The organism is Aeromonas sp. INTO2 (genome assembly GCF_049860605.1).
Taxonomy (GTDB): domain Bacteria; phylum Pseudomonadota; class Gammaproteobacteria; order Enterobacterales; family Aeromonadaceae; genus Aeromonas; species Aeromonas caviae.
Genome location: NZ_CP187588.1, coordinates 2260842 through 2718639, shown reverse-complemented (window position 1 = coordinate 2718639; position 457798 = coordinate 2260842). Strand labels below are relative to the sequence as shown.

The window sequence follows — 457798 nt, the reverse complement described above, 5'->3', positions numbered from 1 at the left end:
TGCAGGGTGGAGATGGTCCACATGTGGTTGACGCTGCCCTCCACGGTGGCCTGCAGGGCCTGGGCCTTGGCGTGACCGACCACCAGGATCAGGATCTCTTCGGCGTCCATCAGGGTGCCGACACCCACGGTCAGGGCCAGCTTGGGCACCTGCTCCATGTCGCCGCCAAAGAAGCGGGAGTTGGCGATGCGGGTGTCTTCGGTCAGGGTCTTGACCCGGGTACGGGAAGCCAGGGAAGAGGCCGGTTCGTTGAAGGCGATGTGGCCGTCATTGCCGACGCCGCCCATGAACAGGTGGATTTTGCCGTAGGACTTGATCTTGTCTTCGTAGCGCTGGCACTCGGCCACCAGATCCTCGGCGTTGCCATTGAGGATGTTGATGTTTTCCGGGCGAATGTCCACGTGATTGAAGAAGTTGTTGTGCATGAAGCTGTGGTAGCTCTCCGGATGTTCCTTGGGCAGCCCCACGTACTCGTCCATGTTGAAGGTGACCACGTTCTGGAAGCTCACCTCGCCGGCTTTATGCAGCTCAATCAGGCGCTTGTAGGTGTTGAGCGGGGTGCCGCCAGTGGGCAGACCCAGCACGAAGGGACGCTCGGCAGTGGGTTTGAACGCATTGATGCGGTCAACGATGTAACGGGCAGACCAGAGACCCACCTGGCTGGCAGACTTCAACGGGATCAGGCGCATTCTATATACCTCAGTACGGTTGCCGCACAGGGAGTGACGGCAAGGGACCAGACACGGATTCAAGTTGTTTTATAGCGTAAATAAAGATTGCGAACTAAGCCACATCTATCGGCTACCTTTATCTCTGTTGAGTGATAATGATCACGAAAGCTGGTTTATTAATTTGCGCAGCGAAATAAAACACATAGACTGCCAATCAAGCCTTGATGGCTTATGCGTCGAACGTGATAAGCACTTAATTTCTAGAAAAACACCAACTAAGGAGAGGAACCGTGAACATTCTCGGTTATTTGCAAAAGATCGGCCGTGCCCTGATGGTGCCGGTAGCGGTATTGCCTGCCGCCGCGATCCTGATGGGGATTGGCTACTGGATTGACCCGAACGGTTGGGGTGGCGGAAGCCCTCTGGCTGCGTTTCTGATCAAGGCGGGCGCCGCCATCATCGACAGTATGCCCATTCTGTTCGCCGTCGGCGTCGCTTACGGCATGTCCAAGGATAAAGACGGTTCCGCCGCGCTGGCCGGTCTGGTCGGCTTCCTGGTGGTCACCACCCTGCTGAGCCCGGGCGCCGTGGCCCAGATCAAGGGTATCCCGGCCGACCAGGTGCCGGCAGCCTTTGCCAAGATCAGCAACCAGTTCGTCGGCATCCTGTGTGGTGTCATCGCCGCCGAGCTGTACAACCGCTTCAGCAGCGTGGAGCTGCACAAGGCGCTGGCCTTCTTCTCCGGTCGTCGTCTGGTGCCGATCGTGACCTCCGTGGTGATGATTGTCGTCTCCTTCATCCTGATGGCCGTCTGGCCGGTCATCTACGGTGGCCTGGTGAGCTTCGGTGAATCCATCGTCAGCATGGGTTCCACCGGCGCCGGCATCTATGCCTTCTTCAACCGTCTGCTGATCCCGGTCGGTCTGCACCACGCCCTGAACTCCGTGTTCTGGTTCGACGTGGCCGGCATCAACGACATCCCGAACTTCCTGGGTGGCCAATCCTCCATCGACGCCGGCAAGGCTGTCGTGGGTGTGACCGGCATGTACCAGGCCGGCTTCTTCCCCATCATGATGTTCGGTCTGCCGGGTGCCGCACTGGCCATCTACCACAGCGCGAAGAAAGAGAACAAAGAGAAGGTTGCGTCCATCATGATCGCTGCCGCCTTTGCCGCCTTCTTCACCGGGGTGACCGAGCCGCTCGAGTTCTCCTTCATGTTCGTGGCGCCGATACTGTACGTCATCCATGCCCTGCTGACCGGTATCTCCGTGTTCATCGCAGCCTCTATGCACTGGATCGCCGGTTTCGGCTTCAGCGCCGGTCTGGTGGATATGGTGCTCTCCAGCCGCAACCCGCTGGCGACCCAGTGGTACATGCTGCTGGTACAGGGTCTGGTCTTCTTCGGCCTCTACTACGTGGTCTTCCGCGCCGTGATCGCCAAGTTCAACCTGAAAACCCCGGGTCGTGAAGATGACGAAGCCGTGCCGGTACAGGCTCAAACCACCGACCGCACCGAGCTGGCCAAGCAGTATCTGGAAGTGCTGGGTGGTCAGGAGAACCTGGTGACCATCGATGCCTGCATCACCCGTCTGCGTCTGACCCTGAAAGACCGCAGCATCGTTGACGAGCGCAAGCTCAAAGCTCTGGGCGCGGCCGGTGTGGTCAAGCTCGGTGAGCAGAACCTGCAGGTGATTCTGGGCCCATTGGCCGAGATCATCGCCGGTGAGATGAAAGCCCTGCGTTAATCGAGCGACTCGCTCACCTCAAGTCTAAGTCCATTGTTGACATAACTAAGGGCCCCGCCTCGGGGCCCCATATAAAAAAAGCCAAGAAAATCCAACCTTTACTTCAAATGAGAGCAGCAGTTATGAACTTGAAACATTCTCTGTTAGCCATTGCCATGTCTACCGTTTTCGCCGGTCCCGCACTTGCAGCCGATGCTGCCAGGCAAGCGGTGGTCGACGCCCTCGCCAGCAACCTCGTCGTCAAGTACGAAGTCGTCACCAATGACGGTGCCGGCGCCGGTCTTGACTGCCAGGCGCTGGGCTCCGAGTGGGCGAGCTGCGGCGTTGCCAAGCTGCACCTGACCAATACCGGTGCCGACGTCACCTCCAAGGACTGGAGCATCTATGTCTCCTCCATCCGCCGCATCCAGCGGGTGGACAACGACCAGTTCACCATCACCCACCTGACCGGCGACCTCTATCGTTTGACGCCGACCGAGAAGTTCCAGGGCTTTGCCAAGGACGCCACGGTCGAGGTGCCCCTGGTGGTGGAATACTGGGTATTGTTTGAATCTGACATCATGCCGAACTGGTATGTCGCCAGTGAAGGGGCCGAGCCGAAAGTGCTGGCCAGCATGAGCAACATCGACGATGCCAGCACCTACGAGAAGCCGATGCCGGCCGATGGCTGGAAGCGCACCAAGGATGACAACAACATCCTGATGAACAGCGAGACCCGTTTCGCCGCGAACCAGACCAGCACCCTGCTGCCTGCCGGCAAGATTGACGACCGCATCCTGCCGAGCCCGATGAAGCAGGTGGTCAAGGCCGGCCCGCAAGTCGACTTCTCCACCATCAAGCTCAATGCCCTTGACCTGCCAAGCGATCGCGCCGAGGCCCTGAAGGCGCAACTGACCAAGCTGGGTGTTACCCTCTCCGACACCGGCTACCCGGTCACCATCAAGCTCGGCAGCAAGCTCAAGCAGGCCGAAGGCTACGACATGACCATCGGCAAGAAGGGCACCGTCATTCAGGGGCACGACGTTGACGGCGCCTTCTGGGGCGCCCAGTCCCTGATCTCTCTGCTGGGGGTTGACGACAAGCTGGTGAGCCAGATGAGCGTCGAGGATGCGCCGCGCTTTGAATACCGCGGCATGCAGACCGACGTGGCCCGTCACTTCCGAAGCCCCGAGACCATGAAGAAGCTGGTGGATCAGATGTCCGCCATGAAGCTCAACGTGCTGCACCTGGGGCTAACCAATGATGAAGGCTGGCGTCTGGAGATCCCGGGCCTGCCGGAGCTGACCGACGTCGGCAGCCAGCGTTGCCATGACGAGTCCGAAACCAAGTGCCTGATGCCGCAGCTTGGCTCCGGCCCCACCAGCGACAACCAGGGCTCCGGTTTCTACAGCAAGGCGGACTACATCGACCTGGTACGCTATGCCAAGGCCCGCGGTGTGACCGTGATCCCCGAGATCAACATGCCGGCCCACGCCCGTGCCGCCGTGGTCTCCATGGAGGCGCGCTACAAGCGTCTGATGAGCGAGGGCAAAGAAGCCGAGGCCAACCAGTTCCGTCTGACTGACCCGGCTGATACCTCCAACGTCACCTCGGTGCAGTTCTACGACAAGATGTCCTTCATCAACCCCTGCCAGCCGGGTGCCGCCACCTTCGTGGCCAAGGTGATGGACGAAGTGGCCCAGATGCACCAGGCCGCCGGCCAGCCGCTGACCGCCTGGCACTACGGTGGTGACGAGGCGAAGAACATCATGCAGGGCGGTGGTTACCAGGATCCGGCCGTCACCAAGAAAGAAGATCTGGTGGCCTGGAAGGGCAACGTCGACTCCAGCAAGCAGGACAAGCCGTTCGGCAAGTCCCCCATGTGCCAGAAGATGATCGACGATGGCAAGATCAAGGACGTGGCCGAGCTGCCGGTCTACTTTGCCAAGGAAGTGAGCGAGATGGTCAAGGGCCACGGCTTCTCCACCCTGCAGGCGTGGGAAGATGGCCTGAAGTACGCCACGGATGCCAGCGTATTCGCCACCGACAAGACCCGGGTCAACTTCTGGGAAACCCTCTACTGGGGTGGTTTCAACGAGGCGATGAAGTGGGCGCACAAGGGCTATGACGTGGTGCTCTCCAACCCGGATTACCTCTACTTCGACTTCCCGAACGAGGTACACCCGGCCGAGCGCGGCTACTACTGGGCAACCCGCTTCAACGACACCCGCAAGGTGTTCGCCTTCGCCCCGGAAAACCTGCCGCAGAACGCCGAGGCCTCGGTTGACCGCGACGGCAACGCCTTCGTGGCCAAGGGTGACCAGGATCCGGTCAAGTTCAAGGGGATCTCCGGTCAGCAATGGAGTGAAACCGTGCGCACCGATGCCCAGTACGAATACATGGTCTATCCGCGCATCTTCTCCGTGGCCGAGCGCGCCTGGCACAAGGGCGGCTTCGAGCTCGATTACGTGAAGGGTCGCGAGTTCTCCGGCACCACCAAGCACGTGAACAAGGCCACCCTGAACAAGGAGTGGAACCAGTTTGCCAACGTGCTGGGTCAGCGCGTGCTGCCCAAACTGGACCAGGCCGGGGTGGAATATCGCCTCTCCGTACCGGGTGCCAAGGTGGTGAACGGTGTGCTGGAAGCGAACGTGGATCTGCCGGGTCTGCCCATCCAGTACAGCCTGGATGGCAAGAGCTGGAGCGCCTACGACGCTGCCGCCAAGCCGACCGTGGATGGCAAGGTCTACCTGCGTACCACCAGCTTCGATGGCAAGCGCACCAGCCGCGTCACCGAGCTGAACTGATAGCTAGCCTTCAATCCATAACGCAAGGTGGGTCGCAAGACCCGCCTTTCCCAAGATCGATGGCCATCGGGTTTGGGAAAGGTTGACTCTGCGTGTGAACCTTTGTTGTGTGTGTTTTGTCTGTTTTTCATCACTTGAGACCCCGCCCCGTGCGGGGCTTTTTTTGACCAGGATCTCTGCAATTTCTCCCGTTTCGCCGTTTTTGGTGCGCCAATGACCCGAATTGGCCAAATTCAGGTTGAGGCAGGGCGCGTAATGAGGGATCATACCCGGCTTGACGGCGGGGGTATGAGGGTGCCAGCCGGCACAACGTCCGCCAGTGACGCATTTTTGAGGTGAGCCATGAGTCAGGCGAACAGCCCAACTAACTTTATTCGTCAGATCATTGATGAAGATCTGGCCAGCGGTAAGCACAGCAGCGTGCATACCCGTTTCCCGCCGGAGCCGAACGGTTATCTCCATATCGGCCACGCCAAATCCATCTGCCTGAACTTCGGCATCGCCCGCGACTATCAGGGTCAGTGCAACCTGCGTTTCGATGACACCAACCCGGCGAAGGAAGACATCGAGTTCGTGGAGTCCATCAAGCAGGACGTCCAGTGGCTGGGCTTCCAGTGGAGCGGCGAGATCTGCTACTCCTCCGACTATTTCCACAAGCTGCACGGCTACGCCATCGAGCTCATCGAGAAGGGACTGGCCTATGTGGACGAGCTCTCCCCGGAGCAGATGCGCGAATACCGCGGCACCCTGACCGCTCCTGGCAAGAACAGCCCGTTCCGCGATCGCAGCGTGGAAGAGAACCTGGCCCTGTTCGCCAAGATGAAAAACGGTGAGATGGCCGAAGGCTCCGCCTGCCTGCGCGCCAAGATCGACATGGCATCCCCCTTCATGGTGATGCGCGATCCCGTCATCTATCGCATCAAGTTTGCCCACCACCACCAGACCGGTGACGAGTGGTGCATCTACCCGATGTATGACTTCACCCACTGCATCTCGGACGCCCTTGAGGGGATCACCCACTCCCTGTGTACCCTGGAGTTCCAGGACAACCGTCGCCTGTATGACTGGGTGCTGGACAACATCAGCATCGACTGTCACCCCCGTCAGTACGAGTTTTCCCGTCTGAACCTCGAATACACCGTCATGTCCAAGCGCAAGCTGAACCTGCTGGTGACCGAGGGGCACGTGAACGGCTGGGACGATCCGCGCATGCTGACCGTCTCCGGTCTGCGCCGCCGTGGTTACACCCCGGCCTCCATCCGCGAGTTCTGCAAGCGCATCGGTGTGACCAAGCAGGACAACATCGTTGAGATGAGCATGCTGGAAGCCTGCATCCGCGACGATCTCAACGAGAACGCCCCGCGCGCCATGGCCGTGCTGCACCCGGTGAAGGTGGTGATCGAGAACCTGGCGGCGGACGAGGTGCTGACGGCGCCAGCGCACCCGAACAAGCCGGAGATGGGGACCCGTGAGCTGCATTTCTCCCGCGAAATCTTCATCGACGAGGCTGACTTCAAAGAGGAAGCCAACAAGCAGTTCAAGCGGCTGGTGCTGGGCAAGGAAGTGCGCCTGCGCAACGCCTACGTCATCAAGGCCGAGCGGGTCGAGAAGGATGCGGACGGCAAGGTCACCTGCATCTACTGCTCTTACGACCCCGAGACCCTGGGCAAGGATCCGGCGGACGGTCGCAAGGTGAAAGGGGTGATCCACTGGGTCAGCGCCACTCACTCCCTGCCGGCCGAAGTGCGTCTCTATGACCGTCTGTTCAAGGTGCCGAACCCGGGCGCCGAGGATGACTTCGAAGCGGCCCTGAATCCGGAATCCCTGGTGATCATCGAAGGGGCCCGGGTGGAGGCTTCCCTGAAGGATGCCAAGCCGGAGTTTGCCTACCAGTTCGAGCGTGAAGGTTACTTCTGCGCCGACAACAAGCTCTCCAGCGCCGAGCACCTGGTGTTCAACCGCACCGTGGCCCTGCGTGACGTCTGGGGCAAGGCCGAGGCCTGATAGAAGAGGGCAGGGGAGACCCTGCCGCTTCTGGTCCGGATTGCGGACACAAAAAAGCCAGCATCATGCTGGCTTTTTTATTGCGCCGACCCGGCCGAATCAATCGTCGTGCTTGCAGTCACCGTTGGCGCAGTGGCCATACAGGTAAAGGCTGTGGTTGGTCAGGCGGATGTTGTGCGCCTTGGCGATGTCGCGCTGGCGCTGTTCGATCACCTCGTCGGAGAACTCGATCACCTTGCCGCAGTCGAGGCAGACCAGGTGGTCGTGGTGCTCCTGGGTGGCGAGCTCGAACACCGACTTGCCCCCTTCGAAATGGTGACGGGTGACGATACCGGCATCATCAAACTGGTTGAGAACGCGATAAACGGTAGCGAGACCAATCTCCTCGCCCTGATCGATCAGCCGTTTGTACAGATCTTCCGCACTGGTGTGCTGGCAGTCCGGCTGTTGCAGGATTTCCAGGATCTTGACACGGGGCAAGGTGATCTTGAGCCCGGCCTTTTTTAACGCTTGGTTGTTGTCTGCCATTTCTATTTATTCGCATTCTCGAAGGTGTGGTTATTCTGATTGACTGCCGCTGTAATGGCAACCACGAACTCGCTTGGCCTGTCATTATAGGTCGTAGCCAAGTTAAAACCGACATTCCGCACCTGATTTAGGAATAAATTTGCCGATAGCGCTCACCCAATACCTCCAAAATGATCTGCTGGTCTCCTGTTAGCTCCGTTACTTGTGGCGGAGCTTCTCCCAGTCGATATTCATGGATGCCACCAAAGCGCAAAAAGATCCAACGGGCCGTCGGCTGCTGGGTCGGTTTCTTTTTCATATCCGCCACACTGCGATTCTGCTCCACTAATCCCTGCCGGATCCGGTGCTCCAACGCTGCGTAAATCATCAGGCTACAGGTCATCACCATGAGCAACGCTTCAATCCGCTCCGGCTTTTTCAGGTACAGTGAGGAGGTTAAAAACTCCGGGCTCTTGAGAAAACGAAAGCCCCGTTCGACATTCTGCTGCGCTTTATAGGTGGCCAACAGTTCGGCCATGGTCAGCGTATCGCTGTGGTCATTGGTCGCCAGGATGAACACCCCGGTCTGGTTGCGGGCCTCTTCAACGCAAGCCAGGCTAGTTGCCGCCAACCCAGTGATTTGAAACTGATGGCCAATTGGCTCTTCGCCACGCTTGGGTCTGCCACGTCCTGTATAAACGGGTTCACCTACCACTTCGGCATCCAGTTGCAGCAGCATCAAGCTGGCGGTAAAACAGCTCAACTCAGCTTGGGCATCCGCCTCACAAGCAAAGCGTCGGGCACACAATTTGGCGAAGGCTTTGAGCTCGCGGGTACTGTCTTTGAGCAGGTTTTTGGCCAATGTCTGCTGCTCGCGGTGGCTGGCTTGTTCGCTGCGCACCAGCAACCAACGTTGCGCGACCCCGGCATAATTCGCGTGTTGCCAACGGCCATGATAGCCATTGCCCAGAGCGGTCAGCGGTTGTGCACCTATGGTTGCCACGGCCTGCTTTGCCTCATTGAGAGTGACGGGCACCCGGGTCACAAATAGTTGCTGCTGTTGCGCCAGTAATTGCAAGGTATCGGCGCAGTACAGTGCGGCATCGCCGACCAGATAACGGCACTCCTGCGCGGCCTTGAGACTGCTCAAATGGCGACGAACGGTCTGGGCAAAGGCTTTGGTGTCATTACTATTGCCGCTCAGGGCCTGCATATAGACAGGTAGGCCAGCCTGATTTTCACAGATGAGCTCAAGGATCACTTGATTCAGCTCTGGCCGGTGATCACGACTATAACCACGCACCAGTTGCAGCTTACCGACCAGATCCCCATCGGCACAGTCATAGGCGCCATCGACGTGGAAGCTGGTAATATCGAGGTGCACTGCGGTGCTTTTGAGCCCCAGCCGCTCGACAACTTGCGCCGCCATCACCTGATACAAGGCGCTGACATCGGCCTCAAAGAGGGCATCGAGACAGCGACCGAGCACATCATCATTGAGGTCATCAGCACAGATCCCGGGGCCAATCAGGCGCTCAACCGGCTTGTTAGCAAAGAATTGCGGGAACATGTGCAGGGTGCTGCTGTGAAAGCCGAGGCCGTTCACTATCATGGCGACCAAGGCTTCACCATGTGAGACCTTGAAAGGCGGGGTTTTGGGGAGCAAGGCATCGATCATGCGGGCAATGCCCAGTTCCTGGCAGAGTGCGGCGACCAAACCAAGGTGATCGAGGTTACGGATCGAGATAGCGGGTGCGGCCATGATGATCTACCTGCAAAAGAGAGTAATAGATCAGAACGGCCGATCGCCGTCAAGCACTGAAAATAGCAAAATCAGGTGCGGAATGACGGTTAAAAATAAACCCAGCAATTCAAGGGCTTTAGATCATCAAGCCCGTCATGGGAATATTCAGGCCCGCTTGCTCGACCAGAGAATGTTGATACTATGTGACTTCTTTATAGTCTGGTCGGATGAGATCCATGGATTGGCTTTTCGGCAATGCCGCCTGGGTGCGCTGCGCCCTCAACGCCTGGCCCCCCTTCTGGGGCGCAGGCATCAAGATAGAAACCCTGAGCCCCGATTTCCGCTTCTGCCGGGTGACGCTCAAGTCCCGCTGGTGGAACAAGAATGCCAACCGGACCCAGTTCGGCGGCAGCATGTTCGCCATGACGGATCCCATCTACCCGTTGATGCTGATGGGCTATTTCAAGAACCGCTACTACGTGTGGGACAAGGCGGGCAGCATCAATTTCATCAAGCCGGGCAAGGGCAAACTGGTGGCGGAGTTCACCCTGAGCGACGCCAAGCTGGCATCGATCGTGGCGGCGACCGAGGGGGGAGAGAAGCACTTTCCCGAGTTCGAGGTGCAGGTGCAGGATGGTCAGGGCGAGCTGGTGGCCCAGGTGAAGCGCACCCTCTATGTCAGATCCAAGCCCCAGCACAGGGGTGGCTGAATGCCTGCTGCAGATGCAACAAGGGCCCCGTCGGGGCCCTTGTTGCATGAAGAGGGAGGGAGATCAGATCACTCCAGCTCGCCCAGGCACATCTCTTCGTGCAGCTGTTTGCACCAGCCCTTGACACGCTCGGCTGTCAGTTCGGGTTGGCGATCTTCGTCGATGCCCAGGCCCACGAAGTGTTTGTCATCCACGAGCGCCTTGGAGGCTTCGAACTCGTAGCTGGCGGTCGGCCAGTGGCCGATGATGATGGCGCCCTTGGCTTCGACGATGTCACGCAGGGTGCCCATGGCGTCGAGGAAGTACTCGGCATAGTCTTCCTGATCGCCGCATCCGAAGATGGCCACCAGCTTGTTGTTGAAGTCGATCTCTTCGAGTTCGGGGAAGAAGTCGTCCCAATCGGCCTGGGCTTCGCCGTAGTACCAAGTCGGGATGCCGAACATCAGCAGATCGAAGCTGTCGATATCGGCCTTGCTGCTCTTGGCAATGTCACGGACTTCAATCAGTTGTTTGCCCAGTTCTTTCTGGATCATCTTGGCGACAGCTTCGGTATTACCGGTATCGCTGCCGAAAAACAGACCTACACTAGCCATAGTGTTTCGTTACCCGTATCTGGTGTTGATGCTTGACGGTTCAGATTGCGATGCCTGCTGCATGAGCAGACTCGATCTGTTGCTTCAGGATAGATTGGATCAGCTCGGCTCGGCTGACGTTCTGTTGCAGCGCAAGTTGGTTCAGGCGCTCCAGCAACTCGGCTTCCACCTTTAACTCGACCCGTTTCAGCCCGTTCTCACGATCGCGCTTGAGCTGGTTGCGCTTGTTGATCTTGAGCTGGGTCTCGCGGGGGAGTGGATTGGTCTTTGGCCTGCCGGGGCGCTTCTCAGTTGCGAACAGATCCAGTGTTGTTCGATCAGTTTGCTGTTTGGCCATACATCACAGATGAAAAGTAGTTAGCCGATCCCTGAGCCTTCCCAGCCCATTTCGATCAGCCCCTTGGCGACAAAACCCGCGCAACCCAGAAACAACACCAGCCAGACGATGAAGCGGCCGAAGCGGGGCACATTGCCCCGTTTGAGCACGTCCTGAATGGCCAGACCAATCAGCAGGAAGATGGCCACGAAGAACAGTTTCAGGCCCAGACTCTCGATGAGATCGATGTGTTCACTCAGCATGGATTGCGCGCACTCCTTAAGACGGGCGCACTATATCACAAAGGATTTGAAACTGTTAACCGCCTGTCGACAGGAAATCCACAACCAGTTTGTTGAACAAAACCGGCTTTTCCGCGTGCAACCAGTGGCCGGTGCCGGCGATGACGCGGGCCCTGGCGGCCGGGAACTGGGCCATCGCGGCCCCGGTGTATTCGGGCAGCATATAGTCGGAGTCGCCCCCCTTGATGAAGAGTGTCGCGCCTTCGAAGCGGCGTTCATCGTCGGGCCAGCCCATGATGTTGGCGTAGTTGCGCTCAAGGGCCGGCACGTTGAAACGCCACCCCCATCCAGACTCCCCTTTGGCGAAGGATTTGAGCAGGAACTGGCGCACCCCGGCGATCTCGATGTGCTCGGCCAGCATGGCTTCCGCCTCGCTGCGGCTCTGGGGGGGCGTGGCCAGCGTGGCATTGAGCCCGGCAAACACGTTCTTGTGGCGGGCGTGGGGATAGGCCACCGGGGCGATGTCCGCCACCACCAGCTTGCTGACCCTGTGAGGGGCCTGCTTGGCGACCTGCATGGCGACCTTGCCCCCCATGGAGTGGCCCACCAGGGCCACCTGCTCAAGTCCAAGATGGTCCAGCAGGGCCAGGATGTCCGCCGCCTGGGCCGGGTAGCTCATCTCGTCCGAGTGAAAGGAGGCGCCGTGATTGCGCAGATCGACGCTGATGACCCGGTATTGTTCGCAGAGGGGGCGCGCCAGCAGGCCGAGGTTGTCCAGGCTGCCAAAGAGGCCATGGATCAGCACGACAGTCGGGCCTTCGCCCTGATCCTTGAAGTTCAATCGTGGGTATTGTTGCAAAATGACACCTTATCGGTCGTGGGCTCTATCGCCATAATTTTTAACACACTGAAAGAAAAGGATTTCATTCCTGGTGGGGGATTTTTTTGTGGTTTTTTTTCAAAAATATCGCCCCGGGATCGGCTATCAGTGCGGGGGATCACACACTTGGCCCGTCATTATGCCGTATTCTCAAGGAGATTCATGCACATCTGTCCGCCCCTTGCTTGGGCTGCCGGGTCTGCCTATGTATAATCGCCGCATCCGAATTTCGACGAGTCCAGCGCATCCCTATGAAAACCATCGAGCTTGATGACGATCTCTACTTCTTTATCGCGAGCCAGACCCGGCACATCGGCGAGAGTGCGTCCGATATCCTGCGTCGCCTGCTGGAGCAACCCGCCCAGGCCGGCACGGCAACCGTGGCGGCCGCGCCTGCGATGCAACCGCAACCCGTGGCAGATGCCCTGGGGCTGGAGGCGTTGCTGGACTCCGGCGAGCTTCAGAAAGAAGAGAAGTCCATCAACCGCTTCATGCTGGTATTGAGCACCCTCTATCGGGACAACCCGGAAGGCTTCACCCAGGCGACCGAGATAAAAGGGCGCAAGCGCGTCTACTTCTCCCGTGACCCGGAAGCGCTGCGTGCCAGTGGCAGCACCACCAAGCCCAAGCCGGTACCGGAGACCCCGTTCTGGGTGATCACCAATACCAATACCAGCCGCAAGCAGAACATGGTGGCCCAGCTCATGAACAGCATGGGTTATGACGAGGATCTGACGGCTCGGGTGTGCGGCGCCGTTTAACCCATCAATGACTTCAGGCCTTGCCGGGCAAGGCTCAGCTCAAGGAAAACGCCATGGCACAGCATTCCCACGCCGGTCAGCCGGCTCGTCTTTGCGATCTGACCAACATTCCCCGTCTGGTCAGCGCCTACTACCTCAACAAGCCGGACATGAGCCGCCCTGAGCAGCGGGTCGCCTTCGGCACCTCCGGTCACCGCGGCAGCGCCCTGCACAGCGCCTTCACCGAATCCCACATTCTGGCGGTGACCCAGGCGCTGGTGGAGTACCGCCAGCAGGCCGGTATCACGGGGCCGCTGTTCGTCGGCATGGATACCCATGCCCTGTCCGAATCCGCCTTTGCCAGCGCGGTGGAAGTGCTGGCGGCCAACGGTGTCGAGACCCGCATTCAGGCTGGCCTCGGCTTCACGCCGACCCCGGTCATCTCCCATGCCATCCTGCGCCACAACGCAGGCAAACCCGTGGCCCAGGCGGACGGCGTGGTGATCACCCCGTCCCACAACCCGCCGGAAGATGGTGGCTTCAAATACAACCCGCCCCACGGCGGTCCTGCCGAAGGCGAGATCACCAAGTGGGTGGAGGATCGCGCCAACGCGATCCTGGAAGCGGGCCTGGCCGGCGTGAAGCGGATGCCGTTTGCCGAAGCCCTCAAGAGCCCGTTCGTGGTGGAACACGACTATGTCACCCCTTATGTGGATGATCTCGAAAACGTGCTGGATCTGGCCGCCATCAAGCAGGCTGGCATCAAGATCGGCGTGGATCCGCTGGGTGGCTCCGGCGTCGCCTACTGGGACGTCATCGCCAGGCGCTACGGTCTGGACATCGAGGTGGTGAACTACAAGGTCGATCCGACCTTCTCCTTCATGACCCTGGACAAAGACGGCAAGATCCGGATGGACTGTTCCAGCCCGTTCGCCATGGCGAGCCTGATTGCCCTGAAAGACAAGTTCGACATCGCCCTTGGCAATGACCCTGACTACGACCGTCACGGCATCGTCACCAAGGCGGGCCTGATGAATCCGAACCACTATCTGGCGGTGGCGATCCAGTATCTGTTCACCCACAGAACCGGCTGGCCCAAGGGGGCGGCCGTCGGCAAGACGCTGGTCTCCTCTTCCATGATCGACCGGGTGGCCGGCGAGATCGGTCGCACCCTCAAAGAGGTGCCGGTCGGCTTCAAGTGGTTCGTGGACGGTCTCTACAGCGGCGAGTTCGGCTTTGGCGGCGAGGAGAGCGCGGGTGCCTCCTTCCTGCGCAAGGACGGTACCGTCTGGACCACCGACAAGGATGGCTTCATCCTGGCGCTGCTGGCGGCCGAGATCCTGGCGGTGACCGGCAAGGATCCCCAGGCCCACTACGATGCGCTCGAAGCCAGATTCGGCCGCTCCAGCTACCGCCGCATCGATGCCCCGGCCAACAGCGCCCAGAAGGCGGTGCTCTCCAAGCTGGATCCGGCCCTGGTGGAAGCCTCCACCCTGGCTGGCGAGCCCATCCTCGCCAAGCTGACCAAGGCGCCGGGCAACGATGCCGCCATCGGCGGCCTGAAAGTGGTGACCGAGAACGGCTGGTTCGCGGCGCGCCCCTCCGGTACCGAGTCCATCTACAAGATCTACATGGAGAGTTTCAAGGGGGAGGCGCACCTGGACCTCATCCAGCAGGAAGCCCAGCAGATTGTCTCCGCCGCCCTGGCCAAGGCCGGCGTCTGACCCTTACGGCAACAACCCATGTGAAAGAGGAGCCCTGGTGGCTCCTCTTCTTTTTGTGTCGGGTTGACTGCGGATCAGCCGTTGTCGACGCTGCCGGTGGCGGCCTTGCGGTTCTGCCAGCGCTTGAGGAAGGAGCGGGCCGGCAGCTTCATCAGGAAGAGAGAGAGCAGGATGATGCCGATGCCGAGCCACTGACGGCCATCCAGGGTTTCTCCCACCATCAGCACACCGCAGGAGACCGCCACCATGGGGTTGGTGAGGGCCAGCATCCCCATCACCTCCGGGCCATGGCGTTTGAGTCCCCAGAGCCAGGCCCAGTAGGCCAGAGCCGTATTGAGGATCACCAGCCAGATAAGCCCGGGAGTGGCGTCAGCCCGGGGCAGGGGCATGGGGCCGGTCAGCCACCAGGCCAGCGGGATCAGCATCAGGCCGCCCAGCAGCAGCTGCCAGGCGGTCAGGGCCAGCAGATCGTCCACCGGCCAGCGTTGCATCCAGCGGCTCGACTGGCCGATGAGCAGGGTGGCGAGCAGGGCGCACGCCACGCCGACGGGATCCAGATTGGCAGAGGGATTGAGCAGCAAGAGCACCCCGACGAGCCCCATCACCCCCAGCAACAGCCACTTGATCGTCGGTCTGACACCGTCTTGCAGCCAGGCCAGCCCCATCAGGATGAGGGGCAGCGTCGCTCCCAACGTACCCGCCACGGCGCCGGGCAGGCGAAACGCCGCCACGAACAGCAGGGCGAAGAAGGCGGTGATGTTGCAAAACGCCAGCAGGAACTGCCTGCTCCAGACGAGAGGCGGCCTGCGGGGATGGAGCAACAGCAGCAGCACCCCGGCGGGGAGGGCGCGCCACACGGCCACCCAGTAGGGGGAGTAGTCGGTCAGGTAGAGACTGACGACGGCATAGGTGCTGCCCCAGAGCAGGGGGGCGAGCAGGGCGATCAGCAGTGGCATGGTTATCTCGCAACAAAGTATCTTCAAGTAAAGATACATTAGTCGCGAGTTGGTTTATTATCAAGTATCTTCATGTAAAGATAATGGAGCCCCAATGGAGAGTGATCATGTAGATCAGCTGCTGGCCCAGTGGGCCCGGCAGCGCCCGGACCTCGACTGCACCCCCATGGGGGTGCTGGGGCGGGTGGCGCGCATGGCGGCGATCGCCGGGCGCGAAGTGAACGAGACCCTCAAGGAGTGCGGTCTGCTGGGGTCTGATTTCGATATCCTGGCGACCCTGCGTCGGGCCGGCGAGTCGCTGACCCCGACCGCGCTCTACCAGTCCGCCATGCTGAGTTCAGGGGCCATGACGGCCCGGCTCGACAAGCTGGAGCAGCGTGGCCTGATAAGACGTGAAGCCTCCCCCGATGACAGGCGCAGCCTGCTGGTCTGCCTGACGGAGCCGGGGCGGGAGCTGGTTGACCATGCGGTGGAGCAGCACGTGGCGAACGAGCGTCGCCTGCTGGCCCCATTGAGCCTGGCCGAACAGGAGCAGCTGGCGGCCCTGCTCAAGCGCTGGTTGCTGGAAAACGAATAGCAAAACGGGCCCATCGGGCCCGTTTTCGTTGGCATTGAGGCTGGCTCAGTAGCCGCCTCTGGCATCCCTGACGGCAAGGCCAAGCTGCCATACCGCCATGGCGTAGTGGGTGCTGTGGTTGTAGCGGGTGATGGCGTAGAAGTTCGGCAAGCCGTACCAGTACTGGTAACCGGTGCCGACATCCAGACGCAGCAGGCTCGCCTCCTTGTGATTGCCAAGGGAGCCGGTGGGAGCCAGCCCGGCACCGCGCAGGGTGGCCACCGGGTAGCGGGTCTGGAAGCCGTGCTCATAGCCCGGCAGCTGTCCCTGGCCGCGTACTGCCACCGGCTGCCCTTTCTCCCAGCCGTGGGCCTTGAAGTAGTTGGCCACGCTGCCGATGGCATCCACCGGATCCCACAGGTTGGTGTGGCCGTTGCCGTTGAAGTCCACCGCGTAGTTGCGAAAACTCGACGGCATGAACTGGCCGTAGCCCATGGCCCCGGCATAGGAGCCCTTGGGTTCGGTGGGGTCCATCCCCTCATCCCGGGTCATCACCAGGAAGGCTTCCAGCTCGCCGGTGAAGAAGTCGGCGCGGCGCGGGTAGTCAAATGCCAGGGTCGCCAGGGCGTCGAGAATGCGGGTCTTGCCCATCACCCGACCCCAGCGGGTCTCCACCCCGATGATGCCGACGATGATCTCGGGTGGCACCCCGTAGATCTGCTGCGCCCGGTTGAGTTCACTCTCGTATTCACGCCAGAAGTTGACGCCGTTCTGTACGTTGTCCGGGGTGATGAACTTGGCGCGGTAGCGGTTCCAGGCGCCGGTCGGGCCGGTGGGCGGTCTGGTGGTGGGGGCCTGGGCGTCCATCAGCTTGATGATCCAGTCATAACGCTCGGCCTGGGCCAGTACCCGGTGCAGCTCGGCGCCGTCGAAGCCGTGCTTTTGCACCATCCGCTGCACGAAGTTGTCCACGTTGGAACGATTGGCGAAGTCCCCCTTGCTGACCCCGGGCTGGCTCACCTGCCCGTAGAAGGGTTTGCTCGGCGGCGTCTGGTTGATGAAGGCGCTGTTGGGTTGGGGTTTGACCACGGGCTTGGGCGCCGGCGTGCTGCTGCAGCCGTAGATCAGGGGAAACAGGGAGAGGACACAGACAAGGCGACGCATAGGGTTCTCGTGAGCCTGAAAAAGAGTGCCGTCATGGTAAAACATTGGCGTGCAGGCGCAAGTGCTCCGTGCCGGCGCGCCCTCCGGGATCCCGTCAGCGCAGGGTGTGGTAGCCGCTCCAGATCCGGGTCAGGGTCGTGATGGCACAGAGCAGGGCGAAACCGTAGGCCAGTGGCACGAAGGCGGCGGGCCAGAGGCACATGAGCACGAAGAGGGCGATGGTTTCGCTCCCCTCGGTAAGCCCGCCCAGATAGTAGAGGGATTTGTGGTGGTAGACGGGGCTCTCGATGCCCCGTTTGCCGGCCATGATGGCAAAGGCCAGAAAGCTCGATCCCGTGCCCATGAAGGCGAACAGCAGGGTGGCGGCGGCCAGGGAGTTGGCCGGGTCGGCGAGGGCAAAGCCCAGCACCACGGCGGCGTAGAAGATGAAATCCAGCGTGATGTCGAGAAACCCGCCGCAGTCGGTGATGCCCGTTTCCCGCGCCACGGCGCCATCCAGCCCGTCCAGCAGCCGGTTGAGCAGAATCGCCGCCAACGCCCACTGATAGCAGCCAAAGGCCAGCAGCGGCAGCGCCAGCATGCCGATGAGAAAGCCGGCGAGGCTCACCTGGTTGGCGCTCACCCCGGCCCGGCACAGGGGGCGGGCGAGCGCGGCGAGGGGGCGGCGGATAACCGGGATCAGGTGGCGATCAAACAAGGTGGTGCTCCTCTTCTGGGCTGGCTGGGGGGATCAGTTGCAAGATGGTGCCCGGCGCATCCTCTTCGTCGTGGGTCACCAGCAGGGCGGGGATGGCCTGCGTGCGCAGGCGCTCGAACACCAGGGTTCTGAATGCCGCCCGCAGCGGCTTGTCGAGGCGGGAGAAGGGTTCGTCCAGCAGCAATGCCCTGGGCTCGGCCAGCAGGGCTCGCAGCAGGCTGACGCGGGCTTTCTGGCCGCCGGAGAGCGCCCCTGGCAGCTTGTCCGCCTGAGCCTCCAGCCCGACCTCGGCCAGCGCCTCGCGGGCCCGGGTCTGCCTTGCCGCCATCCCCTTGAGATGCGCCGGCATGCCGAACATCAGATTTTCGGCCACCGTCAGGTGGGCAAACAGCAGGTCATCCTGAAACAGGATGCCGACCCCCCTCTCCTGGGGGGGCAGCGGGGTGAGGCGATGTGCGCCGAGCAGGATGTCCCCGGTCAGCCGGATGGGGCCCCCGGGTGGCAGCACTCCCGCCAGGGCCGCCAGCAGGGAGCTCTTGCCACAGCCGCTCGGTCCCATCAGGGTGAGTACCTCGCCCGGGGCCACCCTGAGGGGGGGGAGCGTCAGCAGGGGGGCACCGTCGAGGAAGAGGGTGAGTGCGGAGGTGTGCAGCATCGGGTCAGGACCTCAGGGCGGGGTTGATGCGCCGCGGCAGCCAGAGCGCCAGGGCATAGATGAAAAGGGGCAGCAGGAGTTGCAGCAGGCCGTAGAGCCCCGCCAGCCGCCGGTTGAGGCCGCTGCCGATGGCCACCGCCTCCGTGGTGATGGTGACGACCCGCCCGCCCCCGAACAGCAGGGTCGGCAGGTATTGGGCCAGGCTCACCGCCGCCCCGACACCGAAGGCGAACAACAGGGGACGGGCGAGCAGGGGACCCTTGACTCGCCACCAGGCCCCCCAGGTGCTGGCCCCGAGCGTGAGGGCCACCCGGGTGAGGCGCTCGTCGAACTGGCGATAGGGGCCGTGCAGGCAGAGATAGACGTATGGAAAGACGAAGATCAACTGGCTCCAGAGTACCCAGCCTGGGCCTATGCCAGTGAATCCCAGCCCGTCGGTCTGAAGGCGCAATCCAAACAGCAGGCTGGCCTGGGGCAGCAGCAGAGGCAGGCAGACAAGCCAGAGGGTGCGTGTGGCGCGGTGCGCAGGCAACGCCTCGAGGCAGAGCACCGCCAGCAGCAGGGAGAGCGCGGCGCAGAGCAGGGCCAGCCACAGACTCTGCCACAGCAGCGGGCCCAGGCTCGGCAGCAGAGCCAGCCAGTGGTGGCTGCTCCATTCGCTCGGCCAGAGGGTGGGAAAGGACCAGCGCCGGGTCAGGGACCAGAGCAGCAGGGCGGCGAGCACCAGCAGATTGGTCAGGAGCAGCCCCCACACGCCGATGCGGGCAATGAGTGCGGGCCAGGGCGAGGCGGGGGCGCGTCGCCCATCCAGCCAGCGTGCCTTGCCGAGGGTGAGGTGGGCCCGCTCCAGCAGCCTGAGGGCGCCAAGCAGCAGCAGGTTGAGGGCGAGCAGCAAGAGGGCGCCGCTGGCACTGGCGCCGCGCCAGGCGGGGTCGGCATCCTGATACCAGAGCCAGAGTCGCACCGCCAGGGGCGGCGGGGCATCCGGCCCCAGCAGCAGGGCGAGATCCACCACCGCCAAACCATAGGCGGCCACCGCGTAGAGGGGCAGTCGCAGGGCGGGCCAGAGGGCGGGCAGCAGCAGGCGCCACCAGATCCGGGGGGCACTGAAGCCGAGGCTGGCCCCCAGCCACTGCTGGCGCGCCACCTTGGCGGGATCCAGTGCCGCCAGCGCCATCAGCAGCAGGAAGGGAGTCTCCTTGAGGATGAGCACCACGATGAGGCCAAGCCCCCAGGGATCCTTGAGGGTTTGCCAGTCCGGGGGCAGATGGGTGAGGTCAAGCAGGGGGGCGACGAGGCGCAGCAGCCAGCCGGAGGGAGCGATCAGAAAGGCGATGCCGATGGCAAAGGCGACGTGGGGAAGCGCCAGCAGGGGGGAGAGCAGGCGGCGCAGCCAGCGCATCCAGGGACGCCCGTCCCCCTGGGCGAGAAGCAGGGCGGTGGCGCCGAGGGCCCCCAGGGTGGAGGCGCCCGCCACCCAGAGGCTCAACCCTGCGGAGTGCCAGAGTCCGGGCTGGGGGAGCAAGAGGGATAGATTGGCGGGGGAGAGCCCCTCGATGACCAGCCACAGCAGGCCCCCGGCGAGCGGGATCCCCAGCAGCAGGGCTCCCAGCATCAAAAAGGGCAAAAGGAGGAGAAGAGGGGCGCGCGCCTGCATGATGGATCAGTGGCCGTAGCGCTCGGCCCAGGCCGCTTCCAGCCGGGTCTGCCAGCTGGGGTGGGGCTCTGCCACCCCCTTGAAGCGCAATGCCGGACGGGTCTGGCCTGGCAGCGCCTCCTGGCGCAGCACGCTGGGATCCCCCCAGAAGGCGGGGTCGCTCTTGCGTGCCTGGGCGGCGGGGCTCAGCAGGAAGTTGACCACCACCTTGGCCCCGGCCCGGGCGGAGGCATTGAAGGGGATGGCGAGGAAATGGCTGTTGGTGAGCGCCCCTTTTTCCATGGCGATGGCATGGACGGTGGGGGGCAGGGTGCCGTTTTGCACCGAACTCTGGGCTTCCCCCGGGTTGAAGCTGATAGCCATGGCCAGCTCGCCGTCATCGAGCAACTGCCTGGTCTCGGCGGCGCCGGTGGGGAAGAGCCTGCCCTTTCGCCAGAGCGCGGGGTGAAGCTGGTCGAGCCAGGCCCAGAGAGGGGCGGTGACGCGGAGGAAGTCGGCATCGGTCGCCTCCCGATAGAGGGGCACCGGATCCGGTGTCAGCTCCAGCAGGATCTGCTTGAGAAAGCTAGAGCCGTGAAACTGGGGAGGCTTGGGGTAGGTGAAGCGGCCGGGGTGAGCCTTGGTCCAGGCAAGCAGGGCGGCCGCCGAGGTGGGAGGAACGTCTACCTGGTCGCCATCCACCATCAGATTGAGCTGGCCTATGCCCCAGGGGGCCTCCAGCCCCTCGACCGGCACGGTGAAGTCCTCACTCACCGGCAGGGCGGTGTCCACCAGGGCCATGTTGGGCAGCTCGTCGGTAAAGGGGGCCCCCAGCAGCCCCTGCTCCTTGAGCGCCTTGAAGTTCTCGCCGTTGACCCAGAGCAGGTCGATGGGGCCGTTCGACGTCTTGCCAGCCTGCTTGCCGGCCAGCAACTGGCTCACGCTCTGGGCGATGTCATCCACCTTCACCTGCACCAGCTCGACCTGGTACTGGCGAGCGATCTCCTGCCCCGCCCACACCAGATAGGCGTTGATCTCGGGGCTGCCCCCCCAGGCGTTGAAGTAGACGGTCTGCCCCCTGGCGGCCAGCAGGGTCTGCTGCCACGACGCGTCATTGGCGTGGAGCGGGGAGGCAAGCAGCAGGGGGACTGCGGCCATCAGGGGACGGAGCAGGGCGCGAAGTCGGGTCGTGAACATGATGGTTGCCTCGTCAGAGTCAGGCGCCGCGGCGCCAGCGGTGATAACGGGCCAGCAGCGCCAGCAGGCGCCCGGGCTGGCGGGCACGGCGCCAGGCGCCAGCCACGTACTTGTTCCCCTCCATCAAGGTGGGGTAGGGGTGAACGGTGGCGAGGATCTTGCCAAGTCCCAGGCGGTGGCGCATGGCGAGGGCAAACTCGGCGATCCGCTCGCCGGCGTGAGCACCCACTATGGTGGCCCCGAGTATCCTGTCACGGCCCGGCACCGTCAGCACCTCGACGAAGCCCCCTGACTCGCCGTCGGCGATGGCTCTGTCCAGCTCGGCCATCTCGAAGCGGGTCGACTCGAAGGGGATGCCTCGGGCCCGAGCCTCTTTCTGGTTGAGGCCGACCCTGGCTATCTCCGGACTGGTATAGGTGGCTGCCGGCATGACCCTGTAGTCTGCCCGAAAGCGCCTGAACTGGCCAAAGAGGGCGTTGATGGCGGCATACCAGGCCTGATGGGCGGCAAAATGGGTGAACTGGTAGGGGCCGGCAACGTCCCCCACCGCCAGGATGCTGGGGTAGTTGGTGGCGAGGAAGCCGTCGATGGCCAGGGTGCCGCCGGGGGCCAGTTCAACCCCCAGCGCCTCCAGCCCGAAACCGCTCACGTTGGCCTCCCGGCCAAGGGCCAGCAGCAGCTGGTCCCCCTCAACCACCAGCGTCTCGTCCCCCCGGCGCAGGTGCAGCCGGATGGGCAGGTTGGTGCCTTTACCGTCCATATACCCGGCCGAGGTAGCCTGCCAGCCGAGGTGCAGGGTGACGCCGTCGTGCTCCAGCTGCGCGGCCAGGGCCCCGGCGACGTCCCTATCTTCCCGGGGCAGCAGCTGAGGGCCTTGCTCCACCAGGGTGACGGGGATATCGAGCAGGGCCAGGCTCTGGGCCAGCTCGCAGCCGATGGGGCCCCCTCCCAGCACCAGCAGATGGCGGGGGGGCTCACGCAGTCGCTGCCAGAGGGTGTCGGAGGTGAGGTAGGGAACCCTGTCCAGCCCCGGCAGTGCGGGCACCCGGGGGCGGGCGCCGGTGGCGATCACGATATGACGGCTGGTCAGGCGCTTGCCGTTGACCTCCACCTCCCAGGGGGAGGTGATTCGCGCCCGCCCCTGGATGCACTCCACCCCAAGTCCTTCATAGCGCGCCACCGAGTCGTGGGGTTCGACCTCCTCGATGACCCGGGCGACCCGCGCCATCACGGCGGCGAAGTCGGCGCGGCTCTGGCTCGGGGTAAAACCAAGCTCTGTGGCCTTGCGCTGTTCAAAGGCGAAGCGGGCGCTTCGGATCAGCGCCTTGGAGGGGACGCAGCCGGTATGGAGGCAATCCCCCCCCATCCTGTGCTGCTCGATGAGGGCCACTCTGGCTTTCACCGCGGCGGCGATGTAGCTGGTGACCAGACCTCCGGCGCCGGCGCCTATCACCAGCAGGTTGTAGTCAAAGCGCGCAGGCTTGCGGTAGGGGGCGTGCAACCGGTAGAGGGCGAGACGGCGCTGCAAGGCACGCATCAGCCAGGGCATCAGGCCGAGCAGGGTCAGGGCGGCCAGCAGGCCGGGGGAGAAGAGGTTGCCTGTGCTGGTGAGGGTAGCCAGCTCGCTCCCCGCCAGCACGTAGACGAGGGTGCCCGGCAGCATGCCGAGCTGGCTGACCCAGTAGTAGGTGCTGACTCTGATGGGGGTGAGCCCCATCACCAGGTTGACCAGAAAGAAGGGGAAGAGGGGGATGAGGCGCAGGCTCAGCAAATAGAAGGCCCCCTCCTTTTGCATGCCGGCCTGAACGCTCGCCAGCTTGTCGCCAAAGCGTGTCTCGACCCAGTCCCGCAGCAGGAAGCGGGCGCTGAGAAAGGCCAGGGTGGCGCCAAGGGAGCTGGCAAAGGAGACCAGCAAGAGCCCCCACAGGATGCCGAAGACGGCGCTGCCCGCCAGGGTGAGCAGGGCCGCCCCCGGCAGGGAGAGGGCGGTGGTGAGCACATAGAGCACCAGAAACAGCAGGCTGGCCGCGACAACATGGCGGTCGACCCAAAGGGCCAGGCGCTCCTGATGAGCCTGCAACTGGGTGAGGCTCAGATAGTGGTCAAGGTCGAGGGCAAAGAAGGTGCCGACCAGGGCCCCCATCGCCAGCAACAGCAGCAGGCGTGCCCGGTTCATCCCTGCCCCTTGTCGAGGGGGCGCTCGGGTTGCACCGGCAACTGGCAGAACCCCTGGGGAGCGATGTCGAGAGCGGCATTGAACTTGGCGGACATGTTCTGGAAGGCGATGAGGCCGGTGAGCTCCACCAGGGCGTCGTCATCGAACCAGGGCTTGAGGCGGGCGGCCTGCTCGTCGCTCACGCCATCCAGCCCGGTCATGGCCTCGGCATAGTCCAGCACGGCCCGTTCCCGCTCGTCGAACAAGGGGCTGTCGCGCCACCGGGCCAGCGCCTCCACCTTGTCGCTGGAGCCTGCCCGCTTGACGAGGGTCATGGCGTTGATGTCGACACAGAAACGACACCAGTTGAGCTGGGAGACTCGCACCGTCACCAGGGAGCGCAGCACGGGGTCGATGGGGGAGCGCTTGCGGTTGATGACGCCGTAGAGGGTGGCGACCGCGGCGAACAGCCTGGGGGAGCGCCCCCAGCACTTGCCCGGGATCAGCACCTGACCGTAGTTGCGTTTCTGCAGCCAGAAGAAGGGGCGGATGAACCAGGCGTAGGCCCGGTCCGGTTTGACCTCAATGCGCATCTTGTTCCTCTTTGAGCTTCTCCATCTTGGGCTTGTAGGCCCCGCCCAGGCGCTCGTTCAACCGATTCAGGAAATCGATGATCCGTGCCCGGTTGACCCCCAGATCGCTGCGCCCCTGGCGCGAGGCGGAGCGCATGTCGATACGGGTCTCTTTGGGCCCGGCAAAGACCCGCAGGGCCACGTCATCCTGAAACCCGAACCAGCCGGTGGTGACGACGGCATCGATACCCTCGCTGCCCGGATGAACCTGCCAGCCCAGCTCCGTCATCAGTTCCTCGGCTTCCGCGAGCACTTCGACCGGGGATGCCCGGGTATAGAGAGGACCGGGGTTGCCTGGAAATACTTGCAGGGGCGGGGGGGAGACCGGGAGATCCTCCTGGCTTCTGAGCTGCTCGGCCCACTGGAGCCGTGGCGGATGGTAGGGATCCGTGCTGACGTCGTTGGTGAGGGGGGAGCGCAGCGCCTGGACGAGAAACAGCAGGGGCAACAGCAGGGGAGTTATGCCCCAGATATCCGGCCAGAGGTTGGTGGTGCGGCGATAACGCCAGGGCAGGCGCAGCAGCAGCACGAGGCTGAGGAGGGCGCTGGCGAGACAGAGGATGAAGCCGAGCCACCAGGGCCAGAGATGGGCGCGGCTGCCAAGGGCCCCGCAAAGGGGCAATAGCCAGGTCAGCAGCGGCCACCACAAAGAGCTGTGCATATGAGGGATCCACGGGACAGGATGGAACTATGCCCAGAAGGATAAACTTAATTGCCTGATAACGTTAGTAAATGATCATCAATCCCGGGCGTGCGGCTCAGAGAGCCGATGGCCTCGTTGCCCTGGATCAGTTGCGATAGAGCACCTTGATGAGGTGGAAGCCGAACTTGGTGCGCACCGGCCCCAGCACGGTCAGCAGCTCCCCCTTGAACACGGCATCGTCGAAGGACTTGACCATGTCCCCCTTGGAGAACTCCCCCAGATCGCCGCCACGCTTGCCGGAAGGGCAGGTTGAGAAACGCTTGGCCATCTGGCTGAAATCGGCGCCCTTGGCGAGCTTCTCCTTGATCTCCAGACACTGTTTCTCGGTCTTGACCAGGATGTGCTGGGCACAGGCTTTTTTCATCGGAATGCTCCTCGGCGAGGGGAAAGGGGGCACAAGATTACTGCAATTGCGCCTCCACGTCAGCCCCTCGGGCGCGAGACCCGGCTCCGGGGGCCGGTGGCCAGGGGGACCCTGGCCCGGGATTGCCAGAGGATCTCCAGCCCCAGCAGGGCATAGAGGCTCCAGATGGCCAGGGGGTTGAGCCAGTTGCCCCCCATCTGCAGGGTGGCCAGGGCTGCGCTCACCAGCAGCAGAACTATGCCGGGCAGGCGCCAGTGGGCAGACAGGGGAGCGAGCAGGGCCATGCCCAGCAGCAGGGCCAGGCCAAAGGGCAGATTGAGCGCGGTGAAGGCGAGGGCCTGCTGGCCGTTCATGCCGGTCAGCAGGGCCAGCAGGGCGCTGCAGCAGGCCAGGAAGGTGATGAACTCGATTCGGTCGGCGATGTAGTCAGCCAGTTGTTCGCTACGTAGGTGCATGGGGTCTCTCCTGCGATGATTGGGATCAGTGTGGGACAGGCAGGAGCGCAGGGGCAGCGGGATAAATCGATTGAATTGAACGAAGCTTTAGTGCCATCTATTCAAGTGATTGATTTAAACTTATTTTCCTGTTCAATAGCAGGCAGGATGGGGAAGAGAGCGCGGAGCAAGTCGAGGGGGACGGGTTGACGAAACCCGCCGGATGCGGGGTGTCCGACAAGGGGTGTCGCGACGAGCCGGACCCTGCTGCCAGCCCAAGGCCGCCAGGGGAGATCCGGCGTGGCGGGGTCGGTGGTGGCATTTTGTTCGCCCCTTGCCCGGATTGTGCGCAGTTTGGCTCCTTACACACGGCTGGCTCCTTGCAGGGCCGAAGCGATCCCCGCACCGGGGGTGGCAGAGCGGCACGCAAAGGGGCCCCGAGCGTGGGATTTCGGCGTCGCGATTATGCTAGGATGAGCGGCACTCGCCCGGGATGAGTCTCGGTATCGTACTAAATAACACAATCTTTAAATCATGTTATTCGGGGAAACTGACGTTTGACAGGATGCTATCCTACTTTTCTCACCGGGAGCACTTCATCCGGGCGATCCCGTCGCCCCGGGCCCGGTCTCTTGCTGCTCGCCCTCGCCCTCGCTCTCTGGCTGATGGCGATGCCCGCCATGGCGGCCAAGTTGACCTACCAGATCAAGGGGGTCAGGGGAGAGCAGAAAGACAACGTCGAGGCCTACCTCAACGCCCTGCCCGTCTACCAGGAACGCCAGTACCGCCCCGCCCGCGCCAAGATCACCGAGAGCGTACAGAAGGCGCTGCAGGTCTATGGCTACTACCAGCCCAAGATCACCCTGAACCGCGACAAGAAGGCGCCCGCCAAGGTGGTGATCGAGATTGAGCGGGGGGAACCCGTGATCATCTCGCGCCTCGACATCCTGCTGGAAGGGGATGCGGGGAGCGACGAGGTGTACAGCGAGCTGCTGGACAAGCTGCCCCTCAAGGAGGGAGATCCCCTCAACCACGGCAAATATGAATCCATCAAGGCGGATCTCGGCAGTCTGGGGCTGGCCCGCGGCTATTTTGACGCCAAGATCAGCAAGAGCCAGGTCAAGGTTTTCCCGGAACAGGGCAAGGCGGAGATCTACATCCTGTTTCGCTCCGGCCCGCGCTACCATTTCGGCGAGATCCGCTATGACGCGACGCCGGAGGCACTGCACCTTATTCGCCCGCTCATCAACATCAAGAGCGGCGACCCCTATCTGGCGATCCGTCTGGCGGGGATGTCCCAGGATGTCTCTTCCACCAAGCTGTTCAAGCAGGTGGACATCAAACCCCTGATCAGCCAGGCCGAGGGCAACCGGGTGCCGGTGCAGGTGACCCTCTCCAACCGGGTCGATCACGAGATTGAGACCGGTATCGGTTATGCCACGGACGTGGGGCCGCGCCTGAGTGCCACCTGGGAGAAACCCTGGGTGAACCGCTATGGTCACCGCCTCTCCAGCACCGCCAAGATCTCGGCGCCGGAAGCGGAGCTCAGCTTCGACTACCAGATCCCGGTGGGCAACCCGCTACGGGATTACTACTCCCTGCAGGCGGGCTATCAATACACCGACAACAACGACACCCGCTCCGATCTGGCCACCTTCGGGGTGCACCGCTGGACACGCCGACCGGAGAGCTGGGACAGAGACGTCTTTGTGCGCCTGGAGAACGAGCGCTACGTCCAGGGTCAGGACGAGGGGAACAGCCTGCTGCTGATCCCCGGCGTCTCCTGGTCACGGCTGCGGGTGCGCGGCGGTCTGGTGCCGGATTGGGGGGATCGCCAGCAACTGACGATGGAGTTCTCGAGCCCCTACTGGGGGTCCGATATCAGCTTCATGCGGGTGTGGGGGCGCAGCAAGTGGCTGCGCACCCTGGGCGAAGATCACCGTTTCCTGATGCGGGCCGAACAGGGGGCCATCGTCGGGGATGATTTCTCCCTGGTCCCCCCCTCCCTGCGCTTCTTCACCGGCGGCGATCAGACGGTCCGGGGTTACGGTTACGAGACCATTTCGCCACGGGGGGACGATGGCAAGCTGACCGGCGGGCGCTACGCAAGCGTCGGCAGCCTGGAGTACAACTACCGCTTCAGCGAGAAGTGGCTCGGCGCCCTGTTCGTGGACGCCGGGACCGCCACCGTCGACTACAGCGAGGCCTGGAAGATAGGCACCGGGGTCGGGGTGCGCTGGGTCACCCCCATCGGTCAGGTCAGGCTCGATCTGGCGGTGGGCATCTCCGAGGAGGACAAGCCGCTGCGGCTGCACTTCGCGCTGGGGCCGGAACTATGACCCGGCAACCAGGCGCACATCCTCTTCTTTCTCTTTTCTGGCCGCTGCGGCTGCTTTCCTTGCAGGGGTCTGCATCGTGATCTGGGTAAAACGCATTTTCTTGTGGCTCATGGGCCTCTTCTTCCTGCTGCTCATCGGCGTCAGCCTGCTGGGCTTCACCCATCAGGGCAACAAGTGGCTGTGGCAACAGGCCAGAGCCGCGCTGCCCTCCCTCAAGGGGGAGCTGGTGGCGGGGCAACTCGGGTATGGCTGGACCTTCGAAGGGGTTGGCTGGCGGGACGAGCTGGTGGATGTCACCGTGGAGCGGGCCGTGCTGGACTGGGATCTGGGCAAGCTCCTGCAGGGCAAGCTCTGGATCAAGTCTCTGGCGGTGACTCGCCCCGTTGTCCGGGTGGCGGAGTCCGAGCCGGTGCCGGAAGAGCCGTCGGAGCCCTTCGTCTGGCATCCGTTGCCGCTCAAAATCCAGGTCGACAGCCTCAAGGTTGCCGATCTCGATGTGGCGGTGCCCGGCGTGACGATCACCCTCAAGGATCTGGACATTGGCGCCGCCCTGGATCGCGCCGGGCTCATCGTGCGCGGCCCCGTGCTCGATGGCCTGAACGTGGTGGTGGCACCGTCCCCGGCGGAGGCGGCCAGTGACAAGGGCGCCAAACCGGCGGATGAGAAAAGCGCCACCCTGGCGGCCGGCGAGGGCAAGGCTGCCCCCGGTGACAAGATGCAGGCCGCAAGCAAGCCCGAGCCCATGGTGCTGCCGGCGGTGCGACTGCCTTTCCCCATCCAGCTGGAGGGGCTGAAAGCCACGGCGTTCCGTTATCAGCAAGGTGAGCTGGTGGAGGGGCTAGACAACCTCTTGCTGTCGGCCACCGCCGAGGAGGAGCGCATCGACATCCGGGAGCTCTCCTTGCGCCATGCCATGGCGGATCTGACCTTGAGTGGTCAGGTGCGCCTGCACGAGGATTACCCCCTCGCCCTGACTCTGGATGCCAAGGCGCGTCAAGGGCTGCTGGACGGGGAGCTCAAGGGGGAGCAGGTCAATCTCGTCCTGGACGGTTCTGTGGGCAAGCTTGGGCTGGCACTCAAGGCCAAGGGGCCGGTGGGCGCCAATCTCAAAGGATCCCTCGCGGCCCTCGACCCGGATCTGCCCTTCGATCTGGCGCTGGACTGGAAGAGCCTCTCCTGGCCCCTGCACAAGCCCGCCAAGGATGAGCCCAGCTATCGGCTGGACAAGGGCACCCTGAGCGCCAAGGGCAAGCTCTCCGGTTACCAGTTTGCGCTCAACACCGCCGGCAAGGGGACCGATGTGCCCCCCTTCAAGGTGGCGCTCTCGGGCAAGGGGGATCTCAACCAGCTGAGCCGCATCGAGCTGCTGCTGGGGGCCCTCAAGGGGGAGCTCAAGGTCGACGGCAAGCTGGCCTGGAGCAAGGGGGTCCAGTGGCAGGGGACGACCGAATTCAAGGGGATCAACCCGGCGGAGCTGGTGCCCGAGATCAAGGGGGTACTGGCGGGCAAGATCACCAGTCGCTTCGATCTGGATGAGGCGGGCCACTGGCAGCTGGCCCTGCCCGAGCTCAAGGTGGATGGCAAGCTCAACCAGTATCCCCTGGCCTTGCAGGGCAGGCTCAGCGGCAACGACAAGATGGAGTGGACCATCCCGGCCCTGGCGCTGCAAAGCGGCCCAAACCGGCTGCAGGCCAAAGGCTCGCTCACGACCCAGGCCTGGAAGCTGGATGCGGATCTGGATGCGCCCAAGCTTGGGGGTATCTACCCGGGTCTGGGAGGGGACATCAAGGGCCAGGTGCGCGTCACCGGCAACCAGCAGGCGCCGCGCGTGAATGCCGATCTGGTGTCGGGCCGACTCGCCTACGCGGGCACCGTCCTCAAGGAGACCGTCATCAAGGCCAACGCCCTGGTCGGGGAGAAGCCCGCCGGTGAGGTGGCGGTGACGGTGGCGAGCCTGGCGCAGGGGGAGACCAAGCTCTCGCAAATCGCCCTGAACCTGAGCGGCGATCTCGAGCGCCACGGGCTCACCTTGACCATGAAGGGGGATCCCCTGGCGGCAGACCTCAGCCTGAATGGCAGCCTGCGCGGTGACCACTGGCGTGGCGCCCTTGCCGAGCTGAAGCTCAAGACCCCCCTCAAGCGCTGGGCGCTGACCGCCCCCTGGTCTCTGGACCTGGATCTGCCGAAACAGCAGTTGACCATGGGGGATCTCTGCCTCGCGTCCCAGAAGGCCAGTCTCTGCGTCAAGGGGAGCCGGATAGCCCAGTCCCAGGGCAATCTGGAATTTGCCCTGAACGAATTTGATCTCAAGCGGCTGCGCCCCTGGTTGCCGGACAATTTCCGCTGGCAGGCGGTGCTGTCGGCCGACGGGCGCGCCAGCTGGCGCGGCAACCAGCCGACCCTGCACGCCACCGTGCTCACCACGCCTGGGACCTTCGTCGCCGACGAACTCAAGACCGACTACCAGCGCCTCGAGCTCGGGATCGATTTCGAGCGCCAGCAGGCCGCCATCCGGGTCGATTTCGCTTCCGAGCAGATCGGCAACATCGACACCGATCTGCTGATCCGGGATCCCGCTGGCCGCGGCAACCTCGGCGGTCAACTCAGGTTTGACGATCTGAAGCTGGCGACCTTTGCGCCTCTCATTCCCGAAGTGCGCTCCCTGCAAGGGGTCATCTCGGCGGATGCCCGCTTCGACGGTACCCTGGCTGCCCCCCTGCTGTATGGCGAGCTGAACCTGAAGGAGGGGGAGGTTCAGACCCACTCCGACATGGTGACCCTCTCCAAGCTGGTGACCCGCCTCAAGATAGAAGGCAACCGGGCCGAACTCGACGGCTCCATGATGGTGGGCAAGGGCCCCCTGGTGCTGGGGGGCTGGCTGAGCTGGGCCCAGCAGCCGGTGACCGGCAGCCTCACCATTCAGGGCAAGGAGCTGGAGGCCCAGTACCCGGGCATGGGCCGGGTCAGGGTGACCCCTGACATCGCCATCTCTCTCGGGGAGGAGACCAGGGTGACCGGTCAGGTGGACATCCCCTGGTCGCGCATCCTGGTCAAGAGCCTGCCAGACAGCGCGGTAGCGGTCTCCGATGACGTCACCGTCATCTACGACGATCTGCCGCCGGTCCCCAAGGCGGCACCGCTGCCCATGGAGATCAGGCTCGCCATCCGGCTCGGGGACGACGTCCGCCTCGAAGCCATGGGACTCAAGACCAAGGTGGGAGGGGCCCTCAACATTCGCCAGGATCCCTCCAAGCCGCTCTCGGGCAACGGGCAACTGGAGCTCAGGGACGGGCGCTTCAAGGCCTATGGCCAGAACCTCATCATCAAGGAGGGGCGGATCCTCTTCTCCGGCCCCATCGATCAGCCCTATCTCAACATCGAGACCTATCGGGATCCGGATACCATCGAGGACAACGTGACCGTCGGGGTGCGGGTGACGGGGCTGGCTGCCAAGCCGAAGATCACCGTCTATTCCGAGCCGCAGATGGCGCAGTCCGAACAGCTCTCCTATCTGTTGCGGGGCAAGGGATTGCAGACCAGCGGCGAGGATGGCGGCTTCAACGGCCTGCTGGTGGCGGGGGCCGTGAGCCAGGCGAGCGGCGTGGTCTCCAGCATCGGGGAGTCCCTCGGCATGAGCGACGTGGCCCTCGATACCGCAGGCAGTGGTGATGACACCCAGGTGACCCTGTCGGCCTACCTGCTGCCCGGCTTGCAGTTCCAGTACGGGGTCGGGGTGTTCAGCCCCATCGCCGAATTCAAGCTGCGCTACGAGCTGATGCCAAGGCTCTATCTGCAGGCCATGAGCGGGGTGGCCCAGGCGGTGGATATCTTCTATCGCTTCACCCTGTAAGGGGGCGCGGATGACAAGACAGATACCTGGGGGGACGCTTATCCCCCTCTGCCCGACCTGCTGATGACAGCTGTCGCCAGCAGGTTCGGGGTGAGAGCGTGCATATATTGACGGGAGGCCTGGCCTCCCGTTATTTTTGTAGAAGAAGGGGATTTGTGGAAGGCAGAAAAGCGAAAACCCGGCACAAGGCCGGGTTCTCTGAAAGATGGTGGAGGGAGAAGGATTCGAACCTTCGAAGGCAGAGCCGTCAGATTTACAGTCTGATCCCTTTGGCCGCTCGGGAACCCCTCCACGGGGCATGACCTGATTGTGCGCACTTGAATGGTGGAGGGAGAAGGATTCGAACCTTCGAAGGCAGAGCCGTCAGATTTACAGTCTGATCCCTTTGGCCGCTCGGGAACCCCTCCCCAAGTGCGAGGCGCATACTAACAGATCTGTCGCGCTTGTGAACCCCTCTGCCGGGATTTTTAATGCTTAAAGGATCGGGTTGATGGCCGATAAGCAATGAAACCTTCATTTCCAAGATTTATCTCATGCTGCCCAGTGCGATTCGTGACCGCTTGCTCGTGGATGAGGCCCAGTTGGGCCAACGGCTCAACCAGGATCTCCGTGCGGGGGACCGTGCCGACTTCAGGCTGCATCTGGCGCTGCTGACTGATGCAGTGGAAGAGCAGCCCTGGTTTGATGCCCCGCCCAAGCCTGCGTCGGGTGAGCTGGATTGGCGCTCCCGTTTCGGTCTGATGCCCCGGGCATCCCTGCAAGGCGGGGTGGAAGAGAGCGATGCCACCAGCCTCAACGAGCGTCTGCAACAGGGCGGGTGCATGACGGATGTGAGACTCTGGCTGGCGCTGCGCTCCCCGCCACTGGTGAGCCGAACGCCCGCGCTGGATCCCGCGGTGTACGACAACCTCTCGGCACTGGGTCGCGAGCGCTGGCAGGCCCGACCTATGGGCGCTGACCCCAGGGAGGAGGCTCCGCTGATGATGCTGCCGCTGCTCGATGAGCTTGCGCAAGGGGTGGATGCCAGGCTGCGCTGGCTGGGGTGACGGTACGGTAGAATGCAAAAAGGCGGGATAACCCGCCTTTTGCTTTATGAATGGTGAACCTTGTCAGGCGTCTGCTTCGTCCGGTTGGGGCACTTCCTTGCCGGCGGCACGACGGGCGATGGGTTTTTCCGTGTGACGGTTGAGCTGGCGTTCCAGCTTCTGGCCCAGGTCCGTGATGGCGGCATAGATATCCTCGTGCTCTGCTTGCGCAAACAGTTTGCCGTTGGGAATGCCGATAGTGGCTTCGACGATATACATCAAACGCTCTTTGGAGATGATCACATGGGGTGTGATAAGAGGCACCTGAAGACGCTCGAGCTTTTCAAAACGGGATTCAATGCGCTCGCGGATGGCTGGGGTGATGTCGATGATTTTACTGGTCATTTCGATTTTCATAATGGCCCCCTTCGGGTCGTCTTGCTTGTGTCTTCACCTCCAGATTACCCATGTCGCCAAATCAAAATGTGATCTGTGTCACGAAAAATGCCCTTGGGAATCCCGCTGTCCATAAATTGTGAGCTTTTCCCGTTTCATGCCAAAAACCGCTTGAGCTCAGTGAAACAGGCAGGCAGTATCAGCAAATAGGATCGTTTCTGTCCCCCCTCGGCAGCGCCTTGTGTCGACCCGATGTTTGGTTTTTGCCGCATAGTCTCGAATTTTCTCCACCCACATCGCCTCATCGCATCGCAACATCATTGCCATGCGCCGGTGGAGATATGCGCGCAAACGGATATGCTTTTCTGCAGGAGTCGGGGTGGATAACGTGGTTGTAGTGGTTGGAGTCGTAGATGAAGCAGCAAGCCACCCAGATGATGTGGTTTTATGATCGGCAGCATGGGCAATGGAGCCTGTCTGATCATGTCTCTTGTGAACCCTGGGCAGGGGAGGAAGCCCACCCCTGGGCCACCCAACTTGAGCGCGAAGATGAAGCGGGTTTCGCCGATTTTCTTGCAAGACTCCACGATTCCGGCCAGCCTGGCCAGTTCATCGGTCACCTGCGCGATGAGGACGGCAAGGTACACCACGCGCTCTGGTACGGTCAGTATGTGCCTGCACAGGGGCTCTGTTGTGGCTGGCTTGCCCCCCTCGAAATGATGCATCGCGAGATGGATCGCGCCGACTCCCCTGCAGGCGTGACACCGCCGCTTCCCATGTTGCAGGCCCCCTTGCTGGCCAAGCTGGCGCAGGCGCTCTCCGCCAAGACGGGGCTCGATTTTTGCCAGACCCTGGTCAACGAACTGGCCCATATCCTGGGAGCCACTGCCGTCTGGCTGACGGAGCGGGTCGGTCTCGACAGGCTGAGAGTGCTGGCGAGCCACGGCATCGACGTCAAGGAGTATGCCCTCTGTGACATGCCCTGCCAGCAACTCTATCGCCAGGGGCCCTCCAGCTCGGTCCCCGTGAGTGAACCCCTGACCGAGTATCCCGACCTGCCCCCGGGCCAGCACTATTACGCCCAGCCGCTGCTCGATCGCAACGGTCAGATCCTGGGCCATCTCGCCCTGCTGTTCCCGAGCCAGACCCGGACCACGGATCTGGACTCCGTCCTGACCATCTTCTCGGTGCGCATGGTGGCCGAGCTGGAGCGCCTGCAGAGCGACGCCCTGATGCGGCTGTCTGCGGTGGCCTTTGAAACTCACGAAGGGATCATCATCACGGATCCCGAGTTCAAGATCCTGCGGGTCAATTACGCCTTCAGCCAGATCACCGGCTTTGACAACCAGGGGGTGATTGGTCTGCACCTTGGCAACGATCTCTGGTCGGGGCTGGGAGGGCTGGGTTACGAGCTCAACGCCCTGGATCGCTGGCAGGGGGAAACCCTGCGCCTGCACGCCGACGGTCACGCCTATCCCCAGTGGGAGATCGTCACGCCGGTGCAGGATGAGAAGGGGGGGATCAGCCACTATGTCATCTTCTTCGAGGATATTTCCGAGCGCAAGGCGGCGGAGCGCCGCATCCAGGATCTCGCCTTCTATGACGAGCTGACAGGCCTGCCCAATCGTCGTCAGCTGCACGAAACCCTGACCCAGGCGTTCACCGATGCAAATCGCAGTCACCTCATAGGGGCCCTGCTGTTCATCGATCTCGACCACTTCAAGACCATCAATGATTCCCTGGGTCACGCCACCGGCGACTGGCTGCTCAAGGAGGTGGCCAGCCGTCTCAAGCGGCTGGTGCGCCAGGGGGATTGTTTGGCCCGTCTCGGCGGCGACGAGTTCGTGTTGTTGCTGCCAGCGCTCTCCATCAGCCCGCCCCAGGCGGAGATGCAGGCTGACCTCATAGCGGAGCGGCTGATCGGGGAGATCGCCGCCCCCTATGATTTCAGAGGCCAGGTGCTGCACATCGGCGCCAGTGTCGGCATCACCCTCTTCCCCGGTCGGGAGCAGGAGGCGGGGGATCTGCTCAAGCAGGCTGACACCGCCATGTATCAGGCGAAATCGGCGGGCCGCAAGACCCGGCGCTTCTTCGATGCCTCCATGCAGTTGCAGGCCGACCGGCGTCTGCACATTCACAACGAGCTGCGCAGTGCCCTCGACAATGGGGAACTGACTCTCCACTACCAGCCCCAGCACATGGTGGCGGGGGGGGAGATCATTGGTGTCGAGGCACTGATCCGCTGGCAACCCCCCGGGCGTGCTCTAGTGTCGCCTGCCGAGTTCATCCCCATTGCCGAGGAAACGGATCTCATTGTCGACATCGGCAACTGGGTATTGCACGAAGCCTGTACCCAGTACGTCTCCTGGGAGGAGAGCGGGATCCACGTCCCCCAGCTGTCGGTCAACGTGAGTGCCAAACAGTTCCATGCTCCCGACTTTGTCGATCGCATTCACGACGTGCTGGCGGCCACCGGCATGGATCCCGCCTGCCTGAACCTGGAGATCACCGAGTCGGTGGTGCTGGGTCATGCGGAAGACACCATCAGCAAGATGGCGGAGCTCAAGACCCTGGGCATCAGCTTTGCCATCGATGACTTCGGGGCGGGATACTCTTCCCTGAGCTACCTCAAGCGGCTGCCGACGGACGAGCTCAAGATCGACCGCTCTTTCATCCAGGACATTCCCAAGGATGGTGACAACATGGCCATCGTCGAGGCCGTGATCGCCATGGCCCGCCACATGGGGTTCAACGTGACGGCGGAGGGGGTGGAGTCCCGCCAGCAGCTGGAGTTTCTGCAGGCACAGGGCTGCCATTTCTTCCAGGGATACCTCGCCTCCAAGCCGCTCCCTGTTCCCTACCTTGAACGCTATGTCAGCCGTCAGGTACGCGGTGATCGCCCCGTCTGCACCGATAAAAATAGTGTGGCGTAGCCCCCGTGCTTAGCGGGTAGAATGAAGGTATGTCACCACCGCCCTTTGGCGGTGGTTATGCCTTCAAGGGGAGAATGCCATTCGTGAAAGTCGTGCAGGGAATCATCTTTTCGGCGCTGTGCGTGCCAGGGCTAGTGGCACCCGCCTTTGCGCAAACCATGGAGCAGTCTCTCTATCGCCAGGCCCATGAGGCCGTGCGTGCCAATGATCAGGTCAAATTCAGCCAGCTTCGGGCACGCCTGATCCACTATCCACTGCTGCCCTATCTGGATTACTACCAGCTTGCGTTCCGTCCCGGGGCGGCAGACTACGACGATGTGACCCGCTTCATCCGCCAGCACGGGGACACTCCTCAGTCCAACCGGCTCGAGCGCAGCTATCTCACCTATCTTGCCCAGAGCCAGCAGTGGTCCCAGTTCCTGCGCTTCTATCCGGCCAAGCCAAGCTCCACCGATCTGCTCTGTCAGCACTATCAGGCCCGCTACTACACGGGGCACCAGAGTGAAGCCCTGCAGGAGGCAGGCAAACTCTGGTTGAGCGGTCAATCCAGGCCCGATGCCTGCGATCCTCTGTTCCAGCTCTGGCAGCAGGCGGGTCTGCGTACTCAGGAGAAGATCTGGGAGCGCATGAACCTGGCTTTCGAGGCCCAGAACCCCAACCTCATTCGCCACCTCGGGGCCCAGCTCGGCAGCGGCATGAAGGGGTATGGCGATCAGATGATCGCCCTGTATGACCAACCCGTGCGGGCGATGAATCCGGCCAACTTCACGGCGGCGCCCCCGTCGCGCCATCTGCTCTCCCTGGGGCTGGCCCGCTACGCCAACCAGGAGCCCGACGCGGTTCTGCGCCAACTGGGGGAGATTGCCCGTCGCTTCGGCCTGAACCATGCCGAGGTGAGTCGGGTGGAGAAGGCCGCCGCCCGTCGCCTGTTGCTGGACCGCTCTTCTGACCAGCGCGCCTGGCTGGATACGGCCCTGGTGCGGCTCAAGGATCCGGAGCTGGTGGAGCTGCGGGCCCGTCTTGCCATCTGGGAGCAGGATTGGCGCGGCCTCGAAGGCTGGGTCAAGCGGATGCCCATGGGGCTGCAAAAAGAGGATCGCTGGCGTTACTGGATGGCGCGCTCGCTGGAGAAACAGGGGCGGCAGAAACCGGCGCGGGACCTCTATCTCGAGACTGCGAGTCTGCGCGGCTTCTACGGCTTCATGGCGGCCCAGCGCACCGGTGTGCCCTATCGCATGAAGAACCAGAGCGTGGCGCACAAGGTGCCGGACTGGCAAAGTGCCAGCCGCCGCTGGCCCTTCCTGCTGCGGGTGCGTGAACTGCTGGCGATGAACGAGATCACTGCGGCCCGCTCTGAGTGGATCCACAACATGGATCGCAACAGCGTGGCCCAGCGCCTGGAGTTTGGTCACATCGCCCTCAACCAGGGCTGGCACGAGCTGGCGATCCTCTCCAGCATCCGTGCCGAGGCCTGGGATGCGCTGGACCTGCGCTTCCCGCTGCCCCTCAAGCGCACCTTCTCCCAGATGGCACAAGAGCGCACCATGAACACCAGTCTGCTCTACGCCATCTCCCGTCAGGAGAGCGCACTCTATCCCCTGGCCCAGTCACCGGTCGGGGCGAGGGGGTTGATGCAGCTGATGCCTGCCACCGCGAAAGAGACGGCCGGCAAGCTTGGGGTGCCCTATCGCAACGAGCAGCAACTGTTCGACCCGGCCATGAACATTCGTCTTGGCAGCGCCTACCTCAAGCGCCTGCTGGATGTGTATGACGGCAACCGGATCCTTGCGGCGGCGGCTTACAATGCGGGTCCTGGCCGGGTCAAGCGCTGGCGCGAGCAGAGCGACAACAAGCCGATGGATGTCTGGGTGGAGAGCATCCCCTATCGGGAGACGCGCAACTATGTCCAGAACGTGCTCTCTTTCGATCTCATCTATCAACACAAGCTGCAGCAGCCTTTGCGTTTTATGTCGGAACGCGAGCTGAATCACGCCTATTGAGTTCGGGGGGCAGTCGTTGTGGCGGCGGCCTCCCATTCTTGCCCCAAAATGGTTATCATCCCTTAAGCTTTGTTACAAAAGGAAACCTGCCAGGTGATCGGGCGCCGCGTCTTGGTCTGTCAGGTTCGATACAATGCCCGATCATCACTGACAGGCTTTTCCAACAAAGGAATCGAGAGTGGCAACGATCAAAGATGTGTCTCAGCTGGCGAATGTCTCCATTTCGACAGTGTCTCGAGTGATCAACAACACGGCGCAGGTGGCGCCCGAGAAGCGCGAGGCTGTCCTCGCGGCCATGAAGGAGCTCAGCTTTCGTCCAAACAGCTTCGCCCAGGCCCTGGTGAGCAAGCGCTCCAACTGTATCGGTGTGCTGGTGGGGGATCTGTGTGGCGGCCCCTTCTTCGCCCAGATGATGCGCGGCATCGAAAGCATGGTCGACAAGGCGAACAAGTTCACCATCGTGGTGTCCGGCAACCACGACGCGACCCGTGAGCGGCACGCCATCCAGGCGCTGCTGCAGCGCCAGTGTGATGCCCTTATCCTTCACAGCAAGGCGCTGCCTGACGAAGAGCTCAGCGAGCTGGCGTCGGGCACGACCCCCATCGTCTTCATCAACCGTCAGGTGCCAGGCTGCGAGGATCGCTGCGTCTGGCTGGACAACCAGGCCGGCATCACCACGGCTTGCCAGCATCTGCTGGACGCGGGACATCGCAAGATTGCCTTCGTCACCTCCGATGACGAGGAGTTTGTGGATGGTCAGCAGCGGATGGCCGGCTATCGCTTCGCCCTGCAACGGGCAGGTATCGAGCTGGATCCTGCCCTCATCGGCCGTGCCTATGCCGACGAAAAAGGTGGCTATGTGGCCATGAGCGAGCTGCTGGCGCGCGGCGTCGAGTTCAGCGCTGTGCTGGGTTTCAACGATGCCATGGTGGCGGGGGCCATCTCCTGTCTGCTGGAGCGGGGTTACAAAATACCCCAGCAGGTCTCTGTGGTCGGTTTTGATGACATCCCCTATGCCCGATACATCTATCCCAAGCTCACCACGGTACGTTACCCCATCGAGGAGATGGGAGAGCGGGCCGCTGAGCTGGCCCTGAGGCTGCTGGATCACAAGCCGGTAGAGGGGCTGGCGCTCAAATTCGAAGCCGAACTGGTACGGCGGGAGTCGGTGGCCTGAGTCATAAAGTTGGCCCCAAGTGGGCCGACTTTTTCGCAAAACATTGAAAGCGCTTTCAGAAATCCTTTTCAACTGTGATCCGCTTCAAAGCTTTTTGACCGCGCTGCCACTAGGATAGGCCCACGAATTAGGAGCGTGCGCTCCCGATTTTCCCGCTGTGGGAGGTAACCGGTTAATCCGGCTATTTCCTTCGTTACTTTCGACGGTCATCATTGGATGGCCGTTTTTTTTGTCAGGATCCGGGTATGACGAACGAATTTGAGTATCAGACGGGTATCGTGGGCGCCGGCTGGCTGGGGTTGCCCCTGGCCAGGGCATTGCAAGAGCAGGGGCAATCTATCGCGGTGACGGTCAGTACGGCCGAAAAGGCTGAACGGCTGCGGGGGGAGGGTATTGCCGCCTGGCCGCTGTTGCTCACCCCTGACATGGGGCCACTGCCTTTTCGTTGTCATGACCTAGTGATCTGCGTGCCCCCCAGCAAGACCGGTGATTACCCGGCGTCCGTGGCCAGTCTGTGCCGACAGGCGAGGGAGGCGGGTGTTCAGAGGGTTCTGTTTATCAGCGCGACTTCGGTCTGGGGGGCCGGACAGGGGGAGGATGATACGCCCGCTCCAGCCCATGACAGAGGCTTGCGGATGCGGGCGGCCGAGCTTGCCGTGCTGGAAGGGCATGTTGACTGCGCCATGATCTTGCGCCCGGCCGGACTCTATGGTCCTGACCGTCACCCCGGCCGTTTTCTGGCGGGCAAGACGCTGGCCGGGGGAGGCCAGGCTGTGAACCTGGTGCATCTGGACGACGTGGTGGCCGCCTGTGAGTTGATGCTGGCCCGGGGGCAGGATGGGGATGCCTACAATCTGAGTGCCCCCGTTCACCCACGCCGGGAGCAGCTCTACCCCTTCGCGAGCCGCCTGCTCGGGCTGGTGCCGCCGCAGTTCGTCGAGCCGGCGGGGGAGTTTGCTCCCATCGAAGGTCAGCGCATCTGCCAGCAGCTTGGTTTCGTCTATCGCTGGCCGGATCCGGCCCACTGGTTTGCGGACGGTGCGGCCTTGAAGGGCTGAACGGGTCGTCGCCATCCGGGCCCCGGAGTCGGTCATCTGGCGTGCAAACCAGATACGGCGCGCGCTCCGGGACAATTGAGGTTTGCCAAGGGGGGGATCGCCCCCTATCATGCCGCCATCCATGATAAAGAGAGCGGTAATGATGGAAGAGACCAAGCGCCACCCCGATGGGGAGCTGTTGCTGAGAACCCTGGCAATGCCAGCCGATACCAACCCCAATGGCGATATCTTCGGCGGGTGGATCATGTCCCAGATGGATATAGGTGGGGGCATCATGGCCAAGGAGCTGGCAAAAGGGCGCATCTGTACCGTCTCGGTGGAGGGGATGACCTTCCACAGCCCGGTCAAGGTGGGTGACGTGGTGTGCTGTTACGGTCGCTGCCTCAAGATTGGTCGCAGCTCCATGCGACTCAAACTGGAGGTCTGGGTCAAGCCGGTATTGCGGGAGAACGAAGCCCAGCGGTACTGCGTGACCGAGGGCGTCTTCACCTATGTGGCCATCGACGATCAGGGCAAATCCCGCCCCGTGCCGGTCTGAGTCTGCTCAGATGAGCCGGGCATTGATGATGGATATTTCCTGCTCAAGCCCGGTTTTTTGCCGTATCATGCGCTCCAGCATCTCTTCCGACCCCACGCACTGCCGGGTGTCGAACAGACAGAGATCACATTGGGGATCCCGCCTGATTTGATAGACGGTGGAAAGCTCCACTTGATGACAGGTTCCCTGTTGATCGTAAAATGTCACGCGGTACTGGTGCTGTCTCGCCATCGTTGAATTCCTTCTGGATGAGTCGGGCCGGACACGAATAATGAGACTAGTCGGCGACCGTGGCCTGTGTGAGGGCCATGTCGTCTTGCAGAGGCAGGTGATTGTTAGCCAATGAAAAATAGTTATCGGATTCTGGGAACGTCCCTGCTGACGTTGGGGCTGGTCGGTTGCTTCGAGGTACCGGATCAAGATCATCTGGTGACTGCGGCAGGTATCATACCTGGCGCAAGCTGTGACAGACCACCTCTGGTGGCGCTCGCCTCCACGGCCTTGCCGAGGGAGTTTGGCATCACCGTCTGGAACCTCTACAAGGGACAACGCAAGAACTGGCGGGAAGGGCTGGATGAGTATGCCAAGTCCCAGGATCTGGTGCTGCTGCAAGAGTCGGCGACCCGGCCCGAGATGCTGGACTGGCTGAAGAGAGGGGATTTCCAGTGGCAGCAGTTGCAGGCCTTCACCCAGGGAGGTGTCTCCTTTGGCGTGATGACGGTGGCGAAAACGCCGCAGGCGTTTGTCTGTGGCGTCCGTTCCCCCGAACCCCTGCTGCGTATCCCCAAGTCAGGTCTGGTCAGTCTCTATCCCTTGCAGGGGGATCCTGACGGCGTGCTGGTGGTGAATCTCCATGCGGTCAATTTCGAACTGGGCATGGCGACCTTCCGCGAGCAGCTCAACGATCTGACTGCGTTGATCCATCGCCACCAGGGGCCGGTCATCCTGGGCGGCGATTTCAACACCTGGAGCGACAAGCGAGCGTTCTGGTTGAACAAGCTGGTGGGCGAGCTTGGCCTGCAGGAGGCCATACCTGTGCCTGATCTGCGTCGCACCGCTTTTGGCCGCCCGCTGGATCACCTCTACTATCGCAATCTGGATCTGGTGGAGGTGAGTTCACCGGCTACCGATGCCTCTGACCACAACCCCATTCTGGCGCGCTTTGCGGCCCAGGCCATCACTCCCTGAGTCATCCCTCAGGGGAGAGCGGCGTCGCCGCTGGTTCATGCAGACAAAAAAATACCCCGCATCAAGCGCAATGCTGTTCACTTAAGCGGAGCCGCATTGCGATTTACCGGAAAACGGGTCTTTGATATCTTCACCGCCCTGGGTCTCGATGGCCTGGGGCGTTTTTCTATGAACATGACGCCTATGCAGCCCCGCAACTCCGCCAACCTCCGTGGCGTATGGGCTGGCGATAACGCGCCCGCCATCACTGCCATCTGGTTCGCGATGAACTGACAGGCAAACTTAAAGCTCACCTCATTGGGCGCTCGCTGATGGGCTACGGCGGCCTGGCTGGCCTCCCGCCTGACCAGATTGTATCCAAGCAGCAATCCCCACAGCTCCTGATAGACCAAGTTCACTTTCTTGCTTCTCAGCGTGATGGCGTTGTGCTGCATCGCGCTTTTGATATCCCGGTATCCCAGCTCGATTTCCCAGCGCTCGTGGTACAGGGTCGCCACCTGAGCTGCACTGAATCGCGCCACGGGCAGGGAGGTAAAGACCGTTTTCTCCTTGCCTGCCACCTCATAGGTCACTGCGCGAACTTGCCAGTGTGTCGGCAACGCCGGGTTTTTCTTGCGAGCCTGAGGCGAGACCGTCATTTGCAACAGACGGTCACCGTCGCCATAGCGCTCAAGTTCCGTGTATACCAGCCCCTTGCGTTCCGGGATGAGCCAGTGACGGTCGGTGTCTTCGGCCTGAATACGCAGCAACAGGTCGGCACCGAAGAAGCCTTTATCCAGCAGGGTCACTGACTTGTCCGGCAATGAGTGAATGAACTCGCTGGCCAGGGGGATTTCCCCTTTGCGGTACGGGCTGATGGCCGCGTTGGCAATGACATGCGAGCGGACATTCATGAGCGTGACCAACCGCAGCATCGGGTAGGGTGTCTGCCGGTTGGTTGAGGTGTTACCCGAGCCGAAATGTGCTCTGAGTTCAGGCATATCCTGGGTTCGGAACAGGGCCCCATCGATGGCAAAGACCTGTAAACCGTGCCAATGGTCTTCAGGATAACGTTCCCGCCCCCACACATCGGCGCACTGTTTGAACAGCCACTCGAGCGGCTGTTTGCCGAGTCGCTGACGGGCCTGAGACAGGGCACTGTCCGCGAGCAAGGCATCATTGGCCAACCCTTCTGCACAGATGTTGAGGCGCCGAGCGACCTCGGAGATGGGCTCATTGCGGAAAAAGGCCATCCCCACGACGAGCCACAAGACCATATCAGAAGGTAAGCGGCGTCGGCGGATAGTGGCCTTTTCAGACAAGGCGGCAGCGGCAGTAATCCATTCGTCGGGAATATGGTCGGCAAAAATGGCCAGCCGAGCCAGCATGTCGCCAGATGCCTCAACAACATCGTTCAGATCGTTTGCAATAGACATAAAAAATCCGGAACCAGTGATTGGTTCCGGATTGTCCTACAGCAGAAGGATCGGTCAATGGATCCTTAACTGATCAGCATTGCGCATCAAGCGGGGTATTTTTTGGATTGCGACGAGCGATCAGCTGTTGTTCTTCACGAACAGGGTCAACTCCTGACCCGGCTTGAGATAGTCACTCTTGCCGAGCTGGTTCCAGCGCATCACATCGTTGACGGCGACCTGGAAGCGGGCTGCGATGGAGGAGAGGGAATCTCCGCGGCGCACCTGATAGACCATGGACTTGTTGCTGCTCTTGCCCTGCTTGGGCCAGACCACCAGCTTCATGCCAGGCTTGAGGGCTGATTTGGCGTTCAGGCCGTTCCACTTGGCCAGGTCGGCGTGGGTGACCCCGTGTGCCTGGCTGATGCTCCACAGGTTGTCACCGGAGCGCACCTGATAGTTCACCTTGCCACCACTGCGGCTGGCGAGCTGCTGCGGTTTGCTCTGGGCAACCTGGGTTGCGCGCCCGCTATTGGGGATGATCAGGCTCTGGCCACGGCGCAGGTTGTTGCCGCGCATGTTGTTGGCCAGCTTGAGCTGTTGCACGGTCACCCCGTGATTCTGGGCGATCCGTGACAGCGTATCACCACTGGTGACCTGATAGGAGCGCACACCACGGGTACGTTCACGCTGGGGCAGATCGGCCAGAGCCAGCTCCAGGGTGTCGGCGTACTCGACGGGGACCAGCAGGTTGTAAGGGCCCTGCGGCGAGGTCATGCCACGCTTGAGCGCAGGATTGAGCGCCTTGAGCTGGGAGGCGGAAACGCCAGCCAGCTGGGCGGCCACGTTCAAGTCAATCTGGCCACCGGTATTGATGGTTCGCAATTGCGGCTTGTTGGCCAGCACCGGCAGGGTGACATTGTATTTGTCCGCATTGCGGATCATGTCGGCCATGGCCAGGATCTTGGGCACATACATCCGGGTTTCGCGGGGCAGGTCCAGCGACCAGTAGTCGGTCGGACGACCAGCCCGCTCGTTGCGGGTGATGGCGTTGCGCACCCGACCTTCACCGGCATTGTAAGCGGCCAGGGTCTGCAGCCAGTCACCGTCGAAGAACCGGTTCAGGTACTCCAGGTAATCCAGTGCGGCATTGGTGGATGCAAGGACATCGCGTCGACCGTCGTACCAGTTGTCGTGGCGCAGGCCGAAATTCTTGCCGGTTGCAGGAACGAACTGCCAAAGACCGACCGCATTGCTGCGGGAGCGGGCATTGGGATCGAACATGCTCTCGATCATGGGGATGGTAATAAGCTCCATTGGCAGCTCACGCCGTTCGATTTCCTCTACCATCAGATACAGGTAGGGCTCAGCCCGGCTGGCAATGGTCGCCATATGCTTATCATTGCGCAACAACCAATCACGCTGTTGGCGAACCCGGGCATTATCGTGCGAGTCCAGCTGCATATCATCGCTGATACGCACCCACAGGTTATCAGTGTCATCCAGCTCTTCTATCTGTTCGTCGCCGAACAGCATCCGCGAAGAGTGTTTTTTGTACGTTTTCTTGCTGACTTGGGGGGATTTGATCGGCTCGATTGCCGTTACCGCCCGGTCATCCTGATGGCTCAGGTTTTGACAGCCGCTGAGAAACAGCGCTGCCAATAAGGCCGTTCGTAGCTTCATCTCGCTCAGGTCATCTGTGGAAAAACAGCTCGCATCATAAGGGGCAATGCCCCCCTGATCAAGGTTTGTTCAAAAAACGTCCTTCCAGGCCCGCAGCACAGCGAAGGTATCCTCTGGATTTTCCAAGCATTTAAGGGCGTATTTCTCAGCAGAAAATTTTACCGAGTCCTGCTCGCAGCGCAGAAAAACATTGAAATTCCGCTCATCTCCCAGCCGGGAGGGGAGACTCGGGAGGCCCTGCTGACGCAGTTTGCTGATCACGCCGATCTGCCGCTGGATCGCCAGGTTGTCGGGCTCGACCGCATGGGCGAAACGCAGGTTGGAGAGCGTGTATTCATGGGCACAATAAAGGAGGGTCTCATCGGGCAGTGCCGCGAGCCGTTGCAGGGAAGTGTGCATCTGTGCCGGGGTCCCTTCGAACAGACGGCCGCAACCGGCGCTGAAGAGGGTATCGCCACAAAACAGCATGCCCTGGCCGTAATAGGCGATGTGCCCCAGGGTATGACCGGGCACATGGAGGACATCCAGACTCAGGCCATGCCAGTTGATCTGATCCCCGTCGTCGAGCCACTGGCCGTGATGGTCCGGCATGGGGTCATGCTTGGGACCATAGAGGAGAGCGTGGGGGAAGTGTTGCAGCAGCTCGGATACGCCCCCGACGTGATCGCGATGGTGATGGGTCAGGAGGATGGCATCCAGCACCAGATCCAGCCCAGCCAGCCGCTCCAGCACGGGAGCGGCCTCGCCCGGATCGACGACCAGGCAGTGATTTTCATGACGGATCAACCAGATGTAGTTGTCGCTGAAGGCGGGAACTGTGATGACGGTATACATGGGTCGAGGTCTCTTGTGTTCTCTTTAAGGAAGGGATCTTATATAACTGGATGGCATTCGCCCCCGAGTTGGTCCCATTATGCAACTGGCACGTACCGAACAACAGATCGCGCTTCCGACCAGTTGGTCCGCACTGCCCATGGGGGACTGGGTGGCCGCCGAGCTTCAGGAGCGCCTCGACAACTGGTGCCCCCACCTCTTTGGCTATCACTTGCTCAAGATAGGAGCCCTGAGCGCCGAACTCTCCTGCGGTTGTTCCACCATTCGCCATCAAATCGGTGTCGCCCCCGGCGGACGGCTGCTGGACATCCAGGGGGATCCGCTCGCCTTGCCGGTGCGATCGGGGAGCGTGGATGCCTGCCTGCTGGCTCACTGCCTCGATTTCTCGCCGGATCCTCATCAGGTGCTGCGGGAGGCAGAACGGGTGCTGACCGACGATGGCTGGCTCATTGTCAGCGGTTACAACCCGCTCAGCCTGGTGGGGCTGGGTCACTATCTGCCCTTCATGCGGCGGCATCTGCCCTGGTCTGCCCGCATGTTCACGCCCGCACGGGTGACCGACTGGCTGCAATTGCTCGGCTGCGAGGTGATGTTCGACGAGCGGTTCGGTTTCTCCTTCATGGGCAGGCAGAGCAAGATCGGCTGGTGGCGGGAGAGTCTGGGGCGGGACTATTGCCGCTCCCTGGCGTCTGTTTACGTGATTGCCGCCCGCAAGCGGCGTTTCCCCGTGACACCGGTGCGTCGCCGCTGGCGGCTGCCGGAGTCGATGGCCGCGCCAGGCATGGCGCGCCAGGGCGGCTAGCAGGCATCAGGGCTGGTAGCCGCTGTCTTCGGCAAGCTGCTTGCCGCTGGCGGCCTCACGGGCCAGCTCGTCACAGCGTTCGTTTTCCGGGTGGCCCGAGTGTCCTTTCACCCAGAGCCATTCGATCTGGTGACGGGCCACTTCCGCATCCAGGGCCTGCCAGAGATCGACGTTCTTGACCGGCTGGCGGTTGGCGGTCATCCAGCCCTTCTTCTTCCAGCCGATGATCCATTGGGTGATCCCCTGGCGCACATACTGGCTGTCGGTGGTGAGCCGCACCTGGCAGGGTTCGTTCAGGGTCCGCAGCCCCATGATGGCAGCCATCAGCTCCATCCGGTTATTGGTGGTCAATCGAAAACCGGCGGAGATCTCCTTGCGATGCTTGCCATAGACCATGACGGCACCATAGCCGCCGGGGCCCGGGTTGCCTAAGCAGGAGCCATCCGTGAATAAATCAATCTGTTTCAACATGAGCAATCAATCTGTTTTAGCGAGAGGCTTGGGGTAAACTAGCGAGTAAAACCGAAGTTTGACATGGATTTGATCATGAGCACACCCCAACTGAATCGCCAGATCATTCTGGATACCGAAACCACCGGCATGAACACCGCGGGCGGCCCCGTTTATCTTGGGCACCGCATCATCGAGATCGGCTGTGTGGAGGTGATCAACCGCAAACTCACCGGCAACCATTTCCACGTCTACATCAAGCCGGATCGGCTGGTGGACCCCGAGGCCATCGCCGTGCACGGCATCACGGATGCCTTCCTGGCGGACAAGCCCTCTTTTAGCCAGATAGCGGACGATTTCATCGAGTTCATTCGCGGCGCCGAGCTCATCGCCCACAACGCCCCCTTTGACGTGAGCTTCATGGACTATGAGTTCAGCAAGCTCGGTCTGAACTTCAAGACGGCGGATATCTGCGGCATCACGGATACCCTGGCGATGGCGCGGGATCTCTTCCCGGGCAAGCGCAACAACCTGGACGTGTTGTGCGATCGCTACGGCATCGACAACTCTCACCGTACCCTGCACGGCGCCTTGCTCGATGCGGAGATCCTGGCGGACGTCTACCTCCTGATGACGGGTGGCCAGACCAAACTCAATCTCGCGAGCGAAACCAGCGAGAGCGAGACCAGCCAGGATACCGGCATTCGTCGTCTGGAGAGTAATCGCCCGCCGCTCAGGGTGGTGCGCGCGAGCGACGAGGTGGCGGCTGTCCATGAAGCGAGGCTGGATCTGGTACAGAAAAAAGGAGGTGCCTGCCTGTGGCGGCAATGAGATCGCTTTGGGGGCTGCTGCTGCTGGCCTCCCTCCCGGCCGCGGCCAACGAGGTGTTTGCGCCTTCCGACATTCCTCTGCTCGACAACCGCTTTCGCATCGATTACGGCGTGAAGGAGATCACCTTCATCATCAAGCGCAAGCCGGGGACGCCCTCGGTGATCCTGGTGCGACCCGATGGCAGCAAGCTCTATGTGGGCAAGGTCAAGCCGCCCGACGTGGGCTGGTTGCCCCTCAAGGATCAGGATCTCATCACCATCCGCGACCCCATGCCCGGCCCTTGGCAGGCGATCGGGGAGGTGGACCCCGACAATCGGGTGCGCCTGCTCACCAACATCCAGGTCGAGAGCGAGCCGCTGCCGGCCCGCCTCTATCAGGGTGAGCGTGTCAAACTGCAATCCCGTCTGCTGATCGATGGCGCGGCGCCTGGGGCGGGTTACTACCTCACCGATCTGGGCATGACCGTCAAGCTGCAGCAGTTCAATGATGCCAGCCAGAGCGGGGATCCCGTGTTCGAGGAGACCCTGGGACGCTACATGGATGATGGCAAGGGGGTGGACGAAGTGCCGGGGGACGGTATCTTGACCGCCGAGGCAGTACTGGACGTCCCTGCGGGAAAATATCGAGCCCTCTTCAGCACCGGCAATGAGGTCTTCTCACGAGCCCAGTCACAGCAGGTGCTGCTCTACCCCTGGCCGGTCAGCTATTCCCTGAATCCCCCCTCCGGGGAGGGGGGAGCCAAGCTATCTCTCGTCATCGATGTGGATGAACTGGATCCCGCCTCCGTGGTCATCCAGGGCAAGGCCATCGACGGCGGCAGCAGTAGCATGACGTTCAACGAGGTGGCGACAGCGCCGCGTTTTGGCGTGGATCTCTCCGCCCTCAAGGCGGCAGGGCAGTACAAGGTGGAGGCCACCCTCTTTGGAACAACCCGGCTCGGTCGCGAGGTGCAACTGCAATTGCCGGCCAAGTCGTTCACCATAGCACCGCCTCCCCCCTCCCGCCCCCTCTGCGGCCATGCCCGCATCCGCCGCCACCCCCGACCGGTTCGAGGAGAGCGGGAGAGTCTGGTCTGGCTGCCCTGGGCGCTGGGGGGAGGTGGCGTGTTGCTGCTCTTGCTGGGGGCCGGTGGTTTCATTCTGCTGCAAAAGCGCCGCACCCTACACAAGGCGATGGCGGCGCAGAAGGCGCAACTTGAAGAGACGCCAGCAACCCCCAAACTGGATCTCAATCTGCCGGAGCAATAATTCCGCGCACATTGCAAAGAAGCCGCCAAATGGGCGGCTTCTTCATGGTCGCAAGTGGATGGGGTGAACCCGATATCAGTGAGCGCCGATATAGATGTCTTTGTACTGCTCGCGAATATCGAGGAACTTCTCCAGATTGGCCAGCATCAGGTCCACCAGGAGGGGGTCGAAGTGCTCTCCTTTCTCCTCCTTGATCAGCGCCAGCACCTGATCCAGCGGCCAGGCCTGCTTGTAGCAACGATCCGAGCCCAGGGCATCGAACACATCCGCCAGGGCGACGATGCGTCCTTCCAGCGGAATGTCCTCTCCCTTCAATCCGCGGGGATAGCCGCTGCCATTCCACTTCTCGTGATGGTTGCCCGCGATGGTGGCGCCTATCTGGAACAGGGCCAGGTCACTGCCGGAGAGCATGTCCTGCCCAAGCTGGGCGTGGGTTTTCATGATCTCCCACTCCTCGGGAGTGAGTTTGCCCGGTTTGTGCAAGATGGCGTCCGGGATCCCCACCTTGCCGATGTCGTGCAGGGGAGAGGCACGCTTGATGAGCTCGCACCTGTCCTCATTCATGCCGAGCAGCTTGCAGAACAATTCGGTGTAGAGGGCCACCCGCTTGACGTGCAAGCCAGACTCCTTCGAGCGGCTCTCCACCAGCTCGCCGATGCGATAGATGATCTCTCGCTGGTTGTCACCGATCACCTCGTTGAGCCGGATATTCTCCAGCGCCACTATGATGTTTTCGGTGAACAGGCTCAGCAGCCCGGTATCCATCTGGCTGAGCGGGCGAGTGGTCTCGATGTGGAACAGCAGGTGGTGACGGGCATTCTGGCAATAGAGCACCATCTGGTTGCCATCGTAGACATTGGCTCCCTTGGCCATGGCACAGCGCAGTATTTCCGGCGCATCGACGAGGCGCAGCATGGGACCATCGCTGAGCAGAGGCTCGAGCACCTGATCCCGCACCTCATACGCCAGGTGCTTCACATCGTAAATCTGGGACTCTTCCAGATTGAGCAGGGCGCTGAGCTGGGTCTGGGCTCCTTCGACGAACTGGCGCAGGGCACGCTGCTCGAAGATCCCCTTGGACGCCTCGATGACCTTCTCCAGCCCCTGTCGATTGCTCTCAAGGGTTCGGATGTCCCGATAAGAACGCAGGCTGGCGCGCAACAGGGTGCGCAGTTTCTGGGAGGTAAGTTCGGTCTTGTCCTTGTAGTCGTTGATGTCGTAGTTGGTCACCACGTCATCTTCCGGGGCCTGGCCGGGCTGACCGGTTCGCAGCACGATGCGTACCATCTTGTTTTGCAGCTCGTCACGCACGAACTTGACCACCTCGAGACCGGCATGATCGACCTCCATGACGACGTCGAGCAGCAGCAGGGCGACATCCGGGGTGAGGGCGAGCAAGGCTTTGGCTTCAGCCGCAGAGTAGGCGTGCAGAAAATCGATCGGCTTGCCGTCGAATTCAAACTTGTTCAGGGTGATTTTGGTGATGCGATGCACTTCGGGTTCATCGTCCACTATCATCACCTTCCAGCCGGCGGGACGCGGTGCTGATTGGGGAAGATCTTCATCATCAATAATCAGGATTTGATCATCCATTATGCAATCCTGTGTGTGATCCTGTGCTTACCTTAACCGCTTCATTCAATATAGGAAACGGATTGATATCCAAAATATGATCCAGTCGGTTTCTCTTTCTTCGTATCGGATGCCATCCACCAGCCCTTTCATGAAAAACGCCTCCACAAGGGAGGCGTTCTGGCATCAGAGGCATCAAGCTGCCCTGTGATAGGCGGAGGCTTCAAACAGTGCCTTGTTGGCCACCAGGTCGACGGGATCGAAGTCATCGACGTTGATGGTGCGAAGGCGACTCTCCTCGGCGCGCCGCAGCAGGTCCGCTTCGGCCTGGTTGATGACACCGAGGCTCAGGCCCGCCTCTGCCACCTTGTCGAGCTGGGTGAAGGGGCGTTTGCTCCCTTCGGCTTTGCACACCTTGTCAAACAGCGGCTCTGCGGTCAGCACATCGTCCAGCGCCTGTTCCAGCAGCCCGAAGGGGTTGCCCTCCTCGCGCGTCAGATATTGGCCCTCGGCCAGACGGCTGCGAGTGGCACTTGGCACCTGGAGCAGGCGGGCTACCTGGCTGTCGAGCTTGTCGGAGGGACGCTTCAGGTCGCGACCAAGGGGTAGCACGATGGCGCGCAGGGCCAGACCAATCCAGCGATTCGGGAAGTTGCGCAGCAACTCGTCGATCGCTTCCTGAGCCTTGAACAGGGCGTCTTGCAGTGCCCAGTGCAGCAGCGGCAGGTCGGCCTGCTGGCGTCCTTCATCCTGATAGCGCTTGAGGGCGCTGGAGGCCAGATAGAGCTGGCTCAGCACATCGCCAAGGCGGGCAGAGACCCGCTCCTTGCGCTTGAGCTCGCCACCCAGGGTGCCCATCGCCATGTCTGACAGGAAGGCCAGGTTGGCGGAGAGGCGAGAGAGCTGCTGATAGTAGCCCTTGGTCTGATCCTTGTAGGGCGCGGCGGCGAAGCGGGCACCGGTCAGCCCCAGCCAGAAGCTGCGCACCAGGTTGCTGATGGCAAAGCCCACGTGGCTGAACATCGCCTTGTCGAAATCTTTCAGCGCCTGCTCTTTGTCGGGGTGGCTGGCGGCCAGCATCTCCGGCAACACGTAGGGGTGGCAACGGATGGCTCCCTGACCGTAAATGATCATGCTGCGGGTCAGGATATTGGCTCCTTCGACGGTCACGGCGATGGGCGCACCCTGATAACCACGGGCCAGATAGTTGTTCGGCCCCATGCAGATGGCCTTGCCGCCATGGATGTCCATTGCATCGATGATGCACTTCTGGGCGCGGTCGGTGAGGTGGTACTTGACGATGGCGGAGATGACCGAGGGTTTTTCACCGAGATCGATGCCGGTGACCGTCAGTTTGGCGGCGGCGCCCATGATGTAGGCGTTGCCACCCAGGCGTGCCAGCGGCTCTTCAATCCCTTCCATCTTGCCAATCGGCAGCTTGAACTGGCGACGGATGCGGCTGTAGGCACCGGTGGCCAGGGCCAGCATCTTGACGCCGCCCGTGCTGTTGGAAGGCAGGGTGATGCCGCGACCGACGGAGAGACACTCCACCAGCATACGCCAGCCCTGACCGGCCATAGCCGGACCGCCGATGATGAAGTCGAGCGGTACAAACACGTCTTGGCCGTGGGTCGGGCCGTTCTGGAACGGCACGTTGAGCGGGAAGTGGCGACGACCGATATCGACTCCCTTGATGTGGGTCGGAATGAGGGCGCAGGTGATGCCGAGCTCTTCTTCCTCACCCAGCAGGTGGTCAGGGTCACGCAGCTTGAAGGCGAGGCCGAGTACGGTGGCGATGGGAGCCAGGGTAATGTAGCGCTTGTTCCAGGTCAGGCGCATGCCGAGCACCTCTTCCCCTTCCCACTCGCCTTTGCAGACGATGCCGAAGTCGGGAATCGAGCCCGCATCAGAACCCGCTTCCGGACTGGTCAGGGCGAAACAGGGGATCTCCTTGCCGACAGCCAGACGGGGCAGGTAGTAATCCTTCTGCTCGTCAGTACCGTAGTGTTGCAGCAGCTCACCCGGCCCTAAGGAGTTGGGCACGCCGACGGTGGAGGCGAGCACGGCGCTGGCGCCGCACAGCTTTTGCAGCACGCAGGACTGGGCGTAGGCGGAGAACTCCAGCCCGCCATATTTCTTCTTGATGATCATGGCGAAGAACTTGTTGTCCTTCAGGTATTGCCACACCTCGGGAGAGAGATCGGCACGCTCGTGGGTCACTTCCCAGTCGTTGACCATGCGGCACACTTCTTCAACCGGACCGTCCATGAAGGCCTGCTCTTCGGCAGACAGCGTGCTGACCGGAATGGCGTGCAGCTTCTTCCAGTCCGGGTTGCCGGCAAACAGATCCGCTTCCCACCAGGTCGTCCCCGCTTCGATGGCTTCCTTCTCGGTTCGGGACATCTCCGGCATGATGGACTTGTAGATCTTGAACAGCGGCTTGGTCAGCTGGTTGCGGCGAAACTCCACCAGATTGAGGGGCAGGGCTATCACCGCGAACAGCGCCCACACCAGCAGGGGCACATGGCCATAGAAGGTGCCGGCGACCAGGGCGGCGGCCGTGGCAAGCGTGGCGGTGAACAGGGACGCACGGCGATAGGCCATGGCGCCGATCACCAGGATCACCCCGAGCAGAGTGAGGGTCGTCGTCATTGTTTGCTCCTTGCATGAATTGCCGAGGTTGGGAAATTGGCGTTAACTGATCCAGAGGTCTGACCTGTTGGATGTGGCCCCTGTTGTAATTCATACGCACAAACTTATCAAGCTGTTTACAAGCCCGTTACCTTGGCTCTGTGATCGGCATAACGTGCTGCCCGCCCCATCTTGGCGGGCGGGGGGCGACGATTGGACTGGCTTGTGCGACAATGCCGCCACCCTATGTTGGACGACGAGATTTCAAGAACCATGTACCAAGAACTGATCCGCAACGAGTTGACCGAGGCTGCCAGCGTGCTTCAGGCGTTCCTGGCAGATGAGCAAAATCTGAAAAACATCGAGGCGGCGGCCAGGCTGCTCGCCGACTCCTTCAAGCAGGAAGGCAAGGTACTCTCCTGCGGCAACGGCGGCTCCCACTGCGATGCCATGCACTTTGCCGAGGAGCTGACCGGTCGGTACCGCGAGAACCGCCCAGGCTATGCCGGCATCGCCATCTCCGATCCCAGCCACCTCTCCTGCGTCTCCAACGACTTTGGCTATGACTATGTCTTCTCTCGCTATGTGGAGGCCGTCGGCCGTCGTGGTGACGTGCTGCTCGGCATCTCCACCAGCGGCAACTCCGGCAACATCCTCAAAGCCATCGAGGCGGCCCGTGCCAAAGGGATGAAGGTGATTGCCCTGACCGGCAAGGACGGCGGCAAGATGGCTGGTCTGGCCGATGTGGAGATCCGTGTGCCGCACTTCGGTTATGCCGACCGTATCCAGGAAGTGCACATCAAGGTGATCCACATCCTGATCCAGCTGGTTGAAAAAGAGATGGCCAAGTAATCAACGATCCGGGATTGAGAGGGGGGGATGGGAGACCATTCCGGCCCTCTCGTCCAGCCGTGACGGTTGATTGACGAAACCAGAGTCAAGACATTCAGGGAGTGGATGGTATATGTGCGAACTGCTCGGCATGAGTGCCAATGTGCCGACCGACATCTGCTTCAGCTTTACCGGGCTGATGCTGCGGGGCGGCAAGACCGGTCCCCACAAGGATGGCTGGGGGATCACCTTCTATGAGGGGCGGGGTTTTCGCACCTTCAAGGATCCCGAACCCAGTGCCCAGTCTCCCATCGCCAAGCTGGTCCAGGCACTGCCCATCAAGAGCCGTGCCGTGGTCAGCCATATCCGGCAGGCGAACCGGGGGTGTGTCTCCCTGGAAAACACCCACCCATTTACCCGAGAACTGTGGGGCCGTTACTGGACCTTTGCCCACAATGGCCAGTTGACCGGTTACAAGAGGCTGCCCACGGGGCGGCACCGCCCGGTAGGCGACACCGACAGCGAGCACGCCTTCTGCTGGCTGCTCGACAGGCTGGAGCACAAGTACCCCAAACGGCCGGCAAATTTCCCCGCCATGTTCCGTTACCTCGCGACCCTGTGCGACGAGCTGCGCGGGCTCGGGGTGTTCAACATGCTGCTGTCGGACGGAGAGTTCGTGATGACCTATTGCAGCAACAACCTTTACTGGTTGACGCGCAGGGCTCCCTTTGGCGAAGCCCGTCTGCTGGATGAGGATGTGGCCATCGACTTTCAGAGTGAAACGACGCCGAACGATGTGGTGACCCTGATCGCCACCCGGCCGCTCACCGGCAACGAGAATTGGGTGAAGATGGTGCCCGGGGAGTTCTGCCTGTTCAGGCTGGGTGAGCTGGAATATGGCAATGCAGCCAACTTGTTGAACCAGAAATAAAAAAATACCAGGGCAGATGTCTACCCTGGTTCTTCGCAGCAGCCATACAGGCAAAAAGGGATGAGAGAGGTGTTGCTGAGCCGCATCATTCTCATGGGTTGCATTGTTACTTTAATGTTAATTTTGTGACAACCTTTATCTCTCTCCATTCTGACTGACATACCGATAACTTGAAGCTGCTCACATTCTGGTGTCGCAAGAGCATCCGGAGCGATACGGGCATGCCCGAAGGACGGGTGACAGCGGGGCTGTGGGTCCGCTATATTGTGGTCTGTTTGAATACCATCATAGGGAAGAGAAGATGGAGTGGCTGGATCAGAAAGTGCTGCGACAACTGGCAGATGATATCGGTCACGAGATGATGCCGGTCGTCATCTCGGTGTTTGTCGAAGAGGTAGGCGAGCAGTTGGCCCAATTAAGACCGCTTTTTGAGCAGCGGGACTGGTCAGCCCTGGCGCGTCTTGCCCACAGCATGAAATCGTCCTGTGGCAGCTATGGCGCCAAACCCAGCTATCAGCAGGTGATGGATCTGGAGTCCGCCTGTCGCCGGGAAGATGAGCAAGAGGCCGGCAGACTGCTGGCTGAGCTGGAGCACTCCCTGCCCCAGGTCTTCACCCATCTGGCCCAGTTTCACTGATCCAGAAGGGCATCAGCCCGCCATGTCGCGCTCGCCAAGCCTGCTCAGGATCACGGTGTCGAGTGCCAGCCGCAGCTTGAGGCGGTCGTGGCGGTGGGGGAGGGCCGCTTCACCCAGCTCGGCCCGAACGAGGCAGTGCTGCAGCTCGGGTACCTGGGGGCCCTCGGGAGCCAGAATGGCATCGATCCGGCCGCTGCCTATCCGCTCTTCCAGCCAACGATGTTGACTGGACAGTGACAACTGGCCTGCCGGACCCTCTTCGTCCACCAGATTGCTGATGAACACGACGATGGCGCGGCTGCTGCGGATCGCCTCCGCAATTTCGCGCAGCAGCAGAGGAGGCATGATGGAGGTGAGGAAGCTGCCCGGCCCCAGGATGATCATGTCGGCCTGGCTCAGCGCCTCGACTGCTTCGCGCGTGGCGGGCACGACCGGTTTCAGGCTCAGGGCCCGTGGCGGCGTGGTGAGCTGATCGATGGAGACCTCTCCCAGGATCTGATCGCCACAGACGGTGTGGGCGCACAGATCGGTGGGATGCTCGGACATGGGCAGCAGATTGGGTTCAATTTCCAGCATGTCGCTGATGAGCCGGATGGCATCCAGGGGGCGCACGCAGAGGTTGTCGAGGGCCAGCAGCATCAGGTTGCCGAGGTTGTGGCCCGCCAGCTCGCCGCGGCCGGTAAAGCGGTGCTCGAACAGCTGGCTACCGATGCTGGGGGTGGTCACCAGCTGGTTGAGGCAGTTGCGCAGATCCCCCCAGGCGATGCACTCCTGGCTTTTGCGCAGGCGTCCGGTGGAGCCGCCATCATCCGTGGTGGTGACGATGCCCGTCAGCCGGGATCCCAAGAACGACAGGGAAGAGAGCACCCGGCCCATACCGTGCCCGCCGCCGATGGCGACGACCCGGTCGAAGTCATTGATATTTTTTTGCCACATGCAGTGATCCCGTGGGATGCCAGTGAGCACCATTCTAGTCTCCATGGCCAGGTAATTGTTTGATAAGGGTATGATTTTTGCTTGATGCCAGCATCCCGTACCCCTAGGAGACGATGTTGAACTTCCTGACGGCTCACTCGCTTGCCGAGACGACCCCACTGGCCGCCCAACAAGTTACAGAGCGGTTGCATGCCCAGTCATCCCATGTTCCATCGCTGTTGCTGGTCTATTTTACCCAAGCACACGAGGCGGCGGAACTGCGCCGTGCGCTCAAGGCACGTTTTCCCGATACCCGGCTGATCGGTTGCAGCTCCTGCGGCGGTATCCTGACCCAGGATGGCCATCATGGTCGGCATGGCTGGAGCCTGTCGGTCGCCGCCCTTTATGATGACAAGGGGGCCTATGGCGTGGCTGGCCAGATGGGGGATCAACCGGATGTGCGGGCATTGCTGCGCCGCGCCATCGCCGATGGTGGCCGACCGGGAGAGCTGCCGCAGCTCGTGTTGCTGCACACCAGCCCGGGGCTGGAGGAGGTTGTGCTCGCGGGGATCGACGCCGAGTTTGGCGCGACCGTTCCCGTCGTCGGCGGGTCGGCGGCAGACGACGGCGTGGCCGGGCAGTGGCAGCTGTGCTGGGACGAAGGGGAGGGATCACAAGGGTGCGTGTTGGCGGTGCTTTACCCCGATTGCCAACTGGCGTTCCAGTTTCATTCAGGCTATGTACCCACCGAGTGTCGCGGCATCATTACCGGGATAGACGGGCGGGAGGTGCTGACCATCGATCACGAGCCGGCGGCCCGGGTCTATGGTCGCTGGACCGAGCGTGCGACGCCCTGGCCAGTGGGTCCCATCCTCAGGGAGACGACGCTCTCGCCACTGGCCCGTCAGGTCGGCATGCTCGATGACCTGCCCTACTACAAGCTCTCCCATCCCGAGGCGGTGACGGCGCGGGAGGGGCTGCGCCTCTTTACCGAAACCCGACTGGGAGAGCGGCTGCTGCTCATGTACAGCAGCCAGGAAGGGTTGTTGCAGCGCAGCCTGAATGCGGTGAATATCGAGCCTGAATATGGCATGGCGAGCAATATGCGCCCCTTTGGCGCCCTGGTGGTGTTTTGTGCCGGTTGTCGGCTGGCACTGGGGGACAGGCTGGGGGACATCGTCAGTCAATTCAGTCAGAGGCTGGGTGAGATCCCCTTCATCACGCCCTTTACCTTCGGTGAACAGGGACGATTACCCCATGGTGAGCTGGCACACGGCAACCTCATGGTGTCGAGCGTAATCTTCCTCGAGAGCTGACACTGTGCTGGATTCAAGATGATAGGCAATAGCGAACTCGAAACCCTGGGTGACAAACTGCAAACCACGCTGGTGGAGCTGATGCGTTGCCGGGAGCGGGAGGCCAGATATCGGGAGGAGTCCCAAGCCCTGCTGTGCGGGGTGGCGACCCTGGCACAGGCCCAGAGTCTGGAGCAGGTACTGGAGAGTCTCATTCTTGCTCTCAAGCCCTTTATCGGATTCGAACAGGCGGACGTGGTCGCCTGGGAGGCCGTGAGGGGCAGCACCCATCTGAGCACCCAGCCGGACGAGGTGGGCCGGACCTGGTCGCTGACACCGCTCTTCTCCAGGGCCATCGAGGGGGAGACCCTGGTCATCTATGATCCCGCCCAACTGCCTGAGCTGGCGCCGCTGGCAGGGGCGCCGGGCTGGGCCAGCGTCATGATGACAGGCTTGCAGGGACCGGGGTTTTCCGGTGTGCTCATCTGCCGGCACAGCGTGGCGGGCACCTTCGATCTCAAGAGCAAGGCGGCGATGCAGCGTTGTCGCCCGCTCATCTCCCAGGCTCTGGTCAACATCGCCTATCGGGCTCGCCTGCAAGAACAGGTTGACCTCAAGACCCTGGCCCTGCAGGCCAGCGAACAGCGTTTTCGCAGTTTTGCCGCCATGGCCTCTGACTGGTTCTGGGAGACCGATCCCCAGCACAGGCTCAGCTATGTCTCTGCCCCTGGCTATCAGGGGGAAGTGCTGGCCCGCCAGACGGGGAGAAGCCTCTATGATTTTGCCCACGACAAGCAGGACCCGGCCTGGAGCCACTATCGGCACCTGATCGCCCACCATCTGCCGGTGCGGGGAATGCGGGCCCAGGTGATGCTGGCGGGCGGGCCTTGCTGGATGGAGATCAATGCGGAGCCTTGCCATGATGCCGGTGGCCGCTTCCTCGGCTATCGGGGCACGGCGCGGGAGATAGGCAGCCAGATCCGCCGCGAGCAGGAGCTGGCGCGGGCGCGGGACGATGCCGAGACGGCCAACCGTGCCAAATCCCAGTTCCTCGCCATGATGACCCACGAGATCCGCTCTCCCATGAACGCCGTGCTGGGGATGCTGGATCTGCTGCAGCACGGCCGACTCGACACTCCGCAACAGACCCTCATCGGTCATGCCACCCACTCTGCGCATCTGTTGCAGACCATCATCGACGACGTGCTCGATTTCTCGAAAATAGAGTCACATACCCTGACGCTGCACTGTGAACCCTTTCAGCCAGCCGAGCTGTGCCGTGCCCTGGTGGAGCCCTTGCAGGCACAAGTCAGTGCTAAGGGAATCACACTGCATTGGCATCTGGATGAGACGCTCCCTGAACGCCTTCAAGGGGATGCCGTCCGCCTCTCCCAGGTGATAGGCAACCTGCTTGGCAATGCCGTGAAGTTCACCTCCGTCGGCAGCGTGCGTCTGGCGTTGACCTGGGAGGAGGAAAAGCTGGGGGTCATGGTCAGCGACACGGGGATCGGCATCTCCACCGAGGATCAGGCGTTGCTGTTCGAACCCTTCTATCAGGTCGACAGTTCGGCAACCCGCCGCTTCTCCGGCTCGGGGCTCGGACTGGCCATCTGCAGGCGGCTGGTGCAGCTGATGGGGGGAGATATTTGCGTGCAGAGCACGCCTGGGCTGGGAAGCTGCTTCTGGTTCGAGCTGCCCGGGATGGCCTCTCCCTGTGCTCCGGCCGCCGCCCCCAGCAGTGAAGAGTGCGCCAGACTGGAGCTGGATGTGCTGGTGGTGGAAGACAGTCCGGTCAATCAGCTGGTGGTATCCCTGATGCTGCAGAAGCTGGTGTGCAGGGTGAGGCTGGCAGGCAATGGTCTGGAGGCCTTGGCACAGGTGGCGAAGCAGCAGCCGGACCTTGTCCTGATGGATATGCGGATGCCGCAGATGGATGGGCTGGAGGCGACCCGGCGCCTGCGGGACATGGGGTGCGAGGTGCCCATCGTCGCGTTGACGGCCAATGCCATGATGGAGGACAGGGCCCGCTGCCTTGCCCAGGGCATGAACGATTTTCTGGCCAAACCCATCAGTCTTGCCAGACTGCGAAGCTGCCTGCTCCGCCATTGCAGGTGATGTCGGCCGATTTTGGGTAAAAAAAATGGTCAACCTGGTGGTTGACCAATTCTTCAGCAAATACTGAAGAGAGCACGGGATAAATCGGGTTGTACGGTTTTATATGAAAAAGTCGTGCCAACTTTTCAAAACCTGTTATTTGCGGCCTGTAGCTGAATTGTGTGTTATTTATCGCTACCGTGATTGCAAAATGCAATTCTCATTTTTTCATTATAAGAATGCAGTGCCGAGAATTCGCGTTTTGCAAACCAACCGTTGACTCACTCTTTGACTCACTGTGCGATCAGTCGGCGCAAGAACTGGCGCGCCGCTTCACTGTTCTGTTTGGCAATCAACATCTGTTTTTCATAGATCGGCATGGGCAGGATCTCGAGCCAGCGTTGGCAGAGCCAGGCTGCATCGTCGAACTGCTTGTCCGGGTAGAGCTCATCCAGTTCCGGGTATTGTGCAAAGACCTCTCTCAATCGGCTGACCAGCTGGTTGTCGCTGACATCAGAATCCGCACTCGGCCAGTTGGGCAACGGCTCGACCTGGGCGTGCCTGAGGCCTACGCTATCCGTTTCCATCTCGTGGATGCAGAAGCGTTCAAGGCCGAGCACGGTGACCCCGAGCAAACCGTCGTTGAGGGTATAAAAATCAGTCACCTTGACGCGGGTTCCGACCGGGAGAATCCGTCCGCAGGTGCCCGTGCTGGTGGTCTCTTCCATCACGATGCCAAAGCCACGATCCTCGAGGAAGGACTCCTTGAGCATCTGCAGGTGGCGCGGCTCGAACAGGCGAAGGGGGAGCTTGCCACCGGGCAGAATGTGGGACGGCAAGGGGAACAGTGCCAGTTGTTGAAGTTTCATGTTCCATCCTCCTAATCAGTCATTGCTGAATGTGACAATGCAGTGACCGTGCCAGAGAGAGGTGGCGTGGCGAAGGGGTGAGTCATTTCCCGTGGTTATTTTTAATATCCATTTAAAATCAATCTATTGTGATTTGATGTCGCGAATGCAGGCAAGGCAGTGCGAAAGGGATTCAGGTGAGGTGTAAGGGCGCCGAACATACCCTGTGTGCAGAATGAGTCTATTTTCGCATATTGCAAATTTGATTCATGCAAAATGCCTGTTACAGACCCATTCAGCGATTGGGGGCAAAGGCCAGGGGATCAGGTGGTGAATTCTGTGTGCTGTGTCATGCCGTCCAGCATCAGTGCGGCTATCTCGTCATACATCTGACCAGGCCTGTGCCAGTGCCGGGGTAAAACCACTGCCGAGACGCCGTGCCAGCACCTGGGTCAGCGCCTGTTTGAGCAGTGCAAACTGGTGGGGTTGAACGTTGAATCGCTGGTGACGCCTGCCGAGATCGCGAATGATGAAACCCAGTGCATCCAGTTGGGAGAGGCTGGTGATGACGGTGTTCAGGGTGTCCGACACCTTGGCAACGGGCAGCTCCTGATGTGGGGGAAAGAGGGCCCTGAGTTCGGGGGACAATCTGAACAGCTCTTCATAAACCTCCTGGACATAGCTGTTGTTCAGGGCGCTCACCCTGCCCCAGGCTTTCTGGACCAGCTCTATCTGCTCAAAGGTCATGTCGATGTTTCCTTCCCGTGCGATGCCATGAAAATAATAATCCATCTACTCAATAGAGCACCGGGTTCCGCGCCATTTGGGGAAAAGAAGAGGGGGCCAGCAAGGAGGCACGGATGGTGACCCCTTGCTGGCAGGAGGCCGGGACCTCAGTTGCGCTGTTCCAGGTACATGACGGCTGCTTCGACGCGGCTTTGGGCCTCGAGCTTTTTCAGCAGGCTCTTGACGTGGACCTTGACGGTTCCCTCGGAGATATGGAGCACGGAGGCGACCTGCTTGTTGGACAACCCCTTGGCGATTTCACGCATGATCTGCATCTCGCGTCGGGTCAGGCTCTCCAGCTTCTGCTGCAGGTGGTCCAGCTCGTAGATGTTCTCGAGATAGGGACGTAGCGGCTCGCTCAGGATCTGCTTGCCGGTCATCACGTCAGCCAGCTGGGCCAGCAGCATGTCAGGCTCGGTGTCCTTGAGCAGATAGCCGTCCGCGCCTGCCTTGAGCAGGGCAACCACATCCTGGCGGGCGTCAGAGACGGTCAGGATCACCACGCGGGAAGTCACCTCTTCGGCCCGCAGCGCCTTGAGGGTATCGAGACCTGACAACCCCTTCATGTTGAGGTCGAGCAGGATAAGGTCCGGTTCGGACTCTTTGGCCATGGCCACGGCGTCGGTGCCGTTGGAGGCCTCGCCAACCACGTCGATGTTATCTTCCAACTCCAGCAGTTGCACAATTCCCTTGCGCATCAGGGGGTGGTCATCCACGACCAGAACACTGTATTTCATCTCGTCCATCAGGCGTCTCTTGTTAGGCTGGTGGGAAAGGTCAGGTGTATGCGGGTGCCCCCGGAGGGCGGTTCACTGATGGTCAACTGGCCGCGCAATTTGCTGGCGCGTTCATTCATGATGCTGAGACCGTAGTGATTCACCGCCGAGCTTGCGCCCCTTATTCCAACACCATCGTCTGCAATCTGAACCTGGATGTTACCATCAGCCAGGGTCTCACAGCTAACGTCAATGTGCCGCGCGCTGGCATGCTTGATGGCATTGAGCACTGCCTCACGGATCAGCTGCAGGATGTGGATGTGCTGCCCCGCTTCAAGGTCGGTGTCCGTCAGTCCGTACTGGAGCCTGATGTCGGCGTGCGTCTGGGGTTTGAGCTGCTCGAGCATGACCGCGATGGCTTCACCCAGGTTGGCATCGCCGATGCTGAGGCGGAAGGTGCCGAGCAGTTCGCGCAACTGGGTATAGGCATTGCTGAGTCCCTCGTCGATCTGCTCCATGGCTGCCTCGGTCTTGGCCCTGTCCCCCTTGGCGAAGGAGCGCTTGAGCAGCGTGGCCTGGATCTTCAGGTAAGAGAGGGCCTGGGCGAGGGAGTCGTGCAGTTCACGGGCGATGACGGCGCGCTCTTCCATCAGCAGCAGGCGCTGGTGCTGCAGTAGGGTCTGATCCTTGTGCAGCACCTGGGCCAGCAACATGGAGAAGTTCTTCATCAGCCGCTCGTCGATGGGGTGGTCGCTTATCATGTCGAGCCGGCCGTACTCCTCGTCATCCATCTGCAGGTAGAAGCTCACCACGGCGTCCAGATCCCCCGGCCACCCCTTGCGACCTGTGATGTAGACCGGCATCGCATTGTGCTCGAAGCGGGTGAGGCGGATGTACTCGATGTGCTGGTGGGCGGCGGCCCGCTCCAGCAGCTTTTGCAGGGTGCGGCGGCTGAGGGGCGCCGCGTGCAGTTTCTGGGCGGTGGAATAGAGGAAGGAGAGGGTGTCGTTGGCCTGTTGCAGCTTGGCCGTTTTCTCCTCCACCTTGCTCTCCAGCTCCCGGTAGAGTTTGCCAAGCTCGTCGGCCATGGTCGCGAACGCTCCCGACAGCTCTCCCAGCTCGTTCTCACAGTGGGGGGGCAGGGTGAGATCGAACTCCTGACGCTGGATCTGGCGTGCGCAATAGACCAGCTGATTGAGGGGCGCCACCACCTGCTGGCGGGTGAAGCGCACCGTGCACCAGGCGATGGTGATGATGGCGAGCAGCCCTAGCCCCTCGGCCAGGGCCAGCATGCGCACCTTGAACTCCACGTGGTACTGCATCTGGTTGACGAAGTCATCGATGGCGGCGACGAACTGTTCCGTATTATCGGTATAACGGCTGGGAGTGGCATTCTCGATGTGTTCGCGCATCACTTGCCATTGCAAGAGGACTTCACCATAGGTGCGGCGCAGGGAGGCGGGCGTGATCCAGCGCTGGGTCTCCTGCAGCTCGGGGGCATGAAGGGTCTGTTCAAACTGGGCGAGCCGGCCGAGGACGACCTGATCCTTCTCGATTTCATAGGCCATGCGGTAGGCCTGCATGCGCAGAGATCCCGACAGATTGATGGCCTTGGCATCGGGAACCGAATAGAAGAGGGTGACCATGGCCACCACGGCGATCAGGCTGGCCATGAACAGGATCAGCACCATGGAGCGACCGATGGCGCTGCTGACCGACTGCACTCTGAACCATTTTCCCATGCCGACCGGCTCCCTTTTCACCCACAAAGACCCCACAAAGTAGCATGGGAGTGTACTCCAAGTTGTGCTAGCATCGAAAAACTAGATGAACTCCGAGCGATTTTGCCTAAGTCATTGAGATAGGGGGAGATCGCCGTCAGCCGATGTTCGAGCTGAAAGGGTCAGGAAAGAAATGCCCTGGCCTCCCGTATTTGGAAAGGTGTTTATGTTGCCACTTGAAGATGGTTTTTCCCGTCGCTTTTACTATTTGCGTCTGTCGGTCACCGACGTCTGCAATTTCCGCTGTACCTACTGTCTGCCGGACGGCTATCACCCGCCGAAAGGAGATGGTGAGGGGCGCCAGTCCTTCCTCTCCCTGGAGGAGATCCGTCGCGTCGTCTCCGGGTTTGCGGCCATGGGGACGCGCAAGGTGCGTCTGACTGGAGGCGAGCCCTCCCTACGCCGCGACTTCACGGCCATCATCGAGACCGTGGCCAATACTCCCGGCATCGAGAAGGTGGCCATGACCACCAACGGGTATCGGCTCAAGGAGCGTGCCCGCGAGTGGTTCGATGCGGGGCTGACGGCCCTGAACGTCAGCGTCGACAGCCTGGATCCCCGTCAGTTCCACCAGATCACCGGCGAGAACAAGCTGGCGGAGGTGATGGCGGGGATAGACGCCGCCCTGAGTGCCGGTTTTCGGTCGGTCAAGATCAACGCCGTGCTGCTCAAGGGGCTCAATGATCATCAGCTCGAGACATTCCTCGCCTGGATCCGCGACAAACCCATCGAGCTGCGTTTCATCGAACTGATGCAGACCGGCGAGATGGACGCCCTGTTTCGCGATCACCATACCAGCGGTGAACTCATCAAGCAGCGCCTGCAAGAGAGCGGCTGGGTGCAGCAGCTGCGCGGCCTGGATGATGGCCCTGCCCAGGTGTTCACGCATCCGGACTCGAGGGGCGGGGTGGGGCTCATCATGCCCTACAGCAAGGATTTTTGCGCCGGTTGCAACCGGCTGCGGGTCTCCTCCAAGGGCAAGCTGCACCTGTGTCTCTTTGGCGACAACGGGGTGGAACTGCGGGATCTGCTCACCGATGACAGCCAGCAGGAGGCGCTGCAATGGCGTATTCGCCAGGCGCTGACCGGCAAGGCCGCCACCCATCGCCTCCATGAAGGCAATGCAGGCATGACCCCCCACCTGGCCTCCATCGGCGGCTGACAGCCGCCGTGCACCTCAAATAACCTTCGATTAATTATCAATCCTCACATAGGGGTAATTTACCTTGCCCCTGCTGTGTCTAATTACGCCAAGGGTTTGATCCAGCGCAAGAATCCCCCCTGTTTATCTCCCTGGTGGTATATCCCCTGACTTGTCAGGGCCGCAATATACACCCACGCTTATAATTGGCATTGAAAATGCCAGTCACGGGATCCGCGCGGGGGCATTCGTCCCCGAAAAGAGGAGTCGATATGACCGACGGGGTCAACTTGTCACGCAGAGGCCTGTTTCGGGGACGCCTGAGCGCCCCCAAGGCTGGGATCCAGTTGCCCTGGTCCGTCTCCTGGGACGAGTTCGTGGCCGGCTGTACCCGCTGCGGCGACTGTCTGGCGGCCTGTCCGGAGCAGATCCTGATCAAGGGAGACGGGGGCTTCCCCACGGTGGATTTTCACCGCGGCGAGTGCACCTTCTGCACCGAGTGTGTGAGCGCCTGCCAGGCGCCGGTGTTCAGGCCGACAACCCAGACACCCTGGGAGTATGTGGCCCATATCGAGGCGGGCTGTCTGGCCACTGCCCAGGTGTTCTGCCAGCGCTGTCAGGACAGCTGCGAGCAGCAGGCAATCCGCTTTTCCCCCCGGCTGGGGCGCGTACCCACCCCCGGCATCCATGCCGAGTCGTGCAACGGCTGCGGGGCCTGCGTAGCGGATTGCCCAGTGGGCAGTATCAGCATCGGTCTGTCTCGTGGCGAGGCTTCGCGATGACCCAAGAGACGAACAAGTTGGAAAACGGTGATATGACGCGAGAAGAGTTCCATGTATCCAGCCTGGTGGTGCTGACCCAGCCCGATCTGCGCCACGCCCTGGCAGAGCGGATTGCGACCCTGGACGGGGCCGAGATCCACGCCGTCAGCGAGGAGGGCAAGCTGGTGGTGACCTTGGAGGGGCCGAGCCAGCGCCCCATCATGGCGGCCATCGACACAATTCAGGGGTTGCCCGGGGTGCTCTCTGCGGCCCTGATCTACCACCAGTTCGATGAAATGGACGCCGAAGATGGGGAATAAGGCGTCATGTGGCAGAAGCGCAAGAGTCGTTCGCTGACCGCCACGGGTAATACACGGGATGCCGGGTCTGTTGTCTGCGTTCGATGAACGAAAAGCCCAGAGCAAAGGAATAAAGCGCCATGGAGCTGAGCCAGCGCGGCTCGTCACAATGGCTGTCATTGATGTGATTAAGCAATGCGAGGATATGTCATGAAGCTGAGTCGACGCGACTTTATGAAGGCCAATGCGGTGGCGGCAGCCGCTGCCGTGGCCGGTGTCAGTGCCCCCACTCTGGCGGCGAACCTGATCACCAGTACCGACAAGACCGCCATCACCTGGGACAAGGCACCGTGCCGCTTCTGCGGGACCGGCTGTTCCGTGCTGGTGGGCTCCCAGGCTGGCCGCGTCGTGGCGACCCAGGGGGATCCCGATGCACCGGTCAACCGTGGCCTGAACTGCATCAAGGGCTACTTCCTCTCCAAGATCATGTACGGGGAGGATCGCCTGACCCAGCCCATGCTGCGCATGACGAACGGCAAGTTCGACAAGAACGGCAACTTCGCCCCCATCAGTTGGGATCAGGCCTTCGACATCATGGCCGAGAAGTTCAAGGCGACCCTGAAAGAGAAGGGCCCGACCGCCGTCGGCATGTTCGGCTCCGGCCAGTGGACCGTCTGGGAAGGCTATGCCGCCGCCAAGCTGATGAAGGCAGGCCTGCGCTCCAACAACCTGGATCCCAATGCCCGTCACTGCATGGCCTCCGCGGTAGTGGGCTTCATGCGTACCTTCGGCATGGATGAACCCATGGGCTGCTACGACGACATCGAGCAGGCCGACGCCTTCGTGCTGTGGGGCTCCAACATGGCCGAGATGCACCCCATCCTCTGGTCGCGCATCTCCGATCGCCGTCTGTCCCACCAGGATGTGCAGGTGCACGTGCTCTCCACCTTCGAGCACCGCAGCTTCGAGCTGGCGGACAACGGGCTGGTGTTCACCCCCCAGACCGATCTGGCGATCCTCAACTACATCGCCAACTACATCATCCAGAACGACAAGGTGAACTGGGAGTTCGTCAACAAGCACACCCAGTTCCGCAAAGGGGTGACCGACATCGGTTACGGCCTGCGTCCCACCAACCCGCTGCAGCAAAAGGCCAAGAACCCGGACAGCGGCGACTCCACCCCCATGAGCTTCGACGACTTCGCCAAGTTCGTGGCGGATTACGATCTGGAGTCCGTCTCCAAGCTCTCCGGCGTGCCCAAGGACAAGCTCGAGAAGCTGGCCCAGATCTATGCGGATCCGGACAAGAAGGTGGTCTCTTACTGGACCATGGGGTTCAACCAGCACACCCGTGGCGTCTGGGCCAACAACCTCTGCTACAACATCCACCTGCTGACCGGCAAGATCTCCCAGCCGGGCTCCGGCCCCTTCTCCCTGACCGGCCAGCCCTCCGCCTGTGGTACCGCCCGTGAAGTGGGTACCTTCGCCCACCGTCTGCCGGCGGACATGGTGGTCACGGATCCCAAACACCGCGCCATCGCCGAGAAGATCTGGAAGCTGCCGGAAGGCACCATCCCGGAGCAGGTGGGCTACCACGCCGTGCTGCAAAACCGCATGCTCAAGGATGGCAAGCTCAACGCCTACTGGGTGATGTGCAACAACAACATGCAGGCCGGCCCGAACATGAACGAAGAGGCGCTGCCCGGTTATCGCAACCCGGCCAACTTCATCGTGGTCTCCGACCCTTATCCGACCGTGACCGCCCAGGCGGCCGACCTCATCCTGCCCACCGCCATGTGGGTGGAGAAAGAGGGGGCCTATGGCAACGCCGAACGTCGCACCCAGTTCTGGCACCAGCAGGTGAAGGCACCGGAAGGGGCCAAGTCCGACCTGTGGCAGCTGATGGAGTTCTCCAAACGCTTCACCGTGGAAGAGGTGTGGCCGGCTGAGTTGATTGCCAAGATGCCGGAAGTGAAGGGCAAGACCCTGTTCGACGTGCTCTATGCCAACGGCCAGGTGAACCAGTTCCCGAAAGAGCAGAGCAAGGGGGCCCTGAACGACGAGGCCGAGCACTTTGGTTTCTACGTCCAGAAGGGGCTGTTCGAGGAGTACGCCTCCTTCGGTCGCGGCCATGGCCACGACCTGGCGCCGTTCGATCAGTATCACGAAGCCCGTGGCCTGCGCTGGCCGGTGGTGGACGGCAAGGAGACCCTGTGGCGCTATCGCGAAGGGTTCGACCCTTACGTGAAGGCGGGGGAGGGGGTGCGCTTCTACGGCAAGCCCGATGGCAAGGCGGTGATCTTCGCGCTGCCCTATGAGCCGGCTGCCGAAGCTCCGGACAAAGAGTACGACATGTGGCTCTCCACCGGTCGCGTGCTGGAGCACTGGCACACCGGCACCATGACCCGTCGCGTGCCCGAGCTCTATCGCGCCTTCCCGGATGCGGTGCTGTTCATGCACCCGGAAGATGCCAAGGCCCGTGGCGTGCGCCGTGGTGAAGAGGTGATCGTCTCCTCCCGCCGGGGCGAGGTGAAGACCCGGGTCGAGACCCGCGGCCGCAACCGTCCGCCCAAGGGACTGGTGTTCATGCCCTTCTTCGATGCGAGCCAGCTGGTCAACAAGCTGACCCTGGACGCCACCGATCCGCTCTCCAAGGAGACGGATTACAAGAAGTGCGCCGTCAAGGTCATGAAGGCCTGAGGCGGGGGAGCGCGAGATGAGTCGTAGTCGGCGCCAGTTTCTGGCCGACATGGCCAAGGGGGTCTGCGGTGTGGGCCTGCTTGGCGTGGGGCTCGGCGGCGTGGCGCGCCAGCAGGTGCAGGCTTTGCCTGCCCAGGCGCTGCGCCCGCCGGCCGCCCTCGACGAGGCCGAGTTTCTCGGCGCCTGCGTGCGCTGCGGGCTCTGCGTCGAGGCATGCCCCTACGACACCCTCAAGCTCGCCCGGCTGTTTGAACCCGTGACCACCGGCACCCCCTACTTCAAGGCGCGCGCCGTTCCGTGCGAGATGTGTGACGACATCCCCTGCGTGGCGGCCTGCCCGAGCGGGGCGCTGGATCGGGCCATGACCGATATCGATCAGGCGCGGATGGGGGTGGCGGTGCTCATCGATCACGAGACCTGCCTCAACTACCTGGGGCTGCGCTGCGACGTTTGCTACCGGGTCTGCCCCCTCATCGACAAGGCCATTACCTTGGAGCTGCAGCACAACCCGCGCACAGGCAAGCACGCCATGTTCCTGCCCACGGTGCACAGCGATCTCTGCACCGGCTGCGGCAAGTGCGAGCACGCCTGCGTGCTGGAGGAGGCGGCCATCAAGGTGGTGCCTCGCCAGCTTGCCAAGGGGGAGCTGGGTCACCACTACCGGCTCGGCTGGGAAGAGAAGGCGAAGGCGGGCAAATCGCTCATCGGCGACAGGCTCACCCTGCCGACCCGCAAACCGGAGGGTCTATGAGTCGGTATCCAGGGGCCGAGGCTACGGCCAGGCTGGGGTGGTGGCGTGCCCACCGCTTCCTGCTGCTGCGCCGGCTTTGCCAGTTCGGGGTGCTGGGGCTGTTCCTGCTGGGGCCGCTCGCGGGCATCTGGATCCTCAAGGGCAACCTCTCCAGCTCCCTGCTGCTGGAGACGGTGCCCCTCACGGATCCCCTGACCCTGTTGCAGTCGGTGGCGGCGGGCCAGTGGCCCATCCCCACCCTGTGGCTCGGGGCCGGGCTGGTGCTCGCGGGTTACTGGCTGGTCGGGGGGCGGGTGTTCTGCTCCTGGGTCTGTCCAGTCAACCTGGTCACCGATGTCGCCGCCTGGCTCAGGGGGCGGCTCGGGCTCAAGGGCAATGGTCAGTTCAACCGCGCTACCCGCTACTGGCTGCTGGCCATGGTGCTGGTGGCGCCGGCCATCACAGGCGTGCTGGTGTGGGAGCTGGTCAATCCGGTGTCGCTCACCCTGCGGGGCCTGCTGTTTGGCATGGGGGCGGGCTGGGGCCTGCTGGCGGTGCTGTTCCTGTTCGACCTTTTTGTGGTGGAGCGGGGCTGGTGCGGCCACCTCTGTCCGGTGGGGGCCTTCTATGCCCTGGTCAACCGGGTCGGGTTCATCAAGATTGCAGCCTCGGGGCGCGAGCGGTGCAGCAACTGCATGGATTGTTATGCGGTCTGCCCGGAGCGTCCCATCCTGCGCGGCCCCGTTCACGGTGCCAGGCGTGGTCACGGGCCCTTGATTGCGGCTCAGGAGTGTACCAACTGCGGCCGTTGCATCGATGTCTGCGCGGAGCAAGTTTTTGAAATCACTGTAGGTTTTGCCGTCAAGGCAGAGAAAACGTCGGAGAACACATAATGAAGAAGCTGATTGGAGCAATGCTGGCCTGCCTGATGGCGGGTTCCTTGATGGCGGCCGTCCCCGAGATCACCAACAGCACGGGGGGCATCAAGTCGGAGCGGGGAAGCACGGATCTGGTGACGGATGCCGACGCGGCCCCCATGAAGAACTTTCGCAAGGATGGCGACCTCTACGATCGCCAGTACATGCACCAGCCCCCGCTGATCCCCCACGACACCCGCAACTATGAAGTGGACAACAAGGTCAACAAGTGCCTGGCCTGTCACAGCTTCAAGAACGCCAGTGCCATGAAGGCCCCCAAGATAAGCCCCACCCACTTCGAGACCCGTGACGGCATGACCCTGGGCGAAGTCTCTCCGCGTCGCTACTTCTGTCTGCAGTGCCACGTGCCGCAAGCGGATGCCAAGCCGCTGGTGAACAATACCTTCAAACCGGTTGAAGCGCTGAACTGAGGAACCCATAGATGAAATTACCCGGCTTTGTGAAGCGTCTGTGGACCACCTTCAAGTCACCGTCGAAGGCGGCCCTCTGGGTCATCCTGCTGATGGGCTTCTTCGGTGGCGTCATCTTCTGGGGCGGGTTCAACACCGCCATGGAAGCGTCCAACACCGAGGCCTTCTGCACCAGCTGCCACGAGATGAAGGACAACGTGTTCGTGGAGTACCGCGACACCATCCACTACGCCAACCGCTCCGGCGTGCGGGCCAGCTGCCCGGATTGCCACGTACCCCACGAATGGACCTACAAGATCATCCGCAAGGTGCAGGCCTCCAAGGAGCTGTGGGGCATGATCACCGGCAAGGTGGATACCCGCGAGAAGTTTGAATCCCACCGGCGGGAGATGGCCGAGCGGGAGTGGCAGCGGATGAAGGAGACGGATTCGCGCGAGTGCCGCAACTGCCACAACTTCGAGTACATGGACTTCTCCCTGCAAGGGCGTCGGGCCGCCCAGATGCACTCCACCAACCTGGCAAGCGGGGCCAACACCTGCATCGACTGCCACAAGGGGATTGCGCACCAACTGCCTGACATGAAAGGGGTGCCAGGCTTCTGATGGGAAGGCCGCCGGACCCCGGGATCCGGCGGCCTTCGAGATTAATGGGCAATGACGCCCCCCCAGCCAGACATCTTTTGATAGAATCCCTTCCCGGCAACGCGGCGCCCACCGGCTCCTTTCATGGCTGGCACCACGGTGCGGCGCGTTCACCTCATCCTCTCGTGGTCAATGATTGACAGGAATGGCCCCAATGGCACCCAAACACAGCGAATTCATCCCTCTCAAGATCGCCGTCCTGACGGTTTCCGACAGTCGCACCGCTGCCGATGACAGCTCGGGGGACTATCTGGTCGAGGCCCTGACCCAGACTGGCCACGTGCTGGCCGACCGGGCGCTCTGCCCCGACAACCTGTTTCGCATCCGCGCCCAGGTGAGCGACTGGATTGCCGACGAGGGAGTCCAGGTGGTGCTCATCAACGGCGGCACCGGCTTCAACGAGCAGAACCGGGTGCCCGAGGCGGTCGGCGTGCTGTTCGAGCGCACGGTGCAGGGCTTTGGCGAGATGTTCCGCCAGCTCTCGTTTGCCGAGATAAAAGGCTCCGCCATGCAGAGCCGTGCCCTGGCAGGGCTCGCCAACCGCACCCTGATCTGCTGCCTGCCCGGCTCCACCGGCGCCTGCCGTCTGGGTTGGGAACAGCTTATCCGGGATCAGCTCGACGCTCGTACCCGGCCGTGCAACTTCGTGACCCATCTGTGATCCCGGTAGTAAACCCGGATCATCCATCTTATTTTTCGATAGGTGCATAGATGAACCTGACCCATCTCAACCAGAGCGGCGAGGCCCACATGGTGGATGTCACCGACAAGCAGGTGACCGAACGCGAGGCCCGCGCCGAGGCTTTCGTGACCATGGCCCCCGAGACCCTGGCGTTGATCCTGAGCGGTCAGCACCACAAGGGGGACGTGTTCGCCACCGCCCGCATCGCCGGCATCATGGCGGCCAAGAAGACCGCCGATCTTATCCCACTCTGCCATCCGCTGGCCTTGACCAAAGTCGAGGTGGAGATAGTGCCGCTGGCCGAGCAGAATCGGGTCCATATCCGCACTCTGTGCAAGCTCTCGGGCAAGACCGGGGTGGAGATGGAGGCGCTCACCGCCGCCTCGGTGGCGGCCCTGACCATCTACGACATGTGCAAGGCGGTGCAAAAGGACATGGTGATCGAGCAGGTGCGTCTGGTGGAGAAAAAGGGCGGCAAGTCCGGTCATTTCCAACTGGGTGCGACCAAAGGAGAGCAAGCATGATCAAGGTTCTGTTTTTTGCGCAGGTGCGTGAGCTGGTCGGCTGCGACGAGCTCAGCCTGCCTTGTGACTACGTCAGTGCCGATGTCCTTCGCGCCGCCTTGAGCGAGCGAGGTGACAAGTGGGCGCTGGCGCTCGAATCCGGCAAGCTGCTGGTGGCGGTCAACCAGACCCTGGTGCCGCTGGATACCCCCCTCCATGACGGGGATGAGGTCGCCTTCTTCCCGCCGGTGACCGGAGGCTGATGATGAGCGAGGCAACCATGATCGATCGCATTCTGGTGCAGCGGGAAGACTTCTCGCTGGCGGACGAATATGCCCGCCTTGCTGCCCGGCAGGACACAGGCGCGATTGTCAGCTTTGTCGGCAAGGTGCGCGACTTCAATCAGGGGGAGCATGTGAAGGGGCTGGCCCTCGAACACTACCCCGGCATGACCGAGAAGGCGCTGGCGGACATAGTGGCCGAGGCCCGCGGGCGCTGGCCGCTGCAGGAGTGCACCCTCATTCACCGCATCGGCGAGCTGCTGCTCGGGGATCAGATTGTGCTGGTGGTGGTGAGCAGCGCCCACCGCGAGGCGGCTTTCGAGGCCTGCCACTTCATCATGGATTTCTTGAAGACCCGGGCGCCGTTCTGGAAAAAAGAGCTGACCGCCGACGGGGTGCAACGCTGGGTCGAGGCCAGGGCGAGCGATGACGCCGCCCTGGCCCGCTGGCAACAAGGGGAGTGAGCCTCGGGCTCGCGTCAATCGATCCGGCCGTGCCGGAACATAAGGAGCAACGGAATGAAGAGATGGGTATCCGTGTTGGTGCTGGGCGCCGGCGCCATGTACAGCGGTGCTGTGCTGGCTGACGAGGTCAAGGTGGCGGTGGCGGCCAACTTCAAGGGCACCATAGAGCGCATCGGCAAGGAGTTCACCGCCAAGACCGGCCACAACGTCGTCATCAGTTCGGCGGCCACCGGCGTGCTCTATACCCAGATCACCCACGGTGCACCCTTCGATCTCTTCCTCTCGGCCGACGTGGCGACCCCTCAAAAGCTGGAGTCGGAAGGCAAGGGGAGCGAACGCTTCACCTATGCCATCGGTCAGCTCGGCCTCTGGCAGAAGGGGGGGCCTGCTCCCGACGAGGCCACCTTGCGCCACTGGCAGGGGGAGCTGGCCATCGCCAACCCCAAGACAGCGCCCTATGGCGCTGCCGCCATGGCGACCCTGGCTCATCTCAAGATCGATCCCAAGCAGTATCGGGTGCTGACTGGCACCAACATCAGCCAGACCTGGCAGTTTGTCGACACCGGCAATGCGAAGCTGGGCTTCGTCGCCTGGGCCAACCTGGTGGAGGCGGGCAAGACCGGCGAAGCCTGGGCGGTACCGGCCAGCTTCTATCCCCCCATCGAGCAGCAGGCCCTGGTGCTGAAGAAAGGGGCGGCGGTGGATGCCCTGGTGGCCTGGCTCAAGGGGCCGGGACAGGCGCAGATCAAGGCGGCGGGTTACGCCCTGCCGCAGTAAGCGCCCGGCGTCTGCCGGCCAGCCCCGTGCTGGCCAGCTCCGGTGCCTGACGTGTCCCAAGGCGGCGCCCGTCATGACGGCGCCCTGTTTTTTATCGACACCCGAGAGGGGACCCTATGAGTGAAGGGGATCTGCTGGCGGTCTGGCTGACCCTGAAACTGGCGGCCAGCACCACTGCCATCCTGCTGCTGCTGTCGCCGCCGCTCGCCTGGTGGCTGTCTCGCAGCCAGCACCGGCTGCGCCCCCTGGTGGAGGCCATGGTGGCCCTGCCGCTGGTGCTGCCGCCTACCGTGCTCGGCTTCTATCTGCTGCTGGCCTTCTCCCCGGAGTACGGCCTCGGTGGCTGGTGGCGGGAGACCTTCGGGGCCCCGCTCGCCTTCAGTTTTCTCGGCCTGCTCATCGCCTCCGTCATCTATTCGCTCCCCTTCGTGGTACAGCCCCTCACCTCCGCCTTCGTCAACATGGGCAACAAGGAGCTGGAGGCTGCTGCCACCCTGGGGATGGGCCCGTTTGAGCGCTTCTTTCGCATCATCCTGCCCATGACGCTGCCCAGCTTCGTGATGGCGGCGGCGCTGGGCTTTGCCCACACCCTGGGGGAGTTCGGGGTGGTGCTGATGATCGGCGGCAACATTCCCGGGGAGACCCAGGTGCTCTCCATCGCCCTGTTTGATCACGTGGAGGCGATGGATTACCAGAATGCCCATATTCTGGCAGGCGGCCTGATGGGCTTCTCCCTGGTGATGCTGGTGCTGGTCTACGGCGTGCTGCAACGTCGGCAACGGAGGCTGTTCGGATGAGCCTCTACCTCAAGGCCAGACGTGATTTCGGCCCCTTCACCCTGGCGTGCGATCTGGCGCTGCCCCCCAGCCGCATCCTCGGCCTGTTCGGTCCTTCGGGCTGTGGCAAGAGCACCCTGCTGCGCATCATCGCCGGGCTCGACAGGGCTCCGGGCGATGCCCTGCGCTGGCAGGGGCGCGAGCTTGCAGCCCTGCACCCCGAGGCGCGGCGCATCGGGCTGGTGTTTCAGGATGCTCGTCTCTTCCCCCACCTGAGCGTGCTCGGTAACCTGCAACTGGCGGCTCGCAAGGGGAGGGGGCGCTGGCAGCCAGAGGATCTGGCTGCGCGCCTCGGTTTTGCCGAGCTGCTGGGGCAACCGGCCCACGGCCTCTCCGGCGGTCAGCGTCAGCGGGTGGCAATGGCCAGGGCCTTGCTGGCCGAGCCCGACTTGCTGCTGCTGGATGAACCCTTCTCGGCGCTGGACAGGCGCAGCCGCATCCATCAGGCCCACGTGCTCAAGGGCTTGCAGCAGGAGAGCGGCATCCCCATGATCTTCGTCAGCCACGCCATGGAGGAGGTGAGCCTGCTCTGCGATGGACTGGTGCTGCTGGCAGAGGGACGGGTGGAGGCCCAGGGCACCCCCGAGGAGATCTTCGCCCGCACCGACCTGTCGCTGGCCAGTCGCGACGACGTCGGGGTCATGCTCTCTGCGACCCTGTCCCACTACGACGAGCACGAGCAGATGGCGACCCTGCGACTCGGGGAGCAGACCCTGATGGTGACCATGGAGCATGCCCCCGATGAAGCAGGCCCCTTGCAGATCAAGGTGGCGGCGCGGGATCTGGTGATCGCCACCGAGCCCATCGTGCACTCCAGCCTCTCCAACTGCCTCGAGACCCGGCTGCTGGAGGTGCGGGAGGTGCGACCCGGGCAGACCCTGTTGCAGTTGGCTCTCGGGCAGCAGATACTGCTGGCCCGGATCACCAGCCGCTCCGCGCAGCGGCTCGCCCTGACGCCGGCCATGCGCCTCTACGCCTACATCAAGGCGGTGAGCCTGGTGGGAGAGGGGTAGACAGGGGACCGGAGTACGGATTGGCTGGCCCTGAGTGGCCGGCATGGCGTCGAGAAAGGGGGGACGGGTGCGTCGCAATCAGGTAATGAAATCCCATGGCTTGGCCCTGCGCAGTGCAGGGGAGGGGCCCTTGCTGCTCTTGCTGCACGGGCTGGGCTCTTCCAGCCTCGACTGGCAGGCGCAGATCGAGCGTTTTTCCGAGCGTTACCGGGTGGTGGCCATCGACTTGCGCGGCCACGGCCAGAGCATGCAGGAGGGGCCCTTTGACGTGCCCACCCTGGCGGCGGATGTGGCCCGCTGGCTTGACGAACAGCCCGAGCCTGCCTGGGTAGTGGGGTTGTCGCTCGGTGCCATGGTGGCGCTGGAGCTGGCGCTGCAACTGCCCCACAAGGTGCAGGGGCTGGTGCTGGTCAACGGCTTCAGCGAATTTCTGCTGGAGACGCCAAAGGAGCAGGAGCGCTATGCCATGCGCCTCAAGTGGCTGCGCTGGTTCGGCATGCGGCCGCTGGCGTGGTGGCTCGGTCGCGAGCTCTTTCCCGGCCCCGATCTCGCCCAGGTGCGCCACACCTTCCGGGGGCGCTTCGTGCGCAACAAAAAGAAGACCTACAAGGCGCTGCTGGAGGCGCTGCCCGGCTGGTCGGTGCGGGCTCGTCTCGGCACCCTCTGGCAGCCGGTGGCCATCATCTCCACCAGTCACGACTATCTGCCCCTGGCGCGGCGGGTGGAGCAGTTCGCCTCCCTGCCCAATGCCACCATCCACACCCCGGATGGTCACCACGCCTGGCCGGCGGAAGATCCCGCCGGGTTCAATCATCTGTTGCAGCGGATCCTCTCAACCCATTGAGGGGAGCAGACAGCAGAGGTAGATAAAAAAGCCGAACCCCGGGGTTCGGCTTTTTTGTGGGCGCAGCTCAGGGCTTTGAGCAGACCGGGCAGTCGGGGCGTTTGGGCAGTTTCAGCTCGCGAAAGCTGCCACCCAGACCGTCGATCATCAGCAGGCGGCCGCTGTAGCTTTTGCCCATGCCCGCCAGCAGCTTGATGGCCTCGAGCGCCTGCAAGCTGCCCACCAGCCCCACCACGGGGGCCAGTACCCCCGCCTCGACACAGGTGAGGGCCTGATCGCCAAAGAGGGCGCTGAGACAGGCGTAGCAGGGTTCATCCTCCTGCCAGGTGAAGCTGCAAAGCTGCCCTTCCAGCCGGATGGCGGCGCCGCTGACCAGGGGCACCTTGTGCTGGCGGGCACGCTGGTTGAGGAGGTTGCGGATGGCGACGTTGTCGGTGCAGTCGAGCACTAGCTGATGGCCTGGCAGCAGGGCATCGAGCAGCGCCTCGTCGGCGAGGGCGGCGTGGGTCTCCACCTCGAGCCAGGGGGTGAGGGCGCGCAGGGACGTCGCCGCGGACTCCACCTTGAGCTGGCCGATGCGCTCGTCGCTGTGCAGCACCTGGCGCTGCAAATTGGAGAGCTCCACCCGATCGAAATCCACCAGGGTGAGGTGGCCGACCCCGGCCACCGCCAGATACTGGCTGGCGGCGCAGCCCAGGCCCCCGGCGCCGATGACCAGCACGCGGGACTGCTTGAGCGCCTCCTGCCCCTCGAAGTCGAAGGATTTGAGCACGATCTGGCGGTTGTAGCGAAGGAGTTCTGCGTCGCTCAGGATCTCGCTCACAGCAGCAGCCCCGAGAAGGGCTCGACGGTGACCGTCTCACCGGCGGCCACCTTGCCGCGCTCCTGCTCGAGCACGATGTAGCAGTTGGCCCGGGACAGGGAGCTGAACACCCCGGAGTCCTGGGAGCCGGTGCTGCGTACCTCGAGGCCATTCGGGCCCACACTCAGGATGCCGCGCTGGAAGTCCAGGCGCCCCGGGCTCTTCTTGAGCGGCGCTGTCGCCAGGGCCTGGAGGGGGTGCGGGCGTGCAAACTGCTGACCGGCCAGTCTGGCCAGGGCCGGTTGCACCAGCTGATCGAAGGTGACCATGGCGGAGACCGGGTTGCCCGGCAGACCGAAGAACCAGGCGTTTGGCAACCGGCCAAAGGCGAAGGGTTTGCCCGGCTTGATGGCGAGCTTCCAGAAGCCAATTTCCCCGAGCTCTTCGAGCAGTTGCTTGGTGAAGTCCGCTTCCCCCACCGAGACTCCCCCGGTGGTGATCAGGGCATCGGCCTCGCGGTCGGCCTGCAAGAAGGCGGCGCGAAGGGCCGCCGGATCATCGGGGATGATGCCAAGGTCCAGGCACTCACAGCCCATGCGGCTCAGCATCGCCTTGACCCCGTAGCGGTTGGAGTCGTAGATGTCCCCGTGCTGGAGCGGGGTGCCCAGAGGCTTGAGCTCGTCCCCTGTGCTGAAGATGGCGACCCTGAGGGGACGGCGCACCGTGACGCTCGCGATGCCAAGGGAGGCGAGCAGCGGCAACTCCCTGGGGCTCAGGCGAAGGCCGCTTTCGAGCACCCTGTCACCCTGCGCCAGGTCCTCGCCGCGGCGACGGATGTTCTGGCCAGGCGTGGGCGCGGTCAGAAAAGTGATCCCGTTGTCGCCGGCTTGCGTTTCTTCCTGCATCACCACAGCGTCCGCACCCGGAGGCACAGGGGCCCCGGTCATGATGCGGATGCAGTGGCCAGCGGGCCACTCTCCCTCATAGGGCTGGCCTGCAAAGGCCTTGCCCGCCACGGGGAGCGGCACCCCGGCGGCGAGATCCCCCAGGCGCACGGCATAGCCGTCCATGGCGGCATTGTCGAAGGGGGGGACGAAGAGGGGGGAGCTTATCTCCTCGGCCAGGATCCGATCCAGCGCCTGGGGCAGGGGCAACTGCTCCGTCTCGCAGCAGCAGGTGAGTTGTTCCAGCATCCCTTGCAGGGCCTTGTCCAAGGGGAGGAGTGCACCGGTATCGAATCCCATCATCATGACCTCTCTGGTGTGTAGGGGGCAGATTATCCCAAAAATCCGCTCCGATGGGCAGGGCGAAGGTGCGGTAATGGGGGGGCAGATGCCCCGGTGTGATCGGATTCTGGGGCGCTATCCCGTTGAATTACCTCCTGATGGGTAACCAATGCGAGGCTTGTGCGGGATGGCAGGTGGGGAAGAGGCGGCACGGCCGTGCGCCTTGCCCCCGAATGGGCAGGCCGGTGCGGACAAAACGGGGTGGTTTGGCATAAAGTCGGGCACCGGGCTTGAGTTAGACAGAATTATGACAATAATCGCCCTGTAAGATTGCGCCGCGGCACCATGCCGCAGGCCAGCACAGTCCCTGAGCGTGGGAGAGAAACACGATGACGAGCTTAAGCCAGGAAGCCCTGTTGGTCAGGGCGGCGCTCGAGGCCGAGGGCCTTGAGACACCTCTGGTGGCCAATGAATTGAGCGGCCAGCAGAAAAAGGAAAAAATCGAAGGTCATATGCACGCCATCATGGAGACGCTGGGACTGGATCTGGCCGACGACAGTCTGGCCGAGACCCCGCACCGCATTGCCAAGATGTACGTGAACGAGATCTTCTCCGGCCTCGACTATGCCACCTTCCCCAAGGTGACGGTGATCGAGAACAAGATGAAGGTGGACGAGATGATCATGGTGCGGGACATCAGCCTCACCAGCACCTGCGAGCACCACTTCGTCACCATAGACGGCTTTGCCCACGTGGCCTACATTCCCCGCGGCAAGGTGATTGGCCTGTCGAAGATCAACCGCATCGTGCAGTTCTTCGCCCGCCGTCCCCAGGTACAGGAGCGGCTGACCCAGCAGATCCTGCTGGCGTTGCAGACCCTGCTTGGCACCAGGGACGTGGCCATCAGCATCAAGGCGACCCACTTCTGCGTGAAGGCCCGTGGCGTGATGGACTCTACCTCCTACACCACCACCACCTCCCTGGGCGGCGTCTTCAAGACCCAGCCCGACACCCGCGCCGAGTTCCTCGGTGGTCTGAAAGGGTAGTGCTCCCGGGGGCTGTCGCCGACAGGCCCCGTCTCCTTTCCCTCACTTTTTTTGAAAAATACCTAAAGTTGTGACCGTGCCGGTCGCTATGGCTCTCCGTGTTGTCGGACGGTCTGGTTGACGCCGACACCCCGGGCCCGCCCTTGTGCGCGCCGACAGGGACGAGATGTGCTGCCAAGGAGGGTAGTGAAGGCGCAGGCCAGGCCTGCGCCCAGCAATGCCACTTGTTTTCCCCCATGCAGGACATGCCATGAACACCATGACGATAGGCAAAAAACTTACCGCCGGCTTTGCCGTACTCGGCCTGATGATGGCCTTTATCGGCGGCTTCTCGCTGTTTGAATTCAGCAAGATGAACCGCGCCGCCATCGGCTTTACCGACAGTATCCTGCCCGCCGTCGTGCGGACCAGCACCCTCGGCGAGACCATCAATGCCCTGCGCCGCTACGAGCTGGATGTCTTCCTGGTGGCGGACGATGCCCAGCAGAAGGCCCGCTACCGCAACGAGAGCGAGAAGAGCCTGCAAGAGGCTGCGCGCCAGATAGTGGCCCACGATGGCACCATCTGGGCGGAGGATCGGGAGGAGCGCCGCGCCTTTGACATCGTCAAGGCGGACTGGGAGCGATATGTCGCCCTGCACCAGCGCATCCGGCAGATGCAGGACTCGGGACAGATGGCCGAAGCCCAGCACCTCTTCATGGGGGAGGGGATCACCCTCTACACCAATCTGACCAAGTCGGTGGGTGAGCTTATCCGCATCAACCACGGCTACTCCGTGGGTTCCCGTGCCGAGGTGGTGGACGCCTTTGACAGCGCCAAACTGAGCGTGACCCTGGCCCTAGTGATCGGCCTGGCCCTGGTTGTCGCCCTCTCGGTGGTGCTGACCCGCCAGATCCGCGACCCGCTCATCATGCTGGCCCGTCAGGCCCAGCGCATCGCGAGCGGCGATCTCGGCCGGGGCGAGCTGCAGGAGTGGGTCCGCGGCAACCGCTTCAACCGCGACGAGCTGGGTCAGCTGGGGTCGGCCATCGACCGGATGCAGGGGGCACTGGCAGAGCTGGTGAGCGAAATCTCCGGCTCGGTGAGCCAGCTCAGCAGCGCGGTAGAGGAGGTGAGCGCCATCTCCGAGCAGTCCGCCAAAGGCATGGCAAGCCAGCAGGGAGAGGTCTCTCAGGTCGCCACCGCCATGAACGAGATGCAGTCCACCGTCAATGAGGTGGCTCGCAACACCACGGACGCCATGGGGGCGGCCAAGCAGGCTTCCCGCACCTCCACCCAGGGCAACCAGGTGGTACGCAGCGCCATCGGCAGCATAGAGCAGGTCTCCCGTCAGATAGAGCAGGCCGGGAGCGTGGTGCAGCAACTGGAGACCGACAGCGCCAGCATCAGCATGGTGCTGGACGTGATTCGCGGCATCGCCGAGCAGACCAACCTGCTGGCCCTCAACGCGGCCATCGAAGCGGCCCGGGCCGGCGAGCAGGGCCGTGGCTTTGCGGTGGTGGCGGACGAGGTGCGCAGTCTGGCCCAGCGTACCCAGGCGTCCACCGCCGAGATCAGCAAGATGATCGAAGTGCTTCAGGAGCGCACCGCCGAGGCGGGCAGCGCCATGCAGCTGAGCCGTCAGCAGATGCAGGAGAGCGTGGAGCTGGCGCGGGAGGCGGGGAGCAGCATCGACAGCATCAATGGTGCCGTCACCCAGATCACCGACATGAACACCCTGATCGCCACCGCCACCGAGCAGCAGAACGCGGTTACCGAGGAGCTCAATCGCAGCATCGTCAAGATCCACACCGCCGCCGACGAGAATGCCCAGGGGGCGCAGCAGACCGCCCAGGCCTGTGTCGAGCTGAGCAAGCTGGCCACCTCGCTGCACCATATGACCCAGCGCTTCACCCTCTGAGTCTTGCTGCCACCCGGCACAGCGCAGAAGGCCCCGCCGATTGGCGGGGTCTTGTTGTTTGTCATCGCCCTCCCTGTGCCCGTTTCAACCGGCCCGCCTGCCCCGTCACCTACCGGATGGGGGGATGACAGGCCGGATGTTCGAATTCGCTCACAAATCGGCGATTAATTTCATGCGGGGCCGTTTACGACCTGTTTGCGAGCCCGCATAATGCCTCTGTTTTGGCTCAAGAGACCCACCATCCGCCATGTTCCGTTCCATCAAGTATCAAGTCATGTTCTTTGCGGGTTGCATCCTGCTGACCACCGTCCTCAGCGTGGTGGGTTACAGCTATGTTTCCCTGGCCAGCATGCAGGAGAAGATCCAGCAGGAGAGCCACGATGCGGCCCGCCAGCAGGCCAGGCAGTGGCTGCTGACCCTGGCGGATGGTCAGGCGAGCGAGGTGGCACGCTCCTTCGAACTGGCGCTGGATGCGGCCGAAACCCTGGCGGCACTGCTGGCGGGCAATGTCGATCAGTCCGAGCCTCTCGATCGGGACGAGGTCACGGCCCTGCTCAAGGACATAGGGGATCGCAACCCGGATTTCCTCAGCATCTACAGTGGCTGGGAGGCGGACCGTTTCGACGGTCAGGATGCGCTCCATACCGATGATGGCCGGCATAGCCAGGCATCGGGCAACTTCGCCCCCTACTGGAGCCGCGGCCCGGCCGGTTTTGACCTCAAACCCCTGGGGGATTTCTACAGCAAGACGCCGAGCGCGACCGGGATCCGGGCCTCCGAGTGGTATCTCTGCCCGCAGGAGAGCAAGGCAAGCTGCGCCGTCGACCCCTCCGTCTACCAGGTCAACGGTCAGCCCACCCTGCTCACCTCCTTCGTGGTGCCTGTGCTGAACGGGGATCAATACCTCGGTATGGTGGGCATCGACTACTCCCTCAACTACCTGCAACGGCTGGCCGCTGACATCAGCAGACGGGTATTCGACGGGCAGGGCAGGGTGCGCATCATCAGCCCCATGGGCATCATCGCCGCCGACTCCCGCGATGGCGACGGGGTAGGGCAGCGCTTGCAGGATCCATCCTTGCTGGCCCAGTTGCAACGTGGCGAGAGGGGCAGCGACGAGCACGCCGATGGCTTGAGGGTCTTCGCACCCATCAGCCTCAACAAGGTCACACAGGCCTGGGGGATCGCCATCGAGGTACCGGGCAGCGCCCTCTATGCCGAGTACGAGCGGATGGCGCAGGCCCGTGCCGAGGCCTTTGGCAAGGGGGTCTGGACCCAGCTGATGGTGGGCATCCTGGTGGCGGGTATCGGTCTGGTCGGGCTCGCTTTCGCGGCAGGGTCCATCTCCCGGCCGGTGCAGGAGACGGCTCGCATGGTGGCGCGTCTCTCCAGCGCCGGAGGGGATCTGACTCAGCGGCTGACCCAGCACCGGCGCGATGAAACCGGGGTGCTGGCGGAGGGGATAAACCAGTTCGTCGCGACCGTGCAGGGCATAGTGACCGACACCGCCACCAGCGTGCACGAGTTGCAGCAGGCGGCGGTGAACTCGGCCAGGCAGGCCCAGCAGGGGCTGGCGAACAGCCATCACCAGCTGGAGCAGGTCGAGCTGGTGGCCACGGCCATCCATGAAATGTCATCGACCGCAGACTCCGTCTCCAGCAGCGCCCAGATCACGGCCCAGGCGGTGGATGAGACCCGTCATGCGGTGCACAAGGGTCAGCAGGTGGTGAGCGCCTCTGCCAACGGCATCCGCCAGTTGAGTGCCCAGGTCAGCGAGGTGTCGGACAGGATCACCGCCTTGCAGCAGCAGGGGGTGCAGATTGGCAGCATCCTGGATGTGATCCGGACCATCTCTGAGCAGACCAACCTGCTGGCGCTGAACGCAGCCATCGAGGCGGCACGGGCCGGTGAACATGGTCGCGGTTTCGCCGTGGTGGCCGACGAGGTGCGTACCCTTGCCTCCAAGACCCGGGCCTCGACCCAGGAGATCCAACAGATGATAGACAGGCTGCGGGATACCACGCGCGCCGCGGTCGACACCATGACAGAGGGGCGCCAGTTGAGCAGCCTGGCGCTGCGTGATGCCGAGCAGGCGGTAAGCGAGCTGGCGACCATAGTGCAGGCCGCCGACCGTATCCAGGACATGGCGACCCAGATTGCGAGCGCCGCCGAGCAGCAATCCAAGGTGAGCGAGGAGATTAACCAGAACGTCAGCAACATCCACGAGCTGGCGAGCGCCTCCACCCGGGTGGCCCGGGAGCAGGATGCCCAGAGCCGGCAGATGCACGGGTTGACCGAGACGGTCATGAGCAAGCTGGGGCGCTTCCACTACTGATGGCGTTCTGATACGCACAACAAGGCCCCGCCAATCGGCGGGGCCTTGTTGTTTCTGGCTGGACCTGGGCGCCGTCAGCTCAGGCCGACAATCTCCCTGTCATCGTCGATGTCCATATGGTGTTCAGGGACGGCAGCCTGCCAGCCTGTACGTCAGCTCAGGCCGACAATCTCCCCGTCATCGTCGATGTCGATATGGCGATAGGCCGGCAGGCTGCCCAGGCCCGGCATGGTCATGATGGGGCCCGCCAGGGCATAGACGAAGCCTGCCCCCGCGCAGAGTTTCACCTCCTCGATGGGCACCTCGAAGTCCGTCGGCACGCCCTTCCTGGCGGGGTCATGGCTGATGGAGAGCGGCGTCTTGGCCATGCAGACGGGCAGGTGATCCTGGCCCTCTGCCGAGAGTCTGGCCAGTTGCTGGCGCGCCTTGTCCGAGAGGGTGACGCCCCGGCCACCATAGCCGCACTCCACCAGGGTGGCGAGCTTGGCGGCAAGGCTCATCTCATCGGGGTAGAGCAGCCTGACCTCACTGGGCTGCTTGCAGGCCGCCACCACGGCGTGAGCCAGATCCGCCGCACCCGCGCCACCGTCAGTGAAGGCCCGGGAGAGGGCGACGCCACAGGCACCGGCCTGGCGCGCCGCCTCCTCCAGCAGGGCCAGCTCGGCATCGCTGTCGGTGGGGAAGCGGTTGATGGCGACCACCACGGGCACCCCGTAACGGCGGGCGTTGTGAATATGCCAGGCGAGGTTGGCGCACCCCGCTGTCAGGGTGGGCAGATCTTCCCCTTGCAGGCTGGCCGGCAGCGGCTGGCCCGGCCGGATGTCGAGCAGGCCGCTGTTGGCCTTGAGGCCGCGCACCGTGGCCACCAGCACCACGCAGGCGGGGGCGAGGCCGGACTGGCGATACTTGATGTTGAAGAACTTCTCCAGCCCCATGTCGGAGCCAAAACCCGCCTCGGTCACCACATAGTCGGCAAGACCCAGCGCCATGCGATCGGCGATGACGGAGGAGTTGCCGTGGGCGATGTTGGCAAAGGGGCCGGCGTGGACCAGCACAGGGGTCTGCTCCGTGGTCTGCATCAGGGTGGGCTTGAGGGCGTCTTTGAGCAGCACCGTCATGGCCCCCGCCACTTCCAGCTGCTCGGCGGTGACGGGCTTGCCGCGCTGGTCGAGGGCGAGCTGGATGCGGCCGATACGCGCGCGCAAGTCCTTGAGATCCCTGGCCAGCGCCAGAATGGCCATCAGCTCGGAGGCGGCGGTGATGACGAAGCGATCGGGGCGCTCGACACCATCGGCAGCACCGCCCTGGCCGAGGGTGAGGTGGCGAAGCGCCCGGTCGTTCATGTCCAGGGTGCGGGGCCAGAGGATGTTGGCCGGGTCGATATCGAGCCGCGCCAGGCCGGTTCTGGCGCTGAACTGGTCACCGAGTTTGCGTTCATGGAACAGGCGGGCATCCAGGGCGGCAGAGGCCAGGTTGTGGGCGGCGGTGAGGGCGTGAAAATCCCCGGTGAGGTGCAGGTTCATCTCCTCCATCGGCACCACCTGGGCCATGCCGCCCCCGGCGGCGCCCCCCTTGACCCCGAAGACGGGGCCGAGGCTCGGTTGGCGAATGGTGGCGATGCTGGGCTGGCCGATGTGGTTGAGCCCCATGGAGAGGCCGATCGTGGTGACCGTCTTGCCCTCCCCAAGGGGGGTGGGCGTGATGGCGCTCACCAGCACCAGCTTGCCGGGCTCGCGGGCGGGGGCGTGATGGAGCAGCGCGAGGTCGAGTTTGCCCTTGTAATGGCCGTGGGGGTGGAGATGGGCGGCCGCTATGCCGAGCTGAGCTGCCACCTCGGCGATGGGCAGGCGGGGGGACTGGCGGGAGATCTCGATATCGCTTAGCATCAGCACCTCGTTGGCATGTCAGGTCAAATATGCGGCGAAGTCTAGAGGAATCAACAGGGTAATCCAATGAGCAATACTATTTTATCCGGCAGTCGTGAGCCCCATCAAAGCCCCATCCTGCTGGATCTCAACGCCCTCTATCACCCGCCCAAACGGCCCCTCACCGCCCTTGGCATCGTCAGCGCCTTCATCCCGCTCTTTGGCTACGGCTGGCAGGCGATGACCCAGGATCCCGAGACCCACTTTCGCCACGAGCTCGGCAAGCGCATCAACAAGCACAAGAGCGACGAGGCGAACCTCGCCCTGATGATGCAGTTGGCGGCCATGCTGGATTGCCACTGCCTGCACGTCACCCTGCCCTATGCGCTGGGGGAGGCCGAGCTCGCCGCCTTGCGCCAGCGTCTGCCACGCTGGCAGATGAGCCAGCAGGATCACCTGCTGGTGGCCGAGCTGATGCCCACCCCCTGAGCCCGGGCTCAGGTCTCCCTGTCCCAGTAGTGGGGCGCCAGATAGCGCTCCTGCACGAATTCGATGAAGCAGCGCACTTTGGCCGACACGAAACGGCGGTGCGGATAGAGGGCATAGAGCCCCACCTGCCCCTTCTCCCACTCCAGCAACAAGGGGACCAGCGCCCCCGAGCGCAGCGCATCCCCCACGATGAAGGTGGGCTGCAAGATGATGCCCTGGTGGTCGCAGGCGGCCCGGGTCAGGGCCACCCCGTTGTTGGCGCGAAGGGGCCCCTGGGGGCGGATGCTGTGCTCCTCCCCATCCCGTTTGAAGACCCAGTCCGGCTGGGTCAGGGTGTAGATGAGGCAGTCGTGCTGCTTGAGATCCTCCGGGGTCTTCGGCCTGCCCCGGCGGGCCAGGTAGTCGGGGCTGGCGCACACCACCATCTTCATCATGGCGAGCGGCTTGGCCACCAGGGAGGAGTCCGGCAGGTTGCCGATGCGCAGGGCCAGATCGAACCCCTCCTCCACCAGGGCCACCCGCCGGTCGCTGTACTCAATCTCGAGCTTCAAGTCCGGGTAGCGCTCGCGAAACAGGGGCAGGGCGGGGGAGAGGTGCAGGTAGCCGAAATCCATGGGCACCGAGAGCTTGAGGGTGCCCTGGGGCTGCTGGTTGTTGTGGGTGAGCTGGCTGTGGGTCTCTTCCAGCTCCGCCAGCAGGGCCAGGGAGCGCTGGTAGTAAAACTGGCCCGCCTCGGTGGGATTGACCTGGCGGGTGGTGCGCGACAGCAGCCGGGTGGAGAGGGACTCCTCGAGCTGCTGCATCAGCTTGGAGGTCATGGCGACCGAGATCCCGAGTTGATGGGCGGCCTTGGTGAAGCTCTGGCACTCCACCACCTTGATGAAGGTGCGCATGGCGGCTATCTGATCCATATTCCACTCTCGGTTGATAATTATTTTAATAAATCGATGATTATCTATTCTCGATAGGAGGTTAGCATTTTGGACACCGTTGTGAACCCCCAATGAAGGAACGATCGGAATGAAAATGACCAAGGCCCTGCTGGCCTCCTGCCTGTTTATGGCGGCTCCCCTGATGGCTGCCGATTACGATGTCGATGCAGCGCACACCACAGTCCAGTTCAAGGTGGGCCACCTCGGCTTCTCCGAACTGGTCGGCCGGTTCAACACCTTCAGTGGCACCTTCAGCATGGACGACGCCAACCCGGCGGCGGCCAAGGCGAGCTTCGAAATCGATGCCGCCAGCGTGGATTCCAACCACGAGGCCCGCGACAAGCACCTGCGCAGCCCCGACTTCCTGGACGTGAAGCAGTACCCCAAGATGACCTTCGTCAGCACCGGCTATGAAGGCACCAAGGACAAAGGCGTGCTCAAGGGCACCCTGACCCTGCACGGCGTCTCCAAGGACGTGGCCTTCGACCTGGTCCACATCGGCGAGGGCAAGGATCCCTGGGGCGGCTACCGCAGCGGCTTCAACGCCACCACCACCATCAAGCGCAGCGAGTTCGGCGTGAACTACATGGTGCCGAACATCCCTGACGAGATGACCATCAACCTGTTCGTTGAAGGCGTGCGCAAGTAATGGGCGCAGCACTCCTGCTTCAAACCCTGGCGGCTCCTTTAGGGGCCGCTTTGCTGTCGTGGCGCTGGCCGCGGCTGGGCTATCTGTGGGGCGCCCTGGGGATCTGGCTGGTGGGTTGCCTGCTGGGCGGTGCCTATGGCCTGCCGGTCAAGGCGTGGCAGTGGCTGCCGCTGACCCTGCTGGTGCCCGCCCTGACCCAGGGTACCAGCAAGGGGATCGCCCTCGCGCTGTTCGGGGTGCTGGGCACCCTGGTGTGGTGGCAGGGGCTGGCCTCCGTGCTGGCGAGCGAGCCCGGGATCTGGCTGGCCCTGCTGCCCGCCATCCTCTGGTCTGGCTGGACGAGCTGGCGTGGTGACAGCGAGGAGGGGCTCGGCTTCGCCCTGGCCTTCATCTGGCTGGCGCTGGTCATCGGCATCGATGGCAGCCTGCTCATCGCCCAGCTGACGGGGGCCCTGGCCGCGTTTGCCGGATTCCGTGCCCTGCTCGGCGCCTTTGCAGGGGTCAAGGTGACCCCGGCTGCCCTGGGGCTTTCACTCGCCTTCGTGCAGATGCTCGCCTGGCAGTACGTGGAAGTGCCCCTGCTGGTGCTGCTGCCGGTCTGGCTGTTGCCGCTGCTGGAACGTGCCCTGCACGGGCGCCCGGGACTCTCTCGCTGGGGGGTCTTGATCCTGGTGGCGGCCGTCGGTGCCGGAGTGAGTCTGTGGTGGGTATGGCCAGAGGCGTCACTTTACTGATTTCTGCATGAAAAACAGGCTATTACCTTAGAAATTGATGGGCTTGTCAAAGTCTGGACAGATAAAGATTGAGACCCATGGTGCTTTCGGATAAAAAGGATTTTCAATTATCTGGATACACACAGAACCCGGCTATGCCGGGTTCTGTTTGCCTGCTTTCCCGCGGCACGCTAAGGAGGCCACAGTTGCACAGTCAGGGATCTGAGCATCTGTTTTTTCGCCATTTCACCGAACAGGGATGTCTTGGGGATCTCTGCATCCTGCTGGTGACCCACCTGCTTCCCGACAGACCCGACTTCATCCAGGTGCTCGATCGGGTGGGCCGGGTCGGTGCCATCCTGCCCAAACCCAAGTCCGTGCACGGGCCGACGCTGGCCTGGGCCCAGCAGCACTACCCCGTGCTGCCCCTCAATCGCCACTGGACCTCGGATCCCGGTGAGGTGATCGCCCAGATTGCCCCCCTGGTGATGTCCCACGAGCGGCTCATCATCCTCGACATCGGCGGCTACTTCGCCAAGAGCCAGGCGGTACTGGCCGAGCTCTTTGGCGCACGTTTCATCGGGGTGGTGGAGATGACCGAGAACGGCCATCAGCGCTACGAACAGGAGTCCCTGGCGGCCCCCGTCATCTCGGTGGCCCGCAGCCCCCTCAAGCAGGCGGAAGATATCCAGATCGGCCTGAGCGTGGTCTACTCCGCGGAGTCCCTCGCGCGTACCCTGAGGCGTACCTTCAATGTCTGCCAGGCCGCCCTGTTCGGCTATGGCAAGGTGGGGCGCAGCATCGCCCGGGAACTGCGCTGTCGCAACCTGCATCTGGAGCTGGTGGAGACGGATGCCCTGCGCCAGGTGGAGGCGCTCTCCCACGGCTTCAAGCTGGTGAACAAGGCCGAGGCCTTGGGCCGCGCCGAGCTGGTGATCTGCTCCACCGGCAACGGCTCCCTCGACATCACCGATCTGCAGGCCCTGCGCCCCGGCGCCATGCTGGCCTCGGTCACCTCCGCCGACGACGAATTCGCCTTCAGCCTCGCCCAGCTGCCCTGGCCGAGCGAGGAGGTGTGTCCCCATGTGCTGGCCCTGACCCGGCCGGACGGCAGCACCATCTTTTTGCTCAACCGGGGGGAGACGGTCAACTTCGTCCACGGCGCCGTCATCGGCGAATATGTCTACCTGGTGCTGGCGGAGATCATCGAAGGGGTGCACCAACTGGCCCATCAGGCATCCACCCCGGGCCTTCACGAACTGCCCCAGGCCACCATGCAGCGCATCGCTCGCCACTGGTTGACCGATTTTCACGGAGTCACCCCATGACAGACACCCATTTGCCCCTCGCGAAACCGCGCATCGAAATCCGTTACTGCACCCTCTGCCGCTGGATGCTGCGGGCCGCCTGGCTCGCCCAGGAGCTGCTCTCCACCTTCGACGGCGAACTGGGCGAGGTGGCCCTGGTGCCCGCCAGCAAGGGGGAGTTTCGCATCCTGGTGGACGGGGTGCTGGTGTGGGACAGGGTGGCCGACGAGGGTTTCCCCGAGGCCAAGGAGATCAAGCAGCGGGTGCGGGATGTCATCGCCCCGGAGCGGGATCTCGGCCATGCGGATCGCAAACCCGCAGCCGAGTAGGCGGCATCACCCATGATGTGAAAGAGGGAGGCGCAGGCCTCCCTCTTTCGTTGCGGCCCCCGGTCAACGGTCGCCAGAGGTGGCCAGCCCTTCCCCGGCGGGGAGGCCGATATAGCGGGCCCGCTTGTGGGGCTTGATGCGGCTCACGTCCACCCACACCAGGCCGTCGATGCAGTGGTTGAAGTCCGGGTCGATGCCAAAGTCCATGAACTGCACGCCCCCCGGCTCGCACAGCTCGGCGTACTGCTTGTAGAGGGTGGGAATGGCGCAGCCCAGGTTGTCGAGCCCGGCCTTGAGCACCTTGAGGTCGTCCCCGTAATCGCGCCCCTCGAACAGCGTCGGCGTGGCGGGATAGGGGCGGCGGGAAGGGGCGAGGGCAAGGGCGGGGGCGAAGTGCTGGCGATAGAAGCTCACCAGCAGATCCTTGGCCGCCGGCGGCAGGCTGCCGGAGAGGGTGACGGGCCCGAACAGGTAGCGGTATTGGGGATAGCGGGCCAGATAGGCCCCGATGCCGAACCAGAGGTAATCGAGCCCCCGCTTGCCCCAGTAGGCGGGCTGGATGAAGCTGCGGCCAAGCTCGATGGCCTGTTCCAGCCGGGGCAGCAGCTTCTCTTCGAAGCCGAACAGGGTGTGGCTGTAGAGGCCATCCAGCCCCTTGCTGGCCAGCCGTTCGGCCACCGGGGCGAAACGGTAGGCGCCGATGATGTCGAGACGGGCGGGATCCCAGAGGATGAGGTGGTGATAGTCATCGTCGAAGGCATCGAGATCCCGCCTCTTGCCCGAGCCTTCCCCCACCGCCCGAAAGGCAATCTCCCGCAGGCGCCCCAGCTCACGCAGGATCACCGAGTGGCTCTGCTCGTGGCGGCGATAGAGCAGGATGCGCTGGCCGTCCGGGGTCTGGCCGAGCAGCTCGCACCCGTCGATGGCCTGTTTCAGCAGGCGGCGATCCTCCGGCAGGGCGATGGGGGCCTCGGTCTGCAGCCGTCCCGCCTTGCCGCGAGCGATTCGGTAGAGGTGGCCGCGCACCAGCCGGGCCGCCGTCTTGGCCGGCAGCTCCTGAAAACTGGCGAGGGGAATGCGCGCCCCTATGGTCACCGGCAGAGTCTGCCCATGCTGGCGAAACAGCTGACGCACCAGCAGCAGGGCGGAGGCGGGCTTGTTGAGCCAGGAGGCGAGATAGAACCAGAGGCTGTTGCGCCCTCCCAGGTGAATGGGCACCAGGGGCGTTCGGGTGCGTTGGGCCAGCTTGATGAAGCCGGCCTGCCAGGGGCCATCCTTCACCCCCTTGGGGCCGAGGCGGGAGACCTCGCCTGCGGGGAAGATAACCAGGGCCCCGTCGGCGGCGAGGTGTTCATTCATGGCGAGGATGGCCTGCCTGTCGGTCTTGCCCCCCAGGTTGTCCACCGGCAATAGCAATGGGCGCAGCGGCGTGAGCTGGGCCAGCACCTGGTTGGCCACTATCTTGACGTCGGGGCGGATGCGCCCGATGAGGCGCAGCAGGGCCAGCCCGTCCAGGGAGCCGATGGGGTGGTTGGCGACAAGAATGACCCGGCCGCTGGCGGGAATGTGCTCGAGCTCGGCCTCGCTCACCCGGTAGTCGAAGTGGAGCTCGGTGAGGGCCTGCTCGACGAAGTCCAGACCGCGCAGGTGGGGATGGCGCGCGGCAAAGCGGGTGAAGGCCTCTTCGTGCAGCAACCAGCTCAGCCCCTGCCTCATCAGGGGGCGGAGGAGGGGCTGGCTGGCGAGGCGGGGCAGGTGCTGCCCCAGCAGGGTATCGACATCGAACATGGGCAAGGCTCCGCTGAACTTTGCCCCAGCTTGACGCCCCTGCGTGCCTTTCGTGTGTCGGTTGGGTGACGGTTTGATGACGGGGCGAGCCCCGTCCTTGCTCCCTTACTCTGCCCGCCAGGCAGAGGTGAGGCGCACCAGCGCCACCAGGGTGGCGACCGCTTTTTCCATGGATTGCAGGGGGATGAACTCGTGCTTGCCGTGGAAGTTGTGGCCGCCGGTGAACAGGTTCGGACAAGGCAGCCCCATGAAGGAGAGCCGGGCGCCGTCGGTGCCGCCGCGAATGGGTTTGATCTTGGGTACCACGTCGGCGGCCTCCATGGCGGCTTTGGCCAGCTCGACGATGTGGGGATGGGGTGCTATCTGGCTGCGCATGTTGCGGTAGTTGTCCGCTATCTCCAGGGTGATGCGCGCCCTGGGAGCGTCCAGCTGCAGGGAGGCGACCCGCTCCTTGAGCTGGGCCTTGCGGGCGGCGAAGCAGTCATCGTCGAAGTCGCGGATGAGGTAGTGCAGGGTGGTCTCCTCCACCGTGCCCTCCATCCGGGCCAGGTGGAAGAAGCCTTCATCCCCCTGGGTGCACTCCGGGGTCTGCTCGGCGGGCATGGCGGCATGGAAGCGGGCGGCCAGGGTCTGGCTGTTGATCATGCTGCCCTTGGCGGTGCCGGGGTGGACGTTGTTGCCTGTGATGCGCACCGTGGCGCTGGCGGCGTTGAAGTTCTCGCATTCGAGCTCGCCGAGCTCGCCGCCATCCACCGTGTAGGCCCACTTGGCCGGGAAGCGCTCCAGCGGGAAGCGGTCGGCACCGCGCCCTATCTCCTCGTCCGGGGTAAAGCCGACCCAGACATCGCCACGGGGGATCTCGGGGTGAGCCTGCAGGTATTCCACGGCGGTGAGGATCTCGGCGATGCCCGCCTTGTCGTCGGCCCCCAGCAGGGTGGTGCCGTCGGTGGTGATGAGATCCTGCCCCAGGTAGTTTTTCAGGAAGCGGTACTGGCGGATGGCCAGCACCTCGTCCCCTTTGCCAAGGCAGATATCGCCCCCCTGATAGTTCTCGACTATCTGGGGAACGACGCACTCGGCCTCGTAATCGGCGGTGTCCATGTGGGCGATGAGCCCGATGGCGGGGGCATCCGGCTGGTTGCCCGGCAGGCAGGCGGTGAGGTAGCCATGCTCGTCCAGGGTGACCTGGCTCAGCCCCATCTGCGTCATTTCGTCGCGCAGGGCCCGGGCGAAGAGGCGCTGTCCCTCGCTGCTGGGGCAGGCAGGATTGGTCGCATCGGAGCGGGTATGAAAGGTGAGGTAGTGGAGAAAGCGCGAAAGCAGGGTGTTCATGGGCAAGCCTCGGGTCACGAAAGAGGAGTCATTGTGGCCAAGACGGCGGCGCCGCTTATTGCGTCAGCGCAGTTTTTGATGATTTTGTGGGAGAGAGGAGGGCCATCGAAGGGGAGGGGCGGGGATCATTGCTCGGCAGTTTGCATAAAAATTCCAAAATAAAAACTGGTTAAGCAATTGCGAAAAAGCTGAATTTCCCCTCGGCCCAGCGCTGGCAAGGGGTGACCCAAAAAGCGTGACGTGTTGGTTATTTTCATCGCCTCGCCCACGCGCTCTCATCCCCCGCCATCCCAGAGCCCGCCTTGCTGGCAGCGAGATTTTGCCCCCCGATGAAAACCCGTTTTTTAACACGATTTTTTATTGTCACTGGCTGCGGTAAGTGTGTACACTCCGCGCCGATCCGAGGGCAACCCTGCGCAGGCCGTGTCCGCCAGACCCGCAGGATCATGACGCCTATAGGGCGAGGCACGCAGAAACGACAGACACTGCTGGGGAATGGTTTCTTTAATACCGGTTAGGCTCCGGTATCAGGGAGAACAACGGACTCTCATCTTTCAGCTGACCGAGTGGGCTTCGGGCTCATCATCTCCCTTGTCATGGGCGGTCACTGGCGTTGAGCGGGTCGTAGTGGTTGTCGTCCATCAACATGATGCGTGCTGACGTCTTCCCTTCTCTTCCTTGAAACCTTCTCCTGTCCGTCGGGATGGCTGCCGAATGATGAACAAACGGCGTGGCTGATGCCGATTGTCATCAAAGTACCGCGGTACGCCGGCAAGGTGTTACCGCATACCGTTGAGCTTGATGTAAAGCCACCAGCCCCACATCAAGACTCGTTACTTCCCAAGATCCACCAGGCAGCCTTGGCTTGCCGCGATGTGCAATGAACAGGATGTGGCGGAGCATGCTCCGTTGCGGGTCCAACGTCAGCAGGCCGCTCTGGCTTGCCGCATTTTGCAATCAATGGTCTGGATGTGATTGAGGGTAACGAAGGCGGCCCACGGCCGCTCATTTGCGAGGCATAGCCCATGACTAACTGGTCCAGCAAGGACTCCTTGAAGGTCTACAACGTTCCCTACTGGGGTGCGGGTTTTTTCAATATCAATGACGCCGGTCATGTGACCGTCTCTCCCGACAAGTCTCGCCCCGAGGCTCAGATCGTGCTGTCCGAGGCCATCGAGCAACTGCGCCAGTCCGGGCTGACCACGCCGGTGTTGCTGCGTTTCCCCGACATCCTCAAGAGCCGGGTCGATGCGCTGTTCAACGCCTTCGGTCAGGCCATCGAAAAGTCAGGCTATGAAGGGGATTACCTGTGCGTTTACCCGATCAAGGTAAACCAGCAGCGCCGCGTCATCGAGACCATCAGTCAGTCCTACAGCGACAAGCCCCGGCTTGGGCTGGAAGCGGGCTCCAAGCCCGAGTTGCTGGCCGTGCTGTCCCATCATCATGAGCAAGGGTCCGTGATCGTCTGCAACGGTTACAAGGACCGCGAATACATCCGCCACGCCCTCCTGGGCAACCTGATGGGCCACAAGGTCTACATCGTGGTGGAGAAGCCCTCCGAGCTGGAAATGGTGCTGGACGAGTCAGCTCGTCTCAACATCAAGCCCAACATCGGGGTGCGCGCCCGTCTGGCGTCCACCGGCTCCGGTATGTGGGAATCGAGCGGCGGTTCCATGTCCAAGTTCGGTCTCTCCGCCTCCCAGATCCTGGCGCTGGTGGAGCGTCTGCGCAGCCTCGGCAAGCTGGACTGCCTGCAACTGCTGCACTTCCATCTGGGCTCCCAGATCGCCAACATCCGCGACATCCAGGGCGGCATCCGCGAGTGCGGCCGCTTCTACGCCGAGCTGTGCCGTCTTGGCGCCAAGGTCGAGGTGGTGGACGTGGGCGGCGGCCTGGGTGTGGACTACGAGGGCACCCGTTCCCAGAGCCACTGCTCCGCGAACTACAGCCTCTCCGAGTACGCCAACAACGTGGTCTGGGGCATCGGCGATGTGTGCCGCGAGTTCGACCTGCCGCACCCGACCATCATCAGCGAGTCCGGCCGTGCCCTGACTGCACACCACGCCGTGCTGGTCACCAACATCATTGGTGCCGAAGGGGTGGAGGTGAACGACATCAGCGCCCCGGACGAAGACGCGCCCACCATCTTGCAGAACATGTGGAAAGGCTGGCTGGACCTGCGCGGGGAAGATCCCTCCCTGCTGGAGATCTTCCACGACTCCGTGGCGGATCTCGGTGACGTCAACGCCCAGTACACCATGGGCCTCTTGAACCTGGAGCAACGCGCCTGGGCCGAGATGCTGCACCAGAACACCTGTCTGGCGCTCAAGGAGCTGCTGAACCCGGTCAACCGCAACCACCGCGCCCTGGCCGACGAGCTCTCCGAGAAACTGGCGGACAAGTGCTTTGCCAACTTCTCCCTGTTCCAGTCCCTGCCGGATGCCTGGGGTATCGGTCAGGTGTTCCCGGTGATGCCGCTGGCCGGTCTTGATCGTCCGCTCACCCGCCGCGGCATCCTGATGGACATCACCTGTGACTCCGACGGTCAGGTGGAGCACTACGTCGACGGTCTGGGGGTGGAAAGCACCCTGCCGATGCCGGTCTACGGGGAGCACGAAGAGTGCCACGTCGGCTTCTTCCTGGTGGGTGCCTATCAGGAGATCCTGGGGGATTTGCACAACCTGTTCGGTGACACCCACTGCGCGGAAGTGTGGCTGGATGAAGAAGGCAAGATGGACATCCGCAACGTGGTGCGTGGCGACACCGTCGACCAGCTGCTGCGTTACGTCAACATCGACCCGTCCGTGATCCGCGAGAACTACCAGCGCATCGTCTCCCACCCGGCGCTGGACGACGAGACCCGCAAGGCCCTGCTCGACGAGCTGGAGCTGGGTCTGCAAGGCTACGCCTACCTGGAAGACGAATAAGCCAGCGGCTTGTTCCCCGTCGGTCAAATGACGGACATGAAAAACGGCGCCTTCGGGCGCCGTTTTTGTTGCGCTGTTGCCTGGCTGGGGCCGGTTGGCGGGCTCTGTCATCCAGGCTGGCGGCATCCCGCCCCGGCCAGATCCGGCCACTGCCCGCTTTTGCCCGCCACCTCCCTTGATCCAGGTCAAGGGGGACTTAGGTCCCTTATTTTACGGTCAAGAGTGATGTTGGTGAATGACACATAAGGATGTGCGTATGGAACTCAAGAGGGACCCGAGATGCTATACCGACGTCTGTATCGACGGTAAGTGGTATCACTACGATCACTGCAGCACTCACGTTTATATGCTGATGGGGGGCGCCGCCCCCAGCCTGCAGCTTGCCCATGAACCCGGCAGTGAAGAGGAGCTGGTGGAGATGCTCCGCCAGCACCCCCAACGCTGACTGCCTGCGGGCCATCGGGGTATCGTCCCGGCGGCCCGCCTTGTTCAGCCCGCCTTGCGGCCCAGGATCTTATTGCCCATCTCCAGCAAGGCCGTTGCCGCCGCATAGGCCTCGTCTGACTTGCCTATCTCGTCCGCCACGTAGAGAAAACCGGATCTGTACTTCTCCACCGCCTCGCGGGGAGTGGCCGCGTCGATGAAATCCTCTTCCACCTCGAACCCTTGCGTCAGCAGCGCCTCCTTCTCCGTGAGGAAGGTGGGGGAGGCCATGTCGACATAGGTATATTGCTGACGGCGGGAGGCGGGGACGCTGAAGAACTGGTATCTGGCCATGGATGTGGCTCCTCTGAACGGGTGATCTGCCATGGGGGGCGCTCGATGCGCCCGGCAAAATAAAGGAGCATTCGAGTCTTGCAGCAGACTACCTTGAGTCGTGAAGGGACGCAATCGGGCTGGTGATGACCCTGGCGACACGGGCGCTGCGCCTCACCTGCTTGTCAGGCAAGCACACCTTCCAGCACCCGTTGGGGAGTCTCGGGAGCGCAGTGGACAAGCAGTTGCTCCCCGGTCATGGGGCGCCCGAGCAGGTAGCCCTGCAAGGTGTCGCAGCCCAGCTCGGTCAGCAGGTCCCGCTGCTCCGGGGTTTCCACCCCCTCTGCCACGATGCGCATCTCCAGGGCCTGACCCAGGGCGATGATGGCGGCGATGATGGTGGCATCATCGCCCCCCCGCTCCAGGGTGGTGACAAAGCCCCGGTCAATCTTGAGCTCGTTGGCGGGGAAGCGCTTGAGGTAGAGCAGGCTGGAGTAGCCGGTGCCGAAGTCGTCGATGGAGATGCCAAGGCCGAGCTCGGCCAGACGGTTGAGGATGGCGAGGCTCTCCTCGGCCTTCTGCATGGCGGTGGATTCGGTGATCTCCAGGGTCAGGTGACGGGCCTCGAGCCGATGGCGGGCGAGGGCGCCCTGCACCTCCTCCAGCAGCCCGGGGCTGGCGAGCTGGATGGTGGAGAGATTGACTGCCACGCTCCAGTCGTGATGACCCGCCGCCCGCCAGGCGCTCATCTGGCGGCACGCCTCGTCGATGACCCAGTTGCCGATGGGGATGATGAGCCGGCTCTTCTCCGCCAGCGGCAGGAAGCTGGCCGGCGAGACGGCACCATGCTCCGGGTGCTGCCAGCGCAGCAGGGCCTCGGCGCCGACCACCTGGCCGCTGCGGGCACAGTATTTGGGCTGGTAGTGCAGGGCCAGCTCCCCCCGCTCCAGGGCGTGTTGCAGCTCCTTGTGCAGCAGGAACTGCTGGTGGGCGTTGGCGTTCATGGCGCTGTCGAAGTAGTAGTAGTCGTTGCGCCCCTGCTCCTTGGCGTAATACATGGCGGCATCGGCGTTGAGGGTCAGCTCGTGCAGGCTGGTGCCATCCTGGGGATAGACGGCAATGCCGATGCTGGCGGTGATGTGCAGGCTGTGGTGCTCCCACTCATAGGGCTGGGCCAGGGTGGCCAGCAGCCGCTCGGCGAAGGCCGTGGTCTGGCTCACATCCCCCGGCGCCAGGGCCAGCACGAACTCGTCCCCGCCAAAGCGCGAGGCGGTGTCGCTGGCACCGAGCAGGCCGGTGATGCGCTGGGCCACCTCGGCCAGCAGCAGATCCCCGGTGTGGTGGCCGTGGGCATCGTTGATGATCTTGAAGCCGTCGAGATCGAGAAACAGCAGGGAGAAGCTGCGCTGGCTGTGCTGACACTCCTGGATGCGCTGCTCCAGCCGGTCGGCAAACAGCAGCCGGTTCGGCAGCCGGGTCAGGCTGTCATGGAGCGCCAGCTTGAGCAGCTCGTCGTGGGCCTGATGCAGGGAGGTGGAGAGCCTGGCGGCGTGGGCATCCAGCATGGAGAGCACGAAGGCGATGGCGAACACCGCCAGGGTCACTATGATGACCACGGTTGCCAGCCACTGGGTATTGAGACCGGTGTAGAGGGCCCCGCACAGGCTCTCTGCGGGGAACTGGGCCGCCGCCATGCCGGTGTAGTGCATGCCGATGATGGCTGTCCCCATCACCAGGGAGGCGAAGGCCTTGCTGAAGAAGGCGCGGGGCGAGCTGTTGCGCAGGCGAAACGCTATCCAGAGTGCGGCCCCCGAGGCGAATACCGCGATGAGGATGGAGAGGATGAAGAGCCCAGGCAGGTAGTGGATGCCAGGCGCTATCTTCATGGCCGCCATGCCGATGTAGTGCATGGTGGCAATGCCGGCCCCCATCAGCACGGCCCCGAACAGGATCTGGTGCCAGGGGAGCTGGGGACGACTCACCAGCCAGAGCGCAAAGGCCGAGGAGCCGATGGCTGCCACCAGGGAGAGACCGGTGAGGGTCAGATCGTATCCCAGCGCGATGGGCAGGTTGAAGGAGAGCATGCCGATAAAATGCATGGACCAGATGCCGAGCCCCATGGCGAAGGCTCCCCCCGCGAGCCAGAGCACGGCGGCCCGTCCCCGGCTCTGGCTCACCCGGCTGGTCATGGTCAGCGCCGTATAGGAGGCGAGCACCGCCACCAGGATGGAGAAGAACACCAGATCCTGGCTGTAATAACTGTCGAGCATGGGGTGGGTTGGGGTCACGTTCATTTACTCTGGGGTACATCAGGGCCTGAGCCTGGGCCGGGTCAGGGGAAATCGGGTGGCAGATTGTACACCAGGCGTCCCTGTCGTGAGCCAGAGATACGTACCAAAATGGCCCCCGGATCAGAGCAAAAACTCTGTCTTTTCTGGCTTTGGCCGCCATCCTGTGACCGATAAACCGGCACATCCCCATTTTATTCCGTCTGAACAACAAGATAGGGGAGCATGGGGCGCTTGCCACGGCGCTGGCGGGCCCGTGGCGAAGGCGTGTGGTAAGCGCACAAGGCGCCTGTGCGATAAAGGCGCGCAGCCCCTGTCGTCCTTATCACGATAGCCGCAGGCCATGCGCTCAAGGAGTCAGCACAAGCCTGCATCCTCCGGGTCTTGGTTGACCCGGTACATCTGTTATCATCTTCCCCCTGTTTTCTTATCTCGTTGACTCTGCTGGAGAAACCATGTCTCGAACCCTCTATTTGCTGCGCCATGGCCAGACCCGTTACAACGCCGAATTGCGGTTGCAGGGGCGTTGCAACTCCGAGTTGACCCCCAGGGGAGAAGCCCAGGCCCTCGCCATGGGGGCCCGTCTGGCCAAGCTCCTGGCCGAGCCCACCGACTGGACGATCTACGCCAGCCCCCTCGGCCGGGCACGGCAGACGGCGGAGCGGGTGTGTCAGCAGCTTGGCTTGGACCAGGAGCGCATCATCTGGGACGAGCGGCTGGTGGAGCTGGGGATGGGGGAGTGGGAGGGTCGCCGGGTGCCCGAGCTGCTGGCGGCCCACCCCGAGCTGGATCTGGAGGAGCCGGACTGGTATCTGCGGGCCCCCCATGGCGAGAGTTTTGAGAGCATTCAGCGCCGGGCCCGGCAATGGCTTGAGGACGAGCAGATTGCCGAGCAGGCCATCGTGGTTTCTCACGGTCTCTTTGGCGCCATGCTGCGCGGCGCCTATGTGGATCTGGACTACACCACCACCTGGCTGCAGGAGCTGCCACAGGATGCCTTCTTCAAACTCAGTGGTGGTCGCATAGAGCGGATTGCCTGCTGACCACACGAAGGCGGCCCGCCGTGGGTGGGCCTTGTTGTGATGGGTCGCTCAGCCAACTGCCAATTTGGCCGCTTCTTTCCACATAAAAGGCGGCATCGGAGTAGTGAGACGCCATTTAATGTTCATCGGTTGGCTACCGCTGTGGGAGATGTACTCCACCTCACCAAAGTTCACAAAGCCAAGGGTGCGGCCAAATTCATCTTTGCTCTGCTCACGAACGAACAGAAACACGCGCTTACCCTCTGCCCTGTGGTTTATGTAACTCAGCCCCTTGCCTCGCTCTGGGCGAGCGCTGTTTTGGCTCTGCCAATGGAACAGTGACTCATTAATGGCGTAGTCGTGATAACGGGTGGTGGGGGAGAAGTGCTGCTCCGTTTTGTTCAAGGTCACGAACAGCAACTCGATATTGTGCTCTGCGATGACATAGACCCCTTCGCGAGCCGTGGGTTGCTGCGCGAAGGTGGTTGCCCCAAAGCCAACCAGCACTTGCTCTCTGGCATAGCGAGCATGCAGTTGTAGTGGATTGCCGGGAAGATCTGGCATGGCGCTTTGTTCGTGCTGCACCCGGTTGATCAGCATGGGCAACAGATCTGCCAGCTCGGCCCTTAACTCTGGTTGATTGAGTTGTTTCAGGCTGTGCGCCAAGGAGCTAAAGCCTGCGTTGGGGCCGCTTTGTTGCCAGAAGTCGTAATGGCACATCAAGGCCATCCGCTCATCGTGCTCAGCCGTTAAGGTAAAGGCGCTTTCCACCAAGGTTTGTAAGAAGTTCAAGTAATGGAGCGCATCGCAGCCCAATAGCCGGGTTTTGATGGCCCGGGTGTAGAGGGTCGACAGCTTCTCATCACTCATTTCAGAAATGGTATGGTTGTGGGCCTGTTTGACCAAGGCGCTCCAATTGCCGCGCTTGTAGATCTCCTCAAGGCTGATATGAGGGTAGAACTTCAGAAAATTCGCCAGTGTCAGCGGTAAATCGCAATCCTGTGAGAAACGGCGGATCAGGCCCATGAGGCGCGAGGTATTGAGAGTCGCCTTTTTGATATTGCTCAGAATTAACTCTTGGGTCTGTTTTGAGAGCTCGATGCGGCAGCCCAAGGGGGCGTGAGGGAAGCCCTGTTTGATCTCGTGGCTGATCGCCTTATTGGTTTTACCCACCAGAGCCCGGAATTTCTGGGCAAAGTCATACTCCGCACGGGCATTCCCAACAAAGTCCAATACGGTGCAGCACTCTTTATCGCTCGCCAGCCGCAGGCCACGTCCCAATTGCTGCAAGAAGATGGTGAGGCTTTCCGTTGGTCGTAAAAACAGCAAGGTATCGACTTCCGGGATATCAACCCCTTCGTTGAAGATGTCCACCACGCAGAGAATATTGATAACGCCGGTACGCAAATCTTGTTGCTTACTATGTCGCTCGTCTCGGTTATCGCTAGTGAGGATGTCAGCCTTGATGCCCTTCAATAAAAATGCCTTGCACATAAAGTCGGCATGTTCACGGCTCACACAAAATGCCAGTGCTTTGATCTTGGTAATATCGGTGACGATCTCATTGAGGCTCTGGACTATCTTCTGTACCCGCTGCTGATTGTGGGTATAGATATTGGTGAGCTCAGTAATGTCATAACGGCCATTTTTCCAAGTCACTTGGCGCAAGTCAGTATCATCATCGATACCAAAATATTGGAACGGACAGAGATGGCGACGATTGATGGCCTCGGGCAAGCGGATCTCTGCTGCGATGACACCACAAAAGTCGGCAAGAATATCACCGCCATCATGGCGCTCTGGCGTTGCGGTTAATCCCAACAGAATCTGAGGTTCAAAGGTGGCGAGCAGACCGCGATAACTGGCCGCCGCAATATGGTGAACCTCATCAATGACGATGTAATCGAAATAGTCTTGACTAAGACGTAAATTAGCCAGCTGGTTATTCAAGGATTGCACCGAGGCAAACAGCTGACGGTAGTGGGTTGGCACGGCGCCGCCGACCAAGAGTTCGCCAAAATTTGATTGCTTGAGCACTCCGCGGTACGAGGCTAATGCTTGGCGCAAGATCTCCTCTTTGTGGGCGACAAACAGAAACTTGGCATCGGGTTTGGTTTTCAAAAAATGCGCAAAATCAAAGGCGGAGATCAGAGTTTTCCCTGTACCGGTAGCCGCTACCACCAAGTTACGAAAGCGCTGGTGTAAAGCGCGCTCCATCGCCAATTGTTCAAGGATCTCCAGTTGATGGGGAAACGGCGTGATATCAAAGAAATAGGCAGGGTTATTTCTGTCCCCATCCCCACGGGCCTCTTGCAGTGCATGCTGCAATTTTGTACGGCTTTCGAGCTTGCCATCAAACAGCTCAAAATCATCGGATTCCCAATAGGTTTCAAAGGTACTCAGGGATTTCTCGATAATATGAGGGATCTCTTGCGAGGTGATTTTTAGGTTCCACTCCAAGCCGCTGGTGAGGGCAGAGTGAGAGAGATTGGAGGAACCTATATAGCCGGTATGAAAACCGGTATTTCGGCAAAAGAGATAGCTCTTGGCATGCAACCGCTCGCGCTGGGTGTTATAGCTGAGTTTGACTTCGGTATTTGGGAGGCTGGCTAAAAATTCAACTGCCTTGGCGTCGGTCGCCCCCATATATGAGGTAGTAATTACTTTTAATTGGCGGCCGCTGCGAGTGAACTCTTCCAGCTCATGACGGAAAATACGGATACCTGCCCACTTGATAAATGAGACCAGCCAGCAGATGCTATCTGCCGATAATATCTCCCGTTTAATCTCTGACTCCATCGACAAACCCGCATTGCTGCCGCAGAACAGCTCACTTTGCGTTAGACCGGTCAGAGGGGAAATATCGTCAACATATTGTTTTAAATTGGCGGAAATGGGGTTGTCCAACTGGTACAGAGCGGTCAGTATTTTTCCCTGACTGTCGATAAGGTTCTCGCCAATAAAGTCTGGGTCTTGTATGCGATCTTTTAGCCAAAGCAATAACTGGTTAGCCAGCTCAATCTGCCGTTGTAATGGGTCATCGCCAGTGACCGAGCCTACTGCATATTCCAACACACGAGTTAGGAATCGTGATAACCAGACTGAGGCCTCCGCAGACTCCAGTTGTCGTTCCCCGATGTAGAAATGCGATCGATCTAGTCTTGATGCCAACAGTTGTGTGATGAGTTGTTCATAAATACCACATTGCTGCATGGTGACTGACCTTGAATCTTGTGCATAAGGGGAGTAGGCAGGGTATCATTTTTTTTAGCTAAATCAGTAAGCTGTTATCTAATTTTGCCCATTTGAAGATCTATCTAGCCATGGGCGGCGAAGATAGAGAAGGCGAACCACAGGGAGGTAGTGATGGATCCAATATCTTATCTTTTTTCGGCTTATCTCAATCTGGTGCAGCAGCAGGTGACGGATATCTATGGCACCGAGCTAAAAACGCTGGTAGTGCCCTATGAGGGAGAGCAGGTTCCCTTCTCTTTCCAGCTCTGGCAGATAAAACAGCAAAGTGTCTGCCGTCCCTACGAGCAAGATGTGCGGCGCTTCAGTCAGTGCACGGTCAAGGCGCAGGCACTGTTTGGTAAACTGTGCGATGACCTGACACGGCAAGACGACAGCAGTTGGCAGCTTCCCAAGTACCGCACCATGTACTGCTCGGCCGCCATCGGCTATCGCCCCATGATCGCGGAGATCGCCGATGCCCAGCAGAGCCCGGGTAAGCTCGCGGAGCGGGCCTGTAATCAGGCCATTCTGGCGGCCATGGGCAGTAATGACGAAACCCTGCTGGCCCAGCGTGACAAGGCGTGTGCTGCCGTGCGTTAAGGTATTTCCCTAGTCAAAATACGTGGTTAGCCCCCTGTGCACCATGCCACAGTTTCTATTGAGGCGGGTGGGTATGATGGTGCGGCAATCACCATGACAGGGAGCAAGCATGATAAGCCATATCGACCATCTGGTATTGACGGTCAGCGACATTGAGCGGGCGGTGGCATTTTACAGCGGCGCCTTCAAGATGGAGCCCATCACCTTCGGGGCAGGCCGCCGGGCGCTGCGTTTTGGCAACCAGAAGATCAATTTGCAGTTGCTGGGGGAGGAGGCGCGCAACCGGGCGCAGGTGGGGTCGGGGGATCTCTGCCTCATCACCAGCTGGCCCCTGGATCAGGTGATGGCCCAGCTGGCGAGCCAGGGGGTCGAAATCGTGGAGGGGCCAGTGATGAAAAGCGGTGCCTGTGGTCCCATCTTAAATGCGAAAGGGGACTCCCTCCGACGTAGGTGGGAGGGGAATTTCGCCGGGGCGTCAGCCCCGCTGGTTTTGAATGTATTGCTTGATCACCTCCAACGGTGCTCCGCCGCAAGAGCCCGCAAAGTAAGAGCGTGACCAGAGTACGGGTTTGCTGTAAGCACCTCTCAAGTCCAGAAATTAATTACGCAGTCGCCTTGATGTGACCGCCTTTAACGAGTTCACCAGTACCGATAGCTGTACCGTTGGCGCGTACTCTATCAGCATGTGAACATGATCAGCCTCTCCGTCACACTCTTTCAGTTCCGCACCAAAATCTCTGCAAACCTCTGCCGCACACTGACTGAAGGAAGCGTGATGCAGATCCCCCAATATCGGCTTTCGATACTTGGTGATAAACACCAAATGTACGTGCAAAGCGTAGGCCGAATGGCGTGATTTATTAATTTTAGTGAATTGCATTCTGTCACTCAATCGGGCTTAATAGATATGGCAATGATGCTGCACACTGAGCGCTAAATGCAAATTCTGAAAGCCTACAAATTCCGACTCGAACCGACCGAACAACAAGCGCAACGCCTGCGCCAGTTGGGCGGTTGTGCTCGTTATGTCTGGAATCACGGGCTGGCAGAAACCAAACGCATTCTGGATGCTGGCGAAAAACTGCCTTCTGCCTTTGAGCTGAACAGGATGCTCACCAGTTGGAAGAAAGACCCAGAAATGGCCTTTCTGGCCGAGGCATATACCGACAACCTCCAGCAGAAGCTCAAGGATTTGCATGGCGCGTGGATGCGCTGCTTTGATAAGAAACTCGCCGCCAAGGCACCCGTATTCAAGAAAAAAAGCGACAACCGCGACGCTATCCGGTTCGTCAACTTCGACAAGTATTGCCGCCTTGAAAAGGGTCGCGTGAAGCTGCCTGCCGGGCTGGCGTGGGTCAAGTTCCGTCAGTCCCAGCCAGTTGAAGGGAAAATTAAAAACGCGACCGTCAGCCAAGCAGCCGGGCACTGGTATATCTCCTTTCAGGTCGAGCAGGAGACGCTTGAGCCAATTCACCCCTCCGGCTCAATGGTCGGGCTAGATGCGGGGATCGCCAAGCTCGCAACCCTGTCAGATGGCACGGTGTTTGAGCCCGTCAACAGCTTCAAAACCAATCAGACCAAGCTGGCAAGGCTCCAACGCCAGTTGAGCAAAAAGGTAAAGTTCAGCAGCAACTGGAAGAAACAAAAAGCCAAGATCCAGCGGCTGCACTCACATATCGCCAATACCCGCCGCGATTACCTTCACAAGGTCACAACGACTATCAGCAAAAACCACGCGATGATCGTCATTGAGGATTTGAAGGTTGCCAGCATGTCAAAATCAGCAGCGGGCACGACCAGCCAGCCGGGGCGCAACGTCCGGGCAAAATCAGGGCTGAATCGTTCGATATTAGATCAGGGCTGGTTTGAGCTGCGCCGCCAGCTCGAATATAAGCAGGCATGGCGAGGCGGTCAGGTGTTGGCGATAAACCCGGCCTACACCAGCCAGCAGTGCGCCTGTTGTGGGCATACTGCGAAGGATAACCGCCAGACGCAAAGCCAGTTTAAATGCGCTGCGTGTGGTTATGAGGCGAACGCCGATGTGAACGGCGCTCGCAATATTTTAGCGGCGGGACACGCCGTTTTAGCCTGTGGAGGCGTGGTGCAATCAGGCCGCCCGATGAAGCAGGAACCCGGTACTGCGCGAGCAGCTATCACCCAGTAATGGGAATCCCCCTCCTGTGACGCGAAGCGCTAAGGTGGGGGAGGATGTCAACGAATCGGTCTATTGCCTGGACCCGGATTAGAACCTCATCGAGATCAGCCGCTATTGCTGAGCTCTTGGCACCTTGCGATTTGTGTCATTGCTCCCTGGTGCGCCCCTTGCGCAGCAGAGGGATCACGGTGAGCACCATGCCGGTGAAGAGCAGCAGATAGCCCAGGGGCAGCAGGGCAAAGGGCTCGTGCAGGAAGCCCTGGGCATCGAGGGTGGAGCCCAGCAGGTTGAAGGCCACAAAGCAGCCGAGCCCGGCCAGGATCAGCAGGGCACCTGTTTTCATCGTCATCTTGTCATCCTCGTCAGCGAGATGGAGCGGATGGGAGACTTTCATGCCTGGGTGAAGAGAGTGTGAAGTCGCGCCAGGCACAAAACACAACGGCAGCCCAAGGGCTGCCGTTGTGTTGAGGGTGAAGCCCCGGGCCAGGGCGCTCAGCAGACCCCTTGCGCCAGCATGGCGTCGGCGACCTTGACGAAGCCGGCAATATTGGCGCCGCTTTCGTAGTTCACATGGTCATCATCCTGACCGTAACGGACACAGGTGGCATGGATACTGGTCATGATCCCCTTGAGGCGGGCGTCCACCTCCTCCCGGGTCCAGGAGAGGCGCTGGGCATTCTGGCTCATCTCGAGGCCCGAGGTGGCAACCCCGCCGGCGTTGGCCGCCTTGCCCGGGGCGAACAGCACCTTTGCTTCGTGGAAGAGGCGGATGGCGGCGGCGCTGGAGGGCATGTTGGCCCCCTCGGCCACCAGCTGCACGCCGTTGGCAATAAGCTGCGCCGCATCTTCGGCATCTAGCTCGTTCTGGGTGGCGCAGGGGAGGGCGACGTCGGTCGCCAGGTGCCAGGGGGTGCGGCCGCTGAAGAACTCGAGCCCGAGCTCGTGGGCGTAATCCGCCACCCGCTTGCGCTGCTCGTTTTTAAGCGCCATCAGACGGGCCAGCTTCTCGGGGGTGAAGCCGTCCGGATCATAGACGGTGCCGCCGGAGTCGGAGGCGGTGATGACGCGGGCGCCGAGGGCCATCGCCTTCTCGATGGCGTATTGGGCCACGTTGCCCGAGCCCGACACCGAGACCCGCAGGCCATCGAGGGACTGGCCGCGATGGGCCAGCATGGCGTCGACAAAGTAGAGCAGGCCGTAGCCGGTGGCTTCCGGACGAATGAGGCTGCCGCCAAAGGAGAGTCCCTTGCCGGTGAAGACGCACTCGGCGCTGTTGGTGAGCTTCTTCATCATGCCCGCCATGTAGCTCACCTCGCGCCCGCCCACCCCGATGTCGCCCGCCGGCACGTCGGTGTTGGCCCCCAGGTGGCGATAGAGCTCCAGCATGAGGGCCTGGCAGAAGCGCATCACTTCTCCTTCGCTCTTGCCCTTGGGATCGAAGTCGCTGCCCCCCTTGCCGCCCCCCATGGGCAGGGTGGTGAGGGCGTTCTTGAAGGTCTGCTCGAAGGCGAGGAATTTCAGCACCGAGAGATCCACCGAGGGGTGGAAGCGCATGCCGCCCTTGAAGGGGCCGATGGCGGAGCTGTGCTGCACCCGGTAGCCGCGATTCACCTGCACCTGGCCCTGGTCATCCACCCAGCTCACCCGAAACTGCACCAGGCGCTCGGGTTCCACCAATCGCTCCAGCAGGCCGTGTTGCAGGTAGCGGGGGTGGCGCTCCACATAGGGCCAGATGGAGGCGATCACCTCGCTCACGGCCTGGATGAACTCGGGCTGGTGAGGGTTGCGGCTGGCGACCTGGGCCAGGAAGGCCTCCTGGGAGAGGGAATGACTCATCTTTAACTCCTGTCGTGAATGATGAAAGTGGCGTCCTGCCAGAGAGGGGACCATGCCCGTCTTCAGGGTTCGCGGGGCTCAAGGGGCCCGTTGTTGCGCCCCGATGGGGGTGTCATTTCCCGTCGTCGGCGGGTCAGAGCAGATAATTCGCGATGACCAAAATCTTTTTATGCATTTTTTCTGGATAAATATCAAGCGTTAGATCATCTGGCTATCTGCCGAAGGCCGCACCCTATCTTCGGCGGCGGGGGCCCGGCCCATGAAGTGAGCACCATGAAGTGAAAAGAGGCGGGGAGTGCGCGGTGCAGCCCAATCAGGGCCGCGGCGTCACCGCACGCTGGATAATGGGGGGCCTGCTGCTGCATCAGGGGCAGCACCCCCTGTGAGCCAGCGGGCAGGGGGTGACGGGGCCGGGCGCGTGCGCGTGCAATGTGCTACTGTAGCGGCGTTTTTTGCCGAACATGCAGGGCGCAGGCCCTTATTTCATGGAGTTGTATGCAGACGAACCCGACCACAGCGCGGCTGATCCAGCCAGCCATTCTCAAGGCCCATCCGACCCGGGAGGTGACCCATGCTGGCCGATGAATCCATGCGCCTGAACAAATACATCAGCGAGAGCGGCATCTGCTCCCGTCGTGAGGCCGATCGTTTCATCGAGCAGGGCAACGTCTTCATCAACGGCAAGCGGGCCGGGGTGGGAGATCAGGTGTTTGCCGGGGATCTGGTCAAGGTCAACGGTCAGGTGATCGAGCCGCGCGAAGCCGACAGCCTGGTCTTCATCGCCCTCAACAAGCCGGTGGGCATCGTCAGCACCACGGAGGCGGGGGAGAAGGACAACATCGTCGACTTCGTCAACCACAGCACCCGCATCTTCCCCATCGGTCGCCTCGACAAGGACTCCCAGGGGCTCATCTTCCTCACCAACCACGGGGATCTGGTGAACAAGATCCTGCGGGCGGGCAACGATCACGAGAAAGAGTACCTGGTGACCGTGGACAAGCCGGTGACCGACGAGTTCGTCCGGGGCATGGCGGCCGGGGTGCCCATCCTCGGCACCGTCACCAAGAAGTGCAAGGTGAAACGAGAGGCGCCCTTCGTGTTTCGCATCACCCTGGTGCAGGGGCTCAACCGCCAGATCCGCCGCATGTGCGAGCACTTCGGCTTCGAGGTGACCAAGCTCGAGCGCATCCGCATCATGAACGTCAGCCTCAAGGGGCTGCCGGTGGGGGAGTGGCGCGACCTCACCGACGACGAGCTGATCGAGCTGTTCAAGCTCATTGAGGACTCCTCCTCCGAGGCGAAACCGGCCAAGGGGGCTCAGGTTGCCAAGCCCAAGGCGGCTGCGGCCGGCACCCCGGCCCAGGGCAAGAAGCCGCGGCGCAGCGACGATCACGAGATTGGCGGGCGGCCCAATGTGCCGGGTCCCGAGGCCTTCGAGAAGAAGAGCCCCGCAGGCAAGGGCGGGGCGGGCAAAGGGGCTGCCAGCAAAGGGGCAGCAGGTAAAAGCGCGCCCGGCAAGGGGGGCAAACCCGCCCCGGGCAAACCGCGGCCAGGGCAGGGCGGGCGCCAGAAGAAGGGGCGCTGAGCGCCAGGCCTTCCCGCACCCTGATGCACAACACCGGCCTTGGCCGGTGTTGTGCTTTCTGGCCCCCAAGGCCGGTGCTCGCCGGATCAGGCAGGTTTGTGGCCTGCCGTCTGCACAGCCATGGCCTGCTCCGGGGGCAGGCCCATGGCCCTTGGGTAGTGGCGCGGGTTGAGACGCACCACCAGCAGGCTCATCAGGACCAGGGCGCCGAGCTGCCACTGCCAGGCGGCGGCGAAGTCACCGCTTGCATGGTGCAGGCGGGCCGCCACCCAGGGGCCGGTAGCCGCCACCATGAAGCCGACGCCCTGCATCAGGGCGCAGAGGGCGCCCGCCCGGCGCGGGTCGGGCAGGTGATCCAGCGCAATCACCATGATGAGGGAGAAGCTCCCCCCAAGCCCGGCGCCGCACAGCAAACACCAGAGCAGGGGGGCGGTCTGAGGAGCGAGCCAGAGGCCGCCAAAGCCCGCCAGCTGCATGGCGATGGCCAGCGCCATCCAGGGGCGGCGGTCCAGCCGACCGGCTGCCAGCAGGGGCAGGCCAAGGCCGCTCGCGGTCTGGGCCAGGGCGAGCCAGGCCACCAGCTCGCCCCCTTGCTGGGCGCTCCAGCCCGCCGCCATGTAGGCCGGGGCCAGCCAGGCTACGACGATGCCGTAGCCGCTGTTGATGATGCCAAAGCAGGCGATGAGCAGCCAGGTGCGGGGCAGGGGGAGCAGCCGCTGCTCCCCGGTGGGGGCGGGCGTGCTGGCCGGGGCAGGCAGGGGCACCCGCCAGGCCAGCCAGCCGAGGGCCAGCAGCACCGGCAGGCCCCAGAGCGCCAGCGCCCGAGACCAGTCCAGATACTCGGCAAGGCGCGGGGTGAGCACGGCCCCGAGCGCCCCGCCCCCCATCATGCAGGCGGAGAAGATCCCCATCACCAGGGGCACCTTTTGGGCGAACCCCTCCTTGATGAGGCCGGGCAGTACCCCCTGCACTAGGGCCGAGCCCAGCCCGCACAGGGCGGCGCTGGCGATGAGCAGGGCGCCGCTCGCCAGATCGACGCGCAGGGCGCTGCCAAGGGCGAGCAACAGCAGGGCCGTCCCGAGCAGGGGGCGCGGGCCCGTGCGACCCAGGAGCGCCGGGGTGAGCAGCACGCCGACCCCGATAAGCCAGAGGGGCAGCAGGGTGACCCAGGCCAGGGTATCTACCCCGAGGGCCAGCCTCGCGTCGATGCGAGGGGCCAGGGGGCCGATGGCGGTGAGGAAGGGGCGCAGGTTGAGGGCGATGAGGATCACCAGCACCAGCAAGGCGCCGCTGCCCGGGGGGAGGCGGCGCTTATGCATGGGGCAGGGGACCGTAGAGGGTTTCGGCCGCGATGGGGCTCGCCAGCTTGATGAGGGGCAGGGGCGGCGGGCACAGGGGCAGTCGCAGGGCCGCGTAGGCCGCGCGGCTGTCATAGCCGAAGGGGGCGGCATCGTCGTTGTCAAAGGCGTAGTAGACCGCCTGGATGCCGTTCATCACCAGGGCCGACAGGCACATGGGGCAGGGGTGCCCGCTGGCATAGACGATGGCCCCGGCCAGCGGCCCCTGGCGACTCCCTTCCCGCAGCGCTTCCAGCTCCGCGTGACGGGTGGGGTCCCCCGCCTCCAGCATGCGGTTGACGGCGCTCGCCACCAGCCGGTTCTCCCTCACCAGCAGGGCGGCGAAGGGGCGCCCCCCTTGCTGGCGATGGGTCAGGGCCAGGTGCAGGGCCTGCTCCAGCCACTCCTGATGGCTGGGGGCCGAGGCGGCGGTGAGGGAGTTGAGGAGGCGGGCACCGGACTGGGAAGGGGGTGGCATGGTCATATCCTGGCAAAAAAGGGGGAGGACAGCAGCCTAGAGGGTCGCCGCATCATTTGGAAATTAAATGATAAAATGACTTCCAGTGGTTTTATAAATGGAGATTGCCCATGGAGCGCCCCCTGCTGGACCCCCAATTGCTGCAGAGCTTCGTCGCCATCGTCGAAACCGGCAGCTTTACCCGCGCCGCCGAGCGTATCCACCTCACCCAGTCCACCCTGAGCCAGCAGATGCGCCGCCTGGAGCAGCAGCTGGGCTGCACCCTGCTCGACCGATCCGGTCGCCAGGTGGTGACCACGGCCCAGGGGGAGACCCTGCTCGGGCTGGCGCGCCGCATCCTGGGGCTGCTGGCCCGGGCGGGGGAGCGGGTGAGCGAGGCGAGCCACCCCCTGCGCCTCGGGGTGCCGGAGGATTTTGCCGCGGGGGCCATGACCCCGGTGCTGGCCGCCTTCGCCCGCGCGCACCCGCAGGTGCGGCTGGAGGTGCAAAGCGATCTCAGCCATGCCCTGTGGCAGGCCTTCGAAGGGGGAGAGCTGGATCTGGCCCTCATCAAGCAGGGGCGCGGCCAGGGGGAGCCCATCGCCCGCTGGCGCGAGCCCCTGGCCTGGGTTGACAGCCGGGAGTGGCCCGCCGCCGGGCGCGACCCCCTGCCTCTGGTGGTGTTTCCAAGCGAGGGGCTCTACCGGCGCCAGATGACCGACGCCCTGGATGCCGAGGGGATCCCCTGGCGCATCGCCTACGTGAGCGGCAGTCTCGCCAGCCTGCAAGGGGCGGTGAGCGCGGGGATCGGGGTCAGCCTGCTGCCGGCGCGCCTGTTGCAACCGGATCAGGTGGTGCTGGCCCATTGGCCTGCAGTGCGCTCGGTGGAGCTGGCTCTGCACCAGGGGCCGGGCACGAGCGAGCCCCTCGCCCGGCTGGGGGAGGCGCTGATCGCGCTCTGTGACGAGGTGATGGGGCCGAGGTAGCCCGGGCGGCCAGGGGTCAGGCCAGGGCCTGTTTTGGTACCACGGCGAGCCAGATTTCCACTTCGCCGCTGCCGGTGGCGGCGTCAAAGCGGGCGCCGTAGCGCTCGAAATCCGGCTGCTGGGCAGATTGATAGTCCGATTGCGCGAGCCATGCCAGGGCCTGGCGCCAGGTGTGCGGCAGGGTCGTGACATGCCCCTGATGCAAGAAGATGGCGTAGGTCTGGGGGGCGATGCGCATGCGGCCAAGCCCGGGAGGCAGCACCTCCAGGGCGGCGACCTCCACCCCGCAGAGGTATTCGCAGTGGGTGTCGGTGGCGGCGCAGATGGCGCCATAGGCGTGCTCCCCGAGCTGCCCCGGCAGGGGAAGCAGGGCGCTGAGGTCGCGCCACTGGCCGGCGAAGTCCCCCTGCTCGAAGGGGTGGTGACGGCGCAACCCCCCGAGGAGCATGGCGCGGCCTTGTTCGATGCGAATGGGTGCTGACATGGTGCCTCCTGCGGGGGCGCTCAGGCCTCCCGACCTTCCTCGAGCTTGCGCTCATAATCCCGGCGAACGATGGCGAGTGCCGCCAGGGCCAGCGCGGGGGCGATGTGGTTGGTTTCCAGCAGTTCGATCAGATCCACCGCGAGCTGGACCTCGGGGGGGGCATTTTCCAGGGACATCTTGGGTTCTCAAGGGCAAGGGTGGTCGCCATTATAGCGCCCGGCGGCGCGAAGACACGCCCCGGCTGCCCGGGGCGGGACGGGTCACATGTGCTGGCGCATCTCCTTGTCCAGCTCCTCGCGCAGGGCCATCAGCTTTTTGGCGTACTGCTGCAACTGCAGATCGTTCTCGCTCACCGGCTGCCACTGGGGCACCGGGGTGGGTTTGCCCTGCTCGTCCATGGCCACGAAGATGATGATGCAGTGGGTGGTCTTGCGCCGCTCCGGGTCGGTGGGATGGCGGCTGTAGACATCCACCGCCAGGTGCATGCTGGTGGTACCGGTGTGGATCACCTTGGCGTGTACCTCCACCAGTTGGCCTATCTGGATGGGGCGCAAGAAGCGGATGCCCCCCACATAGACGGTGACGGCATAGCCGCCACACCAGCCGGCGGCGCAGGCGTAGCCGGCCTGGTCAATCCACTTCATCACCATGCCGCCATGGACTTTGCCGCCAAAGTTGACGTCGGCGGGTTCGGCGAGAAATTGCAGGGTCAGTTCACGGGCGCTCATGGTACTTCCTTATGTCGAGGCAAGGGGGGACTCCTTGGCTGTCCCCCGGGGACAATAGCAGTGGGCGGGGCTGGCACTGATCCAACCAGCGCCTCTTCTTGTCTGCGCCGTCATTCACCTTGAGTTCAGCGCAGGCGGCCCAGCATGACTCATCACGCGAGGGAGGAGGCCCCATGAAACAGATGCTGGAGCAATTGATGGGAGCTGGCAAGGGCTGGCTCAACGACGGTGGTGACACGCGCAAGGCCCAGATGAAGGGCATGGCGCAGGGGGGATTGGCCGCCGGGGCCATGGCGCTGCTGCTTGGCAACAAGAAGATGCGCAAATATGGCACCAAGGTGGCGGCGGTGGGGGGCGCGGCGGCTCTCGGGGGGCTGGCCTACAAACTCTATCAGGACTGGCAGACCCAGCAGTCCACCCCGGCCCAGCCGACCCAGCCCCTGGACACCCTGGAGGGCAAGGCCCTGGATGCCCGCGCCAATCTGCTGGTGCGCGCCATGGTGGCGGCGGCCCGGGCCGACGGCCACATCGATGCCGCCGAGCGCCAGAAGATCCAGGAGTACCTGACCGAACAGGGGGAGCGGGATGCGGCCCGCTGGATTGACGCCGAGCTCTCCCGCCCCCTCGACCCCCATGTCCTGGCGCGAGAAGTGACCGACATGGAGCTGGCGACCGAGGTCTACCTCGCCTCCCTGCTCACCATCGAGGTGGATCACTTCATGGAGCGCGGTTATCTGGACGAGCTGGCGCGCGCCTTGAAGCTGGATGACAACCTCAAGGGGAGCATAGAGCGCCAGGTGGCCCAGTTGGGGGCGCCGGGCTGAGCCCGCATTGCCATCAGGATTGTCCACAAGGCCCCGTCATGGGGCCTTGTCGTTGCCGGGGGCTGTTGATTGCCGTGACGAGCCGATAAGATGCGGGTTCCAAAGGGTGACCGCCAAGCCTCTTTCCTCGCTGGCGACCCTCACTGCAAGGAGCATCAGGTGGACATTCGCAAGGCAACTGAACAGGATATCGACGCCATTCTGGCCCTGAACCGGCAGATAGGTCAGCTCCACTTCGAGCAGGTGCCCGAGGTGTTCTGCCCCCCGTCCCCGGAGGACAGGGCCTTCTTGCTCGGCGCCATTGCCGACGAGGCGCGTCTTTTCTGCGTGGCGGTGGTGGCGGGGGAGGTGGCGGGCTTTCTCACCGCCCGCATCGACCTCAACGAGAGTGTCCCCTTTCTCAGCAAGCTGCCCGTCTGCCGCATCACGACCGTGGTGGTGGATGAGGGGCAGCGCTCCCGGGGCATCGGCCGGGCGCTGATCGCCCACGGGGACCAGTGGGGCAAGGCACGGGGCGCAAGCCAGTTGCGCCTGGAGGTGATGGCTTTCAACGAGCGGGCCAGGGCCCTCTACGAGCGACTGGGCTTCAAGGCCCAGTCACAGACCATGGCCAGGTAAGGCGCATTCGCTTGCAAAAGGGCCCGTTACGGGCCCTTGTCGTGTGAGGCGTCAGGGGGGCTCTGCCAGGTTTCCCGTTGCCGGGCGATGAGGCCCGCAAGCTGGTTGAGCGCCGCGTCCAGCTGCGGGCTCCAGGGATGGGAGCTGTTGAGGCGCAGGCAGTGGTTGTGCTGGCCCTGGCTGGAGAAGAGGGCCCCGGGGGCGATGGAGACCCCCTGCTCGATGGCGCTGGCATAGAGCGCCCGGCCATCGAGGCGGGCGTCAAATTCGAGCCAGAGAAAGTAGCCCCCGTCGGGGGAGGAGATACGCGCCTCGGGGAAGAGGCGCATCAGGGCTGCCCGCATCTGCTGCTGACGCTGGGCCAGGGTGTGGCGCAGGCGGCGAAAGTGGGCGTCCACCCCGCCCTGGCGCAACATGTCGGCCAGCGCCAGCTGACTGGGCACATTGGTCGAGAGCGTCGACATCAGTTGCAGCCGCTGGATGCGCTCGGCGTGGCGCTTCGCCACCACCCAGCCGACCCGAAAGCCCGGTGCCAGACACTTGGTCCAGGAGCCGCACAGCAGGCTCTCTCCCCGCGCATCCCAATGGGTGATGGGCCTTGGCCGCTCGCGCCCGACATAGAGCTCCGCATAGACGTCATCCTCCACCAGGGGGACCTGATGGCGGTTGAGCAGACCCATCAGCGCCTGCTTGTGCTCATCGGGCATGGTGTGGCCGAGGGGGTGCTGCACATTGCCCATCAGCCAGCACGCCTTGACGGGGCGCTGGGCGAGGGCCTCCTCCAGCAGGGCGAGATCGATGCCCACCCCGGGGATCACCGGGATCTCCACCACCTTGAGCTTGAGCCGCTCGATGGCCTGCAGGGCGCCGTAGAAGGTGGGGGACTCCACCACCACCCAGTCGCCGGGCTCGGTCAGCACCTGAAGACTGAGGGAGAGCGCCTCCATGGCCCCCGTGGTGATGATGATCTGCTGGGGATCCACCGCCATCCCCTCGCCGGCGTAGCGCCGGGCGATGGCGCGGCGCAGTGCCTCGTTGCCGGGGGGCAGATCTGCCACCGTGCTGAAGGGATCGAGGCGGCGCATGCAACTGCCGAGGGCCCGACCGAGCTGGGGGTGGGGGAAGAGGGTCGGGTCCGCCACCGCCATGCCAAGGGGCACCAGCTCCCGTGACTTGCTCGCCTGCAGCACCTCGAACACCAGATCGTTGATGTCCACCGAGCCGCTGTAGCGGGCCTGCTGGGGCTGACTCTCCCGCCGGGCCGTGCTCGCGGCCTTGACGTAGTAGCCGGACTGGGGCCGCGCCAGGATGAGGCCCCGGCTTTCGAGCAACTGATAGGCCTGGAGTACCGTCATGGGGCTGAGGCCGTGGGTCTTGCAGCTCTGGCGGATGGAGGAGATGCGCTCCCCCGGCTGCCAGAGGCCGCTCGTGATCTGCTGTTGCAGCTGGTCTGCCAACTGGCCGTAGCGGGACATGGTGGGCCCAAACTGTTATAGGTGTTTTTCACTATAACTGCATCTGTTATAGGTGTCATGGACCATGGTGTACTTGGCGGGCGAAAACCTGTCCGTTAAATGCAACATAGAGAGTCATGCATGATAAGCCTGGATGATGTGGTCAGCCTCTCCCGAATACAGTTCGGGGCGACGGCGATGTTCCACTTTCTGTTTGTGCCCCTCACCCTGGGGCTGTCCTGGATCCTGGTGATCGCCGAGTCGGCCTACGTGATGACCGGCAAGGTGATTTACAAGGACATCACCCGTTTCTGGGGCAAGCTGTTTGGCATCAACTTCGTGATGGGGGTGACCACCGGGATCACCCTGGAGTTCCAGTTCGGGACCAACTGGGCCTATTACTCCCACTATGTCGGCGATATCTTTGGCACGCCGCTGGCGGTGGAGGGGCTGATGGCCTTCTTCCTCGAATCCACATTGGTGGGCCTCTTCTTCTTCGGCTGGGACAAGCTCTCCCGCGGTCAGCACCTGCTGGTGACCATGCTGGTGGCGCTCGGTTCCAACCTCTCCGCCCTCTGGATCCTCATCGCCAACGGCTGGATGCAAAACCCGGTCGGCGCCGAGTTCAACCCCATGACCATGCGCATGGAGCTGGTGGACGTGGCCGCGGTCATCTTCAACCCGGTGGCCCAGGTCAAGTTCGTCCACACGGTGGCAGCGGGCTATGTGGCGGCCTCCCTGTTCGTGATGGGGGTGAGCAGCTGGTATCTGCTGCGCGGCATGGAGGTGCGCTTCGCCCTGCGATCCTTTGCCATCGCCTCGGGTTTTGGCCTCGCGGCCATCCTCTCGGTCATCGTGCTCGGGGACGAGTCGGGCTATCGCTCGGGGGAGGTGCAGAAGGTCAAGCTCGCCGCCATCGAGGCGGAGTGGGAGACGGAGTCCGCCCCGGCTTCCTTCACCCTGTTCGGCCTGCCGGATCAGCGTGCCGAGACCACCCACGCGGCCATCAAGATCCCCTATCTGATGGGCATCATCGCCACCCGCTCCCTGGATGAGCAGGTGACGGGCCTCAAAGATCTGAAAGCGCAGCATGAGGCGCGCATTCGCAGCGGCATGCTGGCCCACGATGCGCTCGAAGCGATGCGGGCAGATGGCAGCAACCAGGCGGCCCGCGCCACCTTCGAGCGCCACCGCGGCGATCTGGGCTACGGCCTCTTGCTCACCCCCTATGCCAAGGAGATTGGCAAGGCGGACGAGGGGGCCATCGCCAAGGCGGTGGAGGACTCCATCCCCCAGGTGGCGCCGCTGTTCTGGAGCTTTCGCCTGATGGTGGGCATCGGCGTGGCGCTGCTGGCGCTCTTTGCCGCCGCCTTCCTGCAGCTGTGCCGGGGCAGGCTGGTGCAATCCCCGCGGCTGCTCAGGGCCCTGCTCTGGTCTATTCCGCTGCCCTGGATTGCCATCGAGGCGGGCTGGTTCGTGGCCGAGTTCGGTCGCCAGCCCTGGACCATCAGCGACGTGCTGCCGGTGTCGGCCTCCGTCTCCCTGCTGCAACCGGGGCAGCTCTGGTTCAGCCTCATCGCCATCTTCCTCATCTACAGCAGCCTGCTGGTGGTGGAGTTGTTCTTGTTGCGTCATGTGATCCGCAAAGGGCCTGCCAGCCTGCAGACGGGTCGTTATCAAGGTGAAGTGTTGCAAAACGGGAGTCCTGCCTGATGGATTACGAAACCCTGAAAGTGATCTGGTGGGGGCTGGTGCTCTTCCTGCTGGTCGGCTTCGTGGTGATGGATGGCTTCGATCTCGGGGTCGGCATGCTGCTGCCCGTGGTCGGCAAGACGGATGACGAGCGGCGGGTGCTGCTCAACAGCGTGGGGCCGGTGTGGGAGGGCAACCAGGTGTGGCTCATCGCCGGTGCCGGCACCCTGTTTGCCGCCTGGCCCCTGGTCTATGCCGCCGCCTTCTCGGCACTTTACGTGCCCTTCATGTTCCTGCTGTTCGGTCTCTTTTTGCGCCCGGTGGGCTTTGACTATCGCAGCAAGCTGCCGGACCCGGTCTGGCGCCGCTGGTGGGACCGTGCCCTGGTGGTGGGCGGTCTGCTGCCGACCCTGGTGTTTGGTGCCACCCTTGGCCTGGTGCTGCAAGGGCTGCCGTTTCGCTTCGATGCGGCCCTTCGTATCCACCATGGCGCCTTTGCGTTCCACTGGCCGCTGCTGTTGACCGCCATGGGAACGGCGCTGGCGCTGCTCTTGCTGCACGGTGCCAGCTTCCTGCAGTGCAAGACCCTGGGGGCCATAGCGGCGCGCAGCGCCCGCCTCGCCCTCTGGCTCGGCCCCCTGGCGAGCGCCCTCTTTGCCCTTGGCGGCGTCTGGCTTGGAGAGATGGCGGGGTATCGCATCACGGCCATCGGCGATCTCAACGGCGCCCTCACTCCGCTGATGAAAGAGGTGGTGGCGGTGCCGGCGGGCTGGCTTGGCAACTTTGTCGCCCATCCGGTGCTCTGGGCCGTGCCTGTGCTCGGGCTCCTGCTGCCCCTGGTGTGCGCGCTGGCAAGCCGCCTCGGCAAGTCCGGGCTGGCGCTCGTGGCCAGCGGCGGTGCCTGCGCCGCCATGATGCTGACCGTGGCCATCGCGCTCTTCCCCTTCGTGCTGCCCTCGTCCCTGGATCCGGCCAGCAGCCTGACCCTGTGGGACAGCACCTCCAGCGAGCGCACCCTGCTTATCATGCTGGGGATCGTCGGGGTACTGATGCCGGTCAACATCGGCTACACCCTCTGGGTCTATCGGGTGGTGCGCGGCAGGGTCAGCGCCGAACAGGTGCGCCAGCACGGCCACAGCCTCTACTAATCCGCTTCAACACAAGGATCAACGCGATATGTGGTATTTCACCTGGTTGCTGGGGCTGGGGTTCGCCTTGCTCTGCGGGCTGGTCAACCTGCTCTGGCTGGAGGCGCGCTGGGCTGCCGATGAGGATCTCAAGGAGCCCTGAGCCTCGCATCTTGCCCATGAAAAAGGCCGACACAGGGTGTCGGCCTTTTGCTTGCCCGGGGTCAGGCAAGGGCGGCGCGGCGCTCGCCCGCTTCGCTGACATGGGTGAGGCCGTAGGCCAGCAGGACGATGAGGGCGCCAATCCAGGGGGTGTGCATCAGGCCGAGGTGCTCCACCACGAAACCGCCGACCACGGAGCCCAGCGCAATGCCGACGTTGAAGGCGGCGATGTTGAGGCCGGAGGCCACATCCACGGCATTGGGGGTGTGGCGCTCGGCCTGTTTCACCACCAGTACCTGCAGACCCGGCACGTTGCCAAAGGCGAAGGCGCCCCACACCAGCACGGTCAGTACCGCCAGCACCGGGTGCGGTGCGGTGAAGGTGAGCACCAGCAGCACCACGGCGAGCCCGGCGAACAGCAGCTTCAGCGCGGGCAATGGGCCCATCCGGTCAGCGAGCTTGCCGCCCCAGATATTGCCGACGGCGACCGATACCCCGTACACCAGCAGAATGAGGCTGACCGCGCCGGCGCTAAAGCCGCTCACCTGTTGCAGGATGGGGGCGAGGAAGGTAAACGCCGTGAAGGCACCGCCGTAACCGAGCGCCGTCTTGGCGTAGACCAGCAACAAGGGCTTCCTGGTGAGCACCGAGAGCTGCTCGCGAACGCTGGAGGCGGCCCCCTTCGGCAGGTTCCCCGGTACCAGCAGCATGCTGCCCACCATGGCGACGAGGCCGAGCAGGCTCACCACCAGGAAGGTCTCGCGCCAGCCGAAGACCTGACCAATCCAGGTGCCAAGCGGGACGCCGGTCACCAGGGCGACCGTGAGGCCGCTGAACATGATGGCGATGGCGCTGGCCGCCTTCTCTTTGGCCACGAGACCCGTGGCGATGGTGCTGCCTACCGAGAAGAAGACCCCGTGGGCCAGCCCGGTGAGGATGCGGGCCACAATCAGGCTCTCGTACCCGGGGGCCTGCCAGGCCAGCAGGTTGCCGACGGTGAAGAGGGCCATCAGCCCCACCAGCAGCCACTTGCGCGGCAGCTTGCCGGTAAGCGCCGTGAGCACGGGGGCGCCGATGGCCACCCCAAGGGCATAGAGGCTGACCAGGAGGCCTGCCGAGGGGAGCGAGACATTGAGCTGCTCGGCGATGGTGGGGATGAGCCCCACGATCACGAATTCGGTGGTGCCTATGGCAAAGGCACTTAAAGTGAGGGCAAATAACGCCAGTGGCATAACAACTCCTTGGATTGGGACTCCCGACGGGAGAATGGCGCCAGTATGCCGAGGGTGTTTGTTGGTAAAAATGACGGCAACGTCAAATTACTTTTGCCAAATCAGCAGCAATGGGGCCGTGAAATGGGGTTCCGGGAGTGGGCGAGGCCGCGAGACACACACGGCCATGCAGCACAAGTGAATGCAGAGGCAAAGCCTGTAGAGGCAAGGCGTATAGAGGCAAGGCGTATAGAGGAAGCTGGGGACAAAAAGGCAGGGGCACAAAGAGGAAAGGGCAAGGGAAGGTGGCAGTCGCGCCCGGTATTGAGACAAAAAAACGGGAGGCACAGTGCCTCCCGCTCAGGTTCTCGTCGATGGTGTCGGGTTTTCTTTGCTCCCTTCTCCCCTTGCGGGAGAAGGGCTGGGGATGAGGGGGCTATCTGGTTGAAGGCCTGATGACCTGAATAGAAGAGCCTGCCCTCACCCTCTCCCATAGGGAGAGGGGATAGCCCGTGGTTGCAGTCTGTTCGTGAGGGTCGCCGCTATCCACCGCCAAATCGAGAGGCCATGGTTTAATCCCAATTCGGCGCAAAGTCCGGGTTGGCGCAGCGCTCACCCCGATCCAGGGTGGCGATGGCGGCCATCTCATCGCGACTGAGTTGCACCTTCAGCGCAGCCAGGTTGGCGGCCAGATTCTCCCGTTTGGTAGAGCTCGGGATCACCGTCATGCCCTGGGCCAGCAGCCAGGCCAGGGACACCTGGGCTGCCGAGACGCCGTGGCGCTTGCCGATCTCCATCAGCAGCGGCTCGGTGAGCACCTTGCCATAGGCGAGTGGCATATAGGCGGTGATGGCGATGCCGTGGGCCTGGCAGAACTCCACCACCTTGCGGTTTTGCAGCAGGGGGTGGATCTCCACCTGCTGGTGGGCGATGGCGCCCGGCCCCAAAATCTTGATGGCTTCTTTAAGCTGGGCCACGGTGAAGTTGGAGACCCCGATCTCCCGGGTCAGGCCCCGGGCTTTGGCCTCGGCGAGCTGCTCCAGATAGACCGCCATCGGCACCTCATCCTGGGGGGAGGGCCAGTGAATGAGCGCCAGATCCAGATAGTCGGTGCTGAGTTTTTCCAGGCTCACTTCCAGGCTCGGGATCACCTTGCCCGGACCGAACTCGCTGGTCCACACCTTGGTGGTCAGGTAAATATCCTGGCGGGGCACGCCACTCTCGCTCATCAACTGGCCGACTTCGGCCTCGTTGTCATAGATCTGGGCGGTGTCGATATGGCGGTAGCCAAGTTCCAGCCCCTGGAGCAGGGAGTCGCGAAGTGGCTGATCTTTCAGGCGGAAGGTTCCAAGACCCAGGTTGGGCATCTTCATCATCAAATTCCTCAGGTTAGTGTTTCTACGCTCAAATGATGGGCTTTGCCTGCGCCGAGGGCGGAGGCAGTCAGGCGCGCCGGTAGCGGCTCACGACCCGGTTGGCAAACCAGGGGGAGGCGAGGCTGGCAAAGGCGATGTAGTGGGGCTGCTGCTGGTGGGCGAGCAGGGCGGCTTCACTCTCCCACTCCTCGTACAGCATCCAGCTATGGGGGCTCTCCAGGCTCTGATGCAACTGGTAGCGAAGGCACCCTGGCTCTTGCAGGGTAGCGGCGATCAGCGGCTCGAGGGCGGCTCGAAACTGGGCGGCGAATTCGGGTTTGGCGTCAAGCTGGGCAATCACAATCAGGGGGGATGGCATCTGAACCTCCTCGTTAAGACGGGAGTCAGTATGCCCGCCCCAGACTGGGGGATACAGGGCAGCAGTCGCAAAACACTATTGAGGTGAGTGCAGCAATGTGGCCTCCCCATGGCTGGTCGTGGTGCAGGTGGGCCAGGGGGAGGGCGGAGTATTATCAGGCGCTGGCCGGTTCGGACCAGACCGCAAATTCATTGCCGCTGGGCTCGACAAAGTGAAAGCGGCGGCCACCGGGAAAATCGAACAGGGGGCGCACTATGGTGCCCCCTGCGCCGGCTACCTTGCTCTGGGTCGACTCGATATCGGCGCTGTAGAACACCAGGAGCGCCCCGCCCTGAGCACTCTGGCTGCACAGTTCGGCGCGGTAGAAGCCGCCATCCAGCCCTTCTCCCTCGAAGGCGCAATAATCGGGGCCGTAGTCGGCAAACTGCCAGCCAAAGGCGGCGGTGAAGAAGGCCTTGGTGGCGGCAAGATCCCTGGCCGCAAACTCCACATAGTTCAGTTTTTCATGGGCCCTGGTCATGGGCTCTCCTTGTCGGTGATTATTTCGGTTGTCAGCGTTTTTGCGTGGGGCTTGTGGAGTGGGGCAAGGCGTCCCAGGGGGTCAGCTTGAGCCGCTTGCGCCGAAACCAGAACCAGGTCCCCATCAGCAGACCGAGCCCGATGCCAAACAGCAGGCTCTGGCGCAGGGCAAACCCCAGGCTCACCTCATCCTGCCAGCCGAGGCACCACATCAACACCCCCCAGATAGCGCCGATGGGGAGTCCCAGGGCAAGAACGTTGATCATAAAGCGTTCGTAGTGGGGCGGCCTGATGGTGAACCCCGCCTTTCGCAGCAGCCAGATGATCGGCGGGTTGTAGTTGAGCGTTTGCACCCCCTTCTCGGTCAGCTCCCGATGGGCGGCGGCCAGCCTGTTGTCGAATGTCATGGATCGTCCCTGTCATGGTGTGGCGCCATACGGTGCCGGTTGGCGGCATTGTACTGGCAAGGGCGCAGATAAAACAGGTGGTGCGTCACGATACGAAGCGACGCCTGTCTTGCCAACTCCCGGCCATTGTACCTATAAAGACCCATTACTCTTGCCAGGATGACAACAATGAAGACCCATTCCGATGAATTGACCCTGTTTGTGGCGGTGGTGGAGGCGGGCAGCTTTCGCCAGGCGGCGGAGAATCTCGGCATGGACAACTCCGTGGTGAGCCGCGGCATCAAGCGCCTCGAAGAGAAGCTCGCCACCGTGCTCCTCAACCGCACCACGAGGCGGGTCAGCCTGACCGAGGAGGGGAGCTGGTTCTATCAGCGGGCGGTGAAGATCCTGACCGAGATGAGCGAGGCGGAAGGGTTGCTGCTGATGCGCCGGGAGCAGCCGGAGGGCATATTGCGGGTGGACGCCGCCACCCCCTTCATCCTGCATAGATTGGTGCCCATCATCGGCGAGTTTCGCTGCCGCTACCCCGCCATCGAGCTGCAACTGCACAGCTCAGAGGGCTTCATCAACCTGATGGAGCGGCGGGTGGACATGGCCATTCGCATCGGCGAGCTGACGGACTCCTCCCTGCGGGCCCTGCCGCTGGGCCGCTCGCGGCTGCGGCTGCTGGCCTCCCCCGACTATCTGAAGGCACGCGGTACCCCGCGCCAGCCGGCTGACTTGCTGGCTGGCCACGAGCTGCTCGGTTTTTTGCACCCCGATCACCTCAATCATTGGCCCCTATTGAGCGAGGAGCAGGGGGACAGGTTCGCCATCACCCCGACCCTGCGGGCCAGCAGCGGGGAAACCTTACGTCAGCTGGCGCTGGCGGGGCAGGGGATCGTCTGCCTGTCGGACTTCATGACAGGGGATGACAGGGCGAGCGGGGCGCTGGTGGAGGTGCTGGCCCGCAGCAACAGCGGCGCTTCGCGCCCCATCCATGCGGTCTTCTACTCCGATGCCCAGCGGGACATCCGGCTGCGGGTCTGGCTCGATTTCCTGAAAGAGCAGCTCGGCAACCACGCGCTCTAGGCGTGTTCCGACAGGGCCAATCCCCTCCCACCCTTCCCCTCCACGAGAGGGAGGGGCCATCTTTTCCCACTCCTCAAGGGGAGGGGGCCGAGGGGCTTGCGAGCGCCAATATAAAGAGGCCGACATCGCTGTCGGCCTCTTTGCTTTTTTCATCTCAAGGATGCGTCGGTTACCCCATCACTCCTCTTCGGCCCAGCGGCGTGAGCGTTCCACCGCCTTCTTCCAGCCGCTGTAGCGCTTGGCGCGATCGTCGCGGTCCATCTGCGGAATGAACTCGCGGTCCACGCTGAACTTGTCTTCCAGCTCTTCGGAGCTCTTCCAGAAGCCCACGGCGAGGCCGGCCAGGAAGGCGGCGCCCATGGCGGTGGTCTCGATGCGGGTCGGACGCACCACAGGGGTGTGCATCATGTCAGCCTGGAACTGCATCAGGAAGTCGTTGGCCACGGCGCCGCCGTCCACCTTGAGGGCCGCCAGCTTGATGCCGGAGTCCTGCTGCATGGCATCCAGTACGTCGCGGCTCTGGTAGGCGATGGATTCCAGCGCAGCGCGGATGATGTGGTTGCGGTTGGCGCCACGGGTCAGGCCGACCATGGTGCCGCGAGCATACGGATCCCAGTAGGGGGCGCCCAGGCCCACGAAGGCCGGCACCAGGTAGACGCCGTTGGTGTCGCCTACCTTGCTCGCGAAGTAGTCGGTATCGCGGGCATCGTGGATGATCTTGAGCTCATCGCGCAGCCACTGGATGGTGGCGCCGCCCATGAAGACCGCCCCTTCCAGTGCGTAGTTCACTTCCCCTTTCGGGCCGATGGCGACCGTGGTCAGCAGGCCGTTGCTGGAGCGAACCGGCTCGGTGCCGGTGTTCATCAGCATGAAGCAGCCGGTACCGTAGGTGTTCTTGGCCATCCCTTTTTCGAAGCAGAGCTGGCCGAACAGGGCGGACTGCTGGTCACCGGCGATACCGGCGATGGGGATGCGGGCGCCGCCGCCACGGGTGGTGTAGCCATAGACCTCGGAGGAGGGTTTGACTTGCGGCAGCATGGAGGCGGGGATGCCCAGCTCGTCCAGCATGCGCTCATCCCACTTCAGGTCGCGGATGTTGTAGAGCATGGTGCGTGAGGCGTTGGTCGGGTCGGTGACGTGCACCTCGCCGTTGGTCATCTTCCACACCAGCCAGGTGTCGATGGTGCCGAACAAGAGCTCGCCGTTCATTGCCTTCTCCCGGGCCCCTTCCACGTTGTCCAGGATCCACTTCACCTTGGTGCCGGAGAAGTAGGCATCCAGCACCAGACCGGTGTTTTCACGCACGTACTCTTCCAGGCCGCGCGCTTTCAGTTCTTCACAGATGGCGGCGGTACGGCGGCACTGCCAGACGATGGCGTTGTAGATGGGCTTGCCGGTGGCCTTTTCCCAGACGACGGTGGTTTCACGCTGGTTGGTGATGCCGATGGCGGCGATCTGCTCGCTGTGCAGGCCGCTCTTGGCCAGCACTTCGGTGAAGACGGAGGACTGGGTCGCCCAGATCTCCATGGGGTCGTGCTCGACCCAGCCCGCTTTCGGGTAGTGCTGGGTGAATTCGCGCTGGGAGGTCGCGACTATGTTGGCGTCCTGATCGAAGACAATGGCACGGGAGGAGGTGGTGCCCTGGTCCAGCGCAACGACAAATTTCTTTTCAGCAGACATGATGTTCTCCACGTTTTTATTTTCCACGTTGTTACACGTTGGGGAGGGCCGCTCTCAGGCGGCGGCCTCTTCTTTGTTAGACAGCTTGGAGGCTTCTTCGGTGGCGACGCGGTTGCCCGGGACGCAGGGAGCCAGCACTTTCACATACAGGGCGGTACCGATCTGGGCGCCGACGATGGGGCCAAGGATGGGGACCCAGAAGTAGGGGTTGTCACGACCACCGGTCAGGGCCACGTCACCCCAGCCAGCCACGAAGGCGAACAGTTTGGGGCCGAAATCACGGGCCGGGTTCATGGCAAAGCCGGTCAAGGGGCCGAGGGAGGCGCCGATCACCGCGATCAGGATGCCGATGAGCAGGGCGGCGGCGAAGCCTTTGGGGGCGCCGTTGTTGTTGTCACCCAGTGCCATGATGCCCAGCATCAGGACGGCGGTGATCACCATCTCGACCGCGAAAGCCTGCATGTTGGAGAGCAGGGCATTGGGGTAGGTGGAGAAGATGCCTGCGGTGCCGAGGCTCTCGACGCTGCCGCGCACCACGTTGTGGGTCAGCTCCCACTGGGTGAACAGGTTGCTGTAGAGGGCGTAGACCAGGGCGGCGGAGGCGAATGCCCCGGCTATCTGGGCGATGATGAAGGGCACCACCTTGCGCTTGTCAAAGCCGCAGAAGGTCATCAGTGCCAGGGTCACGGCAGGGTTGAGGTGGGCACCGGAGATGCCACCGCTGACATAGATGGCGATGGCGACACCCAGGCCCCAGGTAATGGAGATTTCCCATTGCCCGAAGTTGGCGCCAGCCAGCACCAGGGCGGCCACGCAGCCGACACCGAAGAAGATCAGCAGGCCGGTGCCGATAAACTCGGCGAGGCACTCGCCAAGCAGGGTATTGGGTCTTTGTATGCTCATAGTTGTTATTCCTTATATCCACCCAGAGTAGGTTTGATGTTCCGTTTTGTTATCTTTCATTCCCATTCATTGCGCCCGAAAACGTTTCTTCTTGTTTTTTGAGCTTGCGCAAACGTTATGCTCGTTTGCGCTCGTTCTTGGACGAGAGAGAAAATAAACCTTCTGCGTCAATTCACCATACCCCCGCCACCGGAAATGTGGGCAAGATCCCATTCATTGCTAAGAAAATGTGACGAAAAGCAACAGTTGTCGGCCATATTACTCCTTAGTGAGTAGCCGAAAGTCACGCCATGCGTGGGCTGACCCTGGATGCGTGTTCACTCACAGCGTCACAATTTTTGTAATAAAACTGCAATAATTTAGCGCTCATCACAGATTAAATGTTCACAAATGAGCACAATAGGCTCGCTTGCGAATCAAGACGCGTCTGATCGCCGGCATGAGCGGGGCGTCCTCAACCGCCCAGAACAACAATAAAAGGAAGCAGAACATGCTTAGTCTCTTCAGGCCTGCACCCCATATCGACCGGCTGCCGGCCGACAAGGTGGATCCCTTCTACAAGCGCATGCGTTGGCAGGTGTTCTTCGGGATCTTCTTCGGGTATGCGGGTTACTACCTGGTACGGAAAAACTTCAGTCTGGCGATGCCCTACCTCATCGAGCAGGGCTTCTCCCGCGGGGATCTGGGTCTGGCCCTCTCCGGGGTCTCCATCGCCTACGGTCTCTCCAAATTCCTGATGGGGAACGTGTCGGACAGATCCAACGCGCGCTACTTCCTCTCCGCCGGTCTGCTGCTCTCGGCAGGCATCATGTTCATGATGGGGACCATGCACTGGGCTACCTCCAGCATTGGCATCATGTTCGTGCTCCTGTTCCTGAACGGCTGGACACAGGGCATGGGCTGGCCCCCCTGCGGCCGTACCATGGTGCACTGGTGGTCACAGAAGGAGCGGGGTGAGATCGTCTCGGTCTGGAACGTGGCCCACAACGTGGGCGGCGGCATGATAGGCCCCCTGTTCATCCTCGGCATGGGCTGGTTCAACGACTGGCGAAGCGCCTTCTATGTGCCTGCGGCGGCGGCGGCGGCCATCGCGGTGATCGCCTTCTTCGTGATGCGCGATACCCCGCAATCGGTCGGTCTGCCCCCCATCGAGGAGTACAAGAACGACTACCCGAAGGATTACAACGAAAGCCACGAGCAGGAGTTCTCCGCCAAGGAGATCTTCATGAAGTACGTGCTGCACAACAAGCTGCTCTGGTACATCGCCATCGCCAACGCCTTCGTCTACCTCATCCGTTACGGCGTGCTGGACTGGGCGCCCACCTATCTGAAAGAGGCCAAGGACTTCAGCGTGGATCACTCCTCCTGGGCCTACTTCCTCTATGAGTGGGCGGGGATCCCGGGCACCCTGCTGTGCGGCTGGATCTCCGACAAGATGTTCAAGGGCCGCCGCGCCCCGGCAGGCATCCTGTTCATGGTGCTGGTGACCCTTTCCGTGCTGGTCTACTGGTTCAACCCGGCGGGGAACCCGACCATCGACATGATGGCCCTGGTCGCCATCGGCTTCCTCATCTATGGCCCCGTCATGCTGATCGGCCTCTACGCCCTGGAGTTGGCGCCCAAGAAGGCGGCCGGTACCGCGGCGGGCTTCACCGGCCTGTTCGGTTATCTGGGTGGCGCGGTCGCGGCCAACGCCATGCTGGGCTACACCGTTGACCACTTCGGCTGGGACGGCGGCTTCATGGTGCTCACCGTCTCCTGCGTGCTCTCCATCATCCTGCTGGCCATGACCCTCAAGCACGAGAACGAGTCGATTGCCGCCAAGGCGGCTGCCCATAAGGCATAAAACGTGATCCTGCCCTTATCGATTGGAAAAGGGATCAGGTACACTGCCAAAGGCCCCGCACCTGCCGGGGCCTTTTTTCGTCTCATCTGCGGAGTGCAAGCGTGAAGCAAACCCAACGACATCTGGAGATCCTGGACGTCCTGACCCGGCAGGGTTTCGTCTCGACCGACGATCTGGTGACCCATTTTGACGTCAGCCCCCAGACCATTCGCCGGGATCTCAACGATCTCGCCGAACAGAACAAGATCCGGCGCCATCACGGCGGGGCCTCACTGCATTCGAGCACCGTCAACACCGCCTACAGTGCCCGTAAGGTGATGCAGCTCAAGGAGAAGGAGCGCATCGCCCGGGAAGTGGCCGCCAACATCCCCGACGGCTCGTCGCTCTTTATCGACATCGGCACCACCACCGAGGCCATCGCCCGGGCCCTGCTCGACCACCGGGAGCTGCGCGTGGTCACCAACAACCTGAACGTCGCCAGCATCCTGACCGCCAAGGATGACTTCACCGTCATCATCGCCGGCGGCGAGATCCGCAACCGGGATGGCGGCATTGTCGGGGAGGCGACCCGCGACTTCATCGGCCAGTTTCGCATGGACTACGGCGTCATCGGCATCTCGGGCATCGACAGCGACGGCTCCCTGCTCGATTTCGACTATCACGAGGTGAAGATCGCCCAGGCCATCATCGCCCACTCCCGCCAGGTGTTCCTGGCCGCCGACCATACCAAGTTTGGCCGCAACGCCATGGTCAACCTCGGCAACCTCAACCAGATCCACGCCCTGTTCACGGATCAGGAGCCGCCGGAGAAGCTGATGCGACTGATGTCCCAGCATCAGATCGCCTGCCATATCTGCTGAGCTTCCCCGCACAGGCATCAGGCCGCCTCGGGGCGGCCGCTTTTTTTTCTGCCCCCTCCCGGCCTGCGGCGTCTCCCTTGCGGCGCTTAAGAGGCCAGTTCCTGGCGCTGACACTCCTTCTTTGACCCCCTGATGTTGCTCCCGCACTCGGGCGCCACGTTTGCACCGACGCTAGGCTGTGTTCTCAAAATGCTGGTTTTCTGTCCACACATAACTCGCGCAAGTAGCGAAGGCAGAAAGCCAGTTTGATAAAGGCTGCAAAACTCTTGGCTAGCTTTTCATATCTCGTTGAAAACCGGCGAAACTTCTTCAACCAACCGAAGCACCGCTCCACGACATTGCGCCTGCGGTAATGCACCTTGTCCAGTACCAATGGACGCCCCTTATGGCGCCGTTGCTGGTCGCTGCGTTGCGGAATGACCGCTTTTATCCTTCTCCGCCGTAGCTCGGCTCGAAAGGCTTTGCTGCTATAGGCCTTGTCTGCGGCAAGATGCGCTGGCCGTGTTCGGTAGCGACCTGATGACGTTGGTATCCTCGCCATGGCCAACGCGCTTGTTGCATAGCTGATTTCTGCTGATTGCCCCGGTGACAGGCAGAAGCTCAGTGGTAAGCCATGACCGTCCGTGACCAAGTGAATTTTGCTGCCGAAACCTCCCCGCGAACGGCCAAGGGCTTGATTCATTGAGGTGTTTTTTTACGTGCACCGGCAGCATCTTTGGATGCTCTGACATTGGAGCCGTCCAGGCACCACAGGTCGAAATCGATGAGCCCTTCTTCATTGAGCTTGAGTTGCAGCGCTTCCAGAATGGCATCAATCCGGCCTGCATCCTGCCAACGCCGGAAGGTGTTGTAGACCGAATTCCATGGTCCGAAACGTTCTGGAAGGTCTCGCCAAGGAGCTCCGGTGTGGAGTATCCAGAGAATGCCATCGAGCACTTGGCGCGGTTCACGGGTAGGGCGCCCGATCAGGCTTCGAGAAGGAAACTGGGGCTCGATAAGCCCCCATTGTGCATCAGTCAGCTGATAACGGCGGGACACGGAATGGATCTTAAGCTGTTGAGAAGATGTGAGATTATATCCTCATCACTTTAAGAACACAGCCTAGGCGCCTGCGAGGGATTCACGCCATCGCGTTCATCACCTTGCTTCATGGGCGCCCCCATCCGGGACTCTTTGTTCTCCTCCCTGCCCAAAATGGCTGTTTCCGGCAGACCTTAGCCTTGCCAGGCCGTCACCGACTGGCAGCATTTTTAGCATTGTGAAAACAATCGCGATCACATTTCTCTCACGAAATGTTCGTTTATTGGTTTTTCATGTTCTAATATGAGCGAAATCAAACATTGCTGTCATGGCAAACACAAAATAAGAAAGTAGGTGAACATGAGCGAACATTATGATCTGGTCGTCGTCGGCGGCGGCATCAACGGGGTCGGCATCGCGGCAGATGCGGCGGGGCGGGGGCTGAAGGTGGCGCTGTTCGAGGCGAGCGATCTCGCCTCTGCCACCTCGTCCAACTCCAGCAAGCTGATCCACGGCGGCCTGCGCTACCTCGAACATTACGAATTCCGGCTGGTGAAAGAGGCGCTGGCGGAGCGGGAGGTCCTGCTCGGCATGGCTCCCCACATCGCCCGTCCCATGCGTTTTCGTCTGCCCCATCGCCCGCACCTGCGTCCGGCCTGGATGATCCGAGCCGGTCTCTTCCTTTATGACAACCTGGCCAAGCGGGACAAGCTCAAGGGGAGTTGCGGTCTGCGCTTCCTGCCGCAGGACGGTCTCAAGAGCGGCATCAACAAGGGCTTTGAATACTCGGACGCCTGGGTCGACGACGCCCGGCTGGTGGTGCTCAATGCCATGCTGGCGCGGGACAAGGGCGCTGACGTGCAGACCCGTACCCGCTGCGTCAAGGCGGTGCGCGGATCCAAGCACTGGACCCTGACGCTGGAGCGGGAAGGGGGCGAGCAATTCACCGTCAGCTGCCGTGGTCTGGTCAATGCGGCGGGCCCCTGGGTCAAGACCTTCTATGACGAGAGCCTGAGCGAGAAATCCCCCCGCGGCATTCGCCTCATCAAGGGGAGCCACATGATAGTGCCGCGCATCCATGAGCGCGAAGAGGCCTACATCCTGCAAAACGAGGACAACCGCATCGTCTTCGTCATCCCCTACCAGCAGGACTATTCCCTCATCGGCACCACGGACGTGGAGCACAAAGGCAGCCCGCGCGAAGCCAAGATCAGCGATGCCGAGATCAACTACCTGTGCAAGGTGGTCAATGCCCACTTCACAAGGCAGATAAGCCCGGCAGACGTGGTGTGGACCTATGCCGGGGTGCGCCCCCTGTGTGACGACGAGTCCGATTCACCCCAGGCGGTGACCCGGGACTACACGCTCGAGCTCAGTGGTGAATCCGACGGCGCGCCGCTCTTGTCGGTGTTTGGCGGCAAGCTCACCACCTATCGCAAGCTGGCCCAGGCCGCCTGCAACAAGCTCAAGCCCTGGTTCAGCCAGATGGGAGAGGACTGGACCGCTTCCTGCCGGTTGCCCGGTGGCGAGTTCGACTGCTCGGTGCGTGAACTGGCGCGAGCCTTTGCGCTGGAATTCGACTGGCTCGACGATCGCAGCGCCCTGCGCATCGCCGAATCCTATGGCGCTCATGCCCGCCTCTGGCTGAAGGAGGAGCGCGGCCAGCACTTTGGCGCCGGACTGTATGAATCCGAAGTGCGCTATCTCATCGCGCGCGAATGGGCCCACTCCCTGGAAGACATTCTGTGGCGCCGCAGCAAGCTGGGGCTGCGCCTGTCGGAATCCGAACAGCAGCAGCTCGGTGCCTGGCTGCTTGAACACCACCACGCCCTGCCCGAAGCCTGCTGATGACCCACGGCGGGCGGCCTTTACCGTCCGCCGTCAAACTGCAATAAACCCCTGCTATAACAATTGCCTGCATCCTACACACCATAACAACGAGATCTCTTGATGAAGCAACCTCACCGTACCCTGATAGCCCTTGGCCTCGGGGCTGCCCTGGCGCTGCCCGCACTGGCGGCCGACGAAGGCAAAATCGTGATCGCCCACCGTGGTGCCTCCGGTTACCTGCCGGAACACACCCTGGAATCCAAGGCCCTGGCCTATGGCATGGGCGCCGACTATCTGGAGCAGGACCTGGTGATGACCAAGGATGACCAGCTGGTGGTGATGCACGATCACTTCCTTGATGGCATCACGGACGTGGCCGAGCGCTTCCCCGGCCGGGCCCGCCCGGACGGTCGCTACTATGTGGTGGATTTCACCCTGGACGAGGTGCGCTCCCTGCGCATGACCGAGCCGTTCCAGCTGGTGGACGGCAAGCAGGTGCCGGTCTATCCGGCCCGCTTCCCGCTGTGGAAGTCCAGCTTCAGGATCCACACCTTCCAGGAAGAGATCGAGATGATCCAGGGGCTAAACAAGAGCACCGGCAAGCACATCGGCATCTACCCGGAGATAAAAGCTCCCTGGCTATTCCGCCACGAGGGCAAGGACATCTCCAGGGCGGTGCTGAACGTGCTCAAGGAGTACGGCTACACCAGCAAGAGCGACAAGGTCTATCTGCAGTGCTTCGATGCCAACGAACTCAAGCGCATCAACGGCGAGCTGATGCCCGCCATGGGCATGGATCTCAAGCTGGTGCAGCTGATGGCCGAGACCGACTGGAACGAGACCATGGTCTACGATGCCAAGGGCAAGGCAACCCCCTATGACTACGACTGGATGTTCAAGCCGGGGGCCATGAAGACCATCGCCACCTATGCCGAGGGAATCGGTCCCTGGAAACCCATGGTGGTGACCGAGCCGGACACTCCCGGCAAGCCGGTCTTCACCGGCATGGTGAAAGAGGCCCACGCGGCCGGCCTCAAGGTGCATCCTTATACCTTCCGTCAGGATGAGGGGCAGATCCCGGCCTATGCGAAAGACTTCACCGACCTGCTCAACATCTTCCTCTACCAGGCCGATGTGGACGGGGTATTCAGCGACTTCCCCGACAAGGCGGTCGAGGCTATCAAGGCTCACGGTAAATAATAAAAGAAGAGCAACACGGGAATGCAAGCGGGGCCAGGTGCCCCGCTTTTTTGTGCCCGGCGTCATCGCCGGGATGAGGGGCCGGATAAGGGGCCATGAGAGGGGGCAGAGAGATGATATCGAAATGGATGAGTGTAATCTAATGTTTACGATTTGGGGCTGGTTTGGCCTCGCGAGTCGCTACTTTTGAGTTGTTTCACTCTGCATTCTTGGTCATTTATCCATCTATCAGCGTGAAAAGACGCTAGTTTCACTTGATTGTTTGTTTTTCCTTGGTAAGGTGGGGGCGGTTGCGTAACAAAGCGCTGACCCGTGTAAACAAAAGTGAACGGTCGGCGCCCTTGGCTTGAAACAGTAGAGAGAATGAGAATATGCAAAGAGATCCCCTGAACAACATCCATATCCAGTCCGAACAAGTGATGATCACGCCTGCCCAGCTCAAGGAGAAACTGCCCATCTCCGATCGCGCGTTGGCATTCGTGCAAGGGGCCCGCAATACCATCGCCGACATTATCCACCGTCGCGATCACCGCCTGCTGGTGATCTGTGGTCCCTGCTCCATCCACGACATGGACGCCGCCAAAGAGTACGCAACCAGACTCAAAGCGCTGCATGACGCCTATCAGGACTCTCTCTACATTGTCATGCGGGTCTACTTTGAGAAGCCGCGCACCACGGTCGGCTGGAAGGGCTTTATCAACGATCCGAACCTGGATGGCACCTTTGACGTGGAGCTGGGTCTGCACCGCGCCCGCGAGCTGCTCTGCTGGCTGGCCGAGCTGGAGTTGCCGCTGGCCACCGAGGCGCTCGACCCCATCAGCCCGCAATACCTGGCGGAGCTCTTCTCTTGGTCGGCCATCGGTGCCCGCACCACCGAATCCCAGACCCACAGGGAGATGGCGTCCGGCCTCTCCATGCCGGTCGGCTTCAAGAACGGCACCGACGGCAACCTCGGCACCGCCATCAATGCGCTGCAGGCGGCCTCCAGCCCCCACGCTTTTATGGGGATCAACCAGCAGGGTCAGGTCGCGCTGCTGCAGACCCAGGGTAACCCGGATGGTCATGTGATCCTGCGCGGCGGCAAGCACCCGAACTACGACTCGGTCAATGTGTCGCTGGCGGAAGAGGCGCTGGAGAAGGCGGGTTTGCTGCCCGGTCTGGTGGTGGATTGCAGCCACGGCAACTCCAGCAAGGATCACCGGCTGCAGCCCAAGGTGGCCGACAACGTCATTCACCAGATCCAGGAGGGCAACCGCTCCATCATCGGGGTGATGCTCGAATCCAACCTGTTCGAAGGCAACCAGTCCAGCGAGCAGCCCAAGTGCGAGATGCGCTACGGCGTCTCCATCACCGATGCCTGCATCGACTGGGAGACCACGGATGCGCTGCTGGCCCGCTGCCACAGCCAGCTGGCGGCACCACTTTTGGCCAGAACATCGGCATAAGCCGTGGTATCTTGTTGTAACTGATTGAACCATCGAGGTATCACTGCCCACGCAGTGATACCTTGTTGCCTCTTGAATGACAGGGCGTCGCTGCGGGCGGCGCCAGCAGGGACTGGACATGGCGGAAGAGTTGAATGCCCTCAGGGACAAGATAGATGCGGTGGACAAGCAGCTGATTGATCTGCTGGCCGCCCGTCTCGCCCTGGTGGGGGAAGTGGGGGAAGTGAAAAGCCGGCACGGCCTGCCCATCTATGCACCGGATCGGGAGGCGAGCATGCTGGCCCGCCGCCGCGCCGAGGCCGAGGCACTGGGGGTGCCGGGGGACCTTATCGAGGATGTGCTGCGCCGGGTGATGCGCGAGTCCTATATTCTGGAGTCCGCCAGCGACAAGGAGCACCACTTCAAGTGCATGAAGCCTGAGCTCGGCAAGGTGGTGATCATCGGTGGCCAGGGGCAGCTTGGCCGCCTGTTCGGCAACCTGTTCAGCCTCTCGGGTTACCGGGTCGAAACCCTGGGTCAGGCCGATTGGCCGCGCGCCGACGAGATCCTGCACGGCGCCGGGCTGGTGATGGTGGCGGTGCCCATAGACGTCACCTGCGAGGTGATCGACCGGCTCGGCAACCTGCCTGAGAACTGCCTGCTGGTGGACGTGACCAGCGTCAAGAGTGAACCGCTTGCCCATATGCTGGCAGTACACCAGGGGCCGGTGCTGGGGCTGCACCCCATGTTCGGGCCGGACGTGGCGAGCCTCGCCAAGCAGGTGATCGTCTGCTGTCAGGGGCGCGAGCCTGCCGCCAGCCAGTGGCTGCTGGAGCAGATGACCATCTGGGGGGCGCGTTTGCAGCAGGTGGAGGCCAGGGCCCACGACGAGGCGATGACCTTTATTCAGGCGCTGCGCCACTTCGCCACCTTCGCCTACGGCTGGCACCTCTCCCGGGAGCAGGCCAACATCGACCGTCTGCTTGCCTTAAGCTCTCCCATCTACCGGCTGGAGCTGGCCATGGTGGGACGGCTGTTTGCCCAGGATCCCCATCTCTACGCCGACATCATATTGTCGTCGCCGCAGAACCTGGCGATGATCCGCCGCTACTACCAGAACTTCGGCGAGGCGCTTGGGTTGCTGGAGCGGGGAGACAGGGAGGGCTTCATCGAGGCCTTCAGCCAGGTCTCCGGCTTCTTCGGCGAGCGGGCGGAGGAGTTCCTGCGCGAGAGTCGCACCCTGCTGGCCCAGGCCAACGACCGTCGCCATCACGGCTGATGCTCAAAGACATCCATACAAAAGGGGCCTGATGGCCCCTTTTTCATGTTGTTTGTGCTGCACCGATAACCACGGTAGATGAAAACACAGGTCTGGGCGTGAAATCGCCCTGTTTCATTCGGCAGGCGGTTGACGCAAGTCGGCGTCATGCCAGCCCAGCGGCAGGGTCAGCAGCTGATCGATCAGCTCCCGGCGGTCGGATTTCTCCAGATAGGCGAGGTAGAGCGGGCGGCTCAGGGATTGGCCCCCTTCCACCAGATGAAGCTGCCCATGCTCCAGGAAGGGGCTCACCATGCGCCTTGGCAGGTAGGCGGCGCCGCCGTTGGCCAGCACGAATTGCAGGGCCATGCTGGCGGAGCTCGAATGCAGCACTGGGGTCTTCTGCAGGCTCTGCAACCGGCTCGATGGCGGTTCGAAGCTGGTGCCCCAGTCGAGATGAATGTGGGGCATCTGCATCAGGCTGTCGGCGTTTGCGGCCGGCTCCCGGCTCACCAGTTCGAACACCAGCTCGCCGATGGGGTGCAGGGCAATCTCGTCGATCTTGGTCGGCTCGGAGAGCAGGGCCAGATCGAGGGAGCGCTCCAGCAGCTGGCGGCACAGGTGCTCGCGGGAGGCCGTTTCGAGGCGCACCGCGAGGCCGGGGACCAGGGCATAGACATGGTTCAGCCAGTCGTTGAAGTCGAGCTCCCAGAAGACGGCGGGGGCGCCGATGGCAAGCTGCTGGCTGAAACCGGGGGAGAGGGCCACGTCCTGCTTGGCGCGCCCCAAAGTATGCAGAATGGCGTCTGCGTAGGGCAGCAGACGCTCACCGGAGGCAGTCAGGCGGATGTTGTTGCGATGACGGGCAAACAGGCTGACCCCGAGTTGCTGCTCGAGCTGGCGGATCCGGAAGCTCACCGCCGACTGGGTCAGGTAGAGATTTTCAGCCGCCCGGCCAAAGTGCCGGGTCTTGCTGACCTCGATGAAGGTCCGAAGCAGCTCGGTATCCATTAATCGAGGGACTCGTCGCTGCCGCCACCGCCGCCTTCAAAGCTGCCACCAGCATCTTCATTGGCGCCGCCTGCGACGGTGCACAGACGGTGCACGCGCTTGGGACCAATCACCTTCAGGTATTTGAACCACACCTTGGCGTGGGGGTTGTTGCCGGCTGCACCGGATTTGACCTGTTCGATAAAGGCACTTTCTACGTCATCTCGCGGGGCCAGGTTGCCCTGATAGAGCGCCAGCATCACGGTGCCATATTTTTCCAGACTGTCCGCTTCTGCCACGGTGAATTCGCCACTGCGACGCAGGCCACGGGGAAAATGTTTGAAGTCGTTGAAACGCTTGTCTGATTCGAAGCTCATAGTGCTCTTGTTCTGGTTAGTTTGACCTTTGCGGGCAAGTATCATCAGGCCGTCGCAGAGTGCAAAATCAATTTTCTTACTATGTTAATAAATATCTTTTATCGAACAGGGTTTGTCGCATCCCGAGGGGGCATTTTGCGGTGCGCTGCACAAAAAAGCCTGAAAAATAGTGGAGTTATGTCAGATTTTGTACAGGAAAAACCGCTCAAAAACGGGCTCGGAAGCTAAAAATAAGGCGCCGTATGGCGCCTAATCATCATCATGACTGAGCTGAACCCGAGTGCGCGGCACTCACTCAATCATGGCTGGCTGTGCCAGGTTGTCGGCACGCCACAGACGATAGCGCACCTCGTACTCCTGGGGCACATAGATGACGAAGGGCAGCTTGGAGTTGTAGTTCACGAAGAAGCCCTGACCGTAGATCTGGACGAAACTCTCCTTCTTCTGGCCATCTGGGCAGGCCATCAGGGTGCTGACGGGGCCGGTGACCTGGCCCAGGGTCAGGTAGTTGTAACCCCAGCCCTTGACGCTGTGCTGTTCCAGATTGCCCGCGAAGCGGGGCAGGTTGCAGTCGACCAGCATCTTCTTGCCGACTTGCAGCTCGACCATCATGTCGGCTTCGTTCTCGACTTCTGGCAGACGGATCACGACACGTTCCTGGTTCACTTCGGCGGCGGGGAACATGCTGATATCAAATTTTTTCGGTTCGGCGGCGAAGGCATGGCCACCCAATAACAAGGCGCCCAGCAGGCTAAAACGCAACACGGTTTTCATCTGTACCTCTTGGGATTGGTTCAACGCCGCTAGACTAACCGCTCTGCCGGTTTCATGCCAGCGCTGCGGCGTGCAAAACCGCCCTGAACAGGCATCACATGACGCAATTTGATGCTTTTTTGACGGCCAGGGTCACCCTGCCGCTTCTTGCCTCGTGTCAAACAGGGGGCCGGGTGACCCCCATGGCCAGGCTGTCACCTCACCAGCAGAACCTGTTTCGCCCAAGAGCGGGGGGCGCGCTGGGCGACGGAGCCGCTGGTGATGTCCAGGTAAGCGACGCCCTGAAGGGCCGGCACCGGGGTGGAAGACCAGAGATAGACATAGCCGTCGTTCACCTCCTTGCCATTCCCGGCCATGGCGCGGGGGAAGATGGTTTCGTTCAATGCCGGTTTGTAACAGGCGGACTCCAGAATGCTGGCGAGCTCCTTGATGGTGGGCAGGCGCCAGTCGTGATGACCACCAAAGCCATACAGGGCATGGCTCGGTTCGGTGCGGATCCGTTCCGCCGTCTGCAGTGCCTGTTGCCAGTAGAGGCGGGTGGGTTCCCCCTCGCAGCTCTGGTTGCGCCAGGTCTGGCCGAGCTGGCAGCGCATCCAGGTCAGACCGGTGCCCCTGTCGGTGACAGTGCCGTTGCCGTGATCCTGGAAACGGGCGGTGGGGCTGGTACGGGGCAGGGCGTCGTCGCAGATGGCGATGGCCAGTGCCAGGGGGTTGCACAGGGTGAGCAGCAGGGTCAGAAGATACTTGTTCATCGGGTTACCTCGGCCACCAGGCGCAGTTGCAGACCGTTGGCGTCATTGCTGTTTTGAACTGGGGTGGGATAGTCGGCACCGGCGTCCTCGCCGAGGAAGATGTGGGCGATGGCGCTCAGAGGCGCGCTCTCCAGCCGACGGGACGGGGTCAGGGTCTGGCTCCAGTAATAGCCATCGAAGCCATCTTAAATGCGAAAGGGGACTCCCTCCGACGTAGGTGGGAGGGGAATTTCGCCGGGGCGTCAGCCCCGCTGGTTTTGAATGTATTGCTTGATCACCTCTAACGGCGCACCGCCGCAAGAGCCCACAAAGTAAGAGCGTGACCAGAGTACGGGTTTGCTGTAAGCACCCCTCAAGTCCAGAAATTCATTACGCAGTCGCCTTGATGTGACCGCCTTTAACGAGTTCACCAGCACCGATAGCTGCACTGTTGGGCCGTACTCTATCAGCATGTGAACATGATCAGCCTCTCCGTCACACTCTTTCAGTTCCGCACCAAAATCTCTGCAAACCTCTGCCGCACACTGACCGAAGGAGGCGTGATGCAGATCCCCCAGTATCGGCTTTCGATACTTGGTGATAAACACCAAATGTACCTGCAAAGCGTAGGCCGAATGGCGTGATTTATTAATTTTAGTGAATTGCATTCTGTCACTCAATCGGGCTTAATAGATATGGCAACAATGCTACACACTGAGCGCTAAATGCAAATTCTGAAAGCCTACAAATTCCGACTCGAACCGACCGAACAACAAGCGCAACGCCTGCGCCAGTTGGGCGGTTGTGCTCGTTATGTCTGGAATCACGGGCTGGCAGAAACCAAACGCATTCTGGATGCTGGCGAAAAACTGCCTTCTGCCTTTGAGCTGAACCGGATGCTCACCAGTTGGAAGAAAGACCCAGAAATGGCCTTTCTGGCCGAGGCATATACCGACAACCTCCAGCAGAAGCTCAAGGATTTGCATGGCGCGTGGATGCGCTGCTTTGATAAGAAACTCGCCGCCAAGGCACCCGTATTCAAGAAAAAAAGCGACAACCGCGACTCAATCCGCTTCGTCAACTTCGACAAGTATTGCTGCCTTGAAAAGGGTCGCGTGAAGCTGCCTGCCGGGCTGGCGTGGGTCAAGTTCCGTCAGTCCCAGCCAGTTGAAGGGAAAATTAAAAACGCGACCGTCAGCCAAGCAGCCGGGCACTGGTATATCTCCTTTCAGGTCGAGCAGGAGACGCTTGAGCCAATTCACCCCTCCGGCTCAATGGTCGGGCTAGATGCGGGGATCGCCAAGCTCGCAACCCTGTCAGATGGCACGGTGTTTGAGCCCGTCAACAGCTTCAAAACCAATCAGACCAAGCTGGCAAGGCTCCAACGCCAGTTGAGCAAAAAGGTAAAGTTCAGCAGCAACTGGAAGAAACAAAAAGCCAAGATCCAGCGGCTGCACTCACATATCGCCAATACCCGCCGCGATTACCTTCACAAGGTCACAACGACTATCAGCAAAAACCACGCGATGATCGTCATTGAGGATTTGAAGGTTGCCAGCATGTCAAAATCAGCAGCGGGCACGACCAGCCAGCCGGGGCGCAACGTCCGGGCAAAATCAGGGCTGAATCGTTCGATATTAGATCAGGGCTGGTTTGAGCTGCGCCGCCAGCTCGAATATAAGCAGGCATGGCGAGGCGGTCAGGTGTTGGCGATAAACCCGGCCTACACGAGCCAGCAGTGCGCCTGTTGTGGGCATACTGCGAAGGATAACCGCCAGACGCAAAGCCAGTTTAAATGCGCTGCGTGTGGTTATGAGGCGAACGCCGATGTGAACGGCGCTCGCAATATTTTAGCGGCGGGACACGCCGTTTTAGCCTGTGGAGGCGTGGTGCAATCAGGCCGCCCGATGAAGCAGGAACCCGGTACTGCGCGAGCAGCTATCACCCAGTAATGGGAATCCCCCTCCTGTGACGCGAAGCGCTAAGGTGGGGGAGGATGTCAACCAGACTCCAGAGCAGATCGCCGGCGCGGTGAGGCAAAGAGGCCAGTGTCTCGCCACTCGCCAGATCCAGCAGGGTGATGCGGTAGTCCCGATCTCCCCTGCGGTCTTCGGCCAGGGCAAGCAGTTGCCCGTCCGGGTGCAGGGCCCAGGCGGCGAGCTCGTAATACCCCTCGGCAGGTTGGCGGGGAGCCAGCCGCTTTCGGGGAGCGTCATTGGCGTCGCTGCGTTGCCACAGGCTGCCGTCCGCCTCCATGCGCCACTGGCTGCCAGCCTGGCTCAGCCAGTCGTCCGGCACTGGTTCGCCCCGCTCCCGGCCCTGCCACTCCGTCTGCAGGCGCTGCACCAGTGGCGCCTGGCCGGCGAGCTGCTGTTCGGTCCAGCGGTTCTGCTCGCGCAGCAGCGTCAGGAGGACGGGATCCTGGCGGCTGTCGTCACGCCAGCCACCATAGGGATCGAGACGGGCTATCTCCCCCTTCATCAGTTGCGGGCGCTCGGGGATGAGGGGCGCGGCCTCCAGGGTTGCCTCAGGCAGGGGGGAGGCGGGGGCCAGCGTGGCCAGCAGGCTGGCCAGGATCAATAGGCTGTGCATCAGATCCCCACGAAGGTGTAGCGCAGGCTGGCACTCAGGGTGCGGCCGCTCTGGGTGAAGAGGGAAGCATCGGTCCCGGCTTCCAGCCCGGCCACATCCTGATAGCGGGTGTAGCGGGTGTCGAACAGGTTGTCGAGCTTGAGGTTGACCTTGAGGGAGTCGGTGACCAGCCAGTCGGCCGTCAGGGCGAAACTGAGCCAGCCGGCACTTTCGAGGCAGTCCCCCTGGCGGCCGGTCAGGCTGTTGCCACAGGTGGGCACCCGGCTCATGGCGGCGGCATAGTCCGCCTGAATGCCCAGACTCCACTCATTGGCCTGATAGCTCAGACGGGTGTTGCCCTCGAGGGGCGTCAGGGTGCGCAGCGCTTCACCTTTGTTGTCCTCGCCATCGACCCAGCCGAGCTTGGTGGCGAGTTCCCACTCCTGGGTCAGCCAGTAGCTGGCGGCGAGTTCGGCCCCCCAGGTTTCGGCCTTGGCGACGTTGCGATATTGGCGCAGGATGACACCATCGCTCAGGCGCAGCCCCACCTCGCGCCAGTCGATGAAGTTGTAGTAGCGGTTGTAGAAGAGCGCTGGCTTGATGCTCCAGTTGTCCCCCTCGCCACTCAGCCCCCACTCTATGCTGTGGCTGGTTTCCTCCTTGAGCCCTGTGTTGGCGATGATCTCGAAGGGCGGCAGGGCGAAGTAGTGGGGGATGTTGCCGTACACCTTGTCGTAGGAAGGCGCCCGGAACCCGTTGGCATAGCTGAGCCAGCTGCGCCACTGGTCGTTGAAGCGGTAGCTGGTGGCCAGGCTCGGGGAGAGGTGCCAGCTGTGGTTGCTGTCGTTGCTGCCGTCCAGCGGCGTGAGCCACTGGTGATCCATGCGCAGGGTGGGGGTGAACTGCCACTGGCCCAGGCTGGCCACGTCACCGAGCCAGACTCCGGCCCTGTCGGTACGGGCGCGGCTGAAGGGGGCGGACTGGCCGGGTTGGGGAATGCCGGCCTCCAGACTCAGCTTCTCCACCGGCCGCTCGTGGGTGGTGCGCTCGAGCTCGATGCCGTAACTGAGCTGATGGGCGAGATGGCCGGTGGCGAGATCCCGGCGCACATCCAGCTCGGTACCGATCCTGTCTTCGGTGAAGGTGGCGAGTTCCCGTTCGCTGCGATAGCGCGGATAACCGCTCAGCAGATCGTTTTGCAGCAGGCTGCGCTTGTTGGCGGTGTTTTTCGAGTGATTGCCGTAGGCACTCCAGGTGAGGCTGTCGGCCAGCACGGTGTCGAGGTTGCTCGCCTCCCAGGCCAGCTTTCCCCCCTGCGTGCGTTGGCTGCCCTGCTCGTGGTACTGGCGCACCTGCCACTTGCCATCGGGCTGGGGCACTTCGCGCGGCCCCTGATTCCGTTCGGCGTTGTCCTCGAAGTAGTCGAGTTCGAGGCGCAGCAGATGATGTTCGTTCAGCTGGATGCGAGAGCTGGTGGAGGCGCTGAGGCCATCCAGATCCGCCGGGATGCGGCTCTCGTCGTAGTTAGCGGTCTCATGTCCCTGCCAGCCGGAGAGGCGCAGCAGGTGTTCGGTATCCCGTATCCGGGCGGCGCCGGTGGCGCTCAGCTTCTGCTTGTCACTGTTGCCATCGTGCAGCACCTTGCTGCCGAGATAGGCATCCTGGCCCTGAAGGTAATCTTCCGGCTGCTTGGTGCTGATGACGATGGTGCCGCCGATGGCATCGGAGCCATGGAGGGAGGAACCGGCTCCCTTGGCTACCTCTATCTGCTTGACATCGTCGAGATCGAAGCTGAAGCGGCCCACCTTGTCGTTGAGGTCGTCGGCGCCAAAACCGTCGCTGACCCGCACCCCGTCCTTGATGATGAGCACCCGGTTGCCGCCCATGCCGCGGATGATGATGTTCTGGGGGCGGCCGGCGGAGCCGGTCACCGAGACGCCGGGTTCGTTCTTGAACACATCGGTGAGCTCGGTGGCAACCTGGCGATCCAGATCCTCCTCCGTGATGACGGTGATGGAACCCGACACCTCGGAGAGCTTCTGCTCGATGCGCTGTCCCTTGACCACGATGGTTTCCCGCCCCTTGAGTTCGGGGGGCATGTCCGTTGTGTCGACCCCGGCGGGATCGCTGGCAGCCAGCGCCGTACCGGACAGCAGCATGGGCCAGTAGTGAAGAAGTCGAATTTTTATATTTGATAATAATTATTATTTAAGCCTGAAGGGCGCGGATTATTGCAGAGGGAGTCAAGTAGATCAATAAATGACAATCATTATCATTTTGTTTTTATGATATTGATCGAATTGAATTTTTTGAGAGTTAAATCAGTAAGGTGGTGGCATACGTTTGCGAATGACGCCATGAGAAACAGGAGGACGGGTGTGGTACGGGCAAGAAAAAGCCCGCCATAGGGGCGGGCTCAAGGAGGTGGGCTGGCGCAGATCAGGGGGCGCGATAGAAGCGATTGAGCTCGTTCATCACCTGGATCAGGGTGCCCATGTCCGGGGTGCCTTGCTTGATGGGGCGATAGGTGTCGCGGTCCAGCAGCTCGAAGTCCCCCTGCTTGTTGAACTGGGTGATGGTGTTGCCCTGATAGATGGCGAAGTCATTCTGATCCCCCGCCAGCAGCCAGGTGCGTGTACTGACTTCGAACAGGTTGCGCCCCGTGCTGTAGTCACGATAGGGGTTGCGTACACCCAGCATGTTCTTCATCAGGGTCGGTACCAGATCCAGGTGGCTGCTCGCCTGCGCCTGGGGCGCAGGTTCGGCACCAGGCCAGGCCAGCACCAGGGGGACCTGCACCTGATAGGTCGAGTAATTGCTGTCATAGCCCCAGCTGTTGCTCTGGGTCTCGTTGAACTCCTGACCGTGGTTGGAGGTGACCACGACGATGGTCTGATCATCAAGCCCCTGCAATTGCAGTTGGGTCAGCATCTGCTCCAGCAGTTGATCGGTATAGAAGACCGCGTTTTTGTAGCGGTTCTCCAGCTTCTGCAGGTTCTCGGGCCGATAGGCAGTGGCCGGGTTGAAGCGGGTCAACTCGGGCTGGAAGGGGCCCTTGATGCTGGCGGGCACCTGATAATCCCCCGGGCTAGAGAGATAGACCAGAGAGAACCAGGGTCTGTCCGCGGTGCGCGTGCCAAGCCACTGCTGCCAGTCGTCGATGAGCCTGCGGTCATCGGTCTGGCGGGAGACGAAGACCTGCTTGCGCAGACCCGCAAGCAGGCTCTGGCGATACTGCTTGGCATCTTCCAGTGCACCGAACAGGCCGAACTGGTAGTCCTGACGCAGCATCTCGTCGAACAGCACGGGGGGGCGCTTGTCGGCCCGGATGTCCCCGTAATAGTGGCCGGGCAGCCCGTAGAAGAGGCTGAACATCCCCATGGCTTCATCATTGCCACCACTCATGTGCTGGCGGAAATTGAAGTGGTTGTCCGCGTAGCGCTGCAGATTGGGCATGTTGATGTTGTTGAGCATGTCGGCTCGCAGGGAGTCGACCACCACCACCAGCAGGTTCTTGTGATCGCTGGGTGCGCTCACGCTGAGGGGGCGCAAGGGATAGAGCAGACGGTGCTCAGCGCTTCCCTGATCTTCGGCCTTCTTCTCATACTGCTCGAGGTCGAGCCAGCCATGCTTGGCCAGGAAGCTCCTGGCGGTCATGGGGTAGGAGAGGGGGAAGTTGGCGCGCTGCATGGTGATGGGTTGATACAGGGTCGCATCCGCCCAGCTGTTGACCAGATGGGTCAGGATGAAGCAGACCAGCAGGGCCAGCCCCACCTGATTACCATACTGGCGGCGTTTGCGCTTGTTGATCTTGCGCCACACATAGGCCGACAGCAGCAGTTGCAGCAGGAAGATGGCGGGCACCGCCACGAAGATGATGCTCCAGATAGAGCCCTCTTCGGTCTGCGCCTGATCCAGCAGCAGTTGCCACACCTGGCCATTCAAGTGGAACTTGAACAGCTGGAACACCTGGGTGTCGATAAGCAGCAGCACCAGCGCCAGGGTGGCGATGATGGATGAAATGAAGCGCAGCGGCTTCTCCCTGGGCAGGATGAAGCTCAAGGGGAAGATGGTCAGCAGATAGGTGACGAAGCTCAGGAACGAGAAATGACCTATCCAGCTGATGACGAGATAGGTCACGCCGAGCGTGGTCGATGGCCAGCTGATGGCGCCCAGGTAACGGGTCGAGATCAGCATGGCCAGGATGATGTTGAAGAAGGAGAACCAATGCCCCCAGGTGATCAGGCGAGAGACATTATCGCGATAGGGGTTGCCGGTTTCGACCATAATGATCCATCTGCTTGAAAAACATCAAAGAATGCGAAGAAACTCAGTGCGCATCGTGGCGATGGCCCACCGAGGCGGTGAGTGCCTGGATGAACTTCTCGGTGATCGCCTGGCGCTGGGCCGGGGCCATGCCGTTGATGATGTTGGTGGTCAGGTTGCCAAGGACCATCAGACTGAGATCCACCGGTGCCTTGTGTTTCTCCAGGGCGGTGATCAGGTCGTTCATCAGGGCGTCAAACTGCTCGTTATTGTACTTTGATACGATGGGCATAATCTTGGGTTCACCTCGGTTCAAAGCGCCTTATAATACTTCACCCTTTCGGCTAACACTATGGCTTTGTGACATGAGTCTCGATATCGACAAGATCATTCTTCACTCCCTGCGGGCGGGCAACGATGGCCAGCCCCACGCCGATACCCGCAGCCAGACCCTGCCTGCCGACGAGGCGGTACAAGGGCTGATGGCGGAGCTGCATCGCATCTACAACGGCAAGGGGGGAAAGGGCTTTGGCTTCTTCGCCGATCCCGAGGCCGCCGTCGCCGAGCTGGCGGAGGGGGAAGACGCCCCCAAGCAGCCTTCCCCCGCCTTTCGCATCGCCCTGGAGCAGCTGCTGGCGGAGCAGACCGAGTTCGTCCCCTTTTCCGTCAACCTGACCCAGATGCTGGTCAAGCAGCTGGTGGAGCATGCCCTGGACGAGCAGGGGGTGTTGCTGATTGCCAAGTACAACTATGTGGGGGTGGATTACCTGATGATCGCCCTGCTGGAAGGCAAGGAGAGCGTCACCGTGAGCGAGGCGCTGGAGCTGCGCCACATCCAGTACCTGGATATCGGCAAACTCAATCTGGTGGCCCGCATCGATCTCACCGAGTGGAAAACCCAGGGGGATTCGCGTCGTTATATCACCTTCAGCAAGGGCCGGGTCGGTCGCAAGCTGGGGGATTTCTTCATGGATCTGCTGGGGGCCCGGGAGGGCATGGATGCCAAGATCCAGAACAAGGGGTTGCTGCAGGCGGTGGACGATTACTGCGACAGCCGCCAGCTCGAACCGGCCGAGCGCAATGACTACAAGAAGCAGGTCTTCAAATATTGCACCGAGCAGGCCAGCGCCGGCGAGGAGATCGAGATCAAGGAGCTGTCGGCGGAATTGCCCGGTGATGGGGACCTCGATTTTTACAGCTTCATCGGTCAGGAGTACGAGCTGGAGGAGCGCTTCCCGGCGGACCGTTCCACCCTGCGGGGCTTGACCAAGTTTGTGGGCTCCGGTGGCGGCCTGACTCTGAGCTTCGAGCAGAAGTTGCTCAACAGCCGGGTCTTTTACGATCCCCAGACCGACACCCTGACCATCAGGGGAGTCCCGCCCAATCTCAAGGATCAATTGCTGCGCCAGTCGTAATGTGATCCAGCCGTCATTTCTTGCAAAAAGGCACCGGAGTCCGCTCCGGTGCCTTTTTATTTAAGGGGGTGATGTAGATGGAAACCACCTCAGTACTTTTGTTAACACATTGAACAAAATATCGGGAATGAAAGGGTTTTCAGTGGGGTGGAATCCCTTTCAATGACGTAAATTGATTTCCTTTCTGTAATTTAATTTCCATATCTTGGCAAAAATATGGGGATATCCCTTCCTAAGTCGCTGAAATAAGAAAATGTTTTCATAACTTTCTGGAAGAAAATACGTAATTGCATTTCAAAAATGCGAGGCGTGTCATGTGAGGCATTGACTGCTTGGGATAATATGCATCTGCACACAATGCTCTTACAGCGCGGAACTAATACAAGGAAAGGCTCATGAAAAAGAAATTGCTGTCATCCCTGATCGGTCTGGCTACCCTGGGCGTGGCCTGCTCTGCCACTGCTGCCATTGATGAAGGTCAGCTGACCATCTGGATCAACGGTGACAAGGGCTACAACGGCCTGGCCGAAGTCGGCAAGAAGTTTGAAGCCGAAACCGGCATCAAGGTCACCGTCGCCCACCCGGATCAGGTTGAAGTCAAATTCCAGCAAGCCGCCGCCACCGGCAACGGCCCGGACATCTTCTTCTGGGCTCACGACCGTTACGGTGAGTGGGTCAAGTCCGGTCTGCTGGTTCCCGTGACCCCGAATACCGCCACCAAGGCCAAGTTCGAGCAATTCGCCTGGGATGCCATGACCGTCGATGGCAAGACCTATGGCTACCCGGTCGCGGTAGAAGCCGTCAGCCTGATTTACAACAAGGATCTGTTGCCCAACCCGCCGAAGACCTTCGAAGAGATCGCCAAGATCGACGAAGACCTGAAGAAAAATGGCAAGCGCGCCATCATGTGGGCCTATGACACCCCCTACTTCAGCTACCCCCTGGTGGCTGCCAACGGTGGTTACGCCTTCAAGAAGACCGCCACCGGCTATGACGTCAAAGACACCGGCGTGAACAACGCAGGTGCCAAGGCCGGCGTCGGCTACATCTCCGAGATGATCAAATCCGGTCACCTGGAGAAGGGCATTGACTACGGTGTGATGGACGCCAAGTTCAACAAGGGCGAAGTGGCCATGATGATCAACGGTCCCTGGGCTTGGAGCAACCTGGACAAGAGCGGCATCAAGTATGGCGTAGCCCAGCTGCCGACCCTGAAAGGCAAGCCCGCCAAGGCCTTCGTTGGCGTACTGGGTGCCACCATCAACGCCGCCAGCCCGAACAAGGATCTGGCCATCGAGTTCCTCGAGAACTACCTGCTGACCGATGCCGGTCTGGCGCCGATGAACGCCGACAAGCCGCTGGGTGCCGTGGCCCTGAAGTCCTTCCAGAAGACCCTGGAAGCCGACCCCAACATCAAGGCCACCATGCTGAACGCCCAGAACGGCGAACCGATGCCGTCCGTGCCCGAGATGAGCCGTTTCTGGTCCTCCTTCGAAACCGCCCTCAAGAACATCACCTCTGGCCGTCAGGGTGTTGACGAAGCCCTGGATACCGCTGCCAAGCGTATCGTCCAGTAAGCATGCACTACCCGGGAGGCCTTCGGGCCTCCCACTCTCTCAATCTCTCTTGGCGCAATAAAGGTTAATTGGCATGGAAGTAGTACCTTCTATCGAATCCTATGCCGGTCCGAAGAAAGACAAGTACGTCTGGCTGAAATGGACCATGGCGGCACTGATCGCAGTGCTTAATGGTTATGCGGCCGTGATGATGTATGCCAGCGGCGAGTGGGTATTTGCCCTGCTCGATCTGGTGGTCGTCTCCGTCGGTCTCTATGTCTTCATGAACAAGAAGACCTATGCCCACCGTTATATTTTCCCCGGTGTGGCAGGCATGGTTGTTTTTATCATCTTCCCTCTTGCCTACACGATCGGCATCGCCTTCACCAACTATTCGGGATCCAACTTGCTCTCCCTTGAGCAGGCACGGGATTACCATCTGAAAAAAACCTACAAGGTGACCGGCGGTGAATTCGATTTCACCCTCCTGGGTGGTGAGAACAATCAGTTTCAGCTGCTGCTGAAACAGGACGACCAATCCTTTATCAGTCAACCCCTTACCTTGCTGAACAACAAGGCGCGTACCCTGGCCGTCCGTGAAGGACGGGTCCGTGACGAGCCCCAGGTTGTTCAGTTGCAACCCCTGGCCGGGGAGGCGACCGACAAGGCGGCACCCATTCGTGCCATCGTCGATCACCGCACCCACCTGAGTGCCCTGGATGTGGTACTGCCCGAAGGCAATATCCATCTGACCCTGAGCAGCCTGCGCAAGTTCGCCGCCCAGAAACAGCTCTATACCCAGCTGGTCGACGGCGCCGTGCTCAAGTCCGGCGTCATGATCAAGGACAGCAACCTGCTGCGTGACAACCAGAGCGGCGAGCTGATGCAGCCCAACGGTGACACCGGCTTCTACCAGTACATCGATGCGGAAGGTCACTTCGTCGGCAAGGGCATTGCCCCCGGTTTCGTGGTGAGCGTGGGTTGGAAAAACTTCATGCGCATCATGACGGACCCGGGTATCCAGAGTCCCTTCATGCAGATCTTCGTCTGGACCGTGATCTTCTCCGCCTGTTCGGTGGCGTTCACCCTGGCGATTGGCATGGTGTTGGCGTGTCTGGTGCAGTGGGAGCAGCTCAGGGGGCGTGGTTTCTACCGGGTCATGCTGATCCTGCCCTATGCGATACCGGCGTTCATCTCCATCCTGGTGTTCAAGGGCTTGTTCAACCAGAACTTCGGTGAAATCAACCTGTTCCTGGAAGCGGCCTTCGGCATCAAGCCGGACTGGTACACCAATCCCTTCCTGGCCAAGGTGATGATCCTCATCGTCAACACCTGGCTCGGTTACCCCTACATGATGATCCTCTGCATGGGCCTGCTCAAGGCGATTCCGGAAGATCTCTACGAGGCGTCTGCCATGGACGGGGCGGGGCCGGTACAGAACTTCTTCAAGATCACCGTACCGCTCTTGATGAAGCCGCTGACACCGCTGTTGATTGCATCCTTTGCCTTCAACTTCAACAACTTCGTACTTATCCAGTTGTTGACGAACGGGGCGCCGGACATCATCGGGGCCACCACGCCGGCCGGGACCACCGACTTGCTGGTGAGCTACACCTACCGGATCGCGTTCCAGGGCTCGGGTGGTCAGGACTACGGTCTGGCCAGTGCCATCGCCACCGCCATCTTCCTCATCGTGGGTGCGCTGGCCTTGCTCAACCTGAAATTGTCCAAAGCCGACAAGCAACTGTAAGGAGGCTTCAACATGGCAATCGTACAACCCAAATCAGTCAAATACCGGGTGTGGGCAACCCACCTGGTGATGTGGGGCTTCCTGGCACTGATCATCTTCCCGCTGATCATGGTCATCGCCATCTCGTTCCGTAACGGCAACTTCTCGGTGGGGGAGATCATCCCCACCAATCCGACCCTGGATCACTGGAAGCTGGCGCTCGGAATGTCCATCACCAACGCCGATGGCAGCATCACGCCGCCGCCGTTCCCGGTGCTGACCTGGCTGTGGAACTCCATCAAGGTGGCGGGCATCACCGCCCTGATGATAGTGGTGCTCTCCACCACCTGTGCCTACGCCTTCGCCCGTCTGCGGTTCCGTGGCAAGTCCACCATCCTGCAGGGCATGCTGATCTTCCAGATGTTCCCGGCGGTGCTGGCACTGGTGGCCATCTACGCGCTCTTCAACAAGATCGGTGACTACATCCCCTGGCTGGGTCTCAACACCCACGGCGGCCTGATCCTGGCCTACATGGGGGGCATTGCCCTGCACGTCTGGACCATCAAGGGCTACTTCGAGACCATCGACTCTTCCCTGGAGGAGGCGGCGGCCATCGATGGCGCTACTCCGTGGCAGGCGTTCCGCCTGATCCTGCTGCCCCTGTCGGTGCCCATTCTGGCGGTGGTGTTCATCCTGGCCTTCATCGGCTCCATCACCGAGGTGCCCATGGCCTCCATCCTGTTGCAGGATGTGAACAATCTGACCCTGGCGGTCGGGGCTCAGCAGTACCTCTATCCGCAGAACTACCTGTGGGGTGACTTCGCCGCAGCCGCCGTGCTGTCAGGCTTCCCCATCACGGTCGTCTTCCTGCTCGCCCAGCGCTGGCTGGTGGGTGGTCTGACCGCAGGCGGCGTGAAAGGTTAACGGTTCATGGCCGGGGGAGCTGGCTCCCCCCGTCATCACGATTTGCAAAGATTCAAGAGCGGAGCTCGACATGGCTGAAGTAGTACTCAACAACGTTCGCAAAAATTACGACCCGGCTGTCCACAAGGACACCCTGCGCAGCATCAACCTCGACATCAAGGAAGGGGAGTTCATCGTCTTCGTCGGCCCGTCCGGCTGCGGCAAGTCCACCCTGCTTCGGATGATCGCGGGTCTGGAAGACATCACCAGCGGCGAGCTGACCATCGGCGGGCGCTACATGAACGACGTGCCGCCGGTGGAGCGCAACGTGGGCATGGTGTTCCAGTCCTACGCCCTCTACCCGCACATGAACATCTACGAGAACATGGCTTTTGGCCTCAAGCTCAAGAAGATGGACAAGGAGAACATCCACAAGCGGGTGATGCGCGCCGCCGAGATCCTGGGTCTCGAGCCTTTGCTGGACAGAAAGCCCAAGGCCCTTTCTGGCGGTCAGCGTCAGCGGGTGGCCATCGGCCGCTCCATCGTGCAGCAGCCGCAGGTGTTCCTGTTTGACGAACCGCTGTCGAACCTCGACGCCGCCTTGCGGGTCAAGATGCGCATCGAGATCGCCAAGCTGCACAAGGAGCTCAACTCCACCATCATCTACGTGACCCACGACCAGGTGGAGGCCATGACGCTGGCCAACCGCATCGTGGTGCTGAGCCCGCTCAAGGGCGAGGCGGCCACCAACCTGGAGCAGTTCGGCACCCCCCTCGAGCTCTACCACAACCCGGACAACAAGTTCGTGGCGGGCTTCATCGGCTCCCCCAAGATGAACTTCCTGGCGGGCGAGCTGGTGGAGATCGGCGAGCAGGAGTGCGTGGTCAAGCTCACCTCCGGCGATACCGTGCGTGCCCGGGTGGATGCCCGTCGCGGCGCGGTGGGTGACAAGGTGGAGCTGGGCATTCGCCCCGAGCACCTGGTGCCGCTGGGTCATGCCCATGCCGACAGCCGCGTGAGCGGCGTGGTGCAGGTAGCCGAACACCTGGGGGCAGAATCCTTCGTCTACATGGACGTGGATGGTCACGACTTCACCGTCAAGGCGAGCTCCGACATCGACGTGGCCACCGGCCAGGAGTACAGCGTCGGCATCCCGGCCGAAGCCTGCTACCTGTTCGATGCCAAAGAACAGGCGTTCCCGCGCACGGCCAAATATATCCGCGCCTGAGAGGGCGAGAGTGCCAGGTTTTCCTTTCTATACGTTCAATGCCTTTTGCCGGTCGCAAGACCGGCTTTTTATTGCCCGTCATCCGAAGCCCGGGTTCCGGCCAGCGGGGGCGGCTGGCCGGAACCCGTCACTGCCCGTGCTTGTCTGACTCGAGGGCGGCGGTGACGTCCGGCACGAAGTGCTGGCTGGTGAGCGGCGGGCGCTCATACCCTTCGGTCTTGATGGGAGGCAGGGTGATGGGCTCGTAGTGGATCGCCTCGTAGGGCACCTTGCCAAGGAGGTGGGAGATGCAGTTGAGGCGGGCGCGGCGCTTGTCGTCGGCGTCCACCACGAACCAGGGGCAATCCTCGGTATCCGTGTAGGTGAACATGTCATCCTTGGCGCGGGAGTATTCCACCCAGCGGGAGCGGGATTGCAGATCCATGGGGCTGAATTTCCAGCGCTTGATGGGAGTATTGATGCGCTCCTTGAAGCGTTTCTCCTGCTCTTCGTCGCTGACCGAGAACCAGTATTTGATGAGGGTGATACCGGAGCGGATCAACATCCGCTCGAATTCGGGGCAGGCGCGCAGGAATTCGCGATACTCGTCGTCGCTGCAAAAGCCCATCACCCGTTCGACCCCGGCCCGGTTGTACCAGGAGCGATCAAACAGCACCATCTCGCCCGCCGAGGGCAGGTGCGCCACGTAGCGCTGGAAGTACCACTGGGTACGCTCCCGATCCGAGGGGGCGGGCAGGGCGGTGACCCGGCAGACCCGGGGGTTGAGGGGTTCGGTGATCGCCTTGATGACGCCCCCCTTGCCCGCGGCGTCGCGCCCCTCGAACAGCACCACCACTTTGAGCCCCTCCTGCTTGACCCACTCCTGCAACTTGACCAGCTCCTCCTGCAGGTGGGCGAGGTGATGTTCGTAGGTCTTCTTGTCCAGACGGGGGCGTTTCTTGCTCTTTTCCTTGGCCATCATCCTCTCCTTGGTGACTCCTCGTTGTGAGTCTCTCCAGCTTGCACCTGGCGGACGCCCCTGCCAAGGGTGGCGTGTTACACTGCCGCCTCATCAGCCGCTGGCAACAGAAAAACAGGAAAGCCAGTTTCATCGCCGCTGGCAACAGGAGAAAACATGAAGCAGTTTATGGAGATAGCGGGCCGCCGCATGGCCTATCTGGACGAGGGGCAGGGTCCGGCACTGCTCTTTGGCCACAGCTACCTGTGGGACAGTGCCATGTGGGCACCGCAAATCGAGGCCCTTAAGGAGCATTATCGCTGCATCGTGCCCGAGCTTTGGGGTCACGGGGATTCCGATGTGCTGCCCGAGGGGCCCTGCACCCTGGCGACCCTGGCCCGGGATCACCTGGCGCTGCTCGATGCCCTCGGCATCGACGAGTGCGTGCTGGTGGGGCTCTCCATCGGTGGCATGTGGGGCGTGGAGCTGGCGCGCATGGCGCCTGCTCGCCTCAAGGGCCTGGTGCTGATGGACAGCTTCGTCGGCCTTGAACCCCAGATCACCTGCGAGCGCTATCTCGGCATGCTGGCGATGATCGAGCAGGTCGGCGCCGTGCCTGCGCCCATCGCCGATCAGGTTGCTCCGCTCTTCTTCGCCCATCAACCGGACGCGGCCCTGATGGCCGGTTTCAAGGTCCGGCTGGCCCAATGGCCCGCCGACAAGGTGGCGAGCCTGGTGGCGGTGGGGCGCAGCTTCGTGACCCGGGAGGATCGCATCGACTGGCTCGAAGAGATGAGGCTGCCCGCACTGGTGATGACGGGGTGCGAGGACAAGGCTCGCCCTGTGCTGGAGGGGTATCTGATGGCCGAGGTGCTGGGGTGCCCGTTCAGGGAGATCCCGGGGGCCGGTCACATCTCGACCTTGGAGAACCCCGCGTTCATCAACCGGGCGCTGGCGGCATTTCTCGCCGAAGTGGCAGGGTGACGCTGCGCCGGATAGCCGTAAAAAAGGAGCCATGGGCTCCTTTTTTGTTGTCCAGTCCGGATGGGGCTACCAGAGGTAGCCCACCCCGAAGCCTGCATAGAGTTCTCCCTGATGCTGGACGATGGGGCTGTCCGCGATGTCGTCGTCGTAGCGCTCGTAGTTGATGCCAAAGCCGCCAATCCAGTTGGCGCTGAAGCGATAGCTGCCGATGAGGGAGACCATGGGGGAGAGGGTGGTGCCCGTGTTCCACGCCGGCCTGTCCGCCCTCGCTTCGTCTTGCGAGACACCGCCGAAGTAGTAGTTGGCGAGGTTGTGGCTGCGCAGCATGACGCCGGCTCCCGGCATCAGCAGCAGGGGACCGCGGATGATGGGGAAGTTGGCCCACAGCATCAGCTCCTGACCGTTGCTGGTGCCGGTCACATCCGTGGTGGCCCGCACGCTCCAGAGGGCGTAGGGAGTGATGAGATCGGCCCCAACGCCGGCCTCGAACTGCCCCTTGCGCTTCTCCATGCCATGGAGGAAGGGATCGTCGTCCGGGTCCAGGTTGCCAAAGCGCATCCGGCCGAAGGCATAGGTCGAGAGGTTACCATTGCGGCTCAGGTAGTAGCGGGCCCGATCCCCCAGATACATCAGGTTGTCACCAAAATAGAGGGCCCCCGGGAGGGGCATCAGGGTGTCGTCCTGGTGCTGGTAGCGGGCCTGACCGCCGATGACGGCCCCGCCCAGCACCAGCCCCTTGGGAATGGGGCTGTCGGGGCTGTCGCTGGAGAAAGCGCTGAGGGCCCCGATGTCGAGGTCTGCCCGGACGGGTGAGCAGAGCAGCAGTGCCAGAAAGGCACCCAGAGAGGCATGGCGCAGGGCAGGGAGTGGGGGCATGACAGATCCTTGTCGGTGGGTAGGCAGTGGGAACGAATCAGACCTGCGTAGCAAGTCAAACGGATGTCGGCTTTCAAATAAACCCGACAAGGCAAGCATGAGCCAGCGTCACGGAGGTGCTGCTGGTGGCCGGTATCTGGAAGGGGCGAGACCCGGCCTCGCCCCTTGCCAGGGTCAGGGGGCGGGGCGGGGGAGATCTTCCCGCTTGGGCCAGGCGTTGAGCACCGCTTTGACCAGTGTGGCGAGGGGAATGGCGAAGAAGACGCCCCAAAAGCCCCACAGACCGCCAAACACCAGCACGGCGATGATGATGGCTACCGGGTGCAGGTTGACCGCCTCGGAGAAGAGCAGGGGGACCAGCAGGTTGCCGTCGAGGGCCTGGATCACGAAATAGGCCACCATCAGCCAGGCGAAGTCGGGGGTCAGCCCCCACTGGAACAGGGCCACCATGGCCACCGGCACGGTCACCGCGGCGGCGCCGATATAGGGGATGAGCACGGAGAAGCCCACCGCGACCGCCAGCAGGGCGGAGTAGCGCAATCCCATCAGGGCGAAGGGCACATAGGTGGCGATGCCGACGATGACGATCTCGATCACCTTGCCGCGGATGTAGTTGATGATCTGGTCGTTCATCTCCACCCAGACCCGGTTCACCAGGGTGCGGTTGCGGGGGAGGAAGCGGCGCAGGCCCCCCATCAGCACCTGTTTGTCCTTGAGCATGAAGAAGACCATCAGGGGCACCAGGATGGCGTAGATGAGGATGGCCACCACGTTGATGAGGGAGCTCAAAGAGGCACTCACCAGTTGTTCACCGCCGGTCAGGATGCGCTGGCGAATGTTGTCGATGATGGTCTCCACCAGGCTGACGTCGATGATCTCGGGGTATTTTTCCGGCAGGGTGCGGACATAGTCCTGGGCATGGGCCAGCATGGCGGGGGCCTCCTTGGCCAGGTTGACCCCCTGGCTCACCAGCGTCGGGATGAGGCCCAGCAGCATCAGTGTCGTCACCGTGATGAACAGCAGCAGGACCAGGCTGGTGGCGACGGTGCGAGAGAGGCCGCCTCGTTGCAGGCGACTCACCGGCCACTCCAGCAGATAGGCCATCACCAGGGCCACCAGCAGCGGTGCCAGCAGATCCCCAAACAGCCAGAGCACGGCAAAGCAGAAGACCAGCAGCAGGAAGAGGGTGACGGCATCGGGGTCGGAAAAACGGGTCTGATACCAGCGCTTCAATACATCTAACATCGAGGCTTCCTTGAATGGCGGCTCACGGGGTGGGTGGCATGGCGTCCCGGGGGGGACGGGCAACGACGAGCAGCAGGGAGAGGCGGGTAGCTGACTCTTCCCGGGTCTGGACATGGTGACCCTGACGGCGTAGATAGGCGGGAATGTCCTGCCGGGAGCCTGCATCCCCGAGCTGGATGCACACGGATTGACCGAGCCGGGCCTGGCGCAACCAGAGCTTGAGCCGGATGAGGGGCTCGGGACAACGCCAGGGGGTCAGGTCGAGCTGTTCCATGAGAACTCCATCGCGTGCGTGGCGGTCATTATGGCCGTGATGAGAGGATGAAACAACGCTTGTGGGCCTTGAATGGCAAGGGTATTCTGCCGATGCCCGCTGGGGTCTGATTGGAGATAGAGATAACGTGGCACGTTTTTCCCCCCTGATAGCATCGCTTCCCCTGTTGGTCACCCTGATGGGGGCGACCTTCCACGCCCAGGGGAGCAACCAGTTGCCCGACATCGGTACAGCCGGGGTCGCCGCACTGCCCATCGAGCAGGAGGTGCGCTACGGCAACGCCTTCATGCGTTTTGCCCGGGCGGGCCTGCCCATCATCGATGACCCCGTGCTCAACGAATACATCGACGATCTGGGCCAGCGGCTGCTGACCAATGCCGACGGGGTGCGCTTCCCGTTCACCTTCTTCCTCATCAACGATCCCAGCATCAACGCGGCGGCCTTCCTCGGTGGCCGGGTCAAGGTGCACACCGGCCTCTTTCTCTACGCCGAGAGCGAGAGCGAGCTGGCCTCGGTACTGGCCCACGAAATCACCCACGTGACCCAGCGTCACATCGCCCGTTACATGGAGGCACAGGCGAGCAGCTCCGCCATGACCCTGGCCGGCCTGGTGGGCTCCATTGCACTCGCGGTGATCAACCCCACCGCCGGCATCGCGGCCTTGCAGACCACGCTTGGCTTGTCGATGCAGTCGGCCATCAACTACACCCGGGACAACGAATACGAGGCGGATCGCATCGGCATGAAGACGCTGTATGACGCCGGGTTCGATCCCATGGGCATGGCCAACTTCTTCCAGAAGCTGGCGGCGGAGTACCGCTATGCCAGCAAGCCGCCGGAGATGCTGCTGACTCACCCCCTGCCGGAGACCCGGATCAGCGAAGCCCGTGCCCGGGCCGGGAGCTATGGCGCGCGCGCCCTGCCGCCGAGCCTGGACTTCTGGCTGGCCAAGGTGCGCATCCAGGTGCGCTATGGCACCGAGACGCCCCAGGCGCTGCTCACCTACTTCGACAGCCGCCTGCAGAAGGGGGATTACCCCCTCAAGGATGCCGCCATCTATGGCAAGGCGCTGGCCCTGTTGCAGCTCAAGCGCACCGACGAGGCCGACACCCTGATGCAGGAGCTGGCGACCCGTCACCCGGAGGATCTCTTCGTGGTGGATGCCCTGACCGACATCGATCTCGCCAAGGGGCGCAGCGCCCAGGCCATCGCCAGACTGGAGCGCTTCCGCACCCGTATGCCGGACAACGAGGTGGTGGTGGTGAACCTCGGCAACGCCTATCTGGAGGGGGGCAACTACAAGAAGTCCATCGCCATCCTGGACCCTTATGCCCGGGAGCACGACGAGAACAGCCTGGCCTGGAGCCTGCTGTCGGACGCCTACCGCAAGGCGGGCAGAATGACGGACCTGCACATGGCACGGGCGGAGACCCTCTCCCTGCGCGGGGACTACCAGGCGGCCATCGACGAACTGATCGTGGCCCGGGGCACCACCAGTGACAAGCTGACCCTGGCCCGCATCGAGGCGCGTATCACCCAGCTGGAGCGGGCCAAGAAGGATCTGGACAGCCTCAAGGGCTGAGTCCGGAGCGGGTTGATGGCAGGCGGGGTGCTCCTTTGGGGGCACCCCGCCTTGTTTTGCAGGCTAAAATAGGGCCTTTCATCGGTTTCAACGCATCTTGATGATGAAGAAATGAGAGTGATGGATCGCTCTGCTATGGGGCGCTCGCCACGCGGCGTTTTATCTCGGCGAGCTTCTGCTCGTCCAGCTCCCCCACCAGGGTCTCCAGCAGCGTGCCCCTGGCATCGAGCAGATAGCTGGTGGGCAGCGCCCCGGGCCTTGGGAACGGGAGGCGGGCGTCGTCATCCGGGATCATCAGGGGAACCCTGATGGCGTGGCGCCGTGCCAGCTCGGTCAGTTCGGCGGGGGAGGCGGGGTCATAGTTGATGGCGATCACCCGGATCTGACCTTCCTGGTGCAATGTTGCCAGCAGGGGCATCTCCCGCAGGCAGGGGGCGCACCAGGGGGCGAAGTAGTTGACCAGCAGCGGCTTGCCACCGAGATCCGCGAGGCTGACCTTCTTTCCCGCGCCGTCGGTGAAGTCGGGTGCCGGGCTGCAGGCCCCCAGCAGGGTTGCCACAATCAGCCAACAGATCCGTTTCATTTCCATAGCCTTCCCGCTTACCCTGACCATCCGTTTCCCCTACAATAGCGCCATTTCTTGTCCCATCTTGCGATTAATCAGGGAGTTATCATGAGCGAGACCCAAATCTACCACAATCCGCGCTGCTCCAAGAGCCGTGAAACCCTGGCCTTGCTGGAACAGCACGGGGTCGCCCCCGAGGTGGTGCTCTATCTGGAGCAGGCCCCGAGCGAGGCACAGATCCGCACCCTCCTGAATCAGCTTGGCTTCACGGATCCCCGACAGCTGATGCGCACCAAGGAAGATCTCTACAAGGAGCTGGGGCTCGGCGAGGTGAGCGGCGATGACCTCATTCGTGCCATGCACCAGCACCCCAAGCTCATCGAGCGCCCCATCGTCATCAAGAACGGGCAGGCCCGCATCGGCCGTCCGCCCGAGCAGGTGCTGGAGATCCTCAAGTGAGCACCCGCTTCGCCCGTCTGCTGACCCTGGCCGGTTTTTTCGGCCTGCTGGCCTGGGTGCTGCTCTGGCACCTCTGGCTTTCGCCCCACCCGGATCTCGCCCCCTGGCTGTTGCCGGTGATCTGGACGGTGCCGCTGCTCTTCCCCCTCAAGGGCATAGTGCAGGGCAATCCCTACACCCACGCCTGGGGCAACTTCGTGCTGATGCCCTACTTCCTGCACGCCCTGACCATGATCACCACGGATGAGGGGGAGCGGTGGTTGGCGGTGGTGGAGCTGGTGCTCACCACCCTGGCGTTTGTGGGCACCATCTATTATGCCCGCCTGCGCGGCCGCGAGCTGGGGCTGAGTATCCGCAAGAAGGAAGGCTGAGCCCCTCCCTGTCCGCCTGCTGGCGGGCAGGGAATGTGTCTGAAATCGACGCAAGCCAGCGAATGGCATCTGGCGGTATCGCCCCGAAGTGGCTTGCTTATCTCTTTGATTAATTTATGGATATTGATCGCTGATTGGCAGGGAAGTGCCTCTGTTGGCAGATCTGTCACCTGGCTTGCCAGTCTCAGTCAGCCCCTGTTATGCAAAAAGGGGTATGCTTGTGTTTTCACCAGACTCGAGTGATCCATATGACAATCCTGCGTTCCCCCCTGTTGCACAAGACCCTGCTGGCCCTGACCTTCTCCCTCTCCGTCAGCTCCCTCGCCGATGCCTGTACCCGCGCCGTCTATCAGGGGGAGGGGGCGCTGGTGGTGACCGGTCGTACCATGGACTGGCGCAGCGCCATGCCGACCAATCTCTGGGCGCTGCCCCGTGGCATCGCGCGGGAAGGGGAGGCTGGTGCGCACTCCATGACGTGGACGTCGCGCTACGGCTCCGTGGTGGCGGCAGGCTTCGATGCAGGCACTGCCGACGGCATGAACGAGAAGGGGCTGGTGGCCAACCTCCTCTATCTGACCGAGTCCGAGTATGTGACCCCGAGCGACAAGGATCCGCGCAAGACTCTCTCCATCTCGCTCTGGGCCCAGTACGCGCTGGACAACTTCGCCACCGTGGCCGAGGCAGTCGCCGCCCTGTCGAAGGACGAGTTCTATGTGGTGACCACCCTGACCCCGGATGGCAAGCCGGGCCAGCTGCACCTCTCCCTCTCCGATGCGAGCGGCGATTCCGCCATCTTCCAGTACGTGGGGGGCAAGCTGCAGATCTACCACGACCGCAGCTATCAGGTGATGACCAACTCGCCGACCTTTGACAAGCAACTGGCCCTCAACGACTACTGGGAGGAGATTGGCGGTCTCACCATGCTGCCCGGCACCAACCGCTCGGCGGACCGTTTTGCCCGCGCCTCCTTCTACATCAAGACCCTGCCAAAGACCGACCAGGCCAACGAGGCGGTGGCCGGGGTAATGAGCGTGATGCGCAATGTCTCGGTACCCATGGGGATCAGCACCCCGGATCAGCCCAACATCTCCACCACCCTGTGGCGCAGCGTGGCGGATCAGCAGCATCGCCGCTATTTCTTCGAGCTGACCCATCTGCCCAACACCTTCTGGGTGAGCATGGACAAGCTGGATCTCACCGCGGGGGCCCCGGTGCGCAAGTTGCCCCTGACCGAGCAGCAGCTCTATGCGGGGGAGACGGCGGAGAAATTCGTCCCGGCCAAGGCGTTTCGCTTCCTGCCGGCCAGCCCCAAGGCCTGAGCGTCCCCCGATGACAACGCCCCGCTCGGGGCGTTTTTTATGGTGGGGATGAGGTGGCAGTGCGGTGGGCGGCGATCTGCGCCTCGCAAAAGCGCATCAGCTCCGGGTAGAAGTGCAGGAAGGCGTACTCGGCCTCGATCCAGCGAGCCTGATCCAGGGCGTGGAGCGCCTCCCCGAGCGGCACGGGGCGGCGCAGCCGACGACCGATGCCGTTGAGGGCCGCCCCCACCCCTTCCCGGTACAGGTAGGAGGCCAGCCAGTCCTGCTCGGCCATGTGCCGCAGGGCCATCGGCAGGCCCTGTGGCAGGCTGTGATGATCCAGGAGAAGTTGACCATAGCTCTGCGCCAGAAAGCGGGGCAGGGGGGCTGCGCTGAACCTCTGCCAGTGCTGGCTAAGCCAGTGATCGTAGAGCATGTCCACCACAATGTCGCCGAAGCGGCGCCAGGGGAGGGCGAAGCTCGCCACGGCGGCCCGATGGGCCGGGTGGGCATCGGTGAAGGCGTCTATCTTGCGGTGCAGCCAGATCCCCTCGTCGAAGTGGTCAGCCAGACCCGTCGGCAGCGGGCCCTTGATGAAGTCCCCCAGCAGGTTGCCGGTGAGGGATCTGCCGGTATGGGCCGCCAGATGGAGGTGGGCGAGAAAATTCATGGGATGGGGCTCGCGTGCCTGGGCGTGAACGGGTGATCCGAGCCTAACGAATCGTGGCCGGATTGACCATGGGCAGGATGTTTCATCCCCAAGTCCCCTTGCCGGGCAAATTTGAGGCGTGGTAAGGTGCTTGCCATCTTTGTCACAGGACGCGACAAATCACCATGATGCGCAAAGCCAGAGGCTTTTTTCTGGCCTTCTACTTCAAGCCTTTCTATCTCTCCGAGTGGTTCGACGAATAGGTCGAGGCCCCGGAGCAGTTCATTGACGCCCATGGCGGCGTAATCCAGCTCATCTGCAATTTGCCGTTTGTTGGCCATCGCTTACCTCTGCCTGCGATGCCTTGACCGCGCCTGTGCGCTTTTTATGTAATGGAGTACTCACGATGAAGACCACACTGACCCTGTCAGCCCTTGTTGCTGCCTGTCTGCTCGCCGCCCCCGTCACCGCCAAGGAGTGGAAGACGGTACGCTTTGGCGTGGAGGGGGCCTATCCACCCTTCTCATGGACCGATGCGTCCGGAGAGATCAAGGGATTTGACATCGATCTTGCCAACGCCCTGTGCCAGCAGATGGCCGTCAGGTGCGAACTGGTGGCCCAGGATTGGGACGGCATGATCCCGGCCCTGCTGTCGCGCAAGTACGACGCCATCATCGCTGCCATGTCGATCACCGACGAGCGGCGCAAGAAGGTCGACTTCACCGAGAAATATGCCCACATTCCCAACCGCTTCGTGGCGGCCAGGGGCACCGAACTGACGCTGACGCCGGAAGGGATGGCGGGCAAGCGCATCGGCGTGCAGCGGGCCACCACCCACGACAAGTACCTGACCGACAACTTCGGCTCCAGCGTCACCATAGTGCGTTACGGCAGTGCCGATGAAGCCTACCTCGACCTGAAGGCGGGACGGGTGCTGGCCCTGCTGGCAGACGCCTCGGCCATCGAACAGGGGTTGCTTGGCAAGGAAGGGGGCGACAAGTTCGACTATGTGGGGCCGGCCCTGACCGATCGTCAATGGTTTGGCGACGGCATGGGGATCGCGGTGCGCAAGGGGGATCAGGATCTCAGGGCCAGGCTGAACGACGCCATCAAGGCCCTGCGCGCCAACGGCAAGTATCAGGAGATCAACCGGAAGTACTTCAAGTACGATATCTATGGCGGTTGATGGGTAACAGTCGGAGGGAGCCTGCTCCCTCCTTTTTCATGCAGCAAGGAGAGACCCCATGTTGACCCTGATCGAGGGTGCGCAGATCCATAGTCCGGCCCCGCTCGGCCAGCAGGACCTGCTGGTGGCGGATGGCCGCATCGCCTGGATGGGCAAGGGACTGACGGTTCCGGCCGACTGGCCACTGACGCGGGTGGACGCTGGCGGCCGCTATCTGGTGCCCGGACTGGTGGACCCGCTCGCCCATATCACGGGAGGGGGCGGCGAGGGAGGCTTCGGCTTTCGCACGCCGGAGCTCTCGGCAAGGGAAGCTATGGCGGCGGGGGTCACCACGCTCGTGGCGGCGCTCGGCACCGACAGCCTGACCCGCAGCCCGGCCCAGGTGCTGGGGAAGGTGCGCGAGTTTCGCGCCGCCGGGGTGAGCGCCTTCATGTACACCGGCTCCTACCACCTGCCGGTCAAGACCCTCACCGGCACGGTAGAGTCGGACATCATGCTGATCCCCGAGGTGCTGGGGGTGGGGGAGGTGGCCATCAGCGATCACAGGTCCAGCGCCCCCACCCACGACGAGCTGGCGCGGCTGGCGAGCGAGGCGCGGGTGGCCGGGCTGTTGTCCGGCAAAAGTGGCGTCAGCTTCTTTCACCTGGGGGATGGCCGCGGGGCGCTGGCGCCCCTGCGGGCCCTGCGCGATGACACCGACATCCCGCTTCGCCAGCTCTACCCCACCCACTGCAACCGCAATCCCTGGCTCTTTGCCGAGGCCATCGAGTGGGGTCGGGCAGGTGGCTGGGTCGACCTCACCACGTCGAGCTTCCCGGATCTGCTGGATGACGGGGAGCGGCTCGCGGCCGACGCCCTGGTGGCGTTGCTGGCGGCGGGCGTGCCCGTGGATCGCATCAGCTTCAGCTCGGATGCCAACGCCAGTCTGCCGCGCTTTGACGGCGAGGGGCGGCTCATCGAGCTGCGCTGCGGCCAGATAGGGAGCCTGTGGCAGGAGGTGGTGGCGGCCTGCGGCAAGGGGGTGGCGCTGGAGACGGCACTGGCGGTAGTGACGGCCAATCCGGCCAGGGCGCTGGGGCTTGCGAGCAAGGGTACCCTGGGGGTAGGGCAGGATGCGGATCTGCTGCTGATCGATCCTGATACGTTCGCCATCGAGCGGGTGATGAGTGGGGGGCGGTGGCGCACCTGAATACCGGCGCTTGTCATCCAGCCCGCTCAGTTCATCAACAAAAAGCCCGGCAGCAGTGCCGGGCTTTGTCGTGCCATGGGGTTCAGATGGCGAGAAACCCCAGGATCAGAATGGGGCCGAGCAGGCTCAGGATAAAGCCGGAGACGATGGCCACCGGCACCACCTGGATGCCGCCGGATTTCTGGATGACAGGCAGGGTGAAGTCCAGCGCCGTCGCGCCGCCGTAGCCGATGGCGGCGCTGGGGTGGCGGCGCATCAGCACCGGGATGATGAGGATGGCGATAAGCTCGCGCCCCAGATCGTTGATGAAGGCGGCGGAGCCCAGCACCGGGCCCAGCTTGTCCGCTACCAGGATGCCGGAGAGCGAATACCAGCCAAAACTGGAGCTCATCGCGAGGCCATGGGCAAAGGGCATGCCGAGCAGCTGGGCGGCCAGCAGGCTGCCGAGCCAGCTGCTGAGGATGACGGTGAGCGCGATCTTCATGCCCCAGGGGTTGAGCAGGATCTGGCGCAGGCGCATGCCGGAGTTGCGCATCTGGATGCCGATGAGCAAGAGCAGCAGCATCAGGGCCCACTCGCTCAACTTGTCGATGGGCAGGGCGCGCAGGTCCACCACCAACCCCAGCAAGACGCCCCCCAGCACCACGAAACAGAGCTGGAGGGATTCCCACAACAGGTGCAGCTTGCTCGGCATCTTGCCGTCGCTGGCCTCGTGGGTGGGGGGGCTGCGTTTGTCCAGCCACCACAGGGCCAGCAGGTTGCAGAGGGTAATGGCGGCGAGCATCACCCCTGCCACCTTGAAGATCACTGCCAGGTTGCTGCCCAGGTTCTCCACATAGGCCAGTCCCAGCCCCATCAGGAACAGGATGAGGTAGACCATCTTGCCCAGGGACTGGTTGACCAGCTTGATCAGACGGGCGGAAGAGAGGGGAACCAGATAGCCGATCACGAGCGGCAGCAGGATCAGCAACACATTGAGCAACATCGGGGCCTCGATCACAAAACGTGGAAAAACGGCACCTTATCACGACTTGTTGCACCTGTGTCACGGATCTGTGCATCAGCATGGCCCATACGGGACTTTTTTATCATATTGTTGTGTTTTTTGATGACAGTCGGCTCTGTATGCAAACAGAGAAAGAGGGCCACATCACCTGAAAAATCAATTTCATCCCCATGAAATGACGAGAGAAGGGGAATCTGCCTGGATGAATAAAGTCCTTTTAGATGACATCTGGCGGATATGGTGAAATATGCTTGCTACCAGTGCGCTGCGGGTATAAAAGAGCGGTAGGGAAGGTGCGACAAAAAATGGATTTTATGCAGACAAAGTGCTGAAAAATACTCAATAGGCCAATAAAAATACAGATAAAACACCAAATACCTCGGTTCTGTATTGTTTTTTCACTACCTCAATGATATTTTCGCTGAAGGTTGCCATCGGTTAACGTTTTGTTAAATGGACGATGGTGGAGTCACGCCGAAGCGGCGTCTAGGGACAGACAAGGTTGTAATGGATGAGCGACGTTCCCGCACTGGAAGTTCGTGATCTGCACAAGTATTTTGGCACCCACGAAGTGCTCAAGGGCATCGATATGACGGCCCACAAGGGGGATGTGATCTCCCTCATCGGCTCCTCGGGTTCGGGGAAGTCGACCTTTCTACGCTGTATCAATCTGCTTGAAACCCCCTCATCGGGCAGCGTCTCCCTCCATGGGGAGTTGATCCGGATGAAAACCAGCCGTTCCGGCGAACGCCTGCCGGAAGACATGCGCCAGGTGGAGCGTATCCGCAGCCGGTTGGCCATGGTGTTTCAAAGTTTCAATCTCTGGTCCCACATGACCATCATGCAGAACATCATCGAGGTGCCCATCCAGGTACTCAAGGTGCCCCGTGCCGAGGCCATCGCCAAGGCGGAGCATCTGCTCAACCGGGTGGGGCTGTGGGAGCGTCGCGACTATTATCCCGGTCACCTCTCCGGCGGTCAGCAGCAGCGGGCCGCCATCGCCCGGGCGCTGGCGGTGGAGCCCGAGGTGATGCTGTTTGACGAGCCTACTTCGGCCCTCGACCCTGAACTGGTGGGGGAGGTCCTTGGCCTGATGCGCGAGCTGGCGGAAGAGGGGCGTACCATGATGGTGGTGACCCACGAGATGTCCTTCGCCCGCGACGTGTCGAACAAGGTGATGTTCCTGCACCAGGGGCGCGTGGAGGAGGAGGGCAATCCCAAGGAGATCTTCGCCCATCCCAAGTCGGAGCGATTCAAGCAATTCATCTCGTCCATCTATTGATGGACGGGATTCAATTTAAACCATCCGTACTTTCAACGATCGACGTGTTTATCAAGGAGAGATACATGAACAAGCTGATGCTGGCGACTGCCGTGATGACGGCCCTGTGTTCCGGTAGCCTGATGGCCAAGGAGTGGAAAGAGGTCCGGATCGGGGTGGAAGGGGCCTATCCCCCCTTCTCCTGGACCGAGCCGAGCGGCGAGGTGAAAGGCTTCGACATCGACATCGCCAACGCCCTGTGCGAAGAGATGAAGGTGAAGTGCACCCTGATCAAGCAGGACTGGGACGGCATCATTCCGGCGCTGCTGTCGCGCAAGTATGACGCCATCATCGCCACCATGGACATCACCGAAGAGCGCAAGAAGAAGGTGGACTTCACCCAGAAGTACCAGCACATCCCGGCGCGCTTCGCCGCCAAGAAAGGGACCGAGATCCAGCTCGACAAGGCCTTCATGGACGGCAAGACCATCGCCGTGCAGCGTGCCACCTCCATGGACACCTACATCACCGACAACTTCCCCAACGCCACCATCAAGCGCTACGGCACTGCGGATGAAGCCTACCTCGATCTGAAATCCGGCCGTGTCGACTACGTGATGGCCGACTCCGCCGCCATCAGCGACGGCCTGCTGAAGAAGGAAGGGGGCGATGCCTTCGAGTTCATCGGCCCGAAACTGACCGATCCCAAGTGGTTTGGCGAGGGTGCCGGCATCGCGGTGCGCAAGGCTGACAAGGATCTGAAAGAGAAATTCAATGCCGCCATCCTGGCCCTGCGTGCCAATGGCAAGTACAAGGAAATCAACGACAAGTACTTCGACTTCGACGTGTACGGCGAGTAAGCCGACGTCAGGCGAACAACGACAGGTTGATCCCGTCAGTAGTCATCGGGCCCGTTGCCTTCCGCTGGGAGTGACGGGCCCGATTGCGATGGAGCTGCATTGCATATGTTTGATTTGAAAGGATACGAAACCTCTCTGCTGGAGGGGGCCTGGATCACCCTGGAGGTGGCGCTCGCCTCCCTGCTGCTGGCCCTGGTGCTCGGCATGCTGGGGGCCTTGGCCAAGCTCTCTCCCTACAAGTGGGCACGCGGCATCGCGGCGGCCTACACCACCGTCATTCGCGGCATCCCGGATCTGGTGCTGATGATGCTGCTCTTCTTCGGCGGCCAGGTGCTCATCAACGGGATCTGCACCTGGGTCAACGAGGCCTACAACAACCACCTGCTGGCGAGCAACCCGAACCAGGAGTGGGTCTCCCTGCTGCCCGATTACATCGACATCAGCCCGTTTGCGGCCGGGGTCGCTACCATCGGCTTCATCTTCGGCGCCTACATGACCGAGACCTTCCGCGGCGCCATCCTGGCGGTGGACAAGGGAGAGCTGGAAGCCGCTCGCGCCTTTGGCATGCGGGCAACCCAGGTGTTTGTGCGGATCCTCTTCCCCCAGATGATGCGCCACGCCCTGCCGGGCTTTGGCAACAACTGGCTGGTATTGCTCAAAACCACGGCCCTGGTCTCCATCATCGGGCTCGATGACATGGTGCGAAAGGCGTCACTGGCGGCGGGCTCGACCCAGCAGCCGTTTACCTTCTACATGGCGGTGGCGTTGATCTTCCTGATCTTCACCGCGGTCTCGACCTCGGCGCTCAAGTGGGCCGAGCGTCACTACGCCATCAAGACGAGGTAAGCCATGGATTTCTCGATCATTCTCAAGGAGTGGCCCACCTACTGGGAGGGTCTCTATACCACCATCTGGCTGGTGGCCGCCTCGCTCATGCTGGGGCTCATGCTGGCGGTGCCCATGGGCATACTGCGCAACAGCCGCAACTGGTTGATCAAGGGGCCAATCTGGGCCTATATCTACTTCTTTCGCGGCACCCCGCTCCTGGTGCAGCTCTTCATCATTTACTACGGTGCCGCCCAGTGGGAGTGGCTCAAGAACAGTGCGGCCTGGACCCTCTTCTCGGAAGCCTGGTTCTGTGCCCTGCTGGCGTTCACTCTGAACACCGGCGCCTACACCGCCGAGATAGTGCGCGGCGCCGTGATGAACATGCCCAAGGGGCAAATAGAAGCGGCAAGCGCCTTTGGCATGACCCGCTGGCAGACCCTCACCCGCATCATCCTGCCCAACTCGTTTCGCCGTGCGCTGCCGGCCTACAGCAACGAGGTGATCTTCATGCTGCAGGGGTCGGCGGTGGCGGGCATCATCACCATCATCGATCTGACGGGGGCCGCGCGGATCATCAACTCCCGCTACTACAGCCCGTTCGAGGCGTTCCTGACCGCAGGTCTGCTCTACATGCTGCTCACCTTCGTCATCGTCTGGTTGTTCAAGAAGTGGGAAGCCCGCTGGCATGCCCACCTGCGCCCGCGCAGCGTCTGACTGCCAGCAGAGAAAAAGCCCGCAACTGCGGGCTTTTTTTATGGACTACGGGCAGGTTCAGCGCCCCAGGTACTCCCTGTCGAAGAAGGTGTTGACCCAGTGGGGGCGATAGACGGCGAGCAGGGTCATGGTCATGCCGTTGAGGAGCGCCTCGGGGAAGAGCAGCAGCGGCCAGATGGAGAGGTAGTCGGCGCTGATGGTGTGCCAGGAGTAGGTGCCGCTCACCCCCATCAGCAGGGCGCTGGCGATCACCTTGGCCGAGATGCTCAGCGCCCCCCCGAGAAATGCCGCCACGAACAGGTAGACGAAGAGGTGGCGAGGCAGCCAGGCCCAGCTCCCCAGAAACAGCAGCCAGCTGGTGGCCACCGGCAGGGCAACGCCGATGAGGGCCTGCCAGCCGATGTCGGCCAGGGGGATGACCCCGAAGTAAGCGAGGAGCAGCAGGGTGAGGCAGGGGGCGAGCAGGGCGAGGCGCCAGCCCAGCAACAGGGTCAGGCTGGTGAGGCCGAGAAAGTGGATCTCGAGCCCCTCGTGCAACCCGGCCCGCAAGGTCCACAGCGGTACCAGCACGATGGCGCCGCCGAGGCAAAGATGCTGATAGAGCGGGTGGGCGCCAAGGGTGCGCAGCAGGGAGGCGTTCAGACTGAAGGCGAGCAGCACCAGCCAGAGCAGGAGGGCGGCGACTTGTCCTTCACTCATGAGCGGTTCCCCCGGATGCGGCTGTCGTTGATGGCGCCGTGGCGAATGCCGGCGCAATGAAAAGAGGCCGCCCTCTGCCGGGCGGCCTCCTGTCTCAATACTTCACGTTGGGGTGATACTTGCCAAGGATGCCCTGGACCCTGTCCATGGTCTCCTTGCTGGGGGGCTTGATGCCGACCAGATCGTAGGTATCTCCCAGCACGTCCCACTTGTGCTTGCCAAGTTCGTGGTAGGGCAGCAGCTCCACCTTCTCGACGCACTCCCCCAGCTCGGCGATGAACTGGCCGAGTCCTTCTGCGCTCTCGTCATCGTCGGACCAGGTGGGCACCACCACGTAGCGGATCCACATGGTCTGACCGCGGGAGGCCAGGTAGCGGGCGAACTCCAGGGTGTACTTGTTGCTGACGTGGGTGAGGGGAATGTGCTTCTCGTCGTTGATCTGCTTGATGTCGAGCAGCACCAGATCGGTGTTGTCCAGCACCCGGTCGAGCAGCTCGTCGTAGTGACGCACGAAACCGTTGGTGTCGAGGCAGGTGTGGATCCCCTGGGCCTTGCAGGCGGTGAACAGTTCGGCGATGAACTCCTGCTGCAGCATGGCCTCGCCGCCGGAGGCGGTCACGCCACCGCCGGAGGCATTCATGAAGTGGCGATAGCTGGTGAGATCCTTCATCAGCTCGGGCACGGTGACCTCGCGGCCGCCCTGGGTGTCCCAGGTGTCCCGGTTGTGACAATACTTGCAGCGCATCAGGCAGCCCTGCATGAACACGATGAAGCGGATGCCGGGGCCGTCGACGGTCCCGCAGGTCTCGACGGAATGGATCCGGCCAATGATGTCGGTAGTGCCGGTGTCGCTGGCTTCAACGGTCGGGATCCGCTGCGTGCCGGGGGTGGCAGGTCCCTTGGATTCAACGGCGGGGATCCGGTTAATGACTGACATAGACGACTCCAATGGTGCGGACAAGGTTCGAGCGGTCGTTATTTTATGACAGAAAGCCCTATAAATCCTACCAGTTTAGCCCGCAGGGGTGGCACCCAGCAGGCTCTCCAGTGCCTTGACGGGGAGCGGCCGGCTGGTGAGGAAGCCTTGATAATGCTGGCATCCCAGGGCCTTGAGCACGGCGAGCTGCTCCTCTTCCTCCACCCCTTCGGCGGTGACGGTGAAACGAAACACCCGGGCGAGATCCAGGATGGCCTTGACGATGGCCTTGTCCTGTTCGCTGTGGACCAGGGTCTGGATGAAGCTTCTGTCGAGCTTCACCTCGTCGGCGGGCAGATCCCGCAGATAGGCCAGGGACGAGTAGCCCGTGCCGAAGTCGTCGATGGAGATGAGCAGGCCGAGGGCCTTGAGCTGGCGGATCCTGGCGATGCTCTCCAGCCGGTTTTCCAGCACCACGGACTCGGTGATCTCCAGCAGCAGGCGCGACGGGGGCACCCCGGTGTCCCGCAGTATGTACTCCACCTGCTGCACGAAACCGGCGGTGTGGAACTGGCGGGCGCTGACGTTGACCGACAGATGGGGGATGGCGAGACCGTTGTTGAGCCAGAAGCTGTACTGGGCGCAGGCGGTCTTCATCACCCAGTAGCCTATCTCCTGGATCAGGGTGGTCTCCTCGGCGATGGGGATGAACTCCCCGGGTGGCACCATGGTGCCGTCGGCCTTCTGCCAGCGCAGCAGCGCCTCTATGCCCGAGAGCGTGCCGTTGTCGACCCGGTATTGGGGCTGGTAGTGCAGCACCAGCTCGTTGTTGCGCAGGGCATCGCGCAGCTGGTTGTTGAGAGAAAGCTTGCTCTTCTCTTTTTCCGCCATGGCTTCACTGAAGAAGATATGGTTGCCCTGGCCCGCGCGCTTGGCCATGTGGACGGCGGTATCGGCCTGCTGCATCAGGACAAGGTGATCCTTGTCGTCATCGCTGAACAGGCTGATCCCCACGGAGGCGCTGCAGTGCAGCTTGTGATCGCCGATGTCGAAGGGGGCACGGAAGATCCCCATCAGCTCCCGGGCAAAGTGCTCCGCCAGGATCTTGGCGGTGATATAGCCCTGGCCCAGTGCCGTGAAGAGCAGGGCAAATTCGTCACCCGAGGTGCGGGCGAGCACCAGGTTCTCCTGGGGCAGGGACTTGAGTCGCACCACCACGGCCTGGAGCAGCAGATCGCCGCAGGCGTGACCGAGGGAGTCGTTGATGGATTTGAAGTTGTCCAGATCCAGCAGCAGCAGGGCCCCCCACTGACCACTCGGGGCCTGCAGGGTGCGCTGCATGATGTCGGTCAGGCTGCGCCTGTTGTAGAGATCGCACAGGTCGTCGTAGTAGGCGAGGCGCTCGATGTGGCGGGCGGTCTCCTTCTCCTGGGTGATGTCGTGGAAGCTGCAGACGAAGTGGCTGATCTCCTCCTCCTCGTCCTTGACCCCGCTCACCATGAGCCGCACCGGGAAGAGGTGTCCCTCCCTGTGCAGGCATTGTTCCTCCCCGAGCCAGTATCCCTGCCGGTTGACCGCCGCGATCACCTCCTCCTTGAGGGTGTCGCCATAGTAGGTGGGCCTCAGGGCGTCGATGTGCAGGCCCAGCATCTCCTCGCTGGCAAAGCCGGTGATACGGCTGAAGGAGGCATTGACCTTGAGGATGATGCCCCCGTGATCCATCACCAGCAGGCCGTCGTGGGTGTTGAAGGCCACTTCGGCCAGGCGCAGGGCATCGTCATTGGCCAGGCGCTGCAACTCGCTGGCGGCCCGCTCGCGCTGTTCGTAGAGGACGTCCAGCAGGGGCGCGGGATCGGCCAGGGGGGTGGCGAGCAGCAGGGTGAGCTGCCCCAGGGGGAGACCGTTTGGCCCCGGGAAGGGGATGCCGACATAGGCCTTGGCGTCGAGGGCCTGCAGCAGGCTGGACTGGGGATAGCGCAGGGCCAGATCTTCCACGTAGAGACTCTGCCCGTGCTGGAAGATCTCCCGGCCCGGGCCGATGTCCATGGGCATGGGTTTGACGACGGCGAAGGCATCCCCCTCGACCACGCAGCGGGGAATGAGCCAGAGATCCTGACCGCGAGGCTGAAACTCGCCGATCCAGCCCCTGTGGGCACCGCTCAGGCCCATGGCCCAGCGCAGCAGGGCGCGGCAGTAATCGTTGCCGGTCAGGTTGGCAAGCCCGGGTGGGGGCGCGAGGTCCGGGGCGTCGGTCGCCACGGGGTCCGGCTGCCAGTGGCCGAGCAAGCGGGCGCAATGACGCACCAGTTGCAGGGTGTCATCGCTGATGAGGGTGCTCTCGGCATACTCCAGGCTGAGCACGCCGATGAGCTTCTCCTGCTCCAGCAAGGCGCCGTCCAGGCGGGAGCAGACATTGGCATCGGCCAGATAGTAGTGCTGGCTCAGCATGGGCTGGTGGGCCGCCTCCGAGAAACTCAGGGCGCCCCGGGCGCGCAGGGCCCGGATGTAACGGCTGTCTCCGCGAATGGCACCGAGCGAGTCCACCCCCAGGGTGAACACCGGGGTCAGCTGTTCGCCGCCAAGGGCGCCATGGGCCTGGTAGTGCCAGAGGATCAGGCGATCGGCCCCCAGGCACTCCTTGAGGCTCTCCAGCATGGCGTCATACTGCAGCTGGCTGGCCATCTGGCTCAGGCGCGGCAGTTGCAGGGACAGGCTGGCGGCGCTCTCCTGGGACTGGGTCTGCAGGCAGATGAGCCAGAAGGCGTCCTGCTCGTGGGAGAGGGAAATGTGCCAGAGGAGGGCGTCAAAGCACAGCACCAGCTTGCCCCCCTTGCCGCTGGCCAGCCGCTGCTCGATGGGCTGGCGCAGGGCGTCCGGCAATTGGGCCGGCCAGGCACTGCGGGGCTCGTCGAGCCAGTGGAGCGGCGTCTGCATCACATCGGTCAGGGCGACCAGCCGTTGACTACGGGTATCCAGGCGGAAGAACAGGGGCGCCTGGCTGGCGGTCGGAAGATGGCTGAGCGCGGTAGACGACATGAACTGACACTATCCTGTTGAGCAATTGTCGGAGGGCAAGAATACTGCAAATCCGTGGCAAACAAAATTTCATTGAATTCTAAATTAGATAAGTCTAATTTATTGGTCATTTCCTGTTGAGTGGAGTCTTGCAGATGAAACGGATCCTGATTGTGGGTGGTGTGGCCGGGGGAGCGTCCGCCGCCGCCCGTGCCCGCCGTTTGAGCGAAGAGGCGGAGATCGTGATGTTCGAGCGGGGCGAGTTCGTGAGTTTCGCCAACTGCGGTCTGCCTTATCACATCGGGGGGGATATCCCGGATCGGGATGCCCTGCTGCTGCAGACACCGCAGAGCTTCAAGCGCCGGTTCAACGTGGATGTGCGGGTGTTTCACGACGTCATCGAGATAGACAGGGCCGGCAAGAGCCTGCTGGTGCGCAACCTGCTGACCGGCGAAGAGCGGCGCGAAGCCTACGACGTGCTGCTGCTGAGCCCGGGCGCTGCCCCCATCCGGCCTCCCTTCCCCGGCATCGACAGCCCGGGGGTACACACCCTGCGGAGCATTCCCGACATGGATCGCATCCTGGCGGCGCTGGCGCACGACAAGCCCCGCCACGTCACCGTGGTGGGGGGCGGTTTCATCGGGCTGGAGATGATGGAGGCGCTGCACCAGCGCAAGCTGGATGTCACCCTGCTTGAGCTCTCCGATCAGGTGATGGCGCCGGTGGATAAAGAGATGGCCAACCTGCTCCATGCCCGTATCCGGGAGGAGGGCATCGATCTGCGCCTGCGCACCGGCCTCGCTACCATCGAGAGCCTGGAGGTGCCTGCCGAGAAGACCGCCGCCGTGGCGACCGCCCAACGGGGTGGACTGCGCCTGACCCTGAGCGACGGCTCTCATCTCGACACCGGCCTGTTGATCCTCGCCATCGGCGTCAAGCCCGAGACCCTGCTCGCCGCCAAGGCGGGGCTGGTGCTGGGACCGCGGGGCGGCATCAAAGTGGATGCCGGGATGCGTACCTCGGATCCCTTCATCTTCGCGGTGGGGGACGCGGTGGAGGAGACCGACTTCGTCACCGGCGAGTCCGTGCTGATCCCGCTGGCGGGCCCCGCCAACCGCCAGGGACGCATTGCCGCCGACAACATGCTGGGGCGAAGCGAAACCTACAAGAAGACGCAAGGAACCGCCATCTGCAAGCTGTTCGATCTGGCGGTGGCCAGCACCGGCCTCAATGAGAAGCGGCTGGTGCAGTTGGGATTGCCGTTCGAGAAGGTCTATGTCCACCCGGGCAGCCACGCCGGCTATTATCCCGGCGCCCACCCGGTCAGCCTCAAGCTGCTGTTTGCCCCCGATGGCAAGATTTACGGCGCCCAGGCCATCGGTAAGGATGGCATCGACAAGCGCATCGACGTGCTGGCGGTGGCCCAGCGCGCCGGTCTCACCGTGTTTGATCTGCAGGATCTGGAGCTCACCTATGCGCCGCCCTTTGGCTCGGCCAAGGATGTGATCAACATGGCCGGGTTCGTGGCGAGCAACCACCTGAAGGGGGACACCCTGCTCTGCCACGCAGCCGAGGTGCAGGCTCGCCACCCCCATCAGCAGGTGGTGGATGTGCGAAACGGCCCCGAACTTGACAAGCTGGGGCGCATTCCGGGGGCGCTGCACATTCCTCTGGACGAGCTGCGCAGCCGTCTTGATGAGTTGCCCAAGGATAAAGAGCTGCTCATCAGCTGCCAGGTGGGACTGCGGGGTCACGTGGCCTGCCGCCTGCTGAGCCAGCACGGTTTTCGGGTCAAGAACCTCTCCGGCGGTTTCAAGACCTGGCAGACGGTGATCGCCGAGTAGATCCTCCAGGCTGAAATGGCCCGATTGATCACTCTGTATGCAAACGGGCCACTCCAGTGAGTGGCCCGTTTCTTCATCAGGGGCCGATGCCGCCCGACATGGCAGTTGGTGTTCCCGGGAGTGACGCTTTATTCTATTGGCTCCTGCGCTGCGGCGATCCAACCCGGGATGAACACCATGCACCTCTCTCTCTCCTGCCCCGTGACTCGTCTTCCCCGTGTGGCCTGGCTGGCGGCGCTGCTGCTGGCTGGTTGCGGCCCCGACAAGCCTGTCAGCCAGGAGCCGACGACTGACCCGATGGCCCGGCAGGAGGCGGGGGCGCCCGCCTCCGTGGTGCAGGCCAATGCCCGCCAGTATCGGGATGCCCCGGCGCTGGCGCTGGTCTTCTCCGGCCCATTGGCGCCCAAGGCAAACTGGCAGAGCTGGCTTTCTGTGAGTGAAGGGGGCAAGCAGGTGCAGGGGGAGTGGATCCTCGCCGACGATGGCCGCACCCTCTATTTCCCGAACGTGCAACCCGACAAACGCTACGAGGTGAGCCTCAAGGCTGGGCTGGGCCCATCCCCCCAGCGCTGGACCCTCAAGACCCGGCCGCTGGAGGCGGGGGCCTCCTTTACCGCGAGCGGCATGGTATTGCCGCTGCGCGACGAGCTGCGCCTGCCCATCAGCGCGGTCAATGTGGACGAGGTCAATATCGACTTCTTCCGGGTCGATGCGGAGTATCTGCCCCGTTTCCTGGCCGAGTATCGCCCCGGTGCCGGCATGGGCAACTGGGAGCTTGAGCAGATCACCAAGCGGGCCAAGCGGGTGTTCAGCGGCCGCTATGCGCTGGAGCTCGATGCCAACCGGCGCGAGACCCGCCTCATCAATGTGAAGGAGCCGCAGCTGGCGGAGGCCGGCGTCTACTTTGCGGTGATGTCGCCCCTTGGCAACTACGACTGGCGCAAGGAGACCACCTACTTTGCGGTGAGCGACATGGGGCTCAGTGCCCGCCGTTACCGCGATGAGCTGGAGGTGTTCGTCAGCTCCCTGGCCAGCGCCGACCCCCTCAAGGATGTGCAGCTCTCCCTGCTCGACCAGAAGGGCAACCGGCTGCAGGTGCAAACCACCGACCCCCAAGGTCATCGCCGCTTCGATCAGGTGCAGGGGGCTCGCCTGCTGCTGGCCGAGCAGGGCAACCATCTGGCGGTGCTGCGCCTCGATGGCGCGGCCCTCGATCTCTCCACCTTCGATCTCGGCACCCAGCCCTGGCAGGCCCAACAGCTCTATCTGTTCAGCGGGCGCGATCTCTATCGCCCCGGCGAGCGGCTCGACAGCGAGATCCTGCTCAAGGGGCAGGATGGCCAGCTGCTGCCGGGCATGGCGGTGGAGCTGGAGGTGAAACAGCCGGACGGCCAACTGCTCGAACAAAAGCGCCTGCTGCCGGACAATTTGGGCGCGGCCCACTACGGCCTGCATCTGCCGGAGGATGCGCCGCTCGGGCGCTGGACCATCAACCTCAAGACTGCCGCCGGTAGCCGCTTCGAGTGGCCTTTTCTGGTGGAGGAGTTTCTGCCGGAGCGGCTGAAACTGCAGCTTGGCAAGGGGCCGGATGGGGAAGTGACGAGTCTGGACGCCGCCCTCACTCTGCCGCTGCAAGGGGACTATCTCTACGGCGCACCAGCCAGTGCCACCAAGGCGAAGGCGGAGGTGAAGTTAAGCCGCGCCACCATGCCCTTTACCCAGTGGCAGGAGTTCACGCTGGGTGACGTGCTGCTCGCCGAGCAGGCCAGGGATCTTGAGCCGCGGAGTCTCACCCTGGATGCGCAGGGGCAGGGGACTTTTTCGTTAGCTGATGAGCTCGACGGGGTGCGCGCCCTCGGGCCGCTGGAGGTGGCTTATCGGGTGTCGCTCTCCGAACCCGGTGGCCGCGCCGTCAACCGCAGCCGTACCCAGTATGGCTGGCCCGCGGGCAGCCAGTGGCCTGCGCTCAAGGCCGACTTCGTGGCGGAGCGGGTGGAAGGGGGCAAGCCGCTCCCCTTCCAGATCCTCAACCTCGATGCGCAAGGCCAGCCGGTGGCGGGGGCGGTGAAGGTGCGCCTCATCAACGAGTACCGCGACTACTACTGGCACTACGCCGATGGGGAGGGGTGGAAGTACGAGTTCAACAGCCAGCCCTATCTGGAACAGGAGCAGACCCTGCAGCTGGATGGCAAGGGGCCGACCCCGCTCACGCTGCAACTGGCGGCGGGCTGGTATCGATTGGAAGTGGAGAACAGTCAGGGCCATCAATCGAGCCTGCGGGTGGAGATAGGCAGTTACGCTTGGGGCGGCGGTGGGGAGCAGGCACGGCCCGACAAGATTGCCATCACTCTCGACAAGCGCGCCTATCAGGCGGGTGACAAGGCCAAAGTGACCCTGGTGGCCCCGCGCCCCGGCAAGGGGTTGCTGCTGGTGGAAGATGGTGACGGCCTGCGCTGGTGGCAGCGCATCGAGCTCAAGGGGGCCGGCAACGATGCCAAGGATGCCCGAGGCGAATTCGAGATCCCGGTCAGCCCCGAGTGGCAGCGCCATGACCTGCATATCTCGGCCCAGATCGCCGCGCCAGACAGTGACTCAAAGCCGGTGAGCCAAAAGAGTGTGCAGAGCCTGCGCTCGGTCGGGCTGGTGCCGTTCACCCTGGATCGGGAAGCGCGCCGTCTGCCGCTTACCCTGAGCGCGCCGGACAAAGCGGTGCCGCTCACCCGGCTGGAAGTGACCGCCACCTCCACCCCCAACAGTCAGGGCCGCGTGGTGCTGGCGGCGGTGGATCGGGGTGTGCTCAACATCAGCGATTATCAGCCGCTCGACCCGTTCGAGATCTTCTTTGGCCGCAAGCGCTTCGCGCAAGATTTGTTCGACAACTACGGCCAGGTGATCCCGCCGCAGGATGGCAAGCTGGCTCGCCTCAACTACGGGGGTGACCGGGCGCCGCTGAAAAAGGGCGGCGCGCTGGAGAGCCGGGTCGAGATTGCCGCGCTCTGGAGCGGCGAGGTGAGTTTTGATGAGAGTGGCAAGGCGGTGATCCCGCTCGAGCTGCCCAACTTCAACGGCGAGCTGGCGCTGATGGCGCTGGCCTGGAACGAACAGCAGGTCGGTGAGGCCGAGCGCGCCGTCAAGGTGGTGGCGCCCTTGGTGGCCGAGATTGGCTGGCCGCGCTTTGGCGCCAGAGGGGATGAGACCCGGGCCCTGGTGCAGCTGCGCAACATGAGCGGCGAGGATCAGACCCTCTCCCTTGTCTGGACCCTCAATGGCGGGCTCAAGGCAAACGGCGAGCTGCCCGGCACCCTGTCCCTTAAAAATGGCGAGGAGCAGTGGTTGACCCTGCCGCTCACCGTGACCGGGGCGAGCGGCGTGGCAAGCCTGCAGTTGGCGGCTAGCGGCAAGGATTTTGCCATCAGCCGCGACTGGACTTTGCCGCTGCGATCCCCCTGGCCGGCCGAGACTCGCCAGCGCTACCAGATGCTGGCCCCCGGCCAGCAGATGAGCTTTGCGCCAGCTGAGCTGGCCGGACTGGATCGTGCCAATCTGCAGGGGCTGCTCAGCCTCTCCGGCACTCCCCCCTGGGATCCGGCAGCCCAGTGGCAGGTGCTGGCTGACTACCCCTATGCCTGTCTGGAGCAGACCCTGTCCCGTGCCTGGCCTTACTTGCTGACCACGGCCGATGAGCGGGCTTTCTGGCGCAAACCCGCAGAGGGCAAGAAAGCGGCGAGTGAGGCGGATGTGCAACGCGCCCTGCTGCAACGGCTGCAGCGGTTGCAACTGCCCAGCGGCGGCTTTGGCCTCTGGGATGGTCGCTCCGACGAGGAGCAGTGGCTCACCGCCTATGCCGCCGATTACCTGCTGGCGCGCAAGGAGGCGGGTGACGCAGTGCCGGAGGCGATGCTCAATCAGGCGCTGAACCGGCTGCAAAGCTATCTCACCGACAGCCAGTATGGCGAGCGCTGGAGCAGTGCCCCCGAGCACAGCCGGCTGGCCTATCAGTCCTACAGCGCCTATGTGTTGGCCCGGGTGGGCAAGGCCCCACTTGCTACCCTGCGCCTTATCTGGGAGCAGCAGGCCGATCACGCCCGCTCCGGTTTGCCGCTCTTGCACCTCTCGCTGGCCCTCTCGGCCATGGGGGATGAGCAGAGTGCCGCCAAGGCCCTCAGTCGGGCATTGGCGACCGAGCGCGGTGATGACTATCTGGGTGATTACGGCTCGCCGCTGCGCGATCAGGCCCTTGAGCTCTCCTTGCTGCGCCAGCACAAGCTGGCTGTGGAGCGCTGGCCGGCCCTCAGTGCCAAGGTGGCAGATACCCTGGCTCACCGTCAGTGGCTCAGCACCCAGGAGCGGCTCGCCCTGTTGCGACTCGCCCGCGTCGATCCGGCCGTCGACTGGCAGGCCAGGGTAACTTCCTCTCTTGGCAGTGGATCCCTGAGCGGTTCGGCTCCGCTGCAGCAGGGCACCCCCGAGGCACTGGCCGCGAGCGCCGTCACCAACGAGGGCAAGGGCTCCCTCTATGTGCAGCGCACCTTGATCGGTTACCCCGAGCAGGCTCCTACCCGGTTGAGTCAGGGGATAAGCGTGACCCGGAGCTGGTTCAACAGCGATGGTCAACCGTTTGATCCCGCCAAGGTGAAGGTGGGCGATCTGGTGGTGGTGCGGCTCAATGTCAGCAGTGAATCGGCGGTGCCCGATGCCCTGCTGGTGGAGATGGTGCCCGCTGGCTTCGAGCTGGAGAACCCGGCCCTTGGCAATAGCATCAAGCTCGAAGAGCTCTCCATCGAGGGGAAACCGGCGTGGCAGAGCGAGTGGAACGACTACCTCAAGCATCAGGAGTTTCGCGATGACCGCTACACGGCGGCGCTGGATCTGAGCGCCGGGAGCAACCAGCAACTGGTCTACCTGATGCGGGCGGTGACGCCGGGTCGCTATCAGGTGCCGCCGACCCAGGTGGAGGATATGTACCGCCCCGAGCTGCGGGCTGTGGGTGAGGATATCCACGAGGTGCGTATCTCTGAGTAACAAACCCTCCCTTGAGCGGGTTCGCCCGCTCACTTTCTGGCAGCGTGGCTGGCTGAGCCTGGGTCGCACTGGCCGCGCTGGCTGGCGCTGGTTTGGTGGCCTGCCACGCTGGCTGCGCTTTTCGGTGCTGGGGGTTGTGGCACTGCTCCTGTCATTGCTGGCGCTGGATCGACTCTTCCCGCCGCCGCCACTCGACCCTGCCTACGCACGGGTGGTGCTCGACATGAAGGGGCGACCGCTGCGCGCCTTTGCCGATACCAGCGGCGTGTGGCGCTACCCCGTGACGCTGGAGCTGGTCTCCCCCCGCTATATCGAGGCGCTGCTGGGCTACGAGGATCGCCATTTCTGGCGTCATCCCGGAGTCAATCCGGTGGCCATGGTGCGTGGGGTCTGGCAGTGGCTGCGCTACGGGCGCGCCGTGTCGGGCGGCTCGACCCTCACCATGCAGGTGGCCCGCCTTATCGAGCCTTACCACAGGAGCGTGCCCGGCAAGCTGCGTCAGATGGCGCGTGCGCTGCAGCTGGAGTGGCACCATGACAAGCGCACCCTGCTTACCGTCTATCTGAACCGGGCGCCGTTTGGCGGCAACCTGGAGGGGGTACAGGCGGCAAGTTTTGCCTATCTCGGCAAGAGCGCCGCCAAGCTGACCCATGCCGAGGCGGCGCTCTTGGCAGTGCTGCCCCAGGCCCCCAGCCGCAACCGGCCGGACCGGCATCCCGAACGGGCTCGCGCGGCTCGCGACAAGGTGATGCAGCGGCTGGTGGCGCAGGGGGTCTGGCCCGAACAGGTTTGGCTGGAGGGACGCATCGAGCCTGTGCTGGCCCGCGGTCACTTCACGCCGATGGAGGCGCCGCTCTTTGCCCGCCTCGCCGCCGACCATCAGGCCGGGGCCCTGGTGCATACCACCATCGACGGGGATCTGCAGCGCTGGCTGGAGGGACGGGTGGCAAGCTATATCCGCCGCTTCCCCGAGCAGACCTCAGCGGCGTTGCTCTTGGTAGATAACAAAACCATGGCGGTGCGCGCCTATGTGGGCAGCGCCGAGTATGGCAATTTGCGTCGCCACGGTTACCTCGACATGGTGCAGGCGATCCGCTCTCCCGGCTCCACCCTCAAGCCCTTCATCTACGGTCTGGCGATGGACGAAGGGTTGGTGCACTCGGCCTCCCTACTCTCCGATGCGCCAAGGCTGGGCTCGGACTATCGCCCCGCCAATTTCTCTGGCGCCTTTCAGGGACCGGTAACCCTGGCCCAGGCGCTGCAGCAATCCCTCAACGTGCCGGCGGTGCAGGTGCTGGAGGCGCTCGGGCCGGACAAGCTGGTCAGCCGGCTCGACAACGCCGGGGTGCGGCTGGCGCTTTCCGACAAACCCAATCCGGCCATTGCGCTCGGGGCGGCGGGCATTCGGCTTGAGCAGCTGGTGGCGCTCTACAGCGCACTGACCCGGCAGGGGCAGGTGGCGATGCCGGTCTGGCTGGCGGGGCAGCAGGCGGTGTCGCGCCCCTTGCTGAGCCCGGGGGCCGCCTGGATCATCTGGCAAATATTGAGCGCGCAGGGACGGGCGGACCAACCCTTTGCCAGCGAGGCGACCGGCCGGGTCAACCGACTGGCCTGGAAGACCGGCACCAGCTATGGCTATCGCGACAGCTGGGCGATGGGGGTCTCCGGCCGCTGGACCATCGGCGTCTGGCTTGGGCGCCCCGATGGCACCCCCATGCCCGGTTTTTACGGCCAGAGCGCGGCGGTGCCGCTGCTGCTCTCTGTCTACTCGCGGCTCTCGGACAACAGCCCCCTGCCGGCACAACCCAACACGGTGAGCGAAGCGGAGATCTGCTGGCCCCTGGGACGCAAGGCCAGCGCGACCCTGCCTGAAGCCTGTTTGCAGCGTCAGAGCGCCTGGCTGCTGGAAGTGCGGGATCCTCCCACCTTGCCGGATCCCATGGACTGGCCCTCGCCGCTGCGCCAGGTCGCACTGACCGCTGCGGGCAAGCCGACGCTGACCCGCTGCCACGATGCGGCACAATCCGCTTTTCGAGCGCTCTGGCCGCTGTCGCTGGAGCCGTGGCGCTCACCGGGCGAGCGGCGTCAGGCGCTGCTTGCCAGGGGCTGCGCGGGGGAGGGGCAGAGCGCCGAGCAGCAGGCCCCCATCCGCATCCTGGCACTGGGGGAGGGCAACCTTATCCGCAGTCAGCGCTATCGGTTGCAGCCCAGGGTGCTGGGCGGTGTCGGCAAGCCGGCATGGTTTCTCAACGGCCAGCGGCTGCGCTGGGACGGGGATCAAGTAGTGAGCAAGGCGGGCCGCTATCAGCTGGTGGTGGTGGACGAGGCGGGCAACAGCGATCGCATCGAGTTTCGGCTGGAAAACCCCTCCTGAGGGCGTGGTGAGCGCCAGAATATTGACGGCATCGGTGATGGTCCCGATGCCGTCAGTTGATTGTCGATTCCCCGGCAGAGGCGGGGAGTCAGGGCTTGACCTGCCCCAGCCGGGTGAAGAAATGCCGGCTCTTGCGCTGGTGGAAGTGGCTCTTCTTGATGGGATGAAACACCAGGTCGCTCTGTGGGTGACTCCCCTTGAGGTGGTGGATCATCGCCATGGCCGGTAAGCCAGTACTGACGAGCGTGGTGAGCGGCAGGGTGATGGTCTCGGGTCCCAGCAAGGGTGTGAACCCCTGCTGGGCCTGCTCGAAGCGGGTCAACACGGCGGGTTCGGCGTAGCCGCTGCCCAGCATGGCGAGCAGGGCATCGAGGGCCTGATGGAACTCGGCGAGCTGCTGACGAAAGCCGCTTCGTCCCCGCAGGGCAATGAGCTCTGCCAACGGGATGTCGGCCAGGTGAGTGGGCACTTGCAGCGGGATCTCGAGGTGGAAGCAGTCCTGGCCGCCCCGGTTGTGGTAGCGGGATTCGAGCAGATGGAGCAGGCGGTCGAGATAGTCGTGATCGGTAATAAGCGCCCCGTCATTGGCGAGTGCCCACTCGCGGGCGAGCCGCATGGAGAGCAGATTTGCGAAGCGCCGCGCCATCCTGATCCCCCCTTCATCCTGCGTCGCAAAGCCGTGGGCGAGGCAAAACCCGTGCAACTGCTCAAGGCCGGCCTGGGCCGGGCAGAAGCAGTCGTGATTGGCCGGCATGCGCCAGCGACCGATCAGCTCCTTGTTGCCAAACACCTTGTGGCGGACAAAGTCGGGGGCAACCAGGCCGGCAATCTGGTTCTCGAGCTGGGGCGTGATGGCGGCGAAGAAGGCGGGTGCTGGCGGTTCGGCCAGCAGGTCGGTCTGCTGGCGCAGGGTCTCGAGCAGGGCGGTGAGACCGCTCTTTTCACTGACGGTGAAGACGAAGGCGAGCCGCTCCAGATAGAGCAGGGCAAACTTGAGCCAGAGTTCATCCCGCACTTCCATGCCGGGGTAGTAGATATGGGTTTTCATGGGTGCCGTGTTGCCGGGGCGCAGGCTGGGGAATATACGCAAGATGGCCAGGGTGCGGCAAACATTGCGTGGGGGAATGTGAGCGGCCGCTCATCCAGTAGGCGCTGGCCACAAAGTTCTGATATAATTCGCGCCCTTAAATCGAGGCCACCCGAGTCAATACCATGAAGTTCATTATCAAGCTGTTCCCGGAAATCACCATCAAGAGCAAGTCGGTTCGCCAGCGCTTCATCAAGATACTGCAGGGCAACATCCGCAATGTCCTGCGCCGCTTCGACGACGATGCCCGGGTGCGGATGGACTGGGACAAGCTGATCGTGAGCTCCCGTAACGATCAGTTCCGCGAGCAGGCCATCGAAGCGCTCGCCTGCATCCCCGGCATCCAGGCCTTCCTCGAGGTGCAGGCGAGCAAGTTCACCGATCTGCACGATATCTTCGAGCAGGTGAAAGCCGTCTGGGGTGACCAGCTCGAAGGCAAGACCTTCTGCGTGCGCGCCAAGCGCCACGGCAAGCACGAGTTCTCTTCGCTGGAGATCGAACGCTACGTGGGTGGCGGCCTGAACCAGCACTGCGTGAGCAACGGCGTGCGCCTCAAGAACCCGGACGTGAAGATCAACCTCGAGATCGATGGCGAAGAGCTCTTTATCGTCAGCGCCATCCACCAGGGGCTGAGCGGCATGCCCATCGCCACCCAGGAAGACGTGCTGAGCCTGCTCTCCGGCGGCTTTGACTCCGGTGTTGCCTCCTTCCAGTTCATCAAGCGCGGCTGCCGCGTGCACTACTGCTTCTTCAATCTGGGCGGGGCCGCCCACGAGATCGGCGTCAAGCAGGTGGCCTATCACCTGTGGAACCGCTTTGGCTCCTCCCACCGGGTGCGCTTCACCGCAGTGGACTTCGAGCCCGTGGTGGCCGAGATCCTCGAGAAGATCGACAACGGCCAGATGGGGGTGGTGCTCAAGCGGATGATGATGCGCGCCGCCGCCAAGGTGGCCGACGAGTTCCAGATCCCGGCCCTGGTGACCGGCGAGTGCGTGGGCCAGGTCTCCAGCCAGACCCTGACCAACCTGAACGTCATCGACCGGGTGACCGACAAGGTGATCCTGCGCCCCCTCATTACCTGGGACAAGCCGGACATCATCAGCGAAGCCCGTCGCATCGGCACCCTGGAGTTCGCCGAGACCATGCCGGAGTATTGCGGCGTCATCTCCAAGAAGCCGACCGTGAAGGCCGAGCTCTCCCGCATCGAGGCGGAAGAGGCCAACTTCGACTTCGCCATTCTGGACAAGGTGGTGGCCGAGGCCCGTTACCTCGATATCCGCCGCATCGGTGAAGAGACCGCCGCCGAGGTGCAGGAGGTGGAGACCACGGCCGCGACCGGTGACAACGAGGTGATCCTGGATATCCGCTCCGTGGAGGAGCATGACGACAAGCCGCTGGTGGTGGAAGGGCGCGAGGTGCTGCACATCCCCTTCTTCAAGCTGGCCACAGCCTTTGGCGATCTGCCGCAAGAGAAGACCTACCTGCTCTACTGTGATCGCGGCGTGATGAGCAAGTTGCAGGCGCTTTACCTCAAGGAGAAGGGCTTTGCCAACGTTAAGGTCTATCGTCCCTGAGCGGTCGACCCTCGCCCATAAAAAATCCGGCCAAGGCGCCGGATTTTTTATTTCACTTCCATGGATGCAGAGGGTCAGGGACAGGGAACCGGGGTAAAGGTCTCCTGGCCCTGGCAGCGCCAGCCCATCTCCGCCTGACGCATCTGCCACAGGTTGTTGCTGCGAAACAGGGTCAGGATATAGAGCATGTCGTTCCTCTGGCCATCGAGAGCCACCGAAAGCACGAGATCGTTGTCCAGCTGCTGGGCATGGATGCGGGTGGGGACGTCTTCATGGCCCACGAAGCGGCGAGCCACCTCGCGATAGTCGTTGACCCAGCCTTGCTGATTGCTGTTCGCCTGACGGATCTGCTGGTTGAACTGCTGTACCGGGGTGGATGCCAGACGCCCGAACAGGGCCTGTGCCCCCGCATGAGCCGCTGCCACCATCATCAGAACAAGCGTGGTAATGAGCCCAAGTTTTTGCATGAGAGAATGCATTGAGAGAGTCCGGATTGAAACGACCCCTGTATGACAACAGAAAAGCCGGCTTGGTTCAATCTTGTCCCTGTCGGGATGGGATCTCGCCCACTCTGGCGTTCCTCAGTTGCGCTGCAGCGAGAAGGTGGGCAGGGAGAGATGCCAGTAGATGGCCGCCACCCGCAGACCAAACACCCCCAGCATGCTGATGAGCATGGCGCTCACCCTGTCCACTCCGACTTCCAGCGACAGGGTATAGAGGATGCCCCCCAGGATGCAGGCGGTGGCGTAGATCTCCTTTTGCAGCACCATGGGCACCTCCCGGGCCAGCACGTCCCGGATCATGCCGCCCGCGACGCCGGTCATGGTCCCCATGATCACCGCAATGAGCCCGGGTGTGCCGAAATTGAGCGCCTTCTGGGCGCCGATCACGGTAAAGAGTGCGAGACCGAAGGCGTCCGCCACTGGCAGCACATACCAGGGCATGCGGCGAGGCAACTTGACCATCCACATGCCGACGAGGGCCGTGGCAATCACTACCCAGATGTAGAGGGGGTCGCGAACCCAGAAGACGGGGGTGGCCCCCAGGATCATGTCGCGGATGGTGCCGCCACCGATGGCGGTGACCGCGGCCAGCACCATGACGCCAAAGCCGTCCATTCTGAGACGACCCGCCACCAGGACCCCCGAAAACGCGAATACCGCAGTACCAAACATGTCGCTGATGTAAACGATCTGCTCAACCAGAGTCTGCATGGAGAACAACTCACGTCCAATAGATGATGGGGCGGCGATTTTAGGGGCAAGCCGTGGGGATGAGCAATGCGGGAGTGCAAAAGTGGGAGCCAGCGCCGGTTTCTGGGAAAAGGGTGGAGAGTGACCACAACGCCATGTCTGGTGCGGGGCCCGGGCCTCTGCTCGTGGGTGTGCAGCGCACCATGGCAAAAAACTCCGATTTTTTTCTCAAGAGTGGGGAATAGAGGCCGATATATAGGTTAGGCGGCAATTACTGCCATAAAGGCAGAAAAAAGAAATTAAAGTATCACTAAAAGACGCCGTTAACTAAACATATCAGGCACAAAACAAAATAAAGCCTGAGTGAATTAAAGTTAAATTTTAATAGCTTAGGAGAAAAATCATGAGTCTGTATATCAATACCAACGTTTCATCGCTCAACGCCCAGCGTAACATGATGAACAGCACCAAATCCCTGGACACCTCTTACACCCGTCTGGCCTCCGGCCTGCGCATCAACAGCGCCAAGGACGATGCGGCGGGTCTGCAGATCTCCAACCGTCTGACCTCCCAGATCAACGGTCTGGACCAGGGCAACCGCAACGCCAACGACGGCATCTCCCTGGCACAGACCGCAGAAGGGGCCATGGACGAAGTGACCGGCATGCTGCAGCGCATGCGTACCCTGGCGCAACAATCCGCAAACGGATCCAACTCCGATTCTGATCGCGATGCGCTGCAAAAAGAGATGGATCAACTGGGTGCCGAGATCAATCGTATCTCTACCGCCACTACCTTCGCAGGTACCAAGCTGCTCGATGGCACTTTTACCGGCTCCTTCCAGGTGGGGGCCGACGCCAACCAGACCATTAGTTTTAACCTGAATCAGACCGATGGTTTCAGTATTTCTGGTATTGCGGCGGCGGCGACTGCGGCTGGTACTGCTGCTATTGCTGTCAATACTATTTTCACTAGCGGTAGTACTGCTGGTGGTATCAGTATCAGCACCCAGGCCAAAGCTCAAGATGTATTGCTTGCTACTGATTCCATGCTGAAAGTGGTGGATGGGAAGCGTGCCGAACTGGGTGCGGTGCAAAACCGTCTGGATTCCACCATCCGCAACCAGGCGAACATCTCCGAGAACGTCAGTGCCGCCCGCTCCCGTATCCGTGATGCGGACTTCGCGACCGAGACTGCGAACATGACCAAGCAGAATATCCTGCAGCAGGCGGCGTCCAGCATCCTGGCGCAGGCCAACCAGCGCCCGCAGTCTGCACTCTCCCTACTGCAGAACTAAGGGCCCTGAAGCCGAGAAAAAGAAAAGGGCGGGTGTTCAGGCCGCCCTGGTAAACAAGATGGAACAATGGGGTGTTCGGATTTACGCCTTGTCCTATCGAAAGAGAAGTTCTTTTATTGGTATTACCCCTCGAGTGTTGCGCAGATCGTTCACTCTGTCATCCTCGAGGTTGTTCTCCTGAGCGTAAGCTCTTCTTTGGCCGACATTGTCGGCCTTTTTTATGTGCGCCGAAAAATCGGCGGCGCATAACAATAAGCATAAGCTGTGCCAATGCATTCTGCATCCTAGGGGAATACGCACGATAGCACCGCTAATGAGATGGAGGACTCCACGATGCCGCCTCCTCTTGTCGCTCCCACCTGGGCGGACAGTGCTTGCCTCTTTGTTGGTGAAGGCGGCAATAAATTTCCTAAAGCTTCCCATGAGGCTGCCGTTACAGAGTGTGAAGCAAATTGAGGGGTGTTCGGAAATCCAACATTTGCGCAACTGCGGGTCCTATGTCCGTTCAAACAGAGGGCCCGCCAGATGGCACAGATCGTTCAATCTGTCCGTCTGAACGGTGGGATACTGGCTGCACTGACGCAAGCAGAGCCCGCAGTTTCTTGTTCATCAGGAGAAATTCTTTATGGCTATGTATATCAATACCAACACTTCATCATTGAACGCTCAGCGCAACTTGATGAATACTAGCAAATCAATGGATACCTCTTATACCCGCCTGGCGTCCGGCTTGCGTATCAACAGCGCCAAGGACGATGCTGCGGGGCTGCAGATCTCCAACCGTCTGACTTCCCAGATCAACGGCCTGGACCAGGGCAACCGCAACGCCAACGACGGCATCTCCCTGGCACAGACCGCAGAAGGGGCCATGGATGAGATGACCTCCATGCTGCAGCGGATGCGTACTTTGGCGCAGCAATCTGCCAACGGCTCCAACTCTGACTCTGATCGCGATGCGCTGCAAAAAGAGATGGATCAACTGGGTTCTGAGATTAACCGTATCTCCAAGGACACCACCTTCGCCGGCACCAAGCTGCTCGATGGCACTTATTCTGGCTCTTTCCAGGTGGGGGCCGACGCCAACCAGACCATTAGTTTTAACCTGAATCAGACCGATGGTTTCAGTATTTCTGGTATTGCGGCGGCGGCGACTGCGGCTGGTACTGCTGCCATTGCTGTCAATACTATTTTCACTAGCGGTAGTACTGCTGGTGGTATCAGTATCAGCACCCAGGCCAAAGCTCAAGATGTATTGCTTGCTACTGATTCCATGCTGAAAGTGGTGGATGGGAAGCGTGCCGAACTGGGTGCGGTGCAAAACCGTCTGGATTCCACCATCCGCAACCAGGCGAACATCTCCGAGAACGTCAGTGCCGCCCGCTCCCGTATCCGTGATGCGGACTTCGCGACCGAGACTGCAAACATGACCAAGCAGAACATCCTGCAGCAGGCGGCGTCCAGTATCCTGGCGCAGGCCAACCAGCGCCCGCAGTCCGCTCTGCAACTACTGGGCTAAGCTGGCCACACCGTCAATATCATTGATATGAGGAGCAGCAGATGGCCAATGAATCGATAGCTATGCCCTCTGTTACTTCGACGCTCACTCAACATGGCGGCCCCCAGGCCGCCATGCCTGTTTCTCCCTCCGTTTCGGGTGGACATGATGTGGTCGAGCAGAAAGGCGTCGAGTCGACAGCCCAGGTATCGCAGGCGCCGCTGACACACATCAGGGCAGCAGAGCCGCGTATCGACAGGGCTGATATAGAAAAACAGGCCCAAGAATTGCAAGAAAGATTGGACAACCTGAGCAAAATGAAAGGGTGGACGATCAATTTCAGCCTGATCCCAGAATTCGATCAGCCTGTGATCAAGGTGATAGACGCGGAGACCAAACAGGTGATCCGCCAGATCCCGAGCGAAGAGATGCTCTTGATTAGCAAGAGGTTGCAGTCCATGGAACAATCGGGAAACACGGTATCCAGCCTCTCAGGGCTGCTGTTCGATGGTCAGGTGTAACCCTTTTTTTAAGTCGATAGACAGGAGGACGTGATGGCAATTACCTCTGCGGGGGCGGGGTCTGGGCTCGATCTTGAGAGCGTGATTTCGGCGAGTGTGTCAGCGAAAAAAGCCCAGCTGCAACAGCCGATCATTACCAAGCAGAACAGCACCCAGATCACCTTGTCTGGCATCGGTCAGCTGAAGTCCTCCATCTCTGCCTTTACCGACATTCTCGACAAACTGAGTGCACCTGGCGCATTCAACAAGCGCGCCATCAACATCACCCAGAGCAAGGATGACCCTGTGCTGAAGGTGGAGAGCAAGTCTGGTGCCTCCAATGGGCAATACAACATCATCGTCAATAAGTTGGCGGAAACGAGTCGTCAGGAAGGGATTTTCGATAGTTCCACTACCTCACTGGTCACTCAGGATGGACAACTGACTTTCCAGGCCGGCGACAAGACCTTCAAGGTGGATGTGAAAGCGGGCGATACCCTGCAAGACATTCGCAAGAGCATCAACAGCAATGGTGACAACTTCGGCCTCAGTGCCAACATCGTCAACACGGCGGATGGCAAGGCCAAGCTGGTGATCGACTCCGGCATCTCGGGAGATGGCAAGGATCTGACCATCACCGGGAATACCGCCGAACTCGCCATTTTCGAGGCCGGCGGCGGTGTCATGAGCCAGACCCGGGCGGCCAGCAGTGCCGAGATCAACGTGGATGGCAATGTCCTCAAGAGCGACACCAACACCTTTGACGACTCCATTCAGGATCTCAAGGTGACCGTGTTGCGGGTGTCGGACAAGGACAGTGTCGGAGATCTCAAGGCCAACAGGGTGGACATCACCACCGACAAGACATCCATTCAGGATCTTGTCCAGCAGTTCGTGGATGGCTACAACACCCTGCAGGACAAGATGAATGGTCTGGGCAAGCGCAACAGCTTCGTGGGCGGCGTCAAGCAGGACGATGGCGGTGCCCTGGCGGGGGATTCCACTACCCGTGCCATCAGCGCGTTCATGAGCAATCTGCTGGTCAGCCCTTCCCAGAACAGCAGCACCTATTCCACCATCTTCGAAGTCGGCATCAAGATGGACAACAAGGGCAAGTTGTCGCTGGACAAGACCAAGTTCGGTGAGGCGGTCGACAAGAACTTCGATCAGGTGGTGGCGCTCTTTGGCGAGGAAAAGGGGCTGGCGGCCACCTTGAATACCGGCCTGAAAGAGTACACCAAGAGTGGCGGCATGCTGGCACAGCGGGAAGATGTCCTGAACTCGGATTTGCGTGCGCTGACCCAGAAGACGGCGACGGCCAATGCTCAACTGGCGAAATATGAAGCGGCATTGCGTGCTCAATACGGCAGCCTGGATGCCCTGCTGGTCAAGATGAACAGCTCAGCCTCGGCACTGGCGACCTTGCAGACGAATTATCAAAACTCTTGATAGATCGAGAGAATTCAAACATGTACAAACGCAATATCAAAGCATATACGGCGGGCAACCTTGCCGCCGATCTGGCCACGGCGGATCCTCATCGCGTCATCCAGCTGATGATGCAGGGCTGCCTGGAGCGTCTGGCGCAAGCCAAGGGAGCCATAGAGCGCAACGACATGGAGGCCAAATCCATCGCCGTCTCCAAGGCCCAGGGGTTGCTGCACGGTCTGCAGGATGCGCTGGACATGAGCCAGGGCGCCATGGCTGAAGACCTGTATGGGCTCTACGCCTATATGGACGAACGTGTCTGGGACGCCAGCCTGACCCGTGATGTCGCGCCCCTTGAAGAAGTCATGACACTGATGCTGACCATCAAGTCCGGTTGGGATCAACTGCCGGAGTCAGAAAAGCAGCAAGGATTCCAGATGAGACAACAGTTGGGCGAGCTGTGAGCGCCACCCTCGCCGCCCTCGAAGAGGCACTGAATGAGAATGCCCGTCTGGTGGAGGGGCTGTTGCAACAGCAGCAATATGACGAGGCGTTGCAGTGTATGGATGAGCGGCTGGCATTGATAGAGAGCCTGATGCAACTGGTTGGCCGGGAGCCGTCGCAACGGTCGGCCGCGGTGGCGCTGGCTGGCAGATTGTCCATTCAGGAAGAGAGAATGCAGGCCCTGGCCGCCAGCCACCATCACGCCATTTTCGAACGCTTGACTCTGGTCGGTAGAGCCAACAAGGCCGGGCAGGCCTATCGCGTGAACAGCAAGGAGTTCTGATGCCAGGCAATATTGATGCGGCCCTGATAAAAGCGGAGCAGGAAGCGCTGCGGCTTCGGCAGCAGGCGGAGCAGGAAGCGGCCATGGCGGTGGCTTTGCCGCTGCGATTTGAACAGAATATGGCGGCGTTTCGCCAGTACATTCCCCATATCGCCGATATGTATGAGCACTATCAACCCGCCCGTCCATTTCGGTTTTTCTGCAACGAGAATGGTCAGCCTAATCTGGCTTGGCTCGATGATGATGTCGCAGTCTATGGCGCCGAACCCTATCTCATCTGTGAAACGCTAGTAATGGAATCCATAAAAAAGGGAGGGCTATCCAGATGTTCATTTAGCCAGGAGACCAATCCGCTCGGCTTTATACATGTGGAGTATCTAAATAAGCTCAATACCTATCTGGGAGATATTTCTCAGGAGGCTGGTGTCTTAAGTCAGGTGCCGAATGAAGTACCGAGCGCTTTGATCCTTGGTGTGGGCCTGGGTTATCACCTTGGCTATATCTATGAACGTTGCAAGATTGGTACCCTGTTTCTGTTTGAGCCGGATCTGGATCTTTTCTATGCATCACTATTCTGTTTTGACTGGGCACCGCTGCTGAGCTATTTGCATCAGGAAAATTTGGGAATACATATCCTGCTAGGGCAGGATGAGCAGACAATCTTGAATGATTTTTCTGCGGCAGTACAAAGCCGAGGCTCCTTTCTGATTGCCAATGCCTTTGTCATGTGGGGATATCAGAATGATAAAATAAAAAGCCTGATGAATATCCTCCAACAGGAGTATTATCGACTGATTATGGGATGGGGATTCTTCGATGACAACCTTATCGCACTTTCCCATACCGTGGAGAATATTGAACGTGGCGTGCCTTTTTTAAAGCATGCTCACAAGGTTGCGTATGAGTATCAACGAGTGCCTGTATTTATAATTGCCAATGGTCCCTCTCTGGATGATTCCATCGATGTCATTGCGGCTAATAAAGACCGGGCCATCTTAATATCCTGTGGCAGTGCAATATCAGCTTTGCATAAAGTTGGAATAAAGCCGGATATTCATGTTGAAACTGAACGCACCAAAATCGTCTATGATTTCTTGGTTAACCTGAATGACCCTGAATATCTGCAAGATATTTTTTTCTTGAGCACAGATGTGATTCATCCGAATTGTTCAACTTTATTTAAACGTTCAGCACTGTTGTTCAAAAGTGGTGAACCAGGAGTCATGTTGTGTCATCACCATTTTCCGGAGTCGAGATTATTTACTGCTCTGGGAGTAGTTAATCCATTGGTGGGTAATATAGGTGTCGCTACACCAATTTATCTTGGTTTTAAGAGTGTTTACTTGTTTGGTTTGGATAATGGTTATAAAGAGAAAGGTAATCATCACTCAAAGTTAAGTTCATATTATAATAATGAGCAGAGTGCCGAAATCTTAGGCAAGATAATGTATGGCGATGATCAGTGGCAACGTGAGGCAAATTTCTCTGGCGTTATTATAAGCAATGCCATGTTTGATACATCCCGACACATCATCGAGTATGTATTGTCTACTAATAGAGAAGTACAATGCTTTAATTGTAGTGATGGAGCCAAAATTAAGGGAGCAAGACCTTTTCCAAGCAGCGAGGTGGGTTTATTCCAACCCATCGATAAGGCAGCCATCCTCGATGACATCAGCAATAGACTCTGTGCTCCACTAGCGTTATCAAAGCAAGACTTTTATCCTTTGCTAGATGTTGAATTTTTCAATAATTTTATCGATAAAATGGTTGATGAGTGGCAGCTAAATTTTTCATCTAGGAATGAGATTAATCAGCTGATGCTGCAACATTTTGGTTATCTTAGTCAGATAGCCAAAACTAAGCAAATGCATATAGCTCAGTTTATGATAGGCTCGATGAATTATATATTTACCCTGTTAAGTTCCATTCTTTATTCAACCGAAAAGGAAGGGGAGGCTCTTGCCCTGATGAAGCCCGCCATTGAGATCTGGCTAGAGTTTTTGGCCAAGGCGAGGGAGATGTATCCCAGGGCGCTCGACAGCGTCGACATGGTGGATAACGAAGTGATGGCGCTGTTCAGAAAGAAAACCGTGAACAGCTGAGCCTGTGCCCCTGCACTTGGGGAGAGACGAAAATACCGACCCTTGGGTCGGTATTTTTTATCTTGCGGGATAGGGGTTCTGCGCCGCGAGCAGCCTCGCATCTTTGCGCAGGATCTGCACCGAGATCAGCGCATCCGGCTCGAGTTCGGTGCTGCCGTCGTGATGCTGCACATGCTCGAACAGACGGTGGTAACCCGGATGCCAGGCAAACAGATCGCCGTAGTTCATCTTGTAGCTGAAGAGACTGGCGTGATGCTGATAGTCGTTGCGATAGTGTCCGGCCGGCGGATTGAAATCCAGTATGGTCATGAGTCCCTGGTCGGCCAGCAGCGCATCGCTGCCTGCGGCAATCTTGAACAGATCCTGGGGATCGCACAGATAGAGGCAGAAGCCGAAGATGATGAGGTCGACGGGTTCCATCTCGGGCAGGTTGTCGGCCGTCCCGACCGTGAGGTGCAATCCAGGGTACCGGGAGAGCCCATCCTGGATGGCACTGGCCGAGGGATCCACCCCATAGCAGCGTGCGCCGTAATGCTCGGCCAGCTGCGCCAGCCGCCAGCCGTTGGCGCAACCTATCTCCAGGATCCTGGCGGGTTTGCTGCCCAGATACGCCAGTGCCTTGAAGATGGGATCGCGCTCCAGGGTCTTGCCTAGGATGGCGCTCTTGTTGCGTTCGTACCACTCGTTCCCTTCCCGGGACATGAAGACGTTCTTCTGATCCATGCTGAGCTCCTCGACCGTTTAGGAAACCAATGACCAGGCCAGGGGCGTACCGGCCTGAATATCCTGGCTGGCACGGCGACCCAGCAGGGAGGGAAGGTGAACCGGGGGCAAACCATCGGCCGGCCGGACGGAACGGACATTGCGGGACGTGAAGGCATCCCCCGCCTTCATGTCCTCACAGACGAAGAGGGAGCGAGCGAAGCGCCGGTTGCGCATCGTCTTGTCGTTGAGTTGGTAGCTGACCTCTCCCAGAGCGGCCTCAACTTGTCGTACTCCCTCGACCATATGAGCGAATTCATCCGGTGTCATGGAGAAGGAGGCATCCGGCCCACCCAAGGTGCGGTCCAGGATGAAATGCTTCTCTATCACGCGGGCGCCCAGGGCGGCGGCAGCCATGGCGACCGCCTCTCCCAGGGTGTGGTCGGACAATCCCACCTGGACACCAAACGTCTGCCTCATATTGGGGATAGTAAGCAGGTTGGCTTCTTCCACTGGGGCGGGGTAGGAAGAGGTGCACTTGAGCAATGTGATGTCGTGATTGCCCACGCGGCGGCAGGCCTGTACGGCGGCATCGATATCGGCCAGGGTGGCGATGCCGGTCGAGATGATCATCGGCTTGCCCTTGCTGGCGGTGTACTCAATCAGAGGAATGTCGGTGATTTCAAACGAGGCGATCTTGTAGAGAGGGACGTCGAGAGCCTCCAGAAAATCGACGGCACTGGGGTCGAAGGGAGTGGAGAAGAAGATGATCCCCTCCTTGTGTGCTTCCGCCTGGATGGCGGCATGCCACTCCCAGGGTGTGTATGCCTCTTGATAGAGCTTGTGCAGGGTGGTGCCATCCCAGAGAGTGCCCTGATTGATCTGGAAGTACTCATTGTCGCAGTCAAGGGTGATGGTGTCGGCCGTATAGGTCTGGATCTTGATGGCATCGGCCCCGCACGCTTTGGCCGCGCGCACTGTCGCGAGGGCCGTTGCCAGGTCGTGGCCGTGATTGGCCGACAGCTCGGCAATGATGAAGCATCGATTCGGATTGATGACGCTAGCCATGGCTTGGGTCATGGATGTTTCCACTCCTGTTCAGTGATCCCCATGAGCATGAGATCGACATAATTGGTTGTCTGGGGGCGGCTGACGGCCTCTCGCCAGGCGCCTTCATGGCGAAAGCCGGCGCGTAGATAAGCCTGGATGGCTCTTTCATTGTCTGCCGCCACCTCGAGCTTGAGGGTGTGCAGCTGGGCGACCTCGAAGGCGAGCCGGTTGACGGTGGCCAGCAGGCGGGCGCCCAGCCCCTTGTCGGGGCGAAAGGGATTGCGATAGATCCCGAGCCAGCCCAGGCGGTTGTGCCAGTCCAGCCTATGCAGGGAGATGACGCCGGCAGGCCCCTTGTCGTCCTGGCAGAGATAGTTGACGTTGCGAGTGTCCTGAGACTGACGTGCCATGAAGGCACGGTGCGCAGCCAGAGTGATGTCACCCCCTGTGTTCATCCAGCGAGCGACCTCCGGGTGGTTTCGCATCTGCCAGACGGTGATCACTTGCTGTTCGTCCAGCATGGCGAAGGGGATGAGGTGGATCCCGGCGAGATTGAAGCTCTGCTGCAGCACTAGGCCTGGTTGAGCCATGCGAGTGCCTCCAGGGTGCCGTTGCCAGCCATGAGTGCCTGCAATCTGTGCGTCCGTCTGGCGCGCTCGTCCGATGCCGACAGCCTGGACAGCCCCTGTTCCAGGTGGGAGAGCAAGGCCGGATCATGCCACCATTCCCCAGAGAGAAAGGCATCAGGGCCGCACCAGCCCGCCAGCTGGTTGGCCTGGTTGTCGGCGACGCCGATCAGCATGCCGGGCAAGCCACAGCGGGCGAGCTCATAGGCCGCTTGCCCGGCTGCGCTGATGGCCAGATCGCAGTGACACATGAGATCCGCCATCTGGGTTGCGTCGAGGTTGTGATACTGCCGGCATCCCCACAGGCGGGGATCCGGTTCCCGGTTGACGACGTGCAACTCGGCATCCGGGGCGTGCTGGTGCAGTAAGGTCACCAGACTCGGCGTCAGGTCGCGGATGTCGGTTCCCCCCATGATGATCAGGATGCGCTCGATGCGCTCGGAGACTTGAGTGCGAGGAGGCACGGACCAGAACGGGGGGCGCAGGGGCTGCCAGCCCGGTCCCCACCGCCAGGTGGCGGAGCCGGATGGGGTGCCCGGGGCGCCGGGGCAGGCGTGGATCACCAGCCCCTGGGGGTAGTCCAGCCGTTCGGTGTCATCGAGGTACAGTACCCGTGCAAAGCCTGCCGATATGCTCTGCAGGGTCTCCAGAGTGGCCGAATAGGAGTCGACAATGGCGACCGCCCGCTGCGGGGAGATACGCTGCTGCTGCCAGTTGCCCCAGCTGACGGATTCCCCCCTGAGCATGGCTTGCGCAAGTTCATCGCCCTCTATCACCCAGTGGACCTGGCCCCCCTGTTGTCGCCAGGCCTGCGCATAGGCGCCGCAGCGGCTGAGGTGACCGAGACCCCGGGCCTTGTCCCCTTCACTGAAAATCCACAGTGGCAGCACTCAGCGCACCTTGAATACCGGCTGGATGGGTTCGCCGTCCAGAGCCTGATGGACGGCCTTGTCCGCGTCCAGGCGGATAAGCGCCGGTAGGACCTCGGCGTAGACGGCCAAGAGGGTCTGGACATCCTCTTCGCCGTGGGCAAGGTTCAGGTTGTGACTGCCGAGGCTGAGGATGCCCCGCTTGCATAGCTCCTGGATGAAATAGCTCTTGAGCAGCCAGCTGGAGTGGTTGGGGGAGTCGCCGATGAGCAGGAAGCTCCAGCTCGGATGACCGGCGCTCTGCAACCAGCTTGGGGCGTTCAACTGCTGGAGCAGGGCATCGAGCCCGCTCTGCAGTTGCTGGCCTCGCTCGGCCAGCCGTGCTGGCACATCGAGCCGGCGCATCTTCTTGATGACGGCGTTGGCCGCCGCGAGGGCGATGGCATCGCCGCCGAAGGTGCCGGAGAAGAAGATGTCCTCCATGCGGCGCATGTACTGACGGCGGCCCACCACGGCGGAGATGGGGAAGCCGTTGGCCATGCCCTTGCCGAAGGCGGCCAGATCCGGCGTGACGCCAAACAGGGTCTGGGCGCCGCCCAGATGGAAGCGAAAACCTGTGATGGTCTCGTCGAAGATGAGCAGGGCGCCGTGATCATCGCACAATTGACGCAGACCGGGCAGGAAGTCCGGAGCGGGCCAGACGACGTTCATGGGTTCCAGGATCACGGCGGCAAATTCGCCGGGATGGGCCTCGAGCTGCGCCTTGAGAGAGGCCAGATCGTTGTAGTCGAAGCGATGGGTGAGCTCGCGCACGCATTCGGGCACTCCCAGATGGCGGGTGGTGGAGCCGATGTACCAGTCCTGCCAGCCGTGATAGCCGCAGACGGCGACCCGCTCCCGTCCGGTCACGGCGCGGGAGAGGCGGATGCAGGCGGAGGTGGCATCGGTGCCGTTCTTGCCAAAGCGGACCATCTCGGCGCAAGGGATGAGCTCGATCAGCTGCTCCGCCACCTCGGTTTCCAGGCGGTGGGGCAGTGAGAAAATGGAGCCCAGATTGAGCTGTTCCAGCACCGCCTGATTCACCTCGGGGTCGCAGTAACCCAGGCTGATGGCCAGCAGGCCGCTGGCAAAGTCCAGATACTCGTTGCCATCCACGTCCCAGACCCTGGCGCCCTGGCCACGTTCGATGAAGAGGGGCGCCGCACCATAGGGGAAGCAGAGGCGGCTCTTGGAGAAGGTCTGGGAACCCAAGGGAATGCTCTGCCCGGCCCGGGCGGAGAGGGTCAGTGAATGCTGATACCGTGAGGTCATGAGTGGTTCTCCTTGGCCAGCGAGCTTGCCAGCCCCTCATTGCGTTGATGTTGGGTATTCAGGGTCGCCAACTGCGGCTCACGCGCCAGCAGGGCGAGAATGTCGTCGGTGGCAAAGGCCGGTTTTGACGGGTAGAGCCGCTGATAGATTTGCTCGACCAGGGCGAAGTCGGCGGGCTCGTCCACCGTCCAGCGCAGATGGGCCAGGCTCGGCTGGCGCACCAGCTTGCCTATCTTGAACTGCGCCTCGTGCTGGCGGATGTAGTAAGTCACGTGCTCGCGCTGGGTTGGGGTGTGGGCGCACCCGGCCAGCAGGTCGAGGGTGGCGGCGCTCAGGATCTCGGCGTCCAGCCCATCAGGGTAGCTGGGATCCCAGCAGTTGCTGCTGTAGTCGTAGCCGCCGGTCAGATGCAGCTCGATAAGTTCGTCGATGAGAGCGGGATCCGCGAGGGGGCAATCCCCGGTGAGCCGCACGATCTGGCTGGGGCTGAAGGGTTGGGCGGCCAGATGGAAGCGCTGCAGCACGTCGTCCAGCGGGCCGCGAAAACAGGGGACGCCCAGCTCGGTGCAAAGGGCCGCGATGGCCTCATCCCCGGCCTGGTCGCTGGTGGCGACCACCAGTTGATCCAGCCTGGTCGAGCGTTGGAGCCGCTCTATCTGGCGGGCGAGCATGGGCACACCGAGCAGGGGCTTGAGCACCTTGCCCGGCAGTCGGCTGGAGTTGGCTCTGGCCTGGAGGATCCCGAGGATCATGATGCTCTCCACAAGGCAGGGTTGATGAGGGCCGGTTCGCTGCAAGCGAGGGTGGCCAGTTCGTCGTCATGGCAGGGGGACAGATGGGCATGGGCTGATGCGATGGCTGCCAACTCGTGGGCATGACAGACCCCTACCACGAAGCGGCTGACCTGGGGCAGGGCCGGGATCAGGGAGAGCGCTTTGTAGAGGGAGGAGAGATGGGGGCGCCACCCATCCAGCCGCGCCAGCGGTTCACGGAAGGCCTCAAAATAAGCGGGACGAAGATCCGGCTGCATCAGCAGCAGGCCTTGCAGGAACAGGGATCGCACATGGATCTCACAGCCAGCGGCCTGCAGCCTGTCGAGCCAGCCCGAGCGCAGGAAACGCTGATCGAGCAGGTTGGCGGGGAGCTGCACCAGCTCCAGGGGATAACCCTGATCCAGCCACTGTGCCAGCTCTTCGGGGGCATAGACGGAGACGCCCACCTTGCCCACCTTGCCCTGATGCTGCAGCTCTGCCAGCTGCTCGAACAGGGCGGGGCTGGCATCCTGGCTGCGGTGCAGCAGCAAGCCATCCAGCCTGGCGCGCGCCAGGCGTTGCAGGCTGCCTTCCACCGAGATGGCGACGTCTGCGGCCTGGATGCCCGGCGCCAGCTTGTCTATCAGTTGAAAGTCGGCGCTGTGGTGGTGCCCGAGCCTCTCCTCTGCCTTACCGTAGGCCTGGGCCGTATCCAGGGTATCCATCCCCAGCTTGCGGGCCAGGGCCAGAATGGCGTCGAGCTCCTGATCCTGCACTTCGCCTGTGCGGTTGCTGATGCCGTAATCGAGCCCGAACTGGACCGTACCCAGTGCTAGGCGCATAGCACCGACTCCAGAGTCTGAACGACCTGATCCTGCTCGGCCAGGGAGAGGCCGGGGAACAGGGGGAGGCTGATGGCTTGTCGATAATAGGCCTGGGCACCGGGATAGTTGGCGGGGTCGTGGCCGAGCTCACGGTAATAGGGTTGGGCCGGAATGGGCATGTAGTGCACGTTGACGCCGATACCGGCGTCTCTCAGGCGGGCAAACACCTCATCCCGGTCTTGCACCCGGATCACATAGAGGTGGTAGCCACTGAGTCTGTCATGCCCCTGGTGCAAGGGCTCGACCGGCAGTCGGGTCAGTAGCTCGTCGTAGCGGGCAGCCAACAACCGGCGCCTGTCAATGAACTGCGGCAGGCGGGCGAGCTGGCTGCTTCCCAGCGCCGCCTGGATGTCGGTCAGGCGATAGTTGAAGCCGAGTACCTGCTGCTCGTAGTACCAGCCCCCCGGAGTGTCGACGGTCAACTGCGCCGGATCCCGGGTGATGCCATGGCTGCGATAGAGACGAAGCCTCGCGGCCAGCTCGGCACTGCGAGTCGTGACGGCGCCCCCTTCCCCGGTCGTGATGGGCTTGACCGGATGGAAGCTGAAGACGGTCATGTCGCTGTGGGCACAACTGCCGATGGGCTCTCCCTGATAACGGGCTCCCAGGGCATGGCAGGCATCTTCGATGAGGGACACACCATATTCTCGGCACAGGGCGCCTATCTCGGCGAGATCGCAGGGCTGGCCCGCGAGATGCACGGCGACCAGGGCCTTCGGCTGACGAGCGCTGCCCTGAACCCGTTGCAGCTTCTCGCGCAGCGCCGTCACGCAGAGGTTGCCGGTTGCGGAGTCCACGTCGACGAAATCCACCTGGGCGCCGCAATAGCGGGCACAGTTGGCTGAGGCGACGAAACTGATGGCGGAGACCCAGACCCAATCCTGTTCGCCGAGCGCCAGCGCGGCGCAGGCAAGGTGCAGGGCCGTGGTGCCGTTGCTGCAGGCGATCACGTGGGGAGCCTGGCAGTAGTCGGCCAATCCCTGTTCGAAGGCGGGGACCGCCTCACCCTGGGTGAGGTAGTCCGACTTCAACACGGCGACGACGGCTTCGATATCTTCATCTGTGATGGATTGGCGTCCATAGGGGATCATTCGGCGAGCACCTGCTGATTCATGACTTTCAATTCCTCTATCGACAGGAAGTGGCGATTATTGAGGGAATTGTATTCAAAGCCGTGCTCGACCCGCACCGCGGTGTCACCCAGGGCATTGACGGCGAAGTCATTGTTTCGGCTGGTGAAGGTGATGCTGGGAGCGATGACGTAATAGTCGTCAAATTCATAGGTGTGGTAGGAGTCGTCAGCCGGACACATCACCTCGTGCAACTTCTCGCCCGGACGGATACCGATGATCTCCTGGGGCAAGTCCGGCGCCATGGCGCTGGCGAGATCCGTGATGCGTACCGACGGGATCTTCGGAACGAACACTTCCCCCCCTTTCATGCGGGCAAAGTTGGTCAGCACGAACTCGACCCCCTGTTGCAGGGTGAGCCAGAAACGGGTCATCTCGGCATGGGTAATGGGGAGGCTGCTGGCCCCTTCCTTGATCAGGCGATCGAAGAAGGGCACCACAGAGCCCCGGGAGCCGACCACGTTGCCATAACGTACCACGGAGAAAATGGTGGGGTGCTTGCCCGCCATATTATTGGCGGCGACGAACAGCTTGTCGGAACAGAGTTTGGTGGCGCCATACAGGTTGACCGGATTGGCCGCCTTGTCGGTGGAGAGGGCGATCACCTTCTCGACCCCGTTGTTGAGGGCCGCCTTGATGACGTTTTCCGCACCATGGATGTTGGTCTTGATGCACTCCATGGGGTTGTATTCGGCGGCAGGCACCTGCTTGAGGGCGGCGGCATGAACCACGAAGTCCACGCCGTGCATGGCCATGTCCAGGCGCTCGGCATCCCGTACGTCACCGATGAAATAGCGCATGCAGGGGTGATTGAAACGCTGCTGCATCTCGAACTGCTTGAGTTCATCACGGGAGTAGACGATCAATCGGCTTGGCGTGTAGAGGGAGAGGACTGCCTCGATGAACTTCTTGCCAAAGGAGCCGGTTCCCCCGGTGATCAGGATCGTTTTGCCGTTGAACATGTCATGGTCCCGTTATGAAGTGAGTGTCTATTAGATTTAAAAGCATATTTTATGCCATAACCCGCGATATGGGAGAGAGCATCGCCGTGACGCAGGCGCCATCAAGGAGTTGGCGTGCTGGTCCCGGCGATCGCCTCGCATATCTGCTCCACCGCGTTGAGGGCGCGGGGGGTGAAGCGATGCAGTTCATCGGCGTTGATGAGGGCGAGCCGTTGGTGTTTGACGGCGTCCAGCATGGGCCACTGCCGCCAGTGATCCAGCACGGAAGGATCCCGGCCGCCAGCCAGGATGAGCCCGGGATTGGCCTTGATCACCTGCTCCAGCCCGACCTGGGGGTAGGCTGCTCCCGTCGTCGCCATGATGTTGCGTCCGCCGCAGAGGGTGATGGCCTGCCCCGGCCAGGTCGAATTATTGACGCTGGTGAGCGGCGGGTACCAGAGCTGATAGAAGACAGACAGGGGCTTGGGCTCGCCGTAGCGCGCCGCCAGGGCGTCGAGCCGGGTCAGATAGGCGCGGGCTTGCTCGTCGGCTCTGGGCGTGAGCCCGAGAAGGTGCCCCAGGCTGCGCATCTCGGTGGCCAGGGAGGCAAAGTCGGTGGGCTCCGAGTAGAAGACGGGAATGCCGAGGCGCTCGACCGGGCCCAGCATGCGTGCCTGGGCGGAGCGCCAGGCCACTACCAGATCCGGCTTCTGGGCCAGCAGCGCCTCGAGGTTGATGCTGCGATAGTTGGCCACCCGGGGGAGGTTGGTCACCTCGGCGGGGTAATCGGAGGCATCGTCGGTGGCGACCACGCGATCCCCGGCGCCGATATCGAACAGCAGTTCCGTCAGATGGGGAGTGAGGCTCACGATGCGCTGCGGCGGGGTGGCCATGGCGCACAGTGAGGTGCCCAGCAGGCAGACAAACAGGCCCAGGGCACGAAGGGAAACGCGATCAGCCATGATTGAGCGCCATCCATGTCAGGAGCAGCGAGAGCCCGAGCCAGCCCCAGCCGGTCAGTTGCAGACGCTGCAGCAGGCGCAGGGGCAGGTTGGCATCGGGTTCGCGCCCCTCATCAAATACCGGAAAGCGCACCAGCTGGCCCTGATAGTAGCGGGGGCCGCCGAGTCGGCTGCCCGTCGCCCGGGCCAGCAGCGCGAGCAGGACCCCCATGGCGGGATGGGGCCAATGCAGCGCAGGCCGCACTCTGTTGCCCAGCCCGCGCACCTGGGTCAGGCACAGGGGAAGCGCCAGCAGCAGGATGGCGGGGGCGCAGAAACCCTGATAGAGCGCCGCAGCCGGGCGGCCGAAGTGGACGAACGCGTTCTGCTTAGGGTTCCACGCCAGATGGGTCAACTGGGCGAGCCGCACCAGCAGGGCACCCTGTACCCCGGCCAGGGCGAAGCCCAGCAGGGGGGCGGCCCACTGACCCACGAGGCGCAGTACGCAGGTCTCGCTCACCGCCTTGTTCAACCCCATCACCGAGAGCTTGCCGGTTTCCCGCTTGAGCCAGGGGGCGACCTGCAGCCTCGCCACGACCAGCGTCTCCTGGGTCGCCAGGGACTGGTTCGCCTGGGCGAGTTCACGCAGGGGCCTTGATTCGAGCATCAGCAGCAGGAACAGGAGGTCGAACAGGGGCTCGGACAGGGAGAGATTGCGCACCGCCCAGAGACCGGCTGCGCAGGGCACCCAGACCACCAGCAGGGCAAGGAGCCCGGCCTGGCTCTGCTGGCGCGGTGTGCCGTCGGGGCGATAGACCTTCTGGCCGAGGCGGGTGAGCAGAGGCACGGCTGCGCCGGGTCGAAAGCGTGCGGGCCAGGGCAGCAGGGCCTCCAGCAGGGCGGCCCCCACCATGATGGCCGCCGTCGTGGAGGCGAGGGCGGTCATCAGAGCATCCCAGGAGGGGGCGTCGATCACAGCTTGCCGAGCAGCGCGATGATCACTTCGGCGGAGTGTTGACCCGCCACCTCGATGAAGGCATCGAAGGATTCCACCTGCTCCTTGCCGGCGATGTCCGACATGGCCCGTACCACCAGATAGGGCACCTTGAACATGTGGCACACCTGGCCGATGGCGGCCCCTTCCATCTCCACCGCCAGCATCTGCGGGAAGTCGGCACGGGCTTTCGCGATGGCGTCCGGCTTGCACATGAACTGATCGCCGGTGCAGATGAGCCCGACCTTGGTCTGGTGCTTGCCTTGCTCGGCAATGCAGGCCTGTGCCAGGGCGATGAGTTTTTCGTCGCAGGGGAAGGCTGCGGGCTGCTGGGCCATCTGGCCCATCTCGTAGCCGAAGGCGGTCACGTCCACGTCGTGGAAGCGCATCTCGCTCGCGATGACCACGTCACCGATGTGCAGATCCTGGGCGAAGCCGCCGGCAGAACCGGTGTTGATGACGCAATCGGGAGCGAACTTCTCCAGCAGCAGGCTGGTGGCGACGCTGGCGGCGACCTTGCCGATGCCGGAGCGGGTCAGGATCACCTCTTTACCGGCCAACTTGCCCTGATAGAACTCGCAGCCGCCCAGTTGCAGGGTGGTGGGCTCGCTCAGCTGGCTGCGCAGCAGGGCCACTTCCTGCTCCATGGCGCCGATAATACCTACTTTCATCATCTACCTCGTCTCGATGGCCGCTGGGCCGAAAAAGTTGGCGTGGATGATAGCAAAACTTGGCGGTGGCGCCGAGCATTGCGATGGTGCGGATGGGGGGTCAGGGGTAGCGTCTGGCCAGGGCGGCCAGTGCACCACTGTCTGCGAGCCGTTGCAGGGTGTTGGCGAACAGGGTCAGGCGTTCGGGGGCACTGTGGCGATGGAACAGGATGTAGAAGGGAGTCTCTTCCATCACGGTGGGGAGGATGCGGATCTTGTCGGCCAGACCCTGTTCGCGCAAGTCGGACTCAAACCCCGGGGAGCGGTAGTAGACGAAACGGCCGCGCTTCATCAACAACTTCTCGTAGTTGGCCTGGTTGCTGATCCCGCCGATGTCGATGATGAGGCCGCCGATGTCCTGGAGCCGGGCGATAGCACCGCTGCCATGGTTGATGAGGATGATGCCCGCCTGGCCGAGGGCCCTGACATCCTGCCAGCTGCGTATCTCGACGGGATCGTCACGGCGCACCGCCAGGTGGTAGTGCACCGTGAAGATGGCGGGGGTCAGGACGATGAAGTGACCCCGCCTGGCCGGGCTCTCTCCCACGCCGCAGATGAAGTCCAGCTGGCCGTGCTGCACCTTCTTTTCCAGCCGTCGCAGCGGCAGGAAGCGCTGATCTCCCTCAATGCGAAGGGCAGGCTCCCTCGCTTCCATGAGCCGGAAGAGATCGACGCAGATCCCGCCGACATGCCCGTCGGGGAGCGTCACGTACTTGGGGGACGACGCCTGTTGCGCGGCCGTATGAAAGACCTCGGTGGCGCCAATGGCCCTGGCGGTGAGGACAAGCAGACACAGCAGCAGGATTATCCTGAGGGTCATCCGGGCAGGCTTCCGATGGGATTCAGGCGCCGTACATCAACCAGTCAAAGGGCGCCGGGGGCTCAACATTAGGCGATTTCCCCCTCTTATTTCAAGGGTTCGTGCTGTCGTCACCGGGCGCACGGGGCTTGAGGGGGGTGATCAGCCGAGTGCGGTGTCGAGGGTCATCATCAGGGCGAAGCCCGCCATGAGCCCCAGGGTGGCGTGGGTCTGGTGGCCGTTGCGATGGGTTTCCGGGATCACTTCGTGGGAGACCACGGGTTGCATGGGGCATCGGCGTTTCATCCCAGGGCTGTATCCAGCGTCATCATCAGAGCGAAGCCTGCCATCAGGCCCAGGGTGGCGTGGGTCTGGTGGCCGTTGCGGTGGGTTTCCGGGATCACTTCGTGGGAGACCACAAACAGCATGGCACCGGCTGCGAGCCCGAGGCCGATGGGGTAGGCGATGGCCATGCCGCTGGCGAGTCCGACCCCGAGCAGGGCGCCGAGCGGTTCCAGCAGGCCGCTGCCGATGGCGACCAGCACGGCCACCGGCGGGCGAAAACCGGCTGCGCACATGGCCAGCGCCACCGCCAGCCCTTCGGGAATGTCCTGCAGGGCAATGGCGGTCGTGAGGGGCAGTCCCACCGTCATGTCTCCCTGGGAGAAGCTGACCCCGATGGCCATGCCTTCGGGCAGGTTGTGCAGGGCGATGGCGAAGACGAACAGCCAGACCCGTGAGCAGCTCTCATGGCCGGGACCACAGGGGCCGGTCTTGTCGTGTTCGTGAGGGGTGAATTGATCCAGTCCCAGCATCAGCAGCACCCCGAGGGTCATGCCGGCCACCACCACGGCGGCGGCGAGGAAGCCGTCATCCGTGATCCCCTCGGCGGCCTCGAGCCCCGGCAGCAGCAGGGAGAAGGCGCTCGCCGCCAGCATCATGCCGGCGGCGAACCCCAGCATGGCATCTTCCACCCGTTGGGGAACGGCGCGCAGGAACAGGGCAGGCAGGGCGCCCAGCGCCGTGGCGGCAAAACCCGCAGCGCCGCCGATGAGGCCATAGCGTACCCCGGGCGTGATCTCTCCTGCTGCCAGCATGACGAGACTCTGCACCAGGAGCAGCAGCACGGCGACCAGGGCGAGCAGCAGCCCCAGGGCGATGAGGGGGCGATCCGCTATCTGCTCGCGCAGTTGGACAGACCAGGAAGGGGAGAGGGTCGATACGTTGTCCATGGGGCCTCTGAAGACAGGAATGGGGAGAGACGAGCGACCATTACATAACCTGGCCCCTGCTTTGTCCATGACGGCGGACCGATTGTGGCAATCGGCTCAAGTTTTGCGTCGAGCTGGTCGCTCCTGTGCTGGCAGCCTCGTGGCGGGCACAAGGCCCGGCGTGGGGCGAGCGGGAAGCAAGGGATCCCCTCTCTTCGCTCCCATCGTCATTTCCCGTCAGGAGTCTCGGGTCACCGCTTACACGGATGTGATCATTGTGTCACTGCACACCTGCAGTCGAGGATCACCAGCCAACATGTCTTACAAGCATCTCTCCATCGGCAAGAAGATTGCCGCCGTCTTTGCGGTCATTGCCGTCATCAACGCCGTCTTCGGCCTGTTTCTCGCCACCGAACTGCGGGACATTCGGGATCGGGTATTGAACTTCACCGACTCCACCCTGCCAAGTGTGCTCTCGGTGGACAACCTGCTCTACGACGTCTCCTATGTGCGCCGTGCCCAGTTTGCCCTGCTGATGGTGGAAGATGCCGTCGACAGGCAGGTTCGCCGCGCCCGCATCCAGGAGAGCCTGGGCAAGGTGCAGCAGGTCATGGATGCCTACGAGGCAACCGTGGGGGCCGAGCATGAGCGTCAGGCCTTCAACCGCGTCAAGCAGCAGTGGCTGCAATATCTGGGGGCCGTCAACCAGGTGGATGCCCTGTTGTTCCAGGGGCGCAGGGATGAGGCCAGGGAGGCGCTGTTTCGCTCGAACGGGCTCTACACCGAGCTGGAGCTGGCGGTGCGTGCCCTGGTGAAGGTGAATCTTGGCTTTGTGGAAGAGAACCGTGGCAGCCTGCTTGGCAGCGTCACCATGGTGATGACCTTTGCCGTGGTGAGCATCGCGACCCTGCTGATCTTCATGGGGGTCATGACCTGGTTCCTCACCCGCCAGATCTGCCTGCCCCTGCAAGCCGTGGTGGCCCAGGCCAATGCCATCGCCCTGGGGGATCTGACCCATCGGCTGGATCGCCAGCACATCGGGCAGGACGAACTGGGGATGCTGGCCAGCGCCTCCCTCAAGATGCAGGACAACCTGCGTGGGCTCATCGAGGAGGTGGCCGCCGCCGTGACCCAGCTGGGAGCCGCCATCGAGGAGGTGAGCGCGGTCTCGGAGCAATCATCCCAGGGGATCCAGAGCCAGCAGCAGGAGATAGCCCAGGTCGCCACCGCCATGGCCCAGATGAAGGCGACGGTAGCGGATGTGGCGGGCAACACCGAGGTGGCCTCGGAGTCGGCAAGCTCCGCCAATGCCCTGGCTCGCCGCGGCAGTCAGGATGTGCAGGGGGCACTGGATGCCATCACCCGGGTGGCCGGTGAGATGGAGCAGGCGGGCAACCTGGTGAGTGAACTGGAGAAAGAGTCCGCCCAGATCAACCTGGTGGTGGATGTCATTCGCGGCATTGCCGACCAGACCAACCTGCTGGCACTCAATGCCGCCATCGAGGCGGCCCGTGCCGGTGAGCAGGGGCGCGGCTTTGCGGTGGTGGCCGACGAGGTGCGCACCCTGGCGGGGCGTACCCAGGCCTCCACCGGCGAAATCGTCGCCATCATCGAGACCCTGCAGGCCCGTGCCAATCGGGCGAAGTCGGTGACCGGCCAGAGTTGCGAGATGATCCGTCAGTGCGTGAGCCAGAGTGAACGCACCAGTGCGGGCATTCGTCAGATTGAAGAGGCGGTGGCCCAGATAGCCGACATGGCGATCCAGATTGCCAGTGCCTGTGGCGAGCAGGATGCGGTCTCCGATGAGCTGGGCCGCAACGTGGCGCACATCAACGACTCCTCCAACGAGGTCGCGACCGGCGCGGATCACACCGCCAAAGCCTGTCTGGAGCTGAGCCAGCTGGCGGCGGGTCTGCGCCAAAGCATGGGGCGCTTCCGCCTGGCCTGACGGTGGCCGCAGCCAATGAAAACGGGGCCCTGGGCCCCGTTGTTTTTCTGACCGCCAGGCGGCGTGGGCTCAGGCTCCCAGGCCGGTACCGGCGTCTTTCTTGGCAATCAGCTCAATCTTGTAGCCGTCCGGGTCTTCCACGAAGGCGATGACGGTGGTGCCGCCCTTGACCGGGCCCGGTTCGCGGGTGATCTTGGCGCCGGCGGCGCGCAGCGCCTCGCAGGTGGCATAGATGTCGTCCGCTTCCAGGGCGATGTGACCATAGGCGGAACCGAGCTCGTACTCGCTCACCCCCCAGTTGTAGGTGAGCTCGATGACGGCTTCATCCTTCTCGTCGCCGTAGCCGACGAAGGCCAGGGTGTACTTGTATTCGCTGTTCTCGCTCTTGCGCAGCAGTGTCATGCCCAGCACTCGGGTGTAGAAGTCGATGGAACGTTGCAGATCGCCGACGCGCAACATGGTATGCAGAATTCTCATTGCTCAATTCTCCGGGTTGGTGGATTGGTACTGCCTTGAATCCATGGCCCGAGACCGGATCCGCAGAGGCCTGCAGATCAACTCTCGGGATAGACCTTCTCTTTGTATTCGCACAAATCTTCGATGATGCAGGAGCCGCAGCGGGGCTTGCGGGCGAGACAGGTGTAGCGCCCGTGCAGGATGAGCCAGTGGTGCACGTCCAGCTTGAACTCGGCGGGGACCACCTTGAGCAGCTTCTCCTCCACCTGATCGACGTTCTTGCCCACGGCAAAGCCGGTGCGGTTGGAGACCCGGAAGATATGGGTGTCGACGGCGATGGTGGGCCAGCCGAAGGCGGTGTTGAGCACCACGTTGGCCGTCTTGCGGCCGACGCCGGGCAGGGCCTCGAGGGCCTCGCGATTCTCCGGCACCTCGCCGCCGTGGCGCTCCAGCAAAATGGCGCAGGTCTTGATGACGTTCTCGGCCTTGGTGTTGAAGAGGCCGATGGTCTTGATGTACTCCTTGACCCCGTCCACCCCCAGATCCAGCATGGCCTGGGGGGTGTTGGCCACCGGATAGAGCTTGTCGGTGGCCTTGTTGACGCTGACATCGGTGGCCTGGGCCGAGAGCAGCACGGCGATGAGCAGCTCGAAGGGCGTGGTGAAGTTGAGCTCTGTGGTGGGATGGGGGTTGTCATCGCGCAACCGCTCCAGGATCAGCCTGCGTTTCTGGTTGTTCATGGCTCTCTCTTGTCTCAGAGCTGGGTAGTGCGGGCGCCCACCGCCGGCACGGTGCAGTGGGCCTTCTCGGCACTCTGCTTGCGGCCCATCCAGTCGTTGATGGCGTTTTTGCCGGCGATCATCAAACCGAGGCCGATGAAGCCGCCGGGGGGCAGGATCGCCAGCAGCAGGCTGGCGTCGGCGTGGAACAGCTCGACGCGCAATGACTTGGCCCAGTCACCCAGCAGCAGCTCGGCACCGTCAAACAGGGTGCCCATGCCGATGATCTCGCGAAGGCCCCCCAGTACCAGCAGCACCAGGGTAAAGCCCAGCCCCATCATGAAGGCGTCGAGGGCGGCAAGCAGGGGCGGGTTCTTGGAGGCATAGGCTTCGGCGCGGCCGATGATGACGCAGTTGGTGACGATGAGAGCGATGAAGATGCCGAGCGCCTGATAGAGGCCGTAGGTGTAGGCGTTCATCAACAGCTGCACGCTGGTCACCAGGGCCGCGATGATCATCACGTAGACCGGGATGCGGATATCCTTGGGCACCCAGTTGCGCACCAGGGAGACGGCGAGGTTGGAGCAGACCAGTACCACCATGGTGGCAAGGCCGAGCCCCAACGCATTGGTAAAGGTGGAGGAGACCGCCAGGGTGGGGCAGAGCCCCAGCACCTGCACCAGGGAGGGGTTGTTCTTCCACAGTCCCTGCAGCATCAGCTCCTTGAGCTCTTCGCGGCGGCCACTTTCCCCGGCGGGTTGGCTGGCCGTGTCAATCACGTCGACTTGTTCCATAGCGTGTGCTCCGGCGTTAGGGGTTGGTATGGCAGGAGGGGGCATCGTGCAGCAGTTCGGGGTGCTCCTGTTGCAGCCTCAGCAAATTTTTCACCGCCTTGACCACGGCCCGCGGGGTGATGGTTGCCCCGGTGAAGGCGTCGAATTCGCCGCCATCCTTCTTCACCGCCCAGGTGGCGTCGTTGTCGGCCGTGAGGGACTTGCCGGTGAAGCTGTCGATCCAGCTGGATTTCTTCAGCTCTATCTTGTCACCAAGCCCCGGGGTTTCCTTGTGGGTCAGCACCCTGACCGCGCTGACGGCCCCCTTGGCATCGGTGCCGACCACCATGCGAATGGCTCCACTGTAACCATCGGGGGCTACGGTTTCCAGCGCGTAGCCGGTATGCACCCCCTTGAGGGTGGCGGTATAGAGGGGCATGGGCTCATCGCTGCCCAGGTATTCCCGGCTGCTGACCAGCTTGCAACTGGCCACCAGATCGTTGTCATAACTCCCCTCGGGCAGCAGGGCCTGCAGGGTGCGCAGCTTCTCCAGCTCTTGCTGGTGGGCGATGCGATCCCGGGTCAGTTCGTTGGTCAGCACCACCATGGCGGTGCAGCCGAGGGCAAAGAGGGCCAGGGTCAGGCCATTCTTGCGCATGCTTTTCAACATGGGAGGCTCCCTGTCTCGCGTCTGCGGCAATTCAGATGTGGGTTCATTTGCGACGGGCTCCATAGACCTTGGGGCGGGTCAGACTGTCAATCAGGGGAACGCACAGGTTGGCCAGCAACACGGCGAAGGCGAAGGCATCCGGATAGCCGCCAAAACGGCGGATGACATAGACCAGCACGCCGATGAGCACACCGTAGACGAGGCGCCCCTTTGCGGTGGTGCTGGCACTCACCGGATCGGTGGCGATGAAGAAGGCCCCGAGCATGGTGGCACCGCTGAACAGGTGCAGCATGGGGGTGGCGGTGGCATCCGGGGTGGCCAGATAGCCCAGGGTGGCAGCGAGCAGCAATGCGCCCAGCACGGCAGTCGGAATGCGCCAGTTGATCACTTTCTGCTGGAGCAGGAAGAGGCCTCCCAGCAGGTAGCCGAGGTTGACCCAGCTCCAGCCGATACCACCCCAGCCCTCGAAGACCTTGTGGGTCATCACTTCGGTGGCGGTCAGTCCCTGGGTCAGCCCGGTCTTTAAGGTATCCAACGGCGTGGCCATGGTCAGGCCATCCACCCCCTGCTTGAGCTGCAGCATGCTGTAGCCGTCGAGGCTGAAGCCGGTGAAGATCACCGAGGCCGCATCGGCGAAGCCGATGTCGTAGGCGGCGATGCTGGAGGGGGGCAGCCAGCTGGTCATCTGAACCGGGAAGGAGACCAGTAGCAGCACATAGGCCACCATGGCAGGATTGAACAGGTTCTGACCGAGCCCGCCATAGAGATGCTTGGCGATGATGATGGCGAACGCCGTGCCCAGCACCAGCATCCACCAGGGCAGCAGGGGGGGCAGGGAGAGACCGATGAGCACGGCGGTGAGCGCCGCGCTGCCATCCAGCAGGGCCGGTTTGACGGGGCGGCCGCGCAGGCGAAGGACCAGGGCCTCCGAACCCAGGGCCGTGACCAGCGCCAGCAGGATCTGGATCAGGGTCCCCCAGCCGAAGAACCAGGTCTGCGCAAGGAAGCCGGGCAGGCAGGCCAGGATCACCAGCACCATCAGGGTCTGGGTCTGTTTGCGGTTGTGGGCAAAAGGCGCACTCGCGATATTGAACATGGATCAGTGGCTCTTGTCGGTCGAAGGGGAGGAGGCGGCCTCGGCCGCCAGCTTCTTGGCTTTGGCCCGGGCGATGGCGGCGGCGATGGCCGCCTTCTTGGGGTCCACCTCTGCGGCGGGCTCGGATGCGGCGGCCAGGGCCTCAACGGCGTTATCGGTTGTGTTCACGGATGTCTTATCCGCGTCCACCGGCCCGTCACCTTGCGCCTGGGCGGCTTTTTTGGCCTTGGCCCGTGCGATGGCGGCGGCAATGGCCGCCTTCTTGGGGTCCACCTCGGCGGCGGGCTCGGATGCGGCGGCAGGGGCCTCAACGGCGTGTTCGGTTGTGTTCACGGATGTCTCACCTGCGACCACAGGCCCATCACCTTGCGCCTGGGCGGCTTTCTTGGCCTTGGCCCGGGCGATGGCGGCGGCAATGGCCGCCTTCTTGGGGTCCACTTCGGCGGCGGGCTCGGATGCGGCGGCCGGGGCCTCAACGGCGTGTTCGGTTGTGTTCACGGATGTCTCACCCGCGACCACAGGCCCATCACCTTGCGCCTGGGCGGCTTTCTTGGCCTTGGCCCGGGCGATGGCGGCGGCAATGGCCGCCTTCTTGGGGTCCACCTCGGCGGCGGGCTCGGATGCGGCGGCCGGGGCCTCAACGGCGTTATCGCTTGTGTTCACGGATGTTTTATCCGCATCCATCGGCGTGTCCCCTTGCGCCAGGGCGGCTTTCTTGGCCTTGGCCCGTGCCAGGGCGGCGGCGATGGCGGCTTTCTTGGGATCCAGCTCTGCCTTGGGATGTTGCTCCCCAGATGCCGGGGTGTCAGCCAGCCCATTGCCCTCGCCATTGGCGGCCTTGGCGGCACGACGGGCGATGGCCTCCTGCTTGCGCGCCTCTCTGGCGGCAATCATGGCGCCGTTGTCCGGTGCTGGCTCGCTGGTGCCTGCCTGGGTGGTCTCCTGCTTGGCCTTGAGGCGGGCGAGGGCAGCGGCGACGGGATCTTCTCCCCCCGCGGCCGTCATGGCCTGACGGCGCTGGGCTGCGGCCTCGGCGTGGCGGGCTTCGCGGGCCGCCTTCTCACGCTCGAAGCGAGCCTGCTTGGCCTCGAAGCGCTGCTTGGCACGTTCGGCCTTCTCGGCCTCGGCACGGGCCTCGCGGATGTCATCCTTGGCGATCTTGTAGTACTGCACCAGGGGGATTTCGCTCGGGCAGACCCAGGCACAGGCGCCGCACTCGATACAGTCAAAGAGGTTGAGCTTCTCGGCCTTGTCGTACTCCTTGACCCGGCTGTACCAGTAAAGCTCCTGGGGCAGCAGGGTGGCGGGGCAGGCATCGGCGCAGGCACTGCAACGGATGCAGGCCTGTTCCGGGCCGGGGGGCGGCAGCTCGGCGCGGGTGGGGGAGAGCAGGCAGTTGGTGGCCTTGACCACGGGGACCATGGCGTGGGGCAGGGTGAAGCCCATCATGGGGCCCCCCATGATGACCCGCTGATCCGCCTCCGGTTGCAGCTCGAAACGCTGGAGCAGCCAGCGTACCGGCGTGCCCAGACGCACCCAGGCATTGCCGGGTTTCTTGAAGGCGTCGCCGGTGAGGGTGACGATGCGCTCGATGAGCGGCTCCCCATCGATGATGGCGCGCTTGATGGCAAAGACGGTGGCGACGTTGAGCACCATGATGCCCATGTCCACCGCCCGGCCTCCCTTGGGCACCTGGCGTCCGGTGAGCAGCTCTATGGTCTGTTTGGCGCCGCCGGAGGGGTACTTGGTTGGTACCGACTTGACCAGCACGTCGGCGTCGCTGGCATGGCGGGTCAGGGCCTCGATGGCCGCCGGTTTGTTGTCTTCCACCCCGATCAGGGTGAGCTTGGGCTTGAGCAGGTGCTTGAGTACCCGGATGCCGTCCATGATCTCGTCGGCGTATTCCTGCATCAGACGGTCATCTGTGGTGATGTAGGGTTCGCACTCCAGCCCGTTGACGATGAGGATCTCGGTGAGCTGGCCACGGCCGTCGAGCTTGCTGTGGGTCGGGAAGACGGCGCCGCCGAGCCCGGCGATGCCGGCCTGCTGGATGCGCTCGAGCAACGCCCCCCGCTCCAGGTTCCAGTAGTCAGGCTGGGGTGTGCGCTCGCCCCAGGCATCGTCTCCGTCCGGGGTGAGGAGGATGCAGAGATCGTCAAGACCGGAGGGGTGCGCCACCGTGTGCTGCTCGATGGCGGTGATGGTGCCCGAGGTGGAAGCGTGCACCGGCACGATGCGTCCCTTGTCAAAACGGGTGAGGGGTTGCCCCTTCTTGACCTTGTCCCCCACCCGCACCAGCAGTTCGCCGGCCGGACCCGCGTGCTGGCGCACCGGAATGATGAGCTGTGGGGGAAGGCCCGCGTCAACGACGGGGGTCAGGCTGGACTGGTGCTTGTTCTCGGGGGGATGGATGCCGCCGTGAAAATCCCACAGAGTGCCGGCTTTGATGCGTTCGAGCAGATGCTGCATGGTTACTCCGCTGTTTATTCCACTATCTTGACCGGAATGGCGACCTTGGCCAGATCCCATTTCCAGTTGTCGACCGTGGTCGGCACCGGGATCATTTCGATACAGTCGGTCGGGCAGGGGTCGACGCAGAGGTCGCACCCGGTGCACTCGGCCTCGATGACGGTGTGCATCGCCTTGGTGGCACCCAGGATGGCGTCGACCGGACAGGCCTGGATGCACTTGGTGCAACCGATGCACATGTCTTCGTGAATGAAGGCCACCTTCTTGACGGGGATTGCCGCGTCTTCACCGCCGTCCAGAGACTGGGGCTCGACCCCCATCAGGTCGGCAATCTTGCGCATGGTGGCGTCGCCACCGGGCACGCACTTGTTGATCTTGTCGCCATTGGCCAGGGCTTCTGCGTAGGGTTTGCAGCCCGGGTAACCGCACTGGCCGCACTGGGTCTGGGGCAACAGAGCATCGAGCTGATCGACGATGGGATCGGCCTGCACATGAAACTTGACGGCGGCAAAGCCGAGAATGATGCCGAAGGCCAGGGCAAGCAGGGCCAGCACCAGAATGGCAAAGAGTATGTGAATCATAGCGTTATATCTTGATGAGGCCGGTAAAGCCCATGAAGGCCAGCGACATCAGGCCAGCGGTGACCATGGCGATGGAGACGCCACGAAACGGTGCCGGCACGTCGGCGGCCACCAGCCGCTCACGCATGGCGGCAAACAGGATCAGCACCAGGGAGAAGCCGACGGCGGCCCCGAAGCCGTAGATGATGCTCTGGATGAAGTTGTGGCGCTCGTTGATGCTGAGCAGCGCCACGCCGAGCACGGCACAGTTGGTGGTGATGAGCGGCAGGAAGATGCCGAGCAGGCGATAGAGGGTCGGGCTGCTCTTGCGGATCACCATCTCGGTGAACTGGACCACCACGGCGATCACCAGAATGAAGCCCAGGATGCGCAGGTAGGCGATCTCCAGCGGGATCAGGATGTAGTGCTCCATCAGATAGGAGCAGGCGCTGGCCAGCGTCATGACGAAGGTGGTGGCCAGACCCATGCCGATGGCGGTTTCCAGCTTGCCGGAGACACCCATGAAGGGGCAAAGGCCGAGGAACTTCACCAGCACGAAGTTGTTGATCAGCACGGTGCCGACCAGTAAAAGCAGGTACTCAGTCATTGAAGATGGGTTATCCGGTATGAAGGCGGCCGTATTATCTGATGTTAGGTGCCTTTAGACAACCGCAAGGCCGTATGGTTATTATTCGAATGCCCAATTCTTGACATCCTCCCCCACCTTAGCGCTTCGCGTCACAGGAGGGGGATTCCCATTACTGGGTGATAGCTGCTCGCGCAGTACCGGGTTCCTGCTTCATCGGGCGGCCTGATTGCACCACGCCTCCACAGGCTAAAACGGCGTGTCCCGCCGCTAAAATATTGCGAGCGCCGTTCACATCGGCGTTCGCCTCATAACCACACGCAGCGCATTTAAACTGGCTTTGCGTCTGGCGGTTATCCTTCGCAGTATGCCCACAACAGGCGCACTGCTGGCTCGTGTAGGCCGGGTTTATCGCCAACACCTGACCGCCTCGCCATGCCTGCTTATATTCGAGCTGGCGGCGCAGCTCAAACCAGCCCTGATCTAATATCGAACGATTCAGCCCTGATTTTGCCCGGACGTTGCGCCCCGGCTGGCTGGTCGTGCCCGCTGCTGATTTTGACATGCTGGCAACCTTCAAATCCTCAATGACGATCATCGCGTGGTTTTTGCTGATAGTCGTTGTGACCTTGTGAAGGTAATCGCGGCGGGTATTGGCGATATGTGAGTGCAGCCGCTGGATCTTGGCTTTTTGTTTCTTCCAGTTGCTGCTGAACTTTACCTTTTTGCTCAACTGGCGTTGGAGCCTTGCCAGCTTGGTCTGATTGGTTTTGAAGCTGTTGACGGGCTCAAACACCGTGCCATCTGACAGGGTTGCGAGCTTGGCGATCCCCGCATCTAGCCCGACCATTGAGCCGGAGGGGTGAATTGGCTCAAGCGTCTCCTGCTCGACCTGAAAGGAGATATACCAGTGCCCGGCTGCTTGGCTGACGGTCGCGTTTTTAATTTTCCCTTCAACTGGCTGGGACTGACGGAACTTGACCCACGCCAGCCCGGCAGGCAGCTTCACGCGACCCTTTTCAAGGCGGCAATACTTGTCGAAGTTGACGAACCGGATAGCGTCGCGGTTGTCGCTTTTTTTCTTGAATACGGGTGCCTTGGCGGCGAGTTTCTTATCAAAGCAGCGCATCCACGCGCCATGCAAATCCTTGAGCTTCTGCTGGAGGTTGTCGGTATATGCCTCGGCCAGAAAGGCCATTTCTGGGTCTTTCTTCCAACTGGTGAGCATCCTGTTCAGCTCAAAGGCAGAAGGCAGTTTTTCGCCAGCATCCAGAATGCGTTTGGTTTCTGCCAGCCCGTGATTCCAGACATAACGAGCACAACCGCCCAACTGGCGCAGGCGTTGCGCTTGTTGTTCGGTCGGTTCGAGTCGGAATTTGTAGGCTTTCAGAATTTGCATTTAGCGCTCAGTGTGTAGCATTATTGCCATATCTATTAAGCCCGATTGAGTGACAGAATGCAATTCACTAAAATTAATAAATCACGCCATTCGGCCTACGTTTTGCACGTACATTTGGTGTTTATCACCAAGTATCGAAAGCCGATATTGGGGGATCTTCATCACGCCTCCTTCAGTCAGTGTGCGGCAGAGGTTTGCAGAGATTTTGGTGCGGAACTGAAAGAGTGTGACGGAGAGGCTGATCATGTTCACATGCTGATAGAGTACGCGCCAACGGTGCAGCTATCGGTACTGGTGAACTCGTTAAAGGCGGTCACATCAAGGCGACTGCGTAATGAATTTCTGGACTTGAGAGGTGCTTACAGCAAACCCGTACTCTGGTCACGCTCTTACTTTGCGGGCTCTTGCGGCGGAGCACCGTTGGAGGTGATCAAGCAATACATTCAAAACCAGCGGGGCTGACGCCCCGGCGAAATTCCCCTCCCACCTACGTCGGAGGGAGTCCCCTTTCGCATTTAAGATGGAGGCATTGTGCGCCCTTTACCCGCCCTGACGCTGACCCTGGCCATGCTGCTCTGGTCCAGCTCCTTCATCGCCCTCAAACATGTGCTGGAAATCTGGTCCTTCGGTCAGGTGCTCTTCATGCGGATGGGGGTGGCGTCCTGTTGCTGGCTGCTCTGCTACCGCCAGCTTGGCCGCGTCACTTACCAGAAGGGGGATTGGCGCTGGTTGGCCCTGATGGGGGCGCTTGAGCCCTGCCTCTACTTTCTTCTTGAAGTCAACGCCCTGCGTTACACCAGTGCCGGCCAGGCCGGTATGGTCTGTGCCCTGCTTCCCCTGATGGTGGCTCTGGTGGCCTTCGTGCTGCTTGGAGAGCGGGTGAGTCGCCGCCAGCTGCTGGGCTTTGCCATCGCCATCGTTGGCATCGCCCTGCTGGGGTTGGGGGAGGGCGCAGACGAGTTCGCCCCCAACGCCCTGCTCGGCAACAGCCTGGAGATGGGCGCCATGCTCTGCGCCGCCACCTATTCCGTGGTATTCAAGAAGCTCTCCAGCCGCTACGGCGTGATGACACTGACAGCGTTGCAGGCCTTCGTCGGCATGCTCTTCTTCGCGCCCTTTGCCTTCAGTGCGCCCTGGCCCGCGAGCTGGGCCTGGCAGGACATGGGGGTCATCCTCTTCCTCGGCGCCTTCGTGACACTTGGTGCCTACCTGCTCTACAACTGGTCGGTGACCCAGGTGAAGGTGACCCTGGCGGCTGCCTATGTGAACCTCATACCGGTCTTTACCCTGCTGCTCGCCTATCTGCTGCTGGGAGAGACGCTCACTGCCCTGCAATGGGTGGCCTGTGCCGCCGTGCTGGCCGGCATCGGGGTGGGCCAACTGCCGTCCGGCAGGAAGCGTGCGCAGGCAGTCGCCACCGGGGGATGAGTCGCCGTCATTGGGCTACAGTCTGGGCAGGGAAACACGCTGTCTAAGAAGGAGCCGACCGATGAGCGACATGCACTTGCTGGCCGCGGCCAAAAGCCTGTTGAGCCATCCCCCCTTTACCCTGGCCGATGCCAGAGCCCTGGAGGCGCTGGAAGAGGAAGCTGTGGGGGAGGAGGGGCTCTGCATCGCCGCGCTATGGGACATCGCCCTCGCGCTGGCGGACGAGGAAGCCAGACACTATCTCCTGGGGGATGGCTGAGCGGGTGTCGGGTGGGCGGACAGCAATGACAACGGGGGGCCTGGGCCCCCCGTTGTCATTGGCAGCTGTCGCTCAGATGGAGAGGCTCTTGACGGTGTCCGACACCGAGTTGGCGTCCTCGATGATCTCCTTGATGACGTCGGCGATGATGGTGGCCTGCTCCTGACCTGCCACCGCCTTGTCGGAGACGACGGAGACGGTCTGGGTGATCTGGGAGGTGATCTCCGAGTTGTGCTTGATGACGGTGACGATCTCGCTGGTGGAGCTGGAAGTGCGCGCCGCCAGTTGCCTCACCTCGTCGGCCACGACCGCGAATCCCCGTCCCTGTTCCCCGGCGCGGGCCGCCTCGATGGCCGCGTTGAGGGCCAGCAGATTGGTCTGATCCGCGATGCCGCTGATGGTGGAGATGATGGATTCGATGCTCCTGGATTGCTGGTTGAGCTGCTCTATCTGTTTGCTGACCGCATTGACCGAGGTGTTGATGTGAGAGGAGGTGTCGAGCACCCTGTCGATGACCTCCCGCCCCCTGGCGGCGCTCGCGACGGTTTCGCTGGCGATGGCACACGCCTTCTGGGCCGCTTCCCGGGTGGAGATGGATTTCTCCACCCGCTCGGTGATGTCGCTCGCCAGCTTGATGATTTTGACCACCTTGCCCTCGTGGTTGAAGATGGGGTTGTAGGTGGCCTCCAGCCATATCTTCTCCCCCCGGTGACCCAGACGCATGAAAAGCCCGGACTTGATGTCACCCGAGCCGAGATCCTGCCAGAAATGGGGGTTGTTCTGGTAGAACTCGGTGTCACAGAAGAGACGATGATGCTTGCCGACCACCTCTTCCAGCCGGTAACCAAAGCAGTTGAGGAAATTCTGGTTGGCGGTGATGACGGTGCCATCGGGTTGGAAATCGATGACCGCCAGGGACTTGTCCAGGGCTGCCAGCAGGGCCTGGGTGCGCTCCAGGGTGGATTGCTGCTGGGTCACGTCGGAGGCGACCTTGGCGATCCGCACCACCTTGACGTCGATCACGATGGGGAAATAGGTCGCCTCCAGCCACACGGCCTTGCCGGATTTCGACTGGCGAATGAAGCGGCCGCTGCGGGAGACGCCGTGGCGCAGATCCTGCCACAAGGTCTCGTAATCCCGGGTATTGACGTCGTCGGGGAAGCAGAGGGTGCTGTGATGCTTGCCGATCACCTCGTCACGTTCAAATCCCACGATCTTGAGAAACAGCGCGTTGGCGAAGGTGACCACTCCCGCCGGGGTGAACTGGACGAAGGGGACCTGCAACTGGATAGCCTGTTCAAATGCCCCCAGCTCCACCACCCTTGCCGCTTGCTCACTGGCTTCCTTGCTTGCTTTTTGATTCCAGAACATGACAGCGCTCCTCCATGAGACCCTTGAATGGGATAACGACCAAATATGAGTAAATTAACAATAGCATTGCGTCCTGATGAGTCGTCATCGTACTCAAATTAACTTTTTATTTTTCAATGTTGATAAATAGCTTCTTAATTGTAGGGTCTCGTACCAAGGTTATTTATCTCGTGGACCGCTTTGGGCCCCAGGGAATATTGGCATGAAGGCGCCTCTTTTGGCACTGACAATTGTCACGATGCCCCTATATATCGCCCTCGTATGAACCCTGTGGCACGTCAGGGATCTCGGTGGGGATAAAGTTGAGTCTTCTGGAACGCGGTGAAATTAGGTGGCTACGGGGATCGGGAAAAAGCCGCTATCTGACTCTCTGGTGTGAGAAATAAACGGCCAAGGGTGTGAGTTTTTGGATATCCGGCATGTGTGAACCCGTGACGACATTGCCGCTTCGGTATATTTTCTGTCCCGAAACAGGGAGTGTTTATTTTGCCTGCAAGGTAGAGAGTTTCTGGTTCAGGGACTCAATCTCTTTCTGATATCGGGTAGTGACCGACTGCATCTCTGCCGAGACATTGCGGGATCTTGCCTTGTTCTCCGTGATCTGGGTCATCTCGTTGTTCATCTTCTGCTTTTTGGCCTCGATCTCGGTGCGCAGAGCCTCGGCCTGGCGTTGTTTCTGGCCGTTCGCCAGGCTCTGCTCTATCTCCCGGGTCTGGTTGGCCGCCTGCTCCACCGCCTCGGGGGAGGGGGTATAGACATTGAGTACCATGGGTTTGGCGTCGCTGCTGCAGGGGATGTCGCTGAAGGTGATCTGCCCATCGCGGGCGCATTGATAGACAGCCGCCTGGACAACGGGGACGTTGGCAAGCCCCAGGCAGGCGAGAGAGATGACCAGCATGCGTGACATAGACTCCTCCTTGAATCCTCTTCCTTGCACACTAGTACATGGCGCAAGGTCAGACAACGGCCTCGTTCCGGGTGTGACATTCCGGTCCTCACGTCGCCTCTCTCTGGTCCATGGCGGGGAGATCTCCTGCGCAATGGGTGTGCCATGGCGGCACAAAGCGACGGATCCCTGCCTGTTTCCCCGCAGTTCAACACATCAGAGCACCATAACGGGCCGCAATGAGGTATCTTATGCCCCGATTTCATCCATCAAACGGATAAGAGACAACACATGATCATCAAACCCAAGGTTCGCGGCTTTATCTGCACCACCACCCACCCGGTTGGTTGTGAAGCCAATGTTCGTCGCCAGATCGCTTACACCCAAGCCAAGGGCGCCATCGAGAATGGCCCCAAGAAGGTGCTGGTGATCGGCGCTTCCACCGGCTATGGTCTGGCCTCCCGCATTGCCGCAGCCTTCGGCAGCGGAGCTGCCACCATCGGTGTCTTCTTCGAAAAGCCGAGCTCCGAGACCAAGACGGGCTCCGCCGGCTGGTACAACTCCGCCGCCTTCGACAAGGCCGCCAAAGAGGCCGGCCTCTACGCCAAGAGCATCAATGGCGATGCCTTCTCCCACGAGTGCCGTGCCAAGGTGATCGAGCTCATCAAGCAGGATCTGGGTCAAATCGATCTGGTGGTCTACTCCCTGGCCTCTCCGGTGCGCAAGCTGCCGGACACCGGCGAAGTGGTGCGCTCCGCCCTCAAACCCATCGGCGAGGTCTACACCTCCACCGCCATCGACACCAACAAGGATCAGATCATCACCGCCACCGTCGAGCCGGCGAATGAGGAAGAGATCCAGAGCACCATCACCGTCATGGGCGGCCAGGACTGGGAACTGTGGATGGCGGCTCTGCGCGATGCGGGTGTGCTGGCTGACGGTGCCAAGTCCGTGGCCTACTCCTACATCGGTACCGACCTGACCTGGCCAATCTACTGGCATGGTACCCTGGGCCGAGCCAAGGAAGATCTGGACCGTGCCGCCACCGCGATCCGTGGCGATCTGGCCGCCAAGGGGGGGACCGCCCACGTGGCCGTCCTCAAATCCGTTGTGACCCAGGCCTCCTCTGCCATTCCCGTGATGCCGCTCTACATCTCCATGGCCTTCAAGATCATGAAGGAGAAGGGCATCCACGAGGGTTGCATGGAGCAGGTGGACCGCATGATGCGCACCCGCCTGTACGGCGCCGACATGGCGCTGGACGAGCAGGCACGCATCCGCATGGATGACTGGGAACTGCGTGAAGACGTGCAGCAGACCTGCCGTGATCTCTGGCCCTCCATCACCACCGAGAACCTCAGTGAACTGACCGACTACACCGGCTACAAGCAGGAGTTCCTGCGCCTGTTCGGTTTCGGTCTGGACGAGGTGGACTACGATGCGGACGTGAATCCGGACGTGCAATTCGACGTGGTCGAGCTGTAAGTCGGTCACCAGCACAGACAGGGCCCTGCGGGGCCCTGTTTTTTTGCAGCAGACTCAACCTGTTGCCTCAGGTTTATTATCCGCGATCACCTTTTTCCCCGAACAAACCCGCTAGGCTTGCGCTGTCCGGATCACAGACGGCACCGCCGAGGTACGAAAGTCATGACCACATCCCATGAGGCGCCCAAGAAGCGCCAGCTCCCGACGGTTTATACCCTGCTTTTCATCATCATCGCCCTGATGGCGGCCCTCACCTGGGTGCTGCCGGCGGGCAAATACAACTATGTGACGGCCAAGACCCAGCAGCCGGTGGCGGCAGCGGCCGTGGCCGACTACAGCGGTGACGAGCGACTGCTGCCGGTACCCGGCAGTTACACCGAGCTCCCTTCCCAACCCCAGGGGGTATTCGATGTGCTCAAGGCGCCCATCCAGGGCTTTCACAAGGCGGCGGACGTAGCACTGTTCGTACTCATCATCGGCGGCTTTCTGGCGGTGACCATGCAGAGCGGTGCGCTGGATGCCGGGGTCGGGGCCATAGTGCGTACCTTCGCCGGGCGCGAGCGGCTGCTCATCCCGGTGCTGATCGCCCTGTTCGCCCTGGGTGGCTCCACCTTCGGCATGGCGGAGGAGACGGTGGCCTTCTGGGCACTCATCGTGCCGGTGATGATGGCGGCGGGCTTCGATCGCATTGTGGCGGCCGGGATCATCCTGCTCGGCTCCGGGGTCGGGGTGCTCGCCTCCACCGTCAATCCGTTTGCCACCGGCATCGCCTCCGGTTTCGCGGGTATCCCCATCGGTGAGGGGATAGGGCTACGGTCATCCAGTGGCTGCTGCTGGTGATCTTCGCCTCCTGGTTCGTGATGCGCTACGCCAGGCAGGTGCAGCAGGACAAGTCCCGCTCCGTGCTGGCTGATATCGTTTATGACGACGAGTTCTCCCAGATGAAGAGCGGCAACCTCGCCTTCAGCGGCAAGCAGAAGCTCACCATGCTGGTCTTCTTCGGCACCTTCCTGCTGATGATCTATGCGGTGGTGCCCTGGTCGGATCTGGGCATCGATCTGTTGCCCACCCTGGGCTGGTGGTTTGACGAGCTCTCCACCCTCTTCTTCAGCGCCTCCATCCTGATTGCCCTCATCAACCGGATGCCGGAGTCCAACTACGTGGCGACCTTCCTCAACGGGGCGCGGGATCTCATCGGGGTTGCCCTGGTGGTGGCGGTGGCGCACGGCATCTATGTGGTGATGGAGCACGGCGTCATCATCGACACCATACTGCACTGGGCCGAGGGACTGGTGAGCGGGCTGTCGTCGTCGGTCTTCATCCTGATGGCCTATCTGGTGCACATCATCCTGAGCTTCTTCATTCCCTCCACCTCGGGGCTTGCGACCGTCTCCATGCCGTTGATGGGGCCGCTGGCGGACTTCTCCGGCATCTCGCGGGATCTGGTGATCACCGCCTATCAGTCCGCCTCCGGCTGGATCAACCTGTTCGCCCCCACCGCCGCTCACCTGGTGGCGGGGCTGGCGCTCGCCAGGATCCCCTACGATCGCTTCGTGCGCTGGGTGCTGCCCTTCATCATCGGGGCGGCTCTCATCACCATGGTGGTACTGGTGGCCGGGGCTCTGCTGCACGGCTGATGGCGCGGATAGAAAACGACAGACAACAAAAAGGCTCCCGCGGGAGCCTTTTTCATGAGCCTTGCTTACTGCTTGTAGCCCTTGAGGAAGCGGGCGAGACGGCCGATAGCCTCTTCCAGCTCCTCTTCCCGGGGCAGGAACACCAGGCGGAAGTGATCCGGTGCAGGCCAGTTGAAGCCGGTACCTTGCACCAGCAGGAGCTTCTCCTGCTGCAGCAGATCGAACACCATCTTCTGGTCATCGCGGATGTCGTACACCTTGGGGTCGAGGCGCGGGAACATGTAGAGCGCCCCCTTGGGCTTGACGCAGGAGACACCGGGGATCTCATTCAAAAGCTCCCAGGCTTTGTCCCGCTGGCGACGCAGGCGGCCCCCCGGCAGGATCAGCTCGTTGATGCTCTGGTAGCCCCCAAGGGCGGTCTGGATGGCGTGCTGCATGGGCACGTTGGCACACAGCCGCATGGAGGCCAGCATCTCCAGCCCCTCGATGTAGCCCTTGGCGCGACCCTTGGGACCGGTGATGACCATCCAGCCCTGGCGGAAGCCACAGGCGCGGTAGGCCTTGGAGAGGCCGTTGAAGGTCACCACCATGACATCGTCGCACAGGGTGCAGACGCTGGTGTGGGAGATGTCGTCGTAGAGGATCTTGTCGTAAATTTCGTCGGCGAAAATGATGAGGTTGTGCTGGCGGGCGATCTCGATCACCTCCAGCAGGAACTCGCTGCCGTAGACGGCGCCGGTCGGGTTGTTGGGGTTGATCAGCACCAGGCCGCGGGTGCGCGGGGTGATGCGGGCGCGGATGTCGTCGAGATCCGGATACCAGTCAGCCCCTTCGTCGCAACGGTAGTGCACCGCATGGCCACCGGAGAGGGTGACGGCCGCGGTCCAGAGCGGGTAGTCGGGGGAGGGCACCAGCATCTCGTCGCCGTTGTTGAGCAGCGCCTGCATCGCCATCACGATGAGCTCGCTCGCACCATTGCCGATGTAGATGTCGTCGATGTCGACCTTGCGCATCCCTTTTTGCTGGTAGTACTGCATCACCGCCTTGCGGGCGGAGAAGAGCCCCTTGGAGTCGCAGTAGCCCTGGCTCTGGGGCATGTTGAGGATCACATCCTTGATGATCTCCTCCGGTGCTTCGAAGCCAAACGGGGCCGGATTGCCGATGTTGAGCTTGATGATGCGGTGACCTTCGTCTTCGAGACGGCGAGCTTCTTTGTGCACCGGGCCGCGGATGTCATAGCAGACATCGTCGAGCTTGTGCGACTTGTCGATAGTGAACATGGTGAGCGTGATTCCTTCCCCGTGGGGCGCGTTGGCAGAAAAGCTGTTTTTAGTATCAAATTTCTCTGCCCCTATTCTTCACAGAATTGAATGCTAGAACAATCTAATTTATGGAATAAATCCCTGATATTTACCCCTGAAACAGGGTTGTTGAAATGTTAAATTCAGCATGATCGTTTGCCTCTCTTTGGTAGATCAGTGAAAGATGAGGGGCAGATTCATAAAGCAACATGAGTGTATTGAAATATCTCCCCCATCTGGCACGATTGGCTGGGGTAAAAAAGGCCCCGACCCGTCGGTCTGCCAGGGGAGCACGCAGGCACAGGGGCTCATCTTCCCGCTCTCGAGGTTCACTCATGCAGGCACCCGCCACCGGTCGCTACCGCCATTTCAAGGGGGGCTATTACCAGGTTCTTGCCCTGGCCTTGCACACCGAAACCCAGGAGCAGCTGGTGATCTATCAATCCGAACAGGATGGTCAGGTCTATGCCCGCCCCGTCGCCATGTTCATGGAGTGGATTGAACATCAGGGACAGGTGGTGAGCCGCTTCACGCCGGTGGCCTGAGGCAGGCTTGGCGACATGAAAAAAGGCGCCAGAGGCGCCTTTTTTCATGGTGTCGGGGCTTACAGACCCAGATTGGCTCTGGCATAGGCCTCAAAATCGGTGCAGCCGCCGATGTGCTGCTCATCCAGGAAGATCTGCGGCACAGTGGTGACCGGCTTGCCCGCCTTGGCGGCGAGATCGTCCTTGGTCAGCCCGGCCACGTTGATATCCACGTAGCGGAACTCGAAGTCATCGCGCTCCTCGGTCAGTTGCTCGGCAATCTGCTTGGCACGCACGCAATAGGGGCAACCGGGACGACCAAAAATCTCTACAAACATCTTTTCTCTCCATTAAACAAGCCGTTGAAGAAGGCCATTGAGATGAGGCTGGGCACAGCATAGCCCCGCCGCCGTGCCAGTCAAAGCCGAAAATAGCGATGCGTCCGTTCGCCACCCCCGATTGCGCCCATTGCTGATGAAGGCTCCAGAGCCCCTGTCTCGCGCCAAGGTCGGGGAATGGGGGCCGCCTTGCTGGCAAGGCCACCTATATCGTTCATCACTGCTCGGCGATCTGGATGGGCTGCTGCTGGTAGATGCTCTCCAGCACGCCTTTTTCGAAGACGGTCCAGGGCCAGGGGGCCTTGCTGGCGCGATAGCGCTCGTGGGTGGCGGGGTCTTGCGACAGGCCGCGCTGGAACATCACGAAGGCCTTGCGCTGGCCACTTGCGGTGTCGATGAAGCCGGCGAGGTTCGAGGTGCCGGTGATGGTGCCCGTCTTGGCGTGCACCTTGTTCTTCATCATGGGGGCGGTGACGCTGCGGCGCCAGGCCAGGGTGCCGTCCACCTGGGAGCTTGGCAGCAGCTTGATGAAGTCGAGCTCGGCATCGTTCTTCTGGATGAAGTTAAGCACCGACAACATCTGGCGCGCGCTGATGAGATTGTGGGCGGAGAGGCCGGAGCCGTCGGCCAGGGTGGCGTTGCCAAGGTCAATGCCGTGCTTGGTCAGGATGGCGCGCACCGCCATGGTGCCGCTGCGATAGCTGCCCGGCTTGTTGTAGTAGTGACGCCCCACGGTTTTGAGGAAGGTATCGGCGTAGAGGTTGTCGGACTTTTTCAACATCTTGGCGAGCATCACCGGCAGGGAGACAGAGTAGTGGGTCGCCAGGGTCTGGGCACCGACAGGGGCCTGATGGGTGACCCGCAGCAGGCCGTCGTGGCTGATCCCGGCGCGGTTCATGGCCCAGCGGATGTTGTCCCAGCCCCAGGCCTCCACGTCATGGATGGCAAAGCGCAGCCCTTGTGGCTCCTTGTTCGGGGTGATGCAGCCCTTGAGCTCGTAGAAGTTGCCCTTGGCCATGTCTACTTCCAGAGCACAGAACTGACGCGCCATGTCGCCATAGCTCATCACCTCCACGTTGTCGGCGCCGATGCCGATGGGCACGCCGGTGGCCACGTTGCCCACCGCAGGCTTGCCAATCTGGGTGGCGGTGATGGTGCCGTAGGCGCAGTTCTTGTCGATGATGACCGAGGAGACGGGAGCGGCGAAACAGAGGGTCTGATCCCCCCAGGACCAGCCGTTGCCACGCTCATAGCCGTTGTAGGCACCGGTGTTGACATAGACGTTGCCCTGAATGCGGGTGACGCCCAACTGTTTGAACAGGGCAACCAGATCCATGCGCGACAGGGTCGGGTCGCCGACGAAGTTGATCCAGATGTCGCCGTTGATGGTAGTGCCCTGTTTGGCGCCGGGCTGGGCCTGGATGTCGGTGGCGAAGCGGAAGTCGGCACCGAGTTCGAGGCGGGCGGCGAGCGCGGTGAGCACCTTCATGGTGGAGGCGGGGGCTATCATGTCATCGGCGTGACGGGCAAATTCCACCCCGTTGTTACCCTGTACGATGACGGCGTACTGGCCCCCCTTGGGCGGGGTCAGCGGGGCGGCCTGGACCGCCAGAGAAAAGAGAGCACAAAAACCAATCAACAGCCGCTGCATAGGATCCTCTAACTGAACGAAAGGGCGGCATCAGAAACCGCCCCGATAATCAAACCGGGTGACTGCCGGGTATCGCCTGCCATGGGGTCAGGCCGGGGCGTTGGCAGTCCGGTAACGCCCCTCGTAATCGAATATTTTTTCCTTCACCTGCCAGAAGCGTCCCGACTTGCGGGCGATGACGAAATCCGGGTGACGGAACTGGTCTGCCGCGAGCATCACGCTCGCCAGGGTAGTGAATTCGGGCTCCAAGCCCGGGGCGGGCCAATGATGACGCACAAAGCGTTGTTGAAACAAGCGCTGTGCACCCCGGGAGTGAAAGGGGAAGTACTCCGTCAGGGTCAGGCCATCCTCGTCGTGGTAGGTCACCTCCAGCCGCTCCCCCTGCTTGCCGCGCCCAGGGCTCAGGGTCAAACCGGCGCAGCGGATCACCATGCAGTCCTTGAGATTGAGGGCCTCCTTGAGCTTGTCGTCAGGGTCCACCAGCAGCTGGTCACAGCTTTGGCAGCGGCGGGCGGCGATGTCGTTTTCAGCACCGCAACCTGGGCAGATCTTGGCGCGAAAGCGGTAGTCGCACTCCTCGCGGTTGCCCTCGTCATCTTCAAACAGTCCCTGACAGCGGCGGCCGTAGTGTTCGACCACCTTGCCATCCTCGTCGGTCTTGCCCCAGAAAGTGTTGGCAAAGCCGCAGGCGGGGCAGGGCACCTGAACCGGCTCGGTGCCGGCGTGGGGCCTGGGTTCCCCCACTTCGGGGGCAAACAGGTTGAAGTTGTTGCCTGCGTAGTCGAGCACCAGGCAATCGCTCTTGCCGGGTGAGAGGCGCAGGCCCCGTCCCACAATCTGCTGATAGAGCGACACCGATTCGGTGGGGCGCAGCATCACGATGAGGTCGACGTGGGGGGCATCGAAGCCGGTGGTGAGCACTGCCACGTTGACCAGAAACTTGAGCTCGCGCGCCTTGAAGGCACTGATTAGAGCGTCGCGCTCCGGTCCCGGCGTCTCGCCGGTGACGAGGGCGGCCTGCTGGTCTCTGGCACCGAGCAGGTCATGAATTTCCCGGGCATGCTCGACGGTGGCGGCGAAGATCATCACCCCCTGCCGGTCGGCCGCATACTCCAGCACCTGGCTCAGGATATGGGGGGTGACCCGCTCCTGTCGCTTGATCTCGCCGTTGAGCTGCGCCTCGCTGAACAGGCCGTTTTCCCGCGGCACCAGCTTGCTGAAGTCGTAGTGGACGATGGGGGCGTCCACCAGGCGCGGCGGGGTCAGGTAGCCGTTTTTCACCATGAAGCGCAGGGGCAGTTCGAACACGCAGTCACCGAACAGCCGCTCGCCGTGGCTCTTGACCATGCCGTGGTAGTGGCGCCGGTAGATCCAGCCCAGCCCCAGCCGATAGGGGGTGGCGGTGAGCCCGAGGATCTTGAGGGCCGGATTGGCGGCCTTGAGATGCTCGATCACCTGATGGTATTGGCTGTCGTCATCGAGCGAGACCCGGTGGCACTCGTCGATGATGAGCAGCGAAAAAGCCCCGTCGAAGGCATCCAGATTGCGCGCCACCGACTGCACCGAGCCAAACACCACCTGGGCGCTCGCCTCCTTCCGATCCAGCCCGGCGGCGAAGATGTCGGCCCGGAGTCCCCAGGCCTCGTACTTGGCGTGGTTCTGTTCCACCAGCTCCTTGACGTGAGCTAGCACCAGCACCCGGCCACGGGCCTTGCGGGCCAGCTCGGCGATCACCAGGCTCTTGCCGGCCCCGGTGGGCAGCACCACCACGGCGGGATCCGGGTGTTTGCGAAAGTGGCTGATGACGGCGTTGACCGCGTCGGTTTGATAGGGTCTGAGAACGAACATGGGGAACGGCTGTGGCGCAAGGTGGCGCCATTATAGGGATCTTGCGGGGAAAATGCAGCGAGGGAGGCTCGCGCTGACAGGAAGCGGGCCGGCAGGATGCCGGCCCGTGCAGGTCAGGGACCTCAGTGGAAGGGGAACAGGTAGTTGAGCCAGCTACCCATGCGCATCAGGATCTTGCGCATGATGGCCACGTGGTGGAAGTGCTCGGTATAGATGGCGGCCTGACCGCTGGAACCCGCGATCACCTGGTAGTTTGCCCACTCGGGATCAGTGATCTCGAGCACGATGGGCAGGCGACCCGGTACCTGGGCCGAGGTCTGATCGATAAGACCCGCCTGTGCCTGGATATTGCCCGGTGCCATGGCCGGGATAACGGACTGCACCTTGGCCTTGAAGATGCGACCCGGGATACCGTCGAGCACGACTTCGGCCTCGTCACCCGCCTTGAGCCGCTGCATGCTGTTCTGCCAGAACCAGCCGACATAGGCATTGGCATCTTCATGAATGAAGGTCATCACGGGGCGGAACATGAAGGGGGCGGCAATCATGCCCGGGCGCAATGCCAGTTGCACGACATGACCGTCACTCGGGGCGTAGACCACGGTCTGCTCCAGATCGTACTTGGCGATGTTGAGCTGGGCACTCAGGTCATTGAGGGTCGCTTTCTGCTGATCTATCTGGGCGACGATGTCATCCACGTTGGCCTGGGTGACGTCGAGGTCGCGCTGTTTGCCGATGCCCCGTCGCATCAGCTCCTGGGCGCGATCCCTGTCCAGGGTGGCGGAGCGCAGGCGGGCGTCCAGAGCCTTCAGAAAATCGGTGTTGGAGGCGAGGCGCGCCGTCAGGCTGGCGACCTTCTCCTGGAAGGGCTCAGCATCGATGCGAAACAGCACATCCCCTTTCTTGACCGGCTGGTTGGGCTTGACCGGGACGTCGGTGACTCGTCCCTTGACCAGGGGCACGACCGGGGTGGAGACATAATAGTTGCGAGCCAGCTCGGAATAGGGGTGGTTGTAGTTCATCAGCATGATGAGTGTGCCGATGATGATGACGCCACCCAGCACGGCGGTCGGCACGGTCCACTTGTTGAGCGGGATCTTGAAGATCTTGAAAATACCTATGCAGAGGGCTGTATAGGTGAGAATAAGTAGCAGGTCCATGGGGCGTTACCTATTTGTCGGTCTGTTCGAGCGTGGTCATGCGAGCCTGCAGTGCTGCCAGCTCCTCTTTGAGTGCGCTGATCTCTGTTTCGTCATGTTGTAGGCGTTGCGAGAAGCCCCAGCCGCGATCGGGGCGATAAATCGTGGCCCAGATCCAGAGGAAGGGCCAGAGCACGTGCAGGGTGAACAGGCTGACCCAGCCTGCCACGTGAATGGCGTCCTGGTGGGGGTGATTACGGTGCTTGGCAATTTCATATGGAATATCGTGAATGACGATAATGCCATAGAACATGACCAAGACGACAAACACCAGGATCCCCAGGGCAATGTAGTCAAGTACCATCGATTTCTCCCGTCTGAGTCGCTAACAATGCTTCGATTGTCGAGTCGAGGCTTCGGCAATAATGACAGCATATGCCGTCGGTGCAAGTCTGCAATCAGAGAGTTGGTGTGGCGGTACAGGCATGGTTCATCGGTTGCTCATTTAACACACAAAATTGATTTGGTTAGATAAAATCAAACAGCAATGGATGCCCGGGCAAGGTGAGAGGTGAACCTGATGAACGAATGGTGCAGTGGCAAAGGATGGCGGCTTGGCCTGTTGCTGATCTGCCTGTTGTGGTCCCGCCTCGGCTGGACCGCCGAACCCAGAATGGAGCCCAATGAGCAGGAGCGGGCACAGACCCTGGTCCTGCTTCATGAACCCATCGTCATGCTGACGGCTAAATATGGCAACCTGGATGGGGCGGCCAGGGTACGGCTGGCCCATGAGCGAGTTCAGCGGATGGAGCCAAGCGACCTCATGACGCCTGTGGCCGTGACGAAAGGCAGCCGACACGGCCAGGAGAGCCGGGAGTTTCTGGTCAATGGCAAGCGCATTCTGGTGCTGCTGGAAGGGGACCTTGATGAATTCGACGAGCTGACCCTGGATCAGGCGGCCGAACGTGTCCTGCATCGGCTCGACGGCGTGCGCATCAAGTATCTCGAGCTGCACTCGCCCCCCTATTTGCTCAGAGCCGTCGGCTTGGCGGTGGTGGTCAGCCTGATCTTCTTCGGCCTCATCACGCTGCTGCTCATCTTCATGCTCACCTATGGCTGGCTGACCTATGTGCTCGGCCTGTTCCCCCAGACCCGGGCCTGGAGCTATCAGCTTGGGGAATCCCTGTTTGCCCTGTGTGGCGACATGCTGGAGGGCATGATTGCCGCCATGCCCGGTCTGGTAACCGTGCTGCTTATCGTGGTCATCACCCGTTTCTTCATCAAGATGCTGGCCATCCTCTTCGACCGCATCGAGCGTGGCCAGTTTCGGGTGCAGGGTTTGCACGCCGAGACCATAGGCGCCACCCGGCGACTGCTGTCAGTGGTGATCTGGCTGTTTGCCCTGACCGTGGCCTACCCCTATCTGCCGGGGGCGGATTCCGATGCCTTCAAGGGGATCAGCGTCTTCTTCGGTCTGATGGTGACACTGGGATCGGCCGGTATCATGAACCATGCCATGAGCGGCCTGGTGCTCATTTACTCCCGCGCACTGCGGCCAGGGGATCTGGTGCAGATCGGCGAGGTGGAAGGGATGGTGAGCGAGCTCAATGCCCTCTCGACCAAGCTGGTGACGCGCCAGGATCACGAGGTCACACTGCCCAATGCAGTGGTGGTGGGGGGCAAGGTGGTGAACCTGACACGGCTGGCGGGCGAGAAGGGGGTGGCCCTGTTGACCAAGGTGACCATCGGTTATGACACCCCCTGGCGTCAGGTACATGCCATGCTGGAGCTGGCCGCGCGGCGCTGCACCCGGCTCAATCAGGATGAAGCTCCCCTGGTGCGGCAGTTGAATCTGCAGGATTGGTATGTGGAGTACGAGTTGCAGGTGAGGATGAAGGCAAGCGAACTCCCTGCGGTGGTCAAGACGGAGCTCCATGGCCATATTCAGGATGTCTTCAACGAGTTCGGGGTGCAGATCATGTCCCCCAACTTCATTGCCCAGCCGGAGCAGGCTGTGCTGGTGGCCAGGGAGCAGTGGTATCAGGCGCCGGCCCGGGCGCCCGATCCCGCCGAGCCCCCCGTCAGGGAGTGACCACAAAAAGCAGAGGCCCGGCAGCAATGCCGGGCCTCTTGTCATGAAGAGAAGCTGACGCCTCAGTTCTCCTTGGCCTCTCTCAGTTGGGAGGGCCTGAATTTCACCAGGAAGGCGAGGGTGATGAGGGCGGTGCTCACCAGACCGATGATGGTGGAAACATTCATCTCGAGGCCGAAACCGATGGGGGCGTTGGCCAGGTAGGTGATGACCACTGCGGTCATGAAGATGGCGGGAATGGTGCATACCCAGTGCAGCTTGCCTTCCTTGATGAGGTAGGCGGCCGCAGCCCACAGCATGATGACGGCGGTGGTCTGGTTGGCCCAGCCGAAGTAGCGCCAGATCACCCCGAACTCGGCCTTGGAGATGATGAAACCAAGGATGAACATGGGGATGGCGATGAGCAGACGCTTGGCCATGGGCTTCTGGGTCAGGTTCAGGAAGTCCGCCACGATGAGGCGGGCACTGCGAAACGCGGTGTCACCGGAGGTGATGGGCAGGATCACCACGCCGAGGATCGCCAGGATGCCGCCCACGGTACCGAGCAGGCTGGTGGAGACTTCGTGCACCACGGCAGAGGGGCCGCCGCTGGCCAGGGTGGCGTTGAGTGCCTCGGTGCTGTCGTAGAAGGAGAGACCCAGGGTGCACCAGATGAGGGCGATGATGCCTTCCCCTATCATGGCGCCGTAGAAGATGAAGCGACCGGAGCTCTCGTTCTGCATGCAGCGCGCCATCAGCGGGGACTGGGTGGCGTGGAAACCGGAGACGGCACCACAGGCGATGGTGATGAACAGCAGCGGCCAGAGCGGCAGGTCCGTCGGGTGCAGGTTGGAGAAGTCCATCCCGGTGTTGTAGAAGCCCTTGCCGGAGACGATGAGGCCGATGATGAGGCCGACCGACATGAAGACCAGCAGCGCACCGAAGATGGGGTAGAAGCGGCCGATGATCTTGTCGATGGGGACGATGGTCGCGAGGATGTAGTAGGCGAAGATGGCCGCAATCCAGTAGACCAGATCGGTGGAGGTGAGGTTGGCGAGCAGGCCCGCCGGGCTCAGGACGAAGACCACGCCCACCAGCATCAGGAGCACCACGGCAAAGAGGTTCATGAAGTGCTTGGCGGCGGTGCCCAGGTGCTCACCGACCACGGTCGGCACCGAGGCGCCCCTGGCGCGTACCGACAGCATGCCGGAGAAATAGTCGTGGACCGCACCGGCGAAGATGCAGCCAAAGACGATCCAGAGCATGGCGACCGGACCATAGAGGGCACCCAGGATGGGGCCGAAGATGGGGCCGACGCCGGCGATGTTGAGCAGTTGAACCAGGTAGACCTTCTTGTCCGACATGGGGACATAGTCCACCCCGTCCGCCATGGTGATGGCGGGGGTCTTCAACTCGGGTTTGGGCCCGAATATCCGTTCGATGAATTTGCCGTATACGAAGTAGCCGGCTATCAACAAGCCGACACAGAGGAAGAACCAGATCATTGCTACGCTCCTGCTTTGTTATTTTTTGGTGTGCGCAGCCAGTGTAGGGGGGACTTCTGTTAACGGCAGGTGAAAGAGGGTGAGCGGCGACATGGCGAGCCGAGTGGTTGCCCGCTGTGATCCGGCGCACATCGCGCCCCGCTTTATTCCAGTCCCAGCTCGTCTTTTAGCTCCTTGAGGTAGCGGCGGCTGACCGGTACCCGGGCCCCGCTCGGGGTCACGATCTCCGCCAGTTGATTCTCCAGCAAACGGATTTCGAAGATGGCGGCCGGGGCCACCAGATACTGGCGGTGACAGCGCAGCAGCGGGGTCTTCTCCTCGAGGGACTTGAGGGTGAGCTGGGTGTGAAACAGCTCGCCCTGGCAGGCGACATGGACGCCGCCGAGATCGGAGAAGGCGTACTCCACCTGGGAGGTTGGGAGCAGCCGCACCCGGTTGTGCAGGTATCCGGGGATATGGTGGATGGTCGGGGCCAGGGTCCCGACCGGTTGCGGGGTGATGTCCTGCCTGAGCCGCGCCAGGGTCTTGGCGAGGCGCGCCGGCTCCACCGGCTTGAGCAGGTAATCGAAGGCGTTCTCCTCGAACGCCTGGATGGCGTACTCGTCAAAGGCGGTGACAAAGACGATGCGGGGCAGGGGATCGAGCATGGCCACCAGCTCCATGCCGCTGAGTTTGGGCATCTGGATATCGAGAAACACCACATCCGGCTTGAGTTGCTGGATGAGGCCGAGCGCCTCGATGGCGTTGCCCGCCATGCCCAGGATCTCGATGTCGGGATCGCTGGCCAGCAGCTCTGCCAGCTCTTCGCGGGCATAGGGCTCGTCATCGACGATCAGGGTGCGGATCATGTCATCTCCTTGGCGGTGGTGCGGGGTTGTCGTGGGAGCGTCAGGGAGACCCGGGTCCATTGCTCTGGCTCCCACTGGACGTCAATGCCATAGCGCTCGCCAAAGGCACTCTTGAGGCGCTTGTCCACCAGGCTCATCCCCAGACCATCCCCCTGGCCGGATGGTTGCCAGGCCCCGGCGTTGTCTTCGACGCAAAGGGTGATCGCCTCGGGGGTTTCCCTCGCGAAGAGGCGAAGTCGCCCCTCTCCCAGCAGGGAGCAGATGCCGTGCTTGATGGCATTCTCGATGAGGGGCTGCAGGGTGAAGCTCGGCAGTTGCACCTCGGCAAGGTGGGGCGGGATCTCGTTGATGACGGTGAGCCGCTCGCCAAAGCGGGCCTGCTCTATCTCCAGGTAGGAGAGGCAGTGCTCCTGCTCCTCACGCAGCGTGGTCAGGCCGCTCTGGCGCTTGAGGTTGTTGCGAAAGAAGCGGGAGAGGTGCAGCAGCAGCTCCCGTGCCCGTCCCGGATCGCGGCGGGTAATGGCGCTGATGGTGTTGAGGGTGTTGAACAGGAAGTGCGGGTTTATCTGTGCCTGCACCAGCTTGAGCTCGGATTGCACCAGCAGGCGCTGCTGCTGCTCCAGGCGGCCTGCCAGCAACTGCTGGGACAACAGGTTGGCGATCCCTTCTCCCAGGGTGTGATTGATCTTGAGGAAGAGCCGCTTCTTGGGCTCATAGAGCTTGATGGTGCCGATCACCCCCTCGTCACCCTGCAGGGGGATCACCAGCACGGAGCCGAGCTGGCACTGGGGGGAGATGCTGCAACGATAGGGCTGGCTGTTGCCATCGGCGAACAGCACCTTGTTCTGGGCGATGGCTTGCAGGGTGATCGCCGAGGTGATGGGGGTACCCGGCTTGTGGTGATCTTCTCCGGTGCCGATGAAGGCGAGGATCTTGTCGGTGTCCGTGATGGCGACGGCGCCGACGCCGGTCTCTTCCTGAACGATATGGGCTATCTTGCCGCTGGCCTCCGGAGTGAACCCCTGGCTCATGATGCCGACGGTGCGGTTGGCGATGGTGAGCGCCTTGGCGGAGAAGACCCGGGAGAACTTTTCGTACATCCGCTGCTGGTCGCGGATCATGCTGATGAAGAGCGCCGCCCCGCAGGAGTTGGCGAGGATCATGGGGGTGGCGATGGTGCGCACCAGCAGCAGGGACTTGTCGAAGGGGGTGGCGACCAGCAGGATGATCACCATCTGCATGATCTCGGCCACGAAGGTGGTAAAGAAGGCGACCCTGGGTGCAAAGAGGTCATTGACCCTGCCTGCCCGCATCAGCCGCCAGTGCACCAGCCCCCCCAACAGCCCCTCGCAGGTGGTGGAGATGGCGCAGGCGAGATCGGTGAACCCCCCCAGAGTATAGCGGTGCAGGCCGCCGGTCAGCCCCACCAGGAATCCCACCAGGGGGCCGCCCAGCAGTCCCCCCAGTACGGCACCGACCGCCCGGGTGTTGGCGATGGCGTCATCGATGTCGAGGCCCACATAGGTTCCCAGGATGCAAAAGCAGGAGAAGATGACATAGATGAGCACCTTGTGGGGCAGCCTGACGGAGTAGTTGGCCAGGGGACGCAACAGGGGGCTTTTGGAAAAAAGGTAGGCGATGACCAGGCTGACGCTCATCTGCTGGAGCAGAGAGAGGACTAGTTGCATAAAAAAGCTTCCTCAAACACCACGCCGGAGCCGGGCGTTGTCATGACGCAGGGTGAGCCTGAGCCCGTCTTGATGCGGGCTGCGGGCTGAACGCTGCGGCAGTTTGCCAGAATGGAAAAATAAAACCATATAAAATCAGCACGTTAAATTGATATTTGTGTAATCGATGCCCGCTTGATATTGTTGATGCGAGCATGAAGGTATCCACCGGATACGCCACACGGAGGTGGCATGCTCCGCCCGGCCATCGGCTGGGCGTTTTTTATCCAGCTCCAATGGTGGACGATTTCGAGGGGACCTGAGCAATTATTCAGGTTTGTCCAATGAGTTATCCCCAGCTTCTGGGGATAACTCAGAAGGCGAAATAGTAACAGACCCGCCGACCCAGACCGAAAAAAGCGCGTTGCGCGTCGTCCAGCTCTTCCTGTCTGAGGGTGGCGACGATGCTTCGCGCATCTTCCCGCAGATCGATCATGGCCACTCCTTCCGGCCGCTGCCCCTTGAGGTAGGGCAGCACCTTGGGTCTGAGGGGCATGCTGGGCTCGGTGGAGAGCACCAGGGCCAGGGCATCGTCATCCAGGCGCACCAGGGAACCCGGTGGATAGACCCCCAGCACCTTTATCAGCAACCTGACCTGGGTTTGCTCGAACTTCTTCTGGGAGAGCTTGTAGAGCTGGCCGATCACCTGGCTGGGCCCCGGCGGGTTGAGGCCGCTGCGCGGGTGAAGCAGCTCGTCATAGTGATCCACCAGCCCGATGAGGCGGGCGAGAGGGGGGATCTTGTCGCCCTTGATCCCGAGGGGAAAACCGCTGCCATCGAGGCGTTCGTGATGCAGGTAGGCGACCTCACGGATCCTGGGTTCGAAAGCCTGCAACTGGGTGAGCATCACCAGTCCGTACTGGGGGTGCATGTTGAGGAAATTCTGCTCCGCCTTGCTGAGCTCCCCCCGCTTCTGGATGATCTGGCTCGGGATCCTGAGCTCGCCGATGTCGTGGATCAGGCCCGCCAGACCGGTCTCCTCGATCTCGACGGGATTCATGCCAAGCTCCCGTGCCACCAGCATGGCGATGAAGGCCACGCTCAGGCTGTGTTGCAGCAGGGTATCCGTGTTCTGGCTGCGGATGAGGTGCAGACCGAGCGGCCCCTGGTGTTCTGCCAGACGGGCGGCGGTGCTGCGCACTATCTGCGCAGTATTGGCCAGGCCTTCGTCCGGTTTGAGGTTGAGGGCGCCAAGGGCGTCGCGAAGATCTGACAGGGATTGACCGAACGCCTTGTCCGCGATGCGAAGGGAGCGCCTGAACGCCTTTTCGTCGAAGGTGGGGCCCTCAGAAGAGGGGGCGGTATCCCCGGTGTCGCTCATCTCAAGAGAGGGAACGGGTTCGGCCCGCAGCAGGGGCTCTACCGGCAGATCGCTCTTGTCGGGATCCACCATCAGCAGGGTCAGGTCGAGGTGGCGGATGATGTCGAGCTGCTGCTGGTCCTTGATTTTGAAGGCGTTGAACATGAAAGGGTGGCTCGTCCATCCCGTGGGAAGATGGATGTAGTGGCCGACTCTCAACTGCTCGATGGAGGCCTGTATCAGCGCCATGGACTAGCTCTTCTGTCGAATTTGCCTATCAACAAGCTAGCAAAATTAAACAGATAGACAAACAAAAAAGCCCGCGCATGTGCGCGGGCTCTTGTCATCCGTGGCGTTTATCAGGCCTTGGATTTTTTCTTGTTGTCCACCTTGGTGTCGACCTTGGCTGCAACCGGGGCGGCAGCAGGGGCTTCCTCGATGAAGGGACGGCCGTAGTAGGTGTCCATCAGGATGGCTTTCAGCTCGGTGATCAGCGGGTAGCGCGGGTTGGCGCCGGTGCACTGGTCATCGAAGGCTTCCAGGGCCAGCTGGTCTACCTTGGCCAGGAAGTCCGCTTCGTTCACGCCGGCTTCGCGGATGGAGGCCGGGATCCCCAGGGTGGCCTTCAGCTCGTCCAGCCAGGTCAGCAGCTTCTCGATCTTGGCGGCGGTACGGTCACCGGCAGCGGTCAGGCCCAGGTGGTCAGCCACTTCGGCGTAGCGACGGCGAGCCTGCGGACGGTCGTACTGGGAGAACGCGGTCTGCTTGGTCGGGTTGTCGTTCGCGTTGTAGCGGATGACGTTGCTGATCAGCAGGGCGTTGGCCAGACCGTGGGGGATGTGGAACTCCGCACCCAGTTTGTGGGCCATGGAGTGGCACACACCCAGGAAGGCGTTGGCAAACGCGATACCAGCGATGGTGGCGGCGTTGTGCACCTTCTCGCGGGCAACCGGGTCGTTGGCGCCGTTGATGTAGCTGGAGGGCAGGTAGTCCTTCAGCAGTTTCAGGGCTTGTAGCGCCTGACCGTCGGAGTATTCGTTGGCCAGCACGGAGACATAGGCTTCCATGGCGTGGGTCACTGCGTCGATACCACCGAAGGCACACAGGGATTTGGGCATGCCCATCACCAGGTTGGCATCCACGATGGCCATGTTCGGGGTCAGCTCGTAGTCGGCCAGCGGGTACTTCATGCCGGTGGCGTCGTCGGTCACGACCGCAAACGGGGTCACTTCAGAACCGGTACCGGACGTGGTGGTGATACAGACCAGTTCGGCCTTCACGCCCATTTTCGGGAACTTGTAGATACGCTTGCGGATGTCCATGAAGCGCATGGCCAGGTCTTCGAACGCGGTATCCGGGTGCTCGTACATGACCCACATGATCTTGGCGGCATCCATGGGTGAACCACCACCCAGGGCGACGATCACGTCCGGCTTGAAGGAGTTGGCCATCTCGGCGCCCTTGCGGACCACGGACAGGGTGGGGTCGGCTTCCACTTCGTAGAAGATCTCCACTTCCATGTTCAGCTTCTTGAGCAGGCGAACCACTTCATCGGCATAGCCGTTGTTGAACAGGAATCGGTCGGTCACCACCATGGCGCGCTTCTTGCCTTCCAGGTCGCCCAGGGCGATCGGCAGGGAACCACGACGGAAGTAGATGGATTTCGGAAGTTTGTGCCACAGCATATTTTCTGCCCGTTTTGCGACTGTCTTCTTGTTGATCAAGTGCTTGGGACCGACGTTCTCGGAGATGGAGTTACCACTCCAGGAGCCGCAACCCAGGGTCAGGGACGGGGCCAGCGCGAAGTTGTACAGGTCACCGATACCACCCTGGGTGGAGGGGGTGTTGATGAGGATACGGGCGGTCTTCATCTTGTCGCCGAAGTACTTGATGCGGTCGGCATTGCGATCCTGGTCGGTATAGAGACCGGAGGTGTGGCCGATACCACCGATGTTGACCATGTCGCAGGCCATTTCGACGGCTTCTTCGAAGTTCTTGGCACGGAACATACCCAGCGTTGGAGAGAGTTTCTCGTGAGCGAACTCGTCTTCCGCGCAGAGTTCCAGACCTTCACCGATGAGGATCTTGGTGGTGGCAGGCACGGTCACACCGGCCATGGCGGCGATCTTGGTGGCAGGCTGGCCCACGATGTCGGCGTTCAGGGCGCCGTTGATCAGCAGCACTTTACGCACCTTGTCCGCTTCGTCCTTGGAGAGGATGTAGCCGGCGTGGGTCGCGAAACGCTCCTTGACCTGGTTGTAGATGGAGTCGACCACGATGACAGCCTGCTCGGAGGCACAGACCACGCCGTTGTCGAAGGTCTTGGACATCAGGATGGAGGCGACGGCACGCTTCACGTCGGCGGTTTCGTCGATGACGATGGGCACGTTGCCCGCACCCACGCCGATGGCGGGTTTGCCGGAGGAGTAGGCGGCCTTCACCATGCCCGGGCCACCGGTGGCCAGGATCAGGTTGATGTCGTCGTGACGCATCAGGGCGTTGGAGAGTTCGACGGAGGGTTGATCAATCCAGCCGATGATGTCTTTCGGCGCACCGGCAGCCACGGCAGCATCCAGTACCAGCTTGGCAGCGGTATTGGTGGAGTTCTTGGCGCGGGGGTGCGGGGAGAAGATGATGGCATTGCGGGTCTTCAGGGAGATGAGGGCCTTGAAGATCGCGGTGGAAGTCGGGTTGGTGGTCGGTACGATACCGCAGATGATGCCTACCGGCTCGGCGATGGTGATGGTGCCCATCTCGTCATCTTCACTGAGGATGCCGCAAGTCTTCTCATCTTTGTAGGCGTTGTAGATGTATTCGGAGGCGAAGTGGTTCTTGATAACCTTGTCTTCGATGATACCCATGCCGGATTCAGCCACGGCCATCTGGGCCAGGGGGATACGGGCGTTGCTGGCGGCCAGAGCGGCGGCGCGGAAGACCTTGTCTACCTGCTCTTGCGAGAAGCTGGCGAATTGACGCTGTGCTTCTTTGACGCGGGCAACCAGTGCATCCAGTTCAGCCAAATTGGTTACTGCCATGTTTATCTCCTGATGATTTGAAAACTGTTTAGTAAGACCTTGGCAATGCCCGGCAATTATAGCCACCTTGTCAAGGCGAGAATCACCATAACGGGGTATTTACATGCCTTAGTAAACTGTTTTCTGACTCGATTATAGGGTCGGGATGTGTCAGAAAAGATTGATCTGGATCATATGTAACAAAAGAACAAAAGAAATTTTGTTTCACCCCTTATCGCACCACTATGTTACGGGAGTGTGTCATCCTTTCTTGGCATCACGAGCTGCTGTCACGCGCCCTTGAAATATCTGCTCAGGGAAGGGGATCCGATGAATTCTCGCCTTGACCGGGATGGGGGAAGGTGGCATTGCCATGATGGCGGCAGAACGCCTAGCCCCCTGACGTTTCATTTATGTTGAGAAAGGGGTTGTTGTTTTCATCCAGTCGCCCTGGCGAAACAGCACATCTGGCGGTGGCAGGGAGCTTGTCACCTCTGCACAGCCGGCCCCACTGGCACCGCACCAGGGTGAGAAAGGCCAAAATCGGGGTCACAGGAGCGGGTGGGGGCGGCAAGCAGGTGTGGTGAGAAGCAAGGGTGCCATTTGCCGAAAATATCGTTTCTTGGCTGAGGGTTGATATAACGCGCTGTCATGGCACCCGGCGATGTTAATGGTGGCCACTCTCCCTTAACAACCCGATATGTTGAATTTTGTCGATACATTAGCGGAACTAACTAAAAAGCCCCGGTAAGGGTGAGATTATTTGATTGGAGAAGGGAAAAGCCATGGTGTAAATTTACGCGTAGTTTGGGGGTTGGCCCCTTGTGGCTCGTATTGGTTCTGGATGGCGCCTATGGCAGCAATAGACTTCTCTTTATACATGAAATTTTTCGTCGGCCTGTTTGCGATCATCAACCCGCTGGGTCTGTTGCCGGTCTTTGTGAGCCTGACGGGCCACATGTCGCCGGAGGAGCGACGCAAGACCAACACCACCGCCCACATTGCCGTGATGATCATCTTAATGGTCTCCATGTGCATGGGACAGCTCATCCTCGACAGTTTCGGCATCTCCCTGGCGTCGTTTCGCATTGCTGGTGGCTCGCTGATCACCCTGATCGCCTGGTCGATGCTGCAGGGCAAGCTGGGGGAGGTGAAGCACAACAAGCAGGAGAAGGGTGAACTGGCTGCGCGTGAATCCATTGCCGTGGTGCCCCTGGCTCTGCCGCTGATGGCCGGACCCGGTGCCATCTCCTCTTCCATCGTCTATGCCAGCCAGAAGACCCTGCCCCAGATGGCCGGCATGTTCGTGGTGGTGGTGGCGTTTGCCTGCTGCTCCTGGCTCATCTTCCGCGCCGCTCCCCTGCTGTTCAAGCTGATGGGCAACACCGGCATCAACGTGGTGACCCGTATCATGGGTCTCATCATGATGTCCCTTGGCATCGAGATCATCGTGGCGGGCATCAAGGGAGTCTTCCCCGGTCTGGTGTGAGCCAGGTCCGTTTTTGTCGGAGCCGGTCCTTGTGACCGGCTTTTTATTGTTTCTTTTTTGTTGGTCATTTCCTAGAATCGAGCGGCCTTGTACGAAAAATGACCGCTGCGGGATATTTAAATGCTGAATAAATGGTTTTAAGTTGTTTTTTTGACCATGAAAGCGGCCTGTTCCTGATGATATCTATTGCATTATCAGAATTGTCAGGGAATTATGCGGGCAGCGAGGTGTTTGTCTCGTGGATAACAAATGCATGGAATGTTCTTGTTGGAGTATGGAAATGACTCATAGAAAAACAATTATTAATACCCTTTTATTGACTGCACTTTTCGGTGGCGCCACCCTGGCTCACGCCGCCGATGTCCCCGCCGGTACCAAGCTTGCTCCCGAGCAAACCCTGGTGAAAGGCAATGGTTCCGAACCCGCCACCCTGGATCCCCAGAAAGTGGAAGGTACCCCCGAATCCAACGTATTGCGTGACCTGTTCGAAGGTCTCGTCTCCTCCGGCCCCAAGGGCGAAACCCTGCCCGGCGTCGCCGAGTCCTGGGAAACCAAGGACAACAAACACTACGTGTTCCACCTGCGCAAGGATGCCAAGTGGTCCAACGGGGATCCCGTCACCGCGCATGACTTCGTCTTTGCCTTCCAGCGCGCGGTGGATCCCAAGACGGCCTCTCCTTACTCCTGGTACATGGAGATCCCGACCATCATCAATGCCTCCGACATCATCGCGGGCAAGAAGCCGGCCGACACCCTGGGCGTGAAGGCGGTGGACGATCACACCTTCGAGGTGCAGCTGGAGAAGGCGGTGCCTTACTTCGTCAGCATGCTCTCCCACACCACCACCTATCCGGTCCCGAAGAAGGTGATCGAGAAGTTCGGTGACAAGTGGACCCAGCCCGGCAACATGGTATCCAACGGCGCCTACGTGCTGAAGGACTGGGTGGTCAACGAGCGCGTCGACGTCGAGCGCAACCCCAACTACTGGAATAACGGCAAGACCGTCATCAACAAGGTGACCTACCTGCCCATCCAGTCCACCAACGCCGAGCTGAACCGCTATCTGGCTGGCGAAGTGGATCTGACCTACAACATGCCCATCGAACGCTTCAAGCAGATGAAGAAAGAGCTGCCGGACGAAGTAAAGGTCAGCGGCTATGTAGGCACCTACTACTACCAGTACAACTTCAAGCACAAGCCGTTTGACGACGTGCGGGTGCGTACCGCCCTCTCCTATGCCATCGATCGCAACGTGATCGCCGACAAGGTGATGGGCAAGGGCGAAACCCCGGGCTATACGCTCGTGCCTGACTTTGTAGATGGCTTCAAGCCGGTGGCGCCGGCCTGGTCCAAGCTGACCCAGGCAGAGCGCGATGCCAAGGCGAAAGAGCTGCTGACCGAAGCCGGTTACGGCCCGGGCAAGCCGCTCAAGTTCGAGCTGCTCTACAACACCGATGACAACCACAAAAAGGTGGCCGTGGCCGTCGCCTCCATGTGGAAGAAGCTCGGCGTGCAGGTGAGCCTGGTGAACCAGGAGTGGAAGACCTACCTGGAGACCAAGAAGCAGGGTAACTTCGACGTGGGCCGCGCCGGCTGGATTGCGGACTACAACGAAGCCTCCTCCATGCTGGATCTGATGCAGACCACCCACGGCAACAACGACGGCAAATACTCCAACCCGACGTTCGACAAGCTGATGAGCGAGTCCCGCAACCAGGTGGATGCCGAGGCGCGCAACAAGCTCTATGTCCAGGCCGAAGAGATCCTGGCCAAGGACATGCCGATCGCCCCCATCTATCAGTACGTGACCTCCCGCATGGTCAAGCCCTACGTGGGCGGCTACCCGGCCAACCCGCTGGACAACATCTACAGCAAAGACATGTACATCGTTGCTCACTGAGTAAAGAAACAAGTCGCATAACAAGCAGGGCCCGCCAGACGGCGGGCCTTTATTACAACCGCGACCCTTTGGAAGCAGTACAGGACAGGAAATGTCTATGTTGAAATTCATCCTTAAACGTCTACTGGAAGCGATCCCGACTCTGCTGGTCTTGATCACCGTCTCCTTCTTCATGATGCGCTTCGCTCCGGGTAACCCCTTTACCAGCGAACGCGCCCTGCCGCCGGAAGTCCTGGCCAACATCGAAGCCAAATATGGCCTGGACAAGCCCATCGGCATGCAATACCTCACTTACCTCGGCAACCTGGTCCAGGGGGATCTGGGGCCTTCCTTCAAATACAAGGACTTCACCGTCAATGATCTGGTGAGCCAGGCCCTGCCTGTCTCCGCCAAGATAGGCTCGGTCGCCTTCCTGCTGGCAGTGACCCTGGGGGTCACCTTCGGCACCATTGCGGCCCTGAAACAGAACACCCTCATCGACTACCTGTTGATGTCGTCGGCCATGGCCGGGGTGGTGATACCCGGCTTCGTGCTGGCACCGCTGCTGGTGCTCTTCTTCAGTATCTATCTGGGCTGGTTCCCGGCGGGGGGCTGGCAGGGGGGCGGCGCCCAGTTCATGGTACTGCCGGTGTTCGGCATGATGATGTACTACATCTCGGCCATCTCCCGCATCATGCGCGGCAGCATGATCGAGACCATGAACTCCAACTTCATCCGTACCGCCCGCGCCAAGGGGCTGCCTCTGCGCCACATCATCCTCAAGCACGCGCTGCGCCCGGCCATGCTGCCGGTGGTCTCCTACCTGGGACCGGCCTTCGTGGGCATCATCACCGGCTCCGTGGTCATCGAGACCATCTTCGGCCTGCCGGGGATCGGCCAGTTGTTCGTCAACGGTGCCCTCAACCGTGATTACTCCATGGTGCTCGGTCTGACCATTCTGGTCGGCGCCCTCACCATCACCTTTAACGCCGTGGTCGATATTCTCTATGCCGTCATCGATCCCAAGATCCGTTACTAAGCCGGGAGTTCATCATGGTAGTCACAACTGAAAAGCGCGAAGCCGTCGAGGCGTTCGCCCAGAAAGTGGAAGTGGTGGAAGGACGCTCCCTGTGGAAGGATGCCCGTCGCCGTTTCCTGCGCAACAAGGCGGCCCTGACCAGCCTCATCATCCTGACCATCATCGGTCTGGCGGTGATCGTGGGGCCCCACCTGTCCCAGTACACGTTCGATGACCCGGACTGGGGGGCCATGCAGAGTGCCCCGGACATGGAGACCGGCCACTGGTTCGGCACCGACAGCCTGGGGCGCGACCTGTTCGTGCGTACCCTGCTCGGCGGACGCATCTCCCTGATGGTCGGCATCATGGGGGCCCTGGTGGCCGTCATCATCGGCACCCTCTACGGCGCCGCGTCCGGCTTCATCGGTGGTCGCGTCGACAGCCTGATGATGCGCGTGCTTGAGATCCTCAACGCCTTCCCCTTCATGTTCTTCGTGATCATGCTGGTGACCTTCTTTGGTCGCAACCTGGCCCTCATTTTCCTCGCCATCGGGGCGGTGAGCTGGCTCGACATGGCGCGGATCGTGCGCGGCCAGACCCTGAGTCTCAAGAGCAAGGAGTTCATCGAGGCGGCCCACGTCTGCGGCGTCTCCAAGTGGAAGATCATCACCCGTCATATCGTGCCCAACGTGCTCGGGATAGTGGCGGTTTACGCCACCCTGCTGGTGCCGGGGATGATCATGTTCGAATCCTTCCTGAGCTTCCTGGGTCTGGGCGTGCAAGAGCCCATGACCAGCTGGGGCGCCCTGCTGGATGAAGGCTCCAAGTCGATGGAAGTGGCCATCTGGCAACTCCTGTTCCCCGCCGGTTTCATGGTGGTGACCCTGTTCTGCTTCAACTTCCTCGGGGATGGTCTGCGTGATGCCCTGGATCCCAAGGATCGCTGATACCCAGGGACCGGCAAGACGCCAAGGGGCCATCAGACCCGTTCAGGGAACGCACCGCGTTCACCACGGGCAGGCCCCCATCACGACAGCGCGATAAGGAGTACTGAGATGAAATTACTGGATGTGAAAGATCTGCGGGTCGAGTTCAAGACCCCGGACGGCAATGTGGTGGCCGTCAACGACCTCAACTTTTCTCTTTCTGCTGGCGAAACCCTGGGGATCGTCGGGGAGTCAGGCTCAGGCAAGTCCCAGACTGCCTTTGCTATCATGGGGCTGCTGGCCAAGAACGGTGTCATCACCGGCTCGGCCAAATTTCAGGGGGACGAGATCCTCAATCTGCCGGAGCACAAGCTCAACAAGATCCGCTCCGAGAAGATCGCCATGATCTTCCAGGACCCCATGACGTCGCTCAACCCCTACATGAAGGTCAAGGATCAGCTAATGGAAGTGCTGATGCTGCACAAGGGGATGACCAAGGCTGCCGCCTTCGAGGAGTCGGTGCGCATGCTGGACGCGGTGAAGATCCCCGAGTCGCGCAAGCGGATGAACATGTACCCCCACGAGTTCTCCGGCGGCATGCGCCAGCGGGTGATGATCGCCATGGCGCTCCTGTGCCGGCCGCAGCTGCTCATCGCCGACGAGCCGACCACGGCGCTGGACGTGACGGTACAGGCCCAGATCATGACCCTGATGAACGAGCTCAAGCGCGAGTTCAACACCGCCATCATCATGATCACCCACGATCTTGGCGTCGTGGCCGGCATCTGCGACAAGGTGCTGGTGATGTACGCAGGCCGGACCATGGAGTACGGCCGGGTCAACGATATCTTCTATCGCCCGAGCCACCCCTATACCGAAGGCTTGCTGCGCGCCATTCCCCGCCTCGACACCGAAGGGGAAGAGCTGCCCACCATTCCGGGCAATCCGCCCAACCTGCTGCGTTTGCCCACCGGCTGCCCCTTCCAGGAGCGTTGCCACCGGGTGAGCGAAATTTGTGGCCAGCAGTCTCCGATCCTGACGCCGTTCAACGACGGACGGGAGCGGGCGTGCCACTGGGTATCGGATGCCATGATCAAGGGAGTGAACTAAATGGGTACTGACAAGAAACTGCTGCTGGAAGTGTCCGACCTCAAGGTTCACTTCCATATCAAGAGTGACAAGGCCTGGCCCTGGGCCAAGCCCTCCGCCCTGAAGGCGGTGGACGGGGTGACCCTGCGCCTCTACGAAGGGGAGACCCTGGGCGTAGTGGGGGAGTCCGGTTGCGGCAAATCCACCTTCGCCCGTGCCCTCATCGGTCTGGTACCGGCCACCGACGGCAAGGTGGTGTGGCTTGGGCAGGACTTGACCAAGCTCGACCAGAACGCCCTGCGGGAGAAGCGCAAGGAGATCCAGATGATCTTCCAGGACCCGTTGGCCTCCCTGAACCCCCGCATGACCATAGGGGACATCATCGCCGAGCCCCTCATCACCTTCTACCCGACCCTGCCAAGGGAAGAGGTGAAGGAGAAGGTGCGCGCCATGATGACCAAGGTGGGTCTGTTGCCGAACCTGGTGAACCGTTACCCCCATGAGTTCTCCGGCGGCCAGTGCCAGCGCATCGGCATCGCCCGGGCGCTCATCCTCGAGCCCAAGATGATCATCTGTGACGAGCCGGTCTCGGCGCTGGATGTCTCCATCCAGGCTCAGGTGGTGAACCTGCTCAAATCCCTGCAAAAGGAGATGGGGCTCTCCCTCATCTTCATCGCCCACGACCTCTCCGTGGTCAAACACATCTCCGATCGGGTGCTGGTGATGTACCTGGGCAACGCGGTGGAGCTCGGGACCGGCAAGGAGATCTTCGCCAATCCCCTGCACCCCTATACCAAGGCGCTGATGTCGGCGGTTCCCATCCCGGATCCGGATCTGGAGCGCAGCAAGGTCATTCAGATCCTGGAAGGGGACTTGCCATCCCCCATGAATCCGCCCTCCGGCTGCGTGTTCCGCACCCGCTGCCCGGTGGCAGGCCCGGAGTGCGCCAAGACCCGGCCCCAGCTCGAGGGCAACTTCGACCACGCGGTTTCCTGTCTCAAGGTGGATCCGCTCTGAGAACCTGTTAACGATCTTGCTGCGAGGCCGTGATCAAGGCTCATGCGCTGTTCGGAATCCTCATGTATTCATATACATTCCGGTTCCTGCGCTGCTCTTTACCTTGTTGACGACCTCTCGCGACAGCTCGTAAACAGGTTCTAAGGAGAACCGTATCGAGAAGGGCGCGTGCTGGCGCCCTTTTTATTGCATGGGGGATAAGATGCCTCTTGGCGCTAGCGGTTGTCGCTGCTACTATCCGCCGCACAAGGGGAGTAACTTCTCGCCGGTTTGTCGTCATTACGGTGCACCCATATCCTGCAGTGCACCCGGCAGCCGGGCAGTTGACGCAAGTCGGCTGTAAGTGAGACCTTGCCGAGAGGCAAGGTGTATCTGCTCCAAACGCGAACCCACTGCCTCCCGGCCGTGGGTTTTGTCGTTTTGGGAGAAGTGAAAATGGGTGAATGGTGGATGTGGACCGGTTTCTTCAGCATAGTGCTGGTCCTGTTGTGGATTGATATCCGCTTTGTCGGTGGCGGCAAGGCGCACAAGGTGTCCCTGAAAGAGGCGGGCATCTGGTCTCTCATCTGGGTCAGCGTGGCGCTCCTGTTCAACCTGGCCATCTGGCTCTGGCTGGATCACAGTGCCGGGCGCGAAATCGCGAACCAGAAGGGGCTGGAGTTTCTCACCGGCTACCTCATCGAAAAGGCACTGGCGGTGGACAACGTCTTCGTCTGGTTGATGCTGTTCGGCTACTTCGCCATCCCGGCGGAGCTGCAGCGCCGGGTCCTGCTCTACGGGGTGCTGGGGGCCATCGTGATGCGCGCCGGCATGGTGTTCGCGGGCAGCTGGCTCATCGAGCAGTTCCACTGGATCCTCTACCTGTTCGGGGCCTTCCTGCTGCTGACCGGTGCCAAGATGCTGTGGGCGGCCGACAAGGAGCCGGATCTCGAGAACAATGCCCTGCTCGGCTGGATGCGTCGTCGCTTCAAGGTGACCGAGACGCTGGAGGGGGAGAAGTTCTTCGTCTGGCGTGACGGTGTGCGCTACGCGACCCCGCTGCTGCTCATCCTGGTGCTGGTGGAGGTGAGCGACCTCATCTTCGCGGTGGACAGTATCCCGGCCATCTTCGCGGTGACCACGGATCCCTTCATCGTGCTCACCTCCAACATCTTCGCCATCATGGGGCTGCGCGCCATGTACTTCCTGCTGGCCGGGGTGGCCGATCGTTTCGCCCTGCTCAAATACGGCCTGGCGCTGATCCTGATGTTCATCGGGGTCAAGATGTTGCTGCTCGATATCTTCAAGATACCGACCGGCATCGCCCTTGGCGTGGTGGCGCTGATCCTGCTGGCCTCCATGGGGCTGAGTCTGCTGATGACCCGCAAAAAGGCGGCGTGAACGGTGCAGTAAAAAGGGCTCCCTCGGGAGCCCTTTTTCATGTCAGCAATTTGCTTAGCGCTTGATCTTCTTGGGGTTGGTGTAGCCCCAGACGGTGTACATGTCCGCCAAGAGGGCACCGTTGTACTCCTCCAGATCAGATTGTTTCACCTCGGCATCACCCTGGCGTCCGAACAGGACCACCTCGTCACCGGGTTTGATCCCCTTGATGTCGGTGACGTCCACCATGGTGGTGTTCATGGAAGTCTTGCCCACGACGGGGGCCTTCTGGCCATGGATCAGCACATAGGCCTTGTTGCTCATGGCGCGGCGGTAGCCGTCGGAGTAGCCCATCGGCAGGTTGGCCAGCAGGGAGTCGCGCTTGAGGGTGAAGGTGCGGTCATAGCCGACGGTGTTGCCCGCCGGGTAGTGGTTGACGGAGGCGACCTGGGTCTTGAACGCCATCACCTTCTTGTACTCGGTGTAGGAGGGAATGGTGTCGCCATAGATGATACCGCCAGGGCGCACCATGTCAAAGTAGGCTTCCGGCACTTCCAGGGTGGCGAAGGAGTTGGCGGCGTGGATGGTGAGCTTGCTGCGATCCAGCTTGCCGGCGTCGATGAGCCACTGGTAGTCCAGCTTGAACTGGGCCAGCCCCAGCTTGACGTCCTCTTTCTCCTCCACCGGGAAGTGGGTCATGATGCCGACCGGGGTGATCCCCTTGAGCTTGAGCATGGCCAGGGCATCGGCCTTGGCATCGTCCTGGCGCAGATCGATGCCGTTGCGGCTCATGCCGGCGGAGTTCAGGCCGATGTGCACCGGGATGTTGGTGTGATGGCGCTGGGCGATGCCGGCGATCCCCTTGGCGCTCTCCAGGCTGCCGATGAGCTCCTCCAGCTTGTAGGGCAGGGCCTGCTCCACTTCATCCGGGGTGGCGGCCCGCACCCGCATCAGGCGACCTTCGAAGCCCTTCTCGCGAGCAACACGTGCTTCTTCGTTGCTGGCGATGCCGATGCAAGGGATGCCTGCCTTGACCACGGAAGGGACCAGCAGGTCGATGCCGTGACCGTAGGCGTCCGCCTTCATGATGGCGCAGATCTGCGGGCCCTTGTCACCGAGGCGATTCTTCAGGGTCTGGATGTTGTGCTCGAAGGCACCGAGATCCACTTCCAGCCAGGCGTTGGCGGCGGTCTGTTCCTGACCGTTGCGGTGGTCGTCGGCGAGCGGCAGATAGGGGGCGGCGACCGCCTGGCCGGCCAGCAGGCCAAAAATCAGGGTCGCGAGCAGTGTTTTCTTGTGCATGGGGCAAGTCCTTTCTTATTGTCTTGAGTTGAGGCTGGGCTCATCGCTGAGGCGAGCTGCGGCAGGGCTGGTCATAGCATGTTGCTATGCTAATGATATATTTCACTTTTTATCCAGATGCCGACTCTGGGAGTGTATCTCAACGGCGTCAATCGTGGCACGTGTTGCAGGAAGAAAATATGAAGCTGACGTTGCGGATTCCACCGTTGCTGCTGTTCGTCGTCATCGTGCTCGCCATGTGGCTGGGGCGGGGTGAGGGGAGGGCGGCGCCCCTGTGGCTGGTGCTGGTCGCCACGCTGTGGCTGGCGGGAGCCCTGCTGGGGGGCGGTGCGCTTCTGCATTTCTGGCAGCAGCGCACCACTGTGCACCCCCAGCGGCTGGAGAGCAGCCGGGTGCTGGTGACCCGGGGCGTCTATCGCATCAGCCGCAATCCCATGTACCTGGGGCTGCTCTGCTGGACCCTGGCGCTGGCGTGCTATCTGGGAGGCATGGCAGTGTGGCTCGGGCCGCTGCTGCTCTGGGGCTGGCTTACCCGCTTCCAGATCCTGGCGGAGGAGCAGGCGCTGCGGCGACAATTCGGCGATGCCTATGACGACTATTGCCGACAGGTCAGGCGCTGGTGCTGAGGCGCGGCGTGCCCCATCAGGCATATGACAACGGCCCGCAGAAGCGGGCCGTTGTCATGGGGGTCAGGGGGGATCACGCCTTGGCGGTGTCCACCTCGCCGAGGGGGGCGGTCTCCCCCAGGCTGTCTTCGCTCTTGGCCACCACGCTCGCGGCGATGGCGTTGCCCAGCACGTTGGTGGCGGAGCGCCCCATGTCGAGGAAGTGGTCGATACCGAGCAGCAGCAGGATGCCCGCTTCCGGGATGTGGAACTGGTTGAGGGTGGCGGCAATCACCACCAGGGAGGCGCGGGGCACCCCGGCCATTCCCTTGGAGGTGACCATCAGCAGCAGCAGCATGGTGATCTGCTGGGCCGTGGAGAGCTCGATGCCATAGGCCTGGGCGATGAACATCACCGCGAAGGTGCAGTACATCATGGAACCGTCCAGGTTGAAGGAGTAGCCCATGGGGAGCACGAAGCTGGCGATGCGCTTGTCACAGCCAAATTTCTCCAGCCTGTCCAGGGTCTTGGGGTAGGCGGCCTCGGAGCTGGCGGTGGAGAAGGCCAGCAGGATGGGCTCGCGGATGAGGGCGAGCAGTGTCAGGATGCGGCGGCGGATGAAGAGGCTGCCCATGGCGATGAGCAGCAGCCATAGGCAGCCGAGCGCCAGATAGAACTGGGCCATGAAGGTGCCATAGGTGGCGAGGATGCCGAGCCCCTCCTTGGCGACCATGGCGGCGATGGCGCCAAACACCGCGAACGGGGCGAAGTTCATCACGTAGCCGGTCACCTTGAGCATGATCTCGGCGCCGCTGGCCATCAGCTTGACCACGGGCTTGGCGTCGTCCCCCAGGGCGGCGGCGGCCAGCCCGAAGAAGAGGGAGAAGACCACGATCTGCAGGATCTCGTTGGTGGCCATCGCCTCGACCACGCTTTTCGGGATGGCGTGGGTCACGAAATCCTTGAGGGAGATGGCAGTGGCAACCACGCCGGAGCTGGCGCCGTCATCGGGCAGGGAGAGGGAGAGCCCCACCCCGGGTTGCATCAGGTGGACCATGACCAGCCCCAGGGTCAGGGACAGCAGGGAGGCGAGCATGAACCAGCCCAGGGTCTTGACGCCGATGCGGCCCACGGTGCGGGTGTCGCCCATCTTGGCGATACCGACCACGAGCGTGGTGAACACCAGGGGGGCGATGATCATCTTGATGAGGCGCAGGAAGATGTCGGTCAGCAGGGTGATGTCATCGGCAAAGCCTGCGGCCTGTGCGGGCGCGAGCAGGCGATAACCCTGCCCGGTCACGATGCCAAGCAACATCGCAATGAGGATGGCAACGGTCAACTTGTTCATTTTCATGGGGGAGTTCCGGTTTCGATAGGTGCAATGCCTGTGCAGGCGGCGAGGGGCCGCCTCAGTCCTTTTTTGTGATCCGGGCGGTGGAATCCAGACAGCCGGTGTGCTGGAGAATGCCTAATCGCGAAGGGGAAATCCAGTGACTTGTTTCGGAGTTTTGTGCTGTTATTAGCTGCATTTGATATGCATCTTGTGATTTATTTGTATTAATCGCTGTTTATTTTAATTTTTGCGAGATAAACGGCTTTCATGCTCTGCGCGTCCCGGGGGTTGGCCTCCAGGGTGAAGACGAGCAGGGCCGAGGTGCGATGTTCCACCTGCATGTCGTCCATGAAGGTGTCTGGCTCGTACTCGTCGAACCCGAATTGGGGGCGGGTCGGGGTGACCCTGACGGCATCCCGCGACAGGGTCAGCGTCTCGACCTGAATCCAGGGGTATCCCTTTGCCAGTGCCACCTCACCGGCCCGCTTGAGCACGTATTTGCGCGCCGTTTCCCTGTCCACCAGATCGTTGCCCACAAACTCCAGTTGCCAGCGGGCCGGGCCAAGCTGGGTCTGTGAAAAACCGGTCTGGCCATTCCAGAACGATTTTTCACTGTCATAGGCGGTGGCGCAGCCCGCGAGCTGGCCGACCAGCAGGGCGCTGAGGGCAAGGGTGCAGAAAGTACGAAGGGAAGGCAACATGATGCGGGCCGCTTGGCAAAGGGGGTTTTACTACAGCATAAAGGGGTTGGAGAGACAATCGCGGCGGAAGACCATAAAAGAAAAGGCCTTGTCGTCTGACAAGGCCTTTCTCGGGGAATTTGGTCGGTGTGAGAGGATTCGAACCTCCGACCCTCTACACCCCATGCAGATGCGCTACCTGGCTGCGCTACACACCGACGGAGTCAGCTCGGCTGACGGGGAGGGAGTTTATGGAGATGCCCCGACCCTGTCAACAGGGGAAATCCAGGTTCGAGATCGTTTGCCTGCTTTGCGAGCAACTTCGGATCAAAGTGCGACCAGTGGTGCATTTTGTCGGCACCTCACCGCTGTCTTGCAGGAAAAACGGCCGCCCGGAGGCGGCCGTTTGGCGTGATGCTCTCAAGCCGAGATCAGCGGTTGAAGGTCAAGCGCTTGCCCAATACCTTGCCGGTGACCTGACCGTGCTGCCAGGCTATTTGCCCGTTGACCAGGGTCATCTCAAGCAGGGCGCGCTGGAAGCGGTCATCATCCAGATCAGCGGTTGAAGGTGAGACGCTTGCCCAATACCTTGTCGGTGACTTGGCCGTTCTGCCAGGCAATCTGGCCGTTCACCAGGGTCATCTCGATGGTGCTCTGGAAGCGGTAGCCGTTGAACGGGGACCAGCCGCACAGATAGAGCAGGTTGCTGTCGGTGACCACGTAGGGCTTGCCGAGATCCAGCAGCACCAGGTCGGCGAAGTAGCCTTCCCGGATGTAGCCGCGATCCTGCACCTGGAAGCGTTCGGCCACCGCGTGGGAGGTCTTCTTGACGATGGTTTCCAGGCTGAAGACCCCGTTGTGGTAGAGCTCCAGCAGCGCCTGCAGGGAGTGCTGCACCAGGGGCACGCCGGACGGCGCCTTGAAGTAGCTGTTCTGCTTCTCTTCCCAGGTGTGGGGGGCGTGGTCGGTGGCGATGATGTCGAGCACGTCGTTGCGTACCGCATCCAGCAGGGCGTGCTGGTCGGCAGCGCTCTTCACCGCCGGGTTGCACTTGATCTGGCTGCCCAGGGTGTCGTAGTCCGCCTCGTTGAAGAAGAGGTGGTGTACGCACACTTCGGCGGTGATGTTCTTGTCCTTGAGATCCTTCAGATCCGGGGTGGCGGTAAAGAGCGAGAGCTCTTTCGCCGTGGTCAGGTGCAGCACGTGCAGCTTGGCGCCGTACTGCTTGGCCAGGGAGACCGCCATGCTGGAGGATTTGTAGCAGGCGTCCGCGCTGCGGATGCGGCCGTGCTCGCGCATGGGCACGTCTTCGCCCCACTTGGCGCGAGCTTCGTCTTCCAGCACCTTGATGGACGGGGTGTCCTCGCAGTGGGTGACGATCATCACCGGGCTCTCGCGGAAGATGGCTGCCAGGGTCTCCTGGTTGTCCACCAGCATGTTGCCGGTGGAGGCCCCCATGAAGATCTTGATGCCGCAGGACTGCTTGGGATCGAGTTTCTTGATCTCTTCCAGGTTGTCGTTGGTGGCACCCAGGTAGAAGCTGTAGTTGGCGGCGGCGGAGTTGGCGGCGATCTGGTATTTGGCTTCGAGGGCGTCGATGGTGGTGGTCTGGGGATTGACGTTGGGCATTTCCATGAAGCTGGTGGTGCCACCGGCCACGGCGGCCCGGGATTCACTGGCGATGGTTCCCTTGTGGGTCAGGCCGGGCTCCCGGAAGTGGACCTGATCATCGATCATCCCGGGGATGAGATGACGGCCCGTTGCATCGATCACCACGGCATCGGGGGCACTGATGTCCGGGGCGACGCGGGCGATCCGCTCACCCTCGATCAGGACGTCGGAGGCATAGATGCGGCCTTCGTTGACCAGGGTGGCATTCTTGATAAGCAATTTGTTCATGGGGGGTTCCAGTTCCTTTGCCGATAATCCGGGGTCATAATATCGCAAACTGCACTTTCTCTGTAGCAAGGCCTGAGTAATGAAGTTATTTGTTAGAGATTTGACTGTGATCGATTCCAGCTATTTATGCGAGCGCCGCGGCATGGTGGGCGAGAGCTGGCTGGTGGACATCGAGATGAGTGGCGAGCTCAACGAGATGAGCATGTTGCTGGACTTCGGTCGGGTGAAGAAGCTCATCAAGTCGATCATCGATGAAGAGGTGGATCACAAGCTGCTGGTGCCGACGGAATGTCCCCTGGTCCATGTCCACGCGCTGGACAACGACGAGAGCACCGTGGATCTGCTGCGTCCGGGTCGCGCCATCCACCTGCGTTGCCCGGCCCAGGGCTTTGCCTTCATTCCGGCCCCCCAGGTGGATAAAGAGTCGGTGACCCGCTATCTGCTGGGGGTACTGGCCAAGCGTCTGCCCGGCAACATCAAGGATCTCTCCCTGACGTTGCGCTCGGAGCGTATCGAGGGCGCCTTCTACCACTACAGCCACGGCCTCAAGAAGCACGACGGCAACTGCCAGCGCATCGCCCACGGCCACCGCTCTCCCGTCGAGATCCTGGTGGACGGGGAGCGTGACGAGGAGCTGGAGTTCAACTGGGCCGAGCGCTGGGCCGACATCTACCTGGGCACCGAAGAGGACAGGGTGGCCCTTGGCGAACTCGCCCTGAGCGAGCGGGCCGAGGCGTCACTTAAAGAAGGGGACGCGCACTACATCGGCTTCAAGTACGTGGCACCCCAGGGGCTGTTCCAGCTTGCCATGCCGGCGGCGGAGGTGGAGATGATCGACACCGACACCACCATCGAGTTGCTGGCCCACTACATCGCCCGAGAGGTGAAGAAGCAGGTAGGGGACAAGTTCGTCAAGATTGTCGCCTATGAAGGGGTCGGCAAGGGCGCCATCGCCTACGCCTGATCCCGCGCCGCATGCCAGTAAAAAACAAGGCCCCGCCAATGCGGGGCCTTGTCATATCGGGTCGTGGCCATCAGGCACTGAGGCGGAAGCGCTGGACCAGCCCCTCCTGCTGCTCGGCAAGGGAGTCGAGCTGCTGGCTGGTCTCGGCGACCCGCTCTATGCCCTGATAGTTGAGATCCGAGATGTCGGAGATGCGGTTGAGGTTGGTGGCGATGTCGGCGCTGGTGGCCTGCTGCTGCTCGGCGGCGGAGGCTATCTGGCTCGACATGTCGCTGATGAGCACCACGATGCCCTGTACCTCTTCCATGGCGTTGTTGGCCTGGGAGCTCTGATCCACGCAGCTGTCCATCTCGCGGGAGCACTCCTGCATCACGTTGACTGCCCGGGCGACGCCTTGCTGCAGGTTCTCGATCATGGTCTGGATTTCGCTGGTGGACTGGGCGGTGCGGCCAGCCAGGTTGCGCACCTCGTCGGCCACCACCGCAAACCCGCGTCCCTGCTCGCCGGCGCGGGCCGCCTCGATGGCGGCGTTGAGGGCCAGCAGGTTGGTCTGCTCGGCGATGCCGCGGATGACGTCGAGGATGTTGCCAATCTGGCCGCTCATGGCGCTCACGTCGCCAATCACCTTGCCGGTCTGCTGCAGCTTGCCCGCGAGCTGATGGGTGGTGGTGATGTTGCCTGCCATTACCTTGCGCCCCATCTCGGAGGCCTTCTCCACATCCTGCACCCGCTCCAGGGTCTGGTTGGCGGCCTGGGCCACCTCCCGCACCGAGGCCTCCATCTGGGTCATGGCGGCGGCGACCGAGGCGGTCTCCTGACGCTGTTTCTCCAGATCCGCCCGCACCGATTCGGTGGTGTGGCGGTTGTCGTGGGCGGCGCTGTTGAGCTGGGTCGAAGCCTGGGAGAGCTGCTTTAGCACATCCCCCATCTGGTGGATCAACAGGTTGATCTGGCTGGCGAGCTGGCCGAATTCGTTCTGGCTCTTGAAGCCGACCCGCTGGGTCATGTCACCCTGGGTCACTTCGGTCAGCACCCGCAGCAGCTCTTTCAGGGGGCGGCGGATGGCCTTGCCCAGGGTGAAGGCCACCAGGATGGCGACGAAGATGGCGATGGCGATGCTGATCCCCTGGGTCAGGGTACTCTGGGTCTGCACCCGATCGGAGGCCTGGATGCTGGCGTTCATCAGCTGCTGGCTCTGGGCGGTGATCCCCTCCAGCTTGTTCTGGATGCTGAGGATGAGCTGGCTCGCCTGCTTGCTCTGCTCGCGCATGGCCTGCTGCTGTTTCATCAGGGCCAGGTATTGGGAGAGCACGCCGTCATTGCCCGTGGTGTCACGCACGAAGCCATGGACGTAGTGGCCCATGTTGTTGTCGAAATCCTTGAGCTCTCCCTGGAGATCCTTGATGGTGCTGTTGAAGCCCTCGATCTGCATCTTGTTGCGCTTGAGCGCCGCCTCGATGGGGGCGGGGATGCTCTGGTTGAGGGCATCCATGGTGGAGAGCTCGATGGCGGAGAGCTTGGTGGTCAGGGTCTCGGAGAGCATCTTGATGAAGCTGTCGTCGATGGTGACCATCATGTCCCCCAGGTTCTTCTTGAACTGGGGCAGGCTGACCTGGAACTGGCCCTTGGCCTGATTGACCTTGTGCAGCCGGGTGAGCAGGGCCTCGTGTTCGCCGGGCAGGGTCTGGGTCAGTTGCAGGTAGTCATCCACCAGCTTGACGAGGGCAGTCATGTCCGCCTGCAACTGGGGATGAACCGCCACCTGCTGCTTGAGGCTGGCGACCATCTTGTCGACCTGGCCCTTGGCCTGTTGCAACTCGGCCACTTCCGCAGGCAGTTGCTTGAGATCCTGCTCGGTCAGCACGTCGGTGAGCCATTTGTTGGCGCTGAGCAGGCTTATCTGGGTCTGGCTGCTGGCGAGTACCAGCGGCATGGACTCCTGGGTCACCTGATCCAGGGCGCCGCTGAGTTCGCTCTGGCCGCGAAAGGTCAGTACCGCACTGGCGACCATGACGGCGACCAGGATGGCAAAGCCCAGATAGACTCTCTGTAGGATCGAGAGGTCTGACATTGTTTGTTTCATTATTGTCCCGCTGTCTGTGCAAAAGTCCCTTGCCTGAGTACCCCGTCCCTTTGATACCCTGCATGCCCCGAAGGGGATGCCGTTGTGGTTCGCGGGACGTCTCCTCGCTATCGGTATTCTTCACAATAACTGAAGCAATTGGGACAACGGCTGTGCCAAATGTCGGCTTGTGTCACACTTGGCGCGTTGCGGCGGCCTGTTTGGGAGCCGCTTGAGCTTTGTATTGAATTTTCTTTTTCCTATAAAGGAGTTACCCATGGCGCAAGAAACCATTTTCAGCAAAATCATCCGCGAGGAGATCCCCGCCGACATCCTTTATCAAGACGATCTGGTGACCGCGTTTCGCGACATCCAGCCCAAGGCCAAGACCCATATTCTGATCATTCCCAACGTGCTCATCCCCACCGTCAACGACGTGGAGCCGGATCACGAGCTGGCGCTGGGCCGGATGTTCACCGTGGCCCGCAAGCTCGCCAGCGACGCGGGCATCGCCGAGGACGGCTACCGCCTCATCATGAACTGCAACCGCCACGGCGGACAGGAGGTCTATCACATCCACCTGCACCTGGTCGGTGGCGAGCCCCTGGGACCCCTGCTGAGCCTGTGATGCGCCTCGTCCCGTCGACCGGCCTGCTGTTGGCCGGTCTGCTGCTGGGGGGCTGTGCTTCCCAGTGGAAAGACATGTTCGTCTCCTACTCGGATCAGATGGTGCCCCTGCGCAACCAGCTGCTGCTGGGCCATGCCGCCGAGGCCCTGCCCGAGGTGCGCGAATCGACCCCGGGGGACGACACCTTCGTGCTCGACCAGCTGGAGAAGGGGCGCATCGCCTGGCTGGCGGGTCAGGACGGCCCCAGCAAGCAGGCCTTTGCCGCCGCCGACAGCCGGCTTGCGTGGGAAGACAGTCAGGCCGAGTACCGCCTGAGCCAGGGACTGGCCCAGGCGGGCAGCCTGCTCACCAACGATCAGACCCTGGCTTACCAGGCGCCCGATTACGAGCGCACCATGCTGCACCACTATCTGGCGCTCAACTACTTGCAGCGCGGGGATGCCGACGGCGCCCTGGTAGAGGTGCGCCGTGCCAACCAGGTGCAGGAGCAGGCCCTTAAACGGCGGGCCGACGAGGTGCGCAAGGCCGCGCAGGAGGGGGAGCAGGAGGACGAAGCCGGGGAGATGCGCCAGCTGATGTCGCGCGGCGCCCCCGAGCTCGATCGCCTGATAGGCCAGGTGAAAAACGGTTTCCAGAACGCCTACACCTTCTATTTCTCCGGCGTGCTCTACGAGGCGGCCGGGGATCTCAACGACGCCTGGGTCGATTACCAGCGCGGCTATCAGATAGCGCCGGACAACCAGAGCCTGCAGGATGCCCTGCTGCGCCTGGCCCGGCTTCGCGGCTCTCCCGAGGAGCTCAAGGAGACCGAGCAACGGATGGGCCGCAAGGCGCCGCCCTTGGCCAAGGATCAGGGCCAGCTGGTGGTGCTGTTTGAAGATGGCCTCATCCCGGCGCGCCGTGAGCTCTTCCTGCCGCTGCCCATCTCCACCTCCAGCGGCGATTTTCGTACCTTTACCGTGGCGGTGCCCTATTACGACAATCGGGCCAGCGACGGCGCCCCGCTCACCCTATCGGTGGGCAAGGGGGTGGCGCAGACCAGCGAGCTGGTGAGGCTGGAGGCGCTGGCGGCCAAGGATCTGCAGGAGCGGCTGCCTGGCATGCTGACCCGGCAGGCCCTGCGGCTGGTGGCCAAGGAGCAGGTGCGGCGCACCGCCGCCAAGGAGGGGGGGGATGTGGGCAACATCCTGGTGGGGATCTTCAACACCCTCTCGGAGCGGGCGGATACCCGCAGCTGGCTGACGCTGCCCGCCAAGGCCTCGAGCTGGCAGGGGATGGTCCCGGCCGGGAACGTCACCCTGACCCTGGGGGCGGGCAGCGCCATGCGCACCCTGCCACTCAGCGTCCACGCCGGGCGCACCACCCTGGTGTGGGTACAGCGCCTGGGGAGCGGTCTCACGCCCCGGGTGATGCCCCTCTAGGGGGAACCGGATATGGCAACTCAGATGAATGACCGGTCAGGCCGACGGCCACCGGCAAGGAGAACAAGATGAAAGCACAAGAGTTGGCCCTGGGCCTGGTTCTGCTGCTGACGGGCTGTGCCACCAATACTTCCGGCGTGGCGCTCTATGGCGCGGCCGGTGCGGCGGCGGTGGCCGAGCAGCATCAAAACGTCAACGTCACCCTGACCGAACTCAGCCGGCGCCAGCAGAACGGCCTGTTGCAGGTCAACGTGGCGGCGGCCAGCACCCAGCGTGGTGACAACAGGCTGCAATATCTCTTCTACTGGTATGACGACGCGGGGCAGGAGGTGGCCAGCGATGGCCGCGGCTGGACCCCCCTCAAGCTGCATGGCTACCAGACCCGCACCTTGTCCGCCCTGGCGCCGAGCCCGGCTGCACGGGGTTACCGGATTTACGTTCGCGAAGTGATGGAGGAATCCTACTGATGAAAATGAATCATGCCCTGCTGATCCTGACCGGCGCCCTGCTGCTGGGCGGCTGCTCCAGCACCACCGTCAGCTATGGCGATCCCACCGAGACCGAGACGGTGACCGTCGATTACGGCTCCTCCGACTTGCAGGCCATCGCCGACAAGATGGCGGATTCCATGCTGGCGTCCCCGGCCACCAGCGAGATCACCGCCGGGGGCCGCCCCGTGATGTTCATGGACTCCATCCGCAACAAGACCTCGGAGCACATCGACACCGAGGCCATCACCGACACTATCCGTACCAAGCTGCTGCGCTCGGGCAAGTTCCGCTTCGTGGACATGAGCAAGGTGGCGGCGGTCAAGCAGCAGCTCGAATACCAGCAGGGCAGCGGCATGGTGGACCCCGCCACCATGGTGCGGCTCGGCAAGCAGACCGGTGCCCGCTACATGGTCTATGGCAACCTCGCCAGCATCGTCAAGGACAACGGCAAGGTGAAGGACGTCTACTACCAGATGACCATGAACCTGATGGATGTGGAGAACGGCGAACTGCTGTGGGCCGATCAGAAAGAGATCCGCAAACAGGCCAAGAAGTCCACCTTTGGCTGGTGAGGACCCGCGGGGGCAGGGGGATCTGGCGGAGCTGGCGCTCCTCGCCAGCCTGCCGGCGCCCTGGGATCAGGGGCGCCTTGAGCCGCTGGGTCAGGGCCTGACCAACGGCAACTACCGGCTCTGCCTCCCCACTGGCGAGCAGGCCTTCCTGCGCCGCGGTCATCCGGATCCGGTGCGCCTTGGCATCGACCGGGCCACCGAGTGGCAGCTCTACCAGGGGGCGGTGGGGCAGGGGCTGGCGTTGCCCTGTCATCACGGCGATCCCGCCACCGGCCTGATGCTGCTGGCGTGGTGCGACGAACCCAACTGGGCCGAGCAGGCGCCGCCTCTCGCCGCGCAACCCCGCCTGATGGCGGAGGTGCTGGTACGGCTGCACCGCCTGCCGGTGCCGACCGTGGTGATGGCGGTGCGGGCCCACAGCGGCGGTTATCGGCAGCGTCTGGCCCATATCCCTCCCTGGCTGCCCGCGCTGGAGCGGGCCCTGCTCTCGAGCCGGGAGCCGGACGACTGCTGGCTCCCTTGCCATCACGATCTCAATCCGGCTAACTTGTTGGGGTCGCGGCCCTGGGTCATCGACTGGGAGTACGGCGCCGCCGGCCATCCGGGGTTCGAGGTCGCCAGCATTCAGCGCACCCACGGCTGGAGCGAAGAGCTGCGGTGCCAGTTGGAGAGCTGCTATCTTGAAGCCATGGACGGGGCAGCGACGGGGTTGGGGCCCCGGGGATTCCAGGCCGATGCCTTCCTGCCCTGGGTCGATTACATCGGCCTGCTGTGGGCGCTGCTGATGGCCGAACAGCAACCCGGGCCCGAGTATCAGGCCCTGATCGACATCAACCGCCAGCGCCTGGAGTGATGCCCGGCAACGGCCCGCGCGACGCGTGTATTCAATGAATGGGAGGCATGCATGGTGACCACATTCTCATGGCGTCAACCGCGTAGCTGGAGCCTGCTGCTGCTCTGCCTGCTGCTGACGGGTTGCGCCACCCGGGTGATCTACTACTGGCTCGACTCGGCCATCGTCTGGCAACTGGACGACTACTTCTCCCTGGACCGCAGCCAGAAGAAGCTGCTGGACCAGGAGGTGAAGGGGCTGATGGCCTGGCACCGGCAGCATGAGCTGCCCATCTATGCCCGGGATCTCGACGCCCTGGCCAAGGCGGTGGCCAGCCCCATGAGCCCGGCCCAGGTGACCCTGCATCTGGACAGAACCCAGGCGAGCCTGACCCGTACTCTGGAGAATGCCATTCCCCGCACGGTGCGCCTCGCCAAGACCCTGACTGACGAGCAGGTGGCTCGCTTCATGGCCGATCGGGTGAAGCGCCAGCAGGAGCGCCAGCACGATTTTGCCACCCAGTCGAAGGCCGAGATGATCAAGGGCTTTCGGGAGAAGATGAACGAGCGCCTGGTGTTCTGGATTGGCAAGGTGAAGCCGGCCCAGGAGCCCCTCATCACGCAGTGGGCCGAGTGGCAATACGAGATGATGGCCCCCTGGCTCGACTTCCAGGAGGCCTGGACCAAGGAGCTTGATCGGCTGATGAAACAGCGCCAGAGTCCGGATTTCGGCCAGGAGCTGACCCGCTTGCTCCAGCAGGGGGACGGCCTGATGGATGGCCGCTTCACCGGCTACACGGACCAGTCCCGCCAGCGCACCATCCAGTGGCTGAGCGATCTCAGCCACTCCATGGATCTCTCCCAGCGGGCCCACCTCTACACCCTGCTCAAGGACTATGCCGAGGACTTCGAGGGCATGACCCGCAGCCGCTGAGGGTGCGGTGAGACAACACAAGGGCGGCGGGCCCCAGGCCTGCCGCCCTTGTTCTTGTGGGGCAGGCTGTGGTAGCTTGCCCTTTCTATTGTGTGGGAATTAACTTTTGAACCTGACCGACAACGTGAAACTGGCGGCGATGACCCTGCTCATCACCCTCGCACTGTTGTTCTCTACCCTCTCGGTGGAGCGGGTCAAGGTACCCGCGTTCCAGCCCTCGGCCCAGCAGGCCCACTCGCTGGCGGAGGGGGCGGCACCTGCCGACGCAAGCCCGGTGGCCCACGGCGTCAGCGGCAGTGACGATGGCATCGTCAAGTTCGTCGGCTCCCACCAGAATCACCTGCTGCGCCTCGAGCACTCCCTGAGCCGCGATCATCAGCCCGGCAGCGTGGTCTACGAGCTGGTGATGAGCTGGTCCCAGCAGGCGATCCTGCTGCTGCTGTGCGGCCTGCTGTTCTATGCCGCCCTCTTCTACCCGGGGACGAGCTTTCGCGATCACTTCGCCGGCATTCACAGGCGCCGCCTGCAGCGCCGGCATCTGCAGTACCGCTTCGCCCAGAGCTTCCTCGGCTGATCCCGATGGGGTCAGCTTGCCACCTGTTGCCTCATCTTCTCTCTGTTGCTGTTCACTTTTAGTGAACGGCTAGGCTGTCTTGTTTCATTTTTTTGCACGGCGCGACCCCGGTGTCGCCCCTTGCCATCGCCTGACAGAGGCCGATTTCATGAGAAAAAAGAGTCATACCGTGTTGAACCGCATGAGCCTGTGGCAGTACGCCCTGTTGCTGCTGATGCTGGTCACGTTCGCGTTCTATTCCCTGCCCACCTTCTTCGGTGAGCAGCCCTCCCTCGGTCTGCACGGCCAGTCGCGCCTGAGCGACGCGCAGCGCACCCTGCTGGCCGAGAACCACATCGACCCCCTCAAGCAGATCGCCCAGGGCAACCGGATGGCGCTGGTGTTCGCCAGCCAGGGGGAGCAGCAACTGGCCAAGCAGTTGCTGGAGCAGCAGGGGCTGGACAGCGCCGCCCTGACCCTGGAGTTCTACTCCAACGCCCCGGCCTGGATCAGCCGGCTCGGCGCCGACCCCATCAAGCTCGGGCTGGACCTGCGCGGCGGCTCTCAGCTGCTGATCGGGGTGGACGTGGATTTCGTCATCGACAACCAGACCAAGAACCTGGTGGATACCCTGCGCACCCGTTTTCGCGAGGCCAACCTGCGCGGCGCCAGCGTGATGCGCACCGCCCAGGGGAGCGTGGCCGTCACCCTGCCCGACGTGGCGGGGCAGGAGGCCTGGCTCTCCATCATCAAGGAGAGTGCCGGTACCCGCCAGGATCAGTGGACACTGAGCCGTTCCGGCAATGTACTGACCCTGGTGCTGAGCGACGCCGAGCGCACCCTGCTGGTGAACAACGCCGTGACCCAGAACCTGTCGATCCTGAAAAAGCGGATCAACGAGCTCGGCATCGTCGAGGCCTCGGTGGTGCGTCAGGGGCAGGACGGCATCCGCATCGAGTTGCCGGGGGTGCACAACCCCAAGCAGGCGAAAGAGGTGATCGGCGCCACCGCGTCCCTGGCCTTCTATGAAGCCAAGGCCGACAGCCGCTTCTTCATGGCGGATCGCAGCGGCCAGGCGGTGGGGCTGGCCCGCCAGCCGGTGCTGAGCGGCGAGCACATCGTCGATGCCCGCGCCAACATGGGGGAGATGGGGCAGCCCCAGGTCAACATCGTGCTCGACACCCTGGGGGGGAGCAAGATGAACCAGTTCAGCCGCCAGCACGTGGGCAAGCCCATGGCCACCGTCTTCACCGAGTACAAGACCAACACCGAAGGCAAGCTGCGCGCCCGAAGCGAGGTGATCAACGTCGCCACCATCCAGACCGCCCTTGGCAACCAGTTCCGCATCACCGGGATTGGCAGCCTGCCCGAGGCCCAGGAGCTCGCCATGCTGCTGCGGGCCGGGGCCCTCACCGCGCCGCTGAAGATCCTGGAAGAGCGCAGCATAGGCCCGACCCTGGGTCTGCAGAACATCGAGGCGGGCTTCACCGCCCTGGCGTTCGGCATGGCGGGCATGATGCTGTTCATGATGGCCTGGTATCGCAAGTTCGGCTGGGTCGCCATCACGGCGCTGGTCGCCAACCTGCTGATGCAGGTGGGGATGCTGGCGGTATTGCCGGGGGCCGTGCTGACCCTGCCGGGGATCGCCGGTCTGGTGCTCACCGTCGGCATGGCGGTGGATACCCATGTGCTGATTTTTGAGCGGATCAAGGACCGACTGCGGGAAGGGGGGTCTTTGGCCAACGCCATCGACTTTGGTTATCGCTCGGCGTTTCGCACCATCTTCGATGCCAACATCACCACCCTCATCTGCGCCGTGGTGCTCTATGCCATCGGCTCCGGGCCGCTGCAGGGCTTCTCCATCACCCTGATCCTGGGGCTCATCTCCAGCATGGTGACCGGCATCTGGGGCACCCGCGCCATCATCAACCCCCTGTGGGGCAACAGCCGCGCCAAGCTGCTGAGGGTATGACCATGAACCGACTTCATCACCATGACGCCGCGCCCGTGAGTCTGTATGACCTGCGCACCGACCGCTTCCTGCCGGGAAGTCTGAACCACCTGACGTCGAGGGAAGAACAATGCTGAGAATGATCCTGGCCATGGGGCTGACCCGCTGGCGCTATATCGGGCTGTGGGCCTCCGTGCTGCTGACCCTGGCCTGCGTGGCCGTCCTTGCGACAAAAGGGCTCGCCCTCGGGCTCGATTTCACCGGCGGGATCCTGCTGGAGTTTCGCATCCAGACCCTGAAGGAGGCCCATGAGCTCAACGCCCTGCTGACGGCGCCCCTGGCGGGGGTGGTGGAGCTGCACGGCGCCGGTGTGCCCGGCGAGTGGCTCATCAAGCTGCCCCCCCACGCGCTGCCCTGGGCGGCGGAGGATCTGGCGACCATGCTGGGGCAACAACTCGCCCTGCCGGTGGAGCTCTTGCGCACCACCATCGTCGGGCCCCAGGTGGGCGCGGAGCTGTTCCAGCAGGGGATGCTGGCGGTGCTGGTGGCCTCGCTCGCCATCTCCGCCTACCTGGCGGTGCGCTTCGAGTGGCGCCAGGCCATCGGCATCCTGGTGTCGGTGTTGCACGATGGTCTGGTGGCCATCGGGCTGCTCGCGCTCTTTGACATCGAGTTCGACCTCAACGTCATCGCGGGCCTGATGGCGGTGATAGGCTACTCCCTCAACGACAGCATCGTCATCTCGGACCGGTTGCGGGACTTGCTGGGGTCACGTACCCGTATGGGGATCCACGAGTGCTCGGACGTGGCCATCAAGGCCACCTTCAGCCGCACCATGATCACCTCGGGCACCACCCTCTTCACCGTGGGGGCCCTGCTCCTGTTCGGTGGCGACGCCCTCTACGGCTTCTCCTTCACCCTGTTCGCGGGCATCCTGGTGGGGACGCTCTCCTCCATCACGGTGGCCTCCACCGTGCAGGAGCTGCTGGGGCTCTCCCCCCAGGCCTACCAGAAAAAAGAGGAGGAGCTGGCCGAGGCGGCGTGACCGCCGAGCGCCCCGTCACGGGGCTCATGGGCGGCCAGTGCGGCCGCCCCGGGCAAAAAAGGAAGGCGAATGCCTTCCTTTTTCCATTCTGCCAGAGGGGGGCGGCGGCCCCGAAGGCCGGGTTGGGGCGGCGGGTGTGATGCGGCCGAGCAGAAGTTGAAAAGTGTAATGAAATGCATGTTTTAGGCGCTATTTTCGGGGCCCGCATCGGCTACACTGGCAGGGAGTCTATGGTTGGAGTAAGCACTCATGAATATCGCTCGTCGGCTTCAACTCATTGCCCTGCTGGTCATGCTGGCCCTGGGGTGTCTCAGCTGGTTCAGTATCAGCAGACTCTCCTCCGCCCATGCGGATCTCAGCTATGTAACAGACAACACAGTCCCCAGCATTTCCACGATCAAGGAGATAGAAACGGACTTCTACGCCCTGCATTCATTGATCCAGGCGCACGTGCTCAACACCGACGACGGCAAGATGAGTCAGATAGAGCAGAGCATTGCATCCCTTCACACCAAGATGGACGCCCTGCTGAGCCAGTATGAAAGCGGGATGATCTCCAATGAGGAGGACAGGCAGCTCGTCGCCGATGATCGGCGCCTGGTTGCCCAGTACGGCAAGGCCTCGGAAGACGTCCTGCGCCTGTCCCGCGAGAACAAGAATGTGGAGGCCAGAGAGGCGATCGACACGGAGCTTGCCCCCTTGTTTGAGCAGCTTTCCCAGGCCATCGACAAGCACGTCCACTTCAACATCCAGCAAGGTGACGCCGTCAAGCTGCGAGGCGAGCATAATGCCGATAGCAGCATGCAGGCCCTGTTGTTCATCTCGGTGGGCACGGGTGCCCTGACGCTGGTGCTCTTTCTCTGGCTGTTCAGGCAGGTCGCCAATCCCCTCCGTCTGGCCATGGCGACCCTGTCCGAGATCCAGCGCGACCTGAACTTTACCCTGCGGGCCAATGTGAGCCAGCAGGACGAGATCGGCCAGACGCTGACGGCGGTCAACCGCCTGCTGGACACCTTGCAGCAGACCTTCACCGAGTTCTCGGTGGGCAGCCTGCAGATCAAGAGCACGGCAGAGTCCCTCTCCCAGGCGGCCCAGCACATGGCGGAGTCGGCGAGTCAGGCCAATGACGCCACCAGCCTTATCGCCGCCGGGGTGGAGGAGATGAGCGTGAGCATCACGGACATCTCCCAGCGCACCCAGGAGACCAGCCGCATCACCAATGAATCCGGCAAGCTCGCCAGTGACGGCGGGGCCACCATAGAGCGCACTGTGCTCGCCATCAACGACATCGCCGACGCCATTCGTCAGGCCTCCCGCGATGTGACGGCGTTGGGGGAGGGGATCTCCCGCATCGGTGGGGTGGTGAACGTCATCAACGATGTGGCGGGGCAGACCAACCTGCTGGCGCTCAACGCCGCCATCGAGGCGGCGCGGGCCGGTGAGCAGGGACGCGGCTTTGCGGTGGTCGCCGACGAGGTGCGCAAGCTGGCGGAGCGGACGGCCCAGTCGACCCAGGAGATCTCAAGGACGGTGGAGGCTATCCAGCAAGGGTCCGAGGCCACGGTGGCCAGAATGGTCCTGGTGGAGGAGAAGGTGGCGCAAGGGGTGGCCATGGCGACGGAAAGCGGGGCCATCATCACCCAGATCCGCCAGGCCTCCCATCGCGTCATGGATCAGGTCGGCGAGATCACCCTGGCCATCCGCGAGCAGACCTCGGCGGCGGAATCCATCGCCCTCCAGGTCGAGCAGATAGCCCAGGTGGTGCAGCAGACCAGCAGCACGGCGGAGGAGACCTCCGCCGCCGCAGAGGAGCTGAACGTGACCACGGAGAATATCCACCAGCAGATCTCCCGCTATCGCATCCAGTGAGGTGCGGATCGGTTGTTCTCTCCCCGCCATGCCCATGGCGGGGATTTTTTTATGTCAGAACCCCGAACCGGGCTGTTGCAGGAAGGCGGCCTCTTCCTCCGTGCTCGCCCTGCTCAGGATGGCGTTGCGGTGGGGGAAGCGGCCAAAGCGATCGACGATCACCTGGTGGCGCCGGGCAAAGTCGGCAAAGCCTTCGAAGGTGGCCCGGGCCGGGCCTGTGGCCTGCTCGTCGGCCAGCGCCTCGAACAGGGCGACGCTTCTGGACTGCTGCTCTCTGGACTCCGCGTGCTCGAGGGGCAGATAGAAGAAGACCCGGGCCAGCGGCGAGAGCCCCTTGTCGACCCCGAGGGTGAGCCCCTTGAGGCACAGCGCCCTGGCCTTGTCGTCCTGGGCGAAGGCGGCGGGGGTGTTGCGGTGAAGGTTTCGCGGCAGCTGGTCCAGCAGCAGGATGAGGGCCAGGCGCCCTGCGGGATCGTCCTCCCAACGGGCGAGCTCGCCCGCTGCGGCACGGGCCGCCAGTTCGCCGAAGCGTGAGGCCAGCAGGGCATCGGTCTCGCTGCTCTTGCCCCACCAGAGGGGGGCCTGACGGGCGGCACGGGGGGCGTCGTCTGCGTCATCGCCAAACCAGAAATCGAGCAGAGGTTGCCAGGGTTGCATGGGAACTCCTTGGGCCGGTGGCCGTGAGGTGAAAACGGAGCAGGGGATCTGCCATGGGGGGCTGCCGCCGTGGCGGCTTCCCGTTACACTGTGCCATCTTTTGCCCCAAAGGGTGATCCCCGGATGGGCCCGTGATCCCCTGACCCCCTCATCACCCTGACCGGGGCAGCCCGGATGTGTCCCACTCAATAGAAGGAATGCCAGATATGGCCGGAGCCAGTTTGTTGACCCTGCTCGATGATATTGCCAGCGTGCTCGATGATGTCGCCCTGATGACCAAGGTGGCGGCGAAGAAGACGGCCGGGGTGCTGGGGGACGATCTCGCCCTCAATGCAGAGCAGGTCTCCGGGGTGCGGGCCGAGCGTGAGCTGCCGGTGGTGTGGGCGGTGGCCAAGGGGTCGTTTCGCAACAAGCTCATTCTGGTGCCTGCCGCCATCGCCATCAGTGCTCTTATCCCCTGGCTCATCACCCCGCTCCTGATGCTGGGGGGGGCCTACCTCTGTTTCGAGGGGGCGGAGAAGCTGGTCCACAAGTTCCTGCCCCACGAGGAAGAGGCGCATCAGGCGGCGCCGGTGCCCGAGGATCTGGCGGCCTATGAGCGCCAGAAGGTGAAGGGGGCCATTCGCACCGATTTCATCCTCTCGGCGGAGATCATCGTCATCGCCCTCGGTACCGTGCAGGGGGCGAGCCTGGGCCTGCAGATCGCCGTGGTGGCGGGCATCGCCCTGCTGATGACCGTCGGGGTCTATGGCCTGGTGGGGCTCATCGTCAAGCTCGACGACATCGGTCTGCACCTGTTGCAAAAGCCCGATGGCGGCGCCGTGCGCCGGGCGGTGGGGCAGGGGTTGCTGGTGACGGCGCCCCGTCTGATGCACCTGCTTGCCCTGGTGGGCACCATCGCCATGTTCATGGTCGGCGGCGGCATTCTGGTCCATGGCTGGCCCTTCCTCCATCATCTCATCGAAGGGACGGCGGACACGGTGGCCGCCCTGCCCGGGGTCGGCGGGGTACTGGCCGTGGTGACGCCCACCCTGCTGAGCGCCCTGGCCGGCGTGGTGGCGGGGCTGGTGCTGGTGGTGGCCATGACCCTGGTGAGCAAGCTTCAGCCCGCCAAATAGGTCGCTTGTCGGGGGACGGCCGACAGGGGCCGTCGCACCCGGGGGCGCTCTTCTGCTGGTTGCCTCGAATGGGGGCTAGGCAAGTGCCTGGCCCCCTTCGTACTATCCGGTTTCACCCGCCCGCAGAGGCGGGGTGACCCGATATGGACGCAAACAGACAAGGACAACCATGAAACCACCCGTTTGGCGAGATGATCACATCTATGCCGCCCCCGACGATCCTGCCATCGAGGCCGCCTTCCAGGAGGCTGCCCGCGCCCTTACCCGGCTTGACGCCCTCCTGGCGGACCTGCCGGATCCCGCCCATCCCGTTGCGGATGCCAATGCCCTGCGCCACCTGTTGCGGGCCATCCGCCGCGAGGCCAACGGGGTGAAGACCCTGGCCTGGAACAGCCAGGTCTATGGTTACAACCGGCTGAGCCAGAACGGGCGCGACGAGGAGGCCCGGGTACTGCTCTCCCGGGGCCAGCAGCTGGAGGCGACCCTGGCCCAGCGCAGCAAGCCGGTGGACCTGTTCTGGGTTCGCGCCCCCGAGTCACTGGTGCGCACCCTGCTGCAAGACCCCGAGCTCTTCGAGCTGGCCTACCAGATCCATCACGACAGGGCGCAGCAGGAGCAGTGGCTTTCGCTCGAGAGCGAGCAGCTCATCGAGGGGCTGGCGGTGGACGGCCTGCAGGGATGGGGGGATCTCTACGACAACCTGGTGGGGCGGCTGCTGCCGGTGGTGGAGGGGGTGCCCATGGGGCTTGCCCAGGCGGATAACCTGCTCGCCCACCCGGACAGGGCGCGGCGCGCCAGTGCCTGGCACGCCATCCAGGGCGCCTGGGAGGCGGAGCAGGAGACGGTGGCCGCCATTCTCAACGCCATCAACGGCTGGCGCAACGAGCTCGGCCGCCAGCGCGGCAAGGTGCGCAGGCTGGATGCCCTTGAGGTCACCTGCCATCAGGAGCACATCACGGGCGCGACCCTGGAGACCCTGATGGCGGCGGCCGGGGAGCACAGGGAGCTCGGGCGCCGCGCCTTGAGGGCCATGGCCTGTGCCCAGCAGATCACCGACTTCGCCCCCTGGGATCTCTTTGCCCCGGCGCCTCAGGCCGTGCACGGCAAGTTCGGCTTCGAGCAGGCGCTGAATCTGGTGATGGAGGCTTTTGCCGCCTTCGATCCCGAGATGGGGGCGTTTGTCCGCATGATGGCCGACAAGGGGTGGATCGATGCGGCCCCGAGCGAGCACAGGCGAAGCGGCGCCTATTGCACCGAGTATGCCGATCCGCCCGAGCCAAGGGTCTTCCTCACCTTCGAGGGGACCATGGACAACGTCATCACCCTGGCCCATGAGCTCGGCCACGCCTGGCACAGCTGGTTGCTGCGGGATCTTCCCTTCGAACAGCGGGGCTACCCCAAGACGCTGGCGGAGACCGCCTCCCTCTTTGCCGAGATCCTGGTGCGCGATGCCCTGCTGGCCGCCACCGATAAGGTGGAGCAGCGCCGGGCCATCGCCTGGTTGGACGGGGAGCGGGCCGCGAGCCTGCTTCTCGACATCCCCGCCCGCTTTGCCTTCGAGCGCGCTCTGGTGACGGCGCGGGAGGCGGGTTACGTGGGGGCGAGCCAGATGCGGGAGATGATGAAATCGGCGCAGCAGCAGTGCTATGGTGACGCCCTCAGCCAGTATGACGAGCTGTTCTGGGCCAGCAAGGGCCACTTCTCCATCGCCGAGTCCGGGTTCTACAACTACCCCTATCTGTTTGGCTATCTCTTCAGCCTGGGGCTCTATGCCCAGCATGCGCGGGCCGGGGGCGAGTTTGTGCCCGCCTATCGCGCCCTGCTGCGAGATACCGGCCGCATGAGCGCCGAGGCGCTGGTGGAGAAGCACCTGGGGGTCGACATCCGCAAACCCGGGTTCTGGCAGGAGAGCCTGCGCTATGTGGAAGAGGCGGTGGTGCGCCTCGAGCGGCTGGTGTGATGCCTGCCCGCGAAGGTGGTGGCTCTGGCCACCTGGATTTCACGACGGGCCAGGCCCGTCCCTGACGATGAGCGTTCGATGCAACAACGAGTCTATCCACAGCAGTGGCAAAATGATCACATCTACCCCTCCCTCGACAGCTGTGTCCTCGAGGCGGACATGAGCCTGGCCCGCGCCAGCCTGGCCGAGCTGAGCGGTTTTATCGAGGGACTGGCCCAGGTTCCGCTCACCCCAGGCGCCTTGCAGGACTTCCTGAGGGAGGTACGCCTGCGGGCCCGGCGCATTCGCGACATCGGCTGGAACATCGCCGTGCTGGCCGCCTGCAAGGGGAGCCAGGACGCCCGGGATCCCCTCGCCAAGCAGGTTGCCTCCCGGGCCCGTGCCCTCAATGCGGATCTGTTCAAGACGCTTGCCCCCATCGAAGATCTGATGCTGGGGCTGCCTGCGCCCGAATTTGAGCAGCTGATGGCCGACCCCCTGCTCGGGGAGGAGGGGTACCGGCTGCGCCACGAGCGTCGCCTGCAGGATCAGCGGCTGCCGGTGGAGGCGGAGCAGCTGGTCATCGGCCTTGGCACCGACGGCCTGCACGCCTGGGGCAACCTCTACAACGATCTGGTGGGCAAGATAAGACTGGTGATCGCGGGTCGCGAGATGGGGCTGGCGGAGGCGAGCAACCTGCTCTCCAGCCCGGATCGGGCCCTGCGCAAAGAGGCCTTTGATGCCATCAGCGCCGGCTGGGAAGGGGAGCAGGAGACGGTGGCTGCCATCCTCAACGCCCTCAACGGCTGGCGCCTGGAGCTCTCGCGCCAGCGCGGCAAACACCGGCGCCTCGATGCCCTGGATCTCTCCTGCCACCAGAGCCACATCGAGCGGGCGACTCTGGATACCCTGATGGCGGAGACCTGGCAGGCCCGCCATCTGGGCCAGCGGGCCCTGGGGCTGATGGCCGGTCACCTCGGCCTCGAGGTGCTGGGGCCGGAGGATCTCTTTGCACCGCCCCCTGCCGCCAGCCGCCGGGAGATCCCCTTCGAGGAAGCGGTCGACATCATCGCCCTGGCCTTCGCGCGCTTTGACCCCGAGATGGGGGACTTTGCCCGCATGATGGCCGAGCGCGGCTGGATTGATGCCGCCCCCACCCCCAACCGGCGCACCGGGGCCTATTGCACCAAGTTTGCCGAGCCGGTGGAGCAGCGGGTCTTCATCACCTATGCGGGCACCATGGACAACGTCATCACGCTGGCCCACGAGCTCGGTCACGCCTGGCACAACTGGCTCATCCGCGACTTGCCCATGAGCCAGCGCAGCTACCCCATGACGCTCGCGGAGACCGCCTCCATCTTCGCCGAGACCCTGGTGCGCAGCGCCCTCTACGAGCAGGCCCGAAGCGCCGAGGAGCGTCTGGCCATCGCCTGGGCGGATGCCGATGGCGCCGCCACCTTCCTGGTCAACATCCCGGCCCGCTTTGACTTCGAGCAGGCTCTGGTGGCCGAGCGTGCGCAGGGCTATGTTTCCTCGGCCCGGCTCAAGGCGCTCACCGACGAGGCCTGGGGGCGCTGGTATGAGAAGAGCCTTGGCCGCTATCACCCTCTGTTCTGGGCCGCCAAGGCGCACTTCTCCATCGCGGGCTTCGGTTTTTACAACTATCCCTACCTCTTTGGCTATCTGTTCAGCCTCGGGGTCTATCAGCAACTGATAAGCCGTCAGGCCGCGGGTGAGCAGGATGTGGCCGAGGCCTATCGCGCCCTGCTGCGAGACACCGGTCGCATGAGCGCCGAAGAACTGGTCGAACGGCATTTGGGGCAGGACATTCGAAAACCCGCCTTCTGGCAGGGGAGCCTGGCCCTGGTGGAAGCGGCGGTGGCGCGCTTCGCCCAGTGCGGCAGTTAACCTCGCCAGACCCGGTTTGCGCCATGTCCCGCCGGGGCATGGCGCTGCCACAGCGGCCCCGACGCGCGGTTTGGTGGCCCGAAGGGGCGTGATCCAAAGCAAGAAAGTGGGATGTTTTGGTGGCGCAAGGCCCTGTCGCTGGGGTAGTTTCGATAGAACCGACACAGTTTTTGAGGTCTTGTCCATGATCATCTATCTGCATGGCTTTGATGCCACCAGCCCCGGCAATCATGAAAAAGTGCTGCAGTTGCAGTTTATCGATGATGATGTGCGTTTCGTGCACTACAGCACGGTTCACCCCCGCCACGACATGAGCCACCTGCTCAAGGAAGTGAAGAAGCAGCTCGACATGAGCACCGATCCCAAACCCCTCATCTGCGGCGTGGGCCTGGGTGGCTACTGGAGCGAGCGGATCGGGTTTCTGTGCGGCATCAAGCAGGTGGTCTTCAACCCCAACCTGCACCCGGAAGAGAACATGCAGGGCAAGATCGACAGGCCGGAGGAGTACGAGGACATCGGCACCAAGTGTGTAACCGAATTTCGTAATAAAAATTCAGGAAACTGCCTGTGCATCCTTTCCGTTCAGGATGAAATCCGCGATAATCGGGACACTGAACGTGAATTGAAGAACTATTACGACATCGTATGGGATGAGCGCGAGACCCATAAGTTCAAGAACATCTCGCACCATCTGCAACGGATGAAGGCCTTCAAAGAAGCCTGAGCCATCACGTCAACCGATTTCGTTTTAGGGAGCCAATGGCTCCCTTTCGTTTTGAGGAACCAAGGAAAATCATCATGATGAATATTGTCGTTGTAGGCGGTGGCGCCGGTGGTCTCGAGCTTGCGACCAGCCTGGGCCGCAAGCTGGGCAAGAAGAACAAGGCCAGGATCACCCTGGTGGATCGCAATCGCACCCACCTGTGGAAACCCCTGCTGCACGAAGTGGCCACCGGCTCCATGGATGCGGGCATCGACGCCCTGAGCTACCAGTCCCACGCCAAGAACCACGGCTTCGAATTCCAGCTCGGCAGCCTGACCGACATCAAGCGCGACGAGAAACGCATCGTGCTGGCGCCGATCCACGACGAGAGCGGCGCCCTGGTGGTCAACGAGCGGGAAGTGGCTTACGACATCCTGGTGATGGCCATCGGCTCCGTCTCCAACGACTTCAACACCAAGGGCATCAAGGATCACTGCATCTTCCTGGACAGCCCCTCCCAGGCGCACCGCTTCTACAACAGCATGATGAACCGCTTCCTGCAGTTCGCCACCGAATACCAGCCCGGTGACAAGGTGAAGATCGCCATCGTTGGCGGCGGCGCCACCGGCGTCGAGCTCTCTGCCGAGCTCTACAACGCGGTGGAGCAGCTCTACGCCTATGGCTTCAAGAACCTCACCACCGACAGTCTCAAGGTGACCCTGGTGGAAGCGGGCCCCCGCATCCTGCCGGCCCTGCCGGAGCGCATCAGCGGCTCCGCCCATCAGGAGCTGGTGAAGCTGGGCGTGGACGTGCGCACCGCCACCATGATCACCGAAGCGACCGCCGAAGGTCTACACACCAAGGATGGGGAGCTGATTGAAGCAGACCTCATGGTGTGGGCCGCGGGCATCAAGGCGCCGGACTTCATGAAGGAGATCGCGGGCCTGGAAACCAACCGCATCAACCAGCTGGTGGTCCACGAGACCCTGCAGACCACCCGGGACGAGAACATCTTCGTCATCGGCGACTGCGCCGCCTGCCCGCAGCCGGACGGCAAGTTCGTGCCGCCCCGCGCCCAGTCCGCCCACCAGATGGCGACCCAGGCGTTCAAGAACATCCTGGCCAAGATGAACGGCGGCGAGATGAAGCCCTACCGCTATCACGATCACGGCTCCCTGGTCTCCTTGAGCCGCTTCTCCACCGTGGGCAGCCTGATGGGCAACCTGATGCGGGGCTCCATGATGGTGGAGGGCTACATCGCGCGCCTGGTCTACATCTCCCTCTACCGGATGCACCAGGTCGCCCTGCACGGCTACATCAAGACCGGCCTCATCATGCTGGTGGGCCGTATCAACCGGGTGCTGCGCCCGAGCATGAAGCTGCACTGAGTGCATGGCGGCTGCCGCTGCGAACATCAAAAAAGGAGAGGCTTGCCTCTCCTTTTTTTATGGCCGACGCGGAGCGACGCTAGAAACGTCTGCCGTAGTTGAGGGCGAAGAAGTAGAGGGCCGGTGCAGCTGCCGTCGTGTCTGCATCATCAAGGCCCCGCTTTCATCGTGGCCGGAAGCCCTCTCCCCAGCACCGGTGCCCAAGGTCGCTGTGCGGGGGAAAGTGGCACGACACAGGCCGTATGGATGGCACCTTGATGAACCTGGCGGGCGCTGTGCTTGAAGCCCCTGGCCACGCCGGGCTTATGCTTTGGCCAACACCTTGCTACCATGACGGCAACGGTGTTTCGCGCACCCAGCCCAACTCACAGGAGACCTCATGATCCTCTCAACCACCCCCACCCTGGAAGGCAAGACCATTCGCGAGTACCGCGGCATCGTCGTGGGCGAAGCCATCCTCGGCGCCAACATCTTCAAGGATCTGTTCGCCGGCATCCGCGACATCATCGGCGGTCGCTCCGGCGCCTACGAAAAAGAGCTGGCCCGGGCCCGGGAGATCGCCTTCGAGGAGCTCAAGGAGCGTGCCCAGGCGCTGGGGGCCAACGCCGTGGTGGGCATCGACATCGACTACGAGGTGGTGGGCCAGAACGGCAGCATGCTGATGGTCAGCATCAGCGGCACCGCCGTGGTGGTGTGAGCCTGCGCTCACGCCGTTAGAAGCCAATGCCCAAGCCGATCGCGAGATCGGCTTTTTTATTGGGGAACGGCGGCGGGATATCGTCGGGAGAGGCGGGAACTGACCTCGCGGCCATGTATCAGCGCGTGATAGGCACCTTAAAGCCGGGAAAAGGGCGCGATCTGTGTTGTCATTGTTCAGTCTTTATGTGCATGTAGCGAGAGTCATTTAATTTTTCTAAACAAAAACGAGCACTGTGAGTGTGATTCTTCGCCCTTGTCGGGCGTTCAAAGGCCGCAGTAGGATGCAGTCTGGCGCCGGGATCGCATCTCCCGGCGGCGTTCAACTCATATGGCAGGGCTGCATCCATGACCTTACTCAAACCGCCGGGGCTCAACCCCGGCGACACCATAGGTTTCTTCTCTCCCTCCAGCGCGGCCACCGCCTGGGCGCCGAACCGCTTTGCTTGCGCCAAGGCTTATCTGGCGGCGCAGGGCTTCGAACTCAAGGCGGGCAGCCTGACCGGCGAACAGGATCACTGGCGCTCCGGCTCCATCGCGGCGCGGGCTGACGAACTCAATGCCCTCATTCGCGATCCGCAAGTGCGAGCAATCATGTCGGTGATTGGCGGCAGCAACTCCAACTCCCTGCTGCCCTACCTCGATTTTGATGCGCTGAAGCGGGATCCCAAGATAGTCATCGGCTACTCCGACGTAACGGCCCTGCTGCTCGGCATTTATGCCCAGACCGGCCTCGTGACCTTCTATGGCCCGGCGCTGGTGGCTTCCTTTGGCGAGCTCTCGCCGCTGGTGGACGAGACCCTGGTCGGCTTCCTGTCCGTTTGCATGGCCGGTGGTGCCAGCCTGCCCCACCGGTTGCCGACTCCGACGCAATGGACCGAGGAGCGGCTCGACTGGGAGCATCAGACCCGGGCCAAGCAGTGCTGGCCAAACCGGCTGATCTCGGTGGGCACTGGCCGGGTGCGGGGTCGGCTCATTGGCGGCAACCTCAATACCCTGGCGGGGATCTGGGGTTCCCCCTATATGCCGTCCATCGAGCGGGGAGACATTCTGCTGCTGGAAGACAGCCTCAAAACCGCCGAAACGGTGGAGCGCGCCTTCACCCACCTCAAGCTGTGCGGGGTGTTTGATCGCATCGGTGCCCTGGTGCTCGGCAAGCACGAGCTGTTCGACAGCCAGGGCAGCGGCAGGCGGCCCCTCGACATCCTGCTGGAGGTCGTGGGGGAGCCGACCTTCCCCATTCTGGCGGAGTATGACTGTGCCCACACCCACCCCATGCTGACCTTGCCCCTTGGTATCGAGGCCGAACTGGATCTCGATGCCCAGAGCCTCACCCTGTGCGAGTCCTGGCTTGGGGAGTGAGTCACTGCACTGCCTGCCATAGTTGCATCGGCACATAGACAAAGAGGCCGCCCGGGCGACCTCTTTTTCGTCTGCTAGTTCGCTGCGGATCAGGGCAGGGCATCGGCCCGGAAGGTGTTGCAAGGATCTGTGTCCCTCGTGTCTCAATCGATCAGGGCAATGCATCGGGCCGGAAGCTGGCGCGGATCTGCGGCACCAGGGGTGAGGGGTCGAAGCCTTTCTCCTCCCCGAGCACCGGGTGGAGCAGGGGTTGGTCCCGGATGGGGGTGAGGTCCCCCGCCAGCAGCTGCCTTGTTGCCTGGCCCATCTGGTAGAGCTGGCGCACCGGGTCGAACTGGCGGGCGAGATCCAGCCCGTCCCCGGCCCGGGTGAAGGCCATCATGGGGATCTGGTAGCTGGCATCCCGTGGCGGTTTGGCGCCGTGGATGCCCTTGCCGGCCGACATCAGGAAGGGCTGGTGGTCCCCGAAGGCCACCACCAGGTAGCGCTTGCCGGAGCTGTCCAGGGTCTTGAGCAGCCGCTCCAGGGAGGCCATGGCATCCACCACCCCGGTGTAGTAGGTGTTGAGCAACTGGGTATCCGCCGGGCTCTGATCCGGGCAGGCGCCGCTGCGCTGCTGGGCCCGGTAGCGATCCCCGTCGAAGGGGCCGTGCCCCTGCATGGTGACCGCGTAGGCGAACAGGGGCTGATCGTCCTGGTTGCTGCGTTTGAGCAGGTGATCGATGAGGGCATCGTCGGAGATGTAGAGCCCCTTGTGCTCGAGGGCGGTGAAGCGGGTATCGAACCAGCGCTCCTCATAGCCGAGGGCCGGGATCGCCTTGGCGCGGCCCCAGAACTTCTCCACATAGGGGTGGGCGAACAGGGTCTGGTAGCCGCTCTGGGCTGCGCTGCGCGCAAGGCCGGGCACCTTGTCCGAGAGGTAGTAGTAGGGCACCACCCCCTGTTTGAGCAGGCCCACCGGCAGGCCGGTGTTCATCTCGAACTCCGCCAGTACCGTCATGCCCCCCGTGGTGGGGGAGTGGATGGTCTTGCGCCATTGGGCCACGCTGGCGGGCAGGCTCAAGGTGGGGGCGGGGGCGCAGAGACGGCCCTGCCAGTCAAGCCAGAGTGACTCGTATTGCAGCACGATCACCAGATCGAAGCGGGGAGCCCTGGGCTGGGCGGGCAGGCTCAGCTCCGGGGTGCGCTCGTTGATCTGCAAGGGGTAGCGAAACACGTTGCCGCTTTGCAGCATCTCGTCCACCAGGTTGAACAGGTAGAGGCCGGGGCCGGCGCGGATGATGTCCCTGTGGTAGTTCACCGCCCTGTCCACGTAGCGGATGTTGGCCCCGAGCAGCTTGTTGCCGGTCTGGGTGGCGAACACGCAGAGGGCGAAGAAGGCGGCGGTGGCGGCGGCGGTGCGCAGCAAGCCCCGCAGGATCCAGCGAGAGAGGGCGAAGCGCCACACCAGAAAGAGGAGCCCCAGCACGACGAGCACCGGCACCACAGGGTGCTGATCGAGCAGGATGTGCAGCAGGGCCAGCAGGTTGCCCAGATCGTCCCCCCCCAGCGGCACCCCGTAGATGGCGATCTTCATGAAGTTGGCGAGTAGCCCGATGCCCGAGAGGGCGGTGAAGAGCAGCCCCATATAGAGGCTGAAGCCCGCGAGGGCGCAGAGGCTCCAGCCCAGCACCATGCTGCCCCAGGCGAGGTAGTAGTGCTCTGGCCGAAAGCCCGACCAGAACAGGAATTCCCCCAGCTTGAACACCACGAAGCCGTGCAGCAGCACGAAGGTGAGGTTGCCGAGCAGCAGGCTGCCTGCCACCCGGGCGCGGTAGCTTCGGCGCAGCCGCGGCAGCAGGGCCTTGAGCACGGCGGCGCTCACCAGCAGCACCAGCAGCAGGCTGGTCATCAGGTAGAGGAGGTTGAAACCGCGCTCCGGCAGGGTCTGGAGGATCTGGCTGTATTCGACGCTCTCCGGCCTGTCTGCCAGCAGCAGCCCGATGCGCAGCTGGTAGCGGCTGTCCAGGGCGTCGTCGGGGGCGCGCAGGGCGCTGTTGAGGCTCAGGGTGCAGCGCTCCTTGCGGCACTTCTGGCGCTTGTCCACCGCCTGGCTCAGCTGATCGATGCGTACCCCTTTGTCGTTGAGCAGCTCCACCCGTACCTTGTCCCCCTCCTGCAGGGGTTTGAGCAGTTGCCACTGGCTGCGCACCACCAGATAGAAGCCCCGGTTGTCACTTTTGTAGAGCAGGCTGTAGCGATTGAGGGTCGCGATGGGCTGATCCGCCGGGCCCAGAATGAGGGGGGCGGCACGCCCGAGCCAGCTGACGGGGTTGAGCAGCGGCAGGGCGAGGGTCAGCAGCAGCAGGGCGGTCAGCAGACCCAGCAACAGCCCGGCCAGGGGCTGGGAGGCGGGGCGGTGGCCGGTGACGGGGGCATTCATAAGGGCTCATCCTTGGAGCGGTCATGGCAGCGACGACTGCCTCTATTTTGACCCGATGGTGCGTGGCTTGTTCCTTGATGTCAATTTAATGACAACAAGATGAATATTCCGTGATGAGCACAGTGAAGCAATTTGTGATCCCGATCCGCCAGGGGCACTCATTCTGTGATGAAAGCGTCATCATGAGCCTTTGCTGCTGGTCTGGGAGGGGGGCGCTGTTTAGTCTCTCAGTAACGGTTGGAGGTACATGTATGAATCCCAAAGTTGCGGCGCGTCAGGCCAGATTGCTCCAGATGCTGGAGAGCAAAGAAGAGATCCGGATCGGGCGGGAGCGGGACTGCCCCCTGCCGCTGCCCCAGCTCGTCCGGCTGACCGAGGATCACCCGGACGTCGTCAAGGTCTACGGTCACGGGCTCACCGCCGAGGTGTTCCATCTCAAGGTGGAGGGGCACCACTGGTGCCTGAAACGCTGCCGCCAGGACTCTCTGGTGGCCAATGTGGACGGCAAGACCGCCTTTCTCACCGAGCTGGAGCGGCGTCGGGAGATAGAGAGCCTGCGGGAGCTGCACCCCACCATCCTCTCCAACGTGGTCTGCACCAGTTTCGGCTCCGCCCGGGCCGGGGTGCTGGTCTCCCCCTGGCTGCGGGGGGAGCCGGTGCGCACGCTCTGCGAGCGCAACCTGGCGCAGATGCTGGCGGTGGAGGCGGAGCTGGCCCGCTGGGGCTGGTTTGACTGGGATCCGAGCCCGGGCAACCTGCTGGATGACGGCCAGCATATCTCGGTGTTCGATTTTGGCTACATGTGGCCCTTCGATCCCCTGCACGAGTTCAATTCCAACGGCCTCACCGATCCCGACTTCCATGTGCCTGAGCGGCTGGAAACCCGCACCCTCTCCGGGCTCTGGCTGGACGAGGCGGATCCCTTGCCGCTGTTTCGCCGCTGGCGCGAGCTCTGCCTCGCCTGGGCCAGGGGAGAGTTGCAATACCTGTCGCGGGAGGGGGCGAGCGCCCCCGTGCTGGCGCGGATGCAGGGACTGGTGGGGGAGTGGAGTGCGGCGCTGGCAAGCGACGAGGCGCTGGCGGCCAACTGGTGGCGCGACATGTACCGCAGCCATCGGCTCGACATCCTGGACGATCTCAGCGGCAAGAGCTGCGGCCCGCTCACCCTGCGCCGCCTCGACTGGCTGGAGCAGGCGGTACGGGAGCACTTCCCGGCCCTGGTGGACAATCTGGCCCCTGACGAAGCGGGGCTCGGTCAGGCCGGGTTGCTGCAACGGCTGGGAGGGCTGCGCGAGCAGATCCGGGCCAATCTGCTGCCCACCCGGGCCACCAGCTGATGGTGGAAGAAGAGTGACAAGAGGGGCGCCGCGGCGCCCCTCTTTGCTGAGTGGGGAAGGCCGCCCCGGGTGTGATGGGGCGGAGGAGGCTTGTGGTGTGCCAGCGCCGGGGCGACTCAGTCGAGCAGTTCCCGGTGCAGGCAGTTGACGATGTGGCCCGCCTCGTCCTCTTTGACCAGGAAGCAGAGGTTGTGGGCGCTGGCGCCGTAGCAGATCATCCGGATGTTGTGCTCGCGGATGGCGTCGAACACCTGGCTGCCCACCCCGGCCGCCTCGCTCATGCGGTTGCCGATGAGCGCCACCAGGGCGAAGCCGGTCTCCACTTCCACCTTGCACAGCTGGCCGAGCTCCGCCAGCACCTTGTCGTTCAGGATGGGTTCGCCGTTGCTCTGGCTGCCGGTGTGATCCAGGGTCAGGGAGACGCTCACCTCGGAGGTGGTGATGAGATCCACCGAGATGCGGTGACGGGCCAGGATGCCGAACACCTCGGCCAGGAAGCCGTAGGCGTGGAACATGTTGAGGCTGTGCAGGGTCACCAGCACCTGCTGGCGGCGCAGGGCCACGGCCCGGAACAGCGGGTTGCTGCGGGTGGTGGCGCGGATCCAGGTGCCACCGGCGGCGGGGTCCTTGGCGGAGCCCACGAACACCGGGATGTCCTGGCGCAGCGCGGGTTGCAGGGTGGCCGGGTGCAGCACCTTGGCGCCGAAGGTGGCCATCTCCGCCGCCTCCACGAAGCTGATTTCGGGGATGGGGCGGGCGCGGGTGACCAGGCGGGGATCCGTGGTGTAGATGCCGGGCACGTCGGTCCAGATCTCGATGCTGCCTGCGTCCAGGGCCTCGGCCAGGAGGGCCGCGCTGTAGTCGGAGCCGCCACGGCCGAGGGTGGTGGTGCGGCCATCGCCGTCGGCACCGATGAAGCCCTGGGTGATGACCAGGCTGTCACCCAGCAACGGACCCACCGCCTGCTGGCAGAGGGCGCGGGTCGCCGCGAGATCCACGGTGGCCTTGCCAAAGCGGCTGTCGGTGCGCAGCAGTTGGCGCGCATCCTGCCACTGGGCCTTGACCCCGCGCTGGTGCAGGAGTTCGGTGAAGAGACGGGTGGACATCAGCTCGCCGCAGGCGATGAGGCGATCGGCGAGTTCGGCGTCGGTGTGCTGACTGGCCTGGCGGGCCATGGTGCGAATGTCGCCGAGCTGGGCATGGATGAGGGCGCTCACGTCGCTCGGGTTGCCAAGGGCGGCCAGAATGGCCAGCTGGATGTCGGCAAGCCTGGCAAGCTGGGCATCCTGTCCGGCTTCGTCCAGTTCACCCTGAGCCAGGCTCACCAGCAGGTTGGTGACGCCGGCGCTGGCGCTCAGCACCACCACCCGGGTCGCCGGATTGGCCAGCACCACGTCGGCGCAGTGGTTCATGGCCGCGGCATTGGCGACGCTGGTTCCGCCAAACTTGGCGACATTGATCGGGTTCATTGCATACTCCTGTCTCAAGGTGAAAATCCGGTTTCATCGGGCAAATAGAGAGGAGGAGGCAAAAAATGGCAGGAAAACGCGAGGATCCCGGCCAGAAGCACTCCACCTGCAGAGCCCATCCCGTACCGGCCCCAAGTGGGGCGCGGTGTGGGATGACCACTACCGATGACAACCCGGGGGATTCAGCCCCCGCAGCCGACGTGGCGGTGTCCAGTCACTCGCCTCGTCTCGGCGCTGCTCCCCCTGACCCAAGTTCACCGGACACTGGTGTCCTCCCCTGGGCTGCCTGGGCAGCGCTCCTCTTCTGGTGCCACCTGTGACAGGTGGCGTGCATGTACAAATACCTTGGTCTGGATTGCACTGTCAATCGAGTTCGTAAAAAAGAACAAAATTGACGGTAACCAGGCACAAGATCAATCAGTTACGAAATGGTCTTGGACAAAACCTTGGAGCGACGCTGCCAGTTGTAGAAGCGCTGGCGCTCCACCGGCAGATCTTCGACTTCCAGGGGATCGAAGCCCCGCTCCCGGAACCAGTGGATGGAGCGGGTGGTGAGCACGAACAGGCGACGGATGCCGAGCCGCTTGGCCCGCTCGGCCACCTTGGCGATCAGGGTGTCTCCCCGGTTGGAGTTGCGATACTCCGGGTGGATGGCGACGCAGGCCATCTCGGCCATGGCTTCTTCCATGAAGCAGTAGAGCGCCGCACAGCCGATGATGAGGCCGTCCCGCTCGATGATGGTGAACTTGTCTATCTCCATCTCCAGCTGCTCCCGGGAGCGGCGCACCAGGATCCCTTCCTCCTCCAGAGGACGGATGAGATCCAGGATGCCGCCGATGTCCTCAATGGTGGCGGCCCGGGCCCGCTCGGCGCTTTCGCGCACGATCTGGGTACCCAGCCCCTCGCGGCTGAACAGCTCCTGCAGCATGGCGCCGTCGTCCTGATAGCTCACCAGGTGGGAGCGGGGCACGCCACCCCGGCAGGAGGCGATGGCCGCGCGCAGGTAGCGGGCGGTGCCTGACATCTCTTCCCCCGCTTGCTCCAGCGCCACCAGCAGCTCTTCGGCCTGCTCGGGGAAGAGCTCGGAGATAGCCTCCCCGTGCCTGTCCATTACCCCCTGGGTGCTGCTGAAGCAGATGAGCTTGTCGGCTTTGAGATCCACCGCCACCCGGCGGGCTACCTCTTCCGAGCTCAGGTTGAAGCTCTCGCCGGTGACCGAGCAGCCGATGGGTGAGATGAGCACCAGGCCGTGCTGATCCAGCTGGCGGGTGATCCCCTCCACATCGATGCGACGCACCCGGCCGCTGTGGCAGAAGTCGATGCCGTCATCCACACCCAGCGGCTGGGCGGTGACGAAGTTGCCGCTCACCACGCTGATGCGGGCCCCCTGCATGGGGGTGTTGGCGAGGCCCATGGAGAGCTGGGCGGTGATGTCGTATTGCAGACCCCCGCACACCTGCTTGATGATGGCGAAACTGGCATCGTCGGTGACCCGGATCCGCTTGTGATACTGGGCCTGGATGCCGGCGCGGGCCAGGGCCTCGTCATTTTGCGGACGCGAACCAAACACCAGTACCAGACGGATCCCCAAGGTCTGCAGCAGGGCGATGTCGCTGACGATGTTGGCGAAATTGGGGTGACAAATGGCTTCCCCGCCGATCATCAGGACGAAGGTGGCACCCCGGTGCACATTGACATAAGGGGTGGATTGCCGAAAGGCATGGACCAGGCTGGGTTCGCGTTCACGCACGTGTTTCATTCCATAAAAAAGCAGCAATTCGCCCAATATATGAAAATAAATTCACAAATCAAGACTAAATATCGATTTGGTGTTTTTTTGTCGCCATTTTGACCAGTGCGGGCGGGGAGGGGAAGACGCAGGCGAGGGCGGGAGGGTCGCCCCGGGGTCGCTCCCTGGTTGATCCGGGCTAATAACCTGATATCTTCGGTGTTCCTTTTCGTCAGCCGCATTGCGCGGGGTTTTATACAAGGACAGGGCAAATGGAGCAGATTATTTCACCGGCAGAGGCGCTGCCGGGACGGCGGGAAGCGCTGGAGATTGGCCAGGTGCACGCAGTAAACGGCCACCCGACCCAGGGGCCCTGGCCCGAGGGGATGGAGCTTGCCTGGTTCGGCATGGGCTGTTTCTGGGGGGTGGAGCGTCTGTTCTGGCAGCAGCCCGGGGTCTATTCCACCGCCGCCGGGTATCAGGGGGGGCTGACCCCCAATCCCACCTACAAGGAGGTGTGCAGCGGCCTGACCGGCCACGCCGAGACGGTGCAGGTGGTGTTCGATCCCAAGGTCATCAGCTATGGGGATCTCGTCAAGTTGTTCTGGGAACACCATGATCCGGCTCAGGGGATGCGCCAGGGTGGCGACATCGGCACCCAGTATCGCTCCGTCATCTTCGTCGGGGACGACACCCAGGAGGCGATTGCCCAGCAGAGCCTGGCCGCCTACCAGCAGGCCATGACGGCGAGCGGTGACGGGCGCACCATCACCACCCGCATCCTGCCGCTGGCCCCCTTCTACTATGCCGAGGATTATCACCAGCAATATCTGGAGAAGAATCCCGAGGGGTATTGCGGTCTGGGGGGCATCGGCGTCTGCCTGCCTCCCAGCCTGAATCGCTGAGGCGTCATTGCATACCACGGGGGCCATCAGGCCCCCGTGTCATTGTGATGAAAAATAATTGAAAAAAATGCGTCAGGTGGGGAACTAAACTGAACCCTGGCTGACCAACAGGGTAGCGACCACGGATGGTTGCCAAGACCAGACACATTTTTTTGCCCCGAAATTCATTACTCTGACAAGCGCGATGAATTGACAATGCTAGCAAGCAGGGCTGCCCGATGAGGCGGCCCTTTTCATTGGGCGTCCCACCTCACTCCTCGCCTCATTGCATCTCGTCCCCTTGCCGTCACGGCAGGGATGGGGTCAGCTGATGGTGCTGTCGAACAGGTTCTTGATGAGGTCGATGAACTCGATGAGGAAGGCTTGCTGGGCTTCGCTGGGGGCGGACAACCAGACGGCGGAGAGCACCTCTTCCAGATCGGCGACCACGGCATCGGCCTCCTGCATGATCAGGAAGCGCACCTTGGGGTCGAGCTGGGGGTTCTGCTCGCAGATGGCCATCAGGTTGCCGGCCACCCGGCTGCTCACCAGATCCTCGATGGTCTGGGCGCCCCCGCCTTGTTGCTGGCTCTCGAACAGACCCAGACTCTCTACCAGATACTCGATCAGCGCAATGTAACCGTCGCTCTCTACCACCATGATGGCTGCCCTTTCTTCATTGCCTTGGGGAAATGGTGCGTATTTTAGTGGCTGAACCCGTCATGGCAAGCGGCAGTGGAGCCGATGGCGGATAAATTGGACACCGCCGCGCTCCACCGTCTCCAATCCAGTCAGCAGGAAGCCGTGACGCAGGAAGAGAGCGAGGCTGAAGGCGCTCGCCTCCGTGGTGAGGCTGCCAAGCCCCATCTGGCTGGCGGCTGCCAGCACCCGCTCCAGCAGCAGGGTGCCGAGCCCCTGGCGAGGATGATCCGCGCTCACGTAGAGCAGGCTGAGATGACCGTCATCGCTCAGGGTGGCAAAGCCAAGGGGCACATCGTCTTGCTCGATGACCCAGCCATGGTGCTCGCGCAACTGGCTGGCAAGCCCCGGGTGATGGGCCCCCCTGGCCCACTGCTCCACCTGCTCCGGGCTGTAGTGTGCAGGCCCCAGGCGGCGTACCGACTGCTCGAACAGATCCAGCAGCCTTGGTATGTGCGCCTCCTCGAGGGGGACGATGCGAGAAGAAGAAAGAGACGGCATGGGTCAACCCTCCCTGATGGTCGAGCGGGGGGCCTGGGGCCGCTTCGCCCTGGGCAGACCCGCCACCACCCGCTCATAGGAGTGGACTATCCAGCCCTGCCAGAGATCGTCAGACAGGCCTTCACTCAGGGTCACCGTGTTCCAGTGCTGCTTGTTAGATTGTAAGGACACAAAACACCATAACTTATTGATACATATAATTAAAAGCATTGTGTCAATTACACGAGTCTTATTGCTGGGGCTAAAATGGTTTTCCTACACATGAGCCTCGTCTGATTTAGCCAAAAAAAGTAGATTCGTTGCTGTTAGATGAATCATGTAACTGACAAGATGTTCTGGCACCTCTATCACTTCATGTCCTTGTCCATGACCAGCAGTTTTATTCCTAATTGTAGGTACACCACATTCTAAAATTTTACCAACTTGCATAAGCTGATCTTGCTGAAAAGAAGGGAATAGACCTTTTTCGACACATGACAGGATTAACTTGTTCGCTGTATCTTTATGCTTGTCATAAGCCCACCCACGTTTTTCATGGATTGCTTTCAACATGCTTTCAAATGACTTACCACAATTAAGGATCGCGTCCTTGAATTTCTGGTGTCTGTAATGCTCATGAGCCAACATGAACTCGTCCAGAGCGCCAGCATAAGCTGAATCAGAACTGAGAAGAGTAAGAGTTGGTTTAACTACCTCTGAATGAACAAACTGCGAATCAACTCTAATAATCGTTAGGTTGTCTGGGTCAAGTTGATAGCCGACAGCATTCTCTCTGAACCGGATGTTGATTTCTTCGATTGTATTAGGTAGGTCCAATCCTGAAAAATAGCCCCTTTCTTGATAGTCTTGAGTAAATGTGAAGATCAACTCAAGTACATCAAGAAAATGGTCTGTTTCCGCACATCGCTTAGCGTATGAAATAAGAATTTGAGATTTTTCGCTTCTATTACAATACGTATCAAAATCACGACCATCATAATCTAGATAATCCTCACCATACTCAGTAGTTAGGATTTCATAAATCGCCTCACATATGCGATTCATTTGCAATGAAGAATTGTAATTGAAAAATGAGTTATAAATCTTGCAGACTTGAACTCTTAACTTGGACGGTATGTCTTCATACTGATAAACATCATTGAACTCACCGCGAAGACGCTTCTGTCGTTTTGAATAGATCTCATAAACCGCCATAGTAAGTTCCTAACTGATTAATCAACATAAGGATTTTACCACTTAGGCGCTGTATGACTACTCAAAAATGACGTGTAGATTTGCACTGTAACTTGTTCATGTGCCAGCCCGGTTTCACCTCGGGGTGGATCTCCCGCAGCAGCAGGGCGAGCTCGGGTTCGCACTTCAGGTTGATGGAGAGGGGCTCCGCCTGCCAGTCCACCAGGGCAAACATCTTGCCGGCGATGCGGTAGACCAGGATCTCCGGGCCGAAGGGGGTGTCCTCGGTGGCGCCGGGCTGGCTGAGCAAAAATTCACGCAATTGAACGAGGGTCATGGGGACTCCAGGCTGGTCCGATCATGGTGGAAGCATGTTCACCGGGGTGAGCCTTCTGTTAATATGCGCGCCGAGTATACCCCCCATCACCCCGGGAGCCCATGAGATGTTGTACCACAAGACCTTTGAACTGGGTCCCGATCGGGATTGGGTGGTGTTCGTGCACGGTGCGGGCGGCAGCTCCTCCATCTGGTTCAAGCAGTTGCGGGCCTACCGGGAGCACTTCAACGTGCTGCTGCTGGACCTTCGCGGTCACGGCCAGTCCAACCAGCTGCAGCAGGTGGTAAAGGGGCACTACAGCTTTCGGGCCGTGACCGAAGACATCCTGCGCCTGCTGGATCACCTGCGCATCCCCCACGCCCATTTTGTCGGCATCTCCCTTGGCACCATCCTCATCCGCCACCTGGCGGAGCTTCGCCCCGAGCGAGTCAAGAGCATGGTGCTCGGCGGTGCCATCCTGCGTCTCGACATCCGCTCCCGGGTGCTGGTGCAGCTTGGCCGCCTCGGCCAGCACTTCCTGCCCTACATGTGGCTCTACCGCCTGTTCGCCTTCATCATCATGCCGCGCCAGCACCATCAGGAGTCCCGCAACCTCTTCGTGCGCGAGGCTCGCAAGCTCTGCCAGAAGGAGTTCAAGCGCTGGTTCCGTCTCGCCACCGAGGTGAACCCCCTGATGCGCTACTTTCGCGAGCGGGCCCTGCCCATTCCCACCCTCTACGTGATGGGGGAGGAGGATCACATGTTCCTCGCCCCGGTGCGCGAGCAGGTGGCCCGCGACCCTTACAGCCGCCTCGAAATCATCGAAAAGTGCGGCCACGTCTGCAACGTGGAGCAGCCGGATCACTTCAACCGCCAGTCCCTGGCGTTTCTCTCACGTCAGGCGGCGTCATCCGCCCTCTGAGGCCCGACAAGGGCCTCAGATGAAGTAGTGGCCAATCTCCAGATAGCGCTGGCGGATGTGCTCGATGAGCAGCCTTATCTTGCGCGGCGGCTGGCGGGTGAAGGGGTAGACGGCGTAGATGCCGAGCTTCTTGCCCACCTGATCGGGGAAGAGATCCACCAGCTCGCCGTTCATCAGATCGTGATAGACCAGACAGCGCGGCACATAGACGATGCCGCGCCCCCCCAGCGCCGCCTTGCGCAGGGCACCGGCGTTGTCGGTTGAAAAGCTCCCCGACACCGACACCAGATAGTTGCCCTCTTCCCCCTTGAAGGCCCACTCCGAGGCCCCCGTGCTCTGGTAGGCGTAGCGCAGGCAGTTGTGGGTGAGCAAATCCGACGGCTCCCGCGGCGCCCCGAAGCGGCGCACATAGGCGGGGGCGGCGCAGATGACCCACTGGGAGTCGAGAATGTGGCGGGCAATCAGGCTCGAGTCATCCAGATAGCCGGTGCGAATGACCAGATCGAACCCCTCTTCCACCAGGTTGACGAAGCGGTTGTCCAGGGACATCTCCACCGTGAGCCCCGGGTGCTGCTGGCAAAAATCGGCTACCGCATCGGCGAGCAAGAGCTCGCCGGAGATGGTGGGCACCGACATCCGCACATGACCGCTCACCTTTTCACCAAATCCCGCCACCGCGTCGAAGGCGTCCAGTGCGGCGGCCTTCACATTTTTGGCACCCTGATAGAGCGCCTTGCCCGCCTCGCTCAGGGTGAGCCGGCGGGTGGTGCGATAGAGGAGCTGCACCCCGAGCTCCTCTTCAAGACGCCCGATCCGCTTGCTAACCACTGAATTTGTCAGGGAATTTTGTTCAGCCACCTTGCTGAAGGAGCCGGCCTCCACCACCTGGGCGAAGAGGATGAGGTCGTCGGTACTGGCCATATTGATCAACTTTTGGAACGAATGTTGTTCATTATTTCCATATATCGCGAAAAAGGAACAGGGTAAGGTCACGTCCGCTTAACAAAACAACAACAAGGTGCGCCTCTGCACCCCTCTGGACAAGGACGCAATGATGACAGACACCCTGCTGGCCCTGGTGGCCTTCTCGCCGATCCTGGTGGCCGTCGTGCTGCTGGTCGGCCTCAACTGGCCCGCCAAGCGCGCCATGCCCGTCGCCTTCCTGTTGACCGTGTTCATCGCCCTGTGGGGCTGGCAGATGAGCCCGACCCGGGTCTTCGCCTCCACCCTGCAGGGGCTGGTGATCACGGTGACCGTGCTCTGGATCGTGTTCGGCGCCATCCTGATGCTCAACACCCTCAAACACACCGGTGCCATCACCGCCATTCGCGGCGGTTTCACCAACATCTCGCCGGACAGGCGCATCCAGGCCATCATCATCGCCTGGTGCTTCGGCGCCTTTATCGAAGGGGCCTCGGGTTTTGGCACCCCGGCCGCCATCGCCGCGCCGCTGCTGGTGGCCATCGGCTTCCCGGCGCTCGCTGCCGTGCTGCTCGGCATGATGATCCAGTCCACCCCGGTGTCGTTCGGCGCGGTGGGCACCCCCATCCTGGTGGGCATCAACAAGGGGCTGGATAACCAGGCCATCGGCCAGACCCTGAGCGCCGGTGGCAGCAGCTGGGACATCTACCTGCAACAGGTGACCACCAACGTGGCTCTCATTCACGCCACCGTCGGCACCCTGATGCCGGTGCTGATGGTGATGATGCTGACCCGCTTCTTTGGCCGCAACCGCAGCTGGACCGAGGGGCTCTCCATCCTGCCGTTTGCGATTTTCGCCGGGCTCGCTTTCACCGTCCCCTATGCCCTCACCGGCATGCTGCTCGGCCCCGAGTTCCCGTCCCTCATCGGCGGTCTGGTGGGGCTGGCCCTGGTGGTGACGGCGGCGCGAGCCGGTTTTCTGGTGCCCAAGAACTCCTGGGATTTCGCCCCCGAGAACGAGTGGCCCGCCGAGTGGCTGGGCTCCTTGAAGCTCGATCTCAAAGAGGCCGCCGGTCGCCCCATGTCGCTCATGCTGGCCTGGCTCCCCTATGTGGCGCTGGCGCTCCTGCTGGTGGCGAGCCGGGTGAGCCCGGAGTTCAAGGCAAGCCTGTTGTCGGTGAGCCTCGCCTTCACCGACCTTTTGGGGGAGAAGGGGGTCAGCGCCTCCATTGAGCCGCTCTACCTGCCGGGGGGCCTGCTGGTGCTCTGCGCCCTGCTCGCTACCTGGCTGCAATCGCGCTCCCTCGCCCCCTTCGGGCGGGCACTGGGGGAGTCCAGCCGCACCCTGATCGGCGCCGGCTTCGTGCTGATTTTCACCGTGCCCATGGTGCGCATCTTCATCAATTCCGGTGTCAACGGGGCGGATCTCGCCAGCATGCCGGTGACCACGGCGAATTTTGCCGCCGGGCTGGTGGGGGAGTTCTTCCCGGCCCTCAGCGCCACCATCGGCGCGCTGGGGGCCTTTATCGCCGGCTCCAACACGGTGTCGAACATGATGTTCAGCCAGTTCCAGTTTGAGGTGGCCCAGACCCTGGGGGTCTCCACCGCCGCCATGCTGGCGTTGCAGGCCGTGGGCGCGGCGGCCGGCAACATGATTGCCATTCACAACGTGGTGGCGGCGTCGGCCACCGTGGGGCTGCTCGGCCGTGAGGGGGCGACGCTGCGCAAGACCGCGCTGCCGACCCTCTACTACCTGCTGGTCACCGGCCTTATCGGGCTGGCGCTCATGTACAGCTTCCACATCTCGGACGCACTGCTGCAGCTCAAGTAAGGAGAGCAAGTGATGAAGGTAATGCGGGTCTACCCGGCCAAGCCGGCCGATGTCTATCTCTACGCCACCTGTCTGGTGGACCTGTTCGACCCGGTGGCGGGGCTCGATGCCATCGCCCTGATCGAGCGGGAAGGGATAAGGGTGCACTTTGTCGAGAAACAGACCTGCTGCGGGCAGCCGGCCTACACCTCGGGTCACGAGGAGGAGGCGCGCAAGGTGGCGCAAAGCCAGATGGCGCTCTTCCCCGAGCCCTGGCCGGTGGTGGTGCTGTCGGGCTCCTGCGGCGGCATGATGCACCACCACTACCGCCGCCTCTTCCCCGAGAGCCCCAAGGTGGCCGATTTTTGCGATCGGGTGTTCGAGCTCACCGAGTTTCTGGCCCGGGTCTGCCGGGTGCGCTGGCACGGGGTGGGGGAGGCGAGCATCGTCATGCACACCTCCTGCTCGGCCCGGCGCGAGATGCAGGTACACACCACGGCCCGCAGCCTGCTGGGGCAGCTCGATGGCGTCACCTTGCATGAACAGGCCTACGAGAGCGAGTGCTGCGGCTTTGGCGGCACCTTCTCGGTGCGTCACCCCCACATCAGCCAGGCCATGGTGGAGGACAAGACCCGCCACCTGCTGGCCACCGGCGCCGACACCCTGGTGAGCGCCGATTGGGGGTGCCTCTTGAACATCAAGGGATCCCTGGCCTATCAGGGCAGGATCTTGCCTGCCACCCATCTGGCGAGCTTCCTGCTCGCCCACAGCCGCCCCGACAGTGACGAAATAGCTCATAACGGCGCCGCTGTTAGCGATTTGGCTCATACCAAAGAGGCCCAGCCCCATGTCTGATCACGCCAAGTATTCGCCGCGACGCTTCCATCCCCAGGCCGAGGCGGCCCTGGCCGACCCCGTGCTGCGCCAGAATTTTCGCGGTGCCATGGATTACCTGCGCGCCAAGCGCCGGGATGCCTTCGCAGACCCGGCCGAAGAAGCGGCGGTGCGCGATGCGGCGGAGCAAATCCGCCAGCGCTGTCTCTCGCGTCTGCCGGACCTGCTGGAGCAGCTCGAAGCCAACTGTGAGCGCAACGGCATCCGGGTGCACTGGGCCCAGACGCCGGCCGAGGCCAACGCCATCATCCTTCGCATCGCCCAACAACACGGGGTGAGCAGCATCGTCAAGGGCAAGTCCATGGTGAGCGAGGAGGTGGGGTTCAACCACGAGATGGCGCGCCACGGCATCCGCTGCCTTGAGAGCGACATGGGGGAGTTTATCGTCCAGCTCGACGGCGACACCCCGTCCCACATCATCATGCCCGCCATCCACAAGAACAAGCAGGAGGTGAGCGACACCTTCGCAAGCAACCTGGAAGGCTTCACCCCCACCACGGACGTGGACGCCCTGATCCAGACCGGGCGGCGGGCCCTGCGCGAAGAGTTTCGCCGCGCCGGCATGGGGCTCTCCGGCGTCAACTTTGCGGTGGCCGAGACCGGCAGCCTGTGTCTGGTGGAGAACGAGGGCAACGGGCGCATGTGCACTACTGTGCCGAAAGTGCACGTGGCCATCACCGGCATCGAGAAGGTGGTGGAATTTTTCAGCGACGTGCCGCCCCTCTACAGCGCCCTGACCCGCTCGGCCACCGGTCAGGCCATCACCACCTACTTCAACGTCATCAGCGGCCCGCGCCGGGCAGGGGAGCTGGACGGCCCGGACGAGGTGCACCTGGTGCTGCTCGACAACGGCCGCAGCCAGGCTTATCGGGACGAAGAGCTGCGCAAGACATTGCAGTGCATCCGCTGCGGCGCCTGCATGAACCACTGCCCGGTCTACACCCGCATCGGCGGCCACGCCTACGGCACCATCTACCCGGGCCCCATCGGCAAAATCATCTCCCCCCACCTGCTGGGGCTGGAGAGCACCAGCGATCTGGTGACCGCATCGAGCCTGTGCGGTGCCTGCGGCGAGGTGTGCCCGGTGCGCATCCCCATTCCCGACATGTTGCAGCGCCTGCGCCGGGAGGCCAAGCACGACGCACAGCCCGGTCACGAACCGCTGGCGGGGCAGGGGGCGGCCAGGAGCCGGCTCGAGACCCTCGCCATGCAGGGCTTTGCCTTCGCCGCCACCCACCCGCGCCTCTACCACGCCGCAACCGGGGTGGCCGGTCGCTTGCGGGGCTTGATGCCCAAACACCTGGGCCCCTGGACCCAGTGCCGCGAAGCTCCCAAACCCGCCCCCCAGAGCCTGCACGCCCTGTTGCGCCAGAAGAAGAAGGAGTCCTGAGATGTCGAGCAAAGAGGCCATATTAAGCCGCCTGCGCGGCGCCGCCACCCCCATGGCCCACGCCCCCCATGGCTGGCAGCCCTGGCGCGGGGAGGATGAACAGGCGCGGCGTGAGCGCTTTGTTGCCGGGATCAGAGCCAGCCACGCCGAGATCCTCACCGTCAAGGAAGCAACCCTTGCCCGGGATCTGAGCGCCTGGCTGGATGAAGAGGGCGTGACGAGTCTGGCCTGTGGCCAGGGTGGCCGCTGGCAGGCGGCGGTTGCGGCCTCCTGCGCCGGGCGATCTGTGTTGACCCCCTCTGGCGAGTTCGCGAGCTGGAAAGACGATCTGTTTGACGTCTGTCAGGCGGGCATTACCCACTGCGCGGGCGCCATCGCCGACACCGGCACCCTGGTGTTGCTGCCCGATGGCGGCGAGCCGCGCACCTTGTCCCTGGTGCCCCCCTGCCATATCGCCCTGCTGGCGGCTTCCACCATCGCCGACAACCTGGCGGGGCTGGTGGCGGCCGGGCGCTGGCAGCAGGCCATGCCCACCAATCTGCTGCTGGTCTCCGGCCCCTCCAAGACCGCCGACATCCAGCAAACCCTGGCCTACGGCGCCCATGGCCCGAGCCGTCTCTTGGTCGTACTGGTGGAGGATTGCTGATGCGCTGGAATGAATTTGACGCCGCCGTGCTCTCGCGCATCCCGCAGGAGCGCCTGGTGCGCGACCCGGACTTGCGATTGGCCCACGGCACGGACGCCAGCTTCTACCGGCTGGTGCCCGAGCGCATCGTGCGCCTCGACTCTTTGGATGAAGTGCGCTTCGTGCTGTCGGTGTGCCGCGAACTGGGTCTGCCGTGCACCTTTCGCGCCGCCGGCACCAGTCTCTCGGGCCAGGCCCTGAGCGATTCGGTGCTCATCACCCTGACCGACAGCTGGCGCGGCCACCGCATTCTGGACGAGGGGGCCCGCATCGCCCTGCAACCCGGGGTGATCGGCGCCGATGCCAACCGCTATCTGGCCCCTCTGGGGCGCAAGATTGGGCCGGATCCCGCTTCCATCAATGCCTGCAAGCTGGGCGGCATCGCCGCCAACAACGCGAGCGGCATGTGCTGCGGCACCGCCCACAACAGCTACCACACCCTGCACGCCATGACCCTGCTGCTGGCCGATGGCACCGTGCTGGAGAGTGGCGATCCGCAAAGCCGCGCCGCCTTTACGGCCAGGCGCCCGGAGCTGCTGGCGGGGCTTGCCGCCCTGCGCGCCGAGGTGCTGGCGAACGCCGAGCTTGCCGCCAAGATCCGCCACAAGTACCGGCTCAAGAACACCACCGGCTACGCCATCAACGCCCTGCTCGACCATGAGGACCCCGTCGATATCCTCACCCACCTGATGATTGGCTCGGAGGGGACCCTCGGCTTTATCGCCGAGGTGGTGCTCGATACCGTGCCCGAATACCCCCACAAGGCCTCGGCCCTGCTGGTGTTCCGGGACGCCGAGCAGGCCTGTCTGGCCACCTCGCGCCTGAAAAGTGCGCCGGTGGCGGCGGTGGAGCTGATGGATGGACGATCCCTTTGCTCGGTCGCGGGCAAGCCCGGCCTGCCGGACTTTATCAAGACGCTGGACCTGGCTGCCTGCGCCTTGCTGATCGAAGTGCATGGGGAATCGAAAGAGGAGCTGGTGGATCGCTGCGAGCAGGTGATGGCCATGGCGGCCGAGTTCGCCCAGGTCGCCTCTGTGCCCTTTACCGGCGACAGTGCTGGGCTCTGGGCCATTCGCAAGGGGCTCTTCCCGGCGGTGGGGGCGGTGCGCACCACCGGCACCACCGTCATCATTGAGGATGTCGCCTTTCCCATCGAGCGTCTGGCCGAAGGGGTGGCGGGGCTGCAGCAACTGTTCGATCGCTTCGAATACGGTGAAGCCATCATCTTTGGCCACGCGCTGGAGGGGAACCTGCACTTCGTCTTTACCCAGGGGTTCGATGATCCGGCGCAGGTGGCCCGCTACGGTGCCTTTATGGATGCGGTGGCGGAGCTCGTCGCCGTGCGCTTTGGCGGGTCGCTCAAGGCCGAGCACGGTACCGGGCGCAACATGGCCCCCTATGTGGAACTGGAATGGGGGCCGGAGGGGATGGCGCTGATGCGCCGCATCAAGGCGCTGCTCGACCCCGATGGCCTGCTCAATCCCGGCGTCATCATCAACGACGACCCCAAGGCCCACCTGGCCCACCTCAAACCCATGCCGGCGAGCGATGCCATCGTGGATCCGTGCATAGAGTGCGGCTTTTGCGAGGCGGTCTGCCCCTCGCGCACCCTGTCACTGTCGCCACGGCAGCGCATCGTGCTCTATCGCGAACTGGCCCGCCGCAATCGTGCCGATGAGCCCTCCAACCAGCTGGCCCGGCTGTTTGACTATCAGGGCATCGACACCTGCGCCGCCACCGGGCTGTGCGCCGATCGCTGCCCGGTCGGCATCAACACCGGAGCGCTCATCAAGAAGCTGCGCGCTGACAAGTACCAGCGCTTTGTGCCCATCGCCCGCTGGAGCGCCGATCACTTCGCCAGCGTCACCCGCACGGCGCGCAGTGCCCTCGGGCTCAAGGGCATTGCCGGCAAGCTGCTCGGAGATAAAGCGCTGGCAGGCTTGGTAGGGCGCGTGCGCAAGCTCAGCGGCCAGCGTACCCCCGCATGGCTGCCGACCCTGCCGGGGCCGAGCCGCTACCAGTGGCCGCAAGGGGAGGGGAGCCATAGCGGATCCAGCGAGGACATTGGAGGGGATCGCGCCGTGGTTTATCTGCCGTCGTGCGCGAGCCGGGTATTTGGCCAGCAGCAGGAGGCCCCGTCACTGCCGGACGTAGTGCAATCCCTGCTCAAGAAGGCGGGCTGCCGGGTGATAGTGCCGGCGAGAGTTGAGGGGCTCTGCTGCGGCATGCCCTATGACAGCAAGGGGATGGCAGAGGTCGCTGAGGCCAAGCGTAATGAGCTGGCCGAGGCCCTGTGGCAGGCAAGCGAGCAGGGGCGCTGGCCCGTGTTGCTTGACACCAGCCCCTGTGTGCAGCGACTGCTGTCGGGGGCGTTCGGCAAGGGCCTTCGGGTGTTCGAGCCCTCCGCTTTTGTGCTGGGACACCTGCTGCCCCACCTTGAGCTGACACCCATCAATGAAACCGTGATGCTCCATATCACCTGCAGCAGTCGGCGCATGGGGCTCGGCGATAAGATGCTGGCGGTGGCCCGCGCCTGTGCCCGGGAGGTGATCGTGCCTGAGCATATCCAGTGCTGTGGCTTTGCCGGCGACAAGGGGTTGATGACCCCGGAGCTCAACGCCGCGGCGCTTGCCAGCCTGCCCGCCCAGGTGCCCAGGGGTTGCCGTCAGGGATTCAGCAATAGCCGCACCTGTGAAATGGGGCTCAGCCAGCACGCCGGCATTCCCTATCACAGCATCCTCTATCTGGTGGATCAGGCGGCGAGATAGGGAAGGTGCGAATAAGTCATATGGCACGAGAGCATTTACTGGTAACCCATTGATATTAAATGACTAAAATTTTTATTTTTTGTTCGTGGGATACTTGTTCGCACTTTCCCTAAAGCATGGAATCTGAATGATTTTTTGAAGGCGATCTGATTTCAAGGCGGTCAATATCCCGTCATTTCCAGATAGCCGACGCCTTTGGCGTCCCCCGAGACTAAGACCGCCCCTTCCCAGTAGTCAAAACGCCCCGTCATGGCCTGATTGGGCTGGCGCGCCTGGATGGTGAGCCTCATATCGGCGGCTGCCAGCTGCCACTCGATGGGGTAGGGTTGTCCCTTGGGGCCGCGCCAGGTTTTGCCGGGGGTGAGGCGGATGTGATCTGGGCTCAGCACCCGGCTGCTGCCGTCCCGCTCAATCAGGATGCCGTAGCGGTTCTCCGGCTCGGTGCGCCCTGCCTTGGTGCGCAGGCGAAACAGCATCAGCTCGCGGCCATCGTCAAATTGGAGGGAAAACCAGTCCCAGCCCGATTGCCACTCGGCCAATACCGAGCTGCTCCACTCGTGATCAAACCAGCCTTGGCCCGTGACGTTGCGAGTCTCCCCATCCAGGGTCAGGGTGCCGCTGATGGTCAGGCGCGGGTAGGAGTAGTAGAAGGAGGCGTTGCCCGGGCTCTTCTCGCTGTAACCCTGTTTGCCCTGCAGCACCACCGGCTTGGCGGCGCGCACCTGCACATCAAGATCTCCCGCCTTGCTCTGCACCTTGAGGGTGGCGGGAAAAAGCGCTTCGCCCTGAGAGGCCAGCACCCACTCTTTCAGCCAATACTGACCGCCGCTGGCACCGGCGAGCCCCGGCCCCTGGCGGCTGGTGCGCTCGTCCTGCTGGTGGCTGCCTTTGCTCACATCCGTGATGGCGAACTGGGCCAGCCAGAGCTGGGGTGTAAGCCAGGGGTTCTCCGATGTTATCTCCTGCTCGATGCCTTGCCTGAACAGGGTCCACTGCATGCCGTAATCGCGCCCCTGCTCGTCTTTGAGGTTGCCGGTGAGATACCACCACTCGGAGCGGTAGTCGGGGTGGGCACCGTGATCCGCGGGCAGGTTGATGGACTGGCCCGGCAGGGCCTTCTTGAAGTGATCGTTGCCGCCGCCAAGGATGCGACCCAGATCGCTGGCCGTGGCGGCAGTGCCATACAGTGTCCAGAGAACCCCCAGCACCAGCGGCCACGCGTTGATTTTTTTCATACCACTCTCCTTGCGGCGTACCAGGAGGCGAGCGCCCCGCACACCGGCGCCAGCAGAAGCGCCGTGACGGCGTGCAGGGGGGCGGCCTCGAAGGCCAGCCGCCAGCCGAAGGCGCGGGGGTTGACCACCTCGATCAGCACCCATGCGAGGCCATAGCCCACCGGCAGGGCCAACAGCGCAGTGAGCAGCCCGAGGCCCGCCCCCTGCCACACCAGCAGGCGGCGGCAGTGGCGCGGGCTCAATCCTAGGCTCTGCAGGGTCTGCAACTCGCCGCGCCGGGCCAGCCCCAGCACCATGAAGGCCGAACCGATGCCGACGAAGGCGATCCCCAGGATCAGCAATTTCAGCAGCTCGGTCACCACGAAGGTCTGGTCGAACACCCTGAGGGCGGCGGCGTGGATGGCGGGGGCGGGCAGGAGGTTCACCCCCTCGCCAAACTGCGCCCGCAGGCGATCGGCGAGGCGCTCCGGCTGGTCGCTAAAGAGGGCCAGGGATTGCACCTTGCCCCCTTCGAAGGCGTGCAATATCTGCCCCTTGTCGCTGCCGTAATCCTGATAAACGCCGGTGACGGTGAAAGCCCTCGGTCCCCCCTCGCTGGTTACCTCGAGGCGCTGGCCCACCTTGACCCCGAGGCGCACCGTCAGCGGTTCGCTCGCCAGCACCTCGTCGGGGGTGGCAGGCCAGCGTCCGGCCAGCAGCGGATAGGCGGCTTTGAGCTCGGGAATAAAGTCCATCTGCGCCCACTCGATGGGCTGCCCCTGCCAGCGGGCGGGGAGTACGGCGCGGCGGGAGGCGGCGCGCACGTCCGGCGAGGCGAGGATGGTGTTGAGGGTCTGCTCGCCGAGGGCGCCCCTGCTGCCTGCCACCCCCTTGGGGGCGGTGACGTAGAGATCGGCGGCCAGGCGCTGGCCGAGCCAGATCTCCACGCTCGAGCGAAAGCTCGACACCATGACCCCGATGCCGATGGCCGCGGCGATGGCCAGTTGCAGCGCCATCACCGCGATGGCGGTGCGATCCAGGTGATAGAGGGTTTCTGCCACCCCGAGCCGGGCGGTGAGGGGGCCGCGTGCACGCAGCCGCCCCAGCAAGGAGCGAAGGGCATCGGGCAGCAGGAGGGCCATGGCGAGCAGCCAGCCTCCGGCCACGAAGAGGGCGCCGCCAAGGCCGGTTTCTGGCCACCATAGACACAGGGCGCACAGCAGCAGGATGGCGATGGCAAGGCCCCGGCGTTGCCAGGGGTGAGCCGGTGGGCGACTGTTGCCCTCTCGCAGCACAAGGGGGGATTGGCGCAGCAGTTGCCACCAGCCGGGCAGGTTGGCGGCAAGCATCCCCAGAAGGCCAATCACCAGCGCCTTGCCAAGGCTGGCGGGGGAGAGGCGCAGCAGGTCGATGGGATTGGGGCCATAAAGGTCGGCCAGCGCCTGGGTGAGCTGCCCCATCAGGACGAGGGCCAGCAGGCTCCCCAGCAACAGCCCGAGCAGAGTGCCGAGGGTGGCGAGGATCAGGAGCTCCAGAGTCAGCCAGCGCAGCACCCGGCGCGGCGGCATCCCGAGGATGATGAGCTGGGCGAGCAGGGGGCGGCGCACGCTCTGCACGAAGCGCTGGGCGTTGAACACCAAAAACAATCCCACCGCCATGGCGAGCAGGGAGAGGGCGGTGAGGTTCAGGGCCAGCGCATCCCCGAGCTGGCTGGCATCGAGCGCCGGGCTGATGGGCTCAAGCCAGAGGGGCTGATGGGGGGCATAGGATTGCAGGGCCGCCTGCAAGGCTCTTTGCAAGGTATTGGCCTGCGCATCGCTGAGTTTGAAGACGATGCGATCGAGCCGTCCTTCCTTGCCAAGCAGCGGCTGGGCGAGGCCGATGTCGGTCACCAGCAGCCGCTCCATGGGGACGGCGCCGGGCTCGAAGGTGCCCGCCAGGGTCAGGGTCAGGGGGCGTTGCCCCTCATCCCCCAGCACAAAGGTTCGCGACTGGCCCGGTTGCCAGTCAAGGCGCCTCGCCTCGGGGGCGGCCAGCCAGACGCTGTCGGCGCGATTCAACGAGACATCGGGTTGGCTGTCTGGCGCATCGCCAAAGAGGCGGCGCAGGGGGCCGGGGTTGAAGAGATCCATCCCCAGCAACTGGAAGCTGCGCCCCTGCTCGTCCTTGAGCCAGGCGTGAAGCTCTGGCATGGCGTCAAGGTTCGGCTGGCTTCGCACCAGCCTCACGTAGACTTGCTCATCCAGGCCACCCTGGGGGGCCAGGCGGTAGTTGGCCTCCCCGGCGAGCTGGCTGCGGGCGGCGACGAAGTTGGTGCGGGCGCTGTGGTTCAAGAGCTCGATGGCCACCACCAGGGTGACCCCGAGGGTGAGCCCGGCCAGGCTCATCAAGAGCAACCAGGGGTGAGCGCGATAGAGGCGCAGCAGCGCCTTGAGCGGCAACATCAGCAGGCCCCCCGGCAGACGTCAGCCATGGCGGCGCCCCTTGAGCTCGACCAGCTGCCCCCCTTCAAGGCGCAGCACCCGATCCGCCAGGTCGCCATAGCCCGGGTTGTGGCTCACCAGCAAGAGACCGGCGCCAGTATCGCGCACCGCCGCCATCATCAGGGCCATCACCTGCTCGGCGTTGTGTTCATCAAGGCTCCCGGTGGGTTCGTCGGCGAGCAGCCAACGGGGCTGATGAATGAGGGCGCGGGCCAGCGCCACCCGCTGGCGCTGGCCGCCGGAGAGCTGTTCCGGCCAGGCGTGGCGTTTGTGGCTCATGCCAAGGCGCGCGAGCAGGGCATCGAGGCGCCCATCGTCCTGGGGCAGGTTGTTTATCTGAAGGGGCAGGGCGAGGTTCTCGGCCACGGTCAGGGTCGGCAGCAGGTTGAAATCCTGATAGACGATGCCGAAATGGCGGCCACGCAGGTGGGCCCGCTCGTCTGTCGGCAGGGTGTCGAGGCGGGTCTCTTCCAGCCAGATCTCCCCCTCGTCCGGGGCGATGAGACCGGCGATGAGGTTGAGCAGGGTGGACTTGCCACAGCCGCTTTGCCCCAGCAGCAGGCAGGTTTCCCCCGGGGTGAGGGCGAGATCCAGCCCCTCAAACAGGGGGAGCGTCTCGCCGCCGTTGGCGAAGCGTTTACAGAGGTTGCGCAGGCTAAGCATGGGATAACCGTTTGATGGTCAATGGCTTTCACAATGTCCGTCACTATGCCAGTTAGTGATCGCGCCTGCAAAAGGGATGGGGATCCTCGCTGGATCCCGCTTGCCTGAGGTGGTTAGAATAGGGCCTTCCATGGGTCACAGGATGAGCAAGGATGTTACACAAGCAAGTCAGTTTTATCGTCGACAGCAAGGGCGTCAAGCAGGCTGCCGTGGTCCCCATCGATATCTACAACGAGCTGATGACCCTGCAAAAGGCCCTCTCCGACAACAAGCCGGGGGAGCGAGAGCTCTACCACTTCAACGGCAAGGGGGCAGAGGCCCATGGTTATCCGGTGGGCAAGCGGCAAAACCCCGGTTTCATGGTTCAGGCGGGCTCCACCGCCAACGGCGAGGATGCGGCTTCCCTGCGCGAGGCGGTGATCGAGCTGCGCCAGGAGCTGCTGGGCAAGGGGGTGCTCACTCCCCACCCCGAAGGGGGCTTCATCTTTACCGCCGATCAGCTCTTCAACAGCCCGAGCCTGGCCGCGAGCCTGGTGGCGGGCAACAACCGAAGCGGGCTGGATGCCTGGCAAAACAGCGCAGGCTACACCCTCAAGCAATCGGGTTTTGGCAAGAAGACCTCCTGATGACGGGGCCCGGCAACGGGCCTCGCTCATGTTTGCCTGAGAGCCCGCGGCGGGCCGCTCATCAGGATGACAAGGAGGGCGGCTTCCCTTTGCGCTGCTAGCCTCAATGCCAGACGCCTGCCAGGAGATGCCGCCATGTCTGGACTCCTTCGCCTCGTGCCCGGGGCGGCCCTGCTCAGTGCCCCCGCCGCTGCGGGCAACGGCCCCCTCGATCTGACCCACAGCGGGGTCGGGCTCTTCGCCCTCGCCATCTTCGCCCTAGCTTATGCCCTGGTGATGGCCGAGGAGTACCTGAAGCTGCGAAAGTCCAAGCCGGTGCTGGTGGCCGCCGGCATCATCTGGATAGCCATCGGCCTGGTCTATACGGGGCAGGGGCACAGCGAGCTGGTTCAGGCCGGGTTTCGGCACAACCTGCTGGAGTATGCCGAGCTGATGCTCTTCTTGCTGGTGGCCATGACCTATGTGAACGCCATGGAGGACAGGCTGCTGTTCGCCGTGCTGCGGGTACGCCTGGTGCAGGCGGGCTTCAGCCTGCGCACGCTCTTCTGGCTCACCGGTTTTCTCGCCTTTTTCATCTCCCCCGTGGTGGACAACCTCACCACGGCGCTGCTGATGTGCTCAGTGGTGCTCAACGTGGCCAACGGGGAGCGCCGCTTCATCAACCTGGCCTGCATCAACATCGTCGTGGCGGCCAATGCGGGTGGCGCCTTCAGCCCTTTTGGCGACATCACCACCCTGATGGTGTGGCAGGCGGGCAAGGTGCCGTTCCAGCAGTTCTTGCTGCTCTTCATCCCCGCCCTGCTCAACTTCCTGGTGCCGGCCACCCTGATGAGCCTGATGGTGCCCCGTCTGGTGCCCGCCATGCCGGGCGAGATGGTGGTGCCAAGGCGCGGCGCCGTTGTCATCGTGCTGCTCTTTGTGCTCACCATAGTGACCGCCGTCGCCTGCCATCATTTCCTGGGGTTGCCCCCCGTGCTCGGCATGATGATGGGGCTGGGCTACCTGCAATTTTTCAGTTTCTATCTGCGAAAGACCCAGCCCGTCACCCTGGCCCGGGCACGGGCGCTGTATGAGCGCACCGGGGACGAGGCCAGGCTGCTGCGTCTGGGCTCGGTGGTGCCGTTCGATGTGTTCAACAAGATTGCCAAGGCGGAGTGGGACACCCTGCTCTTCTTCTACGGGGTGGTGATGTGCGTCGGCGGTCTCGGGTTTATGGGGTATCTGGCGCTTGCCTCCCATTTCCTCTATGACGGTGGCGATCCGACCCTGGCCAACGTCGCCATCGGCCTGCTCTCCGCCCTGATCGACAACATTCCGGTGATGTTCGCCGTGCTCTCCATGGAGCCGCAGATGAGCACGGGGCAGTGGCTGCTGGTGACATTGACCACCGGGGTGGGGGGCAGTCTGCTTTCGGTCGGCTCCGCCGCCGGGGTGGCCCTGATGGGGCAGGCCAGGGGCATGTATACCTTCGTCGGGCACCTCAAGTGGTTGCCTGCCATTTTGCTTGGTTATATGGTCGGCATAGGGGCGCACCTGTGGCTCAACAGCGCCCTGTTTTAGGCAACCCGGTTCCAGGCACCAGGGAGAGGCAGGATGGGACAACTGTTCGAGGCGCTTTTGCCGCGCCATGTCACCTTTATCGAGGGGCAGAAGATCTTCTTCGTCGGTACGGCAGCCGCGAAGGGATCGGTCAATCTCTCCCCCAAGGGCGGGGATTCGCTGCGCGTCCTCGATGCCCACACCCTGGCCTGGCTCAACCTGACCGGCAGCGGCAACGAGTCCGCGGCCCAGGTGCTGCAACAGCCGCGCATGACGGTGATGTTTTGCGCCTTCGAGGGGGCGCCGCTTATTCTGCGGGCCTATGGCCAGGCACGGGTGCTGCACCGCACTGATCCGCAGTGGCCGTCGTTGCTGGCGCTGTTCCCCCCAAGCGTGGCGGCTCGTCAGATCTTCCTGCTGGACATTGAACGGGTCCAGACGTCGTGCGGCATGTCGGTGCCCCTGTTTGACTATCAGGGGGACAGGGAGGATCTCGCCAACTGGTCGGCACGCCAGGGGCAGGAGGGGATTGAGGCCTACTGGCGCAAGAAGAACCAGCTAAGCCTGGATGGGCTGGAGAGCGAGATCCTGGCGCGCAGCGGGTTGCAGGCCGATGACTGAGGCCTGCGCCCCGATGCAAGAAGCCCTGTCCATGGACAGGGCTTTTTCATTGCAGGGCATCAGGGGACGCGCTTGCCGCTCAGCAGCCAGTAACTGAGGGCCGACCCCAGGCCGCAACCGGCGATGGCGATGGCCATGGGGAGCGGCGATTCGGGGGGATTGAGGTTGACCAGGACCCCCACCAGGGCCCCAAGGCCAAAGCGCAGGGTGCCCGCCAGTGCCGAGGCGGTGCCTGCGGACTGGGGGAAGTGGCCCATCAGGCCGGTCATGGCGTTGGCCCCCACCAGGCTGATGTGGCCGACGAAGAGCACGACGGGGATGACGATGCCCCACAGGCCGCCAGTCTGGCTCCAGGCGTTGTAGATGAGCAGGGCCCCGGCCAGCGGCAGCACGGTCAGGCCGTATCGCAGCATGCGCTCGGCACCCACCCCTTTCACCAGCCGGCTGTTGGCGAAGGTGACCACCATCATCAGCAGGATGTTGAGGCCAAAGAGCCAGCCGTAGTGCTCGGTCGGCACCTTGAAATACTCGATGTAGACATAGGGGGATGCGCTCAGGAAGGCGAACATGCCGGAACTCGACAGGGCGCCGCACAGCACATAGCCCATGGCACCACGGTGGGAGAGCACCCCCCAGTAGTTGCGAAGCACCTGCCCGAGTCGCAGGGGCTGCTTGTGCTCGGGTTTGAGGGTCTCCTCAATCTTCCACTGCATCACCAGGCAGATGAGCAGGCTGATGGCCACCAGCAGCCAGAAGATGGCCCGCCAGTCGCTGTGAGCGCTGATGTACCCCCCCACCACGGGGGCCACCAGGGGGGCGAGGGTCATCACCAGGATGACGAAGGACATGGCGCGGGAAAACGCATCCTTCTCGAACAGGTCGCGCAGCAGGGCGTTGACCACCACGGAACCCGCGGCGCCCCCTGCGGCCTGCAACATGCGCCAGGCGAGGAGCTCAGGCAGGGAGTCCGCCATGGCGCAGCCCACGGAGGCCACGGCAAACATCGTCAGGCCCGCCAGGATCACCGGCTTTCTGCCGAAGCTGTCGGCGAGCGGCCCGTAAAAGAGCTGGCCGATGGCAAAGCCCCCCAGGAAGGCGCTGATGGTGAGCTGGGCGCCGTCGATGCTGGTAGCCAGATCCCGGGCGATGGCGGGAATGGCGGGCAGATACATGTCCACCGCGAGGGGAGTCAGGCCCGCCAGGGCGCCGAGCAGGATGAAGAGGAAACGGGGGGAGAGGGAGCTGGCTTGGGGCATAGGGTATCCGAGTCGTGGGCTGGGCCGGGTTAAGAGGCAGGTGTTGAGTCTATCAGTTTTGGCGGGCGCGATCAGGTGCATCCTGCCCGATGCCCTTTTGTCTGGTGTGGCGCCAGAGCAGCCAGAGCCAGGCAAGCCATCCGAGCAGGGAGAGGGCATTGCCGGTGCGCTCCGGCCAGCGTGCCGCCAGGGTCAGGGTGAGGTTGTGGTGGCCCGCCGGAACCCAGAGTTGCATCAACCCCTGGCGATTGGCGCTCACTGTCAGCGTCAGGTGCCCGTCGAGGCGGGCCTCCCAGCCGGGGTAATGGTATTGGTGCAGGACCAGCCGGGTCGGCACCCGGGCCTTGACCTCCAGCGCCAGGGCGCGGGGTTGCCAGCGGGTCAGGGTCCAGCTTGCGCCTGGCGGTTCGGTGCTGACAGGCGGCTGGAACTCCTCCTTCCAGGCGAGCAGGGTCGGGGCGAACATGCCCCCCGGCACCTGCCTTGGCCTGTATTCCCGGGCACTGCGCTTGCTGTCGAACTCGAATGCCATGGCCTCCCGTTCGGGGGCCTGGGTGAGGGGGGCGTGACGCACATAGGCCAGGGTGGAGAGGAGGGGCAGCAGAAATACTCCCCACCAGAGCCCCTGCCAGAGACGATGGGGCTGGGTGCCGAGCGCCACCACGGCGACCGTGGCAAGGGCGAGCACCAGGTTGAGCCGCCAGGGAAACTGCACCCGCTGCAAGGGGGGAAGCAGGCTCCAGAGAGGCTGGCTCGGGGGCAGCATCATCAGGAAGGCGACGACGCCGATCGCCCCCCAGCACAGCAGCTCGGGGTGGCGCGGCTCCCGGGCGGCGGCCCAGGCGATGAGCAGCAGGACCAGGGTCAGCATGCTCTGCCACGCCAGGTGACCGCGAAAACGCCAGTCCTCCCAGGCGCTGGGCAGGCGGTCGAGAAAGTTGCGCCTGTAGTCGAACATGCCGCCACGCATCAGCTCCATGGAGATGGCCTCCTGATCCGCCAGGGCGGGCAGCAGCAGGGCGGCTGCCATGCAAAGCCCCACACCCTGGGCGCCGAGGGCTTGCCAGCAGGGCGTCAGAGTGCGGGTGCGTCTGGCGAACCAGAAGGCGCGCAAGGTGACCAGCCCCATCATGAGCAAGAGGCTGGGGAGGTGGGAGAAGGCCAGCAGCGCCAGCCCCAGGATCAGCAGGGGCAACCCCTGAGGTCGTCCGCGGTGGGCGAGATCCTGCCCCAGCAGGATAAGGGGAGCCCAGGCGAAGGCCCAGAACTCCGCCAGGGCGAAGCGGGCATAGAGATCCATGGCGACATGATAGGGCAGCGCCAGATAGAGCAGGCTGGCGGCCAGGGCCCGGCCAGGGGGCGTGGTGGCACGCAGCCACAGATAGGCAAACACCCCGGAGAGCAGCAGGGCCAGGGTGGCGCTGCCAAGCAAAGGGTAGATGGCTTGCTGGGGGTGGGCACCGGGCCCGGCAAAGAGGGCGCTGACGTAGTAGGGGAGCGGGGGATAGAAGAAGAAGGTGGGGCTACCGAAGCCGCCGTTCATGGCCATCAGCCAGCGGGGATAGAGTTCCCCCTGCCAGAGCTGGCGGGCAAAGTAGTGGCCGGATAGCAGGTGGTGGAACAGATCGTGCCCCTGGCTGCCCCCCTGCCACCAGAGCGGCAGCATCAGCAGGGCGCAGGCCAGCAACAGGGCCAGCGCGACCCGGATCCCCTCCCCGGTTCCGCTCGTGTTTCTTTCCATTGCACTGGTTCCTGACAGACCCGGCTGTGAGTGTAGACGAGTCGAGCGATGCCCTCGCAAGCGCCCGGTTTAGCGGGGCAGGGCGAGCCAGAGGCCGGGTTCGGCGTGAAAGCGGGGGGCAAACCAGAGGGTGTCATAAGGGCCTGGTAGCGCCTCTGCCCCCAGGGGGCGGCGGCTGAGGCGGCAGGCCCCCTGGGTGAGCGCAAGGGCGGCATCCCCCCGGTACCAGCCGTCGGTGACGGGCAGGGTTGTGGTTTCCCTAAGCAGCCTCACTCCCCACTGGGTCACCAGCGCCGGGCACGTTTGTTCGGCCAGTCTGGCGGCGCGGGTCATGGCTGGTGCCACCGGTGGGGTGAGGGTGCAGAGCAGCAGCAACAGGGCTCCCAGCATGGCTGTCAGCTCGCCCCGGCGCGGCAGCCAGCCTGCCAGCAGCACGAGGCCGAGCAGAGTGATGGGCGCCAGATGGCGGGGATTGTCCGGATTCTGGCCAAACAGGGTCCAGAGCAGCAGGGCGAGCCAGTAGAGCGTCCAGAGCACGGAGGGGGTCGCATTGTGATCTTTTGACCGTTGCCAGAGTGGCAGTATCAGCAAGGCTCCCATCAAGAGGGGCCAGAGCGGGGTGAGCTGATCGTTGAAGGTATTCGCCCAGCTCAGCAGTCGATCCCCGTGGGCCGCCGCCGTGTTGCCCCACAGGGTAAAGTGGCCGTCGGTAAAGCGCCGCCCCTCGCTGAAATAGGCCCAGCCATCGGCCTGCCAGACAAACAGCAGGCAGGCTAGCCCCACCAGCGCGATGGGGAGCACAAACCTGACGCGCGTGCCCTGCTGCGCCATCCCCAGCCAAAGGGGCAGCAGGGCCAGCACGAAGTAGGAGGGGCGCAGCGCCAGCATGAGGCCCAACAGCAGACCCGCCAGCGCTATCTTGCGCTGTTGCAAAGCCAGGAGCGCGCCCAGCCAGGCGGCCAGCGCCGGCCCGTCGGACAGGCCGGAGAGGGCGAGCGTCGGGGTGAGCGGCAGGGCCAATACCAACAGCCAGACAGGCGCCAGCAGGCTGGGCCGCTGCCACAATCTGGCCGCGAGGAAGGCGGCGAGCGGCGCCAGCAAGCTGCTCCCCAAGAGGCTGGCCCACTGCACCGCGCGGGCCGGCTCGTCCACCGCCAGATTGATCAGCCGCGCCAGCCAGATAAAGGCGGGGTAGCCCGGAAAGTGGGGGGAGAACTCCAGCACGCTAAAGCGCACCACCCCGTGGGCAAAGTTGAGGGCATCGTCGGAATCGAGCGCCACGGGGAAGGTCAGCAGCCAGCCAAGCCAGGCCAGTTGCAGCAGGGCAAGCAGCCACATGGTGATTGAGCTGGTGGAAGCCCAACGCCGATACGTTGCCTTCCCCCTCATCCCCAGCCCTTCTCCCGCAAGGGGAGAAGGGGGCAAACCGGCGTCCGGGTGCATCTATCGGCAGGCCGTGCGTAGGGTGGGGAGAGTGCAGCGAAACCCACCGTTTGTCACAACGAATTGGCGCAATGATGGGCTGGTGGCCATCAAAGCGGTGCCAGTACGGCCATCAGCGCTTCTTCGGCCTCGGTGAAAGCGGCGGCGTCGGCGGGCTTGGCTCCCACCCCGAATACCCCAGGGTTGCCGATGGCATCCAGCACCTTGGCCAGCGCCTGTTCGGCGGCCTTGCGATCTCCTTCATTCAGGGAGGGGAGGATCAAATCCAAGAAGCGCTTGCTCTTGACCACCAGCACCTTGGCGGTCTGGTAGTCGCCAAGGTTCTGGCTGGCCCCCTCGAGGCGGCGCTCGATCTCCGCCTTGTAGGCCCGGTTGAGCAGGGCGGCGGTGGCTGCGGCGTCTTTGGCCTTGATGGCGGCTGCCAGCGGTGCTTGCAGCTCGACCTTGTGGTGCTCTTCCAGATAGGTCAGCTCCTCGGCGATGTCGCTCAAGGTGGCACTGGCATCCTTGCCGTCAGTGGCTGCGCCCAGCAGTGCCTCGCGGGCATCGATCAGCGGCTCCTTGCCGGCGGCGGCGTAGGAGTAAGCCTGCGCCTGCCCGCTCAGGGTCAGCAGCAGGGTGAGGGCAAGTAAACCCGGGCGGATGGTCATCCTGTTCTCCTTACTTATGCCAATGGCGCGGTCAGGCCACGCTCTGGGTTTCAATGACGGTATTTTCGTTGCGATGATTGAAGATGGCGTGACGTCTGTCCACCCCGTCGATCACCATGTCTGCGGCCATCATCCCCATCTCCATGGCGGTGTCGGTGAAGATGTAGCGGAATGTCCCCTGACGGCCGGTCATGATGAGGTTGCCTATCGGCATCAGCGCCTTGATGGCTTCGTTGCGGCGGGCCTGATAACCCAGATCCATCAGCGGATAGGCGTATTCACTGCGCGCTTCGAATGTCTCATCGCCGAGCTTCTGGGTATCGACGCCGAGGCTGTCGAGATCGGCGGTGACCCGGCCGCGCAGATCAGAGAGCGGTGCCTGCCAGGTGGCATCCCCCGGGTTGCAGGGGATCTCCAGCATCACGGATGTTTGCCCCTGTGGCGCCATAAAGGGGCTGCGCCGGCGCGGCTCCTGCAAGCGGGTGGCCAGAATATGGGGGTCGGAGAGGTACTGCCAGGTGTTGTCCGACAGGTTCTCCTGTTTGAGGGGCATATTGACGAAGCGAAGCGACCGGTAGTGGAGATCGCACGGCAAGCCCAGGTGCTGGCAGGTGAGCGGCAGCGGCAGGGTGGAGATCACCTGATCAAAGCGCTCGCTCTGCTCCACGTCATCTTGTTTCCAATACACCCGTTCAATGCGGCCATCAGCCTGCTCGAGACGGGTGATGGTGGCGCCGGTCTTGAGTGTGACGCCCTCTGTCACCAGCCGCTCCCCCAGGGTGGTGAAGATCTGGCCAAAGCCATACTTTGGATAACGATATTTGCGGGCATAGGTGCGCACCGACATGCTGCCGTTGCGCCTTGGCAACAGGCGGCGCGCCACGTCTTTGAGATCGATCAGGCTGATGCGCTGGCCAGCCCAGTCGGCGGAGAGCTTGTCCGGGTTGATGCCCCACAACTTGCCGGTGTAGCCCTCGAAGAACTGGCGGTAGAGGGTGCGACCGAAGTGGCTCTGGATCCACTCGGCAAAGCTCGCCTTGGCAAAATCGGTGGGCTTCTTGGCAAAGGGCAACAGCAGCAGATCCTTCACCGCACCGGCCATCAGGGCCAGCGGCGCCGTCTTGAGCAGGTTGGGCAGGTTCAAGGGGTAGTCATAGGTACGCCCGCCAAAGCGGATCACGCTCTTTCGCTCGGCGTGGAGCAGGTCGTCCCCCATCAGCTCGTCGATAAAGGCGAGCAGCTCGGGGTTCTTGGTGATGAAGCGGTGGCCGCCGTAGTCGAAGCGATACTCGCCGTCGCGCCCCTTGAAGGTCTGGGTGGCGCACATGCCGCCCACGACCGGCTCCTGTTCGAACAGGGTGACCGCAAAACCGGCCTGGCGCAGGCGCCAGGCGGCCATCAGGCCGGCGGGGCCGGCGCCCAGCACCGCAATGTGCTTCTTGTTGTTGTCGTTCATGAGTGTTCCGAAACGGCGTGATAGCTGGGGGAGCGCGCCTGTGCGCGGCTCCCGAACAGAGTGTGATTCCCGGGCTCAGCCCTTGGTCGGGGCAGCGCTCCCCTGGGGGCGATAGCTGCGATGCCAGAGGGTGACAAAGATCATGAGGTAGCTGGCCCAGGTCAGCAACTGCAGGCCGGCCGGTGAGGCGTTGTAGCCAAACAGGGCGCGCAGGAAGGTGCCGAATACCCCCTGATCGTCGAGGATGTGGCTGATGTTGAAGACCGGCGTTGCCCAGAAGGTGATGACGTCCGCTGCCTGCAACATGTTGACGGCTGACGAGAGCAAGCCTGCGGCGATGATGATGATGAGCAGGCCGGTCCAGCGGAAGAAGGGGGCCAGCGCCACCTTGCGGGTGGAGCGCAGCAGCCCCCACACCAGCACCACAGAGACCAGCAGTCCGGCCAGCGCCCCCATCAGCCCCTGGTGCAGATCCACCCCTTGCCCGGAGTAGACCAGGGCCGAGAAGAAGAGCACGGTTTCAAAGCCTTCGCGCATCACAGCCAGGAAGGCGAGCAGCACCAGACCAAACAGGTTGCCACCGTCGATGGCGGCATCGATGCGCGCCGTCATGGCCCCCACCTGGGATTTGGCCTGTTTTTGCATCCAGATAGCCATATAGGTGAGCACCAGGGTGGCGAACATCAGGATCCCCGCCATCAGCAAATGGTTATAGCGCTCGCTCTCGAACTGGCTCACCACCACCTGGAACAGGAAGGCGACGACGAGGGAGGCGATAAGACCCAGCCCCACCCCCAGATAGATGAACTTGTTGTAGCGGCTTGCCCCCAGCTTGGCGAGGTAGGAGAGGCAGATGCCGACCAGCAGGAAGGCTTCCAGCCCCTCGCGCAGGGTAATGAGAAAACTTGCGAACATCAGGATTGAGGCTCCGTATCGGGCGTAACGGGGAGGGGCTGCAGGGTCAGTTGCAGCCGATTGAGTAGCACTATGGGGGGCTCCGGCAAGCTCGGCTCGGCGGCGCGCACCGCATCATTGACCCACTTGGGGTAGGTGCGGAAATTGAGTCTGATATCGGCCTTGAAGGGCCCCTGAGCGTCCGCCGGCAGCGGCCAGGTTTCATCGCGCCAGCCATCGGCCGGGATGCGGGTGTCTTCAAGGAGCTTGGCATAGCGCCAGAACTTGAGCCCCACCGGCTTGCCCTCGGCATCGCCGAACACTTTTCTGAACAGCCGCGCATCCTCAGGGACGGCGCCGTTCACCGGCTGGCCGCTTTCAAGCACCAGCTTGCCGCTGGCGTCGGTAACGGTCAGCTCCAGCCAGAGTTCACGGAAATCGGCGACCCCGGTGGGCAGGGCGTGGCCGGCGCCGGTGTTGGCGACTCTCACCACCAGTGCGGGTTGGCCGCTCTGGTTTTCAATGCGGGCCGAGAGGGTGGCGCTGGAGCGCAAGAGCGCCAGGCTCTCCTGCTCAAGGGTTGCACTCCTCAGCCCCACCAGCTGATGCTGGGCGCCGGTAAAGTTGTGGCGATAGAGCCGCTCTTTCACGGTGCCGTTTTCGGTGGACTGGCCCGCCACCGGCGCGCCGCCGTTGCCAGGTGTAGGGTTCATGTGGCAGTCGATGCAGGTGCGCCGTTTGGCAGGATCTTCGGCTTTGGCGAAGCTGGATTTTTCCCACTCATCCCAGGTGTTGACGATATTGGCGCCGGTGCCGGGGGCGAACTCGTTGTGGCACGACTTGCACAGGGCCGCGTCCCGGTAGAAATCCTTCTGGTAGGAGGCCTTGTGCATGGCGGGGCGGGCGTTGATCTGCCGCTCTGCCAGCCAGTGCTGGAGGCTGCCCCCCGGGGTATCCTCGAACACATAGCTCTCGCGGTCTTTCAAATTGACCGTAAAGGCGCTGTTGCCGCCGGCATCCTCGAGCTTGGTGATGCGATGACAGAGCACACAGCCAGTCCCTTCCTCCACCACGGGCTCGCCTTTCTGGTGGGCCGCAATGAGCGAAGCACCGCCCTGCTCGAACATGTGAGAGCCCTTGGGCAGATCAGTCTGGCCGTTCATCACCTGCTGGGGCATGTGACAGCCCTGGCACCACTGGCCGAAGGCCTCCCCTTCGGTTTCGCGGGCCAGCGCCTGCACCACCTTGTAGTAGGGGTGGGAGTTGCCCATCAGCCGGTGGTTGCTCTCGCTCCAGTCCTTGAACGCCTGTTGGTGGCAGTTCTGGCAGGAGGCGGAGTTGAGCCACTCCTTCGGATGAGTGGTCGGCGCCTTGGCAGGATCCCTGCGCGGGGCATCGAGCCTAAGCCAGTTGGCCAGATAGGGGAGGTTGCCATCACTGGTGACGAAAGCGTGCAGATCCTCCATCATCGCCTGCACCTCGGGCTGGGGCCTCGCGGGGTCGACCGCATCGGCCCCATCGCGGGTGTCATGGCCCATGCCGCCCTGGGTCTGCTGGGTCATGCGCAGGTATTCGCCGATAAAGTCCCCCGCCACCATGTTGGCGAGGTTGGCGTGGCCGTTGATGGCGTTGTCGCCGCTCTTCTGGCGATGGGCCGCCATCAGATAGCGGTTGGTGAAGTTGAACCCGTCCAGATGGCAGGAGTTGCAGCTCATCCAGTTGTCCCCCGCCATGGGGAAGCGGCTGTTGGCGGCAGTGTTGCCCAGGTTGAACAATCGTTCACCGCGCTGAAGCGGCTCGGGGCGGGGATCCGTCTCTACCAGTTTGGCGAAGTGGGGCACATCCACCGTGACCCGGGCAAACGGGCCGCTGCCGCCGGTGTTGAGACGGGTGAGATCCTGCCCCATGACGTTGTGCACCAGGATGTGGTCGCCATCGATCAGCAGATCGCGCGGATTCTGGCCCGGCAGGTGACGCAAGAGCTGGGTCGCCTTGGCGCCCCCCTGAAACTTCTTGCGGCGGTGGCGGTTGCTGTTCTGCTTGCCGCTGCGCGACAGGTCGAACACCAGCAAGTCTTCGGAACCCGCCAGGGTCAGGTAGACCCGCTTGCCATCGGCGGCGAAGCGCGCCGCGAACGGGTTGGAGACGATCTGGCTGCGGTTGCCGACGCTGGGCAGGTTGATCTGCAAGAAGAGCTGTTTTCTTTCATCGACCCGCTCCTTCTCTTCATCGAGATCGATGATGGAGACGGCCGGGAAGACGGTGCTCTGAAACTGGAAGGGGTGATCGAAACTCCAGAGCACGTGGGGCAGCCAGGCTTCGCTGCCATCGGGGGAGAGGGCGATGCCGTCCAGCAGGCGCGGCAAGCCCTGGGAGTCGCTCGCTTTTCCAGTAGGGGGCGCGCTGTGGGTTTCCGCCAGGGTGATGAGCTTGGGCTTGGGCAGAGTAGCCCCCTTAGCGTCTTTCTCAAGCTTGGCGAGATCATAGATGGCGAGCTGGCCGGTCATGGCGTGGGTGAGCAGCAGGCGATCATTGTCGGTCAGGGCCAGCCCACGGGGAGTCTCGGCGGTTTTTGCATCCAGTTGGAGGTTGCCCGCCCTGTCATAAGCCTGAAGGCGCCCTCCCTCGAACAGCGTGACCCAGAACCACTGCCGCTTGGGATCGAAGATGACGCCATAGGGCCTATGGCCGGTGGGGATCGCCTTTTCCAGCTCGAATTCATCATCCAAGAGCAGCAGGCGATCGCCGCTGTAATCGGTGACCAGCAGGGTGCCGTCATCGGCGCGGGCCAGCTGGCGCAGATCGCCACCTAGTTGTGCCTCCTTGAGTCGCTTGCCGCTATCGCGCTCAAGCAGGGTGATCGAGCCGGCACTCTGGTTGGCGGTGACGAGGCGCGGGGCGCTCCCCTCGTCATAGGCAATCATGGCGGCGCCCATCTCCCGGGCCGAGGCGGTCCCCAGCAACAGGGTGGCCAACATCAGGGATAACAACAGCTTCAACATAAGATCAGGTGCGCCATTTCAAGATGGTCCAGCGCCAAGCGTGGCGCAGCACCAGGGGCGTCAACGCGAGGGCGCTCAGCCAGTGGGCCCAGCTGGCAAGGTTGCCGAGGCTATCCCCCGGGGTGCCGTGCAGCACCAGCACCAGTCCGCTTGCCAGACAGACCAGCAGCAAGGCTTCGATGATGCGTCCCGTGGTACGCAGAAAAGGCTTGCGGCTCTTGCGCAGCAGGCTGCGATGGGAGAGCCAGAAGGCGCCAAACAGCAAGGGGAACAGGGTGAGCGAGAGGGCGACGTGCAAAAACAGGTTCCAGCGCGCCAGGGACCAGGTCGGCGTCAGGGGTTCCCACAGCAGCAGACCGGAGAAAAACATCAGATAAAGGGCACCCTCGGCCGCCTGATGGTGATAGGCCAGCCACTGCCAGCATTGTCGTGGTGAGAGGGAAAGACTCGTCATGGGTGCTCCAGCTCCCGGGCGGTTCAGCCCGGGGCGAGCAAGTTTACAATGCAGTAAGGGTAATGAAAAGAGTTATCAATTCGGCTCTTGATGAATAGACCCTGAATGGCATCGGGTCCTATTTGTGCTCCGCCAGCCGCTCGGTCACCGCATAGATAAGTGCCGCGGTGGAGAAGGCGAGGAAGACGATGACCGACCACTTCATCTCGATCTCGTTGCCGGTGCCGTCGTCGAGGAAGGCTTTGAGCACCTCGATGCCGGCGATGGTCACCAGGGAGTTGATGACGATGAGTTTGAGGGATGCGAAGTTGATCTTGCTGAGCCAGTTGTCGCCAAGGGCTGCTCGCTGCTCCGGGGTCTTGATGAACTGCACGTAGCCGCAGATGGCCACCAGGATCAGCATCTGGGCCACCAGCACGAAGTCCACCAGGGTGAGTACCCCCGTGATGAGATCCAGATAGTGGATGTCGATGATGTCGCGGCACAGCACATAGAGCTGCATGGCGAACTTCACCATCAGGAGGGCGACACAGATAAGGATGCAGACATAGAAGGGGAACATCATCAACCGGCTGCCGTTGAGCATGACGTTGAAGCGGCGCATGGGAAACTCCATCGAAAAGGAAGGCAGCCAGAATATCCGGAAAGAAAGGAGCGGGAAAGCGCCTTGGCGCCTCCCGCCCGGCCTAGAGGGGGAAGGTGGGAAGGCCCTGGAACAACTGCTGCAACCCCTCGCCCCAGGCCTTTCGCAGCGCCACGAAATGGGGATTCTGTTCGGTGATGCGGTGCTGGTTCGTCGCCGAGAAGCTGCCCTCGTGATAGACCAGGGCATCCAGAGGCAAGCCCACCGACAGATTGCTGCGCAGGGTCGAGTCGATGGAGATGAGGGCGCACTGCAGGGCGGTCTGAAGCGGCGTCTCATGGTGAATGATGCGATCGATGATGGGTTTGCCGTACTTGCTCTCACCAATCTGGAAGTAGGGGGTATCAGCGCTCGCCTCGATGAAGTTGCCCTCCGGATAGATGTGGAACAGGCGGTGGCGCTCCCCCCGGATCTGCCCCCCCAGCAGGATGTTGCAGCCGAAGTTGATATGGCCCTGCTGCTGACCCCCATCCCGGCTGATGACGGTGCGTATGGTCTGGCCGATGAGGGCGGCAGCCTCGTAGAGGCTGGGGAGGGCAAGGAGCTCCTGCCCCTCCGTCAGCAGGCTGATGACGCTCTGGGTGGTGGCCAGATTGCCCGCGCTTTGCAGCACTATCACCCTGTCCTCCCGGGTGAAGAGGTGCAATTTGCGGAAGGTGGCGATGTGATCCACCCCCGCATTGGTGCGCGAATCGGACGCAAACACCATGCCGTCTTGCAGGCACATGGCGACGCAATAGGTCATGACCGCACTCCCGCCAGGACTCTCCCGGTCTTCATTGCTGCTGTCCATCCAGGCGGGTCACCTGCGCCTGGCTCTGCAACTGTTCGCACCCGCCGCCATAGCGCACGCCGCGCACCGGACAGGCATCCAGATAATCCATGCCGACTGCGAGCTTGAGGTGCTCGCTGGTGGAGCTGGTGAGGTTGGTGACGTCGAACGTGTGCCAGCGCTCCTCGATCCACACCTCGGCCCAGGCGTGCATCGCCACGTGGCTGTTGTCCTGGCTGTAGAGGTAACCGCTCACGTACCGGGCCGGCAGGCCGGCGTGGCGGCAGCAGGTCAGGAAGACATGGGTGTGGTCCTGACAGACGCCGCTGCCCGAAGCAAGTGCCTCGCCGGCGCTGAAGGTGGCATCCGTGCTGCCTGGCTGATAGGGCATCAGCACCAGGATGCGTGCCATCAGGCTCTGCAAGTCGGCCAGGGTTGGCTCCTCTGGCAGGCAGGCCTTCGCGAGATCCTGCAGGGCCGGGGTCGGGCGGGTGAGGGGGGTGGGCCTCAGGTAGCTCAGGGGAGAGATGAGGGAGGACTCCTCATCTTCCGGGGCGTCGTCGCAGATCTCCACCTCCCCGTGGGCGCGGATCAGGATCCCCTCGTGGGGGGACTCCAGGCTCAGCACGTGCAGTATGTTGCCGTAACCGTCCGTGGTGCAGGTGGCCTCCCCCGGCAGCTCCAGCTCCCAGGAGAGGATCTGCTGGCGGGCAGTGCTGTGGGGGGTCAGGCGCAGGTACTGGGTACTGCGGCGCACCACGTCGGCATAGTGGTAGCGGGTCTGGTGATCGATGATGAGTCTCATAATACCTCCAGGTAGGCGGCGTGGATGCTCTGGCCGATGGCGCCGATGTCGCTGAGGAAATCACTCAGGTACTCCTGCATGCCGAGGGCAAAGACATCGTCGATGGCGCCATAGGTCAGATGGGCGTTGAGTATGGTGGTCAGGCGCCGGGGCGTCTGACCGGCGTTGCCCTCGATCTGGGCCAGGATCAGCTCCATCTCGTCGAGGCAGGCCCGCAGGGAGCGCGGCACTTCATTGCGCAGGATCAGCAGCTCGGCGATGGAGGCATGGGAGAGCGTCTTGTAAAGGGTCTGGTGGGCCTCGTAAGCGCCCACTGACCGCAACAGGGCGTTCCAGCGGTAGAACTCGCGCACGCTGTCCTCGTCCTCCCGGATCACCTGATACTTCACGGTCAGGATGCGCGCCGTGTTGTCGGCCCGCTCGATGAAGGTGCCAAGGCGCAGGAACCAGAGCACGTCACCGCGCATGATGGTGCCATAGGTGGCGCCGCGAAACTGGTGGGAGCGCTCCTTGATCCAGTCGAAGAACTCCTGGGCCTGGCCGCTGGAGAGGCCCGCCTGGCGGCGCCGGCGGATCTCTATCCAGGCGGCGTTGATGCTCTCCCACACCTCACCGGGGATCTTGCCCCGCACGGCGTGGGCGTTGTCCCTGGCCATGCGCAGACAACTGAAGATGCTGCTCGGGTTCTCCTCGTCGAAGCAGAAAAATTGCAGCAGGTTCTCCATGTTCACCTGGCCGTAGCGGGCCAGGAAGGGCTCGTGAGTGCCGCTGATGGTGAGGGGCGCCACCAGCTCGCTGTGATCGGCGTCGATGGAGGGCATCAGCGACATGGTCTGGGTGACGTCCAGCATGCGCGCCGTGTTCTCCGCCCGCTCCAGGTGGCGGGACATCCAGTAAAGTTCGCTTGCGGTGCGGCTCAGCATGGGCTGCCCTCCATGACCCAGGTGTCCTTGGTGCCACCGCCCTGGGAGGAGTTGACCACCAGGGAGCCTTCGGTGAGGGCGACCCGGGTCAGGCCGCCCGGTACCAGGCGCAGCTCCTGCCCCGTGAGAACGAAGGGGCGCAGATCGATGTGGCGGGGGGCGATGCCGGCGTCGACGAAGGTCGGGCAGGTGGAGAGGGAGAGGGTCGGCTGGGCGATGTAGTTGTCCGGCCGCGCCTTGAGCAGCTCGCGAAAACGGGCCAGCTCCTCGCGACTGGCGCAGGGGCCGATAAGCATGCCGTAGCCGCCGGCGCCATGGACCTCCTTGACCACCAGCTCCTCCAGATTGGCCAGCACGTGGGAGAGGGCAGCCGGCTCGCGGCACTGCCAGGTGGGCACGTTGTTGAGAATGGGATCTTCCCCCAGATAGAAGCGGATCATCTCCGGCACATAGGGGTAGATGGACTTGTCATCCGCCACCCCGGTGCCGATGGCATTGGCCAGCACCACGCCGCCGGCGCGGTAGACCGAGAGCAGCCCGGGCACGCCGATGAGGGAGTCCGGGTTGAAGGCGAGGGGATCGAGGAAGTCGTCGTCGATGCGGCGATAGATGACATCCACCCGTTTCAGCCCCGTGGTGGTGCGCATCAGCACCTGACCATCCTTGACCACCAGATCCGCGCTCTCCACCAGCTCCACCCCCATCTGCTGGGCGAGGAAGCTGTGCTCGAAGTAGGCGCTGTTGAAGCGCCCCGGGGTCATCACCACCACGCAGGGGTTGTCCACCGGGCTGCTCTCGCGCAGGGTCTGCAGCAACAGGGCCGGGTAGCGCTCCACCGGGGCGATGGGCTGGTTGTGAAACAGCTCCGGGAAGAGGCGCATCATCATCTTGCGGTTCTCCAGCATGTAGGAGACCCCGGAGGGGGTGCGCAGGTTGTCCTCCAGCACATAGTACTCACCGTCGTGGTTGCGGATGATGTCGACCCCGGTGATGTGGACATAGGTGTCCCGGTGCAGATCGACCCCCTGCATGCAGGGCTGGTACTGGGCATTGGTGAGGATCTGGGCGGCCGGGATCACCCCCGCCTTCAGGATGCGCTGATCGTGATAGATGTCGTGCAGAAAGGCATTGAGGGCGGTGACGCGCTGGCGGATCCCCTTGTCCAGATGTTGCCACTCCCGGGCGGGAATGATGCGGGGAATGCTGTCGAACGGGATGAGGCGCTCGGCGCCGTCCCCATCCCCGTAGACGTTGAAGGTGATGCCGACCCGGCGAAACAGCAGGTCGGCCTCTTCACGCTTGCGCTCTATGCTCTTCTCGTCGGTCTGGTGCAGCCACGAGAGGTAGGCGTGGTAATGATCGCGAAACTGGTTGTCGGTGAGCAGCATCTCGTCGTAACAACCGGGTCCGGGGGGCTTGATGGGCAGCATAGGCAACTCCTTGTGACGTCCCTGCGTACATCACAAAGTGCAAGGGCTGTGCCAGCCAATTGAGTCGCTATCGAGGCCAGTGTCAGTAATTTTTCATTGAAAAATCATATGGATGACTTTTATGTCATCACGGGGCAAGGCAGGGCGCACCAGAGTGGTACCCCAGAGAGGGTATGGCTGCGCCATCTTGTGGCAACAGGCCATGAGGGCAAGGGACGGGCGCAGCGGGATGCGGGGGCGGGAGGCGCGCCCCCTTGCCCCGAGCTGGGGCAGGGGAAACGAAAAAGCCCAGTCCCGAGACTGTTATATCGATCATGGATTTCAAATAGGCTTCTATGTTTTCATATGACTAAGGAAGGTGCGAATAAGTCATATGGCACGAGAGCATTTACTGGTAACCCATTGATATTAAATGACTAAAATTTTCATTTTTTGTTCGTGGGATACTTGTTCGCACTTTCCCTAGACCACCTTAATACTGATGCTTTGTCAAATATGGTCTTTAGCTGCCGTCATCATTAAATGACGAATTCCTGTTACATCAAGTACGCAACCTGGTTTAACAATATCCTTATTTGTATAACTACCCTCATGACCATTAGGCCAAGCATAGGGGGCAATCTCATCACCTTTTTGCATTGCAACAAATGGTGTCGAAGACCAGAAAGCTGCAATGGGTTCGTTTCTGTAAGAGTCGGGGTAAAACTCAAAGTATCGGCTGAGCTTAACTCCAGTGAAGGTTGCCGACGATCGCGTCGGCGTGACGACCCGTCACCGCGTCGGCATCGATGCGGCTTTGCACAACTCTTGGCAAACTCAGCTACATCCACAAAGACCGGATATGCCCCAGAACGACCCCGGTCTGTTTCACTAACCATTCCTTTTCCTTGCTCTTCGTGATCGCCTCCATCTTTCAATCTGCATTATCTCCACGCCAGTGCAACAAGTTCCGGTCTGAACATCCCCATGGTTTCCTAGCAGAAAGACCGGAAGCTGTGACCGGAGAGTTTTTCAGGGGAAATCTACGTCAGGAGAGGTGTACAGATCTAGTTATCACCTGACACCGGCCTCAAACCGGTGTCTTGTTTACGCTACTTTAGTGCGCACTTCCTTCGGTATCAATTTCAGACCCTTCTTGAACATGCTGTAGGGGGTCTGACCCTCCATCATCCTGCCCTGATGTGGCCGCTCGGTGTTGTAGTGTTCCAGGTAGCTATCCAGGTCTGTCTGCATCTGTTCTACCGACTCATACCAGGTCGTCCTCCCCTTGATACGGAAGTGTTCATCCAGCAGGGTGCGATGTAGCCGCTCGATAAAGCCGTTGCTCTGCGGCCTGCGTACCTTGGTGGTCCGGTGCTCAATCCCCTCCAGTTGCAGGAACAGCTCGTAGGGGTGATGGTCAGGGCGCCCGCAGAACTCGCGCCCGTTGTCCGACAGGATGGTATAGACCCGCGCCTCGTGAGCCTCGAAGAACGGCAGGACCGTTTCGTTGAGCACATGGACCGAGGTCACCGGCAGCTTGCTGGTGTAGAGCCGTCCCCAGGCGTGGCGGCTGTAGCAGTCCAGTACGGTTTGCAGATACACCTTGCCCACCCCCTTGAGTGCGCCGACGAAGAAGGTGTCGACCGCCACCAGTTCCCCGGTGTAGTGAACCTCAATTTGGCGTTCGCGAAACTCGGGGCTGAAGCGCTCGAGCAGGCGGATCTGCTCGTCATTGAGCTCAATCGTCTGTTCCCTATGGGTTTTCTCGAGGCGCAACAAGCGGTCATGCTTGGAGAGCAAGTCGTGACGTTGCCACACGCCACGCACACCGCCCGCACTGACGTTGATGCCTTGCAGAGCCAGTTCTTGCGCGACCCGCAGCGGGCCATGGGTTGGTCTGGTGAGAGAGTAATCGAGGATAGCCTGTTCAATCTCGGGAGCGACCCGGTTGGGATGAGCCCCTTTACAGCCGGGGGAGTTTGTCGAGCAAGCCCTCGGCGCCATAGGTCTGGTAGTTACGGCGAATCTCGTAGAACTGCTGACGGCTGTAGCCGATGAGCTTGCAGGCTTTGCTGACGTTATTGAACTCTTTGGCGAGCTCTAGCAAGCTGAGTTTACGACGTGCTACTTTCTCGTTGGTGGTCATACGATGACTCCAGATAACACGGTAGGGGTACCGTTTTGTTATCCGGTTTGAAGCCGTATGACCACTCCCTTTTGTGGGCAACTGTCAGGTGAATACCATCTCCATACAAATGAAGAGACAGATACGAAAAAGCCCAGTCCTGAGACTGGGCTTTAGAAGATGGCTCCCTCGACTGGACTTGAACCAGTGACATACGGATTAACAGTCCGCCGTTCTACCGACTGAACTACGAGGGAATTGGCTCCTCCTACTGGACTTGAACCAGTGACATACGGATTAACAGTCCGCCGTTCTACCGACTGAACTAAGGAGGAATTGCCTGTCTCGTCGAGACGCAGCGGATATTAATGATCCCCCGAACGGGTGTCAACCCGCCACTCCACGGAAAAAGGGCTTTTCGGCCCGTTTGCCCAAAACTTGGGCGCTGTGGACTATTTTCAGCACAATCAGCAGCTTGAGATGCTTCCGCCAGCGGCCACGGTCGAGCTGGCCGTGAAGGCGCGCCCCGGCCTGGAGGGTGCGGGGCAATGGATGAGCCGATCATGGTGGGAACCGATGAATATCGGCGATGTCGCCCCTGTCGATGGGCTTGCCTCCGAGGTGGTGGGGGATGCGAGGGAGATGCCGGTTCGCGATGACCAGGGATCGATTAAGGGAATGGCAGGGGAAATCGGCGATATACCGGTTGTCGATGGGCTTGCCTCCGAGGTGATGGGCGAGGGAGGCGGGGAAGATGCTGGCTCGTGATGAGCCGAAAGATGAGCAGAGAAATGAAGGGATGGCTGGGAAAATCGGCGATATGCGAGCTATCGATGACAATAATGCGGGGTAATGGCCATTTCTTGATCCTGCCCATCGAATTATCGGGCCGGCTCGGGTATGGTTGCTCTGGATACCATCGCCGCGTCGACAGCTCTGCCGGCCCTTGATGATGATCGGGTGCCGGTTCACCCCGGCCTTTGTCTCCCTCTTCTGGTATTACCCTAGACATGCACAATCAAGCTTCCTTACAAGGCGTGAAGCTGGCCATCGCATTGCGCCAATCCTGCATTGACGAACCCTACAGCGTGGCGCGCTTTGGCCGCGACCTCATCGCCGGCATCACGGTCGGCATCATCGCCATTCCCCTTGCCATGGCACTGGCCATCGCCAGTGGGGTGCCGCCCCAGCACGGGCTCTATACCGCCATCATCGCCGGCATCGTCATCGCCGTGACCGGGGGATCCCGCTTCTCCATTTCGGGCCCAACCGCCGCCTTCGTGGTGATCCTCTACCCGGTGGCCCAGCAATTTGGCGTGGGGGGTCTCTTGATGGCGACCCTCATCTCGGGCTGTTTCCTGGTGGCCATGGGCATGGCGCGTCTCGGGCGCCTCATCGAGTACATTCCCCCCTCGGTGACCCTGGGGTTCACCGGTGGTATCGCCATCGTCATCGCCACCCTGCAGATCAAGGATTTCTTCGGCCTGCAGGTCCTGGATATGCCGGAAACCTATCTGGGCAAGGTACAGGCGCTGGCCCATGCCCTGCCAAGCTGGCAGTGGGGGGACACCCTCGTCGGGGTGGCGACGCTGGCGGTGCTGCTGCTCTGGCCGAGATTGCGCCTGCCAGTCCCCGGCCATCTGCCCGCCGTGCTGGTGGGGGTGGGGCTCGGGTTTGGTCTGCACCAGTTCGGGGTGGACGTCGCCACCATCGGCAGCAAGTTCAGCTATACCTTGGCCGACGGCAGTCAGGGCATGGGTATTCCCCCCATCGCGCCGACGCTGGTGATGCCCTGGGCGCTACCGGGGCCGGACGGGGCGCCGGTGGAGTGGAATCTCGCCGCCATCGAGCGGCTGCTGCCCGCCGCCTTCTCCATGGCCATGCTGGGGGCCATCGAATCCCTGCTCTGCGCCGTGGTGCTCGATGGTATGACGGGTCGCAAGCACAGCTCCAACGGCGAGCTGGTGGGGCAGGGCCTTGGCAACATCCTGGCTCCCTTCTTCGGTGGCATCACGGCGACGGCCGCCATCGCGCGCTCCGCCGCCAACGTGCGGGCCGGTGCCACCTCGCCCATTTCCGGTATTGTCCATGCGCTGGTGGTGCTGGCTGCCATCCTGGTGCTGGCTCCCTGGCTCTCCTGGTTGCCGCTCTCTGCCATGGCCGCCCTGTTGCTGCTGGTGGCCTGGAACATGAGCGAGGCCCACAAGGTGGTGGATCTGGTGCGCCGGGCGCCTAAATCCGATGTACTGGTGCTGCTGGTCTGCCTGTCGCTGACCGTCATCTTCGACATGGTCATCGCCATCACCTTCGGGGTGATCCTGGCCTCTTTGCTGTTCATGCGCGAGATAGCCAAGATGACCAGGCTGCACAACCTGGCGGATCACAAACGCTATGCCAGCGAGGTGTCCCCCTCGACCCTTGTCTACAAGATCAACGGGCCACTGTTCTTTGCCGCCGCCGAGCGGGTCTTTGACGAGTTACTTGCCCAGGTGAAGGACCACAAGGAGTTGATCCTGCAAATGGAGGCGGTCTCCATCCTGGATGCTGGCGGTCTCACCGCCTTCCAGCAGTTCGCAAAACGCATGGCCAAGGCGGGGATCCGTCTCAAGGTGGCTGAATTGCAATTCCAGCCCCTCAAGACCCTGGCGCGGGCCAAGGTGCGTCCGGTGCCGGGAGAGCTGGAGTTCTACGGTTCGCTGGAAGAGGCAATTCGAGGAGAACATTTGCACGAAGCGGTTGAAAATTGATGGAAAGGGATAGGAAATGGCATATTTTTAGTCACTTGGTTCGCTTATTGAGCAAACAGTGGCAAAAGATAAAAAATTGCATTGACCGCCTCGCGCCTATCCCTTACATTACGCCCCGTTCCAGCGCAACGGCGCAGCGAATTCGTGTTGGCTGAACACGTTAAAGCACAGACCAAAATTGGGTGCGGTGTCCGAGTGGCTGCCCACCGACGAAGTCGGCAAGATGCACGCGCAGCGTGCTCCGAAAGCCACTTCAAGCAGTGAAAATTTGGTGAGGTGTCCGAGTGGCTGAAGGAGCACGCCTGGAAAGTGTGTATACGGCAACGTATCGAGGGTTCGAATCCCTCCCTCACCGCCAAATTGCAAAAAACCGACCTTATGGTCGGTTTTTTGCTTTGGGGAAGTGTCATCAGCTCATCTCGAAGAGGGGGGGTGAGAACCCTCGCCGGGTTCGAGCAGAGCAGCTTGCTGCGATGAACGGCCGCAGGCCGCCCCGAAGGGGTGAGCCACGCAGTGGCGAATCATCCCTCCCTCACCGCCAAATAAAACAAAAGGCCCCGTCGAAAGACGGGGCCTTTTGTTTATCAAGGGCTGGTTTGACACTTCTCTGTGGCCGGTCTCAGACCGCTTGCTCAGGCCAGCTTCAACATCGGCATCTGTTCGCGTTTGTCACAGTGCGTCAGATGGACCCGGCTGGTCAGGCGGGTCAGCAGCTCGTAGGGGATGGTGCCTATCTTTTCGGCCACCTGTTCCACCGGCAACCCTTCCCCCCACAGCGTCACCTCGTCTCCCACCTTGTCGCTGGCCGCCGGCCCCAGATCGACGGTGATCATGTCCATGGAAACCCGACCCACGATGGGCACCCGGCGGCCATTGATCAGCATGGGGGTACCTTCGGGCGCCATGCGGGGGTAACCATCGCCATATCCCGCGGCCACCACGCCGAGGGTAGTATTTCGATCCGCCACCCAGTGTCCTCCATAGCCGACCGCCTCGCCCTGCTGGCAGGCGCGGGTGGCGATGAGCTGGCTCTTGAGATTCATGACCGGGCGCAGGTCATGGTCGGCGGCAAGCTGACCGGTAAACGGGGAGGCGCCGTAGAGCATGAGGCCGGGTCGGATCCAGTCGCTGCGCGATGCCGGCCAGGCGAGGATGCCGGCGGAGTTGGCCATGGCCCGCTCGCCCGGCAGATGAGCAGAGAGGCGGTTGAATTCCTCGATCTGCAGCCGGGTGGCCTGGGTATCCTGCTCATCGGACTGGCTGAAGTGCGTCATCAGATGGAACGGCTGCACCACGTTGCGACAATGGCTCAGCCGCTCGATGAAGGCGGGCAGCTCCAGGGTACGCAGCCCGAGCCGGTTCATTCCGGTATCGAGCTTGAGCCACACCTTGATGGGGGCGGGCAGACTGGCCTGCTCGAGCAGTGCCAGCTGCTCCCAGGTATGCAAGGTGGTTTGCAGTTCGTGTTTCGCCAGCAGCGGCAGCGCCTCGGCACTGAAGAAGCCTCCCAGCACCAGAATGGGCTTGGTGATGGCGTTGGCACGCAGCACCAGCGCCTCCTCGACCCTTGCCACCGCATAGGCATCGGCCTGGGCGAGGGCGTGGGCCACCTGCAGCAGCCCATGGCCATAGGCATTTGCCTTGAGTACCGCGATGATCTTGCTGTGGGGGGCATGGCGGCGCACCACGGTGAAATTGTGCTGGAGTGCATCGATATCGATGCTGGCCGTAACTGTGTTCATCATGGGTCGGGTGTCTGCTCGATGAGTAGTTGGCTGATGGTTTCAATCCCGATCCGGTGATCCTGGCTGCCGGGACGAGCAAACGGGGGTCACTGAATCATGTTTTTTATATGCTTTAAAATGTAAAAAGATGTTATCAGTTGTTTTTTTGTTGGTAAATTATGTGGCGAATGGGAATGCGTAAATGCGCAAAATACGGAATATTCCTCGGTATAAATTTCCCTGCCAACGCTTTCTCTGGCTCCCTATCGGGCAATATTTATCACTGGTTTTTCCCCTTAAAACGGGAGGGGGATCGAGCCGTTTTCGCACATTGTTGGCGGTTTTTCGCACCGGCTGCGTGCAGGTGGGGTTGCCGACCCCTGGCCAAGGTGTGGGGAGGGGCAGGTGCATGGCAGAGGAGAAAAGCAGGCTACCAGCTCCATGGGGGGTGAAGGTGGAACTGCCGGATTAAAGAGGGCATCTCGTCGAACCGGCGAGTGGTGTACGCCACTAAGAAAGCTTGTGGCCGGCTTGGTGGCGCACGCGGCCGGAGAGACAGGTCATCCGTGGCCAGGGATGGTGAAGCATGGATGTGGGCCGGTTAATTAATCAAGGGAAGGTGCGAACAAGTCCCTGATATGAGATCATGTTTGTCATCTGGAGCCATGGAACAGGGTTCATCATGAGTCATCAACTTACCTTCGCCGACAGTGAATTCAGCAGTAAGCGCCGTCAGACCAGAAAAGAGATTTTCTTGTCCCGCATGGAGCAGATTCTGCCATGGCAAAACATGGTGGAAGTCATCGAGCCGTTTTACCCCAAGGCTGGTAGTGGCCGGCGACCTTATCCGCTGGAAACCATGCTACGCATTCACTGCATGCAGCATTGGTACAACCTGAGCGATGGCGCGATGGAAGATGCTCTGTACGAAATCGCCTCCATCCGTCTGTTTGCCCGGTTATCCCTGGATAGCGCCTTGCCGGACCGCACCACCATCATGAATTTCCGCCACCTGCTGGAGCAGCATCAACTGGCCCGCCAATTGTTCAAGACCATCAATCGCTGGCTGGCCGAAGCAGGCGTCATGATGACTCAAGGCACCTTGGTCGATGCCACCATCATTGAGGCTCCCAGCTCGACCAAGAACAAAGAGCAGCAACGCGATCCGGAGATGCATCAGACCAAGAAAGGCAATCAGTGGCACTTTGGCATGAAGGCCCACATTGGTGTCGATGCCAAGAGTGGCCTGACCCACAGCCTAGTCACCACCGCGGCCAACGAGCATGACCTCAATCAGCTGGGTAATCTGCTGCATGGAGAGGAGCAATTTGTCTCAGCCGATGCCGGCTACCAAGGGGCGCCACAGCGCGAGGAGCTGGCCGAGGTGGATGTGGACTGGCTGATCGCCGAGCGCCTCGGCAAGGTAAGAACCTTGAAACAGCATCCACGCAAGAACAAAACGGCCATCAACATCGAATACATGAAAGCCAGCATCCGGGCCAAGGTGGAGCACCCATTTCGCATCATCAAGCGACAGTTCGGCTTCGTGAAAGCCAGATACAAGGGGTTGCTGAAAAACGATAACCAACTGGCGATGTTATTCACGCTGGCCAACCTGTTTCAGGCGGACCAAATGATACGTCAGTGGGAGAGATCTCACTAAAAACTGGGAATAACGCCTTAAATGGCGAAGAAACGGTCTAAATAGGCTGATTCAAGGCATTTACGGGAGAAAAGATCGGCTCAAACTGAAAAAATGAAATGACTGAGTCAGCCGAGAAGAATTTCCCCGCTTATTCGCACCTTCCCTAGTAACGGCCTCAACGGAGCTGGTTGTCGCGTGAGTCATACTAATCGGCCGGTGAAAAAACAGAAGGGGGAGCCGTTGAAAACCGGCGCAACGTCATAAATCGGGACCTCAAGAGGGTATTTATTGTTTGGTTTTGTTAAACGATAACTGGTTATCGAATAGAAAAACCAAACAATGTGGGCCTGGTTTCTGGCCGTGCTGGCTTGTCTGGAGGCTGGTGGGGAGTGAGTTGGGGCAATCTGGGAGGGTTTCCCGGTTTCCCCGGAATTGGTTTGGCAATCATGGTGTGATCTGGGTTGTGGGGAGAGGGGAAGGGGAGGTTGCCGCTCAATGCTGCGCCCCGACCGGGGTGATGTTGGGCCGTCAGGCACTGTGGCGGGATCGGCCATTGGCGCTCGGGGCCGGCTCGGGTATAGTCCTGCGCCAACAAGATAGGTTCGGATGGAGGAGTCGGCACCGCTTCAGGCAAGCGGGCCGAATCACTCCTTCGGCGCGGCTTTAAAGGATATCCCCATGAAATTCAGTCCCCTGCTCGATGAGATGATGAAGGCGCTGCAGGTCTTGCCGGGCGTGGGCCCCAAGTCCGCCCAGCGCATGGCGTTCACCCTGCTGGAGCGCGAGCGCAGCGGCGGTCTGCGTCTGGCCTCCCTGCTCAACCGGGCGCTCACCGAAATCGGTCATTGCAGCCACTGCCGCACCTTTACCGAGAACGATCGCTGCGAGATCTGCGCCAATCCCAAGCGCGAGGAGAACGGCCTGCTCTGCGTGGTGGAGAGCCCGGCGGACGTGGCGGCCATCGAGCAGACCGGCCAGTTCTCCGGCCGTTACTTCGTGCTGATGGGCCACCTGTCGCCCCTTGACGGCATCGGCCCCGAGGAGCTGGGGCTCGATATCCTGGAGCGCCGCCTGCAAGAGGAGCAGATCAAGGAGCTGATCCTCGCCACCAACCCCACCATCGAGGGGGATGCCACCGCCTGGTACATCGCCGACATGGCCCGCACCGCCGGGGTGGAGGTGAGCCGCATCGCCCACGGGGTGCCGGTGGGCGGGGAGCTGGAGCTGGTGGATGGCACCACGCTCTCCCACTCCCTGATGGGGCGCCAGCGCCTGAGCTAAAGAGGCCACGAACCCCACCCCGGCCCTCCTCTTGGCAGGGGAGGGAGCAATGGATCCTGCCCCACTCCTCCCTTTGGTAGGGAAGAAAGCAACGAACCCCGCCTCAGCCCTCCCCTTGATAGGGGAGGGAGCAATGGATCTTGCCCCACTCCTCTCTTTGGCAGGGGAGAAAGCAACGAACCCCACCCCGCCCCTTGATAGGGGAGGGAGCAATGGATCATGCCCCACTCCTCCCTTTGGCAGGGGAGAAAGCAACGAACCCCGCCTCAGCCCTCCCCTTGGCAGGGGAGAGCAAGGCTGACCCCGCTATTGGCTCCACGCTCGATCCCAATTTGACCCTCCTCGCCAGACAGGGGACGACGGTGCACCTCCCCCTTGTGAAGGGGGAGGCCGGGAGGGGGTTGCATCTGTGGGCCAAGCGAGGGGCCGGTGTGCAAATTTGCTCTCAAGTTTGCACGCAAGCCCCTTGATATTTGAAAGGCCAACCCCATCTAGCTTGGGAATCTGTTCAACCCGACGTTTTGAGGACTGGTCGATGACCCAAAGTGTTCACGCCGAAACCCACGGCTTTCAGACTGAAGTCAAACAACTGCTGAGCCTGATGGCTCACAGCCTCTACTCCAACAAAGAAGTATTCCTGCGCGAGCTGATTTCCAACGCCTCCGATGCGGCGGACAAGCTGCGCTTCAAGGCGCTTTCCGATGCCTCTTTGTTCGAAAACGACGGCCAGTTGCGCGTTCGCCTGGTGGTTGATAAAGAAAATCGGACCCTGACCATCTCCGACAACGGGATCGGTATGACCCGTGATCAGGTGATCGAGCACCTGGGCACCATCGCCAAGTCCGGCACCGCCGAGTTCTTCAAGAACCTCTCCGGTGATCAGGGCCGCGACTCCCAGCTGATCGGTCAGTTCGGGGTGGGCTTCTACTCCGCCTTCATCGTCGCCGACAAGGTGACCGTGGTGTCCCGCGCCGCCGGCACTGCTCCGGAGCAGGGCGTGCAGTGGGAGTCGGAAGGGGAAGGCTCCTTCACCGTGGCTGACGTGACCAAAGCCGGTCGCGGTACCGACGTCATCCTGCACCTGCGCGCCGAAGAGGACGAGTTCCTCGACGACTGGCGTCTGCGCTCCGTGGTGAGCAAATATTCCGATCACATCAGCGTACCGGTGGAGATGTTCAAAGAGGGCACCCCGGATCGGGAAGAAGACGGTGAAACCATCGTCGGTACCCCGGGCGAGTGGGAGCAGGTCAACCGCGCCACTGCGCTGTGGACCCGCAACCCGAAAGAGATCAAGGACGAGGAGTATCAGGAGTTCTACAAGCACGTCGCCCACGACTTTGAAGATCCGCTCTTGTGGGGTCACAACCGGGTGGAAGGGGCGCAGGAGTACACCAGCCTGCTCTACGTACCGGCCCGTGCTCCGTTCGATCTCTACAACCGGGATCAGAAACACGGCCTGAAGCTCTACGTGCAGCGCGTCTTCATCATGGACGACGCCGAGCAGTTCATGCCGGCTTACCTGCGTTTCGTCAAAGGGGTGCTGGACTCCAACGATCTGCCGCTCAACGTCAGCCGTGAGATCCTGCAAGACAACAAGGTGACCGTCTCCCTGCGCAAGGCCTGCTCCAAGCGCGTGCTGACCATGCTCGCCAAGCTGGCCAAGGAGGATGCAGAGAAGTACGCCAAGTTCTGGAGCGAGTTCGGCAATGTGCTCAAAGAGGGCCCGGCCGAGGATTACGCCAACCGGGAAGAGATCGCGAAGCTCTTGCGCTTTGCCAGCACCGCCGGCGAGGGCGAAGCCCAGACCGTGTCGCTGGAGGATTACGTTGGCCGCATGAAGGAAGGCCAGCAGAAGATTTACTACATCACCGCCGACTCCTACGCTGCCGCCAAGAACAGCCCGCACCTCGAGATCTTCCGCAAGAAGGGCGTCGAAGTGCTGCTGATGTGGGAGCGGGTGGACGAGTGGCTGATGAGCCACCTGACCGAGTTCGACGGCAAGCAGCTGGTCTCCGTCACCCGTGGCGAACTGGATCTCGGGGATCTGGAAGACGACGCCTCCAAGCAGGCGCAGGAAGAGGCCGAAAAAGCCAACGCCGGTCTGGTGGAGCGGGTCAAGAAGAGCCTCGGGGAGGCGGTGAAAGAGGTGCGCGTCACCCACCGTCTGACCGACTCGCCGTCCTGCATCGTCACCGACGCCCACGGCATGAGCACCCAGATGATCAAGCTGATGCGCGCCGCCGGTCAGCCGGTGCCGGAGCAGAAGTACATCCTGGAGCTCAACCCCGACCATGCCCTAGTGAAGAAGCTCGGCACCATCGAGGATGAGAGCCTGTTTGGCGAGTGGGTCTCCCTCCTGCACGAGCAGGCCCAGCTGGCGGAGCAGGGCGGTCTCAATGATCCGGCGAGCTTCGTCTCCCGTATCAACCGTCTGCTACTCCAGGCGTGATGTGATTGTGATTGGCCCACTGCATGACAGTGGGCTTTTTTTTTTGGCCGTTCCCCTCTGGTGCGCTGCTGCATTTTCAATCATTTTTCGTGGTCGTCGTCTGCGTCTTTGGTCGCAGAGACGGGGCGGGAGTGTGGTGATAATCTGGCCACTCACACGGGGCGAGCTTGTTAATACGGGCGAAAACGTGTAGTTTTTTGCCTTCTCAAGAATTGAATAACCAATCAACTAGGAGCGTGTATGCGCATTGTTCTGTTGGGAGCTCCGGGCGCCGGCAAGGGTACCCAGGCTCAGTTCATCATGGAAAAACACGGTATTCCGCAGATCTCCACCGGCGACATGCTGCGTGCGGCGATCAAGGCGGGTACCGAGCTGGGCCTCAAGGCCAAAGCCGTGATGGACGCAGGTCAGCTCGTCTCCGACGACATCATCATCGGCCTGGTCAAAGAACGCATCGCGCAACCGGATTGCGCCAACGGCTTCCTGCTGGACGGCTTCCCCCGCACCATTCCCCAGGCGCAAGCCATGAAGGATGCCGGTGTGACCGTGGACTTCGTGCTGGAGTTCGACGTGCCGGACGAAGAGATCGTCAAGCGCATGAGCGGCCGCCGCGTGCACTCCGGCTCCGGCCGTACCTACCACGTGGTGTTCAACCCGCCGAAAGTGGAAGGCAAGGATGACGTGACCGGCGAGGATCTGGTGATCCGTGCCGACGACGAAGAGACCACAGTGCGCAAGCGTCTGGATGTCTACCATCAGCAGACCGCGCCGCTCATCGGTTTCTACGGCAAGGAAGCGGAAGCGGGCAACACCCGTTACGTCAAGATCGACGGCACCCAGCCGGTTGATCTGGTCAGCCAACAACTGGCCGCCATTCTCGGTTAAGCCATTCAGGGCCGGCAGGACGCAGCCGTTCGCCGGCTGGCTACGAGGGTGAGAAAAGGGTCCATACCGGGCCCTTTCTTGCATTCCATTCCCACGACACAGAACGACAGGATGCTAACGTGACCACGAAAACCGGGATCTTGCTGGTCAATCTGGGTACCCCGGCCGCGCCGACCACGGCGGCGGTCAAGGCGTTTCTCAGCCAGTTTCTGCACGATCAGCGGGTCGTCGACCTGCCGCGCTACCTCTGGTGCCCCCTGCTTCACTTCATCATCCTGCCGACCCGCTCCCCCAAGGTGGCCAAGCTCTATCAGCAGGTGTGGACCGAGCAGGGCTCCCCTCTGATGGTCATCAGCCAGCAGCAGCGCGCGGCCCTGGAGCACGAGCTCAAGCGGGAAGGGGTCGAGGTGCCGGTGGCGCTCGCCATGACCTATGGCGCCCCGTCGCTGGCCGATGGCTGGCAGGCCCTCAAGGCCCAGGGGGTCAACCGGGTGATCCTGCTGCCGCTCTATCCCCAGTATTCGGTCAGTACCACCGCCTCGGTGTTCGACGCCTGGGCCAGGGCGATGAAAACCGAGCGCAATCTGCCGGTGGTGCGGCTCATCCGCGATTACCATGCCCACCCGGAGTACATCCAGGCGCTGGCCATGAGCGTGCGTCGCCACTGGGAGCAGCACGGCCAGGGGGAGCATCTGCTGATGTCCTTCCACGGCATTCCCGAGCGCTACGAGCGGGAAGGGGATCCCTATGGTCATCAGTGCAGGCGCACCGCCGCCCTGCTGGCGGAGGCGCTGGGGCTGGCCCCGGAGCAGTGGACCGCGAGCTTCCAGTCCCGCTTTGGCAAAGAGGAGTGGCTCAAGCCCTACACGGACCTGACCGTGGGCGACTTGCCCTCTCGCGGCGTCAAGCGGCTCGATGTCATCTGCCCGGCCTTCTCGGCGGATTGCCTCGAGACCCTGGAGGAGATCCAGGTGCAGAACCGGGAGATCTTCATGGCCGCCGGTGGCGAGCAGTTTGAATACATCCCGGCCCTCAACAGCGATCAGGCCCATATCCGCATGATGGTTTCCCTCATCTGTCGCGAGCTGGCATGATGGCCGTTCTCATCCAGTGCCCGACGTGGCGGACGTTCGGATTCAACGATAAAGGAGTGTCCTGATGATGCATATCACGCTGATTTACGCCGGCCTGCTCGGGCTCTTGTTCCTGCTGCTCTCCTTCTGGGTGGTCAAGCGCCGCGCCCAGTTCAGGGTGATGATAGGGGAGGGGGAAGCCCCCGAGATGCTGGCCGCGATCCGCGCCCACGGCAACTTTGCCGAGTACGTGCCCCTCACCCTGCTGCTGATGGCACTGTGCGAACTGGCGGGGGTCGGGGCGCTCTGGCTGCACCTGGGCGGTGTGCTGCTGCTGGTGGGGCGCATCCTGCATGCCATCGGCATCCAGATCCCCAGAGCTCCCAACATGCCGCGCCTCTTCGGCACCCTCTTCTTCTGGCTGTCGCTGGGGATTTTCTCGGTGCTGGCCCTGGTGCAGGGGCTCTCGGCAAGCTGAATGTCATCCCGCAACACCACCCCGTCACGGGGTGGTTTTTTGTGGCAGACAAGTCAAACGTTTTCCTCTCAAGCCCTTGTCTATACTGACCTCAAAATTCAATCGTGCGACTTTTCGGCGTGGTGGATTGTGTTAAAATCCCGCCCCTCTTTTCCCCAGAGCACAGAAGATTGCCATGAAATTTCCCGGTCAGCGCAAGTCCAAACACTACTTCCCGGTCGACAGACGTGATCCCCTGATCCCGCAGAATTCCCAGCTCACCGAACTGGGCAAGGCCTATGTAGTGGGCATCGATCAGACTCTGGTGGATATCGAAGCCCATGTGGACGAAGACTTCCTGAACCGGTACGGCCTGAGCAAGGGCCACTCCATGCTCATCTCCGACGAGGTGGCGGAGCTGGTCTACGACGAGCTCAAGGCCAACAACATGGTGGTGAGCGAATTTGCCGGCGGCACCATCGGCAACACCATGCACAATTACTCCGTGCTGGCGGACTCCCACTCCATTCTGCTTGGCGTCATGAGCCAGGACATCCGCATCGGCAGCTATGCCTATCGCTATCTGTGCAACACCTCCTCCCGGGTCAACCTCGACTACCTGCAGCCGGTGGACGGCCCGGTCGGGCGCTGCTTCACCTTCATCACCGAAGGGGGAGAGCGCAGCTTTGGCATCAACGCCGGCAAGATGGATCACCTGGATGTGGACCACATCCCCGAGACCATCATCAAGGAGGCCTCGGCCCTGGTGATCACCGCTTACCTGGTGCGCGGCGCCGACGGCACCCCCATGAAGGAGGCCGCCATGGCCGCGGTGCGCTATGCCCGCGAGGCCGGGGTGCCCGTGGTGCTGACCCTGGGCACCCGCTTCGTCATTGACGAGAATCCCCAGTGGTGGCGCGATTTCATCAGCGAGAACGTGACCGTGCTCGCCATGAACGAGGACGAGGCGGAGGCCCTGACCGGGATAAAGGATCCCCTCGGCGCGGCCGACAAGGCGCTGGACTGGGCGGACATGGTGCTCTGCACCGCCGGCCCCATCGGCCTCTACATGGCGAGCTACACCGACGAGGACTACAAGCGCGAGACCACCCACACCCTGCTGCCCGGCGTCATCCCCGAGTTCAACATGTACGAGTTCAGCCGCCCCATGGCCCGGGACAAGTGCCGCAAGCCTGCGCGTATCTACTCCCACATCTCCCCCTACATGGGCGGCCCGGAGAAGATCAAGAACACCAACGGGGCAGGGGACGGGGCGCTGTCCGCCGTGCTGCACGACATGGTGGCGAACGCCTACCACCGCATGAACGTGCCGAACTCCGCCAAGCATCTCTCGGAATTCCTGACCTACTCCTCTCTGGCCCAGGTGTGCAAGTACGCCAACCGGGTGAGCTACGAGGTGCTGGCCCAGAGCAGCCCGCGCCTCTCCCGCGGGTTGCCGGAGAAGGAAGACAGCCTGGAAGAGGTGTACTGGGAGCGGTGATACCTCTTCCTGTCGACCACGAGAAAGGGTGCCACTGGGCACCCTTTCTTGTTTTTGGGGCTGGATCATGTTTTTGGCATCGCTTTTGCTGACATCGTGGACAGCCCGCGTCGCGGCGGCATACCTTGTGTTAAGGATATGTAGCTGCTGCGGGGCGAGGGTATGTTGAGACAATGGAGTATCGGTCGGCGTCTGTCGCTGGTGACCCTGATGGTGCTGGCGCTGCTGGGACTGCTGCTGTTCTTCTGCCTGCAGATTTATCAGCAGGGGCTGATGGGGGAGAAGAGCCGCCAGACCCAGGCCCAGGTAGAGACCGCCTACAGCCTGGTGGCGGGGCTGGAAGCCAGGGTGCGCAAGGGGGAGCTGGACGAGGCGAGCGCCAAGGCCGAAGCGCTGGCGCTGATCAAGGGATTGCGTTACGGCAACGATGACTACTTCTGGATCAACGACAGCCACCCCACCATGGTGATACACCCCATGAAACCCGAGCTGGACGGCAAGGATCTCTCCTGGGTGGAGGACAAGCAGGGGCTCAGGCTGTTCGTCGCCTTCGCCGATCTGGCGCGGGCCCAGGGCGCGGGGGAGGTGGCCTACTACTGGCCCAAGCCGGGGGTTGACGAGCCGGTACGCAAGATCTCCTACATCAAGCGCTTCGCCCCCTGGGACTGGATCATCGGCACCGGCGTCTATGTGGACGACGTCGAGGCCCAGTACCGGGAGGTGCTGCACACCCTGCTGGGGATCGGGCTGGTGCTGGCCCTCCTGCTGTTTGCCGTGGTCGGCCTCATTGTGCGCAGCATCGTCGTGCCCCTCTCCCGCTCGGTCTCGGCCCTTGGCAACATTGCCAGGGGGGAGGGGGATCTGCGGGTACGTCTGCCGGAGTCGGGGCGTGACGAGCTGAGCCAGCTCAGCATCAACTTCAACCTCTTCGCCAGCCAGATGGCGCAGCTGGTGGCCCGCAGCCAGCAGATAGCGGATCAGAACCGGGTGCATGCCCACCAGCTGGCCGAGGTGGTGGAGCGTACCGGCGCCATCGTCACCGGCCAGGAGCAGGATACCCTGCGGGTGGCCAGCGCCATGGAGCAGATGACGGTGAGCAGCCGCGAAGTGGGCCAGCACGCGGCCCAGGCCGCCGACGCGGCGGACTCGGCCCTCAATCTGGCCCAGCATGGCCGCGAGGTGGTGGTCCAGACCCGGGAGTCCATCAGCCAGCTGGCGGACGAGATGGTGGAGACGGTACAGGCGGTGAGCCGCCTCGAGCAGGAGACTCAGCAGATTGGCTCCGTGCTCGACGTCATTCGCGGGGTGGCGGAGCAGACCAACCTGCTGGCCCTCAACGCCGCCATTGAAGCGGCACGGGCCGGGGAGCAGGGGCGCGGCTTTGCGGTGGTCGCCGATGAGGTGCGTACCCTGGCGACCCGCACCCACAGCTCCACCGACGAGATCCGGCAGATGATCCAGCGGCTGCAGGAGGGGGCCGGCAAGGTGGTCAGCGGCATCAGCCAGTTGCAGCAACTCTCCCGCGCGACGGCGGACAGGGCCGGCGATGCGGATGTCGCCATCAATGCCATCGATGGATCCGTCCACACCATTACTGCCATGAATGGGCAGATTGCCACGGCGGCGGCGGAGCAGAGCCGGGCGGCGGAGGAGATCAACCAGCGGCTGGTGGCCATCACCCAGCTGGCGGCGGATGCCCTGGCCCAGAACCGGCTGACCGAGCAGGCATCCGGGCAACTGGCGCTGGCCTGCGACGAGCTGGGGGCCCTGGTGGCGAAATATCGCATCTGACGGCCTTTATCCCCGCTTTTTCGGGATAAGGCTTGAGTCTGGGGGGCTTTTGGGACACCATCTGCCCCATTCTCGGCCAGCCCTGGCCGACAGCCTGCCATTGCTTTGCAAGAGAGAGACCCCATGAGCAAACTAACTGACAATCTTGACGCCAATTTCCAGCTGTTCATCGAAGAAGTCCGCGAGTCGGGTCAGGTGTGGGGTCTGCGCTACGGTGAAGACTGGGTGGTGTGCCGCTCCGCCGAGTTCGAAGATGCGGACGTGATGCCGCTCTGGTCCGCCGAAGGGGATGCCCGCCTGCACTGCGTGGACGAGTGGGCGGATTACGAGCCGGAAGTGATCGAGCTCGAAGAGTTCTTGGACATCTGGATCAACGATCTGGACGAGGACGACGTGCTGGTCGGCCCGAACTGGAACGCCGATCTGGAAGGTCAGGAGCTCGAGCCCATCGAGCTGGCCAAGGCGCTGGTGGAACTGGACGCCTGAGTCTGCCGTCCTGCCGGATTGTGATGAACCGGCCCCCTTCGGGGGGCCGGTTTTTTTATGGCCGCCATGGGCCATGAAAAGGCGATTTGCCTTTGCACCCGTCCCGGGGATGGGTCATCATCAACCCTTTGCCGATCGGGAGGTGCCATGTTTGTCTTTGACGTGACCACGAAGGCGGGGGCGCAGGGGAGGATCCAGGTGCAGGCGCTGGACTGGAGCCAGAGCGGCCCGGTGAGCTTTCAGTGTGACAGCGACGAGCTGGCCCTGGTGCTGCTGAGCGGGTGCCGCTGTGATGCCGTGGGGTACTTCAATCTGCTGGGGGGCTGCAAGCCGCTCTACGTGGAGCAGTGGCTCACCTATTTGCAGGAGCGTGGCCAGCTGGAGAAGGTCACGGCCCGCCAGGAGAGCCCGTCCCAACCCGATTACCTGACCCGGGCCGGGCTGGCGGACGACGAGCTCAATGCCCTGCTCGGCCAGATCTACAAGGTGGCCGGGTTCAACCGCCTGCAGATCAACCGCTACCTCAAGCATCGCCACAACCCGACCATGCTGGCGACCCGTTACGATCAGAAGGAGCTGGAGCGTTATCGCCAGCTCAACGACATCATTCTGACCCTGTTGAAGCTGAAACCGTCTCCGTGAAGATCCCCATCTGACCGATCTCCGGTCCCAGCTCCTGGGGCCGGGCGATGAGGTAGCCCTGCAAGCCGTCCACATACATGCTCTGCAGCATCTGCTTCTGGCCTATCTGTTCCACCCCTTCTGCGATCACCAGGCAGCCCATGCGATGGGAGACGTCGACGATCATCCGCACGAACTGCTGATTGGTGAGATCCTGCTCCAGCTCGGTGATGAGACCGGGGTCCAGCTTGATGTAGTCGGGTTTGAGCTCGCGAAACAGGCTGAAGGAGCCGATCCCCTTGCCGAAGTTGCAGATGGCCGAGCGGCTGCCGTGGCGCCTGAGCAGCTCGAACAGCCGCCTGGACCCGGTCAGGTTGCGCTCCAGGTGCTCCTCGTCGAGCTCGAACACCAGGTTGGCCCCGATGTCGGGGTCTTTTTGCAACTGGTGATCCAGCCAGATGAGAAAGGCGCTGTTTTGCAGCAGGGAGCCCGGCAGGTTGAGACCCCATCGGCTGTTGTGGCCTCCGAAGGCGCGGTATTGGCGGATGATGTGGCGGATCACCATCTGGGTCAGGCGCAGTACCATGTCCAGCCGCTGCGCCATGGCGAGCAGGGTATCACTTGGCAGCACGGTGCCGTCGCTGCTGCAAAAGCGGGGATAGATCTCGTGATAGGCGAGCATGCCGCGATGCAGGGGCTGGATGGGCTGGCAGGTGAAGTTGACGCTCTCCTGCTCCAGCAGATCGGTCAGCACCTGGGTCCAGTGACGCTGACCCTGCACCTCGACCACCTCGTCGTTCTGCTGGATGGCCCAGCCATTGACCACCTCTGTCTGGGCGCGGGCCAGCGCGAGATCTGCCCGGGCCAGAATGGCCTCTATCTTCTGCTCGCTGCTCAAGCGGGTCATGCCCGAGTAGGCGGCGCTCTCGAGCTCGTGATCGTGCTGATAGCGATCGAAGGCGAGCTTCAGATCCCGTCCCAGCAGATGGGGCGGGATCTGGGCCAGGGGGGGCAGCAGGACGGCAAAATCGGCCCCCGAGATGCGATAGACCCGGTGGCCCGGGAAGCGGCTGACGGTGTGGCTGATGAGGGCGGCGATGTCCCGGATGTAGGCATCCCCGGACTGGAAGCCGCGCTGGGCGTTGAGGGTCCCGAGCTCGGTGGCGCGGATGAGCACCAGGATGGCGGTCTGGGTGTTTTCCTGTTGCAGCAGCTCGGTCAGATCGCGCCGGAAGGCGTGGCGGTTGCCAAGGCCCGTCATCTCGTCCCGGGTCGCCTGATTGTGCAATTCGGTGATCTGGCGGTGGGCATCGATCTCGGCCTCATTGAAGGACGCAAGGAGCTGGCGCAGAGCCGTTTGTGCCTGTACGCTGTCGAGCATGGCGGGATCCCGTTGTTGCAGCGCCAGCAGCCAGCGCTGCTCCTGCCTCTCCCGCTCCCCCTTGCGCACGCTGTGGGTGAGAAAGAGCAGCAGGGCGAAGCCGATGAGGGTGGTCATCAGGACCAGCAGCAGGGTGAGGGGGGAGGCCGGAGGCGCAAGCCAGAGTCCCTGCAGCAACAGCATGGGAATGCAGACCAGGGCGCTGACCAGCAGCAGATTTCCCTCGTGTTTATTCAACATCGTTTCATCCTTGATGATGTTCATGATGTAGAAATTCTAACCAAGCCGCCGGCACAAAGCATGAGTACTCACGCAACTCCACGATAAAGCGCCGGCGGAATGCAACTAAATGTGAGTGAAAACACTTTCATGGTCTGTAAAAAAAGCGAAGATGGGTTGAAAACAGCCCCAACAGAGCAGAGGTAAATATGTTGCAAGAACCCGTAGACACAGCCAAAGCACGGCAACTATTGAATCAGAGTATGGCCTTGGTGCTCGCAGGGGGACGTGGTAGTCGCCTGAAGCAGTTGACCGACAACCGCGCCAAGCCCGCCGTCCATTTCGGCGGCAAGTTCCGCATCATCGATTTCGTGCTCTCCAACTGCATCAACTCCGGCATTCGCCGGGTGGGTGTGGTCACCCAGTACAAGTCCCACAGCCTGCTGCGCCACCTGCAATCGGGCTGGTCCTTCCTGCGCTATCAGATGAACGAGTTCATCGATCTGCTGCCTGCCCAGCAACGGGTGGACGAGGTGCACTGGTATCGCGGCACCGCCGATGCCATCTACCAGAACGTCGACATCATCCGTGACTACGGTCCCAAGTACATCGTGGTGCTGGCGGGGGATCACATCTACAAGATGGACTATGCCGCTATGCTGCTCGATCACGTGCGCCTCGGCGCCAAGGTGACGGTGGCCTGCATCGAGGTGCCGCGTGCGGAGGCGTCCGCCTTCGGGGTGATGGACATCGACGAGCAGCGCAAAATCCGCGCCTTCGTCGAGAAACCGGCCAACCCGCCCGCCATGCCGGGCAATGACCAGGTCTCCCTGGCTTCCATGGGGATCTACATCTTCGAGGCGGAATACCTCTATCAGCTGCTGGAGGAGGACATCCACAATCTGGAGTCCAAGCACGACTTCGGCATGGACGTGATCCCGCGCATAGTGGGAGAGGGCAAGGCCTTTGCGCACCCCTTCACCATCTCCTGCGTCGGGGCCAAGGAGGGGCAAAAGCCCTACTGGCGCGACGTTGGGACTCTGGACTCCTTCTGGGAGGCGAACATGGATCTCGCCTCCGTGGTGCCCGAGCTCGACATCTATGACGAGAACTGGCCCATCTGGACCAGCCAGAACATGTCGCCCCCCGCCAAGTTCGTGCAGGACAAAAACGGCCAGCACGGCATGACCATCAACTCCATGTTCGCGGGCGGTTCCATCGTGAGCGGCTCCTTCGTGCTGAACTCTGTGCTCTTCACCAATGTGCGGGTGCACTCCTTCTGCACCCTGGATCAGGCGGTGATCTTCCCCGGGGTCGAGATAGGTGCCGGTTGCCGCCTGCGCCGTGTGGTGGTGGATAAAGGCTGCGTGTTGCCAGATGGCCTGGTGGTGGGGGAGAACGCCGACGAGGATGCACGCCGCTTCTACCGCTCCGAGCAGGGCATCGTGCTGGTGACCAAGCCGATGCTGGCCAAGCTCGGCTAACCTCGTCGACACAGACAAAAAAAGGGAGCCCTGGGCTCCCTTTCTATTGGTGGTCGATTTATTTCTCGCTGACCAGGGCCTTGCCGGCCATCACCATGGCGGTGCCATGCTTGCCACCGGCGGCGGTCACTTGCGGGACGCCATCTTCGTCGGTGTCGCTGCCGGCACCCTCGATGACGTTCTCGCCGGAGTCGCCGATCCACTCGGCCATCTGCATGCCGCCGTTGACGGTGCCGCGGAACCAGCTCACGTAGCGCTGGGTCAGCTGTGCCAGCTCCAGCTCGGGTGCCTTCTCGGCCCCTTCGTTGCGCAGGTTCAGCATGGCAGAGCGCAGGGCGCCGGAGATGGCGGCCTGGGTCCAGGGGGTGTATTCACCCTGCTTGCCGACGAGCCAGGTTCCGGCCTTGGCATTGAAGTAGGCCTTGTCGGCGGCGATGAAGAGCTCGCGCGCCGCGGTGCGGTACTTGGCATCCGAGGTGGCCAGGAAGGCGGCGGTCAGGCCGCGGATGGCGGCGAACTGCGCGTCGATGGACTGACCGGCGTCAAGCTTGCCGCCCAGGGTCAGACCGTCATGGACCAGGCCGTTCTTGCCCTTGAGGTTGGCGAGGATGAAATCGGCCTGCTTGCGGACCAGTGCGATCGCCTGCTCACCCTGCGGGGTCTTGAGGTTCAGCTCGCCATTGTCACCGGCGGCGTAACCCACCGGCAGCGCATCCTGGGCGCGCTGGAAGATCTGCAGGGCGACCAGGGCGTAGGCGGCGTCGAAGGTGGTGACGTGCCCGGCCTGTTTGCCAGCCTGCCAGCTGTCGACCAGGGTGCCGGCCTTGGGCTCGAAGTGCAGGGCCAGCAGGTTCTTGAAGGTGAGGTTGGAGAGGTTCAGGGCCAGGGAGAAGGCATCGCTGCCCGCCACCGCCTTGCCCAGATCGTTGGTCTGGTTGGCAGCCGGAGCGGCGGCGAACGGGGCACCGTCAAACACGGCGTGGAAGGCCGGGTTCTGATTGGTGTTGGCCGTGCGCTGATCGCTGAAGGCGTAGAACTCGGAGAGGGGCCACAGCAGCATCCAGGCGTCGCGCAACTGGGCGGAGCCGTCCACGACCTCCAGCTTGCCGATGGCACCGGCGTCGTTCTTGCTGGTCTCGGTCACCTTCACCTTATGAGGGAAGTAGACAACCCCCTTGGCCGGATCGTACTGCGGGGTGATTTTGGCGCCCAGGGTCTTGCCGTCAAAGCCGAGCTGACCTTGCAGGATGGCGAGCTTGTCGATGGACTGCTCGGTCAGCATCATGCCGTTGAAGCCGTCGGCGGCAGAAACCCCCAGCTTGTGCTTGCCGTCCTGATCCATGGTGGCGGACGCGGCTTCCACCTCTTCATCGGTCTCGGCTACGTGCATGCCGCCCAGGAAGTCCTGGGACCACATCACTTCCTTGAGCAGGATGCCGCCTACGGCGGCCGGGACCAGCAGGTTGTCACTGCCGCTCCAGCGCAGGGTGGCGTAGTCGCGGAAGTAGGCGGGGACCTGGGTCTTGACGCTCTTCTCGTTGCCCTTGGCGGTCTTGATGGTGATCTGGTCACCGTTGACCGGGGTGGCGTTTACGGCCTGGGCGAACTCCGGGTTGGCGGAGGCGTAGGGCAGGGAGAGGGGATACATGCCCTGGGGAATTTCATCGGCGGGGAAGCCGACGGCCTCGGCCATGGCCAGTACCCGTTTGCCCAGGTCGGCCAGGGTGCCGCCACGGGCCTGGTTTTGCGGCCCGTTTACCAGATGGGGGCCCATGCCGGACTGGTAGTTGAGGGCGTACATCGCCTCTTCGGAGTATTCATAGGATTCGATGCCGGCGGCGAAGTCGAACGGGGTCGGCTCGTCGGCGCGGTTGGCGTCCAGCACATCCAGATCCAGACCAAGGGCCTCGGCCAGCGGCTCGCCGGAGAGCTCGAATTCGGTGTAGGCCAGCATGTTGGCGGCGGTGTTGAACGTCTTGTCCTCCACCTTGACGGCAGCCTGTGCGGCGCTGCTGAGGAGTGCGCAGGCGATCGCCTGCACCAGTACGGTTTTTCTCATGTCCTTCTCACCATATTGTTGATTTTATTATGACGCTTCTCATGAATCTAAATGAGAATGGTGTGCATTATGGGGCAAAGGGCGGGGCTTGAGAAGAAAAAAACCGCGCCCCGGTGGGGTGAAGAGGAGAGGCGCGGCGGCAGGTGTCACATCAGTTTGAAGGGGATGACCAGTCGGCCCGGCTCCACCTTGAGGGCTTCGACCTTCTCCTTGATCCGCGCCTCGTTCTGGCGGCTGCCATCGAGCCGGTAGACGGGGGTCTGGGAGAGGAACAGGGAGAGGGACTGGTTGAAGGTGGGCAAGAGCGGGGAGAGGGCGGTGCCCACGTCCGCCGGCTCGGTCTTGACGGAGAGCAATTCGAGATCGCGCAGATAGATGGCGCCCTGCTCGGCCACATAGTCCGGGCGTGCCCGCAGGGAGAGGCGGATCTTCATCTGCTGGCTGCCAAGGGGGCTCGCCACCTGCAGCTCGCCGGCGGCATCCAGCTCGACCTTGTCGGCCTGGCTGCGGCCGATGCGGCTTTGCATGTCATCGAGTCGGATCTTGCTCGACATGATGCCGGGGATCCCCAGCTGTTTCTCGAAGGCGACTCGCTCCTTGAGGTACTGGTTGATCTCCCCTTCGCTGACGCTGTACTGGGTCAGCGAGCAGGCCGCCAGCAGCAGGGCGAAGGGAAGCAGAAGCAGGTGTTTCAACATGGGAGGGTTCCATTTTCGGGGCTGTCACAAGAGGTGGCGCCATCTTAGAGGCAAAGCGGGTTGGCCGCCAGTGGGGCCGCCCTGACCGGTTTCTGTCGCATCCCCCATATGGGGATGGCAATCCGTTTTCATTCGAGTAGCTATTTCCCTTCACCGCCAGCAGGCCCGCCCTGGCGTCATCCCCGACATACCCACAGACAAGCTCCTGTTTTAACGATGCAAAATCCCATTGACCCCGCGATTTCAAAGCGAGTATTTTACCGCCGCACAAAGTCAAACTGATAATCATTATCATTTTGAATCTTCTTTGAGGGTATGATGTGAAGACTCGAGTAATGGAAAATGGCGCACCTGCCGAGGCGAAGATGTCGCCTGATTTCTTGTTTACCTCGTGTCAGGGCACGATCAGTGCCACTGACTTGGGGCAACCCATCACCACCCCCGCCTGCGAGTGGCCCCTGCTGGCACAGCAGATAACCCTGGCCCTCGATGCCGCCAGGGCTGCCGGCCAGAGCAACCCCCTGCTCATCGGTGCTTTTGCGTTCGACCCGGCAGAGGCTTCCTGCCTCTATGTGCCCGGCAGCTATAAGCGGGGCGAGAAACTGGCCCCGACAGAGCCGTCATCGGTGACAGCGGCTGAGCAGGCCCCCGAGGCCAACCGGGTCATCTCGGTGCAGAGCACCCCGCCGGCCAGCGAATTTCAGGCCTCGGTCAGCGCGGCGCTGGATGCGTTTGCACAAGGCCGGCTCGCCAAGGTGGTGTTGTCGCGCAAACTCACCCTTACCCTGCACCAGCCTGCCGATCCTAAGCAGGTGATGGCCCGTTTGATGGCCCAGAATCCCCACGCCTTCCACTTCTCCCTGCCGCTCGGCCAGGACCGCCGCCTGCTGGGCGCAAGCCCCGAGCTGCTGCTGCGGGTCAGCGGGGGAGAGGTGTTCACCCATCCGCTGGCGGGCTCCGCCAGACGGGCGAGCGAGCCGGCGCAAGACGAGATGGTGGCCCGGGATCTGCTGGCTTCTCGCAAGGATCAGCATGAACACAAGTTGGTGATCGACGAGATCCGCCGGGTGCTGACCCCCCACTGCCGCGAGCTGGCGATCCCCGCTCATCCCTCGCTGATGAGCACGGATACCCTCTGGCATCTGGGCACCCCCATCGCCGGGCGGCTCAATGGCGGCGAGGCATCGGTGCTCTCCTTGGCCTGCCAGCTGCATCCCACCCCGGCCCTGTGCGGCTATCCCACTGATCTGGCCCGCCAGTTCATCCGCGAGCAGGAGCCCTTCCGGCGCGCCCTGTTCAGCGGCATCGTCGGTTGGTGCGACAGCCAGGGCAACGGCGAGTGGGCCGTGGTGATCCGCTGCGGCGTGCTCGATGGCCATCAGGTGGAGCTGTTTGCTGGCGCCGGTATCGTCGCGGGCTCGGATCCCGCCATGGAGTGGGCCGAGACCGGCACCAAGCTGGGCACCATGCTCAAGGCACTGGGCCTGGATTTGGAGGTGGCGCAATGAGCGATACCAACCGCTTCCTGCCCTATACCCGCTGGCCCGAAGAGTTGGCCCAGCTGTACCGCGCCAAGGGCTATTGGCGCGGCGAGCCGCTGACCGCCATGCTGGCGCGTCAGTGCGAGCTGGCCCCCGACGCCGAGGCCATCCTCTGCGGCGAGCGGCGCTTCAGTTATCGTGAGCTGGACGCCGCCTCGAGCCGGCTGGCCGCCAATCTGGCCCGCCACGGCCTGGGGGTGGGGGACACCGCACTGGTGCAGCTCCCCAATGTGGCCGAGTTCTATCTGGTGTTCTTCGCCCTGCTCAAGGCCGGTATTGCGCCGGTCAACGCGCTCTTTAGCCACAACCGGCTGGAACTCCTCTCTTATGCCGAGCAGATCACACCGAGCCTCTTTATCGGCTCGCTGACCCATCCACTGTTTGCGAGCAAGGGGCGCGAGAGCGAGCTGCTGGCAAGCATCGGCGCCGAGTTGGTGCTGCTGGATGGTGACGCAGGGGCGCTGGGGCTGACCCGTTGGTTCGGCGAGGGGGATGAGGGGGGCTCCCCGTCCGTCTCCTTTGCCCCGACCCCGGCGAACGAGGTGGCCTTCTTCCAGCTCTCCGGTGGCAGCACAGGCACCCCCAAGCTCATCCCGCGCACCCATGACGATTACCTGTACAGCGTGCGCCGCAGCAACGAAATTTGCGGCCTCGGCTCCCATACCCGCTATCTGTGCGCCCTGCCGGCGCCCCACAACTTCCCCCTGAGCTCCCCGGGCGCCCTGGGGGTGTTCGAGGCAGGCGGCACCGTGGTGCTCGCCCCCGACCCCAGCCCCATCAGCTGTTTTCCGCTGATCGCCCGCCACCGGGTCAACCTCACCTCGCTGGTGCCGCCGGCGGTCTCCCTCTGGCTGCAGGCAGCGGAAGCGGACCCCACTGCGCGCATTCAGCTCGAGAGCCTCGACTTGCTGCAAGTGGGCGGCGCCAAGCTGGGGGAGGCGGTGGCCAGCAAGATTGGGCCGCTGCTTGGCTGCCGGCTGCAGCAGGTGTTCGGCATGGCGGAGGGGCTGGTCAACTACACCCGGCTGGACGACTCCGACGAGAAGATCATTCACACCCAGGGCCGCCCCATGAGCCCGGACGACGAGGTGCGCATCCTCGATGAGGCGGGCAATCCGGTTGCCCCCGGCGAGCCTGGCGCCCTGCACACCCGTGGCCCCTATACCTTCCGCGGCTACTACCAGAGCCCGGCCCACAACGCCCGGGTGTTCGATAGCGAGGGTTTCTACTGCTCCGGCGATCTGGTGGTACAGGATGCCGATGGTTACCTCACCGTGGTGGGGCGGCAGAAGGATCAGATCAACCGGGGCGGCGAGAAGATCGCGGCGGAAGAGGTGGAAAACCAGCTGCTGCACCATCCGGCCATTACCCATGCGGCCCTGGTCTCCATGCCTGACAGCGCCATGGGGGAGAAGAGCTGCGCCTTTATCGTCAGCACGGATCCCGCCTTGAAGCCGCTGGCCTTGCGCAAGTTTCTGCGCGAGCGCGGGGTGGCGGACTTCAAGTTGCCCGACCGTTTCGAAACCCTGGACGCCCTGCCCATGACGGCGGTGGGCAAGATTGACAAGCAGGGGCTGCGGGCGCGCATTGCGCACGCCATCGCCGCCAGCAAACCCCTGACAACAGCATAAAACTAAAAAGGAATCATGACGTTATGGCTATCCCAACCCTGAACAATTACGCCATGCCCAGCCAGTGGAAGGCCAACAAGGTCGACTGGTCTCTGGATCCCAAACGCGCCGCCCTGCTGATCCACGACATGCAGGAGTACTTCACCGCCTTCTATGGCGAAAACAGCCCGCTGATCGCGGCGCTCACCGAGCAGCTGGCCGCCGTGCGCAAGCAGTGCAAGGCCCTCGGCATTCCGGTCTTCTACACCGCCCAGCCCAAGGATCAATCCCCTGAAGATCGCGCTTTGCTCAACGACATGTGGGGCCCGGGTCTCAACAAGCGGCCCGAGCAGCAGCAGGTGGTGGCCGCTCTGCGCCCGGAGCGTGACGACACCGTGCTGGTCAAGTGGCGCTACAGCGCCTTCCAGCGCTCTGAGCTGGAGCAGATGCTCAAAGCGCTGGGACGGGATCAGCTGATCATCGGCGGCATCTACGGCCATATCGGCTGCATGATGACGGCCTGCGACGCCTTCATGCGCGACATCCAGCCCTTCTTCCTGGCGGACGGGGTGGCGGATTTCTCCCAGGCCGACCACCAGATGGCGCTCGACTATGTGGCGACCCGCTGCGGCAAGGTGATCCCCTGCGAGGAGGTGCTGGCCCTTGCCCCGGCTTCCACTTCTGCCGCCCAGCCCACCAATCCCTTGCTGACCAATCCGTTGCTGACGTATGAGGGGCTCAAGGCGCGGCTGCTGAGTCATATCGACGAGGACGAAGATGAGTTTGACCCCGATGAGAACCTCATCGACTACGGTCTGGATTCGGTGCGGATCATGGCCCTGCTCACCGAGTGGCGCGCCGCCGGGGTCGAGCTCGGCTTCGTGGATCTCGCCAAGTTGCCGACCCTCAACGGCTGGTGGCGCCTCATCGAGGCCAGGCTGGCAGCCCAGGCGCTGGAGGTGACCCCATGAACCGCTTCCCCTTGACCATCCCCCAGCAGGGGCTCTGGTCCGGACATCTGCTGAACGACGACAAGGCGATGTTCAACACCGCCGAGTGCATCGCCTTCGACGGCAAGGTCGAGGCGGCCGTGCTGGCCGCGGCCCTTGCCAAGGCGGTAGGGGAGTGCGAGGTGCTCAAGGGCCACTTCGAAGACGATAAGGAGGCGGTCTGCTTCGTCTCGCATGAGCTGCCCCTGGCCTATGAAGAGGTCTCCCTCGAGCACGATGACGAGACGCTGGCCCGCGCCTGGGCCTGGGCCGATCTGCGCCGCCCGTTCGAGCTGACCCAAGAGGCACCCTGCCGTTTCGCCCTGCTGCGCGGCCCCGGCCGCGATTATCTCTACAGCTGCGTGCACCACATCGCCCTCGACGGCTTTGGCACCACCTTGCTGTTCCAGCGCATCGCCGAACTGTATGCAGAGGGGCTGGCCGGTGAGATGAACTCCCCATCCCCCTTCGGCTCGTTGGCTGAAGTGCTGGCAGAAGAGGCGAGCCGCGAGCAGAGCGGCAAGAACGACGCCGCCCGCGCCTTCTGGCAGGAGCAGCTGCAAGGCTGGCCCGAGGTGAAGTCCTTTGGCGAGACCCGCGCACCCATCGCGGCCGAATTTATCCGCGAGAGCCGCCCACTGCCGGCGGCGCTGTGGCAATCCCTGACCGGCTTTGCCGACGAGCACAAACTGGGCTGGCCCGATCTGCTGCTGGCCGGTATCTCTGCCCAGCTGTCGCTGTCGAGCGGCCAGGATAAGACCCTGCTCGGCCTGATGATGATGAACCGCATCGGCTCGGCGTCGCTGACCGTGCCCTGCATGCAGATGAACATCACCCCCCTTGCTCTGGAACTCGAAGAGGGGTTGAGTCTGGCGGGGGCCGCCGGCGCCGTGGCCAAGGCCAAGCGCGGGGTGCGCAAACACCAGCACTACCGCTACGAGCTGTTGCGCCGCGACCTTGGCCTGGTGGGGGGCGACAAACGCCTGTTCGGCCCGCTGGTCAACATCATGCCCTTCGATCACGCTCGCCGCTTCGGGCCGCTATCTGCCCATATTCTCAACATCAGCGCCGGCCCGGTGGAGGATCTCACCATCGAGGTGCAGGTCGGCGTCGATGGCCAGCCCAGACTGGATCTGGACGCCAACCCCGGCTGCTACCAGCAGGGAGATCTGGCAGCCATCGCCGATACCCTGTTTGCCCTGCTGGGGCGCTGGCTGGCCGAGCCTGCTCAGACCCTGGGAACGCTCAAGGCCGACTGGCTGGCCGAGCAGCGAGCCAGCGCCCTGATCGCCGGCCCCTCCCATGAAGCTCTCCAGGTGCGCCCTGTGCTGGAGGCGCTCTGCCACTTCGCCGCCCAGACCCCGGACAAGATTGCCTTGATTCAGAGCACGGCGCAGGGAGAGGTCCGCTTCAGCTACGAGGCGCTGCTGGCCAGAGCCGAACAGATGGCGGCCGCCCTGCAGGCCGCAGGCGTCGCCCCCGGCGACAAGGTGGGGGTCATGCTAGCGCGCACCCCCCAGGCCATCTTCGCCCAGCTGGCGGTGCTGCTGGCGGGCGCCGTCTATGTGCCCCTCGATCCCGAGCAGCCCCTGGAGCGTCAGGGCCATATCCTGCGGCTGGGGGAGGTCAAGACCCTGATCACCCAGGCCGAGTACCGCCACAAGCTGGCCAGCCTGTTTGAGGGGCGCACCCTGCTGGCGGGGGATCTGGTGAGCGGTGATCGGCTCAACCAGCCGGCCGCCGGCCGCGCCGTCGCCTACCTGATGTTCACCTCGGGTTCGACCGGTCTGCCCAAAGGGGTGGCGGTGAGCCACGGTGCGCTGGATCACTTCGCCGCCGCCGCCTGCTGCCGTTATCACCTGGATGAAGAGGCGCGGATGCTGCAATTCGCCCCCTTCAACTTCGACGCCAGCATCGAAGAGGTGTTCGCTACCTTGAGCGCCGGCGCCACCCTGGTACTGCGCACCGACGCCCTGCTCGAATCCATGCCCGCCTTTGTGGCCGGGGTGGAGCAGATGGGGATCACCCACCTCGACCTGCCCACCGCGTTCTGGAACGAATGGGTGGTGGCGCTGACGGCGGGTCAGGCCCACATTCCTGCCGGGCTTACCACCGTCATCATCGGCGGCGAGGCGGTCTACCCCGAGCAGCTGGCCCAGTGGCAGCGCCAGGGCCGCTCCGATGTGCGCCTGTTCAACACCTACGGCCCCACCGAGACCACTGTGGTGGTGACCACCCAGGAGCTGCAACAGGAAGACCCGAGCCAGGCCCAGTTGCCCATCGGCCTGCCGCTGCCCGGCATGCAGGCGCTCATTCTGGGGGCGGGGGAGCAACCTGCCGAGGAAGGAGAGTTGGTGCTGCTCGGCCCACAACTGGCCAATGGTTACGTGGGCGGTGTGCAAGGGAGCTTTGGCACCCTGCGGGTTGGCGCGGAGCTGATGCCCGTCTATCGCACCGGCGATCGGGTGCGCCTGGTGGCCGGCCGGCTGGTCTACCTCGGTCGGCGCGACAATGAATTCAAGATAAGCGGCTATCGCATCCAGCCCGGCGAGGTGGAGGCCCAGCTGCTGGCCCTGCCCGGGGTGGACGAGGCGTGCGTGCAGGGGGTGAGCATCGGCAGCGTGCGCCGGCTGGTGGCCTTCGTGGCGGGGCCGGAGCGCGACAGCCGGGTCATCAAGGCGCAGCTGGCCAGGGTGCTGCCTGCCGCCATGATCCCCACCGACTATCGCCACTATGACCAGCTGCCCCGCACCGGCTCCAACAAGCTGGATCGCAAGGCCCTGCTGGCCGCCTACCAGGCGGGCGGCGAAGCCCTGACCCTGGGCAGCGAGACCGAGAACCGGGTCGGCGCCATCTGGCAGCAGATCCTGGGGCTCGCCACCATGGCGCCCGCCGACAACTTCTTCGAACTGGGGGGCCAGTCTCTGCAGACCATCCAGATCGTCAACCGGCTCGGCGCCGAGTTCGGGGTGCAGGTCAAGGTTTCCGACGTGTTCGATCACCCGCGCCTCGATGACTTCTGCCGTTTCCTCGACGGCCTGCTTGCCGAAGATGAAGAGAGCGTGGAGATGGTGTGGTGATGGATAAGGAGCAACAAGCAATGGCCTTTGATTTCACTGGCAAGCGGGTCTGGGTGACCGGAGCCGGGCGCGGCATCGGCCGCGAGGTGGCGACGCAGTTCGTGGCGGCCGGCGCCTGTGTGGTGGGGCTGGACCTGGCGTTTCCCGAAGCAGGCTACCCCTATGCCACCCTGCTGCTCGATATTGGCGACTCGAAGGCGGTCAACGCCTGCTGCGCGGCACTGCTGGCGGACGGCGGGCTGGATGTGCTGGTGAACGGGGCCGGGGTGCTGCGCCTCGGTCCTACCGAAACCTTAAGCGATGACGACTGGCACGACTGCATGACGGTCAACGCCAGCGGGGTCTTCTACCTGCTGCGGGCCCTGGTGCCCCACTTCAAGGGGCAGCGGCGCGGCGCCATCGTCACCATCGGCTCCAACGCGGCCCATGTGCCGCGCATGCAGATGGCGGCCTATTGCGCCTCCAAGGCGGCGGTCACCAGCCTGACCCAGACGGTGGGGCTGGAGCTGGCCCCCTTCGGCGTGCGCGCCAACCTGGTGTCGCCGGGCTCGACGGATACCCCCATGCTGCGTGGCATGCTGCCAAGCGAGGAGGCCATGGCCCGCACCATTGCCGGGTTGCCGGAGCAGTTCAAGCTCGGCATCCCCCTGCGCAAGGTAGCCACCCCGGCGGAGATCGCCCATACCGTCCTCTTCCTGGCCTCGGATCTGGCCAGCCACATCACGCTGCAGGATCTGGTCGTCGACGGCGGCGCCACCCTGAGTGCCTGAGGCTTGAGAAACAGATGAACAATATGATTTTGCTGTTGAAACAGCTGGAACGGCAGGGGGTCAAGCTCGCTCTGAACGAGAAAGGCCAGCTTATCTCCCAGTCGAGCAAGGAGGCGGTGACGCCGTCCATCGGCGCCACCATCAAGGCCCACAAGGATGAGCTGGTGCGCTGCCTGGCGGCCCGCGCCGCCTTCGAAGAACCTATCGCCGCCGAGGGCGCCCGGCAGGGGCCGCTCTCCTCGTCCCAGAGCGGGCTCTGGTTTATCGAGCAGTACGAGGAGGCCTCCCACCTCTACAACATGCCGGTCTATTTTCGCGTCAAGGGAGAGCTGGACACGGCGGCGCTGGAGTTTGCCTTCGACCACCTGTTTGCCCGCCACCCCAGCATGCGCACCCGCTTCATCAAGGACGAGGCGGGCAGGGGGGCGCAGGAGATCCTGCCCCATGTTCCCTTCAAGCTGCACATTGAGGACGTGAGCGCAGAGGCCATTGCCGAGCGCGAGGCCTATGTGGCTCGCCGGGTGCGCGAGGAGATTGGACGTCCCTTCTCCCTGACCCAGGGGGATCTCAGCCGAGTGCATCTTATTCGGCTGGGCAGCCGCGAGCACGTACTGCTGATCACCCAGCACCACATCATTTCCGACGGCTGGTCGGTCAAGAACATGTTCGCGGATCTCAAGCGTGCCTTTCTTGCCCATCAGAACCGCGAGCCCCTGCAGGTGAGCGAGCTGCCGCTCACCTACATCGACTATGCCCGCTGGTTCAACTCACCGCGTTTTCTCGATTATCACGCCGAGTTCAAGCCGTTCTGGGTCGATCGGCTCGGTGGCAGCCCCGAGGTGCACGGTCTGCCGCTCGACAAGCCGCGCCCGGCCCATCAGGACAGCGGCGGCGAGCTGGTCTTCTCCACCATCGAGAGCGACCTGTGGGAGAGCTTCAAGCGCCTGTGCCAACGGCACAGCACCTCCAACTTCATCGGTCTGCACGCCCTGTTTGCCTTGCTGATGGTGCGCCAGAGCGGCGAGAAGGAGGTGGTGATCGGTACCCCGCTCGCCTATCGCGAGCGCCACGAGATCGAGTCCCTGGTGGGCTTTTTCGTCAATACCCTGGTGTTGCGCACCCGGCTTGAGGGGCGCCCCAGCTTTGTCGATTATCTGCAGCAGTGCCGGGAGGAGGATCTGGCGGCCTTCGATCACCAGCTATACCGTTTCGAGGCGCTGGCCGAGGCCATCGGCGCCGATCGCACCACCGCCATCAACCCCATCTTCCAGATCATGCTGGTCTATCAGGCCAAGGTGGACTTCAACGATCTCATCCCCGGTTGCCAGCTGGTGGAGGAGACCTCGCCTGTGTTGCCGGCCAAGACCGACATCTCGGTCAAGGTGACCGAGCTGATGGACTCCGTCCGGGTGGACTGGCTGTTCGCCACCGCCCTGTTCGAGCGAGATACCATCCAGGCCTACGCCGATCGCCTGCTGCACCTGATGCGCGCCGTGGTGGCGGCCCCCGAGACCGACATCTGGCAACTGCCGCTGGAGGCGGGCACCGACCAGGCCGCCCTGGCCGCCGAGCTTTCCGACTTGCCGCCTGACTACCCGAGCCGCGACACCCTGCTCTGTCATATCGAGCGGCGCGCGATTCAGTTGCCGGACGCGCTGGCGGTGAGCGACGGCGCGCAATCGTTGACCTATGGCGAGCTGGAGGTGCGTGCCAATCGGTTGGCTCACTGGCTGCTGGCTCAGGGCGTTACCCCGGGCGCCGCCATCGGCATCCAGGCCAGACGCGATGTGGCCTTCGTTATCGCCCTGCTCGCCTGCTGGAAGGCGGGGGCGGCCTATGTGCCCCTCGACCCTGCCTATCCCGCCGAGCGGCTGGCCCATATCCTCACTGATGCATCCATCAGCCTGGTGCTGGGGGGCGTGCCGGACCCGCGACTTGGCGAGGCGCTGGCGGGCACGACTGCCGCGTATCACGATCTGCACGGGCTGGCGCTGGACAAGATGCCAGCCAGCACGCCTGCACTGCCCCGGGACGCCGCCATGCTGGCCCAGATCATCTACACCTCCGGCAGCACCGGCCTGCCCAAGGGGGTCATGGTGGAGCAGGGCAGCCTGGTCAACCTGATGGCGGATCACGGCGAACGCATCGCCCTTGATCAGGATGGGGCCATGTTCAACTGCATGTCCCTCTCGTTCGATGCGGGCAACATGACCAGCTTACTGCCGCTCTACTGCGGCGCGGCCCTGCACTTCGGCGAGCCGGGCGAGGGGGTGATCGGTGCCGCGATCGCTTGCGGCGCCAGCCATATGATTTTGCCGACCGCCTTGCTCGCGAACCTGCTGCCACCGATGGATCTCGGTTCCCTCAAGACCATCGGTTTTGGCGGCGAGGCGTGCCCGAGCAGCCTGGTGGAGCGCTGGGGGGAGCGGGTGGCGCTGTTCAACATGTACGGCCCGACCGAGTGTACCGTCACCGCGCTCTGCGCGCGTCTCACCCCGGGGGCACCCATCACCATAGGTCGACCGGTCAACCACCTGAAGGCGTTGATCCTGGACGAGGCGGGCAACCCCTGCCCGGTGGGGGTCCCCGGCGAGCTCTGCCTGGCAGGGCTGGGGCTGGCCCGCGGCTACCTCAATCTGCCGGAGCGTACCCAGGAGGCCTTTATCGAGCTGGCGCTGGCGGAACGTACCCATCGCCTCTATCGCACCGGCGATCGGGCCCTGCTGCGCCGCGACGGCAACATCCAGTATCTGGGCCGGATAGACGAGCAGATCAAGCTGCGCGGCTATCGCATCGAGCCGGGTGAGATAGAGACCCGGCTTGCCGAATTGTGCCCGGCCATCCGCCAGATCAAGGTGGTGGTGCAGGAGGGGCGCCTGCTCGCTTACGCCTGTTTGCAGGCCGGGGCAAGGGAGCCCGACGGCGATGCCCTGCTGCAGCGGGCCGGCGAGCGCCTGCCTGAATACATGGTGCCGGCGCGCCTCTGCTGGCTGCCCGAGATGCCGCTCACCCCCAACGGCAAGCTGGACTTGCGCCGCCTGCCCGCCATCGTCTGGCAGCAGAGCAAGGGCGAGCCGCAAAACGAACTGGAGCAGACCGTGCTTGCCATCTGGCAAGGGGTGCTCAAGCAACCGCTCGGGGTGGAGGATGACTTCTTTCGCTTAGGCGGTGACTCTATCCTCAGCATCCAGCTCACCACCCGGTTGCGGGATGCGGGGCTGCACTGCAGCGTGAAGGACGTGTTCGAAGCCAAGACGGTGCGCCGCCTCTGCCGCCAGCTCGGCCAGCAGCAGGCGGTCAGCCACAGGAGCGAGCAGGGCAGCCTGACCGGCGAGTTTCCGCTCCACCCCATTCAGCACTGGTTCTTCGAGCAGGGCTTTGCCAAGCCCGGTCACTGGAACCAGGGGGTGATCCTGCGCCTGCCGGCCGGGGTGGACGATGAGGCCCTGCGCGGCTGGCTGAATGCCCTGCGCCAGCACCACGATGCCCTGCGCCTGGCGGTGACCCCGACCGGCCAGCGCTACCTGGCCGAACTGCCATTGCCGCCGCTGCCGACCCTGGATGCCGGCAATCTCGATGAGGTCGAACTGCAGGCCCGCCTGACCGAGCTGCAGGGGGATTTCGACCCCACCAGCGGCCACACCCTGGCCTGGGCCCGCCTGCGCAATCTCTCCTTGGAGGGGGATCGGGAGGGTGAGCGCGAGACGGTGGAGGGGCTCTTCCTTGCCTTCCACCACCTGGTCATCGATGCGGTCTCCTGGCGCATCCTGGCCGAGGATCTGGCACGGGTGAGCAGGGGCGAGCCGCTGCCCGCCAAGGGCAGCAGCTATCGCCAGTGGGGTGAGGGGCTGGCGGCCTACGCCAAACGGGAAGAGAAGCAGCTTGGCTTCTGGCTGGCGCAGGGGGAAGGCAGCCAGGGTCACCTGCTGGAAGCGGCGCGTTCCGTCGATGGCCGCGCCGCCGCCAGCCTGCTGCAACTGAGTCAGGAGACCACGGCTCGGCTCATCGACGCCGCCAACCAGGCCTACTTCACCCGGGTGCCCGACCTGTTGCTGGCGGCCCTGACCCGTACCCTGAGCGAGCAGGGTTACGGCAGCCGTCACTGCGTGATGCTGGAAGGGCACGGCCGTGAGGCCATCGATGCTGAACTCGACGTGAGCCGTACCCTGGGCTGGTTCACCAGCACCTACCCGCTGGCGCTGGTGGATGCCAAGGAGTGGGATGCGCTGGTCTGCGCCACCAAGGAGCAGCTGCGCGCCGTGCCGGACAAGGGGGTGGGCTTCAACGCCCTGCGACTGCACCACCCACGAGGCTGGGCACTGCCCGAAGCCCTGATCGTCTTCAACTACCTGGGGGTCAGTCATCAGGGCGAGGCCGCTCAACCCTGGCAGCCCCTGCCGCTGGCGCCGGGGGCACCCACGTCCCTTGACAACCTGCCGCGCGAGCTGGTCAGTCTGCACGGGGGCGTGTTTGATGGCCGCCTCACCCTGCGCCAGGTGGGCGCCCTCAACCAGCAAGGGAGCGACGCCCTGATGGCGCGGCTGGCGGACAACCTGACGGCGCTGGTGGAGCACTGCTGCACGGTGAAGGCTCCGCGCCATACCCCGAGCGACTTCCCGGGGCTTGGCCTCTCGCAAGCTGCGCTCAATGGGGTGCTGAGCGGGCGCGAGGTGGAGACCCTGCTGCCCATGACCTCGCTGCAGCAGAGCATGTTCCATCACAGGGCGCTGCTGCCCCGGGATCACGCCTATCACCTGCAGACCGAGATGGACTATCACCAGCCGCTGGACGTGGCGGTCTACCGTCAGGCCTGGCAGGGGCAGATTGCCCGCTGGCCGGCCCTTCGCAGCGAACTGGTACTGGCGGACGGGGTGGCGCTGCAGCGCATTCTCAAGCACGCCGAGTTGCCATTCCACTATGAGGACTTGTCCGAGGTGGGAAATGCAGAGGCTCGGGTCCAGGCATACCGCGAGCAGGATCTGGCCCGCCCGATCCCGCTGGAGCAGGCCCCCCTGCTGCGCCTTGCCTGTTTCAAATTGGCCCCCGATCACCACAAGGTGATCTTCAGCGCCCATCACGGCGTGCTGGATGGCTGGAGCGGCCCCGTGTTGCTGGGTTCCTTGCATCGCGACTATCAGTCTCTGATGAACGGCCTGTTGCCGCAGGGCGAGCCGGATACCGCCTGGTTCGAATTTGGCCGCCATATCGCCAGCCAAACCCGCAGCGCCGAGGCCTACTGGCAGGGGCGTGGCGAGCTCTTGGCAACGCCTAACGATCTCGCCTGCCTGTTCGGGGTGACGCTGGACGCGGGCTCAAGCGGGCGCCATACCCAGCAGCGACCGGCGGTGTGCGCCACGGTGCTGCCGACCGAGGTGGCGACCTTGCTCGCCCATCGTGCCCGCGACCTTGGCGTGACCGCGGGCCTGTTGGCCCAATATGCCTGGCACCGTCTGCTGGCACGCCGCTCTGGCGATGCCGTCACCCTGGTGGGCAACGTGACCCCGGGCCGGGATTACCCCATCGAGGGGATCACCGCAAGCGTCGGGCTCTACATCAACAGCCTGCCGTTGGCGCTGCCGTGGCACACCGAGTTGACCCTGGCCGAGCATATCGCCCGGTTGCAGACCGACCTGATGGCACTCAATGAGCACGGCACCCAGTCGCTGGCGGCACTGACCAAAGGACGGGCGCGCCTGTTCCAGAGTCTGTTCGTGTTCGAGAACTACCCCATGCCGGCAACCCCTGCCGCCCCCGAACCCCACCAACTGGTGCCGCGCTTTGGCACCGTGGTGGAGAAGGTGGAGCTTCCTCTGTCGCTCGTGGTCAGCAGCCGGGGCGAGACGCTCCAGCTGCGCCTCGAGTTCGATGGCGAGCAGATCCCCGAGGCCCGGGCCGAGGCGGTGCTGGCTGACTGGCTGGCCGAGCTCGACTGGCTGGCGCAGACGGATCTGAGCCAACCGGCCAGCGTGGCGGCGGTACAGTCCCCGGTGATGCCGCTGGTGGTCGCCACCAGGGTGGAGCCCAGCCTGGCTCAGCCGCCGGCCGAGGCCCGCGTGCTGGTGGCCCTGTGGGAGCGCCAGTGCGGCGTGCCCGGGATCTGGCTGCAGACCCTGTGTGAACTCGGGGTGGATTCGGTGCAGCAGCTCGCCCTGCTGGCGGCCCTCAACGAGGCGTTTGGCCAGGATCGGGCGCCACTTACCCTGCAGACGCTCAAGGCCCATCCATCCCCCAGCCGGCTCTATCGGCACTGGCTGGTAAGCCAAACGGAGGCTGCGCTATGACGGTGACCATCAAGCATAAGGCTCCGCTCGTGCAAACCCGGCCTGCCCCCCGTGAGGGGGCGGCCAACCTGGGGGCGCGACTGGCGGCCTGTCTGGCCGCCACCCCGCTGGCCCCCGCCATCCGCATGGGCGTGGCTGGCATCAGTGAGGGCGGATCAGGTGAGCAGTGGCTCAGCTACGGCGCGCTCAATGTCAGGGTCGGCGAGATTGCCGCCCGATTGCAGGGGCTGGCAGTGGGGGAGCGGGTTGGTCTCTATCTCTCCCGCGGCCCCGATCTGGTGGCCAGCCTGCTGGCCTGCCTGCGCCTTGGCCTCACCTTCGTGCCCCTTGAACCGGATTTTCCGGTGGAGCGGCTACAGGGGATCGCCCGCCAGGCGCGCCTGTCGGCGGTGATCTGCGACGGCGACAGACCGGCTCCCGCCTTCGGCTGTCCGCTGCGCACCCTCGATGGGCCGGCAGCGGCAGGGCCCGTCTCCTGGCCCCAGGTGGATGATGCCCTGGCTGCCTACATGATGTTCACCTCGGGCTCCACCGGCGAGCCCAAGGGGGTGGTCATCAGCCGGCGGGCCCTGCTCTGCTTCCTCGACGGGATCCGCGAGCGGCTCGGGCTATCACCGAGCTGCCACTGGCTCTTTATCACCACCCCGGCCTTCGACATCTCCCTGCTGGAGATGCTGGGGCCGCTCTGGGGTGGTGGCCGGCTGACGGTGGCCGGCGGCGAGCACAACAAGGACCCCCTGGGGATGCTGGCCTTGCTCGAGGCAGACCCCTCCATCAACTGGCTGCAGGCCACCCCGGCCTGTTGGCGCATGCTGCTCAAGGCCGGCTGGCAGGGGCGCAATACCCTCACCGCCCTGTGCGGCGGCGAGGCGCTGGACTCAGGGTTGGCCGAGCAGCTCTGTGCCCGCACCCGGCGACTGTGGAACTGCTATGGGCCGACCGAGGCCACCGTCTGGTCCCTGGTGAGCGAGGTGCGCTGGCCACCGACTGATGGCCAGATCACCATCAGCCACAGCCTGCCCGGCTATCGGCACTGGGTGCTGGACGAAGCGGGGCAGCCGGTGGCAGAGGGGGAGTGCGGCGAGCTCTGCATCGAGAGCCCGGCCCTGTGCGAGGGGTACTGGCGCAAGCCGGCCTTGACCAGCGCCGCCTTCCTGCGCCTTGCCACCCATCGCCTCTATCGCACCGGCGATCGGGTGCGCCTCCTTGGGGCGGACCGCTTCCTCTATCTGGGACGGCGCGACGATCAGGTCAAGCTGCGGGGCTTTCGCATCGAGCTCGGCGAGGTGGAGGCGGGGCTGCGCCGTCAAGCCGGGGTGCAGGAGGCGGCGGTGCGTCTGGTGGGCGAGGGGGACGAGGCCATGCTGGTGGGCTATGTGGAGGCGAAAAGCGGGGTGACCCTCAATCGCCTCGCCCTGCGCAAGGGGCTGCAGGCGACGCTCCCGCACTACATGGTGCCGACACGGCTCATCCTGCTGGATGCCCTGCCCAAGACTGGCAGCGGCAAGCTCGACAGAAAGGCGCTGCCATTGCCCGAGTAGGCGGCCTTGCCGGACGGTAAGAGCGATGGATAAAAAAGAAGCCCGCATCATGCGGGCTTCTTGTTGGCCGTCAACCGAGGGGGCTTAGTGAGCGATGGGGGCGGCATCCGGTTTGGTCAGCAGGCGCTCGACGTCGTCGATCACCTTGAGGGCCGCCTGGGGGCCGCCGGTGGAGGTCCACAGCGACCCGTCGACGGCGCCGAAGCGCTTGCCCTTGATGGCGCCGAGTTGCTGGAAGGCCGGGGTCTGCTCGGCCTGCTTCATGGCATCCACCGCATCCCCGCTGGTGCTGAGGGTGCCGATCACCAGCCAGTCACCGTCCAGCAGGTTGAGGGATTCGAGGCTCAGGGCCGGGGAGTGGGGGCTCTTGTCGCCAATCTGGTGGGAGGGGCGGGTGAGCCCCATCTCGGTGACCACGCTGCTGGCAAAGGTGCCGCCGTGCATGTAGCTCGGCCCCTTGGGGTTCCAGCGCACTATGCTCATCTGTTCCCCCTGATGCTGGGCGAGCTTGCTGCGGGCCTCTGCCAGGCGAGCCTCATACCGGGTGAGGAACGCCTTGGCCTCGGCCCCCCGGTTCATCGCGTCGGCACTGCGGCCGAACACGGTTTTCCAGGGCTCGCCCCAGTTGCCGGTGACGACGGTGGGGGCGATCTCCTTGAGCAGGGCGAGGAGCTCGGGCTTGGTCTGGCCGGTGAGGATGAGGTCCGGCTCCAGATCGATGAGGGTCTCCAGATTGGGGTTGTCCAGATCCCCGACCACGGCGATCTCCTTGCCCGCCTTGTCCAGCAGATAGCGGGGCAGGGTGGACTGGCCGCGCCCATTGACGGTGCCCACCGGCTGCACCCCCAGAGTCAGGGCGCTGTCGAGATCGAGTTCGCTCAACACGACAACCCGCCGGGGCGCATCGGGGACGCTCTGGGGCTGGCCGTTGGCATCGATGACCTGGCGGCTGCCCGCCTGGGCCTGGAAGCCCGTCAGGCTGGCCAGCATGAGCAAGGTGGCCAGCGGGGAGAAGATCTTCATGGTGACATCCTTATGGGTGAAATCGGTGGGCCGGAGTCTGTGGAAAGTGCCTGAGAGCCGCCCGGCCAGCCCCGAATGGGCGGGGACATGCTACCACAAAGCAAGTGAGAAGCGTTGTCATTTGTATTTGTGGCATGACATCGGCTTGCTTTGGTACCATCGCAGGCCCCTGTCAGGAGCCTTGCATGTTGCCTCGTTGTCCCTCACTCGATGGACCTTTTGTCCGTCAATCCGATACCTTGTACCTGCCGGGTCTTGAGACGCTGCCTCTTCATCGGGTCTGTTTTGATCCCGCCGCCTTCTCGCCGGAGTGCTTTGGGGCGCAGGGCATCATCCTGCCTGCTTCATTGCAGGGGGCTGCCCCCAGGCGCCTCGGGGAGTTTCTGGCAGGGCGTCTCGCAGCCCGTGAGGCCCTGCGTCCCTTCGGTCTTGCAGGATGCAGCGTGGCCATCGGCGCGGCCCGGGAGCCACTCTGGCCTGAAGGGGTGGAGGGGAGCATCAGCCACAGCCGGCTGGCGGGAGAGGGGGTGGCCCTGTGTGCGGTGCGTCCGGGCCAGGAGGGAATCGGGCTGGATCTGGAGGCCTGGCTCGATGGCGACCAAGGGGCGCAGCTCTGGCCCGGCATCATGGATGGGGAGGAGTGGGGACGGCTGGAGGCGGGGGTTCACGACGCCCAGCTGAGCCTGGCAGAGGGACTGACCCTGGTGTTTTCCGCCAAGGAGAGCCTCTTCAAGGGGCTCTATCCCCGGGTGGGGCGCTACTTTGACTTTCTCGATGCCCGCTGGCTCGCCATGACGGCGCAGACTCTCACCCTGGAGCTCAAATGCCCGCTGACGCCGACCCTGCCCGCCGGCTGGCGCGCCACCCTGCACTGGCAAGCCCTGCCGGGGGGCGTGCTCACCGTCTTGCTGCTGTGAGCACGATGCCAGCGCCCGGATAACGCCAACGCAAAGCCCAGAGAAAGAAACCGCCATCAGGCGGTTTCTTTCTCTGGCACAGGGTATGGCTCAGGCCGATACGCCATGGTCAGCGCGTCGGCGGGGCACGATGACAGGGGCCCCGTCGCCGGGGGCGTGCAGTATGTCCACATCGGTCTGGTAGAGGCGATCGATGAGGGGCTTGGTCACCACCTCCCGGGCCGGGCCCATGGCCTGGATGGCGCCATCCCCCAGGGCAATCAGCTCGTCGCAGTAGCGGGCGGCGGTGGCGAGATCGTGGATGACGATAAGCACCGTCTTGCCCTCGGCGGCGACCCGATGGATGGCCTCCATCACCTCGGTCTGGTGGCCGATGTCCAGCGCGCTGGTGGGCTCGTCCAGCAAGATGATGTCCGCATCCTGGGCCAGCACCATGGCGAGCCACACCCGCTGGGCCTGACCGCCGGACAGCGAACTGGCGCTCTGGTGCCAGATGGTATCGAGCTGCATCCGCTCCCGGGCCCAGTCCACCATGCGGGCATCTTCCTCGCTCCACTGATTGAACCAGCCCTGATGGGGATGGCGGCCATATTGCACCAGCTGCTCCACCAGGATACCGGGGGGGACCAGGGGACGTTGTGGCAGATAGGCGAGTTCCCGAGCCAGGGCTTTGGCACCATAGGCACCGAGTGGCTTCTCCTTGAGCAGGATCTCCCCGGACCGGGGTTGCTCCTGTCCCGCAAGGAGCTTGAGCAGCGTGGATTTGCCACCGCCGTTGGGGCCGACGATCCCCACCAGCTTGCCCCTGGGGAGGGAGAAGGAGATCTCCTTGAAGATGGTCTTTTGCGGGTAGCCGAACTGGAGTCGGTTCACGGTGAGCGTCATCGGGCGGCCCTCGGTCTGTATTGAAAATGGATGAATGCCATGGTCAGTCGGCCTTCTGGCGATCTTTGAGCAGGATGAAGAGCAGCAGCAGGCCGCCGAGAATGCGGGTCATGATGCCGGTAGCCACTTCGTGGGGGCTGGCCAGCACCCGCACCAGGGTGTCGCTTGCGAGCAGCATCAGGGCGCCGCACAGGGCGGCAATCCAGAGCGGCACGTTGCGATCCCGGCTGAGCCAGGAGGCAAGGATGGGTGCCGCCATGGCGATGAAAACCACGGGGCCGCCGATGGCGGTGCCAAGAGCTGCGACGATGATGGCCTGGGCCAGCACCCCGAGCTGGACCCGGTTCACGTTGACCCCGAGAGTACGGGCGGTGACCGGTCCCAGGCGCAGCACGCCGAGGGAGCGGGAGAGACAGACGGTCCAGGGACAGATGAGCAGGAGCAGCAGGCTTACCGGCAGCAGGGTGCCATAGCCCTGACCGACGAAGTTGCCCATGTTCCACAGATAGAGGCTGGTGAGGTGCGCCAGGGACTGGGTGGACATGACGAACTGGCCGAGGGCGTTCATCAGCTCCGAGACCCCGATGCCGATCACCACGAACAGGTAGCCCTGTTCCCCCGGCTTGTTGCACAGGGCATAGAGCACGGCGGCGGCAAACAGGGCGCCGAAGGGGGCGGCCCACCAGGGCCAGGTACCCAGGGTCAGATAGAGAGAGAAGATGATGATGGCAAGGGATGCCCCCTCGTTGACCCCGATCATGTCCGGGGTGGCGAGACGGTTTCGCACCAGGGTCTGCACCAGGCAGCCCGAGAGTCCCATGGCGGCGCCGGCCACCAGCACCGCCAACAGGCGCGGCAGGCGGATCTTGAAGACGGTCACCTGATCGAGTCGGCTTCCCTCCCCGAGCAGGGTCTGGATCACCCCCATCATGGTGATCTTGCCGGACCCCAGGGTGAGAGCCAGCAGGGAGAGCAGGGTGAGGGCGACCAGGAGCCCCAGGGTGATGAGCCAGGCGCGGCGGTGCAGCAACAGGGTGTGGCTGCCAAGGCGAAGGCAGAGGGTGCCGCTCGGGAGTGAGAGAGAGTTCTTCATGGGCGTGACACCTTATTTGACGGCCAGCAGGGAGCGGAAGCCGCCGCTGCGCACCACCAGGATGAGCACGGGCGCCCCGATGAGCGCCAGAATGACGCCGTTGGGCAGCTCGTAGGGCTGGATAAGCCAGCGGGCCAGCACATCGGCACCGAGCAGAAAGAGCACCCCGAACAGGGCGGAGAAGCGCACCTGGATGGCGAGGCGAACCGGCTCCACCAGGCGGGCGCAGTAGGCGGCGAGGAAGCCGACAAAGCCGATGGGACCGGCGATGGCGATGGCGCAGGCGGTGAAGAGCGTTGCGGCCAAGAGCACGCCGATCCGCACCCGGGTGGGGCGGATGCCGAGGGCCCTGGACTGGTGATCCCCCATCTGCATCAGGGTGAGAGGGCGACAGAGCGCCAGGGTCAGCAGCAGGGCGGCCAGGGCAAAGGGGACTACGGTGAGTACCGCTTCCAGACTGGAGGCGGCAAGGGACCCTAAGTTCCAGAAGCGGAACTGCTCCAGCACCACCCGGTTGGAGAGCAGCAGGAAGTTGGAAAGACCGCCGAAGGTGGCGGAGAGGGCGACTCCTACCAGGATGAGCTTGAGGGGGTTGGAGCGCCCCACCATGAGGCCGAGGCCCAGCACGATGAGGTTGCCGAGCAGGGCCCCCATGCCGGACCAGAGCAGATACCCGTAGGCGGATTCGACGCCAAACCAGGTGAGGCCGATCACCAGAGCAAAGACGGCGCCGGCATTGACCCCGAGCAGGCCGGGTTCGGCCAGAGGGTTGCGGGTGGCACTTTGCAGCATGGAGGCCGCCAGGGAGAGTGACGCCCCCACCACCAGGGCTGCCAGGGTACGGGGCAGGCGCAGGGTATGGACTATCATGGCGAGCTTTTCATCGGCCACGAAGGCGGGATCGCCCATCAGGAAACCGGCGACCTCGCGGCCACCATAGACACCGGCCCCGGTGGCCAGTGACAGACAAATCAGCAGGAAGAGGAGCAGCACGCCGAGCCAGAACAGCCGAGCTTGGTATCTGAGCACTCAATGACTCCTTGAATTCGGGGAGGCAGAAACGCAAAAAGGAGCCCCGCGACCGGGGCTCCCGCATACAGGATGGATTACAGCTTGTAATCGACCCCTGCGTAGACGGTGCGACCTTCCAGGATGAAGTCGGCGTCGGTCGCCACCTCGTCACGCTGGGTGTTGGTGAGGTTGGTGATGCCGAGCTTGAAGTCCAGGGCCGGCGTGACGGTCCACTTGGTGTTCACGTCCAGGGTCTGGTAGTGCTTGGAGGTGAATGCCTGGGCGTTGCGGGCCGGCACCTTGATCACCTGGCTGCCGACATACTGCCAGGCCAGGTTGGCGCTGACCACGTCGCTCGCCTTCCAGTCCAGGCCGATGTTGCCGGTGTGATCCGGGGTCTTGGCCAGATCGTCACCCGTGCTCTTGTCTTCGGAGTCCAGCAGGGTCAGGTTGCCGGTCAGCTGCACGTTGTCCAGCACGTCGAACCAGCCGGTCAGCTCCAGCCCCTTGATGCGGGCCTTCTTGACGTTGAGGTAGGTCATGACGGTCGGACGGTAGCCCGGGCCCCACTGATCGCTCTGGATCAGATCCTCGATCTCGTTGTGGAAGCCGGTCACGCCTGCACCGAAGCGATCGGCGTTGTAGGCGGTGCCAAGCTCGTAGCTGACGGAGGTTTCCGGCTTCAGATCCGGGTTGCCTATCACCTTGCAGGCGCCGCGGCAGGCGGTGGTGGCGAATCCTTCGCTGGACTGGGCCAGGGTCGGGGCCTTGAACGCCTTGCCGGCGCCGCCCTTGATCACCCACTCGTCACTCAGGGAGTAGAGGGCGTAGGCACGGGGGCTGAACTCGTTGCCATAGGTCTCGTGGTGATCCAGACGGCCGGAGAGCGTCAGGGCCAGATCCCCAAAGCCGAACTCGTCTTGCAGGTAGAGGGCGCTCTGGCTCGCATCCACGCTGCCGTTCTGGATGCTGCGGCTGTGCTCCAGCTCGGTCTTGCGGAACTCTGCACCTGAGGTCAGCAGGTGATCCCCGAGGTAGCCGCTCAACTGGCCATCCACCGTGTTGTTGGTCTGGGTGATGTCGGCGGCGCCACCGTTGAGCTGGGAGTCATCCATCAGATCGGTCTGCTCGAAGTAGTAACGAGCGCGGCTGTCGAAGTGTTCCCAACGGCCGTTGTGGGTCAGCCCCAGGCTCAGGCGATCGAGTTTCTGCACGTTGTGGGGAGTGGCCGGTGCGGTCGGGGCTCGGGGCACGTTGTTGAAGTAGCTGTCCATGTCGTTCTGGTTGTAACCCAGATCGAAGTCGATGTCCTGGTTGTCGGCCACCAGCCACTTCAGGCTGGAGAGCACGTTGACCACTTCCCGTTTCTCCAGGGCGTCGGCATCCGGGTTGTTGGACTGATCGCTCTTCCAGCGATCCCGCTGATAGCCTTCCACCACCACGCTGCCCAGCAGCTTGTTGTCGATCAGGGCGCCGGAGACGAAGGCGCTACCCTGGTTGGCATCCCCGCCATCCCCCTTGGTGGGCATGGTGTGGGTGTAGCCGACGGCCGCTTCGGTGTTCTCCTTGGCCTGGCGCAGGATCACGTTGACCACGCCGCCGAGGGCATCGGCCCCGTACAGGGAGGAGACGGGACCGCGGATCACTTCGATGCGCTCGATGGCGGCCATGGGGATGGAGCTTAAGTCGAAGTCGTTGCCAAAGGAGCTGCCCAGGGTTTCGCGGGCGTTGACCCGCTTGCCGTTGACCAGCAGCAGGGTGTAGTCACCGCCCATGCCGCGGATCTTGATCTCGTTGCGACCCGTGGGGTTGGTGCCGATGATGTTGACACCGGGCACGTGCTTGAGGGCATCGCCGATGTTGTTGACGTTCATCTTGTCCAGATCGGCGCGGGTGACCACGGAGACGCTGGCCGGGGCGGTCAGCTCGGTGTGCTTGGTCTGGGTGGCGGTGACCACCACCGTCTCGTTGGCCTTGACGGACTCGGCCTGGGCCAGGCCCGGTACGGCCAGCAGACCAAGGGAGAGCAGAATGGGGTTCAGTTTAAAGAGGCCGTGCTGCAACTGCATTGTCAAAAACTCCATGGATATAACTGAGGTTATGGGGTCCGGATTCTTCTGATCCGGTGCTCACTGACTTCCTTGTCTGGCGGTGCCAGAGGCAGGATTATTGTTATCTCTTGTGCTCTTCAGGCTCCGGATGAGGAACCAGACACCGGCGCAGGCCACCAGGGTGCACGCAATGTTGATCCAGGCCAGGGTGGGGAAGCCGTGCAGGGCGCCCCCCTCGTCGGAGACCAGATATCTGGCGGAGAACAGGCTGCCGAGGCCCGCGGCCACATTGGTGACCGAGCCCTGGAAAGACATGAAGGCGGCGCGCTGATGGGGGGCCGGAATGGCCGCCGTGACCGCGAGGGTGGTACTGGCACGGGCGGAGCTCAGGGCCATGAAGAGGGTGAACAGCAGATAGAGAGGCAGGCCTGCCGGCAAGGCAAAGCCCACCAGGGTGATCAGGGCCAGGGCCAGGCTGGTGAGCAGGATGGCGCCCTGGGCGCGGCCCTGATCGATCCAGCCGCCGCACAGGCGCATGGTGGTCATGCTGGCAAGGCCGCCGCACAGATAGAGGCTGGCGATCTGCTCGCGCGGGAAACCCAGGTTGAACTGGAAGTAGTTGGCAAAGTGCGGAATGAGCAGGAAGTGGCCGAACATCTGCAGGCAGAGGATGAAGAGCGCTCCCTGGCAGAGCGGTGACCCCAGCAACTGGCGCATCCCCTGGCCTGCCGGGGCCCGGTTGACCGGCAGGGATGGCAGCCAGATGGCACACAGCAGGGCCAGCAGCAGGCCGCCTGCACCAAACAAGAGGAAGGGGCTCTGCCAGCCAGACCACTGGGCCAGCACGAGGGCCGCGGGCACGATCAGAATGGCGGCCAGGGAAAACGCCATACCCACGTAGGCGAGGCGGCGGCCCCGCTCGGTGGGCGGTACCAGATCCAGCACCGCCGCCATCAGGATGGCCCCCAGGGGGCCGGCCACGCAGCCGGACAGGATGAAAAGCAGCAGCAGTGTCTGGCTATCCTCGGCCAGGGCGCAAGCCATCAAGAGCAGGAAGCGCAGGACCAGCAGTACCAGCAGAGCGGGTTTGCGGTTGACCCGATCGAGCCAGGGGGCGGCCAGGAGGCCCAGCAGAGCGGCGCCCAGGGTGGCGCCGCCGCTGAAGTAACCTGTCTGCTCCGGCAGCATCCCCAGGCGGGTTACCAGTTCCGGGCCTAGGGGCATCACCATCATCATGCAGCCCATGGAGAGCATGTTGATGAGCAGCGCCAGGTGGATGGCGGCAGGGGTGGATGCGACGGATTCTGGTTTCATCAGAGGCTGACTCGAAAAAATGAGTCCGAATTGTATCCGAGGGTTTTTGTTGTGACAACAAATGATAACCATTTTTATTTGTATTGATTGGTATCTTAACGAGTCCTTATCAGGTGCCTCTGTATGGGGTTGCATACCAGGCCCGTTGCAATCGGGGCGCCATGGACCATGATGGCAGGAAGCGAGAGGGTGGCGGTGAACGCCGGGAGGAGAAGATGCGCGCTGGATCAGGGTATTGGGGGCTGGGGTGCTGCCTGTTGCTGGCATTGCCTCTGAGGGCCGAAGTGAAGGTCATACCGGTATTCGAGGCGGATGCCGCGGTGCAGACGCTCAAGGAGATCTACCCGGATCTCGGGGTGAGCGCCATGGGCAACCAGCTGGTACTGAGCGGACCCCCCGCCCAGTTGCAGGAGGCCGAGCGTACCCTGGCGCAAGTGAACCAGCCGCCCCAAAGCCTGCTCATCGAGTGGCGGGTGGATGGCGCCTCCAGCCGTCAGCAGGCCGGAGTGGGGCTGGGCCTGGATGCCAAACGGCAGTGGCTGCTGGAGGGAGATGCCCGGCACTATGAACGCAGCCAGAGTGACAACTGGCAGGTGCGTGGCCTCTCCGGGCGGCCCGTGTTGTTGCAGATGGGGTCCTATCAGCCAGTCACCTTTTACCAGTGGCAGGGGGGAAGGGTGGTGGGCATGATGCCGCTGATGAACGGTCTCTACGCCACCGCGACCCTGATAGGGGACAGGGTGCAGGTGGCCCTCAGCAGTGAACAGGCAAGAGTGGAGCGGGGCAACATACACACCGGCCAGAGTGCCACCGAGGTGAGCGGCGCCCCGGGCCAGTGGCTGACGGTGGGGGAGCTTTCCACAACCCAAGGCAGCCGGGAGGCCGCGATCGCCAATCCATCAGGCATGGGCGGGGCCAGCGGCAGCGAGCGCCAGACCCTGAAGATCCGGGTCACGCGCCAGTGAACCAGCCTGTCAGTGGGGTTGATCCATAGCGTAATCCCGCAACTGGCGGCTTCTCAGCAGATACCAGAGCGCCCAGAGGCTGGCGATGAGCACCAGGGCGGTGGGCCAGTTGAACGACCACTGCTGCAGATTGAGGCTGTGCAGTTGCATCACCAGGCCGCTCGCGGTGGAGCAAAGCAGCAGGGCGCGGCTGTGGCGTCTGAGCCAGGCTCTGGCACTGTGGGTCTGGCGATGGGTGCCGCCGCAGGCGAGCAGCGCCAGCATGGCGGGCACGTCCGTCAGCAGGCTGACATAGAGGGTGAGCTTGTCCGGGTAGAAGAGGGTCAGGATGGCGCTGCCACTCTCCCGGGTGACCCCCGCCATCAGAAACAGCCAGACCGAGCGGGTCAGCAAGAGGGCGATGGGCCAGAACCAGAGCGGGGGGCGCAACTGGCCGTGATCGTCGTAACGGTGTTCGGGGTAGAGGGTCATGGTGGCCCGGTATCCATTCATGCAGTGCGAGTGATGAAGGGGATATGGGGCACAGGGCAGGCCATTGCAAGGCCGGCAACGGCCGGGAATTAATCGGGGGGCCAGGCCCCCCAATCCGCAGTCTTTAGTTGCCGGGTTCCGGCGTCACAGCCAGCCTTTTCGCTTGAAGAAGAGACCGGTGCCCAGCGATGACATCACCATCAGCACCAGGGAGAGGGGATAGCCATACTCCCAGGCGAGCTCCGGCATGCGGCCGAAGTTCATGCCGTAGATGCTGGCGATGAGCGTCGGCGGCAGGAAGATGACCGCGGCTACCGAGAAGATCTTGATCACCTTGTTCTGCTCCAGATTGGTCACCCCCATGGAGGCCTCCAGCTGGAAGTTGATCTTGTCGAACAGGAACTGGGTATGGGGCAGCAGGGATTCCACGTCGTGCAGCATCTCGTCGATCCACTTGTTCTGCTCCCCCGTCATGCGCTGGCGCAGACTGCGTTTGAGGAAGCGCAGGGCGCGGCGGGTATCGTGCAGGGAGAGACGGATCTGGCCGTTGGCCTCTTCCTGGGCCATCAGCTCCTTGAGCATGGGGTTGATCTGGTCCGGCTCGAAGATCTGATCGGCGGTGTTCTCCAGGGTCTTGTACCCATCCTCGATCAGGTCTGAGAGGTACTCCACCTTGAGGTTCTGCACCTCCAGCAGGATGTCGAGGGCGTCTTCGACCTCCAGCCTGTCCTGGCGCATGTAGTGGCGCAGCAGACGCACCAGGCCGATGTCATCCTCGCGAATGCTGATCAGCAGGTTGTTGCGCAGGGTAAAAGAGACGTGCACACCCTTGGTGTCGCGGCCGATGCGCTGGGGAAACAGGGAGTGGATGTGCAGACCGTCGGTGTCCCAGTAGAAGCGGGCGGATGCCTCGATGTCATCGAGCTCCTCCTTGTCCGGCACCTCCTCCAGGAACAGGCCCGTCAACCATTCTCGCTCCGCTGTGTCCGGCTTGTAGGCATCCAGCCAGACGGTGTTGTCGGGAACGATGTCATCCGGCCCGAGCGTGACTATGTCCAGCACCTTGTTGTTGAGAATGTAGGCGGTGATCATCTGTCCCCCCTTAAGAAGTCATGGGTAATCAGGGATGGTTGCACAGGTTCATGCGGCCTTAGATCGCACGGAAAGCGATCCCATGAAATAGCATAACGAGGCCGATGGACAACCTGAATGCGGCGAACTATACAGGGGCGGGACCCGCTTGTCAGGGCCTATTCATCGGGGGTTCAGCCTGTTCGCTCAAAAAAGCGGCGAGGTCGGATCAGCCGTGGCGACCTCGAAACGGGCGATCCCGACGTCGCCTCCTTTGTTCGCCCTGGAGTGGAGGAGTGCCCGGGCTCACCGGCGGGAATGACGGGTTGCTGGTCGCCCTGCGACAGCCCCCGGCCAAGCGCAGGAAACGGTCTCCGTGCGGTGTTCCGGGGCTGCGTCTCCTTGTTATCTGCTCTGGTTTGCGTGGGCAAGCCTGTTACATATTGGGATAGTTGGGGCCCGAGCCGCCCTGGGGCGGCGTCCAGACGATATTCTGGCTGGGATCCTTGATGTCGCAGGTTTTGCAGTGGATGCAGTTGGCAGCGTTGATCTGCAGCCTGGGCCGGGTATCCCCATCAAGGATCTCGAACACCCCCGCCGGGCAGTAGCGCTGGGCGGGTTCGGCCCAGGTGGGCAGGTTGACCTCGACCGGAATGCGCGCGTCCTGAAGGGTCAGGTGACAGGGTTGATCCTCGTCGTGGCTGGTGCTGGCCAGATAGACGGAGGAGAGCTTGTCGAAGCTGAGCTTGCCGTCGGGTTTGGGGTAGTCGATGGGCTGGCAACGGCTGGCCAGGCGCAGCTGGCGGTAATCCGGCTCCTTGTCCAGCAGAGTAAAAGGAGAGGTCAAGGCAAAGAGTCGCTGCTCCAGCCAGTTGAAGGCGCCGCCGAGCCAGGGGCCGAAGCGGTGCAGTGCGGCCCCAACGTTGCGGGCCCTCTTCAGTTCCCGGGTCAGCCAGCTTTGCAGCAGCGCGTCCTGAAACTCGGCCAGATCCCGTCCCCCTTCATCCCCTCCTCGCAGTGCCATGGCGACCGTCGCGGCGGCCACCATGCCTGACTTCATGGCGGTGTGGATCCCCTTGATGCGGGAGAAGTCCAGGGTGCCCGCATCACAGCCGATGAGCAGGCCGCCCGGAAAGTGCATGCGCGGCAATGAGTGCCAGCCCCCCTTGGTGATGGCCCGTGCGCCGTAGCTGATGCGCTCGCCCCCCTGCAACGTTGCCGCGATGAGGGGGTGGTGCTTGAGACGCTGGAATTCGTCGAAGGGGCTGAGCCAGGGATTCTGGTAGTTGAGATCGACGATAAGGCCGACTGCCACCTGATCCTGGGCCAGATGATAGAGATAAAAGCCCCCCTGACTCTTGTTGCCCTTTCCCTCACCAAGGGGCCAGCCGCTGCCATGGAGCACCCGCCCAGGATGGGATTGTCCCGCAGGCACCTGCCACACCTCCTTGAAGCCGATGGCGTAATGCTGCGGCTGGGCGGTATTTTCCAGATGGAATCGGGCGATCAGCTGTTTGCCGAGGTGGCCGCGCGCCCCTTCGGCAAACAGGGTATAGCGGCCATACAGGGCCATGCCGGGCACGTGATCCGGCTTGGGGTTGCCCTCCTTGTCGAGGCCAAGATCGCCGGTCACCACCCCGCGCACCCGGCCCTCCTCCACGATGAGGGTGCTCGCCGCAAAGCCCGGGTAGATCTCGACTCCGAGGGCCTCGGCCTGCTTGCCGAGCCAGCGGCAGAGGGTGCCGAGGCTGATGATGTGGCTGCCGTCGTTGTGCATGCGGGGTGGCACCGCCCAGTGGGGCAGTTGCAGGGAGCGGCTGTCGCTTTGCAGCAGATGGACCTGATCATCCGTCACCGGCACGCCGAGGGGGGCCTCCTGCCAGCTCTCTGGCAGCAGCTCCCTGAGGGCGAAGGGATCGAGCAGGGCGCCGGAGATGACGTGGGCACCAATCTCGGCCCCCTTCTCCAACAGGCAGACCGAGAGGGCCGGGGCCTGCTGCTTCAATGCGATGGCGGCGCTCAGGCCTGCCGGGCCGCCACCGACGATGACGACATCAAATTCCATTGCTTCGCGTTCCATCTTGCCTCTGCGCTCGACTTGGCCTAGGGTAATGCTGGTAGTTTACGTAAACGTAAACCACTTTGTCAGCAGAAAAGTGAGTGACGACAAGGTGGACCCACACAACAGGTATGAGGGATGACCGCCATGAAGCTGCTGGTCGCAGTTAAACGGGTCGTTGATTACAACGTCAGGATCCGGGTCAAGGGGGATGGCTCCGATGTGGAGCTCGCCAATGTGAAGATGGGCATCAACCCGTTTTGTGAAATCGCGGTGGAGGAGGGGGTCAGGCTGCGGGAAGCCGGCGTGGCATCCGAGCTGGTGGTGGTGACCTTCGGCCCCGAGGCTGCGGCCGAGCAGTTGCGACATGCCCTGGCGCTGGGGGCGGATCGGGCGCTGCACTATGTTACCGACGAGACCCTGACTCCGCTCACCGTGGCCCGGGCCCTGCAAACGGTGTGCGGGCAGGAGCAGCCCGACCTGGTGTTGCTCGGCAAACAGTCCATCGATTCCGACAACAACCAGGTGGGGCAGATGCTCGCCGCCCTCAATGACTGGCCGCTTGCCACCTTCGCTTCCGCCATCAGGCTGATGGAGGGGGAATTGCAGGTGACCCGCGAGATTGACGGTGGTCTCGAGACCCTCGGCATGGCGCTGCCCGCCGTGGTGACCGTGGACTTGCGCCTCAACGAGCCGCGTTTCGCCTCCCTCCCCAACATCATGAAGGCCAAGCGCAAGCCGCTGGAGAGCCAGCCGTTCGCCGCCCTCGGGGTGGTGCCGGCCGACCAGACACGGCAGCTCGGAGTGATGGCGCCGCCGGTGCGCAGCGCCGGCATCAGGGTGGGCTCGGTGGACGAGCTGCTGGACAAGCTCAAGCACGAAGCCCGGGTGCTCTGATGGGCAGGGGCATGAGAGGGATGCCTCCCGCAGGCGTGAGCGCCATGCATGGGGCAACGGCCCCGGGGAGCAAGGGATCAATGGATGACATGAAGGTGCTGCCATGAGCGTACTTGTGATTGCGGAACATCATCAGGGGCGGATCGCCGACAACCTGGCCCAGCTGGTCACGGCAGCGGGGCGCCTGGGGGGCGAGGTGCATCTCTTGCTGCTGGGGCAGGGGCTGACGGAGGCGGGGGAGCAGGCCGCCGCCCTCACGGGGGTAAACCGGGTGCTGCTGGCGGAACATCCCATGCTGGCGGAGGGGCTCAACGACGGGGTAGACAGACTGCTCGCCGAGGTGGCCAGGGACTACCAGCACTGCCTGATGGCGGCCAGCAGCCAGGGCAAGGATCTGCTGCCGCGGGTGGCAGCCAGGCTCGGGGTGGAGATGATCGCCGAGGTGACCGGCATCGAGGGGCCCGACACTTTCCTGCGTCCCATCTATGCGGGCAACGCCATCGCCCGGGTGGTAAGCAGCGCCCCCGTCAAGGTGCTCACCGTGCGGCCCACCGCGTTCGCCAAGGCCGGGTCCGGGGAGGAGCGTGCCGTGATGGAATCGCTGCCGGTGGCCGAGGTGCGCTGCCGTACCCGGCTCATCGAGCGGCGTGCGGTGCGCTCCGCCAGACCCGAGCTCGGGGCGGCCCGGGTGGTGGTCTCCGGCGGGCGGGCACTCGGCTCGAAAGAGCACTTTGCCCTCATCGACGCCCTGGCGGACAAGCTGGGGGCTGCCGTCGGGGCATCGCGGGCCGCCGTGGATGCCGGTTATGTCTCCAACGACCTGCAGGTGGGGCAGACCGGCAAGGTGGTGGCTCCCGAGCTCTACATCGCGGTGGGCATCTCGGGCGCCATCCAGCATCTGGCGGGGATGAAGGAGTCCAAGGTGATCGTCGCCATCAACAAGGACGCGGAGGCCCCCATCTTCCAGGTGGCGGACTACGGTCTGGTGGGGGATCTCTTCACCCTGCTGCCGGAGCTCACCGCCAAGCTGTAAATTTGCCACAAAGGGGCGAACAAAGCCGTCCGTGCTGTCTCGCCCCCGTTTCCATGCATATTCTCTGCAAGCCCTGGCCCGTTCAGGGCTTTTGTCTGATGGGTGCCCGGTGGCGCCGGGGCAAAAGGTTGCGCTGGATCCCAAAAAGCCTTTGCCCCCACGGGGGACTGTCGTGTAAAAACGTTCGAGTCACCGATCACACACATCCATTCACGGAAAGCGTCATGAGCAAACAGATTTACAACTTCTGCGCCGGCCCCGCCATGTTGCCGGTTGAAGTCATGGAGCGCGCCCAGCGCGAATTTTGTAATTTCCAGGGGCTGGGAGCCTCGGTCATGGAGCTTTCCCATCGCGGCAAGCCCTATATGGCGGTCGCCGAGAAGGCCGAAGCGGACCTGCGCGACCTGCTGGCGGTGCCGGACAACTACAAGGTGCTCTTCATGCACGGCGGTGGCCGCGGCCAGTTCTCCGCCGTGCCTATGAACCTGCTGGGTGGCGCCAACAAGAAGGCAGATTACCTGGTGACCGGCGTCTGGGCCCAGAGCGCCGTGGATGAAGCTCAGAAATACGGTGACATCCAGACCTTCCAGGGGGTGGCCAAGAATGAGCTGGGAGTCTCCCACCTGCTGCCGACGCCGGCGTTTCGCGCCGATGCCGCCTATGTGCACTACTGCCCGAACGAAACCATCGATGGCATCGAGATGTTCGACATCCCGGCCACCGGCGATGTGCCCCTGGTGGCGGATCTCTCCTCCACCATCCTCTCCCGTCCCCTCGACGTGAGCCGCTTCGGCATCCTCTACGCCGGTGCCCAGAAGAACATCGGCCCCTCTGGTCTGGCCATCGCCATCGTGCGCGATGACCTGCTGAACCAGGCCCGCGCCGATGTGCCGTCCATCTTCGACTACCAGCTCACCGCCAAGAACGACTCCATGTTCAACACGCCCCCCACCTACGCCTGGTATCTGGCCGGTCTGGTGTTCGAGTGGCTCAAGGAGCAGGGTGGCCTGGCGGCGATGGAAGCACGCAACAAGGAGAAGGCCGACTTCCTCTACGGCTACCTCGATCAGTCGAGCTTCTATGGCAACAAGGTGGATGTGGCCTGCCGCTCCCGCATGAACGTGCCCTTCCAGCTGAAAAACGAGGCTCTGGACAAGCTGTTCCTGGCGGAGTCGGAAGCGGCCGGTCTGCTGGCCCTCAAGGGACACCGCATCGTCGGTGGCATGCGCGCCAGCCTCTACAACGCCATGCCCCTGGAAGGGGTCAAGGCCCTGGTCAGCTTTATGGATGACTTTGCCAAACGCCACGGTTGAGGCGTGTCTCCCCATTGCCAGACGCCGGGGACTCCCCGGCGTCTGTTTTTCAGACCCATCCTGACCCAGGCCGCCCTCTCCCGCGGTCGTGCCACTGTCGAACTTGCCGCGGGGGACGCGGGCTGTTAACGTCCGGTCAGGTGATTTAATTGAGATCGAACAGGAAGTCTATGAATTCGTTGCGTTTGGAACCCATTTCTAGCGTGGCCGGGGTGGTCAATCTGCCCGGCTCCAAGAGTGTCTCTAACCGGGCTCTGCTGCTGGCGGCCCTGGCCCGGGGCACCACCCGGCTGACCAACCTGCTCGACAGCGATGACATCCGCCACATGCTGGCGGCGCTGACCCAGCTCGGCGTCAAGTACAAGCTCTCCGCCGACAAGACCGAGTGCACCGTGCACGGTCTGGGTCGCAGCTTCGCGGTCTCGGCACCGGTCAACCTGTTCCTCGGCAATGCCGGTACTGCCATGCGCCCCCTGTGCGCCGCCCTGTGCCTGGGCTCCGGCGAGTACACCCTGGGCGGCGAGCCGCGCATGGAAGAGCGCCCCATCGGCCACCTGGTGGATGCCCTGCGCGAAGCGGGTGCCCACATCCAGTACCTGAAGAAAGATGGCTATCCGCCTCTGGTGGTGGATGCCAAGGGGCTCTGGGGTGGCGATGTCCACATCGACGGCTCCGTCTCCAGCCAGTTCCTGACGGCGTTTTTGATGGCGGCCCCCATGGCGGCTGGCGACACCCGCATCCACATCAAGGGGGAGCTGGTCTCCAAGCCCTACATCGACATCACCCTGCACATCATGAAGCAGTTCGGGGTGGTCATCGAGCACGACGACTACAAGGTGTTCTACATCAAGGGCAACCAGACCTATGTCAGCCCAGGCGACTTCCTGGTGGAAGGGGATGCCTCCAGCGCCTCCTACTTCCTCGCGGCGGGCGCCATCAAGGGCAAGGTGCGGGTTACCGGCATCGGCAAGCACAGCATCCAGGGAGACATCCACTTCGCCGACGTACTGGAGAAGATGGGGGCCCGCATCACCTGGGGCGATGACTTCATCGAGGCCGAGCAGGGGCCGTTGCACGGCATCGACATGGACATGAACCACATCCCGGATGCGGCCATGACCATCGCCACCACGGCGCTGTTTGCCGAGGGCACCACCACCATCCGCAACATCTACAACTGGCGGGTGAAGGAGACCGACCGCCTGCACGCCATGGCGACCGAGCTGCGCAAGCTGGGCGTGGAAGTGGAGGAGGGGCACGACTTCATCACCGTGATCCCGCCCGCACAGCTCAAACACGCGGCCATCGACACCTACAACGATCACCGCATCGCCATGTGCTTCTCCCTGGTGGCGCTCTCCGATACGCCGGTCACCATCAATGATCCGGGTTGCACCTCCAAGACCTTCCCGGACTACTTCGACAAGCTGGCCAGCGTCAGTCAGGCCTGAGCCCTTTCGGCCCGCTTCGTGCGGGCCTTTTCATCTCTGCTATCCGCTTTTTTCATGCCTCTTAGCAGCATTATGCAAACTTGCAAGGTGCGATAATAAAATTCCTTGCCGAAGAATGTAATTTTCTATTTACACCGACCCGGCACAGGGCTAGATTGAGATCTCTTTATCGCAGTCATCTAGCAGGAAACTTGGTCATGCAGCATCAAACCGACGACGTTCGTATCAGTGAAATCAAAGAGTTATTGCCCCCGGTTGCGGTGCTTGAGAAGTTTCCGGCGACCGACACCGCCTCGGCCACCGTGTTTGAATCCCGTCAGGCCATCCACAACATCCTGGCCGGCGACGATGATCGCCTGCTGGTGGTGATCGGCCCCTGCTCCATCCACGATCCGGTCGCCGCCCTGGAATACGGCAAGCGCCTCAAGGTGCTGCGCGACGAGCTGAAAGATCAGCTGGAGATCGTGATGCGGGTCTACTTCGAAAAACCCCGTACCACAGTGGGCTGGAAGGGGCTGATCAACGACCCCTACCTCGACAACAGCTGCCAGATCAATGACGGCCTGCGCCTGGGTCGCAAGCTCTTGCTGGATCTCAACGACATGGGGCTGCCGACCGCCTCCGAGTTCCTCGACATGATCACCCCGCAATACGTGGCGGATCTGATGAGCTGGGGTGCCATCGGCGCCCGTACCACCGAATCCCAGGTACACCGCGAGCTGGCCTCCGGTCTCTCCTGCCCGGTGGGCTTCAAGAACGGCACCGACGGCACCATCAAGGTGGCCATCGACGCCATCGGCGCTGCCAGCGCCCCGCACCACTTCCTGTCGGTGACCAAGTACGGCCACTCCGCCATCGTCTCGACCGCCGGCAACCCGGACTGTCACATCATCCTGCGCGGTGGCCGCGAGCCCAACTACAGCGCCCGTCACGTGGATGAGGTGGTGAGTGGTCTGGACAAGGCGGGTCTGCCCCAGAAAGTGATGATCGACTTCAGCCACGCCAACAGCAGCAAGCAGTTCAAGAACCAGATGCTGGTGGCTGAGGACGTGGCCGGTCAGCTGCGTGCCGGCAGCAAGGCGGTGTTCGGCGTCATGGTGGAGAGCCACCTGGTGGAAGGGCGCCAGGATCTGGTGGACGGGTGCGAGCTCACCTTCGGCCAGAGCATCACCGACGCCTGCATCGGCTGGGCCGATACCGAGGTGCTGCTGCGCAACCTGGCGGACGCCGTGGCCGCTCGCAACGCCCTCTGAGCCCAAGGCGCCCCGTTGGCGGGGCAATAAAAAAGCGCGACCCTGGGTCGCGCTTTTTGTTTGGCCATCTCTCGGCAGGTCGCGGTTTACTTGGCCCGCTCCTGGTGGTCGCGCAGGCGGATGTTGATCATCTCCACCACCAGCGAGAAGGCCATGGCGAAGTAGATGTAACCCTTGGGAATGTGCAGATCCAGCCCTTCGGCCATCAGCGCCACCCCGACCAGGATAAGGAAGGAGAGGGCCAGCATCTTGATGGTGGGGTGGGTATCGACGAAGTCGCCGATGGCCTTGGCGGCAAACATCATGACGCCGACGGCGATGATGATGGCCAGCACCATGACAGGGACATGATCCGCCATGCCCACGGCGGTGATGACGGAGTCCAGGCTGAAGATGATGTCGAGGATGGCGATCTGCACCAGAGTGGACAGGAAGCCCGCGGTCTTGCTCACCACACCCGCCTCTTCGGCGGCCCCTTCCAGGCTCTGGTGGATCTCGTGGGTGCTCTTGGCGATGAGGAACAGACCCCCCACCAGCAGGATGAGATCCCGTCCCGAGATGGCTTCCCCCAGCACGGTGAAGAGGGGCTCGGTGAGGCGCATCACCCAGGCCAGGGAGAGCAGCAGCAGGATGCGGGTACCCATGGCGAGCCCCAGCCCCAGGATGCGCGCTTTCTGGCGCTGGGCTTCCGGCAGGCGACCCACCAGGATGGAGATGAAAATGATGTTGTCGATGCCGAGCACGATCTCGAGCAGGGTCAGGGTGGCGAGCGCGACCCAGGCGGAGGGGTCAGCAATCCATTCCAGCATGATTGAACCTTGGTTGAACAGTGATTGAGGTAGAAGCCGCGCATTTTAGCAGGGGGTCATGGCTTGTCCCAGTGGCGGGAAAAGATAAAAATGGCGGCGATCCAACAGGAGGGAAACATGTTTCGATTAGGGCTCATCATCAACCCCGTCGCTGGCATCGGCGGGGCCGTCGGTCTCAAGGGCAGTGACGGCATGGTCGCCGAGGCGCTGGCGCGCGGGGCCGTCCCCAAGGCCCGGGAGCGGGCCCGCCAGGCCCTGTTGCCCCTGTGCGAGCTGACCACGTCATTCGAGCTGCTGACGGTGGCCGAAGAGATGGGGGCCGACCTCGCCGCCGAGCTGGGGTTGCCCCATCGCATCGTCCATCGGCCTGCCGGGGCGCAGACGAGCGCCGAGGACACCCGGGCTGCCGCCCTGGCCCTGCGCGATGCCGGGGTGGATCTGCTGCTCTTCGCCGGTGGCGATGGCACCGCCCGTGACATCTGCGCGGCGGTGGGGGAGTCATGCCATGTGCTCGGCATCCCGGCGGGGTGCAAGATCCACTCCGGGGTCTACGGGGTGACGCCGGCGGCGAGTGGCCGGGTGGCGGCCAGAATGATCGCAGGGGAGCTTCTGAGTCTGGTGGATGCGGAGGTGATGGACATCGACGAGGAGGCGTTTCGCGCCGGCAAGGTGCGCGCCCGCCATTACGGCCAGTTGCTGGTGCCCGGGGATCTGCGCTACGTGCAGGCGGTCAAGCAGGGGGGGCGGGAGTCCGAGGAGCTGGTGCTCGCCGATCTTGCCGCCGGTGTGGTGGAGCAGATGGAGCCCGATACCCTCTACCTGATGGGGTCGGGGAGCACGGTGGCCGCCTGCATGGGGGAGCTGGGTCTGGAAAATACCTTGCTCGGTGTGGATCTGGTGGAAAATGGCCGGCTTATCGGGCAGGATCTCAGCGCCGCCGAGATCCTGACCCGGATCCGCGGCCGTCGCTGCCGTCTGATCATCACCCTGATCGGCGGTCAGGGACATCTGTTCGGGCGCGGAAATCAGCAATTGAGTCCAGACGTGATCCGGGCCGTCGGGCGCGAGCATATCCAGGTGCTCGCCACCAAAGCCAAGCTGGCGGCGCTAGAAGGCCGTCCGCTGCTGGTGGACACCGACGATCCGGCACTGAACCGGTCGTTGAGTGGTTATCTGCGCATAACCACGGGATACAAGGATCAGGTCATCTACCCGGTGGCCAACCCGGAATAGGACATCAAGGATGCGGCTGGCCTGGCGCCAGAGAGCCGCGATCAACCGGATCGCGGTTCCACTCCCCGAATTTTTTGCCGGCAACCCCGGAAATGAGGCTGCGTTAAATGACGATTCACGATTTTGAACACAAGTTGTTGGGACTGATCGACGCCATGGTCGCCACGGCCAGCGAAGACGAGCTGTTTGCGGGTGGCTATCTGCGAGGGCACATCTCCCTTGCGGTGGCGCGCGCCGAGCTGGAGGGCAAGACCCTGGTGCGGGACGTCAAGAGCTATGTGCTGCGCAGCCTGAACGAGGCCATCTTGCAGGGTGAGCTCTCCGAGCAGGACGAGGTGCTGGTGCAGGAGATGTGGAAGCGTCTGCAGGCCCAGGCGGAAGCTTGATCCCATTCGCAGTTCAAACACAAGTTTAAGTAATCTGCTTCCCTGAGTGTTATCAAAAGGTTAATAATGAGGCTCGCCTTTTGTTTCAGGGATTAAACCATGGCCTCCACCTCACGCATTGCCACCAGACTGCCGCTCGAGATGCTCTATCACTGGGAGCGGCAGTGTCCCGACCGAATCTATCTGCGTCAGACCATCCACCGCGAATACGTCGACTTCACCTGGGGTGAGGTTGCCGATGAGGCGCGGCGCATGGTGACGGCACTGCGCGCCCTGGGCCTGGTGCCCGGTGACAAGGTGGCCCTGCTCTCCAAGAACTGCGCCCAGTGGTTCATCGCCGATCTGGCGATGCAGATGGGGGGATACGTGAGCGTGCCCATCTACCCCACCGCCAACGTCGACACCATCGAATACGTGCTGCGCCACAGCGAAACCAGAGCGATCTTCGTCGGCAAGCTGGACGACTGGAAGAGCCAGGAGGCGGGGGTGCCCGGGGATCTGCTGCGTATCGCCCTGCCTTACGACACCATGCCGGCCGCCCACCAGTGGGACGATCTGCTGGCGCAATACGACCCCATCCCGGACAGCCCGGTGCAGGCGCCGGATGCCCTGCTGAGCCTGGTCTACACCTCCGGCAGCACCGGCAAGCCCAAGGGGGCCATGCTGAGCGTGGAGCGCTATGCCTGGTCCTGCGAGAAGCTGGTGGAGGCGGTCTCCCTCACCGCCGAGGATCGCGGCTTCTCCTACCTGCCCCTTGCCCACATCACCGAGCGGGTCTACATCTACGGCGGCAGCCTGTTCAGCGGTGCCACCATCGCCTTCCCCGAATCCCTCGACACCTTCATCGAGGACGTCAAGCGCTGCCGTCCCACCGTCTTCATCTCGGTGCCGCGGCTCTGGGCCATGTTCCGCATCAAGATCCACGAGAAGCTGCCCCAGAAAAAGCTGGCGCTGCTGCTCAAGATCCCCCTCGTCTCCAGCCTCATCAAGAGCAAGCTGCAAAAGGGGCTGGGGCTGGATCAGGCGCGGGTGCTGGGCTGCGGCTCTGCGCCGGTGGCCCCGGCGCTGCTGGAGTGGTATCACAGCATCGGCATCCATATCACCGAGGCCTGGGGCATGACCGAGAACCACGCCTACTCGACCCTCAACTACCCCTTCCGGGCGGACAAGATAGGCACCGTCGGCAAGGCCGGGCCCGGGGTGACCATCAAGATCTCCGACGAGGGGGAGATCCTCTGTCGCTGCGACGGCATGATGGTGGGCTACTACAAGGATCCCGAGCACAGTGCAGAGGCCATCGACGCCGAGGGCTGGCTGCACACCGGTGACATGGGCAAGCTGGACAGGGAGGGTTACCTCACCATCACTGGTCGCATGAAGGACGTCTTCAAGACCGCCAAGGGCAAGTACGTGGCCCCGGTGCCCATCGAGGGGATGCTCGGGCAGGAGCCCATCATCGAGCAGCTCTGCGTCATCGGCTACGGCATGCCGCAGCCGGTCGCCCTGGTGCAGCTCGCCGAGAGCGCCATGAAGGGGGACAAGGCCGGGGTGGAAGCCCAGCTGGAGGCTGCCCTCAATCGGGTCAACGACAAGCTGGAATCCCATGCTCGCCTGCGGGGCATCCTGGTGGTCAAGAGCCCCTGGAACATCGAGAACGGGGTGCTGACCCCCACCATGAAGATCCGCCGCCACCTGCTGGAACAAAAATACGCGGACATCGGCGAACGCTGGTCCGGCAGCCAGCGCATCCTGTGGGAGTCCTGACAGGGGCCGCGCCGCCATATGGGCCACATCAATGACAGTCGGGGGAGCCAGTGGCTCCCCCGCTGTATTTCAGGGGGAAGCAAGCCGACAGGGGGCGGGCGGGGCTGGGGCATTGACCCCTTACCCGAGGTTTCTCGCCGCCGCCATACCGCCCCGCGTCGGGGGAACAGGCAGGGAAAGGCATTTGCAAAATCCATGGAAAGGCGGGATCCCAGTGGCTGGGCGAATGCATCTTGGGGTCACACACGGGTGCCGCCAGAGGCGAGGGCAGGGCATTGGCCCCTTCACCGACGTTTCCCGCTGCCGCCATGCCGCCCCTCATCGAGGGAACAGGCAGGGAAAGGTATTTGCAAAATCCATGGAGAGGCGGGATCCCAGTGGTTTGGCAAATGCATCTTGGGGTCACACTCGGGGGCCGCAAGGGGCGGGGGGAGGCATTGGCCCATTAACCTGGGCTTCCCGCCACCGCAGAGGAGGTCTGCCAATAAGGTCATCGGAGGGAGGTCGCCCTCACATGGGGCAGGGGGTCATCTGATGCACGGCGTCAGAGGCGCAGAGAAAGGGGGTGAGGGGCAGGATGAGAGCCGCAGAGAGCAAGAAGGGGAGCCGCAGCTCCCCTTCCCGTTGGCGGATGCCGGGGTCAGACGGCTTTGTACTCAAGCTCGACTGAACCCAGGGCCTTCAGGGTGGACTGGGCCGAATCCCGCTGGCTGATCTGGCCATCCTTGCTCTCCAGCAGCACGGCGCGGCGCACGGTGGCGAGCTCCTCGCCGCCCAGCACAGCGTGGGCGCAGGCCATCTGCATCGGCGGCAGGCTCGGGTTGAAGGCGGCGTTCTCGGCATAGCGGCCGCAGAAGATGCGCCCGTCCTCGAACTGCAGCGCCACCGCGGCATAGCCCTGGCTGTAGGGGGCATAGCTCTGGCGGGCGGCGGCGAGCGCAGCCTGCCACAGGGGGTCGTCGCTCTCGAGCACCAGCTCGTCGTGAGCCTGGGGGCTCATCAGGGCATCGGTGATCTCGAGATCGGCAGGGCCGAAGGAGTGGGGCAGGAAGGATTGCAGCTCGCTGAGATCGTCCGGCAGGGAGACCTTCAGGGTCTTGGCGGTGCTCAGCTCGTTCATGAACTGGCGGCAGTGGCCGCAGGGGGTGTAGTTCACGGTGATCTCGGAGATCCCGGTCTCGCCACCCAGCCAGGCGTTGGAGATGGCGGACTGCTCGGCATGGACCGAGTGGAACAGCCCCTGGCCCGCGAACTCCATGTTGGCGCCAAAGTACCAGGTGCCGCTCAGGCCGCAGGCGATGGCACCGACGAAGAACCTGGAGATGGGGGCCACCGAGCAGGCGGCCGCCAGCGGCAGCAAGGCCAGACGCAGGGCCCTGTCATCCAGCCCGGTGGCGGCCTTCAGGGTCGCGACCTGGTCCGGGGTGAAACGGGCCTGGAAATCGTCCCCCAGCATGGGCAGCAGGGCGGCCTGGAGCGGGGCGGAAAGGGTCTCGAATGGCTTGGCAAAGCGGGGATGCATACTGTGTCCTCAAAGGCCAATTGGGGGGCCATTGTAGGGAGCAAGCGCGGCGAATTGTGTGAGCGCGCTCACGCCTTGATGGGCAAAGGGGCGGGGATGGTAAAGGAAACGTTTGTCTTTCGCAATCTGTGCGCCAGCTCCCGGCATCAGGGAGGCGAGGGTATCGGATGGAAACGATGAAAGGGCACAGAGGCCATGGCCGCAGGGGCGGCCATGGCAACGGGGATCAGGTCAGCCAGTGGTAGAGGGCGAACAGCAGGGGGGCGATGGCCGCGGTCAGCACACCGCACACCACCATGGCCAGCGACGAGAAGGCGCCCTGGGTCACCCCCTGCTCGGCGGAGGCGGCGGTGCCGATGGCGTGGGCGCAGGCTCCCATGGCGAGCCCCTGGGCCTCGGGGTCGGTGACCCGCATCAGCTTGAGCAGGGGATAGCCCGCCAGGGCCCCCAGGATCCCCACCACCACCACCACGGCGGCGGCGATGGCGGGAATGCCGCCGAGGGACTGGCTGACGCTCATGGCGAGCGGCGTGGTGATGGACTTGGTGGCGATGGAGGCGAGCAGCGCCGGATCCGCCCCCATCAGGTGGCCGACCCCCAGGGTGGTACAGACCGAGATGAGCACCGCGGTGAGGGTGCAGGCCAGGATGGGTGTGAGCTTGTCGCGGATCTGGCGCGCCTGCTGGTAAAGCGGCAGGGCCAGGGCCACCACGGCGGGTTCCAGCAGGGCGGTCAGGGGCGATGCCCCCTGCTGGTACTGATCCAGAGGCAGATCGAGCCAGAGCAGCAGGCCGATGATGACGGCGGTGGGGATCAGCACCGGATTGATGACGGGCCAGGGCAGGCGGCGGTAGAGGGCCCGGGTCATGAAATAGAGGGCCAGGGTGAGGGGCAGGGCGAACCAGAGGATCATGGCTTGTTCATCCTTTGATAGAGGTGGCCGACCGCGCCCAGGATGAGCACGATGCCGAGCACGACGCAGAGCATGATGAGACCGAAGGATTGGCGCAGGGGCTCGAGCCAGGCCACCAGGCCCACCGCCACCGGTACGAACAGCACCCCCATGTGGCGCAGCAGCAGGCCGCCCCCCAGCTCGACCCAGGAGAAGCGGACGATCTGCAAGGAGAGCAGCACGAACAGCAGCAGCATGCCGATGATGCTGCCGGGGAAGGCGAAGGGCAGGATGGCCGCCACGGCCTTGCCTGCCAGCAGACAGGCGATGATGACCAGAAAATCACGAAGGTAGCGCAGGGTGCGTTGCAGCAGCACGGGGGCCTCATCTTGGCAAGTGTGAGCAAGGTCGCAGTTTAACAGGCACGGGGGGGAGGGAACAGGGTCAACTGGTCCGCAGGGGATACAATGGCCCGGCTTCAACCCCATTCACAAGAAGGAGTTCCCATGTCGACCCCCTCTCTCCTGGCCCGGTTGCGCCAACTGCCCGCCGATCCCGCCCTCCCTGACACCCTGCTGCAAACCCGCCAGTGGGAGGGGCCGCTTTGCCGGGTGAGGCTCGACAACACCGGGAAGCAGTCCGAGGCCGTCCACCACTGGCGGCTGTTTGAGGGGGATCTCGGACTTGCGCCCGACGCGGCCATCTACGGGGAGGGGTTCCAGATGCTGGCCCAGACCGGGGGACGCTGGAATGCCCCCGAGCACCTGGGCCGCTGCCCCGATGCGTCTGTCTATCGCATCACCGCCGATGATGGCTACCACACGGTGCACAGCCTGCTGCTGGTGGCGCAGGAGGGGGGCTGGCTGCTGCTGGCCTTTGCGAGCTGCCAGCGCTTTGGCGGGGAATTTCGCCTCCATCCCGACGGGCGCCTCGAGATCGTGATGAACACCGAAGGACGCACCCTGGCGCCGGGTGCGCACTGGCAGAGCGAGGCGCTGATCTGCCTGGAGGGGCCGGACAGGGAGGCCCTGCTCGCGACGCTGGCGCTGCATATCGCCGCCGAGCACGGCTCCCTGGTGGGGGAGGTGCCCACGCGCCCGAGCGGCTGGTGCTCCTGGTATCACTACTACGCGAACGTGAGCGCGGCGGACATTCGCGAGAACCTGGCGGTGCGGGTCGAGCGTTTCCCGGCCCTGCGCTACGTGCAGATAGACGATGGCTATCAGGCCAGAATGGGGGACTGGCTCACCCCTTCCGCCAAGTTCGAGGAGGGGGTGGCGGCCCTGGCAGGGGAGATCCGCGCCGCCGGTTGCGAGCCGGCGCTCTGGGTCGCCCCCTTTATCGCCGAGCCCGGCTCCCGGGTGTTCCAGGAGCATCCTGAGTGGTTCGTGAAAGGGGAGGATGGCCTGCCGCTCCCCTCGGAGCGGGTCACCTACGGGGGCTGGCGCTGCACTCCCTGGTACGTGCTGGATGGCACCCACCCCGAGGTGCAGACGCACCTGGAGCAGGTATTTCGCACCCTGCGTACCCAGTGGGGCATTCACTACTTCAAGCTCGATGCCAACTTCTGGGGGGCCATCCACGGTGGTCGCTTCCACGACCCCGCCGCCACTAGGGTGGAGGCCTATCGGCGCGGCATGGCCGCCATCCTGCGCGGCGCCGGGGAGGGGGCCTTCCTGCTCGGCTGCAATGCGCCGCTGTGGCCGAGCCTCGGCCTAGTGCACGGCATGCGGGTGAGCGATGACGTGGAGCGCCAGGGCCCCCGTTTTCGCCAGATAGCGCGAGAAGCCTTCTGCCGCGCCTGGCAGCACGAGCGGCTCTGGGTGCTGGACCCCGACTGCGTCTGCCTGCGGGATATTCCGGGCCAGCACGGGAGCCGCGCCGAGTACGACTTCCACCTGGCCGCCCTGGTGGCGAGCGGTGGCATGGTACTGGCGGGGGACAGATTGCAGGATCTGGACGAGGCGCAAGGGGCGCGCCTTGGCAAGCTGCTGGCCCTGTGCGCCGCGCGTACCCCGGCGGCCCGCTTCGAGGGGATGGCATTCGAGCGCGGGCGGGTGGCGCTGCCCGGGGGCGGCGAGCTGCTCTGCCTGTTCAACTGGGGGGAGCACGCCTGCGAGTTTCCGTTGGCGCCGGGGGGCACGGACTTCTGGGACGAGACGCCCCTGGGGAGCACCCTGGTGCTGCAAGGGGGGCAGGGGGCGGTGATCCGCTACCCCTGATGGCGTTGCACTGCAAAAAGGCTCCCTCGGGAGCCTTTTTTACGTGGCGAAATGGGCTCTAGAAGTGCCACTCCATCCCGATGGCGTAATTGGCGGAGCCATAGCCCGGGATCTCGTTGCTGGAGGCGAGCGCCTTGACGGTGAGGCGGGTTGTCAGGGGGATGCCGAGCCCCATGCCGATGGCGATCTCGTCGCTCTGATCCCCCATCATGTCCACCCGCAGGGTGCGATAGAGGGAGAGATCCTGGCCTGGGCATAGATCTGGGACGACTTGTTGTAGAGCTGGCCGAACACCTCCATCTGGAAGCCGTTTTGCGGCGTGATGGCCAGGGGAATGCCGGCGAAGCGGTAGAGATCCGAGTGGTTGAAATAGCTGTTGGTGATTTGCGGGGTGAAGTCGGTCTGCTGGTAGAGGGTGCTGAAGTTGTGCTCGATGAGCCGGTAGGTCTGCTCCGGCAGGCGCAAGAGGTAGTCTGGCACCTCGAACCGGGCGCCAGCAAGGGCGGCCTGGGGCAGCAGGGCACAGGCGACGAGTGTCAAAGCAGGCAGAGCTGAACGCATAAAACGAGAGTTCCCCAACAGTCGAAAGCACGGCATCCATGCCGTCAGCGCATCTAAATATTCACACTATCAGGAGCTTGGGCTCCCTGCCCATTATGTCGCGAGCCGAGGAAACGCATCGGTTTTTAACTGTGAAACGGCTCACATCTCACAGATTTTCAAGGTAGTGATAGAGACTCTTTAGAATCGCAAAGTTCCGTTCGTTCCCCTGGTTCTGTTCCGCCAGGGCTTCCAGGCGCGGCACATAATCCGGCAGGCGGCGGCTGAAGTAGTCGCTGCAGTGCAGGCGCCAGCGCTTCTGCTCCGCTTCGCTCAAGGTGTGGGGCCAGTTGCGGGCGCGGTAACGGAACAGCATCTCGGGCAGACGGGGATCCGTGAAGGCAAACTCCCGCTCCCCCAGCAGATCCGCCGGGGTGGCGCGCACCAGATCCATGGTGGACTTGTCGCCGTGGCCGAAGAAGCCGGCGTAGAGCTGGGTATCGGGGTCGCCGTCGGTGCTGCCGGCAAACTCCTGGTTGAACACCTCCACCAGTTTTTCCCGCACCTCGGGGTGGGCCCGCAGCAGATCCAGGCTCTTGCGGCACTGTGCCCGATTGATGCCCAGCTCGTCCGCCCGCTCCGGCGTCAGGGTAGCGGCCGGGGCCAGCACCGGGCACTTGTTGATGTGCACCAGTTTGACCGGAATGCCGGCCAGATCCCCCAGCTCCTCTTTTCTGGTGTAGAGGCGCTCGCGGATCTCCTCGCAGGAGAGCTCTATGAGCGGAGTCGGGTCACGGGTCAGATCCACCATGATCACCGCGTTCTGGTTGGTGGGGTGCCAGGCGAGCGGCGACACCCAGCTTGCGCACCCCTGCCAGGGGGAGAACATGCCGGAGACGTGCACTAGGGGTTTCATGGTCACCACGTCGATGAGGGCCTTCACCTTGTTCTTGTTGCGAAGATCAAAGAGGTACTCGAAGAGCTTGGGCTGGGCTTTTTTCACCAGCCTGGCCATCTCGATGGTGGCCAGCACATCCGAGAGCGCATCGTGGGCGTTGGCGTGGGCCACGCCGTTGGCCACCGTCAGCTTCTCCAGCCGGAAGCTCGGCTTGCCCTCGTCGTCCAGGGCCCACTCTATCCCCTGCGGGCGCAGGGCGTAGCAGGCCCGCAGCATGTCGAGGATGTCCCAGCGGGAGTTGCCGTTCTGCCAGGCGTAGGCATAGGGATCATAGAAGTTGCGATAGAGGGTGTAGCGGGTCACCTCGTCATCGAAGCGGATGCTGTTGTAGCCGAGCACGCAGGTGCCCGGGGTGGCGAACTCTGCGTGGATCTGGCGGATGAAGTCCGCCTCGCACAGGCCGTCCTTCATCGCCTTTTGCGGCGTGATGCCGGTGATGAGGCAGGCTTCCGGCTCCGGCAGGTAATCTGCCGGCGGCTTGCAGTAAATCACCAGCGGCTCGCCGATGATGTTGAAATCCCCGTCGGTGCGAATGCCCGCAAACTGCGACGGCCTGTCTTTGGCCGGACTGATGCCGAAGGTCTCGTAGTCGTGGAAGTAGAACGTGGGCCCGCTGGCCGGGTGCGCTGATGTGCTCATGTTGCTCGAAAGGAGTATCCGATGACGGCGGCGCCTGGCGCCTGGGTGGGGGTGCCATGCACCGCAATTGCCTGCATGGTAAACCATCGCGCTGGCAGAGCGAAGTCCGGGGCGTTCGCCTGGCGCTTTAATGGGCAGTGGGCGTTGTCCGTGAGCCTGGTCATCCCATCGGTCCGGCTCAGGGCAGGGGAAAGTGAGGAGTCAGGGTATTGAGGTCCAGCAGGGTGAAGTAGCCGCCCTCCTCGGGATACCAGCCGCCGGTGTCGATGTAGTGGACGTTGCCAAGGCGCACCGGCACCCTCACCGGGGTGTGGCCCACCACCAGGGCAGCGAGATCCGCGACCCCGCTCTCGTCCAGCCGTTCGATACGGCGCCTTGACCAGAGGCAGACGTTCTTGATGGCCCGAAGCCGTCCGCCGCTCACCCCTGCATCGAGTTGGTCCAGCAGCCCCTGCCAGGAGGAGAAGGGGCAATCGGCGTGAAGCAGCCCGACCGGGCCGGCCGGGGTGGCCACCTCGATGGCCAGGGGCAGGCTGCGGTAGTGGACGGCGAACGCCGCCTGCTCGGCAGGGGTCAGCTGCTGAAACCAGCCGCCGCCGTTTCGGATCCAGTTCTCCCGATCGCAGCTCTCGTAACGGCAGACGTAGTCGTCGTGATTGCCGCAGACCGGGTGAAACCAGGGTCTGGCCAGCCAGTGGATCACCTCGCTGCACTCGGGCCCGCGATCCGCCAGATCCCCGACGCTGAAGAGACGGTCCCGGGCGGGATCAAAATCCAGGGTGTCGAGGGCCTGCTGCAACAGGGCGAAGTGGCCGTGGATGTCGCCGACGGCCAGATCGCGCCCCTGGGCGTTTTGGGGGAAGCGTCTTATCAGGGGAGAGGGTGTCATGGCGTCTCCTGCCTCTATCCCGGACGGGGATGTTTTGTCTGCCTGTACATAAGGTTACAGAAGAAAAGTGGCGAGCGGGCAGGGCCTGGTAAATCATAGGATTGCCCCCGTGAACGTGCGGCGTCACGCGCTGCCTGTGGGGGAGTCACTCCGGGAGGGCGCCTTGTCCGCCCGCTTTCGGAGCCTCTCTTTCTCCACGCTTTTTGACAGGAATCTTGAATGCGGCGTCAGCTGTTGATCTGGATAGGCCCCCTGTGCAGCCTGCTGCTGCTGGGGGCGGCCTTGACCGTCCTCTATCATTTGACCCACCTGTGGCACTGGCACGACATCCGCCAGGCCATCTGGTCACAACCCTTGCCGCAGTTGGGGGGCGCCCTGCTGCTCACCCTGCTCAGCTATGGCTGCCTCTGCTGCTACGATCTGCTGGCCCTGAAGGTGCTGGACAAGCGACTGCCCTGGCAGCAGGTGGGGATGACCTCCTTCATCGCCTACACCTTCTCCAACACCCTGGGCTTTGCGCTGCTCACCGGCTCCTCGGTACGCTACCGGCTCTACTCCTCCCTGGGGCTTGGCACCGGGGAGGTGGCCAAAGTGATCCTCTTTTGCTCCATCACCTTCTTCCTTGGTCTGCTGGGCTGGGGGGGCAGTGCCCTGCTGCTGGGGCAGGGGGCGGCCCTGCTGGTGGACTGGCCCCGCTGGGCGACCGGGTTGTTGCAACTGGCGGGGGGCCTGGCCCTGCTGACGGTGCTGGCGTATCTGGTGTGGCCGGGGACAGCCCTGGTCTGGCGCGGGCACCCGCTGTTCCTGCCGCGCATCAGATACCGCCTGCTGCAACTGCTCATCGCCCTGCTCGACTGGATGGCCGCCGCCGCCGTGCTCTATGTGCTGCTGCCATCGGGCAGCGTGCCCTATCCGGTGCTGCTCAGTGCCTTCGTGCTCTCCAGCCTGCTCGGGGTGCTGGCCCATGTGCCGGGGGGCATCGGGGTCTTCGAGGCGAGCATGAGCCTGCTGCTCACCCACTATCTGCCGGTGGACAAGCTGCTCGCCTCCCTGCTTATCTACCGCTGCGCCTACTACTTCCTGCCCTTCCTCTGTGCCCTGCTGCTGTTCGCAGGTCAGGAACTGCTGCAACAGCGGGCCCGCCTGCACCGGTTGCAGGGGGTGATGATGGCGACCCGGGAGTTTGTGCCCGCCCTGGTGAGCATGGGTACCTTCGCGGCGGGCACCCTGCTGCTCTGCTCCGGGATGATCCCGACCATGAAGGGGCGCATCGAAGCCTTCCTGGAGGTGCTGCCCCTGCACCTGCTGGAGCTCTCCCATGTGCTCGGCAGCGTCAGCGGCGTGTTGCTGCTGTTGCTGGCCCACAGCCTCTACCGCCGTCATGACGGGGCATTCAGGATCACCCAGTGGCTGCTGGGGCTTGGCATGCTGTTCTCCCTGTTCAAGGGGTTTGACTGGGAGTCGGCCCTGCTGCTCGGGGGCTTCTTGCTCATCATCACCCCCTGCCGCCCCCTCTTTTATCGCAAGGGTTCCCTGCTTCACGCCCGGTTCACCCCTTCCTGGCTGATGTCGGTGGGGGCCGTGCTGCTGGGGGCCTTGTGGTTGCTGCTCTTCTCCTACCGCCATGTGGAGTACGACCCCTCCCTCTGGCTGCACGTCTCGGCCCACGGGCCCGGGGCCGCCTCCCGTGCCCTGCGCGCCATGGGGAGCGTCATCGGGGTGCTGGCGGTGGTCGGGGTGGCCCATCTGCTGGCCCCCTTGCGCCTGGCCGTCGGCAAGCCGGATGCCGAGGCGCTCTCCCGTGCCCATGGGCTGGTGATGCGGGCAGGGGGAGGCCACGGCTACCTGGCCCAGCTCGGGGACAAGTCCCTGCTGTTCCATCCAAGCGGCGAGGCCTTCCTCATGTACGGGGCCGAGGGCAGCAGCTGGATAGTGATGGGGGATCCCGTCGGCCAGCCCTCCCTCGTGGAGGAGCTGCTCTGGCAGTTTCGTGAGCGCTGTGACGAGCACGACGTCAGCCCGGTCTTCTACCAGGTGTCTGCCCGTTATCTGCCTGTCTATCTGGATCTCGGGCTCATCCCCTTCAAGCTGGGGGAGGAGGCCATCGTGGATCTGCCGAGCTTCGATCTCGCCGGCAGTCGCCTGCGCAACCTGCGCCAGAGTCATGCCAAGGGCAAGCGGGAAGGGCTGCGCTTCGAGGTGGTGGCCCCCGGTGAGATTGCCCCCCTGCTGCCCGAGTTGAAGGGGATCTCCGACAGCTGGCTGCACAGCAAGCAGGGCAGGGAGAAGGGCTTCTCCGTGGGCAGTTTTGATCCCGCCTACCTCACCCTCAACCCGATGGCGCTGGTGCGGCGGGAGGGGCAAATCGTCGGGTTTGCCAACCTCTGGACCAGCGACAACAAGGAGAGCCTCTCCATCGATCTGATGCGCTACAGCCTGGACACGGGGGCGGCGCCGGTCATGGATTTCCTGTTTGTCGAGCTCCTGCTGTGGGGCAAGCAGGAGGGGTATGCCAGCTTCAACCTGGGGATGGCCCCCATGTCAGGCTTCAACGACAACCCCCTCGGCGGTTACTGGGCCCGCCTTGGCAACACCCTGTTCACCCGGGGCAGCCGTTTCTATAACTTCCAGGGATTGCGGCGTTACAAGGAGAAGTTCGGCCCAAGGTGGGAGCCCCGCTACCTGCTCTGTACCGGTCATCTGGTGCTGCCCCGCACCCTGACTCACCTCGTCTCCCTCATCAGTCGCGGCCCCTTCGGGCTCATGAAGAAATAGGAGTTGGCCCATGAGAGCCATGTTGTTGCTGTTGATTTGCTGTTTCGTCTCCTCGTTCACCCTCCCGGCAGTGGCCGCCCAGCCGGGCCGGGTCGGCGCGGATCTGGGGCTGGTGGAGTTGCCCGTGGCGCAAGCCTCGTCTGCCCCCATGGTGGTCTTCATGAGCGGGGATGGCGGCTGGGCGGCGATGGACAAGGGGCTCAGCGCCCAGTTGCAGGCCCACGGCATGCCGGTGGTGGGCTGGAGCTCGCTCTCCTATTACTGGAAGAAGAAGACGCCGGAGCAGGCGACGGCGGATCTGGTGCGCATCCTCACCGAGTACCAGTCCCGCTGGGGGCGCCAGCGCTGGCTGCTGGTGGGCTTCTCCTTTGGTGCCGAGATAGTGCCCTTCGTCATCAATCGTCTGCCGCCGGCCTATCGCGACAGCCTGGCGGGGGCCGTGATGCTCTCCCCCTCGACGGCGTCGGATTTCGAGATCCACGTCAGCGACATGGTGGTGCACGACAAGGGGGGCCGCTATCCCACCCTGCCGGAGGTGACACGGATCCAGAGTCTGCCGCTGCTCTGCGTGCAGGGGGCGGAGGACGACTCCCCGGTCAAACTCTGTCCGCGCTTGCAGCAGCCGAACGTGACGACGGTGACCCTGCCGGGCTCCCACCACTTCGACGACAACTACCAGACCCTGTACCAGCAGATTGCCGTGCACCTGGGCCTGGCCCAATAACGGCGAGAGGCCGGGAAAATGACACAGGGCGGCCAATGGCCGCCCTGTTGCCATGGCCCCTTGCAACTGTCCAGGGGGCCGGCATGCCGGGATCAGAGCAGATCTTCGAGCTGGTACTTCTTGAGCAGGGTGTTGAAGGTGCCGTCGGCCTTGACGCTCTCGATGGCGGCATCGAAGCGGGCCTTGAGCTTGTCATCGTTCTTGCGAAGGGCCACCGCCACCCCTTCTCCCAGGATCTTGTCCTGGGTGCCGTTGAACTGGGGACCGACGAAGGCGAACTGCTTGCCCATCTCCTTGTCGAGGAAGCCCACCTTCAACTGCACCATGTTGCCGAAGGTGTAGTCGGCGCGGCCGGACTGCAGATCCAGCATGGGGGACTGGGCGTTGACGTAGCGCTTGATCTTGGCCACCTCACCGTAGCGGGCGGTGATGAAGTTGTCCTGGGGGGTGCCCTCCTGCACCGCGATCACCTTGCCTTTGAAGTGGGCCGGATCGTCTGCAAAGTCGGCCGCCTTGTCGCTGCGCCCCACGAAGCGGTTCTGCATCATGTAGTAGACCTGGCTGAAGTCCACTTTCTGGCGCCGCTCGTCGGTGATGTTCATGGAGGACATGATGGCGTCGTACTTGCGCACCTGCAGGCCGGGCAGCAGGGCATCCCAGGGCTGGTTGATCACCTCGCACTCGGTCTTCATCGCAGCGCACAGGGCATAGGCCAGATCGACCTCGAAGCCGCCGAGCTTGCCGTTGCTGTCGACCATCTCGAAGGGGGGATAGGTGGCATCGGTGGCGATCACCAGGGGTTTGGCGGCGGCCTGGCCGGCGGTGGCCAGGGCCATCAGCATCATCAGTGTGTTGAGTTTCATGGTCAGTCCCTTGAAGTGTGGTGTCATTCCTAGCGTGCTAAAGGGTGCCGGCCTCAAGGGCCGACGGCTATCTTGCGATGGGTGAGGGCCGGCAACTGGCTGCGCACCGTGCGCTGTGCTGCCAAATCCAGGGTGGCGATGGCCATGCCCTGACCCTCCTCTACCTGGGCCAGTATCCGGCCCCAGGGATCGATGATCATGCTGTGGCCGAAGGTGCGCCGCCCACCGGGGTGGTGTCCCCCCTGGGCACTGGCAAACACGAAGGCCAGATTCTCTACCGCCCGGGCCCGCAGCAGCAGCGCCCAGTGCGCGAGCCCGGTGGTGTGGGTGAAGGCCGCGGGCAGGGCGATGAAATCGGGGGCGGGCCCCAGGCGAAACAGCTCCGGGAAGCGCAGGTCGTAGCAGATCCCGAGGCGCAGTACGCCCCAGGGCAGGGGATGGCTCACCACCTCCCGTCCCGGGGTCATGGTCGCGGCCTCGTCATACTGCTCCTGCCCGGTGCAAAAGCCAAACAGGTGCAGCTTGTCGTAGCGGCTTGCGATCTGCCCTTGGGGGTCGATGAGCAGGCTGCTGTTGTGCATCTTGCCGGGCTCGTGGCTGGCAAGCGGCAATGTGCCGGCCAGGATCCAGACGTCGAGCTCCCGTGCCAGCCCCTGTACCCAGGCAAGCAGGGGGTGATCGTCAACGGGGGCGGCCAGGGCCACTCGCGCCCGCTCATCGACCGGCATCAGGTAGAAATATTCGGGCAGCAGGGTCAGCTCGGCCCCCTCGGCCGCGGCCTGACGCAGCAACGCCTCGGCCTGGGCCAGGTTGTGGTCAAGGTCATCCCCGGAGACCATCTGGAGGACGGCAACGCGCAGTGAATCCATGGTGCCCCCTAGACGGCGCACAGGCGCTCGGCGCCCGCCAGCAGGGTGTCGTCATCCTTGGAGAAGGAGAGGCGGATGACCCGCTGATCCGTGCCGTCGTGATAGAAGGCGGAGACCGGAATGGTGGCGACCCCGTGATCGCGGATGAGCCGCTGCACGAAGAGGCTGTCCGGCTCGTCGCTTACCCGCTCGTAGCTTGCCAGCATGAAGAAGCTGCCCGCCGAGGGGAGCAGGGTCAGGCGCGAACCGGCCAGGGCCGTGGCGAGCAGGTCGCGCTTGCGCTGGTAGAAGGCTGCCAGCCCATGATAGTGGGCCGGTTGCTGCAACAGGTGGGCGAAGCCGTACTGCATGGGGGTGTCGGCGGCGAACATGGCGAACTGGTGCACCTTGCGGATCTCCTCCATCAGGGGGCGGGGCGCCACGCAGTAGCCCACCCGCCAGCCGGTGACGTGGAAGGTCTTGCCGAAGGAGAAGACGGCGACGGAGCGCTCCACCAGCTCCGGATAGCGGATGACGCTCTGGTGCAGGGCGCCGTCGAACACCACGTGCTCGTACACCTCGTCCGAGAGGATCAGGATGTCGGTGCCGCGCACCAGGCGGGCGAGGCGCTCCTGATCCCCTGCCTGCCAGACGGTGCCGGTGGGGTTGTGGGGGGTGTTGAGCACTATCATGCGGGTGCGGGGGGTGATGCGGGCGGCCACCTCGTCCCAGGGAATGGCGAAATCCGGCGCCTTGAGGGCGATCACCACAGGGGTGGCTCCCTGCAACTGGATCATGGGGCGGTAGCTGTCAAACGCCGGCTCGAACATGATCACCTCGTCGCCGGGGTGAACCAGGGCGGTGATGGCGCAGAACAGGGCTTCGCTGGCGCTGGCGGTGATGGTGATCTCCTCGCCCGCGTCATAGTGATGGCCGTAGCTGGCTGCAATCTTGGCCGCCAGTTGTTCGCGCAGGGCAGGCAGCCCCGTCATGGGGGCGTACTGGTTTTCACCGGCCAGCATGGCCTCGTGGGTCACCCGGATGAGCTCGGGATCGCAGGGGAAGCTCGGCGCCCCCTGGGAGAGGTTGATGCTGGGATGGCGGGCGGCCAGATCCCCGATCACGGTGAAGATGGTGGTGCCCACCTGGGGCAGTTTGCTGGAAACCTGGGGGATGGACATGGCGCCGTCACCTGCGTGTGTGAAAGAGGTCCCTTTTTAGCCCCCCCAAGGCTTGCCGGACAACGGATTATTCGGCATGGTATGCATGAGTTTTTCTCAAGCATGGAGGCTTGTCATGTTGTCCACCCAGCCGCGTACTCAGTTGCCTCTCTATGGCCTGCAGGTCTTCGAGTGTTCTGCCCGCCACCTGAGTTTTACCCTGGCCGCCGACGAGCTGTGCGTGAGCCAGGGGGCGGTGAGCAAGCAGATCGCCCAGTTGGAGGCGCGCTTGGGCCACCTGCTGTTCGTGCGCGGCACCCGTTGTCTCACCTTGACCCCCGCCGCCGAGCGGCTGCTCCCTTTCGTTCGTGAAGGGCTGGCCCGCATGGGGGAGGGGCTCAGCGCCTTGCAGGCCCTGCCCCACGAGCAGGCGATCAGCATCAAGGTGCCCTCCTGCGCCAGCCGCTGGCTGCTGCGGCGGTTGCAGGCGTTCGAGGGGGAGGCGGTGGAGGTGCGTGGCAGCCACAGCCATGGCATCGACTTCTCCCGGGAGCCCTTCGATCTCGCCATCGTCTACCAGCCCTGCCTGGGGCGCTATCCCCACAGCCAGCCCCTGTTTCGGGAACGGCTGACCCCGGTCTGCGCCCCGGCGTTTGCTGCCAAGCATCGTCTGTTCGAGCGCGACCAGAACGAGCTGCCCCTGCTGCCTCTCATCCATGCCAGCGCCGATAGGCGGGACTGGCGCAACTGGTTTGCCGCCTTCCTCGACATCCCCTGGCAGCCCCAGGGGGGGCAGCTGTTCGATACCCTGGACTTGGCGATGAATGCTGCGCTGCAGGGATTTGGCCTCTCTCTCGGGGATCCCACCATAGTGGCCGAGGAGCTGGAGAGCGGCGCCCTGGTCGCTCCCTTTGCCCCCGTGCTGGAGACGGATCACGAATACGCCCTGCTCGCCCGGCCTGACAACCAGCGCCACGGGGTGCAGCGGGTCTGTCACTGGCTGCTGGAGGGGGAGGAGGGTCATCCCTGAGGGGACGCGAAATGAAACAGCCCCGCGGGCGGGGCTGTTGTCAGGTGAATACCATCTCCATACAGTCATGGTGATGGCCGCTGGCCGATTAAGGGGTCACTGGCAGATCTTGTAGTAGACCTCGTTCCAGCGCAGTTGCTCCTTGAGCGCGGGGATGCGGGTGTGCTCGTCGATGACCACAAACTCGATGCCCATGATGTCGGCGAAGGTGCGCAGCTGCTCGATGTTCACCGCCTGGGTGAACACCGAGTGGTGGGCGGCGCCCGCCAGGATCCAGGCCTCGGCGCTGGTCTGCAGGTCCGGCAGGGGTTTCCACAGGGCGCTGGCCACCGGGAGTTTCGGCATGGCCTCTGGCAGGTCCACCACTTCCAGCTGATTGACCACCAGGCGGAAACGGTTGCCGAGATCGATGAGGCTGGCGTTGACCGCCTTGCCCGCCGGGGCCGCGAACAGCAGGCGGGCCGGATCGGCCTTCTTGCCTATGCCTAAATGCTGGGTGTCCAGCACGGGTTTGCCTGCGGCGATGGAGGGGCAGACTTCCAGCATGTGGGCTCCCAGCACCAGGTTGTTGCCCGCTTCCAGATGGTAGGTGTAGTCCTCCATGAAGGAGGCACCCCCCGCAAGGCCATATCCCATCACTTTCAGGGTGCGCAAGAGGGCCGCGGTCTTCCAGTCCCCTTCTGCCCCAAAACCGAAGCCTTGCTCCATCAGGCGCTGGCAGGCGAGGCCCGGCAGTTGGTGCAGACCATAGAGATCTTCGAAGGTGGTGGTGAAAGCGCCAAAGCCGCCGTCGGTGAGGAACTTCTTCATCCCCAGCTCCTGGCGCGCCGCCTCGTACAAGGAGGCACGCAGCGGCCCACCCGCCTGCACCGCCTCGGTCAGGGTGTAGGTCGCCTCATATTCGGCCAGCAGCGCCTCGATGTCGCTGTCGGGCACGGCATCGATCACCTTGACCAGATCGCCGACCGGGTGGTAGTTCACCTGATAGCCGAACTGGATCTGGGCCTCAATCTTGTCGCCCTCGGTGACCGCCACGTTGCGCATGTTGTCGCCAAAACGGGCGATCTTGAGGTGGCGGCTGTCGTGGATGGCGGCGGCGATGCGCATCCAGTTGCCAATCTTCTGTCTGGCCTCTTCATCCTGCCAGTGACCCACCACCACGGTGCGTGGCAGCCGCAGGCGGGCCCCCATGAAGCCGAACTCGCGTCCGCCGTGGGCGGTCTGGTTCAGGTTCATGAAGTCCATGTCGATCTCGCTCCAGGGGAGATCCCGGTTGAACTGGGTGTGGAACTGCAGCAGAGGCTTTTGCAACTGGCTCAGCGCCGGGATCCACATCTTGGCAGGGGAGAAGGTGTGCATCCACACCATGAGCCCGGCGCAGCGCTGGTCGTGGTTGGCATCCCGGGCCACCGCGCTGATTTCATCCAGGGTGGTGCCGGTGGGTTTGAGCACTATCTTGAGGGGCAGGTTCGCCCCTTCGTTGAACTGGCTGGCGATGGTGTGGGCGTGATCGGCCACCTGCTTCAATGTGGTGGCGCCATACAGGTGCTGGCTGCCGACCAGGAACCACACTTCCAGCTGTTTCATCAATTCCATGAGTTTGTCCTCTTTTAGGCTTTTGTCTGGCCGTAATAGGCGTGTTTGCCATGCTTGCGCTGGTAGTGCTTCTCCAGCAGGTAATCGGGCAGGGGGCGGGCCCCCGGGTTGATCTGGCCGGTGAGCCAGGCCATGCGGGCCACCTCTTCCAGCACCACGGCGTTGTGTACTGCATCCTCGGCGCTCTTGCCCCAGCTGAAGGGGCCGTGGTTGGCCACCAGTACCCCCGGCATGGTGAGGATGGGGGTCTGCTTGAGGGTTTCGACGATGAGATGACCGGTCAGCCCCTCGTAGTCCTCCTCCACTTCGCCCGGGGTGAGCAGGCGGGAGCAGGGGATCTCGCCGTGGAAGTAGTCGGCCTGGGTGGTGCCGAAAATGGGGATGGGGCGCCCCGCCTGGGCCCAGGCGGTGGCATGGGTGGAGTGGGTGTGCACCACGCCGCCAAGCTCCGGATAGGCGCGATAGAGCACCAGGTGGGTGGCGGTGTCGGAGGAGGGGCGCAAGGCGCCCTCAACCTGCTTGCCCGCCAGATCCAGCACCACCATGTCCTCGACCCGCATCCGCTCGTAGCTGACGCCGCTTGGCTTTATCACCACCAGATTGCGCTCTCGGTCGATGCCGCTCACGTTGCCCCAGGTGAAGGTCACCAGGCCATGGCGCGGCAGATCCAGATTGGCGGCGAGCACCTGCTCCTTGAGGATCTTGAGGTTCATGCCGGCACCCCCCGGTTGTAGAGCGGTTCGGCGGCGGCGCCCCAGGCGAGGTAGCGCTGGTAGAGGCGCTCGTATTCGGCGACCCGCTCAGGGTGTGGCTGGTGGGTGCGCTCCACGGCGCTCGCCATGTGGTGCTGGGCCTTGGCCACATCGGGATGGATCCCGGCCGCCACGGCGGCAAAGATGGCCGCCCCCAGGGCGCAGCACTGATCCGAGGCCACCACCTGGATAGGCCTGTTCATCACGTCGGCGCAGGTCTGCATCACAGTGGTGGACTTGCGGGCGATGCCGCCAAGGGCGATCACCTGCTCCACCGGCACCTGTTGACTGGTCATGCACTCCATGATGCTGCGGGCGCCGAAGGCGGTGGAGGCCACCAGGGCGCCGAAGAGATCGGGGGCATCGGTGCCGAGGTTGATCCCCGTGAGGGTGCCCTGCAGGCGCTGGTTGGCATAGGGGGTGCGCCGGCCGTTGAACCAGTCGAGCACCACCGGGAGGTGCGCCAGGTCGCGCTGCTGATCCCAGGCGGCGGCAAGGCTGGGTAACAGGGCCTGCTTGTGGCGCTCGATGGCGGTGCGAAGCTCCGGATACTGGGCGGCGAGGCTGTCAAGGGGCCAGCCGAGCTGGCGCTGATACCAGGCATAGATGTCACCGAACGCCGACTGTCCCGCCTCCAGCCCCACCATGCCCGGCACCACGCTGCCATCCACCTGGCCGCAGATCCCGGCAATGGCCCGATCACCTATGGTGGCTTCGCCTGCGATCAGGATGTCGCAGGTGGAGGTGCCTATCACCTTCACCAGCGCATTGTTGCCGGCCCCGGCTCCCACCGCCCCCATGTGGCAGTCAAAGGCGCCGCCGGCGATCACCACCTCGCAGGATAGGTGCAGCCGCTCCGCCCACTCCGGGGTCAGGGTGCCGACCGGGAGATCGGCGGTCCAGCTGTCGGTAAAGAGGGGGAAGTCGAGATCCTCCGTCAGCAGGGGATCCAGGGCATTGAGGAAGTCGGCGGGGGGCAGGCCGCCCCAGCTCGGGTGCCAGAGGGACTTGTGGCCGGCGGCGCAGCGCCCGCGCTTGAGGGTGGCCGGGGCCTGGGTGCCGCTCAGGATGGCGGGGACCCAGTCACACAGCTCGACCCAGTTGCAGGCGGCGGCGCGCACGGCGGCATCGGCTCGGGAGACGTGCAGGATCTTGGCCCAGAACCACTCGGAGGAGTAAATGCCGCCGATGTAGCGGCTGTAGTCGGGGAACTGGCCGCCGTGGCACAGGGCAGTGATGGCCTCCGCCTCCTCGATGGCGGTGTGATCCTTCCACAGCACGAACATGGCGTTGGGGTTGTCGGCAAACTCCGGACGCAGGGCCAGCACACGGCCCTCTGCATCGATGGGAGCTGGCGTCGAGCCGGTGCTGTCCACCCCGATGCCACGCACGGCGGTGCGCTGACTCGGCGTGAGCTGGCTCACCACTGCCACCACCGCCTGCTCCATGGACTCCAGATAGTCGAGGGGGTGGTGGCGGAACTGGTTGTTGACCGGTTGGCAGTAGTGGCCTGCCTGCCAGCGCGGGTAATAGACGACATGGGTCGCCAGCTCGGCGCCGTCCTGGCAGCGCACGGCGAGTGCCCTGACCGAGTCGCTGCCGAAATCGAGTCCGATGACGATGTGCTCAGACATAAGTGCTCCTGACCATCAATGAGGGGTGACTGGGGGGAACCATAGGAGATGGGCAGGAGGGGCGGTTAGCCATTGGCTGCTGGAAATATGGATTTTAACGCTGTCAGTGCGACAGGGTGACGGCTCTCTAAAATTCAATATGTGACGAAATTGCTAATTATATAGACGAAATGGCTGCAATCTCATGGCGTGATCCTGCTCTCCATTTTTAATAGTGAAAACGATTACAACTTGGTTCGCTCAACCAGCAACAACAATAACGTCCTGTTTAAGCATGTTTTTATATGGCTGCGACTTGACTGACTCAACGAGCAGCATTGCGTGGATACATGGATTGATAGAACCGTTGGAGACATTCGCATGAACAAAATCGTTAAAGGCATGATCGCGATGGGGTTCGCCCTTGGTATGGCAAATTCTGCTTTCTCGGCCGAAGCGCTGAAGCTGGGCTACTTGGTCAAGCAGCCCGAGGAGCCCTGGTTCCAGACCGAGTGGAACTTCGCCGACAAGGCGGGCAAGGATCTGGGCTTCGAGGTGATCAAGATAGCCGTCCCCGACGGGGAGAAGACCCTCAATGCCATCGACAGTCTGGCGGCGAATGGCGCCAAGGGCTTCGTCATCTGTACTCCGGATCCCAAACTCGGTGCCGCCATCATGGCCAAGGCCAACAGCATGGATCTGAAGGTCATCACGGTGGATGACCAGTTCGTCAACGCCAAGGGCCAGCCCATGGAGCAGGTGCCGCTGGTGATGATGGCCGCCACCAAGATTGGCGAGCGTCAGGGGCAGGAGCTCTACAAGGAGATGCAAAAGCGCCAGTGGGACGTAAAGGCGACCGGGGTGCTCGCCATCACCGCCGACGAGCTCGATACCGCCCGTCGCCGGGTCGAGGGCTCCCTGGGCGCGCTCAAGGCTGCCGGTTTCCCCGAGGGCCAGATCTTCCGCGCGCCCACCAAGAGCAATGACATTCCGGGGGCGCTGGATGCCGCCAACTCCATGCTGGTGCAACACCCCGAGGTCAAGAACTGGCTCATCGTCGGCATGAATGACAACACGGTGCTCGGCGGCGTGCGCGCCACCGAAGGGCAGGGCTTCAAGGCGGAGAACGTCATCGGTATCGGCATCAACGGGGTGGATGCGGTGAACGAGCTCTCCAAGTCCAGCGCCACCGGCTTCCTCGGCTCCCTGCTGCCCAGCCCGGACGTACATGGCTACAAGAGCATCCAGATGCTCCATGACTGGGTCGTCAACGGCGCCGAGCCTGCCAAGTTCACCGAGGTGACCGACGTGGTACTCATCACCCGCGACAACTTCAAGGCCGAGCTGCAAAAGAAAGGGCTGTGATCCCCATCCCTTGATACCCATGCCGGCATGGCGGAGTGCGCCGTGCCGGCTGGCTGGAGTCATCTCATGAATCAAGTTCCATATCTGGAGTTTTGCGGCATCAGCAAGGAGTTTCCCGGCGTCAAGGCGCTGCAGAACGTCTCCTTCGCCTGCCAGCAGGGCACGGTACACGCGCTGATGGGAGAGAACGGGGCCGGCAAGTCCACCCTGCTCAAGATCCTGAGCGGTTTTCAGGCGCCCACCCGCGGGGTGGTGAAGCTGGCGGGTCAGGAGAAAGTGTTCCAAAACACGGTCGATGCCCTTGAGAGCGGGATTGCCATCATCTATCAGGAGCTGCACCTGGTCCCTGAAATGAGCGTGGCGGAGAACATCTACCTGGGGCAGTTGCCGACCCGGCGCGGCGTCATCGATCGGGAGAAGCTCTATCAGGATGCAGCCAGGCAGCTGGCGCGCCTCGGGATGGACGTCTCCCCCGAGACGCCGCTCAAGTACCTGTCCCTGGGTCAGTGGCAGATGGTGGAGATCGCCAAGGCCCTGACCCGGGACGCCAGCGTCATCGCCTTCGACGAGCCGACCAGCAGCCTGTCGTCCCGCGAGATTGAGCAGCTGTTTCGGGTCATCCGCCAGTTGCGGGACGAGGGCAAGGTCATTCTCTACGTCTCCCACCGCATGGACGAGATCTTCGCCCTGTGCGATGCCATCACGGTGTTCAAGGATGGCCAGTTCGTGCGCACCTTCGCTTCCATGGCCGAGGTGGACCGGGATCTGCTGGTCAAGACCATGGTGGGGCGCGAGCTGACCGACATCTATGGCTACAGCCCAAGGCCGCTAGGCGAGGCGGGCCTCAAGGTGGAGCACCTGATGGGACCCGGCCTCAAGGCGCCGGTGTCGCTCGAGGTAAAGAGAGGGGAGATCCTCGGGATCTTCGGGCTGGTGGGGGCCGGGCGCAGCGAGCTGATGAAGCTTATCTTCGGCGCTGAGACACCTCGAGGGGGCGAGATATCGGTGTTTGGCAAACAGGTGGTCATTCAGAGCCCCATCGACGCCATTCGCAGCGGCATCATGCTCTGCACCGAAGACAGGAAGGCGCTCGGCATCATCCCCATCCATTCGGTGCAGGAGAACATCAACATCAGCGCCCGCCGCCACCACGCGTGGGGAGGCTTCTGGATCAACCAGAAGTGGGAAGACGAGAACGCGAGGCTGCGGATCCGCGACATGCGGGTCAAGACCCCGTCTCCCCAGCAGGCCATCATGAACCTCTCCGGCGGTAACCAGCAGAAGGCCATTCTGGGGCGCTGGCTGTCGGAAGACATGAAAGTGATCCTGCTCGATGAACCGACCCGGGGCATCGACGTCGGGGCGAAGAACGAGATTTACAACGTGATTTACGATCTGGCCAAGGTGGGCATTGCTGTGGTGGTGGTCTCGAGCGAGCTGCCGGAGGTGCTGGGCATCGCGGATCGGATCCTGGTCATGCGGGAGGGGGAGATCGCCGGAGAGCTTTCCCACGACGAGGCCAACGAGGTCAAGGCGCTCAATCTGGCCATGCCGGCCCGTTGATCTGCTGACCGCAACGAGATAGCACCCGGAATTTTCAGGAGAAATACCATGACAACAACGACCTCGGTCGGCCAAGCCGCCAACGACACCGCGGCGAGCGGTACCCGCCTGCAACTGACCCGCATCTGGGATCAGTACGGCATGCTGGTGATTTTCGCCATCCTGTTCCTGCTCGCCTGCGTGCTGGTCCCCAACTTCGCCAGCCTGATCAACATGCGCGGGCTCGGGCTTGCCGTCTCCATGTCGGGCATGGTGGCCTGCGGCATGCTGTTCTGCCTCGCCTCCGGCGAGTTCGACATGTCGGTGGGCTCAGTGGTGGCCTGCTCCGGGGTTGCCTGCGCGGTGGGCATCAACGCCACCGAGAGCATCCCCCTCGGCATTCTGGCCGGTCTCTCGGTGGGCCTTGTCTTTGGCCTCATCAACGGCATCGTCGTGGCCAAATTCAAGATCAACGCCCTCATCACCACCCTTGCCACCATGCAGATGGCGCGCGGGGTGGGCTACATCATCTCCGACGGCAAGGCGGTGGGCATCGTGGAGGAGGGCTTCTTCGAGCTTGGCAACTCCGCCCTGCTCGGCATCCCGACGCCCATCTGGCTGACGGCGGTCTGCTTCGTGCTGTTCGGTCTGCTGCTCAACAAGACCACCTTCGGGCGCAATACCCTGGCCATGGGGGGCAACGAGGAGGCGGCGCGTCTGGCCGGGGTCAACGTGGTGCGCACCAAGATCATCATCTTCACCATGACCGGGCTCATCGCCTCGCTCGCCGGCATCATCCTCGCATCCCGCATGACCTCGGGTCAGCCCATGACCTCCATCGGCTTCGAGCTGGTGGTGATCTCCGCCTGCGTGCTGGGTGGGGTCTCCATGAAGGGGGGGATCGGCAAGATCTCCTACATCATCGCCGGGGTGCTGATCCTGGGGCTGATGGAGAACGCCATGAACCTGCTCAACATCTCCCCGTTTGCCCAGTACGTGGTGCGTGGCCTCATCCTGCTCGCCGCCGTGCTGTTCGACCGCTACAAGCAGGTGCGCAAAGCCCGTATCTGAGCGATGTCTTTCCTCGTCACCGGGCCGGCCTCGCGTCGGCCCGGTGTTTTCCCCGGCAAGCTGTGAGCCAGTTCAACAATTTCACAACGAACAGCTTGCGAACATAGGGGGTTCCTACGCCGGATCTCTACAATGGCCCATGTCGACTTTTTTACCGAAACCCTGTTTTCCGCCATGTCCTCGATGCAAAAAGAGAAGCCGAAACAACTCAATCCCCTGCTGCCTGGCTACGCCTTCGACGTCTTCCTGGTCTCGGGGATGACTCCCATCGAGCAGGGGAGCGCGCTGGATTTCACCATCGACAGGCCCCACGGCATGAAGGGGTTCATCGTCAATCTGACCATCAAGGGCAAGGGGCAGATCTTTCAGGGGGACAAGGCCTTCACCGTGGAGCCCGGGGACCTGCTGCTCTTTCCACCAGCGGCGGTGCACCATTACGGCCGGGCGCCGGATGCCCGGGAGTGGTATCACCGCTGGGTCTATTTCCGGCCGCGGGCCTATTGGGCTGACTGGCTCAAGTGGCCCCAGGTGACGGAGCAGGTGGGGCGACTGCAACTAGCGGACAACCAGCTGCTCACCGAATTCGACACCCTCTTCCTCGACATCGAGGAGACCCACAAGCAGCTGCGACCCATGTCGGAGCAACTGGCTATGAACCTCTTGGAGCGGTTGCTCATCCGCTGCTACGAGGCATCGTCCCAGAATGCCTATCCCGCCATCGATCACCGGGTCCACGAGGCGTGCCAGATCCTGAGCGAGTCCCTCTCGGCCGAGATCTCGGTGGAAGCGCTGGCGGAGCAGGTGTTCTTGTCCCCCTCGCGCCTCGCGCACCTGTTTCGCGAGCAGGTGGGGGTGAGCATAGTGCGCTGGCGCGAGGATCAGCGCATCATGCGGGCCAAGCTGCTGCTGCAGACCACGCCGCTGTCGGTCTCCACCATAGGCCAGCAGGTGGGCTATGACGATCAGCTCTACTTCTCGCGGGTGTTCCGAAAGCGGGTAGGGGTCAGCCCCACCGAATACCGCAAGTGCGCCACCCCGCTATGAGCAGAGCCCAGAGATGACAAAGCCCTCATGACGAGGGCTTTTGTTATCCATGAGGGGCGGATGCGCAATCAGCCCTGACGAGCCTTGAACCTGGGATTGCTCTTGCAGATGACGAACAGCTTGCCGCGCCGACGCACGATCTGACAGTCCGGGTGACGTGACTTGGCGGATTTCAGGGAGGCGAGGACTTTCATTGTTTCTCTTTTCCTTTGCTGAAGAACTGACCGAATCGCTGGCCGAAGCGAGCGACCTGACCTTCCTTGCCGACCTGCTTCTGTTTGCCGGTATAGAAGGGGTGGGACGCGCTGGAGACATCCAGCGTCACATAGGGGTAGGTGTTGCCATCTTCCCACTCTCTGGTGCGATCGGTGGCCAGTGTGGAGCCGATCAGAAAGTAGGTATTGCTGGCGAGATCGTGGAACAGAACCTTGCGGTATTCAGGGTGAATATGGGGGCGCATGATTGCCTCTTTTGTTATGTTATAACAAGGCATGGATAATGCGATGGATGAGAATCAATATCAACTGTTTTTTCCATGATGACAGCGATGGGGGAAAATCGGGGCCGTTCGGCTGCACATCGTCAGCAAGAAGGCATGGGCGGTGAGGGCTTATGTGCAGCCACCATCTTTACTTTTTAAGATTACTGTATAAAAATACAGTAAATTATCATGGAGACGTACCCTATGCGCCTGGAAATCATCATCGACAGAAAACACCAGATCCCCACCTCGACCATGGAGGCCTTGCGCCAGGAGCTGCTCAAGCAACTGGGTGAGCGCTTTCCCGATCTGCATGTGCGGGTGGCACCGGGTAGTGCCATGGCTCTGACGGTCAGTCGCGCCAGCAAGGAAGACAAGGAGCTGGCCGAAGCCATGGTTCAGGAGGTGTGGGAAAACGCCGATAGCTGGATGCCGGAAGAAGAGGCTCTGGAGGCCTGAAGATAAGCTCTCAGCGGCAAGCATCGTCGTGATCTGCCAGGCCGAGAGGAGGAGTCTCCAGCCGGATGATGATCCCTGTACCGGCTTTGCCGAACCGCTCTTCAAAACACGCAGCCATGGGCTGCGTGTTGCGTTGATGGGGTAAGCGCATGACCATGAAGGCGAAAGGCGAAAGGCGAAAGGCGAAAGGCGAAAGGCGAAAGGCGAAAGGCGAAAGAGTCATGTCTCTGGCTGCGCTCAGAGTCCCGCCCAACGCTTGAGGCTGTCGACCTGTACCCGTTGGGTGGCCTGTGTGATGTCGTCATTGGCACGCAGTGCCTTGAGGGCGGTGGGGAGCGCCGCGCGTACCTCGTCCGCCGTCATGCCCGGTTGCAATGCCGGGTGGTAGGCAAGCTTGAGTAACACGTAATCGAGCCCGGTCAGAAAGCTGTCGATGCTGCTGTCATTGAAGATGGAGGGGAACACCTTGTCCGAGTCGTTGGGCAGCCCCATCACCTGGCTCAACTCTTCCACTACGCAATCCAGAAAACGACCTTTTGCCCGGCTGTAATCCACCGGAATGATGATGGTGGCACGGGTGATCTCGTAGCGAGCGTTGGTGGCGAAATTGGCCAGGCAGATCCCCTCCTTGAGGGCGATGCGCACCGACTCGTCCTGGCGCATGGTGCGCGCAGCCCAGCTCGCCATCTGTTTGTGCCGGGTCATGATGAGGGTGAGATTGGGGTTGTCGTTGACAATCTCGATGGGGTGACCGGTGATCCTGCTCAGGTGACGGGTCTGTACCTTGACGACCTCGGCCTGCAGCGGCTTGTCGCCGAATTCGTTGACGAGCTTGAGACGCACGGGGCCCGGCCAGCGGGAGAAGTGCTCCTGTTGTTCATGGCCATACTCCCGTTTCATGGCGATTTCCATGAAGCTCTGGACAAGGTAGTCATCACGCTGCCAGCGTTCGGTGGCCGACAGCGGCAGGGAGAAGAGCCAGAGCATCAGCCCCGGGAGCAACCAGTGCCCATGGCGAACGGGCTGGACAGGTGTGTGCCATGGGCGCATCTTGCCTCCTTGCAAGGGGATCAGCGGTCGGTACGCTCGATATCACGCCAGGTGAGCCAGAGCCTGAGATCGAACTCCAGTTGATGATAGTCCGGTTCCATGTGCTGGCAGAGCTGGTAGAAAGCCTTGTTGTGATCCTTCTCCTTCAGGTGGGCCAGCTCGTGTACCACTATCATCTTGAGAAAGGCGGGATGGGCCTCCTTGAACAGGGCGGCGATGCGGATCTCGTTCTTGGCCTTGAGCTTGCTGCCTTGCACCCGGCTGACATAGGTGTGCAGTCCCAGGGCATCCTTGATCACGTTGATCTTGCCGTCGAAGATCACCTTGGAAAGCGGCGCCGAGCTTTTCAGGTAGCGGTTCTTCAGCTCCATGGTATAGGCGAGCAGCGCCTTGTCGCTCTGGACGAGGTGGGTTTGCGGGTAGCGTTTGGCCAGCATCTCGCCGAGTTTGCCCGCCGCAATCAACTGCTGTACCTGAGCCTTGAGTGGCTCCGGATAGCCCCCCAGATAAGTCAGCTCCGCCATGATTCTTCCCTCTGCCGCAAAAAAGAGCGCCATTGTAGTCAGGATGGGGCCCCTTGAACATGGTGGGCGCCCTCTTTATGACGGCAACGAAAAGGGGCCATCACCAGGATGGCCCCTTCTGTGTGCCTGATTAGCGGCGCCGGTACAGGCCCGGGTCCACCTCTTCATACTGACCTGCCAGATACTGGTAGAAGGCAAGGTGGGAGGGGGAGGTCGGCGTCTTGAGCTCCTGTGCCACCCGCTCCGGTTTGGCGATGATGAATTTGGGGTGTTGGCGCTGGATGTCAGCCAGCACCCGCTCGCGCACATCGTAGGGCGGGTTGACGTTGGCAAAGAACAGATAGGCGGAGGCCGGCTGGCGATCGGTCCAGAGGTAGTATTGCGGCTGGATGCCATCGACCCAGATCTTGTCGGTGGGGGTCGTCTCGGCCAGGATACGATCGACCCTGACCTGGGCGGGGGGATTGAACGGCCTGCCCTTGAGATTGCCTTCCCAGGCGTTGTTGACCAGCAGTACCAGCATGGCCAGCGAGGCGAGCCAGGGGGTGGCGCTTCGCACGTCCCAGGCGCGCCAGAGCGGGACCAGAATGAGCACGGGCAAGGCCCACAGCAGGCTGTTGCCGAGCACCTCGCGCACCCGCTCCAGAGACCACTCCTTGGTGCTCCAGCCGTAACCGAGCTGCTGGGCCAGCAGCCAGCTGGCGGTCAGCACCACCAGGGAGATGCAAAGTAGCCCCAGGGCATCGGATCGCTGCTCGCTTCTGTCCAGCAGGCAGGCGAGCGGCAGCAGGCCAAGCTGCAGATAGAGCACGTCATAGTGATCGAACACATGGCCGGAGACCGAGTTGGCGATCAGGGTGAACAGCACCCCCAGCAGGGTGGCGCACAGCGCGGGGAGATACCACTCCTGGCGGCGCCCGAGCATCAGCACGAGGAAGGCGGGCAGCAGCATGATGAGGCCGGTGCGCAGCAGACCGACGGCGCCCACCTCAGGAGAGAAGCCGTTGCCGTAGCTCCCTTCAAAGAAGATGCCGAAGGCGTAGTATTTGAACTCGGCCAGCACGTCGTGGTGCTGGAAGTAGGCATAGAGCGGGCCGCCGACGAGGGCCAGTCCAAGCAGGCTGGAAAAGAGCAGGGCAAAGGCGCAGCGCCACTGCTCGCGCAGGCACCAGTGACAGAAGAGCACCAGATACCAGGCACCCCAGAAGGCGCCGTTGTTGGTGCGCATCCAGGCCACGATGGCGAAGGTGAGTGCGGCGACCAGGGCCGGTCCCCAGCTGAATCGCTTGTCCAGCAGCATGGTGATGAAAGCCCACTGGGCGATGAGGGCCAGATGGAATGTCCAGTCCTCTGTCATGTTGCCGTAGTAGTAGCGAGTGCTGTAGAGCGCCAGCAGGGCCAGCATGCTGCCAAGTCGCGCCCGCACCGAGAGCCCGAGCTGCGAAAAAGCCTGCCAGCTCGCCATGAGGCCCAGCCAGCAGAGCACCCACTCCAGCAGCCAGATCCCGAAGAAGCCACCAAGGCCATAGCCCAGTGCATCGAGGGCGAAGATCATGGGACCCTTGATGTCGATCATGTCCCGATAGAGTACGCCCCCCTCGCTCCACATCTTGCCCATCACCGCAAACAGGGAGGCATCAAATCCCGGGGCCATGCCGTGGAACAGCGGATTGCGCAGACAGAACAGCAGAGCCATCAGGGCGGTGAGCAAGATGACCGACGGCCTGATCCCGGGATTGTGGCGGTGCGGGGTAAAGCGGATGGCATGATTCATGGGTGACCTGTTCCTGCGGGAAAGACTGAAAAAGCGGGCTTATCTTGCCGAGCCGGGCTGCACGATGCAATGGAAGAAGTGTAGGCACCTGAAATAATTCGTAAAAGTATCGTTTTCACGCCTCTGGCTGCACTGGCAGGCCCCATCACAAGACAGGGCTGGCGCAGTCGGGCGTCACAGCCTGAGGTTGCATGGTAGGGGGCCTGCGCCTGGGAGCGGATCAGGATTCCCCTATGCGGGGGAAAGGCGGCACCGACCCGGGATGGGCCGGTGCCAGATTCACTGGCCGTGATACTCCACCAAGGCCGGCAGGGGGCTGAGTTCCGGCAGGTGGCGTGCCCAGCGCAGGAAGGCATCCGCCAGGGTGATGCCGAGCTCCTGATTGTGCTGGGTCAGGGTGCGGGCAAGGGCCGTGTAGCCCTCCTTGCCGGAGGCGGTATAGGCACTGGAGACCCCGCGATAGATGGCATCCGGCTCGACGTGCTGCCACTGACCCGGGCTGGCTTCCCATTCCAGGCGAGTGATCCTCTCCCCTTTGGGTCTGTCGGCCTGATAGCAGAAGCGCACCCCGGCGGTATAGGGGAAGCTGCCGCTGCCATTGCCCGTCCCCCCGTTGTTGGTGGCGTTGTCGATGGCCCCCTCCAGCGCTTCGGCCAGTTCATGGCCGTGCACCCGGTAGAGGGTGAGGGGAATGGCAAAGGGCAGCAGGCGTCCGGCAACGTCTGCTTCGGTCAGGGGGCCGGGCTCGAGGGAGCAGCGTACGCCCCCGGCATTGTGCAGGGCAAAGTCCACCTGACCCACCTGTTCGCGGGCACTGGCCAGCATGGCACTCGCTACCAGGGGGGCGACCTGGCTGCCGGCGGGCAGGCTGTCATCGGGCAGGCGCTGGTGATGGAGCGGATCAGCGAGCCGGGTCACCACGCGCCGGGTCATGGTTTCGAGCTCGGGGCGATAGCGTCTGGCCAGATGCTGCTCGAGCTCGGGGGCCGGTTCGCAGAAGTGCAGCCCCGCAGGAGGCGGGGAAGCAAAGGGCCAGGGATCCCAGGGTAACCACTCCAGCTGGCCGCGGCTTTGGCACACGCGTCCCTGCTCGTCGAAGGTGAGTTCGCACACCCCGAGACAGAGGGCGCTGTGGGCGGCGTGCAGGATGGCCACCCCGTTCACCATGAGGGGATAGCTGCCTTCGCTGTCGAGCCCGAGCGGCGCCAGATCCCCCAGCAGGCTGTGGGTGTGTCCGCCGACGATGAGGCTGAGCTCGGGGAAGCGGGTCGCCAGTCGCTTGTCCTGCTCCAGACCCAGGTGGCTCAGCAATATGATGTGGTTGATCCCCTCGGCCTTGATCTCTTCGAGGGCGCGGCTCAAGGTCTCTTCGATACCGTGGAAACGGGTGTGGGGATCGGGGCTCGCGATGGCGGCCATCTGCGGCAGCGTGATGCCGAGCAGGGCGAAGGGCACGTCGTCGATGACGCGCTTGTGCCAGGGGCGGCTCGCGTCAAACAGCTGCGGCAGTCCCTGCAGCCGCAGCGGGGCATCGGCGGGCTCCTGACGGTTGTCGATGTTGGCGGCGAGCACCGGGAAATCGAGCTGGCGCAAAAACTCCACCAGCGGCCCGTTGCCCAGATCGAATTCGTGGTTGCCGATCACCATGGCATCCGGTCGCAAGAGGGCCAGCAGATCCGCATTGGCCCGCCCTTTGAAGCGATTGAAGTAAAGTGACCCCTGGAAGGTATCGCCGCCATGCAGCAGCAGGCAGGTCTGGCCGGCTGCCTCGGCCTGTTGGCGCAGGGCGGTGAGCCGGGTCAGGATGCGGCCATAGCCGCCGCACTGGGTGCGCCATTCGGACTCGCCATCGGGGGAGAAGCGCATGGGGGCGCCATCGAAATGGGAGTGGCAGTCGCTGAAGTGGGCAAGTTGAACCGTCATACTCAAGGCTCGGTCCTCCTTAGGAAAAAAGAGCACCGAGTCTACTGCATGGGGTGGGGGGGATACCAGCCCGGCGGCAGCCGGGCCGGTAAAGAGTCAGGCGGGAACCATGATCTGGGTGGCGAGGATCACTACCAGCAGGCCGACGGCCACCGGCAGCGAGGTACGTTTGACCACCTCGAACGGAGAGAGATTGCCCATCCCCGCACAGGCGACCACCACCCCGGAGACCGGCGAGATGGTGCGGCCGAGGTTGGATGCCTGCAGCATGGGGATCACCAGATAGGCCGGGTTGACGCCGAGGCTGGTGGCCAAATGGGGGATGAGCTCCACGAAGGCGTAGAAGGGGGCGTTGCCGGAACCCGTGGTGAAGGCCGCCAGGGTGGTGATGACCACCAGCACCAGCATGATGACGATGCCGCCGGTACCGAAGCTCTGGGCCAGATCCAGGAGGTTGGCGATGAAACCAAGCCCCATCAGACCCTGGGCAAAGACCCCGGCACCCACCAGCAGCATCACCACGCCGGCGAAGGCGTCGGCCATGTTGCGCCAGCACACCTGCAGCCCGTCCAGCAGCTCGCGGCCGTTGCGCTTGCGCACCAGCTCCAGCAGGGCGGCCAGCACCAGGCAGATGACGATGATGGTGACGATATCGAGCTTGGGCCCCAGTTTGCCGTCAAACAGCAGCACACCGATGATGGGGGTGAAGGGGAGGATGGCGTAGAAGCCGGGGGCGTCGGTGACGAGATCGCTCGGGGCGACCGCGGCGTTGTGCTCCCCGGCCTTCTGATCCAGATAACGCTGCCAGAAGAAGTGGGTCACCGCCATGGCGGCGATGGCCACCAGGGAAATGGGCAAGGTCAGCTTGAAGGCAAACTCGATGAGCTCCATGTTCGCGGCCTGGGCGGCCATCACCACGTCCCCCGAGGTGGGGGAGAGGATGATGGCGGCCGGCGAGGCGCACACCGCCGCTGCCGCGCCACGGGAGATCCCCATGTTGACCATCAGCGGGAAGAGGGTGGCCATCAGCAGAACCCCGAGGCCGGTTGCGGAGCTCACCGCCAGCGACATGGCGCAGGCGACCAGATAGGCGGCCACCAGCAGGATGTAGGGGGACTTGATGACACCGAGGGGCTTGCTCGCGAGCTTCACCAGTATGGTGTTGGCGCCGATGTGGCTCATGTAGCCGGCAAAGCCGCACAGCACCATGATGAGCATGCCGAGGCCACCCCCCCTGTCGACCAGCAGGAAGCGCACGTATTCGAAGATGTCGGTGGCCATGTGGCCGGTGGAGGGGACGCTCGCCGGCAGCACCGCCTTGCCCATCAGGGCGGTGATCGCCAGCAGCAGCAGGCCGCCGCTGAGCAGTACCCCGGTGGCGGAGTAGCCCTTGAAGATGTAGCGACCCACGGCCAGGGTGACCAGGGTGCCGATCAGGAGTTCTATCATAAAACCTTCCCAAGAGTTGAAGTGAGGGGGTGGCCTGCCAGGGCTCACCAGAGGGTTGCGCTGGACTATCCGGTATCGGCCAACAAAAACACTGCGGATATTACCCACTAAGGAGTATTTCACCATCCATTCGATGGCAGCTTGTGATCTCGACTGCAAATCCCCGCCTGAGCCGGGGTGATGACTCGCACGTTTGCAGCAACCGGGTGCCAAGAGCGGATGACAGGGGGCTGGATCAGGGGTAATCTCCCAATCGGGTTATTAATTCATTGATTATTAATTGAAATTAAGCCGGGACTCACAAGGAGCAAAGCCGCGGACAGATGGGACTCTTCAGCAAGACAGGGGTGACGGTGGCCCTCATTTATGCCGCCTCAATCGGTGCTGTACCTTCCCACTATGCCGGTGTGAAGGTCGCCCCCGATATCAAGGTCGACTTCCAGTTCTATCGGGTCTCCGGGGCCGATGTGGGGGCCGTGATGCGCCAGATCACCGCCTTGTCGCCCACCCAGGCGGACGGGCACATCGGCAAGGCCAGTTATCAGCTCTCCTGGCAGTTGCAGACGAAGGCGACGGCGACACGCTGCGAGCTGGAGCAGGCCAGCGTCCGTGTCCGCATCCAGGTCAGGGTCCCCAACTGGATGGACAAGTCCCGTGCGCCCACGAAGGAGCGCCAGAAGTGGGACAAGCTGGTGGCCGCCATGTTTGACTACGAGAGCCGTCACAAGGATATCCTGCTGGAGAGCGTGAGCCAGCTTGGCACGCGCCTCGCCCAGTTGCCGGTGACCCGGGATTGCCCAACCCTGGAGCATCAGGGCTGGCAGGCAGGGCAGGCGGTGCTGGAGGCCACCCGGGCGCGGTTCGACACCCTGGCCAGCCAGACCGATCAGGGGCGCAAGCTGGGGGTCGTCTGGCCCAGGGCTGGCTGATGACACGTGTACAGGCCCATGGCCGCTCATGGGAAACATAAAAAACGGGCTGACTGAGCCCGTTTTTTGTTGGTGCGCCAAATGGTGTGGAGGCGGGCAGCCCCGGCTCCTGGGGAGTTAGTCGCGCAGTGGCTTGCCCTTGCGCAGTCTTCGCACCCAGTAGCGGGCGGGATGGATCGCCTCCAGCAGATCGGAGGCCAGCGGCAGGGGATCGCCGCAGATCTCGCTGGCGACCAGCTCGCCGCACAGGGGCGCCGAGCACAGACCCCGGGAGCCGAGCGCCCCCAGCACGTAGAGGCCGGCGTGCAGGGGTAGTGCGCTCTGCTGATCCGCGGGGGCGTTGACGTCATGATCCGCCAGCGCCGCCAACCGGGCGACGGGCCCGGCTACCGGCAGGTGATCCCGGCTGGCGCAGCGCACCCCGATGCGGGCCTGAGCACCGCTCACATCCACCTCGGCCGGCCAGCGCTGCTGGGGCACACAGGCTTGCAGCCGCGCCCTGTTCTGCTCCTGCTCGTCGGTGCGGTAAGCTAGATCGGTCTGGTTGCGGCCATAGCTGGCCCCGATACAGTGCGCGCCGTTGTGGGCCGGTGTGAGGTAGCCATCGTAGCAGAGCACGGTCTTGAGCTGGCTCAAGCCAGCCGTGGTCGGCACATGGCTCACCTGACCGCGCACCGGATAGAGCGGCAGCTCGGCAAAGGGGAGAAGGGCTGGCAACTGATGCCCGGCCGCCACCACCAGATTGGGGGCGTGCCACTGGCGGCCATCCCGGCTCTCCACTCGCCAGCCATCGGCCTCTTCGGCAATACGCGTTACAGCGGCATTGAACAGCACTTCCAGCCGCCCGCTGGCCTGCGCCTCCCTGATGGCGGCGCGGGTGAGATCCGCCGGACAGAGCCAGCCCCCCAGGGGATAGCTCACACCATCCGCATCGCAGGGCAGGCCGACCACCTGCTCAACCTCCGCTGCCGAGAGTGGGTGCATCAGCTCGGGGGGGAAGGGGCCCTGGCTCATCTTGGCAAGCTTGGCGGCGGATTTGTCGTCGTAGCCGAGTTGGGTGACGCCACACAGCGAGAAGGCGACGGGGTGGTGCTTTGCCAGGGCCAGCAGCCGGTTTCTGGCAAAGCCAAAGGCCAGCGAATAGAAGCGCGACAGGGCATCGTGCTCGCCGTTGAGCAGGGGGTAGAGGGCTCCTTGTCGATTGCCGGAGGCGCCGCTGGCCGGTTCGCCATCTTCGCACAGCAAGGTGACGTGCCGACCCCGCTCCACCAGAGAGAGCGCCGTCATGGCGGAAGCGATGCCGCCACCGATGATGAGCACCTCTCCCTCCCGCCCTGCGGGGCGGGCGTACCAGGGGGCGATGCTCTGCTGCGGCACTTTGCCTTCCCGAACACCCGCCAGCATCTCCCGCTTGCTGCCGTGGCCCTTCACCTTCTTCATGGCAAAGCCGGCGGCAATCAGCCCCCGTCGCACGAAACCGGCGCAGGTAAAGGTCGAGAGGGTGGCATCGGGGCGGGCGAGGCGAGCGAGATCGTCGAAGAGATCCTGGGTCCACATCTCTGGGTTCTTGGCAGGGGAGAAACCGTCCAGATACCAGGCGTCCACCAGACCGGTTGCCGGATGGGGCACCTGGGGCAGCATCTCCTTGATGTCGCCAAACCAGAGATCGAGACGGATTCGGCCATCGGCAAAGAGCAGGCGATGGCAGCCGGAGACCGGCAGCGGCCACTGGTCAATCAGGTCCTGGCTCAGGTGGGAGAGCTCGGGCCAGGCGGCCAGGGCCTTGCGCAGATCGGCCTGGGTAAGGGGGTATTTCTCGACGCTGATGAAGTGCAGCCGGGATCCGTTGCCGGACAGGGGGGCCTGTTCCAGAAAGACGGCCATTGTGGCCAGAAAGTTAAGTCCTGTACCGAAACCTGTTTCACCAATCACGAAACTGTCACTATCGTGGTGCGAAAATCGCTCTGGCAGTCGATTTTGCTGCAAAAAGACGTAGCGGGTTTCACTTAGACCGTTATCATTGGAAAAGTACACATCCCCGAACTCACTGGAGACTGGAGTTCCCGCTTCGTTCCAGTCCAATCGGGCATGATGTAAGGATGTTTGACTCACGTTTTCCTCGGCTCGCGTCACAAAATCGCGGGCATTCTACGTGAAAGCAGACCAGTTTGGCAGCCGAAAGCGGGTAGACTCGGTGCCAGTTTTTCCAGACGAGATGAATTAATGAGAAGAGCAGTGATCACCGGTATCGGCGTCATCTCCAGTATCGGCAACAACAAGGAAGAGGTGCTGGCCTCCCTGAAAGCAGGTAAATCCGGCATCACCTATTCCGAGCAGTTCGAGCAGTACAACCTGCGCAGCCGTGTCTGGGGTAACATCAAACTCGAACCGTCTGAACTGATCGACCGTAAAGTCATGCGTTTCATGGGTGACGCCGCGGCCTACGCCTACCTCTCCATGCAGCAGGCCATCGAAGATGCCGGCCTGCCGGAAGAGATGGTCTCCAACGAGCGTACCGGCATCGTGACCGGTTCCGGCGGCGCCTCCGGCAAGAACACCTCCGAATCTGCCGATATCGCCCGTGAAAAGGGCGTCAAGCGGGTGGGTCCCTACATGGTGCCACGTACCATGTCTTCCACCACCTCCGCCTGCCTTGCCACCCCGTTCAAGATAAAAGGTGTCAACTACACCATCAGCTCCGCCTGTGCGACCTCTGCCCACTGCATCGGTCACGCCCTGGAACTGATCCAGCTTGGCAAGCAGGACATCATCTTTGCCGGTGGCGGCGAGGAGCTGGACTGGTCTTCCACCATCCAGTTCGACGCCATGGGCGCGCTCTCCACCAAGTACAACGACAACCCGGAAAAAGCGTCCCGCACCTATGATGCGGACCGCGATGGCTTCGTCATCTCCGGTGGGGGCGGCATTCTGGTGGTCGAGGAGCTGGAACACGCCCTGGCCCGTGGTGCCCACATCTACGCCGAAATCACCGGTTACGGTGCGACCTCCGACGGCTACGACATGGTGGCCCCGAGCGGTGAAGGCGCCGTGCGTTGCATGAAGATGGCGATGCAGGGTGTCGGCAAGGTGGACTACATCAACACTCACGGTACCTCTACTCCGGTTGGTGACACCAAGGAGCTGGAAGCCATTCAGACCCTGTTTGGCAGCAATGCACCCAAGCTCTCCGCCACCAAGGCGATGACCGGCCATGCCCTGGGCGCCGCCGGCGTGCACGAGGCCGTCTACTCCCTGCTGATGATGGAACACGGCTTCATCGCCCCCAGCATCAACATCGAGAATCTGGACGAGAAAGCCGTGGGCCTGCCCATCGTGCGTGAATACGAAGCGGCCGACCTCAATACCGTCATGTCCAACAGCTTCGGCTTTGGCGGTACCAACGCCTCTCTGGTGTTCAGCAAGTTCAAGGCTTGATCTCCCCGTGGGGAGCGCAACGCGAAATAGAAAAAGGCGCCGAAAGGCGCCTTTTTTATTGAATTCTTTTTATTGAACTCTGCTGATGGTTCCCGGTTTGGGACCGCTGTCTGCCAGGGGCAACCGCATATAGACTGCCCCGTCACCATACTCCACCAGCGATTTGCCGGTGTCGGCGGGCACAAACCCCTGCTTGCGCCAGAAGGCGGGGGCATCCTGAACCGCCACCAGGCCTGCATGGCGATATCCTGCATGGCTCGCGAAAGTGAGCGCCCTTGCCAGCAGTCGCTGTCCGACACCCAGGCCGCGTGCCTTGCTCGAGACAGCGAGATCGTGCAGATAGAACTCGTCGTGACCGGCCAGCGCCTTCATCGGCACCGAGAGGGGCGGGGGCTGGTGGGCACGCCAGGGGTGGCAGAGCAGGTAACCCAGCACCTTGCCCTGACGCTCGGCCACCCAGCAGGAGGCGGGGGCCAGCTCGGTCTTGTTCTGCATCACCTCGAGGGGCTCGGGTTCGAACTGGTGATAACACTCGTGCTGGATGGCCATGATGGCGGGCCAGTCTGGCGTGCGGATGGTGCGGATGGTGATCATGATGCGGGTCGGGTCCGTACTCAAACCGTGGCAAAAAGGGGTGACAGCATACCCCAGAGAGCACACAAACGGAACCGGGTCACCTGTCAGCGAACCGGTTCCTTGCTCACGATCTTGACCAGCTGGTAGCGCAAGGAAGGGGCATCGGCCGGCACATCGGCCAGTTGCTCCTTGCTCACTTCGAGTTGATAGCGAAAGCCCGGTTCAAAGGTGAAGCCTTCGATCTGCTGATAGAAGAGGCTCCAACTCTCGCGCGGTTGACTGCGCACCTGCATGCACTTCATGGGGGCGACACCGACGCAGTCTGCCAGCTTGTCCTGGATATAGAGGGTTTCGGTGGTCGGGGCGCTCTGGCAGGCGCTGAGCAGGAGGGCGGAGCTGAGGAGCAGGGGAGATTTCATGATGAGTGTCCTTGGCGTAAAAGGGCGCGATTAAACCTGCAAAAGAAAAGGCGGTCAATGACCGCCTTTGTAACAAACCATGACAGATCGGGCTCAGCGCTGGTCGAGGGGCACGAACTCGCGCAGGGGCTGACCGGTGTAGAGCTGACGGGGACGGCCGATCTTCTGATCCGGGTCTGAGTGCATCTCGTTCCAGTGGGCAATCCAGCCGATGGTACGGGAGATGGCGAAGATCACGGTGAACATGGACATGGGGATACCGATGGCCTTCATGATGATGCCGGAGTAGAAGTCCACGTTCGGGTAGAGCTTCTTCTCGATGAAGTAGGGGTCGGACAGCGCGATGCGTTCCAGCTCCATGGCCACGTCCAGCAGCGGATCCTTGATCTGCAGCTCGGTAAGCACCTCGTGGCAGGTTTCACGCATCACGGTGGCACGGGGATCGTGGTTCTTGTAGACCCGGTGACCGAAGCCCATCAGACGGAACGGATCGTTCTTGTCCTTGGCGCGGCCGATGTACTCGGGAATGCGATCCACGGAGCCAATCTCTTCGAGCATCTTGAGGCAGGCTTCGTTGGCACCACCGTGGGCCGGGCCCCACAGGGAGGCGATCCCCGCGGCGATACAGGCAAACGGGTTGGCACCGGAAGAACCGGCCAGACGCACGGTGGAGGTGGAGGCGTTTTGCTCATGATCCGCATGCAGGGTGAAGATGCGGTCCATGGCGCGCTCGACGATGGGGTTGACCTTGTACTCTTCGGTCGGCACGCCAAACATCATGTGCAGGAAGTTGCCAGCATAGGAGAGGGCGTTGCGCGGCTGCATGAAGGGCTGGCCGATGGAGTACTTGTAACACATGGCGGCCAGGGTCGGCATCTTGGAGAGCAGACGGAAGGCACAGATCTCGCGATGCTCCTCGTTGTTGATGTCGAGGGCGTCGTGATAGAAGGCGGACAGCGCGCTGACCACGCCGCACATGACGGCCATGGGGTGGGCGTCGCGGCGGAAGCCGCGGAAGAAGAAGGCGATCTGCTCGTGCACCATGGTGTGGCGGGTGACCAGACGTTCAAATTCCGCATATTGGGTCTTGGTGGGGGCCTCGCCGTACAGCAGGATGTAGCAGACTTCGAGGTAGCTGGCCTGGGTGGCCAACTGGGCGATGGGGTAACCGCGGTGCAGCAAGACACCCTGGTCGCCATCGATGTAGGTGATGGAAGATTTGCAAGAACCGGTGGCCATGAAGCCGGGGTCGAAGGTGAAATATCCTTGCGTGCCCAGCTTTCTGACATCGATCACATCGGGTCCAACGGTACCGGAGAGGATCGGCAGTTCAACCGGCTCTTTTCCGGGTAGATGTAGGGTGGCTATCTTATCAGCCATAGCACGTCTCCTTTGCTCTTTTATAATTTGGTTCCAGCCCTACTTTATTACGACTGTTATGACGCTGGCAAAGGTTCTTACCCGTACCACGGCGGCTGGAGCGCCTTATTTGAACCAGAGAACCATGTCTTTGTCAATTTTGCTGGATGATCATTAATGACTTGTTAAAGCTGTTGTGAGATCTGGTTTACGGTTTTGGATTTTCTGTGTAGCTATTTGATTGTCATTGGTTAAGGCCGCCGATATACTGCGCCACGTGGGTGATGGTCGTCGGTGTTTGAAACGCTTTCGCAAAGCCAGATGTGATATCGAAAATGTTATTTTTGGCTTTCCTGAGTTGTTTTGGTAACAAAAACCTAACAAATGCCACTCCTCGCCCTCAAAGCGTGTGAAAACAATAACTAACGTGCTCAATGGAGCTGAGTGGGCAAAGCCGTGAAAAACAAACAGAGACCTGTAAACCTCGACCTACAGACGATCAGCTTTCCTGTCACCGCCATCGCTTCCATCTTGCATCGTGTCTCAGGGGTCATCACCTTTGTGGCATTGGCCATCTTGCTGTGGATGCTTGGTACTTCACTCGCCTCTCCCGAAGGATTTGAATCGGTCGTTGCCATCATGGACAACTTCCTGGTCAAGTTCGTGCTGTGGGGGATCCTGACCGCGCTGGCTTACCACATCGTGGGCGGTCTGCGGCACCTGGTCATGGACATGGGCTATTGGGAAGAGCTGGAATCCGGTAATCAGAGTGCCCGTGTGGCCTTCGTGATCACCGCGGTTTTGGCGGTATTGGCGGGGGTACTGGTATGGTAACCAATTCTGCAACTTTCGGGCGCAGCGGTGTTCATGATTACATCCTGATCCGCGCCACCGCCCTCATCATGACGTGCTACGTCCTCTATCTGGTTGGCTTTGTCGCGTTCAACGACATCACCTACGAGGTGTGGACCGGCTTCTTCTCCAACACCTTCACCAAGGTCTTCACCCTGCTGACGCTCGTATGCGTCTTGATCCACGCCTGGATCGGTCTGTGGCAGGTGCTGACCGACTATATCAAGCCGGTCGGACTGCGCGGTGCGCTGCAGTTTGTGCTGGTGGTGGTGCTGTTTGTCTATGTGATGACTGGTTTCGTCGTGCTGTGGGGTGTGTAAGGTGACTATTCCAACTCGTGAATTTGATGCGGTCGTGATCGGTGCCGGTGGCGCCGGTATGCGCGCCGCGCTGCAGATTGCCCAGTCCGGCAAGAGCTGCGCCCTGTTATCCAAGGTTTTCCCGACCCGTTCCCACACGGTCTCCGCCCAGGGCGGGATCACGGTCGCCCTGGGCAATGCCCACGACGACAACTGGCAGTGGCACATGTATGACACCGTCAAGGGCTCCGATTATATCGGTGATCAGGAAGCCATCGAATACATGTGCAAGACCGGCCCCGAGGCCATCTATGAGCTGGAGAACATGGGCTTGCCTTTCTCCCGCTTTGACAACGGTACCGTCTACCAGCGTCCGTTCGGCGGTCAGTCCAAGAACTTCGGCGGCGAGCAGGCTGCCCGCACCGCGGCGGCAGCCGACCGTACCGGTCACGCCCTGCTGCACACCCTGTATCAACAAAACGTCAAGAACAAGACCACCGTCTTCTCCGAGTGGTATGCCCTGGATCTGGTGAAGAACCAGGATGGCCATATCGTCGGCTGTACCGCCATCGACATGGAGAGCGGCGAGGTCGTCTACTTCAAGGCCAAGGCCACCGTGCTCGCCACCGGCGGCGCTGGTCGCATCTATCAGTCCACCACCAACGCCCACATCAACACCGGTGACGGCGTCGGCATGGCGCTGCGCGCCGGGGTCGGCGTGCAGGACATGGAGTTCTGGCAGTTCCACCCCACCGGTATTGCCGGGGCAGGGGTACTGGTAACCGAGGGTTGCCGTGGTGAAGGCGGCTACCTGCTGAACAAGGACGGCGAGCGCTTCATGGAGCGTTATGCGCCAAATGCCAAGGACCTGGCCGGTCGCGACGTGGTGGCCCGCTCCATCATGATCGAGATCCGCGAAGGCCGTGGCTGTGACGGTCCCTGGGGCCCGCACATCAAGCTCAAGCTGGATCATCTGGGCAAAGAGGTGCTGGAATCCCGCCTGCCGGGCATCTGCGAGCTTTCTCGCACCTTCGCCCACGTGGATCCGGTCAAAGAGCCCATCCCCATCATCCCGACCTGCCACTACATGATGGGCGGCGTGCCGACCAGCGTGAACGGCCAGTGCCTGACCCAGGACAAGGATGGCAACGACGTGCCGGTTGTCGGTCTGTTCGCGGTGGGCGAGATCGCCTGCGTCTCCGTGCACGGTGCCAACCGTCTGGGCGGCAACTCCCTGCTGGATCTGGTGGTGTTCGGTCGTGCTGCCGGGATGCACCTGGTGGAGACCCTTGGCTCGATGGAGCACGGCGTGGAAGCCACCGACGCCGACATCGCCAAGGCGCTGGAGCGCTTCAACCGCTGGGAAAACAACCGTGACGGGGAAGACCCGGCACAGATCCGCAAGGACCTGCAGCGCTGCATGCAGAACAACTTCTCCGTGTTCCGGGAAGGGGATGCCATGGCAGAAGGGCTGGCCGAGCTGAAACTCATCCGCGAGCGTCTCAAGAACGCCCGTCTGGACGACACCTCCAAGGAGTTCAATACCCAGCGCATCGAGTGCCTGGAGCTGGACAACCTGATGGAGACCGCCTATGCCACCGCGGTGGCGGCGAACTTCCGTACCGAGAGTCGTGGCGCCCACAGCCGCTTCGACTTCCCGGAGCGTGACGATGAGAGCTGGCTGTGCCACAGCCTCTATCATCCGGACACCGAGTCCATGACCCGTCGCGCTGTCAACATGTCACCCAAGACCCGTGAGGCGTTCCCGCCCAAGGTCCGGACTTACTGATTGCGGAGCCAAGCACAATGAACGTCACATTCTCTGTCTACAGATACAATCCGGACGTTGATAACGTCCCGTATATGAAGGATTATCGTCTTGATATTCCTGAAGGTTCCGACATGATGGTGCTCGACGCACTGATCCAGCTCAAGGAGCTGGATCCCACGCTCGCCTTCCGCCGCTCCTGCCGCGAAGGGGTCTGTGGATCTGACGGTCTCAACATGAATGGCAAGAACGGTCTGGCCTGCATCACGCCGCTCTCGGATCTCTTGAAGAAGGGCAGCAAGGTCGTCATTCGGCCCTTGCCCGGTCTGCCGGTGATCCGGGATCTGGTGATCGACATGACCCAGTTCTACACCCAGTGGGAGAAGGTCAAACCCTTCCTCATCAACGACGAAAAACTGCCGCCCGTGCGTGAGCACCTGCAATCCCCCGAAGAGCGCGCCAAGCTGGATGGCCTGTACGAGTGCATACTCTGTGCCTGCTGCTCCACCTCTTGCCCCTCCTTCTGGTGGAACCCGGACAAGTTCATCGGTCCGGCCGGCCTGCTCGCCGCCTATCGCTGGCTGGCGGACAGCCGCGACACTGCGGCCAGTGAGCGACTGGGCAACCTGGATGACGCCTTCAGCGTGTTCCGCTGCCACGGCATCATGAACTGCGTGAACGTCTGTCCCAAGGGCTTGAACCCGACCAAGGCCATCGGTCAGATCAAGTCGATGTTGCTCAACCGGGCCGTGTAGTATCGGGGCCAGGGCGCCTTGCGCCGGGCCCGACCTCTGGATAGCCATCCCGCCCCGGGATGGCTATGACCCTACAAGCTGCAGTGCAGCGAACAAGATGTACAAGGGATAGAAATGCATAACGGCGTGATGAAGGCCTGGTTGGAGTCATCTCACCTGGCTGGTGCGAATGCAAGCTACATTGAGGATTTGTACGAATCCTTCCTGGAAAACCCCGACTCCGTTGCCGACGAATGGCGCAGCCTGTTCCAGTCGCTGCCCCAGGTCAACGGACATGCAGTAGAACAACCCCACTCCCAGGTTCGCGACTATTTCCGCCGCCTGGCCAAGGACTCCTCCCGTTACAGCGCTCCCGTCTCCGATCCCCAGGTGGATGCCAAGCAGGTTCGCGTACTTCAACTGATCAACGCCTTCCGTTTCCGCGGTCACCAGAACGCCAACCTGGACCCCCTGGGTCTGTGGCAGCGCGAGCCGGTCGCCGAGCTGGACCCGGCCTTCCACAATCTGCAAGGTGCAGACATGGAGGCCACCTTCAATGTGGGCTCCTACGCCATCGGTCGCGAGACCATGGTGCTCTCCGATCTGTATGCCTCGCTGAAGAAAACCTATTGCGGCAGCATCGGCGCCGACTACATGCACCTCACCTCCACCGAGGAGAAGCGCTGGCTGCAAGACAGGCTGGAATCCATCGAAGGGAAGGGCAACTATACCCTCGAAGAGAAGACCCGCTTCCTCGAGAGCCTGACCGCCGCCGAAGGGCTGGAAAAATACCTGGGTGCCAAGTTCCCGGGGGCCAAGCGTTTCTCCCTGGAAGGGGGCGATGCCATGGTGCCCATGCTCAAAGAGCTTATTCGCCGCGCCGGTGAGCAGGGTTGCAAGGAAGCCGTCATCGGCATGGCCCACCGTGGTCGCCTCAACGTGCTCATCAACGTGCTGGGCAAGCGCGCCCAGGACCTGTTCGACGAGTTTGCCGGCAAGCACGGCGAATCTTGGGGCACAGGAGACGTGAAGTACCACATGGGCTTCTCCTCCGACTTCGCCACCCCGGGCGGCAACGTCCACCTGGCGCTGGCGTTCAACCCGTCTCACCTCGAGATCGTCAACCCCGTGGTCATCGGCTCCGTGCGTGCCCGTATGGACCGTCGCGGTGACAAGGACGGCTCCAGCGTCCTGCCCATCACCATCCACGGTGACTCCGCTATCGCGGGGCAGGGGGTCGTTGCCGAGACCTTCAACATGTCCCAGACCCGAGCCTATGGCGTGGGCGGCACGGTGCGCATCGTCATCAACAACCAGGTAGGCTTCACCACCTCCTATATCCGTGACCTGCGCTCCACCGAATATTGCACCGACATCGCCAAGGCGGTGCAGGCCCCTGTGCTGCACGTCAACGGGGATGACCCGGAAGCCGTGGTGCTGGTGACCCAGATTGCCCTGGATTACCGCAACACCTTCAAGCGCGACGTGGTGATCGAGCTGGTCTGCTACCGTCGTCACGGTCACAACGAGGCCGACGAGCCGAGCGCGACTCAGCCCCTGATGTACCAGAAGATCAAGCAGCACCCGACCCCGCGCAAGATCTACGCCGATCAGCTGATCGCCGAAGGAGCCATCGCGCCGGAGCTGGCCACCACCCTGGTCAACGACTATCGCGACACCCTGGATCGGGGCGAACGGGTGAGCAAGGAGTGGCGCCCCATGGAGCTGCACTCCGTGGACTGGACCCCGTATCTGGGTCACGACTGGGCCATGGCCTATGACAGCACTGTGCCCATGGATCATCTGAAGGCCCTGGGTGAGCGCATCAGCCAGTACCCGGCCACCCATGTGCTGCAACGCCAGGTCGAGAAGATCTACGAAGACCGTCGCCTGATGGCCGCCGGTGAGAAGCTGGTGGACTGGGGCTTTGCCGAGACCCTGGCCTACGCCACCCTGGTGGACAAGGGCTCCCGCATTCGCTTCACCGGGGAAGACTCCGGGCGTGGCACCTTCTTCCATCGCCACGCCGTGCTGCACAGCCAGACCGATGCCAGCACCTACACCCCGCTGTGCAACCTGCATGACGAGCAGGGCCCGTTCGAGGTGTACGACTCCGTGCTGACCGAGAACGCGGTACTGGCGTTTGAATATGGCTACGCCAGCGCGGAGCCGGCCGGTCTCACCATCTGGGAAGCCCAGTTTGGTGACTTCGCCAACTGCGCCCAGGTGGTGGTGGATCAGTTCCTCTCCTCCGGCGAGCAGAAGTGGGGCCGGATGTGCGGCCTGACCATGCTGCTGCCCCATGGTTACGAGGGTCAGGGCCCGGAGCACTCCTCCGCCCGTCTGGAGCGTTACCTGCAGATGTGCGCCCAGCACAACATGCAGGTGTGCGTGCCCTCCACCCCGGCGCAGGTGTTCCACATGCTGCGTCGCCAGGTGGTACGCCCCATGCGCCGTCCGCTCATCGTGATGACGCCCAAATCCCTGCTGCGCCACCCGCTGGCGGTGAGCAAGCTCGAAGAGCTGGCAGAGGGCACCTTCCAGAACGCCATTGGCGAGATCGATGCGCTGGATCCCAAAGGCGTCAAGCGCGTGGTCTTCTGCTCCGGCAAGGTCTACTACGACCTGCTCGATGCCCGTCGCAAGGCCGAGCAGCAGGACGTGGCCCTGGTACGGATCGAGCAGCTCTACCCCTTCCCGGAAGAGGAAGTGCGCGCCATCCTGGCCGATTACAGCCATGTCACCGACTTCGTCTGGTGTCAGGAAGAGCCGCAGAACCAGGGCGCCTGGTACAGCACCCGTCATCACTACGACAGCGTGCTGCCAAGCCATGCCCGTCTGCGTTATGCCGGTCGCCCGGCGTCGGCTTCACCGGCCGTCGGTTACATGTCCGTCCACGCCAAGCAGCAAAAAGCCCTGGTGGAAGACGCCCTTACCCTGGAATGAACGAGTTGTGGATGAGAGGGCCCGTGTCGGGACCCTCTCTGACCTGGAACAAGCCTGCTGGCCAAGAAGTAACAAGGAACTGATTACATGACTATCGAGATCAAGGTACCGGACCTGCCGGAATCAGTGGCGGATGCCACCATCGCGACCTGGCACAAGAAACCGGGTGATCTGGTTGCCCGTGACGAAGTGCTGGTTGACATCGAAACCGATAAAGTCGTGCTGGAAGTGCCCGCGCCGGAAGCCGGCGTACTGGGCGACATCCTGCAGAGCGAAGGGGCCACCGTGCTCTCCCGCCAGCTGATCGCCATGCTTAAGCCGGCCCCCGTTGCCGGTGAAGCGACCAGCGAGAAGCCGGTGGAAGCCGTGGCCGATGACGCTGCCGATGGCCTGAGCCCGTCCGTGCGCCGCATGGTGGCCGAGCACGACATCGACGTCGCCAAGCTGACCGGCACCGGCAAGGGGGGTCGTGTCACCAAGGAAGACGTGGAAGCCTTCATCAAGAATCTGGGCAAGGCTCCCGTGGCTGCGCCGGCTGCTGCCGCTCCTATGGCTGCCGCACCGGTTGCCCCGCTGGCCGGTCGCACCGAGAAGCGTGTGCCCATGACCCGTCTGCGCAAGCGCATCGCCGAGCGTCTGCTGGAGGCCAAGAACACCACCGCCATGCTGACCACTTTCAACGAGATCAACATGGCGCCCATCATGAAGCTGCGCAAGCAGTACGGCGAGATCTTCGAGAAGAAGCACGGCATCAAGCTCGGCTTCATGTCCTTCTATGTGAAGGCCGTGGTCGAATCCCTCAAGCGCTACCCGGAAGTGAACGCGGCGCTGGACGGTGACGACATCGTCTACCACAACTACTTCGACATCAGCATCGCCGTCTCCACCCCCCGTGGTCTGGTGACCCCGGTGCTGCGCGACTGCGACAACATGAGCCTGGCGGACATCGAGAAGGCCATCAAGGATCTGGCCGGCAAGGGCCGTGACGGCAAGCTGACCGTGGATGAACTGACTGGCGGCAACTTCACCATCACCAACGGCGGCGTGTTCGGCTCCCTGATGTCCACCCCCATCATCAACCCGCCCCAGAGCGCCATTCTGGGTATGCACAAGATCCAGGACCGCCCCATGGCCGTCGACGGCAAGGTCGAGATCCTGCCGATGATGTACCTGGCGCTCTCCTACGATCACCGCATCATCGACGGCCGCGAGTCCGTGGGCTTCCTGGTCTCCATCAAGGAGCTCCTGGAAGACCCGACCCGTCTGCTGCTGGATGTCTGAGCAAGCGTGACTGAAAGATAACGAGGGGCCGCCCAGGCCCCCCCATTCACAGGGGATTGAGAAACACGAGCCCCGGACGGAAATACCTACAACACGGATAGAGCATCTATGAATCTGCATGAATATCAGGCAAAACAGCTGTTTGCCGAGTATGGCCTGCCGGTCTCCGAAGGTTATGCCTGTGCCACCCCGCAGGAAGCGGCCGAAGCGGCCGACAAGATTGGCGGCAACACCTGGGTCGTCAAGTGCCAGGTCCACGCCGGTGGCCGCGGCAAGGCGGGCGGCGTCAAGCTGGCCAAGAGCAAGGACGAGATCCGCGCCTTCGCCCAGAACTGGCTCGGCAAGAACCTGGTGACCTATCAGACTGACGCCAATGGTCAGCCGGTTACCAAGATCCTGGTGGAGTCCTGCACCGACATCGCCAAGGAACTGTACCTGGGCGCCGTGGTTGACCGTGGCTCTCGCCGCGTGGTCTTCATGGCTTCCACCGAAGGTGGTGTGGAGATTGAGAAAGTCGCCCACGAAACCCCGGAACTCATTCACAAGGCTGCCATCGATCCCCTGGTAGGCCCGCAGCCTTATCAGGCCCGCGAGCTGGCCTTCAAGCTGGGTCTGGTCGGCGATCAGATCAAGCAGTTCACCAAGATCTTCATGGGCCTGGGCCAGATGTTCCTGGACTGCGACTTCGCCCTGCTGGAGATCAACCCCCTGGTCATCACCGACAAGGGCAACCTGCACTGCCTGGACGGCAAGATCAACATCGACGCCAACGCCCTGTACCGTCAGCCCAAGCTGCGCGAGATGCACGACCCGTCCCAGGATGACCCCCGCGAAGCGCACGCCGCCCAGTGGGAGCTGAACTATGTGGCGCTCGATGGCAACATCGGCTGCATGGTCAACGGCGCGGGCCTGGCCATGGGCACCATGGACATCGTCAACCTGCACGGCGGTTCCCCGGCCAACTTCCTGGACGTCGGCGGCGGCGCCACCAAGGAGCGCGTGACCGAGGCCTTCAAGATCATCCTCTCCGACAGCAAGGTACAAGCCGTGCTGGTCAACATCTTTGGCGGCATCGTGCGCTGCGACATGATCGCGGAAGGCATCATCGGCGCCGTCAAGGAAGTGGGGGTGAAAGTGCCCGTGGTGGTGCGTCTGGAAGGCAACAACGCCGAACTGGGTGCCCGTAAACTGGCCGACAGCGGCCTCAATATCATCGCCGCAACGAGTCTGACTGACGCAGCTCAGCAAGTGGTAAAAGCAGCGGAGGCCAAATAATGAGCGTTCTGATCAACAAAGACACCAAGGTGATCTGCCAGGGCTTTACCGGCGGTCAGGGTACCTTCCACTCCGAACAGGCCATTGCCTACGGTACCCAGATGGTCGGCGGCGTCTCCCCGGGCAAGGGTGGCACCACCCACCTGGGCCTGCCGGTGTTCAACACTGTCCGTGACGCCGTGGAAGCCACCGGCGCCACCGCCTCCGTCATCTATGTACCGGCCCCGTTCTGCAAGGACGCCATCCTGGAAGCCATCGATGCCGGTATCAAGCTCATCGTCACCATCACCGAAGGCATCCCGACCCTGGACATGCTGGACGTCAAGGTGAAGCTGCAGGAAACCGGCGTGCGCATGATCGGCCCCAACTGCCCGGGTGTCATCACCCCGGGTGAGTGCAAGATTGGCATCATGCCGGGCCACATCCACAAGCCGGGCAAGGTGGGCATCGTCTCCCGCTCCGGCACCCTGACCTACGAAGCGGTCAAGCAGACCACGGACGAGGGCTTCGGCCAGTCCACCTGCGTCGGTATCGGTGGCGACCCCATCCCGGGTTCCAACTTCATCGACATCCTGGAGATGTTCCAGAATGACCCGCAGACCGAAGCCATCGTGATGATCGGCGAGATCGGCGGCAACGCCGAGGAAGACGCGGCGGCCTACATCAAGGCCCACGTCACCAAGCCGGTGGTCTCCTACATCGCGGGCGTCACCGCCCCGGCTGGCAAGCGCATGGGTCATGCGGGCGCCATCATCGCCGGTGGCAAAGGCACGGCAGCAGAGAAATTTGCCGCCCTGGAAGATGCCGGCGTGAAAACCGTGCGCTCCCTGGCCGATATCGGCAAGGCCCTGCGTGAAGTGACCGGCTGGTAAGTCAGCCTATTATCTCTAATTGAAAAAGCCGCCCAATGGGCGGCTTTTTTATGGCTGACTATCTTAAATAGTAATCGGTGTTCGTGAATGTCAGAATGTATGGAGATGGTATTCACCTGACAGTTGCCCACAAAAGGGAGTGGTCATACGGCTTCAAACCGGATAACAAAACGGTACCCCTACCGTGTTATCCGGAGTCACCGTATGACCACCAACGAGAAAGTAGCACGTCGCAAACTCAGCCTGCTAGAGCTCGCCAAAGAGCTCAATAATGTCAGCAAAGCCTGCAAGCTCATCGGCTACAGCCGCCAGCAGTTCTACGAGATTCGCCGTAACTACCAGACCTATGGGGCTGAGGGCTTGCTCGACAAACTCCCCGGCTGTAAAGGGGCGCATCCCAACCGGGTCGCTCCCGAGATTGAACAGGCCATCCTCGATTACTCCCTCACCAGACCAACCCATGGCCCGCTGCGGGTCGCGCAAGAACTGGCTCTGCAAGGCATCAACGTCAGTGCGGGCGGTGTGCGTGGCGTGTGGCAACGTCACGACTTGCTCTCCAAGCATGACCGCTTGTTGCGCCTCGAGAAAACCCACAGGGAACAGACGATTGAGCTCAATGACGAGCAGATCCGCCTGCTCGAGCGCTTCAGCCCCGAGTTTCGCGAACGCCAAATTGAGGTTCACTACACCGGGGAACTGGTGGCGGTCGACACCTTCTTCGTCGGCGCACTCAAGGGGGTAGGCAAGGTGTATCTGCAAACCGTGCTGGACTGCTACAGCCGCCACGCCTGGGGACGGCTCTACACCAGCAAGCTGCCGGTGACCTCGGTTCATGTGCTCAACGAAACGGTCCTCCGTTCTTCGAAGCCCATGAGGCTCGGGTCTATACCATCTTGTCGGACAACGGGCGCGAGTTCTGTGGGCGCCCTGACCATCATCCCTACGAGCTGTTCCTGCAACTGGAGGGGATTGAGCACCGGACCACCAAGGTACGCAGGCCGCAGAGCAATGGCTTTATCGAGCGGTTGCACCGCACACTGCTGGATGAGCACTTCCGTATCAAGGGGAGGACGACCTGGTATGAATCAGTGGAGCAGATGCAGACAGACCTGGATAGCTACCTGGAACACTACAACACCGAGCGGCCACATCAGGGCAGGATGATGGAGGGTCAGACCCCCTACAGCATGTTCAAGAAGGGTCTGAAATTGATACCGAAGGAAGTGCGCACTAAAGTAGCGTAAACAAGACACCGGTTTGAGGCCGGTGTCAGGTGATAACTAGATCTGTACAGCTTCGCAAGTTCAGCAGATGAGGATATAACAATCATATCGTCGTTCTTGGTGCTTGGGTGAAACAATGAGGTGGTTTTTTCTGCTGTTTATCATGTTGCTTGTTGTTACCGGCAATGCAGTCATTTTTGATAGTTCATCCTCTACCAGAGTGATTGATTGGATTGCATTTAACCTGTTCCCGTTATCTCTGGTTTTATTCTGGTTTGGCATTTATTTTTCTGATGGCGATAAGCGGGCCCAGCTCTTTGTCATTGGTCATGCGTTGCTGGTCTTTTCTGCCGGCGCCGGTTTTGTGCTTATCGGTACCAATATTGTTTTGGCTGATTCATGTGAAATAATGACATTTAGTGGGAAAGCGAGTGGTCTCCTGTGGATATTTTCAAACTATATGCTGTCGATTGGTTATTGTCGGGAGCTGGGGGTTGGTATCGCTGTGTTCGGAGCTATTATATCTTATCCTAGCGTTAGATTGTTTTTAGGGTTGGTTCAATCACGTTAAAGCTTTTAATGACAAATAATGTATCTTTTAGCGAGGTGATGGTTTATTTTATCACTTCAGATAACTCCCTAACGAAGATGCCAACTTATTGGCTGAATTTATTAGGGAGTATATTTTGCGTGTCAGAGCTCGTTTCGTTCTTCGACCATAGAGACTTATGATTAGTTTTTACTTGCTGCGGATTGTAAGGGCGTCGTGGACTTATTCAGTTGTTTTGCTTTTCTTTTGTCTCTAACCCAAATAACTGAACCATTTGTCTTTTTCATCTCGAAGAGATCGATGGACTGGAATAGATCGCTCAGTTTTCTAAATCCGTAGTTTCGTTGATCAAATGAAGCATGGTTTGAAATGTGGTTGCCAATCTCGCCAAGCATGGCCCAGCCATCATCTTCGCCAATAGCATCTATTGCTTGCCTGAGTAAATTGATGAGTTTTGTGTCCCCCTTTATATTTTTACTTTGTTTTTGAATGGGTTGTTCCAGAGCCGGTTCTGCATCAAGATATAGAAATCGAGAGCAACTATTGACGAATGGTAATGGTGCTTTTCGCTCTCCAAATCCGATGACGAATTTTCCATCAGCAAGTGTTCTAGTAACTAAAGGTGTAAAATCACAATCTGATGACACAAGGCATATTATGTCAATGTGTTTTGTGTATATGACGTCCATGACATCAATGACTAATGCCATGTCTGTAGCATTCTTACCCTTTGTTAAATCAAATTGTTGTACTGGTTGTATAGCATAATCGTGTAGTACATCTTCCCATGGTTTAATATTCGGGTTTTTCCAGTTACCATATGCTTTTCTAATGTTTACAACGCCGTATCGAGCTAATTCTGAAAGAACAATATCTATCTTACCTGCCGGTGCATTATCAGCATCAATAAATACGGCTATTTTTTCTTTATCTTTCATGAAAGCCTCCGTGCATAAAATTATTTTATGAGCAGTGATTCCATTATACTACTTAGCCGTAGGTTCGAATAATGAAGCGTATTCGGACGTTCGGGAAATGTATTATGCCACAAGCGTCTCCAGCCACCAGTGACAAACAGCCCAAGATTGTTACGCTGCTGCAACTAAGTTGGCTAATGCTGTTGCGCTGGTGAATCAATCCTGCCGCTGTTTGGGGCAACCCGCTGGCCACGCTGGTGGCCAATGCCCCCCCGATTTGAGGCAAAGTGCCAAGCCGAACTCAGGTTAGCTCCCGCTTATTGACCCTTGCACAACGTTCCTCGCTATCAGGGCTGGCTATCACTCGCGTCATAAAAATGCGGACCCAATAGTCTGCATGTTGCAGGCAAAGGCGCCGGGCTTACGGCATTTCGCTTTGCTCGCAGTGCATGGCAGGCTTAGCCTTGATTGGGTAAATCGGTCTTGCTGTAAAAGACGATGTGAGTAACGTGGGGATCGTTGATCTGTTCCAGAATACCGACCTAGAGTTCATAGGCGAAACCGCCACCAACCTTGAAAAATCGGGCCATAGGGCGTATAACCACGCGCTTGTCAGTGTATTGAGTGAGCTAACTTTTATGCAGCAGAGTGAACCCGTGCAGACCGCCCCCTTTTGGCAGGCGAAGAGCCTGCAGCAGATGACCATGACGGAGTGGGAGTCTCTGTGCGACGGCTGCGGCAAGTGCTGTCTGAACAAGCTGATCGACGAGGACACCGAGGAGCTGGTGTTCACCAACGTGGCCTGCAACCTGCTCAATACCAAGACCTGCCAGTGCTCCGACTACGGCAACCGCTTTAAAAAAGAGCCGGACTGCCTGCAGATCACCCACGACAAGATTGCCGAGTTCAACTGGCTGCCCTCCACCTGCGCCTATCGCCTGCTGGCGGAGGGGCAGGGCCTGCCAGAGTGGCATCCGCTTATCACCGGCAGCCGCAGCGCCATGCACCAGGCTGGCCAGTCGGTGCGCGGCAAGGTAGTGCACGAGGCGCAGGCTGGTGACTGGGCCGACCATATCATTACCTGGGCGAGCTAAGCCTTAATCCGCCGTTTATTGCTTACTACAGGGGCAGGGGAGTGAGACTTCGCTGCCCCTGTTGTTTTTGGGATATAAGGGATGCGTTTTTGTGATAAAGGTAGTGTAAAGTTCTGCTGTGAGATGAACGTAGTGAGGGGGATGAGAAGCCGTCTCTAACGCCGTCTGTATTCGTTCAATCGCTTTTAGACACAAGGGCAGCAGAGTCCACACTCCGCTGCCCTTGTTGCTTTCTGGCGTCTTCTGGCGATGTAGTGTTGTTCTCCTCAGCCTGGCCCTCTCCCAAGGGGAGAGGGAAGGGGGCGGGGGATGTTTTACAGCGTCCGCGACGATAACGTTTCTCTGTTCTGCTGTTCTGCTGTTCTGCTGTTCTGCTGTTCTGCTGTTCTGCTGTTCTGCTGTTCTGAGTACCTGAGTGCCTGAGTGCCTGAGTGCCTGAGTGCCTGAGTGCCTGAGTGCCTGAGTGCCGGTGGGCACATCCGTGCATCAAGCGCAGGAGAGGAGTGGAGAGGGGCATCATAGAGAGGGGCGTTAGGAGGCTAACGTCTGGCCGAGCCTGCGGCTCAGAGCCCACGAGCCAGCCGGCCTGGGAGGTGGGAAGCGGCTTGCACACTGCCAAACAGCCATAAAAAAACCGGCGCCTTGGCGCCGGTTTTTGTTCTCCGAGACTCTATTACAGAGAAGCGGTGAAGGTACGGGTGATGACGTCTTGCTGTTGCTCCTTGGTCAAGGAGTTGAAGCGAACGGCATAACCGGATACGCGGATGGTCAACTGCGGATATTTCTCCGGGTTTTCCATGGCGTCCAGCAGCATTTCACGGTTCATCACGTTGACGTTCAGGTGCTGACCACCTTCCAGGTTGGCTTCGTGGTGGAAGTAACCATCCATCAGGCCGGCCAAGTTGGCTTTCTGGGCTTCAATGTCTTTGCCCAGCGCGTTCGGCACGATGGAGAAGGTATAGGAGATACCATCTTTGGCGTAGGCGAACGGCAGCTTGGCAACGGAAGTCAGGGAAGCAACGGCACCCTTCTGATCACGACCGTGCATCGGGTTGGCACCCGGGCCGAACGGCGCACCGGCGCGACGACCATCCGGGGTATTACCGGTCTTCTTGCCGTACACCACGTTGGAGGTGATGGTCAGCACGGACTGGGTAGCCACGGCACCACGGTAGGTGTTCAGCTTCTGAATCTTCTTCATGAAGCGCTCGACCAGGTCGCAGGCGATGTCATCGACGCGAGCGTCGTTGTTGCCGAACTGCGGGTACTCGCCTTCGATTTCGAAGTCGATGGAGACGCCATCGGCATCACGTACCGGCTTGACCTTGGCGTACTTGATGGCAGACAGGGAGTCAGCGGCTACGGACAGACCGGCGATACCGCAGGCCATGGTGCGATAGACGTCACGGTCGTGCAGCGCCATCAGGGAGGCTTCGTAGCTGTACTTGTCGTGCATGTAGTGGATGATGTTCAGGGCGGCGACATACTGCTTGGCCAGCCAGTCCATGAAGTGATCCAGTCTGTCCATCACGTCGTTGTAGTCGAGGTACTCGGAGGTGACCATTTCGGTCTTCGGACCGACCTGGATCTTGAGCTTCTCGTCCATACCACCGTTGATTGCATACAGCATGGTCTTGGCCAGGTTGGCACGGGCACCGAAGAACTGCATCTGTTTGCCGACGATCATCGGGGACACACAGCAAGCGATGGCGTAGTCATCGTTGTTGAAGTCCGGACGCATCAGGTCGTCGTTCTCGTACTGAACGGAAGAGGTCTCGATGGATACCTTGGCACAGTACTTCTTGAAACCGACCGGCAGCTTCTCGGACCACAGGATGGTCAGGTTCGGCTCAGGGGACGGGCCCATGGTGTACAGGGTATTCAGCATACGGAAGCTGTTCTTGGTGACCAGGGTACGGCCATCAACGCCCATACCGGCCAGGGTCTCGGTGGCCCACATCGGGTCGCCGGAGAACAGTGAATCGTATTCCGGGGTACGCAGGAAGCGAACCATACGCAGCTTCATGACCATGTGGTCCATCAGCTCCTGGGCTTCTTGCTCGGTGATCAGACCCTTTTGCAGGTCACGCTCGATGTAGATGTCCAGGAAGCTGGAGGTACGACCGAAGGACATGGCCGCGCCGTTCTGGGACTTGACCGCCGCCAGGTAGGCGAAGTAGGTCCACTGGACGGCTTCTTTGGCGGTCTTGGCCGGTACGGAAATGTCGCAGCCATATTTGGCAGCCATCACCTTCATCTGGGCCAGGGCACGGTGCTGCTCGGAGATCTCTTCGCGCAGACGGATGGTGGCTTCCAGGTTGACACCGTTTTCCAGATCGGCCTGCAGGGACTTGAACTGGGCCAGTTTGTCGGCCATCAGGAAGTCGATACCGTACAGGGCAACACGACGGTAGTCACCGATGATACGGCCACGGCCGTAGGCATCCGGCAGACCGGTGATGACGCCGGACTTGCGGCAGTTCAGGATGTCTTTGGTGTAGACGTCGAACACGCCCTGGTTGTGAGTCTTGCGGTACTCGGTGAAGATCTTCTCGACCATGGGGTCAAGCTGGCGACCGTACACTTCGCAAGAGGTCTTGACCATCTTGATACCGCCGTTGGCGATGATGGCGCGCTTGAGCGGCTTGTCAGTCTGCAGACCGACGATCTGCTCCAGGCTCTGGTCGATATAGCCGGCATCGTGAGCGGTAATGGTGGAGGGCAGGTCGGTATCAAAATCGACCGGCGCGTGAGTGCGGTTCTCGATCTTGATGCCTTCCATGACCTTGTCCCACAGCTTGGTGGTGGCTTCGGTCGCACCAGCCAGGAAGGACTCGTCACCTTCATACGGGGTGTAGTTCTTCTGGATGAAGTCACGGGTGTTGACAGAGGTCTGCCATTCACCGGCTGCGAAGCCTTCCCATGCTTTTTGGAACTGTTCGTTAAGTTCTGCCATTTTCATTACCTCTCAAGGTATTTATGTGTCTGCCGCCATCCTTAATGATGGCGACGGAAGATAAACCAGTAAGTCAGCCCAACCATGACGCCACCACCAATGATATTACCTATGGTGACAGGGATGAGGTTGTGCAGGACGAAGTTGGACACGGTCAGGTCGGCAAAGGTCGCCGGATCCTGGCCGATGGCCTGCCAGAATTCCGGGCTCGCGACGCTGTGGATGGCGATACCGACCGGGATCATAAACATGTTTGCGATGCTGTGCTCGAAACCGGAGGCCACGAACATGGCGACGGGGAGCAGCATCACCATCACCTTGTCGGTGGCGCTGCGGGCGCCGAAGGCCATCCACACGGCGAGACACACCATGAGGTTGCAGAGGATGCCGAGGGCCACGGCCTCGAAGAAGGTGTGGTGGATCTTGTGCTGGGCCACTTTCATGGCGTTCAGCCCCCACTGGCCATCCGCCGCCGTGTATTCCGCCGACATGATGATGAGCCCGACGATGATGAGTCCGCCGATGAGGTTGCCGAAGTAGACCAGTCCCCAGTTCTTGAGCAACTGGGCCCAGCTGATTCGATTGGCCGCCTTGGCCACCAGGGTCAGGGTGGTGGAGGTGAACAGCTCGGCACCGAGCAGCACACAGAGGATGAGGCCGAGGGAGAAGCAGAGACCACCGACCAGCTTGGCCATACCCCAGGACATGCCGCTTGAGCCGGTAGTGACGGTGATATAGAAGACGAAGGCGATGGCGATGAAGGCGCCTGCCGTGATGGCCAGAGGAATAGTCTTGTATGCGGGCTTGGTGGCCTTGGCATAGGTAATGTCTTCGGCCAGTGCGGCGATGGCTTCGGGCTTGAGACAATCAAAGGGTGATTCTGCTTTCAATTCTCATGTACCTGCATATTTTGCCTGTGGAAATCATAACAAAGGGGCAGATCCCCAAAATTGACTCCGATCAAGAATTACAGATTGTGAATGTAATTTTACTACAGGATTTTTCGTCGTCCGGAAGCTTCTCTTTACACCAGGTTTCAGGTGAAACAGAAGTGAAAAATTTATTAATATTCTGATTTTTAAGAACTTATAAACGGCATCTCTAAAAAAGTACCGGCAAGGCACCTTTGCGGAACCCCTGCACCATGGGCATCAAATTAACAACCCCCTAAGAGGTATTTTTTGTCTTTTATTTCATCTTTGAATAAAGGCCAGCCAAAGCGTAGACCATAAAACAGAAGGGGCCATAAGGCCCCTTCGTCACACTAGCATATCAGTTCCAGGTATGGATTCGTTTGGCTTTTTGCAATTTCTCGTAAGCGGCCAGCAGTTTCTGGTGCAACGGGAACTGGGAGAGGGACAGATCGGCGGCTTCCAGACCGTGGAAGCGCGCCTCGCCGCGGGCATTGGCCCAGGCCTGTGCCAGGGTCTCTTCCCCGAACATGCGGGCGAATACCGGGCGGTATTGCTCGGGGTCGCGATCCTCGTCCAGGAACAGCTCGACGCAGGCGCGCAGGGCGCGGTAGTAAGCGGCGCGATCGGCCGGGAACACCGACTGGTTGAACTCCATGGTCCAGTCGATGAGGTCGAGGGCGCTCTCCAGGTCGCCTGCGGCCAGCGCCAGCATGGCTTTGAGCTCACCGACGCGCAGGGTGTGCAGGGCAGTGCCCTTGGCGGCGGCGATGCCGAGCAGCTCGCGCACCCGGGTCCGCTCGTCGTGACCCTCTTCATCCAGCTGGTCGAACAGGGCCATGTACTGCTCTGCGTCCCACTCGAGCGCCGGCAGCGCCAGGATGGTTTCCCGCAGGTGGGCCCCCATGGTGTTGTTGGCCAGCAGCAGATCTTCCACCGGATAGATGTCGGACATGCCGGGCACCAGGATACGGCAGGCGTAGACACCCAGGTGCTCGTAGTCGGCGATGTAGACCGGCTGCTCCAGCTCGTGGAAGATGCCGATCAGGTGGTCGAACTCCTCTTGCGAGGTGCCACGGAAGTCCCAGTCGGCAAACTCGAAGTCGGACTCTTCCTTGAACAGATCCCAGCTGATGAGGCCGGAGGAGTCGATGAAGTGGGTCTCCAGGTTGTGGTGATCCGCCACCTGCTCGTTGTCAAACGACGGCGGCACGAAGACGTCCAGATCCTTGAGGCTGCGCCCTTGCAGCAGTTCGGTGACGGTGCGCTCGAAGGCGACCTCGAAGCGCGGGTGGGCGCCGAAGGAGGCAAAGCAGGTGCCGTTGCTCGGGTTGAGCAGCACCACGCAGATGACCGGATAACGGCCGCCGAGGGAGGCATCGAAGCTGTAGATGGGGAAGCCTTCGGCCTCCAGTGCATCGATGGACGCCTTGATGCCGGGGTAACGGGCGATGACCTCGCCCGGGATCTGGGGCAGGCTGATGGCCTCGGCGATGATCTTGTTCTTCACGTGGCGCTCGAACACTTCCGACAGCCCCTGGGTGCGGGCTTCGGTGCGGGTGTTGCCGGCGCTCATGCCGTTGGAGACATACAGGTTGCCGACGATGTTCATCGGGATGTAGACGGTCTGGTGGTCGGACTGACGCTCGAAGGGCAGGGCGACGATGCCGCGCTCCTCGTTGCCGGATTGCAGGTCCACCAGCATGTCGGCGGTCACTTCACCGTCCGGGTTGTAGAACTTGCGGGTGAAGGAGTCGAGCAGACCTGTGGGAAGCTGATCCCCCTCGATGGGGAACCACTTCTCGTTCGGGTAGTGGACGAAGTCGCCATTGGCGACCTGCTCGCCTAGGTAGAAGTCGGCGAAGAAGTAGTTGGTGGAGAGACGCTCGAAATACTCGCCAAGGGCGGAGGCGAGCGCCGCCTTCTTGCTGGCACCCTTGCCGTTGGTGAAGCAGAGGGCGCACTCCTTGTCCCGGATGTGCACGGACCAGACGTTGGGCACGGGGTTGAGCCAGGAGGCCTCTTCGATATCAAACCCCAGGGCTTGCAGCTTGGTCTGGAAGCGTTCGATGGAGTCTTCCAGCGCTGCGTCCTTGCCGGGAATAAAAGTGTGGTCGGTCATCACAATATCCTGATTTTATGGGCTCATGTTTGGACGCAGATAATAGCATGAGTGACGGGGAAAGCGGCCAGGGCAATGGTGTGGGCTTGCCCTGGTCTGCATTGGATGGGCGGGGTGTGGTAGTGGGGCCGGGCGGTGCGCTGCGGGGCGGTGATTTTTCATGGGAAAGAGGGTTGGGCCATCAGTTTTACTTAACACAATTAAGATAAAGTAAATTTTATTATGACCCTGTGCCCTTCATCATGGCGTCAACCGTTGGTGGGGGGAGGAAAAGAGGGAGCGCCTGCGCCCGTTCCGCCACCCCGTCTTGATGAGCCTTGACCAGGAGTGCTGAATGTTCCCGATGATCCCCCGTATCGACCCCGAGATAGCCAGGTTGGCGCCGGGTTTTTGTGCCCTCAGCATCGTGGTGGAAGCCGCCCCCGTGATTGACACTCTGGTGGGGGAGCGGGCCCTGGCCCGGGCATGTGCGGCCCTTGGCACCGACGAGGCCCCCTGGGCCCTTGAACATCTGACCGCCTGGGATCAGGTGTTCAAGGGGTTTGGCGCCAAGCCTGCCCGCACGCCCTGCTCGGCCCAGGCATTGCGCAAGCGGGTGCTGCGCGATGGCGTCTTGCCCGCCATCGATCCCGTGGTCGATCTCTACAACGCTATCAGCATCGAGTATGCCATTCCCGTGGGCGGGGAGGATCTGGCGGCCTATGTGGGGACGCCGCGCCTGGTGATTGCCGATGGCAGCGAATGCTTTGACACCCTCAAAGAAGGGCTGCCAGCCGAGGAGGCACCGGCTCCCGGAGAGGTGGTGTGGCGGGACGATCTCGGCGTCACCTGTCGCCGCTGGAACTGGCGCCAGGGGATCCGCACTCGCCTGAGCCTCTCTTCCCCCCGGATGTGGTTCATTCTGGAGTGTCTGCCGCCGATGCCGCGCACGGCCTTGTGGGAGGCCGGCGACAGGCTGATTGCCGGTCTCACGCAGATGATGCCTGGGGCCCGCATCGAGCAGACGCTGGTGGAGTGATTGAAGGAGCAGACGAAAAGATAAAAGGAGGCGCCCCATGTTCGCCCGGGCGGTCATGGGTCGGATCTTGCTCGCCATGCCACGTCTGTGCCGCCCGCCTTTACCCACCGCCTGCGAATACATCAGCAAGCAGAGGAACACGGCAACACGCCGGGCTGACATCGTCCCCTGGAGCTTGCCAAGTCGGGGCCGGTGTACCCGGCCCTTTCAGCGCGCCTAACCGATGAATTTCAGACCCAGAATGCCGACGATGATGAGCAGCAGGCAGAGCACCCGGGCCAGGGTGGCCGGTTCGTTGAACAGCCAGATCCCCATCAGCACGGTGCCGACTGCGCCGATGCCGGTCCAGACCGCATAGGCGGTGCCAAGGGGCAGCTGTTTGACCGCCATGGCGAGCAGCAGCACGCTCACGGCCATGGCGATCAGGGTCAGCAGGGTGGGGAGGGGACGGCTGAAACCGTCGGTGTATTTGAGGCCGATGGCCCAGGCGACCTCGAACAGGCCGGCCAACAGCAGGAGCAACCACGACATAAGGCAGATTCCGCAGGAAGCAGGGTCGTCCCTGCGTATCAGGAGGCCTCGGGGCCGTCCCCGAGGGGCAGCGGGGCTGCCGGTCGGTCTCAATGATGCCCCAACTGGAGGCAGGATGCCAACCGGCTGCCCGCAGGTCGGCCAGGCCGACGGATATTGCAGCGAATGGCACAGAATATTGCGCAATTCGACTTGCGCCCGCCGTCACAATCCGTAATGTGGACAGACGCATTTTTTGCAACTCATATATTGTGAATCCCTTGTAAACGGCTGGCGCCAAGGCAGGGGGTCACGGGTACCACACACGATTTCTATAAGCAGCTATCCAGGGTAGGACATTATGAAAAAAGTAGGTTTGGTCGGTTGGCGTGGCATGGTGGGTTCGGTCTTGATGAGCCGGATGCAGGAAGAGAAGGATTTTGCCCGCATTCAACCCACCTTCTTCACCACCTCCCAGGCCGGTGAGGCCGCCCCCAATTTTGGCGTCGATGCCGGCACCCTGCAGGACGCCTTCGATCTCGAGGCGCTGGCCGCACAGGACGTCATCATCACCGCCCAGGGCGGCGACTACACCAAGGATGTCTATCCGCGCCTGAAAGCCGCGGGCTGGCAGGGCTACTGGATTGACGCTGCCTCCTCCCTGCGCATGGAGAAGGACGCGGTCATCATCCTGGATCCGGTCAACGGCGACGTCATTGAAGATGCCCTGAACAACGGCATCAAGACTTTCGTTGGCGGCAACTGCACCGTCAGCCTGATGCTGCTGGCCCTGGGTGGCCTGTTCAAGGCCGATCTGGTGGAGTGGGTGAGCGTGGCCACCTATCAGGCGGCCTCCGGTGGTGGTGCCCGCCATATGCGCGAGCTGGTCACCCAGATGGGCATGCTGCGGGATGAAGTGGCGGTGGAGCTGGCGGATCCCGCCTCCGCCATCCTCGACATCGAGCGCAAGATCACCGAGAAGACCCGCTCCGGCACCCTGCCGGTGGACAATTTCGGTGTGCCGCTGGCCGGTGGCCTCATTCCTTGGATCGACACCAAGCTCGACAACGGCCAGAGCCGCGAAGAGTGGAAGGGTCAGGCTGAGACCAACAAGATCCTCGGCATCGACGGTGCAGCCATCCCGGTGGATGGTCTGTGTGTGCGGATCGGCGCCCTGCGCTGCCACAGCCAGGCCTTCACCATCAAGTTGAAAAAAGATGTGCCCCTCGCGGAGATCGAAGCTCTGCTGGCCGCTCACAACGACTGGGTCAAGGTGATCCCGAATGATCGCGACATCACCGCCCGCGAGCTGACCCCGGCTGCCGTCACCGGCACCCTCAGCATCCCGGTCGGTCGTCTGCGCAAGCTCAACATGGGCCCGGAATACCTGGCCGCCTTTACCGTGGGTGACCAGTTGCTGTGGGGCGCCGCCGAGCCGCTGCGTCGCATGCTGAACATCCTGCTGGCCCGCTGAGGTAGCTGCAGCAGGGAACAAGGAAGGCCTGGCCTTTCTTGTTCCCCTCTTCGTGCCTGTCCATAAAAAAGCGGCATCCCTTGGGATGCCGCTTTTTAATTTATCCAGTTTGACTCTTAGATGTTCTGTGCTTCGTTTGGCACGATGACAGAGGCATGATTTCCTTTCGGCCCCTGCTGCAGTTCAAAGTTGACTGCCTGACCTGCTTTCAAGGTCTTGTAACCTTCCATTTGAATCGTGGAGTAGTGAGCGAAGATATCTTCACCACCGCCTTCCGGACAGATAAACCCAAATCCTTTTGCGTTGTTGAACCACTTGACTGTTCCGGTTGCCATACATCTACATCCTTTTATTGATTACCCTGAAGTCGTTGAGTAACCTGCGCCAGCCTTATATAACTAGGGCATGACCCCGTAGCAGACGGGCGCCGATTAGCAAGTAACCAATCTAGTCCAACTTTTAAGCGAGTCAAGAAGTTGTTAACAACCGATGTGATCTGGTTAACAAGTCTATTGACAATCTTGAGCGACACGGTAGTAATCTAGAGGTACCAAAGCGCAACTATGAGCAAGCAGAAAGAACTCTTTGCTAATGAAGAGATTGCAGAGGCAGAGAAAACGAAGCTGCAACCGCCACCCATGTACAAGGTCGTCCTGAACAACGACGACTACACACCGATGGAGTTCGTGGTGGAGGTGCTGCAAAGGTTCTTTGGTATGGATCTGGAGAAGGCCACTCAGGTGATGCTGAGCGTGCATTATAGTGGTAAGGGAGTCTGCGGCACATTTACCGCCGAGATTGCCGAGACCAAAGTGGTCCAGGTCAACACCTATTCACGTAACAACGAACATCCACTGCTATGTACCATGGAAAAGGCTTGAATCTGATGACTTGATGGCGATAACGACACCGCATTGTTGCTGTACTGAGGGGAGGTGCCTATGTTGAACAAAGATCTAGAAAAGACGCTGAACGAGGCTTTCAAGCTGGCCCGTGACGAGCGCCACGAATTCATGACCGTCGAGCACCTGTTGTTGGCCCTGCTGGATAACAGCTCAGCCCATGAGGCGCTGAGTTCATGTGGTGCGGATGTGGAACAGATGCGCAAAGAGATCCGCGCCTTCATCAATCAAACGACCCCGCTCATCCCCCGTGACGACGAAGACAGGGAAACCCAGCCGACGCTGGGCTTCCAGCGCGTGCTGCAACGTGCCGTCTTCCATGTCCAGTCGTCCGGCAATACCGAGGTGAGCGGTGCCAATGTCCTGGTCGCCATCTTCAGCGAACAAGAGTCCCAGGCCGCCTACTTCCTGAAAAAAGCCGAAATAAGCCGCCTGGATGTGGTGAACTTCCTGTCCCACGGGGTGCGCAAGGTCAACAAGCCCGAGAGTGGTGGCAACAATGCGGAATCTGATGACGAGGTATCCTCTGCCCAGATAGAAAGCTTTGCCACCAACCTCAACCAGCTGGTGCTGGAGGGGCGTATCGATCCGCTCATCGGCCGTGATCAGGAGCTCAATCGCACCATTCAGGTATTGTGCCGCCGCCGCAAGAACAACCCCTTGCTGGTCGGGGAAGCCGGTGTGGGCAAGACCGCCATCGCCGAAGGGCTTGCCTACCGTATCGTCAAGGGGGATGTGCCCGAGGTGATTGCGGGTAGCACCATCTACTCCCTGGACATGGGCTCCCTGCTGGCGGGCACCAAGTATCGTGGTGACTTCGAGAAGCGCCTCAAGGTGCTGCTCAAGCAGATCGAGCGTCAGGAGGGGGCCATCCTCTTCATCGACGAGATCCACACCATCATTGGGGCCGGTGCGGCTTCCGGTGGCCAGCTGGATGCGGCCAACCTCATCAAGCCGCTGCTCTCCAATGGTTTGCTGCGCTGCGTGGGCTCCACCACCTACCAGGAATATGCCCAGATCTTCGAGAAGGACAGGGCCCTGGCTCGCCGCTTCCAGAAGATCGACATCGTCGAACCCACAGTAGACGACACCACTCGCATTCTGATGGGACTCAAGAGCCGTTATGAGTCTCACCATGGCGTGCGTTACACCGTCAAGGCGATCCGGGCGGCGGTAGAGCTTTCCGCCAAGTACATCAATGATCGCCATCTGCCTGACAAGGCCATCGACGTCATCGACGAAGCGGGGGCAGGGCAACGCCTCTTGCCCGTCAGCAAGCGCAAGAAGGTGATCAATGTGCCGGAAATCGAGGCAATTGTTGCCAAGATTGCCCGTATACCAGAGAAATCTGTCTCCTCCTCCGACAAGGAGGTGCTGAAGAATCTGGAGCGCAATCTCAAGATGGTGGTGTTCGGGCAGGACAAGGCCATCGAGGTGCTGACCGATGCCATTCGGTTGTCTCGTTCAGGGCTTGGCAACGAACGCCGGCCTGTGGGGTGCTTCCTGTTTGCCGGCCCGACCGGGGTGGGCAAGACCGAAGTGACCCAGCAACTGGGCAAGGCGCTCGGGGTCGAGGTATTGCGATTTGACATGTCGGAATACATGGAACGCCATACCGTGTCCCGGTTGATCGGGGCTCCTCCCGGTTACGTGGGATTCGAGCAGGGAGGGCTGTTGACCGACTCGGTCCTCAAGCATCCGCACTCCGTCGTGCTGCTTGACGAGATCGAGAAGGCGCATCCGGATGTCTTCAACTTGCTGCTGCAGGTGATGGACAACGGTACCCTGACGGACAACAACGGGCGCAAGGCAGATTTTCGCAATGTGATCCTGGTGATGACCACCAACGCAGGGGTTCAGGAGACCCAGCGCAAGTCCATCGGCTTCCAGCAGCAGGACATGAGCCACGATGCCATGGCGGTGATCAACAAGACGTTCAGTCCGGAGTTCCGCAACCGGCTCGATCACACCATCTGGTTCAACCATCTCGACATGGGAGTGATCCATCAGGTGGTCGACAAGTTCATCGTCGAGCTGCAGGTTCAGCTGGATGCCAAGGGCGTTTCACTGGAGGTGTCTGAAGAGGCGCGCCACTGGTTGGCAGAGAAAGGGTATGACAGGGCAATGGGAGCAAGACCCATGGGCCGGGTCATTCAGGAGCACCTCAAGAAGCCCCTGGCCAACGAGATCCTGTTCGGTTCCCTGGTCGATGGCGGTATTGTGAAGGTTGAGCTGGTGAACAACAGCCTCAGCTTTGATTTTCAGGTCAACGTTGAAGCTGTCTCTCACTGACTGTGAGCAAGGCCGGAAATGACAAAAAACCCCAACCGAGAGGCTGGGGTTTTTTGCTGAATTCCTGGCTTAGCGAGAGCGGAAAACAATACGTCCCTTGGAGAGATCGTACGGAGTCAGAGCCACCGTTACTTTGTCCCCAGTCAGGATACGGATGTAGTTTTTGCGCATCTTGCCGGAAATATGAGCGATAACCACGTGACCATTTTCCAGTTCCACACGGAACATGGTATTGGGCAAGGTTTCGAGAATGGTACCCTGCATCTCAATACTGTCTTCTTTAGCCATTGAATCCTCTTGATAAGCCACAACAAAAAACCGCTGGATCATGCCGGATTTAAGGCTATGTGTAAAGTTTACTCGGGCTTGGTGTCGATTTTTTTCCATTCGCCCTGTACCAGCAGCTCATGGGGCAGGTATTGGCGCTTGTAATTCATCTTGCGGCACTCCTCCACCAGATACCCCAGATAGAGCCACTGACGACCGGTACGTCTGGCCAGTTCCAACTGGCTCAGGATGGCGAAGGTGCCGAGCGACCGGTCGGCATAGTCGGGGTCGAAGAAGGTGTACATGGCGCTTAGGGAGTGGGGAAGCAGGTCCGTGGTGGCCACGCCGATGAGGCGACCCTCCTTGCGTATCTCCAGATAAAGGGGGGGCATCCAGTCGCAGTGCAGGAACCCCTTGTATTGGGTCCGGCTCGGTGGATACATGCTGCCATCCCGATGACGCTCACGGATATAGCGTTCATAGAGCTGGTAATACTCGGGCTTGTCGTCATAGCTCAGTACGAGTTCGAGATCTCGGTTCAACTGGCGGATGCGTTTCTGCCCACGGCTCGGGGTGAAGCGTTCACTGTGTATGCGCAAGGATTGGCAGGCGCTGCAGGCGGGGCAGTGAGGACGATAGATGTCGTTGCCACTGCGCCGGAATCCTGCCGTCAGCAGCCGTTCGTACCCGGCGGCGTTGAGCAATTCATGGTCCATCAGGACCAGCAACTGCTCCTGCTCGTGACCGAGGTAGCTGCACGGGTGCTTGGGGGTCAGCCCGACCTTGAGGATCACTTCTTCACTCATAGGCTGATTCTCCTCGGTTGCCAGCATCCCTCTTGCAACGGTTGCCGGGTCAGGGTGGCCAGGGTGGTCAGAAAGCGCTGCCTTGGCCACTCCTGGACGCCCAGCGTGGCCAGAAAATCGTTTTGCATCTGGCAGTCGATGAGGGCACCGCCGTGCCCTGCAAAGTGGCGACAGAGGGCCACCATGGCCAGTTTGGCGCCATTGTCGATGCGGCTGAACATGGATTCACCACAAAAGAGTCGGCCCAGAGAGAGGCCATAGAGACCTGCCTGCAACTGATCATCCTGCCAGATCTCGATGGAGTGGGCATGACCGAGACGATGAAGGCGCCGATAGGCGTCGATCATGGGGGCACTTATCCAGGTGCCGCTGGCGGTGCGACGGGGCGCGGCGCAGGCTGCAATGACGTCATCAAAGGCGCGATTGATGTAAATCTCGAAGGGGGTGCGGCGCAAACACTTCTGCAGGCTGCGGCCGATGTGGAGTTCCTCGGGCACGATGACTCCCCTGGGGTCCGGTGACCACCACAGCAGTGGCTGATGGGGTTCATTCCATGGAAAGATTCCGCTGTGATAAGCTGCCAGCAATCGAGCGGGGGAGAGATCTCCCCCAATCGCGAGCAGCCCGTTGGGCTCTTCCAGCGCATGGCTGGGGGAGGGAAACCAGCACAGCTCATCATCCAGTTCGGTAAGATAGCGAGACATAAGGCAGAGGTTCATAGATGAAGGCCATTATCCTGATAGTATCCAGCTTGCTTGGCTTTGTCACGGCGCCGGCCTGGAGTGCGGTGTATGAACGCAACACGGCGCGTCCGGTGGAGCAGGTGGTCTTCGGCCAGGTGGATGCGGTGCGCAACATCACCCAGCGCCAGATGGTGGAATCGGAGCATTCCGGCTGGAAAACCCTGGGAGGTGCCGTGCTTGGCGGGCTGCTCGGCAACCAGTTTGGCGGTGGGCACGGGCGGGAGATTGCCACAGCGGTCGGGGCGCTGGCGGGAGCGGCGGCGGTGCAGCAGTTTCAGTCAGGGGGCAGCGTGGTGGAGAACAAGCTGGTGGAGCTGCTGATCCGCAACGAGCAGAACGGGCTCATCAACGTGATCCAGGATTACGATCCGGCCATGGTCTTTGCGCAGGGCGACAAGGTGCGCATCCTCTATTTCAGCGATGGGGTGCGGGTCGACAAGACCTATTGAACGGTGAAGAAGGGATTGACCCGGCGGCCACCACACAAGGGGCGCCGGGCGGTACTACACGGAGTGTCTCTGCTGATGCTTGCTCAGACGTCCTGACAGACTATCTTGTCTCGCCCGGTATTCTTTGCCTGATACAACTGGCGATCTGCCTCGCTCAGCGCCTCGTCCATGGAGAGCCGCCCGACATTGATGACGCCGAAACTGGCGCGCACAAAGAGCGATATCTCCCGCGACAGCGGTTGCTGGCGCATTTGCAGACGAAGCCCTTCCAGCCGCTTGAGCAGCACGGGGACGGGGCAGTGGGGCACCATCAGGGCAAATTCTTCGCCACCGAATCGGGCTATCATGGCATCCGGGAAGAACTGGGTGAGCAGCCTGGCCAGGTGACAGAGCAGCTGATCGCCGATGGCGTGACCCCAGTGATCATTGACCTGCTTGAAGTGATCCACGTCGAGCACGCACAGGGAGAGCTGCGCCTGATGGCGCTGATGCTCCTCGAACCACTTTTGACCCTCGTTGAACCAGTAACGTCTGTTGTAAAGCCCGGTCAGGTAGTCTCGGTTGGCCGATTCCTGGATGTTGTTGAACTGCTCAAGGGCCTCCAGGTTGTGGCTGACCCGGCACTGCAGCTCCTCGGGTTCAAAGGGCTGATTGAGAAAATCATTCGCCCCTTGCTTGAGGTAGCGTGCCGAGAGGCCGTGTTTGTCCGACACCGAGATGCCGATGATGGCGAGCTGCTGCTTGCTGTAGCGCTCGCGCAGCATTCGCACCAGGCTGATGCCGTCGATCTCCGGCATGTAGTAGTCCACTAGCATCAGGCGAATGGCGGGGTGCTGCTCGAGCTGCGCCAGCGCATCGCGGGCTGAATTGGCCTCGTGCACCTGCAACAACTGCTTGCGCAACTGGGCCGCGGTGCGGTGACGGGAGGTGCGTGAATCGTCGACCACCAAGACTTCGATGGCCTGGTTGAGGTAGAGGCGGTGCACCAGACCGACGGCATATTGCAGGGAGTGACGTGAATCCTTCATCACGTAGTCCAGCACCCCGGCCTCCAGCCAGGCTTCCCGCTTCTCTTCGCTGATGTCGGCCGTCAGGATCACCACCGGCAGCCCACGCTCCCTCAGCACATTGACAGCCTCTCCACCGGGGGCGTCCGGCAGGGTAAGATCCACCAAGGCGACCACATAATCTTCCCCATGGCAATCGCGAGCCCCTTCAAGGGTATCGAAGGCGTCGATTTCCAGCCCGGTCTGTTGCGCAATGGCCTGGGTCAGCATGCGGCGTACCGTCAGGCTGTCTTCCACTATCATTATTTTTCGTTTCATCCTGCTCCTTGCAATAAAAAAGGGCATGCCAACTGGCATGCCCTTTATATCCTTCCGATTATTGTGCGTCCAGATATCGCTCAGCATCGAGGGCGGCCATGCAGCCGGTCCCTGCGGAGGTGATCGCCTGGCGGTAGACGTGGTCGGCCACGTCGCCGGCGGCGAACACGCCCGGGATGCTGGTCTGGGTTGCGAACCCTTCCAGTCCGCCACGCACTTTCAGATAGCCGTTTTCCATCGCCAGCTGCCCTTCGAAGATCTGGGTGTTGGGCTGGTGACCGATGGCGATGAAGACCCCCATCAGCGGCAGCTCGGAGGTGGTGTCATCCCGGGTGCTGCGCAGGCGCACGCCGGTGACGCCCATGTCGTCACCCAGAACTTCGTCCAGGGTCTGATGGGTGTGCAGGACGATATGGCCGCTCTCGACCTTGTCGTTGAGGCGCTTGATCAGGATCTTCTCGGCGCGGAACTCGTCGCGGCGATGGATGAGGTGCACTTTTTTGGCGATGTTGGCCAGATAGAGTGCCTCTTCCACGGCGGTGTTGCCGCCGCCGACCACGGCCACTTCCTGATTGCGGTAGAAGAAGCCGTCACAGGTGGCGCAGGCGGAGACGCCGCGGCCCTTGAAAGCCTCTTCGGAGGGCAGACCCAGGTATTTGGCGGAGGCGCCGGTGGCGAGGATCAGCGCATCGCAGGTGTATTCACCGTTGTCGCCCTTGAGGCGGAAGGGACGCTCGGTCAGCGTCACTTCATTGATGTGATCAAAGAGGATGCGGGTATCGAACTTCTCTGCATGCTCTTTCATGCGCTCCATCAGGGCCGGGCCGGTCAACCCTTCCGCGTCCCCTGGCCAGTTTTCCACTTCGGTGGTGGTGGTCAGCTGACCACCTTGCTGCATGCCGGTGATGAGCAGGGGATTGAGGTTGGCGCGAGCGGCATAGATGGCCGCAGTGTAACCTGCCGGGCCGGATCCCAGGATCAGCAGTTTGCTGTGAGTGACTTGGCTCATGATGTGATTTCCGAGACGTGATGAGTTTGCGCGATTGTAGGTAATTCGTGATCCGTGGTCAAAGGCCAGCGCATCGATTGGGGCAATCGCCAACAAGAGGGGTGAGCCGGGGATGGCAGGCATAAAAAAACCGCCCATCGCGGGCGGATTTTCACTCATCTACCTCCCTTTGCAGGGACGCGATCAGTTCAGCAGAGTCAGGGGATCCGTGTAAGCCAGGTTGTGGGCCACGGCAACCTCCTTGCAGGTGATTTTGCCCGCCATCACGTTCAGGCCGCGCAATAGGTGGGGATCGGCGAGCAGTGCGTTGCGATAGCCCTGTTCGGCCAGCTTGATGATGAAGGGGAGGGTGGCGTTGTTCAGGGCCACGGTAGAGGTCCGCGCCACGGCACCCGGCATGTTGGCCACGCAGTAGTGCACCACCTCGTCGACGATGAAGGTGGGATCTTCATGGGTGGTGGCATGGGAGGTCTCGACACAGCCGCCCTGGTCGATGGCCACGTCCACGATGGCTGCACCGGGTTTCATACGAGCAATGTGGTCACGGCTGACAAGTTTTGGCGCAGTGGCGCCAGGCACCAGCACGCCGCCGATGACCAGGTCCGCCGCCAGCAGATGGCGCTCCAGGGTCTCGCGGTTGGAGTAGACCACCTTGGCAGCCCCTTGGAACTCGCTGTCGAGACGGCGCAGGGTATCGACGTTGTTGTCGAGGATGGTGACGTCGGCACGCAGGCCGACGGCCATGCGGGCTGCGTTGGAGCCCACCACACCACCACCGATGATCACCACCTTGGCCGGTTCCACACCGGGCACACCGCCGAGCAGCACGCCGCTGCCGCCACGGGATTTCTCCAGTGCCTGGGCACCGGCCTGAATAGACATGCGTCCGGCCACTTCCGACATGGGGGCCAGCAGGGGCAGACCGCCACGACCGTCTGTGACGGTTTCATAGGCGATGCAGACGGCACCACTGTCGATGAGATCCTGGGTCTGGGCCAGGTCCGGCGCCAGATGCAGATAGGTAAAGAGGGTCTGGCCGGGACGCAGCATGGCCCGTTCCACTGCCTGGGGTTCCTTGACCTTGACGATCATCTCCGCCTTGGCGAAAACTTCGGCAGCGGAGGCCAGGATCTCGGCTCCGGCAGCCAGATAATCTGCGTCACTGAACCCAATGCCATTTCCTGCGCCGCTTTGGACGAAAACAGTATGGTTTCGTGCTGTCAGTTCACGTACACTGGCCGGAACCATGCCTACGCGATATTCATGGTTTTTTATTTCCTTAGGTACACCGATAATCATGCTATCCCTCGTCTATCGATTGGTGGTTTATGTTGCCTAGATGTTAAGCGATATTTGCGCCTAGTATATTCAGGTATTGACAGGATTTGTGACCATTATTATAAAGTGACTGGTGATTCTTACCAAAAAATAGCCAAAGGATGGAATTAAATGATGGAAGCTAAGAGTCGGCTAAAGGATTTGGACAGGA

At 62.4% G+C, this 457798-nt stretch carries 391 protein-coding genes, 6 tRNA genes, 1 other RNA gene, 11 pseudogenes and 2 riboswitches (2 of these 411 only partly in view); of the genes and pseudogenes, 203 read left to right on the top strand and 206 right to left on the bottom strand.

Annotated elements, in window-relative coordinates:
* Positions 1-689, bottom strand: partial view of a glucosamine-6-phosphate deaminase gene (gene nagB, locus ACPW74_RS12745; RefSeq protein ID WP_010674098.1) — the 5' portion only. The gene continues 112 nt to the left of window position 1, outside the view; the window shows 689 of its 801 coding nt (coding positions 1-689); it begins with the start codon at positions 687-689; the stop codon falls past the left edge of the window.
* Positions 690-961: 272 nt separating this feature from the next.
* Between nagB and nagE the strand changes: the two genes are divergently transcribed.
* The 3 genes from nagE (at position 962) to glnS (ending at position 7206) form a co-directional block, all read left to right on the top strand.
* Positions 962-2416 (top strand): N-acetylglucosamine-specific PTS transporter subunit IIBC, encoded by a 1455-nt coding sequence (nagE, locus tag ACPW74_RS12740; protein ID WP_143237325.1) that lies wholly within the window; start codon positions 962-964, stop codon positions 2414-2416.
* A gap of 122 nt (positions 2417-2538) precedes the next feature.
* Positions 2539-5202: a beta-N-acetylhexosaminidase gene (locus tag ACPW74_RS12735; protein ID WP_223924473.1), complete on the top strand. Its 2664-nt coding sequence runs from the start codon at positions 2539-2541 to the stop codon at positions 5200-5202.
* Between the two features lie 342 nt (positions 5203-5544).
* The gene (gene glnS / locus ACPW74_RS12730) at positions 5545-7206 is read left to right on the top strand and encodes a glutamine--tRNA ligase (protein ID WP_041215537.1); all 1662 of its coding nucleotides are present in this window, start codon (positions 5545-5547) and stop codon (positions 7204-7206) included.
* A gap of 99 nt (positions 7207-7305) precedes the next feature.
* Here the strand turns inward: glnS and fur are convergent, their stop codons facing one another.
* Positions 7306-7734 carry a ferric iron uptake transcriptional regulator gene (gene fur / locus ACPW74_RS12725; protein ID WP_010674102.1) on the bottom strand — a complete coding sequence of 143 codons (429 nt, stop codon included), beginning with the start codon at positions 7732-7734 and terminating at the stop codon, positions 7306-7308.
* A gap of 127 nt (positions 7735-7861) precedes the next feature.
* Positions 7862-9475, bottom strand: coding sequence for an IS1634-like element ISAs25 family transposase (locus tag ACPW74_RS12720; RefSeq protein ID WP_010674210.1), 1614 nt, complete (start codon positions 9473-9475; stop codon positions 7862-7864).
* Positions 9476-9693: 218 nt separating this feature from the next.
* Between ACPW74_RS12720 and ACPW74_RS12715 the strand changes: the two genes are divergently transcribed.
* Positions 9694-10167, top strand: coding sequence for a DUF4442 domain-containing protein (locus ACPW74_RS12715; RefSeq protein ID WP_010674103.1), 474 nt, complete (start codon positions 9694-9696; stop codon positions 10165-10167).
* A gap of 68 nt (positions 10168-10235) precedes the next feature.
* On the opposite strand, the gene fldA is transcribed toward ACPW74_RS12715, so the two are convergent.
* Genes fldA through ACPW74_RS12695 form a run of 4 tightly spaced genes read right to left on the bottom strand, consistent with a single transcriptional unit; the run spans position 10236 to position 12159 of the window.
* Positions 10236-10760, bottom strand: coding sequence for a flavodoxin FldA (gene fldA / locus ACPW74_RS12710; protein ID WP_010674104.1), 525 nt, complete (start codon positions 10758-10760; stop codon positions 10236-10238).
* Positions 10761-10800: 40 nt separating this feature from the next.
* Entirely contained in the window at positions 10801-11097 is a 297-nt protein-coding gene (gene ybfE / locus ACPW74_RS12705) for a LexA regulated protein (protein ID WP_005325670.1), read from the bottom strand.
* Positions 11098-11117: 20 nt separating this feature from the next.
* Positions 11118-11339 carry a DUF2788 domain-containing protein gene (locus ACPW74_RS12700; RefSeq protein ID WP_010674106.1) on the bottom strand — a complete coding sequence of 74 codons (222 nt, stop codon included), beginning with the start codon at positions 11337-11339 and terminating at the stop codon, positions 11118-11120.
* Positions 11340-11394: 55 nt separating this feature from the next.
* The gene (locus ACPW74_RS12695) at positions 11395-12159 is read right to left on the bottom strand and encodes an alpha/beta fold hydrolase (RefSeq protein ID WP_113977976.1); all 765 of its coding nucleotides are present in this window, start codon (positions 12157-12159) and stop codon (positions 11395-11397) included.
* A 290-nt stretch (positions 12160-12449) separates the two neighbouring features.
* Between ACPW74_RS12695 and seqA the strand changes: the two genes are divergently transcribed.
* Complete coding sequence (gene seqA / locus ACPW74_RS12690) at positions 12450-12959, top strand: replication initiation negative regulator SeqA (protein ID WP_042017344.1); 510 nt, start codon at positions 12450-12452, stop codon at positions 12957-12959.
* A 53-nt stretch (positions 12960-13012) separates the two neighbouring features.
* Positions 13013-14662 (top strand): phosphoglucomutase (alpha-D-glucose-1,6-bisphosphate-dependent), encoded by a 1650-nt coding sequence (gene pgm, locus ACPW74_RS12685; protein ID WP_010674109.1) that lies wholly within the window; start codon positions 13013-13015, stop codon positions 14660-14662.
* 74 nt (positions 14663-14736) lie between these two features.
* On the opposite strand, the gene ACPW74_RS12680 is transcribed toward pgm, so the two are convergent.
* Positions 14737-15618, bottom strand: coding sequence for a DMT family transporter (locus ACPW74_RS12680; RefSeq protein WP_113977977.1), 882 nt, complete (start codon positions 15616-15618; stop codon positions 14737-14739).
* A 94-nt stretch (positions 15619-15712) separates the two neighbouring features.
* Here ACPW74_RS12680 and ACPW74_RS12675 point away from each other — a divergent pair, with 94 nt between their 5' ends.
* Positions 15713-16195, top strand: coding sequence for a MarR family winged helix-turn-helix transcriptional regulator (locus ACPW74_RS12675; RefSeq protein ID WP_113977979.1), 483 nt, complete (start codon positions 15713-15715; stop codon positions 16193-16195).
* Positions 16196-16240: 45 nt separating this feature from the next.
* Here the strand turns inward: ACPW74_RS12675 and mltB are convergent, their stop codons facing one another.
* The 10 genes from mltB to ACPW74_RS12625 all read right to left on the bottom strand — a co-directional run bounded on the left by mltB (position 16241) and on the right by ACPW74_RS12625 (position 25832).
* Positions 16241-17338: a lytic murein transglycosylase B gene (gene mltB / locus ACPW74_RS12670; RefSeq protein WP_045525304.1), complete on the bottom strand. Its 1098-nt coding sequence runs from the start codon at positions 17336-17338 to the stop codon at positions 16241-16243.
* A 94-nt stretch (positions 17339-17432) separates the two neighbouring features.
* Positions 17433-18035: a CDP-alcohol phosphatidyltransferase family protein gene (locus ACPW74_RS12665; protein ID WP_104452683.1), complete on the bottom strand. Its 603-nt coding sequence runs from the start codon at positions 18033-18035 to the stop codon at positions 17433-17435.
* Positions 18028-18690 (bottom strand): ATP-binding cassette domain-containing protein, encoded by a 663-nt coding sequence (locus ACPW74_RS12660; RefSeq protein ID WP_113977980.1) that lies wholly within the window; start codon positions 18688-18690, stop codon positions 18028-18030. The genes ACPW74_RS12665 and ACPW74_RS12660 overlap by 8 nt, the downstream gene beginning before the upstream one ends.
* 4 nt (positions 18691-18694) lie before the next feature.
* Positions 18695-20305 carry an ABC transporter permease gene (locus ACPW74_RS12655; protein WP_425858156.1) on the bottom strand — a complete coding sequence of 537 codons (1611 nt, stop codon included), beginning with the start codon at positions 20303-20305 and terminating at the stop codon, positions 18695-18697.
* Positions 20306-20353: 48 nt separating this feature from the next.
* Positions 20354-21523 carry an ABC transporter substrate-binding protein gene (locus tag ACPW74_RS12650; protein ID WP_113977993.1) on the bottom strand — a complete coding sequence of 390 codons (1170 nt, stop codon included), beginning with the start codon at positions 21521-21523 and terminating at the stop codon, positions 20354-20356.
* Positions 21524-21542: 19 nt separating this feature from the next.
* Positions 21543-23699 (bottom strand): FAD-dependent oxidoreductase, encoded by a 2157-nt coding sequence (locus ACPW74_RS12645; RefSeq protein ID WP_113977983.1) that lies wholly within the window; start codon positions 23697-23699, stop codon positions 21543-21545.
* Positions 23696-24271 (bottom strand): carboxymuconolactone decarboxylase family protein, encoded by a 576-nt coding sequence (locus tag ACPW74_RS12640; RefSeq protein ID WP_039039829.1) that lies wholly within the window; start codon positions 24269-24271, stop codon positions 23696-23698. Before ACPW74_RS12640 ends, ACPW74_RS12645 begins: the two co-directional genes overlap by 4 nt.
* The gene (locus ACPW74_RS12635) at positions 24261-24971 is read right to left on the bottom strand and encodes a DUF1499 domain-containing protein (RefSeq protein ID WP_113977985.1); all 711 of its coding nucleotides are present in this window, start codon (positions 24969-24971) and stop codon (positions 24261-24263) included. The genes ACPW74_RS12640 and ACPW74_RS12635 overlap by 11 nt, the downstream gene beginning before the upstream one ends.
* A gap of 127 nt (positions 24972-25098) precedes the next feature.
* Positions 25099-25377, bottom strand: a complete 279-nt coding sequence (locus tag ACPW74_RS12630; RefSeq protein ID WP_039039827.1) for a peptidylprolyl isomerase — start codon at positions 25375-25377, stop codon at positions 25099-25101.
* A gap of 59 nt (positions 25378-25436) precedes the next feature.
* Positions 25437-25832, bottom strand: a complete 396-nt coding sequence (locus tag ACPW74_RS12625; protein WP_113977987.1) for a hypothetical protein — start codon at positions 25830-25832, stop codon at positions 25437-25439.
* A gap of 536 nt (positions 25833-26368) precedes the next feature.
* On the opposite strand from ACPW74_RS12625, the gene ACPW74_RS12620 reads away from it, so the two are divergent.
* Both ACPW74_RS12620 and ACPW74_RS12615 read left to right on the top strand, forming a co-directional pair.
* The gene (locus ACPW74_RS12620; protein ID WP_223924475.1) at positions 26369-28150 is read left to right on the top strand and encodes an autotransporter assembly complex protein TamA; all 1782 of its coding nucleotides are present in this window, start codon (positions 26369-26371) and stop codon (positions 28148-28150) included.
* A gap of 76 nt (positions 28151-28226) precedes the next feature.
* Positions 28227-32000: an autotransporter assembly complex protein TamB gene (locus ACPW74_RS12615; RefSeq protein ID WP_223924476.1), complete on the top strand. Its 3774-nt coding sequence runs from the start codon at positions 28227-28229 to the stop codon at positions 31998-32000.
* A 206-nt stretch (positions 32001-32206) separates the two neighbouring features.
* Here the strand turns inward: ACPW74_RS12615 and ACPW74_RS12610 are convergent.
* Both ACPW74_RS12610 and ACPW74_RS12605 read right to left on the bottom strand, forming a co-directional pair.
* A tRNA-Tyr gene (locus ACPW74_RS12610) sits at positions 32207-32291 on the bottom strand.
* Between the two features lie 31 nt (positions 32292-32322).
* A tRNA-Tyr gene (locus tag ACPW74_RS12605) sits at positions 32323-32407 on the bottom strand.
* Between the two features lie 126 nt (positions 32408-32533).
* Here ACPW74_RS12605 and ACPW74_RS12600 point away from each other — a divergent pair.
* Positions 32534-33046, top strand: a complete 513-nt coding sequence (locus tag ACPW74_RS12600; protein ID WP_041215524.1) for a VC2046/SO_2500 family protein — start codon at positions 32534-32536, stop codon at positions 33044-33046.
* 63 nt (positions 33047-33109) lie between these two features.
* Here ACPW74_RS12600 and hpf read toward each other — a convergent pair whose 3' ends face one another.
* A complete protein-coding gene (hpf, locus tag ACPW74_RS12595; protein ID WP_223924477.1) occupies positions 33110-33442 on the bottom strand; it encodes a ribosome hibernation-promoting factor, HPF/YfiA family in 333 nt (110 codons plus the stop codon).
* A gap of 392 nt (positions 33443-33834) precedes the next feature.
* Here hpf and ACPW74_RS12590 point away from each other — a divergent pair, with 392 nt between their 5' ends.
* The 5 genes from ACPW74_RS12590 to yciA all read left to right on the top strand — a co-directional run bounded on the left by ACPW74_RS12590 (position 33835) and on the right by yciA (position 41127).
* A complete protein-coding gene (locus ACPW74_RS12590; RefSeq protein ID WP_143237333.1) occupies positions 33835-36354 on the top strand; it encodes a putative bifunctional diguanylate cyclase/phosphodiesterase in 2520 nt (839 codons plus the stop codon).
* Positions 36355-36437: 83 nt separating this feature from the next.
* Positions 36438-38354 (top strand): transglycosylase SLT domain-containing protein, encoded by a 1917-nt coding sequence (locus ACPW74_RS12585; RefSeq protein ID WP_143238301.1) that lies wholly within the window; start codon positions 36438-36440, stop codon positions 38352-38354.
* Positions 38355-38532: 178 nt separating this feature from the next.
* Positions 38533-39531 (top strand): LacI family DNA-binding transcriptional regulator, encoded by a 999-nt coding sequence (locus ACPW74_RS12580; protein WP_039038828.1) that lies wholly within the window; start codon positions 38533-38535, stop codon positions 39529-39531.
* Positions 39532-39776: 245 nt separating this feature from the next.
* Complete coding sequence (locus tag ACPW74_RS12575; RefSeq protein ID WP_124813597.1) at positions 39777-40589, top strand: NAD-dependent epimerase/dehydratase family protein; 813 nt, start codon at positions 39777-39779, stop codon at positions 40587-40589.
* A gap of 139 nt (positions 40590-40728) precedes the next feature.
* Complete coding sequence (gene yciA / locus ACPW74_RS12570; RefSeq protein WP_029314261.1) at positions 40729-41127, top strand: acyl-CoA thioester hydrolase YciA; 399 nt, start codon at positions 40729-40731, stop codon at positions 41125-41127.
* A gap of 6 nt (positions 41128-41133) precedes the next feature.
* On the opposite strand, the gene ACPW74_RS12565 is transcribed toward yciA, so the two are convergent.
* On the bottom strand, positions 41134-41358 hold the full coding sequence (locus tag ACPW74_RS12565; protein ID WP_010674132.1) for a hypothetical protein: 225 nt from the start codon (positions 41356-41358) through the stop codon (positions 41134-41136).
* A gap of 111 nt (positions 41359-41469) precedes the next feature.
* Here ACPW74_RS12565 and ACPW74_RS12560 point away from each other — a divergent pair, with 111 nt between their 5' ends.
* Positions 41470-42315, top strand: a complete 846-nt coding sequence (locus ACPW74_RS12560) for an endonuclease/exonuclease/phosphatase family protein (protein WP_029314263.1) — start codon at positions 41470-41472, stop codon at positions 42313-42315.
* Positions 42316-42392: 77 nt separating this feature from the next.
* Here ACPW74_RS12560 and ACPW74_RS12555 read toward each other — a convergent pair whose 3' ends face one another.
* Both ACPW74_RS12555 and ACPW74_RS12550 read right to left on the bottom strand, forming a co-directional pair.
* Entirely contained in the window at positions 42393-43730 is a 1338-nt protein-coding gene (locus ACPW74_RS12555; protein ID WP_049636880.1) for an IS4-like element ISAeme15 family transposase, read from the bottom strand.
* A gap of 120 nt (positions 43731-43850) precedes the next feature.
* Entirely contained in the window at positions 43851-45101 is a 1251-nt protein-coding gene (locus ACPW74_RS12550; protein WP_223925372.1) for a LysM peptidoglycan-binding domain-containing protein, read from the bottom strand.
* On the opposite strand from ACPW74_RS12550, the gene ACPW74_RS12545 reads away from it, so the two are divergent.
* A complete protein-coding gene (locus ACPW74_RS12545; RefSeq protein WP_010674135.1) occupies positions 45102-45374 on the top strand; it encodes a hypothetical protein in 273 nt (90 codons plus the stop codon). It begins immediately after the preceding gene.
* A gap of 87 nt (positions 45375-45461) precedes the next feature.
* Here the strand turns inward: ACPW74_RS12545 and gloB are convergent, their stop codons facing one another.
* Positions 45462-46226, bottom strand: a complete 765-nt coding sequence (gene gloB, locus ACPW74_RS12540) for a hydroxyacylglutathione hydrolase (RefSeq protein WP_425858151.1) — start codon at positions 46224-46226, stop codon at positions 45462-45464.
* A gap of 79 nt (positions 46227-46305) precedes the next feature.
* On the opposite strand from gloB, the gene ACPW74_RS12535 reads away from it, so the two are divergent.
* Positions 46306-47028: a class I SAM-dependent methyltransferase gene (locus ACPW74_RS12535; protein ID WP_010674137.1), complete on the top strand. Its 723-nt coding sequence runs from the start codon at positions 46306-46308 to the stop codon at positions 47026-47028.
* Positions 47029-47034: 6 nt separating this feature from the next.
* Here the strand turns inward: ACPW74_RS12535 and rnhA are convergent, their stop codons facing one another.
* Positions 47035-47499 carry a ribonuclease HI gene (gene rnhA / locus ACPW74_RS12530; protein ID WP_010674138.1) on the bottom strand — a complete coding sequence of 155 codons (465 nt, stop codon included), beginning with the start codon at positions 47497-47499 and terminating at the stop codon, positions 47035-47037.
* Between the two features lie 75 nt (positions 47500-47574).
* On the opposite strand from rnhA, the gene dnaQ reads away from it, so the two are divergent.
* Together dnaQ and ACPW74_RS12520 are read left to right on the top strand one after the other, a co-directional pair.
* Positions 47575-48309 (top strand): DNA polymerase III subunit epsilon, encoded by a 735-nt coding sequence (dnaQ, locus tag ACPW74_RS12525; protein WP_041212726.1) that lies wholly within the window; start codon positions 47575-47577, stop codon positions 48307-48309.
* Entirely contained in the window at positions 48306-49556 is a 1251-nt protein-coding gene (locus ACPW74_RS12520) for a TIGR03503 family protein (protein ID WP_425858149.1), read from the top strand. Before dnaQ ends, ACPW74_RS12520 begins: the two co-directional genes overlap by 4 nt.
* 75 nt (positions 49557-49631) lie before the next feature.
* Here ACPW74_RS12520 and ACPW74_RS12515 read toward each other — a convergent pair whose 3' ends face one another.
* A complete protein-coding gene (locus ACPW74_RS12515) occupies positions 49632-51149 on the bottom strand; it encodes an HD domain-containing phosphohydrolase (protein ID WP_039038835.1) in 1518 nt (505 codons plus the stop codon).
* Positions 51150-51323: 174 nt separating this feature from the next.
* Positions 51324-53780, bottom strand: a complete 2457-nt coding sequence (fadE, locus tag ACPW74_RS12510; RefSeq protein WP_201896637.1) for an acyl-CoA dehydrogenase FadE — start codon at positions 53778-53780, stop codon at positions 51324-51326.
* 252 nt (positions 53781-54032) lie between these two features.
* On the opposite strand from fadE, the gene lpcA reads away from it, so the two are divergent.
* The 3 genes from lpcA to ACPW74_RS12495 all read left to right on the top strand — a co-directional run bounded on the left by lpcA (position 54033) and on the right by ACPW74_RS12495 (position 56158).
* Positions 54033-54611, top strand: a complete 579-nt coding sequence (lpcA, locus tag ACPW74_RS12505) for a D-sedoheptulose 7-phosphate isomerase (RefSeq protein ID WP_010674142.1) — start codon at positions 54033-54035, stop codon at positions 54609-54611.
* A 112-nt stretch (positions 54612-54723) separates the two neighbouring features.
* The gene (locus ACPW74_RS12500; protein WP_010674143.1) at positions 54724-55521 is read left to right on the top strand and encodes a class II glutamine amidotransferase; all 798 of its coding nucleotides are present in this window, start codon (positions 54724-54726) and stop codon (positions 55519-55521) included.
* Positions 55522-55822: 301 nt separating this feature from the next.
* A complete protein-coding gene (locus tag ACPW74_RS12495; RefSeq protein ID WP_010674144.1) occupies positions 55823-56158 on the top strand; it encodes an Hpt domain-containing protein in 336 nt (111 codons plus the stop codon).
* Positions 56159-56170: 12 nt separating this feature from the next.
* On the opposite strand, the gene ACPW74_RS12490 is transcribed toward ACPW74_RS12495, so the two are convergent.
* Positions 56171-57094, bottom strand: a complete 924-nt coding sequence (locus ACPW74_RS12490) for a gluconeogenesis factor YvcK family protein (protein WP_029314269.1) — start codon at positions 57092-57094, stop codon at positions 56171-56173.
* Positions 57095-57207: 113 nt separating this feature from the next.
* Here ACPW74_RS12490 and ACPW74_RS12485 point away from each other — a divergent pair, with 113 nt between their 5' ends.
* Together ACPW74_RS12485 and ACPW74_RS12480 are read left to right on the top strand one after the other, a co-directional pair.
* Entirely contained in the window at positions 57208-58389 is a 1182-nt protein-coding gene (locus ACPW74_RS12485; RefSeq protein WP_041201554.1) for an FIST signal transduction protein, read from the top strand.
* Between the two features lie 18 nt (positions 58390-58407).
* Positions 58408-60483 carry an ATP-binding protein gene (locus ACPW74_RS12480; RefSeq protein ID WP_201896635.1) on the top strand — a complete coding sequence of 692 codons (2076 nt, stop codon included), beginning with the start codon at positions 58408-58410 and terminating at the stop codon, positions 60481-60483.
* A gap of 272 nt (positions 60484-60755) precedes the next feature.
* Here the strand turns inward: ACPW74_RS12480 and ACPW74_RS12475 are convergent, their stop codons facing one another.
* From ACPW74_RS12475 to narQ, 4 genes are all read right to left on the bottom strand, one after another.
* On the bottom strand, positions 60756-61331 hold the full coding sequence (locus tag ACPW74_RS12475) for an LON peptidase substrate-binding domain-containing protein (protein WP_201896634.1): 576 nt from the start codon (positions 61329-61331) through the stop codon (positions 60756-60758).
* A gap of 360 nt (positions 61332-61691) precedes the next feature.
* Positions 61692-62057 carry a globin domain-containing protein gene (locus ACPW74_RS12470; RefSeq protein WP_113978478.1) on the bottom strand — a complete coding sequence of 122 codons (366 nt, stop codon included), beginning with the start codon at positions 62055-62057 and terminating at the stop codon, positions 61692-61694.
* A 146-nt stretch (positions 62058-62203) separates the two neighbouring features.
* Positions 62204-62842 (bottom strand): two-component system response regulator NarL, encoded by a 639-nt coding sequence (gene narL / locus ACPW74_RS12465; protein WP_039038841.1) that lies wholly within the window; start codon positions 62840-62842, stop codon positions 62204-62206.
* Positions 62842-64554: a nitrate/nitrite two-component system sensor histidine kinase NarQ gene (narQ, locus tag ACPW74_RS12460; RefSeq protein WP_041215515.1), complete on the bottom strand. Its 1713-nt coding sequence runs from the start codon at positions 64552-64554 to the stop codon at positions 62842-62844. Before narQ ends, narL begins: the two co-directional genes overlap by 1 nt.
* A gap of 78 nt (positions 64555-64632) precedes the next feature.
* Positions 64633-64772, top strand: a riboswitch (molybdenum cofactor riboswitch).
* Here narQ and moaA point away from each other — a divergent pair.
* From moaA to ACPW74_RS12380, 16 genes are all read left to right on the top strand, one after another.
* Positions 64760-65755 (top strand): GTP 3',8-cyclase MoaA, encoded by a 996-nt coding sequence (moaA, locus tag ACPW74_RS12455; protein ID WP_010674152.1) that lies wholly within the window; start codon positions 64760-64762, stop codon positions 65753-65755. Its footprint overlaps the riboswitch before it by 13 nt.
* 251 nt (positions 65756-66006) lie before the next feature.
* The gene (gene napF, locus ACPW74_RS12450) at positions 66007-66516 is read left to right on the top strand and encodes a ferredoxin-type protein NapF (protein WP_041212734.1); all 510 of its coding nucleotides are present in this window, start codon (positions 66007-66009) and stop codon (positions 66514-66516) included.
* Positions 66513-66815 carry a chaperone NapD gene (locus ACPW74_RS12445; RefSeq protein WP_010674154.1) on the top strand — a complete coding sequence of 101 codons (303 nt, stop codon included), beginning with the start codon at positions 66513-66515 and terminating at the stop codon, positions 66813-66815. Before napF ends, ACPW74_RS12445 begins: the two co-directional genes overlap by 4 nt.
* Positions 66816-67004: 189 nt before the next feature.
* Positions 67005-69494 carry a nitrate reductase catalytic subunit NapA gene (napA, locus tag ACPW74_RS12440; protein WP_041212735.1) on the top strand — a complete coding sequence of 830 codons (2490 nt, stop codon included), beginning with the start codon at positions 67005-67007 and terminating at the stop codon, positions 69492-69494.
* Between the two features lie 16 nt (positions 69495-69510).
* Complete coding sequence (gene napG / locus ACPW74_RS12435; RefSeq protein WP_049636342.1) at positions 69511-70245, top strand: ferredoxin-type protein NapG; 735 nt, start codon at positions 69511-69513, stop codon at positions 70243-70245.
* Positions 70242-71117: a quinol dehydrogenase ferredoxin subunit NapH gene (gene napH, locus ACPW74_RS12430; protein ID WP_049636341.1), complete on the top strand. Its 876-nt coding sequence runs from the start codon at positions 70242-70244 to the stop codon at positions 71115-71117. The genes napG and napH overlap by 4 nt, the downstream gene beginning before the upstream one ends.
* Positions 71117-71572 (top strand): nitrate reductase cytochrome c-type subunit, encoded by a 456-nt coding sequence (locus ACPW74_RS12425; RefSeq protein ID WP_029314277.1) that lies wholly within the window; start codon positions 71117-71119, stop codon positions 71570-71572. Before napH ends, ACPW74_RS12425 begins: the two co-directional genes overlap by 1 nt.
* An 11-nt stretch (positions 71573-71583) precedes the next feature.
* A complete protein-coding gene (locus tag ACPW74_RS12420) occupies positions 71584-72174 on the top strand; it encodes a cytochrome c3 family protein (RefSeq protein WP_039038845.1) in 591 nt (196 codons plus the stop codon).
* Positions 72175-72367: 193 nt separating this feature from the next.
* Positions 72368-72874 (top strand): molybdenum cofactor biosynthesis protein B, encoded by a 507-nt coding sequence (gene moaB / locus ACPW74_RS12415; protein ID WP_039038846.1) that lies wholly within the window; start codon positions 72368-72370, stop codon positions 72872-72874.
* A 50-nt stretch (positions 72875-72924) separates the two neighbouring features.
* Positions 72925-73419 carry a cyclic pyranopterin monophosphate synthase MoaC gene (gene moaC, locus ACPW74_RS12410; protein WP_041215510.1) on the top strand — a complete coding sequence of 165 codons (495 nt, stop codon included), beginning with the start codon at positions 72925-72927 and terminating at the stop codon, positions 73417-73419.
* A complete protein-coding gene (gene moaD, locus ACPW74_RS12405; protein ID WP_041215509.1) occupies positions 73416-73661 on the top strand; it encodes a molybdopterin synthase sulfur carrier subunit in 246 nt (81 codons plus the stop codon). The genes moaC and moaD overlap by 4 nt, the downstream gene beginning before the upstream one ends.
* Positions 73662-73663: 2 nt before the next feature.
* A complete protein-coding gene (gene moaE / locus ACPW74_RS12400; RefSeq protein ID WP_041215508.1) occupies positions 73664-74143 on the top strand; it encodes a molybdopterin synthase catalytic subunit MoaE in 480 nt (159 codons plus the stop codon).
* A 54-nt stretch (positions 74144-74197) separates the two neighbouring features.
* Positions 74198-74920, top strand: coding sequence for a molybdate ABC transporter substrate-binding protein (gene modA / locus ACPW74_RS12395; protein WP_041215507.1), 723 nt, complete (start codon positions 74198-74200; stop codon positions 74918-74920).
* A gap of 116 nt (positions 74921-75036) precedes the next feature.
* Positions 75037-75717 carry a molybdate ABC transporter permease subunit gene (gene modB / locus ACPW74_RS12390; protein WP_010674165.1) on the top strand — a complete coding sequence of 227 codons (681 nt, stop codon included), beginning with the start codon at positions 75037-75039 and terminating at the stop codon, positions 75715-75717.
* Entirely contained in the window at positions 75714-76769 is a 1056-nt protein-coding gene (gene modC, locus ACPW74_RS12385) for a molybdenum ABC transporter ATP-binding protein (RefSeq protein WP_049636340.1), read from the top strand. The genes modB and modC overlap by 4 nt, the downstream gene beginning before the upstream one ends.
* A 67-nt stretch (positions 76770-76836) precedes the next feature.
* On the top strand, positions 76837-77613 hold the full coding sequence (locus ACPW74_RS12380) for an alpha/beta fold hydrolase (RefSeq protein ID WP_049636339.1): 777 nt from the start codon (positions 76837-76839) through the stop codon (positions 77611-77613).
* 67 nt (positions 77614-77680) lie between these two features.
* On the opposite strand, the gene moeB is transcribed toward ACPW74_RS12380, so the two are convergent.
* Together moeB and moeA are read right to left on the bottom strand one after the other, a co-directional pair.
* Complete coding sequence (gene moeB / locus ACPW74_RS12375) at positions 77681-78436, bottom strand: molybdopterin-synthase adenylyltransferase MoeB (RefSeq protein WP_049636338.1); 756 nt, start codon at positions 78434-78436, stop codon at positions 77681-77683.
* Positions 78433-79659, bottom strand: a complete 1227-nt coding sequence (moeA, locus tag ACPW74_RS12370) for a molybdopterin molybdotransferase MoeA (RefSeq protein WP_049636353.1) — start codon at positions 79657-79659, stop codon at positions 78433-78435. Before moeA ends, moeB begins: the two co-directional genes overlap by 4 nt.
* A gap of 371 nt (positions 79660-80030) precedes the next feature.
* On the opposite strand from moeA, the gene folE reads away from it, so the two are divergent.
* The 3 genes from folE to ACPW74_RS12355 all read left to right on the top strand — a co-directional run bounded on the left by folE (position 80031) and on the right by ACPW74_RS12355 (position 84922).
* Positions 80031-80687: a GTP cyclohydrolase I FolE gene (gene folE / locus ACPW74_RS12365; RefSeq protein ID WP_425858137.1), complete on the top strand. Its 657-nt coding sequence runs from the start codon at positions 80031-80033 to the stop codon at positions 80685-80687.
* Between the two features lie 250 nt (positions 80688-80937).
* Entirely contained in the window at positions 80938-82587 is a 1650-nt protein-coding gene (locus ACPW74_RS12360; protein ID WP_049636337.1) for a methyl-accepting chemotaxis protein, read from the top strand.
* A gap of 247 nt (positions 82588-82834) precedes the next feature.
* Positions 82835-84922, top strand: coding sequence for a methyl-accepting chemotaxis protein (locus ACPW74_RS12355; RefSeq protein ID WP_049636336.1), 2088 nt, complete (start codon positions 82835-82837; stop codon positions 84920-84922).
* 152 nt (positions 84923-85074) lie between these two features.
* On the opposite strand, the gene ACPW74_RS12350 is transcribed toward ACPW74_RS12355, so the two are convergent.
* On the bottom strand, positions 85075-86808 hold the full coding sequence (locus tag ACPW74_RS12350; RefSeq protein ID WP_049636335.1) for a formate--tetrahydrofolate ligase: 1734 nt from the start codon (positions 86806-86808) through the stop codon (positions 85075-85077).
* A gap of 66 nt (positions 86809-86874) precedes the next feature.
* Between ACPW74_RS12350 and ACPW74_RS12345 the strand changes: the two genes are divergently transcribed.
* Positions 86875-87276, top strand: coding sequence for a hypothetical protein (locus tag ACPW74_RS12345; protein ID WP_010674174.1), 402 nt, complete (start codon positions 86875-86877; stop codon positions 87274-87276).
* An 8-nt stretch (positions 87277-87284) separates the two neighbouring features.
* Here ACPW74_RS12345 and ACPW74_RS12340 read toward each other — a convergent pair whose 3' ends face one another.
* Positions 87285-88187, bottom strand: coding sequence for a LysR family transcriptional regulator (locus tag ACPW74_RS12340; protein WP_039038856.1), 903 nt, complete (start codon positions 88185-88187; stop codon positions 87285-87287).
* A gap of 109 nt (positions 88188-88296) precedes the next feature.
* Between ACPW74_RS12340 and ACPW74_RS12335 the strand changes: the two genes are divergently transcribed.
* The 4 genes from ACPW74_RS12335 (at position 88297) to ACPW74_RS12320 (ending at position 91206) form a co-directional block, all read left to right on the top strand.
* Positions 88297-88857, top strand: a complete 561-nt coding sequence (locus tag ACPW74_RS12335) for a YceI family protein (protein WP_010674176.1) — start codon at positions 88297-88299, stop codon at positions 88855-88857.
* Entirely contained in the window at positions 88857-89591 is a 735-nt protein-coding gene (locus ACPW74_RS12330; RefSeq protein WP_049636334.1) for a hypothetical protein, read from the top strand. The genes ACPW74_RS12335 and ACPW74_RS12330 overlap by 1 nt, the downstream gene beginning before the upstream one ends.
* A 185-nt stretch (positions 89592-89776) precedes the next feature.
* A complete protein-coding gene (locus ACPW74_RS12325) occupies positions 89777-90898 on the top strand; it encodes an adenosylhomocysteinase (protein WP_425858133.1) in 1122 nt (373 codons plus the stop codon).
* Complete coding sequence (locus tag ACPW74_RS12320; RefSeq protein ID WP_010674179.1) at positions 90895-91206, top strand: SelT/SelW/SelH family protein; 312 nt, start codon at positions 90895-90897, stop codon at positions 91204-91206. Before ACPW74_RS12325 ends, ACPW74_RS12320 begins: the two co-directional genes overlap by 4 nt.
* A 63-nt stretch (positions 91207-91269) precedes the next feature.
* Here the strand turns inward: ACPW74_RS12320 and ACPW74_RS12315 are convergent, their stop codons facing one another.
* Positions 91270-92994 (bottom strand): lysophospholipid acyltransferase family protein, encoded by a 1725-nt coding sequence (locus ACPW74_RS12315; protein ID WP_049636332.1) that lies wholly within the window; start codon positions 92992-92994, stop codon positions 91270-91272.
* Positions 92995-93099: 105 nt separating this feature from the next.
* Positions 93100-94326: a peptidase T gene (gene pepT / locus ACPW74_RS12310; RefSeq protein WP_049636331.1), complete on the bottom strand. Its 1227-nt coding sequence runs from the start codon at positions 94324-94326 to the stop codon at positions 93100-93102.
* A 1025-nt stretch (positions 94327-95351) separates the two neighbouring features.
* Between pepT and speA the strand changes: the two genes are divergently transcribed.
* Entirely contained in the window at positions 95352-97253 is a 1902-nt protein-coding gene (speA, locus tag ACPW74_RS12305) for a biosynthetic arginine decarboxylase (protein ID WP_029314286.1), read from the top strand.
* 256 nt (positions 97254-97509) lie between these two features.
* Positions 97510-97698 (top strand): hypothetical protein, encoded by a 189-nt coding sequence (locus ACPW74_RS12300; RefSeq protein WP_010674183.1) that lies wholly within the window; start codon positions 97510-97512, stop codon positions 97696-97698.
* A 44-nt stretch (positions 97699-97742) separates the two neighbouring features.
* Here ACPW74_RS12300 and ACPW74_RS12295 read toward each other — a convergent pair whose 3' ends face one another.
* Positions 97743-98030: a hypothetical protein gene (locus ACPW74_RS12295; RefSeq protein ID WP_049636330.1), complete on the bottom strand. Its 288-nt coding sequence runs from the start codon at positions 98028-98030 to the stop codon at positions 97743-97745.
* A gap of 164 nt (positions 98031-98194) precedes the next feature.
* On the bottom strand, positions 98195-100303 hold the full coding sequence (locus ACPW74_RS12290) for a putative bifunctional diguanylate cyclase/phosphodiesterase (RefSeq protein ID WP_223924602.1): 2109 nt from the start codon (positions 100301-100303) through the stop codon (positions 98195-98197).
* A gap of 449 nt (positions 100304-100752) precedes the next feature.
* Between ACPW74_RS12290 and ACPW74_RS12285 the strand changes: the two genes are divergently transcribed.
* Complete coding sequence (locus ACPW74_RS12285; protein WP_049636328.1) at positions 100753-101340, top strand: histidine phosphatase family protein; 588 nt, start codon at positions 100753-100755, stop codon at positions 101338-101340.
* 48 nt (positions 101341-101388) lie between these two features.
* Here ACPW74_RS12285 and ACPW74_RS12280 read toward each other — a convergent pair whose 3' ends face one another.
* Positions 101389-104532: a DUF3427 domain-containing protein gene (locus ACPW74_RS12280; protein ID WP_049636327.1), complete on the bottom strand. Its 3144-nt coding sequence runs from the start codon at positions 104530-104532 to the stop codon at positions 101389-101391.
* 153 nt (positions 104533-104685) lie between these two features.
* Between ACPW74_RS12280 and ACPW74_RS12275 the strand changes: the two genes are divergently transcribed.
* The gene (locus ACPW74_RS12275; protein ID WP_049636326.1) at positions 104686-105153 is read left to right on the top strand and encodes a hypothetical protein; all 468 of its coding nucleotides are present in this window, start codon (positions 104686-104688) and stop codon (positions 105151-105153) included.
* A 109-nt stretch (positions 105154-105262) separates the two neighbouring features.
* Positions 105263-105571 (top strand): annotated as a pseudogene (locus ACPW74_RS12270) (VOC family protein); the annotation flags it as partial.
* A gap of 57 nt (positions 105572-105628) precedes the next feature.
* Here ACPW74_RS12270 and tnpA (ACPW74_RS12265) read toward each other — a convergent pair.
* Positions 105629-106033 (bottom strand): annotated as a pseudogene (gene tnpA / locus ACPW74_RS12265) (IS200/IS605 family transposase).
* A gap of 57 nt (positions 106034-106090) precedes the next feature.
* Between tnpA (ACPW74_RS12265) and ACPW74_RS12260 the strand changes: the two are divergent.
* Entirely contained in the window at positions 106091-107317 is a 1227-nt protein-coding gene (locus tag ACPW74_RS12260; protein ID WP_021141234.1) for an RNA-guided endonuclease InsQ/TnpB family protein, read from the top strand.
* Positions 107318-107453: 136 nt separating this feature from the next.
* Here ACPW74_RS12260 and ACPW74_RS12255 read toward each other — a convergent pair whose 3' ends face one another.
* Together ACPW74_RS12255 and gdhA are read right to left on the bottom strand one after the other, a co-directional pair.
* The gene (locus ACPW74_RS12255) at positions 107454-107657 is read right to left on the bottom strand and encodes a DUF3955 domain-containing protein (protein ID WP_049636791.1); all 204 of its coding nucleotides are present in this window, start codon (positions 107655-107657) and stop codon (positions 107454-107456) included.
* 143 nt (positions 107658-107800) lie between these two features.
* Entirely contained in the window at positions 107801-109144 is a 1344-nt protein-coding gene (gene gdhA / locus ACPW74_RS12250) for an NADP-specific glutamate dehydrogenase (RefSeq protein ID WP_041212764.1), read from the bottom strand.
* Positions 109145-109715: 571 nt separating this feature from the next.
* Between gdhA and rluF the strand changes: the two genes are divergently transcribed.
* Positions 109716-110729, top strand: a complete 1014-nt coding sequence (rluF, locus tag ACPW74_RS12245) for a 23S rRNA pseudouridine(2604) synthase RluF (protein ID WP_010674196.1) — start codon at positions 109716-109718, stop codon at positions 110727-110729.
* A gap of 86 nt (positions 110730-110815) precedes the next feature.
* Here the strand turns inward: rluF and ACPW74_RS12240 are convergent, their stop codons facing one another.
* Both ACPW74_RS12240 and ACPW74_RS12235 read right to left on the bottom strand, forming a co-directional pair.
* On the bottom strand, positions 110816-112048 hold the full coding sequence (locus ACPW74_RS12240) for an MFS transporter (RefSeq protein WP_049636792.1): 1233 nt from the start codon (positions 112046-112048) through the stop codon (positions 110816-110818).
* Complete coding sequence (locus ACPW74_RS12235) at positions 112041-112550, bottom strand: nucleoside deaminase (RefSeq protein WP_041212766.1); 510 nt, start codon at positions 112548-112550, stop codon at positions 112041-112043. The genes ACPW74_RS12240 and ACPW74_RS12235 overlap by 8 nt, the downstream gene beginning before the upstream one ends.
* A gap of 116 nt (positions 112551-112666) precedes the next feature.
* On the opposite strand from ACPW74_RS12235, the gene ACPW74_RS12230 reads away from it, so the two are divergent.
* Entirely contained in the window at positions 112667-113509 is an 843-nt protein-coding gene (locus tag ACPW74_RS12230; RefSeq protein ID WP_029314296.1) for a LysR family transcriptional regulator, read from the top strand.
* A gap of 16 nt (positions 113510-113525) precedes the next feature.
* Here ACPW74_RS12230 and ACPW74_RS12225 read toward each other — a convergent pair whose 3' ends face one another.
* The 3 genes from ACPW74_RS12225 to ACPW74_RS12215 all read right to left on the bottom strand — a co-directional run bounded on the left by ACPW74_RS12225 (position 113526) and on the right by ACPW74_RS12215 (position 114721).
* On the bottom strand, positions 113526-113993 hold the full coding sequence (locus tag ACPW74_RS12225) for a GyrI-like domain-containing protein (protein WP_049636793.1): 468 nt from the start codon (positions 113991-113993) through the stop codon (positions 113526-113528).
* 20 nt (positions 113994-114013) lie between these two features.
* Positions 114014-114169: a pleiotropic regulatory protein RsmS gene (rsmS, locus tag ACPW74_RS12220; RefSeq protein WP_010674200.1), complete on the bottom strand. Its 156-nt coding sequence runs from the start codon at positions 114167-114169 to the stop codon at positions 114014-114016.
* 84 nt (positions 114170-114253) lie between these two features.
* The gene (locus ACPW74_RS12215; protein WP_049636794.1) at positions 114254-114721 is read right to left on the bottom strand and encodes an acyl-CoA thioesterase; all 468 of its coding nucleotides are present in this window, start codon (positions 114719-114721) and stop codon (positions 114254-114256) included.
* Between the two features lie 173 nt (positions 114722-114894).
* Between ACPW74_RS12215 and ACPW74_RS12210 the strand changes: the two genes are divergently transcribed.
* Complete coding sequence (locus tag ACPW74_RS12210) at positions 114895-115545, top strand: tellurite resistance TerB family protein (protein WP_042015902.1); 651 nt, start codon at positions 114895-114897, stop codon at positions 115543-115545.
* 159 nt (positions 115546-115704) lie between these two features.
* A complete protein-coding gene (locus ACPW74_RS12205) occupies positions 115705-116163 on the top strand; it encodes a GNAT family N-acetyltransferase (protein WP_039038605.1) in 459 nt (152 codons plus the stop codon).
* Between the two features lie 26 nt (positions 116164-116189).
* Here ACPW74_RS12205 and ACPW74_RS12200 read toward each other — a convergent pair whose 3' ends face one another.
* A complete protein-coding gene (locus tag ACPW74_RS12200; protein ID WP_049636795.1) occupies positions 116190-117638 on the bottom strand; it encodes a PLP-dependent aminotransferase family protein in 1449 nt (482 codons plus the stop codon).
* Between the two features lie 120 nt (positions 117639-117758).
* Here ACPW74_RS12200 and ACPW74_RS12195 point away from each other — a divergent pair, with 120 nt between their 5' ends.
* From ACPW74_RS12195 to ACPW74_RS12185, 3 genes are read left to right on the top strand one after another with little or no spacing between them, the layout of a single operon-like run.
* A complete protein-coding gene (locus ACPW74_RS12195; RefSeq protein ID WP_049636796.1) occupies positions 117759-119330 on the top strand; it encodes a cytochrome ubiquinol oxidase subunit I in 1572 nt (523 codons plus the stop codon).
* The gene (cydB, locus tag ACPW74_RS12190) at positions 119330-120457 is read left to right on the top strand and encodes a cytochrome d ubiquinol oxidase subunit II (RefSeq protein ID WP_049636797.1); all 1128 of its coding nucleotides are present in this window, start codon (positions 119330-119332) and stop codon (positions 120455-120457) included. The genes ACPW74_RS12195 and cydB overlap by 1 nt, the downstream gene beginning before the upstream one ends.
* A 28-nt stretch (positions 120458-120485) precedes the next feature.
* Positions 120486-120599, top strand: coding sequence for a CydX/CbdX family cytochrome bd oxidase small subunit (locus ACPW74_RS12185; protein ID WP_010674207.1), 114 nt, complete (start codon positions 120486-120488; stop codon positions 120597-120599).
* Positions 120600-120660: 61 nt separating this feature from the next.
* Here ACPW74_RS12185 and ACPW74_RS12180 read toward each other — a convergent pair whose 3' ends face one another.
* The 5 genes from ACPW74_RS12180 to ACPW74_RS12160 form a co-directional block, all read right to left on the bottom strand.
* Positions 120661-121830 (bottom strand): MFS transporter, encoded by a 1170-nt coding sequence (locus tag ACPW74_RS12180; RefSeq protein WP_042865230.1) that lies wholly within the window; start codon positions 121828-121830, stop codon positions 120661-120663.
* Positions 121831-122381: 551 nt separating this feature from the next.
* A complete protein-coding gene (gene dkgB, locus ACPW74_RS12175) occupies positions 122382-123185 on the bottom strand; it encodes a 2,5-didehydrogluconate reductase DkgB (protein WP_049636798.1) in 804 nt (267 codons plus the stop codon).
* A gap of 67 nt (positions 123186-123252) precedes the next feature.
* On the bottom strand, positions 123253-123543 hold the full coding sequence (locus ACPW74_RS12170; RefSeq protein ID WP_041212774.1) for a putative quinol monooxygenase: 291 nt from the start codon (positions 123541-123543) through the stop codon (positions 123253-123255).
* A gap of 154 nt (positions 123544-123697) precedes the next feature.
* Positions 123698-124063: a VOC family protein gene (locus tag ACPW74_RS12165; protein ID WP_049636799.1), complete on the bottom strand. Its 366-nt coding sequence runs from the start codon at positions 124061-124063 to the stop codon at positions 123698-123700.
* A 31-nt stretch (positions 124064-124094) separates the two neighbouring features.
* A complete protein-coding gene (locus tag ACPW74_RS12160) occupies positions 124095-124469 on the bottom strand; it encodes a DUF6404 family protein (protein ID WP_049636800.1) in 375 nt (124 codons plus the stop codon).
* 168 nt (positions 124470-124637) lie between these two features.
* Between ACPW74_RS12160 and ACPW74_RS12155 the strand changes: the two genes are divergently transcribed.
* Entirely contained in the window at positions 124638-125540 is a 903-nt protein-coding gene (locus tag ACPW74_RS12155; protein WP_049636801.1) for a LysR family transcriptional regulator, read from the top strand.
* A gap of 177 nt (positions 125541-125717) precedes the next feature.
* Here ACPW74_RS12155 and glpK read toward each other — a convergent pair whose 3' ends face one another.
* Together glpK and ACPW74_RS12145 are read right to left on the bottom strand one after the other, a co-directional pair.
* A complete protein-coding gene (gene glpK / locus ACPW74_RS12150; RefSeq protein WP_010674229.1) occupies positions 125718-127220 on the bottom strand; it encodes a glycerol kinase GlpK in 1503 nt (500 codons plus the stop codon).
* A gap of 54 nt (positions 127221-127274) precedes the next feature.
* A complete protein-coding gene (locus tag ACPW74_RS12145; protein WP_049636802.1) occupies positions 127275-128123 on the bottom strand; it encodes an MIP/aquaporin family protein in 849 nt (282 codons plus the stop codon).
* A gap of 490 nt (positions 128124-128613) precedes the next feature.
* Between ACPW74_RS12145 and glpT the strand changes: the two genes are divergently transcribed.
* Together glpT and ACPW74_RS12135 are read left to right on the top strand one after the other, a co-directional pair.
* Positions 128614-129969, top strand: coding sequence for a glycerol-3-phosphate transporter (gene glpT / locus ACPW74_RS12140; RefSeq protein WP_049636803.1), 1356 nt, complete (start codon positions 128614-128616; stop codon positions 129967-129969).
* A gap of 101 nt (positions 129970-130070) precedes the next feature.
* The gene (locus tag ACPW74_RS12135; protein ID WP_010674233.1) at positions 130071-130829 is read left to right on the top strand and encodes a DeoR/GlpR family transcriptional regulator; all 759 of its coding nucleotides are present in this window, start codon (positions 130071-130073) and stop codon (positions 130827-130829) included.
* Positions 130830-131013: 184 nt separating this feature from the next.
* Here ACPW74_RS12135 and ACPW74_RS12130 read toward each other — a convergent pair.
* A protein-coding gene (locus ACPW74_RS12130; RefSeq protein ID WP_103261584.1) for an IS5 family transposase occupies positions 131014-131867 on the bottom strand; the annotation gives its coding sequence in 2 pieces (ribosomal slippage) (positions 131014-131525 and positions 131525-131867; 855 coding nt in all).
* A 342-nt stretch (positions 131868-132209) separates the two neighbouring features.
* Here ACPW74_RS12130 and glpD point away from each other — a divergent pair.
* The 4 genes from glpD to tyrA all read left to right on the top strand — a co-directional run bounded on the left by glpD (position 132210) and on the right by tyrA (position 137582).
* A complete protein-coding gene (gene glpD / locus ACPW74_RS12125) occupies positions 132210-133697 on the top strand; it encodes a glycerol-3-phosphate dehydrogenase (RefSeq protein WP_049636196.1) in 1488 nt (495 codons plus the stop codon).
* Positions 133698-133799: 102 nt separating this feature from the next.
* Positions 133800-134879 (top strand): glycerophosphodiester phosphodiesterase, encoded by a 1080-nt coding sequence (gene glpQ / locus ACPW74_RS12120; RefSeq protein ID WP_425858123.1) that lies wholly within the window; start codon positions 133800-133802, stop codon positions 134877-134879.
* A gap of 371 nt (positions 134880-135250) precedes the next feature.
* The gene (locus ACPW74_RS12115) at positions 135251-136324 is read left to right on the top strand and encodes a 3-deoxy-7-phosphoheptulonate synthase (RefSeq protein WP_010674236.1); all 1074 of its coding nucleotides are present in this window, start codon (positions 135251-135253) and stop codon (positions 136322-136324) included.
* Between the two features lie 118 nt (positions 136325-136442).
* A complete protein-coding gene (gene tyrA / locus ACPW74_RS12110; protein ID WP_049636195.1) occupies positions 136443-137582 on the top strand; it encodes a bifunctional chorismate mutase/prephenate dehydrogenase in 1140 nt (379 codons plus the stop codon).
* A 114-nt stretch (positions 137583-137696) separates the two neighbouring features.
* Here tyrA and hdfR read toward each other — a convergent pair whose 3' ends face one another.
* The 6 genes and pseudogenes from hdfR to tnpA (ACPW74_RS12080) all read right to left on the bottom strand — a co-directional run bounded on the left by hdfR (position 137697) and on the right by tnpA (ACPW74_RS12080) (position 141101).
* Positions 137697-138572, bottom strand: a complete 876-nt coding sequence (gene hdfR, locus ACPW74_RS12105; RefSeq protein ID WP_049636194.1) for an HTH-type transcriptional regulator HdfR — start codon at positions 138570-138572, stop codon at positions 137697-137699.
* Entirely contained in the window at positions 138572-138928 is a 357-nt protein-coding gene (locus ACPW74_RS12100) for a DUF413 domain-containing protein (protein ID WP_010674239.1), read from the bottom strand. The genes hdfR and ACPW74_RS12100 overlap by 1 nt, the downstream gene beginning before the upstream one ends.
* Positions 138929-139219: 291 nt before the next feature.
* Positions 139220-139702 carry a serine protease inhibitor ecotin gene (gene eco, locus ACPW74_RS12095; protein WP_010674240.1) on the bottom strand — a complete coding sequence of 161 codons (483 nt, stop codon included), beginning with the start codon at positions 139700-139702 and terminating at the stop codon, positions 139220-139222.
* Between the two features lie 194 nt (positions 139703-139896).
* Entirely contained in the window at positions 139897-140454 is a 558-nt protein-coding gene (locus ACPW74_RS12090; RefSeq protein WP_425858121.1) for a DUF1566 domain-containing protein, read from the bottom strand.
* Positions 140451-140633 (bottom strand): annotated as a pseudogene (locus tag ACPW74_RS12085) (DUF1566 domain-containing protein); the annotation flags it as partial. The pseudogene ACPW74_RS12085 and the gene ACPW74_RS12090, both read right to left, overlap by 4 nt.
* A gap of 63 nt (positions 140634-140696) precedes the next feature.
* Positions 140697-141101: an IS200/IS605 family transposase gene (tnpA, locus tag ACPW74_RS12080; protein ID WP_125117165.1), complete on the bottom strand. Its 405-nt coding sequence runs from the start codon at positions 141099-141101 to the stop codon at positions 140697-140699.
* 57 nt (positions 141102-141158) lie between these two features.
* On the opposite strand from tnpA (ACPW74_RS12080), the gene ACPW74_RS12075 reads away from it, so the two are divergent.
* Positions 141159-142385 carry an RNA-guided endonuclease InsQ/TnpB family protein gene (locus ACPW74_RS12075; RefSeq protein WP_125117166.1) on the top strand — a complete coding sequence of 409 codons (1227 nt, stop codon included), beginning with the start codon at positions 141159-141161 and terminating at the stop codon, positions 142383-142385.
* Between the two features lie 52 nt (positions 142386-142437).
* On the opposite strand, the pseudogene ACPW74_RS12070 reads toward ACPW74_RS12075, so the two are convergent.
* From ACPW74_RS12070 to ACPW74_RS12055, 4 genes and pseudogenes are all read right to left on the bottom strand, one after another.
* Positions 142438-143025: pseudogene (locus ACPW74_RS12070) on the bottom strand (prolyl oligopeptidase family serine peptidase); the annotation flags it as partial.
* Positions 143025-145163, bottom strand: coding sequence for a TonB-dependent hemoglobin/transferrin/lactoferrin family receptor (locus ACPW74_RS12065; RefSeq protein WP_049637097.1), 2139 nt, complete (start codon positions 145161-145163; stop codon positions 143025-143027). The pseudogene ACPW74_RS12070 and the gene ACPW74_RS12065, both read right to left, overlap by 1 nt.
* A gap of 280 nt (positions 145164-145443) precedes the next feature.
* The gene (locus ACPW74_RS12060; RefSeq protein WP_049637098.1) at positions 145444-147291 is read right to left on the bottom strand and encodes a DUF3413 domain-containing protein; all 1848 of its coding nucleotides are present in this window, start codon (positions 147289-147291) and stop codon (positions 145444-145446) included.
* A gap of 43 nt (positions 147292-147334) precedes the next feature.
* Positions 147335-147562 carry a YejL family protein gene (locus ACPW74_RS12055; RefSeq protein ID WP_039038627.1) on the bottom strand — a complete coding sequence of 76 codons (228 nt, stop codon included), beginning with the start codon at positions 147560-147562 and terminating at the stop codon, positions 147335-147337.
* Between the two features lie 73 nt (positions 147563-147635).
* Between ACPW74_RS12055 and yejK the strand changes: the two genes are divergently transcribed.
* The 5 genes from yejK (at position 147636) to ACPW74_RS12030 (ending at position 154101) form a co-directional block, all read left to right on the top strand.
* The gene (gene yejK / locus ACPW74_RS12050) at positions 147636-148685 is read left to right on the top strand and encodes a nucleoid-associated protein YejK (protein WP_039038628.1); all 1050 of its coding nucleotides are present in this window, start codon (positions 147636-147638) and stop codon (positions 148683-148685) included.
* 395 nt (positions 148686-149080) lie between these two features.
* Entirely contained in the window at positions 149081-150262 is a 1182-nt protein-coding gene (gene malE / locus ACPW74_RS12045; RefSeq protein ID WP_041212786.1) for a maltose/maltodextrin ABC transporter substrate-binding protein MalE, read from the top strand.
* Between the two features lie 73 nt (positions 150263-150335).
* Positions 150336-151991, top strand: a complete 1656-nt coding sequence (gene malF, locus ACPW74_RS12040; RefSeq protein ID WP_049637099.1) for a maltose ABC transporter permease MalF — start codon at positions 150336-150338, stop codon at positions 151989-151991.
* Positions 151992-152003: 12 nt separating this feature from the next.
* Entirely contained in the window at positions 152004-152894 is an 891-nt protein-coding gene (gene malG / locus ACPW74_RS12035; protein WP_010674251.1) for a maltose ABC transporter permease MalG, read from the top strand.
* Between the two features lie 70 nt (positions 152895-152964).
* On the top strand, positions 152965-154101 hold the full coding sequence (locus tag ACPW74_RS12030) for an ABC transporter ATP-binding protein (RefSeq protein WP_010674252.1): 1137 nt from the start codon (positions 152965-152967) through the stop codon (positions 154099-154101).
* Between the two features lie 127 nt (positions 154102-154228).
* Here the strand turns inward: ACPW74_RS12030 and ppk2 are convergent, their stop codons facing one another.
* A complete protein-coding gene (gene ppk2 / locus ACPW74_RS12025; protein WP_010674253.1) occupies positions 154229-155059 on the bottom strand; it encodes a polyphosphate kinase 2 in 831 nt (276 codons plus the stop codon).
* 156 nt (positions 155060-155215) lie between these two features.
* Between ppk2 and ACPW74_RS12020 the strand changes: the two genes are divergently transcribed.
* Positions 155216-156022, top strand: coding sequence for an alpha/beta fold hydrolase (locus ACPW74_RS12020; protein WP_049637100.1), 807 nt, complete (start codon positions 155216-155218; stop codon positions 156020-156022).
* A gap of 66 nt (positions 156023-156088) precedes the next feature.
* Here ACPW74_RS12020 and ACPW74_RS12015 read toward each other — a convergent pair whose 3' ends face one another.
* From ACPW74_RS12015 to ACPW74_RS12005, 3 genes are all read right to left on the bottom strand, one after another.
* The gene (locus tag ACPW74_RS12015; RefSeq protein ID WP_223952821.1) at positions 156089-156898 is read right to left on the bottom strand and encodes a MipA/OmpV family protein; all 810 of its coding nucleotides are present in this window, start codon (positions 156896-156898) and stop codon (positions 156089-156091) included.
* Positions 156899-157072: 174 nt separating this feature from the next.
* On the bottom strand, positions 157073-158143 hold the full coding sequence (locus tag ACPW74_RS12010; RefSeq protein ID WP_029314318.1) for an AI-2E family transporter: 1071 nt from the start codon (positions 158141-158143) through the stop codon (positions 157073-157075).
* Between the two features lie 22 nt (positions 158144-158165).
* Positions 158166-158417 (bottom strand): sulfurtransferase TusA family protein, encoded by a 252-nt coding sequence (locus tag ACPW74_RS12005; RefSeq protein WP_049637101.1) that lies wholly within the window; start codon positions 158415-158417, stop codon positions 158166-158168.
* A 127-nt stretch (positions 158418-158544) separates the two neighbouring features.
* On the opposite strand from ACPW74_RS12005, the gene ACPW74_RS12000 reads away from it, so the two are divergent.
* Positions 158545-159999: a beta-barrel assembly-enhancing protease gene (locus ACPW74_RS12000; RefSeq protein ID WP_223918331.1), complete on the top strand. Its 1455-nt coding sequence runs from the start codon at positions 158545-158547 to the stop codon at positions 159997-159999.
* A gap of 133 nt (positions 160000-160132) precedes the next feature.
* Here ACPW74_RS12000 and ACPW74_RS11995 read toward each other — a convergent pair whose 3' ends face one another.
* The gene (locus ACPW74_RS11995) at positions 160133-160612 is read right to left on the bottom strand and encodes a TlpA family protein disulfide reductase (RefSeq protein ID WP_049637102.1); all 480 of its coding nucleotides are present in this window, start codon (positions 160610-160612) and stop codon (positions 160133-160135) included.
* 60 nt (positions 160613-160672) lie between these two features.
* Between ACPW74_RS11995 and arsC the strand changes: the two genes are divergently transcribed.
* From arsC to ACPW74_RS11980, 3 genes are all read left to right on the top strand, one after another.
* A complete protein-coding gene (gene arsC, locus ACPW74_RS11990; protein ID WP_049637103.1) occupies positions 160673-161023 on the top strand; it encodes an arsenate reductase (glutaredoxin) in 351 nt (116 codons plus the stop codon).
* The gene (locus tag ACPW74_RS11985) at positions 161020-161394 is read left to right on the top strand and encodes a DUF2069 domain-containing protein (protein WP_049637104.1); all 375 of its coding nucleotides are present in this window, start codon (positions 161020-161022) and stop codon (positions 161392-161394) included. Before arsC ends, ACPW74_RS11985 begins: the two co-directional genes overlap by 4 nt.
* Before the next feature lie 248 nt (positions 161395-161642).
* Positions 161643-162713 (top strand): linear amide C-N hydrolase, encoded by a 1071-nt coding sequence (locus ACPW74_RS11980; RefSeq protein ID WP_053093358.1) that lies wholly within the window; start codon positions 161643-161645, stop codon positions 162711-162713.
* 37 nt (positions 162714-162750) lie between these two features.
* On the opposite strand, the gene ACPW74_RS11975 is transcribed toward ACPW74_RS11980, so the two are convergent.
* Complete coding sequence (locus ACPW74_RS11975) at positions 162751-163362, bottom strand: ACP phosphodiesterase (RefSeq protein ID WP_049637105.1); 612 nt, start codon at positions 163360-163362, stop codon at positions 162751-162753.
* Positions 163359-163682: a hypothetical protein gene (locus tag ACPW74_RS11970; protein WP_049637106.1), complete on the bottom strand. Its 324-nt coding sequence runs from the start codon at positions 163680-163682 to the stop codon at positions 163359-163361. Before ACPW74_RS11970 ends, ACPW74_RS11975 begins: the two co-directional genes overlap by 4 nt.
* 65 nt (positions 163683-163747) lie before the next feature.
* Between ACPW74_RS11970 and ACPW74_RS11965 the strand changes: the two genes are divergently transcribed.
* Both ACPW74_RS11965 and iadA read left to right on the top strand, forming a co-directional pair.
* Positions 163748-164527 carry an ABC transporter substrate-binding protein gene (locus tag ACPW74_RS11965; protein ID WP_049637107.1) on the top strand — a complete coding sequence of 260 codons (780 nt, stop codon included), beginning with the start codon at positions 163748-163750 and terminating at the stop codon, positions 164525-164527.
* A 58-nt stretch (positions 164528-164585) separates the two neighbouring features.
* On the top strand, positions 164586-165716 hold the full coding sequence (gene iadA / locus ACPW74_RS11960; RefSeq protein WP_049637108.1) for a beta-aspartyl-peptidase: 1131 nt from the start codon (positions 164586-164588) through the stop codon (positions 165714-165716).
* Positions 165717-165798: 82 nt separating this feature from the next.
* On the opposite strand, the gene ACPW74_RS11955 is transcribed toward iadA, so the two are convergent.
* Positions 165799-166701 carry a lysine exporter LysO family protein gene (locus ACPW74_RS11955; RefSeq protein ID WP_041215456.1) on the bottom strand — a complete coding sequence of 301 codons (903 nt, stop codon included), beginning with the start codon at positions 166699-166701 and terminating at the stop codon, positions 165799-165801.
* Between the two features lie 532 nt (positions 166702-167233).
* Here ACPW74_RS11955 and ACPW74_RS11950 point away from each other — a divergent pair.
* The 4 genes from ACPW74_RS11950 (at position 167234) to ACPW74_RS11935 (ending at position 170385) form a co-directional block, all read left to right on the top strand.
* Entirely contained in the window at positions 167234-168004 is a 771-nt protein-coding gene (locus ACPW74_RS11950) for an ABC transporter ATP-binding protein (protein ID WP_049637109.1), read from the top strand.
* 65 nt (positions 168005-168069) lie between these two features.
* Positions 168070-168843 (top strand): ABC transporter substrate-binding protein, encoded by a 774-nt coding sequence (locus ACPW74_RS11945; RefSeq protein WP_010674268.1) that lies wholly within the window; start codon positions 168070-168072, stop codon positions 168841-168843.
* A gap of 105 nt (positions 168844-168948) precedes the next feature.
* The gene (locus ACPW74_RS11940; protein ID WP_049637110.1) at positions 168949-169689 is read left to right on the top strand and encodes an ABC transporter permease; all 741 of its coding nucleotides are present in this window, start codon (positions 168949-168951) and stop codon (positions 169687-169689) included.
* 3 nt (positions 169690-169692) lie between these two features.
* On the top strand, positions 169693-170385 hold the full coding sequence (locus ACPW74_RS11935; RefSeq protein WP_049637111.1) for an ABC transporter permease: 693 nt from the start codon (positions 169693-169695) through the stop codon (positions 170383-170385).
* A 57-nt stretch (positions 170386-170442) separates the two neighbouring features.
* Here ACPW74_RS11935 and ACPW74_RS11930 read toward each other — a convergent pair whose 3' ends face one another.
* From ACPW74_RS11930 to ACPW74_RS11920, 3 genes are all read right to left on the bottom strand, one after another.
* Entirely contained in the window at positions 170443-171084 is a 642-nt protein-coding gene (locus ACPW74_RS11930; protein WP_041215455.1) for an energy-coupling factor ABC transporter permease, read from the bottom strand.
* A 94-nt stretch (positions 171085-171178) separates the two neighbouring features.
* On the bottom strand, positions 171179-172021 hold the full coding sequence (gene pflA / locus ACPW74_RS11925) for a pyruvate formate lyase 1-activating protein (RefSeq protein ID WP_010674272.1): 843 nt from the start codon (positions 172019-172021) through the stop codon (positions 171179-171181).
* A 75-nt stretch (positions 172022-172096) separates the two neighbouring features.
* A complete protein-coding gene (locus ACPW74_RS11920; RefSeq protein ID WP_425858114.1) occupies positions 172097-175036 on the bottom strand; it encodes a sensor domain-containing phosphodiesterase in 2940 nt (979 codons plus the stop codon).
* A gap of 134 nt (positions 175037-175170) precedes the next feature.
* Here ACPW74_RS11920 and ACPW74_RS11915 point away from each other — a divergent pair, with 134 nt between their 5' ends.
* The 3 genes from ACPW74_RS11915 to pbpC all read left to right on the top strand — a co-directional run bounded on the left by ACPW74_RS11915 (position 175171) and on the right by pbpC (position 184255).
* A complete protein-coding gene (locus ACPW74_RS11915) occupies positions 175171-176859 on the top strand; it encodes an FAD-dependent oxidoreductase (RefSeq protein WP_049637113.1) in 1689 nt (562 codons plus the stop codon).
* 177 nt (positions 176860-177036) lie between these two features.
* Positions 177037-181881 carry an alpha-2-macroglobulin family protein gene (locus ACPW74_RS11910; protein WP_049637114.1) on the top strand — a complete coding sequence of 1615 codons (4845 nt, stop codon included), beginning with the start codon at positions 177037-177039 and terminating at the stop codon, positions 181879-181881.
* A complete protein-coding gene (gene pbpC / locus ACPW74_RS11905; RefSeq protein WP_199252961.1) occupies positions 181847-184255 on the top strand; it encodes a penicillin-binding protein 1C in 2409 nt (802 codons plus the stop codon). Before ACPW74_RS11910 ends, pbpC begins: the two co-directional genes overlap by 35 nt.
* A gap of 88 nt (positions 184256-184343) precedes the next feature.
* Here the strand turns inward: pbpC and ACPW74_RS11900 are convergent, their stop codons facing one another.
* On the bottom strand, positions 184344-185303 hold the full coding sequence (locus ACPW74_RS11900) for a hypothetical protein (RefSeq protein WP_049637115.1): 960 nt from the start codon (positions 185301-185303) through the stop codon (positions 184344-184346).
* 164 nt (positions 185304-185467) lie between these two features.
* Here ACPW74_RS11900 and thiI point away from each other — a divergent pair, with 164 nt between their 5' ends.
* Positions 185468-186916, top strand: coding sequence for a tRNA uracil 4-sulfurtransferase ThiI (thiI, locus tag ACPW74_RS11895; RefSeq protein ID WP_049637116.1), 1449 nt, complete (start codon positions 185468-185470; stop codon positions 186914-186916).
* 74 nt (positions 186917-186990) lie between these two features.
* Here thiI and ACPW74_RS11890 read toward each other — a convergent pair whose 3' ends face one another.
* Both ACPW74_RS11890 and ACPW74_RS11885 read right to left on the bottom strand, forming a co-directional pair.
* On the bottom strand, positions 186991-187383 hold the full coding sequence (locus tag ACPW74_RS11890; RefSeq protein ID WP_049637117.1) for a hypothetical protein: 393 nt from the start codon (positions 187381-187383) through the stop codon (positions 186991-186993).
* Positions 187384-187497: 114 nt separating this feature from the next.
* Complete coding sequence (locus ACPW74_RS11885; protein ID WP_042075824.1) at positions 187498-188130, bottom strand: trimeric intracellular cation channel family protein; 633 nt, start codon at positions 188128-188130, stop codon at positions 187498-187500.
* A 382-nt stretch (positions 188131-188512) separates the two neighbouring features.
* On the opposite strand from ACPW74_RS11885, the gene ACPW74_RS11880 reads away from it, so the two are divergent.
* The 7 genes from ACPW74_RS11880 to ACPW74_RS11850 all read left to right on the top strand — a co-directional run bounded on the left by ACPW74_RS11880 (position 188513) and on the right by ACPW74_RS11850 (position 195721).
* Entirely contained in the window at positions 188513-189406 is an 894-nt protein-coding gene (locus ACPW74_RS11880; RefSeq protein WP_069784664.1) for a flagellin, read from the top strand.
* A gap of 625 nt (positions 189407-190031) precedes the next feature.
* Positions 190032-190922, top strand: a complete 891-nt coding sequence (locus ACPW74_RS11875) for a flagellin (protein ID WP_069784663.1) — start codon at positions 190032-190034, stop codon at positions 190920-190922.
* A 41-nt stretch (positions 190923-190963) separates the two neighbouring features.
* Positions 190964-191422 (top strand): flagellar protein FlaG, encoded by a 459-nt coding sequence (locus ACPW74_RS11870; RefSeq protein WP_223929950.1) that lies wholly within the window; start codon positions 190964-190966, stop codon positions 191420-191422.
* Positions 191423-191455: 33 nt separating this feature from the next.
* Positions 191456-192850: a flagellar filament capping protein FliD gene (gene fliD / locus ACPW74_RS11865; protein WP_049636148.1), complete on the top strand. Its 1395-nt coding sequence runs from the start codon at positions 191456-191458 to the stop codon at positions 192848-192850.
* 20 nt (positions 192851-192870) lie between these two features.
* Positions 192871-193293, top strand: coding sequence for a flagellar export chaperone FliS (gene fliS / locus ACPW74_RS11860; protein ID WP_049636147.1), 423 nt, complete (start codon positions 192871-192873; stop codon positions 193291-193293).
* The gene (locus ACPW74_RS11855) at positions 193290-193616 is read left to right on the top strand and encodes a hypothetical protein (protein ID WP_049636146.1); all 327 of its coding nucleotides are present in this window, start codon (positions 193290-193292) and stop codon (positions 193614-193616) included. Before fliS ends, ACPW74_RS11855 begins: the two co-directional genes overlap by 4 nt.
* The gene (locus ACPW74_RS11850) at positions 193616-195721 is read left to right on the top strand and encodes a motility associated factor glycosyltransferase family protein (protein ID WP_049636145.1); all 2106 of its coding nucleotides are present in this window, start codon (positions 193616-193618) and stop codon (positions 195719-195721) included. The genes ACPW74_RS11855 and ACPW74_RS11850 overlap by 1 nt, the downstream gene beginning before the upstream one ends.
* Positions 195722-195778: 57 nt before the next feature.
* Here ACPW74_RS11850 and ACPW74_RS11845 read toward each other — a convergent pair whose 3' ends face one another.
* The 15 genes from ACPW74_RS11845 to ACPW74_RS11775 form a co-directional block, all read right to left on the bottom strand.
* A complete protein-coding gene (locus tag ACPW74_RS11845; RefSeq protein WP_049636144.1) occupies positions 195779-196444 on the bottom strand; it encodes a class I SAM-dependent methyltransferase in 666 nt (221 codons plus the stop codon).
* A gap of 18 nt (positions 196445-196462) precedes the next feature.
* Positions 196463-197503, bottom strand: a complete 1041-nt coding sequence (gene pseI / locus ACPW74_RS11840) for a pseudaminic acid synthase (RefSeq protein ID WP_049636143.1) — start codon at positions 197501-197503, stop codon at positions 196463-196465.
* Positions 197500-198063, bottom strand: a complete 564-nt coding sequence (gene pseH / locus ACPW74_RS11835; RefSeq protein WP_049636142.1) for a UDP-4-amino-4,6-dideoxy-N-acetyl-beta-L-altrosamine N-acetyltransferase — start codon at positions 198061-198063, stop codon at positions 197500-197502. Before pseH ends, pseI begins: the two co-directional genes overlap by 4 nt.
* Positions 198045-198989, bottom strand: a complete 945-nt coding sequence (locus ACPW74_RS11830; protein ID WP_049636141.1) for a hypothetical protein — start codon at positions 198987-198989, stop codon at positions 198045-198047. The genes pseH and ACPW74_RS11830 overlap by 19 nt, the downstream gene beginning before the upstream one ends.
* Positions 198990-200279 (bottom strand): aminotransferase class III-fold pyridoxal phosphate-dependent enzyme, encoded by a 1290-nt coding sequence (locus ACPW74_RS11825; protein ID WP_049636140.1) that lies wholly within the window; start codon positions 200277-200279, stop codon positions 198990-198992. It lies immediately after the preceding gene.
* Positions 200276-201031, bottom strand: a complete 756-nt coding sequence (locus ACPW74_RS11820) for a cytidylyltransferase domain-containing protein (protein ID WP_049636139.1) — start codon at positions 201029-201031, stop codon at positions 200276-200278. The genes ACPW74_RS11825 and ACPW74_RS11820 overlap by 4 nt, the downstream gene beginning before the upstream one ends.
* Entirely contained in the window at positions 201028-201873 is an 846-nt protein-coding gene (locus tag ACPW74_RS11815) for an aldo/keto reductase (RefSeq protein WP_049636138.1), read from the bottom strand. Before ACPW74_RS11815 ends, ACPW74_RS11820 begins: the two co-directional genes overlap by 4 nt.
* Positions 201864-203006, bottom strand: coding sequence for a UDP-4-amino-4,6-dideoxy-N-acetyl-beta-L-altrosamine transaminase (pseC, locus tag ACPW74_RS11810; protein WP_049636137.1), 1143 nt, complete (start codon positions 203004-203006; stop codon positions 201864-201866). Before pseC ends, ACPW74_RS11815 begins: the two co-directional genes overlap by 10 nt.
* Positions 203003-204007, bottom strand: a complete 1005-nt coding sequence (gene pseB, locus ACPW74_RS11805) for a UDP-N-acetylglucosamine 4,6-dehydratase (inverting) (protein WP_010674303.1) — start codon at positions 204005-204007, stop codon at positions 203003-203005. The genes pseC and pseB overlap by 4 nt, the downstream gene beginning before the upstream one ends.
* Positions 204008-204108: 101 nt before the next feature.
* Complete coding sequence (locus ACPW74_RS11800) at positions 204109-204948, bottom strand: cobalamin-binding protein (RefSeq protein ID WP_049636136.1); 840 nt, start codon at positions 204946-204948, stop codon at positions 204109-204111.
* Positions 204941-205873, bottom strand: a complete 933-nt coding sequence (locus ACPW74_RS11795) for a cobalamin biosynthesis protein CobD/CbiB (RefSeq protein WP_049636150.1) — start codon at positions 205871-205873, stop codon at positions 204941-204943. Before ACPW74_RS11795 ends, ACPW74_RS11800 begins: the two co-directional genes overlap by 8 nt.
* Before the next feature lie 26 nt (positions 205874-205899).
* Complete coding sequence (gene mtnN / locus ACPW74_RS11790; RefSeq protein ID WP_010674306.1) at positions 205900-206592, bottom strand: 5'-methylthioadenosine/S-adenosylhomocysteine nucleosidase; 693 nt, start codon at positions 206590-206592, stop codon at positions 205900-205902.
* A gap of 100 nt (positions 206593-206692) precedes the next feature.
* The gene (locus ACPW74_RS11785) at positions 206693-207451 is read right to left on the bottom strand and encodes a substrate-binding periplasmic protein (RefSeq protein WP_049636135.1); all 759 of its coding nucleotides are present in this window, start codon (positions 207449-207451) and stop codon (positions 206693-206695) included.
* 141 nt (positions 207452-207592) lie between these two features.
* On the bottom strand, positions 207593-207736 hold the full coding sequence (locus ACPW74_RS11780) for a hypothetical protein (protein WP_371174757.1): 144 nt from the start codon (positions 207734-207736) through the stop codon (positions 207593-207595).
* Positions 207733-208662: a ZIP family metal transporter gene (locus ACPW74_RS11775; RefSeq protein WP_041215435.1), complete on the bottom strand. Its 930-nt coding sequence runs from the start codon at positions 208660-208662 to the stop codon at positions 207733-207735. Before ACPW74_RS11775 ends, ACPW74_RS11780 begins: the two co-directional genes overlap by 4 nt.
* A 295-nt stretch (positions 208663-208957) precedes the next feature.
* On the opposite strand from ACPW74_RS11775, the gene ACPW74_RS11770 reads away from it, so the two are divergent.
* A complete protein-coding gene (locus ACPW74_RS11770) occupies positions 208958-210589 on the top strand; it encodes a methyl-accepting chemotaxis protein (protein ID WP_049636134.1) in 1632 nt (543 codons plus the stop codon).
* A 69-nt stretch (positions 210590-210658) separates the two neighbouring features.
* On the opposite strand, the gene gloA is transcribed toward ACPW74_RS11770, so the two are convergent.
* The 9 genes from gloA to ACPW74_RS11725 form a co-directional block, all read right to left on the bottom strand.
* On the bottom strand, positions 210659-211066 hold the full coding sequence (gene gloA / locus ACPW74_RS11765) for a lactoylglutathione lyase (protein ID WP_010674310.1): 408 nt from the start codon (positions 211064-211066) through the stop codon (positions 210659-210661).
* A gap of 77 nt (positions 211067-211143) precedes the next feature.
* Positions 211144-211785 (bottom strand): endonuclease III, encoded by a 642-nt coding sequence (gene nth / locus ACPW74_RS11760; protein WP_005302279.1) that lies wholly within the window; start codon positions 211783-211785, stop codon positions 211144-211146.
* Positions 211786-211799: 14 nt separating this feature from the next.
* The gene (locus tag ACPW74_RS11755) at positions 211800-212558 is read right to left on the bottom strand and encodes an electron transport complex subunit E (RefSeq protein WP_049636133.1); all 759 of its coding nucleotides are present in this window, start codon (positions 212556-212558) and stop codon (positions 211800-211802) included.
* 16 nt (positions 212559-212574) lie between these two features.
* Positions 212575-213207, bottom strand: a complete 633-nt coding sequence (gene rsxG, locus ACPW74_RS11750; RefSeq protein WP_425858103.1) for an electron transport complex subunit RsxG — start codon at positions 213205-213207, stop codon at positions 212575-212577.
* 43 nt (positions 213208-213250) lie between these two features.
* Positions 213251-214303, bottom strand: a complete 1053-nt coding sequence (rsxD, locus tag ACPW74_RS11745) for an electron transport complex subunit RsxD (RefSeq protein WP_010674314.1) — start codon at positions 214301-214303, stop codon at positions 213251-213253.
* A gap of 3 nt (positions 214304-214306) precedes the next feature.
* A complete protein-coding gene (rsxC, locus tag ACPW74_RS11740) occupies positions 214307-216772 on the bottom strand; it encodes an electron transport complex subunit RsxC (protein ID WP_244081166.1) in 2466 nt (821 codons plus the stop codon).
* A gap of 14 nt (positions 216773-216786) precedes the next feature.
* Positions 216787-217353 (bottom strand): electron transport complex subunit RsxB, encoded by a 567-nt coding sequence (rsxB, locus tag ACPW74_RS11735; protein ID WP_049636131.1) that lies wholly within the window; start codon positions 217351-217353, stop codon positions 216787-216789.
* 4 nt (positions 217354-217357) lie between these two features.
* A complete protein-coding gene (gene rsxA, locus ACPW74_RS11730) occupies positions 217358-217939 on the bottom strand; it encodes an electron transport complex subunit RsxA (protein ID WP_049636130.1) in 582 nt (193 codons plus the stop codon).
* 151 nt (positions 217940-218090) lie between these two features.
* Complete coding sequence (locus ACPW74_RS11725; RefSeq protein ID WP_021141234.1) at positions 218091-219317, bottom strand: RNA-guided endonuclease InsQ/TnpB family protein; 1227 nt, start codon at positions 219315-219317, stop codon at positions 218091-218093.
* Positions 219318-219374: 57 nt separating this feature from the next.
* Here ACPW74_RS11725 and tnpA (ACPW74_RS11720) point away from each other — a divergent pair, with 57 nt between their 5' ends.
* The 3 genes from tnpA (ACPW74_RS11720) (at position 219375) to ACPW74_RS11710 (ending at position 221004) form a co-directional block, all read left to right on the top strand.
* Complete coding sequence (gene tnpA / locus ACPW74_RS11720; RefSeq protein WP_104452764.1) at positions 219375-219779, top strand: IS200/IS605 family transposase; 405 nt, start codon at positions 219375-219377, stop codon at positions 219777-219779.
* Between the two features lie 69 nt (positions 219780-219848).
* Positions 219849-220745, top strand: a complete 897-nt coding sequence (locus ACPW74_RS11715) for a DMT family transporter (RefSeq protein ID WP_049636405.1) — start codon at positions 219849-219851, stop codon at positions 220743-220745.
* Between the two features lie 61 nt (positions 220746-220806).
* The gene (locus ACPW74_RS11710) at positions 220807-221004 is read left to right on the top strand and encodes a hypothetical protein (protein WP_039038678.1); all 198 of its coding nucleotides are present in this window, start codon (positions 220807-220809) and stop codon (positions 221002-221004) included.
* A gap of 72 nt (positions 221005-221076) precedes the next feature.
* Here ACPW74_RS11710 and ACPW74_RS11705 read toward each other — a convergent pair whose 3' ends face one another.
* The 3 genes and pseudogenes from ACPW74_RS11705 to ACPW74_RS11695 form a co-directional block, all read right to left on the bottom strand.
* A complete protein-coding gene (locus ACPW74_RS11705) occupies positions 221077-221508 on the bottom strand; it encodes a methyl-accepting chemotaxis protein (protein WP_256094419.1) in 432 nt (143 codons plus the stop codon).
* A gap of 108 nt (positions 221509-221616) precedes the next feature.
* Positions 221617-222375, bottom strand: a pseudogene (locus tag ACPW74_RS11700) (PAS domain-containing protein); the annotation flags it as partial.
* 481 nt (positions 222376-222856) lie between these two features.
* Positions 222857-223282 (bottom strand): DUF4124 domain-containing protein, encoded by a 426-nt coding sequence (locus tag ACPW74_RS11695; RefSeq protein ID WP_043156375.1) that lies wholly within the window; start codon positions 223280-223282, stop codon positions 222857-222859.
* Between the two features lie 270 nt (positions 223283-223552).
* Between ACPW74_RS11695 and fabV the strand changes: the two genes are divergently transcribed.
* Both fabV and ACPW74_RS11685 read left to right on the top strand, forming a co-directional pair.
* Complete coding sequence (gene fabV / locus ACPW74_RS11690; protein ID WP_041212832.1) at positions 223553-224746, top strand: enoyl-ACP reductase FabV; 1194 nt, start codon at positions 223553-223555, stop codon at positions 224744-224746.
* A 162-nt stretch (positions 224747-224908) separates the two neighbouring features.
* A pseudogene (locus tag ACPW74_RS11685) lies at positions 224909-226383 on the top strand (YfcC family protein).
* A 65-nt stretch (positions 226384-226448) separates the two neighbouring features.
* Here ACPW74_RS11685 and ACPW74_RS11680 read toward each other — a convergent pair.
* Positions 226449-227663 (bottom strand): pyridoxal phosphate-dependent aminotransferase, encoded by a 1215-nt coding sequence (locus tag ACPW74_RS11680; protein ID WP_005302243.1) that lies wholly within the window; start codon positions 227661-227663, stop codon positions 226449-226451.
* Between the two features lie 356 nt (positions 227664-228019).
* Between ACPW74_RS11680 and ACPW74_RS11675 the strand changes: the two genes are divergently transcribed.
* Positions 228020-228229: a DUF1653 domain-containing protein gene (locus ACPW74_RS11675; RefSeq protein WP_010674028.1), complete on the top strand. Its 210-nt coding sequence runs from the start codon at positions 228020-228022 to the stop codon at positions 228227-228229.
* Between the two features lie 59 nt (positions 228230-228288).
* Here ACPW74_RS11675 and ACPW74_RS11670 read toward each other — a convergent pair whose 3' ends face one another.
* The 5 genes from ACPW74_RS11670 to ACPW74_RS11650 form a co-directional block, all read right to left on the bottom strand.
* On the bottom strand, positions 228289-228546 hold the full coding sequence (locus ACPW74_RS11670) for a GrxA family glutaredoxin (RefSeq protein WP_010674029.1): 258 nt from the start codon (positions 228544-228546) through the stop codon (positions 228289-228291).
* 217 nt (positions 228547-228763) lie between these two features.
* The gene (gene dacB / locus ACPW74_RS11665; protein ID WP_043156376.1) at positions 228764-230197 is read right to left on the bottom strand and encodes a D-alanyl-D-alanine carboxypeptidase/D-alanyl-D-alanine endopeptidase; all 1434 of its coding nucleotides are present in this window, start codon (positions 230195-230197) and stop codon (positions 228764-228766) included.
* 87 nt (positions 230198-230284) lie between these two features.
* Positions 230285-232045: a DEAD/DEAH box helicase gene (locus ACPW74_RS11660; protein WP_049636406.1), complete on the bottom strand. Its 1761-nt coding sequence runs from the start codon at positions 232043-232045 to the stop codon at positions 230285-230287.
* A gap of 122 nt (positions 232046-232167) precedes the next feature.
* Entirely contained in the window at positions 232168-233205 is a 1038-nt protein-coding gene (locus tag ACPW74_RS11655) for an HlyD family secretion protein (protein WP_041212836.1), read from the bottom strand.
* A 10-nt stretch (positions 233206-233215) separates the two neighbouring features.
* Positions 233216-233548, bottom strand: a complete 333-nt coding sequence (locus tag ACPW74_RS11650) for a DUF3302 domain-containing protein (protein ID WP_039038991.1) — start codon at positions 233546-233548, stop codon at positions 233216-233218.
* Positions 233549-233764: 216 nt separating this feature from the next.
* On the opposite strand from ACPW74_RS11650, the gene ACPW74_RS11645 reads away from it, so the two are divergent.
* Positions 233765-235276 (top strand): mechanosensitive ion channel family protein, encoded by a 1512-nt coding sequence (locus ACPW74_RS11645; protein ID WP_223952513.1) that lies wholly within the window; start codon positions 233765-233767, stop codon positions 235274-235276.
* A gap of 62 nt (positions 235277-235338) precedes the next feature.
* Here the strand turns inward: ACPW74_RS11645 and ACPW74_RS11640 are convergent, their stop codons facing one another.
* From ACPW74_RS11640 to adhE, 5 genes are all read right to left on the bottom strand, one after another.
* Positions 235339-236760, bottom strand: coding sequence for a carbon starvation CstA family protein (locus tag ACPW74_RS11640; protein WP_049636408.1), 1422 nt, complete (start codon positions 236758-236760; stop codon positions 235339-235341).
* A 143-nt stretch (positions 236761-236903) separates the two neighbouring features.
* Positions 236904-237608: a two-component system response regulator BtsR gene (gene btsR / locus ACPW74_RS11635; RefSeq protein ID WP_041215425.1), complete on the bottom strand. Its 705-nt coding sequence runs from the start codon at positions 237606-237608 to the stop codon at positions 236904-236906.
* The gene (locus tag ACPW74_RS11630; protein WP_041212838.1) at positions 237605-239296 is read right to left on the bottom strand and encodes a sensor histidine kinase; all 1692 of its coding nucleotides are present in this window, start codon (positions 239294-239296) and stop codon (positions 237605-237607) included. Before ACPW74_RS11630 ends, btsR begins: the two co-directional genes overlap by 4 nt.
* Positions 239297-239648: 352 nt before the next feature.
* A complete protein-coding gene (locus ACPW74_RS11625; protein ID WP_049636409.1) occupies positions 239649-240884 on the bottom strand; it encodes an HD-GYP domain-containing protein in 1236 nt (411 codons plus the stop codon).
* Between the two features lie 110 nt (positions 240885-240994).
* Positions 240995-243670, bottom strand: a complete 2676-nt coding sequence (adhE, locus tag ACPW74_RS11620; RefSeq protein ID WP_039038985.1) for a bifunctional acetaldehyde-CoA/alcohol dehydrogenase — start codon at positions 243668-243670, stop codon at positions 240995-240997.
* 832 nt (positions 243671-244502) lie between these two features.
* Between adhE and ACPW74_RS11615 the strand changes: the two genes are divergently transcribed.
* From ACPW74_RS11615 to ACPW74_RS11585, 7 genes are all read left to right on the top strand, one after another.
* Positions 244503-245138, top strand: a complete 636-nt coding sequence (locus ACPW74_RS11615) for a YchE family NAAT transporter (RefSeq protein WP_049636966.1) — start codon at positions 244503-244505, stop codon at positions 245136-245138.
* A gap of 280 nt (positions 245139-245418) precedes the next feature.
* Positions 245419-247038 carry an ABC transporter substrate-binding protein gene (locus ACPW74_RS11610; protein WP_041212840.1) on the top strand — a complete coding sequence of 540 codons (1620 nt, stop codon included), beginning with the start codon at positions 245419-245421 and terminating at the stop codon, positions 247036-247038.
* Between the two features lie 97 nt (positions 247039-247135).
* Positions 247136-248056, top strand: coding sequence for an oligopeptide ABC transporter permease OppB (oppB, locus tag ACPW74_RS11605; RefSeq protein ID WP_010674330.1), 921 nt, complete (start codon positions 247136-247138; stop codon positions 248054-248056).
* Positions 248057-248070: 14 nt separating this feature from the next.
* Positions 248071-248982, top strand: a complete 912-nt coding sequence (oppC, locus tag ACPW74_RS11600) for an oligopeptide ABC transporter permease OppC (RefSeq protein ID WP_010674331.1) — start codon at positions 248071-248073, stop codon at positions 248980-248982.
* A gap of 108 nt (positions 248983-249090) precedes the next feature.
* A complete protein-coding gene (locus ACPW74_RS11595; RefSeq protein WP_039038983.1) occupies positions 249091-250071 on the top strand; it encodes an ABC transporter ATP-binding protein in 981 nt (326 codons plus the stop codon).
* Positions 250072-251067, top strand: coding sequence for a murein tripeptide/oligopeptide ABC transporter ATP binding protein OppF (oppF, locus tag ACPW74_RS11590; protein WP_049636967.1), 996 nt, complete (start codon positions 250072-250074; stop codon positions 251065-251067).
* A 435-nt stretch (positions 251068-251502) separates the two neighbouring features.
* Entirely contained in the window at positions 251503-252447 is a 945-nt protein-coding gene (locus ACPW74_RS11585; RefSeq protein ID WP_029314355.1) for a TerC family protein, read from the top strand.
* A 54-nt stretch (positions 252448-252501) separates the two neighbouring features.
* On the opposite strand, the gene alr (ACPW74_RS11580) is transcribed toward ACPW74_RS11585, so the two are convergent.
* Positions 252502-253728, bottom strand: coding sequence for an alanine racemase (alr, locus tag ACPW74_RS11580; protein ID WP_041212842.1), 1227 nt, complete (start codon positions 253726-253728; stop codon positions 252502-252504).
* A gap of 179 nt (positions 253729-253907) precedes the next feature.
* On the opposite strand from alr (ACPW74_RS11580), the gene ACPW74_RS11575 reads away from it, so the two are divergent.
* A complete protein-coding gene (locus ACPW74_RS11575) occupies positions 253908-254354 on the top strand; it encodes a methyltransferase family protein (RefSeq protein WP_010674336.1) in 447 nt (148 codons plus the stop codon).
* A 73-nt stretch (positions 254355-254427) separates the two neighbouring features.
* On the opposite strand, the gene ACPW74_RS11570 is transcribed toward ACPW74_RS11575, so the two are convergent.
* The 3 genes from ACPW74_RS11570 to ACPW74_RS11560 form a co-directional block, all read right to left on the bottom strand.
* On the bottom strand, positions 254428-255687 hold the full coding sequence (locus tag ACPW74_RS11570) for a dicarboxylate/amino acid:cation symporter (protein ID WP_182935553.1): 1260 nt from the start codon (positions 255685-255687) through the stop codon (positions 254428-254430).
* A gap of 203 nt (positions 255688-255890) precedes the next feature.
* Entirely contained in the window at positions 255891-256367 is a 477-nt protein-coding gene (locus ACPW74_RS11565) for a CC0125/CC1285 family lipoprotein (protein WP_425858092.1), read from the bottom strand.
* Positions 256368-256487: 120 nt separating this feature from the next.
* Positions 256488-256564: transfer RNA gene (locus ACPW74_RS11560), tRNA-Pro, on the bottom strand.
* A gap of 33 nt (positions 256565-256597) precedes the next feature.
* On the opposite strand from ACPW74_RS11560, the gene ACPW74_RS11555 reads away from it, so the two are divergent.
* Positions 256598-256912 carry a hypothetical protein gene (locus ACPW74_RS11555; protein ID WP_202043894.1) on the top strand — a complete coding sequence of 105 codons (315 nt, stop codon included), beginning with the start codon at positions 256598-256600 and terminating at the stop codon, positions 256910-256912.
* Here the strand turns inward: ACPW74_RS11555 and ACPW74_RS11550 are convergent.
* On the bottom strand, positions 256902-258245 hold the full coding sequence (locus ACPW74_RS11550) for a dihydroorotase (RefSeq protein WP_039038976.1): 1344 nt from the start codon (positions 258243-258245) through the stop codon (positions 256902-256904). The genes ACPW74_RS11555 and ACPW74_RS11550 overlap by 11 nt on opposite strands.
* A gap of 79 nt (positions 258246-258324) precedes the next feature.
* Between ACPW74_RS11550 and ACPW74_RS11545 the strand changes: the two genes are divergently transcribed.
* Positions 258325-259209, top strand: a complete 885-nt coding sequence (locus ACPW74_RS11545; protein ID WP_290435030.1) for a 6-carboxytetrahydropterin synthase — start codon at positions 258325-258327, stop codon at positions 259207-259209.
* Between the two features lie 70 nt (positions 259210-259279).
* Here the strand turns inward: ACPW74_RS11545 and ACPW74_RS11540 are convergent, their stop codons facing one another.
* The gene (locus ACPW74_RS11540; protein ID WP_041215416.1) at positions 259280-261292 is read right to left on the bottom strand and encodes a methyl-accepting chemotaxis protein; all 2013 of its coding nucleotides are present in this window, start codon (positions 261290-261292) and stop codon (positions 259280-259282) included.
* Positions 261293-261548: 256 nt separating this feature from the next.
* On the opposite strand from ACPW74_RS11540, the gene hinT reads away from it, so the two are divergent.
* From hinT to ACPW74_RS11490, 10 genes are all read left to right on the top strand, one after another.
* Positions 261549-261899 (top strand): purine nucleoside phosphoramidase, encoded by a 351-nt coding sequence (gene hinT / locus ACPW74_RS11535; protein ID WP_425858090.1) that lies wholly within the window; start codon positions 261549-261551, stop codon positions 261897-261899.
* Positions 261899-263320, top strand: a complete 1422-nt coding sequence (locus ACPW74_RS11530; protein ID WP_284488263.1) for a COG3014 family protein — start codon at positions 261899-261901, stop codon at positions 263318-263320. The genes hinT and ACPW74_RS11530 overlap by 1 nt, the downstream gene beginning before the upstream one ends.
* Positions 263321-263388: 68 nt before the next feature.
* A complete protein-coding gene (locus tag ACPW74_RS11525) occupies positions 263389-263787 on the top strand; it encodes a YcfL family protein (protein ID WP_069785670.1) in 399 nt (132 codons plus the stop codon).
* A complete protein-coding gene (lpoB, locus tag ACPW74_RS11520) occupies positions 263787-264383 on the top strand; it encodes a penicillin-binding protein activator LpoB (protein WP_010674346.1) in 597 nt (198 codons plus the stop codon). Before ACPW74_RS11525 ends, lpoB begins: the two co-directional genes overlap by 1 nt.
* A complete protein-coding gene (locus ACPW74_RS11515; protein WP_069785671.1) occupies positions 264373-265236 on the top strand; it encodes a phosphotransferase in 864 nt (287 codons plus the stop codon). The genes lpoB and ACPW74_RS11515 overlap by 11 nt, the downstream gene beginning before the upstream one ends.
* 51 nt (positions 265237-265287) lie before the next feature.
* On the top strand, positions 265288-266148 hold the full coding sequence (locus ACPW74_RS11510) for a DUF6279 family lipoprotein (RefSeq protein ID WP_041215412.1): 861 nt from the start codon (positions 265288-265290) through the stop codon (positions 266146-266148).
* Positions 266149-266254: 106 nt separating this feature from the next.
* Positions 266255-266722: a hypothetical protein gene (locus tag ACPW74_RS11505; protein ID WP_069785673.1), complete on the top strand. Its 468-nt coding sequence runs from the start codon at positions 266255-266257 to the stop codon at positions 266720-266722.
* A 148-nt stretch (positions 266723-266870) separates the two neighbouring features.
* Positions 266871-268673: a protein translocase subunit SecD gene (gene secD, locus ACPW74_RS11500; protein WP_223942928.1), complete on the top strand. Its 1803-nt coding sequence runs from the start codon at positions 266871-266873 to the stop codon at positions 268671-268673.
* A gap of 109 nt (positions 268674-268782) precedes the next feature.
* Positions 268783-269697: a protein translocase subunit SecF gene (gene secF, locus ACPW74_RS11495; protein ID WP_029314368.1), complete on the top strand. Its 915-nt coding sequence runs from the start codon at positions 268783-268785 to the stop codon at positions 269695-269697.
* A gap of 249 nt (positions 269698-269946) precedes the next feature.
* A complete protein-coding gene (locus ACPW74_RS11490) occupies positions 269947-271566 on the top strand; it encodes a methyl-accepting chemotaxis protein (RefSeq protein WP_425858086.1) in 1620 nt (539 codons plus the stop codon).
* Positions 271567-271620: 54 nt separating this feature from the next.
* On the opposite strand, the gene ACPW74_RS11485 is transcribed toward ACPW74_RS11490, so the two are convergent.
* The gene (locus tag ACPW74_RS11485; protein WP_223942929.1) at positions 271621-272223 is read right to left on the bottom strand and encodes a DUF924 family protein; all 603 of its coding nucleotides are present in this window, start codon (positions 272221-272223) and stop codon (positions 271621-271623) included.
* A 206-nt stretch (positions 272224-272429) separates the two neighbouring features.
* On the opposite strand from ACPW74_RS11485, the gene ACPW74_RS11480 reads away from it, so the two are divergent.
* The 7 genes from ACPW74_RS11480 to ACPW74_RS11450 all read left to right on the top strand — a co-directional run bounded on the left by ACPW74_RS11480 (position 272430) and on the right by ACPW74_RS11450 (position 281337).
* Positions 272430-273341, top strand: coding sequence for a DUF808 domain-containing protein (locus ACPW74_RS11480; protein ID WP_223942930.1), 912 nt, complete (start codon positions 272430-272432; stop codon positions 273339-273341).
* A 169-nt stretch (positions 273342-273510) separates the two neighbouring features.
* A complete protein-coding gene (locus ACPW74_RS11475; RefSeq protein WP_425858084.1) occupies positions 273511-275301 on the top strand; it encodes a M3 family oligoendopeptidase in 1791 nt (596 codons plus the stop codon).
* Between the two features lie 78 nt (positions 275302-275379).
* Entirely contained in the window at positions 275380-277188 is a 1809-nt protein-coding gene (locus ACPW74_RS11470; RefSeq protein WP_425858083.1) for a M3 family oligoendopeptidase, read from the top strand.
* 184 nt (positions 277189-277372) lie between these two features.
* On the top strand, positions 277373-277912 hold the full coding sequence (gene ycfP, locus ACPW74_RS11465) for an alpha/beta hydrolase YcfP (protein ID WP_005331594.1): 540 nt from the start codon (positions 277373-277375) through the stop codon (positions 277910-277912).
* A gap of 74 nt (positions 277913-277986) precedes the next feature.
* Entirely contained in the window at positions 277987-279279 is a 1293-nt protein-coding gene (locus tag ACPW74_RS11460; protein WP_041215407.1) for an NAD(P)/FAD-dependent oxidoreductase, read from the top strand.
* A gap of 379 nt (positions 279280-279658) precedes the next feature.
* A complete protein-coding gene (locus ACPW74_RS11455) occupies positions 279659-279976 on the top strand; it encodes a heavy metal-binding domain-containing protein (RefSeq protein ID WP_124244354.1) in 318 nt (105 codons plus the stop codon).
* 347 nt (positions 279977-280323) lie between these two features.
* On the top strand, positions 280324-281337 hold the full coding sequence (locus tag ACPW74_RS11450; RefSeq protein WP_223929824.1) for a S66 family peptidase: 1014 nt from the start codon (positions 280324-280326) through the stop codon (positions 281335-281337).
* Positions 281338-281488: 151 nt separating this feature from the next.
* Here the strand turns inward: ACPW74_RS11450 and ACPW74_RS11445 are convergent, their stop codons facing one another.
* On the bottom strand, positions 281489-283759 hold the full coding sequence (locus ACPW74_RS11445) for an LTA synthase family protein (protein WP_425858080.1): 2271 nt from the start codon (positions 283757-283759) through the stop codon (positions 281489-281491).
* 251 nt (positions 283760-284010) lie between these two features.
* Between ACPW74_RS11445 and ACPW74_RS11440 the strand changes: the two genes are divergently transcribed.
* Entirely contained in the window at positions 284011-285096 is a 1086-nt protein-coding gene (locus tag ACPW74_RS11440) for a hypothetical protein (RefSeq protein ID WP_182976512.1), read from the top strand.
* Positions 285097-285212: 116 nt separating this feature from the next.
* On the opposite strand, the gene lysC is transcribed toward ACPW74_RS11440, so the two are convergent.
* Together lysC and argA are read right to left on the bottom strand one after the other, a co-directional pair.
* Entirely contained in the window at positions 285213-286565 is a 1353-nt protein-coding gene (gene lysC, locus ACPW74_RS11435) for a lysine-sensitive aspartokinase 3 (RefSeq protein WP_010674363.1), read from the bottom strand.
* An 87-nt stretch (positions 286566-286652) separates the two neighbouring features.
* Positions 286653-286877, bottom strand: a riboswitch (Lysine riboswitch).
* 109 nt (positions 286878-286986) lie between these two features.
* Positions 286987-288315 carry an amino-acid N-acetyltransferase gene (gene argA, locus ACPW74_RS11430; protein WP_041215931.1) on the bottom strand — a complete coding sequence of 443 codons (1329 nt, stop codon included), beginning with the start codon at positions 288313-288315 and terminating at the stop codon, positions 286987-286989.
* Positions 288316-288566: 251 nt separating this feature from the next.
* Between argA and msrA the strand changes: the two genes are divergently transcribed.
* The gene (gene msrA, locus ACPW74_RS11425; protein WP_010674365.1) at positions 288567-289199 is read left to right on the top strand and encodes a peptide-methionine (S)-S-oxide reductase MsrA; all 633 of its coding nucleotides are present in this window, start codon (positions 288567-288569) and stop codon (positions 289197-289199) included.
* Between the two features lie 303 nt (positions 289200-289502).
* Here msrA and ACPW74_RS11420 read toward each other — a convergent pair whose 3' ends face one another.
* The 5 genes and pseudogenes from ACPW74_RS11420 to ACPW74_RS11400 all read right to left on the bottom strand — a co-directional run.
* On the bottom strand, positions 289503-289838 hold the full coding sequence (locus ACPW74_RS11420) for a DUF3802 family protein (RefSeq protein WP_263308557.1): 336 nt from the start codon (positions 289836-289838) through the stop codon (positions 289503-289505).
* A gap of 60 nt (positions 289839-289898) precedes the next feature.
* Positions 289899-290378, bottom strand: a complete 480-nt coding sequence (locus tag ACPW74_RS11415; RefSeq protein WP_128274285.1) for a GNAT family N-acetyltransferase — start codon at positions 290376-290378, stop codon at positions 289899-289901.
* Between the two features lie 3 nt (positions 290379-290381).
* Positions 290382-290534, bottom strand: a pseudogene (locus ACPW74_RS11410) (MmcQ/YjbR family DNA-binding protein); the annotation flags it as partial.
* 99 nt (positions 290535-290633) lie between these two features.
* The gene (locus tag ACPW74_RS11405) at positions 290634-291572 is read right to left on the bottom strand and encodes an STM4504/CBY_0614 family protein (protein WP_200163574.1); all 939 of its coding nucleotides are present in this window, start codon (positions 291570-291572) and stop codon (positions 290634-290636) included.
* 91 nt (positions 291573-291663) lie between these two features.
* Positions 291664-291888, bottom strand: a pseudogene (locus tag ACPW74_RS11400) (MmcQ/YjbR family DNA-binding protein); the annotation flags it as partial.
* A 106-nt stretch (positions 291889-291994) separates the two neighbouring features.
* Between ACPW74_RS11400 and ACPW74_RS11395 the strand changes: the two are divergent.
* Complete coding sequence (locus ACPW74_RS11395) at positions 291995-292789, top strand: alpha/beta fold hydrolase (RefSeq protein ID WP_010674369.1); 795 nt, start codon at positions 291995-291997, stop codon at positions 292787-292789.
* Between the two features lie 15 nt (positions 292790-292804).
* Here ACPW74_RS11395 and ACPW74_RS11390 read toward each other — a convergent pair whose 3' ends face one another.
* On the bottom strand, positions 292805-293782 hold the full coding sequence (locus ACPW74_RS11390; RefSeq protein ID WP_080767962.1) for a LysR family transcriptional regulator: 978 nt from the start codon (positions 293780-293782) through the stop codon (positions 292805-292807).
* A gap of 61 nt (positions 293783-293843) precedes the next feature.
* On the opposite strand from ACPW74_RS11390, the gene ACPW74_RS11385 reads away from it, so the two are divergent.
* Genes ACPW74_RS11385 through ACPW74_RS11365 form a run of 5 tightly spaced genes read left to right on the top strand, consistent with a single transcriptional unit; the run spans position 293844 to position 301257 of the window.
* Positions 293844-295541 carry an L-lactate permease gene (locus tag ACPW74_RS11385; protein ID WP_425858076.1) on the top strand — a complete coding sequence of 566 codons (1698 nt, stop codon included), beginning with the start codon at positions 293844-293846 and terminating at the stop codon, positions 295539-295541.
* A gap of 12 nt (positions 295542-295553) precedes the next feature.
* Positions 295554-296375 (top strand): (Fe-S)-binding protein, encoded by an 822-nt coding sequence (locus ACPW74_RS11380; protein WP_081332092.1) that lies wholly within the window; start codon positions 295554-295556, stop codon positions 296373-296375.
* Positions 296368-297804 (top strand): LutB/LldF family L-lactate oxidation iron-sulfur protein, encoded by a 1437-nt coding sequence (locus ACPW74_RS11375; RefSeq protein WP_323923158.1) that lies wholly within the window; start codon positions 296368-296370, stop codon positions 297802-297804. The genes ACPW74_RS11380 and ACPW74_RS11375 overlap by 8 nt, the downstream gene beginning before the upstream one ends.
* Position 297805: 1 nt before the next feature.
* Positions 297806-298450: a LutC/YkgG family protein gene (locus tag ACPW74_RS11370; RefSeq protein WP_323923159.1), complete on the top strand. Its 645-nt coding sequence runs from the start codon at positions 297806-297808 to the stop codon at positions 298448-298450.
* Complete coding sequence (locus ACPW74_RS11365) at positions 298450-301257, top strand: FAD-binding and (Fe-S)-binding domain-containing protein (protein ID WP_425858074.1); 2808 nt, start codon at positions 298450-298452, stop codon at positions 301255-301257. The genes ACPW74_RS11370 and ACPW74_RS11365 overlap by 1 nt, the downstream gene beginning before the upstream one ends.
* Positions 301258-301418: 161 nt before the next feature.
* Here the strand turns inward: ACPW74_RS11365 and ACPW74_RS11360 are convergent, their stop codons facing one another.
* Genes ACPW74_RS11360 through ACPW74_RS11350 form a run of 3 tightly spaced genes read right to left on the bottom strand, consistent with a single transcriptional unit; the run spans position 301419 to position 305617 of the window.
* Positions 301419-302492 carry a lipocalin-like domain-containing protein gene (locus ACPW74_RS11360; protein WP_425858072.1) on the bottom strand — a complete coding sequence of 358 codons (1074 nt, stop codon included), beginning with the start codon at positions 302490-302492 and terminating at the stop codon, positions 301419-301421.
* Positions 302489-304915, bottom strand: coding sequence for an FtsX-like permease family protein (locus ACPW74_RS11355; RefSeq protein ID WP_425858070.1), 2427 nt, complete (start codon positions 304913-304915; stop codon positions 302489-302491). The genes ACPW74_RS11360 and ACPW74_RS11355 overlap by 4 nt, the downstream gene beginning before the upstream one ends.
* 21 nt (positions 304916-304936) lie before the next feature.
* Entirely contained in the window at positions 304937-305617 is a 681-nt protein-coding gene (locus ACPW74_RS11350) for an ABC transporter ATP-binding protein (protein WP_425858068.1), read from the bottom strand.
* Between the two features lie 152 nt (positions 305618-305769).
* Between ACPW74_RS11350 and ACPW74_RS11345 the strand changes: the two genes are divergently transcribed.
* From ACPW74_RS11345 to ACPW74_RS11335, 3 genes are all read left to right on the top strand, one after another.
* Positions 305770-306243 carry a DUF4357 domain-containing protein gene (locus ACPW74_RS11345; RefSeq protein ID WP_048207442.1) on the top strand — a complete coding sequence of 158 codons (474 nt, stop codon included), beginning with the start codon at positions 305770-305772 and terminating at the stop codon, positions 306241-306243.
* Between the two features lie 135 nt (positions 306244-306378).
* Positions 306379-307803, top strand: a complete 1425-nt coding sequence (nhaD, locus tag ACPW74_RS11340) for a sodium:proton antiporter NhaD (RefSeq protein WP_042863679.1) — start codon at positions 306379-306381, stop codon at positions 307801-307803.
* A 33-nt stretch (positions 307804-307836) separates the two neighbouring features.
* Positions 307837-308403 (top strand): pyridoxamine 5'-phosphate oxidase family protein, encoded by a 567-nt coding sequence (locus ACPW74_RS11335; RefSeq protein WP_128345226.1) that lies wholly within the window; start codon positions 307837-307839, stop codon positions 308401-308403.
* A 59-nt stretch (positions 308404-308462) separates the two neighbouring features.
* On the opposite strand, the gene ACPW74_RS11330 is transcribed toward ACPW74_RS11335, so the two are convergent.
* The 17 genes and pseudogenes from ACPW74_RS11330 to ACPW74_RS11250 all read right to left on the bottom strand — a co-directional run bounded on the left by ACPW74_RS11330 (position 308463) and on the right by ACPW74_RS11250 (position 326314).
* Positions 308463-309659 carry a Bcr/CflA family multidrug efflux MFS transporter gene (locus ACPW74_RS11330; protein WP_425858066.1) on the bottom strand — a complete coding sequence of 399 codons (1197 nt, stop codon included), beginning with the start codon at positions 309657-309659 and terminating at the stop codon, positions 308463-308465.
* A gap of 52 nt (positions 309660-309711) precedes the next feature.
* Positions 309712-311400 carry a hypothetical protein gene (locus ACPW74_RS11325; RefSeq protein WP_425858064.1) on the bottom strand — a complete coding sequence of 563 codons (1689 nt, stop codon included), beginning with the start codon at positions 311398-311400 and terminating at the stop codon, positions 309712-309714.
* 69 nt (positions 311401-311469) lie between these two features.
* A complete protein-coding gene (locus tag ACPW74_RS11320) occupies positions 311470-312732 on the bottom strand; it encodes a hypothetical protein (RefSeq protein WP_425859206.1) in 1263 nt (420 codons plus the stop codon).
* 200 nt (positions 312733-312932) lie between these two features.
* Positions 312933-313493, bottom strand: coding sequence for a hypothetical protein (locus ACPW74_RS11315; RefSeq protein WP_425859169.1), 561 nt, complete (start codon positions 313491-313493; stop codon positions 312933-312935).
* Between the two features lie 31 nt (positions 313494-313524).
* Positions 313525-314949, bottom strand: a complete 1425-nt coding sequence (locus ACPW74_RS11310; protein ID WP_425859168.1) for an FAD-dependent oxidoreductase — start codon at positions 314947-314949, stop codon at positions 313525-313527.
* A 75-nt stretch (positions 314950-315024) separates the two neighbouring features.
* Positions 315025-315864, bottom strand: coding sequence for an FTR1 family iron permease (locus ACPW74_RS11305; RefSeq protein WP_052814858.1), 840 nt, complete (start codon positions 315862-315864; stop codon positions 315025-315027).
* Positions 315864-318845 carry a YncE family protein gene (locus ACPW74_RS11300; protein ID WP_425859165.1) on the bottom strand — a complete coding sequence of 994 codons (2982 nt, stop codon included), beginning with the start codon at positions 318843-318845 and terminating at the stop codon, positions 315864-315866. The genes ACPW74_RS11305 and ACPW74_RS11300 overlap by 1 nt, the downstream gene beginning before the upstream one ends.
* 4 nt (positions 318846-318849) lie before the next feature.
* On the bottom strand, positions 318850-319299 hold the full coding sequence (locus ACPW74_RS11295) for a hypothetical protein (protein ID WP_103261862.1): 450 nt from the start codon (positions 319297-319299) through the stop codon (positions 318850-318852).
* Positions 319300-319417: 118 nt separating this feature from the next.
* Complete coding sequence (locus tag ACPW74_RS11290; protein WP_010674393.1) at positions 319418-319903, bottom strand: YqhA family protein; 486 nt, start codon at positions 319901-319903, stop codon at positions 319418-319420.
* A gap of 82 nt (positions 319904-319985) precedes the next feature.
* Positions 319986-320687 carry a peptidase gene (locus tag ACPW74_RS11285; protein ID WP_010674394.1) on the bottom strand — a complete coding sequence of 234 codons (702 nt, stop codon included), beginning with the start codon at positions 320685-320687 and terminating at the stop codon, positions 319986-319988.
* Between the two features lie 31 nt (positions 320688-320718).
* Complete coding sequence (locus tag ACPW74_RS11280; RefSeq protein WP_425859164.1) at positions 320719-321519, bottom strand: transglutaminase family protein; 801 nt, start codon at positions 321517-321519, stop codon at positions 320719-320721.
* Positions 321516-322442: an alpha-E domain-containing protein gene (locus tag ACPW74_RS11275; RefSeq protein WP_010674396.1), complete on the bottom strand. Its 927-nt coding sequence runs from the start codon at positions 322440-322442 to the stop codon at positions 321516-321518. Before ACPW74_RS11275 ends, ACPW74_RS11280 begins: the two co-directional genes overlap by 4 nt.
* Entirely contained in the window at positions 322436-323872 is a 1437-nt protein-coding gene (locus ACPW74_RS11270) for a circularly permuted type 2 ATP-grasp protein (protein WP_010674397.1), read from the bottom strand. The genes ACPW74_RS11275 and ACPW74_RS11270 overlap by 7 nt, the downstream gene beginning before the upstream one ends.
* Positions 323873-324361: 489 nt before the next feature.
* Positions 324362-324511, bottom strand: a complete 150-nt coding sequence (locus tag ACPW74_RS11265; protein ID WP_154670444.1) for a hypothetical protein — start codon at positions 324509-324511, stop codon at positions 324362-324364.
* A 447-nt stretch (positions 324512-324958) separates the two neighbouring features.
* A pseudogene (locus tag ACPW74_RS11260) lies at positions 324959-326000 on the bottom strand (IS481-like element ISAs19 family transposase).
* A 160-nt stretch (positions 326001-326160) separates the two neighbouring features.
* A tRNA-Asn gene (locus ACPW74_RS11255) sits at positions 326161-326236 on the bottom strand.
* Between the two features lie 2 nt (positions 326237-326238).
* A tRNA-Asn gene (locus ACPW74_RS11250) sits at positions 326239-326314 on the bottom strand.
* A gap of 49 nt (positions 326315-326363) precedes the next feature.
* On the opposite strand from ACPW74_RS11250, the gene ACPW74_RS11245 reads away from it, so the two are divergent.
* From ACPW74_RS11245 to ACPW74_RS11230, 4 genes are all read left to right on the top strand, one after another.
* On the top strand, positions 326364-326747 hold the full coding sequence (locus ACPW74_RS11245) for a hypothetical protein (protein ID WP_103261865.1): 384 nt from the start codon (positions 326364-326366) through the stop codon (positions 326745-326747).
* Positions 326748-326989: 242 nt separating this feature from the next.
* Positions 326990-328726, top strand: a complete 1737-nt coding sequence (gene dauA / locus ACPW74_RS11240; RefSeq protein WP_103261866.1) for a C4-dicarboxylic acid transporter DauA — start codon at positions 326990-326992, stop codon at positions 328724-328726.
* A gap of 270 nt (positions 328727-328996) precedes the next feature.
* Positions 328997-329084 (top strand) — tRNA-Ser (locus ACPW74_RS11235).
* Positions 329085-329138: 54 nt separating this feature from the next.
* A non-coding RNA gene (locus ACPW74_RS11230) (RtT sRNA) lies at positions 329139-329267 on the top strand.
* A gap of 91 nt (positions 329268-329358) precedes the next feature.
* Here ACPW74_RS11230 and alr (ACPW74_RS11225) read toward each other — a convergent pair.
* A complete protein-coding gene (gene alr, locus ACPW74_RS11225) occupies positions 329359-330471 on the bottom strand; it encodes an alanine racemase (RefSeq protein ID WP_171865750.1) in 1113 nt (370 codons plus the stop codon).
* A 661-nt stretch (positions 330472-331132) separates the two neighbouring features.
* Here alr (ACPW74_RS11225) and ACPW74_RS11220 point away from each other — a divergent pair.
* The 10 genes from ACPW74_RS11220 to ACPW74_RS11175 all read left to right on the top strand — a co-directional run bounded on the left by ACPW74_RS11220 (position 331133) and on the right by ACPW74_RS11175 (position 342660).
* Positions 331133-332113 carry an IS5-like element IS5 family transposase gene (locus tag ACPW74_RS11220; protein ID WP_425859163.1) on the top strand — a complete coding sequence of 327 codons (981 nt, stop codon included), beginning with the start codon at positions 331133-331135 and terminating at the stop codon, positions 332111-332113.
* Positions 332114-332773: 660 nt separating this feature from the next.
* A complete protein-coding gene (recR, locus tag ACPW74_RS11215) occupies positions 332774-333376 on the top strand; it encodes a recombination mediator RecR (protein ID WP_010674419.1) in 603 nt (200 codons plus the stop codon).
* A 535-nt stretch (positions 333377-333911) separates the two neighbouring features.
* Positions 333912-335825: a molecular chaperone HtpG gene (gene htpG, locus ACPW74_RS11210; RefSeq protein WP_425859162.1), complete on the top strand. Its 1914-nt coding sequence runs from the start codon at positions 333912-333914 to the stop codon at positions 335823-335825.
* A 240-nt stretch (positions 335826-336065) separates the two neighbouring features.
* Positions 336066-336710: an adenylate kinase gene (gene adk, locus ACPW74_RS11205; RefSeq protein WP_010674422.1), complete on the top strand. Its 645-nt coding sequence runs from the start codon at positions 336066-336068 to the stop codon at positions 336708-336710.
* 119 nt (positions 336711-336829) lie between these two features.
* Complete coding sequence (gene hemH / locus ACPW74_RS11200; RefSeq protein WP_042882436.1) at positions 336830-337804, top strand: ferrochelatase; 975 nt, start codon at positions 336830-336832, stop codon at positions 337802-337804.
* Positions 337805-337868: 64 nt separating this feature from the next.
* Positions 337869-338261 (top strand): MAPEG family protein, encoded by a 393-nt coding sequence (locus ACPW74_RS11195; RefSeq protein WP_010674424.1) that lies wholly within the window; start codon positions 337869-337871, stop codon positions 338259-338261.
* A 175-nt stretch (positions 338262-338436) separates the two neighbouring features.
* Positions 338437-339741 carry an inosine/guanosine kinase gene (locus ACPW74_RS11190; RefSeq protein WP_010674425.1) on the top strand — a complete coding sequence of 435 codons (1305 nt, stop codon included), beginning with the start codon at positions 338437-338439 and terminating at the stop codon, positions 339739-339741.
* 162 nt (positions 339742-339903) lie between these two features.
* Positions 339904-341532 (top strand): methyl-accepting chemotaxis protein, encoded by a 1629-nt coding sequence (locus ACPW74_RS11185; RefSeq protein ID WP_049636238.1) that lies wholly within the window; start codon positions 339904-339906, stop codon positions 341530-341532.
* Positions 341533-341655: 123 nt separating this feature from the next.
* Positions 341656-342018, top strand: coding sequence for a DUF2750 domain-containing protein (locus ACPW74_RS11180; protein WP_010674427.1), 363 nt, complete (start codon positions 341656-341658; stop codon positions 342016-342018).
* A 147-nt stretch (positions 342019-342165) separates the two neighbouring features.
* Positions 342166-342660, top strand: coding sequence for a hypothetical protein (locus ACPW74_RS11175; RefSeq protein ID WP_010674428.1), 495 nt, complete (start codon positions 342166-342168; stop codon positions 342658-342660).
* On the opposite strand, the gene ACPW74_RS11170 is transcribed toward ACPW74_RS11175, so the two are convergent.
* The gene (locus ACPW74_RS11170) at positions 342623-344260 is read right to left on the bottom strand and encodes an EAL domain-containing protein (protein ID WP_049636237.1); all 1638 of its coding nucleotides are present in this window, start codon (positions 344258-344260) and stop codon (positions 342623-342625) included. The two genes, ACPW74_RS11175 and ACPW74_RS11170, sit on opposite strands and share 38 nt — an antisense overlap.
* A gap of 188 nt (positions 344261-344448) precedes the next feature.
* Here ACPW74_RS11170 and glgC point away from each other — a divergent pair, with 188 nt between their 5' ends.
* Complete coding sequence (glgC, locus tag ACPW74_RS11165) at positions 344449-345723, top strand: glucose-1-phosphate adenylyltransferase (RefSeq protein WP_049636236.1); 1275 nt, start codon at positions 344449-344451, stop codon at positions 345721-345723.
* Positions 345724-345781: 58 nt separating this feature from the next.
* Here glgC and ACPW74_RS11160 read toward each other — a convergent pair whose 3' ends face one another.
* Entirely contained in the window at positions 345782-347782 is a 2001-nt protein-coding gene (locus tag ACPW74_RS11160) for a hypothetical protein (RefSeq protein ID WP_049636235.1), read from the bottom strand.
* Positions 347783-347928: 146 nt separating this feature from the next.
* Entirely contained in the window at positions 347929-348480 is a 552-nt protein-coding gene (locus ACPW74_RS11155; protein WP_039038906.1) for a lipoprotein, read from the bottom strand.
* A 320-nt stretch (positions 348481-348800) separates the two neighbouring features.
* On the opposite strand from ACPW74_RS11155, the gene ACPW74_RS11150 reads away from it, so the two are divergent.
* From ACPW74_RS11150 to amoH, 7 genes are read left to right on the top strand one after another with little or no spacing between them, the layout of a single operon-like run.
* Positions 348801-349988, top strand: a complete 1188-nt coding sequence (locus ACPW74_RS11150; RefSeq protein WP_049636234.1) for an isochorismate synthase — start codon at positions 348801-348803, stop codon at positions 349986-349988.
* Complete coding sequence (locus tag ACPW74_RS11145; RefSeq protein WP_049636233.1) at positions 349985-351652, top strand: (2,3-dihydroxybenzoyl)adenylate synthase; 1668 nt, start codon at positions 349985-349987, stop codon at positions 351650-351652. Before ACPW74_RS11150 ends, ACPW74_RS11145 begins: the two co-directional genes overlap by 4 nt.
* A 23-nt stretch (positions 351653-351675) precedes the next feature.
* Positions 351676-352602 carry an amonabactin biosynthesis bifunctional protein AmoB gene (amoB, locus tag ACPW74_RS11140; protein WP_049636232.1) on the top strand — a complete coding sequence of 309 codons (927 nt, stop codon included), beginning with the start codon at positions 351676-351678 and terminating at the stop codon, positions 352600-352602.
* On the top strand, positions 352599-355700 hold the full coding sequence (gene amoF / locus ACPW74_RS11135; RefSeq protein WP_049636231.1) for an amonabactin biosynthesis non-ribosomal peptide synthetase AmoF: 3102 nt from the start codon (positions 352599-352601) through the stop codon (positions 355698-355700). Before amoB ends, amoF begins: the two co-directional genes overlap by 4 nt.
* Before the next feature lie 20 nt (positions 355701-355720).
* Positions 355721-356470, top strand: coding sequence for an amonabactin biosynthesis protein AmoA (gene amoA / locus ACPW74_RS11130; RefSeq protein WP_049636230.1), 750 nt, complete (start codon positions 355721-355723; stop codon positions 356468-356470).
* A gap of 14 nt (positions 356471-356484) precedes the next feature.
* Positions 356485-362751, top strand: a complete 6267-nt coding sequence (gene amoG / locus ACPW74_RS11125; RefSeq protein WP_049636229.1) for an amonabactin biosynthesis non-ribosomal peptide synthetase AmoG — start codon at positions 356485-356487, stop codon at positions 362749-362751.
* Complete coding sequence (gene amoH, locus ACPW74_RS11120; protein ID WP_049636228.1) at positions 362748-364292, top strand: amonabactin biosynthesis glycine adenylation protein AmoH; 1545 nt, start codon at positions 362748-362750, stop codon at positions 364290-364292. Before amoG ends, amoH begins: the two co-directional genes overlap by 4 nt.
* A gap of 84 nt (positions 364293-364376) precedes the next feature.
* On the opposite strand, the gene ACPW74_RS11115 is transcribed toward amoH, so the two are convergent.
* Positions 364377-365315, bottom strand: a complete 939-nt coding sequence (locus tag ACPW74_RS11115; protein ID WP_042017262.1) for an ABC transporter substrate-binding protein — start codon at positions 365313-365315, stop codon at positions 364377-364379.
* Between the two features lie 185 nt (positions 365316-365500).
* Between ACPW74_RS11115 and ACPW74_RS11110 the strand changes: the two genes are divergently transcribed.
* Positions 365501-366232 carry a 4'-phosphopantetheinyl transferase family protein gene (locus ACPW74_RS11110; protein WP_049636227.1) on the top strand — a complete coding sequence of 244 codons (732 nt, stop codon included), beginning with the start codon at positions 365501-365503 and terminating at the stop codon, positions 366230-366232.
* Positions 366233-366322: 90 nt separating this feature from the next.
* Here the strand turns inward: ACPW74_RS11110 and ACPW74_RS11105 are convergent, their stop codons facing one another.
* The 5 genes from ACPW74_RS11105 to ACPW74_RS11085 form a co-directional block, all read right to left on the bottom strand.
* Positions 366323-367117, bottom strand: a complete 795-nt coding sequence (locus ACPW74_RS11105) for an amonabactin ABC transporter ATP-binding protein (RefSeq protein WP_049636226.1) — start codon at positions 367115-367117, stop codon at positions 366323-366325.
* A gap of 43 nt (positions 367118-367160) precedes the next feature.
* Positions 367161-368210, bottom strand: coding sequence for an amonabactin ABC transporter permease subunit 1 (locus ACPW74_RS11100; protein WP_049636225.1), 1050 nt, complete (start codon positions 368208-368210; stop codon positions 367161-367163).
* Between the two features lie 12 nt (positions 368211-368222).
* Positions 368223-369239: an amonabactin ABC transporter permease subunit 2 gene (locus ACPW74_RS11095; RefSeq protein WP_010674444.1), complete on the bottom strand. Its 1017-nt coding sequence runs from the start codon at positions 369237-369239 to the stop codon at positions 368223-368225.
* Between the two features lie 77 nt (positions 369240-369316).
* Complete coding sequence (locus tag ACPW74_RS11090; protein ID WP_042017256.1) at positions 369317-371290, bottom strand: siderophore amonabactin TonB-dependent receptor; 1974 nt, start codon at positions 371288-371290, stop codon at positions 369317-369319.
* Positions 371291-371350: 60 nt separating this feature from the next.
* Positions 371351-372586 carry an MFS transporter gene (locus ACPW74_RS11085; protein WP_049636223.1) on the bottom strand — a complete coding sequence of 412 codons (1236 nt, stop codon included), beginning with the start codon at positions 372584-372586 and terminating at the stop codon, positions 371351-371353.
* Between the two features lie 215 nt (positions 372587-372801).
* On the opposite strand from ACPW74_RS11085, the gene ACPW74_RS11080 reads away from it, so the two are divergent.
* Positions 372802-373551 (top strand): hypothetical protein, encoded by a 750-nt coding sequence (locus tag ACPW74_RS11080; protein WP_049636222.1) that lies wholly within the window; start codon positions 372802-372804, stop codon positions 373549-373551.
* Positions 373552-373560: 9 nt separating this feature from the next.
* Here ACPW74_RS11080 and ACPW74_RS11075 read toward each other — a convergent pair whose 3' ends face one another.
* The 3 genes from ACPW74_RS11075 to ACPW74_RS11065 form a co-directional block, all read right to left on the bottom strand.
* Positions 373561-374022: a DUF2919 domain-containing protein gene (locus ACPW74_RS11075; RefSeq protein WP_049636221.1), complete on the bottom strand. Its 462-nt coding sequence runs from the start codon at positions 374020-374022 to the stop codon at positions 373561-373563.
* A gap of 144 nt (positions 374023-374166) precedes the next feature.
* Entirely contained in the window at positions 374167-375114 is a 948-nt protein-coding gene (gene corA, locus ACPW74_RS11070) for a magnesium/cobalt transporter CorA (protein WP_005301617.1), read from the bottom strand.
* A 415-nt stretch (positions 375115-375529) separates the two neighbouring features.
* Positions 375530-377173, bottom strand: coding sequence for an electron transfer flavoprotein-ubiquinone oxidoreductase (locus ACPW74_RS11065; protein WP_049636220.1), 1644 nt, complete (start codon positions 377171-377173; stop codon positions 375530-375532).
* Positions 377174-377299: 126 nt separating this feature from the next.
* Between ACPW74_RS11065 and ACPW74_RS11060 the strand changes: the two genes are divergently transcribed.
* From ACPW74_RS11060 to aroG, 5 genes are all read left to right on the top strand, one after another.
* A complete protein-coding gene (locus tag ACPW74_RS11060; RefSeq protein ID WP_049636257.1) occupies positions 377300-378049 on the top strand; it encodes an electron transfer flavoprotein subunit beta/FixA family protein in 750 nt (249 codons plus the stop codon).
* Between the two features lie 103 nt (positions 378050-378152).
* Complete coding sequence (locus tag ACPW74_RS11055) at positions 378153-379082, top strand: electron transfer flavoprotein subunit alpha/FixB family protein (protein WP_049636219.1); 930 nt, start codon at positions 378153-378155, stop codon at positions 379080-379082.
* 224 nt (positions 379083-379306) lie between these two features.
* Positions 379307-380395 (top strand): 3-phosphoserine/phosphohydroxythreonine transaminase, encoded by a 1089-nt coding sequence (gene serC, locus ACPW74_RS11050; protein ID WP_049636218.1) that lies wholly within the window; start codon positions 379307-379309, stop codon positions 380393-380395.
* 170 nt (positions 380396-380565) lie between these two features.
* Positions 380566-381846: a 3-phosphoshikimate 1-carboxyvinyltransferase gene (aroA, locus tag ACPW74_RS11045; RefSeq protein ID WP_049636217.1), complete on the top strand. Its 1281-nt coding sequence runs from the start codon at positions 380566-380568 to the stop codon at positions 381844-381846.
* A gap of 197 nt (positions 381847-382043) precedes the next feature.
* Positions 382044-383099: a 3-deoxy-7-phosphoheptulonate synthase AroG gene (aroG, locus tag ACPW74_RS11040; RefSeq protein ID WP_041212942.1), complete on the top strand. Its 1056-nt coding sequence runs from the start codon at positions 382044-382046 to the stop codon at positions 383097-383099.
* Positions 383100-383185: 86 nt separating this feature from the next.
* Here the strand turns inward: aroG and ACPW74_RS11035 are convergent, their stop codons facing one another.
* The gene (locus ACPW74_RS11035; RefSeq protein ID WP_049636216.1) at positions 383186-383908 is read right to left on the bottom strand and encodes a TerC family protein; all 723 of its coding nucleotides are present in this window, start codon (positions 383906-383908) and stop codon (positions 383186-383188) included.
* Between the two features lie 117 nt (positions 383909-384025).
* Here ACPW74_RS11035 and ACPW74_RS11030 point away from each other — a divergent pair, with 117 nt between their 5' ends.
* The 3 genes from ACPW74_RS11030 (at position 384026) to ACPW74_RS11020 (ending at position 387291) form a co-directional block, all read left to right on the top strand.
* Positions 384026-385141: an ATP-NAD kinase family protein gene (locus ACPW74_RS11030; protein WP_042881832.1), complete on the top strand. Its 1116-nt coding sequence runs from the start codon at positions 384026-384028 to the stop codon at positions 385139-385141.
* 107 nt (positions 385142-385248) lie between these two features.
* Positions 385249-385527: a YfcL family protein gene (locus tag ACPW74_RS11025; protein WP_010674457.1), complete on the top strand. Its 279-nt coding sequence runs from the start codon at positions 385249-385251 to the stop codon at positions 385525-385527.
* Positions 385528-385626: 99 nt separating this feature from the next.
* Complete coding sequence (locus ACPW74_RS11020) at positions 385627-387291, top strand: AMP-binding protein (RefSeq protein ID WP_043155860.1); 1665 nt, start codon at positions 385627-385629, stop codon at positions 387289-387291.
* A gap of 640 nt (positions 387292-387931) precedes the next feature.
* On the opposite strand, the gene cdd is transcribed toward ACPW74_RS11020, so the two are convergent.
* From cdd to ACPW74_RS11005, 3 genes are all read right to left on the bottom strand, one after another.
* Positions 387932-388813 carry a cytidine deaminase gene (gene cdd, locus ACPW74_RS11015; protein WP_049636215.1) on the bottom strand — a complete coding sequence of 294 codons (882 nt, stop codon included), beginning with the start codon at positions 388811-388813 and terminating at the stop codon, positions 387932-387934.
* Positions 388814-389039: 226 nt separating this feature from the next.
* On the bottom strand, positions 389040-389726 hold the full coding sequence (locus ACPW74_RS11010) for an LrgB family protein (RefSeq protein WP_041212945.1): 687 nt from the start codon (positions 389724-389726) through the stop codon (positions 389040-389042).
* Positions 389723-390082, bottom strand: a complete 360-nt coding sequence (locus ACPW74_RS11005; RefSeq protein WP_010674461.1) for a CidA/LrgA family protein — start codon at positions 390080-390082, stop codon at positions 389723-389725. Before ACPW74_RS11005 ends, ACPW74_RS11010 begins: the two co-directional genes overlap by 4 nt.
* A gap of 129 nt (positions 390083-390211) precedes the next feature.
* On the opposite strand from ACPW74_RS11005, the gene ACPW74_RS11000 reads away from it, so the two are divergent.
* On the top strand, positions 390212-391927 hold the full coding sequence (locus ACPW74_RS11000; protein ID WP_049636214.1) for a glycoside hydrolase family 36 protein: 1716 nt from the start codon (positions 390212-390214) through the stop codon (positions 391925-391927).
* A 58-nt stretch (positions 391928-391985) separates the two neighbouring features.
* Here the strand turns inward: ACPW74_RS11000 and ACPW74_RS10995 are convergent.
* The 3 genes and pseudogenes from ACPW74_RS10995 to ACPW74_RS10985 all read right to left on the bottom strand — a co-directional run bounded on the left by ACPW74_RS10995 (position 391986) and on the right by ACPW74_RS10985 (position 394953).
* Positions 391986-392488, bottom strand: a pseudogene (locus ACPW74_RS10995) (hypothetical protein).
* A 148-nt stretch (positions 392489-392636) separates the two neighbouring features.
* On the bottom strand, positions 392637-394064 hold the full coding sequence (gene sbcB, locus ACPW74_RS10990) for an exodeoxyribonuclease I (protein ID WP_049636213.1): 1428 nt from the start codon (positions 394062-394064) through the stop codon (positions 392637-392639).
* 178 nt (positions 394065-394242) lie between these two features.
* Positions 394243-394953, bottom strand: a complete 711-nt coding sequence (locus ACPW74_RS10985; RefSeq protein WP_049636212.1) for a metallophosphoesterase — start codon at positions 394951-394953, stop codon at positions 394243-394245.
* A gap of 219 nt (positions 394954-395172) precedes the next feature.
* On the opposite strand from ACPW74_RS10985, the gene mprF reads away from it, so the two are divergent.
* Together mprF and ACPW74_RS10975 are read left to right on the top strand one after the other, a co-directional pair.
* Positions 395173-397728, top strand: coding sequence for a bifunctional lysylphosphatidylglycerol flippase/synthetase MprF (mprF, locus tag ACPW74_RS10980; protein WP_049636211.1), 2556 nt, complete (start codon positions 395173-395175; stop codon positions 397726-397728).
* A gap of 10 nt (positions 397729-397738) precedes the next feature.
* The gene (locus ACPW74_RS10975) at positions 397739-398452 is read left to right on the top strand and encodes an AcvB/VirJ family lysyl-phosphatidylglycerol hydrolase (protein ID WP_049636210.1); all 714 of its coding nucleotides are present in this window, start codon (positions 397739-397741) and stop codon (positions 398450-398452) included.
* Positions 398453-398544: 92 nt separating this feature from the next.
* Here ACPW74_RS10975 and ACPW74_RS10970 read toward each other — a convergent pair whose 3' ends face one another.
* Genes ACPW74_RS10970 through ACPW74_RS10960 form a run of 3 tightly spaced genes read right to left on the bottom strand, consistent with a single transcriptional unit; the run spans position 398545 to position 401344 of the window.
* Complete coding sequence (locus ACPW74_RS10970; protein WP_049636209.1) at positions 398545-399315, bottom strand: ABC transporter substrate-binding protein; 771 nt, start codon at positions 399313-399315, stop codon at positions 398545-398547.
* 53 nt (positions 399316-399368) lie between these two features.
* Complete coding sequence (locus ACPW74_RS10965) at positions 399369-400184, bottom strand: carbon-nitrogen hydrolase family protein (RefSeq protein ID WP_049636256.1); 816 nt, start codon at positions 400182-400184, stop codon at positions 399369-399371.
* Between the two features lie 8 nt (positions 400185-400192).
* Positions 400193-401344, bottom strand: coding sequence for a methionine aminotransferase (locus tag ACPW74_RS10960; RefSeq protein WP_049636208.1), 1152 nt, complete (start codon positions 401342-401344; stop codon positions 400193-400195).
* 115 nt (positions 401345-401459) lie between these two features.
* Here ACPW74_RS10960 and ACPW74_RS10955 point away from each other — a divergent pair, with 115 nt between their 5' ends.
* Positions 401460-402353, top strand: coding sequence for a LysR family transcriptional regulator (locus tag ACPW74_RS10955; RefSeq protein WP_425859150.1), 894 nt, complete (start codon positions 401460-401462; stop codon positions 402351-402353).
* 96 nt (positions 402354-402449) lie between these two features.
* Here ACPW74_RS10955 and araA read toward each other — a convergent pair whose 3' ends face one another.
* From araA to ACPW74_RS10940, 3 genes are read right to left on the bottom strand one after another with little or no spacing between them, the layout of a single operon-like run.
* On the bottom strand, positions 402450-403949 hold the full coding sequence (gene araA, locus ACPW74_RS10950) for an L-arabinose isomerase (protein WP_049636206.1): 1500 nt from the start codon (positions 403947-403949) through the stop codon (positions 402450-402452).
* Between the two features lie 14 nt (positions 403950-403963).
* Positions 403964-404662 carry an L-ribulose-5-phosphate 4-epimerase gene (locus ACPW74_RS10945; RefSeq protein ID WP_049636205.1) on the bottom strand — a complete coding sequence of 233 codons (699 nt, stop codon included), beginning with the start codon at positions 404660-404662 and terminating at the stop codon, positions 403964-403966.
* A complete protein-coding gene (locus ACPW74_RS10940; protein WP_049636204.1) occupies positions 404659-406335 on the bottom strand; it encodes a ribulokinase in 1677 nt (558 codons plus the stop codon). The genes ACPW74_RS10945 and ACPW74_RS10940 overlap by 4 nt, the downstream gene beginning before the upstream one ends.
* A gap of 360 nt (positions 406336-406695) precedes the next feature.
* Here ACPW74_RS10940 and ACPW74_RS10935 point away from each other — a divergent pair, with 360 nt between their 5' ends.
* From ACPW74_RS10935 to araC, 4 genes are all read left to right on the top strand, one after another.
* The gene (locus tag ACPW74_RS10935) at positions 406696-407679 is read left to right on the top strand and encodes an arabinose ABC transporter substrate-binding protein (protein WP_039040094.1); all 984 of its coding nucleotides are present in this window, start codon (positions 406696-406698) and stop codon (positions 407677-407679) included.
* A gap of 66 nt (positions 407680-407745) precedes the next feature.
* Complete coding sequence (gene araG / locus ACPW74_RS10930) at positions 407746-409242, top strand: L-arabinose ABC transporter ATP-binding protein AraG (protein WP_010674476.1); 1497 nt, start codon at positions 407746-407748, stop codon at positions 409240-409242.
* Between the two features lie 48 nt (positions 409243-409290).
* The gene (araH, locus tag ACPW74_RS10925; RefSeq protein WP_010674477.1) at positions 409291-410292 is read left to right on the top strand and encodes an L-arabinose ABC transporter permease AraH; all 1002 of its coding nucleotides are present in this window, start codon (positions 409291-409293) and stop codon (positions 410290-410292) included.
* A 132-nt stretch (positions 410293-410424) separates the two neighbouring features.
* Positions 410425-411336: an arabinose operon transcriptional regulator AraC gene (araC, locus tag ACPW74_RS10920; RefSeq protein ID WP_049636203.1), complete on the top strand. Its 912-nt coding sequence runs from the start codon at positions 410425-410427 to the stop codon at positions 411334-411336.
* A gap of 68 nt (positions 411337-411404) precedes the next feature.
* Here the strand turns inward: araC and ykgO are convergent, their stop codons facing one another.
* Positions 411405-411530: a type B 50S ribosomal protein L36 gene (gene ykgO / locus ACPW74_RS10915; protein WP_010674479.1), complete on the bottom strand. Its 126-nt coding sequence runs from the start codon at positions 411528-411530 to the stop codon at positions 411405-411407.
* The gene (locus ACPW74_RS10910; RefSeq protein WP_039040091.1) at positions 411527-411796 is read right to left on the bottom strand and encodes a type B 50S ribosomal protein L31; all 270 of its coding nucleotides are present in this window, start codon (positions 411794-411796) and stop codon (positions 411527-411529) included. Before ACPW74_RS10910 ends, ykgO begins: the two co-directional genes overlap by 4 nt.
* Before the next feature lie 225 nt (positions 411797-412021).
* Between ACPW74_RS10910 and ACPW74_RS10905 the strand changes: the two genes are divergently transcribed.
* Entirely contained in the window at positions 412022-412276 is a 255-nt protein-coding gene (locus ACPW74_RS10905; protein WP_010674481.1) for a DinI family protein, read from the top strand.
* 237 nt (positions 412277-412513) lie between these two features.
* On the opposite strand, the gene ACPW74_RS10900 is transcribed toward ACPW74_RS10905, so the two are convergent.
* The 5 genes from ACPW74_RS10900 to dcuC all read right to left on the bottom strand — a co-directional run bounded on the left by ACPW74_RS10900 (position 412514) and on the right by dcuC (position 418996).
* Positions 412514-413263, bottom strand: a complete 750-nt coding sequence (locus ACPW74_RS10900; RefSeq protein ID WP_080988580.1) for a DUF2927 domain-containing protein — start codon at positions 413261-413263, stop codon at positions 412514-412516.
* Positions 413264-413346: 83 nt separating this feature from the next.
* Entirely contained in the window at positions 413347-413850 is a 504-nt protein-coding gene (locus ACPW74_RS10895) for a M48 family metallopeptidase (RefSeq protein ID WP_049636201.1), read from the bottom strand.
* A 130-nt stretch (positions 413851-413980) separates the two neighbouring features.
* Positions 413981-415624, bottom strand: coding sequence for a hypothetical protein (locus ACPW74_RS10890; RefSeq protein ID WP_049636200.1), 1644 nt, complete (start codon positions 415622-415624; stop codon positions 413981-413983).
* A gap of 279 nt (positions 415625-415903) precedes the next feature.
* Entirely contained in the window at positions 415904-417553 is a 1650-nt protein-coding gene (locus ACPW74_RS10885) for a bifunctional metallophosphatase/5'-nucleotidase (RefSeq protein ID WP_425859146.1), read from the bottom strand.
* Between the two features lie 90 nt (positions 417554-417643).
* The gene (gene dcuC, locus ACPW74_RS10880) at positions 417644-418996 is read right to left on the bottom strand and encodes an anaerobic C4-dicarboxylate transporter DcuC (protein ID WP_010674486.1); all 1353 of its coding nucleotides are present in this window, start codon (positions 418994-418996) and stop codon (positions 417644-417646) included.
* A gap of 323 nt (positions 418997-419319) precedes the next feature.
* On the opposite strand from dcuC, the gene ACPW74_RS10875 reads away from it, so the two are divergent.
* Positions 419320-419925, top strand: coding sequence for a DUF922 domain-containing protein (locus ACPW74_RS10875; RefSeq protein ID WP_052815290.1), 606 nt, complete (start codon positions 419320-419322; stop codon positions 419923-419925).
* Between the two features lie 117 nt (positions 419926-420042).
* Here the strand turns inward: ACPW74_RS10875 and mnmC are convergent, their stop codons facing one another.
* Positions 420043-422058, bottom strand: a complete 2016-nt coding sequence (gene mnmC, locus ACPW74_RS10870) for a bifunctional tRNA (5-methylaminomethyl-2-thiouridine)(34)-methyltransferase MnmD/FAD-dependent 5-carboxymethylaminomethyl-2-thiouridine(34) oxidoreductase MnmC (RefSeq protein ID WP_174722083.1) — start codon at positions 422056-422058, stop codon at positions 420043-420045.
* 90 nt (positions 422059-422148) lie between these two features.
* Between mnmC and fabB the strand changes: the two genes are divergently transcribed.
* The gene (gene fabB, locus ACPW74_RS10865) at positions 422149-423360 is read left to right on the top strand and encodes a beta-ketoacyl-ACP synthase I (protein WP_052815292.1); all 1212 of its coding nucleotides are present in this window, start codon (positions 422149-422151) and stop codon (positions 423358-423360) included.
* 69 nt (positions 423361-423429) lie between these two features.
* Here the strand turns inward: fabB and ACPW74_RS10860 are convergent, their stop codons facing one another.
* From ACPW74_RS10860 to ACPW74_RS10850, 3 genes are all read right to left on the bottom strand, one after another.
* Positions 423430-423954, bottom strand: a complete 525-nt coding sequence (locus ACPW74_RS10860; protein WP_052816293.1) for a GNAT family N-acetyltransferase — start codon at positions 423952-423954, stop codon at positions 423430-423432.
* 86 nt (positions 423955-424040) lie between these two features.
* Positions 424041-424355 (bottom strand): DUF4377 domain-containing protein, encoded by a 315-nt coding sequence (locus tag ACPW74_RS10855; RefSeq protein ID WP_052816294.1) that lies wholly within the window; start codon positions 424353-424355, stop codon positions 424041-424043.
* Positions 424356-424448: 93 nt separating this feature from the next.
* Entirely contained in the window at positions 424449-425735 is a 1287-nt protein-coding gene (locus ACPW74_RS10850) for a citrate synthase (RefSeq protein ID WP_010674492.1), read from the bottom strand.
* A gap of 423 nt (positions 425736-426158) precedes the next feature.
* Here ACPW74_RS10850 and sdhC point away from each other — a divergent pair, with 423 nt between their 5' ends.
* From sdhC to ACPW74_RS10800, 10 genes and pseudogenes are all read left to right on the top strand, one after another.
* Positions 426159-426548 carry a succinate dehydrogenase cytochrome b556 subunit gene (sdhC, locus tag ACPW74_RS10845; RefSeq protein ID WP_029314418.1) on the top strand — a complete coding sequence of 130 codons (390 nt, stop codon included), beginning with the start codon at positions 426159-426161 and terminating at the stop codon, positions 426546-426548.
* Positions 426542-426886: a succinate dehydrogenase, hydrophobic membrane anchor protein gene (sdhD, locus tag ACPW74_RS10840; protein ID WP_010674495.1), complete on the top strand. Its 345-nt coding sequence runs from the start codon at positions 426542-426544 to the stop codon at positions 426884-426886. The genes sdhC and sdhD overlap by 7 nt, the downstream gene beginning before the upstream one ends.
* Before the next feature lies 1 nt (position 426887).
* Positions 426888-428654 (top strand): succinate dehydrogenase flavoprotein subunit, encoded by a 1767-nt coding sequence (gene sdhA / locus ACPW74_RS10835; RefSeq protein ID WP_029314421.1) that lies wholly within the window; start codon positions 426888-426890, stop codon positions 428652-428654.
* Positions 428655-428671: 17 nt separating this feature from the next.
* The gene (locus ACPW74_RS10830) at positions 428672-429388 is read left to right on the top strand and encodes a succinate dehydrogenase iron-sulfur subunit (protein ID WP_010674497.1); all 717 of its coding nucleotides are present in this window, start codon (positions 428672-428674) and stop codon (positions 429386-429388) included.
* A gap of 114 nt (positions 429389-429502) precedes the next feature.
* Positions 429503-432313: a 2-oxoglutarate dehydrogenase E1 component gene (gene sucA / locus ACPW74_RS10825; protein ID WP_010674498.1), complete on the top strand. Its 2811-nt coding sequence runs from the start codon at positions 429503-429505 to the stop codon at positions 432311-432313.
* 87 nt (positions 432314-432400) lie between these two features.
* Positions 432401-433594 carry a 2-oxoglutarate dehydrogenase complex dihydrolipoyllysine-residue succinyltransferase gene (odhB, locus tag ACPW74_RS10820; RefSeq protein ID WP_052816296.1) on the top strand — a complete coding sequence of 398 codons (1194 nt, stop codon included), beginning with the start codon at positions 432401-432403 and terminating at the stop codon, positions 433592-433594.
* Positions 433595-433702: 108 nt separating this feature from the next.
* Positions 433703-434869, top strand: coding sequence for an ADP-forming succinate--CoA ligase subunit beta (gene sucC / locus ACPW74_RS10815; protein WP_005300220.1), 1167 nt, complete (start codon positions 433703-433705; stop codon positions 434867-434869).
* Positions 434869-435741, top strand: a complete 873-nt coding sequence (gene sucD, locus ACPW74_RS10810) for a succinate--CoA ligase subunit alpha (RefSeq protein ID WP_005300222.1) — start codon at positions 434869-434871, stop codon at positions 435739-435741. Before sucC ends, sucD begins: the two co-directional genes overlap by 1 nt.
* A 204-nt stretch (positions 435742-435945) precedes the next feature.
* A pseudogene (locus ACPW74_RS10805) lies at positions 435946-436985 on the top strand (IS481-like element ISAs19 family transposase).
* Positions 436986-437127: 142 nt separating this feature from the next.
* The gene (locus ACPW74_RS10800; protein WP_125117235.1) at positions 437128-437535 is read left to right on the top strand and encodes a hypothetical protein; all 408 of its coding nucleotides are present in this window, start codon (positions 437128-437130) and stop codon (positions 437533-437535) included.
* Between the two features lie 161 nt (positions 437536-437696).
* Here the strand turns inward: ACPW74_RS10800 and ACPW74_RS10795 are convergent, their stop codons facing one another.
* Positions 437697-438452 (bottom strand): NYN domain-containing protein, encoded by a 756-nt coding sequence (locus ACPW74_RS10795; RefSeq protein ID WP_010674502.1) that lies wholly within the window; start codon positions 438450-438452, stop codon positions 437697-437699.
* A gap of 617 nt (positions 438453-439069) precedes the next feature.
* On the opposite strand from ACPW74_RS10795, the gene ACPW74_RS10790 reads away from it, so the two are divergent.
* Positions 439070-439525 carry a YcgN family cysteine cluster protein gene (locus ACPW74_RS10790; RefSeq protein WP_010674503.1) on the top strand — a complete coding sequence of 152 codons (456 nt, stop codon included), beginning with the start codon at positions 439070-439072 and terminating at the stop codon, positions 439523-439525.
* A 673-nt stretch (positions 439526-440198) separates the two neighbouring features.
* On the opposite strand, the gene pflB is transcribed toward ACPW74_RS10790, so the two are convergent.
* The 3 genes from pflB to ycaO all read right to left on the bottom strand — a co-directional run bounded on the left by pflB (position 440199) and on the right by ycaO (position 445514).
* Positions 440199-442481, bottom strand: a complete 2283-nt coding sequence (pflB, locus tag ACPW74_RS10785; protein ID WP_125117236.1) for a formate C-acetyltransferase — start codon at positions 442479-442481, stop codon at positions 440199-440201.
* A gap of 41 nt (positions 442482-442522) precedes the next feature.
* Positions 442523-443371, bottom strand: coding sequence for a formate transporter FocA (gene focA, locus ACPW74_RS10780; protein ID WP_200164719.1), 849 nt, complete (start codon positions 443369-443371; stop codon positions 442523-442525).
* A gap of 382 nt (positions 443372-443753) precedes the next feature.
* Positions 443754-445514, bottom strand: coding sequence for a 30S ribosomal protein S12 methylthiotransferase accessory factor YcaO (gene ycaO / locus ACPW74_RS10775; RefSeq protein WP_103260004.1), 1761 nt, complete (start codon positions 445512-445514; stop codon positions 443754-443756).
* A gap of 334 nt (positions 445515-445848) precedes the next feature.
* Between ycaO and ACPW74_RS10770 the strand changes: the two genes are divergently transcribed.
* Positions 445849-446532, top strand: coding sequence for a B3/B4 domain-containing protein (locus ACPW74_RS10770; protein WP_125117238.1), 684 nt, complete (start codon positions 445849-445851; stop codon positions 446530-446532).
* A gap of 216 nt (positions 446533-446748) precedes the next feature.
* On the opposite strand, the gene sugE is transcribed toward ACPW74_RS10770, so the two are convergent.
* Complete coding sequence (gene sugE, locus ACPW74_RS10765; RefSeq protein WP_041215293.1) at positions 446749-447063, bottom strand: quaternary ammonium compound efflux SMR transporter SugE; 315 nt, start codon at positions 447061-447063, stop codon at positions 446749-446751.
* Positions 447064-447403: 340 nt separating this feature from the next.
* Between sugE and asd the strand changes: the two genes are divergently transcribed.
* Complete coding sequence (gene asd / locus ACPW74_RS10760) at positions 447404-448516, top strand: aspartate-semialdehyde dehydrogenase (RefSeq protein WP_104455834.1); 1113 nt, start codon at positions 447404-447406, stop codon at positions 448514-448516.
* 116 nt (positions 448517-448632) lie between these two features.
* Here asd and cspD read toward each other — a convergent pair whose 3' ends face one another.
* The gene (gene cspD, locus ACPW74_RS10755) at positions 448633-448851 is read right to left on the bottom strand and encodes a cold shock-like protein CspD (RefSeq protein ID WP_010674510.1); all 219 of its coding nucleotides are present in this window, start codon (positions 448849-448851) and stop codon (positions 448633-448635) included.
* A 228-nt stretch (positions 448852-449079) separates the two neighbouring features.
* On the opposite strand from cspD, the gene clpS reads away from it, so the two are divergent.
* Together clpS and clpA are read left to right on the top strand one after the other, a co-directional pair.
* Entirely contained in the window at positions 449080-449397 is a 318-nt protein-coding gene (gene clpS / locus ACPW74_RS10750; RefSeq protein WP_005325410.1) for an ATP-dependent Clp protease adapter ClpS, read from the top strand.
* A 60-nt stretch (positions 449398-449457) separates the two neighbouring features.
* Positions 449458-451710 carry an ATP-dependent Clp protease ATP-binding subunit ClpA gene (gene clpA, locus ACPW74_RS10745; protein WP_125117239.1) on the top strand — a complete coding sequence of 751 codons (2253 nt, stop codon included), beginning with the start codon at positions 449458-449460 and terminating at the stop codon, positions 451708-451710.
* A gap of 69 nt (positions 451711-451779) precedes the next feature.
* Here clpA and infA read toward each other — a convergent pair whose 3' ends face one another.
* The 3 genes from infA to aat all read right to left on the bottom strand — a co-directional run bounded on the left by infA (position 451780) and on the right by aat (position 453487).
* Complete coding sequence (gene infA, locus ACPW74_RS10740; RefSeq protein WP_005300033.1) at positions 451780-451998, bottom strand: translation initiation factor IF-1; 219 nt, start codon at positions 451996-451998, stop codon at positions 451780-451782.
* Positions 451999-452066: 68 nt separating this feature from the next.
* Positions 452067-452783 carry an arginyltransferase gene (locus tag ACPW74_RS10735; RefSeq protein ID WP_125117240.1) on the bottom strand — a complete coding sequence of 239 codons (717 nt, stop codon included), beginning with the start codon at positions 452781-452783 and terminating at the stop codon, positions 452067-452069.
* The gene (aat, locus tag ACPW74_RS10730) at positions 452780-453487 is read right to left on the bottom strand and encodes a leucyl/phenylalanyl-tRNA--protein transferase (protein ID WP_039039162.1); all 708 of its coding nucleotides are present in this window, start codon (positions 453485-453487) and stop codon (positions 452780-452782) included. Before aat ends, ACPW74_RS10735 begins: the two co-directional genes overlap by 4 nt.
* Before the next feature lie 17 nt (positions 453488-453504).
* Between aat and ACPW74_RS10725 the strand changes: the two genes are divergently transcribed.
* Complete coding sequence (locus tag ACPW74_RS10725) at positions 453505-453975, top strand: glycine zipper 2TM domain-containing protein (protein ID WP_041211363.1); 471 nt, start codon at positions 453505-453507, stop codon at positions 453973-453975.
* 83 nt (positions 453976-454058) lie between these two features.
* Here ACPW74_RS10725 and ACPW74_RS10720 read toward each other — a convergent pair whose 3' ends face one another.
* The 3 genes from ACPW74_RS10720 to ald all read right to left on the bottom strand — a co-directional run bounded on the left by ACPW74_RS10720 (position 454059) and on the right by ald (position 457608).
* On the bottom strand, positions 454059-455300 hold the full coding sequence (locus ACPW74_RS10720; RefSeq protein WP_029314438.1) for a diguanylate cyclase: 1242 nt from the start codon (positions 455298-455300) through the stop codon (positions 454059-454061).
* A 58-nt stretch (positions 455301-455358) separates the two neighbouring features.
* Complete coding sequence (trxB, locus tag ACPW74_RS10715; protein ID WP_125117241.1) at positions 455359-456309, bottom strand: thioredoxin-disulfide reductase; 951 nt, start codon at positions 456307-456309, stop codon at positions 455359-455361.
* A 183-nt stretch (positions 456310-456492) separates the two neighbouring features.
* Positions 456493-457608, bottom strand: a complete 1116-nt coding sequence (ald, locus tag ACPW74_RS10710) for an alanine dehydrogenase (RefSeq protein ID WP_104455836.1) — start codon at positions 457606-457608, stop codon at positions 456493-456495.
* 150 nt (positions 457609-457758) lie between these two features.
* Here ald and lrp point away from each other — a divergent pair, with 150 nt between their 5' ends.
* A protein-coding gene (lrp, locus tag ACPW74_RS10705; RefSeq protein ID WP_005300047.1) for a leucine-responsive transcriptional regulator Lrp crosses the window boundary here: on the top strand, positions 457759-457798 show its start. It continues 452 nt past the right edge of the window; 40 of the gene's 492 nt are visible here — the first part of the coding sequence; it begins with the start codon at positions 457759-457761; the stop codon falls past the right edge of the window.

Excerpts from the sequence above, each read along its gene's own strand:
- ACPW74_RS12735 (WP_223924473.1), top strand. The coding sequence starts at position 2,539 with ATGAACTTGAAACATTCTCTGTTAGCCATTGCCATGTCTACCGTTTTC.
- glnS (WP_041215537.1), top strand. The coding sequence starts at position 5,545 with ATGAGTCAGGCGAACAGCCCAACTAACTTTATTCGTCAGATCATTGAT.
- fur (WP_010674102.1), bottom strand. The coding sequence starts at position 7,734 with ATGGCAGACAACAACCAAGCGTTAAAAAAGGCCGGGCTCAAGATCACC.
- ACPW74_RS12720 (WP_010674210.1), bottom strand. The coding sequence starts at position 9,475 with ATGGCCGCACCCGCTATCTCGATCCGTAACCTCGATCACCTTGGTTTG.
- ACPW74_RS12715 (WP_010674103.1), top strand. The coding sequence starts at position 9,694 with ATGGATTGGCTTTTCGGCAATGCCGCCTGGGTGCGCTGCGCCCTCAAC.
- fldA (WP_010674104.1), bottom strand. The coding sequence starts at position 10,760 with ATGGCTAGTGTAGGTCTGTTTTTCGGCAGCGATACCGGTAATACCGAA.
- ybfE (WP_005325670.1), bottom strand. The coding sequence starts at position 11,097 with ATGGCCAAACAGCAAACTGATCGAACAACACTGGATCTGTTCGCAACT.
- ACPW74_RS12700 (WP_010674106.1), bottom strand. The coding sequence starts at position 11,339 with ATGCTGAGTGAACACATCGATCTCATCGAGAGTCTGGGCCTGAAACTG.
- seqA (WP_042017344.1), top strand. The coding sequence starts at position 12,450 with ATGAAAACCATCGAGCTTGATGACGATCTCTACTTCTTTATCGCGAGC.
- pgm (WP_010674109.1), top strand. The coding sequence starts at position 13,013 with ATGGCACAGCATTCCCACGCCGGTCAGCCGGCTCGTCTTTGCGATCTG.
- ACPW74_RS12680 (WP_113977977.1), bottom strand. The coding sequence starts at position 15,618 with ATGCCACTGCTGATCGCCCTGCTCGCCCCCCTGCTCTGGGGCAGCACC.
- ACPW74_RS12675 (WP_113977979.1), top strand. The coding sequence starts at position 15,713 with ATGGAGAGTGATCATGTAGATCAGCTGCTGGCCCAGTGGGCCCGGCAG.
- mltB (WP_045525304.1), bottom strand. The coding sequence starts at position 17,338 with ATGCGTCGCCTTGTCTGTGTCCTCTCCCTGTTTCCCCTGATCTACGGC.
- ACPW74_RS12660 (WP_113977980.1), bottom strand. The coding sequence starts at position 18,690 with ATGCTGCACACCTCCGCACTCACCCTCTTCCTCGACGGTGCCCCCCTG.
- ACPW74_RS12655 (WP_425858156.1), bottom strand. The coding sequence starts at position 20,305 with ATGCTGGGAGCCCTGCTGCTGGGGATCCCGCTCGCCGGGGGCCTGCTG.
- ACPW74_RS12650 (WP_113977993.1), bottom strand. The coding sequence starts at position 21,523 with ATGTTCACGACCCGACTTCGCGCCCTGCTCCGTCCCCTGATGGCCGCA.
- ACPW74_RS12645 (WP_113977983.1), bottom strand. The coding sequence starts at position 23,699 with ATGAACCGGGCACGCCTGCTGCTGTTGCTGGCGATGGGGGCCCTGGTC.
- ACPW74_RS12640 (WP_039039829.1), bottom strand. The coding sequence starts at position 24,271 with ATGCGCATTGAGGTCAAACCGGACCGGGCCTACGCCTGGTTCATCCGC.
- ACPW74_RS12635 (WP_113977985.1), bottom strand. The coding sequence starts at position 24,971 with ATGCACAGCTCTTTGTGGTGGCCGCTGCTGACCTGGCTATTGCCCCTT.
- ACPW74_RS12630 (WP_039039827.1), bottom strand. The coding sequence starts at position 25,377 with ATGAAAAAAGCCTGTGCCCAGCACATCCTGGTCAAGACCGAGAAACAG.
- ACPW74_RS12625 (WP_113977987.1), bottom strand. The coding sequence starts at position 25,832 with ATGCACCTACGTAGCGAACAACTGGCTGACTACATCGCCGACCGAATC.
- ACPW74_RS12600 (WP_041215524.1), top strand. The coding sequence starts at position 32,534 with ATGCTGCCCAGTGCGATTCGTGACCGCTTGCTCGTGGATGAGGCCCAG.
- hpf (WP_223924477.1), bottom strand. The coding sequence starts at position 33,442 with ATGAAAATCGAAATGACCAGTAAAATCATCGACATCACCCCAGCCATC.
- ACPW74_RS12590 (WP_143237333.1), top strand. The coding sequence starts at position 33,835 with ATGAAGCAGCAAGCCACCCAGATGATGTGGTTTTATGATCGGCAGCAT.
- ACPW74_RS12575 (WP_124813597.1), top strand. The coding sequence starts at position 39,777 with ATGACGAACGAATTTGAGTATCAGACGGGTATCGTGGGCGCCGGCTGG.
- yciA (WP_029314261.1), top strand. The coding sequence starts at position 40,729 with ATGATGGAAGAGACCAAGCGCCACCCCGATGGGGAGCTGTTGCTGAGA.
- ACPW74_RS12565 (WP_010674132.1), bottom strand. The coding sequence starts at position 41,358 with ATGGCGAGACAGCACCAGTACCGCGTGACATTTTACGATCAACAGGGA.
- ACPW74_RS12560 (WP_029314263.1), top strand. The coding sequence starts at position 41,470 with ATGAAAAATAGTTATCGGATTCTGGGAACGTCCCTGCTGACGTTGGGG.
- ACPW74_RS12555 (WP_049636880.1), bottom strand. The coding sequence starts at position 43,730 with ATGTCTATTGCAAACGATCTGAACGATGTTGTTGAGGCATCTGGCGAC.
- ACPW74_RS12550 (WP_223925372.1), bottom strand. The coding sequence starts at position 45,101 with ATGGCGACCATTGCCAGCCGGGCTGAGCCCTACCTGTATCTGATGGTA.
- ACPW74_RS12545 (WP_010674135.1), top strand. The coding sequence starts at position 45,102 with ATGCTTATCATTGCGCAACAACCAATCACGCTGTTGGCGAACCCGGGC.
- gloB (WP_425858151.1), bottom strand. The coding sequence starts at position 46,226 with ATGTATACCGTCATCACAGTTCCCGCCTTCAGCGACAACTACATCTGG.
- ACPW74_RS12535 (WP_010674137.1), top strand. The coding sequence starts at position 46,306 with ATGCAACTGGCACGTACCGAACAACAGATCGCGCTTCCGACCAGTTGG.
- rnhA (WP_010674138.1), bottom strand. The coding sequence starts at position 47,499 with ATGTTGAAACAGATTGATTTATTCACGGATGGCTCCTGCTTAGGCAAC.
- dnaQ (WP_041212726.1), top strand. The coding sequence starts at position 47,575 with ATGAGCACACCCCAACTGAATCGCCAGATCATTCTGGATACCGAAACC.
- ACPW74_RS12520 (WP_425858149.1), top strand. The coding sequence starts at position 48,306 with ATGAGATCGCTTTGGGGGCTGCTGCTGCTGGCCTCCCTCCCGGCCGCG.
- ACPW74_RS12515 (WP_039038835.1), bottom strand. The coding sequence starts at position 51,149 with ATGGATGATCAAATCCTGATTATTGATGATGAAGATCTTCCCCAATCA.
- fadE (WP_201896637.1), bottom strand. The coding sequence starts at position 53,780 with ATGACGACGACCCTCACTCTGCTCGGGGTGATCCTGGTGATCGGCGCC.
- lpcA (WP_010674142.1), top strand. The coding sequence starts at position 54,033 with ATGTACCAAGAACTGATCCGCAACGAGTTGACCGAGGCTGCCAGCGTG.
- ACPW74_RS12500 (WP_010674143.1), top strand. The coding sequence starts at position 54,724 with ATGTGCGAACTGCTCGGCATGAGTGCCAATGTGCCGACCGACATCTGC.
- ACPW74_RS12495 (WP_010674144.1), top strand. The coding sequence starts at position 55,823 with ATGGAGTGGCTGGATCAGAAAGTGCTGCGACAACTGGCAGATGATATC.
- ACPW74_RS12490 (WP_029314269.1), bottom strand. The coding sequence starts at position 57,094 with ATGTGGCAAAAAAATATCAATGACTTCGACCGGGTCGTCGCCATCGGC.
- ACPW74_RS12485 (WP_041201554.1), top strand. The coding sequence starts at position 57,208 with ATGTTGAACTTCCTGACGGCTCACTCGCTTGCCGAGACGACCCCACTG.
- ACPW74_RS12480 (WP_201896635.1), top strand. The coding sequence starts at position 58,408 with ATGATAGGCAATAGCGAACTCGAAACCCTGGGTGACAAACTGCAAACC.
- ACPW74_RS12475 (WP_201896634.1), bottom strand. The coding sequence starts at position 61,331 with ATGAAACTTCAACAACTGGCACTGTTCCCCTTGCCGTCCCACATTCTG.
- ACPW74_RS12470 (WP_113978478.1), bottom strand. The coding sequence starts at position 62,057 with ATGACCTTTGAGCAGATAGAGCTGGTCCAGAAAGCCTGGGGCAGGGTG.
- narL (WP_039038841.1), bottom strand. The coding sequence starts at position 62,842 with ATGGACGAGATGAAATACAGTGTTCTGGTCGTGGATGACCACCCCCTG.
- narQ (WP_041215515.1), bottom strand. The coding sequence starts at position 64,554 with ATGGGAAAATGGTTCAGAGTGCAGTCGGTCAGCAGCGCCATCGGTCGC.
- moaA (WP_010674152.1), top strand. The coding sequence starts at position 64,760 with ATGTTGCCACTTGAAGATGGTTTTTCCCGTCGCTTTTACTATTTGCGT.
- napF (WP_041212734.1), top strand. The coding sequence starts at position 66,007 with ATGACCGACGGGGTCAACTTGTCACGCAGAGGCCTGTTTCGGGGACGC.
- ACPW74_RS12445 (WP_010674154.1), top strand. The coding sequence starts at position 66,513 with ATGACCCAAGAGACGAACAAGTTGGAAAACGGTGATATGACGCGAGAA.
- napA (WP_041212735.1), top strand. The coding sequence starts at position 67,005 with ATGAAGCTGAGTCGACGCGACTTTATGAAGGCCAATGCGGTGGCGGCA.
- napG (WP_049636342.1), top strand. The coding sequence starts at position 69,511 with ATGAGTCGTAGTCGGCGCCAGTTTCTGGCCGACATGGCCAAGGGGGTC.
- napH (WP_049636341.1), top strand. The coding sequence starts at position 70,242 with ATGAGTCGGTATCCAGGGGCCGAGGCTACGGCCAGGCTGGGGTGGTGG.
- ACPW74_RS12425 (WP_029314277.1), top strand. The coding sequence starts at position 71,117 with ATGAAGAAGCTGATTGGAGCAATGCTGGCCTGCCTGATGGCGGGTTCC.
- ACPW74_RS12420 (WP_039038845.1), top strand. The coding sequence starts at position 71,584 with ATGAAATTACCCGGCTTTGTGAAGCGTCTGTGGACCACCTTCAAGTCA.
- moaB (WP_039038846.1), top strand. The coding sequence starts at position 72,368 with ATGGCACCCAAACACAGCGAATTCATCCCTCTCAAGATCGCCGTCCTG.
- moaC (WP_041215510.1), top strand. The coding sequence starts at position 72,925 with ATGAACCTGACCCATCTCAACCAGAGCGGCGAGGCCCACATGGTGGAT.
- moaD (WP_041215509.1), top strand. The coding sequence starts at position 73,416 with ATGATCAAGGTTCTGTTTTTTGCGCAGGTGCGTGAGCTGGTCGGCTGC.
- moaE (WP_041215508.1), top strand. The coding sequence starts at position 73,664 with ATGAGCGAGGCAACCATGATCGATCGCATTCTGGTGCAGCGGGAAGAC.
- modA (WP_041215507.1), top strand. The coding sequence starts at position 74,198 with ATGAAGAGATGGGTATCCGTGTTGGTGCTGGGCGCCGGCGCCATGTAC.
- modB (WP_010674165.1), top strand. The coding sequence starts at position 75,037 with ATGAGTGAAGGGGATCTGCTGGCGGTCTGGCTGACCCTGAAACTGGCG.
- modC (WP_049636340.1), top strand. The coding sequence starts at position 75,714 with ATGAGCCTCTACCTCAAGGCCAGACGTGATTTCGGCCCCTTCACCCTG.
- moeA (WP_049636353.1), bottom strand. The coding sequence starts at position 79,659 with ATGGGATTCGATACCGGTGCACTCCTCCCCTTGGACAAGGCCCTGCAA.
- folE (WP_425858137.1), top strand. The coding sequence starts at position 80,031 with ATGACGAGCTTAAGCCAGGAAGCCCTGTTGGTCAGGGCGGCGCTCGAG.
- ACPW74_RS12360 (WP_049636337.1), top strand. The coding sequence starts at position 80,938 with ATGAACACCATGACGATAGGCAAAAAACTTACCGCCGGCTTTGCCGTA.
- ACPW74_RS12355 (WP_049636336.1), top strand. The coding sequence starts at position 82,835 with ATGTTCCGTTCCATCAAGTATCAAGTCATGTTCTTTGCGGGTTGCATC.
- ACPW74_RS12350 (WP_049636335.1), bottom strand. The coding sequence starts at position 86,808 with ATGCTAAGCGATATCGAGATCTCCCGCCAGTCCCCCCGCCTGCCCATC.
- ACPW74_RS12345 (WP_010674174.1), top strand. The coding sequence starts at position 86,875 with ATGAGCAATACTATTTTATCCGGCAGTCGTGAGCCCCATCAAAGCCCC.
- ACPW74_RS12340 (WP_039038856.1), bottom strand. The coding sequence starts at position 88,187 with ATGGATCAGATAGCCGCCATGCGCACCTTCATCAAGGTGGTGGAGTGC.
- ACPW74_RS12335 (WP_010674176.1), top strand. The coding sequence starts at position 88,297 with ATGAAAATGACCAAGGCCCTGCTGGCCTCCTGCCTGTTTATGGCGGCT.
- ACPW74_RS12330 (WP_049636334.1), top strand. The coding sequence starts at position 88,857 with ATGGGCGCAGCACTCCTGCTTCAAACCCTGGCGGCTCCTTTAGGGGCC.
- ACPW74_RS12320 (WP_010674179.1), top strand. The coding sequence starts at position 90,895 with ATGACAGACACCCATTTGCCCCTCGCGAAACCGCGCATCGAAATCCGT.
- ACPW74_RS12315 (WP_049636332.1), bottom strand. The coding sequence starts at position 92,994 with ATGTTCGATGTCGATACCCTGCTGGGGCAGCACCTGCCCCGCCTCGCC.
- pepT (WP_049636331.1), bottom strand. The coding sequence starts at position 94,326 with ATGAACACCCTGCTTTCGCGCTTTCTCCACTACCTCACCTTTCATACC.
- speA (WP_029314286.1), top strand. The coding sequence starts at position 95,352 with ATGACTAACTGGTCCAGCAAGGACTCCTTGAAGGTCTACAACGTTCCC.
- ACPW74_RS12300 (WP_010674183.1), top strand. The coding sequence starts at position 97,510 with ATGGAACTCAAGAGGGACCCGAGATGCTATACCGACGTCTGTATCGAC.
- ACPW74_RS12295 (WP_049636330.1), bottom strand. The coding sequence starts at position 98,030 with ATGGCCAGATACCAGTTCTTCAGCGTCCCCGCCTCCCGCCGTCAGCAA.
- ACPW74_RS12290 (WP_223924602.1), bottom strand. The coding sequence starts at position 100,303 with ATGAACGTGACCCCAACCCACCCCATGCTCGACAGTTATTACAGCCAG.
- ACPW74_RS12285 (WP_049636328.1), top strand. The coding sequence starts at position 100,753 with ATGTCTCGAACCCTCTATTTGCTGCGCCATGGCCAGACCCGTTACAAC.
- ACPW74_RS12280 (WP_049636327.1), bottom strand. The coding sequence starts at position 104,532 with ATGCAGCAATGTGGTATTTATGAACAACTCATCACACAACTGTTGGCA.
- ACPW74_RS12275 (WP_049636326.1), top strand. The coding sequence starts at position 104,686 with ATGGATCCAATATCTTATCTTTTTTCGGCTTATCTCAATCTGGTGCAG.
- ACPW74_RS12260 (WP_021141234.1), top strand. The coding sequence starts at position 106,091 with ATGCAAATTCTGAAAGCCTACAAATTCCGACTCGAACCGACCGAACAA.
- ACPW74_RS12255 (WP_049636791.1), bottom strand. The coding sequence starts at position 107,657 with ATGACGATGAAAACAGGTGCCCTGCTGATCCTGGCCGGGCTCGGCTGC.
- gdhA (WP_041212764.1), bottom strand. The coding sequence starts at position 109,144 with ATGAGTCATTCCCTCTCCCAGGAGGCCTTCCTGGCCCAGGTCGCCAGC.
- rluF (WP_010674196.1), top strand. The coding sequence starts at position 109,716 with ATGCTGGCCGATGAATCCATGCGCCTGAACAAATACATCAGCGAGAGC.
- ACPW74_RS12240 (WP_049636792.1), bottom strand. The coding sequence starts at position 112,048 with ATGCATAAGCGCCGCCTCCCCCCGGGCAGCGGCGCCTTGCTGGTGCTG.
- ACPW74_RS12235 (WP_041212766.1), bottom strand. The coding sequence starts at position 112,550 with ATGACCATGCCACCCCCTTCCCAGTCCGGTGCCCGCCTCCTCAACTCC.
- ACPW74_RS12225 (WP_049636793.1), bottom strand. The coding sequence starts at position 113,993 with ATGTCAGCACCCATTCGCATCGAACAAGGCCGCGCCATGCTCCTCGGG.
- rsmS (WP_010674200.1), bottom strand. The coding sequence starts at position 114,169 with ATGTCCCTGGAAAATGCCCCCCCCGAGGTCCAGCTCGCGGTGGATCTG.
- ACPW74_RS12215 (WP_049636794.1), bottom strand. The coding sequence starts at position 114,721 with ATGAGCGCCCGTGAACTGACCCTGCAATTTCTCGCCGAACCCGCCGAC.
- ACPW74_RS12210 (WP_042015902.1), top strand. The coding sequence starts at position 114,895 with ATGAAACAGATGCTGGAGCAATTGATGGGAGCTGGCAAGGGCTGGCTC.
- ACPW74_RS12200 (WP_049636795.1), bottom strand. The coding sequence starts at position 117,638 with ATGTCCCGCTACGGCCAGTTGGCAGACCAGCTGCAACAGCAGATCACG.
- ACPW74_RS12195 (WP_049636796.1), top strand. The coding sequence starts at position 117,759 with ATGATAAGCCTGGATGATGTGGTCAGCCTCTCCCGAATACAGTTCGGG.
- cydB (WP_049636797.1), top strand. The coding sequence starts at position 119,330 with ATGGATTACGAAACCCTGAAAGTGATCTGGTGGGGGCTGGTGCTCTTC.
- ACPW74_RS12185 (WP_010674207.1), top strand. The coding sequence starts at position 120,486 with ATGTGGTATTTCACCTGGTTGCTGGGGCTGGGGTTCGCCTTGCTCTGC.
- ACPW74_RS12180 (WP_042865230.1), bottom strand. The coding sequence starts at position 121,830 with ATGCCACTGGCGTTATTTGCCCTCACTTTAAGTGCCTTTGCCATAGGC.
- dkgB (WP_049636798.1), bottom strand. The coding sequence starts at position 123,185 with ATGATGAAGATGCCCAACCTGGGTCTTGGAACCTTCCGCCTGAAAGAT.
- ACPW74_RS12170 (WP_041212774.1), bottom strand. The coding sequence starts at position 123,543 with ATGCCATCCCCCCTGATTGTGATTGCCCAGCTTGACGCCAAACCCGAA.
- ACPW74_RS12165 (WP_049636799.1), bottom strand. The coding sequence starts at position 124,063 with ATGACCAGGGCCCATGAAAAACTGAACTATGTGGAGTTTGCGGCCAGG.
- ACPW74_RS12160 (WP_049636800.1), bottom strand. The coding sequence starts at position 124,469 with ATGACATTCGACAACAGGCTGGCCGCCGCCCATCGGGAGCTGACCGAG.
- ACPW74_RS12155 (WP_049636801.1), top strand. The coding sequence starts at position 124,638 with ATGAAGACCCATTCCGATGAATTGACCCTGTTTGTGGCGGTGGTGGAG.
- glpK (WP_010674229.1), bottom strand. The coding sequence starts at position 127,220 with ATGTCTGCTGAAAAGAAATTTGTCGTTGCGCTGGACCAGGGCACCACC.
- ACPW74_RS12145 (WP_049636802.1), bottom strand. The coding sequence starts at position 128,123 with ATGAGCATACAAAGACCCAATACCCTGCTTGGCGAGTGCCTCGCCGAG.
- glpT (WP_049636803.1), top strand. The coding sequence starts at position 128,614 with ATGCTTAGTCTCTTCAGGCCTGCACCCCATATCGACCGGCTGCCGGCC.
- glpD (WP_049636196.1), top strand. The coding sequence starts at position 132,210 with ATGAGCGAACATTATGATCTGGTCGTCGTCGGCGGCGGCATCAACGGG.
- glpQ (WP_425858123.1), top strand. The coding sequence starts at position 133,800 with ATGAAGCAACCTCACCGTACCCTGATAGCCCTTGGCCTCGGGGCTGCC.
- ACPW74_RS12115 (WP_010674236.1), top strand. The coding sequence starts at position 135,251 with ATGCAAAGAGATCCCCTGAACAACATCCATATCCAGTCCGAACAAGTG.
- tyrA (WP_049636195.1), top strand. The coding sequence starts at position 136,443 with ATGGCGGAAGAGTTGAATGCCCTCAGGGACAAGATAGATGCGGTGGAC.
- hdfR (WP_049636194.1), bottom strand. The coding sequence starts at position 138,572 with ATGGATACCGAGCTGCTTCGGACCTTCATCGAGGTCAGCAAGACCCGG.
- ACPW74_RS12100 (WP_010674239.1), bottom strand. The coding sequence starts at position 138,928 with ATGAGCTTCGAATCAGACAAGCGTTTCAACGACTTCAAACATTTTCCC.
- eco (WP_010674240.1), bottom strand. The coding sequence starts at position 139,702 with ATGAAAACCGTGTTGCGTTTTAGCCTGCTGGGCGCCTTGTTATTGGGT.
- ACPW74_RS12090 (WP_425858121.1), bottom strand. The coding sequence starts at position 140,454 with ATGAACAAGTATCTTCTGACCCTGCTGCTCACCCTGTGCAACCCCCTG.
- tnpA (WP_125117165.1), bottom strand. The coding sequence starts at position 141,101 with ATGCAATTCACTAAAATTAATAAATCACGCCATTCGGCCTACGCTTTG.
- ACPW74_RS12075 (WP_125117166.1), top strand. The coding sequence starts at position 141,159 with ATGCAAATTCTGAAAGCCTACAAATTCCGACTCGAACCGACCGAACAA.
- ACPW74_RS12065 (WP_049637097.1), bottom strand. The coding sequence starts at position 145,163 with ATGCTGCTGTCCGGTACGGCGCTGGCTGCCAGCGATCCCGCCGGGGTC.
- ACPW74_RS12060 (WP_049637098.1), bottom strand. The coding sequence starts at position 147,291 with ATGGTCGAAACCGGCAACCCCTATCGCGATAATGTCTCTCGCCTGATC.
- ACPW74_RS12055 (WP_039038627.1), bottom strand. The coding sequence starts at position 147,562 with ATGCCCATCGTATCAAAGTACAATAACGAGCAGTTTGACGCCCTGATG.
- yejK (WP_039038628.1), top strand. The coding sequence starts at position 147,636 with ATGAGTCTCGATATCGACAAGATCATTCTTCACTCCCTGCGGGCGGGC.
- malE (WP_041212786.1), top strand. The coding sequence starts at position 149,081 with ATGAAAAAGAAATTGCTGTCATCCCTGATCGGTCTGGCTACCCTGGGC.
- malF (WP_049637099.1), top strand. The coding sequence starts at position 150,336 with ATGGAAGTAGTACCTTCTATCGAATCCTATGCCGGTCCGAAGAAAGAC.
- malG (WP_010674251.1), top strand. The coding sequence starts at position 152,004 with ATGGCAATCGTACAACCCAAATCAGTCAAATACCGGGTGTGGGCAACC.
- ACPW74_RS12030 (WP_010674252.1), top strand. The coding sequence starts at position 152,965 with ATGGCTGAAGTAGTACTCAACAACGTTCGCAAAAATTACGACCCGGCT.
- ppk2 (WP_010674253.1), bottom strand. The coding sequence starts at position 155,059 with ATGGCCAAGGAAAAGAGCAAGAAACGCCCCCGTCTGGACAAGAAGACC.
- ACPW74_RS12020 (WP_049637100.1), top strand. The coding sequence starts at position 155,216 with ATGAAGCAGTTTATGGAGATAGCGGGCCGCCGCATGGCCTATCTGGAC.
- ACPW74_RS12015 (WP_223952821.1), bottom strand. The coding sequence starts at position 156,898 with ATGCCCCCACTCCCTGCCCTGCGCCATGCCTCTCTGGGTGCCTTTCTG.
- ACPW74_RS12010 (WP_029314318.1), bottom strand. The coding sequence starts at position 158,143 with ATGTTAGATGTATTGAAGCGCTGGTATCAGACCCGTTTTTCCGACCCC.
- ACPW74_RS12005 (WP_049637101.1), bottom strand. The coding sequence starts at position 158,417 with ATGGAACAGCTCGACCTGACCCCCTGGCGTTGTCCCGAGCCCCTCATC.
- ACPW74_RS11995 (WP_049637102.1), bottom strand. The coding sequence starts at position 160,612 with ATGGTCAGGGTAAGCGGGAAGGCTATGGAAATGAAACGGATCTGTTGG.
- arsC (WP_049637103.1), top strand. The coding sequence starts at position 160,673 with ATGAGCGAGACCCAAATCTACCACAATCCGCGCTGCTCCAAGAGCCGT.
- ACPW74_RS11980 (WP_053093358.1), top strand. The coding sequence starts at position 161,643 with ATGACAATCCTGCGTTCCCCCCTGTTGCACAAGACCCTGCTGGCCCTG.
- ACPW74_RS11975 (WP_049637105.1), bottom strand. The coding sequence starts at position 163,362 with ATGAATTTTCTCGCCCACCTCCATCTGGCGGCCCATACCGGCAGATCC.
- ACPW74_RS11970 (WP_049637106.1), bottom strand. The coding sequence starts at position 163,682 with ATGGCCAACAAACGGCAAATTGCAGATGAGCTGGATTACGCCGCCATG.
- ACPW74_RS11965 (WP_049637107.1), top strand. The coding sequence starts at position 163,748 with ATGAAGACCACACTGACCCTGTCAGCCCTTGTTGCTGCCTGTCTGCTC.
- iadA (WP_049637108.1), top strand. The coding sequence starts at position 164,586 with ATGTTGACCCTGATCGAGGGTGCGCAGATCCATAGTCCGGCCCCGCTC.
- ACPW74_RS11955 (WP_041215456.1), bottom strand. The coding sequence starts at position 166,701 with ATGTTGCTCAATGTGTTGCTGATCCTGCTGCCGCTCGTGATCGGCTAT.
- ACPW74_RS11950 (WP_049637109.1), top strand. The coding sequence starts at position 167,234 with ATGAGCGACGTTCCCGCACTGGAAGTTCGTGATCTGCACAAGTATTTT.
- ACPW74_RS11945 (WP_010674268.1), top strand. The coding sequence starts at position 168,070 with ATGAACAAGCTGATGCTGGCGACTGCCGTGATGACGGCCCTGTGTTCC.
- ACPW74_RS11940 (WP_049637110.1), top strand. The coding sequence starts at position 168,949 with ATGTTTGATTTGAAAGGATACGAAACCTCTCTGCTGGAGGGGGCCTGG.
- ACPW74_RS11935 (WP_049637111.1), top strand. The coding sequence starts at position 169,693 with ATGGATTTCTCGATCATTCTCAAGGAGTGGCCCACCTACTGGGAGGGT.
- ACPW74_RS11930 (WP_041215455.1), bottom strand. The coding sequence starts at position 171,084 with ATGAGTGAAGGACAAGTCGCCGCCCTCCTGCTCTGGCTGGTGCTGCTC.
- pflA (WP_010674272.1), bottom strand. The coding sequence starts at position 172,021 with ATGTCAGTCATTAACCGGATCCCCGCCGTTGAATCCAAGGGACCTGCC.
- ACPW74_RS11920 (WP_425858114.1), bottom strand. The coding sequence starts at position 175,036 with ATGTCGTCTACCGCGCTCAGCCATCTTCCGACCGCCAGCCAGGCGCCC.
- ACPW74_RS11915 (WP_049637113.1), top strand. The coding sequence starts at position 175,171 with ATGAAACGGATCCTGATTGTGGGTGGTGTGGCCGGGGGAGCGTCCGCC.
- ACPW74_RS11910 (WP_049637114.1), top strand. The coding sequence starts at position 177,037 with ATGCACCTCTCTCTCTCCTGCCCCGTGACTCGTCTTCCCCGTGTGGCC.
- ACPW74_RS11900 (WP_049637115.1), bottom strand. The coding sequence starts at position 185,303 with ATGAAAACCCATATCTACTACCCCGGCATGGAAGTGCGGGATGAACTC.
- thiI (WP_049637116.1), top strand. The coding sequence starts at position 185,468 with ATGAAGTTCATTATCAAGCTGTTCCCGGAAATCACCATCAAGAGCAAG.
- ACPW74_RS11890 (WP_049637117.1), bottom strand. The coding sequence starts at position 187,383 with ATGCAAAAACTTGGGCTCATTACCACGCTTGTTCTGATGATGGTGGCA.
- ACPW74_RS11885 (WP_042075824.1), bottom strand. The coding sequence starts at position 188,130 with ATGCAGACTCTGGTTGAGCAGATCGTTTACATCAGCGACATGTTTGGT.
- ACPW74_RS11880 (WP_069784664.1), top strand. The coding sequence starts at position 188,513 with ATGAGTCTGTATATCAATACCAACGTTTCATCGCTCAACGCCCAGCGT.
- ACPW74_RS11875 (WP_069784663.1), top strand. The coding sequence starts at position 190,032 with ATGGCTATGTATATCAATACCAACACTTCATCATTGAACGCTCAGCGC.
- ACPW74_RS11870 (WP_223929950.1), top strand. The coding sequence starts at position 190,964 with ATGGCCAATGAATCGATAGCTATGCCCTCTGTTACTTCGACGCTCACT.
- fliD (WP_049636148.1), top strand. The coding sequence starts at position 191,456 with ATGGCAATTACCTCTGCGGGGGCGGGGTCTGGGCTCGATCTTGAGAGC.
- fliS (WP_049636147.1), top strand. The coding sequence starts at position 192,871 with ATGTACAAACGCAATATCAAAGCATATACGGCGGGCAACCTTGCCGCC.
- ACPW74_RS11850 (WP_049636145.1), top strand. The coding sequence starts at position 193,616 with ATGCCAGGCAATATTGATGCGGCCCTGATAAAAGCGGAGCAGGAAGCG.
- ACPW74_RS11845 (WP_049636144.1), bottom strand. The coding sequence starts at position 196,444 with ATGGATCAGAAGAACGTCTTCATGTCCCGGGAAGGGAACGAGTGGTAC.
- pseI (WP_049636143.1), bottom strand. The coding sequence starts at position 197,503 with ATGACCCAAGCCATGGCTAGCGTCATCAATCCGAATCGATGCTTCATC.
- pseH (WP_049636142.1), bottom strand. The coding sequence starts at position 198,063 with ATGGCTCAACCAGGCCTAGTGCTGCAGCAGAGCTTCAATCTCGCCGGG.
- ACPW74_RS11825 (WP_049636140.1), bottom strand. The coding sequence starts at position 200,279 with ATGACCTCACGGTATCAGCATTCACTGACCCTCTCCGCCCGGGCCGGG.
- ACPW74_RS11820 (WP_049636139.1), bottom strand. The coding sequence starts at position 201,031 with ATGATCCTCGGGATCCTCCAGGCCAGAGCCAACTCCAGCCGACTGCCG.
- ACPW74_RS11815 (WP_049636138.1), bottom strand. The coding sequence starts at position 201,873 with ATGCGCCTAGCACTGGGTACGGTCCAGTTCGGGCTCGATTACGGCATC.
- pseC (WP_049636137.1), bottom strand. The coding sequence starts at position 203,006 with ATGATCCCCTATGGACGCCAATCCATCACAGATGAAGATATCGAAGCC.
- pseB (WP_010674303.1), bottom strand. The coding sequence starts at position 204,007 with ATGTTCAACGGCAAAACGATCCTGATCACCGGGGGAACCGGCTCCTTT.
- ACPW74_RS11800 (WP_049636136.1), bottom strand. The coding sequence starts at position 204,948 with ATGGCTGATCGCGTTTCCCTTCGTGCCCTGGGCCTGTTTGTCTGCCTG.
- ACPW74_RS11795 (WP_049636150.1), bottom strand. The coding sequence starts at position 205,873 with ATGACCGCCCTCGCCTCCACGACGGCGGCCATCATGGTGGGGGCCGCC.
- mtnN (WP_010674306.1), bottom strand. The coding sequence starts at position 206,592 with ATGAAAGTAGGTATTATCGGCGCCATGGAGCAGGAAGTGGCCCTGCTG.
- ACPW74_RS11785 (WP_049636135.1), bottom strand. The coding sequence starts at position 207,451 with ATGACCCTCAGGATAATCCTGCTGCTGTGTCTGCTTGTCCTCACCGCC.
- ACPW74_RS11780 (WP_371174757.1), bottom strand. The coding sequence starts at position 207,736 with ATGAAACGCCGATGCCCCATGCAACCCGTGGTCTCCCACGAAGTGATC.
- ACPW74_RS11775 (WP_041215435.1), bottom strand. The coding sequence starts at position 208,662 with ATGGACAACGTATCGACCCTCTCCCCTTCCTGGTCTGTCCAACTGCGC.
- ACPW74_RS11770 (WP_049636134.1), top strand. The coding sequence starts at position 208,958 with ATGTCTTACAAGCATCTCTCCATCGGCAAGAAGATTGCCGCCGTCTTT.
- gloA (WP_010674310.1), bottom strand. The coding sequence starts at position 211,066 with ATGAGAATTCTGCATACCATGTTGCGCGTCGGCGATCTGCAACGTTCC.
- nth (WP_005302279.1), bottom strand. The coding sequence starts at position 211,785 with ATGAACAACCAGAAACGCAGGCTGATCCTGGAGCGGTTGCGCGATGAC.
- ACPW74_RS11755 (WP_049636133.1), bottom strand. The coding sequence starts at position 212,558 with ATGGAACAAGTCGACGTGATTGACACGGCCAGCCAACCCGCCGGGGAA.
- rsxG (WP_425858103.1), bottom strand. The coding sequence starts at position 213,207 with ATGTTGAAAAGCATGCGCAAGAATGGCCTGACCCTGGCCCTCTTTGCC.
- rsxD (WP_010674314.1), bottom strand. The coding sequence starts at position 214,303 with ATGTTCAATATCGCGAGTGCGCCTTTTGCCCACAACCGCAAACAGACC.
- rsxC (WP_244081166.1), bottom strand. The coding sequence starts at position 216,772 with ATGCAGCATCTGCTCGAACGCATCAAAGCCGGCACTCTGTGGGATTTT.
- rsxB (WP_049636131.1), bottom strand. The coding sequence starts at position 217,353 with ATGATTCACATACTCTTTGCCATTCTGGTGCTGGCCCTGCTTGCCCTG.
- rsxA (WP_049636130.1), bottom strand. The coding sequence starts at position 217,939 with ATGACTGAGTACCTGCTTTTACTGGTCGGCACCGTGCTGATCAACAAC.
- ACPW74_RS11725 (WP_021141234.1), bottom strand. The coding sequence starts at position 219,317 with ATGCAAATTCTGAAAGCCTACAAATTCCGACTCGAACCGACCGAACAA.
- tnpA (WP_104452764.1), top strand. The coding sequence starts at position 219,375 with ATGCAATTCACTAAAATTAATAAATCACGCCATTCGGCCTACGTTTTG.
- ACPW74_RS11710 (WP_039038678.1), top strand. The coding sequence starts at position 220,807 with ATGAGCGACATGCACTTGCTGGCCGCGGCCAAAAGCCTGTTGAGCCAT.
- ACPW74_RS11695 (WP_043156375.1), bottom strand. The coding sequence starts at position 223,282 with ATGTCACGCATGCTGGTCATCTCTCTCGCCTGCCTGGGGCTTGCCAAC.
- fabV (WP_041212832.1), top strand. The coding sequence starts at position 223,553 with ATGATCATCAAACCCAAGGTTCGCGGCTTTATCTGCACCACCACCCAC.
- ACPW74_RS11680 (WP_005302243.1), bottom strand. The coding sequence starts at position 227,663 with ATGTTCACTATCGACAAGTCGCACAAGCTCGACGATGTCTGCTATGAC.
- ACPW74_RS11675 (WP_010674028.1), top strand. The coding sequence starts at position 228,020 with ATGCAGGCACCCGCCACCGGTCGCTACCGCCATTTCAAGGGGGGCTAT.
- ACPW74_RS11670 (WP_010674029.1), bottom strand. The coding sequence starts at position 228,546 with ATGTTTGTAGAGATTTTTGGTCGTCCCGGTTGCCCCTATTGCGTGCGT.
- dacB (WP_043156376.1), bottom strand. The coding sequence starts at position 230,197 with ATGCAGCGGCTGTTGATTGGTTTTTGTGCTCTCTTTTCTCTGGCGGTC.
- ACPW74_RS11660 (WP_049636406.1), bottom strand. The coding sequence starts at position 232,045 with ATGTTCGTTCTCAGACCCTATCAAACCGACGCGGTCAACGCCGTCATC.
- ACPW74_RS11655 (WP_041212836.1), bottom strand. The coding sequence starts at position 233,205 with ATGGACCTGCTACTTATTCTCACCTATACAGCCCTCTGCATAGGTATT.
- ACPW74_RS11650 (WP_039038991.1), bottom strand. The coding sequence starts at position 233,548 with ATGGTACTTGACTACATTGCCCTGGGGATCCTGGTGTTTGTCGTCTTG.
- ACPW74_RS11645 (WP_223952513.1), top strand. The coding sequence starts at position 233,765 with ATGAACGAATGGTGCAGTGGCAAAGGATGGCGGCTTGGCCTGTTGCTG.
- ACPW74_RS11640 (WP_049636408.1), bottom strand. The coding sequence starts at position 236,760 with ATGATCTGGTTCTTCCTCTGTGTCGGCTTGTTGATAGCCGGCTACTTC.
- btsR (WP_041215425.1), bottom strand. The coding sequence starts at position 237,608 with ATGATCCGCACCCTGATCGTCGATGACGAGCCCTATGCCCGCGAAGAG.
- ACPW74_RS11630 (WP_041212838.1), bottom strand. The coding sequence starts at position 239,296 with ATGCAACTAGTCCTCTCTCTGCTCCAGCAGATGAGCGTCAGCCTGGTC.
- ACPW74_RS11625 (WP_049636409.1), bottom strand. The coding sequence starts at position 240,884 with ATGGCGCTGATACAGGCCTCCATCGAGCAGTTGAGAGTCGGCCACTAC.
- adhE (WP_039038985.1), bottom strand. The coding sequence starts at position 243,670 with ATGGCAGTAACCAATTTGGCTGAACTGGATGCACTGGTTGCCCGCGTC.
- ACPW74_RS11615 (WP_049636966.1), top strand. The coding sequence starts at position 244,503 with ATGGCAGCAATAGACTTCTCTTTATACATGAAATTTTTCGTCGGCCTG.
- ACPW74_RS11610 (WP_041212840.1), top strand. The coding sequence starts at position 245,419 with ATGACTCATAGAAAAACAATTATTAATACCCTTTTATTGACTGCACTT.
- oppB (WP_010674330.1), top strand. The coding sequence starts at position 247,136 with ATGTTGAAATTCATCCTTAAACGTCTACTGGAAGCGATCCCGACTCTG.
- oppC (WP_010674331.1), top strand. The coding sequence starts at position 248,071 with ATGGTAGTCACAACTGAAAAGCGCGAAGCCGTCGAGGCGTTCGCCCAG.
- ACPW74_RS11595 (WP_039038983.1), top strand. The coding sequence starts at position 249,091 with ATGAAATTACTGGATGTGAAAGATCTGCGGGTCGAGTTCAAGACCCCG.
- oppF (WP_049636967.1), top strand. The coding sequence starts at position 250,072 with ATGGGTACTGACAAGAAACTGCTGCTGGAAGTGTCCGACCTCAAGGTT.
- ACPW74_RS11585 (WP_029314355.1), top strand. The coding sequence starts at position 251,503 with ATGGGTGAATGGTGGATGTGGACCGGTTTCTTCAGCATAGTGCTGGTC.
- alr (WP_041212842.1), bottom strand. The coding sequence starts at position 253,728 with ATGCACAAGAAAACACTGCTCGCGACCCTGATTTTTGGCCTGCTGGCC.
- ACPW74_RS11575 (WP_010674336.1), top strand. The coding sequence starts at position 253,908 with ATGAAGCTGACGTTGCGGATTCCACCGTTGCTGCTGTTCGTCGTCATC.
- ACPW74_RS11570 (WP_182935553.1), bottom strand. The coding sequence starts at position 255,687 with ATGAAAATGAACAAGTTGACCGTTGCCATCCTCATTGCGATGTTGCTT.
- ACPW74_RS11565 (WP_425858092.1), bottom strand. The coding sequence starts at position 256,367 with ATGTTGCCTTCCCTTCGTACTTTCTGCACCCTTGCCCTCAGCGCCCTG.
- ACPW74_RS11555 (WP_202043894.1), top strand. The coding sequence starts at position 256,598 with ATGGAGATGCCCCGACCCTGTCAACAGGGGAAATCCAGGTTCGAGATC.
- ACPW74_RS11550 (WP_039038976.1), bottom strand. The coding sequence starts at position 258,245 with ATGAACAAATTGCTTATCAAGAATGCCACCCTGGTCAACGAAGGCCGC.
- ACPW74_RS11545 (WP_290435030.1), top strand. The coding sequence starts at position 258,325 with ATGAAGTTATTTGTTAGAGATTTGACTGTGATCGATTCCAGCTATTTA.
- ACPW74_RS11540 (WP_041215416.1), bottom strand. The coding sequence starts at position 261,292 with ATGAAACAAACAATGTCAGACCTCTCGATCCTACAGAGAGTCTATCTG.
- hinT (WP_425858090.1), top strand. The coding sequence starts at position 261,549 with ATGGCGCAAGAAACCATTTTCAGCAAAATCATCCGCGAGGAGATCCCC.
- ACPW74_RS11530 (WP_284488263.1), top strand. The coding sequence starts at position 261,899 with ATGCGCCTCGTCCCGTCGACCGGCCTGCTGTTGGCCGGTCTGCTGCTG.
- ACPW74_RS11525 (WP_069785670.1), top strand. The coding sequence starts at position 263,389 with ATGAAAGCACAAGAGTTGGCCCTGGGCCTGGTTCTGCTGCTGACGGGC.
- lpoB (WP_010674346.1), top strand. The coding sequence starts at position 263,787 with ATGAAAATGAATCATGCCCTGCTGATCCTGACCGGCGCCCTGCTGCTG.
- ACPW74_RS11510 (WP_041215412.1), top strand. The coding sequence starts at position 265,288 with ATGGTGACCACATTCTCATGGCGTCAACCGCGTAGCTGGAGCCTGCTG.
- secD (WP_223942928.1), top strand. The coding sequence starts at position 266,871 with ATGAGAAAAAAGAGTCATACCGTGTTGAACCGCATGAGCCTGTGGCAG.
- secF (WP_029314368.1), top strand. The coding sequence starts at position 268,783 with ATGCTGAGAATGATCCTGGCCATGGGGCTGACCCGCTGGCGCTATATC.
- ACPW74_RS11490 (WP_425858086.1), top strand. The coding sequence starts at position 269,947 with ATGAATATCGCTCGTCGGCTTCAACTCATTGCCCTGCTGGTCATGCTG.
- ACPW74_RS11485 (WP_223942929.1), bottom strand. The coding sequence starts at position 272,223 with ATGCAACCCTGGCAACCTCTGCTCGATTTCTGGTTTGGCGATGACGCA.
- ACPW74_RS11480 (WP_223942930.1), top strand. The coding sequence starts at position 272,430 with ATGGCCGGAGCCAGTTTGTTGACCCTGCTCGATGATATTGCCAGCGTG.
- ACPW74_RS11475 (WP_425858084.1), top strand. The coding sequence starts at position 273,511 with ATGAAACCACCCGTTTGGCGAGATGATCACATCTATGCCGCCCCCGAC.
- ACPW74_RS11470 (WP_425858083.1), top strand. The coding sequence starts at position 275,380 with ATGCAACAACGAGTCTATCCACAGCAGTGGCAAAATGATCACATCTAC.
- ycfP (WP_005331594.1), top strand. The coding sequence starts at position 277,373 with ATGATCATCTATCTGCATGGCTTTGATGCCACCAGCCCCGGCAATCAT.
- ACPW74_RS11460 (WP_041215407.1), top strand. The coding sequence starts at position 277,987 with ATGATGAATATTGTCGTTGTAGGCGGTGGCGCCGGTGGTCTCGAGCTT.
- ACPW74_RS11455 (WP_124244354.1), top strand. The coding sequence starts at position 279,659 with ATGATCCTCTCAACCACCCCCACCCTGGAAGGCAAGACCATTCGCGAG.
- ACPW74_RS11450 (WP_223929824.1), top strand. The coding sequence starts at position 280,324 with ATGACCTTACTCAAACCGCCGGGGCTCAACCCCGGCGACACCATAGGT.
- ACPW74_RS11445 (WP_425858080.1), bottom strand. The coding sequence starts at position 283,759 with ATGAATGCCCCCGTCACCGGCCACCGCCCCGCCTCCCAGCCCCTGGCC.
- ACPW74_RS11440 (WP_182976512.1), top strand. The coding sequence starts at position 284,011 with ATGAATCCCAAAGTTGCGGCGCGTCAGGCCAGATTGCTCCAGATGCTG.
- lysC (WP_010674363.1), bottom strand. The coding sequence starts at position 286,565 with ATGAACCCGATCAATGTCGCCAAGTTTGGCGGAACCAGCGTCGCCAAT.
- msrA (WP_010674365.1), top strand. The coding sequence starts at position 288,567 with ATGGAGCAGATTATTTCACCGGCAGAGGCGCTGCCGGGACGGCGGGAA.
- ACPW74_RS11420 (WP_263308557.1), bottom strand. The coding sequence starts at position 289,838 with ATGGTGGTAGAGAGCGACGGTTACATTGCGCTGATCGAGTATCTGGTA.
- ACPW74_RS11415 (WP_128274285.1), bottom strand. The coding sequence starts at position 290,378 with ATGCCGTCTCTTTCTTCTTCTCGCATCGTCCCCCTCGAGGAGGCGCAC.
- ACPW74_RS11405 (WP_200163574.1), bottom strand. The coding sequence starts at position 291,572 with ATGGCGGTTTATGAGATCTATTCAAAACGACAGAAGCGTCTTCGCGGT.
- ACPW74_RS11395 (WP_010674369.1), top strand. The coding sequence starts at position 291,995 with ATGTTGTACCACAAGACCTTTGAACTGGGTCCCGATCGGGATTGGGTG.
- ACPW74_RS11385 (WP_425858076.1), top strand. The coding sequence starts at position 293,844 with ATGACAGACACCCTGCTGGCCCTGGTGGCCTTCTCGCCGATCCTGGTG.
- ACPW74_RS11380 (WP_081332092.1), top strand. The coding sequence starts at position 295,554 with ATGAAGGTAATGCGGGTCTACCCGGCCAAGCCGGCCGATGTCTATCTC.
- ACPW74_RS11375 (WP_323923158.1), top strand. The coding sequence starts at position 296,368 with ATGTCTGATCACGCCAAGTATTCGCCGCGACGCTTCCATCCCCAGGCC.
- ACPW74_RS11370 (WP_323923159.1), top strand. The coding sequence starts at position 297,806 with ATGTCGAGCAAAGAGGCCATATTAAGCCGCCTGCGCGGCGCCGCCACC.
- ACPW74_RS11365 (WP_425858074.1), top strand. The coding sequence starts at position 298,450 with ATGCGCTGGAATGAATTTGACGCCGCCGTGCTCTCGCGCATCCCGCAG.
- ACPW74_RS11360 (WP_425858072.1), bottom strand. The coding sequence starts at position 302,492 with ATGAAAAAAATCAACGCGTGGCCGCTGGTGCTGGGGGTTCTCTGGACA.
- ACPW74_RS11355 (WP_425858070.1), bottom strand. The coding sequence starts at position 304,915 with ATGTTGCCGCTCAAGGCGCTGCTGCGCCTCTATCGCGCTCACCCCTGG.
- ACPW74_RS11350 (WP_425858068.1), bottom strand. The coding sequence starts at position 305,617 with ATGCTTAGCCTGCGCAACCTCTGTAAACGCTTCGCCAACGGCGGCGAG.
- ACPW74_RS11345 (WP_048207442.1), top strand. The coding sequence starts at position 305,770 with ATGTTACACAAGCAAGTCAGTTTTATCGTCGACAGCAAGGGCGTCAAG.
- nhaD (WP_042863679.1), top strand. The coding sequence starts at position 306,379 with ATGTCTGGACTCCTTCGCCTCGTGCCCGGGGCGGCCCTGCTCAGTGCC.
- ACPW74_RS11335 (WP_128345226.1), top strand. The coding sequence starts at position 307,837 with ATGGGACAACTGTTCGAGGCGCTTTTGCCGCGCCATGTCACCTTTATC.
- ACPW74_RS11330 (WP_425858066.1), bottom strand. The coding sequence starts at position 309,659 with ATGCCCCAAGCCAGCTCCCTCTCCCCCCGTTTCCTCTTCATCCTGCTC.
- ACPW74_RS11325 (WP_425858064.1), bottom strand. The coding sequence starts at position 311,400 with ATGGAAAGAAACACGAGCGGAACCGGGGAGGGGATCCGGGTCGCGCTG.
- ACPW74_RS11315 (WP_425859169.1), bottom strand. The coding sequence starts at position 313,493 with ATGACCATCCGCCCGGGTTTACTTGCCCTCACCCTGCTGCTGACCCTG.
- ACPW74_RS11310 (WP_425859168.1), bottom strand. The coding sequence starts at position 314,949 with ATGAACGACAACAACAAGAAGCACATTGCGGTGCTGGGCGCCGGCCCC.
- ACPW74_RS11305 (WP_052814858.1), bottom strand. The coding sequence starts at position 315,864 with ATGTTCGCAAGTTTTCTCATTACCCTGCGCGAGGGGCTGGAAGCCTTC.
- ACPW74_RS11300 (WP_425859165.1), bottom strand. The coding sequence starts at position 318,845 with ATGTTGAAGCTGTTGTTATCCCTGATGTTGGCCACCCTGTTGCTGGGG.
- ACPW74_RS11295 (WP_103261862.1), bottom strand. The coding sequence starts at position 319,299 with ATGACGAGTCTTTCCCTCTCACCACGACAATGCTGGCAGTGGCTGGCC.
- ACPW74_RS11290 (WP_010674393.1), bottom strand. The coding sequence starts at position 319,903 with ATGCGCCGCTTCAACGTCATGCTCAACGGCAGCCGGTTGATGATGTTC.
- ACPW74_RS11285 (WP_010674394.1), bottom strand. The coding sequence starts at position 320,687 with ATGACCTATTGCGTCGCCATGTGCCTGCAAGACGGCATGGTGTTTGCG.
- ACPW74_RS11280 (WP_425859164.1), bottom strand. The coding sequence starts at position 321,519 with ATGAGACTCATCATCGATCACCAGACCCGCTACCACTATGCCGACGTG.
- ACPW74_RS11275 (WP_010674396.1), bottom strand. The coding sequence starts at position 322,442 with ATGCTGAGCCGCACCGCAAGCGAACTTTACTGGATGTCCCGCCACCTG.
- ACPW74_RS11270 (WP_010674397.1), bottom strand. The coding sequence starts at position 323,872 with ATGCTGCCCATCAAGCCCCCCGGACCCGGTTGTTACGACGAGATGCTG.
- ACPW74_RS11265 (WP_154670444.1), bottom strand. The coding sequence starts at position 324,511 with ATGCAAAAAGGTGATGAGATTGCCCCCTATGCTTGGCCTAATGGTCAT.
- dauA (WP_103261866.1), top strand. The coding sequence starts at position 326,990 with ATGCACAATCAAGCTTCCTTACAAGGCGTGAAGCTGGCCATCGCATTG.
- alr (WP_171865750.1), bottom strand. The coding sequence starts at position 330,471 with ATGATGAACACAGTTACGGCCAGCATCGATATCGATGCACTCCAGCAC.
- ACPW74_RS11220 (WP_425859163.1), top strand. The coding sequence starts at position 331,133 with ATGAGTCATCAACTTACCTTCGCCGACAGTGAATTCAGCAGTAAGCGC.
- recR (WP_010674419.1), top strand. The coding sequence starts at position 332,774 with ATGAAATTCAGTCCCCTGCTCGATGAGATGATGAAGGCGCTGCAGGTC.
- htpG (WP_425859162.1), top strand. The coding sequence starts at position 333,912 with ATGACCCAAAGTGTTCACGCCGAAACCCACGGCTTTCAGACTGAAGTC.
- adk (WP_010674422.1), top strand. The coding sequence starts at position 336,066 with ATGCGCATTGTTCTGTTGGGAGCTCCGGGCGCCGGCAAGGGTACCCAG.
- ACPW74_RS11195 (WP_010674424.1), top strand. The coding sequence starts at position 337,869 with ATGATGCATATCACGCTGATTTACGCCGGCCTGCTCGGGCTCTTGTTC.
- ACPW74_RS11190 (WP_010674425.1), top strand. The coding sequence starts at position 338,437 with ATGAAATTTCCCGGTCAGCGCAAGTCCAAACACTACTTCCCGGTCGAC.
- ACPW74_RS11185 (WP_049636238.1), top strand. The coding sequence starts at position 339,904 with ATGTTGAGACAATGGAGTATCGGTCGGCGTCTGTCGCTGGTGACCCTG.
- ACPW74_RS11180 (WP_010674427.1), top strand. The coding sequence starts at position 341,656 with ATGAGCAAACTAACTGACAATCTTGACGCCAATTTCCAGCTGTTCATC.
- ACPW74_RS11175 (WP_010674428.1), top strand. The coding sequence starts at position 342,166 with ATGTTTGTCTTTGACGTGACCACGAAGGCGGGGGCGCAGGGGAGGATC.
- ACPW74_RS11170 (WP_049636237.1), bottom strand. The coding sequence starts at position 344,260 with ATGTTGAATAAACACGAGGGAAATCTGCTGCTGGTCAGCGCCCTGGTC.
- glgC (WP_049636236.1), top strand. The coding sequence starts at position 344,449 with ATGTTGCAAGAACCCGTAGACACAGCCAAAGCACGGCAACTATTGAAT.
- ACPW74_RS11160 (WP_049636235.1), bottom strand. The coding sequence starts at position 347,782 with ATGAGAAAAACCGTACTGGTGCAGGCGATCGCCTGCGCACTCCTCAGC.
- ACPW74_RS11155 (WP_039038906.1), bottom strand. The coding sequence starts at position 348,480 with ATGTTGAAACACCTGCTTCTGCTTCCCTTCGCCCTGCTGCTGGCGGCC.
- ACPW74_RS11145 (WP_049636233.1), top strand. The coding sequence starts at position 349,985 with ATGAGCGATACCAACCGCTTCCTGCCCTATACCCGCTGGCCCGAAGAG.
- amoB (WP_049636232.1), top strand. The coding sequence starts at position 351,676 with ATGGCTATCCCAACCCTGAACAATTACGCCATGCCCAGCCAGTGGAAG.
- amoF (WP_049636231.1), top strand. The coding sequence starts at position 352,599 with ATGAACCGCTTCCCCTTGACCATCCCCCAGCAGGGGCTCTGGTCCGGA.
- amoA (WP_049636230.1), top strand. The coding sequence starts at position 355,721 with ATGGCCTTTGATTTCACTGGCAAGCGGGTCTGGGTGACCGGAGCCGGG.
- amoG (WP_049636229.1), top strand. The coding sequence starts at position 356,485 with ATGAACAATATGATTTTGCTGTTGAAACAGCTGGAACGGCAGGGGGTC.
- amoH (WP_049636228.1), top strand. The coding sequence starts at position 362,748 with ATGACGGTGACCATCAAGCATAAGGCTCCGCTCGTGCAAACCCGGCCT.
- ACPW74_RS11115 (WP_042017262.1), bottom strand. The coding sequence starts at position 365,315 with ATGAAGATCTTCTCCCCGCTGGCCACCTTGCTCATGCTGGCCAGCCTG.
- ACPW74_RS11110 (WP_049636227.1), top strand. The coding sequence starts at position 365,501 with ATGTTGCCTCGTTGTCCCTCACTCGATGGACCTTTTGTCCGTCAATCC.
- ACPW74_RS11105 (WP_049636226.1), bottom strand. The coding sequence starts at position 367,117 with ATGACGCTCACCGTGAACCGACTCCAGTTCGGCTACCCGCAAAAGACC.
- ACPW74_RS11100 (WP_049636225.1), bottom strand. The coding sequence starts at position 368,210 with ATGAAGAACTCTCTCTCACTCCCGAGCGGCACCCTCTGCCTTCGCCTT.
- ACPW74_RS11090 (WP_042017256.1), bottom strand. The coding sequence starts at position 371,290 with ATGCAGTTGCAGCACGGCCTCTTTAAACTGAACCCCATTCTGCTCTCC.
- ACPW74_RS11085 (WP_049636223.1), bottom strand. The coding sequence starts at position 372,586 with ATGAAACCAGAATCCGTCGCATCCACCCCTGCCGCCATCCACCTGGCG.
- ACPW74_RS11080 (WP_049636222.1), top strand. The coding sequence starts at position 372,802 with ATGCGCGCTGGATCAGGGTATTGGGGGCTGGGGTGCTGCCTGTTGCTG.
- ACPW74_RS11075 (WP_049636221.1), bottom strand. The coding sequence starts at position 374,022 with ATGACCCTCTACCCCGAACACCGTTACGACGATCACGGCCAGTTGCGC.
- corA (WP_005301617.1), bottom strand. The coding sequence starts at position 375,114 with ATGATCACCGCCTACATTCTCAACAACAAGGTGCTGGACATAGTCACG.
- ACPW74_RS11065 (WP_049636220.1), bottom strand. The coding sequence starts at position 377,173 with ATGGAACGCGAAGCAATGGAATTTGATGTCGTCATCGTCGGTGGCGGC.
- ACPW74_RS11060 (WP_049636257.1), top strand. The coding sequence starts at position 377,300 with ATGAAGCTGCTGGTCGCAGTTAAACGGGTCGTTGATTACAACGTCAGG.
- ACPW74_RS11055 (WP_049636219.1), top strand. The coding sequence starts at position 378,153 with ATGAGCGTACTTGTGATTGCGGAACATCATCAGGGGCGGATCGCCGAC.
- serC (WP_049636218.1), top strand. The coding sequence starts at position 379,307 with ATGAGCAAACAGATTTACAACTTCTGCGCCGGCCCCGCCATGTTGCCG.
- aroA (WP_049636217.1), top strand. The coding sequence starts at position 380,566 with ATGAATTCGTTGCGTTTGGAACCCATTTCTAGCGTGGCCGGGGTGGTC.
- aroG (WP_041212942.1), top strand. The coding sequence starts at position 382,044 with ATGCAGCATCAAACCGACGACGTTCGTATCAGTGAAATCAAAGAGTTA.
- ACPW74_RS11035 (WP_049636216.1), bottom strand. The coding sequence starts at position 383,908 with ATGCTGGAATGGATTGCTGACCCCTCCGCCTGGGTCGCGCTCGCCACC.
- ACPW74_RS11030 (WP_042881832.1), top strand. The coding sequence starts at position 384,026 with ATGTTTCGATTAGGGCTCATCATCAACCCCGTCGCTGGCATCGGCGGG.
- ACPW74_RS11025 (WP_010674457.1), top strand. The coding sequence starts at position 385,249 with ATGACGATTCACGATTTTGAACACAAGTTGTTGGGACTGATCGACGCC.
- ACPW74_RS11020 (WP_043155860.1), top strand. The coding sequence starts at position 385,627 with ATGGCCTCCACCTCACGCATTGCCACCAGACTGCCGCTCGAGATGCTC.
- cdd (WP_049636215.1), bottom strand. The coding sequence starts at position 388,813 with ATGCATCCCCGCTTTGCCAAGCCATTCGAGACCCTTTCCGCCCCGCTC.
- ACPW74_RS11010 (WP_041212945.1), bottom strand. The coding sequence starts at position 389,726 with ATGATCCTCTGGTTCGCCCTGCCCCTCACCCTGGCCCTCTATTTCATG.
- ACPW74_RS11000 (WP_049636214.1), top strand. The coding sequence starts at position 390,212 with ATGTCGACCCCCTCTCTCCTGGCCCGGTTGCGCCAACTGCCCGCCGAT.
- sbcB (WP_049636213.1), bottom strand. The coding sequence starts at position 394,064 with ATGAGCACATCAGCGCACCCGGCCAGCGGGCCCACGTTCTACTTCCAC.
- ACPW74_RS10985 (WP_049636212.1), bottom strand. The coding sequence starts at position 394,953 with ATGACACCCTCTCCCCTGATAAGACGCTTCCCCCAAAACGCCCAGGGG.
- mprF (WP_049636211.1), top strand. The coding sequence starts at position 395,173 with ATGCGGCGTCAGCTGTTGATCTGGATAGGCCCCCTGTGCAGCCTGCTG.
- ACPW74_RS10975 (WP_049636210.1), top strand. The coding sequence starts at position 397,739 with ATGAGAGCCATGTTGTTGCTGTTGATTTGCTGTTTCGTCTCCTCGTTC.
- ACPW74_RS10970 (WP_049636209.1), bottom strand. The coding sequence starts at position 399,315 with ATGAAACTCAACACACTGATGATGCTGATGGCCCTGGCCACCGCCGGC.
- ACPW74_RS10965 (WP_049636256.1), bottom strand. The coding sequence starts at position 400,184 with ATGGATTCACTGCGCGTTGCCGTCCTCCAGATGGTCTCCGGGGATGAC.
- ACPW74_RS10960 (WP_049636208.1), bottom strand. The coding sequence starts at position 401,344 with ATGTCCATCCCCCAGGTTTCCAGCAAACTGCCCCAGGTGGGCACCACC.
- ACPW74_RS10955 (WP_425859150.1), top strand. The coding sequence starts at position 401,460 with ATGTTGTCCACCCAGCCGCGTACTCAGTTGCCTCTCTATGGCCTGCAG.
- araA (WP_049636206.1), bottom strand. The coding sequence starts at position 403,949 with ATGGAATTGATGAAACAGCTGGAAGTGTGGTTCCTGGTCGGCAGCCAG.
- ACPW74_RS10945 (WP_049636205.1), bottom strand. The coding sequence starts at position 404,662 with ATGAACCTCAAGATCCTCAAGGAGCAGGTGCTCGCCGCCAATCTGGAT.
- ACPW74_RS10940 (WP_049636204.1), bottom strand. The coding sequence starts at position 406,335 with ATGTCTGAGCACATCGTCATCGGACTCGATTTCGGCAGCGACTCGGTC.
- ACPW74_RS10935 (WP_039040094.1), top strand. The coding sequence starts at position 406,696 with ATGAACAAAATCGTTAAAGGCATGATCGCGATGGGGTTCGCCCTTGGT.
- araG (WP_010674476.1), top strand. The coding sequence starts at position 407,746 with ATGAATCAAGTTCCATATCTGGAGTTTTGCGGCATCAGCAAGGAGTTT.
- araH (WP_010674477.1), top strand. The coding sequence starts at position 409,291 with ATGACAACAACGACCTCGGTCGGCCAAGCCGCCAACGACACCGCGGCG.
- araC (WP_049636203.1), top strand. The coding sequence starts at position 410,425 with ATGGCCCATGTCGACTTTTTTACCGAAACCCTGTTTTCCGCCATGTCC.
- ykgO (WP_010674479.1), bottom strand. The coding sequence starts at position 411,530 with ATGAAAGTCCTCGCCTCCCTGAAATCCGCCAAGTCACGTCACCCGGAC.
- ACPW74_RS10910 (WP_039040091.1), bottom strand. The coding sequence starts at position 411,796 with ATGCGCCCCCATATTCACCCTGAATACCGCAAGGTTCTGTTCCACGAT.
- ACPW74_RS10905 (WP_010674481.1), top strand. The coding sequence starts at position 412,022 with ATGCGCCTGGAAATCATCATCGACAGAAAACACCAGATCCCCACCTCG.
- ACPW74_RS10900 (WP_080988580.1), bottom strand. The coding sequence starts at position 413,263 with ATGCTCTGGCTCTTCTCCCTGCCGCTGTCGGCCACCGAACGCTGGCAG.
- ACPW74_RS10895 (WP_049636201.1), bottom strand. The coding sequence starts at position 413,850 with ATGGCGGAGCTGACTTATCTGGGGGGCTATCCGGAGCCACTCAAGGCT.
- ACPW74_RS10890 (WP_049636200.1), bottom strand. The coding sequence starts at position 415,624 with ATGAATCATGCCATCCGCTTTACCCCGCACCGCCACAATCCCGGGATC.
- dcuC (WP_010674486.1), bottom strand. The coding sequence starts at position 418,996 with ATGATAGAACTCCTGATCGGCACCCTGGTCACCCTGGCCGTGGGTCGC.
- ACPW74_RS10875 (WP_052815290.1), top strand. The coding sequence starts at position 419,320 with ATGGGACTCTTCAGCAAGACAGGGGTGACGGTGGCCCTCATTTATGCC.
- fabB (WP_052815292.1), top strand. The coding sequence starts at position 422,149 with ATGAGAAGAGCAGTGATCACCGGTATCGGCGTCATCTCCAGTATCGGC.
- ACPW74_RS10860 (WP_052816293.1), bottom strand. The coding sequence starts at position 423,954 with ATGATCACCATCCGCACCATCCGCACGCCAGACTGGCCCGCCATCATG.
- ACPW74_RS10855 (WP_052816294.1), bottom strand. The coding sequence starts at position 424,355 with ATGAAATCTCCCCTGCTCCTCAGCTCCGCCCTCCTGCTCAGCGCCTGC.
- ACPW74_RS10850 (WP_010674492.1), bottom strand. The coding sequence starts at position 425,735 with ATGGCTGATAAGATAGCCACCCTACATCTACCCGGAAAAGAGCCGGTT.
- sdhD (WP_010674495.1), top strand. The coding sequence starts at position 426,542 with ATGGTAACCAATTCTGCAACTTTCGGGCGCAGCGGTGTTCATGATTAC.
- ACPW74_RS10830 (WP_010674497.1), top strand. The coding sequence starts at position 428,672 with ATGAACGTCACATTCTCTGTCTACAGATACAATCCGGACGTTGATAAC.
- sucA (WP_010674498.1), top strand. The coding sequence starts at position 429,503 with ATGCATAACGGCGTGATGAAGGCCTGGTTGGAGTCATCTCACCTGGCT.
- odhB (WP_052816296.1), top strand. The coding sequence starts at position 432,401 with ATGACTATCGAGATCAAGGTACCGGACCTGCCGGAATCAGTGGCGGAT.
- sucC (WP_005300220.1), top strand. The coding sequence starts at position 433,703 with ATGAATCTGCATGAATATCAGGCAAAACAGCTGTTTGCCGAGTATGGC.
- sucD (WP_005300222.1), top strand. The coding sequence starts at position 434,869 with ATGAGCGTTCTGATCAACAAAGACACCAAGGTGATCTGCCAGGGCTTT.
- ACPW74_RS10800 (WP_125117235.1), top strand. The coding sequence starts at position 437,128 with ATGTTGCTTGTTGTTACCGGCAATGCAGTCATTTTTGATAGTTCATCC.
- ACPW74_RS10795 (WP_010674502.1), bottom strand. The coding sequence starts at position 438,452 with ATGAAAGATAAAGAAAAAATAGCCGTATTTATTGATGCTGATAATGCA.
- ACPW74_RS10790 (WP_010674503.1), top strand. The coding sequence starts at position 439,070 with ATGCAGCAGAGTGAACCCGTGCAGACCGCCCCCTTTTGGCAGGCGAAG.
- pflB (WP_125117236.1), bottom strand. The coding sequence starts at position 442,481 with ATGGCAGAACTTAACGAACAGTTCCAAAAAGCATGGGAAGGCTTCGCA.
- ycaO (WP_103260004.1), bottom strand. The coding sequence starts at position 445,514 with ATGACCGACCACACTTTTATTCCCGGCAAGGACGCAGCGCTGGAAGAC.
- ACPW74_RS10770 (WP_125117238.1), top strand. The coding sequence starts at position 445,849 with ATGTTCCCGATGATCCCCCGTATCGACCCCGAGATAGCCAGGTTGGCG.
- sugE (WP_041215293.1), bottom strand. The coding sequence starts at position 447,063 with ATGTCGTGGTTGCTCCTGCTGTTGGCCGGCCTGTTCGAGGTCGCCTGG.
- asd (WP_104455834.1), top strand. The coding sequence starts at position 447,404 with ATGAAAAAAGTAGGTTTGGTCGGTTGGCGTGGCATGGTGGGTTCGGTC.
- cspD (WP_010674510.1), bottom strand. The coding sequence starts at position 448,851 with ATGGCAACCGGAACAGTCAAGTGGTTCAACAACGCAAAAGGATTTGGG.
- clpS (WP_005325410.1), top strand. The coding sequence starts at position 449,080 with ATGAGCAAGCAGAAAGAACTCTTTGCTAATGAAGAGATTGCAGAGGCA.
- clpA (WP_125117239.1), top strand. The coding sequence starts at position 449,458 with ATGTTGAACAAAGATCTAGAAAAGACGCTGAACGAGGCTTTCAAGCTG.
- infA (WP_005300033.1), bottom strand. The coding sequence starts at position 451,998 with ATGGCTAAAGAAGACAGTATTGAGATGCAGGGTACCATTCTCGAAACC.
- ACPW74_RS10735 (WP_125117240.1), bottom strand. The coding sequence starts at position 452,783 with ATGAGTGAAGAAGTGATCCTCAAGGTCGGGCTGACCCCCAAGCACCCG.
- aat (WP_039039162.1), bottom strand. The coding sequence starts at position 453,487 with ATGTCTCGCTATCTTACCGAACTGGATGATGAGCTGTGCTGGTTTCCC.
- ACPW74_RS10725 (WP_041211363.1), top strand. The coding sequence starts at position 453,505 with ATGAAGGCCATTATCCTGATAGTATCCAGCTTGCTTGGCTTTGTCACG.
- ACPW74_RS10720 (WP_029314438.1), bottom strand. The coding sequence starts at position 455,300 with ATGAAACGAAAAATAATGATAGTGGAAGACAGCCTGACGGTACGCCGC.
- trxB (WP_125117241.1), bottom strand. The coding sequence starts at position 456,309 with ATGAGCCAAGTCACTCACAGCAAACTGCTGATCCTGGGATCCGGCCCG.
- ald (WP_104455836.1), bottom strand. The coding sequence starts at position 457,608 with ATGATTATCGGTGTACCTAAGGAAATAAAAAACCATGAATATCGCGTA.